The organism is Microbacterium sp. F01 (assembly GCF_056156365.1).
In genome coordinates this window covers 1,313,669-1,770,514 of sequence record NZ_CM149592.1, presented here as the reverse complement: position 1 = coordinate 1,770,514, position 456,846 = coordinate 1,313,669, and the positions used below count along the sequence as shown (strand labels likewise).

General features: G+C 70.0%; 426 protein-coding genes, 2 tRNA genes, 3 rRNA genes and 2 pseudogenes (2 of these 433 only partly in view). 143 read left to right on the top strand and 290 right to left on the bottom strand.

What is annotated here, in order from left to right:
- A protein-coding gene (locus ACVN90_RS07930; RefSeq protein ID WP_475101584.1) for a heme o synthase crosses the window boundary here: on the bottom strand, window positions 1–97 show its start. Its footprint begins 845 nt before the window's first position; the window shows 97 of its 942 coding nt (coding positions 1–97); its start codon is at window positions 95–97; its stop codon lies off the left edge, out of view.
- A gap of 334 nt (window positions 98–431) precedes the next feature.
- On the opposite strand from ACVN90_RS07930, the gene tkt reads away from it, so the two are divergent.
- The 6 genes from tkt to pgl are packed head-to-tail and all read left to right on the top strand — an operon-like array spanning window position 432 to window position 8,643.
- Window positions 432–2,552 (top strand): transketolase, encoded by a 2,121-nt coding sequence (gene tkt, locus ACVN90_RS07925; protein ID WP_475101583.1) that lies wholly within the window; start codon window positions 432–434, stop codon window positions 2,550–2,552.
- A gap of 18 nt (window positions 2,553–2,570) precedes the next feature.
- The gene (tal, locus tag ACVN90_RS07920; protein ID WP_475101582.1) at window positions 2,571–3,692 is read left to right on the top strand and encodes a transaldolase; all 1,122 of its coding nucleotides are present in this window, start codon (window positions 2,571–2,573) and stop codon (window positions 3,690–3,692) included.
- Window positions 3,689–5,311 (top strand): glucose-6-phosphate isomerase, encoded by a 1,623-nt coding sequence (locus ACVN90_RS07915; protein WP_475101581.1) that lies wholly within the window; start codon window positions 3,689–3,691, stop codon window positions 5,309–5,311. The genes tal and ACVN90_RS07915 overlap by 4 nt, the downstream gene beginning before the upstream one ends.
- A 15-nt stretch (window positions 5,312–5,326) precedes the next feature.
- Window positions 5,327–6,877: a glucose-6-phosphate dehydrogenase gene (zwf, locus tag ACVN90_RS07910; RefSeq protein ID WP_475101580.1), complete on the top strand. Its 1,551-nt coding sequence runs from the start codon at window positions 5,327–5,329 to the stop codon at window positions 6,875–6,877.
- Window positions 6,874–7,824, top strand: a complete 951-nt coding sequence (locus ACVN90_RS07905) for a glucose-6-phosphate dehydrogenase assembly protein OpcA (protein ID WP_475101579.1) — start codon at window positions 6,874–6,876, stop codon at window positions 7,822–7,824. Before zwf ends, ACVN90_RS07905 begins: the two co-directional genes overlap by 4 nt.
- A gap of 39 nt (window positions 7,825–7,863) precedes the next feature.
- Window positions 7,864–8,643: a 6-phosphogluconolactonase gene (gene pgl / locus ACVN90_RS07900; RefSeq protein WP_475101577.1), complete on the top strand. Its 780-nt coding sequence runs from the start codon at window positions 7,864–7,866 to the stop codon at window positions 8,641–8,643.
- Window positions 8,644–8,723: 80 nt separating this feature from the next.
- Here the strand turns inward: pgl and ACVN90_RS07895 are convergent, their stop codons facing one another.
- From ACVN90_RS07895 to uvrA, 10 genes are all read right to left on the bottom strand, one after another.
- The gene (locus tag ACVN90_RS07895) at window positions 8,724–9,080 is read right to left on the bottom strand and encodes an RNA polymerase-binding protein RbpA (RefSeq protein WP_056367156.1); all 357 of its coding nucleotides are present in this window, start codon (window positions 9,078–9,080) and stop codon (window positions 8,724–8,726) included.
- Window positions 9,080–9,328 carry a preprotein translocase subunit SecG gene (gene secG, locus ACVN90_RS07890; RefSeq protein ID WP_045298839.1) on the bottom strand — a complete coding sequence of 83 codons (249 nt, stop codon included), beginning with the start codon at window positions 9,326–9,328 and terminating at the stop codon, window positions 9,080–9,082. Before secG ends, ACVN90_RS07895 begins: the two co-directional genes overlap by 1 nt.
- Window positions 9,329–9,435: 107 nt before the next feature.
- Complete coding sequence (gene tpiA / locus ACVN90_RS07885) at window positions 9,436–10,254, bottom strand: triose-phosphate isomerase (RefSeq protein ID WP_475101575.1); 819 nt, start codon at window positions 10,252–10,254, stop codon at window positions 9,436–9,438.
- Complete coding sequence (locus ACVN90_RS07880) at window positions 10,245–11,459, bottom strand: phosphoglycerate kinase (RefSeq protein WP_475101574.1); 1,215 nt, start codon at window positions 11,457–11,459, stop codon at window positions 10,245–10,247. The genes tpiA and ACVN90_RS07880 overlap by 10 nt, the downstream gene beginning before the upstream one ends.
- Before the next feature lie 5 nt (window positions 11,460–11,464).
- Entirely contained in the window at window positions 11,465–12,469 is a 1,005-nt protein-coding gene (gap, locus tag ACVN90_RS07875) for a type I glyceraldehyde-3-phosphate dehydrogenase (RefSeq protein ID WP_475101573.1), read from the bottom strand.
- A 103-nt stretch (window positions 12,470–12,572) separates the two neighbouring features.
- Entirely contained in the window at window positions 12,573–13,199 is a 627-nt protein-coding gene (locus ACVN90_RS07870; protein ID WP_116193634.1) for a superoxide dismutase, read from the bottom strand.
- Between the two features lie 154 nt (window positions 13,200–13,353).
- A complete protein-coding gene (gene whiA / locus ACVN90_RS07865) occupies window positions 13,354–14,331 on the bottom strand; it encodes a DNA-binding protein WhiA (protein ID WP_378902964.1) in 978 nt (325 codons plus the stop codon).
- Window positions 14,332–14,400: 69 nt separating this feature from the next.
- Complete coding sequence (gene rapZ / locus ACVN90_RS07860; RefSeq protein WP_475101572.1) at window positions 14,401–15,282, bottom strand: RNase adapter RapZ; 882 nt, start codon at window positions 15,280–15,282, stop codon at window positions 14,401–14,403.
- A 61-nt stretch (window positions 15,283–15,343) separates the two neighbouring features.
- Entirely contained in the window at window positions 15,344–17,275 is a 1,932-nt protein-coding gene (uvrC, locus tag ACVN90_RS07855; RefSeq protein WP_475101571.1) for an excinuclease ABC subunit UvrC, read from the bottom strand.
- A 5-nt stretch (window positions 17,276–17,280) separates the two neighbouring features.
- On the bottom strand, window positions 17,281–20,232 hold the full coding sequence (gene uvrA, locus ACVN90_RS07850) for an excinuclease ABC subunit UvrA (protein WP_475101570.1): 2,952 nt from the start codon (window positions 20,230–20,232) through the stop codon (window positions 17,281–17,283).
- 238 nt (window positions 20,233–20,470) lie between these two features.
- On the opposite strand from uvrA, the pseudogene ACVN90_RS07845 reads away from it, so the two are divergent.
- Window positions 20,471–21,496 (top strand): annotated as a pseudogene (locus ACVN90_RS07845) (IS110 family RNA-guided transposase); the annotation flags it as partial.
- 252 nt (window positions 21,497–21,748) lie between these two features.
- Here ACVN90_RS07845 and ACVN90_RS07840 read toward each other — a convergent pair.
- A complete protein-coding gene (locus ACVN90_RS07840) occupies window positions 21,749–22,192 on the bottom strand; it encodes a MarR family winged helix-turn-helix transcriptional regulator (RefSeq protein WP_475101569.1) in 444 nt (147 codons plus the stop codon).
- Window positions 22,193–22,235: 43 nt separating this feature from the next.
- Here ACVN90_RS07840 and ACVN90_RS07835 point away from each other — a divergent pair, with 43 nt between their 5' ends.
- Entirely contained in the window at window positions 22,236–22,490 is a 255-nt protein-coding gene (locus ACVN90_RS07835; protein WP_475101568.1) for a hypothetical protein, read from the top strand.
- Between the two features lie 37 nt (window positions 22,491–22,527).
- On the opposite strand, the gene uvrB is transcribed toward ACVN90_RS07835, so the two are convergent.
- The 3 genes from uvrB to coaE all read right to left on the bottom strand — a co-directional run bounded on the left by uvrB (window position 22,528) and on the right by coaE (window position 26,001).
- On the bottom strand, window positions 22,528–24,609 hold the full coding sequence (uvrB, locus tag ACVN90_RS07830; RefSeq protein WP_475101567.1) for an excinuclease ABC subunit UvrB: 2,082 nt from the start codon (window positions 24,607–24,609) through the stop codon (window positions 22,528–22,530).
- Window positions 24,610–24,687: 78 nt separating this feature from the next.
- Complete coding sequence (locus tag ACVN90_RS07825) at window positions 24,688–25,350, bottom strand: hypothetical protein (RefSeq protein ID WP_475101566.1); 663 nt, start codon at window positions 25,348–25,350, stop codon at window positions 24,688–24,690.
- A gap of 27 nt (window positions 25,351–25,377) precedes the next feature.
- Complete coding sequence (coaE, locus tag ACVN90_RS07820; protein WP_475101565.1) at window positions 25,378–26,001, bottom strand: dephospho-CoA kinase; 624 nt, start codon at window positions 25,999–26,001, stop codon at window positions 25,378–25,380.
- Between the two features lie 496 nt (window positions 26,002–26,497).
- On the opposite strand from coaE, the gene ACVN90_RS07815 reads away from it, so the two are divergent.
- Complete coding sequence (locus tag ACVN90_RS07815; RefSeq protein WP_475101564.1) at window positions 26,498–27,241, top strand: response regulator transcription factor; 744 nt, start codon at window positions 26,498–26,500, stop codon at window positions 27,239–27,241.
- A 30-nt stretch (window positions 27,242–27,271) separates the two neighbouring features.
- On the opposite strand, the gene ACVN90_RS07810 is transcribed toward ACVN90_RS07815, so the two are convergent.
- The 8 genes from ACVN90_RS07810 to ACVN90_RS07775 form a co-directional block, all read right to left on the bottom strand.
- Complete coding sequence (locus ACVN90_RS07810; protein WP_475101563.1) at window positions 27,272–28,438, bottom strand: hypothetical protein; 1,167 nt, start codon at window positions 28,436–28,438, stop codon at window positions 27,272–27,274.
- On the bottom strand, window positions 28,435–30,108 hold the full coding sequence (locus tag ACVN90_RS07805; RefSeq protein ID WP_475101562.1) for a sensor histidine kinase: 1,674 nt from the start codon (window positions 30,106–30,108) through the stop codon (window positions 28,435–28,437). Before ACVN90_RS07805 ends, ACVN90_RS07810 begins: the two co-directional genes overlap by 4 nt.
- Window positions 30,109–30,210: 102 nt before the next feature.
- A complete protein-coding gene (locus ACVN90_RS07800; RefSeq protein WP_475101561.1) occupies window positions 30,211–30,882 on the bottom strand; it encodes a hypothetical protein in 672 nt (223 codons plus the stop codon).
- Window positions 30,883–30,984: 102 nt separating this feature from the next.
- The gene (locus ACVN90_RS07795) at window positions 30,985–31,554 is read right to left on the bottom strand and encodes a GIY-YIG nuclease family protein (RefSeq protein ID WP_475101560.1); all 570 of its coding nucleotides are present in this window, start codon (window positions 31,552–31,554) and stop codon (window positions 30,985–30,987) included.
- Window positions 31,555–31,675: 121 nt separating this feature from the next.
- Window positions 31,676–33,124, bottom strand: coding sequence for a 30S ribosomal protein S1 (gene rpsA / locus ACVN90_RS07790; RefSeq protein ID WP_045298874.1), 1,449 nt, complete (start codon window positions 33,122–33,124; stop codon window positions 31,676–31,678).
- Between the two features lie 280 nt (window positions 33,125–33,404).
- Window positions 33,405–34,190, bottom strand: coding sequence for a PH domain-containing protein (locus ACVN90_RS07785; RefSeq protein ID WP_475101559.1), 786 nt, complete (start codon window positions 34,188–34,190; stop codon window positions 33,405–33,407).
- Between the two features lie 2 nt (window positions 34,191–34,192).
- On the bottom strand, window positions 34,193–34,360 hold the full coding sequence (locus ACVN90_RS07780) for a hypothetical protein (RefSeq protein ID WP_475101558.1): 168 nt from the start codon (window positions 34,358–34,360) through the stop codon (window positions 34,193–34,195).
- A 115-nt stretch (window positions 34,361–34,475) separates the two neighbouring features.
- Complete coding sequence (locus ACVN90_RS07775; protein WP_475101557.1) at window positions 34,476–35,525, bottom strand: zinc-dependent alcohol dehydrogenase family protein; 1,050 nt, start codon at window positions 35,523–35,525, stop codon at window positions 34,476–34,478.
- Between the two features lie 53 nt (window positions 35,526–35,578).
- Between ACVN90_RS07775 and ACVN90_RS07770 the strand changes: the two genes are divergently transcribed.
- Entirely contained in the window at window positions 35,579–35,872 is a 294-nt protein-coding gene (locus tag ACVN90_RS07770) for a DUF503 domain-containing protein (protein ID WP_475101556.1), read from the top strand.
- Window positions 35,873–35,875: 3 nt separating this feature from the next.
- Here the strand turns inward: ACVN90_RS07770 and ACVN90_RS07765 are convergent, their stop codons facing one another.
- The 7 genes from ACVN90_RS07765 to ACVN90_RS07735 form a co-directional block, all read right to left on the bottom strand.
- A complete protein-coding gene (locus ACVN90_RS07765) occupies window positions 35,876–36,520 on the bottom strand; it encodes an SDR family oxidoreductase (RefSeq protein WP_475101555.1) in 645 nt (214 codons plus the stop codon).
- A 53-nt stretch (window positions 36,521–36,573) separates the two neighbouring features.
- On the bottom strand, window positions 36,574–36,786 hold the full coding sequence (locus ACVN90_RS07760) for an SCO4848 family membrane protein (RefSeq protein WP_475101554.1): 213 nt from the start codon (window positions 36,784–36,786) through the stop codon (window positions 36,574–36,576).
- Window positions 36,787–36,796: 10 nt separating this feature from the next.
- Window positions 36,797–37,891, bottom strand: a complete 1,095-nt coding sequence (locus tag ACVN90_RS07755) for an NAD(P)-binding domain-containing protein (protein ID WP_475101553.1) — start codon at window positions 37,889–37,891, stop codon at window positions 36,797–36,799.
- A gap of 61 nt (window positions 37,892–37,952) precedes the next feature.
- Entirely contained in the window at window positions 37,953–38,729 is a 777-nt protein-coding gene (locus ACVN90_RS07750; RefSeq protein ID WP_475101552.1) for an isocitrate lyase/PEP mutase family protein, read from the bottom strand.
- Window positions 38,730–38,768: 39 nt separating this feature from the next.
- The gene (locus ACVN90_RS07745) at window positions 38,769–39,209 is read right to left on the bottom strand and encodes a YchJ family protein (protein WP_475101551.1); all 441 of its coding nucleotides are present in this window, start codon (window positions 39,207–39,209) and stop codon (window positions 38,769–38,771) included.
- 1 nt (window position 39,210) lies between these two features.
- The gene (locus tag ACVN90_RS07740) at window positions 39,211–39,576 is read right to left on the bottom strand and encodes a TraR/DksA family transcriptional regulator (protein ID WP_475101550.1); all 366 of its coding nucleotides are present in this window, start codon (window positions 39,574–39,576) and stop codon (window positions 39,211–39,213) included.
- Between the two features lie 49 nt (window positions 39,577–39,625).
- Window positions 39,626–39,994 (bottom strand): hypothetical protein, encoded by a 369-nt coding sequence (locus tag ACVN90_RS07735; RefSeq protein ID WP_475101549.1) that lies wholly within the window; start codon window positions 39,992–39,994, stop codon window positions 39,626–39,628.
- Window positions 39,995–40,314: 320 nt separating this feature from the next.
- Here ACVN90_RS07735 and ACVN90_RS07730 point away from each other — a divergent pair, with 320 nt between their 5' ends.
- Window positions 40,315–40,842: a hypothetical protein gene (locus ACVN90_RS07730; RefSeq protein ID WP_475101548.1), complete on the top strand. Its 528-nt coding sequence runs from the start codon at window positions 40,315–40,317 to the stop codon at window positions 40,840–40,842.
- 272 nt (window positions 40,843–41,114) lie between these two features.
- The gene (locus ACVN90_RS07725) at window positions 41,115–41,594 is read left to right on the top strand and encodes a hypothetical protein (RefSeq protein WP_475101547.1); all 480 of its coding nucleotides are present in this window, start codon (window positions 41,115–41,117) and stop codon (window positions 41,592–41,594) included.
- On the opposite strand, the gene ACVN90_RS07720 is transcribed toward ACVN90_RS07725, so the two are convergent.
- From ACVN90_RS07720 to ACVN90_RS07705, 4 genes are read right to left on the bottom strand one after another with little or no spacing between them, the layout of a single operon-like run.
- Complete coding sequence (locus ACVN90_RS07720) at window positions 41,513–42,865, bottom strand: DUF6716 putative glycosyltransferase (RefSeq protein ID WP_475101546.1); 1,353 nt, start codon at window positions 42,863–42,865, stop codon at window positions 41,513–41,515. The genes ACVN90_RS07725 and ACVN90_RS07720 overlap by 82 nt on opposite strands.
- Window positions 42,862–43,734, bottom strand: coding sequence for an N-acetylneuraminate synthase family protein (locus ACVN90_RS07715; protein WP_475101545.1), 873 nt, complete (start codon window positions 43,732–43,734; stop codon window positions 42,862–42,864). The genes ACVN90_RS07720 and ACVN90_RS07715 overlap by 4 nt, the downstream gene beginning before the upstream one ends.
- Window positions 43,731–44,993 (bottom strand): cytidylyltransferase domain-containing protein, encoded by a 1,263-nt coding sequence (locus tag ACVN90_RS07710; RefSeq protein ID WP_475101544.1) that lies wholly within the window; start codon window positions 44,991–44,993, stop codon window positions 43,731–43,733. The genes ACVN90_RS07715 and ACVN90_RS07710 overlap by 4 nt, the downstream gene beginning before the upstream one ends.
- Complete coding sequence (locus ACVN90_RS07705) at window positions 44,990–45,901, bottom strand: hypothetical protein (RefSeq protein WP_475101543.1); 912 nt, start codon at window positions 45,899–45,901, stop codon at window positions 44,990–44,992. The genes ACVN90_RS07710 and ACVN90_RS07705 overlap by 4 nt, the downstream gene beginning before the upstream one ends.
- A 224-nt stretch (window positions 45,902–46,125) precedes the next feature.
- Between ACVN90_RS07705 and ACVN90_RS07700 the strand changes: the two genes are divergently transcribed.
- The 4 genes from ACVN90_RS07700 to ACVN90_RS07685 all read left to right on the top strand — a co-directional run bounded on the left by ACVN90_RS07700 (window position 46,126) and on the right by ACVN90_RS07685 (window position 49,462).
- Window positions 46,126–47,049, top strand: coding sequence for a 5'-3' exonuclease (locus ACVN90_RS07700; RefSeq protein ID WP_475101542.1), 924 nt, complete (start codon window positions 46,126–46,128; stop codon window positions 47,047–47,049).
- 110 nt (window positions 47,050–47,159) lie between these two features.
- The gene (locus ACVN90_RS07695; protein ID WP_475101541.1) at window positions 47,160–48,371 is read left to right on the top strand and encodes a sensor histidine kinase; all 1,212 of its coding nucleotides are present in this window, start codon (window positions 47,160–47,162) and stop codon (window positions 48,369–48,371) included.
- The gene (locus ACVN90_RS07690) at window positions 48,368–49,030 is read left to right on the top strand and encodes a response regulator (RefSeq protein ID WP_475101540.1); all 663 of its coding nucleotides are present in this window, start codon (window positions 48,368–48,370) and stop codon (window positions 49,028–49,030) included. Before ACVN90_RS07695 ends, ACVN90_RS07690 begins: the two co-directional genes overlap by 4 nt.
- 138 nt (window positions 49,031–49,168) lie before the next feature.
- Window positions 49,169–49,462 (top strand): SHOCT domain-containing protein, encoded by a 294-nt coding sequence (locus tag ACVN90_RS07685; RefSeq protein ID WP_475101539.1) that lies wholly within the window; start codon window positions 49,169–49,171, stop codon window positions 49,460–49,462.
- Window positions 49,463–49,503: 41 nt separating this feature from the next.
- Here ACVN90_RS07685 and ACVN90_RS07680 read toward each other — a convergent pair whose 3' ends face one another.
- The 3 genes from ACVN90_RS07680 to trpD form a co-directional block, all read right to left on the bottom strand.
- Window positions 49,504–50,505 (bottom strand): PHP domain-containing protein, encoded by a 1,002-nt coding sequence (locus ACVN90_RS07680; protein WP_475101538.1) that lies wholly within the window; start codon window positions 50,503–50,505, stop codon window positions 49,504–49,506.
- A gap of 18 nt (window positions 50,506–50,523) precedes the next feature.
- Window positions 50,524–51,012 (bottom strand): aromatic ring-opening dioxygenase LigA, encoded by a 489-nt coding sequence (locus ACVN90_RS07675; RefSeq protein ID WP_475101537.1) that lies wholly within the window; start codon window positions 51,010–51,012, stop codon window positions 50,524–50,526.
- Window positions 51,013–51,111: 99 nt separating this feature from the next.
- The gene (gene trpD, locus ACVN90_RS07670; protein WP_475101536.1) at window positions 51,112–52,173 is read right to left on the bottom strand and encodes an anthranilate phosphoribosyltransferase; all 1,062 of its coding nucleotides are present in this window, start codon (window positions 52,171–52,173) and stop codon (window positions 51,112–51,114) included.
- 187 nt (window positions 52,174–52,360) lie between these two features.
- Between trpD and ctaE the strand changes: the two genes are divergently transcribed.
- The 5 genes from ctaE (at window position 52,361) to ACVN90_RS07645 (ending at window position 57,383) form a co-directional block, all read left to right on the top strand.
- A complete protein-coding gene (gene ctaE, locus ACVN90_RS07665; RefSeq protein WP_056367122.1) occupies window positions 52,361–53,002 on the top strand; it encodes an aa3-type cytochrome oxidase subunit III in 642 nt (213 codons plus the stop codon).
- A gap of 20 nt (window positions 53,003–53,022) precedes the next feature.
- Complete coding sequence (gene qcrC, locus ACVN90_RS07660; protein ID WP_116193665.1) at window positions 53,023–53,829, top strand: cytochrome bc1 complex diheme cytochrome c subunit; 807 nt, start codon at window positions 53,023–53,025, stop codon at window positions 53,827–53,829.
- A 38-nt stretch (window positions 53,830–53,867) separates the two neighbouring features.
- Complete coding sequence (qcrA, locus tag ACVN90_RS07655) at window positions 53,868–54,947, top strand: cytochrome bc1 complex Rieske iron-sulfur subunit (RefSeq protein ID WP_475101535.1); 1,080 nt, start codon at window positions 53,868–53,870, stop codon at window positions 54,945–54,947.
- Window positions 54,944–56,794 (top strand): cytochrome bc1 complex cytochrome b subunit, encoded by a 1,851-nt coding sequence (gene qcrB / locus ACVN90_RS07650; protein ID WP_475101534.1) that lies wholly within the window; start codon window positions 54,944–54,946, stop codon window positions 56,792–56,794. Before qcrA ends, qcrB begins: the two co-directional genes overlap by 4 nt.
- Window positions 56,795–56,963: 169 nt before the next feature.
- Window positions 56,964–57,383, top strand: a complete 420-nt coding sequence (locus ACVN90_RS07645) for a rhodanese-like domain-containing protein (RefSeq protein WP_475101533.1) — start codon at window positions 56,964–56,966, stop codon at window positions 57,381–57,383.
- 10 nt (window positions 57,384–57,393) lie between these two features.
- Here the strand turns inward: ACVN90_RS07645 and ACVN90_RS07640 are convergent, their stop codons facing one another.
- From ACVN90_RS07640 to ACVN90_RS07615, 6 genes are all read right to left on the bottom strand, one after another.
- The gene (locus tag ACVN90_RS07640) at window positions 57,394–58,203 is read right to left on the bottom strand and encodes a PP2C family protein-serine/threonine phosphatase (protein WP_475101532.1); all 810 of its coding nucleotides are present in this window, start codon (window positions 58,201–58,203) and stop codon (window positions 57,394–57,396) included.
- A gap of 54 nt (window positions 58,204–58,257) precedes the next feature.
- Window positions 58,258–58,692, bottom strand: coding sequence for a cytochrome c oxidase subunit 4 (locus ACVN90_RS07635; protein WP_475101531.1), 435 nt, complete (start codon window positions 58,690–58,692; stop codon window positions 58,258–58,260).
- Between the two features lies 1 nt (window position 58,693).
- Window positions 58,694–60,457, bottom strand: a complete 1,764-nt coding sequence (gene ctaD / locus ACVN90_RS07630) for an aa3-type cytochrome oxidase subunit I (RefSeq protein WP_475101530.1) — start codon at window positions 60,455–60,457, stop codon at window positions 58,694–58,696.
- 2 nt (window positions 60,458–60,459) lie between these two features.
- Window positions 60,460–61,356: an aa3-type cytochrome oxidase subunit II gene (gene ctaC / locus ACVN90_RS07625; protein ID WP_475101529.1), complete on the bottom strand. Its 897-nt coding sequence runs from the start codon at window positions 61,354–61,356 to the stop codon at window positions 60,460–60,462.
- A gap of 168 nt (window positions 61,357–61,524) precedes the next feature.
- On the bottom strand, window positions 61,525–61,890 hold the full coding sequence (gene erpA, locus ACVN90_RS07620) for an iron-sulfur cluster insertion protein ErpA (RefSeq protein WP_141893508.1): 366 nt from the start codon (window positions 61,888–61,890) through the stop codon (window positions 61,525–61,527).
- 128 nt (window positions 61,891–62,018) lie between these two features.
- On the bottom strand, window positions 62,019–63,419 hold the full coding sequence (locus ACVN90_RS07615; protein WP_475101528.1) for a M20/M25/M40 family metallo-hydrolase: 1,401 nt from the start codon (window positions 63,417–63,419) through the stop codon (window positions 62,019–62,021).
- A 48-nt stretch (window positions 63,420–63,467) separates the two neighbouring features.
- Between ACVN90_RS07615 and ACVN90_RS07610 the strand changes: the two genes are divergently transcribed.
- The gene (locus tag ACVN90_RS07610) at window positions 63,468–64,049 is read left to right on the top strand and encodes a DUF3043 domain-containing protein (protein WP_116193673.1); all 582 of its coding nucleotides are present in this window, start codon (window positions 63,468–63,470) and stop codon (window positions 64,047–64,049) included.
- A 7-nt stretch (window positions 64,050–64,056) separates the two neighbouring features.
- Here the strand turns inward: ACVN90_RS07610 and ACVN90_RS07605 are convergent, their stop codons facing one another.
- The 7 genes from ACVN90_RS07605 to ACVN90_RS07575 all read right to left on the bottom strand — a co-directional run bounded on the left by ACVN90_RS07605 (window position 64,057) and on the right by ACVN90_RS07575 (window position 72,477).
- Window positions 64,057–65,082: a quinone-dependent dihydroorotate dehydrogenase gene (locus ACVN90_RS07605; protein WP_475101527.1), complete on the bottom strand. Its 1,026-nt coding sequence runs from the start codon at window positions 65,080–65,082 to the stop codon at window positions 64,057–64,059.
- 18 nt (window positions 65,083–65,100) lie between these two features.
- Window positions 65,101–65,592, bottom strand: coding sequence for a transcriptional regulator NrdR (nrdR, locus tag ACVN90_RS07600; protein ID WP_475101526.1), 492 nt, complete (start codon window positions 65,590–65,592; stop codon window positions 65,101–65,103).
- Between the two features lie 31 nt (window positions 65,593–65,623).
- A complete protein-coding gene (gene hisD, locus ACVN90_RS07595; protein WP_475101525.1) occupies window positions 65,624–66,925 on the bottom strand; it encodes a histidinol dehydrogenase in 1,302 nt (433 codons plus the stop codon).
- Between the two features lie 30 nt (window positions 66,926–66,955).
- Window positions 66,956–67,966 (bottom strand): hypothetical protein, encoded by a 1,011-nt coding sequence (locus ACVN90_RS07590; RefSeq protein ID WP_475101524.1) that lies wholly within the window; start codon window positions 67,964–67,966, stop codon window positions 66,956–66,958.
- A 121-nt stretch (window positions 67,967–68,087) separates the two neighbouring features.
- Window positions 68,088–71,558: a DNA polymerase III subunit alpha gene (gene dnaE / locus ACVN90_RS07585; protein WP_475102084.1), complete on the bottom strand. Its 3,471-nt coding sequence runs from the start codon at window positions 71,556–71,558 to the stop codon at window positions 68,088–68,090.
- Between the two features lie 157 nt (window positions 71,559–71,715).
- Window positions 71,716–71,898, bottom strand: coding sequence for a hypothetical protein (locus ACVN90_RS07580; RefSeq protein WP_475101523.1), 183 nt, complete (start codon window positions 71,896–71,898; stop codon window positions 71,716–71,718).
- Between the two features lie 9 nt (window positions 71,899–71,907).
- Complete coding sequence (locus ACVN90_RS07575) at window positions 71,908–72,477, bottom strand: GNAT family N-acetyltransferase (protein ID WP_475102083.1); 570 nt, start codon at window positions 72,475–72,477, stop codon at window positions 71,908–71,910.
- A 79-nt stretch (window positions 72,478–72,556) separates the two neighbouring features.
- Between ACVN90_RS07575 and ACVN90_RS07570 the strand changes: the two genes are divergently transcribed.
- The gene (locus ACVN90_RS07570; RefSeq protein ID WP_475101522.1) at window positions 72,557–73,030 is read left to right on the top strand and encodes an NUDIX hydrolase; all 474 of its coding nucleotides are present in this window, start codon (window positions 72,557–72,559) and stop codon (window positions 73,028–73,030) included.
- A gap of 97 nt (window positions 73,031–73,127) precedes the next feature.
- On the opposite strand, the gene ACVN90_RS07565 is transcribed toward ACVN90_RS07570, so the two are convergent.
- The 9 genes from ACVN90_RS07565 to murC all read right to left on the bottom strand — a co-directional run bounded on the left by ACVN90_RS07565 (window position 73,128) and on the right by murC (window position 80,814).
- Entirely contained in the window at window positions 73,128–74,048 is a 921-nt protein-coding gene (locus ACVN90_RS07565; protein ID WP_475101521.1) for an RluA family pseudouridine synthase, read from the bottom strand.
- Window position 74,049: 1 nt separating this feature from the next.
- A complete protein-coding gene (gene lspA, locus ACVN90_RS07560; RefSeq protein ID WP_475101520.1) occupies window positions 74,050–74,859 on the bottom strand; it encodes a signal peptidase II in 810 nt (269 codons plus the stop codon).
- Window positions 74,860–74,862: 3 nt separating this feature from the next.
- On the bottom strand, window positions 74,863–75,432 hold the full coding sequence (locus ACVN90_RS07555; protein WP_475101519.1) for a DivIVA domain-containing protein: 570 nt from the start codon (window positions 75,430–75,432) through the stop codon (window positions 74,863–74,865).
- A 135-nt stretch (window positions 75,433–75,567) separates the two neighbouring features.
- Window positions 75,568–75,867 (bottom strand): YggT family protein, encoded by a 300-nt coding sequence (locus tag ACVN90_RS07550; protein WP_056367105.1) that lies wholly within the window; start codon window positions 75,865–75,867, stop codon window positions 75,568–75,570.
- Window positions 75,868–75,876: 9 nt separating this feature from the next.
- Window positions 75,877–76,341: a cell division protein SepF gene (locus ACVN90_RS07545; RefSeq protein WP_220289416.1), complete on the bottom strand. Its 465-nt coding sequence runs from the start codon at window positions 76,339–76,341 to the stop codon at window positions 75,877–75,879.
- Between the two features lie 32 nt (window positions 76,342–76,373).
- Window positions 76,374–77,060: a YggS family pyridoxal phosphate-dependent enzyme gene (locus ACVN90_RS07540; RefSeq protein ID WP_475101518.1), complete on the bottom strand. Its 687-nt coding sequence runs from the start codon at window positions 77,058–77,060 to the stop codon at window positions 76,374–76,376.
- Window positions 77,061–78,215: a cell division protein FtsZ gene (gene ftsZ / locus ACVN90_RS07535; RefSeq protein WP_475101517.1), complete on the bottom strand. Its 1,155-nt coding sequence runs from the start codon at window positions 78,213–78,215 to the stop codon at window positions 77,061–77,063.
- Between the two features lie 174 nt (window positions 78,216–78,389).
- Window positions 78,390–79,400 (bottom strand): FtsQ-type POTRA domain-containing protein, encoded by a 1,011-nt coding sequence (locus ACVN90_RS07530; RefSeq protein WP_475101516.1) that lies wholly within the window; start codon window positions 79,398–79,400, stop codon window positions 78,390–78,392.
- 7 nt (window positions 79,401–79,407) lie between these two features.
- Window positions 79,408–80,814, bottom strand: a complete 1,407-nt coding sequence (gene murC / locus ACVN90_RS07525) for a UDP-N-acetylmuramate--L-alanine ligase (protein ID WP_475101515.1) — start codon at window positions 80,812–80,814, stop codon at window positions 79,408–79,410.
- A 151-nt stretch (window positions 80,815–80,965) separates the two neighbouring features.
- Between murC and ACVN90_RS07520 the strand changes: the two genes are divergently transcribed.
- Window positions 80,966–81,340 (top strand): GntR family transcriptional regulator, encoded by a 375-nt coding sequence (locus ACVN90_RS07520; protein ID WP_475101514.1) that lies wholly within the window; start codon window positions 80,966–80,968, stop codon window positions 81,338–81,340.
- A gap of 105 nt (window positions 81,341–81,445) precedes the next feature.
- On the opposite strand, the gene ACVN90_RS07515 is transcribed toward ACVN90_RS07520, so the two are convergent.
- The 10 genes from ACVN90_RS07515 to ACVN90_RS07470 form a co-directional block, all read right to left on the bottom strand.
- On the bottom strand, window positions 81,446–82,531 hold the full coding sequence (locus tag ACVN90_RS07515) for a UDP-N-acetylglucosamine--N-acetylmuramyl-(pentapeptide) pyrophosphoryl-undecaprenol N-acetylglucosamine transferase (protein ID WP_475101513.1): 1,086 nt from the start codon (window positions 82,529–82,531) through the stop codon (window positions 81,446–81,448).
- A 33-nt stretch (window positions 82,532–82,564) separates the two neighbouring features.
- Window positions 82,565–83,869 (bottom strand): putative lipid II flippase FtsW, encoded by a 1,305-nt coding sequence (gene ftsW / locus ACVN90_RS07510; RefSeq protein ID WP_475101512.1) that lies wholly within the window; start codon window positions 83,867–83,869, stop codon window positions 82,565–82,567.
- Window positions 83,790–85,373 (bottom strand): UDP-N-acetylmuramoyl-L-alanine--D-glutamate ligase, encoded by a 1,584-nt coding sequence (gene murD / locus ACVN90_RS07505; protein ID WP_475101511.1) that lies wholly within the window; start codon window positions 85,371–85,373, stop codon window positions 83,790–83,792. The genes ftsW and murD overlap by 80 nt, the downstream gene beginning before the upstream one ends.
- Window positions 85,370–86,482 (bottom strand): phospho-N-acetylmuramoyl-pentapeptide-transferase, encoded by a 1,113-nt coding sequence (mraY, locus tag ACVN90_RS07500; protein WP_475101510.1) that lies wholly within the window; start codon window positions 86,480–86,482, stop codon window positions 85,370–85,372. Before mraY ends, murD begins: the two co-directional genes overlap by 4 nt.
- On the bottom strand, window positions 86,479–87,894 hold the full coding sequence (locus ACVN90_RS07495; RefSeq protein WP_475101509.1) for a UDP-N-acetylmuramoyl-tripeptide--D-alanyl-D-alanine ligase: 1,416 nt from the start codon (window positions 87,892–87,894) through the stop codon (window positions 86,479–86,481). Before ACVN90_RS07495 ends, mraY begins: the two co-directional genes overlap by 4 nt.
- 26 nt (window positions 87,895–87,920) lie before the next feature.
- On the bottom strand, window positions 87,921–89,705 hold the full coding sequence (locus tag ACVN90_RS07490) for a peptidoglycan D,D-transpeptidase FtsI family protein (protein WP_475101508.1): 1,785 nt from the start codon (window positions 89,703–89,705) through the stop codon (window positions 87,921–87,923).
- Between the two features lie 68 nt (window positions 89,706–89,773).
- A complete protein-coding gene (gene ftsL, locus ACVN90_RS07485; protein ID WP_475101507.1) occupies window positions 89,774–90,373 on the bottom strand; it encodes a cell division protein FtsL in 600 nt (199 codons plus the stop codon).
- Window positions 90,373–91,338, bottom strand: a complete 966-nt coding sequence (gene rsmH, locus ACVN90_RS07480; RefSeq protein ID WP_475101506.1) for a 16S rRNA (cytosine(1402)-N(4))-methyltransferase RsmH — start codon at window positions 91,336–91,338, stop codon at window positions 90,373–90,375. The genes ftsL and rsmH overlap by 1 nt, the downstream gene beginning before the upstream one ends.
- 106 nt (window positions 91,339–91,444) lie before the next feature.
- Window positions 91,445–91,876, bottom strand: a complete 432-nt coding sequence (gene mraZ / locus ACVN90_RS07475; protein WP_056367092.1) for a division/cell wall cluster transcriptional repressor MraZ — start codon at window positions 91,874–91,876, stop codon at window positions 91,445–91,447.
- Between the two features lie 197 nt (window positions 91,877–92,073).
- The gene (locus ACVN90_RS07470) at window positions 92,074–92,439 is read right to left on the bottom strand and encodes a DUF3040 domain-containing protein (RefSeq protein WP_475101505.1); all 366 of its coding nucleotides are present in this window, start codon (window positions 92,437–92,439) and stop codon (window positions 92,074–92,076) included.
- Window positions 92,440–92,550: 111 nt separating this feature from the next.
- Between ACVN90_RS07470 and ACVN90_RS07465 the strand changes: the two genes are divergently transcribed.
- On the top strand, window positions 92,551–93,597 hold the full coding sequence (locus ACVN90_RS07465; protein ID WP_475101504.1) for a polyprenyl synthetase family protein: 1,047 nt from the start codon (window positions 92,551–92,553) through the stop codon (window positions 93,595–93,597).
- Between the two features lie 47 nt (window positions 93,598–93,644).
- Here the strand turns inward: ACVN90_RS07465 and ACVN90_RS07460 are convergent, their stop codons facing one another.
- Window positions 93,645–93,995 (bottom strand): Rv2175c family DNA-binding protein, encoded by a 351-nt coding sequence (locus tag ACVN90_RS07460; protein ID WP_475101503.1) that lies wholly within the window; start codon window positions 93,993–93,995, stop codon window positions 93,645–93,647.
- Between the two features lie 215 nt (window positions 93,996–94,210).
- Between ACVN90_RS07460 and ACVN90_RS07455 the strand changes: the two genes are divergently transcribed.
- Together ACVN90_RS07455 and pknB are read left to right on the top strand one after the other, a co-directional pair.
- On the top strand, window positions 94,211–95,140 hold the full coding sequence (locus ACVN90_RS07455) for a LysM peptidoglycan-binding domain-containing protein (protein ID WP_475102082.1): 930 nt from the start codon (window positions 94,211–94,213) through the stop codon (window positions 95,138–95,140).
- A 74-nt stretch (window positions 95,141–95,214) separates the two neighbouring features.
- Window positions 95,215–97,170, top strand: a complete 1,956-nt coding sequence (pknB, locus tag ACVN90_RS07450; RefSeq protein ID WP_475101502.1) for a Stk1 family PASTA domain-containing Ser/Thr kinase — start codon at window positions 95,215–95,217, stop codon at window positions 97,168–97,170.
- Between the two features lie 72 nt (window positions 97,171–97,242).
- Here pknB and ACVN90_RS07445 read toward each other — a convergent pair whose 3' ends face one another.
- From ACVN90_RS07445 to ACVN90_RS07435, 3 genes are all read right to left on the bottom strand, one after another.
- Complete coding sequence (locus ACVN90_RS07445; protein WP_475101500.1) at window positions 97,243–98,580, bottom strand: class II 3-deoxy-7-phosphoheptulonate synthase; 1,338 nt, start codon at window positions 98,578–98,580, stop codon at window positions 97,243–97,245.
- A gap of 62 nt (window positions 98,581–98,642) precedes the next feature.
- Window positions 98,643–99,332: a lysophospholipid acyltransferase family protein gene (locus ACVN90_RS07440; RefSeq protein WP_056367086.1), complete on the bottom strand. Its 690-nt coding sequence runs from the start codon at window positions 99,330–99,332 to the stop codon at window positions 98,643–98,645.
- Between the two features lie 4 nt (window positions 99,333–99,336).
- Window positions 99,337–100,272 carry an ROK family glucokinase gene (locus ACVN90_RS07435; RefSeq protein ID WP_475102081.1) on the bottom strand — a complete coding sequence of 312 codons (936 nt, stop codon included), beginning with the start codon at window positions 100,270–100,272 and terminating at the stop codon, window positions 99,337–99,339.
- 153 nt (window positions 100,273–100,425) lie between these two features.
- On the opposite strand from ACVN90_RS07435, the gene ACVN90_RS07430 reads away from it, so the two are divergent.
- Window positions 100,426–102,252 (top strand): AMP-dependent synthetase/ligase, encoded by a 1,827-nt coding sequence (locus ACVN90_RS07430; protein WP_475101499.1) that lies wholly within the window; start codon window positions 100,426–100,428, stop codon window positions 102,250–102,252.
- A 76-nt stretch (window positions 102,253–102,328) separates the two neighbouring features.
- Here ACVN90_RS07430 and def read toward each other — a convergent pair whose 3' ends face one another.
- The 3 genes from def to ACVN90_RS07415 are packed head-to-tail and all read right to left on the bottom strand — an operon-like array spanning window position 102,329 to window position 108,249.
- Window positions 102,329–102,820 carry a peptide deformylase gene (gene def, locus ACVN90_RS07425; RefSeq protein WP_475101498.1) on the bottom strand — a complete coding sequence of 164 codons (492 nt, stop codon included), beginning with the start codon at window positions 102,818–102,820 and terminating at the stop codon, window positions 102,329–102,331.
- Window positions 102,821–102,824: 4 nt separating this feature from the next.
- Window positions 102,825–104,789 (bottom strand): MinD/ParA family ATP-binding protein, encoded by a 1,965-nt coding sequence (locus tag ACVN90_RS07420; RefSeq protein ID WP_475101497.1) that lies wholly within the window; start codon window positions 104,787–104,789, stop codon window positions 102,825–102,827.
- 52 nt (window positions 104,790–104,841) lie between these two features.
- A complete protein-coding gene (locus ACVN90_RS07415; protein ID WP_475101496.1) occupies window positions 104,842–108,249 on the bottom strand; it encodes a pyruvate carboxylase in 3,408 nt (1,135 codons plus the stop codon).
- Window positions 108,250–108,335: 86 nt separating this feature from the next.
- Here ACVN90_RS07415 and ACVN90_RS07410 point away from each other — a divergent pair, with 86 nt between their 5' ends.
- Window positions 108,336–109,145: a ParA family protein gene (locus tag ACVN90_RS07410; RefSeq protein WP_116193705.1), complete on the top strand. Its 810-nt coding sequence runs from the start codon at window positions 108,336–108,338 to the stop codon at window positions 109,143–109,145.
- A 134-nt stretch (window positions 109,146–109,279) separates the two neighbouring features.
- On the top strand, window positions 109,280–110,494 hold the full coding sequence (locus ACVN90_RS07405; RefSeq protein WP_475101495.1) for a trans-sulfuration enzyme family protein: 1,215 nt from the start codon (window positions 109,280–109,282) through the stop codon (window positions 110,492–110,494).
- Between the two features lie 27 nt (window positions 110,495–110,521).
- On the opposite strand, the gene ACVN90_RS07400 is transcribed toward ACVN90_RS07405, so the two are convergent.
- The 3 genes from ACVN90_RS07400 to ACVN90_RS07390 all read right to left on the bottom strand — a co-directional run bounded on the left by ACVN90_RS07400 (window position 110,522) and on the right by ACVN90_RS07390 (window position 112,393).
- On the bottom strand, window positions 110,522–111,064 hold the full coding sequence (locus ACVN90_RS07400) for a MerR family transcriptional regulator (protein WP_374977797.1): 543 nt from the start codon (window positions 111,062–111,064) through the stop codon (window positions 110,522–110,524).
- Between the two features lie 133 nt (window positions 111,065–111,197).
- A complete protein-coding gene (gene ftsR / locus ACVN90_RS07395) occupies window positions 111,198–111,890 on the bottom strand; it encodes a transcriptional regulator FtsR (protein WP_116193708.1) in 693 nt (230 codons plus the stop codon).
- On the bottom strand, window positions 111,890–112,393 hold the full coding sequence (locus ACVN90_RS07390) for an FHA domain-containing protein (RefSeq protein ID WP_475101494.1): 504 nt from the start codon (window positions 112,391–112,393) through the stop codon (window positions 111,890–111,892). The genes ftsR and ACVN90_RS07390 overlap by 1 nt, the downstream gene beginning before the upstream one ends.
- A gap of 166 nt (window positions 112,394–112,559) precedes the next feature.
- On the opposite strand from ACVN90_RS07390, the gene ACVN90_RS07385 reads away from it, so the two are divergent.
- Entirely contained in the window at window positions 112,560–112,910 is a 351-nt protein-coding gene (locus tag ACVN90_RS07385) for a hypothetical protein (RefSeq protein ID WP_475101493.1), read from the top strand.
- A 61-nt stretch (window positions 112,911–112,971) separates the two neighbouring features.
- On the opposite strand, the gene ACVN90_RS07380 is transcribed toward ACVN90_RS07385, so the two are convergent.
- Window positions 112,972–113,373, bottom strand: a complete 402-nt coding sequence (locus tag ACVN90_RS07380) for a four-helix bundle copper-binding protein (protein ID WP_387138414.1) — start codon at window positions 113,371–113,373, stop codon at window positions 112,972–112,974.
- 105 nt (window positions 113,374–113,478) lie between these two features.
- Between ACVN90_RS07380 and ACVN90_RS07375 the strand changes: the two genes are divergently transcribed.
- Complete coding sequence (locus ACVN90_RS07375) at window positions 113,479–114,174, top strand: copper resistance CopC family protein (protein WP_475101492.1); 696 nt, start codon at window positions 113,479–113,481, stop codon at window positions 114,172–114,174.
- 10 nt (window positions 114,175–114,184) lie between these two features.
- A complete protein-coding gene (gene lpdA / locus ACVN90_RS07370; RefSeq protein ID WP_475101491.1) occupies window positions 114,185–115,582 on the top strand; it encodes a dihydrolipoyl dehydrogenase in 1,398 nt (465 codons plus the stop codon).
- A gap of 57 nt (window positions 115,583–115,639) precedes the next feature.
- Here the strand turns inward: lpdA and ACVN90_RS07365 are convergent, their stop codons facing one another.
- Together ACVN90_RS07365 and ACVN90_RS07360 are read right to left on the bottom strand one after the other, a co-directional pair.
- On the bottom strand, window positions 115,640–116,269 hold the full coding sequence (locus tag ACVN90_RS07365; RefSeq protein WP_475101489.1) for a CYTH domain-containing protein: 630 nt from the start codon (window positions 116,267–116,269) through the stop codon (window positions 115,640–115,642).
- Window positions 116,259–116,486, bottom strand: a complete 228-nt coding sequence (locus tag ACVN90_RS07360; RefSeq protein ID WP_116193715.1) for a response regulator — start codon at window positions 116,484–116,486, stop codon at window positions 116,259–116,261. The genes ACVN90_RS07365 and ACVN90_RS07360 overlap by 11 nt, the downstream gene beginning before the upstream one ends.
- A 133-nt stretch (window positions 116,487–116,619) precedes the next feature.
- Between ACVN90_RS07360 and glgP the strand changes: the two genes are divergently transcribed.
- The 4 genes from glgP (at window position 116,620) to ACVN90_RS07340 (ending at window position 123,347) form a co-directional block, all read left to right on the top strand.
- Window positions 116,620–119,172: an alpha-glucan family phosphorylase gene (gene glgP, locus ACVN90_RS07355; protein ID WP_475101488.1), complete on the top strand. Its 2,553-nt coding sequence runs from the start codon at window positions 116,620–116,622 to the stop codon at window positions 119,170–119,172.
- 391 nt (window positions 119,173–119,563) lie between these two features.
- A complete protein-coding gene (locus ACVN90_RS07350; protein ID WP_475101487.1) occupies window positions 119,564–122,101 on the top strand; it encodes a rhamnogalacturonan lyase in 2,538 nt (845 codons plus the stop codon).
- Window positions 122,102–122,172: 71 nt separating this feature from the next.
- A complete protein-coding gene (locus ACVN90_RS07345; protein ID WP_475101486.1) occupies window positions 122,173–122,904 on the top strand; it encodes a glutamine amidotransferase in 732 nt (243 codons plus the stop codon).
- A 74-nt stretch (window positions 122,905–122,978) separates the two neighbouring features.
- Complete coding sequence (locus ACVN90_RS07340; RefSeq protein ID WP_475101485.1) at window positions 122,979–123,347, top strand: hypothetical protein; 369 nt, start codon at window positions 122,979–122,981, stop codon at window positions 123,345–123,347.
- A gap of 25 nt (window positions 123,348–123,372) precedes the next feature.
- On the opposite strand, the gene ACVN90_RS07335 is transcribed toward ACVN90_RS07340, so the two are convergent.
- Together ACVN90_RS07335 and ACVN90_RS07330 are read right to left on the bottom strand one after the other, a co-directional pair.
- A complete protein-coding gene (locus ACVN90_RS07335; RefSeq protein WP_475101484.1) occupies window positions 123,373–124,140 on the bottom strand; it encodes an NAD(P)H-hydrate epimerase in 768 nt (255 codons plus the stop codon).
- On the bottom strand, window positions 124,137–125,141 hold the full coding sequence (locus tag ACVN90_RS07330; protein WP_475101483.1) for a YihY/virulence factor BrkB family protein: 1,005 nt from the start codon (window positions 125,139–125,141) through the stop codon (window positions 124,137–124,139). Before ACVN90_RS07330 ends, ACVN90_RS07335 begins: the two co-directional genes overlap by 4 nt.
- 87 nt (window positions 125,142–125,228) lie before the next feature.
- On the opposite strand from ACVN90_RS07330, the gene ACVN90_RS07325 reads away from it, so the two are divergent.
- The gene (locus ACVN90_RS07325; protein ID WP_475101482.1) at window positions 125,229–126,896 is read left to right on the top strand and encodes a GspE/PulE family protein; all 1,668 of its coding nucleotides are present in this window, start codon (window positions 125,229–125,231) and stop codon (window positions 126,894–126,896) included.
- Window positions 126,897–126,970: 74 nt separating this feature from the next.
- On the opposite strand, the gene ACVN90_RS07320 is transcribed toward ACVN90_RS07325, so the two are convergent.
- From ACVN90_RS07320 to ACVN90_RS07275, 10 genes are all read right to left on the bottom strand, one after another.
- Window positions 126,971–128,209 carry a type II secretion system F family protein gene (locus tag ACVN90_RS07320; RefSeq protein WP_475101481.1) on the bottom strand — a complete coding sequence of 413 codons (1,239 nt, stop codon included), beginning with the start codon at window positions 128,207–128,209 and terminating at the stop codon, window positions 126,971–126,973.
- Window position 128,210: 1 nt separating this feature from the next.
- Window positions 128,211–129,503, bottom strand: coding sequence for a type IV pilus twitching motility protein PilT (locus tag ACVN90_RS07315; protein WP_475101480.1), 1,293 nt, complete (start codon window positions 129,501–129,503; stop codon window positions 128,211–128,213).
- Window positions 129,504–129,508: 5 nt separating this feature from the next.
- Window positions 129,509–130,174, bottom strand: coding sequence for a hypothetical protein (locus ACVN90_RS07310; protein WP_475101477.1), 666 nt, complete (start codon window positions 130,172–130,174; stop codon window positions 129,509–129,511).
- Window positions 130,174–130,821, bottom strand: a complete 648-nt coding sequence (locus ACVN90_RS07305; RefSeq protein WP_475101475.1) for a hypothetical protein — start codon at window positions 130,819–130,821, stop codon at window positions 130,174–130,176. Before ACVN90_RS07305 ends, ACVN90_RS07310 begins: the two co-directional genes overlap by 1 nt.
- Entirely contained in the window at window positions 130,818–131,852 is a 1,035-nt protein-coding gene (gene pilM, locus ACVN90_RS07300; RefSeq protein ID WP_475101474.1) for a type IV pilus biogenesis protein PilM, read from the bottom strand. The genes ACVN90_RS07305 and pilM overlap by 4 nt, the downstream gene beginning before the upstream one ends.
- Before the next feature lie 28 nt (window positions 131,853–131,880).
- On the bottom strand, window positions 131,881–132,765 hold the full coding sequence (locus ACVN90_RS07295; protein WP_475101472.1) for a prepilin peptidase: 885 nt from the start codon (window positions 132,763–132,765) through the stop codon (window positions 131,881–131,883).
- A 3-nt stretch (window positions 132,766–132,768) separates the two neighbouring features.
- On the bottom strand, window positions 132,769–134,388 hold the full coding sequence (locus ACVN90_RS07290; protein WP_475101471.1) for a hypothetical protein: 1,620 nt from the start codon (window positions 134,386–134,388) through the stop codon (window positions 132,769–132,771).
- Complete coding sequence (locus ACVN90_RS07285; protein WP_475101470.1) at window positions 134,379–134,918, bottom strand: PilW family protein; 540 nt, start codon at window positions 134,916–134,918, stop codon at window positions 134,379–134,381. Before ACVN90_RS07285 ends, ACVN90_RS07290 begins: the two co-directional genes overlap by 10 nt.
- Window positions 134,918–135,397: a type IV pilus modification PilV family protein gene (locus ACVN90_RS07280; protein ID WP_475101469.1), complete on the bottom strand. Its 480-nt coding sequence runs from the start codon at window positions 135,395–135,397 to the stop codon at window positions 134,918–134,920. Before ACVN90_RS07280 ends, ACVN90_RS07285 begins: the two co-directional genes overlap by 1 nt.
- A gap of 93 nt (window positions 135,398–135,490) precedes the next feature.
- Window positions 135,491–135,910, bottom strand: a complete 420-nt coding sequence (locus ACVN90_RS07275; protein ID WP_475101468.1) for a pilus assembly FimT family protein — start codon at window positions 135,908–135,910, stop codon at window positions 135,491–135,493.
- A 401-nt stretch (window positions 135,911–136,311) separates the two neighbouring features.
- On the opposite strand from ACVN90_RS07275, the gene ACVN90_RS07270 reads away from it, so the two are divergent.
- Window positions 136,312–137,763: an HNH endonuclease signature motif containing protein gene (locus tag ACVN90_RS07270; RefSeq protein ID WP_475101467.1), complete on the top strand. Its 1,452-nt coding sequence runs from the start codon at window positions 136,312–136,314 to the stop codon at window positions 137,761–137,763.
- 79 nt (window positions 137,764–137,842) lie between these two features.
- Here the strand turns inward: ACVN90_RS07270 and ACVN90_RS07265 are convergent, their stop codons facing one another.
- Together ACVN90_RS07265 and ACVN90_RS07260 are read right to left on the bottom strand one after the other, a co-directional pair.
- Window positions 137,843–138,889 (bottom strand): DUF2510 domain-containing protein, encoded by a 1,047-nt coding sequence (locus tag ACVN90_RS07265; RefSeq protein WP_475101466.1) that lies wholly within the window; start codon window positions 138,887–138,889, stop codon window positions 137,843–137,845.
- Window positions 138,890–138,970: 81 nt separating this feature from the next.
- A complete protein-coding gene (locus ACVN90_RS07260; RefSeq protein ID WP_475101465.1) occupies window positions 138,971–139,267 on the bottom strand; it encodes a DUF1905 domain-containing protein in 297 nt (98 codons plus the stop codon).
- Between the two features lie 51 nt (window positions 139,268–139,318).
- On the opposite strand from ACVN90_RS07260, the gene ACVN90_RS07255 reads away from it, so the two are divergent.
- Window positions 139,319–140,110, top strand: coding sequence for an alpha/beta fold hydrolase (locus ACVN90_RS07255; protein WP_475101464.1), 792 nt, complete (start codon window positions 139,319–139,321; stop codon window positions 140,108–140,110).
- 6 nt (window positions 140,111–140,116) lie between these two features.
- On the opposite strand, the gene ACVN90_RS07250 is transcribed toward ACVN90_RS07255, so the two are convergent.
- On the bottom strand, window positions 140,117–140,545 hold the full coding sequence (locus tag ACVN90_RS07250) for an SRPBCC family protein (protein ID WP_475101463.1): 429 nt from the start codon (window positions 140,543–140,545) through the stop codon (window positions 140,117–140,119).
- Between the two features lie 41 nt (window positions 140,546–140,586).
- On the opposite strand from ACVN90_RS07250, the gene ACVN90_RS07245 reads away from it, so the two are divergent.
- Entirely contained in the window at window positions 140,587–141,018 is a 432-nt protein-coding gene (locus ACVN90_RS07245) for a DUF1294 domain-containing protein (RefSeq protein WP_475101462.1), read from the top strand.
- An 8-nt stretch (window positions 141,019–141,026) separates the two neighbouring features.
- Here the strand turns inward: ACVN90_RS07245 and ACVN90_RS07240 are convergent, their stop codons facing one another.
- A complete protein-coding gene (locus ACVN90_RS07240) occupies window positions 141,027–141,824 on the bottom strand; it encodes a glycosyltransferase family 2 protein (protein ID WP_475101461.1) in 798 nt (265 codons plus the stop codon).
- A 50-nt stretch (window positions 141,825–141,874) separates the two neighbouring features.
- Between ACVN90_RS07240 and ACVN90_RS07235 the strand changes: the two genes are divergently transcribed.
- Entirely contained in the window at window positions 141,875–142,462 is a 588-nt protein-coding gene (locus ACVN90_RS07235) for a GNAT family N-acetyltransferase (protein WP_475101460.1), read from the top strand.
- 115 nt (window positions 142,463–142,577) lie between these two features.
- Complete coding sequence (locus tag ACVN90_RS07230) at window positions 142,578–144,500, top strand: adenylyl cyclase (protein WP_475101459.1); 1,923 nt, start codon at window positions 142,578–142,580, stop codon at window positions 144,498–144,500.
- A gap of 74 nt (window positions 144,501–144,574) precedes the next feature.
- Here ACVN90_RS07230 and ACVN90_RS07225 read toward each other — a convergent pair whose 3' ends face one another.
- The gene (locus ACVN90_RS07225; RefSeq protein ID WP_475101458.1) at window positions 144,575–145,582 is read right to left on the bottom strand and encodes an aldo/keto reductase; all 1,008 of its coding nucleotides are present in this window, start codon (window positions 145,580–145,582) and stop codon (window positions 144,575–144,577) included.
- Window positions 145,583–145,612: 30 nt separating this feature from the next.
- Window positions 145,613–146,587, bottom strand: a complete 975-nt coding sequence (locus ACVN90_RS07220; RefSeq protein ID WP_475101457.1) for a L,D-transpeptidase — start codon at window positions 146,585–146,587, stop codon at window positions 145,613–145,615.
- Between the two features lie 62 nt (window positions 146,588–146,649).
- On the opposite strand from ACVN90_RS07220, the gene ACVN90_RS07215 reads away from it, so the two are divergent.
- Entirely contained in the window at window positions 146,650–147,372 is a 723-nt protein-coding gene (locus tag ACVN90_RS07215; protein WP_475101456.1) for an NADPH-dependent F420 reductase, read from the top strand.
- A 29-nt stretch (window positions 147,373–147,401) separates the two neighbouring features.
- Here the strand turns inward: ACVN90_RS07215 and ACVN90_RS07210 are convergent, their stop codons facing one another.
- The 7 genes from ACVN90_RS07210 to ACVN90_RS07180 all read right to left on the bottom strand — a co-directional run bounded on the left by ACVN90_RS07210 (window position 147,402) and on the right by ACVN90_RS07180 (window position 154,523).
- Window positions 147,402–147,794, bottom strand: coding sequence for a DUF2809 domain-containing protein (locus ACVN90_RS07210; RefSeq protein ID WP_475101455.1), 393 nt, complete (start codon window positions 147,792–147,794; stop codon window positions 147,402–147,404).
- Entirely contained in the window at window positions 147,791–148,204 is a 414-nt protein-coding gene (locus tag ACVN90_RS07205; protein WP_475101454.1) for a mismatch-specific DNA-glycosylase, read from the bottom strand. Before ACVN90_RS07205 ends, ACVN90_RS07210 begins: the two co-directional genes overlap by 4 nt.
- 45 nt (window positions 148,205–148,249) lie before the next feature.
- Window positions 148,250–148,801 carry a hypothetical protein gene (locus ACVN90_RS07200; RefSeq protein ID WP_475101453.1) on the bottom strand — a complete coding sequence of 184 codons (552 nt, stop codon included), beginning with the start codon at window positions 148,799–148,801 and terminating at the stop codon, window positions 148,250–148,252.
- An 89-nt stretch (window positions 148,802–148,890) separates the two neighbouring features.
- Entirely contained in the window at window positions 148,891–149,853 is a 963-nt protein-coding gene (speB, locus tag ACVN90_RS07195) for an agmatinase (RefSeq protein ID WP_475101452.1), read from the bottom strand.
- Window positions 149,850–151,508 carry a thiamine pyrophosphate-binding protein gene (locus ACVN90_RS07190; protein ID WP_475101451.1) on the bottom strand — a complete coding sequence of 553 codons (1,659 nt, stop codon included), beginning with the start codon at window positions 151,506–151,508 and terminating at the stop codon, window positions 149,850–149,852. The genes speB and ACVN90_RS07190 overlap by 4 nt, the downstream gene beginning before the upstream one ends.
- Complete coding sequence (locus tag ACVN90_RS07185) at window positions 151,505–153,193, bottom strand: amidohydrolase (RefSeq protein ID WP_475101450.1); 1,689 nt, start codon at window positions 153,191–153,193, stop codon at window positions 151,505–151,507. The genes ACVN90_RS07190 and ACVN90_RS07185 overlap by 4 nt, the downstream gene beginning before the upstream one ends.
- A gap of 7 nt (window positions 153,194–153,200) precedes the next feature.
- A complete protein-coding gene (locus ACVN90_RS07180; RefSeq protein ID WP_475101449.1) occupies window positions 153,201–154,523 on the bottom strand; it encodes an MFS transporter in 1,323 nt (440 codons plus the stop codon).
- A gap of 219 nt (window positions 154,524–154,742) precedes the next feature.
- On the opposite strand from ACVN90_RS07180, the gene ACVN90_RS07175 reads away from it, so the two are divergent.
- Entirely contained in the window at window positions 154,743–155,669 is a 927-nt protein-coding gene (locus tag ACVN90_RS07175) for an Lrp/AsnC family transcriptional regulator (RefSeq protein ID WP_475101448.1), read from the top strand.
- A gap of 147 nt (window positions 155,670–155,816) precedes the next feature.
- Here ACVN90_RS07175 and ACVN90_RS07170 read toward each other — a convergent pair whose 3' ends face one another.
- From ACVN90_RS07170 to ACVN90_RS07150, 5 genes are all read right to left on the bottom strand, one after another.
- On the bottom strand, window positions 155,817–156,521 hold the full coding sequence (locus ACVN90_RS07170) for a lipoate--protein ligase family protein (RefSeq protein WP_475101447.1): 705 nt from the start codon (window positions 156,519–156,521) through the stop codon (window positions 155,817–155,819).
- Window positions 156,522–156,558: 37 nt separating this feature from the next.
- Complete coding sequence (locus ACVN90_RS07165) at window positions 156,559–158,085, bottom strand: multicopper oxidase family protein (protein ID WP_475101446.1); 1,527 nt, start codon at window positions 158,083–158,085, stop codon at window positions 156,559–156,561.
- A 52-nt stretch (window positions 158,086–158,137) separates the two neighbouring features.
- Window positions 158,138–158,611, bottom strand: a complete 474-nt coding sequence (locus tag ACVN90_RS07160; RefSeq protein ID WP_475101445.1) for a hypothetical protein — start codon at window positions 158,609–158,611, stop codon at window positions 158,138–158,140.
- Window positions 158,612–158,718: 107 nt separating this feature from the next.
- A complete protein-coding gene (locus tag ACVN90_RS07155) occupies window positions 158,719–159,420 on the bottom strand; it encodes a hypothetical protein (RefSeq protein WP_475101444.1) in 702 nt (233 codons plus the stop codon).
- Between the two features lie 110 nt (window positions 159,421–159,530).
- On the bottom strand, window positions 159,531–160,751 hold the full coding sequence (locus ACVN90_RS07150; protein WP_475101443.1) for a globin domain-containing protein: 1,221 nt from the start codon (window positions 160,749–160,751) through the stop codon (window positions 159,531–159,533).
- 132 nt (window positions 160,752–160,883) lie between these two features.
- Between ACVN90_RS07150 and ACVN90_RS07145 the strand changes: the two genes are divergently transcribed.
- The 10 genes from ACVN90_RS07145 (at window position 160,884) to ACVN90_RS07100 (ending at window position 174,147) form a co-directional block, all read left to right on the top strand.
- Window positions 160,884–161,495: a helix-turn-helix domain-containing protein gene (locus tag ACVN90_RS07145; protein ID WP_475101442.1), complete on the top strand. Its 612-nt coding sequence runs from the start codon at window positions 160,884–160,886 to the stop codon at window positions 161,493–161,495.
- 66 nt (window positions 161,496–161,561) lie between these two features.
- Window positions 161,562–162,050: an adenosine-specific kinase gene (locus ACVN90_RS07140; RefSeq protein WP_475101441.1), complete on the top strand. Its 489-nt coding sequence runs from the start codon at window positions 161,562–161,564 to the stop codon at window positions 162,048–162,050.
- 85 nt (window positions 162,051–162,135) lie between these two features.
- Complete coding sequence (locus tag ACVN90_RS07135) at window positions 162,136–163,464, top strand: flavin monoamine oxidase family protein (RefSeq protein ID WP_475101440.1); 1,329 nt, start codon at window positions 162,136–162,138, stop codon at window positions 163,462–163,464.
- Between the two features lie 93 nt (window positions 163,465–163,557).
- On the top strand, window positions 163,558–166,167 hold the full coding sequence (locus ACVN90_RS07130) for a PEP/pyruvate-binding domain-containing protein (protein WP_475101439.1): 2,610 nt from the start codon (window positions 163,558–163,560) through the stop codon (window positions 166,165–166,167).
- 126 nt (window positions 166,168–166,293) lie between these two features.
- Window positions 166,294–167,766 carry a pyridoxal phosphate-dependent decarboxylase family protein gene (locus ACVN90_RS07125; protein ID WP_475101438.1) on the top strand — a complete coding sequence of 491 codons (1,473 nt, stop codon included), beginning with the start codon at window positions 166,294–166,296 and terminating at the stop codon, window positions 167,764–167,766.
- Window positions 167,763–169,076, top strand: a complete 1,314-nt coding sequence (locus ACVN90_RS07120; protein WP_475101437.1) for a lysine N(6)-hydroxylase/L-ornithine N(5)-oxygenase family protein — start codon at window positions 167,763–167,765, stop codon at window positions 169,074–169,076. The genes ACVN90_RS07125 and ACVN90_RS07120 overlap by 4 nt, the downstream gene beginning before the upstream one ends.
- Window positions 169,073–169,660 carry a GNAT family N-acetyltransferase gene (locus tag ACVN90_RS07115; RefSeq protein ID WP_475101436.1) on the top strand — a complete coding sequence of 196 codons (588 nt, stop codon included), beginning with the start codon at window positions 169,073–169,075 and terminating at the stop codon, window positions 169,658–169,660. The genes ACVN90_RS07120 and ACVN90_RS07115 overlap by 4 nt, the downstream gene beginning before the upstream one ends.
- The gene (locus tag ACVN90_RS07110; protein ID WP_475101435.1) at window positions 169,657–171,444 is read left to right on the top strand and encodes an IucA/IucC family protein; all 1,788 of its coding nucleotides are present in this window, start codon (window positions 169,657–169,659) and stop codon (window positions 171,442–171,444) included. The genes ACVN90_RS07115 and ACVN90_RS07110 overlap by 4 nt, the downstream gene beginning before the upstream one ends.
- Before the next feature lie 4 nt (window positions 171,445–171,448).
- Window positions 171,449–173,551, top strand: coding sequence for a penicillin acylase family protein (locus tag ACVN90_RS07105; protein WP_475101434.1), 2,103 nt, complete (start codon window positions 171,449–171,451; stop codon window positions 173,549–173,551).
- The gene (locus ACVN90_RS07100) at window positions 173,548–174,147 is read left to right on the top strand and encodes a GNAT family N-acetyltransferase (RefSeq protein ID WP_475101433.1); all 600 of its coding nucleotides are present in this window, start codon (window positions 173,548–173,550) and stop codon (window positions 174,145–174,147) included. The genes ACVN90_RS07105 and ACVN90_RS07100 overlap by 4 nt, the downstream gene beginning before the upstream one ends.
- Before the next feature lie 9 nt (window positions 174,148–174,156).
- Here the strand turns inward: ACVN90_RS07100 and ACVN90_RS07095 are convergent, their stop codons facing one another.
- Genes ACVN90_RS07095 through ACVN90_RS07085 form a run of 3 tightly spaced genes read right to left on the bottom strand, consistent with a single transcriptional unit; the run spans window position 174,157 to window position 179,706 of the window.
- On the bottom strand, window positions 174,157–177,507 hold the full coding sequence (locus tag ACVN90_RS07095; RefSeq protein ID WP_475101432.1) for an ATP-binding protein: 3,351 nt from the start codon (window positions 177,505–177,507) through the stop codon (window positions 174,157–174,159).
- On the bottom strand, window positions 177,504–178,238 hold the full coding sequence (locus ACVN90_RS07090; RefSeq protein ID WP_475101431.1) for a DUF4194 domain-containing protein: 735 nt from the start codon (window positions 178,236–178,238) through the stop codon (window positions 177,504–177,506). The genes ACVN90_RS07095 and ACVN90_RS07090 overlap by 4 nt, the downstream gene beginning before the upstream one ends.
- Complete coding sequence (locus ACVN90_RS07085) at window positions 178,231–179,706, bottom strand: DUF3375 domain-containing protein (protein ID WP_475101430.1); 1,476 nt, start codon at window positions 179,704–179,706, stop codon at window positions 178,231–178,233. Before ACVN90_RS07085 ends, ACVN90_RS07090 begins: the two co-directional genes overlap by 8 nt.
- 110 nt (window positions 179,707–179,816) lie before the next feature.
- On the opposite strand from ACVN90_RS07085, the gene panD reads away from it, so the two are divergent.
- Window positions 179,817–180,203 (top strand): aspartate 1-decarboxylase, encoded by a 387-nt coding sequence (panD, locus tag ACVN90_RS07080; protein ID WP_475101429.1) that lies wholly within the window; start codon window positions 179,817–179,819, stop codon window positions 180,201–180,203.
- A 73-nt stretch (window positions 180,204–180,276) separates the two neighbouring features.
- Here panD and ACVN90_RS07075 read toward each other — a convergent pair.
- A tRNA-Pro gene (locus tag ACVN90_RS07075) sits at window positions 180,277–180,350 on the bottom strand.
- 131 nt (window positions 180,351–180,481) lie between these two features.
- Here ACVN90_RS07075 and ACVN90_RS07070 point away from each other — a divergent pair.
- Window positions 180,482–181,069 carry a GNAT family N-acetyltransferase gene (locus ACVN90_RS07070; protein ID WP_475101428.1) on the top strand — a complete coding sequence of 196 codons (588 nt, stop codon included), beginning with the start codon at window positions 180,482–180,484 and terminating at the stop codon, window positions 181,067–181,069.
- A 43-nt stretch (window positions 181,070–181,112) separates the two neighbouring features.
- On the opposite strand, the gene ACVN90_RS07065 is transcribed toward ACVN90_RS07070, so the two are convergent.
- Entirely contained in the window at window positions 181,113–182,291 is a 1,179-nt protein-coding gene (locus ACVN90_RS07065; RefSeq protein WP_475101427.1) for a low temperature requirement protein A, read from the bottom strand.
- A 37-nt stretch (window positions 182,292–182,328) separates the two neighbouring features.
- Between ACVN90_RS07065 and ACVN90_RS07060 the strand changes: the two genes are divergently transcribed.
- Window positions 182,329–183,006 carry a lysoplasmalogenase gene (locus tag ACVN90_RS07060; RefSeq protein WP_475101426.1) on the top strand — a complete coding sequence of 226 codons (678 nt, stop codon included), beginning with the start codon at window positions 182,329–182,331 and terminating at the stop codon, window positions 183,004–183,006.
- On the top strand, window positions 183,003–183,386 hold the full coding sequence (locus tag ACVN90_RS07055; protein WP_475101425.1) for an RNA-binding S4 domain-containing protein: 384 nt from the start codon (window positions 183,003–183,005) through the stop codon (window positions 183,384–183,386). Before ACVN90_RS07060 ends, ACVN90_RS07055 begins: the two co-directional genes overlap by 4 nt.
- On the opposite strand, the gene ACVN90_RS07050 is transcribed toward ACVN90_RS07055, so the two are convergent.
- The 3 genes from ACVN90_RS07050 to ACVN90_RS07040 all read right to left on the bottom strand — a co-directional run bounded on the left by ACVN90_RS07050 (window position 183,298) and on the right by ACVN90_RS07040 (window position 186,442).
- Window positions 183,298–183,693: a hypothetical protein gene (locus ACVN90_RS07050; protein ID WP_475101424.1), complete on the bottom strand. Its 396-nt coding sequence runs from the start codon at window positions 183,691–183,693 to the stop codon at window positions 183,298–183,300. The two genes, ACVN90_RS07055 and ACVN90_RS07050, sit on opposite strands and share 89 nt — an antisense overlap.
- A 103-nt stretch (window positions 183,694–183,796) precedes the next feature.
- Window positions 183,797–185,416, bottom strand: coding sequence for a LuxR C-terminal-related transcriptional regulator (locus ACVN90_RS07045; protein ID WP_475101423.1), 1,620 nt, complete (start codon window positions 185,414–185,416; stop codon window positions 183,797–183,799).
- A gap of 123 nt (window positions 185,417–185,539) precedes the next feature.
- A complete protein-coding gene (locus ACVN90_RS07040) occupies window positions 185,540–186,442 on the bottom strand; it encodes an NUDIX domain-containing protein (protein WP_475101422.1) in 903 nt (300 codons plus the stop codon).
- An 82-nt stretch (window positions 186,443–186,524) separates the two neighbouring features.
- Between ACVN90_RS07040 and ACVN90_RS07035 the strand changes: the two genes are divergently transcribed.
- Window positions 186,525–186,953 (top strand): GNAT family N-acetyltransferase, encoded by a 429-nt coding sequence (locus ACVN90_RS07035; protein WP_475101421.1) that lies wholly within the window; start codon window positions 186,525–186,527, stop codon window positions 186,951–186,953.
- 50 nt (window positions 186,954–187,003) lie between these two features.
- Here ACVN90_RS07035 and der read toward each other — a convergent pair whose 3' ends face one another.
- The 21 genes from der to tyrS form a co-directional block, all read right to left on the bottom strand.
- On the bottom strand, window positions 187,004–188,542 hold the full coding sequence (gene der, locus ACVN90_RS07030; RefSeq protein ID WP_475101420.1) for a ribosome biogenesis GTPase Der: 1,539 nt from the start codon (window positions 188,540–188,542) through the stop codon (window positions 187,004–187,006).
- A gap of 1 nt (window position 188,543) precedes the next feature.
- Window positions 188,544–189,272 carry a (d)CMP kinase gene (gene cmk, locus ACVN90_RS07025; protein ID WP_475101419.1) on the bottom strand — a complete coding sequence of 243 codons (729 nt, stop codon included), beginning with the start codon at window positions 189,270–189,272 and terminating at the stop codon, window positions 188,544–188,546.
- Window positions 189,265–190,371 carry a prephenate dehydrogenase gene (locus ACVN90_RS07020; RefSeq protein ID WP_475101418.1) on the bottom strand — a complete coding sequence of 369 codons (1,107 nt, stop codon included), beginning with the start codon at window positions 190,369–190,371 and terminating at the stop codon, window positions 189,265–189,267. The genes cmk and ACVN90_RS07020 overlap by 8 nt, the downstream gene beginning before the upstream one ends.
- The gene (locus ACVN90_RS07015; protein WP_475101417.1) at window positions 190,372–191,145 is read right to left on the bottom strand and encodes a pseudouridine synthase; all 774 of its coding nucleotides are present in this window, start codon (window positions 191,143–191,145) and stop codon (window positions 190,372–190,374) included.
- Window positions 191,142–191,765: an SMC-Scp complex subunit ScpB gene (gene scpB, locus ACVN90_RS07010; protein WP_475101416.1), complete on the bottom strand. Its 624-nt coding sequence runs from the start codon at window positions 191,763–191,765 to the stop codon at window positions 191,142–191,144. The genes ACVN90_RS07015 and scpB overlap by 4 nt, the downstream gene beginning before the upstream one ends.
- Window positions 191,755–192,576: a segregation and condensation protein A gene (locus ACVN90_RS07005; RefSeq protein WP_475101415.1), complete on the bottom strand. Its 822-nt coding sequence runs from the start codon at window positions 192,574–192,576 to the stop codon at window positions 191,755–191,757. The genes scpB and ACVN90_RS07005 overlap by 11 nt, the downstream gene beginning before the upstream one ends.
- Window positions 192,560–193,444: a ParA family protein gene (locus ACVN90_RS07000; protein WP_475101414.1), complete on the bottom strand. Its 885-nt coding sequence runs from the start codon at window positions 193,442–193,444 to the stop codon at window positions 192,560–192,562. Before ACVN90_RS07000 ends, ACVN90_RS07005 begins: the two co-directional genes overlap by 17 nt.
- A 105-nt stretch (window positions 193,445–193,549) precedes the next feature.
- Window positions 193,550–194,500 (bottom strand): site-specific tyrosine recombinase XerD, encoded by a 951-nt coding sequence (xerD, locus tag ACVN90_RS06995; RefSeq protein ID WP_475101413.1) that lies wholly within the window; start codon window positions 194,498–194,500, stop codon window positions 193,550–193,552.
- Between the two features lie 65 nt (window positions 194,501–194,565).
- On the bottom strand, window positions 194,566–195,153 hold the full coding sequence (locus ACVN90_RS06990; protein WP_475101412.1) for an NUDIX domain-containing protein: 588 nt from the start codon (window positions 195,151–195,153) through the stop codon (window positions 194,566–194,568).
- Window position 195,154: 1 nt separating this feature from the next.
- The gene (locus tag ACVN90_RS06985) at window positions 195,155–196,867 is read right to left on the bottom strand and encodes a CTP synthase (RefSeq protein ID WP_475102080.1); all 1,713 of its coding nucleotides are present in this window, start codon (window positions 196,865–196,867) and stop codon (window positions 195,155–195,157) included.
- 77 nt (window positions 196,868–196,944) lie between these two features.
- Window positions 196,945–198,636 carry a DNA repair protein RecN gene (gene recN, locus ACVN90_RS06980; RefSeq protein WP_475101411.1) on the bottom strand — a complete coding sequence of 564 codons (1,692 nt, stop codon included), beginning with the start codon at window positions 198,634–198,636 and terminating at the stop codon, window positions 196,945–196,947.
- The gene (locus ACVN90_RS06975) at window positions 198,633–199,655 is read right to left on the bottom strand and encodes an NAD kinase (protein ID WP_475101410.1); all 1,023 of its coding nucleotides are present in this window, start codon (window positions 199,653–199,655) and stop codon (window positions 198,633–198,635) included. The genes recN and ACVN90_RS06975 overlap by 4 nt, the downstream gene beginning before the upstream one ends.
- Entirely contained in the window at window positions 199,652–200,452 is an 801-nt protein-coding gene (locus ACVN90_RS06970) for a TlyA family RNA methyltransferase (protein ID WP_475101408.1), read from the bottom strand. Before ACVN90_RS06970 ends, ACVN90_RS06975 begins: the two co-directional genes overlap by 4 nt.
- The gene (locus tag ACVN90_RS06965; protein ID WP_181911654.1) at window positions 200,449–200,607 is read right to left on the bottom strand and encodes a hypothetical protein; all 159 of its coding nucleotides are present in this window, start codon (window positions 200,605–200,607) and stop codon (window positions 200,449–200,451) included. The genes ACVN90_RS06970 and ACVN90_RS06965 overlap by 4 nt, the downstream gene beginning before the upstream one ends.
- Window positions 200,608–200,660: 53 nt before the next feature.
- Window positions 200,661–201,698 (bottom strand): HAD-IIA family hydrolase, encoded by a 1,038-nt coding sequence (locus ACVN90_RS06960; RefSeq protein WP_475101407.1) that lies wholly within the window; start codon window positions 201,696–201,698, stop codon window positions 200,661–200,663.
- The gene (locus tag ACVN90_RS06955; RefSeq protein ID WP_475101406.1) at window positions 201,698–203,359 is read right to left on the bottom strand and encodes a primosomal protein; all 1,662 of its coding nucleotides are present in this window, start codon (window positions 203,357–203,359) and stop codon (window positions 201,698–201,700) included. The genes ACVN90_RS06960 and ACVN90_RS06955 overlap by 1 nt, the downstream gene beginning before the upstream one ends.
- 93 nt (window positions 203,360–203,452) lie before the next feature.
- Window positions 203,453–203,569: ribosomal RNA gene (gene rrf / locus ACVN90_RS06950) — 5S ribosomal RNA — on the bottom strand.
- Window positions 203,570–203,698: 129 nt separating this feature from the next.
- Window positions 203,699–206,805 (bottom strand): 23S ribosomal RNA (locus ACVN90_RS06945).
- A 443-nt stretch (window positions 206,806–207,248) separates the two neighbouring features.
- Window positions 207,249–208,770: ribosomal RNA gene (locus ACVN90_RS06940) — 16S ribosomal RNA — on the bottom strand.
- Together the 16S, 23S and 5S rRNA genes form the textbook arrangement of a ribosomal RNA operon.
- Window positions 208,771–209,320: 550 nt before the next feature.
- Window positions 209,321–210,136 (bottom strand): DUF4184 family protein, encoded by an 816-nt coding sequence (locus ACVN90_RS06935; RefSeq protein WP_475101404.1) that lies wholly within the window; start codon window positions 210,134–210,136, stop codon window positions 209,321–209,323.
- 45 nt (window positions 210,137–210,181) lie between these two features.
- The gene (gene tyrS / locus ACVN90_RS06930; protein ID WP_475101403.1) at window positions 210,182–211,483 is read right to left on the bottom strand and encodes a tyrosine--tRNA ligase; all 1,302 of its coding nucleotides are present in this window, start codon (window positions 211,481–211,483) and stop codon (window positions 210,182–210,184) included.
- Window positions 211,484–211,672: 189 nt separating this feature from the next.
- Between tyrS and ACVN90_RS06925 the strand changes: the two genes are divergently transcribed.
- Both ACVN90_RS06925 and ACVN90_RS06920 read left to right on the top strand, forming a co-directional pair.
- Window positions 211,673–212,272 carry a DNA-binding protein gene (locus ACVN90_RS06925; protein WP_475101401.1) on the top strand — a complete coding sequence of 200 codons (600 nt, stop codon included), beginning with the start codon at window positions 211,673–211,675 and terminating at the stop codon, window positions 212,270–212,272.
- A 4-nt stretch (window positions 212,273–212,276) separates the two neighbouring features.
- The gene (locus tag ACVN90_RS06920; RefSeq protein ID WP_475101400.1) at window positions 212,277–212,873 is read left to right on the top strand and encodes a hypothetical protein; all 597 of its coding nucleotides are present in this window, start codon (window positions 212,277–212,279) and stop codon (window positions 212,871–212,873) included.
- A gap of 25 nt (window positions 212,874–212,898) precedes the next feature.
- Here ACVN90_RS06920 and argH read toward each other — a convergent pair whose 3' ends face one another.
- On the bottom strand, window positions 212,899–214,329 hold the full coding sequence (argH, locus tag ACVN90_RS06915; RefSeq protein WP_475101399.1) for an argininosuccinate lyase: 1,431 nt from the start codon (window positions 214,327–214,329) through the stop codon (window positions 212,899–212,901).
- 853 nt (window positions 214,330–215,182) lie between these two features.
- On the opposite strand from argH, the gene ACVN90_RS06910 reads away from it, so the two are divergent.
- A complete protein-coding gene (locus ACVN90_RS06910) occupies window positions 215,183–215,764 on the top strand; it encodes a hypothetical protein (protein WP_475101398.1) in 582 nt (193 codons plus the stop codon).
- 189 nt (window positions 215,765–215,953) lie between these two features.
- On the opposite strand, the gene ACVN90_RS06905 is transcribed toward ACVN90_RS06910, so the two are convergent.
- Genes ACVN90_RS06905 through argC form a run of 6 tightly spaced genes read right to left on the bottom strand, consistent with a single transcriptional unit; the run spans window position 215,954 to window position 222,370 of the window.
- Complete coding sequence (locus ACVN90_RS06905; RefSeq protein ID WP_475101397.1) at window positions 215,954–217,102, bottom strand: heparan-alpha-glucosaminide N-acetyltransferase domain-containing protein; 1,149 nt, start codon at window positions 217,100–217,102, stop codon at window positions 215,954–215,956.
- 13 nt (window positions 217,103–217,115) lie between these two features.
- The gene (gene argF / locus ACVN90_RS06900; protein WP_159844898.1) at window positions 217,116–218,039 is read right to left on the bottom strand and encodes an ornithine carbamoyltransferase; all 924 of its coding nucleotides are present in this window, start codon (window positions 218,037–218,039) and stop codon (window positions 217,116–217,118) included.
- Window positions 218,036–219,250 carry an acetylornithine transaminase gene (locus ACVN90_RS06895; protein WP_475101396.1) on the bottom strand — a complete coding sequence of 405 codons (1,215 nt, stop codon included), beginning with the start codon at window positions 219,248–219,250 and terminating at the stop codon, window positions 218,036–218,038. The genes argF and ACVN90_RS06895 overlap by 4 nt, the downstream gene beginning before the upstream one ends.
- Window positions 219,247–220,146 (bottom strand): acetylglutamate kinase, encoded by a 900-nt coding sequence (argB, locus tag ACVN90_RS06890; RefSeq protein WP_475101395.1) that lies wholly within the window; start codon window positions 220,144–220,146, stop codon window positions 219,247–219,249. Before argB ends, ACVN90_RS06895 begins: the two co-directional genes overlap by 4 nt.
- A complete protein-coding gene (gene argJ, locus ACVN90_RS06885; RefSeq protein ID WP_475101394.1) occupies window positions 220,143–221,300 on the bottom strand; it encodes a bifunctional glutamate N-acetyltransferase/amino-acid acetyltransferase ArgJ in 1,158 nt (385 codons plus the stop codon). Before argJ ends, argB begins: the two co-directional genes overlap by 4 nt.
- Window positions 221,297–222,370: an N-acetyl-gamma-glutamyl-phosphate reductase gene (argC, locus tag ACVN90_RS06880; RefSeq protein WP_475101393.1), complete on the bottom strand. Its 1,074-nt coding sequence runs from the start codon at window positions 222,368–222,370 to the stop codon at window positions 221,297–221,299. The genes argJ and argC overlap by 4 nt, the downstream gene beginning before the upstream one ends.
- Window positions 222,371–222,655: 285 nt before the next feature.
- Here argC and ACVN90_RS06875 point away from each other — a divergent pair, with 285 nt between their 5' ends.
- Genes ACVN90_RS06875 through ACVN90_RS06860 form a run of 4 tightly spaced genes read left to right on the top strand, consistent with a single transcriptional unit; the run spans window position 222,656 to window position 225,241 of the window.
- Window positions 222,656–223,306, top strand: a complete 651-nt coding sequence (locus tag ACVN90_RS06875; protein WP_475101391.1) for a hypothetical protein — start codon at window positions 222,656–222,658, stop codon at window positions 223,304–223,306.
- Window positions 223,303–223,602 (top strand): transcriptional regulator, encoded by a 300-nt coding sequence (locus tag ACVN90_RS06870; protein ID WP_475101390.1) that lies wholly within the window; start codon window positions 223,303–223,305, stop codon window positions 223,600–223,602. The genes ACVN90_RS06875 and ACVN90_RS06870 overlap by 4 nt, the downstream gene beginning before the upstream one ends.
- Window positions 223,599–224,489: an ABC transporter ATP-binding protein gene (locus ACVN90_RS06865; RefSeq protein ID WP_475101389.1), complete on the top strand. Its 891-nt coding sequence runs from the start codon at window positions 223,599–223,601 to the stop codon at window positions 224,487–224,489. Before ACVN90_RS06870 ends, ACVN90_RS06865 begins: the two co-directional genes overlap by 4 nt.
- Window positions 224,489–225,241, top strand: a complete 753-nt coding sequence (locus ACVN90_RS06860) for an ABC transporter permease (RefSeq protein WP_475101388.1) — start codon at window positions 224,489–224,491, stop codon at window positions 225,239–225,241. Before ACVN90_RS06865 ends, ACVN90_RS06860 begins: the two co-directional genes overlap by 1 nt.
- Here ACVN90_RS06860 and ACVN90_RS06855 read toward each other — a convergent pair.
- Window positions 225,232–226,212 carry an NAD-dependent epimerase/dehydratase family protein gene (locus ACVN90_RS06855; protein WP_475101387.1) on the bottom strand — a complete coding sequence of 327 codons (981 nt, stop codon included), beginning with the start codon at window positions 226,210–226,212 and terminating at the stop codon, window positions 225,232–225,234. The two genes, ACVN90_RS06860 and ACVN90_RS06855, sit on opposite strands and share 10 nt — an antisense overlap.
- A 61-nt stretch (window positions 226,213–226,273) precedes the next feature.
- Complete coding sequence (locus ACVN90_RS06850; RefSeq protein ID WP_475101386.1) at window positions 226,274–226,837, bottom strand: dihydrofolate reductase family protein; 564 nt, start codon at window positions 226,835–226,837, stop codon at window positions 226,274–226,276.
- A 147-nt stretch (window positions 226,838–226,984) separates the two neighbouring features.
- Between ACVN90_RS06850 and ACVN90_RS06845 the strand changes: the two are divergent.
- Together ACVN90_RS06845 and ACVN90_RS06840 are read left to right on the top strand one after the other, a co-directional pair.
- A pseudogene (locus tag ACVN90_RS06845) lies at window positions 226,985–227,158 on the top strand (GntR family transcriptional regulator); the annotation flags it as partial.
- Window positions 227,149–228,321, top strand: coding sequence for an aminotransferase-like domain-containing protein (locus ACVN90_RS06840; protein WP_475102079.1), 1,173 nt, complete (start codon window positions 227,149–227,151; stop codon window positions 228,319–228,321). The pseudogene ACVN90_RS06845 and the gene ACVN90_RS06840, both read left to right, overlap by 10 nt.
- A gap of 56 nt (window positions 228,322–228,377) precedes the next feature.
- Here the strand turns inward: ACVN90_RS06840 and ACVN90_RS06835 are convergent, their stop codons facing one another.
- The 11 genes from ACVN90_RS06835 to infC form a co-directional block, all read right to left on the bottom strand.
- Complete coding sequence (locus tag ACVN90_RS06835; protein WP_475101385.1) at window positions 228,378–229,109, bottom strand: dienelactone hydrolase family protein; 732 nt, start codon at window positions 229,107–229,109, stop codon at window positions 228,378–228,380.
- A gap of 30 nt (window positions 229,110–229,139) precedes the next feature.
- Entirely contained in the window at window positions 229,140–231,674 is a 2,535-nt protein-coding gene (gene pheT, locus ACVN90_RS06830) for a phenylalanine--tRNA ligase subunit beta (protein ID WP_475101384.1), read from the bottom strand.
- A complete protein-coding gene (gene pheS / locus ACVN90_RS06825) occupies window positions 231,674–232,723 on the bottom strand; it encodes a phenylalanine--tRNA ligase subunit alpha (RefSeq protein WP_475101383.1) in 1,050 nt (349 codons plus the stop codon). Before pheS ends, pheT begins: the two co-directional genes overlap by 1 nt.
- A gap of 54 nt (window positions 232,724–232,777) precedes the next feature.
- Window positions 232,778–233,734 (bottom strand): ABC transporter permease subunit, encoded by a 957-nt coding sequence (locus ACVN90_RS06820; RefSeq protein WP_475101382.1) that lies wholly within the window; start codon window positions 233,732–233,734, stop codon window positions 232,778–232,780.
- The gene (locus tag ACVN90_RS06815) at window positions 233,731–234,378 is read right to left on the bottom strand and encodes an amino acid ABC transporter permease (protein ID WP_475101381.1); all 648 of its coding nucleotides are present in this window, start codon (window positions 234,376–234,378) and stop codon (window positions 233,731–233,733) included. Before ACVN90_RS06815 ends, ACVN90_RS06820 begins: the two co-directional genes overlap by 4 nt.
- A gap of 84 nt (window positions 234,379–234,462) precedes the next feature.
- Window positions 234,463–235,329 (bottom strand): glutamate ABC transporter substrate-binding protein, encoded by an 867-nt coding sequence (locus ACVN90_RS06810; RefSeq protein ID WP_475101380.1) that lies wholly within the window; start codon window positions 235,327–235,329, stop codon window positions 234,463–234,465.
- Window positions 235,330–235,409: 80 nt separating this feature from the next.
- Window positions 235,410–236,207: an amino acid ABC transporter ATP-binding protein gene (locus tag ACVN90_RS06805; protein WP_475101379.1), complete on the bottom strand. Its 798-nt coding sequence runs from the start codon at window positions 236,205–236,207 to the stop codon at window positions 235,410–235,412.
- A gap of 88 nt (window positions 236,208–236,295) precedes the next feature.
- On the bottom strand, window positions 236,296–237,096 hold the full coding sequence (locus ACVN90_RS06800) for a TrmH family RNA methyltransferase (protein WP_475101378.1): 801 nt from the start codon (window positions 237,094–237,096) through the stop codon (window positions 236,296–236,298).
- A gap of 130 nt (window positions 237,097–237,226) precedes the next feature.
- Window positions 237,227–237,610: a 50S ribosomal protein L20 gene (rplT, locus tag ACVN90_RS06795; protein ID WP_045297244.1), complete on the bottom strand. Its 384-nt coding sequence runs from the start codon at window positions 237,608–237,610 to the stop codon at window positions 237,227–237,229.
- A 32-nt stretch (window positions 237,611–237,642) separates the two neighbouring features.
- The gene (rpmI, locus tag ACVN90_RS06790) at window positions 237,643–237,837 is read right to left on the bottom strand and encodes a 50S ribosomal protein L35 (protein ID WP_045297246.1); all 195 of its coding nucleotides are present in this window, start codon (window positions 237,835–237,837) and stop codon (window positions 237,643–237,645) included.
- Window positions 237,838–237,908: 71 nt separating this feature from the next.
- The gene (gene infC / locus ACVN90_RS06785) at window positions 237,909–238,550 is read right to left on the bottom strand and encodes a translation initiation factor IF-3 (RefSeq protein ID WP_475101377.1); all 642 of its coding nucleotides are present in this window, start codon (window positions 238,548–238,550) and stop codon (window positions 237,909–237,911) included.
- Between the two features lie 320 nt (window positions 238,551–238,870).
- Between infC and ACVN90_RS06780 the strand changes: the two genes are divergently transcribed.
- The gene (locus ACVN90_RS06780; protein WP_378903483.1) at window positions 238,871–239,287 is read left to right on the top strand and encodes a DUF1844 domain-containing protein; all 417 of its coding nucleotides are present in this window, start codon (window positions 238,871–238,873) and stop codon (window positions 239,285–239,287) included.
- 26 nt (window positions 239,288–239,313) lie between these two features.
- Here ACVN90_RS06780 and ACVN90_RS06775 read toward each other — a convergent pair whose 3' ends face one another.
- The 7 genes from ACVN90_RS06775 to ACVN90_RS06745 form a co-directional block, all read right to left on the bottom strand.
- Window positions 239,314–240,708, bottom strand: coding sequence for a pyridoxal phosphate-dependent decarboxylase family protein (locus ACVN90_RS06775; protein WP_475101376.1), 1,395 nt, complete (start codon window positions 240,706–240,708; stop codon window positions 239,314–239,316).
- Window positions 240,709–240,767: 59 nt separating this feature from the next.
- Window positions 240,768–241,562, bottom strand: a complete 795-nt coding sequence (locus ACVN90_RS06770) for an SseB family protein (RefSeq protein ID WP_475101375.1) — start codon at window positions 241,560–241,562, stop codon at window positions 240,768–240,770.
- Window positions 241,546–242,292 (bottom strand): bifunctional 1-(5-phosphoribosyl)-5-((5-phosphoribosylamino)methylideneamino)imidazole-4-carboxamide isomerase/phosphoribosylanthranilate isomerase PriA, encoded by a 747-nt coding sequence (gene priA / locus ACVN90_RS06765; protein WP_342000436.1) that lies wholly within the window; start codon window positions 242,290–242,292, stop codon window positions 241,546–241,548. Before priA ends, ACVN90_RS06770 begins: the two co-directional genes overlap by 17 nt.
- Window positions 242,293–242,364: 72 nt before the next feature.
- On the bottom strand, window positions 242,365–243,036 hold the full coding sequence (gene hisH / locus ACVN90_RS06760; protein ID WP_475101374.1) for an imidazole glycerol phosphate synthase subunit HisH: 672 nt from the start codon (window positions 243,034–243,036) through the stop codon (window positions 242,365–242,367).
- Complete coding sequence (gene hisB, locus ACVN90_RS06755) at window positions 243,033–243,641, bottom strand: imidazoleglycerol-phosphate dehydratase HisB (RefSeq protein ID WP_475101373.1); 609 nt, start codon at window positions 243,639–243,641, stop codon at window positions 243,033–243,035. Before hisB ends, hisH begins: the two co-directional genes overlap by 4 nt.
- Window positions 243,638–244,732: a histidinol-phosphate transaminase gene (locus ACVN90_RS06750; protein ID WP_475102077.1), complete on the bottom strand. Its 1,095-nt coding sequence runs from the start codon at window positions 244,730–244,732 to the stop codon at window positions 243,638–243,640. Before ACVN90_RS06750 ends, hisB begins: the two co-directional genes overlap by 4 nt.
- Window positions 244,733–244,790: 58 nt before the next feature.
- Window positions 244,791–245,201, bottom strand: a complete 411-nt coding sequence (locus ACVN90_RS06745; RefSeq protein ID WP_475101372.1) for a LysM peptidoglycan-binding domain-containing protein — start codon at window positions 245,199–245,201, stop codon at window positions 244,791–244,793.
- Between the two features lie 263 nt (window positions 245,202–245,464).
- Here ACVN90_RS06745 and lexA point away from each other — a divergent pair, with 263 nt between their 5' ends.
- Both lexA and ACVN90_RS06735 read left to right on the top strand, forming a co-directional pair.
- Window positions 245,465–246,145 (top strand): transcriptional repressor LexA, encoded by a 681-nt coding sequence (lexA, locus tag ACVN90_RS06740; protein ID WP_045297256.1) that lies wholly within the window; start codon window positions 245,465–245,467, stop codon window positions 246,143–246,145.
- A 113-nt stretch (window positions 246,146–246,258) separates the two neighbouring features.
- Complete coding sequence (locus tag ACVN90_RS06735) at window positions 246,259–247,785, top strand: hypothetical protein (RefSeq protein ID WP_475101371.1); 1,527 nt, start codon at window positions 246,259–246,261, stop codon at window positions 247,783–247,785.
- Here ACVN90_RS06735 and metE read toward each other — a convergent pair.
- The gene (gene metE / locus ACVN90_RS06730; RefSeq protein ID WP_475101370.1) at window positions 247,782–250,118 is read right to left on the bottom strand and encodes a 5-methyltetrahydropteroyltriglutamate--homocysteine S-methyltransferase; all 2,337 of its coding nucleotides are present in this window, start codon (window positions 250,116–250,118) and stop codon (window positions 247,782–247,784) included. The genes ACVN90_RS06735 and metE overlap by 4 nt on opposite strands.
- Window positions 250,119–250,214: 96 nt before the next feature.
- Window positions 250,215–251,177: a methylenetetrahydrofolate reductase gene (locus ACVN90_RS06725; protein WP_475101369.1), complete on the bottom strand. Its 963-nt coding sequence runs from the start codon at window positions 251,175–251,177 to the stop codon at window positions 250,215–250,217.
- A 275-nt stretch (window positions 251,178–251,452) separates the two neighbouring features.
- Between ACVN90_RS06725 and ACVN90_RS06720 the strand changes: the two genes are divergently transcribed.
- Window positions 251,453–253,378, top strand: a complete 1,926-nt coding sequence (locus ACVN90_RS06720) for an alpha/beta hydrolase family protein (RefSeq protein ID WP_475101368.1) — start codon at window positions 251,453–251,455, stop codon at window positions 253,376–253,378.
- Between the two features lie 24 nt (window positions 253,379–253,402).
- On the opposite strand, the gene hflX is transcribed toward ACVN90_RS06720, so the two are convergent.
- Window positions 253,403–254,920: a GTPase HflX gene (gene hflX, locus ACVN90_RS06715; RefSeq protein WP_475101367.1), complete on the bottom strand. Its 1,518-nt coding sequence runs from the start codon at window positions 254,918–254,920 to the stop codon at window positions 253,403–253,405.
- A 116-nt stretch (window positions 254,921–255,036) separates the two neighbouring features.
- Here hflX and ACVN90_RS06710 point away from each other — a divergent pair, with 116 nt between their 5' ends.
- Window positions 255,037–255,693 carry a class I SAM-dependent methyltransferase gene (locus tag ACVN90_RS06710; RefSeq protein ID WP_475101366.1) on the top strand — a complete coding sequence of 219 codons (657 nt, stop codon included), beginning with the start codon at window positions 255,037–255,039 and terminating at the stop codon, window positions 255,691–255,693.
- Between the two features lie 6 nt (window positions 255,694–255,699).
- Here the strand turns inward: ACVN90_RS06710 and dapF are convergent, their stop codons facing one another.
- The 17 genes from dapF to ACVN90_RS06625 form a co-directional block, all read right to left on the bottom strand.
- Complete coding sequence (gene dapF / locus ACVN90_RS06705; protein ID WP_475101365.1) at window positions 255,700–256,572, bottom strand: diaminopimelate epimerase; 873 nt, start codon at window positions 256,570–256,572, stop codon at window positions 255,700–255,702.
- Between the two features lie 44 nt (window positions 256,573–256,616).
- Window positions 256,617–257,039, bottom strand: a complete 423-nt coding sequence (locus tag ACVN90_RS06700; RefSeq protein WP_475101364.1) for a GNAT family acetyltransferase — start codon at window positions 257,037–257,039, stop codon at window positions 256,617–256,619.
- Window positions 257,036–257,974, bottom strand: coding sequence for a tRNA (adenosine(37)-N6)-dimethylallyltransferase MiaA (gene miaA, locus ACVN90_RS06695; protein WP_475101363.1), 939 nt, complete (start codon window positions 257,972–257,974; stop codon window positions 257,036–257,038). The genes ACVN90_RS06700 and miaA overlap by 4 nt, the downstream gene beginning before the upstream one ends.
- A 7-nt stretch (window positions 257,975–257,981) precedes the next feature.
- Entirely contained in the window at window positions 257,982–259,532 is a 1,551-nt protein-coding gene (gene miaB / locus ACVN90_RS06690; protein ID WP_475101361.1) for a tRNA (N6-isopentenyl adenosine(37)-C2)-methylthiotransferase MiaB, read from the bottom strand.
- Between the two features lie 158 nt (window positions 259,533–259,690).
- A complete protein-coding gene (locus tag ACVN90_RS06685; RefSeq protein ID WP_475101360.1) occupies window positions 259,691–260,182 on the bottom strand; it encodes a regulatory protein RecX in 492 nt (163 codons plus the stop codon).
- A gap of 365 nt (window positions 260,183–260,547) precedes the next feature.
- Complete coding sequence (gene recA, locus ACVN90_RS06680) at window positions 260,548–261,597, bottom strand: recombinase RecA (RefSeq protein ID WP_045297268.1); 1,050 nt, start codon at window positions 261,595–261,597, stop codon at window positions 260,548–260,550.
- Window positions 261,598–261,855: 258 nt separating this feature from the next.
- A complete protein-coding gene (locus tag ACVN90_RS06675; RefSeq protein ID WP_475101359.1) occupies window positions 261,856–262,080 on the bottom strand; it encodes a DUF3046 domain-containing protein in 225 nt (74 codons plus the stop codon).
- A gap of 17 nt (window positions 262,081–262,097) precedes the next feature.
- Entirely contained in the window at window positions 262,098–262,406 is a 309-nt protein-coding gene (locus tag ACVN90_RS06670) for a helix-turn-helix domain-containing protein (RefSeq protein WP_018172206.1), read from the bottom strand.
- A 150-nt stretch (window positions 262,407–262,556) separates the two neighbouring features.
- Window positions 262,557–263,048, bottom strand: a complete 492-nt coding sequence (locus ACVN90_RS06665; RefSeq protein WP_475101358.1) for a CinA family protein — start codon at window positions 263,046–263,048, stop codon at window positions 262,557–262,559.
- Entirely contained in the window at window positions 263,045–263,617 is a 573-nt protein-coding gene (gene pgsA, locus ACVN90_RS06660; protein ID WP_475101357.1) for a CDP-diacylglycerol--glycerol-3-phosphate 3-phosphatidyltransferase, read from the bottom strand. Before pgsA ends, ACVN90_RS06665 begins: the two co-directional genes overlap by 4 nt.
- A gap of 53 nt (window positions 263,618–263,670) precedes the next feature.
- Window positions 263,671–266,439 (bottom strand): FtsK/SpoIIIE family DNA translocase, encoded by a 2,769-nt coding sequence (locus tag ACVN90_RS06655; RefSeq protein WP_475101356.1) that lies wholly within the window; start codon window positions 266,437–266,439, stop codon window positions 263,671–263,673.
- Window positions 266,440–266,539: 100 nt separating this feature from the next.
- The gene (locus ACVN90_RS06650) at window positions 266,540–267,034 is read right to left on the bottom strand and encodes an N-acetyltransferase family protein (RefSeq protein ID WP_475101355.1); all 495 of its coding nucleotides are present in this window, start codon (window positions 267,032–267,034) and stop codon (window positions 266,540–266,542) included.
- 24 nt (window positions 267,035–267,058) lie between these two features.
- A complete protein-coding gene (locus ACVN90_RS06645; RefSeq protein ID WP_475101354.1) occupies window positions 267,059–268,735 on the bottom strand; it encodes a ribonuclease J in 1,677 nt (558 codons plus the stop codon).
- A gap of 73 nt (window positions 268,736–268,808) precedes the next feature.
- Window positions 268,809–269,786, bottom strand: a complete 978-nt coding sequence (gene dapA, locus ACVN90_RS06640) for a 4-hydroxy-tetrahydrodipicolinate synthase (RefSeq protein ID WP_116193831.1) — start codon at window positions 269,784–269,786, stop codon at window positions 268,809–268,811.
- 56 nt (window positions 269,787–269,842) lie between these two features.
- Entirely contained in the window at window positions 269,843–270,607 is a 765-nt protein-coding gene (locus ACVN90_RS06635) for an SDR family NAD(P)-dependent oxidoreductase (protein WP_475101353.1), read from the bottom strand.
- A 21-nt stretch (window positions 270,608–270,628) separates the two neighbouring features.
- Window positions 270,629–271,153 (bottom strand): dihydrofolate reductase, encoded by a 525-nt coding sequence (locus ACVN90_RS06630; RefSeq protein WP_475101352.1) that lies wholly within the window; start codon window positions 271,151–271,153, stop codon window positions 270,629–270,631.
- Complete coding sequence (locus ACVN90_RS06625) at window positions 271,150–271,959, bottom strand: thymidylate synthase (protein WP_475101351.1); 810 nt, start codon at window positions 271,957–271,959, stop codon at window positions 271,150–271,152. The genes ACVN90_RS06630 and ACVN90_RS06625 overlap by 4 nt, the downstream gene beginning before the upstream one ends.
- 150 nt (window positions 271,960–272,109) lie before the next feature.
- On the opposite strand from ACVN90_RS06625, the gene ACVN90_RS06620 reads away from it, so the two are divergent.
- The 4 genes from ACVN90_RS06620 to ACVN90_RS06605 all read left to right on the top strand — a co-directional run bounded on the left by ACVN90_RS06620 (window position 272,110) and on the right by ACVN90_RS06605 (window position 274,561).
- Window positions 272,110–272,547: a TlpA family protein disulfide reductase gene (locus ACVN90_RS06620; protein ID WP_374977659.1), complete on the top strand. Its 438-nt coding sequence runs from the start codon at window positions 272,110–272,112 to the stop codon at window positions 272,545–272,547.
- Window positions 272,540–273,082, top strand: a complete 543-nt coding sequence (locus ACVN90_RS06615) for a DUF4395 domain-containing protein (RefSeq protein ID WP_475101350.1) — start codon at window positions 272,540–272,542, stop codon at window positions 273,080–273,082. The genes ACVN90_RS06620 and ACVN90_RS06615 overlap by 8 nt, the downstream gene beginning before the upstream one ends.
- A 131-nt stretch (window positions 273,083–273,213) precedes the next feature.
- Window positions 273,214–273,639: an OsmC family protein gene (locus tag ACVN90_RS06610; RefSeq protein ID WP_475101349.1), complete on the top strand. Its 426-nt coding sequence runs from the start codon at window positions 273,214–273,216 to the stop codon at window positions 273,637–273,639.
- Window positions 273,632–274,561 (top strand): TIGR01777 family oxidoreductase, encoded by a 930-nt coding sequence (locus tag ACVN90_RS06605; protein ID WP_475101348.1) that lies wholly within the window; start codon window positions 273,632–273,634, stop codon window positions 274,559–274,561. The genes ACVN90_RS06610 and ACVN90_RS06605 overlap by 8 nt, the downstream gene beginning before the upstream one ends.
- A 13-nt stretch (window positions 274,562–274,574) precedes the next feature.
- On the opposite strand, the gene ACVN90_RS06600 is transcribed toward ACVN90_RS06605, so the two are convergent.
- Window positions 274,575–275,024 (bottom strand): hypothetical protein, encoded by a 450-nt coding sequence (locus tag ACVN90_RS06600; protein ID WP_475101347.1) that lies wholly within the window; start codon window positions 275,022–275,024, stop codon window positions 274,575–274,577.
- Entirely contained in the window at window positions 275,021–275,836 is an 816-nt protein-coding gene (locus ACVN90_RS06595) for a 4-hydroxy-tetrahydrodipicolinate reductase (RefSeq protein WP_475101346.1), read from the bottom strand. Before ACVN90_RS06595 ends, ACVN90_RS06600 begins: the two co-directional genes overlap by 4 nt.
- Before the next feature lie 118 nt (window positions 275,837–275,954).
- Here ACVN90_RS06595 and ACVN90_RS06590 point away from each other — a divergent pair, with 118 nt between their 5' ends.
- Complete coding sequence (locus ACVN90_RS06590) at window positions 275,955–276,380, top strand: GNAT family N-acetyltransferase (protein WP_475102076.1); 426 nt, start codon at window positions 275,955–275,957, stop codon at window positions 276,378–276,380.
- Window positions 276,381–276,387: 7 nt separating this feature from the next.
- On the opposite strand, the gene ACVN90_RS06585 is transcribed toward ACVN90_RS06590, so the two are convergent.
- From ACVN90_RS06585 to ACVN90_RS06575, 3 genes are all read right to left on the bottom strand, one after another.
- Entirely contained in the window at window positions 276,388–276,990 is a 603-nt protein-coding gene (locus tag ACVN90_RS06585) for a histidine phosphatase family protein (RefSeq protein ID WP_374977653.1), read from the bottom strand.
- Between the two features lie 116 nt (window positions 276,991–277,106).
- Window positions 277,107–278,156: an aldo/keto reductase gene (locus ACVN90_RS06580; protein ID WP_475101345.1), complete on the bottom strand. Its 1,050-nt coding sequence runs from the start codon at window positions 278,154–278,156 to the stop codon at window positions 277,107–277,109.
- A 292-nt stretch (window positions 278,157–278,448) separates the two neighbouring features.
- A complete protein-coding gene (locus ACVN90_RS06575; RefSeq protein ID WP_475101344.1) occupies window positions 278,449–280,728 on the bottom strand; it encodes a polyribonucleotide nucleotidyltransferase in 2,280 nt (759 codons plus the stop codon).
- Window positions 280,729–281,057: 329 nt separating this feature from the next.
- Here ACVN90_RS06575 and ACVN90_RS06570 point away from each other — a divergent pair, with 329 nt between their 5' ends.
- From ACVN90_RS06570 to ACVN90_RS06560, 3 genes are read left to right on the top strand one after another with little or no spacing between them, the layout of a single operon-like run.
- On the top strand, window positions 281,058–281,240 hold the full coding sequence (locus ACVN90_RS06570) for a DUF5302 domain-containing protein (RefSeq protein WP_116193844.1): 183 nt from the start codon (window positions 281,058–281,060) through the stop codon (window positions 281,238–281,240).
- A gap of 9 nt (window positions 281,241–281,249) precedes the next feature.
- Entirely contained in the window at window positions 281,250–281,381 is a 132-nt protein-coding gene (locus tag ACVN90_RS06565; RefSeq protein WP_475101343.1) for a hypothetical protein, read from the top strand.
- A gap of 13 nt (window positions 281,382–281,394) precedes the next feature.
- Window positions 281,395–281,580 (top strand): hypothetical protein, encoded by a 186-nt coding sequence (locus ACVN90_RS06560; protein WP_475101342.1) that lies wholly within the window; start codon window positions 281,395–281,397, stop codon window positions 281,578–281,580.
- Between the two features lie 44 nt (window positions 281,581–281,624).
- Here ACVN90_RS06560 and ACVN90_RS06555 read toward each other — a convergent pair whose 3' ends face one another.
- The gene (locus ACVN90_RS06555; protein ID WP_475101341.1) at window positions 281,625–283,076 is read right to left on the bottom strand and encodes a cation:dicarboxylate symporter family transporter; all 1,452 of its coding nucleotides are present in this window, start codon (window positions 283,074–283,076) and stop codon (window positions 281,625–281,627) included.
- 182 nt (window positions 283,077–283,258) lie between these two features.
- Between ACVN90_RS06555 and ACVN90_RS06550 the strand changes: the two genes are divergently transcribed.
- The 4 genes from ACVN90_RS06550 (at window position 283,259) to ACVN90_RS06535 (ending at window position 287,392) form a co-directional block, all read left to right on the top strand.
- Window positions 283,259–284,524: a sensor histidine kinase gene (locus tag ACVN90_RS06550; protein WP_475101339.1), complete on the top strand. Its 1,266-nt coding sequence runs from the start codon at window positions 283,259–283,261 to the stop codon at window positions 284,522–284,524.
- Entirely contained in the window at window positions 284,521–285,213 is a 693-nt protein-coding gene (locus ACVN90_RS06545) for a response regulator (RefSeq protein ID WP_475101338.1), read from the top strand. Before ACVN90_RS06550 ends, ACVN90_RS06545 begins: the two co-directional genes overlap by 4 nt.
- 158 nt (window positions 285,214–285,371) lie before the next feature.
- Entirely contained in the window at window positions 285,372–286,739 is a 1,368-nt protein-coding gene (gene gad / locus ACVN90_RS06540; protein ID WP_475101337.1) for a glutamate decarboxylase, read from the top strand.
- Window positions 286,736–287,392, top strand: coding sequence for a hypothetical protein (locus ACVN90_RS06535; protein ID WP_475101336.1), 657 nt, complete (start codon window positions 286,736–286,738; stop codon window positions 287,390–287,392). The genes gad and ACVN90_RS06535 overlap by 4 nt, the downstream gene beginning before the upstream one ends.
- A 19-nt stretch (window positions 287,393–287,411) precedes the next feature.
- Here ACVN90_RS06535 and ACVN90_RS06530 read toward each other — a convergent pair whose 3' ends face one another.
- Window positions 287,412–289,397, bottom strand: a complete 1,986-nt coding sequence (locus ACVN90_RS06530) for a glycosyltransferase (protein WP_475101335.1) — start codon at window positions 289,395–289,397, stop codon at window positions 287,412–287,414.
- Between the two features lie 139 nt (window positions 289,398–289,536).
- Between ACVN90_RS06530 and ACVN90_RS06525 the strand changes: the two genes are divergently transcribed.
- Both ACVN90_RS06525 and ACVN90_RS06520 read left to right on the top strand, forming a co-directional pair.
- On the top strand, window positions 289,537–290,145 hold the full coding sequence (locus tag ACVN90_RS06525; RefSeq protein WP_475101334.1) for a DedA family protein: 609 nt from the start codon (window positions 289,537–289,539) through the stop codon (window positions 290,143–290,145).
- Window positions 290,146–290,190: 45 nt separating this feature from the next.
- Window positions 290,191–291,012: a DNA/RNA non-specific endonuclease gene (locus ACVN90_RS06520; RefSeq protein ID WP_475101333.1), complete on the top strand. Its 822-nt coding sequence runs from the start codon at window positions 290,191–290,193 to the stop codon at window positions 291,010–291,012.
- A 2-nt stretch (window positions 291,013–291,014) separates the two neighbouring features.
- On the opposite strand, the gene ACVN90_RS06515 is transcribed toward ACVN90_RS06520, so the two are convergent.
- The 3 genes from ACVN90_RS06515 to ACVN90_RS06505 form a co-directional block, all read right to left on the bottom strand.
- Window positions 291,015–291,665: an FMN reductase gene (locus tag ACVN90_RS06515; protein WP_475101332.1), complete on the bottom strand. Its 651-nt coding sequence runs from the start codon at window positions 291,663–291,665 to the stop codon at window positions 291,015–291,017.
- Between the two features lies 1 nt (window position 291,666).
- Window positions 291,667–292,866 carry an LLM class flavin-dependent oxidoreductase gene (locus ACVN90_RS06510; RefSeq protein WP_374978184.1) on the bottom strand — a complete coding sequence of 400 codons (1,200 nt, stop codon included), beginning with the start codon at window positions 292,864–292,866 and terminating at the stop codon, window positions 291,667–291,669.
- Window positions 292,867–293,029: 163 nt separating this feature from the next.
- Window positions 293,030–294,145: an ROK family protein gene (locus tag ACVN90_RS06505; RefSeq protein WP_475101331.1), complete on the bottom strand. Its 1,116-nt coding sequence runs from the start codon at window positions 294,143–294,145 to the stop codon at window positions 293,030–293,032.
- 125 nt (window positions 294,146–294,270) lie between these two features.
- Here ACVN90_RS06505 and ACVN90_RS06500 point away from each other — a divergent pair, with 125 nt between their 5' ends.
- The 4 genes from ACVN90_RS06500 to ACVN90_RS06485 are packed head-to-tail and all read left to right on the top strand — an operon-like array spanning window position 294,271 to window position 299,615.
- Window positions 294,271–296,439, top strand: a complete 2,169-nt coding sequence (locus ACVN90_RS06500; RefSeq protein WP_475101330.1) for an alpha-galactosidase — start codon at window positions 294,271–294,273, stop codon at window positions 296,437–296,439.
- A 35-nt stretch (window positions 296,440–296,474) separates the two neighbouring features.
- A complete protein-coding gene (locus tag ACVN90_RS06495; protein ID WP_475101329.1) occupies window positions 296,475–297,761 on the top strand; it encodes an ABC transporter substrate-binding protein in 1,287 nt (428 codons plus the stop codon).
- Window position 297,762: 1 nt separating this feature from the next.
- Entirely contained in the window at window positions 297,763–298,698 is a 936-nt protein-coding gene (locus tag ACVN90_RS06490; protein ID WP_475101328.1) for a carbohydrate ABC transporter permease, read from the top strand.
- Window positions 298,698–299,615, top strand: a complete 918-nt coding sequence (locus ACVN90_RS06485) for a carbohydrate ABC transporter permease (RefSeq protein ID WP_475101327.1) — start codon at window positions 298,698–298,700, stop codon at window positions 299,613–299,615. The genes ACVN90_RS06490 and ACVN90_RS06485 overlap by 1 nt, the downstream gene beginning before the upstream one ends.
- 40 nt (window positions 299,616–299,655) lie before the next feature.
- Here ACVN90_RS06485 and ACVN90_RS06480 read toward each other — a convergent pair whose 3' ends face one another.
- Both ACVN90_RS06480 and ACVN90_RS06475 read right to left on the bottom strand, forming a co-directional pair.
- Window positions 299,656–300,540 carry an alpha/beta fold hydrolase gene (locus ACVN90_RS06480; protein ID WP_475101326.1) on the bottom strand — a complete coding sequence of 295 codons (885 nt, stop codon included), beginning with the start codon at window positions 300,538–300,540 and terminating at the stop codon, window positions 299,656–299,658.
- Window positions 300,541–300,552: 12 nt separating this feature from the next.
- On the bottom strand, window positions 300,553–302,082 hold the full coding sequence (locus tag ACVN90_RS06475; protein ID WP_475101325.1) for a carboxylesterase/lipase family protein: 1,530 nt from the start codon (window positions 302,080–302,082) through the stop codon (window positions 300,553–300,555).
- 99 nt (window positions 302,083–302,181) lie between these two features.
- Here ACVN90_RS06475 and ACVN90_RS06470 point away from each other — a divergent pair, with 99 nt between their 5' ends.
- Window positions 302,182–303,363, top strand: a complete 1,182-nt coding sequence (locus ACVN90_RS06470; RefSeq protein ID WP_475101324.1) for an acyltransferase family protein — start codon at window positions 302,182–302,184, stop codon at window positions 303,361–303,363.
- 191 nt (window positions 303,364–303,554) lie between these two features.
- Here ACVN90_RS06470 and ACVN90_RS06465 read toward each other — a convergent pair whose 3' ends face one another.
- The 4 genes from ACVN90_RS06465 to efeU are packed head-to-tail and all read right to left on the bottom strand — an operon-like array spanning window position 303,555 to window position 307,987.
- Window positions 303,555–304,400 (bottom strand): SDR family NAD(P)-dependent oxidoreductase, encoded by an 846-nt coding sequence (locus ACVN90_RS06465; protein WP_475101323.1) that lies wholly within the window; start codon window positions 304,398–304,400, stop codon window positions 303,555–303,557.
- A 50-nt stretch (window positions 304,401–304,450) separates the two neighbouring features.
- Window positions 304,451–305,785 (bottom strand): iron uptake transporter deferrochelatase/peroxidase subunit, encoded by a 1,335-nt coding sequence (gene efeB / locus ACVN90_RS06460; protein ID WP_475101322.1) that lies wholly within the window; start codon window positions 305,783–305,785, stop codon window positions 304,451–304,453.
- Between the two features lies 1 nt (window position 305,786).
- On the bottom strand, window positions 305,787–307,016 hold the full coding sequence (efeO, locus tag ACVN90_RS06455) for an iron uptake system protein EfeO (RefSeq protein ID WP_475101321.1): 1,230 nt from the start codon (window positions 307,014–307,016) through the stop codon (window positions 305,787–305,789).
- Complete coding sequence (gene efeU / locus ACVN90_RS06450) at window positions 307,013–307,987, bottom strand: iron uptake transporter permease EfeU (RefSeq protein WP_475101320.1); 975 nt, start codon at window positions 307,985–307,987, stop codon at window positions 307,013–307,015. The genes efeO and efeU overlap by 4 nt, the downstream gene beginning before the upstream one ends.
- A 226-nt stretch (window positions 307,988–308,213) precedes the next feature.
- Here efeU and ACVN90_RS06445 point away from each other — a divergent pair, with 226 nt between their 5' ends.
- Both ACVN90_RS06445 and ACVN90_RS06440 read left to right on the top strand, forming a co-directional pair.
- A complete protein-coding gene (locus ACVN90_RS06445; RefSeq protein WP_475101319.1) occupies window positions 308,214–309,236 on the top strand; it encodes an isopenicillin N synthase family dioxygenase in 1,023 nt (340 codons plus the stop codon).
- A gap of 38 nt (window positions 309,237–309,274) precedes the next feature.
- Window positions 309,275–309,769: an SRPBCC family protein gene (locus ACVN90_RS06440; protein WP_475101318.1), complete on the top strand. Its 495-nt coding sequence runs from the start codon at window positions 309,275–309,277 to the stop codon at window positions 309,767–309,769.
- A 101-nt stretch (window positions 309,770–309,870) separates the two neighbouring features.
- On the opposite strand, the gene rpsO is transcribed toward ACVN90_RS06440, so the two are convergent.
- Window positions 309,871–310,140: a 30S ribosomal protein S15 gene (rpsO, locus tag ACVN90_RS06435; protein WP_005048780.1), complete on the bottom strand. Its 270-nt coding sequence runs from the start codon at window positions 310,138–310,140 to the stop codon at window positions 309,871–309,873.
- 259 nt (window positions 310,141–310,399) lie between these two features.
- On the opposite strand from rpsO, the gene ACVN90_RS06430 reads away from it, so the two are divergent.
- On the top strand, window positions 310,400–311,338 hold the full coding sequence (locus ACVN90_RS06430) for a DMT family transporter (protein ID WP_475101317.1): 939 nt from the start codon (window positions 310,400–310,402) through the stop codon (window positions 311,336–311,338).
- 21 nt (window positions 311,339–311,359) lie between these two features.
- On the opposite strand, the gene ACVN90_RS06425 is transcribed toward ACVN90_RS06430, so the two are convergent.
- Window positions 311,360–312,307 (bottom strand): AraC family transcriptional regulator, encoded by a 948-nt coding sequence (locus tag ACVN90_RS06425; RefSeq protein ID WP_475101316.1) that lies wholly within the window; start codon window positions 312,305–312,307, stop codon window positions 311,360–311,362.
- 98 nt (window positions 312,308–312,405) lie between these two features.
- On the opposite strand from ACVN90_RS06425, the gene ACVN90_RS06420 reads away from it, so the two are divergent.
- On the top strand, window positions 312,406–313,053 hold the full coding sequence (locus ACVN90_RS06420; RefSeq protein WP_475101315.1) for an NAD(P)-dependent oxidoreductase: 648 nt from the start codon (window positions 312,406–312,408) through the stop codon (window positions 313,051–313,053).
- 71 nt (window positions 313,054–313,124) lie between these two features.
- Here ACVN90_RS06420 and ACVN90_RS06415 read toward each other — a convergent pair whose 3' ends face one another.
- The 3 genes from ACVN90_RS06415 to ACVN90_RS06405 form a co-directional block, all read right to left on the bottom strand.
- Complete coding sequence (locus ACVN90_RS06415; RefSeq protein WP_387146693.1) at window positions 313,125–313,688, bottom strand: YceI family protein; 564 nt, start codon at window positions 313,686–313,688, stop codon at window positions 313,125–313,127.
- 175 nt (window positions 313,689–313,863) lie between these two features.
- Window positions 313,864–314,232 (bottom strand): FKBP-type peptidyl-prolyl cis-trans isomerase, encoded by a 369-nt coding sequence (locus tag ACVN90_RS06410; RefSeq protein WP_331912438.1) that lies wholly within the window; start codon window positions 314,230–314,232, stop codon window positions 313,864–313,866.
- A gap of 196 nt (window positions 314,233–314,428) precedes the next feature.
- On the bottom strand, window positions 314,429–315,655 hold the full coding sequence (locus ACVN90_RS06405) for a PrsW family intramembrane metalloprotease (protein WP_475101314.1): 1,227 nt from the start codon (window positions 315,653–315,655) through the stop codon (window positions 314,429–314,431).
- A gap of 86 nt (window positions 315,656–315,741) precedes the next feature.
- Here ACVN90_RS06405 and ACVN90_RS06400 point away from each other — a divergent pair, with 86 nt between their 5' ends.
- Window positions 315,742–316,605: a fumarylacetoacetate hydrolase family protein gene (locus ACVN90_RS06400; protein ID WP_475101313.1), complete on the top strand. Its 864-nt coding sequence runs from the start codon at window positions 315,742–315,744 to the stop codon at window positions 316,603–316,605.
- Between the two features lie 67 nt (window positions 316,606–316,672).
- Here ACVN90_RS06400 and ACVN90_RS06395 read toward each other — a convergent pair whose 3' ends face one another.
- From ACVN90_RS06395 to ACVN90_RS06375, 5 genes are all read right to left on the bottom strand, one after another.
- Window positions 316,673–317,263, bottom strand: coding sequence for a hypothetical protein (locus ACVN90_RS06395; RefSeq protein WP_475101312.1), 591 nt, complete (start codon window positions 317,261–317,263; stop codon window positions 316,673–316,675).
- 62 nt (window positions 317,264–317,325) lie between these two features.
- Window positions 317,326–318,807 (bottom strand): aspartate ammonia-lyase, encoded by a 1,482-nt coding sequence (locus ACVN90_RS06390; protein ID WP_475101311.1) that lies wholly within the window; start codon window positions 318,805–318,807, stop codon window positions 317,326–317,328.
- 149 nt (window positions 318,808–318,956) lie between these two features.
- Complete coding sequence (locus tag ACVN90_RS06385; RefSeq protein ID WP_475101310.1) at window positions 318,957–319,868, bottom strand: phosphodiesterase; 912 nt, start codon at window positions 319,866–319,868, stop codon at window positions 318,957–318,959.
- A 55-nt stretch (window positions 319,869–319,923) separates the two neighbouring features.
- Complete coding sequence (locus tag ACVN90_RS06380; protein WP_475101309.1) at window positions 319,924–320,253, bottom strand: peptidase; 330 nt, start codon at window positions 320,251–320,253, stop codon at window positions 319,924–319,926.
- Window positions 320,250–321,554 (bottom strand): inorganic phosphate transporter, encoded by a 1,305-nt coding sequence (locus tag ACVN90_RS06375; protein ID WP_475101308.1) that lies wholly within the window; start codon window positions 321,552–321,554, stop codon window positions 320,250–320,252. The genes ACVN90_RS06380 and ACVN90_RS06375 overlap by 4 nt, the downstream gene beginning before the upstream one ends.
- 155 nt (window positions 321,555–321,709) lie before the next feature.
- Here ACVN90_RS06375 and ACVN90_RS06370 point away from each other — a divergent pair, with 155 nt between their 5' ends.
- A complete protein-coding gene (locus tag ACVN90_RS06370) occupies window positions 321,710–323,833 on the top strand; it encodes a S9 family peptidase (RefSeq protein ID WP_475101307.1) in 2,124 nt (707 codons plus the stop codon).
- 107 nt (window positions 323,834–323,940) lie between these two features.
- Here the strand turns inward: ACVN90_RS06370 and ACVN90_RS06365 are convergent, their stop codons facing one another.
- From ACVN90_RS06365 to coaBC, 6 genes are all read right to left on the bottom strand, one after another.
- Window positions 323,941–326,871, bottom strand: coding sequence for a helix-turn-helix transcriptional regulator (locus ACVN90_RS06365; RefSeq protein ID WP_475101306.1), 2,931 nt, complete (start codon window positions 326,869–326,871; stop codon window positions 323,941–323,943).
- A gap of 188 nt (window positions 326,872–327,059) precedes the next feature.
- Window positions 327,060–328,088 (bottom strand): ATP-dependent 6-phosphofructokinase, encoded by a 1,029-nt coding sequence (locus ACVN90_RS06360; RefSeq protein ID WP_475101305.1) that lies wholly within the window; start codon window positions 328,086–328,088, stop codon window positions 327,060–327,062.
- Window positions 328,089–328,251: 163 nt separating this feature from the next.
- Complete coding sequence (locus ACVN90_RS06355; protein WP_475101304.1) at window positions 328,252–330,405, bottom strand: DEAD/DEAH box helicase; 2,154 nt, start codon at window positions 330,403–330,405, stop codon at window positions 328,252–328,254.
- A 238-nt stretch (window positions 330,406–330,643) separates the two neighbouring features.
- On the bottom strand, window positions 330,644–331,276 hold the full coding sequence (locus ACVN90_RS06350) for a hypothetical protein (protein ID WP_475101303.1): 633 nt from the start codon (window positions 331,274–331,276) through the stop codon (window positions 330,644–330,646).
- 111 nt (window positions 331,277–331,387) lie between these two features.
- A complete protein-coding gene (locus ACVN90_RS06345) occupies window positions 331,388–332,227 on the bottom strand; it encodes a glycerophosphodiester phosphodiesterase (RefSeq protein ID WP_475101302.1) in 840 nt (279 codons plus the stop codon).
- A 136-nt stretch (window positions 332,228–332,363) separates the two neighbouring features.
- The gene (coaBC, locus tag ACVN90_RS06340) at window positions 332,364–333,599 is read right to left on the bottom strand and encodes a bifunctional phosphopantothenoylcysteine decarboxylase/phosphopantothenate--cysteine ligase CoaBC (protein WP_475101301.1); all 1,236 of its coding nucleotides are present in this window, start codon (window positions 333,597–333,599) and stop codon (window positions 332,364–332,366) included.
- Window positions 333,600–333,665: 66 nt separating this feature from the next.
- On the opposite strand from coaBC, the gene ACVN90_RS06335 reads away from it, so the two are divergent.
- A complete protein-coding gene (locus ACVN90_RS06335) occupies window positions 333,666–334,382 on the top strand; it encodes an NRDE family protein (RefSeq protein ID WP_475101300.1) in 717 nt (238 codons plus the stop codon).
- A 24-nt stretch (window positions 334,383–334,406) separates the two neighbouring features.
- Here the strand turns inward: ACVN90_RS06335 and ACVN90_RS06330 are convergent, their stop codons facing one another.
- The 10 genes from ACVN90_RS06330 to ACVN90_RS06285 all read right to left on the bottom strand — a co-directional run bounded on the left by ACVN90_RS06330 (window position 334,407) and on the right by ACVN90_RS06285 (window position 342,824).
- A complete protein-coding gene (locus ACVN90_RS06330; protein ID WP_475101299.1) occupies window positions 334,407–335,270 on the bottom strand; it encodes an aldehyde dehydrogenase family protein in 864 nt (287 codons plus the stop codon).
- The gene (locus tag ACVN90_RS06325) at window positions 335,267–336,829 is read right to left on the bottom strand and encodes an aldehyde dehydrogenase family protein (RefSeq protein WP_475101298.1); all 1,563 of its coding nucleotides are present in this window, start codon (window positions 336,827–336,829) and stop codon (window positions 335,267–335,269) included. The genes ACVN90_RS06330 and ACVN90_RS06325 overlap by 4 nt, the downstream gene beginning before the upstream one ends.
- 14 nt (window positions 336,830–336,843) lie before the next feature.
- Window positions 336,844–337,851, bottom strand: coding sequence for a deoxyribose-phosphate aldolase (deoC, locus tag ACVN90_RS06320; RefSeq protein ID WP_475101297.1), 1,008 nt, complete (start codon window positions 337,849–337,851; stop codon window positions 336,844–336,846).
- A gap of 52 nt (window positions 337,852–337,903) precedes the next feature.
- The gene (locus ACVN90_RS06315; RefSeq protein WP_475101296.1) at window positions 337,904–338,848 is read right to left on the bottom strand and encodes a sugar-binding transcriptional regulator; all 945 of its coding nucleotides are present in this window, start codon (window positions 338,846–338,848) and stop codon (window positions 337,904–337,906) included.
- Between the two features lie 115 nt (window positions 338,849–338,963).
- Entirely contained in the window at window positions 338,964–339,335 is a 372-nt protein-coding gene (locus tag ACVN90_RS06310) for a hypothetical protein (protein WP_475101295.1), read from the bottom strand.
- Window positions 339,336–339,420: 85 nt separating this feature from the next.
- Window positions 339,421–340,392, bottom strand: coding sequence for a bifunctional riboflavin kinase/FAD synthetase (locus ACVN90_RS06305; RefSeq protein WP_475101294.1), 972 nt, complete (start codon window positions 340,390–340,392; stop codon window positions 339,421–339,423).
- Window positions 340,389–340,832, bottom strand: a complete 444-nt coding sequence (locus tag ACVN90_RS06300; protein ID WP_475101293.1) for a hypothetical protein — start codon at window positions 340,830–340,832, stop codon at window positions 340,389–340,391. Before ACVN90_RS06300 ends, ACVN90_RS06305 begins: the two co-directional genes overlap by 4 nt.
- 41 nt (window positions 340,833–340,873) lie before the next feature.
- Window positions 340,874–341,242: a hypothetical protein gene (locus tag ACVN90_RS06295; protein WP_475101292.1), complete on the bottom strand. Its 369-nt coding sequence runs from the start codon at window positions 341,240–341,242 to the stop codon at window positions 340,874–340,876.
- On the bottom strand, window positions 341,239–342,144 hold the full coding sequence (gene truB, locus ACVN90_RS06290; RefSeq protein ID WP_475101291.1) for a tRNA pseudouridine(55) synthase TruB: 906 nt from the start codon (window positions 342,142–342,144) through the stop codon (window positions 341,239–341,241). The genes ACVN90_RS06295 and truB overlap by 4 nt, the downstream gene beginning before the upstream one ends.
- On the bottom strand, window positions 342,144–342,824 hold the full coding sequence (locus tag ACVN90_RS06285; protein WP_475101290.1) for a nucleoside/nucleotide kinase family protein: 681 nt from the start codon (window positions 342,822–342,824) through the stop codon (window positions 342,144–342,146). The genes truB and ACVN90_RS06285 overlap by 1 nt, the downstream gene beginning before the upstream one ends.
- 58 nt (window positions 342,825–342,882) lie before the next feature.
- Between ACVN90_RS06285 and ACVN90_RS06280 the strand changes: the two genes are divergently transcribed.
- Entirely contained in the window at window positions 342,883–343,755 is an 873-nt protein-coding gene (locus ACVN90_RS06280) for an HhH-GPD family protein (RefSeq protein ID WP_475101289.1), read from the top strand.
- Between the two features lie 101 nt (window positions 343,756–343,856).
- Here the strand turns inward: ACVN90_RS06280 and rbfA are convergent, their stop codons facing one another.
- The 5 genes from rbfA to ACVN90_RS06255 form a co-directional block, all read right to left on the bottom strand.
- Window positions 343,857–344,291 (bottom strand): 30S ribosome-binding factor RbfA, encoded by a 435-nt coding sequence (gene rbfA, locus ACVN90_RS06275; protein WP_056370212.1) that lies wholly within the window; start codon window positions 344,289–344,291, stop codon window positions 343,857–343,859.
- A gap of 64 nt (window positions 344,292–344,355) precedes the next feature.
- Window positions 344,356–347,190 (bottom strand): translation initiation factor IF-2, encoded by a 2,835-nt coding sequence (gene infB, locus ACVN90_RS06270; protein WP_475101288.1) that lies wholly within the window; start codon window positions 347,188–347,190, stop codon window positions 344,356–344,358.
- A 92-nt stretch (window positions 347,191–347,282) separates the two neighbouring features.
- Window positions 347,283–347,534, bottom strand: a complete 252-nt coding sequence (locus tag ACVN90_RS06265; RefSeq protein WP_475101287.1) for a YlxR family protein — start codon at window positions 347,532–347,534, stop codon at window positions 347,283–347,285.
- Window positions 347,535–347,579: 45 nt separating this feature from the next.
- Window positions 347,580–348,569 (bottom strand): transcription termination factor NusA, encoded by a 990-nt coding sequence (nusA, locus tag ACVN90_RS06260; RefSeq protein ID WP_116193892.1) that lies wholly within the window; start codon window positions 348,567–348,569, stop codon window positions 347,580–347,582.
- 141 nt (window positions 348,570–348,710) lie between these two features.
- Complete coding sequence (locus tag ACVN90_RS06255) at window positions 348,711–350,576, bottom strand: lipase family protein (protein ID WP_475101286.1); 1,866 nt, start codon at window positions 350,574–350,576, stop codon at window positions 348,711–348,713.
- 119 nt (window positions 350,577–350,695) lie between these two features.
- Here ACVN90_RS06255 and ACVN90_RS06250 point away from each other — a divergent pair, with 119 nt between their 5' ends.
- The 3 genes from ACVN90_RS06250 to ACVN90_RS06240 all read left to right on the top strand — a co-directional run bounded on the left by ACVN90_RS06250 (window position 350,696) and on the right by ACVN90_RS06240 (window position 352,904).
- Window positions 350,696–351,532 carry a DUF1206 domain-containing protein gene (locus ACVN90_RS06250; protein ID WP_475101285.1) on the top strand — a complete coding sequence of 279 codons (837 nt, stop codon included), beginning with the start codon at window positions 350,696–350,698 and terminating at the stop codon, window positions 351,530–351,532.
- Between the two features lie 85 nt (window positions 351,533–351,617).
- Window positions 351,618–352,139: a pyridoxamine 5'-phosphate oxidase family protein gene (locus ACVN90_RS06245; RefSeq protein WP_475101284.1), complete on the top strand. Its 522-nt coding sequence runs from the start codon at window positions 351,618–351,620 to the stop codon at window positions 352,137–352,139.
- A 123-nt stretch (window positions 352,140–352,262) separates the two neighbouring features.
- Window positions 352,263–352,904: an acetate uptake transporter family protein gene (locus ACVN90_RS06240; RefSeq protein ID WP_475101283.1), complete on the top strand. Its 642-nt coding sequence runs from the start codon at window positions 352,263–352,265 to the stop codon at window positions 352,902–352,904.
- Window positions 352,905–352,968: 64 nt separating this feature from the next.
- On the opposite strand, the gene ACVN90_RS06235 is transcribed toward ACVN90_RS06240, so the two are convergent.
- The 3 genes from ACVN90_RS06235 to ACVN90_RS06225 all read right to left on the bottom strand — a co-directional run bounded on the left by ACVN90_RS06235 (window position 352,969) and on the right by ACVN90_RS06225 (window position 358,105).
- Window positions 352,969–354,996 carry a PhoX family protein gene (locus ACVN90_RS06235; protein ID WP_475102075.1) on the bottom strand — a complete coding sequence of 676 codons (2,028 nt, stop codon included), beginning with the start codon at window positions 354,994–354,996 and terminating at the stop codon, window positions 352,969–352,971.
- Window positions 354,997–355,198: 202 nt separating this feature from the next.
- Window positions 355,199–356,248 carry an LOG family protein gene (locus ACVN90_RS06230; RefSeq protein WP_475101282.1) on the bottom strand — a complete coding sequence of 350 codons (1,050 nt, stop codon included), beginning with the start codon at window positions 356,246–356,248 and terminating at the stop codon, window positions 355,199–355,201.
- Between the two features lie 57 nt (window positions 356,249–356,305).
- A complete protein-coding gene (locus ACVN90_RS06225; protein WP_475101281.1) occupies window positions 356,306–358,105 on the bottom strand; it encodes a proline--tRNA ligase in 1,800 nt (599 codons plus the stop codon).
- A gap of 691 nt (window positions 358,106–358,796) precedes the next feature.
- Between ACVN90_RS06225 and ACVN90_RS06220 the strand changes: the two genes are divergently transcribed.
- From ACVN90_RS06220 to pcp, 12 genes are all read left to right on the top strand, one after another.
- On the top strand, window positions 358,797–359,657 hold the full coding sequence (locus ACVN90_RS06220; RefSeq protein ID WP_475101280.1) for a glycosyltransferase family 2 protein: 861 nt from the start codon (window positions 358,797–358,799) through the stop codon (window positions 359,655–359,657).
- Window positions 359,658–359,659: 2 nt separating this feature from the next.
- Entirely contained in the window at window positions 359,660–360,601 is a 942-nt protein-coding gene (locus ACVN90_RS06215) for a glycosyltransferase family 2 protein (RefSeq protein ID WP_475101279.1), read from the top strand.
- Window positions 360,598–361,917, top strand: a complete 1,320-nt coding sequence (locus ACVN90_RS06210; RefSeq protein WP_475101278.1) for a polysaccharide biosynthesis protein — start codon at window positions 360,598–360,600, stop codon at window positions 361,915–361,917. Before ACVN90_RS06215 ends, ACVN90_RS06210 begins: the two co-directional genes overlap by 4 nt.
- Complete coding sequence (locus ACVN90_RS06205) at window positions 361,914–363,518, top strand: glycosyltransferase family 2 protein (protein ID WP_475101277.1); 1,605 nt, start codon at window positions 361,914–361,916, stop codon at window positions 363,516–363,518. Before ACVN90_RS06210 ends, ACVN90_RS06205 begins: the two co-directional genes overlap by 4 nt.
- The gene (locus tag ACVN90_RS06200; RefSeq protein ID WP_475101276.1) at window positions 363,515–365,299 is read left to right on the top strand and encodes a hypothetical protein; all 1,785 of its coding nucleotides are present in this window, start codon (window positions 363,515–363,517) and stop codon (window positions 365,297–365,299) included. Before ACVN90_RS06205 ends, ACVN90_RS06200 begins: the two co-directional genes overlap by 4 nt.
- A gap of 1 nt (window position 365,300) precedes the next feature.
- A complete protein-coding gene (locus ACVN90_RS06195) occupies window positions 365,301–366,884 on the top strand; it encodes an oligosaccharide flippase family protein (RefSeq protein WP_475101275.1) in 1,584 nt (527 codons plus the stop codon).
- The gene (locus tag ACVN90_RS06190; protein ID WP_475101274.1) at window positions 366,881–367,858 is read left to right on the top strand and encodes a polysaccharide pyruvyl transferase family protein; all 978 of its coding nucleotides are present in this window, start codon (window positions 366,881–366,883) and stop codon (window positions 367,856–367,858) included. Before ACVN90_RS06195 ends, ACVN90_RS06190 begins: the two co-directional genes overlap by 4 nt.
- Before the next feature lie 2 nt (window positions 367,859–367,860).
- A complete protein-coding gene (locus tag ACVN90_RS06185; protein WP_475101273.1) occupies window positions 367,861–369,111 on the top strand; it encodes a hypothetical protein in 1,251 nt (416 codons plus the stop codon).
- Window positions 369,108–370,040, top strand: a complete 933-nt coding sequence (locus ACVN90_RS06180; protein ID WP_475101272.1) for a glycoside hydrolase family 16 protein — start codon at window positions 369,108–369,110, stop codon at window positions 370,038–370,040. Before ACVN90_RS06185 ends, ACVN90_RS06180 begins: the two co-directional genes overlap by 4 nt.
- Complete coding sequence (locus ACVN90_RS06175) at window positions 370,037–370,627, top strand: acyltransferase (protein WP_475101271.1); 591 nt, start codon at window positions 370,037–370,039, stop codon at window positions 370,625–370,627. Before ACVN90_RS06180 ends, ACVN90_RS06175 begins: the two co-directional genes overlap by 4 nt.
- Before the next feature lie 178 nt (window positions 370,628–370,805).
- The gene (locus tag ACVN90_RS06170; protein WP_475101270.1) at window positions 370,806–372,248 is read left to right on the top strand and encodes an RNB domain-containing ribonuclease; all 1,443 of its coding nucleotides are present in this window, start codon (window positions 370,806–370,808) and stop codon (window positions 372,246–372,248) included.
- Between the two features lie 9 nt (window positions 372,249–372,257).
- A complete protein-coding gene (gene pcp / locus ACVN90_RS06165) occupies window positions 372,258–372,893 on the top strand; it encodes a pyroglutamyl-peptidase I (RefSeq protein WP_475101269.1) in 636 nt (211 codons plus the stop codon).
- A gap of 68 nt (window positions 372,894–372,961) precedes the next feature.
- Here pcp and ACVN90_RS06160 read toward each other — a convergent pair whose 3' ends face one another.
- From ACVN90_RS06160 to nhaA, 5 genes are all read right to left on the bottom strand, one after another.
- Complete coding sequence (locus tag ACVN90_RS06160) at window positions 372,962–374,191, bottom strand: benzoate/H(+) symporter BenE family transporter (protein WP_475101268.1); 1,230 nt, start codon at window positions 374,189–374,191, stop codon at window positions 372,962–372,964.
- A 31-nt stretch (window positions 374,192–374,222) separates the two neighbouring features.
- Window positions 374,223–374,849, bottom strand: a complete 627-nt coding sequence (locus ACVN90_RS06155) for a hypothetical protein (RefSeq protein ID WP_475101267.1) — start codon at window positions 374,847–374,849, stop codon at window positions 374,223–374,225.
- Window positions 374,850–374,988: 139 nt separating this feature from the next.
- Entirely contained in the window at window positions 374,989–375,900 is a 912-nt protein-coding gene (locus ACVN90_RS06150; protein ID WP_475101266.1) for a phosphotransferase, read from the bottom strand.
- A gap of 166 nt (window positions 375,901–376,066) precedes the next feature.
- Entirely contained in the window at window positions 376,067–377,218 is a 1,152-nt protein-coding gene (gene ispG / locus ACVN90_RS06145; RefSeq protein WP_475101264.1) for a flavodoxin-dependent (E)-4-hydroxy-3-methylbut-2-enyl-diphosphate synthase, read from the bottom strand.
- Between the two features lie 84 nt (window positions 377,219–377,302).
- Complete coding sequence (gene nhaA, locus ACVN90_RS06140) at window positions 377,303–379,204, bottom strand: Na+/H+ antiporter NhaA (protein WP_475101263.1); 1,902 nt, start codon at window positions 379,202–379,204, stop codon at window positions 377,303–377,305.
- Between the two features lie 232 nt (window positions 379,205–379,436).
- Between nhaA and ACVN90_RS06135 the strand changes: the two genes are divergently transcribed.
- A complete protein-coding gene (locus tag ACVN90_RS06135) occupies window positions 379,437–381,359 on the top strand; it encodes an anthranilate synthase family protein (protein ID WP_475101262.1) in 1,923 nt (640 codons plus the stop codon).
- Between the two features lie 151 nt (window positions 381,360–381,510).
- Here ACVN90_RS06135 and ACVN90_RS06130 read toward each other — a convergent pair whose 3' ends face one another.
- The 3 genes from ACVN90_RS06130 to ACVN90_RS06120 all read right to left on the bottom strand — a co-directional run bounded on the left by ACVN90_RS06130 (window position 381,511) and on the right by ACVN90_RS06120 (window position 384,552).
- Complete coding sequence (locus tag ACVN90_RS06130; RefSeq protein WP_475102073.1) at window positions 381,511–382,788, bottom strand: RNA polymerase sigma factor; 1,278 nt, start codon at window positions 382,786–382,788, stop codon at window positions 381,511–381,513.
- The gene (locus ACVN90_RS06125; protein ID WP_475101261.1) at window positions 382,788–383,153 is read right to left on the bottom strand and encodes a YciI family protein; all 366 of its coding nucleotides are present in this window, start codon (window positions 383,151–383,153) and stop codon (window positions 382,788–382,790) included. The genes ACVN90_RS06130 and ACVN90_RS06125 overlap by 1 nt, the downstream gene beginning before the upstream one ends.
- A 103-nt stretch (window positions 383,154–383,256) precedes the next feature.
- Window positions 383,257–384,552, bottom strand: a complete 1,296-nt coding sequence (locus tag ACVN90_RS06120; protein WP_475101260.1) for a M50 family metallopeptidase — start codon at window positions 384,550–384,552, stop codon at window positions 383,257–383,259.
- Window positions 384,553–384,659: 107 nt separating this feature from the next.
- Here ACVN90_RS06120 and ACVN90_RS06115 point away from each other — a divergent pair, with 107 nt between their 5' ends.
- From ACVN90_RS06115 to ACVN90_RS06105, 3 genes are all read left to right on the top strand, one after another.
- Complete coding sequence (locus ACVN90_RS06115; RefSeq protein ID WP_475101259.1) at window positions 384,660–385,223, top strand: hypothetical protein; 564 nt, start codon at window positions 384,660–384,662, stop codon at window positions 385,221–385,223.
- Between the two features lie 130 nt (window positions 385,224–385,353).
- Complete coding sequence (locus ACVN90_RS06110; RefSeq protein ID WP_475101258.1) at window positions 385,354–386,079, top strand: YcnI family copper-binding membrane protein; 726 nt, start codon at window positions 385,354–385,356, stop codon at window positions 386,077–386,079.
- Window positions 386,080–386,158: 79 nt separating this feature from the next.
- Window positions 386,159–387,823: a Mur ligase family protein gene (locus ACVN90_RS06105; protein ID WP_475101257.1), complete on the top strand. Its 1,665-nt coding sequence runs from the start codon at window positions 386,159–386,161 to the stop codon at window positions 387,821–387,823.
- 71 nt (window positions 387,824–387,894) lie between these two features.
- Here the strand turns inward: ACVN90_RS06105 and dxr are convergent, their stop codons facing one another.
- On the bottom strand, window positions 387,895–388,980 hold the full coding sequence (gene dxr, locus ACVN90_RS06100) for a 1-deoxy-D-xylulose-5-phosphate reductoisomerase (RefSeq protein ID WP_475101256.1): 1,086 nt from the start codon (window positions 388,978–388,980) through the stop codon (window positions 387,895–387,897).
- 40 nt (window positions 388,981–389,020) lie between these two features.
- On the bottom strand, window positions 389,021–389,986 hold the full coding sequence (locus ACVN90_RS06095) for an FKBP-type peptidyl-prolyl cis-trans isomerase (protein ID WP_475101255.1): 966 nt from the start codon (window positions 389,984–389,986) through the stop codon (window positions 389,021–389,023).
- Window positions 389,987–390,099: 113 nt separating this feature from the next.
- On the opposite strand from ACVN90_RS06095, the gene ACVN90_RS06090 reads away from it, so the two are divergent.
- Entirely contained in the window at window positions 390,100–390,888 is a 789-nt protein-coding gene (locus tag ACVN90_RS06090; protein WP_475101254.1) for a lysophospholipid acyltransferase family protein, read from the top strand.
- A gap of 49 nt (window positions 390,889–390,937) precedes the next feature.
- Here ACVN90_RS06090 and ACVN90_RS06085 read toward each other — a convergent pair whose 3' ends face one another.
- The gene (locus ACVN90_RS06085) at window positions 390,938–391,420 is read right to left on the bottom strand and encodes an OsmC family protein (RefSeq protein WP_475101253.1); all 483 of its coding nucleotides are present in this window, start codon (window positions 391,418–391,420) and stop codon (window positions 390,938–390,940) included.
- Window positions 391,421–391,472: 52 nt separating this feature from the next.
- Between ACVN90_RS06085 and ACVN90_RS06080 the strand changes: the two genes are divergently transcribed.
- The 3 genes from ACVN90_RS06080 to ACVN90_RS06070 all read left to right on the top strand — a co-directional run bounded on the left by ACVN90_RS06080 (window position 391,473) and on the right by ACVN90_RS06070 (window position 394,114).
- Complete coding sequence (locus tag ACVN90_RS06080) at window positions 391,473–392,462, top strand: asparaginase (protein ID WP_475101252.1); 990 nt, start codon at window positions 391,473–391,475, stop codon at window positions 392,460–392,462.
- Between the two features lie 56 nt (window positions 392,463–392,518).
- Entirely contained in the window at window positions 392,519–393,634 is a 1,116-nt protein-coding gene (ald, locus tag ACVN90_RS06075) for an alanine dehydrogenase (protein WP_475101251.1), read from the top strand.
- Between the two features lie 99 nt (window positions 393,635–393,733).
- A complete protein-coding gene (locus ACVN90_RS06070; RefSeq protein WP_475101250.1) occupies window positions 393,734–394,114 on the top strand; it encodes a DUF5655 domain-containing protein in 381 nt (126 codons plus the stop codon).
- 34 nt (window positions 394,115–394,148) lie between these two features.
- Here the strand turns inward: ACVN90_RS06070 and ACVN90_RS06065 are convergent, their stop codons facing one another.
- The 7 genes from ACVN90_RS06065 to ACVN90_RS06035 all read right to left on the bottom strand — a co-directional run bounded on the left by ACVN90_RS06065 (window position 394,149) and on the right by ACVN90_RS06035 (window position 405,358).
- Window positions 394,149–395,714, bottom strand: a complete 1,566-nt coding sequence (locus ACVN90_RS06065) for an APC family permease (protein WP_475101249.1) — start codon at window positions 395,712–395,714, stop codon at window positions 394,149–394,151.
- 66 nt (window positions 395,715–395,780) lie between these two features.
- Window positions 395,781–398,597, bottom strand: coding sequence for an FtsK/SpoIIIE domain-containing protein (locus ACVN90_RS06060; protein WP_475101248.1), 2,817 nt, complete (start codon window positions 398,595–398,597; stop codon window positions 395,781–395,783).
- 65 nt (window positions 398,598–398,662) lie between these two features.
- Window positions 398,663–399,460 carry a PP2C family protein-serine/threonine phosphatase gene (locus tag ACVN90_RS06055; protein WP_475101247.1) on the bottom strand — a complete coding sequence of 266 codons (798 nt, stop codon included), beginning with the start codon at window positions 399,458–399,460 and terminating at the stop codon, window positions 398,663–398,665.
- A gap of 64 nt (window positions 399,461–399,524) precedes the next feature.
- The gene (locus ACVN90_RS06050; RefSeq protein ID WP_475102071.1) at window positions 399,525–401,540 is read right to left on the bottom strand and encodes an ABC transporter ATP-binding protein; all 2,016 of its coding nucleotides are present in this window, start codon (window positions 401,538–401,540) and stop codon (window positions 399,525–399,527) included.
- 26 nt (window positions 401,541–401,566) lie between these two features.
- Complete coding sequence (locus ACVN90_RS06045; protein WP_475102070.1) at window positions 401,567–403,300, bottom strand: ABC transporter ATP-binding protein; 1,734 nt, start codon at window positions 403,298–403,300, stop codon at window positions 401,567–401,569.
- A gap of 137 nt (window positions 403,301–403,437) precedes the next feature.
- Window positions 403,438–404,421 carry an aldo/keto reductase gene (locus tag ACVN90_RS06040; RefSeq protein ID WP_475101246.1) on the bottom strand — a complete coding sequence of 328 codons (984 nt, stop codon included), beginning with the start codon at window positions 404,419–404,421 and terminating at the stop codon, window positions 403,438–403,440.
- 121 nt (window positions 404,422–404,542) lie between these two features.
- The gene (locus ACVN90_RS06035) at window positions 404,543–405,358 is read right to left on the bottom strand and encodes a large exoprotein (protein WP_475101245.1); all 816 of its coding nucleotides are present in this window, start codon (window positions 405,356–405,358) and stop codon (window positions 404,543–404,545) included.
- 186 nt (window positions 405,359–405,544) lie between these two features.
- Between ACVN90_RS06035 and ACVN90_RS06030 the strand changes: the two genes are divergently transcribed.
- The gene (locus ACVN90_RS06030; RefSeq protein ID WP_475101244.1) at window positions 405,545–405,997 is read left to right on the top strand and encodes a DUF4282 domain-containing protein; all 453 of its coding nucleotides are present in this window, start codon (window positions 405,545–405,547) and stop codon (window positions 405,995–405,997) included.
- Window positions 405,998–406,077: 80 nt separating this feature from the next.
- Window positions 406,078–406,806, top strand: coding sequence for a GNAT family N-acetyltransferase (locus ACVN90_RS06025; protein WP_475101243.1), 729 nt, complete (start codon window positions 406,078–406,080; stop codon window positions 406,804–406,806).
- 5 nt (window positions 406,807–406,811) lie between these two features.
- On the opposite strand, the gene ACVN90_RS06020 is transcribed toward ACVN90_RS06025, so the two are convergent.
- The 13 genes from ACVN90_RS06020 to prmC all read right to left on the bottom strand — a co-directional run bounded on the left by ACVN90_RS06020 (window position 406,812) and on the right by prmC (window position 418,069).
- The gene (locus tag ACVN90_RS06020) at window positions 406,812–407,561 is read right to left on the bottom strand and encodes a YaaA family protein (RefSeq protein WP_475101242.1); all 750 of its coding nucleotides are present in this window, start codon (window positions 407,559–407,561) and stop codon (window positions 406,812–406,814) included.
- A 91-nt stretch (window positions 407,562–407,652) separates the two neighbouring features.
- Complete coding sequence (locus tag ACVN90_RS06015) at window positions 407,653–407,913, bottom strand: F0F1 ATP synthase subunit epsilon (protein WP_194397897.1); 261 nt, start codon at window positions 407,911–407,913, stop codon at window positions 407,653–407,655.
- A gap of 2 nt (window positions 407,914–407,915) precedes the next feature.
- Window positions 407,916–409,364 carry a F0F1 ATP synthase subunit beta gene (atpD, locus tag ACVN90_RS06010; protein WP_475101241.1) on the bottom strand — a complete coding sequence of 483 codons (1,449 nt, stop codon included), beginning with the start codon at window positions 409,362–409,364 and terminating at the stop codon, window positions 407,916–407,918.
- Window positions 409,365–409,403: 39 nt separating this feature from the next.
- Complete coding sequence (locus ACVN90_RS06005; RefSeq protein WP_475101240.1) at window positions 409,404–410,300, bottom strand: F0F1 ATP synthase subunit gamma; 897 nt, start codon at window positions 410,298–410,300, stop codon at window positions 409,404–409,406.
- Between the two features lie 21 nt (window positions 410,301–410,321).
- Window positions 410,322–411,959, bottom strand: coding sequence for a F0F1 ATP synthase subunit alpha (gene atpA / locus ACVN90_RS06000; protein ID WP_475101239.1), 1,638 nt, complete (start codon window positions 411,957–411,959; stop codon window positions 410,322–410,324).
- A gap of 60 nt (window positions 411,960–412,019) precedes the next feature.
- Complete coding sequence (locus tag ACVN90_RS05995) at window positions 412,020–412,811, bottom strand: F0F1 ATP synthase subunit delta (RefSeq protein ID WP_475101238.1); 792 nt, start codon at window positions 412,809–412,811, stop codon at window positions 412,020–412,022.
- The gene (locus tag ACVN90_RS05990) at window positions 412,811–413,371 is read right to left on the bottom strand and encodes a F0F1 ATP synthase subunit B (protein ID WP_475101237.1); all 561 of its coding nucleotides are present in this window, start codon (window positions 413,369–413,371) and stop codon (window positions 412,811–412,813) included. Before ACVN90_RS05990 ends, ACVN90_RS05995 begins: the two co-directional genes overlap by 1 nt.
- A 28-nt stretch (window positions 413,372–413,399) precedes the next feature.
- A complete protein-coding gene (gene atpE / locus ACVN90_RS05985) occupies window positions 413,400–413,636 on the bottom strand; it encodes an ATP synthase F0 subunit C (RefSeq protein ID WP_159845304.1) in 237 nt (78 codons plus the stop codon).
- 62 nt (window positions 413,637–413,698) lie between these two features.
- Window positions 413,699–414,490 (bottom strand): F0F1 ATP synthase subunit A, encoded by a 792-nt coding sequence (atpB, locus tag ACVN90_RS05980; protein ID WP_235560275.1) that lies wholly within the window; start codon window positions 414,488–414,490, stop codon window positions 413,699–413,701.
- A gap of 167 nt (window positions 414,491–414,657) precedes the next feature.
- Window positions 414,658–415,161, bottom strand: a complete 504-nt coding sequence (locus ACVN90_RS05975; protein ID WP_475101236.1) for a hypothetical protein — start codon at window positions 415,159–415,161, stop codon at window positions 414,658–414,660.
- A complete protein-coding gene (locus ACVN90_RS05970) occupies window positions 415,158–416,360 on the bottom strand; it encodes an MraY family glycosyltransferase (RefSeq protein ID WP_475101235.1) in 1,203 nt (400 codons plus the stop codon). Before ACVN90_RS05970 ends, ACVN90_RS05975 begins: the two co-directional genes overlap by 4 nt.
- Window positions 416,357–417,133 (bottom strand): L-threonylcarbamoyladenylate synthase, encoded by a 777-nt coding sequence (locus tag ACVN90_RS05965; RefSeq protein ID WP_475101234.1) that lies wholly within the window; start codon window positions 417,131–417,133, stop codon window positions 416,357–416,359. Before ACVN90_RS05965 ends, ACVN90_RS05970 begins: the two co-directional genes overlap by 4 nt.
- 57 nt (window positions 417,134–417,190) lie before the next feature.
- Window positions 417,191–418,069 (bottom strand): peptide chain release factor N(5)-glutamine methyltransferase, encoded by an 879-nt coding sequence (gene prmC, locus ACVN90_RS05960; protein WP_475101233.1) that lies wholly within the window; start codon window positions 418,067–418,069, stop codon window positions 417,191–417,193.
- A 140-nt stretch (window positions 418,070–418,209) separates the two neighbouring features.
- Between prmC and cysK (ACVN90_RS05955) the strand changes: the two genes are divergently transcribed.
- The 3 genes from cysK (ACVN90_RS05955) to epsC all read left to right on the top strand — a co-directional run bounded on the left by cysK (ACVN90_RS05955) (window position 418,210) and on the right by epsC (window position 420,767).
- Window positions 418,210–419,148 (top strand): cysteine synthase A, encoded by a 939-nt coding sequence (gene cysK / locus ACVN90_RS05955; protein ID WP_475101232.1) that lies wholly within the window; start codon window positions 418,210–418,212, stop codon window positions 419,146–419,148.
- 84 nt (window positions 419,149–419,232) lie between these two features.
- Entirely contained in the window at window positions 419,233–420,186 is a 954-nt protein-coding gene (gene cysK, locus ACVN90_RS05950; RefSeq protein WP_475101231.1) for a cysteine synthase A, read from the top strand.
- On the top strand, window positions 420,183–420,767 hold the full coding sequence (gene epsC / locus ACVN90_RS05945) for a serine O-acetyltransferase EpsC (RefSeq protein WP_475101230.1): 585 nt from the start codon (window positions 420,183–420,185) through the stop codon (window positions 420,765–420,767). Before cysK (ACVN90_RS05950) ends, epsC begins: the two co-directional genes overlap by 4 nt.
- 80 nt (window positions 420,768–420,847) lie before the next feature.
- Here epsC and ACVN90_RS05940 read toward each other — a convergent pair whose 3' ends face one another.
- The 11 genes from ACVN90_RS05940 to ACVN90_RS05890 form a co-directional block, all read right to left on the bottom strand.
- Entirely contained in the window at window positions 420,848–423,697 is a 2,850-nt protein-coding gene (locus ACVN90_RS05940) for an ATP-binding protein (RefSeq protein ID WP_475101229.1), read from the bottom strand.
- A gap of 73 nt (window positions 423,698–423,770) precedes the next feature.
- The gene (locus ACVN90_RS05935; protein ID WP_475101228.1) at window positions 423,771–424,169 is read right to left on the bottom strand and encodes a hypothetical protein; all 399 of its coding nucleotides are present in this window, start codon (window positions 424,167–424,169) and stop codon (window positions 423,771–423,773) included.
- A 223-nt stretch (window positions 424,170–424,392) separates the two neighbouring features.
- On the bottom strand, window positions 424,393–425,475 hold the full coding sequence (prfA, locus tag ACVN90_RS05930) for a peptide chain release factor 1 (protein ID WP_475101227.1): 1,083 nt from the start codon (window positions 425,473–425,475) through the stop codon (window positions 424,393–424,395).
- 6 nt (window positions 425,476–425,481) lie between these two features.
- Window positions 425,482–427,713 carry a transcription termination factor Rho gene (gene rho / locus ACVN90_RS05925; protein ID WP_475101226.1) on the bottom strand — a complete coding sequence of 744 codons (2,232 nt, stop codon included), beginning with the start codon at window positions 427,711–427,713 and terminating at the stop codon, window positions 425,482–425,484.
- Between the two features lie 203 nt (window positions 427,714–427,916).
- Window positions 427,917–428,864: a homoserine kinase gene (gene thrB, locus ACVN90_RS05920; RefSeq protein ID WP_475101225.1), complete on the bottom strand. Its 948-nt coding sequence runs from the start codon at window positions 428,862–428,864 to the stop codon at window positions 427,917–427,919.
- Window positions 428,861–429,949, bottom strand: coding sequence for a threonine synthase (gene thrC, locus ACVN90_RS05915; RefSeq protein WP_475101224.1), 1,089 nt, complete (start codon window positions 429,947–429,949; stop codon window positions 428,861–428,863). The genes thrB and thrC overlap by 4 nt, the downstream gene beginning before the upstream one ends.
- A 24-nt stretch (window positions 429,950–429,973) precedes the next feature.
- Complete coding sequence (locus ACVN90_RS05910; RefSeq protein ID WP_475101223.1) at window positions 429,974–431,287, bottom strand: homoserine dehydrogenase; 1,314 nt, start codon at window positions 431,285–431,287, stop codon at window positions 429,974–429,976.
- The gene (lysA, locus tag ACVN90_RS05905) at window positions 431,284–432,732 is read right to left on the bottom strand and encodes a diaminopimelate decarboxylase (protein WP_475101222.1); all 1,449 of its coding nucleotides are present in this window, start codon (window positions 432,730–432,732) and stop codon (window positions 431,284–431,286) included. Before lysA ends, ACVN90_RS05910 begins: the two co-directional genes overlap by 4 nt.
- Window positions 432,733–432,880: 148 nt before the next feature.
- The gene (locus ACVN90_RS05900) at window positions 432,881–433,699 is read right to left on the bottom strand and encodes an LmeA family phospholipid-binding protein (RefSeq protein ID WP_475101221.1); all 819 of its coding nucleotides are present in this window, start codon (window positions 433,697–433,699) and stop codon (window positions 432,881–432,883) included.
- A 2-nt stretch (window positions 433,700–433,701) separates the two neighbouring features.
- Window positions 433,702–435,369, bottom strand: coding sequence for an arginine--tRNA ligase (locus ACVN90_RS05895; RefSeq protein ID WP_475101220.1), 1,668 nt, complete (start codon window positions 435,367–435,369; stop codon window positions 433,702–433,704).
- A gap of 46 nt (window positions 435,370–435,415) precedes the next feature.
- Window positions 435,416–436,270: a transglutaminase-like domain-containing protein gene (locus ACVN90_RS05890; RefSeq protein WP_475101219.1), complete on the bottom strand. Its 855-nt coding sequence runs from the start codon at window positions 436,268–436,270 to the stop codon at window positions 435,416–435,418.
- A gap of 194 nt (window positions 436,271–436,464) precedes the next feature.
- Here ACVN90_RS05890 and ACVN90_RS05885 point away from each other — a divergent pair, with 194 nt between their 5' ends.
- Both ACVN90_RS05885 and ACVN90_RS05880 read left to right on the top strand, forming a co-directional pair.
- On the top strand, window positions 436,465–437,256 hold the full coding sequence (locus tag ACVN90_RS05885) for an SGNH/GDSL hydrolase family protein (protein ID WP_475101218.1): 792 nt from the start codon (window positions 436,465–436,467) through the stop codon (window positions 437,254–437,256).
- 44 nt (window positions 437,257–437,300) lie between these two features.
- Window positions 437,301–437,376 (top strand) — tRNA-Arg (locus tag ACVN90_RS05880).
- A gap of 45 nt (window positions 437,377–437,421) precedes the next feature.
- Here ACVN90_RS05880 and ACVN90_RS05875 read toward each other — a convergent pair.
- Both ACVN90_RS05875 and ACVN90_RS05870 read right to left on the bottom strand, forming a co-directional pair.
- Window positions 437,422–438,525 (bottom strand): tyrosine-type recombinase/integrase, encoded by a 1,104-nt coding sequence (locus ACVN90_RS05875; protein WP_475101217.1) that lies wholly within the window; start codon window positions 438,523–438,525, stop codon window positions 437,422–437,424.
- Between the two features lie 7 nt (window positions 438,526–438,532).
- Complete coding sequence (locus ACVN90_RS05870) at window positions 438,533–439,117, bottom strand: hypothetical protein (RefSeq protein ID WP_475101216.1); 585 nt, start codon at window positions 439,115–439,117, stop codon at window positions 438,533–438,535.
- A 112-nt stretch (window positions 439,118–439,229) separates the two neighbouring features.
- Between ACVN90_RS05870 and ACVN90_RS05865 the strand changes: the two genes are divergently transcribed.
- The 7 genes from ACVN90_RS05865 to ACVN90_RS05835 all read left to right on the top strand — a co-directional run bounded on the left by ACVN90_RS05865 (window position 439,230) and on the right by ACVN90_RS05835 (window position 443,708).
- A complete protein-coding gene (locus ACVN90_RS05865) occupies window positions 439,230–439,454 on the top strand; it encodes a helix-turn-helix transcriptional regulator (RefSeq protein ID WP_475101215.1) in 225 nt (74 codons plus the stop codon).
- A gap of 146 nt (window positions 439,455–439,600) precedes the next feature.
- A complete protein-coding gene (locus ACVN90_RS05860) occupies window positions 439,601–440,251 on the top strand; it encodes a type IV toxin-antitoxin system AbiEi family antitoxin domain-containing protein (RefSeq protein WP_475101214.1) in 651 nt (216 codons plus the stop codon).
- A complete protein-coding gene (locus tag ACVN90_RS05855; protein WP_375872902.1) occupies window positions 440,244–441,014 on the top strand; it encodes a nucleotidyl transferase AbiEii/AbiGii toxin family protein in 771 nt (256 codons plus the stop codon). The genes ACVN90_RS05860 and ACVN90_RS05855 overlap by 8 nt, the downstream gene beginning before the upstream one ends.
- Before the next feature lie 453 nt (window positions 441,015–441,467).
- Complete coding sequence (locus ACVN90_RS05850) at window positions 441,468–441,719, top strand: hypothetical protein (RefSeq protein ID WP_375871167.1); 252 nt, start codon at window positions 441,468–441,470, stop codon at window positions 441,717–441,719.
- A gap of 386 nt (window positions 441,720–442,105) precedes the next feature.
- Window positions 442,106–442,306: a hypothetical protein gene (locus ACVN90_RS05845; RefSeq protein ID WP_475101212.1), complete on the top strand. Its 201-nt coding sequence runs from the start codon at window positions 442,106–442,108 to the stop codon at window positions 442,304–442,306.
- Window positions 442,307–442,551: 245 nt separating this feature from the next.
- Complete coding sequence (locus ACVN90_RS05840; protein WP_375871169.1) at window positions 442,552–443,010, top strand: Hsp20/alpha crystallin family protein; 459 nt, start codon at window positions 442,552–442,554, stop codon at window positions 443,008–443,010.
- Between the two features lie 290 nt (window positions 443,011–443,300).
- Window positions 443,301–443,708 (top strand): nuclear transport factor 2 family protein, encoded by a 408-nt coding sequence (locus ACVN90_RS05835; RefSeq protein ID WP_375870094.1) that lies wholly within the window; start codon window positions 443,301–443,303, stop codon window positions 443,706–443,708.
- A gap of 405 nt (window positions 443,709–444,113) precedes the next feature.
- Here the strand turns inward: ACVN90_RS05835 and ACVN90_RS05830 are convergent, their stop codons facing one another.
- Window positions 444,114–445,784, bottom strand: coding sequence for an alkaline phosphatase D family protein (locus ACVN90_RS05830; RefSeq protein ID WP_375871170.1), 1,671 nt, complete (start codon window positions 445,782–445,784; stop codon window positions 444,114–444,116).
- 207 nt (window positions 445,785–445,991) lie between these two features.
- Between ACVN90_RS05830 and ACVN90_RS05825 the strand changes: the two genes are divergently transcribed.
- Both ACVN90_RS05825 and ACVN90_RS05820 read left to right on the top strand, forming a co-directional pair.
- A complete protein-coding gene (locus tag ACVN90_RS05825) occupies window positions 445,992–446,393 on the top strand; it encodes a hypothetical protein (RefSeq protein ID WP_375871171.1) in 402 nt (133 codons plus the stop codon).
- Between the two features lie 401 nt (window positions 446,394–446,794).
- Window positions 446,795–449,536 carry an AAA family ATPase gene (locus ACVN90_RS05820; RefSeq protein ID WP_475101211.1) on the top strand — a complete coding sequence of 914 codons (2,742 nt, stop codon included), beginning with the start codon at window positions 446,795–446,797 and terminating at the stop codon, window positions 449,534–449,536.
- A gap of 71 nt (window positions 449,537–449,607) precedes the next feature.
- Here the strand turns inward: ACVN90_RS05820 and ACVN90_RS05815 are convergent, their stop codons facing one another.
- Entirely contained in the window at window positions 449,608–449,880 is a 273-nt protein-coding gene (locus ACVN90_RS05815) for a DUF7218 family protein (protein ID WP_475101210.1), read from the bottom strand.
- A gap of 2 nt (window positions 449,881–449,882) precedes the next feature.
- Entirely contained in the window at window positions 449,883–450,068 is a 186-nt protein-coding gene (locus ACVN90_RS05810; RefSeq protein WP_475101209.1) for a hypothetical protein, read from the bottom strand.
- A 206-nt stretch (window positions 450,069–450,274) separates the two neighbouring features.
- Here ACVN90_RS05810 and ACVN90_RS05805 point away from each other — a divergent pair, with 206 nt between their 5' ends.
- Complete coding sequence (locus tag ACVN90_RS05805; protein WP_475101208.1) at window positions 450,275–450,583, top strand: hypothetical protein; 309 nt, start codon at window positions 450,275–450,277, stop codon at window positions 450,581–450,583.
- Window positions 450,584–450,943: 360 nt separating this feature from the next.
- On the opposite strand, the gene ACVN90_RS05800 is transcribed toward ACVN90_RS05805, so the two are convergent.
- Window positions 450,944–451,447, bottom strand: a complete 504-nt coding sequence (locus ACVN90_RS05800; protein WP_475101207.1) for a MarR family winged helix-turn-helix transcriptional regulator — start codon at window positions 451,445–451,447, stop codon at window positions 450,944–450,946.
- A 198-nt stretch (window positions 451,448–451,645) separates the two neighbouring features.
- Between ACVN90_RS05800 and ACVN90_RS05795 the strand changes: the two genes are divergently transcribed.
- The gene (locus tag ACVN90_RS05795; RefSeq protein ID WP_375871177.1) at window positions 451,646–451,987 is read left to right on the top strand and encodes a DUF7882 family protein; all 342 of its coding nucleotides are present in this window, start codon (window positions 451,646–451,648) and stop codon (window positions 451,985–451,987) included.
- A 72-nt stretch (window positions 451,988–452,059) separates the two neighbouring features.
- On the opposite strand, the gene ACVN90_RS05790 is transcribed toward ACVN90_RS05795, so the two are convergent.
- From ACVN90_RS05790 to ACVN90_RS05780, 3 genes are all read right to left on the bottom strand, one after another.
- A complete protein-coding gene (locus ACVN90_RS05790; RefSeq protein ID WP_475101206.1) occupies window positions 452,060–452,944 on the bottom strand; it encodes an SDR family oxidoreductase in 885 nt (294 codons plus the stop codon).
- An 86-nt stretch (window positions 452,945–453,030) separates the two neighbouring features.
- The gene (locus tag ACVN90_RS05785) at window positions 453,031–453,999 is read right to left on the bottom strand and encodes a cation diffusion facilitator family transporter (protein WP_475101205.1); all 969 of its coding nucleotides are present in this window, start codon (window positions 453,997–453,999) and stop codon (window positions 453,031–453,033) included.
- Entirely contained in the window at window positions 453,996–454,445 is a 450-nt protein-coding gene (locus tag ACVN90_RS05780; protein ID WP_475101204.1) for a hypothetical protein, read from the bottom strand. The genes ACVN90_RS05785 and ACVN90_RS05780 overlap by 4 nt, the downstream gene beginning before the upstream one ends.
- Window positions 454,446–454,736: 291 nt before the next feature.
- On the opposite strand from ACVN90_RS05780, the gene ACVN90_RS05775 reads away from it, so the two are divergent.
- Window positions 454,737–455,960, top strand: coding sequence for an IS256 family transposase (locus ACVN90_RS05775; protein WP_475101203.1), 1,224 nt, complete (start codon window positions 454,737–454,739; stop codon window positions 455,958–455,960).
- Between the two features lie 117 nt (window positions 455,961–456,077).
- Here the strand turns inward: ACVN90_RS05775 and ACVN90_RS05770 are convergent, their stop codons facing one another.
- Window positions 456,078–456,846 carry the 3' portion of an IS256 family transposase gene (locus tag ACVN90_RS05770; protein ID WP_475098597.1) on the bottom strand. 500 nt of this gene lie beyond the right edge of the window, so only the last 769 of its 1,269 coding nucleotides appear in the window; its start codon lies off the right edge, out of view — the gene reads right to left on this strand; the stop codon is at window positions 456,078–456,080.

The following is a 456,846-nucleotide window of genomic DNA, read 5'->3' as shown; positions in this document are numbered from 1 at the left end:
GCGCGATATACGCGCGGACGGTACGACCGAAGGTCTGCGGAGCCCGGGGCGATCCGTCGACGGATGCTACGGTCCCGGCCGTCTTCGTGCTGTCCATGGCCCCCGCAATCGCCGCCTGCAGAATCCCCCCAAGTCTAGGGCATCGGCGTGTCGCGCCCTGCCCTCCGGGCGCGTGCAGCGGCGCCGGACTGATCACATCGGGCGATCCGCGGGCGTGAGCAGAACGTGACTCCCGCGACACCGGGACGTCACCGGCGGCGACCTGAGGTTCGCAAGACTCTGTCACATAGACGGCTCGCATGGCCTGGGTGGCATACCCCTTCGCTATGCTGAGAAACACGCGCGCCCGTCGCCGATTCCCCCTTCTCCATCCGGACAAGGGCCGCGAGCCGGCCACATTCTTGGGCGCACCTCCAACGAAAGGCGGCCCGGTGTCGGAACTGGCTTGGGATGAGATCGATCGGCGCGCGGTGGACACCGCCCGCGTCCTGGCAGCGGACGCGGTGGAGAAGGTCGGCAACGGCCACCCCGGCACGGCGATGAGCCTGGCCCCCGCGGCCTACCTGTTGTACCAGCGCGTGCTGCGCCACGATCCCACGGACACCCACTGGGTCGGACGCGACCGGTTCATCCTGTCGGCCGGCCACTCCTCTCTCACCCAGTACGTGCAGCTGTACCTGGGCGGGTTCGGGCTCGAGCTCGACGACCTCAAGGCGCTGCGCACCTGGGGGTCGCTGACTCCGGGTCACCCCGAGTACGGCCACACCAAGGGTGTCGAGATCACGACCGGTCCGCTCGGCCAGGGTCTCGCGTCGGCGGTGGGCTTCGCGTATGCGGCCCGCTACGAGCGCGGCCTGTTCGACCCGGAGGCCGCTGCGGGTGAATCGCCGTTCGATCACTACACCTACGTGATCGCCGGTGACGGCGACCTGCAGGAGGGCGTCACCAGCGAGGCGTCGTCGCTCGCCGGCCACCAGGAGCTCGGCAACCTGATCGCGATCTACGACTCGAACCAGATCTCCATCGAGGACGACACCAACGTGGCGTTCACCGAGGACGTCGCCAAGCGCTACGAGTCGTACGGCTGGCACGTGCAGGTCGTGGACTGGAAGAAGACCGGCGAGTACGTCGAAGACGTCGCCGAGCTCTACGGCGCGCTCGAGGCCGCGAAGGGCGAGACCGCGAAGCCGTCGCTGATCATCCTGCGCACCATCATCGGCTGGCCGTCGCCCGGCAAGCAGAACACCGGCAAGATCCACGGCTCCGCGCTCGGTTCCGACGAGCTCGCCGCGACGAAGAAGGTCCTCGGCTTCGACCCCGAGCAGTCGTTCGTCGTCGCCGACGACGTGATCGCGCACACCCGGGCGCTGGCCGACCGTGCCGCCGAGGAGCGCGCCGTCTGGCAGTCCTCGTTCGATGCGTGGGCTGCCGCGAACCCGGAGCGCAAGGCGCTGTTCGACCGGCTCGAGGCCGGCGAGCTGCCCACGGACGTCGCATCCGCGCTCCCCTCGTTCGAGGCCGGCAAGGACGTCTCCACCCGCGCCGCGTCGGGCACCGTCATCAACGCGCTGGCCGCGGTGCTGCCCGAGCTGTGGGGCGGCTCGGCCGACCTCGCCGAGTCGAACCTCACCACCATCAAGGACGCGAAGTCGTTCATCCCCGCGGAATGGTCGACCCACGAGTGGTCGGGCGACCCGTACGGCCGGGTGCTGCACTTCGGCATCCGCGAGCACGCCATGGGCGCGATCGTCAACGGCATCAAGCTGCACGGCCCGACCCGTCCGTTCGGCGGCACGTTCCTCATCTTCAGCGACTACATGCGCCCGTCGGTGCGTCTGGCCGCGCTGATGAACATCCCGTCGATCTTCGTGTGGACCCACGACTCCGTCGCGCTCGGCGAGGACGGCCCCACCCACCAGCCGGTCGAGCAGCTCGCGACGCTGCGCGCCATCCCGAATTTCACGGTGGTGCGCCCGGCCGACGCGAACGAGACCTCGGCCGCGTGGCTCGAGATCGTCCGCCGCCAGGGCGGGCCCTCGGGCATCGCGTTGACCCGCCAGAACATCCCGGTGTTCGCCCGCGGCACCGGCGAGGCCGAAGGCGACGTGTTCGCGTCGACCGACGGCGTCGCCAAGGGCGCGTACATCCTCGCCGAGGCCCCGAACGGCACCCCCGACGTGATCCTCATCGCGACCGGCTCCGAGGTCCAGCTGGCGGTCTCCGCCCGCGAGACCCTCGCCGCCGAGGGCGTGGGCGCCCGCGTGGTGTCGGCGCCGTCGCTGGAGTGGTTCGACGAGCAGGACGCCGCGTACCGCGAGAAGGTCCTGCCCGCCGCCGTCAAGGCGCGCGTGTCTGTCGAGGCCGGCTCCGCGCTCACCTGGCGCGGCATCGTCGGCGACGCCGGCCGCTCCGTCGCGATCGACCACTTCGGTGCGTCGGCCGACTACAAGACCCTGTTCCAGAAGTTCGGCATCACCGCCGACGCCGTCGTCGAGGCTGCCCGCGAGTCCCTCGCGGCCACCGAAGCACTCGAACTCGCCGCGGCGAAGTAAGCACGAGGAGAAGGCAGAATGAGCACCCCCACCGAGAAGCTGGTCGCTGAAGGCGTGAGCATCTGGCTCGATGACCTGTCGCGCGAGCGCATCACGTCGGGCAACCTGACCGAGCTCATCTCGACGCGCAACGTCTCAGGCGTCACGACGAACCCGACGATCTTCCAGGGCGCCATCGGCGGCGGCGGACACGCATACGCCGAGCAGATCGCCGAGCTCGCGAAGACGGGCGCGACGGTCGACGACGCGATCTTCGCGGCGACGACCGACGATGTGCGCGACGCGGCCGACATCTTCCGTCCCGTCTACGACGCCACCGGCGGCGTGGACGGCCGCGTGTCGATCGAGGTCTCCCCCGACCTCGCGCACGACACCGACGCGACGATCGCGCAGGCCAAGGAGCTGTGGGCGAAGGTCGACCGGCCCAACGTGCACATCAAGATCCCCGCGACGAAGGCCGGCCTGCCCGCCATCACCGCGGTGCTCGCCGAGGGCATCTCGGTCAACGTGACGCTGATCTTCAGCCTGGAGCGCTACGCCGAGGTCATCGAGGCCTTCCTCGCCGGCCTCGAGCAGGCGCAGGCGAACGGCCACGACATCTCGCAGATCCACTCCGTCGCGTCGTTCTTCGTCTCGCGTGTGGACACCGAGGTCGACAAGCGTCTCGCCGCGATCGGCACCGACGATGCCGAGGGCCTGAAGTCGCTCGCCGGTGTCGCGAACGCGCGCCTCGCGTACGAGCTGTACGAGAAGGAGTTCGCCACCGACCGCGCCAAGGCGCTGACGGATGCCGGAGCCCACGCCCAGCGTCCGCTCTGGGCCTCGACCGGCGTCAAGGACCCGAACCTCCCCGACACGCTGTACGTCACCGAGCTCGTCGCCCCCGGCACCGTCAACACCATGCCGGAGAAGACCCTCGAGGCGACCTTCGACCACGGCCAGGTCGCCGGCGACACCGTGACCGGCACCTACGAGGCCGCGCACCACGTGTTCGACCGTCTCGCCGCCGTCGGCGTCGACTTCGCCGACGTCACCCAGGTGCTCGAAGACGAAGGGGTCAGCAAGTTCATCGCCTCCTGGCACGACCTGCAGGGCACCGTGAAGACGGCCCTCGAGGACGCACTCCAGGCCACCCGATGAGCTTCGACATCCACCTGTCGGGGCACGTCAAGTCGGTCGTCGAGCAGACGCTGCCCGGGCTCGTCGCGAGCCTGGTGGCGTCGGGGATCACCGGCGGCGACTCGTCGCTGTGGGGTCCCGAGGCGGAGGACGAGGCAGCCCGTCGGCTCGGGTGGACCGAGGCCGTCAGCGTCTCGCGCCCCCTGGTCCCCGAGATCCTCGCGCTGCGCGAGCGCCTGCGCGCCCGCAACGTGACCCGGTTCGTGCTCGCGGGCATGGGCGGCTCGTCGCTCGCGCCCGAGGTCATCGCGCAGACGTCGGGTGCGCCGCTCGTGATCCTCGACTCGACCGCGCCGGGCCAGGTGCTCGCCGCGATCGACGGCGACGCCCAGGCCGGCGACCTCACGCGCACCGCGCTCGTGGTGTCGTCGAAGTCGGGGTCGACGGTCGAGACGGACTCGGCCAAGCGCGCGTTCGAGGCCGCCTTCCGCGACCTCGGCATCGACCCCGCCGAGCGGATCATCGTCGTGACCGATCCGGGCTCGCCGCTGGACGCGGAGGCCCGCGCTGACGGGTACACCGTGTTCAACGCCGACCCGACCGTGGGAGGCCGCTACTCCGCGCTCACCGCGTTCGGGCTCGTGCCGGCCGGGCTCGCCGGCGCCGACATCTCGGAACTCCTCGACGAGGCCGAGGCGTCCCTGCTCGAGGTCTCGATCGACAGCCCCGACAACCCCGCGCTCGTGCTCGCCGCGGCGATCGCCGGCGGTGAGCCCCGCAAGGACAAGCTGGGCCTCATCACCGACGGCACCCACATCGTCGGGCTCCCCGACTGGATCGAGCAGCTCGTCGCCGAGTCGACGGGCAAGGAGGGCACCGGCATCCTGCCCGTCGTCCTGCTGCCGGTCTCCCCCGAGGTCGACGCGAAGCCCGCCGATCTGCAGATCGTCCGCTTCGTCGACGAGGCCAAGAAGTTCCATCTGTTCGAGCACCACGAGGGCGAGATCCTCGTGAGCGGCTCGCTCGGCGCGCAGTTCGTGGTGTGGGAGTACGCGACGGCGATCGCGGGACGGATGCTGGGCATCAACCCGTTCGACCAGCCCGACGTCGAATCCGCCAAGGTCGCGGCCCGTGGTCTGCTCGACGAGCGTCCCGAGCCCACTGCTCCGGCCTTCGCCGTGGAGGGCGTCGAGGTGCGCGTCTCGGACCCGGAGCTCGCAGCATCCGGAACCGTCGCAGGCGTGCTCGACGCGCTCTGGGCGCGCCTTCCCGAGGACGGCTACGTCGCGATCCAGGCGTACGTCAACCGCCTCGAGCTCGGCCAGCTCTCGGGCCTGCGCGAACTCGTCGCGGCGGACTCCGGTCGCCCTGCCACGTTCGGCTGGGGGCCCCGGTTCCTCCACTCGACGGGGCAGTTCCACAAGGGTGGCCCCGCGAACGGTGTGTTCCTGCAGATCCTCGAGCAGACCGGCACCGACCTCGAGATCCCCGGCCGGCCGTTCACGTTCGGCCAGCTGATCCAGGCGCAGGCCGCGGGCGACGCGGCCGTGCTCGCCGAAGGCCACGGCCGCCCGGTCGTGACCCTGACCCTCACCGACCCCCAGATCGAAGTGCTCTCGCTCTTCGAAGCGGCACAGTAGGAGTTCGATCCCCACATGACCGTCGAGATCTCGCGCGGGCACAACCCGCTGCGCGACCCCGAAGACCGTCGCCTCAACCGCATCGCCGGCCCGAGCGCGCTCGTCATCTTCGGCGTCACGGGAGACCTCTCCCGCAAGAAGCTCATGCCCGCCGTCTACGACCTCGCCAACCGCGGGCTGCTGCCTCCCGGCTTCGCGCTCGTCGGCTTCGCGCGGCGCGACTGGGAGGACCAGGACTTCGCCAAGGTCGTCTACGACGCGGTGCGCCAGCACGCGCGCACCGAGTTCCGCGACGAGACGTGGCAGCAGCTGCTCCAGGGCATCCGCTTCGTCTCGGGCGAGTTCGACGATCCGGAGGCCTTCCGCCGCCTGAAGGAGACCGTCGACAAGCTCGACACCGAGCGCGGCACGATGGGCAACCACGCGTACTACCTGTCGATCCCGCCGAAGGCGTTCCCCCTCGTCGCGGAGCAGCTGAAGGCGTCCGGTCTCGTCGACGACACCGCCGACCAGCCCGACCGCTGGCGTCGCGTCGTCATCGAGAAGCCGTTCGGCCACGACCAGGAGTCGGCACGCGCTCTCAACGACGTGCTGCGCTCGGCGTTCCCGACGGACTCGATCTTCCGCATCGACCACTACCTCGGCAAGGAGACGGTCCAGAACATCCTGGCGCTGCGCTTCGCGAACGAGCTGTACGAGCCGATCTGGAACCGCAACTACGTCGACCACGTGCAGATCACGATGGCGGAAGACATCGGGGTGGGCGGCCGGGCCGGCTACTACGACGGTGTCGGCGCCGCTCGCGACGTCATCCAGAACCACCTTCTGCAGCTCATGGCGCTGACCGCGATGGAGGAGCCCATCTCGTTCGATGCGAAGGACCTCCGCGCCGAGAAGGAGAAGGTGCTCGCTGCGGTCACCCTCCCCGCAGATCTCGCGCGTTCGACCGCCCGCGGTCAGTACGCCGGCGGATGGCAGGGCGGTGAGAAGGTGCTCGGCTTCCTCGAGGAAGACGGCATGAACCCGCAGTCCACGACCGAGACGTACGCCGCCGTCACGCTCGAGGTGAACACGCGCCGCTGGGCCGGCGTGCCGTTCTACCTGCGCACCGGCAAGCGGCTCGGCCGCCGCGTCACCGAGATCGCGGTGGTGTTCAAGCGCGCCCCCGAACTGCTGTTCTCGCGCAGCCAGACCTCGGGTCAGGGCCAGAACGCCCTCGTGATCCGCGTCCAGCCCGATGAGGGCGTGACCATCCGGTTCGGCTCCAAGGTGCCCGGCGCCGGCGCGCAGGTGCGCGACGTCACGATGGACTTCGGCTACGGCCACGCGTTCACCGAGGCGAGCCCCGAGGCCTACGAGCGCCTCATCCTCGACGTGCTCCTCGGCGACCCGCCGCTGTTCCCGCGGCACGAAGAGGTCGAGCTGTCGTGGAAGATCCTCGACCCGATCGAGCAGTTCTGGGAAGCCCAGGGCGGACCGCTCGAACAGTACTCGCCCGGGTCGTGGGGCCCGGATTCCGCGGACGAGATGCTCTCCCGCGATGGTCGCACCTGGAGGCGCCCGTGATCGTCGACCTTCCCGACACCACCGTCAGCAAGATCTCCCGCGCGCTCGTCAATGTGCGCGAGGAGGGCGGGGCGGTCGCGCTAGGCCGTGTGCTGACGCTCGTCATCCTGACCCGCGAGGGCGCCGTCGAAGAGGTGATCGAGGCCGCGAACGACGCGTCGCGCGAGCACCCGATGCGCGTCATCGTGCTGATGATCCCCGACTCCGGCGACGGCGAATCGCGTCTCGACGCGCAGATCCGCGTCGGTGGCGACGCCGGCGCGAGCGAGGTCGTGACGCTGCGCGCGTTCGGCGACGCCGGCCGTTCGAACCTCGAGAGCCTCGTGACCGGTCTTCTCCTCCCCGACGCCCCCGTGGTGGTGTGGTGGCCCAACCGGACTCCCGACCACATCTCGAAGACGTCGATCGGCCGCATCGCGCAGCGCCGGATCACGGATGCCGCGACCAAGTCCGACCCGTCGGCGTGGGTCGCCGGTCTCGGCGAGCAGTACGCGCCGGGCGACACCGACCTCGCGTGGACGCGCCTGACGCGCTGGCGCGAGCAGCTGGCCGCGATCCTCGACCAGCCGCCGTACGAGCCTGTCGTGGGCGTCCGCGTGCGCGGGGCCTCCGACTCGCCCTCCACGGCGCTTCTGGCCGCGTGGCTGCGTCTCACGCTCGATGTGCCGGTCGACTGGGCGTATCTCGACGCGGACGAGTGGCCGCACGGCATCAAGTCCGTCGCGCTGGTTCGCCCGAGCGGCGAGGTTCTCCTCGAGCGCCCGACGCCCGGCGTCGCCATCCTCACGCAGCCGGGCCAGCCGACCCACGACCTCGCGTTCCCTCGCCGGACGCTCCGCGAATGCCTCGCGGAGGAGCTCCGTCGGCTCGACCCGGACGTCCTGTATGGTCGAGTCATCACCGAGGGTTGGGAGCTGCTCGACCCCCCGGTGACGAAGGAGACGTAGGCCTGATGAGCGGTGCGCGGGTGACGGACAGGACGCAGGATGCCTGAAGGCTGGGCAGAGAAACGCGTCATCATCAGTCCCGATCCCGCCGCCCTCGCCGAGTCGGTCGCACCACGCTTCCTGCGTCGCGTCGCCACGCGGGTCGACGAGGGCAAGCTCGCCCACGTCGCGCTGACCGGTGGCTGGATGGCCGCCGCAGTGCTCGGCGCCGCGGCGCGCAATCCTCGCGCGGAGCGGATCGACTGGTCACGCGTGCACTTCTGGTGGTGCGACGAGCGGTTCGTGCCGCTCGACCACGCCGACCGAAACGATCGCCAGGCGCGTGAGGCGTTCATCGACGGTCTCGACATCCCGACGGAGAACGTCCACAGCGCCCTCGGGCCCGGCGACGGCGTCGACCTGGATGCCGCGGCCGCCGCCTACGCCCAGGACCTGGCGCGCTTCCCCAGCGCCGAGGGCGCATGGCCGTCGTTCGACGTCTGCTTCCTCGGCGTCGGACCGGACGGGCACATCGCGTCGCTGTTCCCCGACCGCTCCGAGATCCAGATCACGGACCGCTCGGTGGTCCCGGTGCGCGACGCCCCCAAGCCGCCGCCGGAGCGCATCACCATGACGCGCCCGGTGATCAACAGCTCGAAGCGGCTGTGGCTCGTCCTGGCCGGCACCGACAAGGCGGCCGCCCTCGGACTCGCCCTCGCCGGCGCGAGCTACGCCAGCGTGCCGGCGGCCGGCGCGAAGGGCCGCAAGCGCACGACGTTCTTCGTCGATCAGGCCGCCGCCGCCCAGGTGCCGCCGGACCTCATCGACCGGGAGTATTGACGCGGATCGGCGACGACCGCCGGACAGACGAGAAGAGCGGATGCTGCAGCATCCGCTCTTCTCGTCTGTCTGTGGTGGACTCAGTCCTGGCCGCGACGCTCGCGCAGCTGCTTGAGCGCATCGTCGAGGAGGGTCTCGGCCTCTTCCTCGGTGCGACGCTCCTTCACGTAGGCGAGGTGCGTCTTGTAAGGCTCGGTCTTCGCGACGGCGGGAGGGTTCTCCTTGTCACGGCCGGCCGGCAGACCCGAGTGCGGGGAGTCGATCGTGTCGGGGATCTCTTCCTCGGGGATGCCCGCCGCGAAGTAGCGGACGGTCTCGTTGCCCAGAGCGTCCCAGTAGGAGACGGCCACGCGCTCGGCGTGGAAGCCGTGGTCCTGCTCGCCCATCGGACCGGCACCGACGCGGGTGCCGCGGATCGCGTTGCCTCCGGTGGCCATCAGAGGGCCTGGAACTTCGTGATCAGGCCGAGCGCGACGATCGAGGCGAACCACACCAGGGCGAGGACCACCGTGAACCGGTTGAGGTTGCGCTCGGCGAGGCCCGAGGAGCCGAGCGCCGACGTCATGCCGCCGCCGAACATGTCGGACAGGCCACCGCCGCGCCCCTTGTGGAGCAGGATGAGGAGAGTCAGCAGGAGACTCGTGATGCCGAGAAGCACCTGCAGGACGAACTCGAGGATCTGCACAGTCGTTGAAGCCTTTCGCTGCGATCGTTCGCCGATCGCACAAGGGTCAAGTATACGTGTAGGCCGGCGGGCGGTGAGGAATCCCTCACCGCCCGCCGGTCGCGGGGTCAGACCCCGACGTGCTTCTGGTAGCGGATGATCGCGGCGAACTCGTCGACGACGAGGCTCGCACCGCCCACCAGGGCGCCGTCCACGTCGGGCTCGCGCATGAAGCTCGCGATGTTCGCGGCCTTCACCGACCCGCCGTAGAGCACGCGCGTGCGCGCTGCCGCGTCCGCACCGAGCTTCTCGCCGATGACCTCGCGGAGCTTCGCGCAGACGTCCTGGGCCTGCTCCGGCGTCGCGGCCTGGCCGGAGCCGATCGCCCAGACAGGCTCGTAGGCGACGACGATGTCGGCGTCGGCCTTCAGACCCTCGAGCGCGACGGACAGCTGGCTGACCGGCACGGCGCTCGCACCGAACTTCTCGAGGTCTTCGCTGGTCTCGCCGACGCAGATCACGGGCACGAGGCCGTGCTTGAGTGCGGCCTTGACCTTCGAGCCCACGATCTCGTCCGTCTCGTCGTGGTACTGCCGACGCTCGGAGTGCCCGATGATGACGTAGGTCGCGTCGAGCTTGGCCAGGAATGCGCCCGAGATCTCGCCGGTGTAGGCGCCGGAGTCGTGCGCCGACAGGTCCTGCGCGCCGAGGGCGAACGGGATCTTGTCGGCGTCGAGCAGCGTCTGCACGGTGCGCAGGTCAGTGAAGGGCGGGAATACCGCGACCTCCACCGAGCCGTCCTCGTGCTTGGCGTCCTTGAGCGTCCAGTGCAGCTTCTGCACGAACGCCACCGCCTGCAGGTGGTCGAGGTTCATCTTCCAGTTGCCCGCGATGAGCGGGGTGCGCCTGCGGTGCTCCGCACTCGCTTCGGGCGTGCTCACTGCCATCCGAGGACCTCCAGTCCGGGGAGCTTCTTGCCCTCGAGGAACTCGAGGCTGGCGCCGCCGCCGGTCGAAATGTGACCGAAGGCGTCGTCGGCGAATCCGAGCTGGCGGACCGCCGCGGCGGAGTCGCCGCCGCCGACGACCGACAGGCCGTCGACCTCAGTGAGCGCCTGCGCCACCGCCTTCGTGCCTGCGGCGAACGGCGCGAGCTCGAACACGCCCATCGGGCCGTTCCAGAACACCGTCTGGGAGTCGCGCACGAGCGCGGCGAAACGCGCGGCGGTGTCGGGGCCGATGTCGAGGCCGAGGCCGGAGGCGCCGAACGCGGTGTCTTCGATCGCGTCGGCGCTGGTCACCACGTGCTCCGCGTCGGCGCCGAACTTCGAGGCCACGACGACGTCGGTCGGGAGCACGAGCTCGACGCCCGACTCCTCGGCGCGCCGCATGTACTCGCGGACCGTGTCGAGCTGGTCGGCCTCGAGGAGGCTCGAGCCGACCTTGTGGCCCTGCGCGGCGAGGAAGGTGAACAGCATGCCGCCGCCGATGAGGAGGCGGTCGACGCGCGGCAGCAGGTGGTCGATGACGCCCAGCTTGTCGCTGACCTTCGAGCCGCCGAGCACCACCGTGTATGGGCGCTCCGGGTTCTCGGTCAGGAGGTCGAGGACCTCGACCTCCTTCTCGATGAGGAAACCGGCGGCCGACGGCAGGATCTCGGCGAGGTCGTAGACCGACGCCTGCTTGCGGTGCACGACGCCGAAGCCGTCTGAGACGAGCACGTCGCCGAGCGAGGCGAGCTCCTCTGCGAACGCGCGACGGGTCGCGTCGTCCTTGGCGGTCTCGCCCGGGTTGAACCGGAGGTTCTCGATGATCGCGACGTCGCCGTCCTCGAGGGCGGCGACCGCTTCGCGGGCCGACTCCCCCACCGTGTCGCGGGCGAACGCGACGGGCTTGCCGAGGAGCTCCGAGAGTCGCTGCGCGACCGGCTCGAGGCTGTACTTCGCGTCGGGGGCACCGTCGGGCCGGCCGAGGTGCGAGCAGACGATGACGCGGGCGCCCTGGTTGATCAGGGCGTTGAGCGTGGGAAGCGTGGCCCGTACACGGCCATCGTCCGTGATGACCGCGTCCTTCAGGGGGACGTTGAGGTCAGCACGGACGATGACACGCTTGCCGGCCAGCGAACCCAGCGTGCTGAGGGTGCGCAGAGCCATCGGGATCAGAGCTTCGAGGCGACGATCTCGGTGAGGTCGACGAGGCGGTTCGAGTAGCCCCACTCGTTGTCGTACCAGCCGACGACCTTGACCTGGTTGCCGATCACGCGGGTCAGGCCCGCGTCGAAGATGCAGGAGTGGTCGTCGGTGACGATGTCGCTCGAGACGATCTCGTCCTCGGTGTACTTGAGGATGCCCTTGAGCGGGCCCTCGGCGGCGGCCTTGTAGGCGGCCTTGATCTCGTCGACCGTCACCTCGCGCTCGAGCTCGACCGTGAGGTCGGTCGCCGAGCCGGTGGGGACCGGGACGCGCAGCGCGAAGCCGTCGAGCTTGCCCTTGAGCTCCGGCAGCACCAGGCCGATGGCCTTGGCGGCACCGGTCGAGGTCGGGACGATGTTCAGCGCGGCGGCGCGGGCGCGGCGCAGGTCGCTGTGCGGGCCGTCCTGGAGGTTCTGGTCGGCGGTGTACGCGTGCACCGTCGTCATGAGGCCCTTGACGATGCCGAACTCGTCGTTGAGCACCTTCGCGAGCGGCGCGAGGCAGTTCGTGGTGCACGAGGCGTTCGAGATGATGTGCTGGGTCTCGGGGTCGTACTCGTCGGCGTTGGCGCCGATCACGAACGTGCCGTCCTCGCCGGTGGCCGGAGCCGAGATCAGGACCTTCTTGGCGCCACCCGCGATGTGCTTGGCGGCGTCGACGGCCTTGGTGAAGCGGCCGGTCGACTCGATGACGATGTCGACGCCGAGCTCGCCCCAGGGGAGGTTGGCGGGGTCGCGCTCTTCGAAGACCTTGATGGTCTTGTCGCCGACCGTGATCGAGTCCTCGGTGTACGAGACCTCCTGGTCGAGGCGGCCGAGGATCGAGTCGTACTTGAGCAGGTGCGCAAGCGTCTTGTTGTCGGTGAGGTCGTTCACCGCCACGATGTCGAGGTCCGCACCCTGCGCGAGAGCCGCGCGGAGGTAGTTGCGTCCGATTCGGCCGAAGCCGTTGATGCCGATCTTGACAGTCACGGAGTTTCTCCTGAGATGTGTCGTGCGCGAATGCGCGGTTGTTGCGATGCGAACGAGGACAACGGCGTCCCGGCGGGCTGTCCCGCCGGGACGGCCGCGCTAACTAGGACAGTACCAGCAGGCCCGAGGTCTTCTGACGGGCGGCGTCGAGGCGCTGCGCGACGTTCTGCCAGTTCGCGATGTTCCAGACCGCCTTGACGTAGTCGGCCTTGACGTTGAGGTAGTCGAGGTAGAAGGCGTGCTCCCACATGTCGAGCTGGAAGATCGGGATCGTGCCCTGCGCGGTGTTGCCCTGCTGGTCGAACAGCTGCTGGATGATGAGCTGCTCACCGATCGGGTCCCAGCTGAGGACGGCCCAGCCGGAACCCTGGATCCCGTTGGCCGCGGCAGTGAAGTGCGCCTGGAACTTGTCGAAGCCTCCGAAGAACTCGTCGATGGCGGCCTTCAGCTCGCCCTCGGGCTCGCCGCCGCCCTCGGGCGAGAGGTTGGTCCAGAAGATCGAGTGGTTGACGTGACCACCGAGGTGGAACGCGAGGTCCTTCTCGAGCTTGTTCACGTTCGCGAGGTTGCCGGACTCGCGCGCCTCGGCCAGCTGCTCCAGCGCGGTGTTCGCGCCGGTCACGTACGCCTGGTGGTGCTTGCTGTGGTGCAGCTCCATGATCTTGCCGCTGATGTGCGGCTCGAGTGCGGCGTAGTCGTAAGGGAGGTCGGGCAAGGTGTACTTCGCCATGTTCTCTTCTTCCTGTCGGCGCGCGCCGAAATCCCCGGCGCAGCGAGGGTGACGGATTCATCCTACTGAGCGGCAACGCCCGCGCGGCGGGGTTGCTTCCGTCTGTGACGTGTGGAAGACGGATGCTGCGGCCCGCAGCATCCGGACACGGCTGTCAGTCCTCGATACCGGCGGGTACGGCCGATTCGGTCCCGGGAAGGCCCTCGGCCTCGGCCTTCTTGTCGGCCATCGCGAGGAGGCGGCGGATACGGCCGGCCACGGCGTCCTTGGTGAGCGGCGGGTCGGCGTGGTGACCGAGTTCGTCGAGGCTCGCGTCGCGGTGCGCGAGGCGGAGGTCGCCCGCCTGACGGAGGTGGTCGGGCACCTCGTCGCCGAGGATCTCGAGCGCGCGCTCGACGCGCGCGCACGCGGCCACGGCGGCTTGCGCCGAGCGGCGCAGGTTCGCGTCGTCGAAGTTGACGAGCCGGTTGACGCCCGCGCGCACCTCACGGCGCTGACGCATCTGGTCCCATTCGGCGGCGGCGCGCGCAGCCCCCATCGCGGCGAGGGCGGCGCGGATCGCCTCACCCTCGCGCACGACGACGCGCGGGATGCCGCGCACCTCGCGCGCCTTGCCGGCGATGCCGAGGCGGTGCGCAGCGCCGACGAGCGCCATCGCGGCCTCGGACGAGGGGCAGGTGATCTCCAGCGCGGCCGAGCGGCCCGGATCGCTGAGCGTGCCGGCAGCGAGGAACGCACCGCGCCAGATGGCGGCGAGGTCGCCGCGCGAGCCGGTGGTGAGCTTGTTGGGGAGGCCGCGGACCGGGCGGCGGCGCTGGTCGAGGAGGCCGGTCTGCCGGGCGAGCGTCTCACCGCCCTCGATCACACGGACGGCATAGTGGCTGCCGGTCCGGGCTCCTGAGCCCTGCACGTGGACGAGCTCGGGCCTGACGCCGTAGAGCTCGACGAGGTCGCGAGCGGTGCGGCGCGCGAGGATGTCGGAGTCCAACTCGGCCTCGACGGCGACGCGGTTGGCGATCGAGTGCAGCCCTCCCGAGAATCGCAGCAGGGACGTGAGCTCGGCCACCCGTGCCGTAGGGCGCGGGTCTCGCACGGTGATCAGCTCGGCCTTCACGTCAGCGGTCAGCGACACGGGTCTCCTTCATGGGTCTTGCGGGAACGACCGTCAAGCCTACCCGGCCGCCCCGGCCGGGCGGCCCCGTCACTCGCGCCCGAGATCGCGGTGCGTCACACGGACCGCGACGCCGGGCACGCTCGCGAGGCGCTGCGCGAGCTCGCGCACCATCACGACCGAGCGGTGCTTCCCGCCCGTGCAGCCGATCGCGACGACGGAGTGGCTCTTGTTCTCACGCTGGTAGCCCTCGAGCACCGGACGCAGCGCTGCGCTGTATGCGTCGAGGAACTCCTCCGCGCCCTCCTGGCCGAGCACGTACTCGCGGACCTCCTCGTCCTCCCCCGTGAACGGACGCAGCCGCTCATCCCAGAACGGGTTCGGGAGGAACCGCATGTCGGCCACGATGTCGGCGTCCGGCGGCAAGCCGTACTTGAAGCCGAAGCTCTGGAGCGTCAGCGTGTGCCGTGCCGCGCCCTCCTCGCTGAACAGGTCAGCGACCTTGGTGGCGAGCTGGTGGATGTTGAACGAGGACGTGTCGATGATCACGTCGGCGCTCTCGCGCGCGGCGGCGAGGCGCACGCGCTCGCGACGGATGCCGTCGAGGATCGTGCCGTCGCCCTGCAGGGGATGCGGGCGTCGCACCGCCTCGAAGCGACGCACGAGCACCTCGTCCGAGGCATCCAGGAACAGCAGTCGGATCTGCCGACGCTCGCGGAGCGCGCGCATCGCGTCGGGGAGATCCGAGAAGAGGTCGCGCCCGCGCACGTCGACAACGACGGCGACACGGGGCAGCACTCCGCCGGCGAGCTCGGTGAGATCGAGCAGCGGCTTGAGCATCTGCGGGGGGAGGTTGTCGACGACGTACCAGTCGAGATCCTCCAGCGCGTTCGCCGCCGTGGACCGCCCGGCACCCGACATCCCCGTGACGATCAGCACTTCTCCGACGTCCTGACGCGTCGCCTCGCCCATGACCACCCCCGTCCCGACAAGCCTAGTCATACCGGACGGCCGCTCGTCGGCGCGACCGGCGCTATGGCGCGTCGGAGAGGACGGCAGGCTCGGCGAGGTGGGTGTGGATGGCCGACGCGAGCTTCGGGCCTACTCCGGGGAGCTCGGCGATCTCTTCGGGCGTCGCCTTCTTCAGCGCCGACACCGAGCCGAAGTGCCGCAGCAGCGCCTTGATGCGGGCGTCGCCGAGGCCCGGCACTTCCGCCAGCACGCTCTGGATGTCGCGGCGGCGGCGCTTGCGCTGGTGCGTGATCGCGAAGCGGTGGGCCTCGTCGCGCAGCCGCTGCAGCAGGTACAGCGCCTCCGACGTGCGGGGCAGGATCACGGGGTACTCCTCCCCCGGCAGCCACACCTCTTCGAGCCGCTTGGCGATGCCGCACAGCGCGATCTCCTCGTGCCCGGCGTCGCGCAGCGCCCGCGCCGCGGCCTCGACCTGCGGCTGTCCGCCGTCGACGACCAGCAGCTGCGGCCGGTACGCGAAGCGCGGGCGGCGCCGCTCGGTCACGACCTCGCCGTCCGCGGTCGGATCCGGCGCGGCATCGGGCTCGTTCTCCTCCGGGCGATCGAGGTACGCGAGCCGGCGCGTGAGCACCTGGTAGAGCGAGTCGGTGTCGTCGGTGGTCTCGGCGACGCCGAACGAGCGGTACTGGTCCTTGCGGGGCAGGCCGTCCTCGAACACCACCATCGAGGCGACGACGTTCGTCCCGCTCAGGTGCGACACGTCGAAGCATTCGATGCGCAGCGGCGCCTCGGCGAGGTCGAGCGCCTCCTGCAGATCCGTGAGGGCCTGGCTGCGCGCGACGTAATCGCTGGTGCGACGGGTCTTGTGCAGCATCAGCGCCTGCTGCGCGTTGAGGGTCGCGGTGCGCATGAGGTCGGCTTTGCGGCCGCGCTGGGCGATCTGGATCGTCACGGCCTTGCCACGGCGCGTGCGCAGCCATTCCTCGAGGTCGGCGGCGTCGTCGGGCATCGCCGGCACCAGCACCTGCTTCGGGATGTCGGCGCCCGCGGCGTTGCCGTATGTGCGCTGCAGCACCTGGTCGACGAGTTCGCCGCCGGTGATGTCGAGCTCCTTCTCGATCGTGGTCGCCCGCACGCCGCGCACGCGGCCACCGCGGATCACGAAGTGCTGCACGGTGGCGGCCAGTTCGTCTTCGGCGATGCCGAAGAGATCGGCGTCCGTGTCGGAGGCGAGCACCAGGGCGCTGCGGTTCAGCACGGCGTCGATCGACTGCAGCCGGTCGCGGTAGACGGCGGCCGCCTCGTAGTCCATCGCGGCCGAGGCCTCGCGCATGCGCGCGGTGAGCTCCCTCGTGAAGCGCTGGTCGCCGCCCGACATGAAGGCGATGAAGTCGTCGACGATGGCGCGGTGCTCCTCGATCGTGACCTTCATCGAGCAGGGACCCCCACAGCGTCCGATCTGCCCGGGGAAGCACGGCCTCCCGGTCGCCATCGCCTTCTTGTACGACGAGTCGCTGCAGGTGCGGATCGGGAACACCCTGATCATGAGGTCGATCGTGTCGTGCACCGCCCACACCTTCGGATACGGGCCGAAGTACTTCGCCCCCGGGATGCGGCGGTTGCGCGTCACGATGACGCGCGGCGCCTCGTCGGCGAGCGTGATCGCCATGAACGGGTACGACTTGTCGTCCTTGTAGCGGACATTGAACGGCGGATCGAACTCCTTGATCCACTGGTACTCGAGCTGCAGCGAGTCGACGTCGGTCGCGACGACGGTCCACTCCACCGATGCCGCGGTCGTCACCATGCGCCGCGTGCGCTCATGGAGCGTATGCAGCGGCGCGAAGTAGTTCGACAGGCGCGCACGCAGGTTCTTCGCCTTGCCGACGTACAGCACGCGCCCGTCGCGGTCGCGGAAGCGGTAGACGCCGGGATTGGTCGGGATCTCGCCCGGCTTCGGCTTGTACGGGACGGTGGGAGCGGAGCGCGCCATGCGGCTCAGCCGGCCTTGCGGGCCTCGACGAGCTCGGTGACCGCGTGCGTGGGGGCGCGCAGCCCGAGGACCTCGGCGAGGAACGCGCCGGTGTGGCTGTCCTCCGAGCGGGCGACATGCTCGGGCGTGCCCGTCGCGATGACCTGGCCACCGCCCGATCCGCCCTCGGGACCGAGGTCGATCACCCAGTCCGAGGACTTGATCACGTCGAGGTTGTGCTCGATGACGATGACGGTGTTGCCCTTGTCGACCAGGCCGTTCAGCACCTCGAGCAGCTTGCGGACGTCTTCGAAGTGCAGACCCGTGGTCGGCTCGTCGAGCACGTAGATCGACCGGCCGTTGGTGCGTCGCTGCAGCTCGGTCGCGAGCTTCACGCGCTGCGCCTCGCCGCCCGAGAGCGTCGTGGCCGACTGCCCGAGGCGCACGTAGCCGAGACCGACGTCGACGAGGGTCTTCAGGTAGCGGTGGATGGCCTGGATCGGCTCGAAGAACTCCGCCGCCTCGGCGATCGGCATCTCGAGCACCTCGGCGATGTTCTTGCCCTTGTAGTGCACCGCGAGGGTGTCGCGGTTGTACCGCTTGCCGTGGCAGACCTCGCAGTCGACATACACGTCGGGCAGGAAGTTCATCTCGATCTTGATCGTGCCGTCGCCCGAGCACGCCTCGCACCGGCCGCCCTTGACGTTGAAGCTGAACCGGCCCGGCTGATAGCCGCGCACCTTCGCCTCGGGCGTCTCGCTGAAGAGAGTCCGGATGCGGTCGAACACGCCCGTGTACGTCGCCGGGTTCGACCGCGGCGTGCGGCCGATCGGCGCCTGGTCGACGTGCACGACCTTGTCGAGATTGTCGAGTCCGGTCACCCGCGTGTGCTTGCCGGCGACCCGGCGCGCGCCGTTGAGGCGCGTCGCGAGGACCTGATACAGGATGCCGTTGACCAGCGACGACTTGCCCGAGCCGCTGACTCCGGTGACCGCGGTGAGCACGCCGAGCGGGAAGTCGACAGTGACGTTCTTGAGGTTGTTCTCGCGCGCGCCGACGACCGACACCTGGCGCTTCTTGTCGATCTTGCGGCGCTTCTTCGGGGTGGGGATGGAGCGCCGGCCCGACAGGTAGTCGCCGGTGATCGAGTCTGGATCGGCGAGGAGCTCGCCGATCGGGCCCGAGTGCACGACCTCGCCGCCGTTGACGCCGGCGCCCGGACCGATGTCGACGACCCAGTCGGCGGCATGGATCGTCTCCTCGTCGTGCTCGACCACGATGAGCGTGTTGCCGAGGTCGCGGAGCGCCACGAGGGTCTCGATGAGGCGGCGGTTGTCACGCTGGTGCAGGCCGATCGACGGCTCGTCGAGCACGTACAGCACGCCGGTGAGGCCGGAGCCGATCTGGGTCGCGAGCCGGATGCGCTGCGCCTCACCGCCCGACAGCGTCGCCGCGGCGCGGCTGAGGCTGAGGTAGTCGAGGCCGACGCGGATGAGGAAGTCCAGCCGCAGGCGGATCTCGCGCAGCACCTGGGCGGCGATCGTCGCCTCGCGATCGGTGAGCGTCAGCTTGGCGAAGTACTCGCGTGCCTCGCCGAGGCTCAGGCGCGACGCATCCGCGATGGAATGCCCGTGCACCTGCACGGCCAGCACCTCGGGCTTGAGCCGGGCGCCGTCGCACACCGGACACGGCACCTCACGGAGGTACTCGGCCCAGCGCTGGCGCTGTGTGTCGGACTCTGCCTGCGTGTACTGGCGCTCGATGTAGGGCACGACGCCCTCGAAGCCCGACGAGTACCGCATCTCGCGGCCGTAACGGTTCTTCCACCGCACGGTGACCTTGTAGTTCTCACCGCGCAGCACCGCCTCGCGGACCTCGGACGGAAGCCTCTTCCACGGCGTGTCGAGCGAGAAGGCGAGGTCGTTGGCGAGACCCTCGAGCAGGCGCTCGTAGTACTGGAAGAGGCCCTTGCCCTGGGTCGTCCACGGGATGAGGACGCCTTCACGGATCGAGAGGTCTTCGTCGCCCAGCATGAGCTCGACGTCCACCGACATGCGGGTGCCGAGACCCGAGCACGCCGGGCACGCGCCGAACGGCGCGTTGAACGAGAACGTGCGGGGCTCGATCTCGGTCAGCTGCAGCGGGTGGCCGTTCGGGCACGCGAGCTTCTCGGAGAAGGACTGCCACGCGGCGTCGCCCTCTTCGTCGACGAAGTTGACCTGCACGACACCGCCGGCGAGCGAGAGCGCGGTCTCGACCGAGTCGGTGACGCGATCCAGGATGCCGGGTGCCGCGACGAGGCGGTCCACCACGACGGCGATGTCGTGCTTGTAGCTCTTCTTGAGGGTCGGCGGCTCGGCGAGCTGGATCAGCTCACCATCGACGATCGCACGGGCGTAGCCCTTCGCGCCGAGCTCCTTGAAGAGGTCGACGAACTCCCCCTTCTTCTGGGTGACGACGGGAGCGACGACCTGGTACCGCGTGCGCTCTGGCAGCTCCATGAGCTGGTCCGCGATCTGCTGCACGGTCTGACGCTGGATGACCTCGCCGCACTCGGGACAGTGCGGCACGCCGATGCGCGCCCACAGCAGGCGCATGTAGTCGTGGATCTCGGTGATCGTGCCGACCGTCGACCGCGGGTTGCGGTTGGTCGACTTCTGGTCGATCGACACGGCGGGGCTCAGCCCCTCGATGAAGTCGACGTCGGGACGGTCGACCTGACCGAGGAACTGCCGGGCGTACGCGCTCAGCGACTCGACGTAGCGGCGCTGGCCCTCCGCGAAGATCGTGTCGAACGCGAGGCTCGACTTGCCCGAGCCCGAGAGGCCCGTGAACACGACGAGCGAATCGCGCGGGATGTCGAGGTCGACGTCCTTGAGGTTGTGCACGCGGGCACCGCGGACGCTGAGCTTTCCGCTGGTACCGCCGACAGAGTTTCCGGTCATGTTTCCGGGCAGGGCGACAGGGACGATGGGCACCCGACAAGTCTAGGTGGGGCCTCCGACGTTGAGACTGGTAGCGCCCCGCCGAGCGTCTGACTCAGCCTCCGACTGGCCCTGGTGCCTTCAAAGTGATCCGTCGACACCGGGCGGGGCTTCTGAGGTCGCCGACCAGGCGGACATGACTTCATAGGAGCCTGGGCGAACAGGCCCCCATCAACGTCCTGTCTGCCCGCCCGGTCGGTTGCCGATCCGACTAGAGAAGGGCAGAACCATCATGACAACACCTGCGGTGGAAGTCATCGCCGGAGTCGACACGCACGCCGATACGCATCATGCCGCCGTCGTCGACAGCGCCGGGCGGAGACTGGGCGATCGTCAGTTCCCGGCGACTGAGGCCGGCTATCTCGCGCTGATCGCGTTCATCGTGTCGTTCGGTGTGCTGCTGCGGGTTGGTGTCGAAGGCACCGGTTCGTACGGGGCCGGCCTGGCCCGTGTTCTGCGTGATCACGGCATCCTGGTCAGTGAGGTGATCCGCCCGAACCGGCAGACCCGGCGGATGCGGGGCAAGTCCGACCCGATCGACGCGTACGCCGCTGCCGCGACCGCGCTGGCCGAGACCGATCTGCCCGTGCCGAAGACCGCGGATGGTCAGGTCGAAGCGATCCGACACGTCCTGGTCGCCCGCCGCAGCGCTGTCAAGGCCCGCACCGCCGCGCAAGTGCAGATCAAGACCCTGTTGGTGACCGCTCCCGAGAAGATCCGCCAGAAGTATCGGGGCCGGACCGATAAATCCCTGATCAGCACCCTCGCCGCCACCGGCCCGGCCGATGCCGTCGATGTGACGACGATCGTCGCCCGCACGCTCCGGTCCCTCGCCCGCAGACACCAGCAGCTCACCGACGAGATCACCGACCTCGAGTCCCTCCTCGAACACCTCACCAGGCAGCAGAACCCGGCCCTCGCTGCCGCGAAGGGCGTCGGCCCGGTCACCGCCGCGCAACTGCTCGTGACGGCCGGAGACAACCCGGAACGGCTCCACGGGGAAGCCGCGTTCGCCGCGCTCTGCGGAGTCAGCCCGATCCCCGCGTCCAGCGGGAAGACCACCCGCCACCGCCTGAACCGGGGCGGTGACCGGCAAGCGAATGCTGCCCTGCACCGGATCGTGCTGGTCAGGATGAGCTACGAACAACGCACCCGAGACTACGTCGCCAAGAAACGCGCCGAGGGCCGCTCAACGCGGGAGATCATCCGCTGTCTGAAACGCACCGTCGCTCGGGAGATCTTCACCCTGCTCACCCAAGACGTCGAGATCCCAGCCTTCGACGATCTCCGCCCTCTCCGCCAGCAACGCGGCATCAGCCTCGAGACCGCCGCCCAACACTTCAGCGTCTGGCCCATGAAGATCTCCACCATCGAACGCGGAAAACGACGCGACGACGACTTCGCCACCACCTACCGCAAATGGCTCCTCACGGCTTGACAACCAATAGGAGCATCACGAGGGCTGGGAGCCGTTCGCCGTGCGCGAAGACGAGGCACCGGGCGCCCGGGGTCAGCGAGCGCCGGCGAAGGGCTGCAGCGCGTCGCGGAGCGCCAGGAGCGCGGCGGCATCCGTCCCCACACTCGCCATCACCTGGCCCGGCACGTCGAGCGCCTGTGCGCGAAGACGCGTTCCGGCCTCGGTGAGACGGACGTCGAGCACCCGCTCGTCGTCGTCGCGGCGCGAGCGGGTGACGAGATCCTGCGCCTCGAGGCGCTTCACGAGCGGCGAGAGGGTCGCGGGTTCCAGGGCGAGCTCGGCGGCCAGCTCGCGAAGCGACCGCGGGGACCTCTCCCACAGCGCGAGCATCACGAGGTACTGCGGGTGCGTGAGGCCGAGCGGCTCGAGGATGGGCCGGTACAGTCCGACGACGTTGCGCGCGGCGGTCACCAGGGCGAAGCAGACCTGGTTGTCGAGCTTGAGCAGGTCGTCGGGGCTGAGTTCGGCATCTGACACCTGATGATTCTATCGTGCACTAATCGTTAGTACACTAAGAAACATGCCAGACACGGATGCCTCCACCCCCGACCGTCGTCCGCTCCGCGAGCGCGTGCGCGAAGCCGGCGGCTGGTACGCGTTCCTCAACTCCAACCTCATCCGCGTCGCCGGCCCCGCCGCCGTCGGACCCTACGAGACGACTCCCCCGCCGAGCCAGGCGGAACGAGCCGAGCGCGCGTGCCCGCTGTGCGGTGCACCTATCTCGCAGCACACGTTCGACCGCTCGGGACCCAAGCCGCTGATGCACTGCCCCTAGCCATGGGGATGCCGGAGCGACGTCGAAGGGCGCCGGCTCAGGCGTGACCCGCGCGCTCCATGGCGCGCAGCTCTTTCTTGAGGTCCTGGACCTCGTCGCGGAGGCGTGCGGCGAGCTCGAACTTCAGCTCCCCGGCCGCCGCGAGCATCTGCTGGCTGAGGTCGGCGATGGTCGCCTCGAGCTGCTCCGCCCCTTCCGCCGCGATGCCCTCGCGCCGCAGCTGCGGGGTCGGGCTCTTGCCGACACCGGACTTCGTCTTCGCCGCGGCCTTGCCCCGCAGCATCCGATCGGTGTCGGAGGCTTCGCGCGCGAGCACCTCGGTGATGTCGGCGATGCGCTTGCGCAGCGCCTGCGGCTCGATGCCGTTGGCGGTGTTGTAGGCGATCTGCTTCTCGCGGCGCCGGTCGGTCTCTTCGATCGCCTTCGCCATCGAGTCGGTCACCGTGTCGGCGTACATGTGCACCTGGCCCGACACGTTGCGGGCCGCGCGACCGATCGTCTGGATGAGGGACGTGCCGCTGCGGAGGAACCCCTCCTTGTCGGCGTCGAGGATCGACACCAGCGAGACCTCGGGCAGGTCGAGACCCTCGCGGAGGAGGTTGATGCCCACGAGCACGTCGTACACGCCCGCGCGCAGCTCGCTGAGGAGCTCGACGCGCCGCAGCGTGTCGACGTCGGAGTGCAGGTAGCGCACGCGAACGCCGTGCTCGCCGAGGAAGTCGGTGAGCTCCTCGGCCATCTTCTTCGTGAGCGTCGTGACGAGCACGCGCTCGTCGCGCTCGACGCGGAGGCGGATCTCTTCGAGGAGGTCGTCGATCTGGCCCTTCGACGGCTTCACCACGATCTCGGGGTCGACGAGGCCCGTCGGGCGGATGATCTGCTCGACCACGCCGTCGGCGATGCCCATCTCGTACCGGCCTGGTGTCGCCGACAGGTACACCGTCTGGCCGACGCGGTCCTTGAACTCGTCCCACCGGAGCGGCCTGTTGTCGAGCGCGCTCGGCAGCCGGAACCCGTGCTCGACGAGGGTGCGCTTGCGCGAGGCGTCCCCCTCGTACATCGCCCCGATCTGCGGGACGGTGACGTGGGACTCGTCGATCACCATGAGGAAGTCGTCGGGGAAGAAGTCGAGGAGCGTGTGCGGCGGCTCGCCCGGGGCGCGCCCGTCCATGTGACGCGAGTAGTTCTCGATGCCCGAGCAGAACCCGAGCTGCTGCAGCATCTCGAGGTCGAAGGTGGTGCGCATGCGCAGGCGCTGCGCCTCGAGCAGCTTGTTCTGCGACTCGAGCTCCTTCAGGCGGTCGGCGAGCTCGTCTTCGATCGTGCCGATCGCGCGCTGCACCGTCTCGGTGCCGGCGACATAGTGCGACGCGGGGAAGATCGGCACGGCGTCGAGCCGCTGCACCACGTCGCCCGTGAGCGGGTGGAGCATGAACAGCGCCTCGATCTCGTCTCCGAACATCTCGATGCGGATCGCGTACTCCTCGTACACGGGGATGATCTCGATGGTGTCGCCGCGCACGCGGAAGTTGCCGCGCGAGAAGTCGACGTCGTTGCGGTTGTACTGCATCGCGATGAACTTGCGGATGAGCGCGTCGCGGTCGTAGACCTCCCCCACCTGCAGCGCCACCATGGCACGGCGGTACTCGTCGGGCGCACCGAGGCCGTAGATGCACGAGACGGTGCTGACGACGATCACGTCGCGGCGGCTGAGCAGCGAGTTGGTCGTCGAGTGGCGCAGCCGCTCGACCTCGGCGTTGACCGACGAGTCCTTCTCGATGAACGTATCGGTCTGCGGGACGTACGCCTCGGGCTGGTAGTAGTCGTAATAGCTGACGAAGTACTCCACCGCGTTGTGCGGCATGAGCTCACGGAACTCGTTCGCCAGCTGCGCGGCCAGGGTCTTGTTGTGCGCGAGCACGAGGGTCGGTCGCTGAACGGCCTCGACGAGCCAGGCCGTCGTCGCCGACTTGCCGGTACCGGTCGCGCCCAGCAGCACGACGTCGGTCTCGCCGGCGTTGATGCGCGCCGCCAGCTGCGCGATCGCCTGGGGCTGGTCACCCGACGGCTCGTATTCGCTCACGACCTCGAACGGCCGCACGGATCGTGTGGTCTGCACCAATCCAGCGTAGGCGCGGCCCCCGACATCGGGGCGGCGTTCGCGATGAGCGGATGCTGCGGCGCGTGCCCGCGCGGTTCAGCCGCCGAATCCCCCGCCGCCGTCGAAGCCACCGCCGAAGCCCCCGGCGTCGAAGCCACCGCCGAAGCCGCCCCCGTCGAAGCCGCCGCCGCCGTCGTATCCGCCGCCCGCGCCGCCGTCGTACCCGCCGGAACCGGGGTCGTAGGTCTCGCCGATCCACGCGGGGCTGTCGCCGAGCTGCAGCGATCCGGCGCCGACCGTGAAGTACGCGGCGATCGAGCTCGACACCAGGAACTGGTTCGCCACGATCGTCATCACGCCGACGTTCAGGAGCATCGCGCGTGCATCGACGCCGTCGCGCGGATCGCGATCGTCGACGGCGACGGCCGTGCGGGCGGGGTCCGTCGCCGCCTGCGTCGCCGCATCCGCCTCCGCGGCGCGCCGTGCCTTGTGCTCCTCGGCGCGGCGGACGAGCCGTGCGATCACCGTCGGGTCCTCGGCGGCCGCGTCACGCTCCGAGTCGGCGAGGAACGGCCGCAGCTGCTCGAACATCTCGCGCCGGCGCTCCGGCGGGAGGTCGGCGAAGGCCGTGGCGTGCGCGCTCTCGATCACGGAAGCGGGCAGGGTGTTGAGGAGGTAGACGTAGCGCGCGATGCGCTCCTCCTCGGTCGTCGCACCGTACGGCGTCCTGCGCCGGCGGAACCTCGAGAACACGGCCATCTGGGACCTCCTCGCTCCGCTTCCAGATTACGTTCGCGCGGCGCGCTGCGCGACGTGTTCGTCGAGCGATCTCCACAGCTCGTCGGCCTGGCGCTCGGTGCTCTCGAGCGAGCCCGCGGTGTCGATGACCACATCGGCGATCCGGAGGCGGGCCTCGTCGGGCACCTGAGATGCGAGGCGGGCCGCAGCTTCGGTCTCGGTCATCCCGCGCAGCTCGACGAGACGCCGGAGGCGGACGTCTTCGGGGGCGTGCGCCACGATGATGAGCTGCCAGGGGTCGTCGACGCGTGCCTCGACGAGCAGCGGCACGTCGTAGACGACCACCGCGTGGGGGTCGGCCGCGAAGGCCTCCTCGAACCGGCGCGCGGATTCGGCGCGGACGGCGGGGTGGACGATCCCGTTGAGCCGGGCGATCGCGGCGTCGTCGCCGAACACCCGGCTGCCGAGGGCGGCGCGGTCCAGGGATCCGTCGGGACGCAGCATCCGTTCCCCGAAGTTCTCGGCGATCGCGGCCAGCACCGGCGAGCCGGGCTGCTGCACCTCGCGGACCAGCTGATCGGCGTCGACGACGACCGCGCCATGCTCGGCGAGGCGACGGGCGATCGTGGACTTTCCCGAGGCGATGCCTCCGGTGAGGGCGACGAGCGGCATGGTTCGAGCATGCCACGCCGCGGCGCCGCGGACGCCCGCAAGCCTTGCGCGGTTCCTGAGGCGGGCCTGAGCGAGCATTGAGGCACCGGAGGTAGCCTCGGGGCACCCGAAGGACAGATTCACCCGTGCAGCACTGGGGAGGGCGGAAGATGAGCGCCGGACCCGACATCGTGGCGACCGACGCGACACCGCCCCGCTGCACCAGCCGGATCGTCCTGGGGTACGGAAGGGCCGCACGCGTGGGGACGACAGCGGCTCCGGTCCGTGCACGGAGGACGCGCGCAGGGCGGGATGTGGGGATAGCTCCCGCCCTCCGCGCGGCCCGCCGGGCCGACGGGGTGACGGGAACACGAGAGCAGAACTCCACGGCCCGCGCCGCGCACGGTCGCCTCCCGTGATCGTCGACGGCCTGCCGCACCCGTTCCGCGTCGCGTTCTGGGATATCATGACCGACGTCCAGGGTCCGTCGACAGCACCGGACCCGGAGGGTGCATCGGTGGAAGAAGCGCGCGTCGCAGTCGTGATCGAGGACGAGGAAGACATCCGTTCTCTCCTGTCGACCGTGCTCGCTCAGGCGGGCTTCGAGGTGCACGGCGCGGCCAACGGCGCCGACGGCGTCGAGCTGGTGCGGGAGCACCGCCCCCTGGTCACGACGCTCGACGTCAACATGCCCGGCATGGACGGCTTCGAGACCGCCAAGCGCATCCGGGCCATCAGCTCGACGTACATCGTGATGCTCAGTGCCCGCACCGAGGAGATCGACGCCCTCCAGGGTCTGGAGGCGGGGGCCGACGACTACGTCGCGAAGCCCTTCCGCCCGCGCGAGCTGCGTGCCCGCATCGACGCCATGCTGCGTCGGCCGCGGCACGTCGCGCCGGCCGACTCCGACACCGTGGACGAGAACGGGTCGTCCGACGGCGTGTGGCTCGAGCACCACGGGCTGCGCCTCAACGCCTCGACCCACCTCGTCACCGTCGACGACGAGGACGTCGAGCTGACGCGCAGCGAGTTCGACATCCTCGCCGATCTGCTCGTGGCGGGCCGGCGCGTGCGGGCGAAGTCGGACCTCGCCCTCATGCTGCGCGGCGACCAGTATGCGGTCAGCGACTTCGTCTCCGACAGCGATGCGCGCGCCATCGAGGTGCACATGGCGAACCTCCGGCGCAAACTGGGCGAGTCACCCGCTCAGCCGCGGTGGATCGAGACCGTGCGCGGCGTCGGCTACCGGCTCACTGCCTGACGGGCGCTCCGCGAGGGCGGACGGATGCCGCTACTCGGCCTCGTCGACGAGGACCGACGTCTCGACGTTCGCCGCCGCGCGGCTCGCGGCCTCCCGGGCGACGCGCATGAGCTCCGCCGGCTCATACCCCGCCGTCTCGCTCAGAGCCACGCCGACACCGACCACGGGGATCACTCCCCCGCCGACCTTGCCGAGGTCGTCGAACAGACCGCGGTAGATCGCGCCCGCCTGCCGCCGCGCCTCCTGCGGGGACGCGACAGCGAGGCCGATCACGAGCCCGGTGTGCCCGTCCTGGCCGACGACCGCATTCGTGGGCGCGTGATGGCGCACCCCGGTCCGCCAGGTCGCCGCGACCGCTCCCGCGACGTCGCTTCCGAACGCGGTCGAGATCTGGTCGAGGTCGTCGAGACGGACGGCCGTCACCGCGATCGGCTCGAATCGCCGCTCGGCGCGCCGGCACAGGCCCTCGAGAACGGCGGCGAACGACGCTTCGCTGAGGATGCCCGCCTCATCGTCGATGGCGCGGGCCTCGCGCAGGTAGCCGCGCACCGGCGCACGGCTCGCCCGCAGCACCGAGGTCACGACGACGGCCACGATCGTCAGCGTCACGGTGAGGTAGCTCGTACTGATCGTCCCGAAGGCGGTCTCGAACAGCGCGCTGTCGGGGCCGGAGGTCACGAAGGCGGTGGTGCGTGAGACGTAGTACAGCGACTGGAATCCGAGGACGGCCCCGAGCACCCACGCCGTCCGCGACTCCCGCATATCGCCGCGAAGGCATTCCACGGCGCCCGCGCCGGCGAAGCACAGCAGCGGCACGAACATCCACAGCGCACCCGCCCAGTCACCGCCGGCGTCGCCCTCGACCGCGACCGCGGCGGCGGCCGCGGCCACCGCGACGGCCACGAGGGCCGACGGCCACCGCATGTCGCGTCTGTTGAAACGGCGGCATCCCAGCCACATGCACCCGGTGCCCGCGACGAACGCCGCGTTGCCGACGGCGATCGCCCACCAGGCGCCGTCCGACTGCACCCAGATCGTGTAGGCGAGGGTGGTCAGCATCGCCGCGAGGAACGCGATCGACCAGATGCGCCCCGCGCCCTCGTCGCGTCGCAGCAGGGTTTCGAGGATGAACAGCACGCCGCTGACGTTGACGACCAGCGCGGTCATGATGAGCACGCTCGGCAGATCGAGGGTCATCCTTCTTCTCCTTCCGGTCCGATCGCGGGCAGCTTCACGATGAAGGTCGACCCGACGCCGGGAGCGCTGTGCAGGGCGAGGTCGCCGCCGTGGGCGCGCACGATGTCACGGGTGATCGCGAGGCCGAGGCCGGTGCCCGCGCGGCGTTCGCCGCCCGCCTTGTAGTACCGCTGGAAGAGGCGCGAGCGATCGGCGTCCGAGATGCCGACCCCGGTGTCGCGCACCAGGATCCAGCTCGACGTGCCGTCGGTCGTGGTGCCGACGAACACCGTGCCGCCGTCCTTGTTGTAGGCGATGGCGTTCGACACGAGGTTGTCGACGACCTGCCGCAGCCGCAGCGGGTCGGCCCACACCGTCGCCGGCTCGAGGCCCGTCTCGTCGATGACGATCGCACGGGCGGCGGCCCTCGGCAGCGCGTCGGCCGCCGCGGCGCGCACGAGGTCGCGCGCGTCGAGGAGCTGTGGGGCGAGCGATGCCTCGACCGACGACGGCGACGAGCTCGACGCCGCGAGGATGTCGGCCACGATGCGCAGCAGGCGCTCGGCGTTGCGCTCGGCGACATCGAGGCTGGCCCGCACCGCGTCGGGCGTGTCGGGGTCCTCGATGGCGAGGTCGAGGTAGCCGAGGATCGAGGTGAGCGGCGTGCGCAGCTCGTGTGACACCGAGGCCACCAGGTCGTCGCGGGCACGGAGGGCGGTGAGCTCGGCCGTCACATCCCGCGAGACCACCACCGCGCCGGCGTCGCCGCCGTCGGGGTCGGTGATCCGCCGCGCCGTGATCGTGAGCGCGCGACGGGGCCCGGGTTCGTCCCCGAACCACACCACCTGGTCGTCGAACGCCTCGCCGCGCCGCGCGCGTTCCAGCGGAAGCTCGTCGAGGGGCAGCGGCGAGGTGCCGTCGTCGCGGAACGCCGGCACCCCGGTGCCGTCGTGCTCAGGCTCGAATCCCTGCAGGAGTTTGCCGTGTGCCTCGTTGGTGACCGCGACGCGGCCGCTCGTGCCCATGCGCACGACGCCGAAGTCGACGGCGTCGAGAACCTCCGTGACGACCTGCTCCTGGCGTCGGGTGCGCGCGAGCACGCTCGCGAGCAGCTGCGACTGCTTCGCCAGCAGCATGCGCTGGGCGTCCGACCTCCGGGCGTTGAGGTGGCTCGTGACGGCGACGGCGATGATCACGAGCGGCAGCAGGAAGGTCCGGTACGTGACCTCGGTGGCGCTGAGCGCGGTGAGCACGCTCACGATGCCCGCGATCGCGACGATCACGCCGAACAGGCCCAGCAGCCCGAACCCGCCGGCGAGCCACGTCGCAGGGAAGATCCACAGCAGCCCGAGCACCGTGTCGGGGGCCGCGATCTGCATCAGCGTGATGGCGACGATGTCGAGCGCAGGCACCACCGCGACCCACCCGTACGGCAAGCTTCCCCAGGGCACGACGAGCGTGACGGCGGTCACCGCGACCACGAGGACGACGCCGAGGAAGAAGAGCACCGGCTCGCCGCCGAACGGCCCGATCGCCACGAGGACGCCGAGCACGAACACCACCGCGGCCAGCAGCAGCTGGTTCAACGTCGCCGTACGACCGCGCGTGCGATCGGCGCCCTCCGGCGCAGTCCCGCCCATGCGGGAACGCGCCGCGGGCCTACCCGGCTCGCCCGGTGTCGCGGCGGTCATACGGCGAAGGTAACGGATGCTGCGGCCCCCATGCCCGAACGGCGCGCTCGCCGCCGCCCTCCCGGGCACGCGAACCCGGTCAGGGCCGTGGGTGCCGCGGGGTCAGAAGCCGAAGTCGCCGAAGTCCCCGAGTCCGCCCATGTCTCCGGCTGCGGCGTCGCCGCCCCAGCCCGAGCCCGGGTCACCGCCCCAGCCCGCCCCCGAGTCGGCGCCGGCGTCCGCGGCGCCGGTCTCGCCGGAGGCGCCGGTCTCGCCGGAGCCGTCGTCGGCGGCGGAGCCGTCCTCGTAGCCCTGGTCGTACGCGAGGCCGGGCGCCAGGAACGAGCTCACCAGCGCAGAGCCGATGACGTAGCCGATCACGGTGCCGAGGATCGACGATCCCAGCATCGAGCCGAACGAGGGACCCTGGCGCTGCGGCCCGAGGGTGCGCTCCATGAACCCGGGGCTGGTGTACTCGGCGCGGGTCGCCGCGCGGGCCATGGCCTGCGGATCGGTGGAGCGCGGCTGCTCCTGCGGCGGGAGTCCGGCCGACAGCTCGGCGAGCACCTGCTGTCGCTGGGGTTCGGTGAGCTTCGAGAAGGCCTCGGCGTGGACCTGTTCGATCGTTTCCGGCGGCGCGGTCTTCAGCAGGTACCGGTAGCGCTCGATCGCGATCTCGTCCTCGCTCCGGGGCGGCTGCATGCCCGGCCCCTGGGCGCCGTAGCGGTTCTGCGGAACGGGCGGCTCCTGGCGCGCGTCATCCGTTCCTCCGAACAGTCGGTCGAGGAATCCCATGTGCTGCTCCGTCGTCTGCGTGGGCGGGTGGAATCTCAAACTAGGCGTGTTTCCTCGGAAGCTGCTGGAGGAGCCGCGGCCGTTCTCGCAGAGCGTACGGGCTCACCCGCGTGCCGCGAGCGCCTCGCTCAGCCAGCGGGCGTGGAGCTGCCACGGGTCGTCGACACCCGCGGCGAGCACGGCGATGTGCGCAGAGAGGGCGTCGGAGCGGCGGAACCACTCCGTGCCCGGGAAGCGATCGGTGGCGAACTGCGCGTGCCGCCGCTGCTCGAGCGTGCGACCCCCGCGCTCGAACGCCAGCAGCTCGTCGTGCCATATCGCGCCGAAGCGCTGGCGCGGATTCGCGCTCGTGCCGATCTTCACGCGGTCCTCGTAGCGCAGGTAGTACACCACGTCGACGCGGGGTGGAGCGATGTCGTCGTCGGGGAGATCGCCGTAGCGCCACTCGCACACGGCGCACAGCCAGCCCGACGGATAGCGGACACCCAGTCGCGAGCCGCACAGCCGGCACGGTGACGGCAGCGCGTCGGTGGCCCCGTACTGGGCGTCCGCCCATTCCCCCGCGGCAGCGAGATGCGCCTCGCACAGCGCGACCGGAGCGTCCGCCGGCACGGGGCCGCGGCATCCGTCATCGCCCACAAGACATCGCACGGCGGGAGGAATCACTGGCACAGGGCGACGGTACCGGCGACCTCCGACGCTGCGGTACGCGAAAGGCCGCCACCCCCGCCGAAGCGGTGGTGACGGCCTATCGAACCAGACGGTTCAGCGAACCCGGAGGCTCAGCTCAGGATCAGCGACCCGAGAGCTTCTCGCGGAGGGCGGCGAGGGCCTCGTCGTCAGCCAGCGTGCCCGCGGGGCCGCTGTCGGACGAGTACGAGGACGCGCCGGTCTCGACCGGAGCGGCAGCCTCGGCCTCGAGGGCCTTGATGACGGCAGCCTTGTGGGCCTCCCAGCGAGCGTGGGCGGCGGCGTACTCCTGCTCCCACTTCTCGCGCTGCTCATCGAAGCCTTCGAGCCAGGCGTTGGTCTCCGGGTCGAAGCCCTCGGGGTACTTGTACTCGCCGTGCTCGTCGTACTCCGTGACCATGCCGTAGAGGGCCGGGTCGAACTCGGTGCCGTGGGGGTCGACCGACTCGTTCGCCTGCTTGAGCGAGAGCGAGATGCGGCGACGCTCGAGGTCGATGTCGATGATCTTGACGAAGACCTCTTCGCCGACCGACACGACCTGCTCCGCGAGCTCGACGTGCTTGCCCGACAGCTCCGAGATGTGCACGAGGCCCTCGATGCCGTCCGCGACGCGCACGAACGCACCGAACGGAACGAGCTTGGTGACCTTGCCCGGCGCGACCTGGCCGATCGCGTGGGTGCGGGCGAAGACCTGCCACGGGTCCTCCTGCGTCGCCTTAAGCGACAGCGAGACGCGCTCGCGGTCGAGGTCCACCTCGAGGATCTCGACGGTGACCTCCTGGCCGACCTCGACGACCTCGGACGCGTGCTCGATGTGCTTCCACGAGAGCTCCGAGACGTGGACGAGACCGTCGACGCCACCGAGGTCGACGAACGCACCGAAGTTGACGATCGACGAGACCGTGCCCTTGCGGACCTGGCCCTTGTGGAGGTTGTTGAGGAACGTGGTGCGCGACTCGGACTGCGTCTGCTCGAGCAGGGCGCGGCGCGACAGCACGACGTTGTTGCGGTTCTTGTCGAGCTCGAGGATCTTCGCCTCGATCTCCTGGCCGAGGTACGGCGTGAGGTCGCGGACGCGGCGGAGCTCGATGAGCGATGCGGGGAGGAAGCCACGCAGGCCGATGTCGACGATCAGACCACCCTTGACGACCTCGATCACGGAGCCGGTGACCACACCGTCGTTCTCCTTGATCTTCTCGACGTCGCCCCACGCACGCTCGTACTGTGCGCGCTTCTTCGAGAGGATGAGGCGGCCTTCCTTGTCCTCCTTCTGGAGAACGAGGGCTTCGACCTCGTCGCCGACCTTGACGACCTCGTTGGGGTCGACGTCGTGCTTGATGGAAAGCTCACGCGAGGGGATGACGCCCTCGGTCTTGTAACCGACGTCGAGGAGCACCTCGTCGCGGTCGATCTTCACCACGGTGCCCTCGATGAGGTCGCCGTCGTTGAAGAACTTCAGAGTCTTCTCGACCGCGGCCAGGAAGTCCTCGGCAGATCCGATGTCGTTGATCGCGACCTGCTTGGTGGCCGGGGCGGTCGTTGCGGTAGTCATGTAGTGGGTTGTCCTTGTTGGGGTTGGGGTGTCGGGCCCCTGCGTTCAGCGGCTTCCGCCGCACGAGGGCGAACGGATGCCTCGAACCGAGGCGAAGCGGATTTCCAGCGATGCCACTCGGACCCTGACGGGAAACCGATCACCGGCGCGAACCGGAACTCAGGCGTGGCGAAACAGCCACACGAGTGACACTCCAGGGTATCAGAACGGCCGGGTCGCCTGCGATGTTCCCGGCGGACCCGAAATCACCCGTCATCGAGGGGTGCAGCATCCGTTCCGGTCAGCGCGGCAGCTCGATCGGCGCGGTGTTCGTGCGGTCCGGATCGAAGGGCGCCGGCGACGGTGCCGCCTCCCCGCGCAGCTGCGCGAGCCGCTCGTCCTCTCGCCGCTGGGCGTCGGCGAGCCAGTCCCACCCCGACGACGTCGAGCCGCGTCGCACGTCGGGAACCGGAGCGGTCGGGCTGCGGTCGTCGGCGACAGGGGTGACGGTGACGGATGCTGCGGCCTCCGGCTGCGGCTGCGGCGGGTGCGCGAGGGGCGCCCCCGCGAACGGGTCGACTCCCGAACGCCCCGCCGCACCGCGGAGGCCGGCCTGCTGGATGACGCGCTGGATCGTGAGGCCGCGCTGGTCGGGATCGCCGACGTACTTGATCTCGCGGAGGCCCTGCTCCTGTGCGGCCGACTCGAAGACGAAATGCCCGTAGCCGAAGATGCGGCCGACGAGCGGCTTGTAGACCGAGATGTCGAGGATGCGCGCGAGCGGCATGGTCGCGATGCGTTGCGAGAGGATGCCGTGCACGCGGAAGACGCGCATGTTGGTGATGACGAAGCGGTCGGTGTGCTGCTCGAAGATCCGCCAGATCGCGTGCACGGTCACCGCCGCGCCCAGGAGCGCCGGCACCCACCACGCCTGCGGCGGAACGAAGAAAGTGAGGAGGAGGACGACGATGCCGCCGAAGAGCTCGAGCACAGCCGAGACCGTGGCCGCCCAGTGCTTGCGTACCTCGTCGACGACGTGCTCCCCCTGATCCGAGATCAGGTGCTTCTCGATCCGCGGATCGAACATGCTCAGCCCTGGGCGAGAGCCATCAAGAAGTCGACCACGGCGACACCGGCGCCCCAGACGGCGCCGACCGCTCCCTGCACCGCGTTGGCCGCGTCCTGCGGGCGGGTGATGAGGTAGAACGCCGCGAACGCGATGACGAGCACCACGACGATGCGCTTGATCAGCTTCACGGTTCGGGATCCCTTCGACTTCCTGCTGTTCTACCCCACGAACACCCTGTCACGCGCAGGCGCGCGGCGCGTCGCGAATCGCGCAGGCGGGGTTCTGGCGCGCCGTGCGGAGCGCTCAGGGCCGCAGCAGCACCTTCGTCGCGCGACGCTCGTCCATCGCAGCGTACGCCTCGGCGGCGTCGTCGAGCGGCAGCTCGAGGTCGAACACGCGGCCGGGCTGGATCGCACCCGAGCGCACGTCGGGCAGGAGCTCATCGATGTAGCCCCGCACCGGCGCGACGCCGCCGTTCACGCCGACGTTGCGGTTGAACATCTGCCGCACGGGCAGCTCGGGGCCGCCGTTGGGAACACCGACGTAGCCGACCATGCCGCCGGGGCGCGTCGAGCGCAGCGCCTGGTCCATCGACTCCTTGGTGCCGACGCATTCGAGCACGCGGTCCGCGCCGATGCCGCCGGTGAGCGCGCGCACCGCCTCGACGCCGGCATCGCCGCGCTCCTCCACGACGTGGGTGGCGCCGAACTCGCGTGCGAGCGCCTGGCGCTGCGCGTGACGTGACATCGCGATGATCGTGGTGGCGCCGAGGCGCTTCGCCGCGATGATCGCGCAGAGGCCGACCGCCCCGTCGCCTACCACGGCGACGGAATCGCCCGGGCCGACGCCGGCGGAGACCGCGGCGTGGTGCCCTGTGCCCATGACGTCGCTGAGGGTGAGCAGGCCGGGTATCTCGTCATCCGCGACGGGTCCGGGCACGACGGCGAGGGTGCCGTCGGCGAGCGGCACGCGCACGCGCTCACCCTGACCGCCGTCGGCGAAGCCGCCGAAGCGGTCATCGCTGCCCCACCAGCCGCCGGCGAGGCACGAGGTGCTCACGCCGTTGCGGCAGTTCGCGCAGGTTCCGTCGCACACATAGAACGGCGCGATCACGAAGTCACCGGGGCGCACAAGCTCGACCTCGGCGCCCACCTCCTCGACGATGCCGACGAACTCGTGGCCGATGCGGTGCGGTTCGTTGGTGGGTGTGACGCCGCGGTAGGGCCAGAGGTCGGAACCGCACACGCAGGCGGCGACCACGCGCACGATCGCGTCGGCGCCGGTGGACAGCACGGGATCGGGCACGTTCTCGACGCGGATGTCGCGGGCGGCGTGGATGACGGTGGCGAGCATGACACGAGCCTACGGCGACGGGCACCCCGCCCGGCCGCTGGCACGATGGACCCATGTGGATCGGGTGGATCGAGTTCGACGTGCTGCTCGGCGACGTCCGCTCGCTGAAAGAGAAGCGCAGCGTGCTGCGTCCGCTCATCGCCGACCTGAGCCGGCGCACCGAGGCTGCCGCCGCCGAGGTCGGCGAGCACGACCTGCACCGCCGGGCGAGGATCGGCGTCTCGATCGTGGCGTCGGGGTCGTCGCACGTGCGCGACGTGCTCGACCACGCCGAGCGCCTGGTCGCCGATCACCCCGAGGTGACGCTGCTGTCGGCGCGCCGCGGACTGCACTCCAGCGAGGACTGAGGCTCAGCCCGCGATCGCGTGGCCGATCGCCTCGTCGCCGCCGCCGAACCGGATGGTCCGCCCGATCGTGGTGTCGTCCGCGATGGTCGCGGCGATCACGGCGGCGACATCCGCCCGAGGGACAGCACCTCCGTCGTCCGGATCGAGAGCGATGCGCCCGGTGGGCCGATCGAGCGTGAGCGTGCCGGGCGCGAGGATCGTCCAGTCGAGCGCGCTCGCGGCCAGGTGCGCGTCGGCGGCCCACTTCGCGTCGGCGTACGGGAAGAACGAGGCGTCGGGCGCGATGCCGTGGTCTGCACGCGATCCCACCCACGACACCATCACGTAACGCAGCACGTCGGCGGCCAGAGCCGCGTCCATCGAGCGGATGGCGGCATCGCGATCGACCGCGTACGTGCGCGACGGATTCCCGCCGCCGGCGCCGGCCGACCACACCACGACGTCGTTGCCGGCGACGATGTTGGCGAGCTGGTCGAGGTCGAGCGCCTCGACATCCGCGACGAGCGGCTGCGCGCCTGTCGCCGCGACCTCGGCCTCGTGGTCCGCGTTGCGGATCACCGCGGTCACGGTGTGTCCGTGGGCCACGAGGAGCGGCTCGAGCAGCAGCGCGACCTTTCCGTGGCCGCCGAAGATCAGGATGCGGGCCATGATTCCCCCTTCGTCGTGCGTTCCACGCTACGCCGCGCTCGCGGGCGCGCGCATCACGCGACGAGCGCGGCGATGCCTGCGATGACGGATGCTGCGGCCAGCGTCAGCGCGATCGCGACGAGCACCGTGTGCACGACGAGGAACCGGGTCGCCTTGCCCTGGGCGTCGTGCGCGCGGGGGTCCTTCGCGACCCGGCGGTAGAACGTCGGCCAGACGAGGACGTTGAAGGCAGCGTTCAGGAACAGCAGTACGGCGAGCAGCGTCACACGTTCGAGCCTATGCGGCGAGCGCGACGGGGTCGGCGACGATGGCGCGGACGGCGTCGCGGCCGGCTCGGTTCGCGCCGACCGTCGACTGCGACGGGCCGTAGCCGATGAGGAACAGGCGAGGCTCATCGATCGAGCGCCCGTTCCCCACCCGGAACCCGCCCTCGGGCGTGCGCAGGCGCAACGGCGCGAGGTGGTCGAGCGCGGGCCGGAAGCCGGTGGCCCACAGGATGACGTCGGTGCGCTCGAGCGTTCCGTCGGGCATGCGCACGCCGTCCTCCTCGATCCAGGCGAACATCGGATGCCGCACCAGCACGCCCCGTGCCTCGGCGGCCCGCGCCCAGGGCGTCCAGTGCATGCCGGTCACCGAGATCACGCTGCCGGGCGGAAGGCCGCGGCGCACACGGTCTTCGACGCCGGCGATGGCGGCGACGCGCGCAGGGATGTCGAAGTCGTCCTCGACCCACTCCGGCTCGCGCCGCGTCACCCAGGAGGTGTCGGCGACGTGCGAGATCTCATCGAGCAGCTGCACCGCCGAGATCCCGGCGCCGACGATGACGACCCGCTGGCCGCGGAACTCTTCGGCCGAAACGTAGTCGCCGACGTGCAGCTGGCGCCCGCGAAAGCGCTCCTGCCCCGGGTATCTCGGCCAGAACGGGCGCGTCCACGTGCCCGTCGCGTTGATCACGAAGCGCGGGGCCCACGTGCCGCGATCGGTCTCGACCACCAGCCGGCCGCTCGGGTCGTCGTCGGCGCGGCGCACCGCCTTCACCTGCACGGGCCGGAGCACGTCGAGAGTGAAGCGCTCCTCGTACTCCGCGAAGTACGCGGGAAGGATGTCGCGGCTCGCGGCCGCCGGATCCGCCGGCGGCACCGCGAACCCAGGCAGCTCGTGGATGCCGTTCACCGTCGCCATGCGGAGGGACGGCCAGCGGTGCTGCCACGCTCCCCCGGGTTCGGGATTCGCGTCGACCACGAGGAACGTCTGATCCGCGGCATCCGCGCGCTCGAGCGGGACGAATCCGCGGCGCTGCAGGTGATACGCGGCGGAAAGACCGGCCTGCCCGGCACCGATCACGACGACGTCGACGGGTGCGGGCTCCATGCCCGGCACAACGACGATCGGCCCGCGGGGATTCCCGCGAGCCGATCGGACGAGAGGCGCGTCAGTTCAGCGCGCGCGTGGACGCCGGGATGACGCCGTCGGCGTAGAGGTCGGCGGCGAGATCCTGCAGCGCCGTCAGCGCGACGCGCTGCGTCGTGGGGCCGTACGAGATGCGGGCGACGCCGAGCGCCTCGTACTCGGACGCCGACAGAGCGCCCGGCAGGCCGATGACGCTGATCTTGCGCTCGCCGATCCCCTCGACGAGCTGCCGCGTGATGTCGGCGTTCAGGATGCCGGGCACGAACACGAGGTCGGCGCCCGCGGCGAGATAGGCGCGGCCGCGCTCGATCGCATCGGCGATCGACTCTTCGACCGGGCGCTTGCCGGCGCGCACGAACGCATCGGTGCGCGCGTTGAGGACGAAGGGCACGCCCTCCGCCGCCCCCGCGGCGATGATCGCCTCGACGGTGGCGACCGCGTCGTCGAGCGGCACGAGACGGTCCTCGACGTTGGCGCCGACGACGCCCTTGCCGATCGCCCGGCGCACCGTCTCGCCCGGGTCGCCGTAGCCGGCGTCGAGGTCGGTGCTCACCGGCAGGTCGCCCACGGCCTCGACGATCCGGCCGACCATGTCGAGCGTGGTCTCGAGCGGGATCTCGCCGTCGGGGTAGCCGAAGGTCGCGGCGATCGAGTGGCCCGCCGTGGCGATGGCTCGGGTATCGGGGAGAGCGGCGATGGTGCGGGCCGACACGGCGTCCCACACATTCACCACGCGCAGGATCTCGGGGGCGGCGTGCAGTCGGGCGAGGGTCTGTGCTTTCTCAGCCTGAGTGGTCATGACTGCCACGCTATCGGCGCCCGAAGGAGCGCGGACCCGTCAACTCGGATGGATCTGGCCGTCGAGATACCACCAGCGCCCGCCCTGCTGTACGAAGCGGCTCCGCTCGTGCAGCTCGCCGCGATCGCGGCCGTGGCGCCAGGCAGCGCGGAACTCCACGACGCCACGCATGTCTCCGTCGCCGCCGTCACCGACGTCGACGATCTCGAGCCCGGTCCAGCGTTGCTCGGGGTCGAGCGTCAACTCCGCGGGTCGCGTGCCCGGATGCCACGTGTCGTGGAGATACACCGCGTCACCGACCACGAACGCCGTGTATCGCGAGCGCATCAGACGTTCGGCGGTCGGCGCCGGGGTTCCGCGCAGCGCGGGGGCGCAGCATCCGTCGAAGCGATCACCGCTGCCGCACGGGCACGGATCCGCGTCTGCGACGCGCGGGAAGCCGTCGCGGGCGGCTCGGGATGCCGCGGCGCCGAACGACACGTCAGACGCCGGCCTTCTCGGCGCACGACACGCAGCGCGTTGCGAAGGGACGCACGCGAAGACGAGCGATCGGGATGCCGCGACCACAGTCGATGCAGACGCCGTAGGTGCCGGCCTCCCAGCGCTTCACGGCCTCGTCGATCTCGCCGATCTCGCGGCGGGCGGCCTCTTCGAGGGCGACCGCCCGGGACCACTCCCCCGACAGCGTGACGCCTTCGGGGTCGTGCTCGTCGTCGGCGACGTCGGAGCCGCGATCCGCGCGGAGCTCGTCGAGGGTCTCGTCGATCGCAGCGAGGCGCACCGTGGCGGCGTCGTGCAGCTCGTCCAGGAGCCCACGGAGCTCTGTCCGGCTCGCCGCTGAGGTCATCGCATGAGACTACGCCCGGATGCCGCCTCCCCGCCGCAGCCGTGCCGGATCAGCCCGAGACGTCCACGGTGAAGGTGACGTCCTCGATGCCGCCGTCGTCGTTCGACAGCACGACCTTCGTCGTTCCCTCGGCAAGCCCCTCGACCCCCGGGTTGTACGTCGCGCCGCCCTCTTCGCGACCCGCCGTGAACTTCGCGACGGACGGATCCGAGACGACGCCGCTGTAGCTGTCCACGGCGAGATCGCCGGTGTCGATGTTGAGCACCTGACCCACCACGAGTTCGACGGTCTCACCCTGAAGGTCGCCCACGTCGCGGGTGACCGGAGCGATCACGGGCTGCGGCGACGAGGCGCAGCCGCTCAACGCGGCGAGAGAGGCGACGAGGACGATGCAGGCGACCGGTCCGGCGATGCGCATGGCGTCATGATGACAGCCCAGCGGCTGCACGGCCAGTGCGCGGCGTTCGTGTGGTCAGGCGATAGGGATCTCCCAGGAGGAGCTTCTAGCCTGAAGGCATCGCGCGACGGGGAATCCCGGTCCTCTCCGCGAAACCCCTGCAGGCGATGAGTCGCCCGGGACCACCCCTCGTGCCCGACCCCCGGAGGGCACGAGGGGCGGTCTCACCGACCCGCCCGGAGCCGGCGATCTGCGACACCCCCCGGACGCGATCGCCGGCTTCTTCGCCTGCGCTGTGGATAACTCCGCCGGGCGTCGACGCCGGCGGATAGCGTGGGGGCGTGAGGACTCGGGTGACAGCAGCGGCGCTCAGCGGGCTGCTCCTGCTCGCGCTCGCCGGGTGCACCACTCCCGAGCCGGTGGATCCCACGCCGACGCCCGGATTCTCGAGCGAGGAAGAGGCGTTCGCTGCGGCCGAGGAGACGTACCGGGCTTACGTGGACGCGCTGAACCAAGTGGATCTGAGCGACCCGGAGACGTTCGAGGCCGTGTATGGCTGGACGACGGGGGACGCGAACGCCAACGAGCGGAAGTCGCTCTCGCAGATGCATGCCGACGGGTGGATCGTCAATGGCGATACGGCTGTCATGAGTTTCCACGCCGGCGCCGTTACGGACGGAACCGTTGATGCGGTCGTGTGCAGTGACGTGAGTGCAGTTCAAGTAACGAACGCAGACGGACAGTCGATGGTTTCTCCCAACCGCCCAGGTGCGTACGCGTTACAGGTAACGTTCGTCGAATCACCAACGCCGACGGGGCTCAGCGTCAGCACCAGCGATGCGGTGGAAGACTCCCGGTGCAACTCATAGCGGCCTCCCTGGTTGCGCTCGCCATCCTGGGGCCAGCGCATGGCTCGCCGAACTCTGACTGTTCGGGATCGAGCGCTTGGACTTATTGCGAGGTAGACAACAGCGGTTCGAGCATCAGCGTTGGCGCTGGCGAATCTCGGCCTGGCAACGCCGACAACGCAGCGCCCCGGTCGAACTCGGGCACGGGTGTTCAGCCCGAAGCCCCGGCCGAGCCCGAGGACTGCGGGCCGCTCAACCGCTGCATCGAATACAGCGTCATCGGCGTCCCCGACGTGACCCTCGCCGACATCGCCTCCTTCCGGCCCGCACAGCCGACGCTCGGTGGCGAGCCGGCCGGGTTCGGCGTGGTCGGCATGCCGACGAACCTGCTGGCCGCGGCATCCGAGCAGCGCATCCCGGGCACCGTGCTCGGCTGGGACGTGACCGTGCGCTTCGTCCCGGTCGCCTACGTGTTCGACAACGGCGACGGCACGACCACGCGTGCGACCACCGGAGGCGCGTCCTGGTCGAGCCTCGGGCAGGGGCAGTTCACGCCGACCGCGACGAGCCACGTGTACCAGGCGCGCGGAACGTATCCGGTGTCGGTGACGGTCGAGTACGCAGCATCCGTCGATTTCGGAAGCGGCACATGGCGGACGGTTCCCGGCGTGGTCCGCGCCGAGGCGACAGGCTACGGCGTGCGCGTCGTCGAGGTGCGCACCGCGCTCGTGGACAGGACCTGCGTCGAAGACCCGACCGGTCCCGGCTGCTGAACCTGCACCGCGAGAGAGCGGCGCGCGCGCTTCGCCAGCCGCACCACCGCGCGCAGCGGCACGCCGACGGCGTACGCCATCGCGCCCGAGGATGACGTGTCGCTGCGTCCGAGGGCGACCTTGCGCTCCCACGCGTCGCGCAGCCCGCCCCCGCGGCGCGCCACGGACGCGCGCGCCGGGAGCCGTCCCGCCGACCGCTGCGCGAGCAGCGCCTCGACGTGGGCGGTCCAGTCGTCGGCGTCCGGGGCGTGGAAGTAGTTGTCGTCGAGCCATTCGGGATCCGGGTGGCGGAACCGGCGCGCGACGACGTCCTCCTCGCTCGCGAGCAGGTCCGCATCGGCGAGCGTCTCATTGATGAGGTGCGGCGAGACGCCGAAGGTGTCGAGTGCGATCACGGGGATGCCGCGGGCGATCGCCTCGATCGCCGCGGTGGAGCTGACGGTGACGAGCCCCTCCGCCGTGTCGAGCGCGGTGCCCATGGCACCCGTCGAGGTCACGAGGTTCGCCGGCAGCGGGCCGAGCGAGGCGAGCAGCTCGGGGTAGCCGTCGACCTCGGCGTGCGTCTGGTGCTCGCCCGATGCGGCACGCAGCTTCACCACGACGCGTCGCGACGGATCCGCCTCGGCCGCCCGCACGAGCATGCGCGCGACCCGCAGCCGGTCCTCCCGCTCGGCGGGGACCTTCGCCTGCGTCGCGAACACGAGGTCGGTGCCGGTGGACTCCGGGGGTGTGCCGCCGCCGGCGGTGACGGCACCGCGGGCGAAGGGCAGCGTCGCGAGGGCGTACCGATGCGCGTACCCGGTGCGCACCGACAGCGCGCCGAATTCCCGCACCTCGCGGCGCGAGTGCACGACGAACAGGTCGGACTGCAGCCGGTACACGACGGCTTTGCGCGTGGCGGGAATCGAGATGCCCGGAAGCCCCGTCACCACGACCGGCCGCGGCTCCAGCGCGGCCAGGTCGCGCGCGAGGACGCGCACGAGCGGCCCGCGAGCTCCGATCACGACGGCATCCGCGCCCAGTTCGGCGAGCCGGGCGGCGAGGTCGGCGTAGGCGATCCGCTCCACGCGGTCCTGCCCCAGCCCGCTCCCGCTCAGCGCGGAGGCGAGCTGGGCATCGCTGACCACGAGCGGAGTCTCGAGCACCAGGAGCGAGGCATCCCATCGCTCGCCGACACCCCCGAGCAGCGCCGCCGCCCACTTCACGTAGGAGTCGGTGTCGGCGATCGCGACGACCCGCGCCCGCCCGCCTGCTGTCGAGCGGGGACTCACGCGGGAACGCGGCGCAGCTTCGCCATGGGTGCGAGCTCACCCGGGTACACGCGCTTCACGCCGTCGCCGAGGGCCGCCTCGATCACACGGATGTCGCGCACCAGGTGCTGCAGGCCCGCGGGCTCGAGCGATGCGGCGTGGTCCGAACCCCACATCGTGCGGTCGAGCGTGATGTGCCGCTCCACCGCCACGGCGCCGAGGGCGACCGCCGCGAGCGAGATCTGCAGGCCGCGCTCGTGGCCCGAGTAGCCGACCGGAACGCCCGGGAAGCGGTCGCGCAGCGCCGGGATCATGCGGAGGTTGGCCTCCTCCGGCTCCATCGGGTACGTCGACGTGGCGTGCATCAGCACGAGGCGGTCGGTGCCGAGGATGTCGATCGCTGCGTCGATCTGCTCGATCGTCGACATGCCGGTCGACAGGATCACCGGCTTGCCCGTGTCGCGGAGCGCCTGCAGCAGCTCGACATCGGTGAGCGATGCCGATGCCACCTTGTGCGCGACGACGCCGAGGTCCTCGAGGAAGGCCACGCTCGGCACGTCCCACGGCGACGCGAACCACTCGAGGCCGCGAAGCAGCGCGTGGTCCGAGATCTCGATGTACTGCTCGCGGTCGAACTCGACGCGCCGACGGTAGTCGAGGTACGTCATGCGTCCCCACGGGGTGTCGCGGGGCATGTCGCGCATGTGCTCCGGGGTGGCGATCTCGGGAGTGCGCTTCTGGAACTTGACCGCGTCCGCGCCGGCGTCCGCCGCCACGTCGATGAGCCGCTTGGCGATGTCGACGTCGCCGTTGTGGTTCAGCCCGATCTCGGCGATGACGTACGCGGGGCGTCCGCCCCCGACGACGCGGGATCCGATGGTGACGGTCATGAGGCCTCCTGTGGTGCTGTGGGGTGATCGGATGCGGTGGCTCGCACGGGCGACATGGCCGGTCGGAGCGCGTCGGCAACGGCCGTGGCCGACCTGCCGCTGAGCACGCGCTCGGCGAGGTCGCGCACGGCGCCGGCTCCGCCGGGGCGGTCGAGCACGACGCGCGCGGTGGAGAGCACGAGGGGGTGGGCGTCGGGCACGGCGACGGGCCACCCGACCATCTCGAGGCAGCCGAGGTCGTTGACGTCGTTGCCGACGTAGGCGATGCGCGAGAGCGGGATGCCCTGCTCCCCCGCCCACTCGCGCAGCACCGCCGCCTTGTCGGCCGCGGCCTGTCGCACGTCGACGCCGAGCTTGCGCGCGCGGGCCGCCACGACCGGGTTCGTCTCGGTCGAGAGGATGAGGAACGGGATGCCGGCGGCTCGCAGCATCCCGACTCCCATACCGTCCGATCGGCTCACGGTGACGGACTCGACGCCGTTCTGATCGACGTGCACCGTGTCGTCGGTGTGGACGCCGTCGAAGTCGGTCACGACCGCGTCGACGGGGATCGCGCCCGCGTGGGCGCCGAACGCGTCGCGGTCGACGAGGGGCGCGAGCGTGCGCGCGAGCTCCAGCTCGTCGAGGGTGTCGATCTCGATCGCGGTGCGCGGGGCGACCTCCGCGATGCCGACGCTGCCGAAGAAGCGGTGGTTCGCCGCGCGGAAGCCCGCCGCCCGCATGACGTAGAAGCCGCCGGTCTCGAGGTAGTGCGGTTCGCGGTCCTGCCGGCGCGGGCGCACGTCGATCTCGTGGTTGACGGGCTCGGCCGCGCTGCCGACGCCCTTCTCCCACAGGAACCCGTACGTCTCGACCGCCGAGAAGACGCTGTCGCGTCGGCGCGAGCGCACGAGCTGCACGGCGGCGGTGAGCGCGTCGACGTCGATGAAGGGCGAGGTCGCCTGCAGGAACGCGAGCACACCCACGTCGACCTTGCGCGCCTCGAGCGTCTCGAGGGCGTGCACCAGGGCGCTCTCGCTGCTCGCCAGGTCGCCGGAGAGTTCAGCGGGTCGCTGGACGACCTCCGCACCCCACTCGGCGGCGACGGCGGCGATGTCGACGTCGTCGGTGGTGACGACGACGCGGTCGATCGCCGGGCAGCGCCTGGCCGCCTCGACCGCGCGCGCGATCAGCGGGACGCCGCCGACGCGCTGCAGGTTCTTGCGCGGCACGCCCTTCGAGCCGCCGCGGGCGGGGATGATGGCGACGGCCTCGCTCATGCCGCCGCCGTCCGGGCCGACCGGCGCACGCGGCCGATGTTCAAGGTCGCCCCCGTGCCGGCGAGCACCAGCGGGAGCGTGGTCGTGGTGCTCGACGGCAGCGTGTACACGTCGAGCGGACCTCTGGCACCGGCGAGCACGAGCTCGACAGGCAGACCGGGCTGGTGGATCCGCAGCTCCGGGACGGTTGCGACGGCGTCCAGCTGCTCCGCCGTCTCGCGACGGTGAGGGAGGTACACGGCGCCGCCGGCCGCGGCATCCCGCACCCACCGGACGTAGTCGAGCAGCAGCATCCGCCCGTCGACCGGCAGCGCGCTGCCGAGGATGACACGGCGACCGAGCTCCGGCGCAGCGGGCGCGCTCTGCCGCGTCCAGGAGAAGTCGTGGCGACGGATGCCGAACCCGTGGTCCGCGAGCGCGTCGAGGCGGTCGGCGCCGAGGTCGAACGCCGTGAACATCCCGGCGCGCCGTGCGGTCGCGCGACGGTGGACGAGCTCGGCGGCGAACGGGGCGACGACGGTGGTGAGTCCGTGCTCGTCGATGTTCGGACGGGCGTAGGGGCGCCGGCCGAGGAGCGTGTCGGCGTACGCGATCGCGTGGGCGCCGTCATCGAGGAAGGTGATGCGGTGCGGGCGCAGCACAGCGGCCGCAAGCCGGAACTGACCCGAGAACCCATCGCCGACCAGCCAGTGGCCGTGGCGGGCGAGCAGGCCCCACGGGATGCCGAGGTAGGGCGCGAGCTCGCCGAAGCGCGCGCCGCGCGACAGCAGCTCGTCGGCGGTGGCCGAGATCTGCGGCGTCAGCCGGCCGGCCACGGGAACGGTCGTGCGGTGGGCGGCCGCCCACTCCGCGGCGCCGACGAGCTGCAGGGGCGACTCGACCCACGCCAGCACATCCTCGCGACCCATGGGGCGCCTCCTCCCGGCTGGGCCTCACGATCGGGCTCAGCACTGTCTCCCCACGGTGGGCGCCGGACGTGAACGCGAGGGGTCCCGCCGTGAGACCGGGGCCGGTCCGGCAGGTGAACGGCGGGTTGCGAGGCGCGGGATGCCGCGGCCGCGACGCGCAGGCGACGTGCTGAGGCGTTCACATGCCGCGGGTGCGCGTCGGCGGTGCATGCCAGGATGAACGCGTGACCGACCGCCTGATGCTGCTCGACTCCGCGTCCCTGTACTTCCGCGCGTTCTACGGGGTGCCCGATACCGTGCGCGCCCCGGACGGGACGCCCGTCAACGCGGTCCGCGGGTTCCTCGACATCATCACCAGGCTCGTCACCACCTATCGCCCGACGCATCTCGTGGCGTGCTGGGACGACGACTGGCGACCGCAGTGGCGGGTCGACCTGATCCCGACGTACAAGACGCATCGTGTCGCCGAGGTCGTCGCGGGCGCGCCCGACGTCGAGGTGGTGCCCGATCCGCTCGAGGTGCAGGTGCCCGTCATCCGCGAGGTGCTCGACGCGCTGGGCATCCGCATCGTCGGCGTCGCCGCCCACGAAGCCGACGACGTGATCGGCACCCTCGCCACGACCGCGACCATGCCCGTCGACATCGTCACCGGCGACCGCGACCTCTTCCAGCTGGTCGACGACGCGCGCGACGTCCGCGTCGTGTACACCGCACGCGGCATGAGCAACCTCGAGGTCCTCACCGACGCGTCCGTCGTCGCCAAGTACGGCGTGCTGCCGTCGCAGTACGCCGACTTCGCCACCCTGCGCGGCGACTCGTCCGACGGCCTCCCCGGCGTCGCCGGGATCGGCGAGAAGACCGCCGCGGGGCTCCTCGCGACCCACGGCGACCTCGCCGGGATCATCGCCGCGGCCGAGCTCGGCGAGGGCATGTCCGCGGGCGTGCGCGCCAAGGTGCTGGCCGGTCTCCCCTACCTCGCCGTCGCGCCGCAGGTGGTGGCCGTGGTCCGCGACCTCCCCCTCGACGTGCCCGACCCGCGCCTGCGCCCCCTCACCGAGCAGGGGAAGACGGATGCTGCGTCCCTCGCCGAGCGGTGGGCGCTGGGTGCGTCGATGAATCGCATCATCGACGCCCTCGACACGGTCTGATCCGCCCGCTCGACGCCGTGCGGCGCCGGCGTCGCGTACTCCCACGGGAGTACGCGACGGGCTCCCGCGGTCAGATTCCTCACAGAAGCCCGCGGCGTACGATCGTGCGCATGCCCGGGCCCGTGCGCGACGCCACGAGTGCGAGCCGCTACCGGCTGCGCACCTCCGCCACCGACGAGTTCGGCCCGCGCTTCCGCCCGCCGGCGGCCGTCGTGCTCCTCGTTCCGGTCTTCCTCTCGCTCCTCGTGCAGGTGCCGGGCACGATCGCACTGTCGTGGTGGCAGCGGGTGCCGCTCACCGCCGCGGTGACCAGCCTGGCACTGGCCGCAGCATCCGCTCTCGTCCTGCTCGCGGCCCGCCGACTGCCGGGCCCGACCGTCGCCGTCGTGGCCGCGCTCTGCGCCGTCGACCTGCTGATCCCGCCCGTCGGAGGGCCGCCGCCGCTCGCGCTGGTCTTCGCGATCATCGGCGCCGTCGTGCGCGGCGCGCGCGTCTGGGCGCTCGTGTCGGTGGGGATCGCGTGGCTCGGCGTCGTCGTCGGCGCCGACTTCGTCGGCGTGGACTGGCACCCGGCCCGCATCGCGTTCGCGACCGTGGGCCTCGCGCTGTGCTTCGTGGTCGGCGAAGGCATCCGCGCGCGGATCCGCGGCGCCGAGGAGCGTCGCACGCAGATGGCGGCTCGGCGCCGCGCCGCCGAGCAGGAGGAGCGCAACCGCATCGCGCGCGAGCTGCACGACGTGCTCGCGCACTCGCTGAGCCAGATCGCGGTGCAGTCCGGGGTGGGGCTGCACCTGTTCGACCGCGAGCCGGAGCGGGCCCGCGAAGCGCTCGCGAACATCCGGAGCCTCAGCGCCACGGGCCTCGACGAGGTGCGGGGAGTCCTGGCCTTTCTGCGCGGCGACGAGATCGGCGCGCCCGACACGGCGCCGCTCACGCCGCAGCCGCAGCTCGCGCAGCTGCCGAGCCTCGTCGCCGGCCGCACCGGGCTCGGCCTGAGCGTCGCCCTCGACGACCGACTCGCGGGCGATGCCCCGCCGAGCGCCGTGCAGACCACGGCGTACCGCATCGCGCAGGAGGCGCTGACCAACGTGGTGCGCCACTCCGCGGCCCCGCACGCCACCGTCACGGTCGAGCACGACGCCGACGACCTCGTCCTCACCGTCGCGGACGACGGCGCCGGCATCCCCGCGACCGCGTCCGAGCGCGGCGGCCTCCGCGGCATGCGCGAGCGCGCCGAGCTCGCTGGCGGCGCGCTCACCGTCGACAGCGGCACGCGCGGCACCGCCGTGGTCGCCCGTCTCCCCTGGCGGGGTGCGGCATGATCCGCGTGGCGCTCGCGGACGACCATCAACTGGTGCGCGCCGGCTTCCGGGCCCTTCTCGACTCCGAGCCCGACCTCGAGGTCGTCGCCGAGGCGTCCGGCGGCCAGGAACTGCTGCGCGCACTGCGCGAGACCGCCGTGGACGTCGCCCTCGTCGACATCCGCATGCCCGACGGCGACGGACTGTGGGCTGCCGAGCAGATCTCCTCCGACCCCGCCTTGGCCGGCGTGCGCGTCGTGATCGTGACGACGTTCGAACTCGACGAGTATGTGATCCGCGCGGTGCTCGCCGGCGCCAGCGGGTTCCTCGTGAAGGACACCGAACCGGCGGACCTCATCCGCGCGGTGCGCGCCGTGGCCGCCGGCGACGCGCTCCTCTCCCCCCGCGTCACCCGCACGCTGCTCGACAGGGCCGCGTCGGGCCTGCGTGCGGCGCCCGACCCTCGCCTGCTCGAGACCCTCACCGAGCGCGAGGTCGACGTGCTGCGCCTCGTCGCGGAGGGGCTCACGAACGACGAGATCGGCGCCCGCCTGCACCTGTCGCCCCTCACCGCGAAGACGCACGTGTCGCGCATCATGCAGAAGCTCTACGCCCGCGACCGCGTCCGTCTCGTCATCATCGCGTACGACTCCGGGCTCGTCGGCTCGCGGCCGGACTGACCCGATCCGCTCCCGGCTACTCCGCCGGGAGCAGTCGAGATCACTCCACCGGTCGGATTCACGGATGCCGCCACCCGCGTTGACTCGAGGCATCCGGTCGCCCGTCCCGGCGCGGCCGGTTCCGAGAGAGGATTCCGCATGTCCACTGCACTCGCCACGGGAATCGTGGCCGCTCACATCGCCGGACCGTGGGGGTTCGGCTGGTGGTTCCTGCTGATCCCGCTGTTCTGGATCGCGCTGTTCGCGATCCTCTTCGCGATCTTCGGACGCCGGTGGCGGCGCGCAGCCGCGGAGAACGGCTACGGACCGTACGGTCGCAACCCGGCCCGTCAAGCCGAGACCACCCTCGCCGAGCGCTTCGCGAAGGGCGACATCGACGAGACCGAGTACCGCGCACGACTCGAGGTGCTGCGCGCCAACGCAGCTCGGTAGGGCCGTCGACGCGGCTGCGCCGCCGGCCCGTCAGCGCGGGCTCAGGCGCCGCGGTCGCGTCCGGTCCACGCGCGCAGCTTGTCGAGCGGCCACGTGGTGACGATGCGCTCGGCCGGCACGCCGATGCGCTCGGCGCGCTCGGCGCCGTAGTCGAGCAACGAGAGCTGGCCGGGCGCGTGCGCGTCCGAATCGATCGAGAAGAGGCATCCGATCTCCAGCGCCAGCGCCATCAGCGCGTCGGGCGGATCCTGCCTCTCGGGCCGGGAGTTGATCTCGACCGCGACGCCATGGGCCTCGCAGGCCTCGAACACCGCGCGCGCGTCGAAGCTCGACGGCGGGCGCGTGCCCCGCGACCCCTCGACGAGACGGCCGGTGACGTGACCGAGCACGTCGATGTGGGGGCTCGACACCGCAGCGACCAGGCGCCGCGTCATCGGGCCGCGCTCCATGCGCAGTTTCGAATGTGCGGACGCGACCACGACATCGAGCTCGGCAAGCAGATCGGGCTCCTGATCGAGCGCGCCGTCCTCGAGGATGTCGACCTCGATGCCCGACAGCAGGGTGAACCCATCGCCGCTCATGCCCGCCACGACCTCGAGCTGTGCGCGCAGGCGATCGGGTGAGAGACCGTTCGCGACCCGCAGCCGCGGCGAGTGGTCGGTGAGGGCGAGGTACTCGTGGCCGAGGGCGCGCGCCGCGTCGACCATGAGGTCGATCGAGGTGAGGCCGTCCGACCAGTCGCTGTGCGAATGGAGGTCCCCGCGCAGCAGCGGCCGCAGCGTCGACGTGCGCTGGACGCCGGCGCGCTCGCGCAGATCGACGAGGTAGCCGGGCACGTCGCCGGCCAGCGCCTGCTGGATCACGGCGAGGGTGGAGTCGCCGATCCCCTTGCGGCGACGCAGAGCCGCGGTGTCCCGCAGCTCTGCGTCGCTCAGGCCCTCGATCGCATCGGCCGCCGCGCGGAACGCCTTCGACTTGTACCGGGACGACCGCTCACGCTCGAGGAGCGTGGCGATCTCGGTGAGCGCGTCGTGGGGGTTCACGTGTGGCTGCCCGGCGGATCAGTAGACGTTGGACCGCCTGATCACCACCGGCGCGCTCGCCAGGCGGTGGATCGCCCAGCCGAACAGGATCGCCAGCACGCCCATGCCCGCCGCGAAGAGCGCGACGCCGTAGGCGACGACCGACGTGAAGAGCGACGCGCGCAGGAACGACGCCTGCATCACTGTCGCGCGCACCGGGTCGTCCTGGTCGAGCTCGGCGTACGTCTTGCCGCCCGACGCCTCGAGCGCGTGCGTGTTGATGATGTCGGCCTGCACGTAGGCGGTGAAGGGTCCGGTGACCTGCTGACCCTGGAACGCCGCGGCGTCGTCGGGGATGGTGATGTTCTCGGCCGTCAGCTGGGTCGTCACGCCGATCCACGCGATGATTCCGACGACGATCAGCAGCACACCGCCGATGATCCCGAGGATGCCGACCGCCTTCACGAGGCCGACCTTCTTCTCGGGGGGCTCGATCACGTCGGTGGTGCGGGGCTCTTCCTCACTCATGCGTCCTCCTCGAATGCGGGTCGTTGAGCCACACGCTAGCGGCGCCGCGCGGCGCGGCGGAAGAGCGCGCGCCGGAGAATACCCGGCGCGTCGCGCACATCAGGACGCGAGTGCGCGGGTGGTCTCGACCCAGCGATCCAACGTGGCCGTCGCCGCGCCGCTGTCGATCGCGGCGGCGGCGTCGTCGCGCGCCTCCGCGAGGCGCTCCAGGATCGGCCGCTGCACCTGGCCGGCGTCGCGGAACAGCCGGTAGGCGACGATTCCCGCCGCGGCGTTCAGCAGCACGATGTCGCGCACCGCACCCTCCTCGCCGCCGAGCACACGGCGCACCACGTCCGCATTGTGGACGGGGTCGCCGCCGAGGAGGTCGTCGATGTCGGCCAGCGGGATGCCGAGGTCGCGCGGGTCGAGGTCGTGCTCGTGGATGTCTCCGCGGCTGACCTCCCAGAGCCTGCTGTGCCCGGTCGTGGTGAGCTCGTCCAGTCCGTCGTCACCGCGGAACACCAGCGCCGTCGCACCGCGTGTGCGGAACACGCCGGTGATGAGCGGCACGCGGTCGAGGTGGGCGACGCCGACCGCGTTCGCCTCGGCTCGTGCGGGGTTGCACAGCGGCCCGAGGAAGTTGAAGACGGTGGGGACCCCGAGCTCGCTGCGCGTCGCCGCGGCGTTCTTGAAGCCGGGGTGGAACGCGCCCGCGAACGCGAAGGTGATGCCCGCACGGGACAGCGTCTCGGCCACGGCGTCCGGCGACAGCGCAAGGTCGACCCCGAGCGCGCCCAGCACGTCAGACGAACCCGACGAGGAGCTGGCGGCCTTGTTGCCGTGCTTGACGACCGGGATCCCGGATGCTGCGGCCACGAGCGCCGACATCGTCGAGACGTTGACGGTGCCGAAGCGGTCGCCGCCGGTGCCCACGATGTCGAGGACCGCGGCGTCGACGGGAAGCGGCAGCGCGGCCTCGAGGATCGCGTCGCGGAAGCCGACGATCTCGTCGACGGTCTCGCCTTTCGAACGGAGCGCGACCAGGAAACCCGCCAGTTGAGAGGGGGTGGCGCTGCCCGACATGATCTGCCGCATCGCCCACGTGGACTCCGAGACGCTGAGGTCGCGCCCCTCGAGCAGCGTGGTGAGGATTCCGGGCCAGGTGTACAGCTCCGCCATAACCGAGAAGCCTAGCCCGGCTCGGGAATCGGAACCGTTTCGTGACACGGGGGCACCGTGTGTGCGATTCTGCGTCTTCACCACGTGTTCACGGCAGAGTCGCAGGGTCCTCTTAGGTTCCCCTAAGTCAGCATCGGGGCGAAGACATGGCCTCCGATGCGAAAATCGCGGCTTCGGATCGGCCATAATGGGGAGCGTGACGACCTCCACAGCGACCTACTCCCAGGCCATGCGGTCCGTCAAGCGGCCGGATCCGGTCGCTGTCGGAACCATCGTGTGGCTCGGCAGCGAGGTGATGTTCTTCGCGGGCCTCTTCGCGATCTACTTCACCCTGCGCAACACCTCGCCCGAACTGTGGGCGCAGGAGACGCAGCTGCTGAACATCCCGTACGCGACTGTCAACACGATCATCCTCGTGCTGTCCTCGGTCACGTGCCAGATGGGCGTGTTCGCCGCCGAGCGCTTCCAGCCCTACTCGACGAAGAAGCGGGGCTGGCTCGGCTGGGGCATGGTCGAGTGGTTCTGGCTGACGTTCGCGCTCGGCGCGATCTTCGTCTCCGGCCAGGTGTGGGAGTACGCCCAGCTCGTCGCCGAGGGTATGCCGATCAGCGCCAACTCATACGCGTCGGCCTTCTACCTCACCACCGGCTTCCACGCCCTTCACGTGACGGGTGGCCTCATCGCCTTCCTCCTCGTCATCGGACGCGCGTACGCCGTCAAGAACTTCGGGCGCAAAGAGATGACCTCTTCGATCGTCGTGTCGTACTACTGGCACTTCGTCGATGTCGTCTGGATCGCCCTCTTCCTCGTCATCTACTTCCTCAAGTGAGAGCGGAGCTGAAACCCGAAATGGCACGAGAGACCACGCGCCGCTCGAAAGGCCGCCGGAGCCCCTGGGCTGCAGCCGCACTGATCGGCATCGGCCTGCTCATCACGGGCGGCGTCTACGCCGGCGCATCCGCAGCGATGGCGGCCACGACGCCCGAGACCACCGTCACGAACTCCGCGCTCACCGCCGAGGACGGCAAGAAGCTGTTCCAGGCCAACTGCGCCACGTGCCACGGCCTCGATGTGCAGGGCACCGAGGACGGCCCGTCGCTCTACGGCGTCGGCGAGCTGGCGGTGCACTTCCAGATGAGCACCGGCCGCATGCCGCTGCAGATGCAGGGCCCGCAGGCTCCGCAGAAGCCGGCGCAGTTCACCGAGGAGCAGATCACCGCGATCGGCGCCTACATCCAGTCGATCGCGCCCGGTCCGACCTACCCCGACGACGAGGTCCTCGACGGTGAAGGCAGCGCGTCCGAGGGCGGCGAGCTCTTCCGCATCAACTGCGCGATGTGCCACAACGTCGCTGGCGCCGGCGGTGCGCTGACCGAGGGCAAGTACGCCCCGGCCCTGCACACCACCACCCCGCTCAACATGTACGCGGCGATGGTCACGGGCCCGCAGAACATGCCGGTGTTCAACGACATGACGTTGACCACCGAAGAGAAGCGCGACATCATCACCTACCTGCTCTACCTGCAGGACAACGAGTCCGCGGGCGGATTCTCGCTCGGCTCGCTCGGCCCCGTCTCCGAGGGCCTCTTCATCTGGATCTTCGGCATCGGCTCGCTGATCGCCATCACCGTGTGGATCACGGCGAAGTCCAACTGATCGACGCACGACACACGTAACACTTGACGAGGAGCAGCATGGCCCACGAGGACGACCCGCTAGAGCACGAGAGGGCTTCCTGGAAGCCCTCCCCCGGGCTCGCCGTCGCGGTCACGGACCCGGTGAGCAACCCTGGCCTCCCTCCGCACCGCGAGCGGATGACCGACAAGGACCCCGCTTCGATGAAGCGCGCGGTCCGGGGTATCTACACGCTCTTCTACCTGTCGATCGCCGGCAGCATCTGGGCGATCGCCGCCTACATGCTGTTCCCGATCGAGAGCGGGCGGATCGTCGACATCCGCAACAACAACCTCTTCATCGGACTCGGCATCGCCTTCGCGCTGCTCGCCATCGGCATCGGTGCCATCCACTGGTCCAAGGCCGTCATGTCCGACAAGGAGTTCGTGGAGCCGCGCCACGCCACCCGTGGTCGCGACACGACGCGTGAGGCCGCCATCAAGGCCTTCGCCGACGCCGACGCCGACTCGGGCTTCGGTCGCCGTGCGATGGTCCGCAACTCGCTGATCGCCGCACTCGTGGCGTCCGTGGTGCCCGGCGTGGTGCTGTTCCGTGGTCTCGCGCCCTTCAACTCGCCGGAGAAGCCGCACGCCGGCGACCCGGTGTACCTCCTCGAGCACACCATGTGGAAGGAGGGCATGCGCCTGGCGCACGACCCGTCGGGCGAGCCCATCAAGGCGGCCGACCTCACCCTCGGTTCCGCCGTGCACGTGATCCCCGAAGCACTCGCCGACGTCTCGCACAGCGAGGGGTACCTCGACGAGAAGGCCAAGGCGATCGTCCTCCTCATCCGCATGCTGCCCGAGCAGCTCACGGAGTCGGAGGATCGCAAGGAATGGTCGTACAACGGCATCGTCGCGTACTCCAAGGTGTGCACGCACGTCGGCTGCCCGGTGGCGCTGTACGAGCAGCAGACCCACCACCTGCTGTGCCCGTGCCACCAGTCGCAGTTCGATGTGACCGACCACGCGAAGGTCATCTTCGGCCCGGCGGCCCGCCCGCTGCCGCAGCTGCCCATCACCGTCGACGACGAGGGCTATCTCATCGCCCGCAGCGACTTCCTCGAACCCGTCGGCCCGAGCTTCTGGGAGCGTCATTGAGCACCTCAACCGTCACTGAGCAGCCTGCGGCTCCGGCGGCTCCCGTCTCGCGCAACGGTGACCGCCCGCTCGGCGGGCGCTTCATCGGCGCCACCGCGAACTACATCGACGAGCGAACGAGCCTGTCGGGCTTCGTCAAGGAGCTCGGCCGCAAGATCTTCCCCGACCACTGGTCGTTCATGCTGGGCGAGATCGCTATGTGGGCGTTCGTCGTCGTGCTTCTCTCGGGCACGTTCCTGACGTTCTTCTTCCAGGCTTCGATGACCGAGACGCACTACAACGGCGCGTACCTGCCGATGCGAGGCATCGAGATGTCGGCCGCCATGGCGTCGACCCTCGAGATCTCGTTCGATCTGCGCGGCGGTCTCCTCGTCCGCCAGATGCACCACTGGGCCGCCCTCGTGTTCGTCGCCGGCATCGGCGTGCACATGCTGCGCGTGTTCTTCACGGGTGCGTTCCGCAAGCCGCGCGAGCTCAACTGGGTGATCGGCTTCATCCTCTTCATCCTCGCGATGGGCGAGGGCTTCACCGGCTACTCGCTCCCCGACGACGTGCTCTCGGGCAACGGCCTCCGCATCATCGACGGCATGGTCAAGGGCATCCCGATCATCGGAACCTGGACCTCGTTCCTGCTGTTCGGCGGACAGTTCCCGGGAGACGCCATCGTCGGCCGCCTCTACACCCTGCACATCCTGCTGCTGCCCGCGATCCTCGTCGGCCTGCTCGTCGTCCACCTCATGCTGATGGTGATCAACAAGCACACACAGTTCGCCGGCGCGGGGCGCACGAACAGCGTCGTTGTCGGCTACCCGATGATGCCGGTCTACATGTCGAAGATGGGCGGCTTCCTGTTCATCACGTTCGGCGTGATCGTGCTGATCGCCTCGCTGTTCACGATCAACCCGATCTGGAACTACGGTCCGTACGACCCGTCCCCCGTCTCCGCCGGAACCCAGCCCGACTGGTACATCGGCTTCGCGGATGGCGCGCTGCGTCTGGTCCCGCCGGGCTGGGAGTTCGTCTTCCTGGACCGCACCTGGTCGTTCAACATCATCGTGCCGCTCGTCGGGCTCGGCCTGTTCATCGTCCTCGTGCTGATCTACCCGTTCATCGAGTCGTGGGTCACCGGCGACAAGCGCGAGCACCACATCGCGCAGCGTCCGCGCAACGCGGCGACCCGCACAGCGATCGGCGCCGCCGGAGTCACGTTCTACGCGGTGCTCTGGGCGGCGGCAGCCTCCGACATCATCGCCACGCACTTCTGGCTGACGATGGAGGGTGTGATCCACACGCTCCAGGCTCTGCTGGTCCTGGGCCCGCTGATCGCGTACTTCGTCACGAAGCGCATCTGCATCGCGCTGCAGAAGAAGGATCGCGAGATCGCGCTGCACGGCTACGAGTCGGGCCGCATCGTCCGCCTGCCCGGCGGCGAGTACATCGAGGTGCACCAGCCCGTCGACGACTACGAGCGCTTCAAGCTGGCGTACTTCGAGACCTACGAGCCGCTCGTGGTGCGCCCGAACGCCAAGGGTCAGATCCCGTGGCACGAGAACCTCCGCGCCTCGATCTCGCGCTGGTTCTTCGAGGACCGCCTCACGGCAGTGACCCAGTCCGAGCTCGACGCGGCGCTGGCCCACCAGCACCACGACCTCGACCACATCGCGGCCGAGGAGGACCTCGAGATCCAGGCGGCTCACGAGCGCGCCGGTGTTCCCGACGCTCCGCACAAGCCGATCGACGACGGCAAGCACGGCGAGGTTCCCGTGCGCCCGTCGAACGTCATCGTGCCCGAGCCCGAGCCCGGCACGAAGGCCCCGCGCAACCGCGAGAAGGAGTCCGACCAGTAGGTCGCCGAACTTCGCAGACGGATGCCCCGGCACGATCTTCACGATCGCACCGGGGCATTCGTCATCGGGGCGCTGCAACCCGCACCGCTCCCCCGGATCGGCAGGAATCGGACGACGTGTGGCCGCGCACCCGGCGTTGGGAGCTCCCCCACCGGCTTAGCGTGGAGACATGACAGATGCGCTCTCGTACTTCTCCGCCAAACTCGCCCTCGAGACCGACTCCTCCGACGTGTACGCCGCGCAGAAGGCCGGTGAGCGGTTCGTCCTCGTCGACGTCCGTGGCGACGAGGCCTGGGGCCAGGGGCGCATCCGCGGCGCGATCCACATGCCATACCGCGAGATCGCCGATCGCGCCCCGCGCGAGATCGACCCCTCGACCCCTGTCGTCGTCTACTGCTGGAGCCCGGGCTGCAATGCCGGTGCGAAAGGCGCGATCGAGTTCGCCAAGCTCGGCTACGCCGTCAAGGAGATGATCGGCGGCTACGAGTACTGGGTGCGGGAGGGGCAACCCGCTGAGAACGACGAGGGCGCGCTCCCCCGCGTCTTCGACGCCCAGGTGATGGTCGTCCGCGCTCCTGTCGCCGGCTGAGCAGCAGACCTCAGGCCGACTCCAGTCCTTCCATGAACCGCTCGGCGGCGGCCCCGTAGAACGACGTATGCGTGGGTCCGCCGCCGATCTCGGCGGCCACGTCGACGACGTCGGCCACCACCACAGTGACGTTATCCTGGGAACCGGCCTCGACAGCCACCGCCACACACGCCTCCACCGCTGTCCCTGCGTGCGGGAACTCCAGAAGGAGCGCGCGGATCTCGTCATCCGGCACGTAGTCGGTGAGGCCGTCGCTGCACAGCAGCCACCGGTCGCCGAGCTGCGCGTCGAACGCGGTCACCGCAGCGGCATCGCGCTCCGCCCCGCTGAGCGAAGCGGTGATGATGTTGCGACGCGGGTGGGACGCAGCATCCGTGATCGACACGATCCCTCGATCGACGAGCGCCTGCACAAGCGAGTCGTCCCGGCTCGCCTGCGAGAGCTCGCCGCCCCGCAGACGATACGCCCGCGAGTCTCCGGTGTGCGCGAGCAGAAGCCCGCTGTCGCGCGCGGCGAACAGACCGGTGAATGTCGTGGCCATGCCGCTCAGCGAAGGGTCGCGCTCCACGTGGGCGCGCAGATCCCAGTTGGCCGACCGCACGGCGTCGGCGAGCTGGATCGGCTCGAGGCCGTCCAGGCGGCCCGCGGCCAGCCGGTGGATGAAGGCCGCCGAGGCGAAGTCGCCGGCGGGTCCTCCCCCGACGCCGTCTGCCACAGCGGCGCCCCACGAGGCCGTGAACGCGGCGTCCTGGTTGGTCGCGCGGTGCGGGCCGATGTCGGAGCACGCCGCCGCACGCAGAAGCGCACGGGGCCCCGTCACAGACGGGCCCCCGTGCGCGTCACGCAATGAGCCATGCGGGCCGGCAGTGCCGGGTCAGCGGGCGAAGTAGCCGCGGTAGTACTCGTAGACCCAGCCGACGATCGCAACGACGAACACGGCGATGCCGATGGGCATGAGCCACGCGCCGACCGCGAGGCCGATCATGGCGAGCGACGCCGAGAAGGCGAGGACGATGGGCCACCAAGACCACGGGCTGAACTCACCGAGCTCGGGGTCGCCGTCGTCGATGTCGGAGGTGAGGACGTCTTCGGGGAGCTCCCCGCCCTGCGCCTTGTGCACCTTCCCGATGTAGAACGCGATGAGCGCACCCATCAGCGCGGTGAACAGCAGCGCCACACTGCCGACCCACTCGATGCCGTTGTACCACGGCAGGTCGGGGTGGGCGATGATGCTCCAGCCGGTGTAGATGATCGCGACCAGCAGGAAGAAGACGGCCAGCAGCCACCAGAGTCCGGTGTTCGTACGCACCTTACTTCACCTCTCCATCGGCAAGGTCGGCGACCGGGGCTTCGGGGGCGTCCTTCGCGGGACCGACGCCGACCGGGATACCCGCCTCGGGGTGGTTCAAGTCGAACGCGGGCCGCTCGCTGCGGATGCGCGGGATCGATGTGAAGTTGTGACGCGGGGGCGGGCAGGAGGTCGCCCACTCGAGCGAGGCGCCGTAGCCCCACGGGTCGTTGACGGTGACCTTGGGCGCCTTGCGCGACGTGATCCACACGTTGAACAGGAACGGGATCATCGAGGCGCCGAGGATGATGGCACCGATCGTCGACACCTGGTTCTGCCAGGTCCAGCCGTCGGCCTCGGAGTAGTCCGCATAGCGGCGCACCATGCCGTCGACGCCCAGCCAGTGCTGGATGAGGAACGTCATGTGGAAGCCGATGAACAGCATCCAGAAGTGGACGTAGCCGAGGCGCTCATTGAGCATGCGCCCGGTCCACTTCGGCCACCAGAAGTAGAAGCCGGCGAACATCGCGAACACGACTGTGCCGAAGACCACGTAGTGGAAGTGCGCCACGACGAAGTACGAGTCCGACAGGGCGAAATCGAGCGGGGGCGACGCGAGGATCACGCCGGTGAGGCCACCGAACACGAAGGAGACCAGGAAGCCGAGGGCGAAGACCATCGGTGTCTCGAAGGTCACGGACCCTCGCCACATCGTGCCGATCCAGTTGAAGATCTTCACGCCCGTGGGCACCGCGATGAGCATCGTCATGAGCGCGAAGAACGGCAGCAGGACAGCGCCTGTGACGTACATGTGGTGCGCCCACACGGCCACCGACAGCGCGGCGATCGCGATCGTGGCGTAGACGAGCGTCTTGTACCCGAAGATCGGCTTGCGGCTGAACACCGGGAAGATCTCGGAGACGATGCCGAAGAACGGCAGCGCGATGATGTAGACCTCGGGGTGGCCGAAGAACCAGAACAGGTGCTGCCACAGGAGCACGCCGCCGTTGGCCGGGTCGTAGATGTGAGCGCCCAGGATGCGGTCAGCCGCGGCCGCGAGGATCGCAGCGGCCAGCACAGGGAAGGCCATCAGGATCAGGATGCTGGTGACCAGCGTGTTCCACGAGAAGATCGGCATGCGCCACATGGTCATGCCCGGAGCGCGCATGGTGATGATCGTCGTGATGAAGTTGACGGCACCCATGATCGTGCCGAAGCCGCTCATGCCGAGGCCGAGCATCCAGAGGTTGCCACCCGCACCCGGAGAGAAGCTGGCGTTGGCGAGCGGCTGATACGCGAACCAGCCGAACGACGCCGCACCCTGCGGGGTGAGGAAGCCGGCGACGGCGATCGTCGAGCCGAACAGGAACAGCCAGAAGGCGAAGGCGTTCAGACGCGGGAACGCGACGTCAGGCGCACCGATCTGCAGCGGCAGGATCGCGTTCGCGAAGCCCGCGAACAGCGGCGTCGCGAACATCAGCAGCATGATCGTGCCGTGCATCGTGAACAGCTGGTTGTACTGCTCCTTGGTCGGGATGATCTGCATCCCGGGCTCGAAGAGCTCCGCACGGATGATCAGCGCCATCACTCCACCCAGAAGGAAGAAGATGACGGACGAGATGAGGTATAGGTAGCCGATCGTCTTGTGGTCGGTGGAGGTGATCCACTTGACGATGATGTTGCCCTTCTGCTCGACGCGCGTAGCGCTGAGCAGTGCGGCCTGACGAGGCGGCAGGGTGGTCGGGCGACCCTGCGTCGTCTCCTGGAGCGGAAGCGTCGTCGCCATGATCAGTGATCTCCCTCTTCGGATGCCTCGCCTTGCGCGCCCGTCCCGGGCGCGTTCTGCAGACGGTCGTAGGCGTCGTTGATGTCGCCGGTCTGCCCGGCCTCGCGCAGGGTGTCGAGGTATTCCTCGTACTCCTCCGCGCTCACGACCTTGACGTTGAACAGCATCATCGAGTGGTACTCGCCGCAGAGCTCGGCGCACTTGCCGGCGTACTCGCCCTCGCGGGTCGGCGTGAAGGACCAGTAGTTGTCCCGGCCGATGTACATGTCCTTCTTGTAAAGGAAGTCGATGATCCAGAACGAGTGGATGACGTCACGCGACTGCAGCTTGATCTTCACCGATTCGTCGACCGGGAGGACGAGCGTCGGCAGCTCGCTGATGACGTCGCCGCGCTCGTCGGTCTGCGCCTGGACGCCCATGGTCCAGACGGTGTCGTCGTCACTGGCACCGTCGTACTGGAAGTCCCACGACCACTGCTTGCCGATCGCCGTGATCGACACGTCGGGCTCGTCGTACTGCGTCTCGAGGATCGCCTGGTCGCGAGCGGTGAAGGCGAAGAAGCCGACCACGAGGATGAGCGGGACGATCGTGTAGAAGATCTCGATCGGCATGTTGTAGCGCAGCTGGACGGGAAGACCCATCTGGCCCTTGCGACGCCGGTAGGCGATCGCCGCCCATCCCATCAGGCCCCACGTGATGACGCCGACGACGAGCAGCACGATCCACGAGTTGACCCACAGACCCGCGACCATGTCGACGTGGTTGGTGGCCGGCTGGCCGTCTTCTGTGAACCCGGGGAGGAAGCCGTGCAGCTCGGTCGGGGTGCATCCGGCGAGGACTGCAGCCGCTGCGATCCCGAGTGGGAGAACGGCCCAGCGGATACGGCGTTTCGAAGGCACGGTGCACCTTTCCGATCACGAACAGGACTCTCGTAAGTCTAGGGCAACCGCCCAGGCGATTCAGGCCATCTGCTCAGGTTGGATCGTGTCGCAGGGACAGAAAAAGGCGGGCCCGGGCGCTAATCCAAGCGCACCGGACCCGCCGGAAAAGTATCGGATCGTTAGCGATCAGTGGAAGCTGTCGCCGCACGCGCACGAGCCGGCCGCGTTGGGGTTGTCGATCGTGAAGCCCTGCTCCGAGATGGTGTCCTTGAAGTCGATCGTGGCGCCGTCGAGATACGGCACGCTCATGTCGTCGACGATCACCTCGACGCCGTCGAAGTCGACAGTCTTGTCGCCGTCGAGGTAGCGCTCGTCGAAGTAGAGCTGGTAGATCAGGCCGCTGCACCCGCCGGGCTGCACGGCCACGCGCAGGCGCAGGTCGTCGCGTCCCTCCTGCTCGAGCAGGTTCTTGACCTTGCCGGCGGCGGCGTCGGTCAGCAGCACACCGTGGTCGCGGGCGGTCTGCTCGGTCGTCAGTGCGGTGTCGGTCATGGCACTCCTCCGGAAGGGCCGCCCCGGATCGATCATCCACTCAGGCGGCGGGATGCGTCGATTCTACGCGTGCCCGCTGGCAGAAGGCTCCGGGACCGGCGCATTCGCACCGATCCCGGAGTCACAGGTCACGCCTGCGACGTGCGCGCGTCGAGCTTCTCGAGGAGCAGTGCCTCGGAGAGCACCGCGTTGCGGAATGTCTCGAGGTGCAGCGACTCGTTCGGGCTGTGGGCCTTCGCATGCGGGTCCTCGACGCCGGTCACCAGGATCTGCGCGCCCGGGAACTCCCGCACGAGGTCGGCGATGAACGGGATCGACCCACCCACGCCGATGTCGACGGACTCGACGCCGTAGCCCTCGTGCAGCGCCTCCCGCGCCGCCTCGACGGCCCAGCCCGACGTGTCGACGAGGAAGGCGTCGCCGTAGTCCTGGTCGGTGAAGGTCAGCTGCGCCCCGAACGGCGCGTGCTCGCGCAGATGCGCCTCGATGGCCGCGTACGCTTCGCGAGCCGGCTGCCCCGGCGCGATGCGCGCACTGATGACGACCGAGATCTCGGGGCTCAGCGTGTTCGAGGCGTTCACGACGCTCGGGGCGTCGATGCCCGTCACCGTGATCGACGGCTTGTTCCAGATGCGGCTGAGGATCGTGCCGCGGCCGATCGGCGAGACGCCCGCCGGCAGCCCGGCCTCGTCGCGCAGCGTCTCCTCGCTGTACGCCGGGGTTTCGGCATCCCGTTCCGTCAGCCCGGCCACCGCCACGGCGCCGTCGTCGTCCCACAGCGTCGACAGCAGCTTGACGGTCGCCATCATGGCGTCGGGCACCGCTCCCCCGAACATGCCGGAGTGCGAGGCGTGCTCGAGCGTCCGCACGCGGAGCGTGAAGCGCGTGTTGCCGCGCAGCGACACCGTCAGGGCGGGGGTCTTGTCGTCCCAGTTGCCCGAGTCGGCGACGACGATCACGTCGGCGCGCAGCGCGTCGGCGTTGTCGGAGAGGAACTGCGCGAACGACCGCGAGCCCGCCTCCTCCTCCCCCTCGAAGAACAGCGCGACACCGAGGTCGAAGTCGTCGCCGATGCCCTCCTTCAGCGCGCGCAGCGCCGCCAGGTGGGCCATGACGCCGGCCTTGTCGTCGGCGGCGCCCCGCCCGTACAGCCGGCCGCCGCGGACGGTGGGCTCGAACGGCGACGACTCCCAGAGCGACTCGTCGCCGACCGGCTGCACGTCGTGGTGCGCGTAGAGCAGGATCGTCGGGCGGCCGTTGCGCGCGGCGCGTGTCGCGAGCACCGCCGGGTTGCCCTGCTCCCCCGTCTCCGGGATCACCGCGGCGCGGATCTGAACCGTCTCGAACAGACCGGTCTCGCGCACGAGCTCGGCGACGGCGTCGGCGCTGCGCTGCACCTGTGCGAGGTCGAACCCGGGGAACGCGACGGACGGGATGCGCACCAGATTGCCGAGATCGGCGAGGGCGGAGGGGATGCCGGAAGCCGCGGCTTCGCGCACAGCATCCTGTCGGGAGAGGTCAGAGGTCATGCGGGTAATCTTAAGTGCACCCCTTCTTCCGCACTTCGAGGATCACCCGTGGCCAAGAACACCGACCCCGTGCCGAACGACGCCCCTTCCGAGGGCACCGTCCTGAATGGCACCCCCGCCGGCAAGGGCCGCGCCACGCCCTCGCGGGCCGAACAGGAGGCCGCCCGCAAGCGCCCCCTCGTGCCTGACACGAAGGAGGCGAAGGCGCGCGCCAAGGCGGATCTCGCCGCACAGCGTGAGAAGGCCCGCGTCGGCATGGCCAACGGCGACCAGCGCTACCTTCCGGCCCGCGACCAGGGTCCGCAGCGCAAGTTCGTGCGCGATTGGGTAGACGCCGGCTGGCACCTCGGCGAGGCGGTCATGCCCGCGATGGTGCTCGTCATCCTCGCGACGTTCCTGCCGATCGCGGCGCTCCAGTACTACGCGTTCGTCGGCCTCTGGATCTTCATCTTCTTCGTCATCGGCGACATGGTCCTCACGTCGATCACCGTCAAGCGCGCCGTCAAGAAGAAGTTCGGCGAGGGCAAGGTCGAGAAGGGCCTCGGCTGGTACGCCGCCATGCGCACCGTGCAGATGCGCTTCCTCCGTCTTCCGAAGCCGCAGGTCAAGCGCGGCCAGAAGCCCGCCTGAGCCGGCCTCAGGCCCGCTTCGCCAGACCGCGGTTGATCTGCCGCGCCCACAGCGGGCCGCGGTATAGGAAGGCCGTGTAGCCCTGCACGAGCGTGGCTCCGGCATCCAACCGCTCCTTGACGTCGGCGGCCGTCTCGACGCCGCCGACGGAGATCACCGCGAACTCGGCGGGCACCGTCGCGCGCAGCAGCCGCAGCACCTCGAGAGCGCGCGCCTTCAGCGGCGCGCCCGACAGCCCGCCGTCGCCGGCGGCGGCGATCGTCGCAGGGTCGGTGACGAGTCCTTCGCGCGAGATCGTGGTGTTGGTTGCGATGATGCCGGCGAGGCCGGCGTCGACCGCGAGCTGCGCGATCGCCACGATCTCGTCGTCGGGGAGGTCCGGGGCGATCTTCACCAGCAGCGGCGTCGCGCCTGCGGCGTCGCGCACCGCGTCGAGCAGCGGGCGCAGGGTCTCGACCGCCTGCAGTCCCCGCAGCCCCGGCGTGTTCGGCGACGAGACGTTCACCACGAGGTAATCGGCGAGCGGCGCGAGCAGCGTCGCGCTGCGGACGTAGTCGGCGGTCGCGTCCGCGACATCGACCACCCGGCTCTTGCCGATGTTGACGCCAAGCACCGTGCGGCGCGAGCGCTTGCGAAGCGCGCGCAGGCGCGAGGCCGCGGCCTCGGCGCCGTGGTTGTTGAATCCCATGCGGTTCACGACGGCGCGGTCCGGGATCAGACGGAACAGTCGCGGCCGGGGGTTGCCGTCCTGCGGGATCGCGGTGACGGTTCCGACCTCGACGTGACCGAAGCCGAGGGCGTGGAGCCCCGATGCCCCCTTCACGTCCTTGTCGAATCCGGCCGCAACGCCGAACGGCGACTCGAATGACAGGCCCAGCGCGGTGGTCGCGAGCTCCGGTGCAGGACGGGTGAGCGCACGCGCTGCCCACGAGAACGGCGGGACCCCCAGCATCCGTATCACGACCATCGCGGAATGGTGGGCGGACTCGGGGTCCATGCGCGACAGGACGGTGCGGAAGAGGAGGGGATACATCCCTCCTAGGCTATCCGGTCACTCCGAGGCGGCTGCCGCGGTCTCGTCACGCGCGGGCGTGCGACCGTGGTCGGCTCGCAGCTGATCGATTGCGGCTTCGAAGTCCTCGAGCGAGTCGAACGCCTGGTAGACGCTCGCGAAACGGAGGTAGGCGACCTCGTCGAGGTCGCGCAGCGGGCCGAGGATCGCGAGGCCGATCTCGTTCGCGTCGAGCTGCGACGCGCCGGTCTGGCGGATGCTCTCCTCCACGGTCTGCGCGAGCACCGCGAGGTCGGCATCGGTCACCGGCCGCCCCTGGCACGCCTTGCGCACGCCCGACATGACTTTCTCGCGGCTGAACGGCTCGATCACGCCGGAGCGCTTGATGACGTTGAGGCTCGCCGTCTCGATCGTCGTGAAGCGGCCGCCGCACTGGGGGCACTGACGACGGCGACGGATGCTGAGACCGTCGTCGCTCGTGCGCGAGTCGATGACGCGCGAATCGGCGTGGCGGCAGAACGGGCAGTGCATGGCAGGGACAGCCTACGCCGGGAATCCGGACTCAGACCTCGAAGCGGGCCGTGATGGCCTCGCCGTGGGCGGGGAGCGCTTCGGCCTCGGCCAGCGTCACGATGGCGTCGTGGACGGCGGCGAGGGCGTCGTGGTCGTACTGGATGACCTGCTGCGGCCGCAGGAACGTCGCCGCCGAGAGACCGGACGAATAGCGGGCCTGTCCCCCGGTCGGCAGCACGTGGTTGCTGCCGGCGAGGTAATCGCCGAGGCTCACGGGCGAGTCGGCGCCCACGAACACGGCGCCCGCGTGCACGAACTCCTCCGGGCGCGGGTCGGCGAGGTGAAGCTCGAGGTGCTCGGGAGCGTAGGCGTTGCTGAACGCGGTCGCCGCGGCGAGGTCGTCGACCAGCACGATCGCGGACTGGGGCCCGGCAAGAGCGGCGGTGACGCGCTCGGCGTGTCGCGTCGCGGCGGCGCGCGGCGCGAGGGACTCCTGCACGTCGGTCGCGAGCCGCTCCGACGTCGTGACGAGCACGGCGGACGCCTGCTCGTCGTGCTCGGCCTGGCTGATGAGGTCGACGGCCACGAGGCGCGCGTCGGCGCTGTCGTCGGCGACCACGAGGATCTCCGTCGCGCCGGCTTCGGCATCCGTCCCGACGAGACCCGCCACGGCGCGCTTGGCGGCCGCGACGAAGTTGTTGCCGGGACCGGTGACGACGTCGACGGGTTCGAGGCCGAGCGACGCGACGCCGTGGGCGAGGGCGCCGATCGCTCCCGCGCCGCCCATCGCGTACACCTCGGTCACGCCGAGGAGCTTCGCAGCGCCGAGGATCACGGGGTGCACGCGGCCGCCGAACTCGCGCTGCGGCGGGGAGGCCAAGGCGATCTCGGAGACTCCCGCGACCTGCGCCGGCACGACGTTCATCACGACGCTCGAAGGGTAGACGGCCTTGCCGCCGGGGACGTAAAGGCCGACGCGGCGCACCGGCTGCCAACGCTGCGTCACCCGGGCGCCGGGACCGAGCTCGGTCACCGTCGGCGCGGGCACCTGCGCGGCGGATGCCTCGCGCACGCGCGCGATCGCCTGCTCGAGCGCAGCGCGCACGGCGGGGTCGAGCGCCTCGAGCGCCTCGTCGAGATGTGAGGCGGGGACACGGATGTCGTGTCCTGCCACGCCGTCGAACCTCTCCGCCTGCTCGCTGAGGGCGGCCTCGCCGCGCGCGGCGACGTCGTCCACGATGTGCGCGGCGGTGGCCAGGGCCTCTTCGCGTGCCGCCTCGGCACGGGGAACGGTCGCGAGGAGTTCCGCGGGCGTGAGCACACGCCCGCGCAGGTCGATCGTGCGGAGCATCCTTCTACGGTACCGCGAGGCTGATCGGGGTCAGCCGCGCGTGACGCCCGAGACGTCGTGCAGGTAGCCGATGCGGCCGTCCTCATGGCGCACCACGAACACCTCGCCGCGGTCCTCGATCACGAGGGCCCAGGCGCCCGGGCCGATGCGGAACACCGGGATGCCGATCTCGTCGACGATGTCGCGCTCCTCCGGCACGAGCGCCCAGAAGGCCTGGTGCTGCGGTGCGGTGGCGGCCGCGGGTTCGACGGTCGACGTCGGGTTCTCGACATGCTCGAAGGACTCGCGGGCCTGAGCGGGCTCATTCGCGGCGACCGGTGCCGGTTCCTCTGCCGGAGCCGGCTGCTCCTCGAGCGGGATCACGGTGGTGGCGAAGTCCTCGTTCGCCGGGGCTTCGGGCGACGCCGCAGCCTCGGCGCCGGCGTCTGCCGCGTACGGCGTGTACTCGGGCTCCGGCTCGGACTCAGGCTCAGGACGCACCGGGGCGGGACGGGGCGAAACGCGCAGCACGGGGCGGGCGCTGCGGTGCGCCGGAACCTCGGGGCGTCCACGGAAGTCCTGGGCGAACGGCGCGATGAACGGCGCGCCGACCGTGAGCACGACGCCGGCGAGCATGAGGAAGAACTCCACCCACACGACCCACGAGGCGAGGAAGCCCTGGCCGACGGAGAGGCGGACGAACGAGTTCCACAGGATCGACAGCCACAGCACGGTGGCGACCGAGAAGGCGACAGACGCGAACTGGTCGATGCCGAGCGACCCGACGCGGCGGATGCCCTGCGGCGACAGGCGGCGCAGCGCGATCAGGAACACCGCGACAGTGGGCACGCCGATCGTGAGGACCCAGTCGATGCCGCTGGTCCAGACCGACGGGGCGGATTCGAACGGGCCGTAGATCGGGAAGAACGACACGACGAACGCGACGATCCAGGTGCCCGCGAGGGCGACCTCGCGGATGGAGAACGGCCCGACACCGTACTGTGGCGGCTCTTCCGTGGCGACCGCCTCGTCGATGCTGGCGTCCTGCTTCTCGTCCGTCACGATGCTTCCTTCCGGCGAGCTCCCGAGGCTCGCGTCGACCCGATATTACCGACGGCGTATGAGACGCCGATGAGACGGCGCGACGCACGGCGACCCGCGCCTGCGCCCGCGCACGCCGCTTTCATCCCAGGCACTGCGGCCCGAGAAGACCTTTGAGCTCGCCGTACAGATCCGGAGTGATCCGCACGGTGTGCGGCACCTCGAACACCTTGGCCACCGTGCCGCTGTGAAGCTTGAGCGACACCTCGGTGTCGCCGGCGTGGCGGTTCAGCGTCTGCAGGAGCTCGCCGACGAGCGCCTCGCTCGCGCGGCGCTCAGGAATGATCAGCACCAGCGAGCTGGACTCGTCCATACTGCCCAGATCGGGCGAGAACGCCGACTGCGCGTGCAGGTTCATGCCGTCGTCGCGCCGTGAGACCCTGCCCCGCACCACGAGGATCGAGTCGGCCTGCAGCATGTGCTGGAACTCGGTGTACGTCTTGCCCATGAACATGACCGTGATCTCGCCGTCGAAGTCCTCGACGGTGATCATGCCGTAGGGATTGCCGCTCTGCTTGGCCACGCGGTGTTGGACGCTCGTGACGAGTCCGGCGATCGTCACCTGGTCGCCGTCGCCGATGTCCTCCGACGCCAGCAGGTCGTGGATGCTGGTCGACGCGTGCTTCGCGAGCGGGATCTCGAGGCCCGCCAGCGGGTGATCCGACACGTAGAGGCCCAGCATCTCGCGCTCGAACGCGAGCTTGTCCTTCTTGGTCCACTCGGGTCGCTCGGGTACTTTGGCCGCCTGTTGAGGCTCATCGTCTCCCCACAGCGAGTCGAAGTCGAAGCCGACCTCGCCGTTGGCCTCGCGACGCTTGTCGAGCACCGCGGCCTCGGTCGCGTCCTCATGGATCTCCATCAGCGCGCGACGCGTCGAGCCCATCGTGTCGAACGCGCCGGCCTTGATGAGCGACTCAACCGTCCGCTTGTTCGCGACGTGGACAGGCACTTTCGAGAGGAAGTCGTGGAAGCTCGTGTAGGTCGCGTCGGCGCGGGCGGCGACGATGCCGTCGACCACGTTGCCGCCGACGTTGCGCACGGCGCCGAGGCCGAAGCGGATGTCTTCACCGACGGCGGCGAAGTAGCGGATCGACTGCCCGACGTCCGGCGGGAGCACCTTGATGCCCATGCGGCGGCACTCGTTGAGGTACACCGCCATCTTGTCTTTCGAGTCGCCGACGCTGGTCAGGAGCGCAGCCATGTACTCGGCGGGATAGTGGGCCTTGAGGTAGGCCGTCCAGTACGACACGAGTCCGTACGCCGCGGAGTGGGCCTTGTTGAACGCGTAGTCGGAGAAGGGCAGGAGGATGTCCCACAGGGCCTGGATCGCGGCGTCGCCGAAGCCGCGCTCCTTCATACCGCCCGAGAAGCCCTCGTACTGCTTGTCGAGCTCGGATTTCTTCTTCTTTCCCATCGCGCGGCGAAGGATGTCTGCTTGGCCGAGCGAGAACCCGGCGACCTTCTGCGCGATGGCCATGACCTGCTCCTGATAGATGATCAGGCCGTAACTGATGTCGAGGATGTCTTTCAACGGCTCCTCGAGCTCCGGATGGATCGGTGTCACCGGCTGCAGGCCGTTCTTGCGCAGCGCGTAGTTGGTGTGCGAATTCGCACCCATGGGGCCGGGGCGATACAGCGCTATGACAGCCGACACGTCTTCGAAGTTGTCGGGCTTCATGAGCCGCAGAAGGGATCGCATCGGTCCGCCGTCGAGCTGGAACACGCCGAGCGTGTCGCCGCGGGTCAGCAGGTCGTACGCGGGGCGGTCGTCGAGCGCGAGGTGCTCGAGGTCGAGCTCCTCGCCGCGGTTCAGGCGGATGTTGTCGAGCGCGTCCGAGATGATCGTGAGGTTGCGCAGGCCCAGGAAATCCATCTTGATGAGGCCGAGGGTCTCGCACGACGGGTAGTCGAACTGCGTGACGATCTGGCCGTCCTGCTCGCGGCGCATGATCGGGATGATGTCGAGCAGCGGCTCGGACGACATGATCACGCCGGCGGCGTGCACGCCCCACTGCCGCTTGAGGCCCTCGAGCCCGAGCGCGCGGTCGAACACCGTCTTCGCCTCGGGATCGGTCTCGATCAGGGTGCGGAACTCGACAGCCTCCTTGTAACGCGGATGCTGCGGGTCGAACATGCCGTCGAGCGGCATGTCCTTGCCCATCACAGCCGGGGGCATCGCCTTGGTCAGCCGCTCCCCCATGCTGAACGGGAACCCGAGCACGCGGCCGGCGTCCTTCAGGGCCTGCTTCGACTTGATCGTGCCGTACGTGACGATCTGCGCGACGCGCTCGGAGCCGTACTTCTCGGTGACGTAGTCGATCACCTCGCCGCGGCGACGGTCGTCGAAGTCGACGTCGAAGTCGGGCATCGAGACGCGGTCGGGGTTCAGGAAGCGCTCGAAGATGAGTCCGTGCTCGAGCGGGTCGAGGTCGGTGATCTTCATCGCATAAGCGACCATCGAGCCGGCACCCGAGCCGCGGCCGGGACCCACCCGGATCCCGTTGTCCTTCGCCCAGTTGATGAAGTCGGCGACGACGAGGAAGTACCCCGGGAAGCCCATCTGCAGGATGATGCCGGTCTCGTACTCGGCCTGCTTGCGCACCTTGTCGGGGATGCCGCCTGGGTAGCGGTAGTGGAGGCCCCGCTCGACCTCCTTGATGAGCCAGCTGTCTTCCGTCTCGCCGTCGGGCACGGGGAAGCGCGGCATGTAGTTCGCGGCGGTGTTGAACTCGACCTTGCAGCGCTCGGCGATCAGCAGCGTGTTGTCGCACGCCTCGGGGTGGTCGCGGAACAGCTGGCGCATCTCCTGCGCGGTCTTGATGTAGTACCCGTCGCCGTCGAACTTGAACCGGTTCGGGTCGTCGAGCGTCGACCCCGACTGCACGCACAGCAGCGCCGCGTGTGCGTCGGCCTCGTGCTGATGGGTGTAGTGGGAGTCGTTGGTGGCCACCAGCGGAATGCTGAGATCCTTCGCGAGCCGCAGCAGATCGGTCATGATCCGCCGCTCGATCGAGAGGCCGTGGTCCATGATCTCGGCGAAATAGTTCTCTTTGCCGTAGATGTCCTGGAATTCAGCGGCCGCCGCGCGCGCCGCGTCGTACTGGCCGAGACGCAGGCGCGTCTGCACCTCGCCCGACGGACAGCCGGTCGTCGCGATGAGTCCCTTGCCGTAGGTCTGCAGAAGCTCGCGGTCCATGCGCGGCTTGAAGTAGTAGCCCTCCATGCTCGACAGCGAGCTCAGCCGGAACAGGTTGTGCATGCCCTCGGTGGTCTCGCTCCACAGCGTGGTGTGCGTATACGCACCGGAGCCCGAGACGTCGTCGCTCTTCTGCTCGGGCGTGCCCCACGCCACGCGCGACTTGTCGCTGCGGTGGGTGCCGGGCGTCACATACGCCTCGAGTCCGATGATCGGGTTGATGCCGGCGGCCTGTGCCGCTCGGTAGAACTCGAACGCCGCGAACGTGTTGCCGTGGTCGGTGACCGCGATGGCCGGCATGCCGTATTCGGCCGCCGCCTGCGTCATCGCGCCGATCTTGGCCGCCCCGTCGAGCATCGAGTACTCGCTGTGCACGTGCAGATGGACGAAGGAATCGGATGCCACGCATCGAGTCTACGAAGCGGCTCGGACATGACGATGGCCGGAGCGGCGGGTCCCCGATCCGGCGTGACGGAATCGCCTCACCCTCGACTCGAAGGTGAAGGTCCCGGTCTCAGAACTCCTCATCGAGGGCGTACTGGCGCTGCCACGACTCGGGGCGGGCGATCCCGAGGCCGTACAGGTAGCGGATCAGCTGGCCGTGGTGCTGAGTCTCATGTTCGAGCAGGGCGAGTGCATAGGTGAAGGATGCCTCGTCCCCGGCGCGGGAGAAGCGACGGCGCAGGAGCTCGTTCACGCGTCCACGCTAGAGGTCGAGTCGCATGAGCACGCGGGGAAAACCCGACAACACCGACTCGGTGTCGGCCGCCTTGACGAACCCCGCCTGCTCGAAGAGGCGGCGCGTGCCGACGTACGCCATGGTCAGATCGACCTTCTCGCCGCCGTTGTCGACGGGGTAGCCCTCGAGCACCGGGGCGCCCTGGTCGCGCGCGAACTCGACGGCGCCGTCGATGAGCGCGTGCATGACGCCCTTCTTGCGATGACCCGGCCGCACCCGGAAGCACCACACCGACCAGGCATCCTGATCGTCGACGTGCGGGATCTTGCGGAACGTCGCGAAGTGCGTGCGCTCCCGCGGCGCCACCGCGGCCCACCCCACCACGTCGTCGCCGTCGTACGCGAGGACGCCGATCGGCCCCTCCTCGTCGATGAGCCGCCGCACTCGCTCACCCCGCTCGGGACCTTTGAGGGCGACATTCTCCTTCGAAGGGATGCGGTAGCTCAGGCAGAAGCAGACGTTGGACGCCGGATTCTTCGGACCCACCATGGTCGCGACGTCGTCGTACACATCGGCTGGTCTCACCTCGATCGTCATGCCCCACACTCTGCCCGCAGCATCCGACATCGTCCAGACGGTGGCGATCGCGCGAAGGCGCGCCGCATAGGGTGTGAGCATGCCCACCCCGGACTTCATCCTCGAGCTGCGTGAGATGGTCGGCACCCACCCGCTGCCGCTGGTCGGCGTGACGGCGGTCGTCGTCCACGACGGCCGTGTGCTGCTCGGCCGCCGCAGCGACAACGGTCACCTCACGCCCATCACCGGCATCGTCGACCCCGGCGAGGAGCCCGCCGACGCCGCGGTGCGCGAGACCCTCGAAGAGGCGGGCGTCGTGTGCCGCGTCGACCGCCTCGCGTGGGTGCACCAGATCCCGCGGGTCACGTACGAGAACGGCGACCAGAGCGACTATCTCGACCTCACGTTCCGCTGCAGCTGGGTGTCGGGCGAGCCTTATCCGGTGGACGGCGAGATGACCGAGGTCGGCTGGTTCGGCCTCGCGGACCTTCCCGACGAGGTCGGTCCCGAGATGCACCGCCGGATCACGTCGGCCCTGCACGACGAGCCCGCGCGCTTCGAAGGCGGCCGCTGACACAGAATCGGAGAGTTTCTCCGACAGGCCGGGCGGCAGCATCCGTTCCCCGCGTGTCGCACCGAATCTCCGATTCTGAGGTCGACAGGCTCAGGGATCAGTCGCCGCGCAGCACGCCGAGCGCGTGGGCCAGGTCGGCCGGATAGTCCGACGTGAACGTGACCCACTCCCCCGTCGCGGGGTGCGCGAACGAGAGCTCGTGCGCGTGCAGCCACTGGCGCGTGAGGCCCAGGCGTGCCGACATCGTCGGGTCGGCGCCGTACAGCGGATCGCCGACGCACGGGTGCCGATGCGCGGCCATGTGCACGCGGATCTGATGGGTGCGCCCCGTCTCGAGGTGGATCTCGAGCAGCGACGCACCGGGGAACGCCTCGAGCGTCTCGTAGTGCGTGACCGAGTCCTTGCCTTCAGGGGTCACCGCGAACTTCCACGAGTGGGACGGATGCCGCCCGATCGGCGCGTCGATGGTACCGGCGAGGGGGTCGGGATGCCCCTGCACGACGGCGTGGTAGATCTTCTCGACCTCGCGCTCCTTGAAGGCGCGCTTGAGCGCGACGTACGCGCTCTCGGTCTTGGCGACGACCATGAGGCCGCTCGTGCCGACGTCGAGCCGATGGACCACACCCTGGCGCTCGGCGGCGCCGGTCGTCGCGATGCGGTAGCCGCCGGCGGCGAGGGCGCCGAGCACGGTCGGCCCCTCCCATCCGAGAGAGGGGTGCGCCGCGACACCCGAGGGCTTGTCGACCACCACGATGTCGTCGTCGTCGTAGACGATTCCGAGATCGGGAACCTCCACGGGCACGACCCGGGGCTCCTCCTTGGGCGCCCACGACACGTCGAGCCACGCGCCGCCGCGCAGCTTGTCGGACTTCGCGAGCGTGCGCCCGTCCATGCTCACGCCGCCGGCCTCGGCGACCTCGGCCGCGAACGTGCGGGAGAAGCCGAGCATCTTGGCCAGGGCTGCGTCGACGCGGGCGCCGTCGAGGCCGTCGGGGACGGGAAGGCTGCGCGAGTCCACGTCAGAGCTGGGCGCCGGACTCGGGCCGCTTCGGATCGTGGCCGGCCTCGTGCTCGGCCTCGTACTCCTCTGCCTCGCGCTCGGCCTCTTCCTCGACCTTGCGCTGCTCGGCCTCGCTGAGCGGCGGCAGCCCGCGTTCGGCGGCCGGGATGCCGGCATCCGGGTCGGCGACGGGGAATTCGTCGCCGAAGCCCTCCACGGTGCCGCCCGAGGCGAACTGGTCGCCCTCGGCGCCGAGGAGCGTCTCGCCGGGCTCGTTCTCGTTCTCGTCCTTGCGGCCGTGGTCGCGCGTACCGTCCATGTGAACCCCCACGAGTACCAAGAGTGCGATCGCGATCATGTCGCACACGATGAAGATGTCGGCGACGTTGTAGATCGCCGGGGACATGCCGGGGAAGAACCACATCCACGGCGTGTTGATGAAGTCGACGACGTGCCCGACGCCGAAGCCGGGGTCGCGGAACAGTCGGTCGGTGAGGTTGCCCAGGACGCCGCCGAGGAGGAGTCCGAGGGCGACCGCCCACAGGCGCGAGCGCACCCGCGTCGCGGCGAGCCACGCGATGACGACGGCGACGGCGGCCAGCGCGATCGTGAAGATCCACGTGACCTCTTCGCCGAGCGAGAAGGCGGCACCGGGGTTGCGGGTCAGGTAGAAGCTCAGGAAGTCACCGAGGACCTCGACCGGCTCCTGGTACGGCAGGTTCTCGAGTGCGAGATACTTCGCCAACTGGTCGGCGGCCAGCACCAGCACCGCGAGAACCGCGATGATGGTGCCGGCCGCCGCCTGACGAAGGGGAAGTCGGCGCGACAAGGCCTAGAGGCCCAGCGCGGAGACCGGCTGTGCGCCGGACGCCGTCGCCGTGGTCTCGAGGTCCCGCAGCTTGCCCTCGATGTAGCTGCGCAGCTGAGCGCGGTAGTCGCGCTCGAAGTTGCGGAGCTCGGAGATGCGGCCCTCGAGCGTCGTGCGCTCGCGCTCGAGCTTCGAGAGCTCCTCGCGACCGCGGGTCTCGGCCTCGGACACGATCGACGCGGCCTGCGACTTGGCGTCGGAGATGAGCTGGTCGCGCTGCGCGATGCCCTCCGCGACGTGCTCGTCGTGCAGGCGCTGGGCCAGCTCGATGATCCCGGCGCTCGCGGCGGGGCCGGCACCGCTGACCGGAGCAGCCTCGACGACCGGCGCCGGAGCGGCAGCCGGGGCAGGCGCGGCAGCACCCGACTCGTACGCCGCCAGCTTGGCCTTCAGCTCCTCGTTCTCGGTGAGAGCCTTGCGCCACTCCACGACGATCTCGTCGAGGAAGTCGTCGACCTCATCCGGGTCGAAACCCTCCTTGAAGCGGACGTGCTGGAACTGCTTGGTGACGACGTCATCGGGGGACAATGCCATGGTGATTCCTCTTTCGAGCGTCTGGTCGCTGGCCGATGTCGGGGCGGCCGCCGGCTGGCGGCCGTTCGTATCAGCAAAGCATAGTCATCGGTTCTGAGAGTGTCGAAGCCGGCGACCGGGTCGGAATGAGTCGGTTCAGCCGGCGATGGTGCGCGTGATGCTGAGCAGGATGAAGCACAGGAGCATCGTCAGCGCGAACCCGAAGTCGATCGCGATGGCACCCACGCGCAACGGCGGGATGAAGCGGCGGAAGAGCCGGATCGGCGGGTCGGTGACGGTGTAGATGATCTCCGCGGCGACGAGGCCGGCGCCACGCGGGCGCCACTCGCGGTTGAAGAACGGGATCCAGTCGAGGACCAGCCGCGAGAGCAACACGAAGACATAGAGGAGCAGCGCGAGATTGAGGATCGCTGCGATGAGTTGGACGACTGCCACGTAGCCAGATTACGGCTGCGCGAACGGAACCGACTCCGGATCCGCCTGCGCGACCGCTCCGTCGCCCGACACGGCGACGTTCTCGGGCGAGAGCAGGAACACCTTGCTGGTGACCCGCTCGATGCGTCCGTAGAGCCCGAGCGACAAGCCGCTCGCGAAGTCGATGAGGCGCCGCGCGTCGGCGTCGCTCATCTGCGAGAGGTTGATGATGACGGGGATGCCGTCACGGAAGTTCTCCGCGATGATCTGGGCATCGCGGTACTGCTTCGGGTGCACCGTGAGGATCTCGTTGATCGCCGCGGGCGCCGGCTGACGGACGACCGCGGGACGGTGGATCGGCGTCACCGGCGCTGCCGGCTTGTCGACCACCTTCTCGGAGGTGCGAGCACGCGGCTGAGGGGCCGGCTCTTCGTAGACCTCTTCCTCGTCGGCGAGTCCGAGGTACACCATGGTCTTCTTGAGCGGGTTCGACATCTGATCCTCCGTAGTGCTCATCTGTTCCGAGGCTAACCGCGTTCTGGTCTGGGTCCGGTGATTGCCGAACCGATGCGTAGGTGTGTCGCGCCGGCCGCGATGGCTTCAGCGAAGTCCGCAGTCATGCCCGCGGAGATCCAGCCGGCGTCGGGGACGACCGAGCGCACGACACCCGAGAGACCGTTGAGGCGCTCGAATGCGGGCGCGGGCGACTCATCCAGCGGTGCGACCGCCATCACGCCACGTACGCGCAGCGAAGGCAGCGCTGCCGCATGGGCGGCGAGGGTTTCGAGGTCGTCCGGAGCGACGCCGCCGCGACCCGGGTCATCGGTGAGGTTCACCTGCAGCAGCACGTCGAGGACGGCGTCGCCCGGCTCGGCGGCGGCATCGAGCGCATCCGCGAGTCGGGCGCGGTCGAGGGAGTGGACGACGGATGCTGCGGCCCGGATCGCTCGAGCCTTGTTGGTCTGCGCCTGCCCGATGAAGTGCCAGCGCAGACCTTCGAGGTCTCCGACCTCGGCGGCTTTGCGGGTGAACTCCTGCTGCCGGTTCTCCCCCACGTCACGCACGCCGAGCTCGTACAGCTCCTCCACGAGCGACGCGGGGTGGAACTTCGTCACGACGATGCGGGTGAGCTCGGACGGATCGCGGCGCGCCGCGTGCGCAGCATCCGCAATCCGTTCATCGATCGCCGCGAGACGCTCGGCGAGGCCACCCACTTACTTGAGGAAGTCGGGGATGTCGAGGTCGTCGTCGCCGAAGGCGGTGTCGTACGACGACTCGGTGACCGCGCCGACCGTCACCGGAACGGCAGCGGGCGTCTCGACGACGTCGCGGTCCTTCGCGGCTTCGTCGGCGGGCGTCACCGGCAGCGCGGGAGTCGAGACGACGCGGGCTGCCGTGATCGGCTCGATGCGGGCCTGCGGCTCGCCGCCGTCGAAGCCCGCCGCGATGACGGTGACGCGCACCTCGTCGCCGAGCGTGTCGTCGATGACCGTTCCGAAGATGATGTTCGCCTCGGGGTGCGCGGCCTCCTTGACGAGCTGCGCCGCGTCGTTGATCTCGAAGATACCGAGGTTCGAGCCGCCCTGGATCGACAGCAGCACGCCGTGCGCGCCCTCGATCGAGGCCTCGAGCAGAGGCGATTCGACGGCGAGCTCGGCGGCCTTGATGGCGCGATCCGCTCCCCGCGCCGAGCCGATGCCCATGAGGGCAGACCCCGCTCCCTGCATGACCGACTTGACGTCGGCGAAGTCGAGATTGATGAGACCGGGCGTCGTGATGAGGTCGGTGATGCCCTGCACACCGGCCAGGAGCACCTGGTCGGCCGTGGCGAACGCCTCGATCATCGAGATGCCGCGGTCGCTGATCTCGAGCAGGCGGTCGTTCGGCACCACGATGAGGGTGTCGACCTCTTCCTTCAGGCGTGCGACGCCCGACTCGGCCTGCTGCTGGCGACGACGACCCTCGAAGGAGAAGGGCTTCGTCACGACACCGATCGTGAGTGCTCCTATCGACTTCGCGATCTTCGCGACGACCGGAGCACCGCCGGTGCCGGTTCCGCCGCCCTCGCCCGCGGTGACGAAGACCATGTCGGCGCCGCGCAGCGCCTCCTCGATCTCCTCCGCGTGGTCCTCGGCGGCACGGCGACCGACCTCGGGGTCGGCGCCCGCGCCGAGCCCGCGGGTCAGCTCGCGCCCCACGTCGAGCTTGACGTCGGCGTCGCTCATGAGCAGCGCCTGGGCATCGGTGTTGATGGCGATGAACTCGACGCCCCGCAGGCCGAGCTCGATCATGCGGTTGACCGCGTTCACTCCGCCGCCGCCGACGCCGACCACCTTGATGACGGCGAGGTAGTTCTGGTTCTGGCTCATGCCGGCCTCCGTAGCCCTGGACCTGTCTAAACCTTCAACCTCTAGTAGAGGTATAAAGAATTGCCCGGTATGCAATTCCTTGTCACGAAAGTAGGCCGATGCCGCGCGCGCGCTCGGAGCGAGTCGGCGTGTCGCGTCATCTGGTACTCGAAGTCGCGTCGGAGGCGTCGCGGGTCAGCGGACGACGACAGTGTCCGGTGAAGAGACGTCGTACGAGAAGACGTCTGCGGGCGGCCGCGCGGCCATGATCTTCTGCAGCGCCAATGCCTTGTCGGCCGACTCCTCGGCGCTCCCCCACACCACTTGGGTGTTCGTGCCGCCCAGCTCGAGCGTCACGTCGTCGGGAGTGGAAGCCGTGACACCCGTCACCTGCGCGCGGATCTCGTCCGGCAGCGATCTCATGACCTGGCCGGCCGCGGCGAACGCGTCGGAGTCCACGCCGCCGGTGATCGTGAGCAGCGGCGTGCCGGGGCTCGGCGTCGCCGTGGTCGACAACGCGACCCCCGCGGCGTCGACGAGCGTGTACCCGGCGCGGGTCTCGATGAGGCCGATCGGCGTGCGCTCGACGATACGCACCACGAGCTCGTGCGGCGGCCGCGCCTCGAGGGCGTAGGTCTCGATGAGCGGGAACGCGACGAGCGCCGCCTTGACCGCGCTCTCGTCGACGAGCGGCAGCGGCTTGCCGAGCTGCCCCGACAGGGCGGCGGTGACGTCGGCCTCGGCGAGCTGCTCCGCGCCGACCACGGTGATCTCCTCCACGCCGAAGAGCGGACTGTACGCGGCGCCGAGCGTTCCGAGGGCGAGCAGGAGAACGGATGCTGCCGCCCCGAGCCACACCGCACGCCGGCGTCGCTGGCGCACCGTGAAGCGGCGGATCTCGGCACGCAGCGCTTTGCGCCGGGCGCGGGCGGCCTTCCAGACGTCGCGGAAACCCACGTCCGCAGCATCCGCTCCCTCGTCCGGGGTCGCGTCGACCGTCGGCTTCGCGTCGGGCAGCGGCGTCGGCGACGCCAGCGGGATGACGGGCGCTGTGGGGTTCTCGTCGGGCGTCGGCTCGTCGCGCTCGCGCTCCGCCGCGCGCGGCGCGGGTGCCTCGACGGGACGCGACGCGCGCGCCGGCGCGGCCTTCTCCGCCGTGCCGCGCGAGGCGACCGGCGACTGCGGCAACGGCGACGGGCGGCGCATGCGACCCCTACGCTCCGGCGTGCTCGCGGCCGAGGGCCTCGAGGACCTGCGGGATGATGAGGTACACGTTGCCGCAGCCGAGGGTGATGACATAGTCGCCGTCGCGGGCGACCGAGGCCGTGTAGTCGGCGGCCTCCTGCCAGTCGGGCACGTAGTGCACGTGCGACGCGTCGGCGAACGCGCCGCTGACGAGCGCGCCCGTCACTCCGGGCACGGGGTCTTCGCGGGCCCCGTAGACGTCGAGCATGACCGTGTGATCGGCGTACTGCTCGAGCACCTCGGCGAACTCGCGGTACATCTCCTGCGTGCGCGAGTAGGTGTGCGGCTGCTGGATGGCGATGAGGCGTCCGTCGCCGACGACCGAGCGCGCGGCCGCGAGCGCGGCCGCGACCTCCGTCGGGTGGTGGGCGTAGTCGTCGAACACGCTGACACCGCGCTCCACGCCGTGCAGCTCGAAGCGGCGCACCGTGCCGGCGAAGCCCTCGACTGCGCGAACAGCCGGCTCGAGGTCGTGGCCGAGCGTGAGGAGCACCGCGACCGCGCCGGCGGCGTTGATCGCGTTGTGCGCGCCGGGCACCGGCAGCTGCGCGTCGACCGTGACGCCGTCGTACGTGAGGCGGAACGAGACGGGGCCGTCGGTCACGATGTCGGTGACCCGCACCGTGGCGCCGTCGGCCTCGCCGAAGGTGACGACGTTCGGGTGGGTCAGGTGCGCGGTCACGAGCTGCGCGCCCGCGTCGTCGGACGAGATGACGACGGCTTCGCGCGCGTCGTTCGCGAACCGCGCGAACGCGGCGTAGAACGCGTCACGCGTGCCCCAGTGGTCGAGGTGGTCGGGATCGACGTTGGTGATGAGCGCGATCGACGTGTCGTAGAGGAGGAAGGTGCCGTCCGATTCGTCGGCCTCGATGACGAAGAGGTCGTCGTCGCCACTGCCGCTCGAGACGCCGAGCTGCGCGATCACGCCGCCGTTGACGAAGGTCGGCCGCACGCCCAGGTCGCGCAGCGCGGTGACGATCATGCCCGTCGACGTGGTCTTGCCGTGCGCGCCGGCCACGGAGACGAGCCGGCGGCCGCCGATCAGCCAGTACAGCGCCTGGGACCGGTGGATGACGTGGAGGCCGCGCTCCTTGGCGAGCACGAACTCGGGATTCTCGGGCCAGATCGCGCCGGTGTGCACGACCGTGTCGACGTCGTCGGCGAGGTTCGCGGCGTCGTGACCGACGTAGACTGTCGCGCCGAGCTCGGCGAGCTCGCGCAGCGCCTTGCTGTCGGCGCGGTCGGAACCCGAGACGCGGATCCCGCGCTCCAGGTACATGCGGGCGAGCCCCGACATGCCGGATCCGCCGATTCCGATGAAGTGGGCGGCGGTGATGTCGTCGGGAATGGGAAGACTGAGATCGGGTCTGATCATGACCGGTCAAGTCTAAGTTGGGCGACGGATGCTGCGCCCCCGGCGCGCTGGGCCGCTCCGGCGCCGCACCCGCCCTTTGTGTTGACACATTGGTACAGAGAGCGGCACAATGGAGTGCACGCCGCGGGTCATCGTCGGGAGGAGCACCCGCATGATCGTGATCGACCCGCCGTCCCCTGTCCCGCCGTTCGAGCAGCTGCGCACGGGGCTCGTCGACGCGGTCGCGTCCGGCGAGCTCGCCCCGGGCGCGCGCCTTCCGACGGTGCGCCGCCTCGCCGAAGACCTGGGTGTCGCACCCGGCACGGTGGCCCGCGCGTACCGCGAGCTCGAGGCATCCGGAATCATCGAGACCCGCGGCCGCAACGGCACATTCGTCGCGTTCGATGCCGACCCCGCACGGCAGCAGCTGCAGCGCGCCGCCGCGGCGTTCGCGGCGCAGGTGCGCGACCTCCACCTCGACGCGGAAGAGGCGCTCGCCGTCGTCACCGCCGCGCTGCGTGCCCCGGGTGCGCCTGCGGAAGCCTGATCACAGCCGACCAACGCAGCCGCCATCGCCCGTTTCGTCGCACGCACCCCCGGCCTCCGATCCCCAGCGCCGTCGTCCGCGAGTGTCGGCGAGAATCCGATCGTCTCAGGCGCGCAGCGCGTCGTCGATCATCGCGACCACGTTCTCGGTTCCGGTGCGGGTGCCGACGGATGCTGCGGCCGCCGCCATCGCCGCGCGACGGGTTTCATCGGCCAGGAGCGGCACGACCTCCGAGCGCACGCGGTCCCCTGTGAACTCAGCATCCGGGATCAGGATCGCCGCGCCTGCGCGAACGGCCGACGAGGCGTTCAGCGCCTGCTCGCCGTTGCCCACGGCGTACGGCACGTACGCGGTGGGGATTCCGAGAGCGCTGATCTCGCTCACCGTCGCGGCGCCCGAGCGCGACACGATGAAGTCGGCGAGGGCGAACGCGAGGTCCATGCGGTCGACGTAGCGGCGGACGACGTAGCCGGGTGCACCGGGGTCGGCGAGCTCTGAGCGCTCGCCCGTGACGTGCAGCAGCTGCCAACCGGCGTCGAGCACGGCGCGCCAGCCCTCGCCGTGCCCCTCGCCGAACGCGGCGTTGAGGCGCTGCGCGCCGAGCGAGCCGCCGAACACCAGCAGCACGGGGTTCGCCGGATCGAGCCCGAAGTACGCCGCCGCCTCCTCGCGAAGCGCATCGCGGTCGAGCGTGACGATCTCGCGGCGCAGCGGCATCCCGACGACCTTCGAGCGCTTGAGCGGCGTCCCCTCGAACGCGACGCCCACACCAGCCGCGCGACGGGCGCCGAGCACATTCGCGAGACCGGGGCGGGCATTCGCCTCGTGCACGACGAACGGCACGTTCTCGCGCCGCGCCGCCATGTACGCGGGGGCAGACGCGTAGCCGCCGAACCCGATCACGACGTCGACGTCGCGCTGCGCGATGTGCGCCCGCACTTGCGAGACCGCGCGCGGGAAGCGGGCCGGGAACGCGGCCGCAGCCTTGTTCGGGCGGCGCGGGAACGGCACCTTGTCGACGAACAGCAACTCGTAGCCGCGCTCGGGAACGAGCCGGGCCTCGAGACCCTCACGGGTGCCGAGCACGAGCACCTCGGCCTCGGGGTCGCGCGCGCGGAGCGCGTCGGCGACAGCCAGGAGCGGGTTGACGTGGCCGGCGGTGCCGCCGCCGGCGAGAAGGTACGTCGTCACTCCCCGAGCCTACCCGGCTCGGTCTTCCCGGGCTCAGCGGACGGCGCGGAGCTTCGCGCGCTCGCGCGCCGCGCGGGCCGATGCGATGGCCGCCTCGCGACGGGCCACGGACGCGGGCAGCGAGCGCGCGAACGCGAGCAGCACCCCGCACGCCAGCAGCACCGAGAGCAGCGAGGTGCCTCCCTGCGACATGAACGGCAGCGGGACGCCCAGCACCGGGAAAACCCGCAGCACGACGCCGATGTTGATGAGCGCCTGTCCGACGATCCACACGGTGATGCCACCGGCGGCGATGCGCACGAACGGGTCGTCGGTCTTGCGGATGACGTGGAACGCCCCGACCGCGAAGAGGGCGAACAGCGCCAGCACGACCGCGCAGCCGATGAGGCCGAGCTCCTCCCCCACGATCGCGAAGATGTAGTCGTTCGCGGCGGCGGGGAGCCAGTCGTACTTCTCGCGAGAATTGCCGAGGCCCAGACCGAAGATCCCGCCGCTCGCGAGACCCCAGATGCCGTGCAGCGGCTGGTAGCAGTCGTTGAAGTAGTCGTCGAGGCAGTTCGGGTTCAGGAAGCTCATGAACCGGCGCATGCGGTCGGGGCTCGTGACGGCCAGGAACGCCACGGCGCCCGCGGCGAGGATCGCGGGCAGCACGAAGATGCGCAGCTTGACGCCGGAGAAGAACAGGGCGCCCAGCACGATGAGCACGAGGATCATCGCCGTGCCGAGGTCGTCGCCGGCGAGCACCGTCGCGATCGCGAGGCCCGCCACCGGAACAAGCGGGATGAACACGTGCTGCCACTTGGTGAGCAGGGTCCGCTTTCGGAACAGCACGAACGCGACCCAGAGCGCGAGCCCGAGCTTCAGGAACTCGGAGGGCTGCGCCTGGAACCCGGCGATCGTGATCCAGTTGCGGTTGCCGTCGGCGCCGTGGCCGAGGGGCGTGAAGACCAGCAGCTGGAAGGCGACGCCGAAGATCAGCGCGGGCCACGCGACCTTCTTCCAGAAGGCGACGGGGAGGCGGCTGGCGATGAACATCAGCGGGATGCCGATCACGGCGAACACGACCTGCTTGAGCACCATCTCCCACGGCGCCTCGCCGGCGGCCGTCGCCGTCGCGGAGGTCGCCGACAGCACCATGACGAGCCCGAAGACCGTCAGCAGCAGCGCCGTCGAGGCGATGAGCAGGAACTCGCTCGGCACGGGTGCGAAGACGCGCCCGAGCGACACGCGGGCGGCGAGGCCGCGACGCGCCGGCTTGTCAGCCTCGGTCTTCGGCGCCGCCGGCGTCGTCGCGGCGGGGCGCGTCGGCCGGGCCCGAGGCGGCTGCGTCGTGGTCACCCGGGTCCCCCGTTCCGATCCGTTCCCTCACCGCGGCAGCGAATCTGCGGCCGCGGTCCGCGTACGACGCGAACTGGTCGAAGGATGCGGCAGCGGGAGCGAGAAGAACCACGTCCCCGTCACGCGCCACCCCTGCCGCCAATTCGACGACCTGCGCCATGACCTCTTCAGTCTCATCGGCGTCCACCTCGAACACCGGCACCGCCGGCGCGTGTCGCTCGAACGCGGCCACGACCGCCGTACGGTCGAGGCCGATGACGATCGCCGCCTTCGCCCCGGCGCCACGACCCGAGACCAGGTCGGCGATGTCGACGCCCTTGAGGAGTCCCCCGACGACCCACACGGCTCCCGGGTAGGCCGCGAGCGACGAGGCCGCGGCGTGCGGGTTGGTGGCCTTGGAATCGTCGACCCACGTGACGCCCTCGTGGCGCGCGACGACCTCGATGCGGTGCGGGTCGAGGCGGAAACCGCGCAGCGCCCCACGGATCGCCGCGGGCGCGACATCCAGCGATCGCGCGAGCGCCGATGCCGCCAGGATGTTCGCGACGATGTGGGGCGCTGCGAGCCCGAATGAGGCGAGCTCCTCGACGGTGGTGAGCTCGAGCGCGCTCTTGTGCCGGTCCTCGAGGAACGCGCGGTCGACGACGATGCCCTCGACCACGCCCAGGTCGCTCGGACCCGGCACGCCGAGGTCGAAGCCGATGGCGCGCGCTCCCTCGACGACGTCGGCTTCTTCGACCATCGCCTGGGTCGCGGCATCCGCTTTGTTGTAGACGCAGGCGACGCGCGTGTTGTCGTACACGTGCGCCTTGGCGGCGCGGTACTCCTCGAGGGATCCGTGCCACTCGAGGTGGTCGTCGGCGAGGTTCAGGCACACCGCGGCGTGCGGCGAGAGCGGGTCGAGCGAGTCCTGCAGCCCGAGGTACCAGAGCTGGTGGCTCGACAGCTCGACCACGAGCGCGTCGAACCCTGAGGGGTCGCGCACCGCGTCGAGAACAGGGGTGCCGATGTTGCCGACCGGCGCCGCTCGCAGGCCGCCCGCGACGAGCATCGTGGCCGTGAGGCGCGTGGTCGTGGTCTTGCCGTTGGTGCCGGTGATGAGGATCCAGTCGGCGGGGGTCCCGTCTGCCCGGACCACCTTGTCGCGCACGCGCCACGCGAGCTCGATGTCTCCCCACAACGCGATGTCGTTCTCCCGCGCCCACGAGATGAGCGGATGCCGCGGCGCGAAGCCCGGCGACGCCACGACGACCTCGGGCCCGAACTCGATGAGCTCTGCCGGAACCGACGAGAGCGGCCCGGTCCAGAGTCGCGCGCCGATGACCGGCAGGAGGCGCTCGTACTCCTCATCGGCCTTCTCGGTCACGACGAGGACGTCGGCGCCGAGCTCGGCGAGCGTGTCGGCGACGGAGAAGCCGGTGACCGAAAGGCCGAGCACGGCGACCCGCAGACCCTTCCAGTCGGCGTTCCAGCTGGTGAGGGTGCTCAGGCGTGCCGAGGTCATGTGCGAGAGAGCCATTCGACGTAGAAGAATCCGACCCCCGACACGGCCAGAAGACCGGCGATGATCCACATGCGCACGACGATCGTGACCTCCGACCAGCCGCGCAGCTCGAGGTGATGGTGGAACGGACTCATGAGGAAGAGGCGCTTGCCGCGCGTGATCTTGAAGTAGAGGCGCTGCAGGATCACCGATCCGGGACCGATGATGAAGACGCCGGCGACCAGCACGGCGAGCAGCTCGGTGCGGGTGAGGATCGCCATCGCGGCGATCACACCGCCGATGGCCATCGAGCCCACGTCGCCCATGAAGACCTTGGCCTTGGGCGCGTTCCACCACAGGAACCCGACCAGCGCGCCGACGAAGGACGCCGAGATGATCGCGAGGTCGAACGGGTCGCGCGTCGGATAGCACGCGGCCTTTGCCGCGGCCGAGAGGGCGTCGCCGCCCCAGCACGCCTGATTGAACTGCCAGAACGCGATGAGGCTGTAGGCGCCGACGACGAAGATCGCCGCGCCCGCGGCCATGCCGTCGAGGCCGTCGGTCACGTTCGTGCTGTTGGAGAACGCGACGCCGATGAACGTGATCCACGCGAGGTAGAGGATCCAGCCGGCGATGAGCCCGAGGGTCATGAAGCCCAGAGCCGGCACGTCCCTGAAGACGGAGATGAACGGCGACGCAGGCGTCTGATCGAACTGATTGGGGAAGTTCAGCGCGACGATGCCGAACGGCACCGTGACCGCGACCTGACCGGCGACCTTGCGCCAGCCGCTCAGACCCATGAACTTCTGCTGGCGCACCTTCATGTAGTCGTCGATGAAGCCGACCGCACCGAGACCGACCATCATCCAGATCACGAGGAGGCCCGAGACCGTCGGCGGGTTGTTGCCGACGTAACACCCCACCAGGTAGCCGACGATCGTGCCGACGATGAAGATCGTGCCGCCCATGGTGGGCGTGCCGCGCTTGGTCTGATGGTTGGGGTTGCGGATGTCTTCCGGCGTCCGGATCACCTGACCCCAGCCCCACTTGCGGAAGAGCCGCAGGAACACGGGGGTGAGGAAGAGGGTGAATGCCAGCGAGATCGCCGCCGCGGTAAGGAGAGATCTCACGGGAACGATTCTCCCAGACGATCGCCGAGGAACCGGAGCCCGGCGGAGTTCGACGACTTCACCAGCACGCGATCGCCGTCGCGCAGTTCGCCCTGCAGGTAGTCGAACGCTTCGTCGGCGGTCGAGAAGAAGACGGCCTCGTTGTCCCACGAGCCCTGTGCGACGGCCTCGAGGAACATGCGCCGGGCGGGGTCGCCCACGACGACGATGCGCTGGATGCCGAGCCTCACGGCCAAGAGGCCCACGCGGTCGTGCTCCTCCTCGGCGTACTCGCCGAGCTCGCTCATCGCGCCGAGCACGGCGACGGTGCGCTCTCCGGGCCCCGTGATCTGGGCGAGGGTACGCAGCGCCGCCGCCATCGAGTCCGGACTCGCGTTGTACGCGTCGTTGATGATCCGCACGCGGTCCGACCCGAGCGGCTGCATGCGCCACCGCTCGGCGATCTCGACGGTCTCGAGGCGCGCCACGGCGTCGGCGAGTGAGACTCCGAGCGTCGTCGCGGCGGCGATCGCCGCCAGCGCGTTCATGACGTGGTGCTCGCCCAGCACCCGCAGCCGAAGCGGCAGCGAGACGCCGTCGGCGGTCACGGTGAAGGATGTTCCGGATGCCGAGACCACGACGTCGTCGGCACGCACATCGGTGGCGGCGGGACCGCGGCCGAACCAGCGCACGCTCGCGCCCTGCTCGGCGGCGATGGGCGCCATCGCGGCCACGCGCGCGTCGTCGGCGTTGAGCACCGCCGCTCCCCCGGCGCTCAGCGCGCGGACGAGCTCGGACTTGGCGTGGAACGTCGCCTCGATGCCGCCGAAGCCGCCGGCGTGGGCCATGCCGACCATGAGCACGACGCCGACGTCGGGGTCGACGAGTCCCGCGAGGCGGGCGATCTCACCGGGCGCACTCGCTCCGAACTCGCTCACGAGGTACTTCGTGGTGTGGGTCACGCGCAGCATCGTCAGCGGCGCTCCGACCTCGTTGTTGAACGACGCCTTCGGCGAGACGGTCTCGCCCTCTCCTTCGAGAATGCGGGCGAGCAGGTTCTTCGTCGTCGTCTTGCCGTTCGACCCGGTGATCCCGACGACGCGCAGGTCGCCGGCATCCCGAACCGTCTTGACGACCTCGCGCGCGAGCGCCGCGATCGCCTCGACGACGTCGGTCACGACGATCTGGGAAACGGATGCTGCGACTCGCCGCTCGACGAGGGCGAGGGCGGCGCCCTTCTCGACGGCGGCGTCGACGAACAGGTGCCCGTCCGTCTCTTCGCCGGGCTTCGCGACGAAGATGCCGCCGGGCTCGATCAAGCGGGAGTCGGTGTCGACCGTCCCCGACACGACGGTGTCGAGGGTGTCGCCGTTCTCGAGGTGGACTTCGCCCGAAACGGCACGGGCGATCTGGGCGATGTTGAGCGCGATCATGTGGGGAACTCCGGAAGCTCGGGACACTACCCGAACTTGGGCAGCAGCTCCGGCGACGTCGTCGAGGGCATGACGCGATAGGTCTTGAGAACCTGGGTCATGGCCTTCTGGAACGCGGTCGCGTTGGCCGCAGACGATGTTACCTTCGTCGGCTCGTCGAGGGTGACGACGACGACGTACTCGGGGTCGTCGGCGGGCGCGAAGCCGACCATCGTCGTGTAGTACACACCCTGCTTGTAGTTGCCCTGGCCGTCGCTCTTCTCACCCGTACCCGTCTTGCCGCCGAGGCGGTAGCCGGGGATCGCGACAGTCTTGGCGTAGGGCGCCTGGAGGAAGACGTTCTCGAGCATCTCGCGCATCTGGGCGGACGTGCCCTCGCTGATGACACGCTCGGGCTCGGCGACGTCCGGCTCGACGACCGTGCCGTCGGCCTTCGTGCAGGACTCGATGATCTGCAGCGGCATCTTGACGCCGCCGTTCACGATCGCGCCGTACGCGCGGGCGAGCTCGGGCATGGTCGTCGTGACGCCCTGGCCGAACGAGGTGTTGAGGGTTGTCTGCGCACCCCATTGGTCCGCCGGGTAGATGAGTCCCTGGCCCTCGCCGGGATACCCCGAAGCCGTGCCCTCGCCGATCCCGAAGCGCGTGAAGTAGTCGTAGCGGGTCTGGCTGTCGACCTTCTGGCTGAACTTCGAGATGCCCGCGTTCGACGAGTCGATGAGCACGCCGGTGAGCGTGTAGGTGTAGGCCGGGTGCTGGAACGAGTCGCGAACCCGTGCGCCGCCGTCGAAGTTCTCGAGGCTCGATGCCACGACGGTGGAGTTCGGCGTCTGCCCCGCGGCATCGATGACCGTCGCGGCTGTCAGGCCCTTGAAGGTCGATCCGGGTTCGAACGTGCCGAGGAAGATGCTGCTCGTGCGATCTTTCACCTCTGCGCTGGCGAAGTCATTGGGGTCGACGGTCGGATACTCCGCGGCGGCGCGCACCTTGCCCGTCTTCACCTCGTACACGAGGATCCCGCCGCGCTGCGCGGCCATGCTCTGCGTCTGCTCGGCGATGAGCTGCTGCATGTACCACTGCAGGTCGCGATCGATGGTCAGCTGCAACGTGCCGCCGTCCGTCGCGGGTGTCTCCCGCTCGGTGCCCGGGATGACGACACCGTCCTTGCCCTGCTCGTAGGTGCGCTCGCCGTTCGTCGCGGCGAGACAGGCGTTCTGCGACGCTTCGAGGCTCTCGAGCGGGGTGCCATCCGAGCCGAGGAAGCCGATGAGGTTGCCGGCGACCGCGCCGTCCGGGTAGGTGCGCGCGGGGTGCGAGACGCACGCGATGTACGGCGTCTTCAGGTCGGCCAGCGCCCGGAACTGCTCGGTCGACACGCCTTTCTTGAGCACCGCGTACTGCGAGTTCGGATCCTCGGCGAGAGCAGTGCCGACGATTCCGCGAACCTCCTCGGGCGTCTGGCCCGTGATCTCGGCGACGTCGTTCGACACGTCCGCCCACAGCCGGTCGTCGGATTCTCCGGCGAGCACCTGTTCGTCGATCTGGGTGATGAGCAGCGGAGACAGCTGGCAGTCGTAGCGAAGGATGCTGCCCGCCAGCGTCTGCCCGTTGGCGTCGACGATCGCGCCGCGCGTGCCGTAGAGCGTCTGCCCTCCTGCGAAGGCGACGTCGAGCGAGTCCTTGATGTGGTCGTCGGCGTTCACGACCTGGATGTCGACGAGGCGGACGATGAACCCCGCGAGCACTGCGAGGACGACGGCCAGGGCCACGACGGTTCGGCGGCGGGGGCTTCTCGTGCTTCGTGTCGTCATCTGCGTCTCGTGCTCTGCGCCTCGGGCAGTGGGGCGTCTCGATCGGTTCTCGGCTCGGCGTCGTCGTCTCAGTGTGTGCTCGGGGTGGGCAGTCCGTCCGTGAGCGGCGGCGGAGTGTTGCCGACTCCGCCGTCGGGCGTCTCGGCGACCTCGACAGGCAGCCCGTCGATGGTCGCGTCGGGAACGGTGACCAGGGGCGTGTTCGTGATGAGGGCGTTGGGAACGGATCCGCGGCCGATCGCGTCGACCGACGATGTGCCCATCGCGACCTCCGACGGCCCGAGGATCGCGCCGTCGCTCAGCCGCAGGTAGCTGGGCGCCTCGTTGATGACCATGCCGAGCGCCGCCGCGTTCGCGGCCAGGTACTGCGGCGAGCTGAGCCCGGCGACGTCGTCGTAGAGGATCTGCTTCTCGTAGGTGAGGTCGCGCTGCTGCGTCGTGAGGGCCGCGATCTCGTACGTGCCCTGCGTCGTCATGATCGACAGCGACATCTGGGCCGCGGCGATGAGGAAGGCCCCCATCACGGCGACGATGCCGTAGAAGAGCTTCGGGCGGCGCCGGCGGGCCGGCGCGTCGAGCAGCCGCAGGCGGCGGCGCGCAGCATCCGATCGATCCGGGGCCGCGGCACCCCTCAGGCGAGCGCTGGTGGCGTTCACGATCGTGCTCATCAGGCACCCTCCGCGTGCTCGGGCCTCACGCGCTCAGCGGCTCGGAGGCGCACCGGCGTAGCGCGCGGGTTGACCGCGCGCTCCTCGTCGGTGGCGAGCTCGGCACCTTTGACGAGCAGTCGGAACTTGGGGGCGTGCTCGGGCAGCTCGACCGGCAGCCCCTTCGGCGCGGTCGACGCCGAGGCGTCCGCGAGGGCGCGCTTGACGAGCCTGTCTTCGAGCGACTGGTACGAGAGCACCACGATGCGGCCGCCGACGGGAAGGATGCCGAGGGCCGACGGCACCGCACGCTCGAGCACCGACAGCTCTCGGTTGACCTCGATGCGCAGCGCCTGGAAGACGCGCTTGGCGGGGTGGCCGCTGCGCTGCGCGGCGGCCGGAGTCGCCGCCTGGAGGATCTCGACGAGCCGCCCGGACCGCTCGATCGGCGCTTCGGCGCGCGCGGCGATGATCGCGCGGGCGTAGCGGCCCGCGAGCTTCTCTTCGCCGTAGCGCTCGAAGATGCGCCGGAGGTCGCCTTCGCCATACGTCGCCAGGATGTCGGCGGCCGTCGTGCCCGCCGACTGGTCCATGCGCATGTCGAGCGGCGCATCCTGCGCGTACGCGAAGCCGCGGTCGGCGACATCGAGCTGCAGCGACGAGACGCCCAGATCGAAGAGGATGCCGTCGGCCGCCGCGAAACCGCTCGAGGTCACGGCGTCGGCGATCCCGTCATAGACCGTGTGCACGAGGTGCACGCGGTCGCCGAACGGCGCGAGCCGCTCCCCCGCGATGCGCAGGGCGTCGGTGTCGCGATCGAGGCCGATGAGCTGGAGCTTCGGGAAGCGCTGGAGGAACGCCTCGGAATGACCGCCCATGCCGAGCGTGGCATCGACGAAGACGGCGCCGTCGCGCTCGAGCGCGGGTGCCAGCAGCTCGATGCAGCGCTCGAGCATGACCGGGGTGTGGATGTCGCGCAGATTCATAATCGCCTGGCGGTCCTGGTCCCCAAGCCCTGATCCCCATCCGCTCCGACCTGGCGCCGGGGAAGTGGCGTCAGGGCACGAGCAGCTGGGAGTCACGGCCGAGGGCTCAGAACAGGCCCGGAATCACCTCCTGCTCCAGCTCGGCGTAGCTCTCTTCGTTGGCCTCGGCGTAGGTGTTCCACGCCGTGGCGTCCCAGATCTCGGCATGGGCGCCTACGCCGGTGACGACGAGGTCGCGCTCCAAGCCGGCGTATGCGCGCAGCGGAGGGGGGATCGTGATGCGGTTCTGACTGTCGGGCTTCTCGGCGCTCGCGCCCGAGAGGAACATGCGCAGGAAGTCACGCGCCTGCTTATTGGCAAGCGGCGCCTCACGGATGCGGTCGTGCACCCGCTCGAACTCCTTCTCGCTGAACACGTACAGGCAGCGATCCTGTCCGCGTGTCACGACGACACCCCCGCCAAGGTCGTCGCGGAACTTCGCCGGAAGGATGACGCGCCCTTTGTCATCGAGCTTGGGTGTGTGCGTGCCCAAAAGCATCGGTACATCACACCCCCTTCGTCCGGCCCCCCGGGTTGTGCGCCACTTTACTCCACTCTCCTCCACTTCGCTACCGATTCGTGATCTGGTGCTCCTCCGTCCCCCTCCCGGAGACGGGTATGGGCGGCGCGCGGGCAACAAAAAAGCACCGACCCGAAGGTCGGTGCTTCTCGTGCCGGTTCAGGCGATGGGGACGCTCAGCGCTCCTCCTGCCGCTTGTCCCAGCGATCGTTCATGCGATCCATGAACGAAGAGCTGTTCTGGGGTTTGGCGGGCCGATCGGGTTCGACTCTCGCCTTGCCGGGGCCACGCCCGGGAGTGACGGCGAGGAGTACCCCGCCCAGCATCACGACGAAGCCGATCACACCGACGACGATCAACTGCTGCGATACCCCGACGATCAGACCGCCGAGCCCGAGCAGCACGAGGATCGTGCCGTAGACGATGTTGCGATAGCTCAGAGTGCGTCCGTCGCGGGGCGCGCTGACGACATCCGCGTCGTTGCGCATGAGATGGCGTTCCATCTCGTCCAGCAGGCGCTGCTCCTGTTCGGAGAGTGGCATGCTTCCCCCTCTGTACTTCGGTGGCTCGATTGTACGCGTGCCGTTCCTCACTAGGCTAGGCCCGTGTCCGCCCCTGTTGAGCCGATCGAAGCCATTTCCCAGCGAGTGGACATGTTCATCTCGGCTCAACGTCGGAGTGTGGCCGACGCCGGCCCCGAGGCGGCCCGATTCGTCGCCGCGGGCGCGGATGCCGTCACCGGCGGAAAACGCCTTCGCGGACGATTCTGCATCTCCGGGTGGAGGGCAGTGGAGGAGGCCTCGGGCCCCGCAGGCGTCGCCCCCGCCCCCGTGATCGCCGCGGCCGCCGCTCTTGAGGTTTTCCACGCCGCGGCCCTCGTCCACGACGACCTCATCGACAACTCCGACACGCGACGAGGCCGTCCGTCGGCGCATCGCGCCCTCGAAGCCGGGCACCGCGGCTCGGGCTGGCTCGGCGACGCCGACGCCTTCGGCCGCTCGGCCGCGATCCTGCTCGGCGACCTGCTCGTGGCATGGAGCGACGACCTCCTCGAGGAGGGGCTCGCCGGGACCTCGCCCGACCGCGCGTCAGCAGCCCGAAGCCAGTACGCCCTCATGCGTCGCGAGGTCACGCTCGGGCAGTTCCTCGACGTCGCCGAGGAATCGGCGTTCGCCGGCGAGCCCGACGACAAGCACGCGGAGCGTGCGCTGCGCGTGGCCTCCTTCAAATCGGCGCGCTACAGCGTGCAGCAGCCGCTCGCGATCGGCGCGGCGCTTGCGGGGGCGGATGCTGCGCAGGCGGCGGCGCTGGCCGCGTTCGGGCATCCGCTCGGCATGGCGTTCCAGCTGCGTGACGACGTGCTCGGCGTGTTCGGCGACGAGGCCGCGACCGGCAAGCCGTCCGGCGACGACCTGCGCGAGGGCAAGCGCACCGTGCTCATCGCGTACGCGCGCGAAGCACTCGCGCCCACCGCCCGGCGGATCGTCGACGAGCTGGTCGGCGACCCCGACCTCGACGCCGATCAGGTGGCGTCACTCCAGCGGACGATCGTCGACACCGGCGCCCTCGACCGAGTCGAGCGACTCATCGCCGACTACGCGCACGAGGCCGATCGCGCCCTGTCGGGCGCACGGCTCGGCAACGCGGCCGTGGGCGAGCTGCGCGATCTCGCGCGCGCCGCGACGATCCGCACGACGTGAGCTCCCGGTCCCCTGAGCTCGGCCCCGGTCCCTGGGCTCGTCGAAGGTCAGGCCAGGGTGCGGGCGACCCGCCGGACCTCGCTCTTGCGACCGGCGAGCAGCGCCTCGATCGGCGCGATCCCGATCGTGTCCTCGGAGGTCAGCAGCCAGTCGATCGCCTCGTCGTCCGTGAAGCCGGCGTCGTGCAGCACGAACACGGTGCCTCGCAGTGATGACAGCGGGTGCCCGTCGACCACGAAGACGGACGGCACCTTGAAGACGCCGTCGCGCTTGGCGCCGACGAGGTAGTACTCATCGAGCAGTCGGCGCACCCGGCCGAGCGGTTCGCCGAGCACCTCCACGAGGTCGGGCAGGGTGAGCCAGTCGGTCTCGAAGCGCGGAGCGGCGTCAGAGGTCACGAAAGCAACTATCTCAGATCGGATCCCGCGCTCGTCCACCCCACTTTGGTCACACGAGTAACAGAAACCTCTCTTGATAACACCAGTTGACACCTATAAATATCCGTGACACGGTTCTCGAAGTCGGCTGAGGGGGGAAACTCGTGCGACAGGTACGCAATGCAAGAAGTCGTGTCGACCACGGAGACACGCCGTCGCGGGCGATCTTCGCCGGTGTGCCCGTGGCCGTGGCGGGGTCGATCGCGCTATCTCTGTCGGCGGTGCCGGCACATGCCGCGACGACGGATGCCGCGCCCTCGAGCGTGCCGCGCACGATCGGCGCCTCAGCTGTGAGCGTCCCCCGCGTGACCGCCCTGCCCACGGTCCGCGTGACGGCCGAGGCCGCCCCGGCGACGTACACGGTGCAGCGCGGCGACACCGTGAGCCGCATCGCGGCGCGGTTCGGTCTGCGCACCAGCGACGTGCTCGCCCTCAACGGGCTCGGCTGGTCGTCGACGATCTACCCCGGCCAGGTGCTCACGCTCAGCGCCGCTGCCGCCGCACCGGCGCCCGCCGCCCCCGCGCCGGCTCCGTCCACCGGCACGTACACCGTGCAGCGCGGTGACACGATCAGTGCGATCGCCAAGCGCCACGGCACCACCACGAACGCGGTGCTCTCGGCCAACGGGCTCGGCTGGTCGTCGATCATCTACCCCGGGCAGACCATCAAGATCCCCGGTGCGGCGACGTCGGTCCCCGGGCTCACCGCGGAGCAGACCTCCAACGCGCAGCTGATCGTGCGGATCGGGCGCGAGCTCGGCGTGTCCGATCGCGCCATCGCCATCGCCCTCGGCACCGCGATGCAGGAGTCATCGTTGCGCAACGTGACGTGGGGCGACCGCGACTCGCTGGGCCTGTTCCAGCAGCGCCCGAGCTACGGATGGGGCACCGAGGCGGAGGTGCAGGATGCCGCGCGCGCGACGCGCGCCTTCTTCGGCGGCGCCGGCGACCCCAACGGCTCGCGCACGCGCGGGCTGCTCGACATCCCCGGCTGGGAGAACCTGACCTTCACGCAGGCCGCCCAGGCCGTGCAGATCTCGGCATACCCCGACGCGTACGCGAAGTGGGAGGCTTCGGCCTACTCGTGGCTCGCGGCGCTTCGGTGACGAGCGGGTCACATTGCGGTCTCGCGGGTGAGCCGCTCCGCCGCCTCGCAGGCACGGATCCGTAGACTCTCAGGGTGAGCACGAGTCAGCAGACGGACCCGCTGATCGGCCGTCTCGTCGACGGCCGATACCGGGTGCGTGCTCGCATCGCCCGCGGCGGCATGGCGACTGTGTACGTGGCGACCGATCTGCGCCTCGAGCGCCGCGTCGCCCTCAAGGTCATGCACTCGCATCTGAGCGACGACACGGTCTTCCAGAGCCGGTTCATCCAGGAGGCCCGCGCGGCGGCCCGCCTCGCCGATCCTCACGTAGTCAACGTGTTCGATCAGGGCCAGGACGGCGACATGGCGTACCTCGTCATGGAGTACCTCCCCGGCATCACGCTGCGCGAGCTCCTGCGCGAGCAGCGCCGGCTGACGGTGCCGCAGGCGATCTCCATCCTCGACGCCGTGCTGTCGGGTCTCGCCGCCGCACACAAGGCCGGCATCGTCCACCGCGACGTCAAGCCCGAGAACGTGCTCCTCGCCGAAGACGGTCGCATCAAGATCGGCGACTTCGGGCTCGCCCGAGCGACGACCGCGAACACCGCGTCGGGTGCGCAGCTGCTCGGAACCATCGCGTACCTCGCCCCCGAGCTCGTCACCCGCGGCACCGCCGACGCCCGCAGCGACATCTATGCCATCGGCATCATGCTGTACGAGATGCTCACCGGCGAGCAGCCCTACAAGGGCGAGCAGCCGATGCAGATCGCGTTCCAGCACGCGACCGACTCGGTGCCGAGGCCGAGCGTGAAGAACCCGGGCGTTCCCGAGCCCCTCGACGAGCTCGTGCTCTGGGCGACCGAGAAGTCGCCCGACGAACGGCCCCTCGACGCGCGCGAGATGCTGCAGCGCCTGCGCGACATCGAACGCGAGCTGGGCATCTCCCCCGTCGTCGCCCGCACCGGCCCCATCGGCATCGTGCGCGACGACGTCGCTGCGACCGGCGAGCTCACGGCGGTGCTGCCCAGCACGGCGACCGGACCCGTCGCCACGATGGCCGAGGTCGACAACGCCGGCCGGCTCCGCCGCGCCACCCAGCGCCGCCGCTCGCGCGGTGGATGGCTCGTCGCCCTCGTCGTCGTGCTCGCGGCGCTCGCCGCTGGCCTGGGCTGGTGGTTCGGCTCCGGTCCGGGGTCGATGGTCCCGGTCGCCGACGTCACCGGCATGACGTTCGAGCAGGCGTCGGCGCGCCTGCAGGAGGACTCGCTCGTCGCCGTACAGCAGGGCGAGTACAGCCTCGACGTCGCCACGGGGCAGGTCATCCGCAGCGATCCGGGGGGCGGCACCCGCGTCGACAAGGGCGCCGAGGTGAACGTCTACGTCTCGCTCGGCCCGCAGGAGGCGACGTTCGCGTCGTTCTCGGGAATGCCCGACGCCGACGCGCGCGCGGCGCTCCAGGCCCAGTCGGTGTCCGTCCCCGACGAGAGCGCGAAGTTCTTCACCGACGCGGCCCCCGACGTCGTGATCGGCGTGGTCATCCGCCCCGCCGGTGCGCCGGAGGACGGCTCGCAGGACGTCGCCTGCATGGACGGCTGCACCGTCCACCAGGGCGATACCGCGCGTCTCCAGGTGTCGCTCGGACCGCTTCCGAACGTCGCGGGCGAGAGCGAGGGCAAGGCACGCAGCACGCTCGAGGGTCTCGGACTCGTGGTCGCCGACCCCAGCCAGACCGAGTCCAGCGACTCGGTGGACGAGGGCCGCGTGATCCGTGTCATCGGCAAGGAGGACGACAGCTGGCTCGCCCCCGGCGATACCGTGACCCTCGTCGTGTCGACCGGTCCCGAGTTGTTCGAGGTGCCCGACTTCGAGGGCATGACGCTCGCCGAGGCCCGCCAGGCGGCCTCCAACGCGGGCTTCTCCATCGACTACGACGACCGCTGGGACGCCTTCCCCGATCCGTTCACCCAGGTCGAGTCGCAGAAGCCCGACGCCGGCGACATGGAGCCCAAGGGCACCGTCATCTCGCTGCGCATCGCCGCCGCCCTCTGACGCCCGACAAAGAAGATCCCGGATGCCTCGGGGCGAGGCATCCGGGATCTCCTGTGTGTCAGACGCGGGAGGTCAGCGCTTCTCGAGCTCCTCCGCGACGAGGAAGGCGAGCTCGAGGGACTGCATGTGGTTCAGGCGCGGGTCGCACAGCGACTCGTAGCGCGTCGCAAGCGTAGCCTCGTCGATCTGCTCGGAACCCCCGAGGCACTCGGTGACGTCGTCGCCGGTGAGCTCGACGTGGATGCCGCCGGGGAACGTGCCCACCGCGCGGTGCGCCTCGAAGAAGCCGCGGACCTCGTCGACGACGTCGTCGAAGCGACGCGTCTTGTAGCCGGTAGGCGTCGTGATGCCGTTGCCGTGCATCGGGTCGGTGACCCACAGCGGCACCGCGCCCGAGTCCTTCACGGCCTCGAGGAGAGGCGGCAGCGCGTCGCGGATCTTGCCCGCACCCATGCGCGTGATGAAGGTGAGGCGGCCGGGCTCGCGGTTCGGGTCGAGCTTGTCGATGAGCGCGAGCGCCGTCTCGGGCGACGTGGTCGGGCCGAGCTTCACGCCGATGGGATTGCGGATCTTCGAGAAGTAGTCGACGTGCGCGCCGTCGAGTTCGCGCGTCCGCTCGCCGATCCACAGGAAGTGCGCCGACGTGTTGTACGGCGTGTTCGTGCGCGAGTCGATGCGCGTCATGGGCCGCTCGTAGTCCATGAGCAGGCCCTCGTGGCCGGTGTAGAACTCGACGCGCTTGAGCTCGTCGAAGTCGGCGCCGGCGGCCTCCATGAACTTGATGGCGCGGTCGATCTCGGTCGCGAGGCGCTCGTACTGCTGGTTGGCGGGGTTCTGCGCGAAGCCCCTGTTCCAGGAGTGCACCTCGCGGAGGTCGGCGAAGCCGCCCTGCGTGAACGCGCGGATGAGATTGATGGTCGACGCGGCCGTGTGGTAGCCCTTGAGCAGCCGGTTCGGGTCCGCCTTGCGCGACGCCTCGGTGAAGTCGTAGCCGTTGACGATGTCGCCGCGGTACGCCGGGAGCGTGACGTCGCCACGGCTCTCGGTGTCGCTCGAGCGGGGCTTGGCGAACTGGCCCGCCATGCGACCCATCTTGACGACCGGCATCGACGCGCCGTAGGTGAGCACGACGGCCATCTGCAGCACCGTCTTGATGCGGTTGCGGATCTGCTCGGCGGTGGCGCCGGCGAAGGTCTCGGCGCAGTCGCCGCCCTGGAGGAGGAACGCCTTGCCGGAGGCGGCACGCGCGAGGCGCTCGCGGAGGTTGTCGACCTCACCCGCGAACACGAGCGGCGGCAGAGTCGCGAGTTCCGCGGATGCCTCAGCCACCGCGTCCGCGTCATACCACTGGGGCTGCTGCTTGATGGGCAGGGTCCGCCAGTGGTCGAGTGCGTCGAGGTGCTGGAGCATCCCCCGATTCTAGCCGTGGCACGGAGGGCACCGGCGCCGCGTGACGACCGGCCACCAGGCGTTCAGCGGGTCTTCGGCTTCAGCCGGTCCTTGACGGTCGACGCGTAGACATCGTCGTACTCCTGCTCCCCCAGCCGCTGCAGAGCGACCATGATCTCGTCGGTGATCGAGCGCAGGATGTAGCGGTCGCCCTCCATGCCTTCGAAGCGCGAGAAGTCGAGCGGCTCGCCCACGACGATGCCGACCCGCACGATCCGCGGGACCGTGGTGCCGATCGGCATCATCGTGTCGGTGTCGACCATCACCACCGGCACGACCGGCACGTGCGCCTCGAGCGCCATGCGGGCGATGCCGGTGCGGCCGCGGTAGAGCTTGCCGTCGGGGCTGCGGGTGCCCTCGGGATAGATGCCGAGCAGATCACCGCGACCGAGGACCTGAAGACCCGTGTTGAGGGATGCCTCGGACGCCTTGCCGCCGGAGCGGTCGATGGGCAGCTGTCCCGTGCCCTTGAAGAACATGCGGGTCGCCCAGCCTTTGAGGCCTTTGCCGGTGAAGTAGTCGCTCTTGGCGAGGAATGCGACGGGCCGGTCGAGCATGAGCGGCAGGAAGATCGAGTCCACGAACGAGAGGTGGTTGCTCGCGAGGATCGCGGCACCCTCCGCGGGGACGTTGCGACGGCCGACGATCCACGGGCGCCAGATCGCCTTGACGATCGGTCCGATGACCACGTATTTCATCAGCCAGTAGAACATCGCGCTACGCCTCTGTCCCCGCGAGATCGGCCGCTCCGATGAGGCCCGCGTCGTTGACGAGCTTCGCGATCTTGAAGCTGGCGATCGGCCGGTCACCGTAACCGGGCAGCGACTTCTCGTATGCGAGGCGCATCGGCTCGAGCAGGGCATCGCCGAGCTGGGCGACGCCGCCGCCGATGACGAAGAGCTCCGGGTCGAGCACGGCCTGGAACCCGCCGCACGCCTCGCCGAGCGCGGTCGCGACGCGCCGCAGCGCCTCCGCGGCGCCGGCGTCGCCGGCGAGCACGAGGCGCGACACGGCCGGTCCGCTGATCTTGCCGTTCTCTGCCCGGTGCGCCGCCAGCGCGGCGCCGATGCCGCCGCCGTCGGCGATGTCGTTGGCCTCGCGCTGCAGAGCACGGCCCGACGCATACTGCTCGAGGCATCCGTGCTGACCGCAGCCGCAGAGGATGCCGTCGCGGATGAAGCGGATGTGGCCGAGTTCGGCGGCGACGCCGTGCCCGCCGCGGAACAGCTTGCCGTCGAGCACGATCGCTCCGCCCACGCCGGTGCCCATCGTGAGCATGACCATGTGGCCGACGCCGCGCCCCGCGCCGAAGCGATACTCGGCCCACCCCGCGGCGTTCGCGTCGTTCTCGATCGTGACCGGCAGGCCGATCCCGTCTTCGAGCGTCGCCTTCAGCGGCTCGTTGTGCCACGCGATGTTGGGGGCGTGGATGACGGTCGCCCGGTCGCGGTCGATGAAGCCGGCGGCCGCGACGCCCACGGCGGCGACCTCGTGCGCCGCGCGGAAGTAGCGGGCCATGTCGACGACGGCCTGAGCGAGCGCCGCGGTGTCGGTGGGCGTGTCGACGCGGAGCTGCTCGGCGATGGCGCCGTCGGAGTCGACGACCCCGCCCGCGATCTTGGTTCCGCCGATGTCGATGCCGACCTTGAGCACGATCTCCCTCTCCGGCCGCCGCACGCGCGACAGCGCCTTGAAGTCTATCCAGGAGGGCACTGTCCACATCCCCCGCTGAGTCTGATGTGACACCTGATTAGACTCGGATGAGATCCACCCGAGATTCAGTCGTCCGGTACCGAAGGAGCTGCCGTGGTCCAATTCGAAGTCCCCGCTATCGTCCCCGCCGACCCCCAGGCGAACATCACCGACCTCCTGGTCGAGCGCGTCAAGAAGACGCCCAACCTCGCGCTGTTCGCCGTGCCCGAGGGCGACGGGTGGCGCGACATCTCCGCGGCGGAGTTCCAGAAGCAGGTCATCGCGCTGGCCAAGGGCTTCGTCGCCGGCGGCATCGAGCCCGGCGACAAAGTGGGCTTCATCGCCCGCACCACCTACGAGTGGACGCTCGTCGACTTCGCGCTGTTCTACGCCGGCGCGGTCATGGTGCCGATCTACGAGACGAGCTCGAGCGCGCAGATCGCGTGGAACCTCACCGACTCGGGTGCTGTCGTGATCATCACCGAGCTGCCGGACCACAGCGCACGCCTCGCCGAGGCGCGTCCCGAGCTCCCGCTGATCCGCTCCGCGTGGGAGATGCACGGCGGCGACCTCGACAAGCTCGTCGCCGAGGGTGCGAGCGTGACGGACGACGAGATCGAGCGGCGTCGCAACATCGCGAACGGTGCCGACATCGCCACCCTCATCTACACCTCGGGCTCGACCGGGAGGCCGAAGGGGTGCGTGCTGACGCACAGCAACTTCGTCGAGCTGTCCCGCAACGCCGCCAAGTCGCTGCACGAGGTGCTCGACATGCCTGGCGCGTCGACGCTCCTCTTCATCACGACGGCGCACGTGTTCGCCCGGTTCATCTCCATCCTCACCATCCACGCGGGGGTGAAGACGGGCCACCAGCCCGACACGAAGCAGCTGCTGCCCGCGCTCGGATCCTTCAAGCCCACGTTCCTGCTGGCCGTGCCGCGCGTGTTCGAGAAGGTCTACAACTCGGCCGAGCAGAAGGCCGAGGCCGGCGGCAAGGGCAAGATCTTCCGCGCCGCAGCGCACACGGCGATCGAGCACTCGAGGCTCGAGCAGGAGGGCAAGAAGATCCCTCTCGGCACGAAGATCAAGTTCGCGCTGTTCGACCGGCTGGTCTATTCGAAGCTGCGCACCGCGATGGGCGGCAACGTCGCGTACGCCGTGTCGGGCTCCGCTCCCCTGGGCCCGCGTCTCGGACACTTCTTCCACAGCCTCGGCGTCACGATCCTCGAGGGCTACGGCCTCACCGAGACGACCGCGCCCGCCACGGTCAACCTCGCGACCAAGTCCAAGATCGGCACCGTGGGTCCGGTGCTCCCGGGTGTCGGCATCCGTCTCGCCGACGACGGCGAGATCCAGGTGCGCGGCATCAACGTGTTCAAGGAGTACTGGCGCAACCCCGAGGCCACCGCGGCCACGTTCGACGGCGACTGGTTCAAGACCGGCGACATCGGCGCGTTCGACTCCGAGGGCTTCCTCACGATCACCGGTCGCAAGAAGGAGATCATCGTCACCGCCGGCGGCAAGAACGTCTCGCCCGCGGCCCTCGAGGACCCCATCCGCGCCAACCCGATCGTCGGGCAGGTCGTGGTCGTGGGCGATCAGAAGCCGTTCATCGCCGCTCTCGTGACGCTCGACCCCGAGATGCTCCCGGCGTGGCTGTCGAACAACAACCTGCCGGGCGACATGTCGCTCGCCGACGCGGCGAAGAACGACGCCGTGCGTGCCGAGGTGCAGCGGGCGATCGACATCGCGAACAAGAACGTCTCGCGCGCCGAGTCGATCCGCAAGTTCACGATCCTCCCCACCGAGTGGACCGAGGGCAGCGGCCACCTCACCCCGAAGATGAGCATCAAGCGCAACGTCATCCTCGAGGACTTCGCCGGCGACATCGAAGAGATCTACACCGTGCCCGTCAACACGACGAACGTCTCGCTCTCGTAGCGAAGAGCGACGGATGCCGGAAGCCCCGGGCCCTCTTCAGGGTCCGGGGCTTCTCGTTCACCGGCGAGGCAGGCGGTCAGAACCAGTCCGACTCGCGGATCTCGCGCATCGCGACGCGACGCTGCTCCTTCGTCAGCCGATCGAGGTAGAGCGTGCCGTCGAGGTGGTCGGTCTCGTGCTGCAGCGCCTGCGCGAGGAGCCCTTCGCCCTCGAGCACCACCTCATTGCCGTCGAGGTCGATCCCGACGACCTTCGCCCAGGGGTACCGCACGGCGTCGTGCCACAGGCCCGGCACCGACAGGCAGCCTTCGCCGATGGCCTCGGGCTCACCCGACACCTCGACCAGCACGGGGTTCAGGACGTAGCCGATGTCGCCGTCGATGTTGTAGCTGAACGCGCGCAGGCCGACGCCGATCTGCGGCGCGGCAACGCCCGCACGGCCGGGCAGCTCGACGGTGTCGACGAGGTCGCGGACGAGGGCGCGCACGCCGTCGTCGATCTGGCCGATGGGGGCGCTGACAGACTTCAGGACGGGGTCGCCGAACACACGGATGGGGCGGACTGCCATCGGATCAGGCCGCCGACGCGAGGGAGCGCAGGCCCTCGACCACTGTCGCAGCGAGCTGACGGGCGGCCTCACGCGTCGCGGGATGCAGCTCGCGGAACACGATGGCGCTGCCGGCCGCGATGTGCGGGTCGTACGGCACGCGCACGACCGCGCGAACGCGGGTGCGGAAGTGCGACTCCAGCTCATCGAGCTGGACGAGCGGATGCCCCGGCCGCGCGTTGTTGAGAACCACGACGGCGCTGCGCACCTTGTCGGCGTATCCGTTCGTCTCGAGCCATGTGAGCGTCTCGGACGCCAGCCGCGCCTCGTCGACGCTGAGGCCGGCGACGATCACGATCTGGTCGGCGAGGTCGAGCGTGGCGCCCATGACCGAGTGGACGATGCCCGTGCCGGTGTCGGTGAGGACGACGGAGTAGTAGTGCGCTGCGAGAGCTGCGACATCCCGGTAGTCGGTGTCGTTGAACGCCTCCGAGACGCGCGGGTCGGTGTCGGAGGCGACGACGTCGAGACGCGTCTCGTCGCGCGCGACGATGCCCGACAGGTCGTTGAAGCCGACGACCTCGGGGCTCATGCGAACCAGGTCGCGCACGGTCTTGCCGCTGTCGCGTGTGATGCGCTCGGCGAGCGTGCCGCGGTCGGGATTGGCGTCGATCGCGATCACCCGGTCGTCGCGCGCGTCGGCCAGTGCCTGGCCGAGCAGGGTGGTCACGGTCGTCTTGCCGACGCCGCCCTTGCGCGAGAGCACGGGCACGAAGCGGGCGCCGCCGGCGAGCGGGCCCGCGATGCGGCGGTCGAGCTCCTTGCGTGCCTTCGCGCGCTTGCTGTCACCGAGGTTGATGCGCTTCCCCGAGATCGAGTAGACGAAGTGCTGCCACGCGCCCTCTGGCTCGGGACGCACGACCTGGTGCGGGTCGAGCAGGCGATCGGCGGTGAGGAGGTCGGCGGTCTCGCGGTCGGCCTCGAACTCGCCGAGGCGCTTCGAGGTCAGAGCCACATCGGCGCGCGGGAACGGCGCGCGCTCGACCGCGGAGCGCTCCACCACCGGCTGGGCGCCGGTGTGGTTCGCCTCGCGCCGCGTGGCGGGCGTGGGGGCGGTCTGCGCCGCCGCAGCGGCCGCCGAGACCGACGGGCGGGCAGGCGCCGGCTTCGGCGCGGCGGGCGCCGGGGTCGCGGCTGCCTTCTCGTCGTCGGCCGGGGTCTTGGCGCTCATGGGCTCCTCCGCGGTGTCTTCGGTCGAGATGACATCGTCTCCCGTTGCGGCGTTCTCCGCCAGGGCGGACTCGACGCCGTCGTCGGCGAGCTCGAGATCGAACTCGGCCGGATCGAACTCTCCATCGAAGTCCGCGTCTTCGAACTCGACGGCGTCGAAGTCGGCGATCGCGAACTCGTCGACCGCCTGTGTCGCGGGTGAGGACTCGGCGGCAAGGGTCTCTTCGGCGACGAACTCGGGCGCGGACACCGCCTCGACGGGCTCGTCGGCGACCGGCTCGATCTCGTCGGCCCCCGCCGCGGGCTCCTCGACCGCGGGCGCCTCGGCCCCGGGTTCTGCCGAGGTCTCCTCGACCACGTCGGCGTCCTCGACCTCGATCACCTCGACGAGCTCGGCGTCGGCGATGTCCTCGACCGGGGGCGCCGGCGCGAAGCCCTCGCCCTCGACGGTCCACTCCTCGAGGTCGGCCGCGTTCTCGACGATCTCGGCCTGGGCGGTTTCGGTCGAGAACTCCTCCGCCGGTGCGGCTTCGATGACCGGAAGGTCGGCGTCGGCCGGGATCTCGATGACGAAGGGCACCTCGTCGTCGATCACGCCGTCGTCGTCGCGGTCGTCGTCGGATTCGGACGGCAGTTCGACGTTCACCTGCGCCGTCGCACCACCCAGGATGCCGAGACCGGTCGTGTCGATGCTTCCGGTGTCGGACAGCACGCCGTTTTCGGGCTCGTCGGGCGTGTGTTCGGTGCGATCGGGCGTCACTGCGGAGTTCTCCTGAAAAGACGGCGTTTCGGGCGGGTTGCCGCCTTCCAGGCTACTGCGCCGGACGGATGACGACCAAAAGGTCGCCGGCGTCGACCTGCGCGGTCTCGGCGATCACGAGGCGCTCGACGACGCCGTCGACGGGTGCGGTGATGGCCGCCTCCATCTTCATGGCCTCGATCGACGCGACCGGCTGGCCGGCCGTGACGGTGTCGCCGACCTTCGCTTTGAGCGTGACGACGCCCGAGAAGGGAGCGGCGACCTGCCCCGGCTTCGAGGTGTCGGCCTTCTCTGCCTGGCGCGCCTCGACCTTGATGCTGCGATCGCGCACGAACACCGGCCGCAGCTGGCCGTTGAGCGTCGTCATGACCGTGCGCATGCCCTTGGGATCGGCCTCGCCGATGGCCTCGAGCCCGACGTACAGCTGCACGCCCGGATCGATCTCGGCGATATGCTCCTCCCCCGGCTTGAGCCCGTAGAGGTAGTCGGGGGTGCCGAGCGCCGTGAGGTCGCCGTACGTCTCGCGGTTCTTCTCGAACTCGCGTGCGGGTCCGGGGAAGAGCAGGCGGTTGAGCGTGCGGCGCCGCGTCGCGGCGTCGCCAGTGAGTCCTTCTTCCTCGTCCGCGGTGAGCGGCGGGATCTCGATCGAGACCGTGCGCCCCGCGAGCACCTTCGTACGGAAGGGCTCCGGCCAGCCGCCCGGCAGATCGCCGAGCTCGCCTGCCATGAAGCCCACGACCGAGTCCGGGATGTCGTAGTTCTGCGGGTTCGCCTCGAAGTCGGCAGGGTCCGCGCGCACCGCGACGAGCGCGAGGGCGAGGTCGCCGACGACCTTCGACGACGGCGTCACCTTGGGGATGCGACCGAGGATGCGGTCGGCCGCGGCGTACATGTCCTCGATGAGCTCGAAGTCGTCTGCCAGGCCGAGCGCGATCGCCTGCTGGCGGAGATTCGACAGCTGCCCGCCCGGGATCTCGTGGTGGTAGACACGGCCGGTCGGCGAGGCGAGGCCGGACTCGAACGGACGGTACAGGTGGCGCACGGCCTCCCAGTAGGGCTCGAGGTCGCTGACCGCCTGCAGGCTCAGGCCGGTGTCGCGGTCGGTGTGGGCGAGTGCGGCGACCAGCGCCGAGAGCGACGGCTGGCTCGTGGTTCCCGACATCGGTGCGGCCGCAGCATCCACAGCGTCCACTCCCGCGGCACTCGCCGCGAGCAGCGTCGCGAGCTGGCCGCCCGCGGTGTCGTGCGTGTGCAGGTGCACGGGCAGGTCGAAGTTCTCGCGCAGCGCCGTGACGAGCTTCGCCGCCGCCGCGGGACGCACGAGGCCCGCCATGTCCTTGATGGCGAGGATGTGCGCGCCCGACTCCACGATCTGCTCCGCGAGGCGCAGGTAGTAGTCGAGCGTGTACAGCTTCTCGGCGGGGTCCAGCAGGTCGGAGGTGTAGCAGAGCGCGACCTCGGCGATCGCCGTGCCGGTGGAGCGCACGGCGTCGATCGCCGGACGCATCTGCGACACGTCGTTGAGGGCGTCGAAGATGCGGAAGATGTCGACGCCCGTGGCCGCGGCCTCGCGCACGAAGGCGTCGGTCACCTCGACGGGGCGCGGCGTGTAGCCCACGGTGTTGCGGCCGCGCAGCAGCATCTGGATCGGGATGTTCGGCATCGCCGCGCGCAGCGCCTCGAGGCGCTCCCACGGGTCCTCGGCGAGGAAGCGCAGCGCGACGTCGTACGTCGCACCGCCCCACGCCTCGACCGACAGCAGCTGCGGGGTCATGCGCGCGACGTGAGGGCCGACGCGGACGAGATCGCGAGTGCGCACGCGCGTCGCGAGCAGCGACTGGTGCGCGTCGCGGAACGTCGTCTCGGTGACGGCGAGGCCGCTCTGCGCGCGCAGGGAGCGGGCGAAGCCCTCGGGGCCGAGCTCGCGCAGGCGGTCGAGCGTGCCGGCGGGCGGCGCCGCCGCGAGGTCGATGGCCGGCAGCTTGCTTCCGGGCGACACCGACAGCGGCTTCTCGCCATACGGGCGGTTGACGGTCACGTCACCGAGCCAGCTGAGCAGCTTCGTCGCTCGGTCGCGGGACGGGTTGCTCGTGAGCAACTCGGGGCGCTCGTCGATGAACGACGTGCTCACGTCGCCCGCGACGAAGGCGGGGTCGTCGAGCACGCCGCGCAAGAACGGGATGTTGGTCGCGACGCCGCGGATGCGGAACTCTGCGAGGGCCCGGCGTGCGCGCGCGACGGCGGCCGGGAAGTCGCGGCCGCGGCACGTGAGCTTCGCGAGCATCGAGTCGAAGTGCGGGCTGATCTGCGAGCCCGCGGCGGTGGTGCCGCCGTCGAGGCGGATGCCGGCGCCGCCGGGCGAGCGGTACGTGGTGATGCGACCGGTGTCGGGACGGAAGCCCTGCGACGGGTCCTCTGTCGTGATGCGGCACTGCAGCGCCGCGCCGCGCAGCTGGATGCGGTCCTGCGTGAGGCCGAGCGCGGCGATCGTCTCCCCGGCGGCGATGCGCATCTGCGACTGCACGAGGTCGACGTCGGTGACCTCCTCGGTCACGGTGTGCTCGACCTGGATGCGCGGGTTCATCTCGATGAAGACGACCTCGCCGGTGCGCGGGCCCGCGGTCTCGAGGAGGAACTCGACGGTGCCGGCGTTCTCGTAGCCGATCGACCGGGCGAATGCGACGGCGTAGCCATGGAGGGCGTCGCGGATGGCCGGGTCGAGGTTCGGCGCCGGAGCGATCTCGATCACCTTCTGGTGACGGCGCTGCACCGAGCAGTCGCGCTCGAACAGGTGCACGGTCTCGCCCGTCTTGTCGGCGAGGATCTGCACCTCGACGTGACGCGGACGCTGCACCGCCTGCTCGAGGAAGACGCGCGCGTCACCGAAGGCGCTGCCCGCCTCGCGCATGGCCTCGGCCAGCGCGGGCGCGAGCTCCTCCTTGCGCTCGACGCGCCGCATCCCTCGTCCGCCGCCGCCGGCGACGGCCTTCACGAAGATGGGGAACCCGATCTCGTCGGCCTGGGCGAGGAGCGCGTCGACGTCGTCGGACGCGTCGGTGGAACGCAGCACCGGCACGCCGGCCGCGATCGCGTGCTGCTTCGCGGTGACCTTGTTGCCGGCCATCTCGAGCACCTTCGAGGGCGGGCCGATGAAGGCGATGCCGTTCTCGGCCGCCTTCTCCGCCAGCTCGGGATTCTCCGACAGGAAGCCGTAGCCCGGGTAGATCGCATCGGCGCCGGCGGCCAGAGCGACGCGGACGATCTCGTCGACATCGAGATACGCGCGGACCGGATGGCCCTTCTCGCCGATCTCGTACGACTCGTCGGCCTTCTGACGGTGCAGCGATCCGCGGTCCTCGAAGGGGAACACCGCGACGGTGCGCGCCCCCAGCTCGTAGGCGGCTCGGAACGCTCGAATGGCGATCTCGCCTCGGTTCGCGACCAGGATCTTGCGGAACATGAGACCTCCGTGTGCGGCGGCGCAGGCAGAGCCCGAAAAACGGGCTGAGTGTGCTCTCAGCCTAGGGGACGGTAACGTGGTGGCTTGTGCACGTCCTATCCGTCAGCTCGCTCAAGGGTGGCGTCGGCAAGACGACCGTGACTCTCGGACTCGCGTCGGCGGCTTTCGCCCGCGGTGTCCGCACGCTCGTCGTCGACCTCGACCCGCAGTCCGACGTCTCGACGGGCATGGACATCCAGGTGGCAGGCCGCCTGAATGTCGCCGATGTCCTCGCCAATCCCAAAGAGAAGACGGTCCGCCAGGCCATCACGTCCAGCGGCTGGGCGAAGGTGCACCCGGGCACGATCGACGTCATGATCGGCAGCCCGTCGGCCATCAACTTCGACGGCCCGCACCCGAGCGTCCGCGACGTCTGGAAACTCGAAGAGGCGCTCGCCACCATCGAGGCCGACTACGACCTCGTGCTCATCGACTGCGCACCGTCGCTCAACGCCCTGACGCGCACCGCATGGGCGGCCTCCGACCGCGTCATCGTCGTGACCGAGCCCGGACTCTTCTCCGTCGCCGCCGCCGACCGCGCACTGCGTGCGATCGAAGAGATCCGCCGCGGCCTCTCCCCCCGCCTCCAGCCGCTGGGCATCGTGGTCAACCGCGTGCGCCCGCAGTCGATCGAGCACCAGTTCCGCATCAAGGAGCTCCGCGACATGTTCGGCCCGCTCGTGCTCTCGCCCCAGCTTCCCGAGCGCACGTCGCTTCAGCAGGCGCAGGGCGCCGCGAAGCCGCTGCACATCTGGCCCGGCGACTCCGCCCAGGAGCTCGCCGCCGATTTCGACTCGCTCCTCGACCGCATCATGCGCACCGGTCGCATCCCGGTCCCCGAGGACTCCCGCGCCTGATATCACGGATGCTGCGTTCCCGCAGCATCTCAGAGGGTGACCACTTTGCTCACCCGATGAGCACTTTGCGCTACTTGTGCACGTGCGGGTGAGCTCGACTTGCCATCGGCCGCGATTTCACTGAACATATCGCCATGGCACCGATGACGCTGCACCCTGACAGCCTTGCCGTGCACGCCGGCCGCGACGATCTCGCGAGCCTGGGCGTGCACGCTCTCCCCCTCGACCTCTCGTCGACCAATCCGCTCCCCGGCATCGAGCTCGGCGGCATGTCGTACGAGGTGCTCGCCACCGGCGGGCACCCGTTCGAAGGCGGGTCGAACGTCTACGCGCGACTGTGGAACCCCACGGTCGCGCGCTTCGAGGAGGCTCTCGCGCGCCTGGAGCACGCGGAGGAGGCGGTCGCGTTCTCGTCCGGCATGGCCGCGGTCACCGCGGTGCTGCTGGCCCTCACGCACGAATCCACGAAGCGTCACATCGTCGCCGTTCGCCCGCTGTACGGCGGTACCGATCACCTCCTCGCCTCGGGGCTCCTCGGCGTCGAGAGCACGTTCTGCTCCCCCGACGACGTCGCCGCCGCGGTGCGCGACGACACCGCACTCGTCGTGCTCGAGAGCCCCGCGAACCCCACGCTCGAACTCGTCGACATCCGCCGGGTGGCCGCCGCGGCGGGCGACGTTCCGGTGCTCGTCGACAACACCTTCGCGACGCCGGTGCTGCAGCACCCGCTCGACCTCGGCGCCTCGCTGTCACTGCACAGCGCGACGAAGTACCTCGGCGGCCACGGCGACGTCGTGGGTGGCGTCGTCGCGTGCGACGCGCGCCTCGCGGCGGCGCTGCGGCGCACCCGAGCCATCACCGGCGCGATCATGCACCCGCTCGCCGCCTACCTGCTGCACCGGGGTCTGGCAACGCTCCCCGTCCGCATGCGGGCACAGCAGGAGGGCGCGCGCCTCGTCGCCGAGTGGCTGACCACCCGGCCCGAGGTCTCCCGCGTGCACTTCCCCGGTTTCGCGGACAGCGACCCCCGAGGCCTCGTCGGCACCCAGCAGAGCGGACCCGGCGCGATGATCGCGATCGAGCTCGCCGACGGGTTCGACGCGGCGGCGGCGCTGACGGCGTCCGTCCGTCTCTTCACGCACGCGGTGTCGCTCGGCAGCGTCGATTCGCTCATCCAGCACCCTGCGGCGCTCACCCACCGGCCGGTCACCGCAGACGCGAAGCCGTCGGACGCACTCGTGCGCCTCTCGATCGGCCTGGAGAACCCCGCCGACCTCATCGCGGACCTCGATCAGGCGCTGACCGCGACGGCGGGCGTGCGAGAGCGGATGGAGTCGGCGTTGGGCTGACTCCAGCGGGGCGGGCGGCGCGCGGCTCTACGCGGAGCGGGCCGCGCGGCGCACCGCGAGCTCGTCCATCGGGTCGGGCTTCTCGACCTCGAACTCGAGGAGCTCCGACTCGACCTCGCGCAGCACCTTGCCGACGGCGATGCCGAAGACGCCCTGACCGCGGCTGACGAGATCGATGACTTCGTCGTTCGACGTGCAGAGATAGACGGATGCCCCGTCGCTCATGAGCGTCGTTCCGGCAAGGTCGCGGATTCCGGCGGCGCGCAGCTGATCGACGGCCGTGCGGATCTGCTGGAGTGAGATGCCGGTGTCGAGCAGACGCTTGACGAGCTTCAGCACGAGGATGTCGCGGAAGCCGTACAGCCGCTGCGAGCCGGATCCGCTCGCGCCGCGGACCGTCGGCTCGACGAGCTCGGTGCGCGCCCAGTAGTCGAGCTGGCGATAGGTGATGCCGGCGGCCTTCGCCGCGGCCGCGCCGCGGTAGCCGACCTCATCATCCATCGCGGGAAGACCGTCGGTGAAGAGGAGTTCTGCACTGAACGGCTCGCCAGGAGCCACGTCTCCGGTCATGCTCGTTCCCCCCTCCGGATCGAATAGTTCCACGCTAGATCAGCCTCCCCCTCGCGGCAACGACATCCGGCGTTCGGGGGTCGGCGTGTCGCGCAGTTAGGGCCACAGCGGCCGCCGCGCGACGGATGAGTGCCTACGAGAGCATGCGGTCGAGCGCCGCGCGCACGAAGATCGCGCGCACGTCGTCCAGACGCCGGGTGAGCTCGGGCGCGAGCTCTCCGGCGCGGCCGCGGGACGCGGCATCCGTCCGCCGCAGCAATGGCGCGAGAGCCGACTCGACAAGCGCCACGTCGCGTTCCGCGCTCTGTCGCAGAGCGCGCACGTGACGCGGCTCGATGCCGTGCCTGTCGAGCGCGACGAGGGCGCGCAGCAGCGTCACCGACTGCTCGGTGTACGACTCGGCGCCGGCGAGGATACCGGTGCTGATCGCGTCGTTGAGCAGCTGCGGGGCGGCGCCGGCGGCCGAGAGCAGCTCGTCGCGGCGGTAGCGACGCGGCGCGGGCACGATCGACGGCGGAGGCACGGCGGAGGGAGTCGCAGGGTCGCGCCCGGCGTCCACATCTTCGAGGTAGTCGCGGATGACCGACAGCGGCAGGTAGTGGTCGCGCTGCAGGGTGAGCGCGAGCCGCAGGCGCTCGAGGTCGTCCTGCGAGAACTTGCGGTAGCCGGATTCGGTGCGCAACGGCGTCACGATCCCCTGGACCTCGAGGAAGCGCAGCTTGCTGGAAGTGAGGGACGGGAACTCGGGCGACAGACGCGCGAGGACCTGACCGATGCTGAGAAGACCCGCGGACGACGCCCTTTCACGGGCGGAAGCCGCGGGCATCAGGCCTCCGTCGCCCTGGAGAGGTCAGCCGGTGAGACGAAGAAGTTGAGTCGGAATTTTCCGATGCGCACCTCGGCGCCGTTGGTGAGCGCGGCGCGGTCGACCCGCTCGCCGTTGACGTAGGTGCCGTTCAGCGAACGCTGGTCGACGAGTTCGAAGGCGGTGCCGGTGCGGTTGATCTCCGCGTGGCGGCGCGAGACGGTGACGTCGTCGAAGAAGATGTCGGCCTCGGGATGCCGCCCCACCGAGGTGACGTCGGCATCGAGCAGGTAGCGGGCGCCTGCGGTGGGTCCGGAGCGGACGAGAAGCAGCGCGGCGCCGGACGGAAGGGCGTCGATCGCGTCGAGCTCGGCCTCGCCGAGCTCGCTGCCGAAAGGCACGAACGAAAGGTCGGAATCGTGGCCGAACGTCTGCGTCGTGTCGGACGCTCGGTCGGACTCGTGTGCGTCGGACCCTGCGGCCCGGCGGATGTCGCCCTGATCGGGTCGGCGGTCGTGCTCCACGGTTTCCTCCTTCGTCCGGCCAGCCTATCCGATCGCCCCCGGCTCGGAAGAGGACGTTCGCCGTTCCGGCAATGTTTCGTCGCGTGTCACCCGAGATGCCAGGAACAGGGCCGTCCTCCTACCCTGGCAGGACCGGCAAAGATCCGTTAACCAGAAGGAGACCACCGTGTCGAGCCCGCACAGCCACATCCCGCCCCTCGAGGTGCGTGAGGCTGCGGCGTGCATGTGCGACCACGGTGACACCTGCTCCTCGTTCGCACCGGGTCACGCGCTGCACCTGATCCAGGCGCGCCTCGCTTCGGCGACGCCGTCGGACTGGGCCGACGCCATCGTCGAGGCGTCCGATGAGCGCTCGGGCTTCGTGATCGTCCGCACGCTCGCCGACTGGACTCCGGTCGCCCTCTGGAACGGCACCGGCGCTGCCGCCGCCGCGACGCCCGGCACGCCGGTCGCGCTCCACGAGCGCTACCACGTGCTCGCCGTCGGCGGCGCACGGTTCAACGTCCTCCGCGGCTGACGCTTCGGCAGGCTCACCGGCCGAGACGCCGCGCCGCGGTCACACAACGAAGCGACGAGCCTCAGCTCATCGCCATCATCATGTCCTTCATGGCCATGCAGGCGTCCATGCACGCCTTGCAGGCCTGAGCGCACATCTTGCAGACCTCGCTGTGGTCGGCGTGCTCCATGCACTCGTCCATCGTCATCTGGCACATCGCCATGCAGGCGTCGAGCATCGACATCATGGTCGCCGGGTTCATGCCCTGCATCCGCATCATGGCGCGCATCATCGTGTTGCACATGTCCGCGCAGTTCATGCACGCGGGGGCGCACGACATCATCTGCGTGGAGCACACCGTGCATGCCTGCTCGCAGGCCGAGCAGGCATCCATACAGGCCTGCATGACCGACATGTCCATGGTCTCCATGCCGGGCATCGACATCATGTCCTTCGACATGGCGCCCATCATCATCTGGTCCATCCGCCGGGTCCTTCCGCGTGGGGAACGGCGGGCAGGGGGCCCGCCTGTCGCCAGGCTAGACCTCACCGGGCTCACAGCAAAGGGCCGGATAGGCTCGATCGGGTGATGTCACAAACTCTTCACAAGCCGCTTCCCGCCCGGGTCTGGGCATTCCTCGCCGCACTGCTGATCGCGTTCGGAATCATCCTCGCCACGGCCTCCCCCGCCAGCGCGCACGACGAGCTGCTCGGCAGCGATCCGGCCGCAGGCAGCACCCTCGACGCCCTCCCCGCGCAGCTGACGCTCACGTTCAGCGCGGAGATCGCCGACGACGAGGGCGCCTCGGTCGTGGAGGTGACGGATGCTGCGGGCGCGGCGCTCGTCGATGGCACGCCGACCGTGCGCGACAACGTGCTCACCCAGCCGCTCGCGGGCGCAGCATCCGGTGCCGTGAAGGTCCTGTGGAAGGTCGTCTCGAGCGACGGGCACCCCATCTCGGGCGAGTTCACGTTCACCGTCGCGGGCGCGCCCACGCCGACCCCGACCGAGACCGCATCTCCTGCGCCCACCGAGACCGCTGCGCCGACCCAGTCCGCGGAGCCGACGCCGACGGTCACCAGCGAGCCCGTGTCGGACGAGGACTCGACCTTCGGCGACGTGTGGCTCTGGGTGATCGGCGGCCTCCTGCTCGCGGGAATCGGCGGCGCCGTCGTCTATCTCCTCGTCTCCCGTTCGCGCCGCGAGAAGGCGCTCGCGAACGACCCGACCGGCTCGGCCGGCGGCGCCCCGCAGCCCGACTCCGAGCCTCCCGCCGACCGATAGGCTTGAGACCATGCCTCACTACGACGTCGCCATCCTCGGCGCGGGGCCCGGCGGCTACGTCGCAGCCGTCCGCGCTTCGCAGCTCGGCCTCAAGGTCGCCATCATCGAAGAGAAGTACTGGGGCGGTGTGTGCCTCAACGTCGGCTGCATCCCCTCGAAGGCTCTCCTCAAGAACGCCGACCTCGCGCACCAGTTCCACCACAAGGCCGACCTGTTCGGCATCTCGGGTGACGTGCACTTCGACTTCGGCGTCGCGTGGGACCGCAGCCGCAAGGTGGCCGAGACGCACGTCAAGGGCATCCACTACCTGATGAAGAAGAACAAGGTCGACGAGTACGAGGGTCGCGGGTCGTTCGTCGACGCGAACACCATCGACGTCAAGAAGGCCGACGGCACCACCGAGCGCGTCACCTTCGACAACGCGATCATCTCGACCGGTTCCAAGGTGCGCCTGCTCCCGGGCGTGCAGCTCGGCGGCAACGTCGTCACGTACGAGGAGCAGATCCTCGCCCGTGACCTTCCGCAGTCGATCGTCATCGTCGGCGCAGGCGCCATCGGCATGGAGTTCGCCTTCGTGATGGTGAACTACGGCGTCAAGGTCACGATCATCGAGTTCCTCGACCGTGCGCTGCCGAACGAGGACGCGGACGTCTCGAAGGAGATCGCCCGCCAGTACAAGAACTACGGCGTCGACATCCTCACCTCGACCAAGGTCGAGACGGTCACCGACCAGGGCGACAAGGTCACCGTGACCTACACCGCCAAGGACGGCACCCAGGGCTCCATCGACGCCGACAAGGTCATGATGTCGATCGGCTTCGCCGCCAACGTCGAAGGCTACGGCCTCGAGAACACCGGCGTGAAGCTCACCGACCGTGGGGCGATCGACATCGACGACCACATGCGCACCAACGTGCCGCACATCTACGCGATCGGCGACGTCACCGCGAAGCTGCAGCTGGCTCACGTGGCGGAGGCGCAGGCCGTCGTCGCGGCCGAGACCATCGGCAAGGCCGAGACGCAGACGTTGGGCGACTACCGCATGATGCCGCGCGCGACGTTCTGCTCGCCGCAGGTCGCCTCGTTCGGCCTCACCGAGCAGCAGGCGCGCGACGCCGGCTACGACGTCAAGGTCGCGAAGTTCCCGTTCTCGGCGAACGGCAAGGCGAACGGCCTGGGCGAGCCCATCGGCTTCGTCAAGCTCATCGCCGACGGCGAGCACCTCGAACTGCTCGGCGGCCACCTCATCGGCCCCGACGTCTCGGAGCTCCTGCCCGAACTGACCCTCGCGCAGAAGTGGGACCTCACCGCCCTCGAGGCGGCGCGCAACGTCCACACGCACCCGACGCTGTCGGAGGCCGTGCAGGAGGCCTTCCACGGCCTCGCCGGCCACATGATCAACCTCTGATCAGCTGACGCAGAAACGCCCCGGACCTTCTCGAAGGTCCGGGGCGTTCTCGTGTGTTCAGGCGCCGAGGGTGCGGGCGAGTTTGGAATCGGATGCCGCGACCCGCCCGCCCGCGGTGCGCACCGCTGCTTCGGCGGCCGCGAGCAGCGCGCCGCGTTCGTCGGCGGAGCCGGGGGCGGCAGGCCCGAGTTCGAACTCCCACTCCCGCCAGGTCCGCTCGGTGCCGGAGCGCTCGTCGGTGGCTGTCACGTGGTCGTCCACGAACTCCGCGACGAGACCGCCGTGCTCGTCCTGCAGCGCGTAGGCGGTGCGCTGGTTGCGAATGCGCGCGATCGGCGCGAAGTCCGACGCGCTCGCGATCTTCGAGACCGCGTCGGCGACAGCATCCGGGATCTCATTCACCGGGCTGATCGGCCAGTGCAGCTCGACCCGGCCGCCGTCCGCCCCGCGCGGGCCCTTGATGTGCCAGCCCTCGTCGGGGCCGCCGGTGCGGTGGCGCACCGCGTAGCCCGCGTGCGCGAGCGAGAGGTCGTCGCTGTCGAGGTAGGTGGCGTCGAGCTGGCGCAGCTCGGGGTCGCCGACGCTCGCCACACCGGGAAGCCCCGACCAGTCGGGCAGCGGCGTGGACTCGTCGACGTCGAACTTCAGCTCGACCTCGACGCTGGATGACCCACCGTCAGTCGTCACGACCGTCCGGGTTCGGGTCGATGTCTTCGGTGGCCTCGACGTAGACGAAGCGGGTCTCGGTCGGGCCGTCCTGCCCGCCCGTGTGGGTCTCTTCGCCCTCGCGGCGGTAGACGAGCTGCCCCTCGCCGTAGGGGACGATGTACGAGTCGGAGACGGTCGGGTCGAGCGGAATGATCTGTCCGTCGAGGGGTCCGCCGTGCAGTCGTGCGATTGCCATAGCGCCAGAGTAGACCCGGCACCCGACGCGGGCCGCTCCCTTGCGATTCGAACCACCGCGTGTCACTCGGGGGAGGCTGTTGTTCACCGAACCGGTGCAAGCGCTTCCAGGTTTTGCCCCTAGAATCGCGTGCGTGAAGGCCATCCGTACGTTCACCGTCCGCCCCGTCCTCGCCGAATCCCTCGCCCCGCTCGACCGCCTCGCCTCCAACTGGCGCTGGTCGTGGAGCCGCGCGACGCACGCGCTGTTCGCCTCGATGGATCCCTCCCTGTGGGACGAGATCGGCGCGAACCCCGCACGGATGCTGGGCGCGCTGGGCCAGGAGCGCCTCGACGAGCTCGCTCGCGACGAAGAGTTCGTCGCCCGCGTGCGCGAGGAGGACGAGCGTCTCACCGCCTATCTCGAGGGCGAGCGCTGGTTCCAGCAGCTCGAGGGCGACAAGCCCGTGCACATCGCCTACTTCTCCCCCGAGTTCGGCGTCGACGGCTCGCTCCCGCAGTACTCGGGCGGTCTCGGCATCCTCGCCGGCGACCACCTCAAGAGCGCGTCCGACCTGGGCGTGCCGCTCACGGGTGTCGGCCTCTTCTACCGCGCCGGCTACTTCCGCCAGTCGATCGGCGATGACGGCTGGCAGCGCGAGAGCTACCCGCTGCTCGACCCGTACGGCCTCGGCCTGACGCTGCTGCGCGACCGCGAGGGCGCCCCGGTCGAGATCACGCTCGACCTGCCGGGCGACCGCCGCCTGCACGCCCGCGTCTGGGTCGCCGACATCGGCCGCATCCCGCTGCTGCTGCTCGACTCCGAGACGCCCTCGAACACCGACGAGATGCGCCGCGTCACCGACCGCCTGTACGGAGGCGGCGGCGAGCACCGCCTGCTTCAGGAGCTGCTGCTCGGTGTCGGCGGGGTGCGCGCGGTGCGCGCGTGGTCGGAGCTCACCGGTCGCCCCACCCCGGACGTCTACCACACCAACGAGGGCCACGCCGGGTTCCAGGGACTCGAGCGCATGTCCGAGCTCATCACGCACGACGGCCTCAGCTTCGACGAGGCCCTCGCCCAGGTGCGCGCGGGCACGGTCTTCACGACCCACACGCCGGTGCCCGCCGGCATCGACCGGTTCCCGCGCGACCTCATCGCCGACTTCCTCTCGAGCGGCCTGTTCCAGGGTCTCGACGCAGGCCGCGCGATCTCGCTCGGCCTCGAGACGTGGGACGGCGGCGACCAGGGCGTCTTCAACATGGCGGTGCTCGGCCTGCATCTCGGCCAGCACGCGAACGGCGTCTCGGTGCTGCACGGCGAGGTCAGCCGCGGCATGTTCGGCATGCTGTGGCCGGGCGTCGACACCGACGAGGTGCCGATCACGTCGATCACCAACGGCGTCCACGCTCCGACCTGGGTGCACCCGGCCCTCAAGGCCGTCAGCGAGCGGGCCTGGGGCGATGCGCACACCGACACCCACGACTGGACCGACCGCGCTGTCGTCGAGGATGCCGAGCTGTGGGGCGTGCGCCAGCAGATGAAGGGCGAGCTCGTGGCGGAGGCGCGGCGGCGGGTCGCAGCATCCATCTCCAACGGCCACACGCCCTCGTGGGTCGAGGACCTGCTCGACCCGGAGGTGCTGACCATCGGCTTCGCGCGCCGCGTGCCGACGTACAAGCGCCTCACGCTCATGCTGCGTGACCCCGAGCGACTGACCCGGCTCCTCACCGACCCCGAACGCCCGGTGCAGATCGTGATCGGCGGCAAATCGCACCCGGCCGACGACTCGGGCAAGATCCTGATCCAGCAGCTCGTGCGGTTCAGCCGCGACCCGAAGGTGCGCGGGCGCATCGTGTTCCTGCCGGATTACGACATCACGCTCGCCAAGGACCTCTACCCCGGCTGCGACGTGTGGCTCAACAACCCGCTGCGCCCACTCGAGGCGTGCGGCACGAGCGGCATGAAGGCGGCGCTCAACGGCGCGCTCAACCTCTCGATCCTCGACGGCTGGTGGGACGAGTGGTACGACGGCGAGAACGGCTGGGCGATCCCGACCGCCGACACGGCGGCGAACGACGAGGAGCGCGACGACGCCGAGGCGGCGGCCCTCTACGACCTCATCGAGCACCAGCTGGTGCCGCGCTTCTACGAGCGCGAGGGAGGCATTCCGCTGCGCTGGCTCGACATGGTGCGCCACACCATGACCGAGCTCGGCAAGAAGGCCACGAGCGATCGCATGGTGCGCGACTACGTCCAGCGGCTCTACGTGCCGGCGGCGGCGCACGACGTGGCGCTCCGGGCGAACGGGTTCCTCGACGCGCGCGCGGTCGCCGCGTTCGTCGGGCGCGTGCGCGAAGCCTGGGGTCGCGTGTCGATCGCGAGCGTCGACAGCTCGGGCATCCCGCAGCAGGCGCAGGCCGGCGACACCCTCGAGGTGCGGGCCGACGTGCGGCTCGACGGCCTCTCGCCCGACGACGTCGCGGTCGAGCTGCTGTACGGCGCGACGAACCAGGACGACGCGCTGTCACGCGACCACTCGGTGTACCGCCTCTCCCCCGGCGCGTCCGCCGCGGACGGCGCGACGGTGTTCAGCGGCACCCTCCCCCTCAGCGTGACCGGCACGTTCGGCTACACCGTCCGCGTGCGCCCCGCGCACGCCCAGCTCGTGTCGCCGGTGGAGCTCGGCCTCGTCACGTACGCCTCCTGAGTTCGGATGGACGGATGCTGCGGCCCGGCGCACTGCGCCGGGCCGCAGCATCCGTCCATTCGCGACGCTCGGCAGCGCTCGAGTCGGCCGCTGACGTCGCATGCGACCGGGCACGCGACGTCACGGGACGACTGCGTGCTCGCTCGTGCGGGGGTGCACGGATCAGTCGGCCCGTTGTGCCAGATGCGTGATGAGAAGCGACAGCTGGGGCCGACTCGAGGGCACCGCAGCGGGGGCCAACGCACATTAAATCGTTCCAATCTCCTCGGCTGAGCTGTTGACCGGGCGAGGGTGGCTGACCTAAGGTCGTGCGGGAAAACGTATTCCTTGCGTTTACAACGATGAAGGTCCGTCCCCACGCGGATCACAACCTCGGGAGAGCGATTCGACGATGAATCTCCGCAGCACCTCTGTCCGCGCGCTCGTGGCCGGCTCGGCCGCGTGCGCACTCACACTCGGACTGGCGCAACCCGCGCTGGCCGAGCCGGCCTCCCCCGCCGGCGCACAGCTCGAGGCGCTCGATCGCGGTCTCGTCGCCGTCTCGACCGGCGAGGGCGTGTTCCTCAGCTGGCGACTGCTCGCGACCGAGGCCGGCCCCGCGACCGAGACGGGCGTGAGTGGCCCGTCGTTCGCGGTGTTCCGCGACGGCGAGCGCATCGCCACGGTCGACGACAGCACGAACTATGCGGATGCGGGCGCGACCCCAGCATCTGTCTATACCGTCGCTCCCGCGTGGCACGACGTGACCGGCGAGCAGTCCGCGCCCGTCTCGGTGTGGAGCGACGGGTTCTACGACCTGCCGCTGCAGAAGCCGGCCGACGGCACGACGCCGCCCGGCGTCATCCACCCGAACGGCGAGAAGTACACCTACTCGGCCAACGACGCGTCGGTCGCCGACGTCGACGGCGACGGCGAGCTGGAGTTCGTCGTCAAGTGGGACCCGTCCAACTCGAAGGACGTGTCGCAGGTGGGCTACACCGGCCCCGTCTACATCGACACCTACGAGCTCGACGGCACGCTGCTCAACCGCATCGACCTGGGCGTGAACCTCCGCGCGGGCGCGCACTACACGCAGTTCATGGTCTACGACTTCGACGGCGACGGCCGGTCCGAGACGATGCTGAAGACGGCGCCCGGCACGAAGTCGATCACGTACAACGCCGATGGCAGCGTCGCGTCCGAGTCGCCGATCACGATGCTCGCCGACGACCTCGCGGCCGGCTACGCGGCGACGGACGACTATCGCATGAGCGCGGCTGACTACGAGGCCCACCTCGTCGAGATGTTCCAGGGGTGGACCGAGCACCCCGAGGTGGTGGCCGGCAACTGGCCGGCGACGCTCGAGCAGGCGTTCGGCATCCCGGTCGCCTACGACTACCCGCTCTCGCAGACGGACGCCGAGAAGCTCGTCGACTACTTCATCGACACGTACGCCCCGTCGCGGAGCACCCGCAACGTGCTCCGCAACTTCGAGGGCTTCATCGTCGACGGGCCGGAGTACCTCACGGTCTTCGACTCGGCGACCGGCGAAGAGCTCGAGACTGTGCGCTACGAGCCGGGCCGCGACGACGACGGCCTGCTGTGGGGCGACTACGCGATGGCCCGCATCGAGCCGGGCAACCGCGTCGACCGCTTCCTCGCGGGCGTCGCGTACCTCGACGGCACGCACCCGTCGGCGGTCTTCGCGCGCGGTTACTACACGCGCACCACCGTCAACGCCTACGACTGGGACGGCGAGCACCTCACGACGCGCTGGGCGGTCGACAGCGGTCACGTGCCGATGACGAACCCGTTCAACGACGGTCCGCACGGGCGTGACGGCACCGACCCGGTGTACGGCTCGATCACGACGCAGGGCTTCCACTCGCTGAGCGCGGCCGACGTCGACGGCGACGGCAAGCACGAGATCGTGTACGGCGCGGCGACGCTCGACGACGACGGCGGCCTGCTGTACAGCTCGTTCGACGTGCTGCCTGCCGGTAGCGCGGCCCCCGGCCAGAACGTGCGCCTCGGCCACGGTGACGCGATGCACGTCACCGACATCGACCCGAACCGCCCCGGTCTCGAGATCTGGACCGCTCACGAGGGCGGCACCTTCGCGCCCTACGGCTCGGCGATGCGCGATGCCGCGACCGGCGAGGTGCTCTTCGGCGCCTACTCGGGCCGTGACACGGGCCGCAGCATGATCGGCGACGTGCGCGCCGATGTGTCGGGACTCGAGGCGTGGGCGAGCATGCCCGGCGGCACCGAGGCCTCCGGCCTGCTGAGCTCGACGGGCCAGATCCTCGGCTCGGCGATCCCGGGCACGAACCAGTCGATCCGCTGGGCCGCCGATATGACCACGCAGATCGTCAACGGCAGCGGTGACCAGAACGTCACGATCGACGACTGGACGCGCGGCCGCGTGCTCACTGCGACCGACACCCGCAGCAACAACGGCACCAAGGGCAACGCGTCGCTCGTGGCCGACGTGCTCGGCGACTGGCGCGAGGAGCTGCTCGTGCGCACCGCCGACTCGAGCGCGCTGCGTATCTACACCAGCACCGAGGTGACGACGCACAAGCTGCCCACGCTCCTGCACGACGTGCAGTACCGCGCCGAGGTGGCCCGCCAGAACACCACCTACAACCAGCCGTCGTACACGAGCTACTACTTCGCGAGCGACATGGACTTCGCGAACGTGCCCGTGCTCACGACCGCCGCGACGCCTCGGGCGCCGAAGTTCACCGACCCCCGCGGGTCGGCCGCAGATCTCGTGGTGATCGTGCCCACTCGCGGGTTCGACTACTACGTCGACGGTGAGAAGGTGCGCCTGCCCGTCGTCAAGGCCGGTCGCGGCGCGACGGTGACGGTGACCGCGGTGCCGAAGGCCGGCTTCGCCGTGGCCTCGGGCGCGGTCTCGACGTGGACGCACGCATTCAGTAAGTAAGGGCGATGGATGCCTCGGCCCTGCGCGGTGCGCGGGGCCGAGGCATCCGCGTTCCCCCGTAGGCTGGTGCGGTGAAGCCGTTCGTCCTCCTCGCGACCCGTGCCGAGGACGTGCCGGCCGACGAGGAGTACGCGCTCTTCCTGCGGTACACCGGCCTCTCCCCCGATGAGCTCATCCGCGTGCGGCTCGAGGCCGAGCCGATGCCGCGGATCGACCTCGATGAGGTGTCGGGCATCTTCGTGGGCGGGGGGCCGTTCAACGCGTCCGACCCGCTCGACAAGAAGTCGCCGACGCAGCGCCGGGTCGAGCAGGAGTTCGGCATCCTCCTCGACGAGGTGGTCGCGCGCGACTTCCCGTTCCTCGGCGCCTGCTACGGCGTCGGCACGCTCGGGGCGCACCAGGGTGCGCTCATCGACCGCACCCACTCCGAGCCGATCAGCGTCGTGCCCGTGACGATGACCGAGGCCGGGGCATCCGATCCCCTGCTTGCCGGGATCCCTGCGACCTTCGGCGCCTTCGTCGGACACAAGGAGGCGATCACGCGGCTGCCCGCGTCGGCGACGCTGCTGGCGTCGTCGCCCACGTGCCCGGTGCAGATGTTCCGCGTCGGCCAGAACGTGTACGCGACGCAGTTCCATCCCGAGCTCGACGTCGAGGGCATCACGACGCGCATCCATGCCTACGCCGGCTACGGATACTTCGCCGCCGACGAGCTCGAGCTCACCCTCGCCGCGGTACGCCGCGCCGCCGTCTCGCACCCGAGCCGCATGCTGCGCACCTTCATCGAGCGCTACGCGCGCTGACCCTTCGCACCGCCCGGGCGCGGTGGTACGCTCCCCGCACCGGCTGCCTCCGCCTGGGGAGATCGAGGTGCGTCATGGGTTCGAAGAAGCTGCTCATCACGGGTGCCGTGATCGCCGTCGTCGCGTCGGCCGCGATCATCGTGCCGGCCGCCGCATCGGGCGTTCCGCTCGGCCGGGTGCTGCCCGCGACGAGCGTCGTCGCACCGGATGACGGGCCGGGCGAACAGGGCAACGGGAAGGCGTGGGGCCACCGCAAGGACGATCCCGCCTTCCCGGGCAACAACGGCAACGCGTGGGGGCACCACAAGGATTCGCCCGACTTCCCCGGCAACAACGGCGACGGCGACGCCGCGGAGGACGGCCCGGGCAACGGGAACGGCAAGGCCTGGGGACACCACAAGGATGACCCCGACTTCCCCGGCAACAACGGCGAGGACGAGTAGTCCCGACTCCGAGGCTGCGCCGCGGTCAGTCTGTCGGCGCGGTGACGATTCGGACGACGGGTGCCTCGCCCGCCGGTACTACGGACTCCAGCGCCGTGCCGAGCCCGATGTCGACCAGGACGACGTCTCCTACGAGTTCGGGTCCGCGCCCGGTGACGAGTCCGGCCTTCACCGCGCCGAACGTGACGGTGACGGATGCTGCGAGCACGGCGTCGTCAGCCTCGCCCGTGTCGGGATGAAGACCGCTGGGGATGTCGACGGCGATGACCCGCGGCATCCGTCCTCCACGTCGGAGGTCGTCGCGGATCGCCGTGACCGCGCCGCGTGCCCTGCCGCGCAGGGCCGGATCGCTTGCGGCGCCGATGCCGAGGATGCCGTCGACGATGAGCGCGTAGTGGCGGACCGCGTCTTCGACTTCGGGAAGGTCGACGCGGCGGACTCCGACCGCGACCGCGGCGGCGAGGGCGGTGACGTGGAAGCGCTCCGACACGAGCAGCGCGTCGACGTCGGCGATGCGGGAAAGGTGCGCGGCGGCGTAGAGGGCATCGCCGCCGTTGTCGCCGGAGCCCACGAGAACGAGCACCCGCGGCCGCAGGGCGACGGGTGTCTCGCGGATCACGGGTTCGAGCACGCCGGTCAACGTGACGACGGTGTCGGGCGTCGCGAGTTCTGCGCGCACGACCTCCGCGAGCGCTGCGGCGGCGCGGTGCATCAGCGGGACGCCGGCGTCGAGCAGGGGGCGTTCCGCCGCACGCACCTGTTCGGCGGTGTACGTGGGAACGCGCTCGCTCATGTGCGGAGCTTCTCGCGCTCGGCGTCGGCGCGCGCGTGCTCGAGCTCTTCGGTGGCCACGCGCACAGCATCCTCCGCCTGACGCACGCGCCGCAAGGCGAACGTCGGAGAGCCGAATCGCTCGCGCACGCGGTCTACGCGCTGACGTTCGCTCACGATGATCCAGGTCGACGCGAGGAGGATGACCTGCGCCGAGAGGTTCAGCCACAGCAGCAGGGCGATGAGCGACGCGAACGACGCGAGGAGAGGGTTCGACCCGGCGCCGGCGACGAAGAGGGACGAGAGCTGCTGCAGCACCGTCAGGCCGATCGCGCCGATCAGGGCGCCCGACCAGAGCGATGCGGCGTGCGCCTTCACGCCGCTGAGCGAGACGAACGCGACGGCGACGATCGCCATGTCGAGGATGAAGACCACGATGATCGAGACGCTGCGCGTCGCGAAGTCGGCGAAGCCGCCTTGGCTGATGCCGAGCCAGTCGAGCACCCCGCCGACGAACGTCGTGCCGAGGAAGGTCGCGCCGGCCGACAGCACGAACCCGCCGCCGATCGCGATGGCGAGCAGCAGGTTGCGCAGGATCACCCAGATCCAGAAGACGTCGTCGTGCACCTTGTCGGCGAGAGAGCGCAACGCGACGCGCAGCGACCCGATGGCGCCGATCGCCGCGCCGACGAGACCGACGAGCGCGAGGATGCCGGCGACCGTGAGACCCGCAGGAGCTTCGATCGTGGAGACGTCGATGAGGCCGTCGTCTCCGGTTCCGAGCAGGCCCGGGATCGCAGCATCCACCGCATCGATCAACGACTGCCACGCAGCGGGGTTGTCGGCGAGCCAGACAGAGGCGAACGAGAAGCCGAGCAGGACTCCCGCGAACACCGAGAACAGCGACCGGTACGTGATGCTGTCCGAGAGCATGGGGCCGCGGCGTTCGAGGTAATGGAACCAGACGCGCACCGGTCGGAGGGAGAGTGCCCAGGCCGTCAGTTTCGCGATCAGGTCCGACATGGCGCCACCTTATCGAGCGCGCGTGGCCGAGCTGCCCAGGCTTGACGCGCGGCACATAGTATGTCCCTGGGGATAAGGGGAATCACCATGAGGGGTCTTGCACAGACGCTCGTGCTCACCGGAGCCGTTCGAGCAGCAGATATGTCGGCCGCGCTCGCGGAGGTGGGCGACGGCCCCGAGCTGCAGAGAGCGCTCGTCAATGCGAAGCTCGTGACGGAGTCGCAGGTCGCCGAGGCTATCGCTCTGCACACTGGCCACAGGTACGTCGACCTGGCCAACACCACTCTCGATCCGAACGTGATCGCGATGGTGCCCGGCACCCTCTGTCGAAAGTACAGTCTTATCGCGGTTGATCGCCGCGGCGATCGGCTGACGGTGGGCGTGCTGGATCCGACCGACATCGTGGCGCTCGACGACGTGGCCTCCGTCACGGATCTCTTCGTCGAGCCCGTGGTCGTTGCCGAAGACGCCCTGCTCAATATGTTCGAGCGGTTCCTGCGATCCGACGAAGAGCTCAGCGAGCTGTCGAGTTCGATCGAGGAGTCGAGCGAGGCCAGCCAGGCCGCGTTCACCGAAAGCCTCGAGGAGCAGGACGACGCGGCCCCGATCGTCCGCTTCGTGAACCTGCTGATCGCGCAGGCCATCAACGACCGTGCGAGCGACATCCACGTCGAGCCGGGCGAGAAGCAGCTCACCGTCCGATTCCGTATCGACGGTGTGCTGCACGAGATGCAGAAGGCCGACCGCGCGATTCAGGACGGCATCATCTCGCGCCTGAAGATCATGTCGTCGATCGACATCGCCGAGAAGCGCAAGCCGCAGGACGGCCGCCTGTCGGTCACGCACGAGAACCGCACCGTCGACCTCCGCGTGGCGACCCTTCCGACCGTGTGGGGCGAGAAGATCGTCATGCGAATCCTCGACAACACCGGCCAGACGATGTCCATGCGCGACCTCCTGTTCTCGAGCACGAACGAGAAGCGGTTCCGTGAGGCGATCACCAAGCCGCACGGCATGATCCTCGCGACCGGGCCCACAGGTTCAGGAAAGTCGACGAGCCTGTACACCGCGCTTCGCTCGATCGCGAACCCGAAGATCAACGTGATCACCGTCGAGGACCCGGTCGAGTACCGCATCGCGGGCATCAACCAGGTGCAGGTGAACAACCGCGCCGGGCTGACATTCGCGACGGCGCTGCGGTCGATCCTTCGGTCGGACCCGGACGTGGTCCTTGTCGGTGAGATCCGCGACTTCGAGACCGCGAACATCTCGATCGAGGCGGCGTTGACCGGGCACCTGGTGCTGTCGACGCTGCACACGAATGACGCGCCTTCGGCTTTGACGCGGCTTACCGAGATCGGGTGCGAGCCGTTCCTGGTGGCGACGGCGCTGTCGGCGGTGATCGCACAGCGGTTGGCGCGGCGGCTGTGCATGCGGTGCCGCGAGCCGTTGGTCGAGCCTTCGGAGGTGCTGCGGTCGCTGGGCTTCCCGCACGACCCTGCGGACGTGCCGGAGCTATACAGGGCGGTGGGATGCCCTGCCTGCAGCGGCACCGGATACCGCGGGCGCGTGGCGCTGCACGAGGTGATGACGCTGAGCGACGAGATCGAGTCGCTGGTGGTGACGCGGTCGACGGGGTCGGAGATCCGTCAGGTGGCGATCGAGCAGGGGATGATCTCGCTGCGCGAGGACGGGTGGTCGAAGGTCGCGCAGGGGCTTACGACGATCGAGGAAGTGCTCCGGGTCACGGTGTGATGTGGGAGCGCGCCGAACCCGGCGCACGCCAACGACCGGCGCCCTGCGCACCGGTCGTTGGGTGAACCCCAGGTCTACGCCTGCTTGGCGAGCTCCCCGTACAGGGTGAAGATCGGCAGGTACAGCGAGATCACCATGCCGCCGATCACGATGCCGAGTCCGACGATGAGGATCGGCTCGATCGTCGACGACAGCTGCGCCGTCGCGGTCTCGACCTCGTCCTCGTAGAAGTCGGCGATCGAGGCGAGCATGTCGACGAGCGTGCCCGACTCCTCACCGACGGACACCATTTGCGGCACCATCGCGGGGAAGACATCCGCCTTCGCGAGCGGCGCCGCGAACGAGCGTCCCTGGCGGATCGACTCCTGCACGTCGCGGACGGCCTGCTCGATCTTCCAGTTGTTCGAGGCCTGACCGACGATCGCGAGCGCCTGGATGATGGGCACGCCCGCGTTGAGCATCATCGACAGGTTGCGAGCGAACCGGGCGACGGCGATCTTCGTGGTCAGCTTCCCGAAGACGGGCATCTTCAGCTTGATCGGGTCGACGAATCGGCGGTACTGCTCGGTGTGCCGGTTGGCGCGCCACCAGATCAGTGCGACGACCACGACGAGGATGATCGCCGGGATGATCCACCACATGTTGTTCGAGATCGTCACCAGGATCTGCGTCGGCAACGGCAGCGAGCTGCCGAGCCCCTTGAACATGCCCTCGAAGATCGGCACCACGAACGTGACCATCACGAGCACGCCGATGATCGCGATCACGAGCACGATCGCCGGATAGGTCACCGCCGCACGGATCTTGTTGTGCAGCTCTGCTTCGCGCTGGTAGTTGTCGGCGATCGAACCGAGCGCACTGCCGAGGAAGCCGCCCGCTTCACCGACCTTGATGATCGACAGCATCAGCGGCGGGAACGTCTGCGGGTGCCTCGCCAGCGCCGCCGAGAACGACGACCCCGACTCGACGTCCGCCTGCACCTGCACGAGCGCCGGCTGGAGCTTCTTGTCGTCGGTCTGCTCGATCAAGATGGCGAGCGTCCGCATGAGCGGGAGGCCGGCGTTGATGAGACCCGCCATCTGGCGCGAGAACACTGCCAGCGTGCGCGCCGACACGGTCTTCGTCGCGCCCGGCAGCTTGATGTCGCGGTTGAGCCCCGTGTTGGACTTGAGCGTGACCTCGAGCGGCGTGAGCCCCTGCGCCTTCAGCTTGCCGGTGACCGCCGACTCGCTCGCGGCCTCGATGGTCCCCTTGACGACCGATCCGCCGCGAGGGTCGACGGCCCGGTAGACGAACTCCTGGACGATGGCCATGTCAGCGCTCCTCGTTCGCGGTGGTCCACGCTTCGAGATCGTCCACGCCGCCCCACTCGACATCGCGCGCCGTCGGATCGACGCGGCCGCCGACGGTGGGCGTGCCGAACCGCGATCCCATGCCGACACCGGTGCCCTGCGCGGCATTCGCTGCGGGAGCAGTGAGCTCCCCCTGCCGCCATTCGCCGGCGTGGTGCGCCCATTCCTCCGCGTCGAGATCGCGAGGCTTGATGTAGACGCCGTCGAGGCTCTTCGGGTCGACCGCGAAGTCCACTGCGACGTTGCGCGCGATGGTGCCTTCGGCGACAAGGCGACGAAGGTCCTGGTCGAGCGTGTGCATGCCGATCTCGGATCCCGCCTGCATCGCCGAGTAGATCTGCGCGACCTGGCCCTCGCGGATCATGTTGGCGACGGCCGGAGTGTTGATGAGCACCTCGGTCGCGATCGTACGGCCGTTGACCTGAGCGAGCGGGAGCAGCGTCTGGCTGATGATGCCCTGCAGGGTGTCGCCCAGTTGCGTGCGGATCTGGTGCTGCTGGTCGGCGGGGAACACGTCGATGATGCGGTTGATGCTCTTCGCCGCGCCCTGGGTGTGCAGGGTGGAGAGCACGAGGTGTCCAGTCTCGGCGGCGGACAGTGCCGTCGAGATCGACTCCGGGTCTCGGAGCTCGCCGATGAGGATCACATCAGGGTCCTGACGCAGCACGCGACGCAGCGCCTCGGCGAACGAGTTCGTGTCGCGCCCGACCTCGCGTTGGTGCACGAGCGAGCGCTTCGACTGGTGGTGGAATTCGATCGGGTCCTCGATCGTGACGATGTGTGCCGGGACGAGCTGGTTGACGATGTCGACCATCGCCGTGAGCGTCGTCGACTTTCCGGAGCCCGTTGGCCCCGTCAGCAGCACCAATCCACGCGGGCGCAGTGCCAGGTCGCGGGCGATCGCCGGGGCACCGAGCTCCTCGAGGGAGTACACCCGGTCGGGGATGTAGCGCAGCGCGATCGCGATCGACCCGAGCTGGCGGTACACGTTGGTGCGGAACCGGCCGATCCCCGGGGTCGCATGGGCGAGGTCGACCTCGCCGTGCTGGAGAAACTCGGCGCGCTGCCCCTCGGTCATCAGGTCGAACGCGGTGCGCTCGACCCACTCCTCCGAGAGAGCGTCCGGGTATCCGGGCACGGGCACGAGGTCGCCATCGACGCGCAGCAGCGGCGGGGCTCCTGCGGTGATGTGCACGTCTGACGCCCGGTGGCGCGCTCCGCGCGCGAGGAGGGTTTCGAAGTCGAGTTCTTCCATCGTTCTCACCCCTCCGAGTCGACGTAGGTCAGTGCGGTGATCTGCACGTCGACGGTGCCTTCGCCGCTCTGGGTCATGGTGACCACCACGCTGTTCAGGAGGCGGGGACCGGCGCGGAGGGCATCGACGAAGGCCGTCGCCTGCGCCATATCCCCCGCCGTCGCACTGACCACGAAGTCCACCTGCTGACGACCGGCGGACGCGGCGGCATCGGGAGCCGGCGCTGTCTCGGTCGCTGCCGTTGTGGGATCGGTCGATTCCGGTGCGGGTGTGGCCGTCGCCGGGGCGGGCACAGCTGCGGCATCGGCGTCGGTGGCCGCGGTGCGGGTCGCGTAGGCGACCTTCTCCCCCGCGGTGACCGACGTGATGGCCGCGCCGGATGCCTCGGCCGCACGTCCGACGACCTCGAAGACGTCGTCGAACTGGCCCGTGGCCGGGATCTGCGACCGGAGCTCCGCGACATTGGCATTGATGGCGTCGAGGTTCTCCTGTTGCGCCGTGAGTTCGTCGACCTGCGCCTGGTAGAGCGCGTTGGTGCCGGCCACGGTCGCGGTCTGCTGGTCGACGGCCACCGCCTGGAAGTAGAGCGGCATCGCGACCAGAAACACACCGAGGGCGATGACGCCGAGCGAGACGATCAGACCGATGGCGGTCACGAGGTGCTTGGGCATCACTCGCCTCCTTCTTCGGCCGCGTACTGGTTGGAGTACACGGACTGGTCGAACTCGACGTTCAGCAGGTACGAGAACCTGTCCGCTGACACTTGGCTCGAGGTCACCGACTGCCCGTCCGCGTAAAGCACGCCCTCGACGCCGCGAAGCGAGCGGATGAGAGCGACGATGTCGAGCGGGGTCGGGCTGTCGAAGGTGACCGTGCCGACGATGCCTTGCTCGAGCGCGGCGTCGTCTCCCTGGGGCGCGCCGCCGACCGTGAAGTCCACACCCGTGACCGTGGTCTCTGCCGGAAGGATGCCGCTGATCTTGGCCATCACGGGAGTCCACGCGAGATCAGTCGCCATGGCGTCGCTGCGGAAGTCGGCGAGCTCCGACTCGGTCGCCAGAGCCTGGCTGACTTCCGAGAGTGAGGCGATCTCCGTGAGCAGCGCGTTGCTACGAGCCTGCTCGGCGACGAGCCGCTGGTCGGCGAAGAACTTGAAGGCGAACGCACCCGCGATGATGAGCACCGCGACGAGGATCGCGCCGAGGACGAGCCACACCCACAGGCGCACGAGCGAGTCACGTTCCCGCCGCGCGATCTCGCTGCGCGGCATGAGGTTGACGCGAGGTGCTCCCGAGAACGGGACGGCGATGGCGGTCATTTCCCTGCCTCCCCCAGCGCGATGCCGACGGTTCCGACGAGGTTCAGCGCGACCTCTCCGGCGGGCGGAGGAGTCGACATCGAGATCACGTCGCCGACCGAGACGACCGTCATCGGGATGTCGATCGCGGCGCCGAGCGCCGGCAGGACGCCTTCGACGGCTGCGCCGGCACCCGTGACGAACATTCGCGTCAGGGGTGCAGCGGTCGGTCGGCTGCCGAAGAACGCGATCGTGCTGCGGAGGCGGGCCGCGAGGTCCGAAACGCCGGGCGGTGTCGCCGCGCGGATGGCTCCGCGGGTGCGGCCGCCCGCCGCGAGGCCCGAGGCGCCGCCGGCACCGTTTCCGGCGACCGCGAGCTCGAGCTCAGGTTCCAGGGCCTCTGCGTTATGACGTCGCGTCGCAGCGGTCGCGACGTCGATCGGCAACAGGCGCACGAAAAGCGGAACGCCGCCACGCGAGATCACGACCTGGGTGGTGTGATCGCCGATACTGACGGTCGCAATCGTCTCGTCGGATCCTGCGAGCGGTGACGACACCCGGGCGAGCCCGAACGCGGCCAGGTCGACCGCCTGCGCCCGCACCTTGATCTTCGCGAGCGTCGAGATGATCTGTTCGATGTTCTCCGACACTGCCGCGACGAGCAGGCCCGAGACCTGGTCGCCGTCCTGCGAGATCGGGAAGAAGTCGAGCACGGCTTGGCTCGCGGGAACCGGCAGCAGATCCTGCACCTGGTACGGCAGCGCCTCGCGCAGCAAGTCCGGCCGCATCGCCTGAGTCGTGTATTCGCGGACCAGGATGCGGCGGCTGGCGACGCCGAGCACGGCATCCTTGCTTCTGAACTTCGCACCGGTCCACAGCTGCCGGAGCGCGACCGCGACGGCGCCCGAGTCGAGCACCTCCGAGTCGCGCGCTGCCTCGGGCGGTAGCGGCACTTCGCCGTAGGCGACGAGCTGAGGCTTCCGGCCAAGCGAGATCTCCGCGGCGCGTACGCTCTCCTCCGTCACCTCCAGCGCCACGATGGTCTTCCCCATGATTTCCCCTCCCCAAAGATCGTCGGTGTCAGGCACCGACGAAGAGATTCACGTACCACTTGCCGACGGCCTCGCCGGCGAACACTCCGGTCCACGCGCCGAGGATCATCCACGGGCCGAACGGAATGGCGGTCTTGCGTCCGGCGCGGCGCAGCAGCATGAGCGCAATGCCGAACACTCCCCCGTAAAGGAAAGCCGCGAACGCCCCCACAGCGAGCGCGCCCCACCCCAGCCAACCGAGATAGATACCGATCACCCCGGCGAGTTTCACGTCTCCCCCACCCATGCCGCCCGGTCGTGCCGCGCGCAACAAGAAGTAGAAGAGGTACATCACGGCCATGCCGATACCGGCCACGAGCAGCAAGCCCCACTCGCCCGTCAGCCACGCCGCGATCGTGAACAGGATGCCGGCCACGAGGTAGCTGGGAAGCACGATGCTGTTGGGCAGACGGTGGGTGTCGAGGTCGATGAGCGTCAGCACGATCGAGATCGCGGCGAAGTACAGGAATGCGGCGACCACGAGCCCAAGTGCCCACAGGTCTGCGGGCTGGACGATGCCGTCGACGGTCGGCAGGCTCAAATAGGTCGGCAGATTCATGCCGAGGAGACCCTCGTAGACCACGAGGGCCCACCACGTCACGAGAGCGAACGCGATTCCTGTGAAGGCTTCGACGATCGGATACCGCGCCGAGATCGGCGCCTTGCAGTTCGCACACTTCCCCCGCAGCGCGATCCATGAGACGACCGGCACGTTCTGCCACGGCTTGATCGCCGTGTCGCAGTGCGGGCAGCGGCTCTCTCGCAGCAGCGAAATCTTCGCTGGCACTCGGTAGGCGACGACGTTGAGGAACGACCCGATCAGGATGCCGAAGATCCCCGCGACAACGACGAGAAGGATGATGAAAGAGTCCATGGGCTAGCGCTCAGTCTGGTAGACGAGTTGCCCCAACCGCTGCACCAGCGATCCCTGCGCGATACCGCCCGATCCCTTGATCTTGCAGCCGAGTTGGTCGAATGCCGGCGACCACGCCATGTCCTTGCAGGTGTACGCCGTCTGAATGGGGCCCGCCGAGTGGAGGTTTGTGCTGTCGTTGGTGTAGAGCTGCCCACTGAACGATGACGTGACGGTGCCGGTCAGCCCGCACGGCGAATAGACCATGATCCTGACGTCGCCCGTCTGTGTGCCGGACACATCGAATCCGTCTTTGCTGTTGGAATTCCCGCAATGCGGAATGGGCTCCGCGGGAGCTGAATCGGTCGGGTCGACGTCGACGTAAGCGGTCGAGTTGTCTGAGTGGACGAACAGCAGCTGCTTCGTTCCGCCCATCGCCTCCAAGTTTCCGGACAATGAGACATTCATGATGGCACTCGGCTTCACGATGACCACAGCATCCCGTTGCATCTGGACGTTTCCGAGATCGATCGAGAACGATTCCTGACCGTTGCCATTCTTGGACGAGCAGCCAGTCAGATCGATGACCAGCTTGCTGCCGGAGGTGGCGAGCAGTGTCGCGATCGTCGTCGTCGGGTTCTTCTTGAACAGATCGCACGCGCCGGAGTATGAGGCTCCCCAGTTCGATGCGTTGCTCAGATCAATCCACTTGGTCGCAGCACGAAGCCAGTCAAGCGTCGGCTCAAAAGTGGGCGTGTAGCCGCCGACATTCTCTGACTGCGGACCCGTCACAGTCCACTGAGTGCCGACATCGATGTCGCTTCGGCTCGTGACGCTCCCACCGACAGTCGCCGTGTTATTTCCCTGGTCTGTGAGATCAACCTCACCAAGTGCGTTGATGTCCTTGCCGACGGAGGTCGCGCCGTTCGCCGACAGCGCCACATACCCGTTGGCGGTAATCGATCCGGTGATCGTCGCATTATGGCTGCCGTTCTTGACATAGCCATCAGCCCACACGTCGCCCTGAAGGGTGCAGTCGTTACTGAAGTCGACGTTGCCATCGAGTACGTACAAGTCGCCTGTCAGCGTAGCGCCGTTATTGCAGCGGTAGTCACCGGTGCGAAGCACAAGATCGCCAGTGTAGTGCGACACGCCTGCTGTGAAACCGCCTGAAAAGTACGTCACAACGCCGCCAGGCTGCTGGGAGTACGTGACTTGCCACGGGTAGACCGCGTCGATCGTCGTTGCCGACCCGTCCGGACCAGCACCCTGGGACTTGACGACAATGTAGTCGGTTGCGGATGTGGGGCAAGCTTCGACGAGCCCGTCTGACGTCGACGGCCGGACGCCATCGACGTCGGAGATGTAGACCCGCGCTTCGTAGGTCGGGTCTGTACCCTGGAAGTGGGTGCCGGACGTCGCGCAAGTTGGAATCGACGCGATCGCCACGTCGCGACCGGACTCCGCAGCGATGAACGCCTGAGTCTGATCCTCATTGCTCGCGTTCGCGCGGATGGTGAACAGAACTGAGGCAGCGATGATGCTTGCGATGATGAAGCCGACGAGCATCACGACGACGATAGTGACAAGCACGGCCCCTTCGTCGTTGCGCGCCCGACGAAGCACACGATCAATCACCAGCATGGCGAGGTCTCCCCTGTGGCTGTCGACCTCATCTTCCCCTTGCCCGAGAACGGGACAGGAGCTGACTCAGTCGTGATATCGAAGGTGTAAGTCACGGTGTCACCCACCCGCACGAAGTATGGCTCGGAGCCATGTTGGACGATTCCGTCGTGCCATTCGCGCCAGTTTGTGACAGCTGGCAACAGGCCCGTAGAGGACGCGATGGTGGCCTCACCACCACCGATCTGAAACCCTTGGCACTCGAGGCTTCCCGTCAGTGAGGTCCACACTCGGAGCTCACTTCCGTCGTCGTCAGCCGGCGTAACGCTGATGTCCTTCGCATTCCGCAAGGCCCGTTCGATCGCCGATCCGATTACCTGGCCTCGCGTAGTGGCCCGGGTTGTGGAAGTAACGTCCTGCTGCGCCAACCATGAGTTAACGAGTATCGAAGCAGCGGCGATGACGACGATCGAGGCGACGATCATGCCTACCAGAAGCTCGATGAGGCTAAGCCCGGCATCCTCGTCCTGATTATCTGAAGGATGAGCCATCATGCGCTCATCAGGATTTTCGCCGATACGGTGGTCACGACTTCCCCTGCGGAGTCGAGCGCGGAGAGTTTGATCGGCACTACGGCTCCGGGCACGCAGTCGTAGGCGAGTCTGTTGCCGTTCGTGTCAAGCCCGCCTTCCGCCTTCACGGTGTACGTCTCACCCTTGCCATCCGTGAAAGTGACGCCGTTCCATGTCGTGGCTGGTAAAGAGAAGGCAGCCTCGTTCGGCACCGCAGCAAGGGTGCCATGTCCGGAATAAGCGACGGTCCGTGTGCACTGTGCGTTCTCCCGCGCTTCCTCGATGATCGCGTTGAGGTGGCGCGTCGCTGTCGCAACAGCCGACTGTTCCGATGAAAGTTGAATGCCCTGCCACAATGCGGGGAGCATCGCGACCGCGATCACGCCAAGGATGAACATCGCGATGACCACTTCGACGAGACTGAACCCCGCAGCGTCGTCGCTACGTCCCAGCACCATCCGCCCACCTCCCCGAGTGGCAGAATCCCCACATGAATGTGGCCACGAGGGCCGGGAGTGCGGTCTCCTGGCCCTCGCAGCGTTCAGCGGTTGTCAGCAGCCAGGGCCGGACCAAGCCTCTTTGAGAGGTGTGTAGCCCTTCGCGTAGACGCAGACGTCATCAATCTTCGTAGGCGCAGCTCCGAGCGCCGTCGTGGAGCTCTTCGCAGACACGAACGCAACCGTGATGTCGTTCCCGGTGTAGGGGGCAACAGCGGTAGTTGCGGTCGTCAGGGTGTCGGAGTCAGCAATCGCTGCTGACGCCGCTGTTGCAGCATCAGCAGCGGCGGCCTTCACCGCATTGGTCTGCGCGCTGTCCTGAAGATTGGCGAAGATCGGGATCGCGATCGCGACGAGGATGCCGAGGATCACCACGACGATGATGAGTTCGATTAGCGAGAAGCCGCCATCGCGGCCGTCCTCCTCGCGACGCTGCTTCATCGCCTCGAGGTAGTTCTTGATTGTTGCACGCATGGCGCGTCTCTCCCCAGTGTGAGTTGAAAGGTCAGCTCTAACTGACCGACGCGCGCCAAAGCGCGTCGGTCTCAAACACCCCAGTAACACATCCCAGACTCTGTTAGAGCTGGGTTTGAGACACACGCGCAAAGCGTGAATCCCCTCCCGGCATAGACGCTGTCATCCGCGCCGCTGGATGTCAACGTCGGTGCGCACAGTCTTCGCCTAAGAAAGCCTCAGCCGGAACGCGCGAAGACCTTGCGTTGTGCAGCACGCCACCCGGTTTCTCGACTGCTCTAGGACCACGGCGCCGCAGCATCCAATGCCGGCTCGATCGGGCAGGACGATCGCCATGACGGAGAGTCGCGGACGCAGGGTGGGACGTCGGTAGGTGAACGCGCGCACTTCCCCGGCCGAGCGTGACCAGCGAGGGATCATGGATACTTTCATCGAATGTCGGAGGGCATCCATATGCTACATTCATGAATATTTCTTCGAGCGAGGTCGACTGGGAGGCCAGGATCGACGGCGATCCCGAGCTCTTCATCGACCCGTCCGACATCCTTGAGCCCGGCGAGGTCCTGCCGCCCATCGAACTCGCGCAGCTCGAAACGACCGGCGCCACGCACGAGGCTGCGATCACTGAGCTCGAGGGCATCAGCGTCCGAGCGCGGCTTCTCATCGCCGACGAGTACGCCGGCATCGCGAACGTGCTGAGGGATGCCGCGGCCTGCCCGGACCCGTGGGTCGGTCCCGACCCGACACAAGACCCCGCGTGGCTCGATCCGCAGGGGCGATCGACGGCGGCCGTCCGGGCAGAACGGCGGAACATCGCGGTGCGAGCTGCGGCGCTGGAGCTCGCGGTGCGCCTCGGGATGTCAGAAACCATGGTCCGCACCCGCGCAACGCACGCCGATACGCTGCGCGAGCGGTGCCCCCTGATCTGGGAGGCGTTTCGTGCCGGCAGGGTCAACGAGCGGAACGCCTCTTCAGCGGCACAGCAGGCTGCGACGCTTCCCGCCCGCGCCAAGGACGCCTGGGCGAAGTTCGATGAACAGCTCGCAGGTTCGGCGCAGACGCTCGCGCCGGGAAAGTTCCGTGCCCGCGCCAGGCTCGTGCGTGAGCGCGTGCACCCCGAGCACATCGATGAGCGGCACAAGCGCGCGAGGGACGAGCGAAACACCTGGTTCCAGTGCGAAGCCGACGGCATGGCTTCGTTCACCGTGTTCGCGCCTGCCCACGAGGTGATCGCAGTCGAGCGATATGCGGATGCGCACGCGCGGCACCTGCGCGCCCAGGAAGGTGAGGAGCGCACGCTCGCTCAGCTTCGCACCGACGTCGTGCTCGACCTCATCACCCGGGGCATGTCGAACAACACCGAGACCGGCGCCTGGCGTGCGCGTGCGTCTGTGGCGATCACCGTGCCGGTCATGACCCTCCTCGGACGCGACGACGAGCCCGCCACGCTCGACGGCTACGGCCCGATCGACACCGAAACCGCGCGGCGGCTCGCGGGTGAGGCAACCAGTTGGGTCCGCATCCTCACTCACCCCGTGACCGGCACGGTTCTCGACGTCGACCGCACCACGTATCGCGTTCCGAAAGCGCTGAGCCGGTGGCTCGGGGTTCGCGACCAGGTCTGCACCGGCCCCGGATGCATGAGATCCGCCCGTGATTGCGACATCGACCACCGCCTTGATTGGCAATACGGCGGGAAGACCGCCGACACCAATCTGAGTCCCCTTTGCGAACATCACCATGTGATCAAGACCAAGAGCAAATGGGTGCTCTATCGCGATGAAGTCACCGGCGCGAAATGGTGGGTGTCGCCTACGTCGTTGACGATTCCGGTGGAACCGCCACCGTTCTGACTCACGCTCCGCCGCCACGCCGCCACTCGGCGGCGCCGCACGACTGCGCTGTCGCGCGAGCAGACGGGGTCCCGCGCGCTCAGTTCAGGATCGCGAGCGCCTGCTGCGTCGCGACGATCGCGAGCCACGCCACCAGCCCGATCGACACGACCACCGCGATCCCCGACACGAGCCGGCTCGTCGAGCGCTGCGCCGCGACGATCAGGCCGCCAATCGCCAGGAAGAACGCACCGGCGGCGAATGCCACGCTGACCAGGCTCACCAGACCGGCGAGCGACTCATTCCAGCCACTCAGCCAGAACACGACCGCCAGTCCGCCGAGCGCGGCCACCACGATCAGCGCGATCGACGCGCGCGCCGGGATGTTCGCCGGACTCGCCTCGGGAAGCGGCGGCCGCATCTCCCCAACGTACGAGCTCGACACCGGCTGGTACACGATCGGGGTCGGCATCCGCTCGTCCCTTGGCGCGGGACGCCGGGGCGTGATCTGGTCGGGGAAGGTCTCGCTCTTCGCAGCCCCAGAACCATTCGTCGCGACCTCGCGCGACGCCGACACGCGAGGAGCCCCGGCGATGGGCCGGGTCGGCGAGGGCGCCGAGGCTTCAGGTTCCGGCATAGCCGGCGGCGGATCCACGGATGCCTCGTCCCGCACCTCCGCGGGCTCAGCCAGCGACGACGGAGCCGGCCACACGGCGGCCGCGTGCGGTTCCTCGTGCTCAAGGACGACGGGGACGGGTGCCTCGATTACCGGCTCTGCATTCGCAGACCCGAGCGACTCCTCGCCCAGCGACGACGGAGCGGGCCACACCGCGGCGGCAGGCAACTCCTCGGCGACCGACGGCACCGCGGGCCACGCAGCCGCCGCACCGGAAGCCCCTGACGCTTCGCCAGAATCAGCACCTGCATCCGCCGCCCGCCGCGCACGCAACTGCGCCCGGCTTGTCGGCGCGCCCGACGGCACCTCCGCAGCACCCGCGACGTCCGTCGTACGCGTGGCGGCAGCATCCGTCGTCACCGGACGGTAGTCCTCCGTCCACGCAGCGCCGTTCCACCACCGCAAGCGGTCCGCACGCGAAGCGTCCGCGTACCAACCGGGCGGCGGTCCCCCCTGAGACCCGTCCGACATCATGCTCCCCAGCAGAATGATCCTCGAGCGCAAACATACCGGAGCGACGGGACCGCGAGTACCAAACCCGCGGCGCGGGTTTCAACCGTCGAGCACCTCGAGTCGTACGGTCACCGGCCCGCCGTCGACCAGACCTTCGGCATCGCGCACCGCCTTCTTCAGCGGCAGCACGTAGGCCCCGTCCGACGAGGGGAAGATCGACGTCGTCCACTCGCTGCCGCCGATGCTCGCCCGCACGCGCACCGAGCCGAAGCCGCGGTACGGGCGCGGGATCTCGCGGATCTCATCGCTCAGCTCGGGCGGCACCGAGGTGAAGAACCAGGCCGCATCCTCGCGCGCGTCCCAGCGGAAGACGTCCCCGTCGAACTCGATGATCACGAACACGAGGGTAGCGAGCGGGTCCGACGCGGCGAGCGTACAATCCGGGCCATGGCCGACATCGTGGCCGGTGGGATCCGCATCGAGTATCGGCGGCAGGGCCGCGGCGCCCCGCTCGTGCTGTTCCACGGAGCCTTCGAGGATTCGAGGGTCTGGACCGATGAGTTCGATCGCCTCACGCCGTACGTCGATCTGATCGCCTGGGACGCGCCCGGATGCGGAGAGTCGGACGACGTTCCCGCGGGGTGGACCGACCGCGATTGGGCCGACGCGGCGGCCTCGTTCATCACCGAGCTCGGACTGACCGCCCCGTGCGTCGCAGGATTCTCGATGGGATCGGTGCTGGCGCTGCTGCTCGCCCGAGATCACCCGGATGCCGTCGGCAGCCTCGTGCTCATCGGTGCGTACGCCGGATGGGGTGGGTCGCTTGACGCCGACGCGCTCGCGCAACGGGTGGAGGCGACACATTTCACGATCGATCATCCCGTCGACGAGTGGGCCGCTGGATTCCTCGAGTCGGTGTACACGGCGGATGCTGCTCTCGAGCGGCTGGCGCTGGCGCGCGCGTTGCTCGACGACTGGCGTCCGGCGACCACGGCCGCGCTGCTCGAGGTGATGACGCTGGACCTCCGCCCCGCACTCCCCTCGATCCGCACGCCCGCCCTGATCGTGCGCGGCGCCCAAGACGCGCGAAGTCCCCGCGCGGCGGCGCTCGACATGGTGGAGGCACTTCCCGACGCGCGCTTCATCGAGATCGCCGACGCCGGCCACGATTGCGCCGGGCCTGAACTCGACGAGGTGCTGATCGCGGCCGCGCGCGGCGCGAGGCCCTCCGGCGGGTGAGGATCCTCAGAGGTGTTCGCCCGGCGCCCCGCCGTGGCGATCCACCAGGCGCTGCAGGCAGCTCGACCAGCCGTCGATGTGGTTGTCGCGCTCCTCCGTGGTCGCAAAACCGGAGTGCCGCACGATCACGCGGGTCGTAGCATCCGCCGCGGACTGCAGCTCGATCTCGACGTCGGTCGTGTGCTCCTCCCCCGCCCATCGCCACCCGAGCCTCAGCGCGCGCGGCGCCTCGAAGGTGAGCACCGTGCCCTCGACCGCCATGTCGACGGGCACCGACCGCACCTCCCAGCGGCCGAGCTCGCGCAGCTCGACGACCGCCGTCGTCTCGAAGCGCGGCGGCCAGAACCACGCCGCGAGGAGGTCGGCGTTCGTGAATTCACGCCACACGACATCGGTGGATGCTGCGACCAGCGCCTCTTCGGTGAGCTCATGCATGCTGACACCGTACGCCGACCCTCCCCCATAGGATCGTGCGCATGCCGAACCCGCGCCCTCGCGCTCCCCTCGCCACGCCGGAGCGACCGGGTCGCGACCTCTCGAAGCCGCTGCCCGCGGCGCTCAGCTGGATCACGCTGATCGTCTTCGCCGTCGTTCTCGCCGGCGCGTACTTCGTGTTCGAGCTCGCATGGTGGGTGCCGGCGCTCTACGGTGCGGCAAGTGTCGTGGCCTTCGCGGCCTACGGCTTCGACAAGGCGGCCGCGCGCCGCCAGGCGAACCGGATCTCGGAGCAGACGCTGCTCATTCTCGGACTCGTCGGCGGCTGGCCGGGAGCGCTCGTCGCGCAGCAGGTGTTCCGCCACAAGACACGCAAGCGGTCGTTCCGCCGCGCGTTCTGGGGCACGGTCGGCGTGAACGTCCTCGCGCTGGCGGCATACATCTACCTCACCGCGCCGGCGTTCGCGGGCTGATCCCGGCGTCAGCGACCGTACTCGGGCGTCCACTCATCGCCGTCGGGCACCCATTCGCCCGAGGAGGACGCCAACCGCGACGGCTCGGAGCGGCGCCACCGGGCACCCTCGGGCCAGCTCGCGGCGAACGTCGACGCGACGCGGAACACCCGCCGCGACAGACCGGACAGCGTCTGCACCGGACGTGCCGACACCGGCATGCGCAGCTGCGGGTCGTAGCGGACGCCGTCCGACGAACGCAGCCGAATGGTGAGGTCGAGGTCGTCGTGGATGCGCGCGTTGCCGCGGTCGACCTGGTCGCGCACGCGCTCCCACACCCGCGTACGCATCGCGAAGTTCGAGCCGAACACCAGCGGGATGCCGAGCCACTTCTTGATCCAGTAGTGCCCCCCGCCGATGTACCAGCGTTCGCCGAGGTAGTTCTGGACGGGCGTGCCGCCGTAGAACTCGGCGCCGCCGGTCAGCACTCCCAAGGTGGGGTCGGCGACGAAGGCGCGGACCAACCGCGCGATCCAGTCGGGGTGCGGTCGCGAGTCCGCGTCCAGCCGGGCGATGATGTCGGCGTGCTCGAGCGCCACGTCGTAGCCGCGGGACACGGCCGGCCAGATCCCGATCGACGGCTCATATGCCACGACGGCGTCGTAGGCGCGCGCGACGGCGGCGGAGGCATCCGTGCTGGCGTTGTCGACGACGATCAGGACGTCGGGCCGGTGCGTCTGCGCGGCGAGCGCGGCCAGGCACGCGTCCAGATAACCCGCGTCATTCCGGCACGGAATCACCACGGCGACGCGAGGGGCGAGGGGCACGAGCCACACCATACTCCCGTCATGTCGGACGGCCGCGTTACCCTGCCGACATGGACGGACTGCGTTTCGCTCCTGCCAACGAGGCCTCGTGGGACGACCTGCAGGCCATCCTCACTGGCGCCGCCGGGCGGTGCCAGTGCCAACGACAGCGCCTCGGCGACCACGACTGGTGGCACATGCCCGAGGCGGAACGCGCCGCGATCCTCCGCGCCGAGACGCACTGCGACGACCCGCGGTCGACCGAGACGATCGGCATCGTCGCATACGACGGCGACGAGCCCGTCGCCTGGTGCGCGGTCGATCGCCGCGGGGTGTACGGACGGGTGCGCGGGTCGCCCGTGCCCTGGCAGGGCCGCGACGAAGACCCCGATGACGAGTCGATCTGGGCGATCGCGTGCGTCGTCGTACGCAAGGGGCATCGGGGCGAGGGACTGACGTACCCGCTCATCGCGGCGGCGGCCGAGCACGCCCGGGCGCGGGGTGCGTCGGCGGTCGAGGGGTATCCGATGCTGACCCACGGCAAGAAGGTCACGTGGGACGAACTCAGCGTCGGGCCGGTCGGGCCGTTCCTCGCGGCCGGGTTTCGAGAGGTCACGCATCCGACGACACGGCGTCTCGTCATGCGTCTCGACTTCTGAAACGACTCAGCAAACGATCCCCGGAAAACTGGGGCTTGAGACCGCTCCCACGGTTGGTTACAGTCCGGTAAGTAATCGGTACCCCGCCGACCAACCTCAACGGAGAGGACTCCCCATGCCCGCCCCCGTTTCCCGTCCCTCAGCGACGCGCGCACGATCGGGCCGACGTGCCCGTGCCGTGCGCATCGGCACCGTGGTGACCGGCACCGCGCTCGTCGCGAGCGCACTGCTGGCGACTCCCGCGGTGGCCGCGCCGCCGCGTGCCGTCGACCCCTTCAACCCGGACTTCGGTCCGAACGTCACGATCTACTCCCCCGACACGCCCGTCGACGAGATCCAGGCGGAGCTCGACGAGTTGCACGCGCAGCAAGTCGACGCCGAGATGAGCACCCACCGGCAGGCGGTGTACTTCCTGCCCGGCCAGTACGGCTCGCCGGCCGATCCGCTGCAGGTCAAGGTCGGCTACTACACCGAGGTCGCCGGCCTCGGCGCGTCGCCCGAAGACGTCACCGTGCACGGCGCCGTCGAGGTCTACAACCGGTGCCTCGAAGGCGGCGGCACGGGAAACTGCCTCGCGCTCGTGAACTTCTGGCGCACGATCTCGAACCTGTCGATCGACATCGACAAAGCGGGGCAGGACGGCTGCCGCGCCAGCGCCGAGTTCTGGGCCGTGTCGCAGGCCGTCTCGATGCGTCGCCTCGACATCTCGGGCGGCAACCTGTCGCTCATGGACTACTGCACCGCCGGACCCCAGTACGCCAGCGGCGGGTTCATCGCCGACTCGCGCCTGCCGTCCGTGATCAACGGCTCGCAGCAGCAGTGGCTGATCCGCAACAGCGAGGTCGCCGGCTGGTCGAACGCCGTCTGGAACCAGGTCTTCTCGGGCGTCGTCGGCGCCCCCGATGACGCCGGCTTCCCGAACCCGCCCTACACGACGGTCGACCAGACGCCGGTCAGCCGCGAGAAGCCTTATCTGTACGTCGACGACGAGGGCCGCTACAACGTGCGGGTGCCGGCCGCGCAGCGCGACACGAGCGGGATCAGCTGGGGCGCGGGCGAGACGGCGGGACGCAGCATCCCGATCACCGATTTCTACATCGCGACCCCGTCGGACTCGGTGAAGGACATCAACAACGCGCTCGCGCGCGGCCAGCACCTGATCCTCACGCCGGGCACCTACGACGTCGCCCAGTCGATCCAGGTCAAGCGCGCGAACACGGTCGTGCTCGGCCTCGGTCACGCGACGCTCACCGCGGTGAACGGCGCGGTGCCGCTCGAGGTGAAGGATGCCGACGGCATCGTCGTCGCGGGCGTCACGATCGACGCGGGCGAGACGCTCTCGCCGGTGCTGCTGCGCGTCGGCCACCCCAACGGCGGCAAGAAGCTCGATGCGCAGAACCCGATCACGCTGAGCGACGTCTACTTCCGCGTCGGCGGACCGCACATCGGCAAGACCACGACGGCGCTCGAGGTCAACGCCGACGACGTGCTCATCGACCACACCTGGGTGTGGCGCGGCGACCACGGCGTCGAGGGGTTCGACCCGACCGACGGCGTGAACGGCGACAACGAGCGCTGGGCCACCAACACCGGCACGGTCGGCGTCATCGTCAACGGTGACAACGTGACCGCGACGGGTCTGTTCGTCGAGCACTTCCAGACGTACAACACGCTCTGGAACGGCGAGAACGGCCGCGTCATCCTGTACCAGAACGAGCTGCCCTACGACCCGCCCACGCAGGCCGACTGGACGCAGCCTGACGGCACGCTCGGCTACCCCGGCTACAAGGTGGCGGACGACGTGAAGAACCACGAGCTCGACGGCGCCGGCGTGTACGTGTTCAACCAGAACAACCCGTCGATCCTCACAGCCAACGGGTTCGAGGTGCCGGAGACGCCCGGTGTGAAGCTGCACCACATCATGACGGTGAACCTGTCGGCCGGCACGGTCCAGCACGTCGTGAACGGCGTCGGCGGCCAGGCCGACAACACCAACGTCGGCACCCCGCAGTTCGTGGTGGACTACCCCACCCCGTAAGACCCCCCGGAGACGGATGCCTCGGCCCCGGCGATCGCGCCGGGTCGAGGCATCCGCGATTCAGGGCAGCAAGGTCACCAAAGCGGGTGGATCGCCGCGCGGAGGTCGCGGTCGTAGACGTCGCGCACAGCGCGGTCGAACTCCGCGAGGTCGAAGCCGGCGCCTTCGAGAGCGCTGTCGAGCAGGGCGGCCGCCTCGGCGTTGGACTGGGCCTGCGCCACGTTGCGCGCGCCGGGGATGACACTCGTGACGCCCGGGCGCGACGCGATCCACGCGAGCGTGGCGGCGGGGAGCGAAACGGCCGGAGGGAGGGCCTCAGACAGCCCGTTCGCGGCCCGGATGCCGGTCTCGAAGTCGACGCCCGAGAACGTCTCGCCGCGATCGAACGCCTCGCCGTGGCGGTTGTACGTGCGGTGGTCGTCGGCCGCGAATGTCGTCTGCGCGGTGTACCTGCCCGACAGCAGACCCGACGCCAGCGGCACGCGTGCGAAGATCGCGACTCCCGCAGCCCCGGCGGCGGGCAGCACCTCGTCGAGCGGCTTGAGGCGGAACGGGTTGAAGATGATCTGCACGTTCGTCACGTTCGGGCGGGCGATCGCCGCGAGCGCCTGCGCGGTCGTCTCGACCGAGACGCCGTACGCCGCGATGGCACCGTCGGCGACGAGCGCGTCGAGGGCGTCGTACGTGGCATCGGCCTCGATCACCGCGCTCGGCGGGCAATGCAGCTGCACCAGGTCGAGCGCGTCGACGCCGAGGTTGGTGCGGGAGCGGTCAGTCCACGCGCGGAAGTTCTCGGGCCTGTAGTTCTCGGGCTCCTGCGCCAGGCGCCGGCCCATCTTCGTCGCGACAGTGATGCCGTGGCCCGGCCGCGCGGCGAGGAAGCGGCCGATGATGGACTCGCTCCTCCCGTCGCCGTAGACATCGGCGGTGTCGAACAGGGTGACGCCTTCATCGACGGATGCTGCGAGCACGGCCGTCGCGTCCTCCTCGCTGACCGCGCCCCAGTCGGCGCCGAGCTGCCAGGTTCCGAGGCCGATGGCCGAGACCGAGCGTCCGGTGCGGCCGAGTGCGCGCTGCTGCATGAGGATCCTCCGGGGTGGGGTGAGCGGGGCTTACGGATTGACGATGACAGGGGTTCCGCGCGGGAGCTCGGAGAGCTTCGTGATCGCGGACGGGTCGACGCGCAGGCACCCGTTCGAGATGGCCCCCGAGCGGTCGTCGTGGTAGTGGAAGGCCGTGACCGCGACATCCGCTCCCCCGAAGCCGTCGAGGGTCGGCGACTGCACCGACAGGTAGACGATGGGATGGCCGCGCGTGTAGGCGTACTCAGGCACCACGCGGGTCGTCATGATGAACGTGCGGCCGAGCGGAGTCGGCGTGCGGTCGGTGCCCCACGCGAAGTCGGACGCGATGCGCTCGGGCACGCCGGCGCGGACGATGTCGATCGTGCGGCCCGAGATACTGACGACGACACTCACGTCGGTCGCGGCGAGGTCGACGTCGCTCTTGCGCATCCATCCGGTGGTCTGCGCCGGGTTGCCCTGCGACGGCACGGCCTGGCGCCCGGTGAGCAGCACCTTGACCCAGTTCTCCTGCTCCTCGACCACCGGGACCGAGGTGCCGCCGTGCGGGTACTCGTGCGGAAGGTACGCGACCGGCTGGGCGGTGGGGTCGGCCCACACGGGGGCGCCGATGCCGCGTGCGACGGCGTGAGTGGGGAGGGGTGTCGTGAAGGCGGCGTCGTCGACCGGGAGGGCCGGGATGACGGCGAACACGTTGATCTGCGGGAGGGTCGTCACGTCGTACGACGCGGTGTTCGGTGCGAAACCGGTGGGAGTCGGGGTGGGAGTGGGGCTCGGCGTAGGAGCGGGGGTCGGCGTCACGGTCGCGGTCGGCGTGGGGAGCGGCGATGCCTCCGTCGCGGGCGGGCGGAAGATCAGCGCGGCAGCAACGCCGGCCGCGAGGATGATCGCGGCGAGGGCGATGAGCGCCCAGATCCACAGTCGTCGCCTCGACGGCGCGCGCTCGTCACCCTGCGGCGCGGCAGGCTCGTCCGCCGCCGGGCCGTCGGTCTCGGCATCCCCCATTCCCCCATCGTCGGTTGCGGGGACGGATGCTGCAACCCGCCGCCGCTGGTTAGCCTGGGGCGGTGGGCAGTCAGGGCGATCTCGAGCGGCCGATCCGGGTTCTCGGGATCATCGGCGCCGGGCGCGTGGGCCAGGTGCTCGCCCGTCTGGCACGCGCCGCCGGATACCCCGTGCTCATCGCCGGGTCGGGCGACCCGGCACGTGTCGCCGGCACGATCGAGGCCGTGGCTCCGGGTGCGGTCGCGGTCGCAGCATCCGTCGTCGCACGTGACGCCGATGCGATCGTGCTCGCGCTGCCGCTCCCCCAGCACCACACGCTGCCGGTCGACGCGTTGCAGGGGAAGCTCGTGATCGACGCGATGAACTACTGGTGGGAGGTCGACGGCCTGCGCGCCGACCTCGGCGACCTGAGAACCACGACGAGCGAGACGGTGCAGCGGTTCTTGCCCGAGGCCCGGGTGGTGAAGGCCTTCAACCACATGGGCTACCGCGACCTCGACGAGGAGGCCCGGCCCGCGGGGACCGCGGGGCGCAAGGCGATCGCGGTGGCCGGCGACTCAGCGGCGGACGTCGAGGTCGTGATGCGGTTGGTCGACGATCTGGGCTTCGACCCGGTGTTCGCAGGACCGTTGTCGGCCGGGATCATGCTCGAGCCCGGCGCCGAGGCCTTCGGCGCCGATGTCGACGCGGACGAACTGCGGGCGATGCTCGAGCGGTTCCCGGCGTCCCAGCGCGGGATCGTGGTGGCCCGGGCGCGCTCTTCCGGCGGGTCTTCCGCTCGTTGAGCGAGCGAGGAACAAGCGAGTCGAACGCCTCAGCGCGGTCGCGACGATATGCGGAGCAACGCATCGACGGCGGTGGCGAGAGCGATCGTCGCGACGTAGACCAGGAGGTCGCGCGGGTCGAAGACCGTGCCCAGGAGAAGCATCACCGGAGGAAACTGCGCTCCCCACTCCAGAGGCAGGCCGGTGAGCTGGAACAACTCCACCGCGACGCACCACGTCGCCGCGATCGCGCCCGCGGCGAGCGCGGGCAGACGCGGGGCGACGAGCACCACCGCCAGGTACGCCGCGACGGCGTAGAGGGCGTCGCCCGCGATGTCGGTCGCGGGCGTATCCGGCAGAAGCGCATGCAACAGCAGACCCGAGGCGATCGTGAGCGCCAGCAGCAGAACGGCGACGATGCGACGTGTGCGGGTGGTGCTCACGCGATCACCCCGGCCGCCCGCGCCGGCTCGGCGTAGGCCTCGGCGAGCGTCGCCACCGTCATGTGGGCGTTCAGACCGCTCGGGTTGGGCACCACCCACAGCGCCGCGCCAGCGAGATCCTCGGGCTGTCGACCCGCGACAGCCCGCGCACGCCCGAACCCCTGCCGGTACGCGGTGAGTCCGAGAATCGCCACGACCCCGGGCTTCCACCCGGCGATATCGCGCTCCAGCCGCTCGGCGCCCTCGCGGAGCTCCGTCCGGGAGAGTTCGTCCGCGCGGGCCGTCGCGCGACGCACGATGCTCGAGATGCCGATGGCCGCGTCGAGCAGCATGCGGCGGTCGGCCTCGGCCATGCCGTCGTCGTCGATGCGCGGCATCCGTTCGATGAACTCGGCGCGCGTGAAACCCATGCGTTCAGTCTCACGCACCCGCGGGCGCAGCCCGGCAATCGAGCGTCAGCTGTGCGTGTGGCCCGCCGACTCGAGGCTGAAGTCGTTCGACACCGAGCCGTCGGGGCGCGCGGTCTCCTGGAAGACGAATTCCAGTCCCCGCTCGTCGAACGCGCGGAACCAGTCGTCCCACGAGACCTCCTTGAGGTCTTCGAGGTCGTTGCCGAAGTCGAAGTCGAGACGGAGCTCACCCACGTTGCCGTCATGCTCCGTGCCCTCGACCGTCGCGGGCGTCGCGTGGCGGTCCTCCGCCCAGTGGCGGATCACGTCATGGTCGGTCGTCGCGCTGTGCTCGACAGGCTCCTGCGGGATCTCGCGCTCCGCGTCTGAATCGGGCCCGGCTTCGTACCCGGCGGCGTCCTGGCGGGCCGCCGCCTCGCGGTCGGCGTTCTGCTGGGAGGCGTCGTTCAGCGGGACGTTCTGACGGACGTCGGCCTGGGTACCGGCGCTCGGGCTCGCGGCCTCGCGCTCGCGCTGCTCGCGACGCGTGGCCGCGATCGGTTCCTCGGCGCCTGTGTTCTGCTCCGGGGTGTCCATGCGGTCTGTGTGGTCGTTCATGACCGTCCTCCTTCTGGGGTCCTTCCAGCCTGCGGCGGGCTGAACCCGGTGTGGAGGGGCTTGTCACCGGGCAACGTGCGCGCTAGGAATCAACCGCGGGCGGCCTCGATCTGCGCGGCCATGAGGGTCACGAGTTCGTACACGACGTGGCTCGCGGCGATGCCGGTCAGCTGTGCGTGGTCGTACGCGGGCGACACCTCGACTACGTCCGCACCCACCACGTTCAGGTCGCTCAGGGCACGCAGCATCCGGAGCAGTTCCCGGCTCGTCATGCCGCCGGCCTCGGGGGTGCCGGTGCCTGGTGCGTGGGCGGGGTCGAGCACGTCGATGTCGATCGAGATGTACAGCGGCTTGTCGCCGACCCGGCGGCGCACGCGCTCGATCGCCGCCTCGATCCCGCGCTCCTCGATGTCGACGCTCGACACGATGGAGAAGCCGAGGCGCTCGTCGTCGTCGAGGTCCTGCTTCGAGTACAGCGGACCGCGGGTGCCGACGTGGCAGCTCGCGGTGAGGTCGATGAGGCCCTCCTCGCTCGCGCGGCGGAATGGCGTGCCGTGCGTGATGGGGGCGCCGAAGTAGGTGTCCCACGTGTCGAGGTGTGCGTCGAAGTGCAGCACCGCGACCGGCCCGTGCTTCTTGTTCACGGCACGCAGCAGCGGCAGCGCGATGGTGTGGTCGCCGCCGACCGTGACGATGCGGTCGACGCGCTCGCCGAGCGCGGTGGCGGCGGTCTCGATGTCGGCGACGGCCTCGCCGATGTCGAACGGGTTCGCCGGGATGTCGCCGGCATCCACGACCTGCGCGGCGGCGAACGGCGACACGTCCTGCGCGGGGTTGTAGGGCCGCAGCAGCCGCGACGACTCGCGCACGTGCGACGGGCCGAACCGTGCGCCGGGGCGGTAGCTGACGCCGGTGTCGAACGGGATGCCCACGATCGCGAGGTCGGCGCGCGGCACCTCCTCGATGCGCGGCAGCCTCGCGAAGGTCGCAATGCCGGCATAGCGCGGGTAAACGGACGCGTCGACCGGGCCGACGGGCTCGTGGTCGGTCATGACTCACCTCTCGGGGTGGAAGTTTCGATGGACGGATGCTGCTCCGCTGCGTTCTGCGGGATGTGGACGAGCTGCACGCCGCCGGCGGCGATGGCCTGGGTCAGTGCGGACGCGATGTCGTCGAGGGTCTCGGCGCGCCGCCCGGTCGCGCCGAACGCGTTCGCGAGGGCGACCCAGTCGGGCTGCACGAGATCCACGCCGACGGGACGGATGCCGCGGTCCACCTCGTTCTGCTTGATCTCGGCGTACCCGCCGTTGTCGACGCACACGACGGTGAGGTCGAGGCGCTGCTCGACCGCGGTCACCAGCTCGTTGACGCAGAACATCAGCGCGCCGTCGCCGACGACGGCCACGACGGGGCGGCCGCCCTCGGCGGGCTGCGCGACGCGCGCGCCGATCGCGGCGGGAAGGCCGTAGCCGAGGGTGGCATAGGTGGGCGTGTACAGCAGCGAGTGCGGGGCCGACTGGCGGAGGACGTTCGCGAGCGCCATGTAGACGATCTGCGACGAGTCGCCGGCGACGATGGCGTCGTGCGGGAGGGCCGCGGCGATGGTCTCGGCGAGCGCGACCGTCTCGGGGAGGATGGACGCCGTCTCAGCGGCGATCGTTTCCCGTTCGGCGGTGACGTCACGGGGAGCGCGGGGCCCGTCGGGCAACGCCGCGAGGAGCTCCTCGACCACGGCGGTGCAGTCCCCCACGATGCCGACGGACGCGTCGAGGTTCTTGTGCAACTGGGCGGCCGAGATGTCGACGCGGACGACGGCGCCGCGCGCCTCGAGCCGCGGCGCCCACAGCTCGGCCTCGCCGAGCTTCGAGCCGAGCACGAGCAGCACGTCGGCGTTCTCAGCAACCCGGCGGCCAGCCTCGAGCCGCAGGTTCGAGCCCAGCGACAGTGGGTGGTGCTCGTCGACGGTGGCCTTGCCGTTGAGGGTTGTGACGACCGGCGCACCGAGCCGCTCGGCGAGCGCCGTGATCGCCCGGCCGGCGCGCGTGGCACCGCCGCCGGCGACGATGACCGGGCGCGCAGCATCCGTCAGCAGCTTCGCCGCCTCACGCACCGCCGCCGCGTCACCGCGAATCGGCGCGGGAGCCGGGCGAGCTTCGCGAGCCGCCGCGGGCACGTCGGCCGGCGCCTCGAGCACGTTCAGCGGGATCTCGATGTGCACCGGACGCGGACGCCCAGTGCGGAACAGCGCGAACGCGTCGTGCACGGCGTCGACAGCATCGGTCGCGCTCGTCACGCGACGCGACCACTCGGCGATCGCGCCGACCATCGCCGTCGCGTCCTTCGTCTCGTGGAGCGTGCCGATGTCGCGGAACTCGGCCCCGAGCGCCACGCCCGGCGAGAGCACCAGCAGCGGCCGCGACTCGCAGAATGCCGTGCCGATCGCGCTCATCGCGTTCTGCAGGCCCGGTCCCGACGTCGTGATCACCACGCCGGGAAGCCCCGTCTGCTGTGCCCACCCGTCCGCGCCGTACCCCGAGCCCTGCTCGTGGCGGTTGGTCACCGCGCGCAGGCCGAGGCCTTCGAGCGGCCGGTAGAGCTCGAGGTTGTGCGTGCCCGGGATGCCGAACACGGCGGTCACCCCGTAGTTGCGCACGGTCTCGAGCACCGCACGCCCAGCCGTGTCGGCGTACTGCGCGGCGGCGGTCACGTCAGCGCCTCGACGCGCGCCATCGCATACCGGCGCTCGCCCGCCACCCACGTCTCGAGCACCGGGATCTGCGAGATCTCGCTCGCGTCGACGGCCAGCGGGTCGGCCCCGAGCACCGCGAAGTCGGCGTACTTGCCGGCCTCGAGCGAGCCCAGGTCGTCCTCTCGGCCGAGCGAGACGGCGCCCTCGTACGTGTGCGCGCGGAGCGCAGCATCCGCTGATACCCGCAGGTTGTCGGGGCCGAGCTTGTGCCCACGACGCGTCACGCGGGTGACTGCGGTCTGGATCGCCTCGAGCGGGATGGGCTCGGCCACCGGCGCGTCAGACGAGATCGTGAACGGCACCCCCGCCGCCGCGAAATCGCCCAGCGGGTTGAACCGCTCCCCCGGCGTGCCGATAGCCTGCTCGACGCCCTCGCCCCAGTTGAAGTAGTGCTGGGTCTGGTTGACGGGACGGATGCCGGCTGCCGCCATGCGCCGGATCTGCTCGGGTGTCGGCAGCCCGCAGTGCTCGATGCGGTGGCGTGCGTCGTCGTCGGGGTGCTCGGCGAGCGCGGCCTCGATCGCCGAGACGACCATCTCGATCGCGGTCGGCGATTGCGCGTGCGTCGCCGTCTGGAGCCCGGCGGCGTGCGCCTTGCGGATGAGCTCGGTGTACTCCGCGGGCTCGTGGTACAGCTGGCCGGTGCGGCACGGGTCGCCGACGTAGCCGTCGGGGAAGTACGCCGTCCAGCCGCCGAGCGTGCCGTCGGCGTACAGCTTGATGCCGGCGAAGCTCAGGTGCGCGTTGCCGAACTGGCCGACGAGCCCCATCTCGAGCGCCTCGTCGAGCAGGTGCGAGAGCAGGTACATCGAGACCCGCAGCTCCAGGCGCCCGGCCTCGGCGAGCCGCAGGTACATGTCGAACTCGCGGCGCGACACCTGCGCGTCGCCGATCGTCGTCACTCCCCCGGCGAGGAAGCGCTGGGTCGCGACATCCAACTGCCGAAGGTGCTCCTCCGGCTCGTCGGCGAGGTGGAAGTTCGGACCGTGGTGGCCGATCTTCACGCCGTGCACCCCGGTGAGCATGTTGCACGCGGCATCCGAGATCTCTCCGGTCAGCTCGCCGTCGGCGTCGCGGAAGATCTCGCCGCCCTCGGGGCTCGCGGTGTCGCGGTCGACGCCGTTGAGCTCGAACGTGTACGAGTTCACGACGCCGCCGTGCCCCGACGCGTTCATGAGGTACACCTCGCGGTCGGTCGCGACCTCGTCGAGCTCGAAACGGGACGGATGCCGCTGCTCGGCGAGGTTGCGATGCTCGTAGCCGTACCCGCGCACGGGGCGCCCTGCCGGGAGATCGGCGGCTGCAGCCTTCAGCAGCGCCACGATCTCGGGGATGCTGCCTGCCTTCTCGGGACCGCAGTCCACCCAGGTCATCAGCTGGCCGTACATGAGCGGGTGGGCGTGCGCGTCGACGAAACCGGGCACGATCACCGCGTCGCCGAGGTCGACGACCTCGGGGTCCAGACGGAGGGTGGCCGCAGCATCCCGGCACTCCTCTGCCGTGCCGATCGCGACGATCCGGCCGCGATCGGTCAGCATCGCGGTGGCGGTGCTGCCGTGCGCGTCGACGGTGTGGATGGCGCCGGCGATCACCAGACGCGGCGTCTGCTGCGCGGGGCGGTCGAAGGGGGCGAGCTTTCTCATGGCGTCCTCAGATCGTGCGGGCTGCGGTCGTGTCGGTGCGCGGCGTGAACGAGTCCGTCACGGGCGCCTCGTCGGAGTGCTGCGGAGCGAGCCACGTGCAGAGGCCGGCGAGCAGGGCCATTCCGATGAACATGAAGATGACCGACCAGACGCTGCCCGTCCATGCGATGAGCATGGTCGCGAACCAGGGCGAGAAGCCTGCCCAGATCGCCGCGCCGACGCCGTACGACAGCGCGATCGACGTGTAGCGGGCCTGCGGGCGGAACATCTGGGCGAGGATCGCGGCGATCGGCGCGTACGTGGCGCTCATCGCGATGCGCACGAGCGACGCCATCAGGAAGATGACGGGCTCGATCTTGCCGGGCAGCACCAGCATGAACGGCACGAACGTGAGCACCGAGGTCACGAGGCCGATGTACATGATGTTCTTGCGGCCCCACTTGTCACCCAGCCATGCGACCGGGAGCGTCACGACGAACTCGATGAACGACGCGATCGTCATGGCGTCGAGGATGAGCTGCGGGCTCATGCTGATCGGCTCGCCGGTCGCATACGCGGTCGCGAAGGTGGTCGCGAGGTAGTAGCCGCCGGTCGAGATGGGCAGCAGGCCGATGCCGAGGAGGATCGGCTTCCAGTTGACGCGCAGCGCGAAGGCGAGCGGCATCGTCTGCTTGCGGCCCTCGACTTTCTGCTCGAAGACCGGCGACTCCTCGACGCGGTAGCGCACCCAGAACCCGACGCCCACCAGCACGATCGACAGCAGGAACGGGATGCGCCATCCGCCGTTCATGATGAAGTCCTCGCCGAAGCGCGACATGATCGCGAAGATGCCCGAGGCCAGCAGCGCGCCGGCCGGGTTGCCCAGCTGCGTGAAGCCGCCGTAGAACGTCTTCTTGCCGGCCGGGGCGTGCTCGACGCTCATCAGCACCGCGCCGCCCCACTCGCCGCCGACCGCGAGGCCCTGGAGCGCCCGCAGCAGGATCAGCAGGATCGGCGCCACGATGCCGATCGCTTCGTACGTCGGCAGGCAGCCGACGAGCACGGTCGACACGCCCATCAGCAGCAGCGTGATGACGAGCGACACGCGTCGACCCAGCTTGTCGCCGATGTGGCCGAAGATGATGCCGCCGAGCGGACGAACGAGGAACGCCACGGCGAACGTCGCGAACGCGGCGGCGGTCTGAGCGAGCGGGTCGCCGCTCGGGAAGAAGAGCGGTCCGAACACGAGAGCGGCGGCGGTCGCGTAGACGTAGAAGTCGTACCACTCGATGGTGGTTCCCACGAACGCGGCGATGCCGGCGCGCCGCGCCCTGCTGGTGGTGGAAGTCATGACCGCTCCTTTGCGGATGTATCGGGGATGCGATGAAGGCTAGGGACGAATGGATGCTGCTGGCAAGGGCAGAACTCCAGCGCTGGGCCCGATCGACTAGGATTCTGATTGACTTGGCGCACAGAATCGCATTTCGCGTCCTGTGCAGGTAGTTCTAGACTCGTCTTCTGCACGCGAGGGCGTGCGTTCCCAGGGAAATCGACGAATTCGAGGATCGCGATGGATTTCGACGCCGAACTCATCCGCGAGCTGCAGGTCGACGGCCGTGCCAGCATCCACACACTGACGGGCCGCCTCGGGCAGTCGCGCGCCGCCGTCTCGACGCGCCTGAACGCGATGCTTGCCGACGGCACCGTGCGGGTCGTCGCCGCCGTCGACCCGGTGTTCCTCGGGCAGCACGTGCTCGCGCACGTGTCGATCCGCACGCAGGGCGGTGTCGAGCCGGTGGCGCAGCACCTGCGCGGCCTCAGCGAGACCGTGCTCGTCTCGGCGGTCGGCGGCGCCTACGACCTCGTCACCGAGGTGCGGCTCGGGTCGATGCCGGCGCTGCACGACTTGCTCGCGCAGATCCGGGCGCTTCCCGGCGTCGCCGACATCAACACCCTCATCTACACCGACGTCGTCAAGGGGTTCTTCGTCTCGGAGTACCACGGCGATGTCACCATCGACGCGATCGACACCGCGCTCATCGAGCAGCTGCAGCGCGACGGCCGCAAGAGCTACCGCGCGCTGGGCGAGGCGGTGCGCCTCTCCCCCTCGGCAGTGACGACGCGGGTGCAGCGCCTCGTCGACGGCGGTGTCATCAAGATCAGCGCCGTCGAAGCACGCGGCCTGGTGCACCGCCAGCTGTCGATGGGCGTCGGGCTCAACCTCGCCGGCACCGACGACCGCGTGACTGACGCGCTGCGCACGTGGCGGGGCGTCGACTTCGCCGCCCGTACGCTCGGCCGGTTCGACGTCGTCACGACCCTCGTCGAGCCGTCGGCGGGCGCGCTCTACGCGAGCCTCGAGCGGATCCGCGCGATCCCCGGCGTCTCGGGGGTCGAGGCGTGGTTCCACCTCGCGGTCCTCAAGGAGGACTACGCCCGCACCCTCCGGCCGGCCGGCGGCGGCATCCCGCAGCCCCTCGGCTCGATCACCGGGTGAGGTCCCGCGGCCGGGTGCACAGGATCGGAGGTCTTGCGCGACACGCCGGGCCGCAGCATCCGTCCCCCGGCGCGCTGGTCAGAACCTCCGATTCTGTGCCGGCGATCGGCCGACGACCTCCGCGCGTTCTTCGGACCGCTGCGCTGATCACTCGCCCGCGAGCGCGGCGATCAGCGCGCGCTCGACCATCGGCCGCGGCATGCGTGGTACCTCCGTGGCCAGCGTGCCGAAGGTCGACGGGTCCCACTCGAGCTCGAGCGCCGCGTTCACGGCGACGAGCACATCGGTGAATCGATCGACGCCTTCGAGCGGCAGCATCCCGCTCAGCAGTCGCGCGCCCCGCACGGCACGCTGGGAGGTGCCGATGAGCTTGACTTCTCGGCGGGCGTTGATGCTGAACTCGCCGGGGCAGTACTCCCCCGGCACGTCGCCGACCCGGGCGTCGACGCCGAGTCCGCGCAGGGACGCGGCGAGTGCGTCGCCCACCTCGCGGAAGAACCGCGCCTGGTCGATCGCCCCGTCTGCCTCGCGGGCGACCACGTCGAACACGATGCAGCTCTCGTCGTAGGCGACGGCGCGGCCACCCGTCGGGCGGATCGCCGGCGCGAAGCCGCGGTCGAGCGAGGCCTGGCGTGCGGTCTCGAATCCCGGCAACCGGCTCTCCCTCCGGCTCATCGCGACGGTCGGCACCGGGCTATAGAGCCGAACGACCCGCGGCGGCGCGATGGTCCTCTCGGCCACGGCACGGAGGAGCTCGACGGAACGCTCGAGGTCGGTCGCAGCATCCACTCTCTCCTCCTGACGGATGACGAGCGTCGGACCGTTCGACGGCGGCGGGTTGTGGGAAGCCATGAGCGCCACACTCTCACGCGACCGGCCCTGCAGGCGCTCACTCGGGGTCGTTGCCGGTGTCGCGCCCGAGGCGGAACGGCGTCGTGACGCCGCTGTATGCGACGTGGGTCATGAGTCCCTCGGACGCGTGCGGCAGGTTGTGGCAGTGATCCATCCAGATGCCGGGGTTGTCGGCGACGAACGCGACCTCGAACGACTCGCCGTGCGCGACATCGAGGGAATCCACCCACCACGGGCTGCCCGACGACGGTACGCCGTCACGCGCCAGGACGAGCAGGTGGTGCCCGTGGAGGTGCATGGGATGGCCCTCGCCGCTGCTGTTGGAGATGGTCATGACGACGACGTCGCCCTCGTCGACCATGTACATGGGCACGCCGGCACCCAGGCCGCCGTTGATCGTCCACCAGTAGCCGGGGCGACCGTCGAGGAAGCCGGGCAGGCGGCCGATGTCGTACGTGAAGCGGCGATCGGCTGCCTCGGCGTCGAAACCGACCTCGGCCGGTTGCCCGTACGACAGCACATCGAGCTGCTCCCGCGGCGCCGACGTCTCATCGGCCTCGGCACCGTCGGGACCGACGACGAGCGAGGCGCCGGGCACCTGGACGCGCACGGCACCACTGTCGGGCACGCGCACCTCGAGGTCGGCCCGGCCGCCCGCGGTGATCTGCACACTCCGATCGTCGACGGTCGTGGGGCCGACGAGGTCGCTGCCGTCGATCGCCCGCACGCGGAACGACGATCCGGTCACCCACGCGCTCGTCGGCGTCGAGTCGGTGTTGATGAGTCGCACGCGAACGATGTCGCCCGGTGCGGCGTCCTGTCGTCCTTCGCCGACGGCGCCGTTGATCGTGCGCTGGCCGCCTGGATAGGTGTGGATCGCGGCGACGGTGTCGACGGCGGGAGGGTTCGTCGCAGCCGCGGTCGCAGCATCCGTCTCCGAAGCAGGTTCGAGGACGAGCGCGCCGAAGAGTCCGCCGACGACCTGCGGGTGCGACGTCTGGTGCGCGTGGTACCAGAACGTGCCGACCTGCTCGGCGACGAAGCGGTAGGTGAAGTCCTGCCCGGGCATGACGGCGTCCTGCGTGACGCCGGCCACGCCGTCCATCGCGCCCGGAACGTCGACGCCGTGCCAGTGCGCGGTGACACCGTCGGGCACGTCCTCGTTGCGCAGCACCACTTCGACGAGCTGCCCCTCGGTCGCCCGGATGGTCGGGCCCGGGGTGCTGCCGTTGAGGGTGAAGCCGTCGAACGGCTCTCCCCCGGAGAGCGTGACGCGCTCCGCCCGCGCGGTGAGCTCGACCTGGACGTCGGCGGCGCGGTCGGGGTCGGCGATCAGGTCGGCGACGCTCGTCTCGCCGGCCGCGGGCCCGCGGGCCGCGGGCGCTCCCGCTGCCGGCGCGCTGGGACCGTCGGCGCTCGCGTGACCGTGTGCGACAGCGTGGGCGCCCGCCCCGAGACCGCCCCCGAAGTCCGGCACGCCCATGTCGAGCGCCGAGTACGATCCGGGCAGCACGCTGGCCCACCACATCCAGCCGACGAGGCCGATCGCGACGAGGCCCAGCACGGCGCCGAGCCGGCGGGCGAACCACGCCCACCGGCTCTTCGCTGAGGCGGTTCTAGGCGGAAGCACTGGCTGCGGTGGGCGCGGCGACCGCGTCGGCCTGCGTCGCGACGCCACGCTTGGCGTTCAGCCCCGCCAGCAGCGCCGCGGTGAACAGCAGCAGCGCGTTCACGCCGTGGGCGAACCCGAGGAGCGGGATGCCGTGCCCGAACAGCCCCAGCGTCACCTGCAGGATGACGAGCCCGAACACGACGGCGGCGAACGCGACCCCGTGCCGGATCTTCGCGAAGAACGAGATGATCAGCAGGATCAGAGCGAGCGCGGGGATCACGAACATGCCGTTCATGCCGTGGATCATGAAGCCCAGGACCTCCGGGAACGGGGGCGGGCCCTCCTGCGCGGACGCGTCGACGACGCCGCCCTCGGCGATGTACAGGCCGAGACCGGCCGAGGCCCACGCGTGGGACGCGGCCTGCAGCGCGACCAGCGCGCAGATGGCGAACGACAGGATGCGGTAGGTGATACGCATGGTTGCTCCTTGGTGTCGGGTTCAACGACACTCCAGAGCGCCCGAAAGGTGATCTGATACATCGACGGAGCGGAGCCGTCGCCCCTCGGCGCCTGTGGCGGTCGGGGTCAGTGGCGCCGCCAGTGAGGCGGCGGCCCGTCGCTCGGGCGCAGCGGCCGGTACGTCTTCCACACCGTGGTGAAGCGGTAGCCGCCGTACCAGACCGCGGCTGCGGCGATCACGAGCCCGACGACGATGCCGACGGCCACCGCTCCCGCGATCGGGGTGCCGAGCGCTGCGCACAGCCCGCCGGTGAACATGCCGGCGACCGACGCCGTGACGAGGATGCTGAGGATCGCCGACGACCCGAGCACCTGCTCGAGCCCACCACGGTGGCGAAGGAACGAGTACGTCACCGACATGCCGAGCTCGTCGTCGTGCGTCGAAGCGAGGAAGGCCGCCGCCGCAGTCGGATCCACCTCTGCGTAGGCCCCGCGGATGCGGTTCATCGCGACGACGAACATCATGTCCTCTTCCGACACCACGAGCACGCGCATGAGGGTGAGCAGCCCGACGACCGTGAGGAAGCCGAGGATCGCCAGCGCGGCGACGGCGAACCACGATCCGAACCTCGTCGCCTGGCCGAGGAGACCGATGGTGACCAGCCCGGCCGAGACGAGGGTGAGGAAGATCGTGATGCGCGTGAGCACCTCGCTCTGCGCGGTGCTGCGGGCGGCCAGCAGCCCCCAGTGCTCGGTCGCGAGGATCTGCAGTCGGCGCGCGAGCGCCGCGTCGCTCTCGGCCCCGTCCCCGCCGGCCTCCGTCGCCATGGTTCATGGTCCCACCGAGGTCCGGCGGGCGGTAGGCCGATCCGCTGCGCAGCCCGGTGCACAGACGGCAAAACGGCCGGCACGCGCGCGGATGCCGGCCGTCCCCCAGCTCAGGCGGCCGCGCCCTCGGGGTTCTGCGCCCACAGGTCGGGGCCGAAGACCTCGTAGTGGATGCGCTCGCTCGGGATGCCGCGGGCCATCAGCGTCGCGCGCGAGATGCGCATGAACGGCAGCGGGCCGCACATGAACACCGTCGCGTCGTCGGGAAGCTCGACGTCGGCGAGATCCATGAACCCCGGACGCGCCGGGTGGAGCGTCGGGGCGGTCGCAGCATCCGTCTCGTACCAGTTCTGCGCCTTCGCGTCGTCCATCGCCAGCACCTGGCGGCGGAGCGACGCGTACAGGGCGTGCGTGTCGTGTGCGCGATCGGCGTGGAACAGGCGCACGGTGCGCTGCGGCTGGCGGCGCGAGAGGTCCTCGAGGATCGCTGCGACCGGCGTGATGCCGATGCCGGCCGACACCAGCACCAGCGGCTGCTCGGAGTCGTCGAGCACGACGTCGCCGGCCGGCTGCGACACATCGAGCACCGTTCCGGGCTTCGCGTTCACGTACAGCCACGTCGACACCTGGCCGTCGGGCGTGCCGCCGACGCCGCGCACCCGCTTGATCGTGACCCGAAGCGAGTCCCCACGCGGCCCCGACGAGATCGTGTACTGGCGCGGCTGGCGCGACCCGTCGGGCAGATCGACGGCGATCGCCACGTACTGCCCGGTGTGGTGCGATGGCACCTCTCCCGCGACGGGTGCGAGCAGGAGCGAGAAGACGTCGTCGGACTCCTCGAACCGCTCCACCACGCGGTAGCCCCGCCACGGGTGCTCGGGGTCGGTGCCGCCCTCCGCGTAGAGCTTCGCCTCCTCGGCGATCAGCGACGTCGCGAACAGCCAGTAGACCTCGTCCCACGCGGCCTTCACCTCGGGGGTCACGGCTTCGCCGAGCACCGTCCCGACGGCCTCCAGCAGGTGGTGCCCGACGACAAGATACGAGCGGGCCTGGATGCCGAGCGAGACGTGCTTGTGGGCGATCCGGCGCATGACCGGGGTGAAGTCGGGGGCGTCGGGGTCGATGAGCTGCACCGCGAAGGCGACGACCGACGCGGCGAGCGCCTTCGGCTGCTCCCCCACCGCCTGGTTCGCGCGGTTGAAGACGCGAAGGAGCTCGGGGTGGGCGGCGAACATCGCCGGGTAGAAGACCTTCGTGATCTCCTCGGCGTGTTCGGCGACGACACCCGCGGTGGCGCGGACGATGGCTTCGGACTCCGGTGAGAGCTGCATGGGGTTCCTTTCTCGGACCGGACGCGACGCCTTCGACCTTCCTCGGTCCCCGCGCCGGGCGTCGCGCGTTCCACCGGTTTTAAACGGTCGTCCTCCCAGTGCAATCGAAGCCGCCCGGGTTACCGTCGAACCATGCCCCGCCGCGCGCACGACTTCCGCGGACTCACCCAGCCCCGCCGCCTGCAGCTGCTGCAGGCGATCCAGCGCGTGCCCGGACGCCGCGCCGGCGAGCTCGCGTCGGAGTGCGGCATCCCGCTCAACACCGTTCGCGACCATCTGCGCGTGCTCGAAGACGAAGGGCTCATCCGCAGCGAGACGATCCAGGTCGGCGTGCGCGGCAGGCCGCCGGTGGTGTTCCACCCCGTGCGCGAGTCGGCCTCGAGCGACGCGGCGAGCGCGCGCGTCGAGGGCGCAGAGACGCGGGGACGGATGCTGCGTGCCGTGACCCGCACTGAGGCTCCGGCACTTCCCGCCGACGCCGCGCGGCAGCTCGATGTGCTCTACGAGCACCTCGACGACGCGGGACTCGACCCGGCTGTGGACGAGAAGACACTGTCGTTCGACCTCGCGCCCTGCCGGTACCACGACATGATCGACGAGGACCGCGCACTCGTGTGCGGCGTGCACGCGCGCCTGGTGCAGGACGTGCTGCTGCACACCGACGGCCCGCTCGAGCTGGAGCGGTTGGAACCTTTCGTGACGGCGCACCAGTGCCGGCTGCTGCTCACCCGCCGCACCGCGTAGCCGCCAGGAGTTCACCCCCGCCGACGGGACGACGCGTCTAGGCTGGCGCTGTCGGAGGAGGTTCCCATGACCGTCGACATCGAGGTCGTTCCGCTGGTCAAGCCCGACGACGTGAACGTCATCGTGGGGCAGTCGCACTTCATCAAGACCGTCGAGGATCTGCACGAGGCGCTCGCCGGGGTCGGCGGAACGCTGCGGTTCGGGGTCGCGTTCTGCGAGGCATCCGGTGCCCGGCTCGTGCGTCGCACGGGCAACGACGATGACCTCGTCGGCCTCGCCGTCGACGCCGCGCTCGCGATCGGCGCCGGCCACGCGTTCGTGATCATGCTGCGCGAGGGGTTTCCGGTGAACGTCCTCAACCAGGTGAAGGCCGTGCCCGAGGTCTGCTCCATCTACTGCGCGACCGCGAACCCGGTGCAGCTCCTCGTCGCCGTGACCGAGGCCGGCCGCGGCGTCGCGGGCGTCATCGACGGCGAGCCGCCGGTCGGCGTCGAGACCGAACAGGACGTCGCCGACCGCAAGGACCTGCTGCGCGCCATCGGCTACAAGCTCTGAAGCTCCGCCCCCGGTGGATTCGCGACCTCCCGGAAGCCGCTAGCGTCGAAGGGCGCAGTGGTGCGCCGGCCGGGGAGGATCGCAGATGGATCATTTCGACACGATCGTGGTGGGCGCGGGGGTCGCGGGCCTGACCGCGGCTCGCCTGTTGGCCAAGGAAGGCCGTCGCGTCGTGGTGCTCGAGGCCCGCGACCGCGTCGGCGGCCGCGTCTCGACCGACCGCCACTTCCCGGGGACCGTCACCGACATGGGCGCTTCGTGGATCCACGGCATCACCGACTCCCCCGTCGCCGCGGCCGCGGAGGCGTTCGGCATGCGCACCGTCGAGTTCACCGTCGGCGGCTACCAGCCCGACAGCCGCCCGATCGCCTACTACGGTCCCGACGGGAATCGATTGACGGATGCTGCCACCCAGGCGTACATCGACGACATCCACACCGTCGACGCCACGCTGCGGGACGTGGTCGCGGAATCAGCTCCCGACGCGTCGTACCGCGATGTGACCGAGGCCGCGCTCACCGCCCAGGGATGGGACCCGGAGCGCACGCAGCGCGTGCGCGAGTACCTCGAGCACCGGTCGGAGGAGCAGTACGGCGCCTGGATCGAGGACCTCGCCGCGCATGGCCTCGACGACGACTCCATCGACGGTGACGAGGTGGTGTTCCCCGAGGGATACGACCGCCTGCCGCGGCGGCTCGCTGAGGGACTCGACATCCGTCTCATCCATGTCGTGACCGACGTGCAGTGGTCTCCCGAGGGAGTCGTCGTGACGACCGATCACGGGCTTTTCGCGGCCGACACCGCGATCGTCACGGTTCCGGTCGGCGTGCTGCAGTCGGACGAGTTCGTCATCGAACCGCCGCTGCCCGAGCCGGTGGCCGGTGCGCTGAGCAGGCTGACGATGAACGCGTTCGAGAAGGTGTTCCTGCGGTTCCCGGCGCAGTTCTGGGACGACGGCGTCTACGCGATCCGCCAGCAGGGGCCTGAGAGCCGCTGGTGGCACTCGTGGTACGACCTCACCGCGCTCCACGGCACGCCGACGCTGCTGACCTTCGCGGCTGGACCCGCGGCGGTCGGTACGCGGGACTGGACCGAGGACGAGATCGTCGAGTCGATCCTCGTGCAGCTGCGGCGCCTGTACGGCGACCGCGTCGGGACGCCGACGCACGTGCATGTCACGGACTGGCAGGACGACCCGTGGTCGCACGGCTCGTACGCGTACATGACGGTCGGGTCGACGACGGCCGACCACGACGATCTCGCGACGCCGATCGGCGGGGTGCTGCACCTCGCCGGCGAGGCGACGTGGACAGACGACCCCGCCACCGTGCCGGCCGCGATGTTCTCGGGCCATCGCGCGGTCGAGAACGTGCTGGGACGCAGCATCCGTATCGACGGCGCCTGGACCGACTGACGAGATCCCGTCGATCTTGTGGCGGGGTGCGCGGAGTGCGATTCTGCACCTGGGCCCACGAGCGTGGGCCGACCTGGCCGGGAGGACGATGAGATGGCCGCGTCCAGCCCATCACCGCAGGGCGATTTCGTGGTCGATCTCGCGGACCTGTCGGCCGGCGACCTCGCGGCGGTCGGCGGCAAGGCGGCGAACCTCGGCGAACTGATCCGCGCGGGCTTCGACGTGCCGCCCGGCTTCTGCGTCACGACCGAGGCGTACCGGCGGGCGGTTCGCGGTTCGGCCGTGGAATCGGGAACGATCACGGATGCCGCGGCCGCCCGCGAGGCCGTGCTCGACGCGCCGTTCCCCTACGAGGTCGCTCGAGCGGTGCGAGAGGCGTACGACCGCCTGGAGCCCCGGGAGGGTCCCGTGGCCGTGCGGTCGTCGGCGACAGCGGAGGACCTGCCGGGGGCGAGCTTCGCCGGCCAGCAGGACACCTATCTCGACGTGGCCGGCATCGACGAGGTCCTGGATGCCGTCCACCGCTGCTGGGCGTCGCTCTGGACGGATCGGGCGGTCGCGTACCGCACCGCGCAGGGCATCGACGGCGCGGGCGTCGCGCTCGCGGTCGTCGTGCAGCGGATGGTGGATGCCGCATCCGCGGGTGTGCTGTTCACGGCCGACCCGGTGACCGGCCGCCGTCGGCAGGCGGTGCTCGACGCGGCGCGAGGCCTCGGCGAAGCGGTGGTGTCGGGCTCGGTCGACCCGGACCACTTCGTCGTCGACACCGCGACCGGGCGGATCCTCGATCGCCGCGCCGGCGGCGACGGCGATCAGGCGGAGAGCGTGACCGATGCCCAGGTGCGCACGCTGGCCGCACTCGGCGACCGGGTCGAGCACGCGTTCGGCAGCCCGCAGGACATCGAGTGGGCGTTCGACGCCGACGGGCACGCCTGGCTCACCCAGTCCCGGCCGATCACGACGCTGTTCCCGGTGCCCGCACGAGACGCGCCCCTGCCCGCTGCGCATACCCGCGTCTACTTCTGCGTCAGCCTCGCCCAAGGATTGCACCGACCGATCACGCCGATGGGCATCGCCGCCTTCCGGGTGGTCGGCTCAGGGTTCCTCGACCTCATCGGCCGCCGTCCCGCCCGGATCGCCGCCGGACCCGGAGCATTCGCGATCGGCGGCGACCGCATCTTCGTCGATGCGACACCCGTCCTGCGGTCAGCCGTGGGCCGCGAGATCATGCCGCGGGCGCTCGATGTGATGGAGGCGCGTTCCGCGGTCGTGGTGCGTGGGCTCTTCACCGACCCGCGATTCTCGGTGCTTCCGCGGTCACGGCGGCGCTTCGCGCGCGGCTTGATCCACCTGGCAGTCCGCATCCGGCTTCCGCTCCTGATCGGTCAGGCGCTGTTCAGCCCGGCCGCAGCGCAGCGGCGGGTTCAGAGGCTCGCCCGCGAGGTTCGTGCGCGCGACATCCCGGCGGGCGGCGACATTCCGACCCGGGTCGACGCGGTGGTCGATCTGCTCTTCCGGGCGATGCCGCTCGCGCCCCGAAGCCTGCCCGGCGCTCTCGTCGGATTCGGGATGCTCGGACTCGCCGGGCGCCTGCTGCGCGGCTCGACCGAGCCGGGCGAGCTGCAGACCGTGCTCCGCAGCGTGCCCGACAACGTCACGACCCAGATGGACCTCGAACTGTGGGACGTCGCCGTGCGAGCGCGACGCGACGCGGAGTCTGCGGCGGCGCTGCGCACCCGCGCACCAGAAGACCTCGCCGGCGCCTACCTCTCGGGCGCCCTGCCCGCCGTGCTGCAGCGCGTCATGGCGAACTTCCTCGCGCGCTACGGCCATCGAGCCGTCGCCGAGATCGATCTCGGCATGCCGCGGTGGGCCGACGACCCCACCCACCTCTTCGGCGTGCTGTCGGGCTACCTTCGTCTCGACACGGATGCTGCGACCCCCGCGCAGCACTTCGTCGCCGGCGCGCGCGACGCCGAGGCGATGATAGAGACCCTCGTCGGCCGCGCACGCCGTCGAGGCCGCCTTCGCGCAACCGCCGTCGCGTTCTGCCTGCGGCGTGCCCGGGCGCTCGTCGGCATGCGCGAGATGCCGAAATTCCTCATGATCACCGCGATGCGCCGGGCACGGGCGGAGCTGGCCGACATCGGCGTCGAGCTCGCCGCCGCGGGACGGATCGCGGATCCGGAGGATGTGTTCTTCCTCGACTTCGACGAGACCACGCGCGCCGCGGCCGGAACCGACATGCGCGCGACCGTCCGCGAGCACCGGGACCGCTATGACGCAGAGCTCCGGCGGCGCCACGTGCCACGGATGCTGCTGTCCGACGGGACGGAACCCGAGGCTGTCGGCGCCGGCTCCCCGGCGGATGGCCCCGGGACGCTGCGCGGGACTCCGGCATCGGCCGGCACCGTTACGGCGCCCGCGCGGGTCATCCTCGACCCGGTCGGCGCCGAACTGCAGCCCGGAGAGATCCTCGTCGCCCCGTCGACCGATCCTGGCTGGACGCCGCTGTTCCTCACGGCAGGCGGCCTGGTCATGGAGATGGGCGGCGCCAACAGCCACGGCGCCGTCGTCGCTCGGGAGTACGGCATCCCGGCGGTCGTCGGCGTTCCGCGCGCGACCGACGCGATCACGACGGGGACCGAGGTGACGGTCGACGGAGCGTCGGGTGCCGTCAGGTTTGCACTGCGCGAAGACTGACACGGCGGGACCGTATTGTTGGATGCGGTCCATGAATACGGGGAGAACTGTTACGCCCGCACATTGACACACGCTCGGAGATCGACTTAGTTAGGCTAGGCAAACCTAACAGAAGGAGCCCTCCCCGTGCTCGACCTGCTAACGCGCCCCACCGCTGAGGCCTACCGCTCCCTCATCGCACAGACCTCGTCGCAGGTCGCCGATCGATTCGAGACGACGACGCAGCCGTTCTCGGGCGCCTCCCGCGCCGAGCTGCAGACGCTCGTCGACGGCGTGGCCCTCGATGGCGACGGAATCGGCTCGTCCCAGGCCATCCGCGAGATCGACCGGCTGTTCCTCGAGCACGCCGTGTGGTTCCACCACCCGGCCTACGCCGCCCACCTCAACTGCCCGGTCGCACTGCCCGCGGTCGCCGCCGAGACCGTGCTCGCGGCGGTCAACACGTCGGTCGACACGTACGACCAGTCCGCCATCGGAACGCTCATGGAACGTCGCCTCATCGCATGGATCACCCGGCGCGTCGGCTTCACCCACGGCGGCGGCGTCTTCACCTCAGGCGGCACGCAGTCCAACCTCCACGCGCTGCTGCTGGCGCGCGAGGCCGCGCTGACCACGACGCCGCTCCCCCGGCCGCGCGCCCTCGCGCGGCTCGTGATCTTCGCCACGGCGTCGAGCCACTTCAGCGTCGGCAAGTCCGCGCTCCTGCTGGGCCTCGCCGACGACGCGGTCGTCGAGGTCGCCGACGACGGCGAAGGACGGATGGATGCTGCCGCCCTGGCGGTCGCGATCCGCGAGGTCGCAGCATCCGGTCGTCTTCCGATGGCTGTCGTGGCGACAGCCGGCACGACCGACCGCGGCGTGATCGACCCGGTCGCCGCCATCGCCGACGTCTGCGACGAGCACGGCGTCTGGCTGCACGTGGATGCGGCCTACGGCTGCGGACTGCTCGTGTCGCCGCGGCGCCGGCACCTGCTCGCGGGCGTGGAGCGCGCGCGGTCGGTGACCGTCGACTTCCACAAGAGCTTCTTCCAGCCGGTGTCGTCGAGCGCGATCCTGGTGCGCGAGCCGCGCGACCTCGCGGCGGGAGCCTGGCACGCGGACTACCTCAACCCGCTCGAGAACGACGAGCCGAACCAGGTCGACGTGTCGCTGCAGACCACGCGCCGCTTCGACGCGCTGAAGCTGTGGGTCACGCTGCGGGCGCTCGGCGCCGACCGGATCGGCGAGATGTTCGACACGGTCATCGATCTCGCGGTGGCGGTGGGCGATGAGATCGCCGCGGATCCCGAGCTCGAGCTCGTCGGCCGGACGCAGCTCAGCACCGTGCTGTTCCGCGTGCGCCCCCAAGGCGTCGACGACCAGGCGCAGGACGCCCTCGTGGCGGGCGTCCGGCGCGTGCTGTTCGAGTCGGGCCGGGCACTCGTCGCGAAGACCGTGATCGACGGGCGACCGTGCCTCAAGCTCACGCTGCTGAATCCCGCGACCACGATCGACGACATCCGTCAGATCCTCGCGATGGTGAAGGATGCCGCCACCACCCTCGCCGGCATCGCGCCCGAGTTCGACGCGGCTCTCGCGGGTGCGGAGGCGTCCGCATGACCGCACACGTGCACGACCTCGTCGGCGTCGGGATCGGCCCGTTCAACCTCGGGCTGGCGTGCCTGGCGGAGCCCACCGGGCTCGACGCCGTGTTCCTCGACCGCGCCGACGGGTTCCGCTGGCACCACGGCATGATGATCGAGGGCGCCACGATCCAGGTGCCGTTCCTCGCCGACCTCGTCACGATGGCCGACCCGACGTCGCCGTTCTCGTTCGTGAACTGGCTCAAGCAGACGGGCCGGCTCTACCCCTTCTACATCCGCGAGAGCTTCTACGCGCTGCGCACCGAGTACGACGCGTACTGCCGGTGGGCGGCCGGGCAGCTGCCGAACCTGCGGTGGAACCACGAGGTGATCGCCGTCGAGCACGACCCCGCCGACGACGTGTATGTCGTGCGCGCCATGCGCACCGACACCGGTGAGGAGAGCGAGCTGCGCGCGCGGCACGTCGTGCTCGGCGTCGGCACGCAACCGGTCATCCCGCCCGCCCTCCGCGGGCTCGACGGCCCGGTGATCCACAGCTCGGAGTACCTGGACCAGCGCGACGCGCTGCGCGCATCGGGCTCGATCACGGTCGTCGGCAGCGGCCAGTCCGCGGCCGAGATCTACCGCGACCTGCTCGAGGGCGCGCGGGACGGCGGGTACCGGCTCGACTGGATCACCCGGTCGCCGCGGTTCTTCCCGATGGAGTACACCAAGCTCACGCTCGAGATGACGTCGCCGGAGTACACCGACCACTTCCACGCGCTGCCGATCGGCATCCGGCAGCACCTCGGCCGCGAGCAGCGGAGCCTGTACAAGGGCATCTCGGCCGACCTCATCGACGACATCTACGACACCCTTTACCGGCTGAGCGCGGACGGCGCCGTGCCGACGACGCTGCTCACCGACACCGAGGTGACGGCCGCCGAATGGGACGGCTCCCGGTACCGGCTGCAGCTCCGCCACGCGCAGATCGACGGCGAGCATGCGCGCGACACCGCGTCCCTCGTGCTCGCCACCGGTTACGCGGCCCAGACGCCGCCCTTCCTGACGCCGATCGCCGACCGCCTCGATCACGACGTGCTCGGCCGGCTCGCGGTGGCGCGCGACTACAGCGTCGACGGCGGGCGCGGGCGGGTGTTCGTCCAGAACGGCGAGGAGCACACGCACGGTCTCACCGCGCCCGACCTCGGCTTCGGCGCGTGGCGCAACTCGTCGATCCTCTCCTCGATCACCGGTCGTGAGGTCTACCCGATCGAGCGCCGCATCGCCTTCCAGGACTTCGGAGTGCCTGCCGACGTGCCGGCGACAGTCGGGGCCGCCCGATGACGCTCGCGACCGCCATCGCCCGGGCCGACCCCCAGCGCGACGCCGCCATGCTGCAGCAGTGGCTCGCCGATCCGCATGCCGCCTTCTGGGGCATGGGCGACCTCGACGTCGCCGCGGTGCGCGACTACCTCTCGGGTGTCGTCGCGGACCCGAACCAGGACGCGTGGCTCGGCCTGGTCGACGGTGTCCCGACCTTCTTCGCGGAGACATACGACCCGGCGCAGGTGCTGCTGCGCGGCATCCACGATCCGCTCCCGGGCGATCTCGGCATGCACGTGCTCATCGCGCCGCCCGATGGCGAACCGCGCCACGGCCTCACCGACGCCGTCTTCGCCGCGGTCATGGCGTGGTGCTTCGACGAGCTCGGCGCGCAGCGGGTCGTGGTCGAGCCCGATGCCCGCAACGACCGCATCCGCCGCAAGAACCTCCGGGCCGGCTTCATAGAGCTGCGCTACGTCTCGATCGACGAGGGCGATCACAGCAAGACCGCGGTGCTGTCGGTGTGTACGCACGACGACTACGCCCGCTCCGAACTCGCCGCCGCCGCGGCGCCCGCACTCGCACGAACAGGGATCCTCGCATGACCGCCCCCGCTGCCCACCTCTCCCCCGCACACCTCGCCTACGCCCAGCGGCATCTCGTCGCCAAGGCGATCGCCGAGTTCAGCCACGAGCGACTGCTCTCTCCCGAACCCGTCGTCGGCGGCTGGCGCGTCACCGTGCCGGACGCCGACGCGCAGTACCGGTTCGAGGCGGTCCGCACCGAGCTGGAGCACTGGGTCGTCGACGAGGCGAGCCTGCGCCGGCTCGTGGACGGCGAGCCCGCCGAGCTCGACGCGCAGGCGTTCATCCTCGAACTGCAGCCGGTGCTGGGCCTCTCCGACCAGCTGCTGCCGATCTACCTCGAGGAGATCGCGTCGACCCTCGCAAGCGCGGCCTTCAAGCTGGCCCAGGCCGGGCCCTCGGCCGACGAACTGCTCGCCGCCGACTTCCAGACGATCGAGTCCGCCATGACCGAGGGGCACCCCGGGTTCGTCGCGAACAACGGGCGCATCGGCTTCGGCGTCTCGGCGCACGCCGCCTACTCCCCCGAAGCGGGCCGTCCGTTCCGGATGGTGTGGCTCGCGGCGCGCCGGTCGCACTCGCATCTCGCCGTCGGCGCAGGCCTGGACGAGGCATCCCTCCTGTCGGGTGAGCTCTCGCCCGCCGAGCACGCGCGCTTCGCGGAGCGCCTGGCCGAGCTCGGCGAGGACCCCGCCGACTTCCACCTGCTGCCGGTGCACCCGTGGCAGTGGGAGAACCGCATCGCGATCACCTTCGCGCCCGACATCGCCCGTTGCGACCTCGTGCTGATCGGCGAGAGTGACGACGAGTACCGCGCGCAGCAGTCGGTGCGCACGATGTTCAACGCGACGCACCCCGACCGGCACTACGTGAAGACGGCCCTGGCGGTGCAGAACATGGGGTTCCTGCGCGGTCTGTCGCCGGCGTACATGCGCGTGACACCCGCCATCAACGACTGGGTCGCCGAGCTCGTCGCCGGTGACGCCACGCTGCGCGATTCGGGGTTCCGCGTGCTGCGCGAGCGCGCGTCGATCGGGTACACCGGCGACGCCTACCACCGCACCCCGGCGCCGTCGGCGCACCGCAAGATGCTCGCCGCGCTCTGGCGCGAGAGCCCCGTGCCGCTGATCGCGCCGGGCGAGCGACTCGCCACGATGGCCTCGCTCCTGCACCGCGACGCGAGCGGCCGCTCGTACGCGACGGCGCTGGTGCGCGCATCGGGGGTCGACGCGACGACGTGGGTGCGCGCGTACCTGCGGGTCTACCTGCGCCCGCTCGTGCACTGCCTGCTCGCGCACGACCTCGCGTTCATGCCGCACGGCGAGAACCTCATCCTCATCCTCGACGAGCACGTGCCCACCGGCGTCTTCATGAAAGACATCGGCGAGGAGGTCGCGCTGCTCGCCGACCGCTTGGTGCCGGAGGACGTCCGCCGGGTCGTGTCGCCGGTCGACGACGAGGAGAAGGCGCTCGCGATCTTCACCGACGTGTTCGACGGCGTGCTGCGCCACCTCGCCGGCATCCTGCACACCGACGGGACGCTGCCCGAGCGCGAGTTCTGGCGGATCGCCGCCGAGATCATCGACGAGCACGCGGCGCAGCATCCGTGGATCGAGTCCCGCGTGGATCTGCGCGCCGACGCGTTCGCGCACTCGTGCCTGAACCGCCTGCAGCTGCGCAACACGCTGCAGATGGTGGACCTGACGAACCAGTCGGCGTCGCTGATGTACGCGGGCACGCTGTCGAACCCGGTCGCACGTTCGCGCGTCGGCTCGGCTGCGCTGCGGGAGTCTGTGGGAGTCTGACGTCATGGCGGAGGTCTATCGCGACGGCCTCGGCATCCCCCACCTCCGCGCGACGGACGTCGGGGACCTCGCCGAGGCTCAGGGAGAGGTGACGGCCCGCGACCGCGGCTGGCAGATCGAGGTCGACCGGCTGCGTGCGTCGGGGCGGCTGTCGGAGCTTATCGGCGAAGCCGGTGTGGCGTGGGACGTCTTCGCGCGGCGCGCACGGCTCGACGACACCGCCCACCGGGCGCTTTCGGGGACGGATGCTCAGACCCGCGCGTTCGTGACCCGCTACGCGGTCGGGGTGCGGCGTGGCATGGCCGACGTGGGTGCGGGTGCAGCCGAGTTCGGGGCGCTCGACGAGGTCTTCGGCGACACGCGACCGCTCGAGCCGTGGGCCGACCACGACCCGCTCGGCGTGCTGCATGTCGCGCACGCGCTGTTCTCGACGTTCCCGGTGACGCTGTGGCGCGAGCACGTCGCCGCGACGCTCGGTGACTCGTGGGTCGATGTGTTCGCGGGGTACGGCGACGGCGGCGACGAGACGCTGCCGACGTCGGGGAGCAACGCGTGGGCGCTGCACGGCTCGCGAACGACGAGCGGGATGCCTCTGCTCGCGGGAGATCCGCACCGCATCTTCGAGCTGCCCGGCGTCTACCAGCAAGTGCGGCTGGCGTGCGACGAGTTCGACGTCGTCGGTCTCGCGTTCCCCGGCGTGCCCGGGGTGCCGCACTTCGGCCACACCGGCGACGCCGCGTGGGGCGTGACGAACGCGATGGCGCACGGCGTGGACGTGTTCCGCGAGCGGCTGCGACGGGTGCCCGGCGGCTACGAGGCGCTCGGGACGGACGGCTGGCGCGGCGTGGACGTCGACCGCTCGGTCATCCGCGTGCGCGGCGGTGGCCCCGTCGAGGTCGAGGCGCTCGAGACGGAGCGCGGCACGATCGTGACCGAGCTCCGGGCCGAGGGCGACGAGCTGGTCGGATGGAGCGTGCGCATGCCCGCGCGGGCGAACGCCGACCTCGGCGCCGGGGCGCTGCTCGGCTTGCTGCGAGCGCGGTCGGCGGCCGATGTCCTGACCGCGTTCGGGCGATGGGTCGATCCGGTGAACCGCGTGCTCGCATCGGACCGCGACGGTGCGGTGCTGTCGGCGACGGTGGGGGTGACGCCGGACCGCCCGCGCGCCGAACGACGACTGCCGTTGCGAGCCGAGACGGTGGAGACGGGGACGGATCGAGCGGGCGCGCGCCCACTCACGGTGGCCGAGGTGGCGGTCGACGCGAACGAACGGCCGAGGCGCGCCGAGATCGACCTGGGGTGGGCGTACTCGTCGCCGCACCGGGCCGATCGCATCGGCGAGCTCCTCGAGGAGCTGCGACCCCGATCGGTGGACGAGTTCGCGCCCATCTGGAGCGACACCGCCGGCGGTTCGGCGGCCGCGCTGCTCCCGTTCGTACCGCGCGGGGCTTTGTCGCCGCCGGCAGCGGCGGTGCGCGACACCCTGCTGGCATGGGACGGACGGATGGACGCAGCATCCGTCGCCGCCGGCATGTTCGCGGCATGGCGAGCCGCCCTCGTGCGGCGGGTGGCCGCGCACCCGGCGCTGCGGCCACTGCACGCGCCGCACGGGTTCGGCGCGATCTTCGACCCCTGGCTGGGCGTCACCGGCCAGGTCGCCGCGGCGCTGGCGCGGCTGCTCGCCCACCCCGCGCTGCGCGACGACGTCGGCGCGCTGGTCGAGGCCGCGCTCGACGACGCCGCCGATGCCGCCGAGTGGGGCGCGACGCATCGCCTTCTTCCGGTGCACGTGCTCGCCGACGTGCCGGGGGCGATCGATCCCGGCGCGCGCCTGGACGTGCCGCTGTCGGGCGACGGCGACGCCGTGCGGTGCACAGGCTCGACCCCCGGCATCACAGACCGGGCGTGGCGCGGCTCGGTCGCACGCTGGGCGTGGGACCTGGCCGACCGGGAGAACAGCCTGTGGAGCGTGCCGTTCGGCGCCGCGGGCGATCCCGCCTCACCCCACTTCTCGGACCAGCTCGCGGGGTGGTCCGAGGTCCGGCCCGCGAAGGTCGTGACCGACTGGGCCCGCCTCCGACCCGACGCGCCGACAGGAACCTCATGACCACCCTCACCACAGACCGCCTCGTGAGCGGCCCCGCCGGCGCCGTCGTGCACACCGCCGATGACCCGGTGCTCGGCCGCATCGAGATCGCCGCGCTCGACCCCGTCGCCGACCTCGAGGTGATCCACCGCTGGGTGACGGCCCCGACGGCCCGCTTCTGGGGCCTCGCCGAGCTCACCGCCCCCGAGCTCAGCGAGCTGTACGCGTACGTCGACGGCCTGTCGACCCATCACGCGTTCCTGATCCGGCGCGACGGCCTTCCGATCGTGCTGCTGCAGACCTACGAGCCCGAGAACGACCCGCTCGGCGAGGTGTACGACGCGCAGGCCGGGGATGTCGGCATCCATTTCCTCCTCGGCGACCGCGGCGCACCGGTGCGCGGCTTCACCACGCGAGTGGCGCACGTCCTCACCGGGTTCCTGTTCTCACAGCCCGCGGTCGACCGCATCGTGATCGAGCCCGATGTGGGCAACGACCGCGCCGTCGCCCGCGCCCGTCTCTTCGGGTTCAGCCTCGGCCCGCAGGTCGAGCTGCCCGGCAAGTCGGGGCAGCTCGCCTTCCTCACGCGTGACGCGTGGGAGTCGGGCAGCGCCTGACCGCGGCAGTCAGCTGCGCAGGCCGACCTTGGGCTTGGCCCATGAGCGGCCACGGGTGTCTTTGAGGATGTCGTACTCGACGTCGACGTGCGGTTCGATGGCGCTGTACTTGTCGTTCGGCGCACCGATCACGAGCTGGAAGCCGAGGCCGCGCCACGCACCGATCGCACGCTTCGTGAAGTGGGCGTCGGCCTTGATCAGCGCCTCGTCCATGAACACCGGCGCGTAGCGCGGGCGCGCGGCGCCGGCATCGCCGAGCTGATAGCGCAGGGCCGCGCCGACGATGAACGCGATGAGTTCCTGGGACTCGCCGCCGGACTTCTCGCCGATGTGGTCGTAGAGGGCGACGTGCTGCTTCGTCTCGGCGTCGACGCGCTCGGCGCTCACGCGCACGTGGTTGCGGACATCGATGAGGTCGCCGAAGTCGGGGGCGGAGCGCCGCAGGTGGCCGATCAGCTTCGACATGCGCCGGTAGACCTGCTCCCGCTCGTCGTCCGTGGACGCCGCCTCGATGAGCGCGCGCACCTCGCGCAGCTCACGGCGGAAGCGGCGGCGCGCCTCGGACTGGTTCTCGCGCGTCGTGATCTGCAGGCGGTGGTCGTCGTCGTAGAACGGCAGGTCCTGCATGATCTCGTTGATCGGCTCGATGCGATCCCGGATCTCGCGGATCGACCGGCTCAGCGTCGAGTCGAGGTTGGTGAGGTCGTTGCCCGACAGCTTCAGGAGGCTGTCGCGCCACTCGGCCTCGAGCTCGTGCAGTCCGCTCGTCCTGAGCGCCTCGAGGATGCGCTCGAAGTCGTCGATCGACGCGTCCGCGTCGGGCAGCAGGTTCGGGTTCGGCCAGCGTTCCAGGAAGCTCACCATGATGCGCCGCACGCTGTCACGCTGCTGCTCGAGCGCGTCGGCCGCCGCGCGGCGATCCTCGGCGAGCCGCTGCGCGGCCGTCGTGAGCGCCGCGACGAACGCCGCCAGCGCGTCCGACGCGCTGACCGGCCGCGAGGTCTCCGTCAGGCGGAATCGGTCATCGAGGAAGGCGTTCTGGTCGGCGCTCAGCATCCGTCCCGCGTCTTCCGCGGCATCGACGACCGTCTGATCCGAGTCGACGTCGTCGATGACGTCGCTCCATCGCGACTCGATCTGCTCGCGCTCGACCGTGGTGCGCGCGATCTCTTCGCGCAGCCGCGCCGCCTTGCCCTTGGCAGCGGCGATCTGCCCCTGCACGCGGGCGATCTCGGGGTTGGATGCCGTCACGTCGTCCTGCACGGCGAGCCATCGGTCTCGCTCGGCCGTGACGGAGTCGACGTCGACCTGCTCCCAGGTGAGGTCGCGGAGCTTGGCGTACACCGCGAAGCGAGCGTCGACGGCATCCAGCGCGGCGTCCGCCCGCTTGCGATTCTCCGCTGCGAGTGCGAGCCGGCCGCGGGCCTCGTCGAGCTGCCGCGCGAGGTCGGCGAGCCGCCGGTCGTTGGAGAATCCGAGCACGTTCTCACGGCCGTGGCCGCCGTGCGCCCCACGGCTGCCCTGCGAGATCTGGCCGGCAAGGGTCAACGCCATGCGGTGGCGCGAGAGGCCTGTGGCGGAGTCGACGCACACGAAGCCGAACCGGTCGTCGAGGCGCTCCTGCAGCCAGCCGGTGAACGGCGTGCTCTGGTAGTCGAGGCGTCCCGGCAGCGTCGTCGTGTCGCGCCGATCCACCTCGTCGAGTCCGGTGTGCACCCCCTCGTAGCGCAGCCGCACCGGCGTGCGCACCGAATCGATCGCCGTACGGAATCGCCCGAGGTGCTCGACGTCGATGAGGAGCGTCGTGGCGAAACCGCCCAGCGCGAGATTGAAGGCCTCCCGCCAAGGCTCGAACTCCGTACGCACCTCGATCAGCTCGCCGACGAACGGCAGGTCTTCGAGTTCGATCCCGGCCGCGCGCGCCACGAGTTCGCGCGATTCGTGCAGCGCCCGCGGGATGTTGCCCTGCAGCCCGGTCGCGCGTCGCACTTCGGCTTCCAGCTCGGCGAGCTCGCGCGCGGTGGACTTCTCCGCAGAGATCGCGTCGGCGAACTCGGCGCGGGCGCCGCCCTTCGCGTCACGGTCGGCGAGCGTCTCGCGGGCGCGGTCCACGAGCGCGGCGAACTCCGCGTGGGTGGCCGCCTCCTTGCCGATCGCACGAAGGTCTGCCTCGAGACCCGCGCGCCTGCTCTGCGTCGCGGTCAGCCGCCGCTCGACCTCGCGCAGCTCGCGCTGAGCGGTCTCGAGGCGATCGCCACCCGACAGCCGCAGCACCTCGACGAGCCCGTCACGCTCCGCCTCGGCGGCGTCGGCGAGCGCGCGGTTCTCGCGCAGCGAGGTGTCGGCGGCGTTCTTGCGGTCGCGCAGCTCGGTCTCGACCTCGCGGAGGAGCCCGAGCCGCCGGTCGGCGCGCCACAGCGTCGCGAGCGAGGCGGGGTCCGAGAACTCGCCGACCTCGTCGATGAGCTGCACGCGCTCGATCGCCGCCGCGATCTTCTCGCGCAGGTCGCGGATCGGCTCGAGCGCGCTCACCTGCTGGCGCGCCGTCAGCATGCGCGTACGCGTGCTCTCGAGACCGTCGAAGTGCGCGACGACGGCGTCGGCCGTGGTCATCGTCTCGGGCTCCTCGAGCACGAGACGCTTGTAGAGGTCGTCGACGGTCGTGATCTGCTGACCGGCCTGGATGCGGGCGAGCAGGCTCATCGCCTTGGCCCCCGCCCCGGCCGCGCCGATCCCCAGCACCGCGTGGAGCCGCGCCGAGAATTCGCGGTCGGTCCCGACCGGATCGAGACCGGCGTTGCGGATCGAGAGGTCGGAGAGGCGCAGGGCAGCCGCCTGCTCGAGCGAGCTCAGGTCGAACGCGCGGTCCGTCGTCGCGCGGACGCGCACGGTGTCTTCGAGCACCCGCGCACCGGCCGGGATGTACCAGGCGCGCACCGCCGTGAAGCGGGTGCCGTCGTGGTCGATCCACGTCACCGCGACCGCGGTCCAGGTGTCTTCGCCGTCGCCGCGGAGCACACGCATCTTCGTGCCGTCCTCGGTGCGCGACTCGTCGAGCTTGCCACGCCCGTACGACAGGATGTTGCGCTGCTCGTCGCCGCGCGGACGCCCCGTCACTCCCCCGTTCGACGCGCCGTTGAACGGCGTCGTGTGGGGCATCATGAGCGCGATGTACGCGTCCATCAGCGTCGACTTGCCTGACCCCGACCCACCGCACAGCAGGGTGGCCTCCGGCGAGAACCGCACGCGGTGCGCCCCGTCGTAGCCGCCCCAGTTGACGAGCTGCAGGTCCTCGGCCAGCCACTGCTGCCCGCGCGATGCCGCCGGAATCAGCCCGAACAGCGTGTCGAGCATCGTCACAGCGCGGCCTCCTCGAGTTCGGGGTCTTCGAGATCGGGAAGCGGACCCTGCCTGCGAAGCCAGTCCCGCAGCTCGCGCAGCTTCTCTGCGCTCAGCACGATCTCGACGAGCGGGCTGATGCGGAACCGGCCCGTGGTCTCCTCGTCGACGATGCCGTCGCGCGCGAGCCGGTCCATCGCCTTGCGGATCGAGCGCTGGCGGCGAGCGGTGTCGCCGTCGGCATCGACGAAGTAGCTCATGACCGTCTGCTCGACGTCTTCGATATCGACGCGTGCCGCGGGCTCCCCCGCCGCCGACTCGCGCTGATAGACGGTGCGCAGGTGCACGAGCACGAGGGTCTCGGAGCGGGTGTAGGGGGCGTCCCGGAGCAGGATCGGCATCTCGAGCTCGTCGGAGCGCACCTGCTGCTTGTACGCGACGCCGCGGTCGTGGTCGACGACCAGGCGCACGAAGAGATCGTTGAGGCGCGACTCGATGATCTGCTGGTTGTCGAGCAACACGGTCCACTCGTCGCGATTGCGGTCCGCGAGGAGGAACCGCCGCTGCAGCACGTGCACGAAGACGCGTCGCACGGCCGGATCCAGCACGCCGCGGTCGCCGGGGAAGAGCTCGTCGAGGTCGTCCTCCATCGCGGCGGGAGCGATGAACGCCTCGCTCGCGGCAGCGTCCTCCACGACGGCGGCGTCGAGATCGCCTGCCTCGAGATCGGCCTGCGTGGCGGTCTCAGTCATCGTGGGACTCCTCTTTCGCGGTGCGGGCGGTCACGGATCCGAACGCGAATCGTCGCGTCGTGCCGTCGGGGCGGAGGGCCTCGACGACGGACACCTCGCCGGGTTCACTCATGCCGTTCCGGTGGGCGATCTCGAGGAGGCCCACGAGGTCCACCGGGCGGCGGGCGTCGTCGTCCGCGCCCTGGAACGCGTCGCCCAGGTCGAACTCGTCGCCGAGACCCGCGACATAGGCCTCGAGCTCGGCGTACCGGGGTCCGCCCCACGCGCGGGTGTCAGCATCCGTGAATTCCGCGTCCTGGTCCGAGCTGGTGAGCGGAGCAGGCGCGCCGGGAGGACGGATGTCGCTCACCGACTGTCGGAGGTGCCCGATGTCGGCCATGGGAAGACTGCGCAGCGGCTCAACGGGCGCGTCGGAGGACGAGCTGCGGGTCCAGGTCTGCAGACCCGACATGACGTCACGCAGCAGGTCGTCGACCTGGCGGTCGCGGATCGGGTCGTGCGTGCGGACCTGTCCGGTGATCACGCGCGAGGCACGGCGCTGAGCGGTGAGCACTTCCTCGACGCCGAGCTCGACCCTGCGGCCGATGGCGTCGAGCTCCTTGCGCTGCTCGCCATCCATGAGGCGGGTGAACGGCTGTGCGAGCAGCGTGTGCAGCTGCTCCGTCAGGTTGTCGATGCGCTCCGGATCGCCGATCAGCCGCAGTGCGCCGGCGAAGGCGCGGCCCTCGGCGGTGGATTGCATGACGTGCTGCCCGCGCTGCAGGTACTCGCGCAGCACCTCGCCGGTCGGCCGGACGTCACGACGCAGATCGGCGACGACGTCGCGCTGCATCGCCTTGATGGACTCGGCGACGCGGGTGAAGTCCGCAGGCAGCTCGCGGGCGAGGTGCAGGACGTTCTCGGCCTCTTCGAGGAGCTGCTCGTCGTCGATCGGCTCGGACTGGCCGAGCTCGAGGCGGGCGATCTCGGCGTCGAGCGCGTCACGTTCCTGGATGAGCCGGGCCATCCGCACGGCGGGATCCGTCTCGGCGTGATCCGAGAGGCGCTCGACTGCCTCGAGCAGCGTGCGGACACGCGAGTTCGACACGCGGGTCCGTCCGCCGGCGGTGCGGCCGGTGATCTCGAGAGCGCCGACCGCATGCGCGGTGAGGCGGTACACCTCGGTGTCGCCGTCGATCTGCGGCACGAGCCAGCCGACGCGCACCCAGTAGCGGCAGATCTCGCGGGCGGTACCGACCGGGAGGGTGCGGTCGCCCTCGTCGTAGCCCGCCGCGCGGAGTTCGTCGAGGATCTCGGCGACCTCGGCGTGCGCGTCGGAGATCTCGATCGAGGGGCGATCGACCGTGAACACGATCGAGAGAGCCGCGACCACGAAGGGCGCGTAGCGACCGTGGAGGAGATCGAGGGTGGGGGTTCTGAATGCCGCGAGCGAGCGCAGATATGCCGCCTCGGCACGAGTGTTCCCCATCGCTTCCAGACTACCTGCGGCGGCCACGAGACCACGATTCGGGGCGGTCGGGAGGCGGTCGGGGTCGGTTGTATTATTGGACTCGATCCACTATCCCCACGGAGTTCGCTTTGCGTCGCACCCTGCTCAAGTCCAAGATCCACCGCGCCACCGTCACCGGCAGCGACCTGAACTACGTCGGATCGATCACGATCGACGCCGACCTCCTGGATCTCGCCGACATCGTCGAGCACGAGCAGGTGCACGTCGTCGACGTCAACAACGGCGCCCGCTTCGAGACCTACACGATCGCCGGCGAGCGCGGCACCGGCGTGATGCAGATCAACGGCGCCGCCGCGCGCCTCGTCCACACCGGCGACATCGTGATCGTGATGTCGTACGCGCAGTACGAGCGCGAAGAGGTGCTCGAGCACGAGCCCATCGTGGTGAACATCGACGAGTCGACGCCCGGCGCGCGGGCGAACACCGTTCTGCGCGTTCTGACGACCGCGGGGTGACGGCGGTCGTCGAGGCCGTCGGCACCGCAAACGACGAAGTCCCGGAAACCGTTCGGTTTCCGGGACTTTCTCGTCGGGATGACAGGATTTGAACCTGCGACCCCCTGACCCCCAGTCAGGTGCGCTACCAAGCTGCGCCACATCCCGTTGGCCCCGCTTTCGCGTGGACAACTCCCCCATCCTACCCGCTCCGCGGAGGCCTCGCGACCCGACGCCTGCCCGGGCGTGGCATCCGTTGATCGCTTCAGCATGTCGGTGGGGCGCATTAACGTCGCGGCATGACGAACATCACCATCGCACCGGCCACCGCGGATCGATTCGACGACGCGCAGCACGCGCTCAGCGGCGGCGGTGACGGGCGCAGTTGCCAGTGCCAGTGGTGGATGATCACGAACGCCGAGTGGCAGAAGACGACGCTCGACGAGCGCGAGGGGCTGCTGCGCGACGAGATGGACGCGGGCCTGCCCCCGGCGCTCATCGCGTACGTCGACGGCGAGGCGGCGGGCTGGGTGCGGATCGGCCCGCGCACGAAGCAGGTCCGCCTCGGTCGGACGCGCAACTTCACCGGCGCCTCCGAAGAGCAGTGGGACGACGAATCCGTCTGGGCGGTCAGCTGCTTCGTCGTGCGCAAGGAGCACCGCAACCAGGGTCTCAACGCGAAGCTGCTCGGCGCGGCGATCGACTACGCGCGCACGAGCGGGGCCCGCGTGATCGAGGCGTACCCGCTCGACCCCGACGCGGGCAAGAAGATCCCCTCCAACGAGCTGTTCCACGGTGTGCTGTCGACGTTCCAAGAGGCCGGGTTCCGCGAAGTAGCGCGGCCGAAGCCGCACCTGGCGATCGTGTCGCTCGATCTCGCGAGCTGACCCCGCGCTGCGGACGACCCGGAGGGCGCAGCATCCGTGACCGTCAATGCACCTGAGCGGATCCTCGGCGAACACGGTCGACCTCGAGAACCACGACGACGCCCACGAGCAGCGCGGCGGCGACGACGTACTCCCCCGACGGCAGCAGACCGGCCAGCGCGATCAGCGCCGCGCCGGCGAGCACGGCCGCCGACGCCCAGCGCGACAGCGACGCCCGCAGCAGCACGAACCATGACGCCGCCACCACGATGGCGATCGGCAGCGTGAGCGCGAGGCCGGCGATCTCGGGCGAGATCTCGGTGTGCCCGGTGATCTCGTCGATCTCGACCTCCACGCCGGCCGACACCGCACCGACCGCCGCGAAGATCACGTAGTGCAGGTAGCCGAAGCGGAAGGCGGACTTCCTGCCCTCGAGCCGATGCTGCTGCTCACGGGAGAAATAGACCCACCAGATGCCGGCGGTGACGACGATCCCCGAGATCGCGAGCGTCACCAGCTCCGGAACGTGCTCGCCCTCGCCGAGCGCGTCGATGATCGCGTTCGCCGAGGCGAGCAGGCTCTCGCCGAGGAGCAGCAGCGTGAACAGCCCATACCGCTCGGCGATGTGGTGCGGGTGCCACGCGGTGCGCCCGGATGCCTCGCCCCACACGGGCACGAGCAGTTCGAGCGCGACCAGCACGAAGAACGTCCAGAACTGCGCCATGTCGTCCAGCAGGTAGATGCGCGCGACCCACAGCACCTGCACCACGCTCACCCCGGCAGCCATGCGCAGCGCCGTTCGGCGGGATTCCGGATCGGATGCTGCGGCCCGCAGCCACTGCGCCACCATGGCCAACCGCATGATCACGTAGCCCCAGGTCACCACCAGGAAGTCGAACTCGACCATCGCGTCGTGCACGCCCGCCGCGAGCACGAGGACGCCGCCCATCTGCACGATCGTGAGCACGCGGTACAGCCAGTCGTCGGTGTCGAACGCCGACGCGAACCACGTGAAGTTCATCCACGCCCACCAGATCGCGAAGAACACCATGAGGTACGCGAGCACGCCCTGGCCCGCGTGGTCCTCGCTGATGAGGTGATGCAGGTTCTGCGACGCCTGCGACACCGCGACCACGAACACGAGGTCGAACAGCAGCTCCAGCGGCGTCGCCACACGGTGCGCCGCGTTCGTATCGCGGGCGGACATCCGGACGAGGCCCATCCGAGCCAGCACATCGGTCATGCGACGATTATGGTTGCCCTGCGTATCGAGGAGGATCATGCGTCGGCTCTGGATCGGGTTCGTGCCGTACATCGCGGTGTCGATCGTGCACGTCGCGGCGCTCACGGTCGGCGCGGACGCCGTCGCCGCGCCCACGAAGCTCGCGCTCATGCCGCTGCTCGGACTCGCGGTCGTATGGGGCGCGTGGGGCTCCCGATGGACGCCAGCCCACACCCTGCTCATCGCTGCGATCGTGCTCTCGTGGCTCGGCGACGGCGCCGGCACCTTCGTGCCCTGGCTGCCGACGGTGCCGATGATGCTGCTCTTCTTCGGCCTCGCGCACCTCTGCTACATCTGGCTGTTCTGGCGGCTGCTGGCCGTGCGCCGCGTCCCGATCTGGGCAGCCCTGTACGCGGTGTGGTGGGTGGTGCTCCTCGCCGTGCTCTGGCCGCACCTCGGCGGTCTCGCCATCGCCGTGGCGATCTACGGTCTGGTGCTCGGCGGCACGGCGTTCGCAGCATCCCGTTGTCATCCGCTCATCGTCTGGGGCGGAGTGTTCTTCCTCACGTCGGACTCGGTCCTCGCCTTCCGGCTCTTCACCCCCGACGCGATGCCCGACTGGACGAGCCCGCTCGTCATGCTCACGTACTGTCTCGGCCAGGGTCTCATCGCGGCGGGCGTGCTGGTGAGCGTCCGCGCGCGCCGAGAGGTGCAGACCCCGGTGGTGATTCCATGACGGATGCCTCGGCCCAGGGAAAGTCGGTACGCGTCGACGCCTGGCTCTGGGCCGTGCGGATCTACAAGACCCGCTCGGCCGCGACGACCGCCTGCCGCGCGGGGCACGTGCGCGTGGGCGGCGAACGGGCGAAGGCGGCGCAGCCGGTGAGACCCGGGGACGAGGTGAGGGTGCGGATCGACGGGTTCGACCGCATGCTCGTCGTGCGTCTGCCGATCTCGAAGCGCGTCGGCGCCCCACTGGTCGCGACCGCCATGGAGGATCGCACTCCCCCGCGCGATCCCACGCCGATCATGGCTCAGCGCGACCGAGGCGCAGGCCGCCCCACCAAACGCGAGCGGCGCGAGATCGATCGGCTCCGCGGACGCGAGGATCGCTGACGGAGGCCGCTTCGACGCGCGGCTCGGAGAGTCCCCCGCTCCGGAGCGCCGCGCGCCGCTGCACCAGGCACAGCACCAGCATGATGGCGCACGAGATCAGGTAGAACGTGTGCAGCGCCCAGATCGGGCCGACGGGAAGGCTGAACACGTAGAGCGAGTAGACCGCGTTCGCCGCATTGATCATCGCGATGCTGGGCAGGCTGTACGAAGAGACGTCGCGCGTGCGCAACGCCTTGCCGAGCATCGGCAGGTTGCTGACCGCGAAGACGACGGTCGAGACCGTGCCGGCGATCAGCGGGATGTCCATAGCCACACGGTAGGCGCGGGCACGGGTGCGCCGCGTCGGGCGAAGAGCCCATCTTCGGCCGAACGCGCACGTGGGTCGATATGTGTAGAACGGGCCGCCGCGGTCAGACGAGACCGTTCTCGTATGCGTAGGCCGTCGCAGCCGCCCGGGACGTGATGCCGAGCTTGCCGAAGATGTTGGCGAGGTGACGCGCGACCGTCTTCTCGCTCAAGGAGAGCCTTTCGCCGATCCCTCGATTGGTGAGGCCGGTCGACACGAGCCGGAGCACCTCAAGCTCGCGAGGGGTGAGCCCTCCGGCGCGACGGTCGCCCATCACAGCGGCCAATTCGGCGACCGCGGGTTCTGCGCCGAGCGCGAGGAACACCGTGCGCGCCGCGTCGAACTCTTTCCGCGCGGCATCCTCCTCGCCGATCGCGCGCAGCGCGCGCCCCGTGAGCACGCGGCTCCGCGCGGCCTCGTATGGCGCCCCGACCAGGTCCCACGCCAGCACGGCGGCGCGGGCGGCGTCCAGAGCGTCCGTCATCCGGCCTTCGGCGAGGAGCAGCCGCGCGTCGGCGGCGGCGACCGCGGCGTCGAGCATGGGCGTGCCGGTCGTTCTACTCGCGTCGCGCAGCTCCTCGACGGCGCGACGAGCAGCGGCGTGATCTCCTGCGGACACCTCGATCTCGATCACCGCTGGGAGGAGGAAGCGGCGGGTCACGGGGTCGGTGCCCGCCGCACTTCGGCGGATCTCGTCCTGGGCGCGCCGCGTGCGACCGAGTGCGAGGTGGAGCAGCGACAGACCCGGCTGAGGTTCCCAGCCCGATTCGCCGGCGCGTCGATAGGACTCCTCTGCCGAGTGGAACGCCCCGCGCAGGCGCGAGAGCTCCGCGTGCTGATAGGGCGCACCCCAGATCGCTCGGTAGTCGCCGGCCCGAAAGCGAGAGAGCGCGAGCTCCACGGCTGTGGACGCCTCGGACCATGCTCCGCGGACCAACAGGAGTCCGGCTTCCAGTGCGCGATGCTGCCCGCTGAAGGCGAGCAGCTGAGGCTGCTCTCCGCACCACCGCGCCAGCACGCCCACCCAGCTGGCAGCTCGGTCGAGGTCGAAGGCCAGCACAGCATCGGAGACGGCCGTGCAGACGATCACGCCGGTCGGCAACGGAGCGACGTCGCCGGCCGCGACGGCGGCCATCGCCCGATCGAGGCACCCGAAGCCCTCGGCGACGGCATCGATCTCGAACAGGGCGTTGCCCAGGCCGAATGCGGCCAGCGCGGCGAGTTCGCGATCGTCCTCGTGCTCAGCGATCGCCAGGACCTCCTCGAACGCATGCACCGCCTCGGCGGCATTGCCGCTCCCGAGCTGACCGATCGCGGGTGCCATCCGAACGAGCCCGGCGACGGCGCCGGGCTCGGCCATCGCACTCACGATCCGCATCGCTCGCGACGCCCACAGCACGCTGTTGGTGAAGTCCCCTTGTTCGATCAGATCGAGGGCCAGCCACCCGGCCGCACGCGCCGCGCCGGCTGTGTCTCCGGCGGCGAAATGCGCCGCGTAGGCCCTCGACAGCGCGTCGATGCATGCCCGCGCCTCCCCGCGGAGGAGCGCCGCGGTCGAGAGCAGTTCCAGGTCGGATCCCCCGAGGCCGTCGCGCGCGTCCACGCGGGCGAGCAGCTCCCAGGCATCTGCCCAACGCCGGTCCGCGACCGCCGCACGGCCGGCGTCGAGGTCGCTGGAGTTCATGCCGCTCCCACCTCGGTCGCGTGCCGGCTCAGGTCGGCGCCGGCGCCCCTCGAATGCTGCCGGAACGGTACCGCCGATTCCGACCGGTTCGCAAGGCGCCGCTGGACGATTCGTCCGCGGCGTTCAGCCCTCGAGCAGGTCGAGCAGCCATCGCGCGCCGCGGACGGCGGCTCCGGCATCCGTCACCCGCTCCGAAAGCCCGCGGTCGCTCGTGACGACCGTCACCCGACGTCCTGCGGCGAGCTGCTGCTGCGCCGCAGCGACGATGGCGTCGTCCCCGGATGCCTCGGCCCGCACGACTCCGACACCTGAGGCGTCCTCCACCCCGCGTGCCTGCCCTTCGACGACCGCGGTCCACTCCGGGTACCAGGTCTGCTCGGGCAGCTCCAGCGCGGACGCCGGCACGCCATGCGCGGCGAGCTCTGCGATCCGCGCGATCAGGCGGGAGGCTGCGCCGGGGCGATCGCGCCACCAGCCGTCGGGCACCGAGCCCATGACGTTCGCGATGTCCACGATCACGGCCGGCCGCACGCTGAGCAGGCCGCGCAGTCGCTCCCACGAGGCGGAGAAACCAGGGTGCAGCGGGAACCGTGTGACTTCGTCGGCGGGCACCCAGGCGAGCTCGCGGCTCTCTGGGTCGCTGATGGTGGGCTCGAACGGAACCACCACGTCGCCGACGACAGTGGTGTAGCTCCAATAGCCGAGGTCGAAGACGCTCAGCACGCGCGGCTGAACCGCTGCGTCGGGCACGCCCGCCTCCTCGGCGGCCTCGCGGAGCGCGCCGTCGCACGCCGACTCGCCTTCGTGGCGCGCGCCACCAGGAAGCGCCCACGTGTCGCCGAAATGACTCCACGACACGCGGTGCTGCAGCAGCACGCCCCGTTCCGCGTCGACGGCGAGCAGCCCTGCCGCCCCGAACCGGCCCCAGTACCGCTCGCCCGACGGAGCGACGACCCAGGCGTCCCCCGGGTCTCGAGGACCGTGCGGACGCCGGTGCTCGCCGAAGGCGGGAGGCTCGATCGTCACCCTGCCAGCCTGTCACACGACCGTGCTGCGAACGTCGAATCGGCCCGTCGCCGTCACCTGGAGACTCGCCACAATGAAGTGCATGGACTACGAACTCGACGACGACCCCACCCGTATCCAGCGAGACGTCGTGTGGGCGTGGCTCTCGACGGAGGCGTACTGGGGCCGCTGGCGCACCCGCGAACAGGTCGAGACACAGCTCGACAACGCCTGGCGGCTGGTCGCCGCCTACCACCGTCCGACCGGCGAACTGGTCGGCTTCGCCCGAGCCGTCTCGGACGGAGTCGGGTTCGCCTACCTCGCCGACGTCTTCGTGCTCGACGCGCACCGCGGGCACGGGCTGGCCAAGCGCCTCATCCGCCTCATGATCGACGACGGACCCGGCGCCGACATGCGATGGACGCTGTTCACCGGCGACGCGCACGGCTTGTACCGGCAGTTCGGCTTCGCCGAGCCCGACGCGACCGCGATGGTCCGCCCTGCGCTCTACCGCCACGCCGAGCAGCCATAGACGGATGACGGATGCCTCGGGCCGAGGCATCCGTCATTCCACAGCACGTGTCAGCGCTGGCGGCGCTCCCGCACGCGCATGTTGATCACGATCGGCGAGCCCTCGAAGCCGTACAGCTCGCGCAGGCGTCGCTGGATGAAGCGGCGGTAGCCCGGGTCGAGGAAGCCGGTCGTGAACAGCACGAAGGTCGGCGGGCGGGTCGATGCCTGCGTGCCGAAGAGGATGCGCGGCTGCTTTCCACCGCGCAGCGGGTGCGGGTGCTCGGCGATGAGCTCGGTGAGGAAGGCGTTGAACTTGCCGGTCGGGATCCGCTGATCCCACGACTCGAGTGCCGTCTCGAGCGCCGGCACGAGCTTGTCGAGGTGGCGACCGGTACGGGCGGAGATGTTGACGCGGGGCGCCCACGCGACGTGCGCGAGGTCCTGCTCGATCTCGCGCTCGAGGTAGCGGCGGCGGTCCTGGCCGTCCATGTCGTCGTCGTTGAGGCGATCCCACTTGTTGTACGCGATGACGAGCGCACGACCCGACTCGAGAACGAGGTCGATGATGTTGAGGTCCTGAACGCTGATCGGCTGGGTCACGTCGATGACGACGATCGCGACCTCGGCCTTCTCAAGCGCAGCCGAGGTGCGCAGCGACGCGTAGAAGTCGGCGCCCTGCTGCAGGTGCACGCGGCGGCGGATGCCGGCGGTGTCGACGAAGCGCCACAGCTTGCCGCCCAGCTCGACGATCTCGTCGACGGGGTCGCGGGTGGTACCGGCGAGCTCGTTGACGACGACGCGCTCCTCGCCCGCGGCCTTGTTGAGCAGCGACGACTTGCCGACGTTCGGGCGGCCGAGGATCGCGACGCGGCGCGGGCCGCCGATCTCGGCCTTGGCCACCGCCGAGACGTCGGGCATGACCTTCACGACCTCGTCGAGGAGATCGGCGACGCCGCGACCGTGGATGGCCGAGACCGGCCACGGCTGGTCGAGGCCGAGGTTCCAGAGGGCCGCCGCCTCAGGCTCCTGGCGGGCGTCGTCGATCTTGTTGGCGACGAGGAAGACGGGCTTGTTCGCCTTGCGGAGGAGACGCACGACGTGCTCGTCGGTCGCGGTGGCGCCGACCATCGCGTCGACGACGAACAGCACGACATCCGACAGGTCGATCGCGACCTCGGCCTGAGCTGCGACCGAGCGGTCGATGCCGCGGGCGTCGGGCTCCCACCCGCCGGTGTCGACAAGGGTGAAGCGGCGGTCCATCCACTCGGCCTTGTACGTGACGCGGTCGCGCGTGACACCCGGGGTGTCCTCCACGACCGCCTCGCGGCGGCCGAGGATGCGGTTCACGAGCGCGGACTTGCCGACGTTCGGGCGGCCGACGATCGCGACGACGGGCAGTGCCGGCAGGAACTCGATGCCGTCCTCACCGCGGACGATGCCCGCGAGCAGCGCCGCGTCCTCGTCGTCGAGGTCGTAGTCGTCGAGGCCGACGCGCAGCGCGACGGCCCGCTGCTCGGCGAGGTCGTCGTCGAGGTCCGCGAGGTTCTCGGCGAGGTGGTCGTCGCCGGGCTCGAACTCGTCGAATTCGGTGTTGTCATCAGCGGCCATCTCAGGCTCCTGTCTGCAGTGGGTCGACCGCCGGCGCGCTCAGCGCGGCCTGGATCACGCCGAGCACGGCGTCCACGGTCTGGTCGAAATCGAGAGGCGTCGAGTCGACGACCTCGACGCCGGGCGCGGCGGTGAGGAAGTCGACGACGGCCGAGTCCGAGGCGTCGCGCTGGTGGAGCGCGGCGGCGACGCTCGCGGCATCCTGCGTCGTCAGCTCGGCGCTGCGACGCGCGGCGCGGATCTCCGGCGCGGCGGTGAGGAGGATGCGCACGGGGGCGTCGGGGGCGACGACGGTCGTGATGTCGCGGCCCTCGACGACGACGCCCGGTCGCCCCGATCGCGCCACGAGCGCCCGGAACAGCGTGTTCACCGACTGCCGCACCGCGGGCACGCGCGCGACGCCGCTCACGGCGTCCGACACGCGGGGCTCACGGATCGCATCGGTCACATCGCTCGCTCCGACGCGTACCCAGTAGGCGTCGGGATCGAGGGAGATCGCGTAGTCGAAATCCCCCGAGACATCGAGGACGGATGCTGCGTCCGACGTGTCGATGCCGCGCTCGAGCGCGTGCCACGCGAGCGCGCGATAGGCGGCGCCGGTGTCGAGGTAGCCGTAGCCGAGGCGACGGGCGACCTGCTTCGAGACGCTGGACTTGCCGCTGCCGGCGGGTCCGTCGATCGCCACGACGACCGGGTCGGGCCCCGGTCTTGTGATGGCGGGATCAGTCATTGGTGGTGCTCGCAATCTTCCAGCCGCGCGACTCGAGACCGTCGATCGCCCGGCGCACGGCGCTTGGGACGACGCTGATCTCGGCGAGGCCGAATTGGGCGCCGGGCGAATGCTCCAGGCGCAGGTCTTCCACGTTCACGTCGAGGTCGCCGAGCTCGCCGAACAGGCGGCCGAGCTGGCCGGGCGTGTCGTCGACCATGACGACGACCTGCTCGAACCGGCGGTTCTGACCGTGCTTGCCCGGCAGGCGCTCGACTCCGTCGTTGCCCCGGCGGATCGTGTCGGCGACGGCGCGGCGGGCGCCCGGCGCGTCGGGCTCGCGCAGCGCGTCGGCGACGGCGGTGAGGTCGGCAGCGATCTGGTCGAGCACGTCGACGACGGGCGCCGCGTTCGCGCCCAGGATCTGCACCCAGAGCTCGGGAGCGGATGCTGCGATCCGCGTCGTGTCGCGCACTCCCTGGCCGGCGAGCCGCAGCGACCCGTCGGGGGCGTCGACGAAGCGGCCGGCGAGCAGGCTCGCGACCAGCTGCGGCACGTGCGAGACGAGGGCGACACCGCGGTCGTGGTCTTCGGGGGTCATCTCGATCGGCGTGGCACCGAGGTCGAGAGCCAACCCTTCGACGAGCGCGAGGTCGGCCGATGACGTCTCCTCGTCGCGGCACACGACCCACGGGCGGCCGACGAAGATGTCGGCGCGGGCCGAGATCGCTCCGCCGCGCTCGCGTCCGGCGAGCGGGTGCGAGCCGATGTAGTGCGTGAGGTCCACGCCGCGCTCGCGCAGCGCGAGGAGCGGCTCGAGCTTGACGCTCGCGACGTCCGTCACGACGGCGCGCGGGTGACGCTCGAGCTCGCGCTGGATCACATCGGCCGTGACGTCCGGCGGCACGGCGACGACGACGAGCGACGGCTCATCCCCCTCGGCCGCACGGCGGCCGGCACCGTAGTCGACCGCGAGACGCAGCTGCGACGGCGACGTGTCGTCGAGCGCGACATCGACGCCGCGCGCGCTGAGCGCGTGGCCGATGCTCGCGCCGAGGAGACCGGCGCCGACGATGCGCACCGTGCCCTGCACGCGCGGAGCAAGGGAGGTCGCTGTCACTTATTCCTCCTGTTGACCTGCGGCTTGGCGCGAAAGAGTCAGCAGAGCGCCCCGCTCCACTTTAGTCAACTCGCGGGCGCGCCCGGCTGGCAGCGTTCCCAGGTGCAGCGGCCCGAACTGGCGACGGACGAGTTCGACGACAGGATGCCCCACCTCGGCCATCATGCGGCGCACGATGCGATTGCGCCCGGAGTGCAGCGTGAGCTCGACCAGCGAGCCTCCGCCCTCGGCCGACGATGACAGCAGCCGCGCCTTGTCGGCGGAGATCGGGCCGTCCTCCAGGTCGACGCCTTTCAGGAGCCTCTGAATGGTCTGCGGCGTCACGCGGCCGTCGACCTTGGCGATGTAGACCTTGGTGACGCCGAACGACGGGTGCGCGAGCACGTGCGCGAGCTCGCCGTCGTTCGTGAGCACGAGGAGGCCGCTGGTCTCAGCATCCAATCGCCCCACGTTGTACAGGCGCTCGTCCCACTCCTTCGTGAAGCGGCGGAGGTCAGGGCGACCGCGGTCGTCCTTCATCGAGCTCACGACGCCCGTGGGCTTGTTGAGCATCACGTAGCGCTTGGACTGGTCGAACTGGACGGCCGTGCCGTCGACGTCGACCAGGTCGTTCTCGGGGTCGACGCGTGAGCCGAGCTCGGTGACCACCGCGCCGTTCACGCGCACGCGCCCCTCGACGATGAGCTGCTCGGCGACGCGCCGCGACGCGACTCCCGCGTTCGCGAGGGCCTTCTGCAGGCGCACGCCCTCGGTCGACTCCGCTCCGCCGGTCATCGACGCACTCCTTCGTCCAGGTTGTCGCCGGCTCCGTCCGCCCCAGACACCTCATCGGCACCGTCCAGCAGCGGCGAGATGTGCGGCAGTTCGTCCAGCGAGTTGATGCCGAGATGCACGAGCAGCGCATCAGTGGTGCCGTAGTTGATCGCGCCGGTCTCGGCATCCGCGATGAGCTCGGTGATCAGCCCGCGCGCGAGCAGCGTGCGCACCACGGAGTCGACGTTGACGGCACGGATCGACGCGACCTGACTGCGGGTCACCGGCTGCTTGTACGCGATGACCGCGAGGGTCTCGAGCGCCGCCTGCGACAGGCGCGACGGCGCCTGGCCGCCGACGTAGTCGCTGACGAGGTCGTCGAGCTCCTCGCGCACATAGAGCCGCCAGCCGCCGCCGACCTCGCGCAGCTCGAAGCCGCGGACCGGTCCGACGGACTTGCCGTCGTAGTCGTCGACGAGCGTCTCGATGGCCTGTCGAACCGCGGGCACCGGCGCGCCGACGGCGGTCGCGAGGCTCACCAGGCTCTGGGGCTCCTCGACGATCAGCAGGATCGCCTCGAGCCGGCGAGCGACGTCGGTCACGGTGACGACGGGTGGCTCAGGGGTCGCGTCAGTGGTCATAGTCGGCTCCCAGGGTGGCGAGGTTCTCGTCGCTCCAGCGCTGCGCGCTCCAGCGGAGGGTCAGCTCGCCGAGCGGCTCGAGCTGTTCGAAGGACAGGGCGGCGTGGCGGTACAGCTCCAGCACCGAGAGGAAGCGGGCGACGACGACGCCCGGCTGGCCGACGCCCGCGATGAGCTCGCGGAACGTCAGGGACCCGGCATCCCGCAGCAGGGTCACCACGATCGCAGCCTGCTCGCGGATGCTCACGAGCGGTGCGTGCAGGTGGTCGAACCCGATACGCGGGATCTCCTTCGGCGTCATCGCCAGCAGCGCGAGCGCCCCGAAGTCGTCGGCGCTCAGCGACCACACCAGCTCCGGTACGGCGTTGCGGTACTTCTCGTCCAGGCGGACCGAGCGCGTGTGGCGCACCGCCTCGCGGCGCAGGCACCGCTCGAACCACGCCGAGACCTCCTTGAACGCGCGGTACTGCAGCAGCCGGGCGAACAGCAGATCGCGCGCCTCGAGAAGGGCGACGGATTCGGCGTCGACGAGCTCCCCCTGCGGCAGGAGCCCCGCGACCTTCATGTCGAGAAGGGTCGCCGCGACGACAAGGAACTCGGATGCCTCGTCCAGCTCTTCTCCCGGACCCAGCTCGCGGAGGTACGCGATGAAATCGTTGGTCACGAGCGACAGCGACACCTCGGTGATGTCGAGCTCGTGCTTGGAGATCAGGGTGAGGAGGAGGTCGAACGGCCCGTCGAAGTTCGAGAGCGCGACCCGGAACCCCTCCCCGGTCGGTGAGCCTGTCGAAGCGTCAGGCGACAGCGCCACGGGCGACCAGCTCCCGCGCCAGCCGCAGGTAGGCCTGCGCGGCGGCGTGCTCCGGCGCGAACTCGGTGATCGGCATGCCCGACACGGAGGCATCCGGGAACTTGACGGTGCGGCCGATGACGGTCTCGAGGACGTCGTCGCCGAAGGCGTCGACCACGCGCTCGAGCACCTCGCGCGAGTGGAGCGTACGCGCGTCGTACATCGTGGCGAGCACGCCGTCGAGCGTGATCGTGGGGTTGAGGCGATCGCGCACCTTGTCGATCGTCTCGATGAGCATCGCGACGCCGCGGAGGGCGAAGAACTCGCACTCGAGCGGGATGACGACACCGTGGCTCGCGGTGAGGGCGTTGACCGTGAGAAGACCCAGCGAGGGCTGGCAGTCGATGAGGATCACGTCGTAATCGCCCGTGACCTTGCGCAGCGCCCGCGACAGCGTCTGCTCGCGCGCGACCTCGTTCACGAGGTGCACCTCGGCGGCCGACAGGTCGATGTTGGCGGGGATCACGTCGAGGTTGTCGACGCGCGTGTGCACGATGACCTCGTGCGGGTCGCGCTTGCCGTCGAGCAGCAGGTCGTAGATCGTCGGGATCTCGTGGGTCTGGATGCCGAGACCCGCCGACAGCGCGCCCTGCGGGTCGAAGTCGACCGCGAGCACCTTGCGGCCGTAGCCGGCGAGGGCTGCCGCGAGGTTGATGGTGGTCGTCGTCTTGCCGACGCCGCCCTTCTGGTTGCACAGCGCGATGATGCGGGCGGGGCCGTGACCGTCGAGCTTCGGCGGGGTGGGGAAGCCCTGATAGGGACGACCGGTGGGTCCGATCGGAGTGTCCCCCGTGGCGGCCTTCGTCGCCGCCTGTGCCTTGCCCGCCACCAATGCTCCCGCCTACGTGCTCGTGTCCACCGATTCTAGTCACGCCGCGCCCGCGAACGCCTGCGGCGCGGCCGTCTGCACCGCGGAACGGCGCGGGGCCGGGCGTCAGCGGGCGCGGGGATGCGACGTCGCATACACGTCGCGGAGTGCGTCGACCGACACGTAGGTGTAGATCTGCGTCGTCGCCACGGAGGCGTGGCCGAGCAGCTCCTGCACGACGCGGACGTCGGCGCCGCCCTGCAGAAGATGGGTTGCGAAGGAATGCCGGAGGGTGTGCGGCGACACGTGCGCGGTGAGGTGCGCGCGCTCGGCCGCCGACTGGATGATCAGCCAGGCGCTCTGGCGCGACAGCGGTGCTCCCCGCGCACCGAGGAAGAGCTTCGGGGTCGACCGGCCGCGGTGCGAGAGCTCGGGTCGCGCGCGCGTCAGGTAGGCGTCGACGGCGGCGCGCGCGTACGACCCCACCGGGACGATGCGCTCCTTCGATCCCTTGCCCCGCACGCGCAGCACGTCACCGTGCGCCGCGTCGTCGACGTCGAGCTGCACGATCTCCGAAACGCGCGCGCCGGTGGCGTACAGCAGCTCGAGCAGGGCGCGGTCGCGCATGCCCAGCAGGTCGCCCGCCGCCGCTCCTGGGCTGCCGGACACGTCGGCCTCGGTCGCCGGCGCCGGGCCCGAGGCATCCAACAGGCTCTCGACCTGCTCGATCGTGAGCGCCTTGGGCAGCCGCCGCGGCTGCTTCGGCGGGCGCAGGTTCGACGACGGGTCGGCGGGCTCGATGCCCTCGCGGGCGAGGAACCGATGGAGCCCCCGCACCGACGACTGCAGCCGCGCGAGCGACGACGCCGCCATCGGCGGCTGCGCGGCCGCGCGGTCGGCGATGAAGCTCGCGAGGGTCACCGAGGTGACTGCCGCGGTGTCGTCGACGTGCTGCTCGCTCAGCCACTCGGCGTAGCCGGCGAGGTCGCGCCGGTACGCCGCCACGGTGTTCTCCGACAGCCCGCGCTCGATCGCAACGTGGCGCAGGTACGAGTCCACCGCTCGAGCGATCTGCATGTCAGTCGCCTCCTGTCACGAGGGTCTCACGTCCGGCGGGGCTGTCGGCGAACTTCTGAGGTTCGTCAGGGTCCGGTGGGGGCCGCCTGGCGGAGGCGCTCGGCGGCGGCGAGCAGGCCCACCGCGAGGATGCCGTTGCGCAGGCGTCCGGCAAGGATCCCCGCGACGGCGTCGGCGAGCGGCAGCCACTCCAGGCGGATGTCGGCTTCCTCGTCCTCCCGCGCGTGCACCTCGTTCGCAGGGGTCAGCCCGCGCGCGAGGAACAGGTGGACGATCTCGTCGTTCCCGCCGGGCGTGGTGAAGATGCTCACCAGCGGCTCCCAGGACGAGGCGACGAGGTCGACCTCTTCGGCGAGCTCGCGCCGGGCGGTCTCGAGCGGCGTCTCACCGGCCATGTCGAGCAAGCCGGCCGGGATCTCCCAGTCGCGGTGGCGGATCGGGTGCCGGTACTGCTGGATCAGCAGCACCCGCCCCTCGTCGTCCACCGCCACGACCGCGGCGGCGCCGGGGTGATCGACGTACTGGCGCACGATCTGCCCGTCGCCGTAGGCGACGGTGTCACTGCGCACATCCCACACCCGCCCCTCATAGACCAGGTCGCTGTCGAGGACGGTGGCGTCGACCGGCTCGTCGGCGAGGAGTTCTTGCGTCACGTCAGGCGACCGTGAGTTCGTCGTTCTCGACCTCGAACAGCTCGCTCGCGCGGTGCCGGTCGAGCGCCGCGCCGACGAGACCGCGGAACAGCGGGTTGGCGTCCGTCGGACGCGAGCGCAGCTCGGGGTGCGCCTGCGTCGCGATGTAGTACGGGTGGACGTCGCGCGGCAGCTCCACGTACTCCACGAGATTCAGGTCGGGGTTGATGCCCGAGAACACCAGGCCGGCCTCCGCGATCTGGTCGCGGTAGCGGTTGTTGACCTCGTAGCGGTGGCGGTGGCGCTCCGACGCACGATCGCCGCCGTACACCTCGGCCGCGATCGAACCCTCCGCGAGGTCGGCCGGGTAGAGGCCGAGACGCATCGTGCCGCCGAGGTCGCCGTGGTCGAGGATGTCGACCTGCTCCTCCATCGTCGCGATGACGGGATGCTGCGTGTCGGGGTCGAACTCGCTCGACGAGGCATCCTCGATCCCGGCGACGTGACGCGCGTACTCGATGACGATGCACTGGAGGCCGAGGCAGATGCCGAGCGTCGGGATGCCCTGCTCGCGCGCGAACTTCAACGCGCCGATCTTGCCTTCGATGCCGCGGATGCCGAAGCCGCCGGGGATCACGATGCCGTCGAGCGGGCCGAGCGCCTTCGCGGCGCCCTCCGGCGTCTCGCACTCGTCCGAGGGGATCCAGCGGATGTTGACGTGCGTCTCCTGTGCGAACCCACCCGCCTTGAGGGCCTCGGTGACCGAGAGGTAGGCGTCGGGCAGGTCGATGTACTTGCCGACCAGGCCGATGGTGACCTCGTGCTTGGGGTTGTGCACGGCGTTCAGCACGCGCTGCCAGCGCGACCAGTCGACGTCGGCGGCCTTCGACAGGCCGAGCGCGCGGACGATGTACTCGTCGAGGCCCTGCTCGTTGAGCATCGAGGGGATGTCGTAGATGCTCGGCACGTCGACCGCGTTCACGACGGCGCCCTCGTCGACGTCGCACATGAGCGCGATCTTGCGCTTGTTCGCCTCGGTGACGGGGCGGTCGCTGCGCAGCACCAGCGCATCGGGCTGGATGCCGATCGAGCGGAGCGTCGCGACGGAGTGCTGCGTGGGCTTGGTCTTCTGCTCCCCCGACGCGCCCATGAACGGCACGAGCGAGACGTGCACGAAGAAGACGTTGTTGCGGCCCAGCTCATGACGGATCTGGCGGGCCGACTCGATGAACGGCTGCGACTCGATGTCGCCGACCGTGCCGCCGATCTCGGTGATGATCACGTCGGGCTTGGGCATCTCGTCGGCCTGCAGTCGCATGCGGCGCTTGATCTCGTCGGTGATGTGCGGGATCACCTGCACGGTGTCGCCGAGGTATTCGCCGCGGCGCTCCTTCGCGATGACCTGCGAATAGATCTGGCCGGTCGTGACATTGGCCGCCTGGCTGAGCTCGATGTCGAGGAAGCGCTCGTAGTGGCCGATGTCGAGATCGGTCTCGGCGCCGTCGTCGGTCACGAAGACCTCGCCGTGCTGGAACGGGTTCATCGTGCCCGGGTCGACGTTCAGATACGGGTCGAGCTTCTGCATCACGACGCGCAGACCGCGAGCGGTGAGGAGGTTTCCGAGGCTGGCCGCGGTGAGACCCTTGCCCAACGAGGAAACGACACCACCGGTCACGAAGATGTGCTTGGTGGTGTCGTTCGAAGTGTCGCCGCGGGAAGAATCAGAAGTCTGCATCACGGGCTTTTATCCTATCAGGCAGTGTTTCGATGAGCTTCGCAGAAGCTGAGGACACGCAGAGACCGCCACCGCGATCAATCGACTTCGGTGCGAAGGCTGAGCAATTCGCGTGCGTGCGTCAGGGCCGCGTCCGAGTCGGGCATGCCCGACAGCAGGCGCGCCATCTCGGCCTCGCGATCGGTGCCGTCCAGGCGGCGGACATCGGACGCCGTGACCGAGCCGTCGTTCGCCTTCACGACGGTCAGGTGGTTGGCCGCGAACGCCGCCACCTGCGCGAGGTGCGTGACCGCGATCACCTGCGACGACTCCGACAGTCGCGCGAGACGCCGGCCGACCTCGATCGCGGCTGCGCCGCCGATGCCGGCGTCCACCTCGTCGAACACGAACGTCGGCACGGGGTCGACGGCGGCGATCACGACCTCGATCGCGAGCATGACGCGGCTGAGCTCGCCGCCGCTCGCACCGCGCGAGACGGCCCGCGGCTCGGCGCCCGGGTGCGGCGCGAGCAGGATGGCCACGTCGTCGCGTCCCGACGCGGACTCGGTGCCCGCCGTGACGGCGACCTCGAGTCGAGCGTCGGGCATCGCGAGCGCCCGCAGCTCGGCGGTGACCGCGGCTCCCAGCCGCGCGGCCGCGTCGGTGCGCGCCGCGGTGAGCACGGCGGCGGTCTCGTCGAGGACGGATGCTGCGGCATCCCGCTCCGCAGTCAGCCGGTCAATGCGATCGGAGTCGTCGTCGAGTTCGGCGAGCCGAGAGGAGCCGGCGTCGAGCAGCTCGATGGCGGCGTCGAGGGTGCCGTGCGCGCGGACCAAGCCGGCGAGCACGGCGCGCCGCTCTTCGACGGCGGCGAGCTCATGGGGTCCGGACTCGTCGAGATCGGCGAGGTAGCCCGCGAGCGCCGCCGCGATGTCGGCGACGCGGTAGCCGACGTCGGCGAGCTGCCCGGCGAGCTCAGCGAGCACGGGGTCGTGCACGCGCTCGAGGGCGCGGCGGGCCTCGGCCAGGAGCGCCCCGGCGTCGGGTTCGTCCCCCTCGCCGGAGAGTCCGTCGTGGGCCGTCGCGGCGGCGACACGCAGCTCCTCGGCGTTCGCCAGGCGCTCGGCGCGAGTGGCCAGCTCCGCGTCTTCACCGGGCTCGGGGGCGGCCTGCTCGATCTCGGCGAGCTGCGCACGGAGGTCTTGGGCCTCGCGCGCCCGTGCGTCGCGATCGTCGGTGAGCTGCGAGAGCTCGCGATCGATCGCACGCCAGTGCTCGAAGGCCCGGCGGTAGGCGTCGCGCGCGGTGCGGACGGTCTCGCCGCCGAAGCGGTCCAACGCGTCACGCTGCGCGGCCGCGGAGCGCAGTCGCAGCTGATCGGACTGCCCGTGCACGACGACGAGTTCGTCGGCGAGGTCGGCGAGCACTCCGGCCGGTGCGGCGCGGCCGCCGACGGACGCCCGGCCCCGGCCCTCGCTCGAGATCGACCGCCCGATGTACAGCTCGGCGCGGCCGCCGCCGATCGGCTCGACGTCGCCGCCGGCCTCGCGGACGCGCGCGGCGACTGGTCCGTCCTCGGGGACGATCCACACGCCGTCGACCGTCGCCTGGGTGGCGCCCGCACGCACGGCGCCCGAGTCGGCGCGCTGGCCGAGCAGCAGCCCGAGGCCGGTCACGACCATTGTCTTGCCGGCGCCGGTCTCACCGGTGATCGCCGTGAATCCCGCGCCGATCGGGAGCGTCGCCTCAGCGATCACGCCCAGGTCGCGCAGGCGCATCTCCTCGATCACGGGGCGACCTCGCTGCCGACCACATCGGTCTCGGCGTCGACGGCGGTGGCAGCATCCATCGCCCGTCTGGGCTGCGTCGGCAGGACGCCGGTGATCGCTGCCGGACCGCGCCAGCCCTCGACCGGGAGGCGGAACTTGCGCACGAGGCGGTCGGTGAACTGCGCGGGGTGCAGGCGCGCGAGACGCACGGGGCGGTCGGACCGCCGCACGACGACGCGCGCGCCCGGCGGCAGGTCGTGCGAGCGGCGCCCGTCGCACCACAGGATGCCGGTGCCGTTGGTGCGCTCGAGCACCTCGATCGCGACCGAGTGCTCGGGACCCACGACCAGGGGCTTCGCGAACAGTGCGTGCGCCGACAGCGGCACCACGGCGATCGCCTCGACAGTCGGCCAGATCACGGGTCCGCCGGCGGAGAAGTTGTAGGCGGTCGACCCTGTCGGAGTGGAGACGACCATGCCGTCACAGCCGAAGGTCGACAGCGGGCGTCCGTCGATCTCGACGACCACCTCGAGCAGACGCTCGCGGCTGGCCTTCTCGACCGTCGCCTCGTTGAGCGCCCACGTCTCGTAGATGACGGAGTCGCCGGTGTCTTTCACGCGCACCTGGAGCGCCATGCGCTCCTCGACCTCGTACTCGCGCGCGATGACGCGGCGGACGGCCTCGTCCATGTCGTCGCGCTCGATCTCGGCGAGGAAGCCGACGTGGCCCATGTTGATGCCGAGGACCGGCGCACTTCCGTCGCGGACCAGTTCTGCCGCACGCAGGATCGTGCCGTCGCCGCCGAGCACGATCGCGAGCTCGATGTCGGTCACCGTCACGTCGGCGCCCAGCACCGCGACGTCGGCCAGCGAGGGCCCCGCCTGCACCAGGTCTTCGCCGTCGTCGAGGGCGAGCACCGGGCGGGCGCCGGCGGCGCGCAGCGCGGCGACAACCCGCTCAGCGGCAGCGACTGTGTCGGCGCGATGGGCGTGCGCCACCACCAGGATGCTGCGCTGGGCCTCGGTGTCGGCGTCGTTCATCGGCTCCCCGCCAGTCGGTTCACGGTGCTCAACCATTCTGTCGGATTGCTCCCCCGCCCCGGCGCGAGGTGCGCGATGAACTCGGAATTGCCGTGCGTTCCGCCGATCGGGGAGGAGACGACACCGCAGGTGCCGAGGCCGGCATCCCATGCCGCCCACAGCACGCGCGCGACCGCGTCCGCACGCAGCACCGGGTTCGTCACGAGGCCGCGCTTCACCGCCGTGCGCCCGACCTCGAACTGCGGCTTGATCAGCAGCACGAGATCGGCATCGGATGCTGCGACCTCGCGCGCTGCGGGCAGCACATGCGTGAGCGAGATGAATGACAGGTCGCCTGTGATCACCGACGGCGGCTCGGCGACGGCGCTCGCCTCGGCGAGGGTGTCGGGTGTCATGTAGCGGACGTTGAACCCCTCGACCGACACGACCCCGGGATCTTCTGCGACGGATGCTGCGAGCTGCCCGTGACCGACATCCACGGCGATCACCGGCTCGGCGCCGCGCTCGCGCAGCACTTGGGTGAAGCCGCCGGTGGACGCGCCCATGTCGAGCGCCACCCGGCCGCGGACGTCGACCTCGAAGGCGTCGAGGCCCGCGATGAGCTTGTGCGCGGCGCGGCTGACGTAGTGGTCTGACGCCGCCACCTCGATCTCGGAAGCGTCGCCGACGGGAGTCGAGGCCTTGGCCACCGGACGGCCGTCGACCGTCACCAGCCCTCCGGAGATGAGGGTCGCGGCGTGGGTTCGGGAGCGCGCGAGGCCCCGAGCGGCCAGAGCGGCATCGAGGCGGCTCGTCATGACGGGGTGCCGGGACTCGCCTCGAGGCGACGGGCGAGCGTGTCGTGCAGCGTGTCGTAGGCGTCGGCACGCGTGTCCAGCGGCTGCGCCTCGATCACCTCGAGGGTCGACAGCAGGTCGCCGTGCTCGTCCTCATGCTCGTCGGCTCGATCCATGCCTCCCAGACTACGGGTGTCGCCCGACACCGCCAGCTTCGCCGCGGCGAGGATCAGGGGCGGTGGAACGGGTCCGCGTACAGCCGCTCGGGCACACGGAAGCCGAAGATCGCCCGCCCGGTCGACCAGATCGCCGCCGCACCCGCGCGCACGAGGTCGACCGGCCGGTCGCCCTCGCTCAGGATGCGGACGTCGGGGCCGTCGATCGCGACGCGCGCAGCGCGCACCGTCGCCACGCCGTCATTCACCTGCACGTCGGGGTACGGCTCGTGGAGCTCGCGAAGGTCGCCCAGGATGTACGTCGGCCGCGAGTTCTCAGGCGCCGCCAGCACGTGCTTCGGCCGATCCACGCCCGTGAGCACGAGCGCCGAGGGGATGCCGGCACGGTTGGCGCCGAGGATGTCGGTATCGAGACGGTCACCCAGGAACAACGGATGCTGCGCCTCGAACCGCGCGACGGCCTCCTGGAAGATCGGCACCTCGGGTTTGCCGGCCACGGTCGCGAGCCGACCGACGGCCGTGTGCACCGCGGAGACCAGCGTGCCGTTGCCGGGGGCGATGCCGCGGGACTGAGGGATCGTCCAGTCGGTGTTCGTCGCCACCCACGGGATGCCGCCGTCCTCTTCGGGTGTCTTGAGCGCGAACGCCGCCTCGGCGAGGTGGGTCCAGCCCACGTCGGGCGCGAAACCCTGCACCACCGCCGACGGCGCGTCGTCGGCGCTGCGCGTCACGACGAAGCCGGCTTTCTCGACCTCGACGACGAGCCCGTCGCCCCCGACGACGAGGACCGTCGATCCGGGCGCGATCTTCTCGGCGAGCAACCGCATCGCGGCCTGCGGGCTGGTGACGACATCACGCGGAGTCGTCGCGAGCCCGAGTTCGCTCAGATGGGCTGCGACCGAGGCATCCGTGCGCGCAGCATTGTTCGTGATGTACGCGAGCGAGCGGCCGTCGCGAGCGCGGTTGAGGCTCTCGACCGCGTGCGGCAGCGCGCCGGCGCCCGCGTAGACGACCCCGTCGAGGTCGGCGAGCACCACGTCGACACCGTCGAGCGGGGCAGGCGCTGCAGCCCGCCGCCCGAACAGCGCCATCAGCGGTCGGCCTCGTGGTCACCCGGGTCGTCGACGCCCGCGTCCACAAGGAGCTCGGCGACCTCGTCCGCGATGGAGATCTCCTCCGGCTCGACGGCAGCAGGTTCGGGCTCATCGACAGAGCCGGGCTCGGACTCGGGCTCGCCGAGTTCCTCGGACGGGTCCTGCTCGGTTTCAGCCGCGTCCTCTGACTCGTCCTCGAAGTCCTCTTCGATGACCTCCTCGACGAAGACCGTCTCGAGGTCGTCGACACCGGATGCTGCGTCGATCGCTTCGGCAGCGACCACCGCGCGCCGTTGCCACTGCGCGGCCTCGTCCGTGCGACCGAGTTCCTCGAGCACTGCGGCACGGGCGGCGAACAGAGCAGGGCTCCACTCGAACGCTCGGTCGGGATCGAGTTCGGGGATGTCGAGTTCCTGCAGCGCGCGTTCGGGCTCGCCGAGATCGAGGCGGGCACCCGACATCGCGATCGCCAACTCGACGCGCACCGGCGTCTCGAGCGTAGAGCGGTCGACGGCCCGGCCGACCTCGAGAGCACGATCAGCACGTCCGACGCCCCGCTCGCTGTCGACCATCAGGGCGATCTGGTCGTCGCGACCCGAGATCCGTCGGTAGGTGCGCAGCTCCCGAAGGGCGAGGGCGAAGTCACCCGTCGCGTAGGCGGTGATCGCGAGCGTCTCGCGCACGACGGCGATCCGGCCGGCGCGGCGAGACGCCGACAGCGCGTGCTGGTGCGCCAGCGCCGGGTCCTCGTCGATCAGCTGCGACGCCATCACCAGATGACGCGCGACATCTTCGGCGTTCTCCTTGCTCAGGGTCTTCAGCTCGTTGCGGGCAGCCGGCGGCAGATCGCGCCCGGTGACATCCTCCGGGATGACCGGGTCGTCGTGCCGGGCGCGGACCGGGCGGATCTCGCCTTCGCGCACGGCACGGTCGGGACGGTTCGCTCCCCCGCGGGTCGGACGCGCGGAGCGCTCGGAGGGCGCGCGGTCCCCGTCGCGCTTCGCGTAGGGACGGTCGCCATCGCGCTTCGCGTAGGGACGGTCCCCGTCGCGCTTCGCGTAGGGACGGTCGCCATCGCGCTTCGCGTAGGGACGGTCGCCATCGCGCTTCGCGTAGGGCTTGTGGTCTCCATCACGCTTCGCGTAGGGACGGTCGCCGTCACGCTTCGCGTAGGGACGATCTCCCTCGCGCTTCGCGTAGGGCTTGTGGTCGCCGTCACGCTTCGCGTAGGGACGGTCGCCGTCACGCTTCGCGTAGGGACGGTCGCCGTCACGCTTCGCGTAGGGACGGTCGCCTTCGCGCTTCGCGTAGGGCTTGTCGTCCCCGTCGCGCTTCGCGTAGGGCTTGTGGTCCCCGTCGCGCTTCGCGTAGGGCTTGTGGTCCCCGTCGCGCTTCGCGTAGGGCTTGTGATCGCCATCGCGCTTCGCATGGGGACGATCTCCCTCGCGCTTCGCGTAGGGCTTGTGGTCTCCGTCACGCTTCGCGTAGGCACGGTCGCCGTCGCGTTTCGCGTAGGGACGGTCGCCGTCGCGCTTGACGTACGGCTTGCGATCGCCGTCGCGCTTGGCGTACGGCTTGCGGTCGCCACCTGCCGACGCGGGCTTCCCGGATCGTTCGCGCTGCGCGCGTCGATCGTCGCGCGGCTCCTGCTCTGCCATTGTTCGATCCTCCTGGATGCTGCGTACGTCGGCAATCCACCGTGTTAACGCGAAATGGCCACCCTGCTTTGGGTGGCCATTTCGTGAATGGGTGTCCGGCGGTGTCCTACTCTCCCACAGGGTCCCCCCTGCAGTACCATCGGCGCTGAGAGGCTTAGCTTCCGGGTTCGGAATGGGACCGGGCGTTTCCCTCTCGCTATGGCCGCCGAAACTCTTTCGATGTTTCAGGTGTTCACAACGTGAAAGTCTTCTGTTCAGTTGCGGTGTCCCGACCGTACATCGGGAACCACTCAGTGGACGCGAGCTATCTCACCCCACCCGCAGGGGTGGGGGGGAAGTGTTTTCAAGTCATCGGCTTATTAGTACCAGTCAGCTGCACACGTTGCCGTGCTTCCACATCTGGCCTATCAACCCAGTAGTCTGGCTGGGAGCCTCTCACCCCGAAGGGTATGGAAGTCTCATCTTGAGGCCGGCTTCCCGCTTAGATGCTTTCAGCGGTTATCCATCCCGAACGTAGCTAACCAGCGGTGCACTTGGCAGTACAACTGGCACACCAGAGGTTCGTCCAACCCGGTCCTCTCGTACTAGGGTCAGATCCTCTCAAACTTCCTACGCGCGCAGCGGATAGGGACCGAACTGTCTCACGACGTTCTAAACCCAGCTCGCGTACCGCTTTAATGGGCGAACAGCCCAACCCTTGGGACCTACTCCAGCCCCAGGATGCGACGAGCCGACATCGAGGTGCCAAACCATGCCGTCGATATGGACTCTTGGGCAAGATCAGCCTGTTATCCCCGAGGTACCTTTTATCCGTTGAGCGACAGCGCTTCCACAAGCCACTGCCGGATCACTAGTCCCGACTTTCGTCCCTGCTCGACCTGTCAGTCTCACAGTCAAGCTCCCTTGTGCACTTACACTCGCCACCTGATTGCCAACCAGGTTGAGGGAACCTTTGGGCGCCTCCGTTACTTTTTGGGAGGCAACCGCCCCAGTTAAACTACCCACCAGGCACTGTCCCTGAACCGGATTACGGTTCGAAGTTAGATATCCAGAGTGACCAGAGTGGTATTTCAACAACGACTCCACCATGACTGGCGTCATAGCTTCACAGTCTCCCACCTATCCTACACAAGCCACACCGAACACCAATACCAAGCTGTAGTAAAGGTCACGGGGTCTTTCCGTCCTGCTGCGCGTAACGAGCATCTTTACTCGTATTGCAATTTCGCCGAGTTCGCGGTTGAGACAGTTGGGAAGTCGTTACGCCATTCGTGCAGGTCGGAACTTACCCGACAAGGAATTTCGCTACCTTAGGATGGTTATAGTTACCACCGCCGTTTACTGGGGCTTAAATTCTGAGCTTCGCCTTGCGGCTAACCCGTCCTCTTAACCTTCCAGCACCGGGCAGGCGTCAGTCCGTATACATCGTCTTGCGACTTGGCACGGACCTGTGTTTTTAGTAAACAGTCGCTACCCACTAGTCTCTGCGGCCACCACACCCTTTTCCAGGCAAGCTGGTATAAGTGGATGGCCCCCCTTCTCCCGAAGTTACGGGGGCATTTTGCCGAGTTCCTTAACCACGATTCTCTCGATCTCCTCGGTATTCTCTACCTGACCACCTGAGTCGGTTTGGGGTACGGGCGGCTAGAACCTCGCGTCGATGCTTTTCTCGGCAGCATAGGATCACCCACTTTTCATCCGCATCGTGTCTCAGCCACACGAGTCACGGATTTGCCTATGACTCGGCCTACGCACTTGCCCCGGGACAACCATCGCCCGGGATGGGCTACCTTCCTGCGTCACACCTGTTAATACGCTAACCGCACCAGCATGGGGTCGTACGCTAGGCCCCACGCCATCACCCGAAGGATCCGGTCATGGGGATTCAGATACTTAGCACTACTGGATTGATTGGGGCGGTTCTTCGCCGGTACGGGAATATCAACCCGTTGTCCATCGACTACGCCTGTCGGCCTCGCCTTAGGTCCCGACTTACCCAGGGAAGATTAGCTTGACCCTGGAACCCTTGGTCTTTCGGAGGACGTGTTTCTCACACGTCTTTCGCTACTCATGCCTGCATTCTCACTCGTGTAGCGTCCACGGCTGGGTCACCCCGCCGCTTCACTCGCCACACGACGCTCTCCTACCCATCAACACGGCTGGACCACGAAGGCCTACCAATAATGTCAATGCCACAACTTCGGTGGCGTGCTTGAGCCCCGTTACATTGTCGGCGCGGAATCACTTGACCAGTGAGCTATTACGCACTCTTTCAAGGGTGGCTGCTTCTAAGCCAACCTCCTGGTTGTCTAAGCAACTCCACATCCTTTCCCACTTAGCACGCGCTTAGGGACCTTAGATGGTGGTCTGGGTTGTTTCCCTCTCGACTATGAAGCTTATCCCCCACAGTCTCACTGCTGCGCTCTCACTTACCGGCATTCGGAGTTTGGCTGACGTCAGTAACCTTGTAGGGCCCATCGGCCATCCAGTAGCTCTACCTCCGGCAAGAAACACGCAACGCTGCACCTAAATGCATTTCGGAGAGAACCAGCTATCACGAAGTTTGATTGGCCTTTCACCCCTATCCACAGCTCATCCCCTCAGTTTTCAACCTAAGTGGGTTCGGCCCTCCACGACGTCTTACCGTCGCTTCAGCCTGGCCATGGATAGATCACTTCGCTTCGGGTCTAGGACATGCGACTAAAATCGCCCTATTCAGACTCGCTTTCGCTACGGCTACCCCACCCGGGTTAACCTCGCCACATATCGCTAACTCGCAGGCTCATTCTTCAAAAGGCACGCTGTCACACCTACCAGGGGTGCTCCAACGGTTTGTAAGCAAACGGTTTCAGGTACTATTTCACTCCCCTCCCGGGGTACTTTTCACCTTTCCCTCACGGTACTTGTCCGCTATCGGTCATCTGGGAGTATTTAGGCTTATCAGGTGGTCCTGACAGATTCACACGGGATTTCTCGGGCCCCGTGCTACTTGGGATACTCTCCACGCTGCGTCCGACATTTCGATTACGGGGCTGGCACCCACTCTGGCCGGCCTTTCAAGACCGTTCATCTATATCGACGCATCACGTTCACCACTCGGCAGAATGATACGGAAAGTCCCACGACCCCTCACATGCAACTCCTGCCGGATATCACACACATAAGGTTTAGCCTCATCCGATTTCGCTCGCCACTACTCACGGAATCACGGTTGTTTTCTCTTCCTGTGGGTACTGAGATGTTTCACTTCCCCACGTTCCCTCTACCCGCCCTATATATTCAGGCGGGAGTCACTAGGTCGGCACGCCGCCCAGCGGGGTTTCCCCATTCGGACACCCTCGGATCAAAACTTGCTTATCAGTTCCCCGAGGCTTATCGCAGATTGCTACGTCCTTCTTCGGCTCCAGATGCCAAGGCATCCACCGTTTGCTCTTAAAGACTTGAAAACATGAGAATCAAAAACTCAACCACACTCCCCCAAAGGAAGAGTGCGAAAGAAATTGACTAATGATCTTTAAGATCATCAACACAAAACAACCCCCAAAAGAGGTCATCTTGCAAAGATGCTCGCGTCCACTGTGTAGTTCTCAAAGTACGGGCGGCACTTCCCCCACCCACCAGCCAAGCCGGCAGCAAGGAAAGCCCAGAAGTCACGTCCCCCGCACCCCACCCAAACGGTGAGCATGCGGCGTCCGGTCCCTCAGGACCCAACAGCGTGCAGGCACCCCGCTCACCCACCCCCACCCTCCAACCCGGTCCGAGAACCGGGCGTACTAGTAGGAATCAGTCGCGCTGATGCCATGTCAAATGTTCCACCCACGAGCCCCCACCAGGAACATTCGTCCCGGCTGAGGTTCCTGCAACCCCGAAGAGTTGAGGTGCTCCTTAGAAAGGAGGTGATCCAGCCGCACCTTCCGGTACGGCTACCTTGTTACGACTTAGTCCTAATTACCGATCCCACCTTCGACGGCTCCCTCCACAAGGGTTGGGCCACCGGCTTCAGGTGTTACCGACTTTCATGACTTGACGGGCGGTGTGTACAAGACCCGGGAACGTATTCACCGCAGCGTTGCTGATCTGCGATTACTAGCGACTCCGACTTCATGAGGTCGAGTTGCAGACCTCAATCCGAACTGGGACCGGCTTTTTGGGATTCGCTCCACCTCACGGTATTGCAGCCCTTTGTACCGGCCATTGTAGCATGCGTGAAGCCCAAGACATAAGGGGCATGATGATTTGACGTCATCCCCACCTTCCTCCGAGTTGACCCCGGCAGTATCCCATGAGTTCCCACCATAACGTGCTGGCAACATAGAACGAGGGTTGCGCTCGTTGCGGGACTTAACCCAACATCTCACGACACGAGCTGACGACAACCATGCACCACCTGTTCACCAGTGTCCAAAGAGTTGACCATTTCTGGCCCGTTCTGGTGTATGTCAAGCCTTGGTAAGGTTCTTCGCGTTGCATCGAATTAATCCGCATGCTCCGCCGCTTGTGCGGGTCCCCGTCAATTCCTTTGAGTTTTAGCCTTGCGGCCGTACTCCCCAGGCGGGGAACTTAATGCGTTAGCTGCGTCACGGAATCCGTGGAAAGGACCCCACAACTAGTTCCCAACGTTTACGGGGTGGACTACCAGGGTATCTAAGCCTGTTTGCTCCCCACCCTTTCGCTCCTCAGCGTCAGTTACGGCCCAGAGATCTGCCTTCGCCATCGGTGTTCCTCCTGATATCTGCGCATTCCACCGCTACACCAGGAATTCCAATCTCCCCTACCGCACTCTAGTCTGCCCGTACCCACTGCAGGCCCGAGGTTGAGCCTCGGGATTTCACAGCAGACGCGACAAACCGCCTACGAGCTCTTTACGCCCAATAATTCCGGATAACGCTTGCGCCCTACGTATTACCGCGGCTGCTGGCACGTAGTTAGCCGGCGCTTTTTCTGCAAGTACCGTCACAAAAGCTTCTTCCTTGCTAAAAGAGGTTTACAACCCGAAGGCCGTCATCCCTCACGCGGCGTTGCTGCATCAGGCTTCCGCCCATTGTGCAATATTCCCCACTGCTGCCTCCCGTAGGAGTCTGGGCCGTGTCTCAGTCCCAGTGTGGCCGGTCACCCTCTCAGGCCGGCTACCCGTCGACGCCTTGGTGAGCCATTACCTCACCAACAAGCTGATAGGCCGCGAGCCCATCCCAGACCAAAAAATCTTTCCAACCCCCACCATGCGATAGAGGCTCATATCCAGTATTAGACGCCGTTTCCAGCGCTTATCCCAGAGTCCAGGGCAGGTTGCTCACGTGTTACTCACCCGTTCGCCACTGATCCACCAAGCAAGCTTGGCTTCACCGTTCGACTTGCATGTGTTAAGCACGCCGCCAGCGTTCATCCTGAGCCAGGATCAAACTCTCCATAAAAAAATGATGCCCACCAGAACCGGGAAAACAGTCCACAGCAGACGAGTTCAACCATGACCAAAAACGAATATCAAACTGACATCCATGAATTGATCCAAAAAAGACCCCCACCAACCAGCAAAAACTGATCGACAGAGAAAAAAATTGGCATTTGACAAGTGCACGCTGTTGAGTTCTCAAAGATCGGACGCACCCGCTTTCCGGCTTCACAGCCATCTCCGCGGGGCAACTTCTCTATCTTACACATCCTGGCCGCGCTGTCAATCCGACTCAGCGAGGTGCAAGACCCCGCCAGAGTCGACGACGAGCAGTCGCAGAAGTGGAAGAAACCCATCCTAAACCCGCAGGCGGGCACACTCAAAGCAAGTGTTGAAAGAAGGGGGTGGTTCACCTCTTGAGGGGGGTAAGGCTCTCGGCCTCTCCGCTTCCCTGTGGGGCGAACAGATAGAACTCTACGTGCGTCCTGGGGTCCCGTCGAATCGGGGCCGCACCCCGGGCGTGTCGCGCGCCGGCAACACCGGAAACACGCGGAAGCACGGCATCCGGCGCATCAGTCAGCATGAACGCCCCGGCGACGCCGGAGCACCTGCACTGCGATGCACAGCGCGATCGTGATCGCTCCCCACACCGCGCACGCCGGCGGGAGCACCCGATAGCCGAGGTGGGCGACGGTGAACTCCGCGTCGAGCGGGCCGAAGACGGCGAGTCCCCACAGGCACGCCGCCACGAGCATCACCGGCAGCGAGGCCCACCACGCCCAGCGGACCCACGGGGGAAGAACGCACGAGGCGAATGCCTCAGCGTCACGGCGCACCAGCCACGCCAGCATCCAGATCCCGATGATCGCCAGCCCGATCGCGCTCGAGCCATGCTGCAGCCACTTGAAGCCTGGCATCGGTCCCCACTCGGACTCGAGTGCCGGGATCGCCGTCGTCCCCCATCGGCCTTCATGGGTGAACAGGTCCCACACGATGTGGCTCACGACGCCGATCGCGAGCGAGAGGACGAGCAGCAGCATCCCGCTCCACGAAACGCGCGCGGGCTCACCCGAGATCGCGAATGTCTCACGGAGGGCCGGGCCGGCGCCGGCGTCCCACTCCCCCGGCAGCCGCACCGCCAGCCATCGCGGCGAGAGCTCACGGACGGCGGGCCGGATCAGCAGACGCCAGACCAGCAGCAGCGCCAACGCCAGCACGATCGTCGCCGGCAGCCAGACGAACGAGTGGGTGACGCCGTAGTGCAACGGCAGCCCCCGGACGAAGAGCGGCAGGTCCGGCGCCATCGCGCCGATCGCGACCGCCGCGGGCACGAGCGGCGTGCGCACGAACGGCAGCGCGACGACGGCATGGCTCGGGGTGAACGGCATCCGTCAGCCGCCCACCCGCAGAGCCATGCCGCTCGTCACGCGGCGTCAGCCGACGAAGACGCCCGCGAGGGTCTTCTTGCCGCGCCGGAGCACCGAGACCCCGCCGGGCAGGCCGCCCGTCACGGTCGCGGATTCGTCCTCGACCTTGGCGCCGTCGAGCGAGACTCCGCCTTGCGCGATCGCCCGGCGGCCCTCCGACAGGCTCGAGACGAGCCCGGTGTCGACGAGCGCCTGTACGACGTTCGTTCCGGTGACGACCGTGGCGTTGGGAAGCTCCTCGATCGCATGGCGCAGTGTGGTCGCGTCGAGCGCGGCCAGGTCACCCTGGCCGAACAGCGCCTCAGAGGCCGCGATCACGGCGGCGGCAGCATCCGTTCCGTGCACGAAAGCGGTGACCTCGAGGGCCAGGCGCTTCTGCGCGGCGCGGCGGAACGGCTCGTCGGCGACGAGGCGCTCGTACTCCTCGATCTCGGCGCGTGTCAGGAACGTGAAGATCTTCAGGCGCTGGATCACGTCGGCGTCGTCGGTGTTCAGCCAGAACTGGTACATCCGGTACGGGCTGCACATCGCGGCGTCGAGCCAGATGGCGTTGCCCTCGCTCTTGCCGAACTTCGTGCCGTCGCTGTTGGTGATCAGCGGCGTGCCGATCGCGTGCACCGAAACGCCCTCGACGCGGTGGATGAGATCCGTGCCGCTGGTGAGGTTGCCCCACTGGTCGCTGCCGCCGGTCTGCAGAACGCAGCCGTACTGACGGTAGAGCTCGAGGTAGTCCATCCCCTGCAGGATCTGGTAGCTGAACTCGGTGTAGCTGATGCCGGCCTCGGAGTTCAGGCGCGCAGCGACGGCGTCCTTCTTGAGCATCGTGCCCACGCGGTAGTGCTTGCCGATCTCACGCAGGAAGTCGATCGCGCTCATCGGAGCGGTCCAGTCGAGGTTGTTGACGATGCGCGCGGCGTTGTCACCCTCGAAGCTCAGGAACCGCTCCACCTGAGAGCGCAGGTAGCCGACCCACTCCGCCACCGTTTCGCGGGTGTTCAGGGTGCGCTCCGCAGACGGCCGCGGGTCGCCGACGAGGCCGGTCGAGCCGCCGACCAGGCCGAGCGGCTTGTGGCCGGCGAGCTGCAGGCGGCGCATCGTGAGCAGCTGCACGAGGTTGCCGAGGTGCAGGCTCGGCGCGGTCGGGTCGAAGCCGCAGTAATACGTGATCGGGTCCCCGGCGAGAAGGGCGCGCAGCGCCTCCTGATCGGTGGACACATGCACGAGCCCACGCCACACGATCTCATCCCACACGTTCTGGAACGCGGGGTCGATCGCGGGCGCAGTCGCGCTCACGACGGTTTCAGACACGCCCGCCAGGCTATCAGCGACGGATGCCTCGTCCCGCCCGCACCCGGTCGGGCCAGCGCTCGCTCATGCGAGCCAGGCAGCCTTAGGTTGTGAACTTAAAATGAGGCATCTTTAGCCTGAAGGCTTGCCTAGGTGAAGTGCTCAACCTAAACTTGGCCTTACTTCAGCCCTCACACATAAGGCACGTCCATGTTTGTGATCACCAGCGACCAGCGCGACAGCCGCAGCAACGCCGACCTCGTGCCCACCGCCGTCGCCTCCGTCCACGCGCACGGACACCAGGGGCTCGCGCTGGCCCCCGAGCGCACCGCGGGCGACGAGGTGCAGGTCGCCGTCGCCGATGCCGATGCGCTGCTCGCGATCGTGCTCGACCTGACACGCTCGGAGCAGTGGAGCGTCGGGGTCGGTGTCGGGGAGGTCGAGTCGCCCCTGCCGGACAGCGTGCGGGCCGCGCGCGGCGAGGCCTTCGTGAACGCGCGCGACGCTGTCGATCGAGCGAAGAAGGCCGCCACTCGCGTCGCGATCACCGCCCCGGACGGCGGGGCCGACGCCGAGGCGCTGGTGCGGCTGCTCGTGGAACTGCGCGATCGGCGCACCGCGGAGGGATGGGAGGTGTTCGACCTCCTGGCGACGGGGATCACGCAGCGCGAAGCCGCCACACGCCTCGGCATCTCGGAGGGCGCGGTGAGCCTGCGGGTGAAGTCGGCGGGCCTGCGCACCGAGGAGGCGGCTGTGCCCGCGATCGCCCGCGTGCTCGCGCGGCTGAGTCCGGGCCCCATGCCAGACTGACGCCATGGTCTCCCCCGACGTGATCCTCGTCGCCGCGCTGACGATCTTCCTGTTCCTCGCACTCTGCGGGGCACTCGTGCTGGTGGTGATCAGCCTCCGGAAGCCCTCGACCATCCCGCTCGTCGTGGCGGCCGTGCTGGTCGTGCTGTGCCTGCTCGCCGTGACGGTGTCGCCGGCGAACGTGCCGCTCCTGCTCGGCCTCGGAATCGCGATGCTCGGAACCGCCCTCGGCGTGCTCGGCGGCAATCCGATCACTCGACGCATCCTCGAGATCGCGAGCCACGGCCGGGTCGAGGAGGGCGACAACGGCGGCATCCTCCTGCGCGCTCCTGCGCTGCCAGGCGGCGTGCCCGGCGAGGGAGCCGTCCGTGAGGTGATGCGCGGCGGCACCACGATCGGCTACCTCGAGCGGGTGGCGGTGACGCTCGGGATCATCGCCGGGTTCCCCGAGGCGATCGCCGTGGTCGTGGCACTCAAGGGCATCGGCCGGTTCTCGGAGCTCGCGACCGCTGAGGCTCGCGAGCGCTTCATCATCGGGACGCTGGCGAGCCTGGTGTGGGCGTGCGTCGTCGCGGCCCTGGTGCGCCTCGCGATCTGGTGATCGCGGCGCCCTTCGCGGCTGAGGCCTAGAGTCCGAGGGCGTGCGCGGCGTCCTGCACGCGCTGGACCAGCTCGGCGCGCTGCTCGGCGACCCGCACGGGCGCCGTACCGCCGGCGCCGGTGCGGCTCGCGACCGAGCCCTCGACGCTCAGCACCTCACGGACCTCGGGCGTCAGCTGCGCCGAGACGTCGGCGAGTTGCGCGTCGGAGACCTCGTGCAGCTCGAGGCCGTTCTCCTCGCACACCCGGACGAGGTGGCCGGAGATCTCGTGGGCGTCGCGGAACGGGACGCCCCGCTTCACCAGCCACTCGGCGACGTCGGTCGCGAGCGAGAAACCCTGCGGCGCGAGCGCCGCCATGCGGTCGGTGTGGAAGCGCATGGTCGCGACCATGCCCGCGAACGCGGGCAGCACCGTCTCGAGGGTGCGCACCGAGTCGAACACCGGCTCCTTGTCTTCCTGCAGGTCGCGGTTGTACGCGAGCGGGAGGGCCTTGAGGGTTGCGAGCAGTCCGCTGAGATTGCCGATGAGCCGGCCCGCCTTGCCACGCGCGAGCTCGGCGATGTCGGGGTTCTTCTTCTGCGGCATGATGCTCGAGCCCGTCGAATAGCCGTCGTCGAGCGTCACGAAGCCGAACTCGCGCGTGTTCCAGAGGATGATCTCCTCCGCGAAGCGCGAGACGTCGATGCCGATCATCGCCGTGACGAACGCGAACTCGGCGACCACGTCGCGCGAGGACGTGCCGTCGAGGGAGTTCTCGGCCGGACGGTCGAGCCCGAGCTCACGGGCGACCAACTGCGGGTCGAGTCCGAGCGTCGAGCCGGCGAGTGCGCCGCCGCCGTACGGCGACACCGCCGCGCGCGCCGACCAGTCGCGCAGGCGCTCGAGGTCACGCACGAGCGGCCAGGCGTGGGCCTGCAGGTGGTGCGCGAGGAGCACGGGCTGCGCGTGCTGCAGGTGGGTGCGGCCGGGCATGATCGCGTCGGGGTGCGCGTCTGCCTGCGCCACGAGCGCGTCGACGAGGCGGAGGATCTCACGCGCGATCGTGCGAGAGTGGTCGAGCAGATACATGCGCACGAGCGTCGCGATCTGGTCGTTGCGGCTGCGGCCGGCGCGCAGCTTGCCGCCGAGCTCGGTGCCGACGACGCCGATCAATGCCTGCTCCAACGCGCCGTGGACGTCTTCGTCGGATGCCGCGGGCCGAAGGGTCCCGTCGGTGACGCCTCGTGCGAGCTCATCGAGGCCGTCGTGCATGGCCCGCTCTTCGTCGACGGTGAGGTAGCCCGCCGCGGCGAGAGCCTTGGCGTGGGCGTGCGAACCGGCGATGTCGTACAGCGCGAGATCCCAGTCGAAATGGGTCGATCGGCTCAGTTCCGCCAGCTCCGGGGACGGTCCCGTCGCGAAACGGGCTCCCCACAGTGCGCCTTCGTTGGTGCCGTCGCCCTTCGATTCACTCACTCGACCAGCCTACCGACGCGCCACCGACCCCACCGCCGCTGTGTCATTCCCGACGGTCGCCGGGGACGGCGTCCGTGTCCGTCCCCATTGACAGGCGCCTCATCCGCAACGTCCGGATCCGAGTCGGCCGCTCGTGCCGTATCAGCCCACGTTCGCGACATCTTCGGCCGACTGGTCGGGAACGTGAGCCCGCAGTCCGCACCCGGACCCATACCGAGCCGGCCCTGAGTGCCGCATCAACCACCCACAGCGACCACAGCGGCCGACCCGAGCCCGCGTCATCGCCTCCTCCACAGGGCGCCACCGAGGTCGGCTGTCCAGAGACGGGCGCCGCGGGCGTATGGCGGTACCCAGACTCGGGGACGATGACGGGGTGCCACGCAAGCCACGCCCCCTGCCCTCGTCTCTCGGCGACAGCTTCTCCGTCGCCGCCGCGAGGGCTGCAGGAGTTTCATCGCGGCGGCTTCGGAACGACGACCTCGACAAGCCCTTCCGGGGAGTCCGCACCCGTGCGCCGGAGCCGGAGCAATCGGTTCCTGACGAGGGCACCGCCGCACGCGAGTCAAGACTGCTCCGCGCAGCGATCCTGCGACGGGCGCGCGCATATAAGACGGTCGCTCCTGCCCATGCCTTTCTGTGGTCGGTCACCGCGGCTGTGGTCTGGAGGTTCCCGACCCCGCTCCGTCTCCTGCGCGCGGCGGCAACGACGACGGAGACGGATGCTGCCTCCACAACTCCCACCCGGACGGAACCGGCGCGTGCTCGCGATGTCGATGCCGGTGTGTTCCATCCGCACCGGTCTTCGAAGGCGGCAGGGGTGCGAGCGCGACAATTCCGTCCGGGAATCACGGCGGTGATCGAACGCGACAGCTTCCGGGTGACGGATGCCGCGACGACCTGGGCGCACCTCGCTGAACTGCTCACGGTGGACGAGCTCATCGCCGTGGGAGACGCGATCGTCCGCATCCCTCGTGCCCGGGGGATGCGGCGCGGCGACCCTTCCGACGCGCACGCGAGCATCGCTGATCTCGAAGCGGTCGCCGCCCAGCCGCGCAGAGGAGCCGTCAAACTCCGGGAGGCGTTGTTGCACATCCGCGTCGGCAGCGCGTCGCCCCGAGAGACCCAGCTGCGGCTCGCGCTCATTCGCGCGGGGCTTCCCGAACCCGAGCTGGATGTGGACGTCATCGCCGCCGACGGCACGGCCATCGGCTACACGGAGCTGGCTTACCAGACGTATCGAATCCTGATCGAGTACGAGGGCGATCACCACCGCCGTGACCCCGCGCAGTGGGAGCGCGACATCGTCAAGCATGCGGCGTGCGCCGCCGAGGGGTGGGATGTCGTTCGGATCACCTCAGCGCAGATGACCCCCACTCCCGCCGTGGCGGTCGCCCGAGTGCGTGCCGCGCTCACCCGCGCCGGCTGGCGCGGCTGATCACGCCGCGCCCCGCTCGGACGCCGGGTCGGCCCGCAACGCCGCAACAGGCTCGACCGACGACCACAGCGGCCAACCCGACACCCACCACTCGCGCACCAGATCGAGCCTCGACGCCAAGTGGGCCCGCAACGCCGTAACCGGCGTGACCGACGACCACAGCGGCCAACCCGACTCCAGATCGTCGGGTCAGCGCTGCATCCGATCGCCGGGGACGGCGAAGCGCGAGGCGGCGTCGAGCAGCGTCTCGAGCGGGCCGCGGCCGACGAGGAGCGCCCACGCGGTGCACAGCACGATGGTGCCGAGGGTGAGCGGCCAGAACGGCTCGAGAGCGCGGAAGCCCGCGAGATCGCCGACGCGGGCGAGCACGGCGTCGGCGACGGCGGCCCAGACCACGAGCTGCAGCGTGTACGCGGTCAGCGGCATCGCGCCGACGGCGCGCAGCGGCAAGACGACCCACACGACGAACGTGCGGCAGGCGAGGAGGCACACGCCGAGCACGGCGAGCGCGAAGCCGCCGGACCCGATCACCTCGAGCAGGCCGGTCGAGTGGGGCCTGACAGTCCAGAGCGCACCGAGGTACGACGCGGCCTCGGCCTCCGGGTCGGAGCCCGTCGCGGCGCCGAGGCCGTAGCCGATCGCGGCGAGCGCGGCCCCGGCGGCGACGAGCCACACCTGCACCCGCAGCCGCGTCACCCCGGCGCGGGCGACGCCGAGACCGGCCACGACGAACGCGATCCATGTCGTGAAGGGGTAGTGCCAGCCGAGTCCGAGCGACACCGCTTCGCCGATCGGCGAACTCCAGAGGGGGAGCGCATCGAGGACGATCTGCACGAACGGCAGGATCAGCGCCAGCGCGGCGGCGAGCGGCAGCAGCACGCGCGCCGGCAGGGAGGTCAGCGGCAGCGCCAGCAGGAACATCAGTGCATAGGCGGGGAGGATCACGAACACGGGCACATCGGTGGCGATGAAAAGGATGCCGAGTACCCAGAGCAGTCCCGCGCGCACGGCGAGGCGTCCGCGCGCGGTCCTCATCGCGACGCCGGCGAGCGGCGACCGCGCTCCGGTGACCAGTCCGATCGAGACGCCGGCGAGCGTCGCGAACAGGATCGACGAACGGCCCGACACGACCGCGACCCACGTGCCGGGGTCGAGCACGTCGAAGGGCTCGGTGATCCAGAGCAGGTGCGCGGCGAACATGCCGAGCACGGCCAGGCCTCGCGCGAGATCGACCCCGCCGATGCGGGCGGGGCCGTTCAGGCGCTCCCAGCGCGTGGTGAGCCAGCCGTCGGCGCGCGGCGCGGAGCGCTGCGTCTCGCTCGTGCCTCGCGCGCTCACCGACCGGGCGCTCTCAGTCCTGGCGCAGGAGCCAGACGAGCAGGGCCTTCTGGGCGTGGAGGCGGTTCTCCGCCTCATCCCAGACGACGCTCTGCGGACCGTCGATCACCTCGGCGTCGACCTCGTAGCCGCGGTCGGCGGGCAGACAGTGGATGAAGATCGCGTCGTCCTTGGCGAGACCCATCAGCTCCTGGGTCACCTTGTAGCCGCCGAGGTCGCGCAAGCGCTCGAGTTTCTCCTCCTCCTTGCCCATCGACACCCATGTGTCCGTGACGATGACGTCGGCACCCGCCGCCGCCTCGTTCGGGTCGGTGTAGAGGGTGACGGAGCCGCCGGTCTCGGCCGCGCGGCGATCGGCGTCGGCGATCACGTCGTCACGGGGCGCGTACGCCTCGGGCGACGCGACGCGCACGTGCATCCCGGCGGTCACGCCCGCCAGGACGTACGAGTGGGCCATGTTCGACTTGCCGTCGCCGAAGAAGGAGAGAGTGAGCCCCGCCAGCTCGCCCTTGTGCTCCTTGATGGTGAGGAGGTCCGCGAGCAGCTGGCAGGGGTGGAAGTCGTCGCTCAGCGCGTTGACGACGGGCACGCGGGTGCCCTCCGCCATCTGCTCGAGGCCCGCCTGCGCGTACGTGCGCCAGACGATGGCCGCCACCTGGCGCTCGAGGACGCGAGCAGTGTCGGCCGGCGTCTCCTTGCCGCCGAGCTGGCTGTTCGCCGTCGAGATGATGAGCGGCGAGCCGCCCAGGTCTGCGATGCCGACCGCGAACGAGACGCGCGTGCGCGTCGAGGACTTGTCGAAGATGACCGCGACCGTCTGCGGACCCTCGAGGGGCTTGAGCTTCCAGCGGTCCTTCTTGAGCGAGACGGCGAGGTCGAGGATCTCGTCCTGTTCGGCCTGCGTCAGGTCGTCGTCGCGCAGCAGGTGGCGGGTCATGCGGGAACCTCCGTCGAAGCGTCGAGCACGAGTGCGTCCTCGACCGTGCGCAGCGACGACGTGAAGAGGTCGACGAATTCGTCGATCTCGACGTCGCCGATCGTCAGTGCGGGGACGAGGCGGATCGTCTCGTCGTTCGGCGCGTTGATCACGAGACCGTGCTCCTGCGCCGCGGCCACGAGTGCCTTGGAGACAGGATGCTTCAGCCCGATGCCGATCAGAAGGCCAGAGCCGCGGCATCCGTCGATCAGACCCGAATCGATGCCCTCGATCGCCGCGCGCAGCTGAGCACCGCGCTCGGCGGCGTTGCGCACCAGCTCGGCCCGCTCGATCTCACCGAGCACGGCGCCGGCGACGGCGGTGCCGAGCGCGTTGCCGCCGAACGTCGAGCCATGCGTGCCCGGATAGAACAGTTCACTCGCGGCGCCGAACGTGATGAGCGCGCCGATCGGGAAGCCCCCGCCGATGCCCTTGGCGACGGTGATCGCGTCAGGGGTGATGCCCTCGTGCTGGAAGGCGAACCACTCCCCCGTACGCCCGGCGCCGGTCTGGATCTCGTCGATGATGAGAAGCGCCCCGTGGCGCTCGGTGATCTCGCGCGCCGCCGCGAGGTAGCCCTCGGGCAGCGGGATCACGCCCGCCTCGCCCTTGACGGGCTCGACGAACAGCGCGGCCACCCGGTCGTCGATCGCCGCTTCGAGCGCCTCGACCGTGGAGTCGATGAACTCGACGCCCGGCGTCATCGGGAGGAAGGGCTCCTGCATGTACGGCTTGCCGGTGAGGGCGAGCGTGCCCATCGTGCGGCCGTGGAAGGCGTCGGTGAGCGCGAGGATGCGCGGCCGCTCGGTGCCGCCGTGGAGGCGGGCGAGCTTGAACGCGGCCTCGTTCGCCTCGGCACCCGAGTTGCCGAAGTACACGCGGCCGTCGTCGCCGGTGCCGGCGAGCCGCTTCAGCGTCGCGGCGAGCGCCAGCTGCGGCGGGGTCGCGAAGTAGTTCGACACGTGCGCGAGCGTCGCGGCCTGAGTCGCGATCGCGTCGACGAACACCGGGTGCGCGTGGCCGAGCGAGTCGACCGCGATCCCCGCGAGGAAGTCGAGGTAGCGCTTACCGTCGGCGTCCCACAGGTAGGACCCCTCACCCCGCACGAACATCTGCATGCGAGCACCGAAGCTCTTGACGAGGTCGCGCCCCGCATCGTCCTGCCACGTCATCCGAGCACCACCTCTGTTCCGATTCCCTTGCTGGTGAAGATCTCCACGAGCACCGAGTGCGGCACCCGCCCGTCGATGATGGCCGCGGTCTCGACGCCGCCTTCGACGGCCTCCAGGCACGCCGCCATCTTCGGGATCATGCCCGACTCGAGCTTCGGCAGCATCGCCCTGAGCTCCGTCGAGGTCAGGTGCGACACGAGCGAGTCGCGGTTGGGCCAGTCGGCGTACAGCCCCGCGACGTCGGTGAGCACCACGAGCTTCGCCGCACCGAGTGCGACGGCGAGAGCGGATGCTGCGGCATCCGCGTTCACGTTCAGCGAGTGTCCGGGGTGGTCGAGGTCGGGGGCGATGCTCGAGACCACCGGGATGCGGCCCGCCTCGATCTGGTCGTGCACGGGCTGCGGGTCGACCTCGACGACATCGCCGACGCGACCCAGGTCGTGCTCGACGCCCTCGATGACGACGCCGCGACGGCGTCCGCCGAAGAGTCCGGCGTCCTCACCGCTGAGTCCGGTCGCGACCGGTCCGTGGGCGTTGATCTTCGACACGAGCTGCGGGTTGATCTGCCCGGTGAGCACCATGCGCACCACCGAGATCGCTTCGGTCGAGGTGACGCGGTAGCCGCCCTTGAACTCGCTCGGGATCGCGAGGCGGTCGAGCATCGACGAGATCTGGGGTCCGCCGCCGTGCACGACGACGGGCTTCACCCCGACGTAGCGGAGGTACGCGATGTCGGCGGCGAAGGCATCCTGCAGCTCCTCGCTCACCATCGCGTTGCCGCCGTACTTCACGACGACGATCTGGTCGCGGAAGCGCTTGAGCCACGGCAGCGACTCGATGAGGGTCACCGCCCGGGCGCTGGCTTCGCCGGGATCGGTCTCTTGCAGGTCGGTCATGAGGAGTAGGCGCTGTTCTCGTGGACGTAGTCGTGCGTGAGGTCGTTGGTGAGGATCGTCGCCGTCGCCGCGCCGACCTTCAGGTCGATCACCAGGTGCGTCGCCCGTGGCGTGAGGTCGACGGCTTCGCGCGGCGCGTCGGGACCGCCGGCGCTGCACACGCGCACACCGTTCATCCAGACGTCGACGTCGTAGGGGTCGAACGCGGCCTCGGTCGTCCCGATCGCGGCGAGGACGCGACCCCAGTTCGGGTCGTTGCCGAAGATCGCGGCCTTGAAGAGGTTGTTGCGGGCGACCGACCGGCCGACCTCGACCGCGTCGTCTTCCGACGCGGCGTTGATGACCTCGATCGTGATGTCGTGGCTCGCCCCCTCGGCGTCGCCCTGCAGCTGCTGCGCGAGATCCTGGCAGACCTCGGCGAGCGCCGCGGCGAACGCGGCGGGGTCGGGGGTGACGCCCGACGCGCCGCTCACCATGAGGGTGACCTGGTCGTTCGTCGACATGCAGCCGTCCGAGTCGAGCCGGTCGAAGGTGCGTCCGGTGGCCGCCCGCAGCGCGGCGTCGGCCTGCGCCGCGTCGAGCACGGCGTCTGTCGTGATCACCACGAGCATCGTCGCCAGGCCGGGCGCCAGCATCCCGGCGCCCTTCGCCATGCCGCCGATCGACCAGCCGTCGCCCGTCAGGGCCGCGCGCTTCGGCTTCGAATCCGTGGTCATGATCGCGAGGGATGCTGCCTCCCCGCCCTCGGCGGAGAGTGCGGCGATGCCCTGCTCGGTGCCGGCGAGCACCTTCGCGCGGAACACCTCGTCGCCGGTGCCGATGAGCCCGGTGGAGCAGATCAGGATGTCGCCGGCGCTGACGTCGAGCAGCTCCGCGGCCTTCTCGGCGGTCTGGTGCGTGGTCTGGAAGCCGAAGGAGCCGGTGAAGCAGTTCGCGCCGCCCGAGTTGAGGACGATGGCCTCGACCACTCCGTCACGGATGACCCCCTGCGACCAGATGATGGGGTTCGCCTTCGCACGGTTGCTCGTGAAGACGGCGGCGCCGACCTTGAGCGGTCCGCGGTTGACGACCACGGCGACATCGGGCTTGCCGGTCGACTTGAGTCCGACGGCGACGCCCGCCGCTTCGAATCCCTGGGGCGCGGTGACGCTCACGGGGCTACTCCGTTCACAGACAGCGCGGTGCCTTCGGCCAGGCCCAGCGCGATGTTCATGGACTGCACGGCGGCTCCGGCCGTGCCCTTGACGAGGTTGTCGACCGCCGTCACGACGGTCACGCGGTTCGCCGCGCGATCGATCGCGAGGCCCAGCAGCGCCGTGTTCGCACCGAGCACGTCGGCCGTGCGCGGGAACTGCCCGGCGGGCAGCAGCTGCACGAACGTCTCGTCGCCGTACACGGATTCCCACGCGGCGCGGATCTCGTCGTCGGTCGCACCCCGCGCGATCGGCGCGGTGGAGGTCGCGAGGATGCCTCGCGACATCGGCACGAGCACCGGGGTGAAGGAGATGCGAATCCCCTCGTCTGCCGTGGTGCCGGGTTCGGCTCCCGACGCGCGCGCCGCCGCGAGCGCCTGGCGGATTTCGGGGATGTGCCGGTGCGAGCCGCCCACGGCGTAGGGGTTCGCAGACCCCAGGATCTCGGCGGCGAGCAGGTTGGTCTTGAGGCTCTTGCCGGCGCCCGAAGGACCGACCGCGAGCACCGTCACGATGTCGGAAGGATCGATGACACCCGCGGCCACGCCTGGCGCGAGGCTCAGACTCACGGTGGAGGCGTTGCAGCCGGGCGCCGCGATGCGGGATGCCCCGACCAGCCGCTCGCGCTGCTTCGAACCCGCCACCGGGAGCTCGGGAACCCCGTAGACCCAGGGGTCATGGAAGTCGCCGCCGTAGAAGCGATCCCAGTCGGCGACCGACTCGAGGCGGTGATCGGCGCCGGCGTCGATCACCAGCGGTGTGTCGCCGAGGGCGTCGGTGTACTGCCCGGATTGGCCGTGCGGCAGCGCCAGGAAGACGATGTCGTGACCGGCGAGCACCTCGGGCGAGGTCTCGGCGAGGGTCAGGTGCGCGAGCGAGCGCAGGTGGGGCTGGTGCTGGATGAGCGGCTGTCCCGCGTTGGAGTGCGCGGTCACGGTGCGGATCTCGACGTCGGGATGCGCGGCGAGGATCCGCAGGATCTCGCCGCCCGCATAGCCGGATGCGCCGGAGACGGCGACCGAATATGTCATGGATTCCACCTTAGAGTCTGGGCGCTTCGACGAAGCTCAGCAGAGGGCCGGAGACGGCGACGCCCACTCGCGACGGTCCATGACAGGACGGCGTGCGGGGGTCGCCTAGAGTCGGCGCTCGCCCAGACGGCGTCGGCGCGCGGGAGCGGCGCTCGGAACGAGCGTCGAGAGTCCCTGGGTCGCCGAAGGCATGCGCCGACGATAGCCGCCGGGTTGCAGCATCCGCAAATCGGTCCGTCATGATGACGCTTGACGCAAAGTACTTTGTGATGCAAACTACTTTGCATGAACGAGCAAATGGATGCCGCGAGCGACCCGCGACAGATGCTCGACCTCATCGACACCACACGTCGCGAGGCCGTCCGTCGCATCACAGGTCGCTACGCCGGACTGCTGGTGCTCTGGGCTGTCGCCTGGGGCGTCGGGTTCGCCGCACTCTGGCTGACCCGCGGGGTCGGAGGCGTCGACCTCCTCCCCACCGCCGTCGGATGGTGGATCTTCGGGGGCGCGCTCGTCATCGCGATCGTGTGGTCGGCCGTGGTCGGCATCCGCGCGGGCAGCGACGGGATCCGCGGGCGCAGCCAGCTGCAGGGAGCGCTGTACGGCTGCTCGTGGACGATCGTGATGGTGGCGGCGTGGGCGCTGATCTCGGGCCTGCAGAGCAACGGCCTGTCGCAGGAGCTGTCGCAGCTCCTGTACCCGAGCCTGTACATCTTCCTGGTGGGCGTGCTCTATCTGTCAGGCGGCGCCGTCTGGCGCGCGGTGCCCATGTACATCCTGGGCGCCTTCCTCATCGTGATCGCCGTGATCGGGCTGTTCTTCGGCGCGCCGACCCACTTCCTCGTCTACGCGATCGCCGGCCCCGTCGCGATGCTCGTCGTGGCCGCGCTCATGTACTGGGGGCCGATCGCGCCCAGCACGGCGGAGCGGTCATGAACGAACTCGACCCCGTCATCCACGCCCCGGCACGGCTGCGGATCATGACGACGCTGGCCGAGGTGCTCGAGGACGGCGACACGATCACCTTCCCGGCGCTGCAGAAGCTCCTGGCGATGACCGCGGGCAACCTCACCACCCACCTCGCCAAGCTGGCGGATGCCGGGTACGTCGAGGTCGCGAAGTCATTCGCCGGCCGCAAGCCCGTCACCGAGATCTCGCTGACCCACGCGGGGCGCGGAGCCTTCCGCTCCTATCGCACACAGCTCCTTGCACTGCTCGGAGGATCCGCATGACCGCAATCGTCCACACCGAGGCCCTCACGCGGCGCTTCGGCGACACCGTCGCCCTCGACGGTGTCACGCTCGACATCCACGCCGGCGAGTGCGTCGGGCTTCTCGGCCCCAACGGGGCAGGCAAGACGACTCTCCTGTCCCTTGTCGAGGGTCTGCGACTGCCGACCTCCGGCGTGGTGCGACTCTTCGACGGCGACCCGCGGACGCCGGCGAGCCGCTCCCGGCTCGGATCCACGCCCCAGGCCACGGCGCTGCCGGAGGCGCTCAAAGTGCGGGAGGTGCTGCGGTTCGTCGCCTCCCACTACCCCGCCCCTGGACCTGTGGATCGCGTCATCGCCGAGTTCGACCTCGAGCCGCTGCTCGCCAAGCAGTGCGGAGCGCTCTCGGGGGGCCAGCAGCGTCGTGTCGCGGTCGCCCTCGCCTTCGTCGGCGACCCTGAGCTGGTCCTCCTGGACGAGCCGACGACCGGTCTGGATGTGGACGCCCGGCGCTCGCTCTGGGACGCCGTGCGCACCCGTCATCGCGAAGGCACGGCCGTCGTCGTGACGAGCCATCACCTCGAGGAGATCGAGCAGCTGGCCGAGCGCGTCGTCGTCATCGACCACGGCGCGGTGCGGGCCGACGACACGCTCGCCGCCGTGGTCGCGGGCGTCGCCCGCCGACGGGTGACCGTGCGCGGGGTCGCCGCCGGCGGGATCCTCGCGCTCGATCCCGACGCGACCGTCACCACGGACCCGGTCGACGGAACCGTGACCGCCGTCGTCTCGGACTCCGACGCGCTCATTCGGGCGCTCGTCGCCTCCGGCGCCGCGTTCACCGACCTGACGGTGCGCGGGGCATCCCTCGAAGAGGCCTTCCTCACCATCACGAAGGGAGCGATGGTCTGATGTCCACTCTGACGCTCGCCGCGGTCCACACGAAGTACAACCTGCTGGAGACGATGCGGGTGCCGATCGCCGTGATCGGATCGCTGGTGTTCCCGACGCTCGCGTTCTGCCTGTTCGTCCTGCCGCAGCGCATGGTCGTCGACGAACCCGACTTCGCGACGGCCGCCATCGCGTCGATGGTCGTGTTCGCCTTCATGTCGGCCAGCCTCTTCAGCATCGGCCTCGACATGGCGGATCAGCGCTCCAAGCCCTGGTGGCCGTACCTGCGCACGCTCCCGGGCTCGCCGGCGGCACGCCTCATCGGGCTCGTGGCGGCGACTCTCATCATCTCGATCCTCGCGATGATCCCGCTCCTGATCGTCGGCGGCATCTTCACCGCGGCCACCGCGCAGGCCGGGGATCTGTTCGCGGCGATCGGGCTGGCGATCCTCACCGCCGTGCCCTCGGCACTTCTCGGGACGATCATCGGCACGACCGCCGGGCCCAAGGCCGCGATCGCCATCACGCAGGTGGCGATGTTCCTCCTCGCGTTCGGCGGCGGGCTGTTCCTTCCCCCGGTCCTGTTCCCCGAATGGCTCGACCTCGCCTCGAAGTTCCTGTGGGTGCGTGAAGCCCGCGAGATCGTCATCGCGGCCGCCCTCGGCGAGAGCGCACCGCTGTGGGCGGTACTCGGGATCCTCGCGTGGACGCTCGTGCTGGGCATCCTGGCGGTATGGCTGTACCGCCGCGACGAGGGACGCCGCTACCGCTGAGCCTCGTCGAGCAGGGCGAGCTCGTCAGGCCGGGTCAGTCCCGCCCGACGATCGCGCTCGAGGCCGCGGGTGCGCTCGTCGGCGAGCGCGCGCGCCAGCGTCTCGCCCAGCGGGCGGAGGCGGCCGCCGAGCAGCCGGTAGGCGGAGTTCGAGCGGGTCCAGAACCCCGGCATGCCCGCCGGCAGCCACAGCGGCAGGGATCGCGGGCCCATCCAGTACGCGACCTCGTGCTGTGCGAGCCAGTCGTCGGCGGCGGAGACGAGGGACCCGGTGTGCCCCGCGGCTTCGCGGGCATCCGCGAAGAGCCGATCCAGGGCGACCGGATCGCCGACCGCGTTCACGACCCCCGTCCACCGCTCGTGGCCGACCGCCTGCACGAATTCGGCGAGGTCGTCGACGTCGATCACCTGTGCGCCCCGTTCGGCGGTGTCGGGCACAAGCACGTCCCCGGTGCCCGCGAGAGCGAACCGCCCCACCCAGTATCCGAACCGGTCAGTGGGGTCGCCCGGCCCGACGATGAGGCCAGGACGCACGATCGCGGTGCGGAACCCGAGAGCGGAGCGGACGGATGCCTCGGCCCGCACCTTCGCGCGACCGTAGTCCTCGTCCTCCTCGGGGCCGGCAGGCGTCAGCAGCTCGGACGTCTCGTCGGCGCCGGGCACGTCGTCGGCGGCGTACACGGAGACAGTCGAGATGTACGTCCAGTGCCGGGTGCGCTCCCCCAGCCCCGCGACTGCCGCGGCCACGTGGTCGGGGTTCGACGACACGTCGACGATCTCGTCCCACTCGCGGCGGGCGACCTCTCCGTACGCGGTGGGGTCGTTGCGGTCGGCGACAGCAAGCGTCGTCCCGTAGGGCGCGTCGCGACCGCCGCGGGCGAGGCACGTGACGGAGGCTCCGGCATCCGCCCACCGCTCGGCGATGCGCCCGCTCAGCCAACCCGTCCCGCCCAGCACCAGTACGTCGGTCATGGCTCCACCCAACCAGACGGGCCAGGTCGCAGCATCCGTTCTCCGCCGTTGGCAGAGCGGATCAGCCGGAGACCACAGCGAACCCGACTCCTGCGACGTCGCGCCCGCGCCGCCACGACCGCAGCTCCAGCTCCCGCGGCGCCGGGAGCTCGGCGAACAGACGGATGCCGCGTCCCAGCAGGACCGGCACGACATGCAGCAGGATCTCGTCGACGAGCCCTTCGCGGAGGAATTGCTGCGCGACGTGGGGACTGCCCATGATCACCACGTCGCGCTCGCCGGCGGCCCGCTGCGCCTGGGCGAGGGCCTCCACGGGACCTTCCGACACGAAGGTGAAGACCGTCCCGTTCTTCGTCGCCGGCGGGCGCCGCTCATGGGTGAGCACGAAGACCGGGCTCGAGAACACGTCGTCGTCACCCCACGGCTCCTGACCGGCGTTCCACGTGCGCCGTCCGAAGATGACCGCTCCCGCCCGCCGGAAGCGGTCGATCAGCTCCACCGCCGCCGGATCGGGGTCGGCCCCGTCGGCGTCGTCCATCCAGCGGTGCAGCCGCGAGAGATCGTCGCCCGGCCCCGTCGCGAATCCGTCGACCGAGACCGTGACGTACAGCACCGTCGAACCCATGAGCGGCTCCTTCCGTGATCGGACGCTCCGACACGAGGAGCGTACGGCGGTAACGGACCAGTGATATGGTCCAGTTCCGTGGCACAGAAATGGACCACTTCGGACCTGGTCCTCGCGTTGGCCGTTCCCCGCGGCGCCAGATTCGGAATGCGGATGCAGGCCGCGCTGCGTGACGCGGTCCGCGCCGGTGTGATGCGTCCCGGCGACACCCTGCCTGCGACGCGCGAGCTCGCGGTCGAGCTGGGCGTCGCACGAGGAACCGTGGTCGACGTCTACGAGCAGCTCGCCGCCGAGGGGTACCTCGTCGCGCAATCGGGCGGCCGCACTCGCGTGGCGCCCGGAGCGACGGCGCTCACCGCCTCGCCCCGAAGGTCGGCGCCGGCGCGTCGCCGCGGCTGGATCTTCGACCGGGCGTTCCCGATCTGCGCCGCTTCCCCGCCGGTGACTGGGCGTGGGCGCACGCCGAGGCCGCGCGGAGCATCGGCGGTGCGGACGTCGACTACGGTGACGGGCGGGGCCACCCACGAGCGCGCGCGGCGATCGCGGATCACCTGCGCAGGGTGCGCGCGACCGACACCGATCCCGACCGCGTCGTGCTGTGCTCAGGGTTCGCTCAGGCGCTCACCCTGCTCCTGCCGGCACTCGCCGAACGCGGAGTGCGCCTGCTCGCGGTGGAGGACCCCGGTGACCGAGGGATCGACGCCGTGGCTCGCGCGGCGGGCGTCGGCCTGACGCCCATCCCCGTCGATTCGCACGGCATCCGTGTCGAGCTGCTCGAGCCGGCGCAGGCGCAGGCTGTCCTCGTGACGCCCGCACACCAGTCGCCGACGGGCGTCGTGCTCTCGGCCTCGCGTCGTCGCGAACTCGTCGAGTGGGCGGTGCGAACCGGCGGATGGATCATCGAGGACGACTACGACTCGGAGTTCCGGTACGACCGGCAGCCGATCGGGGCGCTGCAGGGTCTCGCCCCCGAGCGGGTCGTGCTCGTCGGGTCGGCCAGCAAGAGTCACGCACCAGCGGTGCGCACCGCGTGGATTGCCGCGCCGGGCGCGCTGATCGACGTGCTCGCCGCGCGTCGCCGCACCGCCGATCGAGGCGGCCCGGTGCTCGGCGAGCTCGCGTTCGCGGCTCTGCTCGACTCCGGACGCCACGACAAGCACGTGAGGGCGATGCGCGCCGCGTACGCCGCCCGGCGCGAGATCGTCCTCGACACGCTCGGCCGCCTGGGCGCGGGGCTCGCACTCACGGGCGTGTCAGCGGGATTCCACGGCGTGCTCGAACTGCCCGCCGCCGCGGACGAGTCGGCTGTGGTGACGGCGGCCGCGGATCGCGGGGTGCGGGTGATCGGTCTCACGTCGTTCACACGTGATCGCGGTGACCTCCCGCCGTCGCTCGTGATCGGCTTCGGCGACATCGACGACGAGGGCGTGCGCGAAGCGCTCCCCCTGTTGCGCGACGCCATCGCAGCGACGGTTCGAGACTAGATCGCGAGGCCCGGTGCGTCGGGCCGCAGCATCCGGCATCCGCCGACAGTGGACCGTCAGACGCGGTCGCGGAGGAATGCCGTGACGCGCCGCCACGCGTCGGCCGCGTCGGTCGGGTTGTAGCGGCGGCCGGTGTCGTTGAAGAACGCGTGCGCCGAGTCGGGGTACACGACGGCCTCGAAGTCGACACCCGCCTCGGCCATGGCCTCGGTCACCGCCGGGAGCGCGTCGACGAGCGCGGGGTCGTGCTGCCCGTAGATCGCCAGCACCGGCGCGGCGATGTCGGTGATGAGGTCGGCCGACGGCGCCGTGCCGTAGAACGGCGCGACGGCGCGCACGCGATCGTCGTGCGTGGCGAGGAGGAACGCGTAGGTGCCGCCGAAGCAGAAGCCGGTCGCGGCGATCCGGTCGTCGACCCCGGGCTGCCCGGCGAGCCAGTCGACCGTCGCGCGAAGTGCGCCGACCGCCCAGCCGGCGTACTCGGGCGCCCGCATGCCCGACATCGCCTCGCGCATGCGCGGTTGCGCGGCGGTGCGGGCCTCCTCGTCGTCGCTGTTCATCAGCGCGAAGAGTTCCGCGCCCAGGGCCGGTGCGACTCCGCCATGGCTCAGGATGTCGGGCGCCGCGACCAGCCATCCCTCGGCGGCGAAGCGATCGGCCACGTCCGTGATGTGGCCGACCAGACCCCAGATCTCGTGGATGAGCACGAGTCCGCCGATCGGATCGCCCGCGGGGTGGGCGACGTACACGTCGAGCACCTCGCCATCGGCGATCGGAATCGCGGTCATCTCTGACATGGTGCCCCTCCGATACGGATGCTACTCGCGCAGCGTCGCCGCGAAACGCTCGGTCGCGACGGCCACACCCGCCAGTTTCGCCTCGGTCGCCTCGGCCGCCGTGAGCGTGCGGTCGTGGGCACGGAAGCGCAGCGCGAACGTGAGGCTCTTCTCGCCCTCGGGCACGCCCTGGCCGCGGTAGTCGTCGACGAGGCGCACCGACTCGAGCAGCTCCCCCGCCCCCGCGACGAGCGCGGCGCGGACCTCCGCCGCCGGAACGTCGGCGCCGAGGACGAGCGACACGTCCTGGGTCGCGGCCGGGAACCCCGACAGCGACGCCGCGACGACCTTCTCGCCCGCGAGCGACAGCACGAGGTCGAGATCGAGTTCGGCGACGATGACGCGACCCGGAAGATCGGATGCCTCGGCCACGGCCGGAAGCAGTTCGCCGACGTAGCCGACCTCGGTGCCGTCGACCGAGAGAGCGCCGGTGCGTCCGGGGTGCAGCGCGGCGCGCTGACCCTGTGCGACGTCGATCGTGACGCCCGCCGCTGCCGCGATCGTGCGGACCGCGTCGAGCGCGTCGGCGAGTTCCGCCGTCACCGGAGCGACACCGGGCTGCTTCGCGACGAGGCTGCCCGTGAGCAGCACGGCGACGTGGCGGTGCTGGGGCGGGATCGAGGCGTCGAGCTCGGCCAGGGTCGCCGCATCCGGTCGCACGGCCAGCGGCGGCACGAACGACGTGCCGTACTGCGCACCCGGCTTCGGGAGGAACACGACGCCGGTCTCGAACAGCGTGAGATCGGTCAAGCCCCGCGAGACGTTGCGGTGGGCGACCTGCAGAAGGCCGGGGACGAGCGAGCGGCGCAGGAACGGCGCCTGTCCGTCGAGGGGGTTCGCGAGCTTCACGCTCGGCAGATGCCCACCGGACGCCGAGCCGTGGAGGTCGTTCTGCTCCTCGGTGGTGAACCCGAACGAGGGGGTCTCGACGAATCCGGCGGCGGAGAGCGCGTTCGCCACGCGACGGCGGCCCTGCTGCGCGGCCGTGAGGCCGCGGCCCGACGGCGGCAGCGGCAGCACCGACGGGATGCGGTCGTAGCCCTCGATACGGGCGACCTCCTCGGCGAGCGTCCACTTGTCGGTGAGGTCGGGACGCCACGACGGCGGGATGACCTGCCACCCTTCACCGCCCTCGGCGCCGACGACCTCGCAGCCGATGAGCCGCAGCGCGGCCTCGATCTGCCCAGGCGTGTAGTCGACGCCGATGAGGCGCTGCACGAACGTCGGCGGCAGCTCGATGCCGGGAATGAAGACCTCGGCGAACAGGGCCGCGCCGTACGCGTCGTCGCTGGTGCCGCCGGCGTACTCGACCATGAGATCGGCGACGCGACGCGCGGCGACGAACGGCACGAGCGGGTCGACACCGCGCTCGAAGCGACGGGATGCCTCGCTCGGCAGCTTGTGGCGGCGGGCCGTGCGCGCGATCGACACGGTGTCGAACGTGGCGGCCTCGATGAGCACGTTGCGGGTCGCGTCACCCATCTCGGTCGTGCCACCGCCCATGACGCCGGCGAGGCCGATGGGACCGGACTCGTCGGTGATCAGGAGGTCCTCGGGGTCGAGCGTGCGGACCTTGCCGTCGAGGGTCTCGAGCTTCTCACCGGGGGTCGCACGACGGACCGTGATGCCGCCCTGCAGCTTGTCGAGGTCGTAGCCGTGGCTCGGCTGGCCGAGCTCGAGCATCACGTAGTTGGTGATGTCGATCAGGATGCCGAGCGAGCGGATGCCCGCGAGCGACAGGCGGGCGATCATCCACGCCGGGGTCGGCTTGGTGGGGTCGACATCGCGCACGACGCGCGCCACGAACTCGGTGACGCCGGCGCGGCCGCGGATCGGCGCGAGGTCGTCGGCGCTGACCGGGAAGCCCGCGCCCGGCGCGATGTCTTCCCACGCGCGATCAGCCGGGTCGCGGAACGCCGCGCCGGTCGAGTGCGAGTATTCGCGCGCGACACCTCGGATCGACAGCGCGTAGCCGCGGTCGGGCGTCACGTTGATCTCGACGGCGACGTCGTCGAGACCGAGGAGGGAGATGGCGTCGGTGCCGACAGGCGCGTCGATGCCGAGCTCGACCAGACGCAGGATGCCGTTGTGCTCGTCGCCGAGACCCAGCTCACGGGCGGACGCGATCATGCCGTCCGACACATGGCCGTAGGTCTTGCGCGCGGCGATCGGGAACGGGCCGGGCAGCACCGCGCCGGGCAGAGTCACCACGACCTTGTCGCCGACGAAGAAGTTGCGCGCACCGCAGACGACGCCGTGCACGGCGTCGCCCCCGTCCGCGGCGGTCTCGCCATCGGGCGCGACGCGCACCTGGCACCAGCGGATCGTCTTGCCGTTGGACTGCGGCTCTTCGACGAACTCGAGGACCTCGCCCACGACGATCGGACCCTGCAGGTCGAAGTGGTGGATGTCCTCCTCTTCGAACCCGACGCGCACGAGCGCGGCGAGGACGTCCTCGGGCGCAGCATCCGTCGGGACGTCGACGTACTCACGAAGCCATGAGAGCGGGACGCGCATCAGACCACCATTCCGAACTGCTCGCTGAAACGGACATCGCCCTCGGCCATGTCGCGCATGTCCTGGACATCGCTGCGGAACATGAGCGTGCGCTCGATGCCCATACCGAACGCGAAGCCCGAGTACTCCTCCGGGTCGATCCCCGCCGCGCGCAGCACATTCGGGTTGATCATGCCGCAGCCACCCCACTCGATCCATCGGGCGCCGCCCTTGAAAGTCGGGTGCCACAGGTCGAGCTCGGCCGACGGCTCGGTGAAGGGGAAGAAGTTCGCACGGAAGCGGGTCTTCGCCTCGGCGCCGAACAGCACCTTCGCAGCGTGGTCGAGCGTGCCCTTGAGATGGGCCATCGTGATGCCCTTGTCGACGACGATGCCCTCGAACTGGGTGAAGACCGGCAGGTGCGTCGCGTCGAACTCGTCGGTGCGGTACACGCGGCCCGGGCACAGAACGTACAGCGGCAGGTCGCGCTCGAGCATCGAGCGCACCTGGACCGGGCTCGTGTGGGTGCGCATCACGAGATGGCGCTCCACCGGGTCGACGAAGAACGTGTCCTGCATCTGACGCGCGGGGTGGTCGACGTCGAAGTTCAGGGCATCGAAGTTGAACCACTCGTGCTCGAGCTCGGGACCCTCTGCGATCTCCCAGCCCATCCCGACGAAGATGTCGGCGATCTGCTCCTGGAGGAGGGAGATCGGATGCCGCGCCCCGACGCGCGCACGAGCCGCGAGCGCAGTGATGTCCACGCGCTCGGCCTCGAGCTTGGCGGCGGTCTCGGCGGCGGCCACCTCTTCCTCGCGGGCGGCGAACGCCTGGTTCACGCGTCCGCGCGCCTGGCCGACGAGCTTGCCGAACTCGGCCTTCTTCTCGTTCGGCACGTCACGCAGCCGCGCGTTGAGCTTCGCCAGCGGCGAGCCTTCGGCGGAGTGCGCGGAGCGGGCGGCCTTCAGCGCTGCGGTGTCGCCCGCGGCCGCGATGGCCACGAGGGCGGCGTCGACGGCGGCGTTCACCGCCTCAGGCGTGATCTCGGTGGTTTCGGGAGCGTCGGACACGAGAGACGAGTCTACCGACGGCAGACGACCGACCCTCCCGGCAACGGATCCGCGTTACTGGGCGGTGCCGTCGTGCTTGCCGAGGCCACGGTTCGCGGCGAGCTGATCGGCCCGATCCGCGGTCGCCTCCACCTCGAGCAGAGTGGCCGGATTCATCGGATCGACGCCCTTCCCACGCCCGCCCTTGCGGCCGCCGCTGGCCGTGCGGCGTGCGAGCCACCGGGCGAACCACGACAGCAGCAGGTTGATCGTCAGGTAGATCGCGAGCGTGACGACGAACAGCGAGAACAGGTACCGGTTGCCGTAGAAGCTGCCCAGGTTGTTGATGTTGTTCCGGATGATCTCGTTGTAGCCGACGATGTAGCCGAGGGAGGTGTCCTTCAGGAGCACGACCAACTGCGCGACGATGATCGGCAGCATCTGCCGGAACGCCTGCGGGAACTCCACGAGCATCTTCGACTGGAACTCGCGCATGCCCACGCTGAGCGCGGCCTCACGCTGGCCCTTCGGCAGTGCGGCCAGACCGGCGCGCAGGATCTCGCCGATCAGCGTGCCGTTGTACAGGATGAGCGCGATGACGACGGCCCAGAAGGCGCCCGTGGATGCGACGAGCAGGATGAACAGCATCATCAGCAGGACCGGCATGCCGCGGAAGAACTCGATCACCCAGGCCGTCGGGATGCGCACCCACGGAATGAGCGAGCTGCGCAGCAGCGACAGCAGGATTCCGAGCGCGATCGCGCCGACGGCAGCCACCGCGGCGGCCTGCAGCGTCGCCACGATGCCCTCGGCGATGAATCCCCACACGGCGGGATCGGTGAAGATGTCCCACCGCGACCCGTCGAACATGCCGGGGAGGTTGATGCCACCCGACGTGCGCGGCGCCGCGAGCGTCATGATCACCCACGCCGCTCCGGCGAGGATCAGAAGGACCGCGACGATCGAGATGATCAGCGACAGCCGGCGCGCCCGAGGGCCGGGGGCGTCGAAGAGAACGCTCGAGCCGGTCATCGCCGCACCACCCAACGCTTCTCGAGCCGCCCCGCCAGGAAGCCGAGCGGCACGGTGATCACGAGATACAGGGCGGCCGCGGTCAGGAGGATCTGGATCACGATGTTCCCGTTGTCGTTGGCGAGCTGGCGCGTCGTCGCGAACAGCTCGACCACGAAGAATCCGCCGGCCACCGACGTGTTCTTGGTGAGGGCGATGAAGACGTTGATGAGCGGCGGGATCGTCATGCGGAACGCCTGCGGCAGGACGACCAGCGAGACCGTCTGCCCGAAGCCGAGTCCGATGCTGCGCGCGGCCTCGGCCTGACCGACGGGGACGCCGTTGATGCCCGATCGCAGCGCCTCCGCGACGAACGGCGACGTGTAGTAGGTGAGTGCGATGAACGCCAGGAGGAGGTAGGGCAGCCGGACGCCGAGCATGGGCATCACGAACGCCGTGAAGATGAAGACCAGCGTCAGCGGGGTGTTCCGCGCGATCTCCGTCCAGAAGGCGGCGAAGACGCGCAGCGCCCCGACCGGGGAGATGCGCATCGCCGCGATGAGCGTGCCCAGGATGAGCGCGCACACGCCCGACACCGCGAGAAGGATGAGCGTCACGCGGAAGCCTTCGAGGAAGGTCGGCATCAGCGACCAGAGCTGCTCCATGCGTCTCTTTTCGGGAACGTGATCAGACGGGGAGCGGATGCCTCGGGCCGGCGCGTGCGGCCGGCCCGAGGCATCCGCCTTCGATCAGTAGCGGTCGGGAGCGGGCGGGTCGACGAACGGCAGGACCGTTCCGGCCGTCGCGTTCCACGCCTCTTCGTAGCGGCCGTCCTCGTACGACTCCTCCAGCACGTCGTTGATCCACATGCGGAAGTCGGTGTCGTCGAGCGCGAGGCCGATACCGTAGGGCTCCTCGGTGAACGGCTCGCCGACGACCTTGAACTCGCCCTCGTTCTGGGCCGCGAGGCCCGCAAGGATCACGTTGTCGGTCGACACCGCGACGACGGCACCGCTGCGCAGCGGCTCGAGGCAGTTCGAGTACGTGTCGGTGAGCACCGGCTCGGCGCCGATCTCGGCGAGCTTCGCCGCCGGGGTCGAACCCGTCACCGAGCAGACCGGCTGGCCGACGAGGTCGTCTTCGCTCTCGATGTCGTCGTTGTCGGCGAGCACCAGGATCGACTGACCCGCCATGTAGTACGGACCGGCGAAGGAGACGACCTCCTTGCGCTTGTCGTTGATCGTGTAGGTGGCGATGACGATGTCGACCTCACCGTTCTGGATGAACGGCTCGCGGTTGGCCGACACGGCCTCCTTCCACTCGATGTCCTCCTCGGCGATGCCGAGCTCGGACGCGATGATCTTGCCGATCTCGACGTCGAAGCCCTCCGGCCCGTTGGGGCCGTTGAGGCCGAAGAGGGGCTGGTCGAACTTCGTGCCGATCGTGATCGAGCCGGCCTCAGCCAACTCGGCCATCGTGGTGCCCGCCTCGAACGTGGGCTCGGGCTCGGGCGTCGCCGTGTCTTCGGCGCCCGGCGTCCCGCCGCCGGCGCACGCCGACAGCGCGAGCGCCCCTGCCGCCGCGAGGGCGATCAAAGGAAGTCGCATTCGCTTCATGTCTTCGTCCTTTGCTGTGTGCGGACCGTTTGTGACGGTCCTCTCGGATCCCGGCCGTTGGGGGACGGCGGGAGTCTGTGTCAGTGCTCGAGGATCTTGGAGAGGAAGTCCTTCGCCCGGTCGCTCTGCGGGTTCGTGAAGAACTGGTCGGGCGTCGCCTCTTCGACGATCGCGCCGTCGGCCATGAACAGCACGCGGTCGGCCGCCTTGCGGGCGAAGCCCATCTCGTGGGTGACGACGATCATCGTCATGCCCTCCTGCGCGAGGCCGATCATCACATCGAGGACCTCGTTGATCATCTCGGGATCGAGGGCGCTCGTCGGCTCGTCCATGAGGATGAGCTTCGGGTTCATCGCGAGCGACCGCGCGATCGCGACACGCTGCTGCTGCCCGCCGGAGAGCTGGTTCGGCATCTTGCTTGCCTGGTTGGCCACGCCGACGCGGTCGAGAAGCTGCATGGCCTTCTCGTCGGCTTCCTTCTTCTTGATGCCGCGCACGCGCGTGGGGCCCAGCGTCACGTTCTCGAGCACCGTCTTGTGCGCGAAGAGGTTGAACGACTGGAAGACCATGCCTACGTCGGCGCGCAGCTTGGCGAGCGCTTTGCCCTCTTCGGGAAGGGGCACGCCGTCGATCGTGATCCTGCCGGAGTCGATCGTCTCGAGCCGGTTGATCGCGCGACAGAGCGTCGACTTGCCCGAGCCGGACGGCCCGATCACGACCACGACCTCGCCGCGGTTGACCACGGTGTTGATGTCCCTCAGGACATGGAGGTCGCCGAAGTGCTTGTCGACGTGGTCGACGACCACGAGCGGCTCGCCGCGACGGACGTTGATGTTCGAAGTGCGCGGCGCCGCTGCCGGTGCATCAGGTGTCGCCATGCCCTTCACACTAGGGGTGCGCGTCGACCCTCGGCCAGAGGGTTGCGGCGTCTTTACCGATCCGTAACAGGGTGGGAATGAACGCGGTTCAGCGCGCGGCGCGCTGCGCGAAAGCGGTCTCGTACAGACACACGCTGGCCGCGGTCGCCAGGTTCAGCGACTCGGCCGCACCGTAGATGGGAAGCCGCAGCGAAAGGTCGGCCAGTGCGAGCGCGTCCTCCTCGAGACCCCGCGCCTCGTTGCCGAAGAGCCACGCCGTGGGCTCGGCGAGCACGTCGCGCGACGCGAGGAAGTCCCCTCCCCCGACATCGGCGGCGATGACCCGGACGCGGGCCTCGCGCGCCTTCTCGACAGCTGTGGCGAGATCGACGCCGACCGCGACCGGCACGTGGAACAGGGATCCGGTGGTCGCTCGCACGACCTTGGGGTTGTACGGGTCGACCGTGCGCCCGGTGAGGACCACGGCGTCGGCTCCGGCGGCGTCGGCGGCGCGGATGATGGTGCCGAGGTTGCCGGGGTCCCGCACCTCTTCGCAGATCGCGACGAGTCGCGGAGAGGCGGCGAAGACGTCGCGCAGCGACGTGGGCGACTGACGGGCGACCGCGACGATCCCCTGGGGCGTCACGGTGTCGGCCATGGCGTCGAGCACCGCCTCGGTCGTGTAGACGATCTCGAGCCCGGCGTCCTTCGCGGCGTCGCGCACGTCGGTGTGCTTCTCGAGCGCGGTGGGCGTGGCGAAGATCTCGACGAGGGTGTCGGGCCGGTACGCCAGCGCTTCCCGCGCGGCCTGCGGACCCTCCAGAAGGAACAGCCCGGTCTCCTGACGGGCGCTGCGCTTCGTCAGCTTCGCGACGGCGCGGACACGCGGAGAGCGAGGGTTCTCGAGCACGGCTCTCAGTCTAGAGTCGCGGCATCCCCATATCGGAATGCGTTTCTCGCGGCCTGCTGCGCGCCGCGGGAATGCGAAAGAGGCGCCCTCCGCGAGGAGGACGCCTCTTTCGAGACTACGGATGCCGCGGTCAGGCGCTCTTCGGAGCGTTGACGTTCTCGGGCAGCGCCTTCTTGGCGGTCTGGACGAGCGACGCGAACGTCTTGGGCTCGTTCACCGCGAGCTCGGCGAGCATGCGGCGGTCGACCTGCACACCCGCGAGGCCGAGGCCCTGGATGAAGCGGTTGTACGTGATGCCGTTCTGACGGGCAGCGGCGTTGATGCGCTGGATCCACAGGCGGCGGAAGTCGCCCTTGCGCTTGCGACGGTCGCGGTACGCGTAGACGAGCGAGTGGGTGACCTGCTCCTTCGCCTTGCGGTACAGACGCGAACGCTGGCCACGGTAACCCGAGGCGCGCTCGAGGATGACGCGACGCTTCTTGTGGGCGTTGACGGCCCGCTTGACTCTAGCCATTTCTTGATGTTCCTAACTTGCGTCGGCGCGCGTCAGCGGCCGAGGAGCTTCTTCGCGACCTTGGCGTCGCCCGGGGCGAGGACCTGCTCCTGCGACAGGCGGCGGGTGCGGCGGCTGGGCTTGCCCTCGAAGTTGTGGCGGAGGTTCGCCTGCTGCTTCATGAGCTTCCCGCTGCCGGTGACCTTGAAGCGCTTCTTGGCGCCCGAGTGGGTCTTCTGCTTCGGCATCTCTTCTTCCTTCGTTTCACTTCCCGCCCAGGCGGGAGTCGGTATCCCGCGGTGCGGGAGTCTGTGGGGCCTTACTCGGCCGTGGCTGCCTCGGAGGCGGCGGCCGGGGCGTCGGCCGCGGGGGCCTCGGCCGCTGCAGGCGCATCGCCGGCCGGCGTCGCGCCGCCGCTGCGGGCGGAGCGGGCAGCTTCCTTGTTCGCGGCGCGCTGAGCGTTCTGCTCGGTCTTCACCTCGGACTTGTTCTTGTGCGGTGCGACCACCATCACCATGTTGCGGCCGTCGATCGTGGGGTTCGATTCGACCGTGCCGAACTCGGCGACGTCCTCCGCGAACTTGCGGAGCAGACGCACACCCTGCTCGGGACGCGACTGCTCGCGACCGCGGAACAGGATCATCGCCTTGACCTTGTCGCCGGACTGGAGGAAGCCCTCGGCGCGCTTGAGCTTGGTGATGTAGTCGTGGGCCTCGATCTTCAGACGGAACCGGACCTCCTTGAGGACGGTGTTCGCCTGATTGCGACGCGCTTCCTTGGCCTTCTGCGCAGCCTCGTACTTGAACTTGCCGTAGTCCATGATCTTGACCACGGGCGGCTTCGAGTTCGGGGCCACCTCGACGAGATCGAGGTCGGCCTCCTGAGCCAGGCGCAGCGCCACCTCGATGCGGACGACGCCGACCTGCTCTCCGTTCGGGCCGACGAGGCGGACCTCGGGCACCCGGATGCGGTCGTTGGTGCGGGGATCGCTGATGCGGAACTCCTTGGGTATATGGGCTGGACCACCGCGACACACTGTCGTATCGCGGGCGGAGGAAGATCCACTCCACCCGTCAGACGCTTCGAGCGCCGACTTCCTGCACCCTCTCCGGTGATGGAGTTCCCGCCCGGTCGCCCGGACGGCTACCCCGGCCGCAGAACGGTCGGGGCGGAGTGCATGACCCGGTAGCCTGGAACGGCAAGCGCGGGTGGGATGTGATCCACTTTCCGATCCGGTGCAGAACGCACCGGAGACCGCAGCAGTCTATCAGAGAGAACGGCGTGGACACGATTCGAGACCAGGACGGCGATCCGACGAGCACGACGGCAGTGGATGCTGAGCGTCAGGCGCGCTGGGAGGAACAGGAGCGAGCGGCCGCCTCCGCCTCGCGCGACATCGCCGATGTGCCGGCCGTCGAGGTCATCACCACGGCCGCCGTGCACCTGATGAGCGCCGCCGCCGTGAAGGTGGGGCTGGCCGACGACCCCGCGACGCAGACCGACCTCGACGAGGCCCGCAAGCTCATCAACGCCCTGGCCGGGCTCATCACCGCCGGCGCCCCCGAGATCAGCGACATGCACGCCCGGTCGCTGCGCGACGGGCTGCGGTCCGTTCAGCTCGCGTTCCGCGAGGCCTCGGTCATCCCCGACCCGATCGGCAAGGGCCCCGGCGAGAAGTGGACCGGCCCGGTCACCTGACCCGCCGCCCCTGAGGCGCGGCCGGCCTAACCGTCGATTCCGAGCGCGGCGGAGCCGCGCGCGACGGCGTCGATCGTGCGGCGCACGGCCTCGTCATCCGTGCCGCGGTTGCTCACAGAGAAACGCACCACCGTGCGCCCATGCCACGTCGAGGACGAGGCCCACGCCGTGCCCTCCGCGCGAAGCCACTCCCCCAAGGCCGCGGTCGACGCATCGTCTCGCGCTGCGAGGCACACCTGCGTGAACACCACCTCGTTGAGCACCTCGAGACCGGGGACCGCCTCGAAGCCCGCGGCGAGGGCGGTGGCAGCATCCGTCAGCCCATCGACCAGACCCGCGACGCCGTTCCGGCCCAGGAAACGCAGGGCCGCCCACACCGGAACCCCGCGCGCGCGGCGTGACATCTCCGTGACGTGGTCGTACGGGTCGGCGACGCCGGCCATCTCCGGGAGGTAGGCCGCGTGCGCGCCGAGGGCCGCGGTCATCGCCGCCTCGTCGCGGACGACGGCGATCCCGCAGTCGTAGGGCACGTTCAGCGTCTTGTGGGCGTCGGTCGCCCACGAGTCCGCGTGCGCGAGCCCTTCCACCAGGTGCCGCGACCGCGGGCTCGCGGCGGCCCACAGGCCGAACGCGCCGTCGACATGCACCCACGCGCCCGCCAGATGCGCCACCTCCACGGCCGCGACGAAGTCGTCGAAGGCGCCCGAGTGCACGTCACCCGCCTGCAGGGCGACGATCGCGGGAGCGTCCCCGTGCTCGTGCAGCGCCCGCGCGAGCCCGTCCAGGTCGATTCTGCCCTCGGCGTCCGCGCCGACGGTTCGGGGTGCACCCAGCCCCGACATCCGTCCCGCCAGCACGACCGAGGTGTGCACCGCATCGCCCGCGAGGAAGCGGATCGGCGGTGCGTCGTGCAGTCCGAGAGCCGGATCGCCCCCGCGTTCGCGGATAACGGCATCGCGGGCGGCGATCAGGCAGGCCAGGTTCGCGTTCGTCGCGCCGGTCGAGAAGCCCACTCCGCAGTCGGGAGGGAGCCCGAGCACATCGAGGAGCCACCGCGCAGCGGTCTCCTCGACCGCTGCCGTGGCCCCGGCGACCTGACGCGGCCCGGTGTTCTGGTCCCATGCCGACACGAGCCAGTCGGCCGCCAGCGCGGCGGGGTAGGCACCCCCGGTCACGAGACCATAGAACCGCGAGGACCCCATCGCCATGAGACCAGGCTCTGCGGCGGCCACGAGCTCCTCCACGACAGTGGTCGCGTCGCGGCCGTCGTCGGGCAGCTCGCCCGGGAACCGGTCGAGGATCGCGTCGGCACCGAGCTCGGGGCGAATCGGGCGCTCGTCGAGCGAGTCGAGCCACGCCATCGCGTGGCGGTGTGCCGTGTGGAGCGCCCATCCGTACTCACCCCGCGCATCGTGCTCCACCCGGCCACCTCCGCGGCCGATCATCCACCGGCCGATCGAAAGCCGCAAGGGCTCGAGCGTCAGGCGCGGACGAGCTTGACCGTCAGAGAATCCACGAGCACGGCGATGCGGTCGTCGGCGGCCCAGCGCTTCGCGAGGCGGGCGAGCACGGCGTCGAGCTCGGTCTTCTCGAGCCCGTCCATGAGGTGGAGGCGCACGACCAGCTCGGGCCCGCGCAGGCGTGCGTCGGGATCACCGGCCTCCACCGCGAGGTCGATGACCGACAGCTCGCCGCCGATGCTCGCCTGCAGGCCCGCGTACACCTCGGGCGAGAGGAAGCTCGGCTCCCAGGGCTGAGCCTGGCCGATCGCCCAGACCGCCGGGCGGCGGATGACGAACTCCGTCTCCGACGTCGGGTCGACCACGATCAGGTCGGTGTCTTCGGCGGCCGCCGAAAGTGCGGTGCGGACGCCGTCGGCCGGAACCGGCCGAGCCGCAGCATCCCACCGCCTCATCGTGTCGACCGACGTGAACACCGGGAGGACCCGACGGCCGTCGGGGGCCGCCACCGTGACGATGGAGAGCTCCTGCGTCTTGTCGACCTCGAGGCCGTGCGCGCCGATGCCGTGGTCGCCCTTCTCGGCGACGAGCGGGATCAGCAGGCGCGCGGAGCGGTACGCGTCGACGACCTCGCGCTGCCCGCCGGTGCCGGCGCGGAACGCGGTGAGCGCGGCCAGCAGCGCCGGATCGGCGGAGCCGTCGTCGGAGGAGTGCGGATTCGCCTGGAAGCTGCGGCCCTCCCACGGCACGCCGGCGGAGTCGCCGCCGTGCGCATGGCCGTGGTGAGCGGCGTGCGGGTCAGTGTCCGGCGACATCCAGCGCCTCGGCGAGCGTGAAGGCGCCGGCGTACAGCGCCTTGCCCACGATCGCGCCCTCGACGCCGAGCGGGACGAGGTCGCGCAGCGCCGCGATGTCGTCGAGGCTCGACACGCCGCCCGAGGCGACGATGGGCTTCGGAGTGCGGGTGGTCAGCTCGCGCAGGAGGTCGAGGTTCGGGCCCTTGAGGGTGCCGTCCTTGGTGACGTCGGTGACGACGTAGCGGCTGCATCCGGCCGACTCGAGGCGGTCGAGCACCGTCCACAGGTCGCCGCCCTCACGCGTCCAGCCGCGTGCGGCGAGCGTGGTTCCGCGCACGTCGAGGCCGACCGCGATGGCGTCGCCGTAGCGGCCGATGACGTCGGCGGCCCACTCGGGGTTCTCGAGCGCAGCGGTGCCGAGGTTGATGCGCGACGCGCCGCTCTCGAGGGCAGCCTCGAGCGTGCGGTCGTCGCGGATGCCGCCCGAAAGCTCCACCTGAACACCGCGGACCTGCTTGATGACCTTGCGCAGCACGCCGGCGTTGCTGCCGCGACCGAAGGCGGCATCGAGGTCGACGAGGTGGATCCACTCGGCGCCCTGCCGCGCGAAGTCGAGCGCCGCGTCGACGGGATCGCCGTAGCTCGTCTCGGTGCCGGCCTCGCCCTGCGTCAGGCGGACGGCCTTGCCGTCGGCCACATCGACAGCGGGCAGGAGGACGAGCTTGGGGGTTGACGCGAAATCGTTCATGGATCCTGACTCAGACGTGGGGAAGCTGTGGGGCGGATCGCGCAAGCACGGGCCTGCGCAGACGGCACGGTCTCAGAGGGTAGACCCGCCGAGGCCGTCGATCCAATTCGTGAGGAGACGGATGCCGGCATCCCCGGACTTCTCCGGGTGGAACTGTGTGGCCGACAACGGCCCGTTCTCGACGGCCGCGAGGAACGGCGTGCCGTAGTCGCACCATGTCAGAACGGGCTCGGGGAAGGGCGGCTGCACGTCGAGCAGCCACTTCTGCGCGCCGAACGAGTGGACGAAGTAGAAGCGCTCGTGCTCGATACCGCGGAACAGGCGCGAGCCCTCGCCGGGCTCGACCGTGTTCCAGCCCATGTGGGGCAGGACGGGGGCGTCGAGCTCGGTCACGACGCCGGGCCACTCGCCCATACCCTCGGTGTCGACGCCGCGCTCGACGCCCCGCTCGAAGAAGATCTGCATGCCGACGCACACGCCGATCACCGGGCGCCCGCCGGCGAGGCGGCGTTCGATGAGCTCGTCACCGCGACTGGCGCGCAGCGCCTCGGCCACGGCGCGGAATGCGCCGACGCCGGGTACGAAGAGTCCGTCCGCATCCATGATGAGGCCACGATCGGAGGTCAGTCGTGCGTCGGCGCCTGCCGCGATCAGCGCCTTGACTGCGGAATGCACGTTGCCCGACCCGTAGTCGAGGACGGCGACGAGCGGCTTCTCCTGTTCGGAGGGAGCGCTTGCGGTCACAGGGCGCCCTTCGTGCTCGGGATGCCGTCGACGAGCGGGTCGAGCGCCTTCGCCTGCCGGAACGCGCGGGCGAACGCCTTGTACTCCGCTTCGGCGATGTGGTGCGGGTCGCGGCCCGACAGCACGCGCACGTGCACGGTCAGCGCCGCGTTGAACGCGATCGCCTCGAATGTGTGGCGCACGAGCGAGCCGGTGAAGTGGCCGCCGATGAGGTGGTGCTCGAAGCCGGCGGGCTCGCCGGTGTGCACGAGGTAGGGGCGGCCGCTGATATCGACCACAGCCTGCGCGAGCGCCTCATCGAGCGGGACGAGCGCGTCACCGTAGCGAGAGATGCCCGACTTGTCGCCGAGCGCCTCGCGGATCGCCTGGCCGAGCACGATCGAGATGTCTTCCACCGTGTGGTGGGCGTCGATCTCGGTGTCGCCGGACGCACGAACCGTGAGATCGGTCAGCGAGTGCTTCGCGAACGCCGTCAGAAGGTGGTCGAAGAACGGCACCGTGGTGTCGATCCGGCTGCGACCCGTGCCGTCGAGGTCGAGCTCGAGCTCGACAGTCGACTCGCTCGTCGCCCGGCGCAGCGAGGCGGTACGTGGTGCGGCGCTCATGCCGCCGATCCTACCGAGGCGAGGGCGTCGAGGAACGCGGTGGTCTCGTCCTCGGTACCCGCGGTGACCCGCAGGTGCGCCGGGATTCCGACGTCGCGGATGAGCACGCCCTCGTCGTAGAGCGCCTTCCAGGTCGCAGCCGGATCGGCGACGCCACCGAACAGCACGAAGTTCGTCCACGACTCGTGGGGCGTGTAGCCGAGCGCCTCGACGGTCGCCGAGATGCGGTCGCGCTGCGCGACGATCTCGTCGACCATGCCCAGCATGACCGGCGCGTGGCGCAGTGCGGCGGACGCCGCCGCCTGCGTGAGCGCACTCAGGTGGTACGGGAGTCTCACGAGCCGCAGTGCGTCGATCAGGGCGGGATCCGCAGCGAGGTAGCCGACGCGGGCACCCGCGAAGGCGAACGCCTTGCTCATGGTGCGCGAGACGACGAGTCGCTCACGCCCGGGCAGCAGCGTCAGCGCCGAGCGCTCGTCGTGCGGGGCGAACTCGAAGTACGCCTCGTCGACGATGACGATGCCTTCGCTGGCCTCGTACACCGCCTCGACGACGTCGAGTCCGAGCGGGGTTCCGGTCGGGTTGTTCGGCGAGCACAGGAAGATCACATCGGGCGAGGCATCCGAGATCTGGGATGCCGCGTCCTCCGCGTCGATCGTGTAGTCGGCCGATCGGGTACCCGAGATCCACTCCGCACCTGTGCCGCGCGTGAGCAACGGGTACATCGAGTACGTGGGGGTGAAGCCGAAGGTGGTGCGGCCGGGACCGGCGAACGCCTGCAGGATGTGCTGCAGCACTTCGTTCGATCCGTTCGCCGCCCAGATCTGATCACGTGTCAAGCCATGGCCGAGATAGTCGGCGAAGCCTTCCCGCAGTGCGGTGAACTCACGATCGGGATAGCGATTGACGTCGCGCAGGGCGAGAGCGATCGAGTCGAGGATGTCGTCGGCGACCTCGGCCGGAACCGGATGCGTGTTCTCGTTGACATTGAGGGCCACCGGAAGCGGTGCCTGCGGGGCGCCGTAGGGCTTCTGCCCCCGGAGATCGGCGCGTATGGGGAGGTCTTCGAGACGTGCACTCACCCATCCCATGGTAGGCCCGCCGGTCATCACCCCCTCGCCGCGTGACGTCGCGCGACGCACCCCGGGATCAGCGGTCGTATGCCGTCGGGATCGCGAGGCGCTGCCCCGCCTGCACGAGGACGGTGTCGAGCGCGTTCAGGCGCACCAGCTCGTCGACGACGTCGCGCGGGTCGCGGTCGGGCGCGACATCTTCGGCGATCGTCCACAGCGATTCGCCGGCAGAGACGGTGACCGTGGTGAACGACCCCGCGGGTGCGCCTACGTCGCGAGAGGCGAGTGCCGCGCCCCCGCCCAGCACCGCAACGCTCAGGGCGACGACCGCCGGAAGGGCGGCCAGCACGGCGAGCACGCGACGGCCGCGCAGCGTCAGCCGGAGACGCGTGGAGCGGCCGGTCACGGCACGAGTGGCGCGCTGGGCTGCCGCGCCGGCGGCGCGGGCCGGCGACGGGACGGACGTCGTGAAGTCGATCGCGGTCATGCTCGTCTCCTCCTGATGGGGAGAGATTCGCATTCTCCACTCGGTCGGGAGTGGAGAATGCGAACCTCTCTTCCGAAGCTATCTTCGAGTCTGTACGATGTCAATACCGGATTCCGACGTCGATCTCTCGAACGCGACACGCGGCGAGGTTGCCACCTCATCGCGTGGGATCCGGATACGGTTTCGATACGAGAACCCCACCACGGGCCTCCGACATTCGAAGAAACAGCGCTCGGAGGCCGAGCGCAGGACGGAGCCGGAAGATGAGCGACGCGGCCGGGCGAGAGAAGCCCCAGACCCGCCGGCGCAAGAGCCTGAGCGACAAGCAGCTCGCGATCCTCGAAGTGATCCAGCGCTCGATCGCCCGTCACGGCTATCCGCCCAGCATGCGCGAGATCGGCGATGCGGTCGGCCTCAAGTCGCTGTCGAGCGTCACGCACCAGCTCAACCAGCTCGAACTCAGCGGCTATCTGCGGCGCGACGCCGGCAAGACCCGCGCCATGGAGGTGCTCATCGACCTGCCCGGCACGGCCACCGAGAGCCCCGCCGACGCCGCGCCGTCGGTCGGCGACGCCGCGCTCGTGCCGCTGGTCGGCCGCATCGCCGCGGGCGTGCCCATCACCGCCGAGCAGCAGGTGGAGGAGATCTTCCCCCTCCCCCGCCAGCTGGTCGGCAAGGGCGACCTGTTCATGCTCAAGGTCTCGGGCGAGTCGATGATCGACGCGGCGATCTGCGACGGGGACTGGGTCGTGGTGCGGTCGCAGGCCACCGCCGACAACGGCGACATCGTCGCGGCGATGCTCGATGGCGAGGCGACCGTCAAGACGTTCCGCCAGCGCGACGGCCACACGTGGCTGCTCCCCCGCAACTCCGCGTTCGAGCCGATCCTCGGCGACGACGCCACCGTGCTCGGCAAGGTCGTCGCGGTGCTGCGCGCGGTCTGACCTCTTCCTGGAGCGCGTCCGCCCCGACATCGTCGAGCTTCGTTCAGGCACAGTTCGACACCACCCGGCGGGGTGGGTGGCGGTAGGTCACGACCAGGCGCTATAAGGGGGGAATGACCGACGTCACCGCCGCGGATGAGACCGCCGCGCTCCGCGCACGCCTCGACGCCCTCGAATCCGAGAACGCCCGGCTGCGTGCCGGATCGCCGCCACCGGCAGCTCCTTCAGAGAAGGCGCACGGCAACCGCTGGCGCGCGTTCCTGTCGGCCGTGTGCATCGTCATCGCGACGATCCTGGTGCCTGTCTCCATCGTCGCGGCGTGGGCCCGGGTCGAACTGGTCGACGAGACCCGGTTCGTGGAGACCTTCGCCCCGCTCGCCGAAGACCCGCAGGTGCAAGCGCTCGTTGCCGACCAGGTGACCACGGCGATCGAGGACTCTCTCGATCTCGAGGGTCTCACGAACGATCTGTTCGACGGCATCCAGCAGCTGGATCTGCCGCCGCGCGCTCTCGCCGCGCTCGATCTGCTCCGTGCACCCGCCGTCCAAGGTCTGCAGAACCTCGTCGACACCACCGTGACGCGCCTGGTGCAATCCGATGCGTTCGCCGATGTGTGGGAGACGGCGCTGCGCGCCAGCCACAAATCGTTGGCGGCCGTCGCAGCCGGCGGCACGTCCGGCGGAGCCGTCGTGATCAGCGACACCGGCGAAGTGGGCATCCAGCTCGGGCCGATCATCGAGGAGGTCAAGAAGCGCCTGGTCGAACGCGGCATCGGCTTCGCCGAATCCATCCCGGTCATCGACAAGACGATCGTCGTCGCGCAGAGCGACGCACTCACGGTGGTCGGCACCGTCTACAACCTCGCCGTCGCGGCCGGCTGGTGGACACCGATCATCGCACTCGTGCTCTTCCTCGCGGGCATCCTCATCGCACGGCGCCGATCCACCGCGGTCCTCGGCACGGGCGTGGGCATCGCCGTCGGTGCCGGGATCCTCGCGATCGCGCTCGGGATCGGCGGCTCGGTGCTCGCACTGAGCGCCCCGAACCTGGGTGTGCCGGCCGGGGCTCTCGCTTCGATGTACGAACAGATCACCCGCGCCATGCGCGACACTGCCGTGGTCCTGACGCTGCTGGGCGTCGTGATCGCCGTGATCGCGTGGATGTCGGGCCGCTGGCGCGGCGCCGCTGCGACCCGCGGCGCCGTCGCCTCGGTCAATGCCGGCGTGCGCGGCGCCGCACTGCGGCGCGGCATCGACACCGGCGCCTTCGGCTCGTGGCTGTATGCGCAGCGGATCCTCGTGCGAGTCGTGCTCGGCGCCCTCGCCATCGTCTGGCTCATGTTCCTTCGACCGCTGAGCGTCGGCGAGGTGTTCCTCGTCCTGATCGTGTGGCTCGTGGTGTGGTGGATCTGCGAGATCCTGCAGCGCCGCCCGGAAGAGGCTGCCGCCGTCGCTGCGGATCTGGCGGTCGACGTCGCCGAGGCCGACGCGGTCGTCGACGACGCCGACACCCTCGTGATCGACGCCGACGCGGCCGTCATCGAGGACGCGAACGACACCGAGGTCATCCCCGAGACGACGGATGCCTCGGCCGACGCGTCCGCGCCGGCCGAGGCATCCGCGAAGAAGCCCCGCGCTTAGCGGCCGATCTCCACACGCTCGCGCACGAGCCCGGTCGCCTCGACGAGGTTCTTCAGAGAGGCGACCGTCTCGTCGTACCCGCGGGTCTTGAGCCCGCAGTCGGGGTTGACCCAGACGCGGCGCAGCGCGAGCTCGGAGACCGTGCGATCGAGGAGGTCGGTGATCTCGTCGACCGACGGCACGCGCGGCGAGTGGATGTCGTAGACGCCCGGACCGATGCCGGCGGCGAAGCCCGACACCCGGATGTCGCCGATCACTTCGCCGCGGCTGCGGGCGGCCTCGATCGAGGTCACGTCGGCGTCGAGCGCCGCGATCGCGTCGATGACCACGTCGAACTCCGAGTAGCAGAGGTGCGTGTGCACCTGCGTCGCCGCCGCCGCGCCCGCCGTGGCGAGGCGGAACGAGCCGACCGACCACTCGAGGTAGGCCGGCTGATCGGCCGTCTTGAGCGGAAGCAGCTCCCGCAAAGCCGGCTCGTCGACCTGGATGACGCGGATACCCGCCTCCTCGAGGTCGGCGATCTCATCGCGCAGGGCCAGCGCCACCTGGTTGGCGGTCTCCCCCAGCGGCTGGTCGTCGCGGACGAACGACCACGCCAGGATCGTGACCGGCCCCGTCAGCATCCCCTTCATGGGCTTGTCGGTGAGCGACTGTGCGAACGTCGACCATGCGACCGTGATCGCCGCAGGGCGTGAGACGTCGCCCCACAGGATCGAGGGGCGTGTGGCCCGCGAGCCGTACGACTGCACCCAGCCGTTCTCGGTCACCGCGAAGCCGTCGAGGTTCTCGGCGAAGTACTGCACCATGTCGTTGCGCTCGGCCTCACCGTGCACCAGGACGTCGAGGCCGATCTCCTCCTGCAGCGTCACGACGCGCGCGATCTCGTCGCGCAGGAACCGCTCGTACTCGTCGACGCCGAGCTCGCCGCGGCCGTGACGGGCGCGGGCACGGCGGATGTCGCCCGTCTGCGGGAACGACCCGATCGTGGTGGTGGGCAGCACGGGGAGCCCGAGCTCCGCGTCCTGCGCGGCGACGCGGGTGTCGTAGTCGCCGCGCTCGAAGTCTCCGGCGCCCAGCACCGTCGCCCGCGCGCGCACCGCGCCGTCGCGGACGCCGGGTGCGCTGCGGCGGTCGGCGAGGGCGGCGGATGCTGCGGCCAGCGGCTCCGCGATGGCCCCGCGCCCGTCGACCAGACCCGTCGCGAGCGTCACCACCTGGGCGACCTTCTGGTCGGCGAACGCGAGCCACGACGCGAGTCGCGGGTCGAGCGCGGACTCGTCGGCCACGTCGTGGGGCACATGCTGGAGCGAGGTCGAGGTGCCCGCGCTGATCTCCGACGCCCCGAGCGCGTTGAGCGCCTGCAGTCGCTCCCACGCGGCGTCGAGATCGCCGCGCCAGACGTTGCGGCCGTCGACGACGCCGCCCACGAGCGTCTTACGGTCGAGGCCCGGCACGGCCTCGGGCACGGCACCGCGGGTCAGGTCGATGGCGACGGCCTCGATCGGAGCCGCGGCGAGCGCCGTCCAGGCCTCGCGCGACAGCTGTGCGTAACCCGCCGCGACGAGGATCGCGGGTCGATCGGCGCGGACCCCCAGCGTGGTGTAGGCACGAGCGGCAGCATCCGCCAATGCCGCCGCGTCTGAGGGCAGGCTCTCGCTCACGAGCGCGGGCTCGTCGAGCTGCACCCACTCGGCGCCCGCGGCCCGCAGGCCCGCGAGCAGCTCGGCGTAGACCGGCAGCAGATCGTCGAGACGCTGGACAGGGTCGAAGCCCTGGGGGGCAGCATCCGTCGCCTTCGCGAGAGCCAGAAGCGTCACCGGACCGACGATGACCGGGCGCACGGTGAAGCCGTCGGCTTTCGCCTCGGCCACCTGCCGTGCGAAGCGGTCGTCAGAGAGGGCGAAGACCGTCTCGGGGCCGATCTCGGGCACGAGGTAGTGGTAGTTCGTGTCGAACCACTTGGTCATCTCGAGAGGGGCGTCCTCGCCCGCGCCGCGGGCGGCGGTGAAGTACGCGTCCAGACCGATGCCGCCGTCGGCGTCGCGCAGCGCGGCGAACCGCTCGGGCAGCACGCCGACCGCGACAGCCGCGTCGTGCACCTGGTCATAGAACGAGAACGACTCCGGGATCGACGAGTCGTCGCGGCCGAGGCCGAGCTCGGCCAGGCGCTCGCGCGTCGCGCGGCGCAGGTCGGCAGCCGTCTGCTCGAGGGTCTCGGCGTCGGTCTTGCCGGACCAGTACTCCTCGACGGCGCGCTTGAGCTCGCGGCGGCGCCCGATGCGGGGATAACCCAGGATCGTGCCGTGCGGGAAGGTGGCGCGGGGTTCGGTCATCGTGCTCTCTCTTTCGCTTCGTTCTTCTCGGGGTGGGGGGTTCACGGGGTCGCCGAAGAGACCGTCGGGGCATCCGACGGATCGCGGCGTCCGGGCTCAGCGGACGGCGTCGGGCATCCGCGCGGCCGGGGCGAGCACCCCGGCTTCACGCAGCACGTCGAGGACCGTGTCGTGGTTGTTGAACGCGTACAGATGGACGCCGGGAGCGCCGCCGTCCACGACCTCACGGGCGAGACGCGCGGCGTGGGCGACGCCCACCTCGCGCTGTCCTTCCGCGGTCGGCTCGAGATCGAGCGCGATGGCGAGGTCCGCCGGCAGCTGCTCCCCGGTCAGCTCGAGCACGCGGCGCAGTCGCATGGGCGAGGTGATCGGCATGATGCCGGGAAGGATGGGGATCGTGACGCCGGCCTCTCGAGATCGCTGCACGAACGCGAGGTAGTCGTCGGCGTGGAAGAAGAGCTGCGTGATCGCGAGCGTCGCGCCGGCCGCCTGCTTCGCGAGGAGAGCATCGATGTCTTCGAACGTATGCCGCGACCGCGGGTGGCCGTTGGGGAACGCGGCCACGGCGATGTCGACGCGCGGACGCTCCGCCAGCCGCACCGCGCCCGGCACGCCGGGGATCGGTGCCTCGGTATACGGCTCGCGCTCCGCCTGCACCCGGTCGATGAGCTGCACGAGCTGCGCCGCACCTTCGAGATCGCCGAGGAAGACGTCGTCCTCCGACACGCCGGCCGGCGGATCGCCGCGGAGCGCGAGGAAGCTCGTGATCCCGGCATCCAGGAACTCCCGGATCAGCGCGTTCGCGCCGGCGTAGGTGTTCCCGACGCACGTGAGGTGCGCGAGCGGCTCGACGTGGGTCTCGCGCAGGATGTGGGTCAGCAGCTCGAGCGAGCGACCACCGGTGGAGCCGCCGGCGCCGTATGTCACGGAGATGAATCGCGGGTCGACCGACGCCAGGTGGCGGATCGTCTCGTGGAGGGCGGCGAAGCCCGCGTCGGAGCGCGGCGGGTACACCTCGAAGGAGATCGGCACGGGAGGAGTGCTCAGGTCGATCGACATGGCCTGCTTCTCAGGGATCGGCGGACAGGGCTGAGCCGTACGGGAAGGCCCGGGCGGCCGCGGCACCTCCACCCACCGGGACGGCGGAAGGGGTGTCATTCGCGGGCGGGTGCCGGGCTCGGCTGTCGCTCCTGCCCGGGCCCCGAGGTTCGGGGCGTCCGTGAGGACGACCGGGCGACGATGCGTCCACGGTAGCGGAGCTCGCGGTCGCTGTGTCGCCTGTGACGTTCTGTTTCGATCGCAGCTCCCGTGGGCTTCGTCGTACCGTGGTGTGCGTGACGACACCTGACGTTCTCCCCTACGGCAGCTGGCCCTCCCCCATCACCGCCGCGGAGGTCTCCGCGGCCTCACCGCGTCTGGAGGGTGCGCGCTTCGTCGGCGCGGACGAGCCGGAGGTGTGGTGGGGCGAGTCCGTGCCCGAAGAAGGCGGCCGCTCCGCCGTGCGGAGGCGGGCAGCATCCGGAGCCGTCGTCGACGTGCTGCCGGCACCGTGGAGCGCCCGATCGCGCGTGCACGAGTACGGCGGAGGCTCGTGGACGGCAGACGACGACGGCGTGCTGTACTTCGTCGAGAAGGCCGACCAGCGCATCTGGGGGCTGGAACCCGGCGGCAAGCCGCGCCCGCTCACGCCCGACGCCGGCGACGTCCGCTTCGGCGGCCTCACGCTGCAGCACGGCCGCCTGCTCGCCGTGCGCGAGGACCACACCCGCGGCACCGCCGTGCCGGCTCGCGACATCGTGGAGATCCCCCAAGACGGCAGAGGCGTGGATGCTGCGCGCCTGACCTCGCTCGCGAGCGGCAGCGACTTCGTGGCCCACCCCGCGCTGTCGCCGGACGGCTCGCGTCTCGCCTGGATCGCGTGGGACCACCCGCACATGGCCTGGGACCGTGCGGAGCTCCGCGTCTGCCGGCTCGAGGGCGGCGATGGCCCGGAGTGGACCACCGTCGCCGGCGGCGGTTCGTCGCCGCTGCAGCCCGAGTGGGTCGACGACGACGACCTCGTCTACGCCGACGATCCCACCGGCCGGTGGAACCTGTGGCGGCTGCGACTCACCGCAGACCTCCGCCACGAGCCGGTGGCGGAGGTGGATGCCGACACCGGTGGTCCGCTGTGGGTGCTGGGCACGCGGTGGTTCACCCTGCTCGGCGACGGGGGCATCGTCGCGGTGCAGACGAACGGGGCCGAAGAACTCGTGCTGCTCGACGGCGCCGGCGGCAGCCGCCCGCTGCAGGTCGACGCCGTCACCCGCCTGTCGATCGAAGACGCCCGCGGCCGGCGCGTCCTCGTCTCCGGCGGTGCGGGGCTCTGGGAGGTCGACGTCGACGACCCCGCTGCCACGCGTCTGGTCGTGGGAGGCGGTTCACCCTGGGGAGCCGAATGGATGCCGCGCTCCCGCGCAGTCACCGTGCCCGGGCCGCACGGACCCGTGCACGCGTTCGACTACGCGCCCGCGAACCCAGGCGTGGTCGGCCCTGACGACGAGCGGCCCCCGTACGTCGTGTTCGTGCACGGCGGTCCGACCGATCACGTCGGGGGCGCAGCATCCGGGAAGATCGCCTACTTGACCAGCCGCGGAATCGGCGTGCTCGACGTGAACTACGGCGGATCCAGCGGCTACGGCCGCGCCTACCGCGAGCGCCTGCTCGGGCAGTGGGGAGTCGTCGATGTGGACGACGTCGTGGCCGCAGCGCACGGACTCGCGGAGGCGGGCGCGGCCGACGAGCGCCGGCTCGCGATCGCGGGCGGCTCGGCAGGCGGCTGGACGGTCTTGTGCGCGCTGACCAACTCCGACACGTTCGGCGCCGGCATCAGCCGGTACGGCGTGGCGGACCTCCGCACGCTCGCCGAAGACACGCACGACTTCGAAGCCCGCTACCTCGACGGCATGGTCGGGCCGCTGCCCGAGGCCGAGGCGCTGTACGTCGAGCGGTCGCCGCTGTCGCACCTCGATCGCCTGCGCACCCCGCTGCTCATCGAGCAGGGCCTCGACGACCTCGTCGTGCCACCGTCGCAGTCCGAGGCCGTTCGGGACGCCCTCGCCGCGAACGGCGTCGCGCACGCCTACCTCGCGTTCGAGGGCGAGGGGCACGGCTTCCGCAGCGCGACGACGCTGGTGCGCACCATGGAGGCCGAGCTCGCATTCCTCGGTCAGGTGTTCGGCTTCGAGACACCGGGTGTGCCGCCGCTCGAGCTCGACTAGGGGCTCGAGCGGCGGCTGCCGGTCTCAGACCGTGAAGGGGGCGAGGCGCGCGGCGAGGTGCTCGCCGACGCGCGCGTGCACCGCGGTGCCGCCCTCCTCGTGCTCCTGCGACAGGATCATGCCCTGCTCGTGGATCGCCGAGACCAGGTCGCCGCGGTCGTAAGGCACGAGCGCCCGCACCTCGACGGCCGGCAACGGCAGCGTGTCCTCGATGAGGGCCCGAAGCTCGTCGATCCCCTCGCCGGTGCGGGAGGACGCGAACACGGCTTTCGGTTCGAGTCCGCGCAGCAGCAGGCGGGCGTCGTCGTCGATCAGGTCGGCCTTGTTGAAGACGATGATCTCCGGGATGTCCCGCGCGCCCACGTCACCGATGACATCGCGCACCGTCGCCAGCTGCGCGGCCGGGTCGGGGTGCGAGCCGTCGACCACGTGCACGATGACGTCGGCGTCGCCGACCTCTTCGAGCGTCGAGCGGAATGCCTCGACGAGCTGGTGCGGCAGGTTCCGCACGAACCCGACGGTGTCGGTGAGCGTGTAGATGCGGCCGTCGCCGGTCTCGGTGCGCCGCACGGTGGCGTCCAGCGTCGCGAACAGGGCGTTCTCGACGAGCACGCCCGCGCTCGTGAGGCGGTTGAGCAGGGACGACTTGCCGGCGTTGGTGTAGCCGGCGATCGCGACCGACGGGATCGTGTTGCGCTTGCGCTCGGCGCGCTTGGCGTCGCGCGCGGGCGCGAAGTCGCGGATCTGCCTGCGCAGCTGCGCCATGCGCGTGCGGATGCGGCGGCGGTCGAGCTCGATCTTGGTCTCACCGGGACCGCGCGAGCCCATGCCCGCGCCGCCGGCGCCCACCTGGCCACCGGCCTGGCGGCTCATCGAGTCACCCCACCCGCGCAGGCGCGGGAGGAGGTACTCGAGCTGTGCGAGCTCGACCTGGGCCTTGCCCTCGCGGCTCTTGGCGTGCTGGCTGAAGATGTCGAGGATCACCGTGGTGCGGTCGATCACCTTGACCTTGACGACGTCCTCGAGAGCGCGCCGCTGGCTGGGCGCGAGCTCGGTGTCGGCGATCACGGTGTCGGCGCCGACCGAGGCGACGATGTCGCGCAGCTCCTCCGCCTTGCCGCGGCCCACATAGGTCGCGGGGTCGGGGTGGGGGCGCCGCTGCAGCACGCCGTCGAGAACGACGGCGCCGGCGGTCTCCGCCAGCGCCGAGAGCTCGCGCAGCGAGTTCTCGGCGTCCTCCGTCTCGCCCTGCGCGTGCACGCCGACGAGAACGACGTTCTCGAGGCGCAGCTGCCGATACTCGACCTCTGTGACGTCCTCGAGTTCGGTGGAGAGCCCGGGGACGCGGCGCAGCGCGGCACGCTCCTCGCGGTCCCACTGCTCGCCGTCGGTGTCGGCACGCCCGATCGTGGCCTCGTCCTGGAGCGCCTGGGCCGCTCCGAAGACGTGCACCCCCGAGCGCGCCTCGGCGCGCGCCAGCACGCGATCCACCGGGTCCACCGGCGTCTCGTCGGTGCTCTGGGGTGTCGTGGTATCCGTCATGTGTTCCTTTGCTTATTGGCGTTGGATGCCGTTTTCCGCCGCTCATCGGCCGGTTCGCGGCATCCGTGAATTCTAGCTTCCCGTTGTGCAGACCACCTCCGCTAGGCTCATCAGCCATGGGGAGTGACCACTATTTCAGTGCGACGCCCGCCAGCCCCGAGAATCTGCGCCGCATCCGGGTCACACTCGCCGGTCGCGATCTCGAGGTCACGACTGCCGGGGGCGTTTTCAGCCCCGATCACGTGGACTCGGGAACCGCGGTGCTGCTGTCGAACACTCCCCCGCCTCCGGCGAGCGGGAACTTCCTCGACCTCGGGTGCGGGTGGGGTCCGATCGCACTCAGCCTCGCGCTCGATGCGCCTCACGCGACGGTGTGGGCCGTCGATGTGAACGAACGAGCGCTCGACCTGGTGCGCCGCAACGCTTCGGCACTCGGACTCGACAACGTCAACGCTTCGCTGCCCGACGATGTTCCCGACGACCTCCTGTTCCGCACGATCCGGTCGAATCCGCCGATCCGTGTGGGCAAGAACGAGCTGCACGGCCTGCTGGAACGCTGGCTCCCCCGGCTCGACGAGCGCGCGGACGCGTGGCTCGTGGTGCAGCGCAACCTCGGCTCGGATTCGCTGCAGCGCTGGCTCGCCGCGACGCTCGACCGGCGCTTCACCGTGCATCGCGCGGCGACCGCTCGCGGTTTCCGCGTGCTGAAGGTGCGCCGCCACGGCTCGCCGCCGAGCGAGCCGATCGACCTGCCCGAGCTCCCCGAGCCCTGAGGTCCGCTACGCGAGCGTGACCTCGCCGGTGTAGACGAGAGTCGCGGGACCCGAGAGCAAGACGTGCCTCTGGCCGTCGACCTCCGGCATGCGCACACCGAGCGTGCCGCCGGGCACCTCGACGACCCAGTGATCCGGGGCCGCGGGGCCCGCCCAGTGGCGCACCGCGAGCGCCGCGGCGGCGACGCCGGTGCCGCAGCTCAGCGTCTCGCCGACACCGCGCTCGAACACGCGCATGCGGATCGAGCCGACACCCTCGTGTACGAGCGGGTCGCTCGGAACCACGAACTCGACGTTGGCGCCGTGGAGCGGCTCGGGCTGAAGCAGCGGCTGCGCCGCGAGATCCAGGCCCTCGAGCTCGGTGTCGTCGGGCAACGCCACCACGACGTGCGGATTGCCCACGTCGATGCCGACGCCGGGGCGCGGTGCGCCCCCGCCGCGCGTGCGGACGAGCACTCCGGAGTCGTCGACGACGAACGGCCCGAGGTCGACCTCGTAGCCGCGGTCGCTGCGGGTCACCGTCTTGATGCCCGCGCGCGTGCCCACCTTGAGGGGCGTGCCGTCAACCTCGGCCCAGCCGACGTCGACCAGGTAGCGCACGAAGACCCGCACGCCGTTGCCGCACATCTCGGCCTTCGAGCCGTCGGCGTTGCGGTAGTCCATGAACCATTCGGCTCCGGAGGCTGCCGCCTCGGCGCCCTCGTCGATCGCGCTCGCGCGCACCACGCGCAGAATGCCGTCGCCGCCGATGCCGAAGCGCCGGTCGCACAGCACGGCGACCTGGTCGTCCGAGAGGTCGAGCGTGCCGTCGGGGTCTGGGACGATCACGAAGTCGTTGCCGGTGCCGTGGCCCTTGGTGAACGCGATCGTCTGCGGCATCGCCCCAGTCTACGGGCGCGATCCGTGGCGCCGGCCCGGCCGGCTCAGTCGGCGATGAGGCGCTTGCCGGTGTTCCAGGTCTCGAACGGCTCGTAGCCGAGCGCCTCGTAGAACCCCTGAGCGATTCCGTTCTCGGGGCGCACCATGAGCTGCACCTTCGGGCAGCCCATCTCGGTGAGGAGCTCCTCCGCTTCGGCCACGAGCTTGCGGGCGATCCCCTCGCCGCGCCGCTCCGGCGCGCTCGCGAGGTAGTAGAGCCAGCCGCGGTGGCCGTCGTAGCCGGCCATGACCGTGCCGACGATCGTCCGGTCGTCGACGGCGACGAGGAACAGCTCCGGCTGCACCGAGAGCTTGCGGCGGATGTCCTGGTACGGGTTGTTCCACGGCCGCGTGAGCCCCGTCTGCTGCCACAGCGAGACGACGGACTCGGTGTCGGGGAGATCGAAGGCCCGGATCGCGATGCTCATGCCCACGAGTCTGCCAGGGCCGCGGCATCCGTTCCCGGATCCACCCACCGCAGACCGTCGTACCGCTTGAACCACGACACCTGACGCCGCGCATAGCGGCGCGTGAGAGCCTGCGTCTCGGCGATCGCCTCGGCCTCGGTCATCTCGCCCTCGAGCTGCGCCAGCGCCTGCGCGTAGCCGATGGCACGGCGCGCGGTCACGCCGCGCTCGAGGCCGTGCTCGCGCAGCGCCCGCACCTCGTCGAGCAGCCCGTCCCGCCACATCGCCTCCACGCGCGCGTCGAGACGGACCACGAGTTCGTCACGCGGCACCGCGACGCCGATGATGCGGGTGTCTTCGTGCCAGAGCACGGGCTCGTCGGGCAGCATCGCGCCGTGCGTGCGCTCACCGAGCTCGAGCACCTCGAGGGCGCGAACGATGCGGCGGCCGTTGCGCGGGTCGACTTTCGCCGCGGTCGCGGCGTCGAGCTCGCGCAGACGGGCGTAGAGGGCACCGGGGCCGCACTCTTCGAGCTCCGCCTCGAGTCGGGCGCGCAGCTCCTCGTCGCGCGGCGGGAAGCGGAAGTCGAACAGCACGCTCGACACGTAGAGCCCGGACCCGCCGACCAGCACGGCGTCGGCGCCGCGACCGTGGATCTCGCGGATCGCCGTGCGCGCAGCATGCTGATACCAGGCGACCGCGGCGTCTTCGGTGACGTCCAGCTCGTCGAAGAGGTGATGACGGATGCCTCGCCGCTCGGCCTCGGGAAGCTTCGCAGTGCCGATATCCATGCCGCGATAGAACTGCATCGCATCGGCGTTCACGATCTCGGCCGGGCGGCCTCCCGCGGCGAGCGCTTCGGCGAGCTCGAGCGACAGTGCGGTCTTGCCCGTCCCCGTCGCGCCGACGACTGCCCACAGGCGCGGTGCCGCTGCGGCTGCGGCCGGGTTGTTCACGGAGGGGTCAGACGCCGATGCGCAGCGTCGGCAGCCCGAGTGAGACCGCGCGCGGCGCGCCGGTCTCGCCCGCGGGCGCGGGGATGCCGCACGACTCGGCCTGCGCCCGATCCCACGCGTCACCGGACCGCGTGCGGCGGATGCGCAGCGGCGCGCCGTCGACGGAGTCGGCGAGCAGGTGGAACGGCGCGGCGTGCGTCACCACGACCGCGACGACGTCACCGGGGCGCGGGATCTCGGAGCCCGCGGGCACCTCGAAGTGCACGAGCCGGTTGTCTTCGGCGCGGCCTGTGAGGCGGTGGGTCTCGGCGTCCTTCTTGCCCTCGCCGGTCGAGACGAGCACCTGCAGCTCGCGGCCGAGCTGCTTCTCGTTCTCTTCGCGCGAGATGCGCTCCTGCAGGGCGGCGAGGCGCTCGTAGCGCGCCTGCACGATCTCCTTGGGCACCTGGTCGGGCATGGTGGCCGCCGGGGTGCCCTCGCGGATCGAGTACTGGAACGTGAAGGCGCTGGCGAACCGCGCCTGCTCGACGACGCGCATCGTGTCCTCGAAGTCCTCGTCGGTCTCGCCCGGGAAACCCACGATGATGTCGGTGGTGATGGCGGCGTCGGGCATCTTCTCGCGGACCCGATCGAGGATGCCGAGGAACTTCTCGCTGCGGTACGACCGGCGCATCGCCTTGAGGATGCGGTCGCTGCCCGACTGCAGCGGCATGTGCAGCTGCGGCATGACGGCCGGGGTCTCGGCCATCGCGTCGATGACGTCGTCGGTGAACGCGGCGGGGTGCGGGCTCGTGAAGCGGATGCGCTCGAGGCCCTCGATCTCGCCGGCGGCGCGCAGCAGCTTGCCGAACGCCTGCCGGTCGCCGAACTCGACGCCGTACGAGTTGACGTTCTGGCCGAGGAGGGTGATCTCCATCGCGCCGTCGTCGACGAGCAGGCGGATCTCGTTCAGGATGTCGCCGGGGCGGCGATCCTTCTCCTTGCCGCGGAGGCTCGGCACGATGCAGAACGTGCAGGTGTTGTTGCAGCCGACCGAGATCGACACCCATCCGCTGTGCACGCTGTCGCGCTTCGTGGGCAGCGTCGATGGGAAGATCTCGAGCGCCTCGAGGATCTCGAGTTCGGCCTCGCCATTGTGGCGCGCGCGCTCGAGGAGGCTCGGCAGCGACCCCATGTTGTGGGTGCCGAAGACGACGTCGACCCACGGCGCCTTCTGCTGGACGACGTCCTTGTCCATCTGCGCGAGGCAGCCGCCGACGGCGATCTGCATGCCCTCGTGCTTGTCCTTGCGGGACTTGAGGTGACCGAGCGTGCCGTAGAGCTTGCCGGCCGCGTTGTCGCGCACGGCGCAGGTGTTGATGACGACGACGTCGGCCTCTTCGCCTGCCTCGGCGCGGACGTAGCCGGCGCTCTCGAGCGAACCGGAGAGGCGCTCGGAGTCGTGCACGTTCATCTGGCAGCCGAACGTGCGCACCTCGTACGTGCGCGCACGGCCGTCGACATCGTGCGCGGCCTCGGAGGGCGCGATGAGAGTCGGGGTGGCGGAAGGGGAAGACATGATCCCGCCATTCTACGATCCGTCCGCATGCACGGAGGCTGGTGGTGGATGCTGCGTCCCCGAAGGTCAGGAGCGCTCAGCCCCGCCTCGAGCCGATCCAGCGCGAGGCCGAGGTTGGCGTGCGGGGTCTTCCCGCGGGATGCGCTCGCGCCGCAGTGTCAGTCGAATCGCACGCGCCCGGAGGGACGCGTCGCTTCATCCAGCGCCTGCCGTGCGGCGTTGAGCGCCGACGAGCCGCCGTACCCGCGTCGCGCGAGCTGGCCGGCGAGGCGGCGGAGCGCGACATCCCGCTCGAGCCCGCGCATGGAGCCCGCTTTGGACCTCGCGAACTCGAGGGCGCGCTCGGTGTCGTCGTCTGGCAGCTCCGCGAGCGCCGCATCGGCGACGTCGCGAGGTACACCCCGCTTCGCGAGGCTCTGCGAGATCGCCTGCCGCCCCTGGCCCTTGCGGTCGACGCCGGCGTGGACGAGCTGCTCCGCGAGCCGGGCGTCGTCGAGGTAGGCGCGCTCGAGGAAGGCCTCGAGGATCGCCTCGACGCCTTCGCTGCCGAGTTCGAACTGGCCGAGATACGTCTTCGCCTCCGAGACGGAGAGTTGACGGGCACGGAGCTTCTTCAGCAAGCCGAGCTCGGCGGCGTCGGCGGATCCCACGCTCTCCGGCGCGCTTCGTCGACTCCTGCCGGAAAGGGCTCTGCCGGCGCGCTCTGTGTCGAGGTCGATAGGACTGGCGTTCCGCTCCGGCCCGGAGCCGGCGCTGGGGCTCGTGTCTGCGCCCGGCTGGTCGTCCCATTCCGTCCGCCACTCAGCCGCGGACGGCGCAGGCGACGGGCTGGGCGCGGACCAGGAGTCCGTCCCGCCACGGCTCGCGGGAACACGGCCTTCGAGTTGCCGGCGCACGTCTGTCGCGGTCTTCGGGTACTCCCGCGCTCCGCCGTCGCCGAAGAGCGAGGTCACGGGGGCGAGTCCGTCGTCATTCCGGACGTCGGACTCGCCACCGCTGTCGACGAAACGGACCATCAGGCCGGGCGGCGCGCCGCCAGCTCGTCCGCGACCTCGCCCGTGGCCTTGGGCACGCCGATGCCGAGCTTCGTCTTGATCTTCGTCTCGATCTCGGCCGCGACATCCGGGTTCTTGAGGAGGAAGTTGCGGGCGTTCTCCTTGCCCTGCCCGAGCTGCTCGCCCTCGTAGGTGTACCAGGCGCCGGACTTCTTGACGATGGCGTGCTCCACGCCGAAGTCGATGAGGCTGCCCTCGCGCGAGATGCCCACGCCATAGAGGATGTCGAACTCGGCCTGCTTGAACGGCGGCGCCATCTTGTTCTTGACGACCTTGACGCGCGTGCGGTTACCGACAGCCTCCGCTCCGTCTTTCAGGGTCTCGATACGCCGGATGTCGAGACGGACCGAGGCGTAGAACTTGAGCGCCTTACCGCCTGCGGTGGTCTCGGGCGAGCCGAAGAACACACCGATCTTCTCGCGCAGCTGGTTGATGAAGATCATCGTGGTGTTGGTCTGGTTGAGGCCACCGGTGAGCTTGCGCAGCGCCTGCGACATGAGGCGCGCCTGCAGACCCACGTGAGAATCGCCCATTTCGCCTTCGATCTCGGCCTTGGGCACGAGGGCGGCGACGGAGTCGATCACGATGAGGTCGATCGCGCCGGAGCGCACGAGCATGTCGGCGATCTCGAGCGCCTGCTCACCCGTGTCGGGCTGCGAGACGAGCAGCGCGTCGATGTCGACGCCGAGCTTCTGCGCGTAGTCGGGGTCGAGCGCGTGCTCCGCATCGATGAACGCCGCGATGCCGCCGGCGCGCTGGGCGTTGGCGATCGCGTGCAAGGTCAGCGTCGTCTTACCCGACGACTCCGGTCCGTAGATCTCGATGATGCGGCCGCGCGGGAGACCGCCGATGCCGAGCGCGACATCGAGGGCGATCGAGCCGGTGGGCACGACCTCGACGGGAGCGCGCTCGTCGCTGCCGAGCCGCATCACCGAGCCCTTCCCGAACTGCCGGTCGATCTGGGCGAGGGCCGATTCCAGGGCCTTCTCGCGGTCAACGGGTGATGGCATGACGTGCTCCTCTATGCTCGCGTTCCGTCGCCTGTAGGCTGTCGCGCTCCACCCCGGTGGGATGGATGCTGCGACAAGGCGTGAGGTGTCGTTCGACGCTGTTCACGTTAGGGAGGGGCTCCGACATCCGTCATCGCTCCTTCCCGGTCCGTGGAAAACACGCTCTCGACACCTGCTGTGCAGGAGCCTACGCGGATCTCGAACACTTCTTCGATGACACGCCGGGTGCGGGCGCGGAGAAACACACCGCCGAGGAGGTCAGCGGCGGCGCGGCTCGAGTCGCCCGACGCCGTAGCGGCGCTCGGCCGGAACGTCGAGCTCCTCGCACAGTGCGAGCCACACCTCACGCGGGTCGACACCGGCGTCGATCGCCTGGGCGGCGGTGCGGCCACCCACCTTCGACAGGTAGAGATCCGTCACGACGGCGTTCGCGCGCACGCCGAACTCGTCGTTCACGGCACGGTTGAACTCACTGCGACGCATACAGAGAAGGCGCGTGATCAGCGCAGCGACAGCTCGGCGTCGACCGAGGCCACGAGGTCGTCGGGGACGACGTCGGGGAAGGTCTGCAGGCCCTCGAGGACCGAGATGCGGTCGCCGACCTCGCGCATGATGATCGAGATCGGAACATCGAGCGCCTCGGCCACCGACGCGAGGATCTCGCTCGAGGCCTCCTTCTGGCCGCGCTCCACCTCGCTCAGATAGCCCAGCGCGACACTTGCGCGGCTGGCCACCTGGCGGAGGGTCCGCCCCTTCTGCTGGCGGAAATCACGAAGCACTTCGCCGATCTCTTGACGTACCAGGATCATCAGGGCCCCTCCTCACTTCTGATTCCACCGTCGTCCGGGTGGCCAACAGTACAGCACCGGATGATGTCAATCTAATCCCGTGGACTGGGCAATGGGTGGGAATCTCCGAATGTAACCGAGACGAAACACCATCTGTTCCCGGACTCGGTGTCACGGATGACGGATGTCGCCCACCACGGTGAGCGCCAGTTCCAGCACGCTCTGCACCGTCCCGGTGCGGATCTGGTCGCGCGTCCCCGACAATGCAAGGGTCGACACTGCGGTCTCCTCGGGGGTCACGACGGCGATGTGGACAGTGCCGACGGGCTTGCCGTCCTGCGCGTCGGGGCCCGCGACGCCGGTCGTCGAGACGCCCACGTCGGCCCGAAGCGCGCGGCGGACGCCCTGCGCCATCTGCACCGCGACGTCGGCGTCGACAGGGCCGCGAACGGCCAGCAGATCGGCGTCCACGCCCAGCTGGCTCGCCTTGATGTCGGTCGCATACGCGACGATGCCTCCTCGCACGTGTGCGGACGCGCCAGGCACGTCGACGAGCGTCGCGGTGACGCGTCCGCCGGTCAGCGACTCCGCCGCGGCGATCGACCAGCCTCGTCCGTCGAGCGCGTGCAGCAGCGCAGCGCTCAGGGGCGCAGCATCCGTCACGCGTCCCTCCGCTTCGCACGGGCGGCGCGCATCTCGGTCACGATGTAGTCGATGCCGCTCGCGATCGTGAGGATCACCGCGATGGTCATGAGCACGCCGTTGACCCACAAGATCCAGTCCCCGACGACGGTCCACAGTGGCAGAAGGGCGAACGAGAGCGCGAGACCCTGCGCGAGGGTCTTGAGCTTTCCCATCCAGGCGGCGGCCAGCACGTGATCGCTCACGACCATGAAGCGGTACACGGTGATGCCGATCTCACGGATGAGCACGACGATCGTGATCCACCACGGGAGCTCCCCCAGGATCGACAGCCCGATGAACGCGAAGCCGGTGAGCACCTTGTCGGCGATGGGATCGAGGAGCTTGCCGAGGTCGGTGACGATCTCGTACTTGCGCGCGAGGAAGCCGTCGATCCCGTCGGTGGCGATCGCGACGATGAACAGCACGGCCGCCCACCAGCGGAGGGCACCATCCGCTCCCCCGTCGGCCAGGAGCATCCACAGGAAGACCGGTGCGCACAGGATGCGCACGATCGTGATCGCGTTGGGCAGCTGCCGGGGGATCGCCATGGACCCGAGCCTATCGGCGCGTGCCGGCGCGGTGCGGCCGCGGCGGCGCCGGGTCAGTCGCGTCCGGTGAGACCCCACGCGTCTTCGGAACCGTCGTCGTCGCTCTCGACCACCGGGTAGCCGTCGTACTGCGAGGCCACGGCATCCGTCCCGTAGCGGTCATCCGCCTCCGCGGCCGGAACCGCAGGCGCCGGTGCAGGTGCCGGTGCCGGTGCCGGTGCTGCGACCGGCACGTCCTCGCCGCGCAGACGCGCGAGCACCGACGGCAGCTGCTCGACCGTCACGAGCACGTCGCGGGCCTTCGACCCCTCGGACGGGCCGACGATCTCGCGCGACTCGAGGAGGTCCATCAGGCGGCCGGCCTTCGCGAATCCGACCCGGAGCTTGCGTTGGAGCATCGATGTCGAGCCGAACTGGCTGGACACGACGAGCTCGGCCGCCGCGAGCAGCAACTCGAGGTCGTCTCCGATGTCGGCGTCGATCTCCTTCTTCTCGGCGACTGCCGCCACGTCGGCGCGATACTCCGGTCGCGCCTGGTGCGTGACGTGCTTGACGACGTCCTCGATCTCCTTCTCGCTCACCCAGGCGCCCTGCACGCGGAGCGCCTTCGACGCTCCCATGGGCAGGAACAGGCCGTCGCCCTGGCCGATCAGGCGGTCGGCGCCGGGCTGGTCGAGGATGACGCGGGAGTCGGTGACGCTCGTCACCGCGAAGGCGAGCCGCGAGGGCACGTTGGCCTTGATGAGGCCCGTGACGACGTCGACCGAGGGTCGCTGCGTCGCGAGCACCAGGTGGATGCCCGAGGCGCGCGCGAGCTGCGTGATGCGGACGATCGAGTCCTCGACGTCGCGCGGCGCCACCATCATGAGGTCGGCGAGCTCGTCGACGACCACCAGCAGATACGGGTAGGGCTTGAGCACGCGCTCGCTGCCCGGCGGGAGCGTGATCTCGCCGGCGACCACCGCCTTGTTGAAGTCGTCGATGTGACGGAAGCCGAACGACGCGAGGTCGTCGTAGCGCATGTCCATCTCTTTCACGACCCACTGCAGCGCCTCGGCGGCCTTCTTGGGGTTCGTGATGATCGGCGTGATGAGGTGCGGCACACCCGCGTACGACGTCAGCTCGACGCGCTTGGGGTCGATGAGCACCATGCGCACGTCGGCGGGCTTGGCGCGCATGAGCAGGCTCGTGATCATCGAGTTCACGAAGCTCGATTTGCCCGAGCCGGTGGAGCCGGCGACCAGGAGGTGGGGCATCTTGGCGAGGTTCGCGACGACGTAGCCGCCTCCGACGTCCTTGCCGACGCCGATGGTCATCGGGTGCGTCTGGCTGGTCGCCGTCTGCGAGCGCAGCACGTCGCCGAGGGTCACGATCTCGCGGTCGGTGTTGGGGATCTCGACACCGATGGCGCTCTTGCCCGGGATCGGCGCGAGGATGCGCACCTCGTTGGAGGCAACGGCGTACGCGAAGTTGTTCGTGAGCGCGGTGATGCGCTCCACCTTGACGCCGTGACCGACCTCGATCTCGTACTGCGTGACCGTCGGGCCGCGCGAGAAGCCGGTGACGCGTGCATCCACATTGAACTGCTCGAGCACGCTCGTGATCGCGCGCACCGTGTCGTCGTTGGCTTGAGAACGCGCCACGTGAGGCGATCCTGCGGCCAGCGAGTTGACGGACGGCAGCCGATACGGGGCGGACGGCGAGTCGACCGCAGTGGCCGAGCCGATGCCGTCGAGGCCGGGAAGCGTGCCGTCGTCCTCGATGACCTCGGCGTCGTCGCGCAGCGACGTGCGCGACGAGGTCGCCGCCTTCGCCGCCGACAGCACGGCGGGGTCGATGACCTCGGTGAGCGCGTCGGTCGCGGGCGCCGGCGGAGGGGTCACGGGCGCGGCCATCGCCTGCTCGAATCCGCCCTGCGACGTGCCGGGCGTCAGCAGCTCCGTGAGGTCCTGCGAGCCGAGTCCGCCCTCCGGGTCTTTCTCGCGCCCCGTCTTGTTACGACGCCAGAACGGCAGCGAGGAGTCGGCCTCGTCGTCCGCAGTGGCAGGGGCCGCAGCATCCGTCGTCGCCTTCTCTTCCCGGGGTTCGGCGCCGAACATCCAGGCGTACAGCTCGCCGAGGCGGCGGCCGATGCGGTTCGGTGGCGTCTTCGTGATGATCAGGATGCTGAGCACGGCCAGCAGCGACAGCACGATGTACGCGCCGACGTCGGTCAGCACGAGCGCGAGCGGCTCGCCGAGCATCCACCCGAAGAGCCCGCCCGCCTCGCTGAGCGCGGGGAGCCCCTGGTTCGGCTGCGGGCGACCGCCGGCGACGTGGCAGAAGCCGGCGATCGTGAGGACGAACAGCCCGAAGCCGATGCCGACGCGGCCGTTGTCGTGCACGGACGACGGATGGCGGAACATCCAGCCCGCGAGCATGAGCAGGAGGACCGGCAGCACGAACGCCTCGCGGCCGATGAGGCCCCCCACGGTGTAGGCGCTGATGGTCTTGGCGACCTCGTTGCCGATGAAGAACCACTCGTTCACGGCGCCCGCGATCGCGAGCAGCACCAGGAGGAACGGGAAGCCGTCGCGACGCTGGTCCTTCTCGAGCGCCTCGGGACCGAACGCGCGGAAGAGGCCGCCGGTGGCGTGCGCAAGGCCCATCCACGCCCGCACGATGACCGGCGGACGGTCGGGCTCGTTCACGTAGCGCTTGGGTGCGGGTGCCGGCTTGGCGGCCGCGGGCTTGCGCGCCGACGAGGACGCGCTCGAACGCGCGTTCGTCGACGCGCTCGAAGACGCGCGCGACCCCTTGGTCGGGCTTGAGCTCCTGGCCATTCCCCCACGGTAGGCCGACACCCCGACATTTGCCCGCAACCACGCCGCCGTGGGGCCGCAGGCCGGGCGCGTCGCGGAGCGCGCCGGAAGGCCGGATGCCTCAGCGCAGGCGCTTGACCATCGTGTCGCGGCCCGATCCGCTCTGCGTGACGGCGAACCCCTCGCTGCGGTACAGCGTCGACGCGAAGTTGTCGCGTTCCACGCTGAGGCTGATGCGCGCGAAGCCCTGCGCCCCCGCGTGCTCGCACAGCCGCTGCAGCAGCGCCCGCCCTACGCCGTGCGCACGCCAGATCGGGCGGACGCCGATGATGAGCTCGGGGACGCCCGTACCGACGTATCCGAATCCGGGATCGTCGCGCGGCAGCATCCGGTACCAGGCTGCGCCCACCGGCTCGCCGTTGGCGTCCTCGGCGACGAAACCGGCGTCGCCCGGCCGCATCCAGCCGGCCACGTAACGCCGGTGGTCGGCGCCGCCGATCACCTCGTGACGGGGCTTCGCACCGCCCTGGCGCCAGTTCGCCGCCTCGACGACCATGTCGCCGAGGAATGCGCCGTCAGCCGACACGGCGGGGCGGATGCGGAACGAGGAGGCCACGACGCCGATCGTACGGGCCGCGTGTTACGCCTCGATGACGAGGGGCACGATCATGGGCCGGCGGCGCAGCGACTGGTTGACCCAGCGGCCGATCGTGCGGCGCACCACCTGCGACAGCGCGTGCTGGTCGCGGACACCGGACTTCGCGGCCTCCGCGAGCGCTGCGGCGATCTTCGGCTTCACGTCCTCGAACACGGCGTCGTCCTCGGCGAAGCCGCGCGCGTGGATCTCCGGGCCCGAGATGACCTTGCCCGTCGTCGCGTCGACCACCACGATCACCGAGATGAAGCCCTCTTCGCCGAGGATCCGGCGATCCTTGAGGTCGGCATCCGTGATCTCCCCGACGGTCGACCCGTCGACGTAGACGAAGCCGAGGTCGAGCTGGCCGACCACTCGCGCGTCGCCGTCCTTCAAGTCGACGACGGTGCCGTTCTCGCCGATGATCGTCCGCTCGGGGTCGATGCCGGTGTCCTGGGCGAGGCGGGCGTTCGCCATCAGGTGGCGGTACTCGCCGTGCACCGGCAGCACGTTCTTCGGCTTCAGGATGTTGTAGCAGTAGAGCAGCTCGCCGGCGGCGGCGTGGCCCGACACATGGACCTTCGCGTTGCCCTTGTGCACCACGTTCGCGCCGAGCTTGGTGAGACCGTCGATGACGCGGTAGACGGCGTTCTCGTTGCCCGGGATGAGGCTCGACGCCAGGATCACGGTGTCGCCTGGACCCGGCTCGATCGCGTGGTCGAGGTTCGCCATGCGGCTGAGCACGGCCATCGGCTCGCCCTGCGAGCCCGTCGACATGTAGACGATCTGGTCGTCTGGCAGGTCGCGCGCCTTCTTGTAGTCGATGAGCACGCCCTCGGGCACGTGCAGGTAGCCCAGGTCCTCGGCGATCGTCATGTTGCGCAGCATGCTCCGGCCGAGCAGAGCCACGCGGCGGCCGTGGGCGGCGGCCGCGTCCAGCACCTGCTGCACACGGTGGACGTGGCTCGAGAAGCTCGCGACGATGACGCGCCGCGGCGCCTTGCCGATGACCTGGTCGAGCACCGGGCCTATCGAGCGCTCGAGCGGCGTGAAGCCCGGCACGTCGGCGTTGGTGGAGTCGACGAGGAAGAGGTCGACGCCCTCCTCCCCCAGCCGCGAGAACGCGCGGAGGTCGGTCAGCCGGCCATCGAGCGGCAGCTGGTCCATCTTGAAGTCGCCGGTGGCGAGCACGAGACCCGCCGGGGTGCGGATCGCGACGGCGAGGGCGTCGGGGATCGAGTGGTTCACCGCGACGAACTCGAGCTCGAACGGCCCGAGGTTCTCGCTCTGCCCCTCCGCGACCGTGAGGCTGTAGGGCCTGATGCGATGCTCCTTGAGCTTCGCCTCGGTGAGCGCGAGCGTGAGCCCGGAGCCGATGATCGGGATGTCGCTCTTGAGCTTCAGCAGGTACGGCACCGCGCCGATGTGGTCCTCGTGGCCGTGCGTGAGCACGACGCCGACGATGTCGTCGAGCCGCTTCTTGAGGGGCTCGAAGTCGGGGAGGATCAGGTCGACGCCGGGCTGGTGCTCCTCGGGGAACAGTACGCCGCAGTCGACGACGAGCAGCTTCCCGCCGTACTCGAACACCGTCATGTTGCGGCCGACCTCGCCGAGACCGCCGAGCGGGACGATCCGGAGGGTTGCTGCCGGAAGCTCCGGCGGGTCGTACGGGGTGGTGGGCATTGCGAAGCCTCCTCCGGGCGCTGGGACACCCGTCATCTGCGCGCCGTCGACCGTTCCGCGACGGCGCGATTCGTCATCTCGTGGTGCCCGAGACCTTCGGCAGCGCGCCGCCGGCGGCGGCGTTGCGGTCGGGGCGGAAGTTCGAGAAGTCGGCGCCGGGAACGGCGCTCACGAGCGCGAGCTCGTCCTCGATCTTGGCGGCCTCCCACTCCTCCGGTCCGACCAGCGGCAGCCGCACGCGCGGGCTGCCGATGCGGCCGAGGCCGTGGAGGATGTACTTCGCCGACACCGTGCCGGGCACGTGCGTCATCACGGCGCGCACGAGCGGCTCGAGCTGCTGGTGCGCGGCGGTGGCGGTCTTCAGGTCGCCGGCGTTCACGGCGTCGACGATCACGCGGTACGGCTGGGCCGCGATGTTCGCGGTGACGCCGATCAGGCCGGTGGCCCCGATCGCGAGGTGCGGCAGCACGTTGGCGTCGTCGCCCGAGAAGTACATCAGGTCGGTCTGGTTGAGCACGCGGCTCACCTCGCTGAAGTCGCCCTTGGCGTCCTTGATGGCGAGGATGTTCGGGTGCTTGGCGAGGCGCAGGATCGTCTCGTAGCGGATCGGCACACCGGTGCGGCCGGGGATGTCGTACAGGATCACCGGCAGATCGGTCGCGTCGGCGACCAGGCGGAAGTGCGTGAGGATGCCGGCCTGCGTGGGCTTGTTGTAGTACGGCGTGACGATCATGATGCCGTCGGCACCGACCTTCTCGCTGGCCTTGTAGAGCTCGATCGCGTGGGCGGTCTCATTCGACCCGCCACCCGTGATGATCTTGGCGCGGCCGGCGGCGACATCCTTTCCGACCTCGACGAGGCGGATCTTCTCCGCATCGGTGAGGGTCGACGTCTCACCCGTGGTGCCGGTGACGACGATGCCGTCGGCTCCCGCGGTGATGACGTCGTCGATGTGCTTCTCGACAGCGGGCCAGTCGACTTCGCCGTCGGCCGTCATGGGAGTGACGAGCGCGACGAGCACCTGTCCGAAGGGATTGCCCGTATGCGTCATGCACTCAGGTTATCGGGATGCCGCGCCCCTCCGCGCCCGGTGACGCCGGGCTCTGCTCAGCGGCCGCGCTCTCCGAGGCGGGCGGCGACCGACGGCGGGGCGAAGCGAGCGAGCGCGACGAGAAGCTTGTACCGCAGCGACGGGATCGACACCGGCACACCTCGGGCGGCATCCCGCAGCGACTCGGCCACGACGTCGCGCGCGGCGAGCCACATCCCGTCGGGCACGCCCTCCTGCCCCGGCGGCAGCCCGAGGCGCTCGTGGAAGTTCGTGTGCGTGTACCCCGGGCACACCGCGGTCACCGTCACTCCGCGCGGGCCGTAACGGCCGTTGGCCCACCGGCTGAAGCTCACGAGCCACCCCTTGCAGGCGCCGTAAGTCGAGCGCGGGATGAACGCCGCGACCGACGCGACGTTGATGATGCGACCGTGGCCGCGCGCGAGCATCGCGCCCAGTGCGGCGTGCGTGAGGCGCATCGGCACCTCGACGTGCAGCTCGAGGTGGCGCACCTCGTCCTCGATGTCGTTGCGCTCGAAGGCCAGCGGCAGCCCGAACCCGGCGTTGTTCACGAGGATCTCGATGGGTCGGGTCTCATCGGCGACACGGGCCTCCACCCGTTCGCGCTGGCGGCGCTTCAGCAGGTCGGCGCCGAGCACCTCGACCTCCACCCCGTAGGTCGACCGCAGCCGCACGGCGAGCTGCTCGAGCGCCTGCCGGTCGCGGGCGACGAGCACGAGGTGCGCGCCCTTCGCCGCGAGCTGACGCGCGTATTCCGCGCCGAGACCCGAACTCGCACCGGTGATGAGCGCCGTCTTCGCCATGCGCGCCAGCCTATTGCCGCGTCAGTCCGTGCCGCGCTCGGGCGGCCGCACCAGTCGCAGGAAGCGATAACGGATGCCGGAACCCGACGTGTACCAGCCGCCTTCCGGGTCCGTCGCGACCGTGACCCAGCCGGCGCGGTCGGGCGCCAGGGTGTCGCCCTCGACCTTCACATCGAGCTCGGTGACCTCCAGGAGGTCGGCGAGGTCGATGGCCTCCCGGAACAGCTGTCCGCCGCCGATCACCCAGATGCGCTCGGGCTCCGTTCCGTCGGCCAGGGCCAGCGCGGCCTCGAGCGATCCGGAGCGCTCGGCGCCGGCATCCGTCCATTCCTCGTGGCGGGTGACTACGATGTTGCGCCGCCCCGGCAGCGGGCGGAAGCGCGCCGGGAAGGACTCCCACGTACGGCGGCCCATCACGACCGGTGCGCCGAGCGTGAGCGCCTTGAAGTGAGCGAGGTCTTCCGGCACATGCCACGGCATGCCGCCGTCGGCACCGATCACGCCGTCATGGGCCTCCGCCCAGATCAGGCCGATCGGGGCCGTCATACCGCGACCGCCCCGCGGATCGCGGGGTGGTGCTGGTAGTCCTCGAGCACGAAGTCGTCGTAGCGGTAGTCGAAGATCGAGTCGGGCGTCCGGGCGATGCGGAGAGTCGGGTACGGGTACGGCTCGCGGGTGAGCTGCTCGCGCACCTGCTCGAGGTGGTTGTCGTAGATGTGGCAGTCGCCGCCGGTCCACACGAAGTCGCCGGGCTCGAGCCCGGCCTGCTGCGCCACCATGAGCGTGAGCAGTGCGTACGACGCGATGTTGAAGGGCACACCGAGGAAGAGGTCGGCGCTGCGCTGGTACAGCTGGCACGACAGCTTGCCGTCGGCGACGTAGAACTGGAACATCGCGTGGCACGGCGCGAGGGCCATGTCGGGGATGTCGGCAGGGTTCCACGCAGAGACGATCAGACGGCGGGAGTCGGGGTTCGCCCGGATCTGGTCGAGCACCAGCGCGATCTGGTCGATGTGCTCGCCCGACGGCGTCGGCCAGGACCGCCACTGCACGCCGTAGACCGGACCCAGCTCGCCCGAGGCATCCGCCCATTCGTCCCAGATCGTGACGCCGTTCTCCTGCAGCCACGCGACGTTCGACTCGCCGCGCAGGAACCACAGCAGCTCGTACGCGATCGACTTGAAATGCACCCGCTTGGTCGTGATGAGCGGGAAGCCCTGCGACAGGTCGAACCGGATCTGCCGGCCGAATGCACTCGTCGTGCCGGTGCCGGTGCGGTCGTCCTTGTGGGTGCCGTGCTCGAGCACATCGCGCAGAAGATCTTCGTACGGGGTCGGGATCGGCGTCGTCACGGCTGCCACGATACCCGCGCGTCACGACATCGCGGCCGTGCCCGCGCCGCGCGACCTCCTCACACCGATCACCCGCCTTCTGTTACAGCCGTCGCGTCATATTCGCGGATTCGGCCTCCATTCAGGTGAAAGGGGTTAGCCTGATCTGCTGTGAACCTCGTCGGCGCCCTCATCGCCCTCGCAGCGCTCCTCGCGGCGACGGTGGCACTCGGTGTCTTCCTGAACTGGCGCCAGTCCCACGCCCGCCGCAACGTCGCGCACGAGGTCGTCGAACCTCACCGCCTCGGCGCCGACGGACTCGGCGAAGTCGCCACCCTCCTGCAGTTCAGCACCGAGCTCTGCGCGCGGTGTCCCGGTGTGCATCGCACGCTCGCGGCGATAGCCGACGACCACGAGGGCGTGCGCCACCTCGACGTCGACCTCACCCACCGTCCCGACATCGCGAAGCACTTCCACGTGCTCCAGACGCCCACCACGCTGGTCCTCGACCGCAACGGCGTCGTGCAGACCCGCTTCGGAGGCGCGCCCGGCCGCGACGTGCTCGAGCTCGAGCTGAACCGCCTGATCGCGGAGGACGCCAGTGTCTGATCGGACGGATGCTGCGGCTCCGCGCGGCATCGACCCCCGGGGTCCGCGCTTCGTGGCCGGGATCACCGCCGTGCTCCTGCTCATCGTGGTCTTCCTCGGTCTGACCGGGCTGTCGACCGCGCAGACCGCCGAAGGCTGGGAGATCTCGTCGGCCGGTGTCGCCGAGCGGTTCCTCGATCCCGCGTTCCTGCTGCTGCTCGTGACCACCCTCCTGTTCCTGTGGGGCGTCGTCTCACCCCGCACGGCGCCGTGGGGGGTCCTCTACCGCAGACTCGTCGCGCCGCGTCTGTCGCCGCCGACCGAGCTCGAGGACCCGCGCCCGCCGCGCTTCGCGCAGGGTGTCGGCCTCTTCGTCTCAGCCCTCGGCTTGGTGCTGCAGCTGTTCGGCGTACCGTGGGCGCTCACCGTCGCCGCGGCGGCCGCGTTCATCGCCGCCTTCCTCAACGCCGTCTTCGGGCTCTGCCTCGGCTGCCAGCTGTACCTCCTGCTTCAGCGCGCGGGCATCGTGGGCCGCGCCCGCCCGGCTTCGGCCTGACGCGACGCCACCCCCGGCGGATGCCGAGGGGCGCAGCATCCGGTGTCAACCCATCGCGGTTCGGCAGCCCGACGCCATAGGCTGACGCGAGACGCCCGGCACGCGGGCGACCCGCCAGCGAGGAGGCCCCCATGACCGTCACGAGCGAAGCAAGCACGGTATGGAAGGGCGGGCTGTTCGACGGCTCCGGCGAGACCACTTTCGTGTCGTCCGGCCTCGGGACCTACCCGGTCAACTGGAAGGCGCGCAGCGAGGGCTCCACGTCTGTCACGACGCCGGAGGAGCTCATCGCCGCCGCGCATGCGTCGTGCTTCAGCATGGCCTTCTCGCTCGCTCTCGCCGAGAACGGCACTCCCCCGGAATCGATCGACACGACCGCGTCGGTCACCTTCAAGCCGGGCACGGGCATCACCGGCAGCCACCTGAACGTCAACGCGGTCGTCCCGGGTCTCGAGCCCGAGGACTTCGAGCGGCTCGCCCAGAGCGCGAAGGCCGGCTGCCCCGTCTCGCAGGCCCTGGCGGGCATCGAGATCACCATCGAGGCCACGCTTGCCTGAAGGCCCACCGACGGGTGACGGCGGTCGGCGGATCGTCGTCGCCGGGGCGTCCGGCCTCATCGGCCGGGCGCTCGTCGACAGCCTCCGCGCCGACGGCGTCGAGGTGACGACGCTCGTGCGGCGGCCCGCTCAGGCCGCGCACGAGGCCGAATGGCTCACGACGGCCGAGCCGCTCGATCCGGCGGTGCTTGCGGGCGCCCGTGCGGTGGTCGGGCTGAACGGTGCGAGCATCGGGCGGTTCCCCTGGACGCCGTCGTACAAGGGCACGCTGCTGTGGTCGCGCATCGCGCCGACGCGCGCGCTCGCCCGCGCGGTGCGCGAGCTGGGCACGGATGCCCCGCATCTCGTGTCGGCGTCGGCCGTCGGATACTACGGTTCGCGCCCCGGTGCTCGGTTCACGGAGGACGCGCCACGCGGCGAGACCTTCCTCGCGGACCTCTGCGGGGAATGGGAGGCTGCGGCATACGGTGCGGGGACGGATGCTGCCGTCTCGGTGCTCCGCACGGCACCGGTCGTGCACACCGACGGCGTACTGAAACCGCTGATGCTCCTCACCAGGCTCGGTCTCTCCGGTCCGATCGGCCGCGGGACGCAGGCGTGGCCGTGGATCTCCCTCGAGGACGAGGTGCGGGCGATCCGCCACGTCATCGACGCCCGTCTCACCGGTCCCGTGAACCTCTCGGGCCCCACCCGTGCCACGGCGAACGACCTCGGATTCGCCCTCGCGGTGCGGATGAACCGGCCGTACCTGCTGCGCGCGCCGGTGTGGGCGATGAAGCTCGTGCTCGGCCCGGACGCCACCGAGGCGATCCTCACCGCCGACGCCCACGTGGTGCCCGACGCCCTCGAGAAGTCGGGTTTCGCGTTCTCGAGCCCGACGGTCGAGGACGCGGTCGCGGCGGCCGTGCCCGCAGCATCCTGATCCGGTTCCGCGTTCAGGCGGGGCGGTCGGCCTTCTCGAGGCGGATGGCGGCTCGTACCGCTTCGCGCGCGCGACGGCGGTCGCCGGCCGCGTCGTAGGCGAGTCCGAGACGGTACCACGCCCGCCAGTCGTCGGGGTGCGCCTCGACGTCGGCGCGGTACGCGGGGAAGACGGCGTCCCCGTCCTCGCGCAGCACGCGGCCGCTGGGCTTCACGGCGACCTGCTCCTGCGGCAGCGCACCCTCGGCCTCGAGCCGCTTGCCGAGCTGCTGCGCGCGCACGCCGAACCACAGTTCCCGCCCGAGCGCCCACGCGGCGATGAGCGGGAGCACGACGAGAGCGGCGCCCATCGCGATTCCGACGGGGTCGCCGCTCACGAGCAGGAGCCACGCACGCTGCCCGACGAGCACGATGTACAGCGCGAGCAGCGCCGCCATGACGGCGACGCCGATGCGAGCGCTCATGCGCCGGTCGCGCGGGCGACCTGGCCGGGCACTCCGCCCTCGTCGACGGGTCCCCCGTCGGGCTGAGCGGCGCGGCGGCCGATCCCGATGTCGATCAGACTGTCGAGGCCGACGGTGACACCGGAGGCGTCGCGTGCGGCGGCGAGGGCGAGACGGATGCCGGGACCGTAGGCCTGCGCAGGCTCGATGGTGTCGTGCACGATCGCGAGCGACTCCCCCGCCCCCGAGAGGATCGTCTCCTGACGGGCGACGACGCCTGGGCGGCGCAGCGAGTGGATGGGCACGCTCGCGACCTGCTGGCCGCGGGCGCGCTGGTCGACGTGGGGCGACTCGACCGGGCCGACGCCGTCGCGCGCGGCGGCGATGAGCTCCGCCGTGCGCACGGCCGTGCCGCTCGGCGAGTCGATCTTCGTCTCGCGGTGCGCCTCGACGATCTCGATCGACGGGAAGAACGGCGCCGCGGCGGCGGCGAGGGCCGAGCCCAGCACCGAGCCGAGGGAGAAATTGGGGATGAAGACAGCGCCGGTGCCGGCGGCCTCGACGAGCGGGCGGACCAGCGCGATGCGCTCGGCCGACCACCCCGAGGTGCCGACGAGCACGTTGATTCCGCGCTCGATCGCGGCGCGGACCACGTCGATCGAGACCGCGGGCGTCGACGCGTCGACGACCAGGTCTGCACCTTCGAGCTCCGACAGCTCCGAGCGGGACGAGAGGACCGCGGAGACCTCGAAGCCCGGCTCGGCCTCGACCACGTCGCGGATGATCGCGCCGAGCTTTCCGGTGCCGCCGACGATGGCCACGCGTGTCGTCATGCTTCCATCCTAGGCGGCGGTCCGGCCAGGACCCGGGCCGGACGGTCGTGGGAGGCGCCTACGCTGGAGGCGTGGTGACCCTCCGACCCTCCCCCGTCGACGCGCCGATGCCCACGACCTGCTCGCCGAGTACTTCCGGACCCGCACCGAGGGATTCGCCGACCAGGGCGTCGCGTACCGCACGATCTTCCCCGACCCGGCGGCGTTCGTTCCGCCCGCCGGCGTCTTCGTCATCCTCGACGACGACGACGGCGTCGCCCAGGGCTGCGGGGGCATCCGTCTCATCCCCGACGGGCCGCTCGGCACACGGTACGAGCTGAAGCACCTGTACCTGCGGCCGGTCACACGCGGGCGCGGGTGGGGACGACTGCTCGTCGAAGACCTCGTGGAGCGCGCCCGCGCGTTCGGCGCGGCCGAGCTCGTGCTCGACACGCACCACTCGCTCGAAGCGGCCGGAGCGCTGTACGCGCGCATCGGGTTCGTCGCGATCGAGCCCTACAACGACAACCCGAACGCGTCCCGGTGGTACGGGAAGCCGCTCTGAGGGCCGTTCAGACCGGGTAGACCTCGGGGAGGCCGGTCCGGAGCTCGACGGGCAGGTGCGCGAGGTCGTTGTGCGACAGCAGCGTCCACGGGCGGCCCTGCTTCTGCGCGATCACCGTGAGTCCGCAGTGCGCCTGGTTGAGCGTCATCCAGCGCCAGTCGGGCGCCTGCAGCACCTCGCGCACGAACCACGCGATCACGAAGTTGTGCGTGATCAGGAGCTCGTGCACCTCGCCGCGCTTGCGCGCCAGGAACTCGCTCGTCGCATCCGACATCTGCGCGCGGCCCGCCTCGACCTCGGCCTCGGTGACCGAGCCGAAGAACGGCTCGAACGCGGCGGGCGTCTCGTCGGTCATGCCCGTCGGCACGCAGTCGAACAGCAGCGCGGACGGCTCCGGCGTGAGCGACGGCATCCGCTCGGCGACCGCGCGAGCGGTCTGGCTGGCGCGCTCGAGCGGCGAGTGCCACAGCGCGTCGAACGGCACACCCGAGAGCCGGTCCGCGAGCAGCGCAGCCTGCCGCCGCCCGCGCGGCGAGAGGGGCCCGTCGACGAGTCCGTGCTCGGCGTCCTGATGCTCGCCGTGCCGCACGAGGTAGATGTAGTGCGTCACGCAGCTCACTCCGTCGGGTGTCGCGTGCCCGGGGAAGAGGCACTCCGTCAAGCCTACGACACCTCGTCAGGGAGGTCCGGGGCCTGTGGACGGCGAGTCCCAAGCGGCGGACGCGACTACTCCGAGGCGTGGCCGATGTCGGACAGCTGACCGCGGCTGAGGCGAACGCCGACGCCCTGCACGAGCTCCTCGACGTGCTGCGGCGCGTACGCGTTCACGATCGGCGCCGTGACGAGCTTCTGCGAGAGCAGCCAGGCGACGGCGACCGCCGCATCGGGAACACCCAGCTCGGCGCCGACGGCGTCGAGCGCGCGCAGCGTGCGGCTTCCCCGGCGGTTGAGATTGGCCGCGAGCTGCGCCCCGCGCACCGAGAGGGCGCCGCGGATCTTCGAGCGCTGCCGGCCCGCCAGGAACCCGTGCTCCAGCGCGTGGGACGGGGTCACCGCCATGCCCTGGGCCCCCGCGACGAGGCGGAGATCGGCGTCGAACTCGTGACGGCGCAGCACGTTGAACGGAACGTCGAGCACCGTGATGCGGGGGTAGCCCGCCGACGCGAAGATGCGCGCCTCGACGAGCTGCGCCGCGCTGTAGCCGATGGCGCCGAGCGCACGCACCTTCCCGGTCTCGACGAGCCACTCCGCCGTCGCGAGCGTGTCTTCGAGCGACGACGCGCGATCGGTCGTCGCGTCGAGGTAGAGGACGTCGATGCGGTCGGTGCGCAGGCGGTTCAGCGAGGCCTCGACGGCCCGCACGAGGTTGACCGGGCCGAGCCCGGGGTTGTCGGCGTGGCCGCCGACGCGCACCGCAAGGACGATTTCGTCGCGGAGGCCGCGAGACTGCAGCCACTGGCCGATGATGTGCTCGCTGCGACCGCTCGAATAACTGTCGGCGGTGTGCACGGCGTTGCCGCCCAGTTCGGCGTACGTGTCGAGGATCGCGTGGCTCGACTCGAGGTCGACGTTCCACCCGAACTCGGCGGCGCCGAGGATCAGCGGGAAGATGTGCGAGCCGCTCTCGCCGAGCGCGACGCGCACGTTGCTGCCGATGGAAGGACCCTGCACCGGGATCGGGGCGGAGGGATGCGGGCCGCGTGCCGCGCCCAGCGATGCGGATGCGGCATCAGTGCTCGACGACGGGAGCGTCGAGTCAACGCCGAAGTAAGCCATGTGCCACCCCCTCACGAATCCCCTGGGGAATGTCGTGATCACTATGCGCGCCCCCCGGCGCTTACACACAGGGTAGGCCAGTCCGGACAGAGAGCCGTTCACTCAGGCGAACTTGGGGCAAACATTACATAACGCTTTGGTCACGAAGCACTGATACCTAGGGCATTTGTCCTCCGTTCGGCGGACAGAGTGCGCGAAGCGCCTACCGGACGACCTACGACGGATGCCCGCCCCCTCGCGGGGACGGGCATCCGTGATTCCATCGACCGGGTTCACCGGACGGCGAGGTGCATCAGCCTTCGGCGGGACCCTCCGGGCCCTCGCTGGCCGCGGCGCGACCCTCCTGGTCGGCAGCCTCCTCGAGCACCGGCTCGAGCGAGAGCTTGCCGCGGTCGTCGATCTTCGTGATCTTGACGAGCAGCTTCTGACCGACCGAGAGCACGTCCTCGACGTTCTCCACGCGCTTGCCGCCGGCGAGTTTGCGGACCTCACTGACGTGCAGCAGCCCGTCCTTGCCGGGCAGGAGCGAGATGAACGCGCCGAACGTCGCGATCTTGACGACGGTTCCGAGGAACTGCTCGCCGACCTCCGGGTTGGTGGGGTTGGCGATCGCGTTGACCTGGGCACGGGCGGCCTCGGCCGAAGGGCCGTCGGTCGCGCCGATGTAGACGGTGCCGTCCTCCTCGATGGAGATCTGCGCGCCGGTCTCGTCCTGGATCGCGTTGATCGTCTTGCCCTTCGGGCCGATCAGCTCGCCGATCTTGTCGACCGGGATCTGCACGCTGATCACGCGCGGAGCGGTCGGCGCCATCTCGTCGGGGCCGTCGATCGCGGCGTTGAGCACGCCCAGGATCGTGAGGCGCGCGTCCTTGGCCTGGGTCAGCGCGGCGGCGAGGACCGACGACGGGATGCCGTCGAGCTTCGTGTCGAGCTGGATCGCGGTGACGAACTCGCTCGTGCCGGCGACCTTGAAGTCCATGTCGCCGAGGGCGTCCTCGGCGCCGAGGATGTCGGTCAGCGCGGCGTAGCGCGTCTGGCCGTCGACCTCGTCGGACACGAGGCCCATCGCGATACCGGCGACGGGCGCGCGCAGCGGCACACCGGCGTTCAGCAGCGACAGCGTCGAGGCGCAGACCGAGCCCATCGACGTCGAGCCGTTGGAGCCGAGCGCCTCGGACACCTGGCGGATCGCGTACGGGAACTCCTCGCGGCTGGGCAGCACCGGCACGAGCGCGCGCTCGGCCAGGAAGCCGTGCCCGATCTCGCGACGCTTCGGGCTGCCGACACGGCCGGTCTCACCGGTCGAGTAGGGCGGGAAGTTGTAGTGGTGCATGTAGCGCTTGCTCGTGACAGGCGACAGCGAGTCGATCTGCTGCTCCATCTTGAGCATGTTCAGCGTGGTGACGCCCAGGATCTGGGTCTCGCCGCGCTGGAAGATCGCCGAGCCGTGGACACGCGGGATGACCTGCACCTCGGCGTCGAGCGGCCGGATGTCGGCCAGGCCACGACCGTCGATGCGGACGCCCTCGGCGAGGATGCGGCCGCGCACGATCTTCTTCGTGACGGACTTGTAGGCGGCGCTGAACTCGAGCGTTGCGACCGCGGGGAGCTCGCCGGCCTCGACGGCGGCGAGCAGCTCGGCCTTGACGGCGTCCTTGATCGCGTCGTCGGCGTTCTGGCGCTCCTGCTTGTCGGCGATCTGGTACACCGGCACAAGCTGGTCGTACGCGCGCCCGGCGACGAAGTCGTAGGTCTCCTGCGCGTAGGGCGGGAACACCGGGTAAGGCTGGATCTCCTTCGCGGCGGTGTTCGCCACGACGTTCTGCGCCGCGACGAGCTCCTTGATGAACGGCTTCGAGGCCTCGAGGCCCGCGGCGACGATCTCTTCGCTGGGCTTGGTGGCACCGGCCTTGATGAGGTTCCAGCTGTGCTCGGTGGCCTCGGCCTCGACCATCATGATCGCGACGTCGCCGTCGGGCAGCACGCGACCGGCGACGATGAGGTCGAACACGGCCTCCTCGAGCTGCGTCACAGTCGGGAACGCGATCCACTGGTCGGCGTGCTCGCCGTGACCCGGGATGAGCGCGAGGCGCACACCGGCGATCGGGCCCGAGAACGGCAGGCCCGAGATCTGGGTCGACAGCGACGCCGCGTTGATCGCGAGCGCGTCGTAGAACTCGCCCGGCGCGATCGAGAGCACCGTGACGACGATCTGCACCTCGTTGCGCAGGCCGTCGACGAACGACGGGCGCAGCGGGCGGTCGATGAGACGGCAGACGAGGATCGCCTCGGTCGAGGGGCGGCCCTCGCGACGGAAGAACGAACCGGGGATCTTGCCCGCCGCGTACGAACGCTCTTCGACGTCGACGGTCAGCGGGAAGAAGTCGAAGCCCTCGCGAGGCGACTTGCCGGCGCTGGTCGCCGACAGGAGCATCGTCTCCTCATCGAGGTACGCGGCGACGGCACCCTGTGCCTGCTGCGCGAGTCGTCCGGTCTCGAACCGGACGGTACGGGTGCCGAAGCGGCCGTTGTCGAGAACGGCTTCAGCGGCGGTGATTTCAGGACCTTCCAAGAGGTCTCTCCTTCTTTGTTTAGGCTCGCACGCGCGTTTCGCGCACGAGCTTGTGCGAAGGAGCAGGAACAGGCAGATCTCGGCGCGCGGGAGTGCCGCGGGGTTCGCCAGCGCTGGTCACCAGTAGAAGATCACCCGACGTCTGTCGGCGGGGAATCCACCACAGGGGACCAGCTTCCTGCCGGCCTGCTCCACAGTGCCCATATGAAGCACAGTGCTCACATGTGGAATTGGGCGGTTGCCAGACGACAACCTTCCCAAGCCTATCAGCAGGGTCCCCGATGACCCCCACCCTGGCGAGCGTCCGATGCCACGCCTAGGGTGGGGGCATGAGCACCGACGAGAAGCCGGCGTCTGCGGCATCCGATGAGATGAAGCGCAAGTTCAAGGAAGCACTCGACAAGAAGAACGCGAACCACCGTCAGGGCGAAGCCCACATGGACGGCGACTCGGCCATCCACGGCACGCACGGAGCGGTCACGAAACGCGAGTTCCGTCGCAAGAGCGGATAGGAGCAGGTCATGGTCTTCGACCCGACGTTCCACGAGATCTCGAACGAGGCCGACGAGCTGCCCGACCTCGATGGTCAGGATGACGCCCCTCCCCTGCAGGACGTCGAGGAAGACGAGCTTCCGCCGTACGGCGAGGAATGATCGCGAGACGGCCATGAGCGACTTCCGTGAGCGCATCCCCGACGACGAACGGGACGTGCCGGTCGACGACGGCGTGGAGTTCGAACTGCCGCCGCCGACCATCGATCCGCTCGAGGCGGTCGAAGAGGACGTGGACGAGCTCGAGCTGGAGGAGCGCGAGGCGGCGATCGAAGCCGGAGAGATCAGCCCGGACGACTGAACGGGCGGGCGCGGGTGTCCCCCGCGCCCGCCCGTTCCGGTCCGTCAGCGGGAGAGCAGTTCCTCGCGCTCGCGGGCGCGGCGCTCCTTGGCCTCCGCCTCGGTGATCGCGGCCTCCTCGAGACCCTGCACGCCGACAGCGTCCACCGCGGGCGACATCCCGTCGTGGCCGTCGCCCGACAGCGTGGTCTCGTCGAACGGCAGCTCGCCGGCCAGCACGCGGCGCGCGCGAGCGCCGTCGAACTCCTTCGTCCACGTGCCGATCAGCACCGTCGCGACCGCGTTGCCGGTGAAGTTCGTGAGCGCACGGCCCTCCGACATGAACCGGTCGATGCCGACGATGACGCCGACGCCGTTCACGAGGTCGGGCCGGTACGCCTGCAGACCGCCCGCGAGGGTCGCGAGGCCGGCCCCGGTGACGCCCGCCGCACCCTTGGACGCGATGATCATGAAGACGAGCAGGCCGATCTGCTGGCCGATCGACATCGGGGCGCCCATGCCGCTGGCGATGAAGAGCGACGCCATCGTCAGGTAGATCGCCGTGCCGTCGAGGTTGAACGAGTAGCCGGTCGGCACGGTGATGCCGACCACGGGCTTCGAGACCCCGAGGTGCTCCATCTTCGCGATGAGGCGGGGCAGCGCCGACTCGGAGGACGACGTGCCGACGATCAGCAGGTACTCGCGGGCCAGGTACTTGATGAGGCTGAAGATGTTCACGCGGGTGACGACGTACAGCAGCGTGCCGAGAACGCCGACGATGAACAGCACGCAGGTGATGTAGAACGCGATCATCAGCGTGCCGAGGGCCCAGATGGCCGCGATGCCGGTGTTGCCGACGACGGCGGCGATGGCGCCGAGCGCGCCGATCGGGGCGAGCCACAGGATCATGCCGAGGATGCGGAAGACCAGCGCCTGGAGGTGCTTCACGGCGTTCATGATCGGCGCGCCCTTGTCGCCCATCTGCTGCAGCGCGAAACCGACGAGCAGGGCGATGAACAGCACCTGCAGCACGCTCTCGCCGGTGAAGGCCGAGAAGAACGTGGTCGGGATGATGCCGAGGATGAACTCCTGGGTCGTCTTCGCCTCGGCGGTCGCCTCGTACGTGGCGTTCGCCATGTTGAGGCCTTCGCCCGGGTGCAGCAGGTTGCCGACGACGAGGCCGATGGCGAGCGCGAACGTCGACATCACCATGAAGTACAGCAGGGCGAGGCCGCCGATCTTGCCGACGGTCGCCGCCTTGGCGATGGAGCCGACCCCCACCACGATCGTGCAGAAGATGATCGGCGCGATCATCATCTTGATGAGCGCGACGAAGCCCTCGCCCAGAGGCTTGAGCGCGACGCCGACGTCGGGCCAGACGAGGCCGACGATCGCGCCCAGGACCACGGCGGCGATGACCGAGAGATAGAGCCAGGTGTGCTTGTCCCACGCCTGCTTGCCGCGTCTCCAGTTGAATCCGGGGAGCGTGAAGGACGTGGTGCGGGTCGAGAGAGCCATCATTGCCTCCTGCGGGATGAACGGCGGTGTTTCCGCGGTGCCGCTCGAGAGTGCGGCGTGACCACAGCGTGCGCGCCTTGCCGTCGCGCCGCGATTTGCGGTCGTATTGGTCGCGACTCAGGGCTCCCTCTTCCCACCCCTCACCGGCGAGGATGGAGGCGGCGGCATCGATGAGGAGAGCCATGTCAGCGACGACGACGCAGGGCAGCGCGGCGTCGCGCGTGTTCGTCGTCGTCGCCGTCTCCGCCGCCGTGATCGTCGCCGCCCTCGCCGCCGTGCTCGTGCTGGACGCCGAGCGCTCGGAGCGGAACGAGGCGGAGGAGGTGACGCGGGCCGTCGCGACGTCGCTCGCATCGCTGCCCGAGGTCGCGGACGCCCTGGACGCGCCGGCCCCGTCCGAGACCCTGCAGCCGCTCGCCGCGGACGTGATGACGCGGACGGGGCTCGACTTCGTCACGATCATGACCCCGGACGGCATCCGCGTGAGCCACCGCTACCCCGCCGAGATCGGCCGGCGCTACCTCGGCACGATCCCGGCCACGCCGAGCGTGTTCACCGAGGAGTTCACGGGCACCCTCGGCCCGTCGGTGCGGACGATCGTGCCGGTGTCCGCCGACGGAGACCTCGTCGGCTGGGTCTCGGTCGGCGTCACGATCGGCAGCATCTGGTCGAAGATCATCCCGCGGCTGCCCTTCGTCGTGTCGATCGCGCTCGCGCTCCTCGCGGCGGGCCTGGTCGGCGCGTGGCTCGCGCGACGCACCACGCGGCGCGTCGCGGGCGACCTGCCTGCCGGGACGATCCGCGACGCCGTCGCGTCGTACGAGTCGGTGCGCACGCTCGGCGAGGCGCTGCGCGCGCAGACCCACGAGCACGGCAACCGCATGCACACCGCGGTGTCGCTGCTCGAGCTCGGCCGCACCGGCGAGGCGATCGAGATCCTCACCGAGACGTCGCGTCAGTCTCAGGAGCTCGTCGATCAGGTCGCCGCGCGTCGTGGCGGTGACCCCACGGTGGGGGCGCTGCTGCTGGGCAAGGCCGCGCAGGCCCGCGAGCGCGGCATCGAGTGGTCGGCCGAGATCGACCCGGACGCGCCCCGAAGCGTGCTGACGCCCGTCGATGCGGTCTCGGTCGTCGGCAATCTGATCGACAATGCGATGGATGCCGCGGCCGCCGCCGATGCACCGCGCTGGGTGCGCGTCGTGTTCGGGAGGACCTCCTCCTCCCCCGAGGCGCTGCGGATGGAGGTGTCGGACAGCGGCCCCGGGGTGCCGGAGGCGCTGCGCGAGCGCATCTACGAACACGGGTTCTCCACCAAGCCCGGCGGGGCCGAGGGGCGCGGAGTCGGCCTCGCGCTCGTCCGCTCCATCGTGGCGAGCGCGGGCGGCGAGATCGAGCTGCGGGAGGACCCGACGGTCTTCGTGGTGACCCTGCCGGCGAGGACGACATGATCCGCGTGCTGCTCGTCGACGACGATGCGCTCACCCTCGAGCTGCATCGCGACTACCTCGCGCGCCTCGACGACTTCGAGGCCGTCGGCGAGTGCACGGGGGCGCGGGCGGCGATCGACGCCGTGCTGGAGCGCGGCGGCGAGATCGACCTCGTGCTGCTGGACGTCACGATGCCCGACGGCACCGGCCTCGACGTGCTGCGGCACGTGCGGGCGCGCGGCGCAGCCGTCGACGTCATCGCGATCACGGGAGTCCGCGACGCGGACGTCGTGCGGCAGATGGTCTCGCTCGGCGTCGCGCAGTACCTCGTGAAGCCGTTCACCTTCGCGGTCTTCCGCGAGCGCTTGGAGCAATACCGCGAGTTCCGGCGGCGTGCGGCTCAGACCGCCGGGGCGCCGACGCAGGCCGAGATCGACGCGCTCCTCGGGGCGCTCCGCCCGGCCACGCCGGTGGCGCTGCCGAAGGGACTCTCGGCCGACACGCTCGTCCGCATCAGCGACGAAGTGCGTGAACGCGGGCCGGTCTCGGCCGCCGAGGCGGCGGAGCGACTGGGCATGTCGCGCGTGGCCGCGCGCCGCTACCTCGAGCACCTCGTGGCCGAGGGCCGCGCGCAGCGCGCCGCCCGCTACGGCACGCGTGGGCGGCCGGAGTCCGAGTACGCGTGGGCGCAGCATCCGTCCGCTCTGTAGGCGAACAGACTCCGAACATCGCCCTCTCACGCGATCTGAGGGATGACGGCGCCGTCTCAGCGGTATAGCTTCGGCACCGAAGGGACCGACCGGGGTGCGGTGAATCGCAGACTCCGACGCGCACCTGCGCAACCGGTCCGCCCAGCGATGGAGGATCCATGTATCAGGACGAGGCGCTGCAGCCGACCTTCACCCGAGCCGGCGAGGCGACGACAGCGAGGTACAACGTCATCCCCGACGGGGAGATGCTGCCCGAGACCGCTTACCGCGTCATCCGCGATCAGACGATGCTCGACGGCAACGCGCGGCTGAATCTCGCGACGTTCGTCGGGACGTGGATGGACGACTACGCCAATCGGCTCGCGGTCGACTCCGCCGACAAGAACATGATCGACAAGGACGAGTATCCGGCGACGGCCGCCATCGAGGAGTGCTGCTGGCGCATCCTGGGCGACTTGTGGAATGTGCCCGACGCCGAGGACGTGATCGGCACCTCGACCATCGGGTCGTCGGAGGCGTGCATGCTCGGCGGCCTCGCGCTCAAGCGTCGCTGGCAGCATGCGCGTCGCGCCGCGGGGAAGTCCACCGAGAAGCCGAACCTCATCATGAGCTCGGCGGTGCAGGTCTGCTGGGAGAAGTTCTGCAACTACTTCGACGTGGAGATGCGGCTCGTCCCCGTGACCGCGGAGCACCCGCTCATGGACGGCTCGGGGCTCGAGGACTACGTCGACGAGAACACGATCGGCGTGGTCGCGATCGTGGGCGTCACCTACACCGGCGCGTATGAGCCGGTGAAGGCCATCGCCGCGAAGCTCGACGAGATCCAGGCGAAGACCGGGCTCGACATCCCGATGCACGTCGACGGCGCCTCGGGAGCCATGATCGCGCCCTTCCTGCAGCCCGACCTCGAGTGGGATTTCCGGGTCGAGCGCGTGCAGTCCATCAACACGTCGGGCCACAAGTACGGACTCGTGTACCCGGGCGTGGGCTGGGTGGTGTGGCGCAACGCCGCGGCGCTGCCGGACGACCTCGTCTTCAAGGTGAGCTACCTCGGCGGATCGATGCCGACCTTCGCGCTCAACTTCTCTCGACCCGGTACCCAGGTGCTGCTGCAGTACTACCGATTCCTGCGCCTGGGCCGCGCCGGCTACACCGCGATCCAGCAGGCCTCGCAGGACGTCGCCGTGTACCTGTCGTCGGCCATCGCCGAACTCGACGCCTACGAGCTCCTGAGCGACGGCACCGACATCCCCGTGTTCGCCTGGCGGCTCACCCCGGGCCACACCGACAAGTGGACGCTCTACCACCTGTCGGAGCGGCTGCGGATCAAGGGATGGCTCGTCCCCGCGTATCCCCTCTCGGGCGAACTGTCGGATCAGACCGTGATGCGCATCGTGTGCCGCAACGGGCTCAGCCGCGACCTCGCCGAGGACCTTCTGAAGGACATCAAGAGCGAGACCGAGTTCCTCGACTCGCTCGACAGCCCGATGCCCCACCCCGGCATCGCTCCCGCGTTCCACCATTGAGCACGCGACGAGCGGAGGACCCGGCCGCGCGCCGCGTCCGGCGACTCCGACGGGAGTCGTGGGGCTTCGCGGTCGGATCGGCGCTGTTCTTCCTCGGCGTGGTCCCGGCGTACGCCGAGTGGGCGGGCCCGGTGGGCGCGAACATCACGTTCTTCGCCGGCTCGATCTTCTTCACCACGGCGGGGCTCATCCAGCTCCTGCTGAGCGGGCGCACGACGCCCGACGCGCGCATGAATCGGGCGGACCGCTTCGACTGGTGGGCTGCAGCGATCCAGTTCGCCGGCACGCTCCTGTTCAACGTGTCCACCGCGGCCGCCCTGATCGCCTCGATCGTCGACCCGGACTACGTCGGCGCGGGTTGGCGGCCTGACGCGTTCGGCTCCGTGGCCTTCCTCGTCTCCAGCGTGCTGGCGGTGGTCGCGACGAAGGACCGGGGCACGCTGTGGGACCGCGACGCCCGCACGTGGCACGGCACCGGCCTCAACCTCCTGGGGTCGATCGCGTTCGGCGTCTCGGCAGTCGCGGCGTTCGTGGTGCCCTCCACCGGCGAGCTGCTGAGCCCGCTGTGGGCGAACCTCGGCACCGGCGTCGGCGCGCTCTGCTTCTTCGCGGCGGCCCTCCTCGCCCGCCGCACGATCGGCGAGGCGGAGTGAAAAGGACGGAGCGGATGCCTCAGCCGGCGTGCACGCGAGCGGGCACGTCGCCGGGTCCGCCGATGAGCACGTAGTCGGCGTGCTTGGCCACGAGTCCGTCGCCGGCCGTGCGCCCGTGCAGTCGCCGCCACACCCACGGCAGGGCGTCGCGGCGCAGCCACGTGCCCGGGAGCACCGGGTCGTCGTCGGCGTGCAGGCTCGCGTCGAGCTCGCCGAGCGCCTCGGCGTCGGGCACCCCCAGTGCCTCGGCCGCGCGATACGCGAGGTACCGGTGACCCCGCGGGCGCAGGTGCACCTTGTCGTCGGCCCAGAGATCCAGGTCGCCGACCGCCGGAAGGCCCTGCGCGTCGAGGAACGCATCGGTGTCGAGCAGCACCGCGCCGGTCGCCGCGGCGATCCGCCGGAGCTCCGACGAGAACACCGCGAACCGGCGGGCGAACAGCCGCGCGGGGCGTCGGCGCGGGAGGAACGGCGTGACGAGGAGCACATCGACGCCGGCGCCGCGCAGCGCCCGCACGGCGTGCTCCAGATCGGCGGCCACGGCGACCGGGTCGACGCGGCGCCCGACGAGGTCGTTGGCGCCGACGAGGATCGACACCAGCTGCGGTCGGAGGGCGAGCGCCCGCGGCACCTGTTCGCTCACGACATGCCGCACGCAGCGGCTGCGCACGGCGAGGTTGGCGTAGCGGAACGGCTCGCCGGAGCGGCCGGCGTGCGCGAGCAGCTGCGCGAGCCGGTCCGCCCAGCCGCGATACTGCCCCGCCGGCATGCGCGAGGCGTCGCAGAGTCCCTCGGTGATCGAGTCGCCGAGTGCGACGAACCGCGACCACGAGCGCCGGGATGCGGGCGTCGGCACCGCAGGCCGGGTCGCCGCGCGCTGGGACTGCGCATCGTCGATGGGACGCAGCATCCGTGCCTCGTCATAGTGCTCGACCAGGCGGCTGCAGACCGCGTCCCACGTGCGCTCGCGCACCGATTCGCGGGCCGCTGCCGCGAACGCGCGGCGCTTGCCCTCGTCGCCGACGAGGTCGGCCACGCGTGCGCGCAGATCGCCGAGGTCGCCGGGGCGGTAGAGCCAGCCGTCGACGCTCGAGCGCACCAGGTCGACGGGGCCGCCGACGCCGGTCGCGACGACGGGCACCCCGCTGGCCAGCGCCTCCTGGATCGTCTGGCCGAACGTCTCGCTCTCGCCGGGATGCACGAACACGTCGAAGCTCGCGAGCGCCTCGGCGAGCGCGGGCCCGGTCAGGTGCCCGGTGAAGACGGCGTCGGGAAGCGCGCGCTCGAGCGCGGGCCGCGCCGGTCCGTCGCCGACGATGACGAGCCGGGCGCCGGGGAGCGCGGCGAGCGCGGCGAGGTCCTCGACCTGCTTCTCGGGCGCGAGGCGGCCGACGTAGCCGACGATCGTGTCGCCGGGGGCGACGCGGGAGCGCCAGTCGTCGCTGCGCCGCTCGGGCCCGAAGCGCTGGACGTCGACACCGCGTCCCCACCGGCGCAGGCGATCGACGCCGAGGTCCTCGAGCTGCCGCAGCGACGCGGTCGACGGCGCCAGGGTGAGGGTCGCCCGGCGATGCAGGCGCCCGATGTGGCGGCCGACCAGCGCCGCGGCCTGCGGCATCCCGTACTTCTCCGCGTACGCGACCACATCGGTCTGGTAGACGGCGACCGCGGGCACGCGCAGCGCGTCGGCTGCCGCGAGACCCTGCCAGCCGAGCACGAACGGCGAGGCCAGATGCACGATATCCGGCCGGAAGTCACGCAGGATCGCCGTCAGCCGCGCGGCGCGGGCGAACACGACGCGCACCTCGGGATACGACGGCAGGGGCGCCGAGCGCAGCAGCTCGGTGCGGGCGCCGTGGAGGTCGGTGGTGATCTCTCCGGCGCGCGGTGCGATGACGAGCGTCTCGTGTCCTTCGGCGGCGAGATGCCGAAGGACGTGGAGCACCGACCCCGTCACCCCGTTCATGTGGGGCAGGAACGATTCGGCGAGCAGTGCGACTCTCACGCCTCCAGGGTGACGGGACGGACGGGGACGGATGCCGCGAACCGGCGTCCGTGCGGAAGAGTTCACCGGATGCACCGCGGCGGGTCACCGGACGTGCCCCGTTCCGTCGCCGTTCACCACGGGCGGCTACCAAGAAGACATGGTCGAGGATCTGCTCACCACGGTGGCGTCGAGCGCGTGGGCGCTGCCGCTGCTGTTCGTGCTCGTGGTGGGCGACGCGTTCCTGGTGGTGATCCCCGGCGAGGCGGCGGTCACCGCGCTCGGTGCGCTTGCGGTGTCGCAGGGCGAGCCAGCCCTGGGGGCGATCGTGCTCGTGGCCGCGGCGGCCGCGCTCACGGGCGACGCCGCCTGCTACGTCGTGGGCCGCACGATCGGACTCGAGCGGTGGCGCTGGATGCGCGCCCCGCGCGCGCAGAGTGCATTCGCCTGGGCGCGCCTGCGACTGGAGCGCCGCGCTGCTGTGGTGCTGTTCACCGCACGGTTCATCCCCTTCGCCCGGCTCGCGGTGAACCTCACGGCGGGCGCGACACGGCTGCCGGCGCCCCGCTATCTCGCGGTGGCCGGCCTCGCGGCGCTCGCGTGGGCGATCTATCAGGCCCTCGTCGGGGCGGTCGTGGCGACGCTCGTTCCCGGCGGCCCGGTCGTCGCGGTGGTCGTGTCGGTGGCGTTCGCCGTGGGGCTAGGCCTGGCGATCGACGCGGTGCTCGCGCGCCGGCTGCGCGCACGGAGGGCCACCCAGGGTGAGTGAGCCGGAGCATCGCGCGATGTCGCCCGGTGCGGCCATGATGGGCGCGTGGCAGACGTGATCTCAGACGCATACGACGACGCCTTCCTCGGCGTTGCACTCCCCCTCCCCCGTCCTGCAGACGGGCGCGCGGTGCGCGAACTCACCTACCCCCGGTTCACCGTGCTGCTCGACCCTGAGCGCCGGCTCGCGGCCGTCACCGGCGTGAACATCGACGGTGCGGCGCTGCAGGACCTGCCGCGGACCGGTGACTGGGATCTCGATCCGCGGATCCCCGCGGCCGAGCAGGCGGGCCCAGCCGTCTACGCCTCCAACGACCTGGATCGCGGGCACCTGGTGCGCCGCCGCGATCCCGGCTGGGGCTCCGAGGCCGAGGCCCGGCGGGCGACGGAGGCGACGTTCACCTATCCGAACGCCGCGCCGCAGGCGAGCGGGTTCAATCAGTCGAAGGAGCTGTGGCTCGGGCTCGAAGACCACGTGCTCGAGTTCGCCGAGACCACCGACGAGCGCATCAGCGTCTTCACCGCACCGGTCCTGAAGGACGACGACCCGCCGTACCGCGGCATCCGTGTCCCGCGCCGGTTCTTCAAGGTCGCCGCGTGGACGACACGGGAGGACGGGGCGTCGCGCCTCGCGGCCGCGGGCTTCGTGCTCGACCAGTCGGAGCTCATCGACCTTCGTGAGGGCGTGCTCGACGTGCCGACGCTCGGCGCCTTCCGCACGTTCCAGGTGCGGATCGCCGACATCGAGGAGTTGTCGGGCATCGACCTCGGCACCCTCGTCGACGCCGATGTGCTGGCGACAACGACAGTTCGCGGAGAGAGCGCGTGGCGCCCTCTCCGCGAACCGGAGGATGTCGTTCTCGGCTGAGGCTACTCCCCCGCGAGACCGCCGAGCAGGTGGCCGAACGAGCGGCCCTCACCGAGGTAGTTGGCGGGGTCGAACGGGTCGGCGTCGGACGCGGGCTCGCGGCGCGCGATCGCGTCGGCGAGCTCGCGCGCCCCGCGGTCGATGCGCTCGCCCAGCGGGGCGACGTTGTCGGCCGACGCACCCCAGTCGCTCGACGCGGCGAACACTCCGGTCGAGACCGGCTCGGCGTGCAGGTAGGTGAACAGCGGCCTGATGGCGTAGTCGATCGCCAGCGAGTGGCGAGCGGTGCCCGCGTTCGCGCCGATCAGCACCGGCTTCCCGGTCAGGGCGTCGGGGTCGAGCACGTCGATGAACGACTTGAAGAGTCCCGAGTAGCTCGTCGAGAAGATCGGCGTGACCGCGATGACCGCATCGGCCGAGACGACCGCGTTGATCACCGACTCGAGCGCGGGAGGCGCGAACCCCGTGAGGAGGTTGTTCGTGATGTCGTGCGCGTAGTCGCGCAGCTCGAACACGTCGACCTCGATCTCGATGCCGCGGTCCGAGAGCTGCTTCGCCGTCGCGGCGGCCAGCCGGTCCGCGAGCATGCGGGTCGACGACGGGTTCGACAGTCCCGCTGAGATCACCGCGATGCGGCGTGCGGAGTTGGTCATGTCACGCCTCCTTCCGGCCGAGGCCGAACGCGGCACCTGCGGGCGCCGGGCTGTCCTGGTAGGGGCTCGCGCCCACGAGGTTGTCGCCGCGGTTCGCGCCGGGGACGGCCTGGCGCGGCGCCTCGTCACCGTACTTCGCGGCTACGAGGTTCGCGTGGGTCGGGGCATCCGGAACCTCCGCCGGACGGTTCTTCTGCAGCTCCTTGCGCAGCACCGGAACCACCTCGCCGCCCAGGATGTCGAGCTGCTCGAGCACGGTCTTGAGGGGCAGGCCGGCGTGGTCCATGAGGAACAGCTGGCGCTGGTAGTCGCCGTACGTCTCGCGCATGGCGGCGTACCGGTCGATCACCTGCTGGGGAGAGCCGACCGTGAGCGGCGTCATCTCGCTGAAGTCCTCGAGAGACGGGCCGTGCCCGTAGACCGGGGCGTTGTCGAAGTACGGGCGGAACTGCTTCACCGCATCCTGCGAATTCGCAGCCATGAACACCTGCCCACCGAGGCCGACGATCGCCTGTTCGGGCGTGCCGTGGCCGTAGTGCGCGTAGCGCTGGCGGTACAGCGCGATGAGGCGCTGGTAGTGCTCCTTCGGCCAGAAGATGTTGTTCGCGAAGAAGCCGTCGCCGTAGTACGCGGCCTGCTCGGCGATCTCGGGCGTGCGGATCGAGCCGTGCCACACGAACGGCGCGACGCCGTCGAGCGGGCGCGGGGTCGACGTGAATCCCTGCAGCGGCGTGCGGAACTGCCCTTCCCAGTCCACGACGTCCTCGCGCCACAGCCGGTGCAGCAGGTTGTAGTTCTCGATCGCGAGGGGCAGACCCTGGCGGATGTCCTTGCCGAACCACGGGTAGACCGGGCCGGTGTTGCCGCGGCCGATCATGAGGTCGGCACGGCCGTCCGAGACGTGCTGCAGCATCGCGTAGTCCTCGGCGATCTTCACCGGGTCGTTCGTGGTGATGAGCGTCGTGGCGGTCGACAGGATGAGGCGCTCGGTCTGCGCCGCGATGTACGCGAGGGTCGTGGTCGGCGACGACGACCAGAACGGCGGGTTGTGGTGCTCACCGAGTGCGAAGACGTCGAGACCCACCTCCTCGGCGTGCTTCGCGATCCTCAGGGTCGCCTTGATCCGCTCCGCCTCACTGGGCGTGGTGCCGTCGGTCGGGTCCTGGGTGATGTCGGACACCGTGAAGATTCCGAACTGCATACCCGACCACGTGGTGCTCTCGCTCACGATCGCTTCTCCGCTCTTTCGCCGTGCGGGTTCTCCGTCGTGCGAATCCATGCAAATGAATGTATCTCGTGCAACGTGTGCGCACCAAGAATATTCCGGACAGTGCCGGAACGGATGCTGCGGAGGAGAGCTGCGGTCAGTCGAGGCGCAGCCGGTCGACCGCCGCCTGGATCGCGACGGCGGCGGCGCCACGGGCCCACGCCGTGAATCCGGAGTCATCCACATAGAGCTGCACGGGCTGCGCCCGCGGGTCCCGCCCGGCGGCGATAGCCGCGCGCACCCGATCCTCGACGAGCGGGAACAGCCCGATGCCCTCACCGGCGAGGACCGCGGCGCCTTGGAAGGTGAGGTTCGCCGCGAGCGCGATGAACCTGCCGAGCGCGTCGGCCGCAGCGTCGACCACCATCACGGCTGCGGGCTCACCCGCCGCGGCGAGCGCGAGCACCTCGTCGTAGCCCACCGGGCGCTGCAGTGCCGCCGACACCTGCGCGGCGATCGATCCCGACGTCAGCATCGCCTGCGAACAGCCGCGGTGACCGGCCTGGCACAGCGGACCGGTGTCGCTCAGCGGAATGTGGCCACCCAGACCCAGCCCCGCCTCCGCGGTGCGCACCACCTCGCCCCCCACGACCAGCCCGTAGCCGACACCCGCGCCGATCGTCAGGACGACGAAGCCCGAGATGCCGCGGCCGAGTCCGAACCAGCGCTCCGCCTCGGCCAGCGCGACGAGGTCGTTCTCGAGCGCGACCGGAACGCCGAGATCGTTCTCGAGCAGCGATGCGAAGGCGACGTCCTCCCACTCCAGGAACGGTGCGTAGCGCACGGTGCCGCCGTCGACGGCGCCATCGAGCGCGACGCCGACTCCGACGAGGGGGTCGATGCGGAGGGCACGGATCGCTTCGGCGATGCGGCCGGCGACCAGCACAGGGTCATGTGTATCGAGCGGCAGCGTGCGCTGGCCGAGCAGCCCCGCCCGCACGTCGGTGACGACGACCTCCATCGCATCACCGGTGACCTTGACGCCGGCGAAGCACCCGAGGTTCGGCGCGACGTCGAGCGGGCGCACCGGCCGGCCCACGGACCCGTCCGCGAGATCGTCGAGCTCGACGAGGTATCCGCGATCGAGGAAGGGCTTCGCGAGTCGAGTGAGGCTCGCCGGGGAAAGCCCCAGCCGGCTCGTGAGCGCACTGCGGGCGATCGGACCGTGGATGAGCACGGCTCGGGCGAGTGCTCGTTCGCTGTCCGTCAGCATCGTCGGCGACCCCCATCCGGGCACGAAATGCTTTCATTCTGGCACGAATCAATCAATCTACACGGGGATTTCGTGAGAATCACCCCCCTTGCCGTCTCTATTATTTCCATGGTAGAACTAACTCCATGCACAGCACCGACAGGCTGCTCGCCGCCGAGCACACCGTCCCTGCCCCGGATCCCCGCGTCCTGCACCTCAGCCGCGGAGGAACCAGTGTCCTCGTGGATCTGGATGCGGCTCCTGCCCCGGCGATCGTTCACTGGGGCGCGGCGCTCGAGGACGCGGCGCCCGACACACTCCGCTCGCTCGCCGTCGCCGCTCGCGGACAGCGCGTGTCGGGGGGTCTGGACGCGACTCCGGCGTTGACCCTTGTTCCCACGGGCGCCGAGGGATGGTTCGGCACCCCCGGCCTCGAGGGTCATCGCGAGGGCTCAGGGCTGAGCATCCGCCTCGCACTCGCGGATGTGCAGGCCGGCGAGCATCGCGCGAGCATCGCCCTCGCCGACGCCGAAGCGGGCCTCGCGGTGCGCGTGGAACTGAAGATCGGTCCGAGCGGCCTGTTCCACCAGCGCGTCATCGTGCGCAACACCGGCGCGACGTCCTACACGCTGCAGTCGGCCCAGCCCACGTTCCCGCTCCCGTGGGATGCCACCGAGATCTTCGACACGACGGGCCATCACCTGCGCGAGCGTTCGCCACAGCGGCGCACCCTGGGCATCGGCTCCCACGTCCGCGAGAGCCGTCGGGGACGCACCGGCGCGGACTCCGCGATCCTGCTCGCCGCCGGTCGGCCCGGGTTCGGCTTCGAGCGCGGTCGTGTACACGGCATCCACGTGGCGTGGAGCGGCAACCACCGCGTCACCGCCGAACGCACCACCACAGGCGACGCGTTCCTCGCGGGCGGCGAACTGCTGCTGCCCGGCGAGGTCGTGCTGGCGGCGGGCGCCGCCTACAGCTCCCCCTGGGCGGTCGGTTCGTGGGGCGACGGCCTGACCGAGCTCTCGGGGCGCTTCCACGACGAGTGGCGTGCTCGCCCGCAGCATCCGCGGCGGCCTCGTCCCGTGACGCTCAACACCTGGGAGGCGGTCTATTTCGACCACTCGCTCGAGCGGCTCACTGCTCTCGCCGAGGCCGCGGCATCCGTCGGCATCGAGCGCTTCGTCCTCGACGACGGCTGGTTCACGGGCCGTCGCGACGACACCGCCGGACTCGGCGACTGGACGGTCGACGCGGACGTCTGGCCGGAGGGACTTCACCCGCTCGTCGATCACGTGCGCGGTCTCGGGATGGAGTTCGGCCTCTGGGTCGAGCCGGAGATGGTCAACCCCGAAAGCGACCTCGCGCGCCGGCATCCGGACTGGATCCTGCGGGGACGGATGTCGCTGCCGCCGTCCGCGCGCCAGCAGCAGGTCGTCGACCTCGCGCACCAGGGTGCATACGCCCACGTCGCGCAGCACCTGCACGCGCTCCTCGACGAGTACCCCATCGCCTATCTGAAATGGGACCACAACCGCGATCTCGTCGACGCGGCAAGCGGACCTGCCGGCTCCGCCCGGGTGCACGAGCACACACTCGCGGTCTACCGTCTGCTCGACGAGCTGAAGGCCGAGCACCCCGGACTCGAGATCGAGAGCTGCGCCTCCGGCGGCGCGCGTGTCGACCTCGGGATCCTGGATCGCACCGACCGCGTCTGGACCAGCGACAGCCTCGACCCGCTCGAGCGACTCGACAACCAGAAGCACACCGGCATCGTGATCCCGCCCGAGATGCTGGGCATGCACCTCACGGCTCCGGTCGTCCACTCGTCGGGCCGGACCGTCTCCGTCGGCCTCAGCGGCGCTGTCGCACTGCTCGGCCACTTCGGCATCGAGTGGGATCTGACGACCCTCGACGAGGCCGGCCGTGCCGAGGTGGCGGAGTGGGTCGCGCTCGCCAAACGTCTTCGCCCGCTCATCGCATCTGGCCGCGTCGTTCACGTCGACGGCGTCGAGCCGGGGATCGATGTGCGGGGCGTGGTCGCTGCGGATGCGGCATCCGCCGTCTTCACCATTGTCCAGACCGCGACCAGCGCCGCATACCCGCCCGGCCGCGTACGGCTGCCAGGACTCGACCCCGCCCGGATCTACCGGCTTCGCGTGGTGACGCGCGACGGCGACGACGCCGGGCAGTCGCCGCTCGAGTGGGCCCAGTCCGACACCGCGCTGACCGGACTGCAGCTGGCCGAAGTGGGCGTGCGCCCCCCCGTGCAGCGTCCGCAGCAGGCCATGGTCGTCGAACTCACCGCCCAGACCTGAACACTCCCCACCCCACACGCGCAAGGAGGCGCACAATGAGAACCCTTCACCGACGATGGATCCGGCCGCTCGCGGTCGTCGCCGTCGCCGCGACAGCCGCCGCTCTCGGCGGCTGCGCCCAGAGTCCCTCGGACGGCGTGACGACGCTGAACTTCTTCCAGTTCAAGGGCGAAGCGCTCGAGGACTTCAACGAGATCATCGCCGGCTTCGAGGCAGAGAACCCCGACATCGACGTGGTGCAGAACCAGGTCGCTGACGCCGACACGGTGATCCGGACGCTCCTCGTCAAGGATCGGGTGCCCGACGTGATCACCCTCAACGCCAACGGCAACTTCGGCCGGCTCGCGCAGGCGGGAGTGTTCCACGACTTCACCGGCGACCCGATCCTCGAGACCATCAACCCCGCGGTCCAGGAGATCCTGGCGGATCTCGGGACCTATGGCGACGAGGTCAACGGGCTGGGATATGTCAACAACGCCAACGGCATCATCTACAACCAGGACATCTTCGAAGAGCAAGGGCTCGAGGTGCCCGAGACGTGGGACGAGCTCATCGCCGTGTGCGACGCGCTGGTCGATGCCGGGATTCAGCCCTTCTACGGGACGCTGGCCGATTCGTGGACGGGCATCCCCTCGTGGAATGCGTTGGGCGCATATCCGTCGCAGGGCGATTTCTGGGACCGGATGCGCGCAGAGGGCGAGGACGTCGGGCCCGACTCCGAGGTGTCGTTCCAGAAGGACTTCCCCGAGGCCATGCAGCGGCAGTATCAGCTGTACTCGTACATGCAGGACGGCTACCGCGGGAAGACGTACGACGATGGGAACGCCGCGTTCGCGAACGGCGAGTCGGCGATGCTCCTGCAGGGAATCTGGGCGACCAATCCGATCAAGCAGGTGAACCCCGACATCCGCATGGGGATCTTCCCGTATCCGACGGATGAGGCCGGCGAGAGCCTGCTCGTCTCAGGTGTGGATGTCGTGTTCACGATGGGCAAGAACGGCGCCAAGGAAGAAGCCGCCCAGCGGTTCATCGACTACGTCTTCCAGCCTGACGTGATCGAGGCGTTCGCCGCCTCGCAGAACATGGTGCCTTCGGTCGAGGGGGCGGAGCTCAGCGACGATCCGGCTCTCCAGTCTGTGCGGCCGTATTTCGAGGAGCAGCGGATCACCGGCTTCATCGACCACCAGATCCCGCCCGCGATCCCGCTCATCCCGACGGACCAGCAGTTCCTGTTCGACGGTGATGCCGAGACCGCGTTGAAGACCCTCGACAGCGAGTGGGCCAAGGTGGCCGCCCGCACGATCCCCGTGACGGAGGAGTGACATGACGACCCTGACCCAGGCGGTCCGCTCCAGCTCGACGAGCGACGCCGGCAAGCGCGCATCGCGCGTGCGCACTGAGACCCGCCGCGCCCTGCCCGCCTACTACTGGATGGTGTGGCCCGCGGTGATCGCGTTCGCGGCCTTCCACACCGTGCCGGTGCTCGTGGGCATCTTCTTCAGCTTCACCAACTACGCCGGCTACGGTGCCTGGAACTTCGTGGGGCTGTCGAACTACATCAACCTGTTCCGGGACGACCGCGTGCTGCAGGCGTACGGTTTCTCGTTCCTGTTCGCCGTCGTGGCGACGATCCTGACGAACGCGTTCTCGCTGGCGATCGCGCTCGGGCTCAACGCGAAGATCCGTGCGCGGAACTTCTTCCGCGGGGTGTACTTCGTCCCCTACATCCTCTCGATCCTCGTGATCGGCTACGTGTTCCAGTTCCTGTTCTCCAACTCGCTGCCGAAGATCCTGTCCGGCATCCCGTTGATCGCCGACAACATCCTCACGAACGAGACCTGGGCCTGGACCGCGATCGTGACGCTGGCCGTATGGCAGGCATGCGCTTTCGCGATCATCATCTACCTGTCGGGGCTCCAGACGATCCCGGCAGAGCTCTACGAGGCGTCGTCGCTCGACGGAGCGACTCCGTGGCGGCAATTCCGCTCGATCACCTTCCCGCTCATCGGCGCGTTCTTCACGATCAACGTCGTGCTGAGTCTCAAGGGGTTCCTGCAGGTCTTCGACCCGATCGTCGCCCTCACCAACGGCGGACCGGGCACGTCGACCGAATCGGTGACGCTGCTCATCTTCCGGGGCGGCTTCTCGGGCGGCGAGTTCGCCTACCAGACTGCCAACGCGGTGATCTTCTTCATCGTCATCACGGTCGTCTCGCTCTTCCAATTCCGGGTCCTTCAGCGCAGAGAGGCCGATTTCTGATGACCAGCATGACCAACACCGCGTCGCAGCTCGAGCAGGAGGTCGACGCCGTCACCGCCAACAACCGGCGCAAGCGCCGGGGCGAGCCCGACGACGACACCCGCAAGATCAATTGGTGGGCCACCGCCCTCATCGCGGTGTGCTCGCTCACCGTGCTGATTCCGCTCTACCTCGCGGTGGTCGTCGCCCTGAAGACGCCCGGTCAGCTCGCGGAGGGCACCGGGTTCGAGATCCCGAACCCGATCCGCTGGGAGAACTTCGCCGACGCGTGGGTGCGGACGAGCTTCCCGCAGGCACTCCTCAACACGGCGATCATCACGGTCGGCTCGGTGGCGCTCACGCTGCTGACGAGCTCGATCGTGGCGTATGCGCTGGCGCGCAACATCCACCGGCCGTTCTTCAAGGGCGTGTTCTTCTACCTGCTCGCGGCCCTGTTCATCCCGTTCCCGATCATCATGCTGCCGCTGGTGAAGCAGACCTCGCTTCTCGGCCTCGACAACCAGGCCGGCATGATCATCCTCTACACGATCTACGGGCTGTCGCTGAACATCTTCATCTACACCGCGTACATCCGGTCGATCCCGATCGAACTGGAGGAGGCGGCGCGGGTCGACGGGGCCGGCACGTGGCGTGTCTTCTGGCAGGTGATCTTCCCGCTGCTCATGCCGATGAACGCGACGGTCGGCATCCTCACGTGCGTGTGGGCGTGGAACGACTTCATCATGCCGCTCGTCGTGCTGACGGAACCGTCCGCACGCACGCTGCCGCTCGCACAGTGGGTGTTCCAGGGACAGTTCAACACCGACTACACGGTGGCCTTCGCGTCCTACCTGATGGCGATGGCGCCCCTCCTCATCGTCTACATCTTCAGCCAGCGCTGGGTGATCTCGGGCGTCACGCGGGGCTCGATCAAGTGAGAACGGGGACGGATGCTGCGGGCCGCAGCATCCGTCTTCCTCATCGCGCGTCCGCGAAGAGCTGCAGCATGTCGCGCGCGAGCTGGTGCGGGGCGGTCTCGCAGGGCGCGTGCCCGGTCTCGTAGATCGCCAGGCGCGCACCGATGCGATCGGCGTACGCGGCGTGCTGCGCAGTCGGCCACAGGTCCTGCTCGCCGACGGCGATGAGCTTGGGGATGTTCACAGCGGCGACGTCGTCCGCGACATCAGGCATCGCCATCATGAGCGCGACGACGTCGTCGACGGCGGTGCGCCGAGTGACGGCCATGCGCTCGCGGACGAACGCGATGCGCAGGGGTGGCGTCCGGTTGAGGTTGTAGCGGATGCCCCACAGGATCAGACCGGCCGCGCGATGCGGCGGCATGTCGGAGATCGGCCCGATGTGCTTGACGCCGCGGAACACCTGTCCGGTCGCGGGCGGAGCGGCCATGAGCGTAAGACTCGCGAAGAGGTCGGGCCGCTCGACGAGCGCCAGCTCGGCGAGCAGACCCGCGAAGCTGTAGCCGAGCACGTGGGCGGGCGTCGACCCGTCCTCGAGCACAGCGATGAGATCGTCGAGGAACAGCCGGTAGTCGTAGTGCTCGCGGGGCGGCTCGAGATTCTCCGGGCCGGCGGTGGCCGAGCCGTAGTGGCCGGCGAGGTCGAATGACTCGGCGCGGTACCCGGCACCCGCGAACAGCGGGAACAGCCGGACGAAGTCCTCCTTCGACCCCGCGACGCCCGACACGAGCACGACCCGCGGGGCGTCGTCGTCGCCCAGGCGCACGCGGGCGAGCCCGCCGCTGGGCGCCGTGAACACGTCTCGGATCGTGCCGTCGGGGAACACCCGCCAGTCGATGTCGGGAATCGCCCGGTCGTTGCCGAGGGCGTCGTCGATCGTCGTCATCGCGCTGCGAGACTACCCCTCCGGTAGTCCGTCGAGCTCGTCCTGGCGCGGCGCGTAGTCGATGTGGCCCCCGTCGACGTCGAACGCCTGCACCGGCCGGCGGGCCGACCACGCCTCCCAGCCCGGATCGCCGTCGACCACGAACGACACCCACGCGCGGTGCATCGCGTCGGCGAGCGTCTGCGGTCCATCGGGACCGCCGATGCCGATCGCGTCGGGCTCCGCGAGTCGGTCGAACACGAAGCCCAGCTCCATGACGTGCGCCGCGCCGAGCCCGTCGACGGAACTCCGCCACCGGAACTCGTACACCCACGTGGGCGAATCGGTCGCCCCGACCCGGCTGTCGGCGAACCGCGTGATCGGGCCCCGCAGCAGGATGTCGCCGATGACCTCACCCAGCACCTCCCCCGGCTTCGCGCCGGGGCGGCGCGCGCGGTGCGCGCGGACGATGCGCGCGGGCACGCGTGCCGCCAACCGCGCGACGGTCACCGTCAACCAGGTCGCCTTGTCGACAGCCCCGGACGGGACGAGCCACAGGCGATATTCCTCGCTGGTCGAGCCGATGAGCACCGGGATGCCGCGGCCCGCACCCGCGAGCAGGGCATCGAGCGGACTGCGGGGCACGGTCTCGCCGCCGACGACCAGCGCGACCGTCGGTCCGCCGCCGAGCGGCGATCCGCCCGCGGCGAGCGCGGTCTGCTCGGCGACGAGGTCGTCCGCGGGGACGCCGGAGAAACCTGCCCGAGTGGGAGTCACCTCGAGGCGCTTGGCGATCTCCCGGGTCATGCGGCCCGCCTTCTTCGGTGGCCGCGCTTCGAGCGGGCCCGACTGCAGGATCGCCCGGTCGAACAGCTCCTTCGCGTGCGGCAGCGCCAGCAGAGCAGTCAGCGTGTTCGCGCCGGCGGAGTGGCCCATGACGGTGACGCGGGCGGGATCGCCGCCGAACGCCGCGATCTCGCGCCGCACCCAGCGCAGGGCCAGCTCCTGATCGAGCACGCCGAGGTTCTGCGGGACGTCGTCGAGCACCGCGAAGCCCTCCTGCCCGAGCCGGTACTGGATCGACGCGTACACGATGCCGTGCCGCGCGAACCGCTCGCCGTCGTAGGTGGGCAGCGCGGCAGCGCCGCGCGTCAGGGCACCGCCGTGCACGAAGACGAGCACCGGCAGGGACGCGTCGGGCGCGCGGTCGGCCGGTGTCCACACGTTCACCGTGAGGATGTCGTCGCCGGGCACCTCGACGGAGGCGAGGTACTTCGCGATCGCCGGAGTGTACGGACGCTGCGGCGCCGTCGGGCCGAAGGACGCGGCATCCCGTTCCCCCTCCCACGCCGCCGCAGGCTCCGGAGCTCGGAAGCGGCGCTCGCCCACCGGCGGAGCGGCGTACGGAATCCCGAGGAAGCGGTCGAGCGCGCCCTCGCGGGTGCCGCGGAGGGCGCCGGTGCTCACCGCCACCACGGGGCGTGCGGTCGCGGGACTCGTCGATCCGGTCTGGGTCGCAGCATCCGTCATCGGTGATTCCCTCCCGGCGACCGTCGTCGGCACGCGCGTACTCAGACTCAGCCAGCGTGGGACTCGGTGTCAAGCGAAAGCGCGGCAGGTTGCACGCGGCTAGTCTGGTCTGCGCCCCGGCGAGAGGTGACGATGACCGGCAGCAGCGTTCCGCCCACGGCGACGACCCCCACCCCGACGGGATCCATCGCCCGTCCGCGGCGACGCACGCCGTTCTGGGACAACGCGCGCTTCGCGTGCATCGTCTTCGTCGTGCTCGGCCATGCGGTGCAGCGACTGACGTACGACTCCGACATCGCGCTGGGCCTGTACCTCGTGATCTACGCGTTCCACATGCCCGCGTTCGCGATCATCTCGGGCTATTTCTCGAAGTCGGATGCGCCCACCAAGACGCAGATGGCGCGCGTGATCACCGACATCCTGGTGCCCTACATCGTGTTCGAGGGGCTGTGGACCCTGACCAAGTGGCTGGTCGAGGGCCAGGCGAACCCGAACATCACCCAGCCCTCGTGGACGCTGTGGTTCCTGCTGGCCCTCGGCATCTTCCGCCTCGTGCTCCCCTACCTGGCCCTGCTGCGATGGCCGCTGCTGTGGACTGTCGTGATCTCGATCGGCGCGGGCTACGTGCCCAACATCGACTCGACGTTCTCGCTGTCGCGCACACTCGGACTGCTGCCGTTCTTCGCGCTCGGGTGGTGGCTGCGCGAGCACGACATCGTGGCACGCCTGCGACTGCTCGACCGTCGCCCCTGGTGGGTGCTGGCGGGCGGGCTCGGACTCTTCGCCGTCGCCGGCTGGGCGGCGTGGTTCTTCGTCGACGACTGGCGCGCGATGAACCTGCGTGAGTGGCTGTTCTACGACGAGAACTACGCGTCCATCGGCGGCACGCAGTGGTGGGCGGGCGGCGTGCGCCTCGCGCTGATGGCCGTCGCGGTCGTGCTGTCGACCGCATTCTTCGCGCTGGTGCCGCGAGACTCGCACTGGTGGACGCACTTCGGCCAGTACACGATGTACGTCTACCTGCTGCACTCGTTCGTGCTCTACCCCTTCCGCGAGAACGGTCTGCTGCGCAACGCCGAGCCGACGTGGCTCTGGCTTCCGCTCGTGATCCTCGGTTCCGTGCTCATCGCACTGGGGCTCGCGACGAAGCCCGTGCGCCGCATCTTCCGTCCCCTGGTCGAGCCGCGCCCGACATGGCTGTTCGCCGATCGCACCCTCGCCCGCCGCGAGGGGCGGCGCAACGACCCCACCGGCTCGCGCCGACCGCGGGAGGAACCACGGATGCCGCGACCCGATCCGCGCCAGAACGGCTGACTCCGATCCGACAACCCCTGGCCGCGAACTTCTACCTGTTCGACCAGCTCCTCCGCGGCATCGCGATGGCGTTCCTCAACCGGGGCGCGTCGGGGACGACCACCCCGATCACGATCCCCGACATGAACCGCCCCACCTCCTGAGCGACGCGATGGCCGGGCCGCCTCCTGCGGCCCGGCCATCGCCGTGTCTCAGGGGCGCGGGGACGGGAACTGCGTGCGCAGCACGCGCTCGAACGCCCGCTCCGGCAGCACGCGCCGCAGCGCCAGCATCATGGTCGCCGACGGCGCGACACGGTACCGGGCTCGTGGCCGCGGCGACTCGACGGCGCGTACGACGCGCTCGGCGACGTCGCGCGGCGAACAGGCGAGGCGGGCGCGCGGCCCGGCATCCCACGTCAGCGTCAGGTCGGCCACGCGGGCCGCGAAGTCCGCCCAGTGCGAGTCGACGGCGGACTCGCTGCGCGCTGCCGCCGTATGGCCGAACCCCGTCGTCACCATGCCCGGAGCGACGAGCGAGACCTCGATCCCGAAGGGCCGGAGCTCGTAGCGCAGCGCATCGGAGAACGCCTCGAGCGCATGCTTGGTGGCGGCGTACGAGCCCATCCCCGGCATCATCCAGCGCCCGTTCATCGAGCCGATGTTCACGATGCGCCCGGCGCCGCGGGCGCGCATCCCAGGCACGACGAGCTGCGTCAGGCTCACCACGCCGAACACGTTGGTCGCGAACATCCGCTCCACGCGCGCCACCGGCATGGCGGCGGTCGCACCGAGCTCGCTGATCCCCGCGTTGTTCACCAGCACGCCGACCGTACCCTCGGCCGCGACGACCGCGTCGACGGCGGCGGCACGCGAGGCGTCGTCGGTGACGTCGAGCTCGAGGAGGCGGCATCCGTGCCTCTCGAGATCCGCGATGGCGTCGAGGCGCCGAGCCGTCGCGTAGACGCGCCAGCCGCGCAGGGCGAGGACGGATGCCGTCTCCCGACCGATGCCGGTCGAACAGCCGGTCACGAGCACGCTGCGTGGGGGACGCGTCATGCGTCCAGCACACCGGACGACCGTGGTGAGCGCAACGGGTGCGCGTCAGTTCATGTGAACAGCGCCGCCCCGACGTACGAGCCCGGTGTGGCGCCGGCCGGGATCGCCCATAGGCCCGAGCCCACATGGCGGATGTACTCGTTCATCGTGTCGGTCGACAGCGCGCGCTGCAGCATCACGAACTGCTCGGGCGAGCGCTGATAGGACAGGAAGAAGAGGCCCGCGTCCAGACGCCCGAGCTCGTTGTTACCGTCGACGAAGTTGTAGCCGCGGCGGAGGATGCGGTTGCCGTCGTTGAGCTCCGGGTGGGCAAGGCGCACGTGGCTCGTCGCCGGGATCGCCGGCTCTCCGTCGGCGCCGGTCGCGTCGAAGTCGGGCTCGGTGAACTCGTCGCCGCCCGACAGCGGGGCGCCGGCGCCCTTGGTGCGGCCGACGATGGTCTCCTGCTCGGAGAGTCGCACACGGTCCCACGTCTCGATCAGCATCGCGACCTTGCGGGCGACGAGGTACGAGCCCCGCGCCATCCATGCCGGATCATCGGATGCCGCGACCCACACGTGGTCGTCGAGCGCGGCCTGGTCGGTCGCGAGGATGTTCGCCGTGCCGTCCTTGAAGCCGAAGAGGTTGCGCGGCGTCGGCTGCGCGACCGTCGTGCGGGACGTGCGCCCGAAGCCCAGCTGCGACCATCGCAGGCGTGCCCGCCCGAATGCGATGCGGCTGAGGTTGCGGATCGCGTGGACGGCGACCTGCGGGTCGTCGGCGCACGCCTGGATGCAGAGGTCGCCTCCGGAGTGGGCGGGGTCGAGGTCGTCGCCCAGGAACGCCGGCAGCTTCTCGAGGTGCACAGGCCGCTGGGAGGCGATGCCGTAACGATCCTCCCCATCGTTCTCGAACAGCGTGGGGCCGAAGCCGAATGTGATCGTCAGCCCGCTCGCCGGGAGCCCGAGCGCCTCGCCGGTGTCGTCCGGCGGCGCCTCGGGTGACCCGCCGACGGCGCCCGTCGCGCTCACGTCGAGCCCCTGCGTCATCCGGGCGGCGGCGTACGACCAGTCCTGCAGCAGCGTGACGAGGTCGTCGCGGTCGGTGCGCGCCATCATGTCGAACGACGCGAAGTGCAGGTGGTCCTGCACGGGAGTCGTGATGCCCGCCTGGTGGGCGCCATAGAACTCGTAGACGGATGCTGCGGCATCCTGTTCCCGCGCACGCCCGATGGCGACCCCCGCCGCCGCACCGGCACCCGCGCCGAGCGCCAGACCTGCGGCACCTGCACCGAGCGCGAGACCCAGGACCCCACGCCGGGACAGCCCGGTGGACGGCGTCGGCACCGCCTCCGGGGTGGAGGCGGTGCCGTCAGGGACCGTCGAGCCGGCCGAGGGTGCGGTCACCTCACGCCAGCACGGTGTTCGTGAGCTGCGCGAGCGGCTCGGCGAGGGCGTTGATGAGGTCGGTGAGCTCGCGCTTGTCGTCGTCGGTGAGCTCGGTGTAGACGATGAAGCCGTCCTCGAGCGACCCGTACTGCGCCAGTGCGGCCTCGAGGTCGGCGTAGCCGCCGTCGATCTCCTCGGCGAGCGCCTCTCCCTCGTCGCCCTGCGCCACGGCGAAGTCGCGCACCAGAGAGAACGCCATCTTCGAGCCCTCGACGTTGGCGGCGAAGTCCGACAGGTCGGTGCCCGACCACCAGTCCTCCTCGCCCTGGATCTTGCCCGTCGCGACCTCATCGAGCAGCGCGATCGCGCCGTTCGAGATGCCGGCGATGCCTTGTGCGTCCAGCGACTCCTGGAACTCGTCGGAGTGCACGTAGTCGTAGAGCTCCTGCACGTCGGCGATGAGCTGGTCGCCGAACGCGGCGCGCTCCTGAGTGGTAGACGGCGCCCAGTCCTGCCACGCGGGGGTCTCGAGGTCGGCGTTCAGCGCGTCGGCGGCGGGTACCCAGAGGTCCTTCTCGATGCGGTGGAAGCCGGTCCAGTCGAGGCCCTCGGCGACCGCGTCGACCTCACGGTAGTCGATGCGCGGGTCGAGGTCGCCCAGCGCCTCGGCCACGGGCTCGATGCGCTCGTAGTACGCCCGCACGGCGGGGAACTGCGTGCGCGCGGTCTCGTCGTCGCCCGACTCGTACGCGGCGACGAAGTCCGCCACGGCCGGGGCGAGCTGCCCCACCTGGTCCTTGACGAACGCGGCGTACAGCTCGACGGCCAGCTGCTTCTGCTCGGCGTCCTCACCGGACACCTCGACAGCGTCGCCCGACACGGCGAACGCGGCCTTACCCACGCCCTCGCCGATCATGCCCGGCTTGCACAGCGTGTAGTAGTCGCCGGGCTGCGCGACGACAGTGAGGGTGCGCGACGCGCCCGGGGCGATGTTCTCGACCTCGCCGACGATGCGCAGGCCGTCGTCGGCCAGCAGGTAGAACTCGGTGACCTCGTCACCGTCGTTGCTCACGTCGAACGTGAGCGTGCCGCTGGTGGCGGAGTCGCCCGACACTTCGCAGCCGGAAGCCGTCGATGACACCGTGAGGGCATCGGACGCGGCGAGGTCGGCCTTGGCGACGCAACCGGACAGGACGAGGGCGCCGACGCCGGCGACGGCGAGGGCGGGGATGAGACGACGGGTGGTCATGCTTCTCCTTGCGAGGACGGGACGGGAGACGAGTCGGGGTGCTCGGACGCGGGGGCGACGGATGCTGCGGCCACGGGCGCGACCGGGCGCGCCGCGGGCCGGGAGCGCAGCTGGCCGCGCAGCCAGATGCCCCCGACGATGCCGACGTACAGCACCCACGCGATGACCTGCAGCCACGACATGCGCGGCATGAAGCCGACGGTCGCCTGAAGGACCGCCGCGAGGGCGCTTCCCGGCGGGATCGAACCGGTGACGTCGAACGCCCAGCCGAAGGGGAAGGCGGCCCAGCCGACGGCGACATCGCCGGTGGCCGGGTCGATCGGGGCGGCGGCCGTGAACGGGCCGGGAAGCGCTCCGGCCTCCTGCAGATCGTGGATCGCGTATGCCAGCACGCCCGCGGCGACGATCACGAGGAAAGCGCCCGTCCACCCGAAGAAGATGCGGAGGTCGAGTCGCAGCATCCCACGCGCAAGAGCCCAGCCGAGCACGACGGCGGCGGCAAGTCCCAGCAGGGCGCCGGCGAGCGCCGCGGGGGCCTCGCCGAACGACTGCACCATCGACCACAGCAGAAGCGTGGTCTCGACGCCTTCGCGCGCCACCGAGACGAAGCCGATCGCGACGAGAGCCCACAGGCCTCTGGTCGCGAGGGCACGGTCGACACCACCTTCGAGCGTGCGCTTGAGGGTGCGGGCGGTCTTCTGCATCCAGAAGATCATCCAGGTGACCATCGCGACCGCGAGGAGCGACAGCAGACCGCCGAGGAGCTCCTGCGCCTCGAACGTCAGGGTGTATGCCCCGAATGTGAGGATCGCCCCGATGGCGACGGCGAGCCCGATGGCGAGACCGACACCCACCCAGAGTCGCGGCAGCACATCGCGGCGGCCGAGCTTGGTGACGTAGGCGACCAGGATGCCGACGACGAGCGCGGCTTCGAGGCCTTCACGCAGGCCGATGAGGAAAGTGGCGAGCAACGGGGTTCCCAAGATGTACGAATGGCGTGGCGCCCCGTTGCACCTCGGCGCTCCCCGTGCACCGGGTGGTTCAACGTAAGGTGAGCCTTACCTAGGACGCTACCGGACACGTCGGCCGGTTGTCTATTTCGTTACGTCCTCGATGGACTCGAAGACCGACTCCGGACACGCGAAACCGAAGGCAACAAACGGGACGGATGCCGCGTCCCGCGCCTACTCTCGCAGCATGACCGACCTCAACCTGCCGATCCTCGACCTCTCCCGGCTCGACGCGGGCCCGGAGGCCGCCGCGCAGTTCCGCGACGACCTGCGCGCGGCGACCCACGACGTCGGCTTCTTCTATCTGACCGGCACAGGGGTGTCGCCCGAGCTCGAGGCGCGCCTTCACCAGGCTGCCCGCGATTTCTTCGCCCTCCCCGAGGCCGACAAGCTCGCGATCGAGAACGTCAACAGCCCGCACTTCCGCGGCTACACGCGCGTCGGCGGCGAGCGCACGCAGGGCAAGGTCGACTGGCGCGAGCAGATCGACATCGGCCCTGAACGCGAGGCGATCACCGACCCCGGCGCTCCCGACTTCTCTCGGCTCATCGGCCCGAACCTGTGGCCGAGCGCGCAGCCCGAGCTCCGCGAGGTCGTCTCGGAGTGGCACGACCACCTGTCGGGCGTCGCCCGCAAGCTGCTCCGCGCCTGGGCCCTCTCACTCGGCGCCCCGGAGAACTACTTCGACGAGCACTTCGGCGAGCCCTCGACGCTCATCAAGATCGTCCGCTACCCCGGCAAGGAGGACCCGACGCCGCAGCAGGGTGTCGGCGCCCACAAGGATTCCGGCGTGCTGACGCTGCTCTGGGTCGAGCCCGGCAAGGGCGGCCTCCAGGTCGAGCGCGACGGAGAGTGGGTCGACGCTCCGCCGGTACCGGGCGCGTTCGTCGTCAACATCGGCGAGCTGCTCGAGTACGCGACCCAGGGCTACCTCATCGCGACCAAGCACCGCGTCATCTCGCCGCGCTACCCCGACGACCGCATCTCGGTGCCGTTCTTCTTCAACCCCGCCCTCGACAAGCGTCTGCCCCTGATCGAGCTGCCGGCCGAGCTCGCGGCGCAGGCGCGCGGGGTCACGCAGGACCCGTCCAACCCGATCCACGCGCTGTACGGCGAGAACGCCCTGAAGTCGCGCCTTCGCGCGCACCCCGACGTCGCCGAGATCCACCACGCGGATCTGGTGGCGGCCCGGGCGGCGACCTCCGCCTGATCTTGCACTGACGCCGAACCGCCCGCAGAATCGTCTGCGTGGCAGAGACGTTCGATGTCGAGCTCTCGCGGGAGTTCGACGCGCCGATCGACCGCGTATGGCGGGCGTGGACGACACCGGAAGACCTGCGTCGATGGTGGGGACCCCACGGGTTCACCTGTCCGCGCGCGGAGGCCGACGTGCGTCCCGGCGGCGCCATCGTCGTGACGATGCAGGCGCCTGACGAATGGGGCGGGTTCGAGCAGCACAGCCGCTGGGACATCACCGAGGTTCGCTCCCCCACGCTGCTGCGCTACGTCTTCCGCTTCTGCGACGCGGAGGGACGCGTGATCACGCCTGAGGAAGCCGGCATTCCGCCCGGCGTGCCCGAGCAGGGCCATCACGAGGTCGTGCTCACCGCCCTCGGCGACGAGCGCACCCGCATCGACATGACCGAGTCCGGCTACCTCACCGCCGAAGCCCGCGACATGTCGACGGGCGGCCTCGAGCAGTGCCTCGAAAAGATGGCGACGCTCGTCGAGTCCGGCGGCTGACCGCGGGCCGAGGCATCCATTTCCGGCAAAGGTGAAGGCCTCCCCACACCGTGGGGAGGCCTTCCAAGAATGTTTTGCGCGATTGAACGCTGGTCGATGCCTTATCGACGGAGACCGAGGCGCTCGATGAGCGAGCGGTAACGGTTGATGTCGATGTCCTGCAGGTAACCCAGCAGGCGGCGGCGCTGACCGACGAGCAGGAACAGACCACGACGCGAGTGGTGGTCGTGCTTGTGCTCCTTGAGGTGCTCGGTGAGGTCCTTGATGCGCTGCGTCAGCATCGCGACCTGCACCTCGGGGGATCCGGTGTCACCGGGGTGCGTCGCGTACTCTTCGATGATCGCCTTCTTGACGTCTGCTTCCAGTGCCATAGGTGATCCCCTCTCTGCTTGTTGCGCGGTGCCCGACACCCGATGTGCGAGCTCTCTTTCTCCGCGGCCGATCCAACGGCAACCTGAAGAGTCTACCAGCGAACGGATGCCGCGGCGAACGCGCCGTCGTTCGCCGCGTGCACCCCCCCGTTCCCTGAGCGGCCCCGTGCCGTAGCCTGACCGCCGCACATCGGCGGATTTCGGACGTCGCATCCCCTCGCGGGCTCCGGCGTCGGCGGGCGGGCGTACCGTGGCCCCCGTGACCGCGACTCGAACACCCCCGGCCGTGCGAGCGGAGGCCCTGCCCTCCCCGCGCTGGATCACGGTGCAGTTCGTGCTCGCCGGGATCGTGTGGGGGTCGAGCTTCCTCTTCATGAAGGTGTCTCTCACCGGCATCTCCCCCGCGCAGGTCGCGTGGACCCGCATCCTCCTCGGCGCCCTCACGCTCGGCGCCCTCGTGCTCCTGCGGCGCGAGCACCTGACCCGCAGCCTCAAGGTGTGGGCGCACCTGACCGTGCTCGGCCTCACCTTCTGCGTCATCCCGTTCCTGCTGTTCTCCTGGGCGCAGCAGCACGTCAGCTCGGGCGTCGCCAGCATCTTCAACGCCACCACCCCGATCATGACGGCGATCATGGCGTGGCTCGTCTTCCGGGTCGAGCGGCTCAAGGCCCTGCAGGTCGTGGGGATCGGCGTCGGCATCCTCGGCGTCGTCGTGATCATCGCGCCGTGGCAGGGCATCGCCCTGGACGGCAGCCTCACCGCCGAGCTCGCCATCCTCGGCGCGACCGCGAGCTACGGCTTCAGCTTCGCTTACATGCGGCGCTTCGTCTCGAACACAGGCATGTCGGCGCTGGCGTTCACCTTCGGGTACATCGCGATGGCGGGCGTCGTCATGGCACTGCTGACGCCGTTCCTCGTGCTGACTCCGGTGCGCCTCGACGTCCCGATCGTCGTCAGCCTGCTGCTGCTCGGCTGCCTCGGCACCGGCATCGCGTACGTGTGGAACCAGAACACCGTGCGCGCGTGGGGGCCGACCCGCGCCTCGACCGTGACCTACATCACCCCGATCGTGGGCGTGATCCTCGGCATCGTGATCCTCGGCGAGACGGTGACGTGGAACGAGCCGATCGGCGCGCTCGTCGTCTTCCTCGGCATCCTCCTCGCGCAGGACCGGCTGCGCCGACGCGCGCGCACCTGACACTCCTGGCGACCGCGCGCGTCACGCCGCGCTGCGGCGTACCCGACCGGGAGTCTCCCCCGTCACGCGCGTGAACGCACGGCTGAAGGCGGCTTCCGATCCATAGCCGTGCGCGGCGGCGACGGCCGCCACGCTCCTCCCCTCGGCGAGCATCGCGCGCGCCCCGCGCATCCGCGCGGCCGACACATACGCCATCGGCGGCATGCCCACCACGGAGGCGAACCGCGCCGCGAACACCGAGCGCGACATCGTCGCGCGGCGAGCCAGCGCGTCGAGCGTCCACGGATGCCCCGGATCACGGTGCACGGCTGCGAGGGCTGCGCCCAGCTGCGGGTCGCGCAGCGCCGCGAGCCACCCGTTCGAGTCGGCCTCGGCATCGGCCAGCCAGGCCCGGACCGTCTCGACGACGAGGACGTCCGCGAGCCGCGTCGCGACGGCGTCCCCGCCCGGCTTCGGCTCGCGCAGCTCTCGCGCCAGCAGCGGAAGCAGCGCCGCCATCACGGGATGCCGCGCGGAGTCCACGGTGACGATCGGTGGAAGCACGGCGAGCATGTCGTCGACGGCCGGCGAGTCGAACGCGACGACGCCGCACAGGAGCGCCAGCGGCGGCTCGGCGAGCTCCGGGCCGATGCGGAGCACCGAGAACGCATCGCCGAGCATCGCCTGGGGCAAGAGGTCGGCACGGCCGACGACTTCGGCACCGGGCGTCGTCGCGACGCGGTGCCCGATCCCCCGCGGCACCAGGGCCAGCTCGCCGGCGTCGAGTCGCACGGACTCGGCACCGTCGACCTCGAGGTATGCCGTCCCGTGCGCGACGATGTGGAAGCTCAGGGTGTCGGGGAACTGCGGCATCTCGACGGCGCACTCAGTGGACGCCTCGGTCCACGAGTAGAACGCGCCGCGCATGCGCACTCGGTAGAGGGCCGCCGTGAGGGCGTCCTCGCTGTCCCACGGCATCGCGACGCTCATGTAAGCTCCGGACGATCGATCAAGAAATGCGTACTCCTGACGATAGATCATCCGGGCGCGGACTGCGAGGGTGAGAACACCACCGAAGGGAGACCCTCATGAACATCCTCGTCATCGGCGCCACCGGCGGATCCGGCCGCGCCGTCTGCGACGCCCTCCTCGAGCGAGGGCACCGTGTCACGGCGCTCGCGCGCCACGCCTCCTCGCTCCCCGCCCGCACCGGCCTCGAGCGCGTCGACGGCGACGCCACCCGGGCAGCCGTCCTCGATGCCGCGATCCCGGGCCACGACGCGATCGTCGTCACGCTGGGCATCTCGGAGCCGCCGCTGCGCGTCCGGCTGCGGGGTGCGCAGGGCACGCGCGACGACGTCCGGTCTAAGGGCACCGCCGAGATCGTGGCGGCCGCGCGGCGGGCCGGCGTCCACCGGCTCGTGGTGCAGTCGTCATACGGCGTCGGCGACACGCGCTCGCTCCTGCGCCTCACCGACCGCATCCTGTTCGCTCTGCTCATCCGCCCGCAGATCATCGATTCCGAGATTCAGGAGGGTGTGCTGCGCGGCTCCGAACTCGATTGGACCATCGTGCAGCCGGTGTACCTGACCGATGGCGACTCGGCCGAGCACTTCACGTCGATCGACGGCACGATCCGCCGCAACAAGGTCGCGCGCCGCGGCGTCGCCCACGTCCACGCCGACCTCGTCGAGAATGCCGGCAGCGTGCGCCGAACCGTGTCGGTATCGGGCTGAGTCGCGCAGACGAAGAAGGAGAGCGGATGCCTCGGGGTCGAGGCATCCGCTCTCCTTCGCATTGCTGCGTGTCAGTCCTGCTGGAGCGCGCCCTGCAGGTCGAGCGTGATGGTGACGTCCTTGCCGACCAGCACGCCGCCGGTCTCGAGCGCGGCGTTCCAGGTGAGGCCGAAGTCCTCGCGGTTGACGACGGTCTTGGCCGTCGCGCCCGCCTTGTAGTTGCCCCACGGGTCGGTGCCGAAGCCGCCGAACTCGAACTCGAAGGACACGGGCTTGGTGATGCCGCGGATGGTGAGGTCGCCGTCGACGAAGAACTCGCCGTCCTTCACGTGGGCGCCGGTCGAGACGAACTCCATCGTCGGGTGGTTCTCGACATCGAAGAAGTCGGCGGAGCGCAGGTGGTTGTCGCGCCCCTCGTCCTTGGTGTCGACGGAGGTGACGTCGACCGATGCCTCGACCTTCGCGTCGAGCGGGTTCTCGGGGGCGACGAGGGTCGCGCTCTTCATGCCGAAGGTGCCGCGCACCTTCGAGATCATCATGTGGCGCACGCTGAAGGTGACCTCGCTGTGCGCGGGGTCGAGCACCCAGGTGCCCGCCTTGTAGCCGGGAACGTCGATCGTGGTGGAGTCGGTCATGGTCGTCCTTCGTGTCAGGTCCGTGTGGGGCGCCCGAGGGGAACGGGCATACGGGGTGCAACACAGCCTTGCAGAAGTTCTATTCCCGTGAATGCAAATTACCTGCGAACTCCGGAAGACGGCGGAGGGGACGGATGCCGCGGCACCCGTCCCCTCCGGACGATCGAGGTGTGGATCAGCCGACCTTGATGAGGTCGATGATGAAGATCAGCGTCTTGCCGCCGAGGAAGTGGCCGCCGGCCGGACCGTAGGCGAGGTGCGGCGGGATGACCAGCTCGCGGCGACCGCCCTCCTTCATGCCCGGGATGCCGTCCTGCCAGCCCTGGATGAGGCCGCGGAGCGGGAACTGGATGCTCTCACCGCGGTTCCACGACGAGTCGAACTCCTCGCCCGTTTCGTATTCGACACCCACGTAGTGGACGGTCACGGTGTCGCCGGGCTTCGCCTCGGCGCCCTCGCCCACGACGATGTCGCGGACGACGAGGTCGGCCGGGGCCGGCCCGGCGGGTGCGTCGATCTCGGGCTTGGTGCGGTCGTCAGTCATGCGTCCATCCAACCATCCGGAGCCACCGCGCGCCGAGCGAGTTCGCCGTCAGGGGAACCGCCGGCATTCTCTTGACACCCGCGCGCGCCCGCAGGCATGCTGGGGGCAGACCAACTCAGCGCTCGGTTGACACGCAGGCATCGCCGCGGCACCGAGCGCTGAGTCTTTGTCTGCGGGTGGTAGCGACGCCGCCGCGCTACGGCGCGAACATCGCCGCACGGGTCGACGCGGTCTTCGCGAGCAGATCCCGCTCCTCCGCCGCAGCCTGGGGGTCGCGGCCCGAGATCGCCCGCTGACGGGTCGCTGCCAGGGCCGTGGCATCCGTGATGAAGGTCTTCATGAGGGGCGTGCGATCTCCTCGCAGCGTCCGCGCCCACGCGAGCGCGGCCTTGCGCCCGGCGGCTGTCGCGAGCATGTCGACCTCCTGCGGGGTGAACCATCCCGCCGCGGCGTATTCGCCGAGCCGGCGCCGGGTGAGGCGCGACTCCTCCCGCCGGAGCGCCACAATGCCCAGGATGAACCCGATGAACAGCGGCACCTGGAGCGTCAGGTAGAGGAAGAAGAAGTCGCCGAACATGGCGGACCCGTTCCAGAAGGCGTGCAGCGCGATGGCGCCCGCGAGCCCGACGAGGCCGGGTCCGATAGCCTGCCCCGCCGACATGCCGCGCCGCGCGGCGAGCCCCAGCGCGAAGCCGGTGACGCTCGTGAACATGACGTGCGCGAACGGCGACAGGATGCCGCGCAGGAAGAATGTCGTGGTCGTCTCGGCCGCGCCGCCCTCGATGAAGCTCACGGCGAAGTACTGGATGTTCTCGGTGAACGCGAAGCCGGCGCCTACCAGGGCGCCGTAGACGATGCCGTCGACCGGGCCGTCGAAAGCGCGCCGGGCGGTTGCGAAGATGAGGAAGACGCCGAGCCCCTTGGCGAACTCCTCGACGACCGGGGCCTGGACGACGGGCTGCAGCACCTCGCGAGCCCCGGTCGCCGGACCGAACACCATCGTGAGCAGGACGTCGACGCCGAGCGCGATGGCGACGGCGGCGATCGCGCCCCACGCGATGGCGAGGATGAGCAGCCCGCGGGGCTCGGGTTCCCAGCGATCGACGATCCGCAACGCCAACAGCACACCGACGAGCGGCACCACCGCGAGCACCATCCCGATGAGGGACGCCGCCGGACCGAGCGCATTGAGGAAGTACGCCACGAGCACGATCAGCACGAGCACGAGGACGCCGATGAGCCAGATCGATGCGCTGCGGCCTCGGCGCGATACAGCGGCGGTCGGGATCTGCACGGGTGCGGGCGAGGTCGCCGGCGGCGTGATCGCCGCGGGAGCGGCGACGCGCGGCTGCGCGAGCGCCGAGGCGAACTCGGGCGGCGTGAGCGAGGGCCGGGGACGGGAGGCACCGGGGTCGAGCGTCATGCGCACAGCCTATGGGTGCAGAACGCTCACCCGTCATACGGGCTGTGGACCACCCGCCTGCGCAGCCCGGCGGCTAGGTTGGGGACATGCGCTTCGCCCATGTCGTGCCACCGGGATCGGGCGAGCCGAGGCTCGCACTCGTCGAGGGCGACGAGATGGCGATCGTCGAGGAGCTGTTCGACGGAGCGCCCCGCGTGCTCGACCAGCTCATCGCCGGCGGCGACGAACTGCTCGCACGCGTGCGCGATGCCGCAGGCGGAGGGACGCGGCATCCGCTCGACGGAATGGGGTTCGCGTCCGCCGTCCTCGCACCGCCGGTCATCCTCGCGATCGGGCTCAACTACGCGGCGCACTCCAGCGAGCTGGGACTGAAGACGGACTCGACGCCGACCGTGTTCGTGCTGTGGCCGAACTCACTCGCCGGGCACGACCACACCACGATCTGGCCGCGGTCGCTCAGCGAGTCGGTCGACTACGAGGCGGAGCTCGGCGTCATCATCGGCAGCCCCGCGAAGGACGTCGCCCCCGAAGACGCCCTCGACCACGTCTGGGGCTACACCGTGGTGAACGACATCACCGCGCGCGACATCCAGTATTCCGAGGCGCAGTGGTCGCGCTGCAAGTCCTTCGACGGTTTCACGCCCACGGGTCCGTTCGTGGTCACCGCCGACGAGGTGCCCGACCCACAGGACCTCCACATCTGGACGGTGCTCGACGGCACCACGCTGCAGGACGCGACCACCGGCCAGATGGTGCGGCCGGTCGCGACCCTCATCTCGCATCTCTCGAAGTCGGCGACCCTGCTTCCGGGAACGCTGATCTCGACAGGCAGCCCCGGCGGCGCCGGCTACTCACGGGATCCCCAGGTGTTCCTGCGGGACCGCTCCACGGTCACCGTCGGGATCGACGGCATCGGCGCGCTCACGACGCACTGCCGCATCCTCGACTGAGATCGCACCCCACGATGCGAAGGGCGGGCCCGCGCCGCGGACCCGCCCTTCGATGTCGATGCCTGCGTCAGTTGCAGGTGATGGTGCCGCCGCCCTGGAGCTCCCACACGCCCGGGCCGAGCTCGGCGCACGCCGCCGCGAGGCCGCCGAACACCACGGTCAGGATGATGATCGTCACGATGATGCCGACGACGATCAAGACCGCCGAGATGATGATCGCGGCGAGGGCGAAGCCGTTCTTGACGCCGGCCTTGCGGCTCTGTACGAGCGCGACGATGCCGAGGATCAGTGCGACGAGCTGCACGAAGAACGACAGGATGAACGCGACGATGCCGAGCGTCTTGCCCGGGACCGGCGCGTCGGCCGGCGCACCGTACGCCGCGGGCGGTGCGGCGCTGTAGGCGGGCGCGCCCGCGGGGTACGCCGGCGGCGCGGCCGCGTACTCCGGCTGAGCGGCCGGTGCCGCCGGAGCGGCGTAATCCGGCGCGGGGGCGGCGATCCCCGGCGTGGGAGACTCCGGCGCGGGTGCCGCGGGGGCGGGTGCCGCGGGTGCGGCCGCCGGCGGGACCGGCGCGTCGGCGGGCGGCTGAGGCGCAGTCGGCTGCGACGCGGGCTGCTGCGGCGGCTCGGGTGCGGCCGGGTTCTGCGGATCGGTCATTTCTCGCCTTTCGTTCGAGTCTCCCTGACGTTATCGATCGGGAGCCGCCCGCGGCAACCGGTTCAGCGCGTGTCCGCCGGAGCCTCCTCGACGATCTGCTCGGGCGCTGCCACGATCGGGATCGCGGCGGTGATGGTCTCGAGGCCCGACAGGCGCGCGGGTGAGAGCTGCTTGGTGACCTCGTCGCGCGACATGAGGCCGGCCTCGACCACGAGGTCGGCGACGCCGCGCCCGGTGAGCAGGGCGGTCTTCGCGAGCGCCGCGGCGGCCGCATAGCCGATGAACGGCGTGAGGGCGGTGATCACGCCGACCGACGAGCCGACCATGGCGCCGAGCCGCTCGCGGTTCGCGGTGATGCCGTCGACGCAGTTGACGCGCAGGGTGTACATCGCCTGGCGGAGCCACGTGATCGACTGGAAGATCGAGTGCGCGATCACGGGCTCGAAGGCATTGAGCTGCAGCTGCCCACCCTCGACCGCCATCGTCACAGTGAGGTCGGCACCGGCGATGGAGAACGCCACCTGGTTGACCACCTCGGGGATGACCGGGTTCACCTTGCCGGGCATGATGCTCGACCCGGCCTGACGGGCCGGCAGGTTGATCTCGCCGAACCCGGCCTGCGGGCCCGACGACAGCAGCCGCAGGTCGTTGCAGATCTTCGACAGCTTGATCGCGTTGCGCTTGAGCGACGCCGAGAACGACATGAACGATCCGGTGTCGCTGGTCGCCTCGACCAGGTCGGAGGCGGTGTCGAGATCGAGGCCCGAGATCTCGCGCAGGTGGCGCAGCACGGCGGGCGCGTACGCCGGGTGGGTCGTGATGCCGGTGCCGATTGCGGTGGCGCCCATGTTGACCTCGTACAGGAGGTACGCGTTCTCGGTGAGGCGCTGGTGGTCGTAGCCGAGCGTGGTCGCGAAGCCGTGGAACTCCTGACCGAGCGTCATCGGCACAGCGTCCTGCAGCTGCGTGCGGCCGACCTTCAGCACATCGTGGAACTCGACGGCCTTCGCGAGGAACGCGCGGCGCAGCAGATCGAGCTCTTCGAGCAGCGTCTTCAGATCGAGACCGAGGCCGACCTTGATCGCGGTCGGGTAGACGTCGTTCGTCGACTGGCTCCGGTTGGTGTCGTCGATCGGCGACAGGAAGGCGTAATCGCCCTTGGGGCGTCCGGCGAGCTCGAGCGCGATGTTGGTGATGACCTCGTTCGCGTTCATGTTGGTCGACGTGCCGGCGCCGCCCTGGATGACGCCGACGACGAACTGGTCGTGGAAGTCGCCGTCGATGACGAGCTGGGCGGCACGATCGATGAGGTCGGCCTTGGCGGGGTCGAGCACCCCGATCTCACGGTTCGCGCGAGCCGAGGCCTGCTTCACCATCGCGAGGGCCCGCACCAGGTCGGGGTAGACCGAGATCGGCCTCTTCGAGATCGGGAAGTTCTCCAGCGCGCGGGCGGTGTGGATGCCCCAATACGCGTCGGCGGGGATCTCCAGGGATCCCAGGGAGTCGGTCTCGATGCGGGTTCGCGTCATTGCGTCCAGAGCCATGTGTTGCAGTCCTCGTGGGTCGTTCACAGCGGTGTGCGGGGTTGCTTCGAGCCTACCCGCGGCGCTTGCCGACCGGGGTGTACACGGCGTACACCCGACCGCGGCTCCACGTACACCGCGGCGGTCGCCGGGCAGTGACGAGAACGCCGTCAGCGACGCTTGCGCGAGAACGCCTCGAGCCGCTCCTCGGGCGTGAGCCGCGACATCCGCTCGACCCATTCCGCGGAGAAGACGTCGCCGGTGGCTGCCTCGACCACGGGTACCACGGCGTGGGTGATGGTGTCGTCGTACACATGCACGAGGTGGAACGACTGGCCGGCGTCCATGCCGTTGACGTCCACTGCGGGGCGCGCGAGGTTCATCGTGTAGCAGGTCGCCGCGGCCACGCTCACCGGGACGCCCGCGAACGTGCCGCTCGTCGAGTAGTGAAGGTGCCCCGCGAGGATCGCGCGCACGTCGGTGCCGGCGATCACGTCGGCGAGCCGCCCTTGGTCACGGAGCTCCAGGATGTCGAACAGCGGCACATGCGACGGCAGCGGCGGATGGTGCAGCGCCAGGATCGTGCCGAGCGGCGCCGGCGTCGCGAGCTCGTATCGCAGCCACTCGAGCTGCCCGTGGTCGAGGTCGCCGTGATGCCAGCCGGGGACTGTGGAGTCGAGGCCGATCAGTCGCAGCCCGCCGAGATCCCACACCCCGGTGACGGGTTCCTCGGTCGGTTCGAGTCCGAGGAGGTCGCGGCGCAGGGCAGGGCGCTCGTCGTGGTTGCCGGCGAGCCACACCACCGGGGCACCGAGCCGCTCCGCGACCGGCTCAACCGTCGCGCGCAGCGCCGCGTAGGCCTCCGGCTCGCCGAGATCCGTCAGGTCGCCCGTGAAGACGATCGCATCGGGACGGATGCCGGTGGCCTCCGCCGCTTCGAGAGCTCGGGTCAGGTTCGCCGCGGTGTCGAAACGGCCGCCGAGCGGCGCGTTGCCCGCGAGCAGGTGCGTGTCGCTCACGTGGAGCAGTGTGCGCCGCGCAGGAGGGTACTGACCGAACTGGACGGGTGCGGCGGTGGCCATGGGCCTCAGCCTAGGCCGTCGCTCGGACAGCGGTCACCGCGGCGGGGCTTCGATCTCAGTGGTTGAAGACGATGAGGAGCAGTCCGCCGAGCACTGCCGCGGCGCAGACCGCGAAGCACGCGTAGGCGCCGACGAGGGCGAACCGCTTCTGTCCCTCGGTCAGCGGGCTGCGCTTGGCCGCCTTCGCGGCGGCCTTCTCGGCGCGGCGCGCCTCCTTCTCGGAGATGACGGTGATGGCGTCGGTGAACTCCGCCGGGGCGACGACGGGGGCGCGTCCGGCGCGCACGAGCAGTCGCAGGCCGAGCGCGTAGAACCCGACGACCACGACCGCCGACGTGAACGCCGCGATGAACACCTGAACGAAGGCGAGCCAGTTGATCGTCATCGCGGGCCTCCGTCCTTCGGTCGGTTCTCGGATCGGTCGACCGCCTTGGCGGCCTTGGCCGCCTTCTTGGCGGCCGCCTGGGCCGCCGCCACGCGGCGCGCCTCCTCGCGCGCGAGGGCGCGCTGGCGCCGCGTGGGCGGCGGGTTGCGCTTGACCTTCACGGCGCGACCGGAGTCGGCGACCTCGCTCATCGCGTTGGACGCGGTGACCTCGTCGCGGCGCGAGCGCATGAAGAGGAAGAGGATGATGACGACGGCGAGGACCGCGTCGATGATGACACCCCACACCGGGAGCCACACCACGATGAGCGCGGCGACAGCGCCGACGGCGCCGGCAGCAGGCAGCGTGAGGATCCAGCCGACCATGATCCGCCCCGCCGTGCGCCAGCGCACCTGGGAGCCGCGGCGGCCGAGGCCGGAGCCGATGACCGAGCCCGACGCGACCTGGGTGGTCGACAGCGCGAAGCCGAGGGCGCTGGAGGCGAGGATGGTCGATGCCGTGGACGCCTCGGCGGCGAAGCCCTGCGCCGGCTTCACCTCGGTGAGGCCCTTGCCGAGCGTGCGGATGATGCGCCAGCCGCCCATGTAAGTGCCGAGCGCGATCGTGATCGCACAGGCGAACACCACCCAGGTCTGCGGCTCGGGGTTCGAGGCCGACTGCAGACCCGCGGTGATGAGAAGGAGCGTGATGATGCCCATCGTCTTCTGCGCGTCGTTCGTGCCGTGGGCCAGCGCCACCAGCGACGACGTGAAGATCTGGCCGAACCGGAACCCGTCGCGCCCGTCGGGCTTGCTGTCATAGCGCCGGGTCAGCACATAGGCGAGCTTCGTGGCGGTGAACGCGATGACGCCGGCCGTGACCGGCGCGATGAACGCCGGCAGGATCACCTTCGACATCACGACGCCGAAGTTCACCGCGGTGACCCCGACGCCGACGATCGTCGCACCGATGAGCCCGCCGAACAGAGCGTGGGACGACGACGAGGGAAGCCCCAGGAGCCACGTGAGCATGTTCCACGTGATGGCGCCGATGAGGCCGGCGAGGATGATCTCGGGGAAGATGTTCGCCGAGATCTGATCCTCGTTGATGATGCCGCCCGAGATCGTCTGGGCGACCTCCGTCGACAGGAACGCGCCGACGAGATTCAGGACGGCGGCGAGAAGGACTGCGGTCTTGGGCTTGAGCGCGCCGGTCGCGATGGGCGTCGCCATCGCGTTCGCCGTGTCGTGGAAGCCGTTCGTGAAATCGAAGAACAGCGCCAGCGCGATCACCAGAACGATGATGAGGGTTGCGGTTTCCACCGTTCGCTTTCGGTGAGGAGATGTGGAGGGGTGTGCCGACGGGATCGGCGCGACGAACGAACAGTTCACCAAGAATTCAGGAACCGGCAACCGGCCAGAAAGAATCCTACATCGGCGATCCTGACGGTCAACTCGGAGGCGACTAGCGTGGAACGGTGACTCTCAGCGACTCCGCACCTGCCCCGTCCGCCCCTGTCGCCGGCATCCGTCCGACTGTCCGTTCGCATCACGGCGACGACGTCGAAGATCGCTACGAGTGGTTCCGCGAGAAGGAGGACGCCGCCGTCATCGCGCACCTCGAGGCCGAGAACGCGTACACGCAGCAGCGCACCGCGCACCTCGAGGGTCTGCGGGAGCGCATCTTCGGCGAGATCAAGGGCCGCACGCTCGAGACCGACCTCTCGGTGCCGACCCGCCGCGGCGACTGGTGGTACTACGGCCGCACGCTCGAGGGCAAGCAGTACGGCATCCAGTGTCGCGCCCCGCTCGCGTCCGCCGACGACTGGACGCCGCCGGAGCTCTCTCCCGACGTCGAGGTCGCGGGCGAGCAGATCCTCCTCGACGGCAACGTCGAGGCCGAGGGACACGAGTTCTTCTCGCTCGGCAGCTTCGAGGTGTCGAACGACGGCACGCTCATGCTGTACGGCGTCGACGTCGCGGGCGACGAGCGCTACACCGTGCGCGTGCGCAACCTCGTGACCGGCGAGCAGCTCCCCGACGAGATCCCCGGCACGTTCGCCGGCGCGACCTTCTCCCCCGACGGCCGCTTCATCGTCTACACGACGGTAGACGACGCGTGGCGGCCCGACACCGTCTGGCTGCACGAGCTCGGCACCGCGGTCGCCGAAGACGCGAAGCTCTTCCACGAGCCCGACGAGAAGTACTGGGTCGGCGCCGGCTTCACGCGCAGCGACCGCTTCCTCGTGATCGGACTCGGCTCGTCGATCACGTCCGAAGAATGGCTGCTGGATGCTGACGACCTCCGCGGCGAGCCGCGCGTGGTCTGGCCGCGCACCGAGGGAGTCGAGTACGACTCCGAGCACGCCGTCGTCGACGGCGAGGATGTGCTCTTCATCCTCCACAACGACGGAGCCCTGGACTTCGAGCTGGTGCGGGTCGCAGCATCCGATCCCTCCGGCGACCGCTCCGTCGTCATCCCGCATCGTCCGGGCGAGCGCCTGCTGGGAGTCTCGACCTTCCGCGACTGGGGTGTCGTGGGCTACCGCCGCGGCGGTCTCGCCCGCCTCGGCATGCTCGACTACGCGACGGGCGCCGTCGACGAGATCTCGTTCGACGAGCCGCTCTACTCGGTGGGCACGGGCGGCAACCCAGAATGGGCGCCTCCCCTGCTGCGGCTCGGCTACGGATCGTTCGTCACTCCGGGCACGGTCTACGACCTCGACATCGCGACGCGCGAGCTGTACCTGCGCAAGCGCCAGCCGGTGCTCGGCGGGTACGAGCCATCCGAGTACGCGCAGGAGCGGGTGTGGGCGACTGCACAGGACGGCACGCAGATCCCGATCTCGCTCGTCTACAAGCGCTCGTTCGGAGACGCCGGCGTCGCACCGCGCCCCGTGCACCTCTACGGGTACGGCTCGTACGAGCACTCGATCGAGCCCGGCTTCTCGGTGCCCCGCCTGTCCGAGCTCGACCGCGGGGTCGTCTTCGCGGTCGCGCACGTGCGCGGCGGTGGCGAGATGGGCCGCCAGTGGTACGAGGACGGCAAGCTCCTCAACAAGCGCAATACGTTCACCGACTTCGTCGACAGCGCATTGCACCTCATCGACAACGGCTACACGACGGCCTCGCAGCTCGTCGCCGAGGGCGGTTCTGCCGGCGGCCTGCTGATGGGCGCGGTCGCCAACATCGCGCCGGAGCTCTTCGCCGGCGTCCTCGCGGACGTGCCGTTCGTCGACGCGCTGACGACCATCCTCGATCCGTCGCTGCCGCTCACGGTGATCGAGTGGGACGAGTGGGGTGACCCGCTTCACAACGCCGACGTCTACTCCTACATGAAGTCGTACTCGCCCTACGAGAACGTGAGGACGGATGCCGCGTACCCGCGCATCCTCGCCGTCACGTCGCTCAACGACACCCGCGTGCTGTACGTCGAGCCCGCGAAGTGGGTCGCGCGCCTGCGCGAGGTCGGCGCCGATGCACTGCTCAAATGCGAGATGGTCGCCGGCCACGGCGGTGTCTCGGGCCGCTACAACGCCTGGCGGGAGCGCGCGTTCGAGCTGGCGTGGCTCCTGGACGTACTCGGCGTCGCCGACGCCTGAGCCGGCGCGACGACGTCGAGACAGCGGATTTCGGCCGAGACCGGGGACGACACCCTCGGTCTCGGCCGCACCTCTCGGGTTCGACGCGACCGGCGTGCCCGGTCAGGTCAGGGACGGGCGTCGCGGGCGAACGCGGCGGCCTCCGTGCGGTTGGCCACGCCCAGCTTGGCGATGATCGACGACACGTGGACCGACGCGGTCTTCGGGCTGATGAACAGCTCCCGGCCGATCTGCGCATTGCTCAGGCCGCGGGCGACCAGCTCGAGAACCTGTGACTCGCGTTCCGTGAGGGACCCGACCCTCGTGCCAGGGTCGCCCGCAAGCCCGGCGCGGGCCGCGAGCTCCTCGCCCCATCGCGCGAGGAGTGCGTCACCCGTTGCCGGAGCCTGATCCCGGAGCTCCGCAAGGGTGGCCTCCGCTCCCGCTCGGTCGCCGGACGCGACCAGCGTCTCGGCGAGTCGAAGCCTCGCGCGGTGCGCGAACTGGACGGGGAGGCCGTTGCCGTTGCCGTCGCGCGCCTCGGCGAGCGCTGCCCTCCACGCGGCCACGAGGGCCGGGGGCGCGGCATCCGTTGCGAGCTCCGCCGCCACCCAGGCGACGAGCGGAGTGAGCGAGCCGCGATCCGCGAGCTCGGAGGCGACCGCCTCGGCCTCTTCACGCACGCCGACGACGCCGCGGTCGATGGCGGGGTCCATGCCCTGTACTCCATGGGCCTCCGCGACCAGCCAGGCTCGCAGCGGAAGGCCCCAGGAGCGCACCCACGACTGCGTTTCGGAGGAGCGCAGGACCGTCTCGAGTTCGAGAGCGCCCGCGACCAGCTCGAGCTTGCGGCGCACGTCGTGTTCGTCCGAGATCCGGACGAGCCGCTCGAGGAGGTCGAGCCGCCGCCATCCGGCGTCCTCGTCCGGCACGTCGAAGACCTCCGGCATCTCGTCGCGGGTGAGGCGACGCTTTTCGGCGTAGGCATCCAATCGGTCGCCCCACACGTCGCCCTCCGTGAGGATTCGCAGCGCCGTCGAGCGGTCGAGTGGCACCGCCACGAGCTGCAGGGCACGGCGCGCCTGCGCCGCGCTCTCGTCGACGCGGCCGAGCGGCAGGAGGACCTGCCCCATCAGCAGCATCGCGATCGCGCCGTGGCCGCGTTCCCGTCCGGCGTCGAGTGCCTCTTGGAGCATCACGGCGAAGAGCTGGAGCGCCTCCTCGTAGCGCCCTTCGAAGAAGGCGACGTCGGCGATCGCCAGCCGGGCGCGGTGTCGCTCGGCCTCACCGTCCGCCGCAGCGAGCGCGTCGCGCCCCGCCGCTGCCGCGAGATCCAGCTCGCCTTCGAACGCGAACCGCCCGGCCAGGTTCGTCAGGCAGATCGCGAGCGTCGCCGAATCGTCCGCGTCGCGAGCGATCGCCACCGCCGCCTGCAGGGCGTCGATGTCGTGCCGACCGAGCAGGCTCCTGACGCGTGCGAGCAGCGCCCGGGCGACCGGCTCCTCGCGGCCGGTGAGGAGCCCTTCGGCCTCGGCGAGTGCGACTTCGTCGGCCCGGTTCGTGATCCATCCTTCGCACACCACCAGCCACCACAGCGCGGCGGCGCGCTCGATGGGATCACTCGGTCCCGGTAGCGCGAGCGCAGCCATGACGATAGTCCGCGCCTCTTCGTAGTCGCCGGCGTGCCAGAGCGCCTCACCCGCGCGCCGCAGCACCTCCATGCGGGAGACGCCACCGGCCCGCCCCTGCGCGTCCGGCACCTCGTCCCACGAGTCGGCCACGCGGCGCCAGAGCACGGCCGTCGTCGCTGGGTCCAGCTCGGTCCCCGGCTGCGACAGGCATCGGATCGCCGCGTCGAAGGCGCCGACGACGTCGCCCGCCAGCGCGCGATGATCCGCGACATCGGCAAGGGTCGAGAACGAGGCACCGTGTCGGGCCTCGAGCGCGTCCGCAAAGGCCCGATGGGCCTGGCGGCGCGCACCGGGGAGCATCTGCGTGTACACCGCCTCGCGGAGCAGCGCGTGGCGGAATCCGTATCCCGTCGCGGACGCGGTGACGATGCCGCGCGCGATCGCGTCGTGCACATCGGCGTCGAGAGCCCCGGGTGGCAGCCCCGCGACGCGCACGAACGTGTCGTGGTCGACATCGCTGCGGCCTGCCGACAAGAGCTCGACCAAGTGCCGGACCTCGGTCGGCGCACCTCGATATCGCAGGAGCAGCAGATCCCGCAGAGCTCCGGGCAGCTCGTTCCCGCTCAGGGAGACGAGTTCCTCGACGAGGAAGGGCACTCCCCCGCTGCGGGTGGCGATGACGTCGGTCTCGGACCGCGTGAACCTGCCGGGTGCGATCGCTTCGATCTGGCCGCTGACCTCGTCCGCGGACAGCCGAGCAGGCTCGAGGTGCGCGATGCCCCGACGACCCTCGAGCGCGACGACACCGGAGAGCGAGGTCCGCTCGACCATCTCGTCGGCGCGATACGTCAGCACCAGGGTGAGGTGACGGCCACGCAGCGTGGCGGCGAGCGTCGCGGCGAAGGTCGCGGTGAGGGCGTCCGCCCAGTGAAGGTCCTCCACGACGAGCACGATGTGGAAACTCTCGCTCAGGCGCTCGACGAGCATCTCGATGGTGTCCGGCACGATGTCCGACGAGGGCTCGACCGACTCGGGCGACCATGCCGCCCGCGATTCCGCGAGCTCCGGGACCAGCACTCCGAGGGTGCGCCGTGCTCCGGGTGAGGTCGACACGATATCGAGCAGGTCGTCGCCGACCCCGGCCCGAAGGTCGCGGACGAGCCCGCGGAGCGCGTGGAAGGGCGTGGCGACATCGCCTGTCTCGACGCATTGGGCGACTGCCTTCACGAGCGGAGGGTCGTCAGGTGACGCGTCTGCGCCAAGCGCCCGAAACGCCTCCTCGACGAGCCGCGTCTTGCCGATCCCCGCCTCGCCGCGGATCACCACTGCGCGCGGGACGCCCGCTCGTCCGTCCTCCAGCGCACCGCGGAGCGCCTCGAACTCCTCCTGGCGTCCGATCAGCACGGGACTCACGGCCACCCCAGCCACGACGCCATCGTGGCACGCGTGCCCGCCCCGCGTCAGGGGTTTGCGGACGATTGCCTCGGGCGCAGCATCCGTCGTCCCACGCGCCGAGGCACAGCATCCCCGCCGAAACCAGGGACCATGCCCCCGGCCTCGGCGGGATTCCCCTGGTTCGACGAGATTCGGCGTCCAGACCGGGCGCGGCCGCGAACTCAGCCGAAGAGCGCGGCCGCCTCTTCGTAGCGGTAGAGCGGAACGGTGTTGAGCTCGCCGAGGGCGTCGGCGAAGGGGACGCGCACGATGTCGGTGCCGCGCATCGCGACCATCTGACCCCAGGCGCCGTCGACGACCGCGTCGGCGGCATGCAGGCCGAGGCGCGTCGCGAGCACGCGGTCGAAGCCCGACGGCGAGCCGCCGCGCTGGATGTGGCCGAGCACGGTCGCGCGGGTCTCGATGCCCGTGATGCGCTCGATCTCGGGCGCGAGGATCTCGCTGATGCCGCCGAGGCGCGGGCGGTTGAACGCGTCGAGGCCCTTGTCGCTGTAGGCCTCGTCCATGCCGGTGAGGGTGAAGCCCTCCGACACGACGACGAGCGGCGCGCGGCCGCGGTCGTGCGCCTTCGAGACGAGCGCGGTGATCTCGTCGATCGACATCGGCACCTCGGGGATGCAGATCGCGTGGGCGCCCGCGGCCATGCCGGCGTGCAGGGCGATCCAGCCGACGTGGCGGCCCATCACCTCGGCGACCATGCACCGCTGGTGCGAGTCGCCGGTGGTGCGGAGGCGGTCCATCGCGTCCGTCGCGATGTTGACGGCGGTGTCGAAGCCGAAAGAGTAGTCGGTGGCGCGCAGGTCGTTGTCGATCGTCTTCGGGACACCGAGCACGTTGATGCCGTCGTTCGAGAGGCGGTTCGCGGCCGCGAGGGTGCCCTCGCCGCCGATCGCGATGATGCCGTCGAGGCGGTGGCCGTACATCGTCTTGGCGATGTTCTCAGCGCCGCCGCGCGGGCCCTCGTAGGGGTTCGTGCGCGAGGTGCCGAGGATCGTGCCACCGACCTTCGACAGACCCTTCACCTCGTGCCGAGTGAGCGGGAAGAAGTCGCCGTCGACCACACCGCGCCAGCCGTCGCGGATGCCGACGAACTCGAGGTCGTAGCTCGTCGTGCCCTTGAGCACCACACCACGGATGACCGCGTTGAGCCCGGGGCAGTCGCCGCCGCTCGTCAGGATGCCGATCTTCATTGCTGTGTTCCTCGCTGTCGGGTCGGTGGTGAAGAGGGTCGGCGTCGCTGCCTCCCCTGACACTAGTGCCGGAACGCCCGGCCTGCCACACGCGCCCGCCGGGATGCCTCCACGACACGACGAAGGGCGGTGCGAACCGCACCGCCCTTCGTTCGATCGCGTATTACGCGGCGCCGAGCGCCTGACGCAGCAGGTGCATGAGCGCCGACAGCTGCACGGAGTCGCTCGACTGCGGGTCGACGGCCTCGCCGTCGAGAGCGCGGGCGGCGAGGCCCTGCTTCGAATCGATGAGCTCCGCGATCTTGGTGTCGATCGTGTGCGCGGCGATGATGCGCCACGCGGTGACGGGCTCGTCCTGGCCGATGCGGTGCACGCGGTCGATCGCCTGCGTCTGCTCGGCGGCCGTCCACGACAGCTCGGCGAGCACGACGTTCGACGACGCCTGCATGTTGACGCCGACGCCCGCCGCGGTGAGCGAGCAGACCGCGATGCCGACGTCGGGGTCGTTGTTGAACGCGTCGATCGCCTGCTGGCGGGCGGTGGTGGCCTGGTCGCCACGCAGCGACACCGTCTTGAGCCCCGCGGCGGCGAAGTGCGCCTCGGCGGTGTCCATGACGTCGATGTGCTTGGCGAAGAACACGACCTTGCCGACCGAACGCTGCAGCTGCACCGCGTAGTCGGCGGCGAGCACGGCCTTGGCCTGGCCGATCTTGCGCACCATCGTGAACACGTTCTCGGAGCCCGTGCCGGCCGCCTTCGACTCCTCGAGCTCGTTGTGCGCGACGAGCCGGACGATGTCCTCGTCGATGTGGCCGGGACCGTGGCCGCGGTCACCTCGAGCCTCGATGATGCGGCGGTACTTCGAGGCCAGCCGCTCCCCGAGTTCGCGCTCGGCCTGGCGGATCGAGCGGCCGAACTCGTCGTCGAGCTCCACAGGGAGGTCGGCGATGAGCTTGTCGGGCAGGTCGGCCGCGACGTCCTTCTTCTTGCGCCGCACGATCCCCATCGAGATCACCGCGTCGCGCGCCTCGGGATAGAACGACTTGTCGGCGGGGGTCAGTCCCGTCTCGTCGAGCTTCTCCATGAGCACCGAGCCGGGCTTCTCGCCGGTGGTCCAGCCGAGGAAGCGCCAGATCGCGTCGAAGTCCTCGACGTCGTTGATCAGCGGCGTGCCGGTCAGGGCGAGCAGGAGCGGGTCGGTGACCTGCTCGCGGATGCGCGTGGCGAGCGCCAGCACGTTCTGCGAGCGCTGCGACGTGAGGTTCTTGATGAAGTGCGCCTCGTCGACGACCATGCCCTTCAGCCCGAGCGAGCTGAGCCACGACAGGTGGCGGTCGAGGATCTCGTAATTGACGATGAACACGTCGGCGAAGGCGTCGATGTCCTCACCGTCGCCGTGGATCACCGTCGCGCGTCGCTGCGGCGTCCAACGCTCGACCTCGCGCGCCCAGTTCATCTTCACGACGTTGGGCACGACCGCAAGGAGCGGGTACGCGTTCGCGACGGATGCTGCGAGCACCGACTCCGCCGTCTTGCCGAGGCCCGGCTCGTCGGCGAGGAGGAACGTGCGGTGACCGGCGCGCACGGACTCGAGGAACCTCGACTGGTGCGGCATGACCTCGAGGCCCTTGGGCGACAGCCGATCGAACTCCGGCACGGGCGGAAGGTCCATCGAGGCGCTCGCACCGCCGGCACCGGTCTCGAACGCCTTGTACAGCGGCCCCATGAGCTCCCAGCTGTCGAGGCGACGGCGCGGCGTCTGCTTCGGGGCACGGATCGTGAGGTCTGGTGCGAGGAACGGGTTGGAGTCGCGGCGCGCCTCGACCTGGGGCGGCACCACCTGGCGCTCGGCGAGCGCGGCAGGCACGACCGTCGCGACGACCGGGGCGACGTCGGTGATGATGAGCTCGTCGGGCGCGAGCTCGGCGCCCGATTCGAGCAGCCAGTCGCGGCGCATGCGGCGGGCGACGGGAGACGTGGCCTGGTCGACCTCGAGCAGCTGGATGAGCGACGTGTCGCGCGCGGCGGTCTTCGCGAGGATGGTGGCGACGCCGTCGAGCCGCTTCAGCAGCTCGGCGCGCGCAGCATCCGTCAGCTCCGCGTCGCCCTTCACACGCGCGCGCTCCTCGCGGACGAGGAAGGCGATGACCTGGAACTTGACGCGGTTCGTCGGCCCCAGCTTGCCGCGCTGGGCCTTCGCCTCGACCTCGCGCACCTTGCGGGCGAGGATCGGGATGATGGGGGCCTCGTCGTCGCGACGCGCGGACGAGGACTTGCGGCGACGCTGCGCCGTCTGGGCGGGTGCCGTGGTCGGCATGCTCCTCCTGAGCGTGAGTGCCGGATAGGGAGTCCGGCGGGGATCGGATGACACCGATGGTTCTGCGTGCTCCCGCGGGCGGCGCGAACGCCGTCGCGAACGCGGGATCAGGGACTCGCCGCCGGCGGTCGCGGGCACTCGCTTCTGCGAGCTGCGACATCGTCAGCGGTTACCCCGCGCACCATTCTAGGGGAACGGGCCCCCGAACGGGGCAACCTGACGCGGGAAAACGCGGGATTCAGCCCCAGAGACTCGACACGATGTCTTCGGTGTACCCCTCGGGGGCGAAGTTGATCCACGCGGTCGTCACGAGACCGCCGCCGCCGATGTAGTGCGTCTCGCCGCGCGTGTACTCCTCGTCGTCGAGCGTCACGCCCTTCTGCTCGATGCGGCACACGGTGCCGTCGCCGAGAGCCTCGCAGCCGAAGCCCGCCGCGGGCAGCGCCGCCAGCACGGCCTTCTCCTGGTCGGCATCGATCGCGGTCACGTTGGTCGCGAGCCCGAACTCGCTCGGCTGCCCCCACGAGCAGCGCAGCGTCGGCGCTCCGCCGTGGATGATCTCGAGCAGGTCGGCGTTCTCGGTCGACAGCATCGTCACGCCGGGATCGTTGAGGGGCGGGTTCGCCGAGTTGAGCTGCGCGAGCATCGCGGCGGAGTAGATCTCCTCGCACGCGGCCGGCACCTCGAAGCCGACCTGGGGCTGTTCGGTCTCGACCGGCGTGGCAGACGGCGTCTGTTCCTTCACCGTGCTCGAGGGGCTGCTCGACGGCGCCGCCTCGGATTCGGGACGACACCCGGTGACGACCGCGGCCAGGGCGGTGAGCGCGACGCACCCGATCACGATCCGCGTCAACCGGCTCTGCACGACCATTCCCACGCCACCTCTCGCGCACCGCGGCAGGCGAAAGTGCGGCGCGTGTTCGACCCTAACGAGACGGGAGGACGGATGCTGCGGGCCACGCCGCGCGCACCAGCACAGGCATCACGGCCCGGCGTAGGCGCTCTGCCACTCCGAGAGCGTGTGCGGGTCGTCGGTGACGATGCCGTCGACACCGAGGGCCGTCACCTCGTCCCACTGGGAGTCGTCGTTGAGCGTGTAGACGACGACGCGGGCACCGACGGCGTGGAGTTCGTCGACGATGCCCGGGCGCGCGAGCACCGCCTTCCGGTTCACGACGACGCCGCGTGCTCCGGCCTCGGCGACCGCGCTCACGACGTCTGACGGGAGCTGCTTGAGGATGAGCAGCCGCGACAGCACATCCGACCCGGCAGCGGCGAGCGCGAGCGTCCGCGCATCGAAGCTCGCGAAAACGATACGCCTCTCGAGGCCGCGCGCGGCAACCTCGGCGACGGCCGCGTCGACGGCCGCGGCATCCCATTCGCCCTTCATCTCCACGATCGCGCGGCCGTCGGTGGCGACGAGGGCGTCGAGGAACTCCCCGAAAGTGGGAACGGGGGTGCCCGAGTAGGAGCGGTCGAACCACGAGCCGGCGTCGAGCGTCTTCACGTCGGCCAGCGTGAGGAGGGCCAGTCGTCCGTGACCGTCGGTGGTGCGGTCGACCGTCTTGTCGTGCATGAGCACCGGGTGCCGGTCGGCGGTGAGCGCGACGTCGACCTCGACGTAGTCGAATCCGGCGGCGAGAGCCGCGGTGATCGCGGGCAGCGTGTTCTCGGGCGCGGTCGCCGCTCCCCCGCGGTGACTCGCGATGAAGGCCGCCTCTCCGGGCGTTCGCTCGTCACCCATCAGCTCCCGCGAGCTCACCCGCGCGGGGGTGGCCCCGAGGAAGGCGATCACCAGGCTCGCGATCGCGAGGACGCACATGACGGACAGAGCGTGGATCCGGTCGCGAGCTCGATCGGAAGCCGCGGACTGGGGCATCGGGCATGTCCTCCGAGGTCGTTCCCCACGTCCTCGTCGACGTGGTTCGGACCACTCTACATGCGCCGTTACTTATTCGTTACTTTGCTTTCGCTTGGCTTTCGCGCACCATCCGGACCGCGTCCCAGAGGGCTTCCGCGACGTCGTCCTTGCTCCCCCGCCGGGCACCGATGACCTCGCCGTCGGCGCTGATGATCGTGACGGCATTGTCGGCAGCCTCGAATCCCTTGGACCAGCCGACCTCATTGACCGCGAGAAGGTCGGCACCTTTGCGAGCCGCCTTGCGGCGCCCGCGGTCGAGCAGCGTCTCTCCGTCGCCGGGCGTCTCGGCGGCGAAGCCGACGATCGTCTGCCCCTCGCGCCGACCCCGGACGAGCCCCGCGAGGATGTCATCGTTCTCGATGAGGTCGAGGGTGATCCCGCCGACCGGCGCGGATTCCTTGGCGCGCTTGAGCGGCGACACCTCCGCAACCCGATAGTCGGCGACAGCAGCCGCCATCACCACCACGTCGGCTGTCTCCGCCTCAGCCTCGACGGCGTCGCCGAGCTCTGCCGCGGTGCCCGCGCGCACGACCCGCAGACCCGGACGGGCGGATGCTGCGGCCAGCACCCCGTCGTCGACATGGGCCGCGACGAGCACGACGTCGGCTCCGCGCTCCGCCGCCGAGAGCGCGACGGCGACGCCCTGCCGCCCGCTCGAGCGGTTGCCGATGTAGCGCACCGGGTCGATCGGCTCCCGGGTCCCCCCGGCGCTCACGACGACCCGCAGGCCGTGCAGATCGCCGGCGCCACCCTCGGCCGCGGCGAGTGCGGCCTCGAAGATGGCCTCGGGCTCCGACATGCGCCCCGGCCCACTGTCGCCGCCGGTGAGCTCGCCCTCCTCGGGGCCGACCACGATGACGCCGCGCTGACGCAGGACCGCCATGTTGTGGACGGTCGACGGGTGCCGCCACATCTCGGTGTGCATCGCGGGCGCCACGACGACCGGCGCCATGGTGGCGAGTAGGGTCGTTCCGAGGAGATCGTCCGCGAGTCCCGCGGTCATCTTCGCCAGGGTGTTCGCCGTCGCGGGCGCCACGATCACGAGGTCGGCCGCTTGGCCGAGCGCGACGTGACGCACGCGTGCGACGTCGTCGTGGACGGAGGTCGTCACGGGGTGGCGGCTGATCGCCTCCCAGGTCGGCATCCCCACGAAGCGCAGTGCGTCCTCCGTGGGGACGACGTGGACCTCGTGGCCCGCTTTGACCAGCAGGCGCACGAGCTGAACCGTCTTGTAGGCGGCGATGCCACCGGTGACCCCGACTACGACGAACACCCTCCGATCTTGGCACGACTGCCCGACACCCGGCCCCGCCGGACGACACCACCCGAGGAGCCCCGCATGTGCACCGTCGTGATCCGCGTCCCCGAATCGGCGGACGAGCCCACGCGCGTGCTCGCGATCCGCGATGAGGACCCCGCCCGGCCGTGGAACCCGCTCGGCCGCTGGTGGCCCGAGCCACACGACGGCGTCGTGGGCGTGCGCGACGTCCGCGCGGGCGGCGCCTGGCTCGCGGCGGACCCGGAAGCCGGACGCCTCGCGGTGCTGCTCAACCGTGCCGACGAGTCGACGCGCCCCGAATCGGAGCTCATCTCGCGCGGCGGCATCGTGCTCGACGCTGTCGCGGGCCGCTCCCCCGCCGGCGAGCCGCCGACGCACGGCTTCAACCTCGTCGAGGTCGACGGGGCACACGCCCGCGTGCTCACGTGGGACGGCATCACCCTGCGCACGACGGAGCTCGAGCCCGGCACGCACATGATCGCCCACGACGACGTCGACGACAGCGCAACACCGCGTATCGTGCGGTGGCTGGGTGAATTCCAGTCGACGGAGCCTGCGACCGACGGACGATGGTGGATGCCCTGGATCGAGGTGCTCGAGCGCTCGGCCGAGCTCCCTCCCACCGACGACGGCGCGATCATCCGCGACAACCGCCCGCTCGGCTATCCCACCCTGTCGCTCCTGGCGTGCGTGGCCTCGGTGTCGCCCCACGACGTGGATGTGCACTACGGCGAACTCCGCGAGCCCGGGCAGTGGGGCGGCCTCGAGCTGGGCTGAGCCACCGAGGTCGTTCGGGCCGGGTCAGACCAGGCTCTTCGGGTGCCAGACGGTCTTCGTCTCGGTGAACGCCGCGATGCGGGCGAGGCTCGGGGCCGCAGCATCCGTCCCGTTCTCGGGTGGGAGCACACGGGTGAGCGTCTCGGCCGCGGCGATCTGCAGGTCGATCCAGTCGAGGTCGCCCGCGCCGACGAGGTCGAGCGCGTGCACGTCGGGGTGCGAGGCGAGCCACGGCGCGATCTCGGCGGGTGAGCCGGTCAGCACGTTCACGACTCCGCCGGGAACGTCGCTCGTGGCGAGCACTTCGGCCAGCGAAATGGCCGAGAGCGGGTACCGCTGCGACGCGACCACGACGACCGAGTTGCCCGTGACGAGCGCCGGGGCGATCGCCGACACCAGACCGACGAGCGCGGTGTCCTGCGGGGCGATGACCCCGACGACGCCGGTGGGCTCTGGCACCGAGATGTTGAAGTACGGCCCCGCGACGGGGTTGCCGTTCCCCGCGACCTGGCCGAACTTGTCGCACCACCCGGCGTACCAGACCCAGCGGTCGATCGCCTCGTCGACCTCGGCGCCGGCGACGGCGGCCGAGACACCCGTCTGCTGCACGATCTCGTCCACGAACTGGGCACGGCGGCCCTCGAGGATCTCGGCGACGCGATAGAGCACCTGGCCGCGGTTGTACGCGGTGGCGCCCGACCAGCCCTTGACGGCACCGCGGGCCGACACGACGGCATCGCGCGCGTCCTTGCGGGAGGCGAGCGCGGCATTCGCCAGGAAGTCGCCCTTCGGCGTCGCCACCTCGTAGGTGCGGCCCGACTCGCTGCGCGGGAACGCGCCGCCGATGTAGAGCTTGTACGTCTTGGGTACGGTCAGTCGCTTGCTCATGCTGCTCCTCCTTCGGCAACCGCCGCCTCGTCACGTTGGGCAGACATCGTCGCGCCCGCAACGGCGGCGGTGCGCTCCTTCTTCGAACGGCCGGCTTCGACGCGGCGCGCGGCATCGCCCGCCGAGGCACCCTTGAGGTACGCGGCGAGACCGTGGCGGCCGCCCTCCCGGCCGTAACCCGACTCCTTGTAACCCCCGAACGGCGACGAGGGGTCGAACCGGTTGAACGTATTCGCCCACACGACGCCTGCACGCAGCTTGTCGGCGACCGCGAGGATGCGCGATCCCTTCTCGGTCCACACCCCCGCCGACAGGCCGTAGGGCGTGTTGTTCGCCTTCGCGATCGCCTCATCGGGCGTGCGGAACGTCAGGACCGACAGCACGGGACCGAAGATCTCGTCGCGCGCGATGCGGTGGCTCGACTGCACGTTCGTGAAGATCGTCGGTGCGAACCAGAAACCCTTGTCGGGAATCACGCAGTCGGCAGTCCACCGCTCGGCGCCCTCCTCGTCGCCGATGCGCGACAGCTCGCGTACGCGATTGAGCTGCTCGAGGGAGTTGATGGCACCGATGTCGGTGTTCTTGTCGAGCGGATCGCCGAGGCGCAGCGTCGACAGCCGCGCCTTGAGCCGGTCGACGACCTCGTCGTGGATCGACTCCTGCACCACGAGCCGGCTGCCCGCGCAGCACACCTGTCCCTGGTTGAAGAAGATCCCCGTGACGATGCCGTCGATGGCCTGCTCGATCGGGGCGTCCTCGAAGATGATGTTCGCCGCCTTGCCGCCGAGTTCCAGCGTCACCTTCTTGTCGGTGCCGGCGACGGCCTTCGCGATCTCCCTGCCGACGGCGGTGGATCCTGTGAAGGCCACCTTGTCGATGTCGGGATGCCGCACCAGCGCCGCCCCGGTCGCCCCGGCGCCCGTCACGATGTTGACGACGCCGGGCGGGAGGTCGGCCTGCTGCAGGATCTCGGCGAACAGGAGCGCGGTGAGCGGCGTCGTCTCGGCGGGCTTGAGGACGACAGTGTTGCCGGCCGCGAGCGCCGGCGCGATCTTCCACGCCAGCATGAGCAGCGGGAAGTTCCAGGGGATCACCTGGCCGGCCACGCCCAGCGGCCGGGGGTCGGAACCCAGGCCCGCGTAGTCGAGCTTGTCGGCCCAGCCGGCGTAGTAGAAAAACCACGCGGCCACCAACGGCACGTCGACGTCGCGGCTCTCCTTGATGGGCTTGCCGTTGTCGAGGCTCTCGGCGACGGCGAGCTCGCGTGCGCGCTCCTGCACCAGCCGTGCGATGCGGAACAGATACTTGCCGCGGTCGCGGCCCGTCATCTTCGACCACGTCTTGTCGAAGGCGCGGCGCGCGGCGGCGACGGCGGCGTCGACATCCGCCTCGCTCGCCGAAGCGATCGTGGCGATGTGCTTCTCGTCGGCGGGCGAGATCGTGGCGAACGACTCGCCCGTTCCCGGGCGGAAGTCGCCGTCGATGAACAGCCCGTACTCGTCGCGCAGGTTCAGGATCGCGCGGGACTCGGGGGCCGGTGCGTACTCGAGGAAACTCATGTCTTCTTCCCGGATCAGTCGATGGTCACGTAGTCGGCGCCGGAATAGTGTCCGGACTTCAGCTTCTGCCGCTGCAGCAGCACGTCGTTGAGCAGGCTCGATGCGCCGTAGCGGAACAGGTGCGGTTGCAGCCACTCCTCGCCCGCGATCTCGGCGACGGTGACGAGGTACTTGATGGCGTCCTTCGAGGTACGGATGCCGCCTGCCGGCTTCACGCCGATCTTCTCGCCCGTGGCCCGGTGCCAGTCGCGCACGACCTCGAGCATGAGGAGGGTCGTCGGCAGCGTCGCCGCCGGCTGCACCTTTCCGGTCGACGTCTTGATGAAGTCGCCGCCGGCGAGGATCGCGAGCCACGACGCGCGCTTGATGTTGTCGTATGTGGTGAGCTCGCCCGTCTCGAGGATCACCTTGAGCGACGCGTACGTGCCGTCCTCCCGGCGGCACGCCTGCTTCACACGGGCGATCTGGTCGAACACAAGCCCGTAGCGGCCCGCGAGGAACGCCCCTCGGTCGATGACCATGTCGATCTCGTCGGCGCCGTGCGCGACAGCCTCGGCGGTGTCGGCCAGCTTGATCTCGAGCGACGCGCGGCCGCTGGGGAACGCGGTGGCGACCGCCGCGACGCTCACTCCCCCGTCGTCGGGGTCGCCGTGCGCGGCGCCCAGCGCCTCGACGGCGTACGGCACCATGTCGCCGTAGACGCACACCGCCGCCACCCGCGGGCACGTCGAGTCCGAGGCATCCGGATTCAGCGCCTTCGCGACCAGCGAGCGCACCTTGCCGGGCGTGTCTGCGCCCTCGAGGGTGGTGAGGTCGATGAGCTCGATGATCTTGTCGAGCGCCCACGCTTTCGACGTCGTCTTGATGGAGCGGGTCCCGAGGTCGGCGGCGCGCTGCTCGAGGCCGACCGCATCGACGCCGGGGAGTCCGTGGAGATAGCGCCGCAGCGTGGTGTCGTCGGGCTGCCCGCCGAGCAGCTCGACGGCCCGCTCGGGCAGCGTCACGATGGAGGTGCCTGACATGTCCTGACCTGGCTTTCGTTGGGGTGGGGAGATGGGATGCTGACGCCGAGGCTCACTCGTCGAGCAGATGATGCGCCGTGGATTCGTCGGTGACGAGCACCGTGCACAGGCCCGACGCGACCACCGCGGACGCGACCGCGCGCTTGGGAGTGCCGGTGATCGCCGCGATCGCGACATCGGCCCCACGCAGGTCGTCGAGCGAGAGTCCGACGGTGCGCGCGTCGAGGTCGCGGTCGACGATGCGCCCCTGGGCGTCGATGTAGCGCCCGACGACGTCGCCGACCGCGCCCGCCGCGACGAGCCGGTCGATGTCGGCCGTCGTGAGGTAGCCGCTGTCGACGTGGACCGAGCCGTGGTCGGCGGCGCCCGCGCTGAACAGGTACGCGTTCGCCGAGCGCGCGGCGTCGAGCACGCGGGCCACGACACGGTCGGCCTCGATGGCCTCCTTGGTCGCCCGCTGCTCGAGGATCGCGGGGCTCGGCAGCAGCGCTGCCGTGCCCCCACCCTTCTGCGCGATGCTGACAGCGGTCGCCGCCGCCGTGCCGGGGCGCTGGGTCATGCTCACGCCGCCGTTGATCTGCACCACGTCGGTGCCCTGGGACCACCCCTCGCGAAGGTGGTGCGCGATGTCGGAGAGGGTGCGCCCCCAGCTGACACCGAGCACACGAGGGCCGGGTCGGAGGCCGGCCAGGTAATCGGCGGCGGCCTGCGCGACCCGCTGCTGGAGCTCGTCTTCGTTGCGGACGCCCGCGCGCGAGACCACGACGGCATCGGTCAGAGCGCGCTCGTCTCGCAGGCGTCGCTCGAGCTGCGGTCGGCGCGCGCGGGAGTGGAGGATCTCGATGCGGACGAAGCCCTCCTCCTTCGCCTGGGTGAGGAGGCGCCCGACCTTCCAGCGGGTGATCTGGAGGCTCTTGCCGATCTCCTCCTGCGTGAGGTTCTCCTCGTAGTAGAGCTCGGCAGCGCGGATCGAGAGAAGCTCGTCGACGGCGTCCACGATCCTCCCTTCGTCGTCACTTCCAGGCTGACACAGACCGCCGGCTTGCGCCAACATCTGCACAGAGTTTGCTCACATGAGCACGCGTTCGGATCGGGAGAACGGGACGGATGCCTCACCCGCCGGTGCTCGCCGGCGGCGACGTGGTGACCTTCGCGTGCCGCAGCAGCACGACGAGCCCGATGCCGACCACCACGACGAAGGCGATGGACAGCGTCGTGAACGCGAACCAGTTGTCGTCGAGCGCGAGCACGATCGCAGCGGAGATCACCGCGATCGCGGCGGCCACGAGCTTGGAGCCGAACTTGAGCCGCATCCCCGGGCTCAGTCGTCCCGCCGGCGCGTCGCCGCGGGCGAGGATCAGGTCGGCGAACGCGTCGAGCGTCGCCAGCAGCGAGGCGGAGTACGCCACGGCGCACCCCAGCGCACCCCACAGGTTCGGCGAATCGACGGCAGCGGCGGCCGCCAGCAGGTCCAGCGCGTGCACGGCTCGATCGTAGAGGCGAGCGGGTGCGCGGGTCTACGGGTTCCGAGGCGCATCGATCAGCGGACGGATGCTGCGGCCCGGTGCGTCAGGTCAGCTCGCGCCGCACGCGCTCGATGTCGTCGCCCATCTGCGCGATGAGCGGCTCGATCCCCTCGAACGCGACCATGCCGCGGATCCTCGACACGAACTCGATCTCGACGACGTGTCCGTACAGGTCGAGATCGGTCTCGTCGAGCACGTACGCCTCGACCTGGCGCACCTCGACGTCGTCGAACGTGGGGTTGGTGCCTATGCTGATCGCCGCGGGGTACCGCACGCTGCTGCGAGGCTCGGATGCCCCGTCCCGCGGCATCCCCTCGTCCACCAGCCATCCGGCATAGACGCCCTCAGCCGGAACGAAGCCTTCGAGGTCGGCCGAGAGGTTCGCCGTGGGGAAGCCCAGCTCGCGGCCGCGCTTGGCCCCGTGGACGACCTCGCCCCGCACGGCGTGTGGGCGGCCGAGCAGACGCGTCGCTCCCGTCACATCGCCGGCGTCGAGCAGCTCGCGCACCCACGTCGACGAGACGCGGCGACCGGCGTCGATCGCGCGGACGTCGTCGACGACGTCGACCTCGAAGCCGAACTCCGGTCCGAGCTCGCGCAGCAGCTCGGGATTGCCCGCACCGCCGCGGCCGAAGCGGAAGTCCGCGCCGACCATCACGATCCGCACACCCAGGGCGCCGACGAGCACGTGTTCGACGAACTCGCGCGCGCCGAGGTCGGCCAGCGCCCGGTCGAAGGTGAGCATGAGCGTCGCGTCGACGCCTGCGTCGGCGAGCAGACGGAGCTTCTGCTCGACGCCGACCAGGCTGTCGGGGCAGATCTCGGGGCGCAGCAGCGCCAGCGGGTTGCGGTCGAACGTCACCGCGACGACGCGCGCACCGGAGGCCGCAGCATCCACCCTCGCCCGATCGATGACCGCGCGATGCCCGGAGTGCACCCCGTCGAACTTGCCGATCGCGACGACAGAGGGGCCGAAGCCCGCGGGCACCTCGCTCGGGTCGCGGAAGACGATCACGACAGGGCCGCCGCGGCTGCGGGCGTCTGTGCCTCGGCGGGGTGGTGGGTCGCGAGCCACCAGATGCCGAGGAACGGCAGCACCAGCGGCACGAACAGATAACCCATGCCGAACCACGACCACACGGTGGGGTGCGCGAAGAGCTCGGGCATGACGAGGCTCAGGGTTCCGATGACCAGGACGCCGACGAGCTCGAACACGATCGCCACCCACGCCACGACGTACCAGCCGCGGCGCCCCGCGAACACGAGCGCGAGCGTCGCGACGATGTAGACGACTGCGGAGAGCGCCGACAGCGTGTAGGCGACCGGCGCCTCGTCGAAGCGTTCGACGATCTGCACGAAGGACCGACCGGTGGCGCCGAGGGCCATGATCGCGTAGACGATCACGAGCACGCGGCCGATGCCGGTCATGCGGGGGCGAGCGGGAGTGGTCGACATAACCAGTCGAGTTTAGTTCGTGTCACCGAGGCCGCGGCTCGTCAGGCGACCTGGACCGTCCAGATGACGTACATGCGCCACACCATCACGGCGATGGACAGCGCCGCGATACCCATGATCACCGTGCTCCAGCGACTGCGCTCGAGCAGCGCCCAGGCGACCGCGGCGAACGGCAGCAGGACCGCCGAGACGAGATAGACCCAGAACTCGAGCAGGCTGCCCGACGGCGGGTTGCCCGCGAAGGGCGCGATGATCGCCATCACGACCTGCACCAGCAGCAGCAGTTCGACCAGCGCGAGCGAACCGACGGTCCAGTCGCTCGGGCGGCGCCCCGCGAGACCCGCGATCACGCAGAAGAGACCCGCCGCGACGGCGACGACGACCTGGGCGATCGTGAACCACAGGATCAACGGGCAGCCTCCTCGGGCATGTTCATGGCGCTCTTGACGTCGGCGCCGCGGCGCTCGGCGATGCCGACGAGCACGCCGGCGGGGTCGATCGCGGCGGTCGGGCTCGCGGGGAGCCGGTCGGCCGCGCCGAGGAGCCGCTTGCCGTGGCGGAGGTCGCGCGCCTCGTCCGCGGTCACATCGAACCGGCCGAGCACGGCGGCGGCCGCGGCGGCGGGATCGAGCAGCGGGGCGTCGGCGAGTGCGTCGACGGCGGCGGCCGACGCGACGTCGAAGGGGCCGATGCGCGTGCGCCGCAGGGCCGTGAGGTGACCGCCGACGCCGAGCGCGGCGCCGAGGTCGCGGGCGAGCGATCGGATGTAGGTGCCGCTGGAGCAGCCGACCACCACGTCGAGGTCGACGACGCCTCCGGCCCCTGAGCCCGTCGAAGGGCGCCGCTCGGCGAGCACGTCGAACCTGGACACGGTGACCTCGCGGGCCTTGAGCTGCACGTCCTCCCCCGCCCGAGCGAGGTCGTAGGCGCGGCGCCCGTCGACCTTGATCGCCGAGTAGGTGCTCGGCACCTGCGAGATGCGGCCGGTCAGGGCGGCGATGCCGTCGGCGATGGAGACGGAGCCGAGGGACGCGGCATCCGTCTCCGAGACGACCTGGCCCTCGGCGTCGTCGGTGTCGGTCGCGACGCCGAGGCGGATGGTCGCCTCGTACCTCTTGTCGAGCCCGACCACGAACGTGAGCAGGCGCGTCGCACCCTCCACGCCGAGGACGAGCAGCCCCGTCGCCATCGGGTCGAGAGTGCCGGCGTGGCCGATCTTGCGCGTGCCGAGCGCGCGTCGCGCGCGCGCCACGACGTCGTGAGAGGTGATGCCGCCAGGCTTGTCGACGAGCAGGATTCCGGGTGCCGCCATCAGCTGCGCCCGACGATCCGGGGGTGTGCGAGGTCGGTGTTGTCGACGATGACGGATGCTGCGGCCCGCGGCCGTGCCTCGTTCAAATAGATCTCCTGCCCCTGGCGGTATCGCGCGTTCGAGGGCGCATCCGGGTCGGGATCGGAGTCGTCGCGGAGCGCCATGCGGCCATAGGCGACCTCGATGGGAACGTCGAGCCAGATCGACCAGTCCCACAGGTCCTGCAGCTCGGGACGGTTCAGGAAGATGCCGTCGACGACGAGCACGGCGTCGAGCGGAGCGGTGACCCACTGCGACTCGACGGGAGCATCGCGGGTCACGTCGAACGCGGTCAGCTGGAACCCGGTGGTCCCGGCCGTCTGCGCGCCGTCGCGGAACGGGTCGATGAGCACGCGGCGGAACGTGGCGTAGTCGTAGGAGTCCCGGTAGAAGCCCTCGGAGCTGCGCCGCCCGCGGACGTAGCGCTCGGCGCGCGGATGATGGAAGCCGTCGATGCCGGCGCGGAAGACCGCGGCGCCGGTCTCGGCGAAGACCTCGGCGAGTCCGTCGGCGAACACCGTCTTGCCCGCCCCGTCGAGTCCGTCGATCGCGACGATCACCCGCCCGGCGGGGTACCGGCGTCGCACGCGGTCGCGCAGCTCGCGCCACAGCGTCGTGGTCGGTGTGACGGGCAGGCGCATGGTTCCAGCCTACGGCGCGCGGGCGCCTCGCCCCGCCCGGACGCCTACGCTGGAAGGCATGCCCGACCTCGCCGCTCCCTTGGTCGGCTGGTACCGGGAGAACGCTCGCGACCTGCCGTGGCGACGGCCGGGATTCGGGGCGTGGGGCGTGCTGGTGAGCGAGTTCATGCTGCAGCAGACGCCGGTGAACCGCGTCATCCCACACCTCGAGGCGTGGCTCACGCGCTGGCCGACGCCGACCGATCTCGCCGCCGCAGCCCCGGCCGACGCAGTGCGGCAGTGGGCGAACCTCGGCTACCCGCGTCGGGCGCTGTGGCTGCATCGCGCCGCGGTCGAGATCCGCGACCGTCACGACGGGGTCGTGCCGCGGGATGTCGACGCGCTCCTGGCGCTGACAGGCATCGGCGACTACACCGCGCGCGCCGTGGCGGTGTTCGCGTACGGCGACCGGCATCCCGTCGTCGACACGAACACACGAAGGGTGCTCGCACGAGTCATCGACGGCAGGTCGCAGCCCGGTCCTCCGTCACGTCGCGACCTCGCGGGGATGGAGGCGATCCTGCCTGAGGACCGCACGACGGCCGCCGTCGTGAACGCCGCGGCCATGGAGCTCGGCGCTACCGTCTGCACCGCGCGCGTCCCGCGCTGTGAGGTGTGCCCTCTCAGCGACCGATGCGCGTGGCTCGCCGCCGGTCGGCCTGACACGGGCGACGAGCGCCGCAAGCAGGCGCGGTACGAGGGCAGCGACCGTCAGACGCGCGGCGCGGTGCTGAAGACATTGAGGGATGCTGCGACCCATGCGGTGCCGCTGGCCGAGGTCGTGCCCGGCTGGCCTGACGCGCTGCAACGCGACCGCGCCATCGACTCGCTCATCGCCGACGGGCTCGCCGAGGCATCCGACGGGATGCTGCGACTGCCGGGATACCGCTGAGACTCACAGCCTTCGCAGAAACCGACGTACTGCGCAGAATCGCGCCGGAACCGTGCGGTTCCGGCGCGATTCTGCGAACTCGGTGAGTGATCGTGGTGCGCTTACTCGTCGTCGTCGAGTTCGCGCGGCTTGAGGTACGGGTCGGCGTCGCCGGCGTACGTCGCCGAGGCGGCGAGGCCCGCGACCGCGGCATCCCGCTCCTGCGCCTCGCGGAGCAGGTCGGCGATGTGGCCGGCGTTCTCGGGGATCGCGTCGGGGATGAACTCGAGCGACGGGGTGAGGCGAACATTGAGGTGCTTGCCCACCTCGGAGCGCAGCATCCCGGTCGCCGCCTTGAGCGCCTTGGCGGAATCCTCGCGCTCCTCGGCCGAGCCGAGGACGGTGTAGAACACCGACGCGTGCTGCAGGTCACCCGTGACGCGCACGTCGGTGATCGTGACGAAGCCCAGACGCGGGTCGCGCAGACCCTTCTCGAGCCTCTCGGCCAGGATCACGCGGATGCGGTCGCCCAGACGGGCCTGACGTTCCGAAGACATGATTGCTCCTTTCGAAGCGTGAGGGACGCCCTGACGGATCAGGGCGCCCCTCACGTTGCGCGACTTACGCGCGGGGCTTCTCGACCATCTCGGTGGTCTCGATCTCGTCGCCCACCTGGATGTCGTTGTACTTGCCGAGGCCGATACCGCACTCGAAGTCCGTGCGGACCTCGGTCACGTCGTCCTTGAAGCGGCGCAGCGACTCGATGGCGAGGCCATCGGCGAGCACCACGCCGTCGCGGATGACGCGCGCCTTGGCGTTGCGCGTGATCGTGCCCGACCGGACGATGACACCGGCGATGTTGCCGAACTTCGAGGAGCGGAACACCTCGCGGATCTCGGCCACACCCGACTGGACCTCTTCGTACTCCGGCTTGAGCAGGCCCTTGAGCGACTGCTCGACGTCGTCGATCGCGTTGTAGATGACCGAGTAGAACCGGACATCCACACCCTCACGGGCGGCGCGCTCGCGCGCCTTCGTGTCGGGACGGACGTTGAAGCCGATGACGATCGCGTTGTCGATCGTCGCGAGGTTGATGTCGGACTCGGTGATCGCACCCACGCCGCGGTGGATGATCCGCAGCTGGACGGAGTCGTCGACCTCGATCTTGAGCAGCGACTCCTCGAGCGCCTCGACGGCACCCGACACGTCGCCCTTGATGATGAGGTTGAGCGACTCGACCTTGCCCTCTTCGAGAGCGCGGGTGAAGTCCTCGAGCGAGATGCGCTTGCGGGCCTTGGCCAGCTGGGCGTTGCGCTCGGCCGCTTCACGCTTCTCGGCGATCTGGCGGGCCGTGCGGTCCTCCTCGGTCACGATGAACGTGTCGCCGGCTCGCGGCACCGAGTTGAGACCCTGCACCTGCACCGGACGCGACGGGTAGGCCTCGAGGACCGGGTCGCCGTTCTCGTCCGCCATGGCACGGACGCGGCCGTAGGCCGTGCCCGCGACGATCGCATCGCCGACGCGGAGCGTTCCGGACTGGATCAGCACCGTGGCGACCGAACCGCGACCCTTGTCGAGCTTCGCCTCGATGGCGACACCGCGGGCGTCCTTGTTCGGGTTGGCCGTGAGGTCCAGGCCCGCGTCCGCCGTGAGCAGCACCGCGTCGAGGAGCTCCTGGATGCCGGTGCCCTGACGAGCCGACACATCCACGAACATGACGTCGCCGCCGTACTCCTCTGCGACCAGGCCGTACTCGGTGAGCTGCTGGCGCACCTTGGCCGGGTTGGCGTCGGGCTTGTCGACCTTGTTCACCGCGACCACGATCGGCACGTTGGCGGCCTGCGCGTGGTTCAGGGCCTCGACCGTCTGCGGCATGATGCCGTCGTCGGCCGCGACCACGAGGATCGCGAGGTCGGTCACCTGCGCACCACGGGCACGCATGGCGGTGAACGCCTCGTGACCCGGGGTGTCGATGAAGGTGATCGCACGCTCGATGCCCTCGTGCTCGGTCCAGACCTGGTAGGCACCGATGTGCTGCGTGATGCCGCCGGCCTCGCCCGCGACCACGTTGGTCTGGCGGATGGCGTCGAGCAGTCGCGTCTTACCGTGGTCGACGTGACCCATGACGGTCACGACCGGAGGACGGATCTCGAGGTCTTCCTCGTTCTCCGCCTCCAGCTCGGCCTCGAGGTCGAGACCGAAGCCCTCGAGGAGCTCCTTGTCCTCGTCCTCGGGCGAGACCATCTGGATCTTGTAGCCGAGCTCGGCGCCGAGCACCTCGAACGTCGCCTCGTCCAGCGACTCGGTGGCCGTGGCCATCTCGCCGAGGTTGAAGAGGATCGTCACGAGCGTGCCGGGCTGCACGGTGTAGCCGCGCAGCGCCTCGAGCTTGTCGGCGAAGTCCGCGATCGATGCACCGCGGCGCAGGCGGATGATCTCGCCGTTGCCCTTCGAGACGTTGACGCCGCCGACGACCGGCGCCGACCGCATCTCGAACTCTTGGCGCTTCGCCCGACGCGACTTGCGCTGCTTCGACTTGCCGCCGCCCTTGCCGAAGGCACCTGCGGTACCACCGCCGGGACCACGGCCACGACCGCCGCCGCCACCGGGACGACCGGCGAAGCCGCCGCCCGGAGCACCCGCACCGGGCGCGCCACCGGGGCGCTGGAAGCCGCCACCGGCACCGCCGGGACGACCGGGGCCGCCGGGACGCTGCTGGAAGGGAGCGCCGGGACGACCGCCGCCACCGGGGCGACCCGCACCACCCGGACGCGGAGCGCCGGGACGGGGAGCACCCGGGCGCGGAGCCTGGGGACGCGGGATGTTGCCGGGGCTCGGGCGCTGGCCCATACCCTGCGCCGAGGCGAACGGGTTGTTGCCCGGACGCGGGCCGGCGGGGCGCTGGCCCATGCCCTGCGACGACGCGAAGGGGTTGTTGCCGGGGCGCGGCGTGCCACCCGGACGCGGCGGGGCCGGCGTCGCGGCGGCGGGGCCGGGCTTGGGCGCACCGGGCGCGGCGGGAGCCTCGGGAGCCTTCGCGGCGGGCGCCTTGGCGGCGGGAGCCGCGGGGGCGGCCGGAGCGGGAGCCGCGGGGGCCTTGGCCGCCGGAGCAGCCGGAGCCGCGGCCGCGGCCTTCGCGGCAGGAGCTGCGGGCGCAGCCGGGCGCGCCGGACCGGGCTTCGCAGCCGGGCCGGGACGACCTGCGGGCGCACCGGGCTTGGCCGCGGGTGCGGAAGGTGCCGCAGCGGCGGGCTTCGCCGTAGCGGGCGCCCCGTCAGCGGACTTCGCCGCGCCGTCGGCTTCGAGCGCAGCACGGAGCTTCCGTGCGACGGGGGGTTCGATGGTGGACGAGGGGCTCTTGACGTATTCGCCGAGCGCCTTCAGCTTCTCGAGCGCGACCTTGCTGTCGACGCCGAGCTCGGAAGCGATCTCGTGCACGCGTGGTTTTCCAGCCACAATTCTCCTGTCTGGGGCCTACCCCGGACAGGGCAGACCGTTATCGGCGGACGGGTCTCATTTCGAGCCGTTCACTTTGTTTCCATAGCCGTTCAGCCTTTTCGCTGGATGTGCTCTTCGATGGTCTGCGTGTCAAGCGGGCCTGACACACGCAATGCCCGCACGAAGGCGCGGCGCCGGATGGCGGCATCCACGCACTCCTGCGTCTCGTGCACCCACGCGCCTCTTCCGGGCATCGATGCACGCTCGTCGACGACGAGGTGGGAATCGATGGAGACCACCCTGAGGAGGGTGGACCGGAGAGCACGCGTGCGGCATCCGACGCACGTTCGTACAGCGTCCATTCTACACACCGGGGCTGGGAGCCGGCGCCGCGCGGGCGCGCTGCCTCAGCCCTCCTCGAGGATCGAGTCCGGCTGGATGTCGATCTTCGCGCCGGTGAGCTTCGCCGCCAGGCGGGCGTTCTGGCCCTCTTTGCCGATCGCGAGCGACAGCTGGTAGTCGGGCACGAGCGCGCGCACGGCCTTGTTCGAGGCATCCAGGATGAAGCTCGACGTCACCTTCGCGGGCGACAGCGCGTTCGCGACGAACTTGGCGAGCTCCGGGTCGTAGTCGACGATGTCGATCTTCTCGCCGCCGAGCTCCTCGGTGACCGCGCGCACGCGCCGCCCGAGCTCGCCGATGCAGGCGCCCTTCGCGTTGATCGACGGATCGTTGGCCTTCACGGCGATCTTGGTGCGGTGGCCGGCCTCGCGCGCGAGCGAGACGATCTCGACGAGCCCCGCGGGGATCTCGGGCACCTCGAGCGCGAACAGCTTGCGGACGAGCCCCGGGTGCGTGCGCGAGACGGTGATCTGGGGACCCTTGGTGCCCTTGGCGACCGAGGTCACGTAGACGCGCAGGCGCGCGCCGTGCGCGTAGTCCTCGCCGGGCACCTGCTCCTCGGGAGGCAGGATCGCCTCGACCGTGCCGAGGTCGACGTGCACCATGCGCGGGTTGGGTCCCTGCTGCACGATGCCGGCGACGATGTCGCCCTCCTTGCCGCGGAACTCCCCCAGCACGGCGTCGTCGGCGATGTCGCGCAGACGCTGGCTGATGACCTGCTTCGCGGCGAATGCGGCGATGCGGCCGAAGTCCTCGGGGGTCGACTCTTCCTCGCCGACGACGGCGCCCTCCTCGTCGAGGAGCGGGATGAACACGGCCACGTGACCGGTCTTGCGGTCCAGCTCCGCGCGGGCGCCCTCCGGCAGCTCGCCGGTGGGCGAGGTGTGCTTGGCGTAGGCGGTCAGGATCGCCTGTTCGATGATCCGCACGAGCTCGTCGAAGGGGATCTCCTTCTCGCGCTCGACAGTCCGCAGCAGTCCGAGATCGATGTCCACAGTGGCCTCCGTATTCAGCTCTCACCAGCGCGTCGACGCGCGCCGGAACCCTCCAACATTACCGGATGCCGCGTCCCGCGGTTCTGCGGGTCGGCTCCACGCCGTGCGGCGCCGCTGGAGAGCTCCCCCGCGGGCGTGCGATCACTGCTCCGGGCAGTCGTCGACGTGTGTGTCGGACCGGCGGAACCGGGCGTCGGTCCACTCGATGAGGACCGGGACGAAGTGCGACCCTGGCAGCAGCGTGCGCAGGTGGTCGTAGCCGCGGTACTCGAGGCTGCGCACCTGGTTCCCTTCCGCGCACAGGCGGTCGACGAACTCGTTCTGCAGGTGGGGCGGGATGACCTCGTCCTCGTCGCCCCACGCGATGAGGACCGGCTGCGTCCAGGGACCCTTCGGCGTGTTGTCCTCGAGGCGGCGGCCGAGCGGGCCGGCGGTGAGGTCGCCGACGTACAGCGGGCGGTCCTCCGAGACGCCCAGCGCCGTTGCGACCGACACGATCACGCCGGGCTCGGACGGGCAGCGCTGGGTCATCTCGCGCACGATCGCCTCCGAGCCGGGTGCGATGTAGCGGGTGAGGTCGACGTCGTCGTACGTGTCGGCATACGGCACGAGCACCCACGAGATGAGGATCGACAGCAGCGCGTTCGCGTCGCCGCTGGTGAGCTCCTCCGCGAGCTCGACAGGCTCGGCGGCGGGCGCCAGCAGCGCGGTGCCGCGCACGTCGAGCTCGGGTGCGTACTCCTCAGCGATCTGCGAGGTCCACAGTGCGGCGTGCCCGCCCTGCGAGTGCCCCCAGACCGCGGTCCGGCTCGAGAGGGTGACTCCTTCGAGCTCCCCTGCCGCGACGACGGCGTCGAGCGACGACCGGGCCTCGCCGCGGCCGATGAGGTACGGGAAGACGCCGGGTGCCCCTTGGCCCGAGTAGTCGGACGCCACGACCACCCAGCCGTTCGCGATCGCCTGATCGAGTCCCGGGATCGCCCACTTGGTCGCCGAGGCTTCGCGCAGGCTCGGCGCACAGCCGCGCGCGACACCGGTCGTGCCGTGGTTCCACACCACGACCGGCCGCGGCCCGGGAGGCGGGTCCTGCGGCACGATGACCAGTGCGCTGGCGACCGCCGGCTGGCCGTTGGCATCGCGGGTCGTGTACAGGATGCGCCGAACGTCGGCACCTGCGGGCTTCTGGCCCGAGAAGTCGTCGCTGCGGATCAGGCGCCCGTGCTCGTAGGGCACGAGGGCGGGAGGGTCGTAGAACGCGTCCACCACCTGGGCGCCGTCCTCGAACCACGAGTTCGCCCACCACCCGCCGACCGCGAGGAGCACCAGCAGCGCCGAGAGCGCGTAGCGCCCCGCCGCAAGCCATGCGGCACGGGCACGACGCCGTGTCGGGGAGGCGGATGCGGGGACGGATGCTGCGGGCAGCCCGGTCGCCGGCACGGAACGCCTTCCCTCCACGAAGGCGCGCACTGCGCGGACCAGCAGCGTGGCCCCGAACACGATCGTGCGCACGCCGAAGACCACCGCGACGAGGAGGACCGTGACGTCGGGCCAGGCGTACGAGAGGACGCCGAACGCGATCTGCGTGCCGCCCCAGATCCCCGCGAGCACGCGCTGGCTCATGCTGCCGCGCGACACCGCGTCGTAGACCGACGCCAGACCGCCCAGCACGAGGAGCACGGCGATGATCTCGGGCAGCAGCTCGAGCGTTCGACCGAGACCGAGGAGGATCGCGAGCCCCAGGGCGATCCACAGCCCGCCGAACATGACCCGCGACCACACGGGGGTCTCGGGCGCGGCGAACAGGCGCGCCAGGCCTGAGAAGACCGCGCTGAGCCCGACGTAGACGGTCAGCAGCACGAGGGACGTGAGCGGCCGCGTGACGATGAGGAGCCCGACGAGGAGCGAGAGCGCGCCCACGACGACGAGCACGACGGGAGGCGCTCCCCGCACCAGGCGGGGGACGACGCTCCAGCCGGTCGCCGGCGGTCGACGGCCCTCGCGGATCATCCGCCCCATGATAGATCCGGCGCGTATGAGGCCGCCGCACGTGCGCGCGCCGTGGTTCACCCCCGCGGAGGCCGCGTCAAGCCCCTGCCGACCGGCCCGGCGCGGGCTAGCGTGAGGACGTGAAGACCCGTGCCGAGGTGAAGGCAGGCGCCAAGCAGCTCGCGCGCGAGGCGGAGTCGAACTCCGTCTTCGAGACGCTCGCGCGCGCGGGGTACGTCGCGAACGGCATCATCCACGCGCTCATCGGCGTCATCGTCATCGTGATCGCGTCCGGCGGTCGGGCCGAGGGCGATCAGGCGGGCGCGATGAAGGCGGTCGGCGGAGCGCCGGTGGGTTTCGTCGTGCTCTGGCTCATCGCCATCGGCCTGTGGGCGCTCGCGCTGTGGCATGTGAGCGAAGGGATCCTGGCGCACGACTGGTCGGGCGACGTCAAGGGCGCGGCGCGCACCTGGGGTCGGCGGATCGCCGAGTTCGGCCAGGCCGCGGTCTTCGCGGCCCTGGGAGCGATCGCGGCGGCGGTGGCGGTGGGCGCCCGCCCCGACGGCGAGGAGGCCGCCGAAGGCGCCAGCCGGAGCCTGCTCCAGATTCCGGGGGGACCGATCGTGCTCGGCCTCATCGGCGTCGCGCTCGGCATCGGCGGCGTCGCGTTCGTCGTGATGGGCGTGATGCGGAGCTTCCGTGCTCGCATGCGCATCCCGGAGGGATGGGTCGGGCGCAGTGTGACGGTCCTCGGTGTCGTCGGTTTCGTCGCAAAGGGCGTCGCGCTCCTGATCGTGGGGGTGCTGCTCGTCATCGCGGCGGTGCGCGCCGACGCCAAGACGGCCGGCGGCCTCGACGGCGCCGTCGACGCGCTGCTCGACCTCCCCCTCGGCCCCGCGCTCGCATGGGTGGTGGGCATCGGGTTCCTCGCGTACGGCGTCTTCACGATCGCCCGTGCCCGCTTCGCGCGGATGTGACCGCACGCCCGCGCCAGGCCTAGGTCGCAGCATCCGTCATGTCAATGCCCTGGCAGAGGCGCGCGACGCGGCGCACCCTGGCCGCATGACCCACACAGAGGAAGACCTCGTCACCGGCCCCGAAGCGATCGCGCGCGTCAAGGAACTCGTCGAGGACATCGACTTCACCATGCTGACCACGCGCGATTCCGCAGGCAATCTCGTCAGCCGGCCGATGAGCACCCGGCAGATGGACGGGAAGGGCGACATCTGGTTCTTCACCCTCGCCGACACCGCGAAGGTGTCCGAGAGCCAGGCCGATCCCCACCACGACGTGGGCCTGTCGTATCTCGACGCGAAAGGCCACCGCTACGTCTCGGTCGCCGGCCGAGCCCAGGTCGTGCGCGACGCGGCGAAGATGAAGGAGCTGTACTCCCCCAGCCTCGACATCTGGTTCGAGGACGGCCTCGACACCCCCGGCATCGTGCTGCTGCGGGTGACACCCGTCGAGTGCGAGTTCTGGGAACCCCGGCACGGCAAGCTCGTCACAGCGGCAGGCATGCTCAAGGCGCTCGTGACGAGGGACACGCCCGACGACACGATGTCGCACGGCAGGGTCAGCTGCTGACGCCCGCTGAGCACACCGACGCTGTGGCGTAGACCCGCGCGGGAACCGGCCCGTCCCCCTCCCCTCCGCCATACTGGCCGTGCACGGCTCAGGCGGCTTCGGCGATCCACAGGAGGCACGGGCATGACTGACGGCACGACGAACATCGCGATCACGGATGCCCTCCGCGTTCCTCGCGGCAGCGGCCTGCGCGTCGCCGATCCGGGGCTCATCGGTCTCCTGGGCTTCGTGATCGCCACCGTGACGGCCCAGCTCGCGCATCTCGGCCTGCAGGACGACGCGCCCGTGTTCTGGGTGGGCGCGGTGTTCGGCGGCGTGGTGCAGGTGACCGCGGGCATGCTGTCGTACTTCGCCGGCGACAACTTCCACTTCATCGTCTACAACGCGTTCGGGTGGTACTGGATCGTGGTTCCGGGCTTCCTCCTCGGTGAGGAGCTCGGCTTCTTCGAGGTCACCGCGCAGGCGCGCGGACTCTTCTCACTGGTGTTCGCGATCCTCGCGCTGCTCTTCACCCCCGCGGGGGCGGTGCACAACACGGTGCTGCCGATCACGCTGCTCAGCGTCTCGCTCGGGCTGGGGTTCCAGTCCGTCGGGGCGTTCACAGCGACGGAGGGCCTCGCCGTCACCGGTTCGATCCTGCTCATGGTCGCGTCGGCGCTCGCGGCGTACATGCTCGTCGAGAAGTTCTACTGGCGCACGATCGGGCGCCGGGTGGTGCCGCTCGGGCCGCCGTGGATCCTCGGGGATCCCAACCCCGAGTCCTGACGCCGACACGAGGACGCCGCCCCGCCTGCGAAGGCGGGGCGGCGTCTCGATGAGACCGTCAGGGTCAGGCGCGGTAGACCTGGACCACGGACGGGCGCGGTGCGGTCGCGACCGCACCTGCCGCGCTCGAGCCGAAGTCCGGGAAGAGCGACGTCGGCGCGGCGAACGTGCCGCCCTCGCCCGGGTGCTGCACCGCCACGAACACCAGGCCATCCTTGTCGTGGATGACCGGGCCACACGTCTCGGCCTCGCGCGGCACCGAGAGGAACTGCTGCACATGGCCGCGCTCGGCGCCCTCGAGCGGCACCAGGAAGAGACCGTCGTTGTAGCCGATCGTGCCCGGCGCGCCGTCGGTCGAGATCCAGAGGTTGCCCGCCGAGTCGAACGCGACGTTGTCGGGGCACGAGATCGGCGAGACGAGCTCCTTCGGGAAGCCGGCGAAGTACGAGTTGGCGAACACCGCGGGGTCGCCGCAGAGGAGCAGGATGCTCCAGCCGAACGTCGTGCCCGCTTGACCGGCGGTCTCGGTCATCTCGATGACGTGGCCGAAGCGGTTCCCCGTGACCGGGTTCGCCTCGTCCAGCGCGGCCACCGAGCGGGCCGAGTTGTTCGTGAGCGCGAGGTAGACCTTGCCGGTCTTGGGGTTGGGCTCGACGTCCTCCGGGCGATCCATCTTCGTCGCGCCCACAGCATCCGCCGCCAGACGCGTGTAGACGAGCACCTGCTCGGTGGTGAATCCGGGAACCACGCTCTGGCCGTTCTGCGTGAGCGAGATCCAGCTGCCCGAGCCATCGAACTTGCCGTCGGCCGGCAGCGCGCCGGTGCCGGTGATCTCGCTCGCCGGCGAATCGCCCGAGAACTTGGCGACGTACAGGTCGCCCTCGCTCAGCAGCCCGAGGTTCTTCTTGCGCGAACCCGAGATCTTGTTCTTCGAGACGAACTTGTAGAGGTAGTCGTTGCGCTCATCGTCGCCCATGTAGGCGACCACGCGGCCGTCCTCGGCGACGATGACGTTCGCACCCTCGTGCTTGAAGCGGCCCATCGCGGTGTGCTTGCGCGGGGTCGAGGTGGGGTCCTGCGGGTCGATCTCGACGATGTACCCGAAGCGGTTGGGCTCGTTGACGTAGTCGGCGTCGTGCGCGTCGAAGCGGGGGTCGTACTTCTCCCACCCGGTGTCTGTGCCGGTCGATGACGTCGACTGGTACCGCTTCTGCGCCGCCGTGTCGGCCGCCCACGCGAAGTAGCCGTTGAAGTTCTCCTCGCCCGAGAGGATCGTGCCCCACGGCGTCGTGCCGCCGGCGCAGTTGCCGAGAGTGCCGCGCACCCAGCGACCCTCGGGGTCGGCAGCGGTCTTCACCAGATCGCTGCCCGCCGCGGGACCGGTGAGCTCGAACACCGTCTCGACCGTGATGCGGCGGTTGCGCTTGCCGTCGACCACGTACGACCACGGCTGTCCGGTGCGCTTGCGCGTGATCTCGACGACCGACATGCCCTGCGCGGCCTTGAAGATGTCACCGCGGCGCTGCAGCTCGGCCGGGTCGGTCGACGCCGGGAACATGATGTTCGGGTTGCAGTACTCGTGGTTGTTGACGAGCACACCGGTCTTGCCGCTCGGGTCGGCGACGATGTCGAGGTAGTCGCTGTTGTAGCCGAACTGCACGGACTGGGCGGCCGGGGACTGTGCATTGATGTCGAAGACCGGCGCGTTCGAGAACAGCGGGTCGCCCCAGCGGATGATCGGCCGCCAGGTGTAGCCGGCCGGAACGGTGAACTCGTCGACCAGACGGTTCACCGGCGCGATCGGGTCGAACGGGAGGCTGCCACCCGCGGGGCGCGCGAACGCCGCGCCCGCTCCGCCGACACCCGACGAACCCGGGCCCGACAGCGGCGTCTGGCCGCGGAGCCCGCCCACGGTGATGGCGACGGCACCGGCGGCACCGAGCCCGAGGAGCGCGCGACGCGACAGCGCGGCGGACGCGACCTCCTGGAACGTCTCGTTGTGCGACGAGTTGCACTCGGGGCCCAGGCACGCGTTGGCGCACTTGTACTGGCACGTCACGGCGAGGCGCTTGCCTCGCACGTGGTCGGCCATGGGCAGGGAACGGCGGAATCCTTCGATGATGCTCACGAGCGTCCTCTCGGCATGCATGACAGCGGGCTGGCGTGGGGTGGCGCCAGCCTCGTCCCGTGGTGCGAAGCCGCCTGGAACCCGAGGTGAACGGCCGACGACGAGGACATGAGAACGGCCTCATCGAACGGATGCTGCGGCTGCCGCCCGCGCGGGGCGGCAGCCGTCAGGCGCTCGCTGCGGATTCCAGCGAGTTGATCGCCCGGATCAGACGGTGCAGCTCCCCCACGCGGAACTGGTTCAGCCGCAGGACCAGCCGCGGCAGGTGCAGCTCGTCGTCGTCCTCGATCTCGATGGTCAGCGGTCCGCGCCGTTCGATCTCGCCCTCGGTGAGGAGGTCGCCGAACGCGGCGTTGAGCGCCTGGACCTCAGCATCCGTCGGCTCCGCCTTCAGACGCAGGACGAGCCGCTTGCCGACCCAGCGCAGCGAGTCGTAATTGCGGTAGAACCCGGTGAGCTCGTCGACCGCGGCCGTCACGGAATCGGTGACGAGAACCCGATCGAAGTCACCCGGGGAGATCACGCCGGACGGAATCAGGTGGTCGTCGACGAATCGGCGAAGCCCGGTCCAGAACGTGCCGCCGGGCGCATCGAGCAGCACGATGGGCGTCGGATCCGCCTTGCCGGTCTGCTGCAGCGTGAGCAGCTCGAACATCTCGTCCAGCGTGCCGAAACCGCCGGGGACGCAGACGAAGCCGCTCGACTCCTTCACGAGCATGAGCTTGCGGGTGAAGAAGTACTTCATCGCCACGTTGCGCGCGTTCGCGCCCACGATCGCGTTCGGTTTCTCCTCGAAGGGGAGGCGGATCGAGACGCCGAGCGAGTTGTGCGGTCCCGCACCCTCGGCAGCGGCCTGCATGATGCCCGGTCCGGCACCGGTCACCACCAGCCAGCCCTGCTCGGCGAGCGCGGTCGCCACCTCCGACGCCTGCCGGTACAGCGCGTCGTCCGGCAGGGTGCGCGCGGAGCCGAAGATCGTGACCTTGGGGATCCCCCGGTACGGCGCGAACAGGCGGAACGCGGCGCGCATCTCGCTGAGCGCCGCGGACGTGATCTTGAGGTCGAGTCGCTCGGTGTCGTCGATCCCCAGTCCGATGCCGGTCGCGAGGATGCGCGCCACGAGGTCGGTGCTCTCCGTGATGCCCGCCGCGGCGATGGTCGCGCGCAGCTCCTCGGTCACGGGATGCGGGATGGTTCCGGTGTCGCTGGGGCCCATGACGCCCAGAGTGCCACGCGAAGCCGCCGTTCGGTGGACGACGCGTGAACGATCTGCTCAGCGCGCGCTGAGGTGGGCGACGGCGTCCGCGACCGAGACGACCTCGCGGTCGCCGGTGCGGCGGTCCCAGAGCTCGACCTGGCCCTCCGCGGCGCCGCGACCCACGATGACGATCTTCGGCACGCCGACGAGCTCGGCATCGCCGAACTTCACGCCGGGCGAGACCTTGGGACGGTCGTCGTAGAGCACGTCGAGACCGGCCGCCTCGAGGTCTGCCGACAGCTGGGCCGCCACGTCGAACATGACGGGCTCGCGGCCTGCGGCGACCACGTGCACGTCGAACGGCGCCACGGACGCCGGCCAGATGAGGCCCTTGTCGTCGTTGTTGAGCTCGGCGATGATCGCGAGGATGCGGGTCACGCCGATGCCGTACGAGCCCATCGTGACGGTCACGAGCTTGCCGTTCTCGTCGAGCACCTTGAGACCCAGCGCATCGGCGTACTTGCGGCCGAGCTGGAAGACGTGCCCGATCTCCATGCCGCGCGCGAGCTCGACCGGACCCGAGCCGTCGGGCGCGGGGTCGCCCGCGCGCACGCTCGCCACCTCGATGAATCCGTCGCCGGTGAAGTCGCGTCCCGCCACGAGCGTGTGCACGTGCTTCTGGTCGATGTTGGCGCCGGTGACCCACGCGGTGCCGTCGACGACACGGGGGTCGAGCAGGTACCGGATCCCGGTGGCCGACTCCTCGCCGAACACGGCGCCGGTCTCGGACCACGGCCCGATGTACCCCTTGACCAGCAGCGGCTGCTTCTCGAAGTCCTGCTCGGTGGCGGGCTCGACCGACGCCGGGGCGAAGGCCACCTCGACGCGCTTGTCGTCGACGTCGCGGTCGCCGGGCACGCCGATGATCACGAGTTCGCGGGTGCCGTCGAGATGCGTGAGGGCGAGCACGACGTTCTTCAGCGTGTGGGCGGCGGTCCATTCCGTCACGCCGTCGGTCGCGGGGCCGGCGATGCCCGAAGCGGGAGCGTCGAGGTGCGCGTTCGAGTGGTCGACGAGCGTCTGGATCGTCGGCGTGTTCGGCGAGTCGAAGATCACGGGAGCACCGAGCCCGTCGAGCGCGATCGGCTCGGGGGCGATGGTCGTGAAAGCCTCGACGTTGGCGGCGTATCCTCCCGCCGAGCGCACGAAGGTGTCTTCGCCGACGGCGGTGGGGTGCAGGAACTCTTCCGATCGCGAGCCGCCCATGGCCCCGGCATCCGCCTGCACGATCACGTATTCGAGACCCAGCCGCTGGAAGATGCGTTCGTACGCGTCGCGCTGCAGCATGTAGCTCGCGTCGAGGCCCGCGTCGGACGAGTCGAACGAGTAAGCGTCCTTCATCGTGAACTCGCGGCCGCGCAGGAGGCCGGCGCGGGGCCGCGCCTCGTCGCGGTACTTGTCCTGGATCTGATAGATCGTCAGGGGCAGGTCCTTGTACGACGAGTACAGGTCCTTCACGAGGAGCGTGAAGACCTCTTCGTGCGTGGGAGCGAGCAGATAGTCGGCGTCCTTGCGGTCCTTCAGGCGGAAGATGCCGTCGCCGTATTCCTCCCAGCGGCCCGTGACCTCGTAGGGCTCGCGAGGCAGCAGCGCCGGGAAGTGCACCTCATAAGCGCCCGCGCTCGTCATCTCGTCGCGGATGACCTGCTCGAGCTTCGCTTTGACGCGCAGGCCCAGCGGCAGCCACGCGAAGATTCCCGGGGCTTGGCGCCGGATGTAGCCGGCGCGCACGAGCAGCTTGTGGCTCGTGACCTCGGCGTCAGCGGGGTCTTCACGGAGCGTGCGGAGGAAGAAGTGCGACAGACGGGTGACCACGAGGGACAAGTTTAGGGCGAGCGGATGCCGGCACGCGGTCGCACCGCATTGGGACAGTGTCGTGCGCACGCGGCCCGTCGAGCGGGACGGGGTCTAGCCACCGGCCGTCACTGGGCGTTCGAATACTGCGCGACGGTCGCTGCGGAGAAGGCGGAACAGGCCCTCACGTCGCAGATCGAGCACTCGGTGCCCTTGCGGTAGTGCTCGTGCGCTTCGAATGGGTGCCCACACGCGCACATGTCGTTCGCCTGCGGAACCGTCTTCTTCGAGATCCCCACGTGTCTTTGCCCCCAGATTGAAATGGCCCGAGTCGACGGGCACTCGGGATAGTGACCGTCGCCCATTCTGGATGTCGATCCTGAGATGGCGCTCAATGGTGCGCAGCGCCTCTCTTGTCCACCTAATGGCGGACATTTTATCCCATCACCTGCGAAATGTCCTCCGAAGAGGGGACACGAAATCGCCCCTGTTTACCCGAATCTGGTGTCGCGTTCACGCGGTTGAAACACCTCGTGGCCACGCTCGAAGAGAAGGAAATCGGCAAACCGAGCCCCACTGGACCCGCTTACCCCACGAGCGGATCCGATTCAGACCGGGGTGTGCTGGACCGCATCGACGCGACGGGTGCGACCAGCCCGTTCGCGTCGGACAGACAATCACCGCTCCACCGTTCCCCATGGAAGGGCGTCACATGTCCAACGATTCGAACCTCTCCTCCCCACGCGTCTCGATCATCGTTCCCGTCCGGAACGAGGCCAAGAACCTCGAGATCGTCCTCCCCCTCCTCCCCGACGTGCACGAGATCATCGTCGTCGACGGACACTCCGTCGACGGCTCACAGGAAGTGGCGCGACGCGTTCGGCCCTCGGCCGACGTGATCACACAGACCCGCAAGGGCAAGGGCAACGCCCTGGTCTGCGGATTCGAGCGCGCGACCGGGGACATCATCGTCATGTTCGACGCGGACGGCTCGGCCGATGCCGACGAGATCCCCCGCTTCGTCGACGCGCTGATCGGCGGCGCTGACGTTGCCAAGGGAAGCCGCTTCATGACGGGCGGCGGCAGCGAGGACATCACGTTTCACCGACAGCTGGGCAACAAGTTCCTCAACCTCCTGACGAACATCCTCCTGGGGACCAAATACTCCGACCTCTGCTACGGCTACAACGCCTTCTGGCGCCGCATCGTGCCGGACCTCGACCTCCCCGCACCCGACATCGCGGGCGCCGAGGGCGAGATGCTGTGGGGCGACGGGTTCGAGATCGAGACGCTGCTCAACTGCCGCTTCGCCGAGAACCGCCTCACCGTGGTGGAGGTGCCCAGCGTGGAACTCCTGCGCATCCACGGCGAGAGCAACCTGAACGCCGTGAGCGACGGCCTGCGCGTCCTGCGCACGGTGCTCGACGAGCGCCTCAACCGTTGGGGTCGCAAGCGGCGCCCCGCCACCACGCCCGTGTTCTCCATGCCCGTGCGCGACGCGGCGACCCAGAGCGCGAACCGCGCCGCCTCTGCCGTCCCCGTGCTCGAGGAGTCGGTCAAGACGGCCGGTTAGCCATGTCGGTCAGCGTCGTCATCTGCGCATACACGATCGACCGCTGGGACCAACTCGTGCTCGCGATGGACTCGGTGTCCGCGCAGACCCCGTCACACGAGACGATCCTCGTCGTCGACCACAACGATGAGCTGCTGGAGCGAGCCCGCTCGCGCTGGCCGGACTCCATCGTCGTGCCCAACTCCGCTCACCGCGGACTCTCCGGCGGTCGCAACACCGCCCTCCAGGTGGCCACCGGCGAGGTCGTCGCGTTCCTCGACGACGACGCCGCCGCTGGGCCCGGTTGGCTGGAAGCGCTGCTGGCCCCGTTCGACGATGCAGAGGTGGTCGCCGTGGGCGGCAGCGCCAGCCCGATCTGGCCGGGTGAGGCACCCGCGGTGCTTCCGGAGGAACTCCTCTGGATCGTCGGATGCAGCTACCTCGGTCTTCCCGAGGCAGGACCCATCCGCAACGTGATGGGCTGCTCGATGGCGTTCCGGCGCGAGCCGCTTCTCGCCATCGGCGGCTTCAATCCCGACACCGGCCGCATCGGCACCCTCCCGATCGGATGCGAGGAGACGGAGGCGTGCATCCTGCTGCGCCAGGCCGACCCTGCGCGCACGATCCTGTACGCGCCGGCAGCGAACGTGCGTCATCACGTGAGCGCAGACCGCGTGCGGCTCGCTTATGTCGCGCACCGCAGCTGGTGCGAAGGACTGTCGAAGGCGGGGATCGCGCGCACGGTCGGTCGACAGAACGCGCTCGCCGCGGAGTCGACGTACGCGACGCGGGTCCTTCCCGCCGGAGTCTGGCGCGAGTTGCGGCGCGGTCGTGCCGGGCTGGTGCCCGCGTTCGCGATCGCGGTGTCGCTCGGGCTCGCCGGGTTCGGGTATGTGTGGGGCAGCATCACCGCGGTGCGGCCCGGCGCGGCGCGCTCGCCGCTCAGCGAGGGGGCACGGGTATGACCAGCACTGCCCGCGCCGCCGCGCCCGCCGCGAGCGTCCGCGCGCGCGTTTCTCGCGACTCGCTGTGGTTGGCGTCGGGGTACGCCGCGACGGCGGGCTCGGGATTCGTGTTCTGGCTGCTCGCGGCGGTGTGGATCCCGCAGTCCCAGGTCGGCATCGAGGCATCCGTGCTCGCCGCCGTGATGGCCGCGTCCGCACTGGCGTCCAACGGGCCCGGCAGCGCACTGGTGGTGATGCTCCCGCTCGGAGGCCCTGCGGCCAGGGAGACGCTCCGACGAGCGCTCACCGCAACCGCCGTGCTCGCGCTGGGATCCGGGGCCGTCGCCGGCGTGCTGGTCGCGGCGTTCCTCCCCGCGGCGCTGCCGCCGGTCGTCACCGTCTGCGTGGTCGCGGCGTGCTCCGTCGCGTGGGCGCTGTTCAACATCCAGGCGCAGGCGCTCGCGGGTGCCTCCGACGCGCGCGGCACGCTCATCGTCAACGGATCGGCGAACCTCCTCAAGCTCGCACTCCTCGCGCTCTTCGCCTTCGGCGCGCCGGCGACGCCCCTCATCCTGGTCCTCGCCACGTTCGTGCCCGCGATCGCGATGACGAGCGTGAGCCTCGCGGTGCTCGTTCCGCGGGCGCTCCGCCGTGACGATCGGCACTCCGGGTCGGTGCGCCGGTGGGACGGCGATCTCGCGCGGGCTTTCCGCCGGTTCTCGTTTCAGAACGCCATCGCCGTCGGCATCGTGATGTGCGCAGGCCTGTCGCTCTCGTTCCTCGTGACCACGCTGGCCTCACCCGCCGAAGGAGCGATCTTCGCCATCGCGTTCCAGTTCAGCGTCGCCCTCGACCTCGTGGGCGTGGCAGTGGCGACCGCTCTCGCCCGGAGCGCGGTGAGCGCCTTCGCGCACACCGCCGAACTCGCCCACGGCTACGCGCTGAAGGTCTCGCTCGCCGTGGCCGCCCTCGGCGTGGCGGCAGCGATCGCCACTCCCCTCATGTTCCTCCTGCTCGGCCGGGGATATCCGCCCCTGTACGGAATGGCGGTCGTCGGGATCCTCGCCGCGGCGAGCGCACTGCGTCCCGGTTACGACGTCTGGTCGGCGCTGTCACGCGCGCGTCATCGCGTGCGCCCGGTGCTCGCCGGCAACGCAGTCTGGGTGCTCGCGCTGTTCGGATTCGTCCTCCTCCTCGTCCCCCGGTGGGGTGCGCTGGGCGCGTCGATCGCCGTGGCGTGCGCGGCGCTCGTGCTGGCTGTCATCGGCACCGTCGGCCTCCGCCATGCCCGTCCCCACCGCACCGCGCCCCTCCCCACGAAAGGTGCACCCGCATGACGACTCTGACGCTCCCGGCGGCCATGCCGCTCCACGGCACGGTCGATAGAGACGTCGCCACATGGGTGGGTCTCGTCGAGGTCTCGGACCTCGCCGGCGCGCTCCAGCGCGTCGTGCTCGAATCGGGCGACCAGTTCGATCGCGCCAGACTCCTGGTGCGCGATCACGGCTCGGTCCGCGGATACATCGCCGTGCCGGTCGTGGACGGCGAAGTGGATGCTACGGGCCTCATGACCGCAGCAGAGCGGCTGCCCGTCATCCCGCCTGCGGCGCGACCGGCTCCTCGGCCGATCACCGTCGTGGTCTGCACGCGGGATCGCGGCGCGCTCCTACGGGAGTCGCTCGACGCGATCCGCGCGATCGACTATCCGCTCATGGAGGTCGTCGTCGTCGACAACGCACCCTCCGACGATGAGACCCGTGCTCTGCTGGCGGACGAGTTCCCCGAGTTCCGCTACGTCCGGGAGGACCGGGCGGGGCTGTCGCACGCGCGCAACGCCGGGCTGAACGCGGCGTCGTCGACCATCGTCGCGTACACCGACGACGACGTGATCGTCGACCCCCAGTGGCTCTGGGCGATCGCTGCGGGATTCGCCCGTGCCGACGATGTCGGCTGCGTGACCGGTGTCGTGCCCAGTGGGGAGCTGCGCAACGCGGTGCAGGCGTGGTTCGACGCTCGCGTGAGCTGGTCCAAGCTCACCGCCGCGCGCACGTTCCGGTTGAGCGATCCGCCGGACGACCTCCCGATGTTCCCGTTCTGCGTCGGCGAGTTCGGCACGGGCGCGAACTTCGCGGTGCGCCGCGACCACATGCTCGCCCTTGGCGGCTTCGACACCGCTCTCGGCGCCGGCACCCGCACCAAAGGCGGAGAAGACCTCGACATGTTCCTCCGCATGCTCTACGACGGTCAGGCCATCGTGGTCAACCCGGCCGCAATCGTGTGGCACCGGCATCGCGACGACCTGGCAGCACTCGAGGCGCAGGCCGTCGGCTACGGTCGCGGATTCGGCGCGTGGGCCGCGACCGTCGCATTGGATCCCAGAACCGTCGGTGCGGCCATCGCCAGGTCGCCGCGGGCCCTTGCGCGCCTGGTCAACAAGCCGATGGCGTCGGTGGACGAGACGACGGTGGCCGCCACCCTGTCGCGGGAGTCCAAGGGAATCGGACGGGTCGAGCTGGCCAGCGTCATCGGCGGCCCCGCGGCGTACTTCGCCGAGCGGCGGGCGCAGCGTGACGCCGGTACGTTCGCCGGGCCGTCCTCGCGCGGCATCGCCCTCGATCGGCGGCTGTGGTCGGTGCTGGCCGCGGTCGGTGGCCTCTTCGGGCTGCTGGCCATGCTCCCCACTTCCGCAGGCGTGTCCTTCGCCTTCTTGGCGATCTTCGTCCTGGTCGGCCCCGGCTCACTCGTGCGGGCCTGGGTGCCTCTTCCCCCGCACTTCGCGCCGATCGTCGTGCCGGCACTCGGCCTGTCGGTCGTGATCCTCCTCACGACCGCGATCGTGAACCTGCAATGGTGGGCACCCGCGCTCTGCCTGCTGGCCGCAGCCAGCGCGACGTGCGTGGGCGCCGTGGCATCGTTCGTCACGAGGAGGGCCGCATGACCGTCTCCGCATCGCTTCTCACCTCGCCCGCAACGACGAACGGGCCGACGATCCGTCGTGCCGGCTGGAAGCCCGGCGCGATCGTGCTCCTCGTGGCCGTCGTCGCGTGGGTGATCGCCCTCCCGACCCTCCACGACGCACCCTGGCACCTGTTCGGTCTCATCCCGGCCGCCAGTCCGCTGTTCCCGGTGTCGATCGCGCTCGCGACCGTCGCGTTCTGCGTCGCCATCGCGTGCGGAGCGACCCGAACCGCCGGGGTGTCGCTCCTCGCGACGGTGCTCATGATGCGGCTGCCCACGGCGGTGTCGACCGATGCGCCGCTCTACTCGTGGACGTACAAGCACTTCGGCCCGATCGACTACATCCAGCGTTTCGGCAGTGTCGACGTGACCGCCGACATCTACCACAACTGGCCGGGGGCGTTCTCGACCATCGCCTGGATCAACACGATCACCGGCTCGGAGACCATCGTCATCGCGCAGTGGTTCGCCGTCGGTGCGCAGCTCGCGTTCACCGCGGCGGTGTTCTTCCTCGCCCGCACCTACGGATACTCCGCGCCGACCGCGCTGGTCGCCGCGTTCGGGGCGCACCTCGTGAACTGGGTCGGGCAGGACTATCTCTCGCCTCAGGCCATCGCGTTCGCACTCGGGATCGTCGTGATCGCCCTGGTGCTGGCGTCGACCCGTACCAGGGCCGCCTCATGGGTGGCCGTGCCGATCTTCACCGCCATCGTCGTGACGCATCAGCTCACGCCCTACTGGCTGCTGGCCGCGACCCTGCTGCTGACGCTCCTGGGCCGCGTGCGACCGCGCTACATCGTCGCGGTGTTCGCCGCGATCGCCGTCGGTTACCTGCTCCTGCACTTCGAGGTCGTGATGAAGTTCGGGGATCTGATCAGCCTCGACTTCCTCAGCAACATCCTCACGCCGTCCGCGCGCAACGAGGTGCTCGGCGCCCCGAGCATCGGACAGGTCGTCAACTCGTGGATCGCCCGGGGGATCACCGGGCTCGTGTGGGTGTCGGCCGGAGCGGTCGTCGCGGTGCACCTCATCCGCCATCGCGACCGGTGGCGCGACATCGCCGTTCCGGCGGTGGTCGCGTTCTCCCCGGCCCTGATCCTCCTCGGTCAGGGGTACGGCGGCGAGGCGCTGTTCCGCGTCTTCCTCTATTCGATCCCCGGATGCATGCTGATCCTCGCCCCCGTCCTCACGCAGACTCTCAGCGGCGGGCTCGCTCTCGGCCGGCGCGCGGCACAGGTGGCCCTGACGACCGTGCTCACGATCGTGGCCCTGGGATCGATACAGACGTCGTACGGCGGATGGTTCGCCAACCTCGTCAGCCCCGAATCCGTGCGGCTGACGACCCAGGTGCTCACGGATGAGGATCCCTCCACCCTCACGATCGGCGTCGCCCCCGGCGCACCGGGCCGGATCGTCGCGGAGTACGTCGACTTCGTCCGCGCCAACCAACTGTTCGACAGCGGCATCGACATGTGGCTGACATCGTGGCCCGGCTGGGAGGACGAGGAGTTCGCCGACCCGCGCCGCGTCGAGCGACTGACCGACAGCCTGGTGTGGGAGCAGCGTCCGGCTCTGGTCGTCATCACCGAGCAGATGCGCGCGTACAGCTCGTACTACGGCACGCTTCCTGACGGCGCGCTCGATCGTTTCCAGGGCTTCCTCGAGGACGACCCTCGCTGGGATCTGGTCTACGAGTCGGAAGAGACGCTCGTCTACCGCCTCGATCTCGCGCAGAGCGCCGACTCCGCCGGGGAGGGCTGACATGCGCACCCGCATCGACGCCGTGACGCAACGCAGGGCCGGCGCTCAGCCCGACCTCGCCGCCGGCGCCCAAGGGATCACCGGCGCGGTCATCACGACCTACGCCGCGCGATTCGCATCGATGATCGCGTACGTGGCGCTGCTCCCGGTGGTGCTCACCGCGTTCGGTGCGGAGGCATACGGCCTCTATATGCTCACCGTGGCCGTCGGCGCGCTGTTCCAGCAGGACCTCGGCGTCGGAGGGGCCACCACGCGGTTCATCGGGGTGGCGGCACCCTCCAACGACTTCGCCCGCATGCGCAGGGTCGCCGCGGCGAGCACGATGTTCTTCCTCGCGGCCGCGGTCATCCTCTCCATCGCCACGGCGGTGGTGTTCGCCCTCACGATCCCCCGCACGCAGTTCGGTCCGGAGCTGTCGGGAACCGCCTGGATCCTCGCGATCCTCGGTGTCGCCAACGTGTTCATCCTGCTCGCGTTCTCATCGAACCGGCAGATCCTCACCGGGATCGGGCGACTGGGCGACGTCAATCGCCTCCTCATCGGCCTCGCGGCCTTCCGCATCGCGTTCACCTTGCTGGTGTGCTGGGCGGGTATCGGGATCGTCGCCGTCGCGGCGGTGGATGTGCTCGGCATCCTCGCGTTCGGCATCGCGACGTATATCCTGCGACGAACCCGGGCGCCGCAGATCACCGCCCGCCCGTGGGACTTCCGGTGGAGCGTCTTCCGTGAGCTGTTCGCGATGTCGGCGCAGCTCATGGTCCTGGGCCTCGCCGGCGTCGTGATCATGCAGGTGGGCGGCATCCTCACGGCTCTCATGCTTCCGATCGCGTACACCGCCCTCTACGCCGCGGGCCAGCGCATCTACCTCCTCGTGAAGGAGGTGACGAACTCGCTCGCGACCGCGATCCTGCCGACCGCATCGATGCGGGAGGGCGGCGCGGCGGGTACGCCGATAGGCGAGATGTATCTCCGGGGCACCAGCTACGCGAACATGCTGATGATGGTCGTCCTCGTTCCGGTGGTCGTCTTCATGCCCGAGATCATGAGCGTCTGGCTCGGACCGGCGGGCATCGGCGCGGCCGTCGTCGCGCAGGTCCTCGTGCTGTCGATGTTCGCGAACAACAACCACCTTCTCGCGGTTCCGATCCTCACCGCGCAGGGCTCGGTGCGCGGTTACGCGATCCTGCACACCGTCTGGGCGGCCACCGGCACGGCGCTGGCGGTCGTGCTCGGCGCATCGTTCGGGCTCACCGGGATCGCGTTGGGACTCACGCTCCCGGTCGTCCTGCTGGAGCCCTTCTACATCGCGATCGCGCTGCGCCGTCTCGACCTCACCGTCAAGGACTTCGCGATCCGCTGTCTGCTGCTGCCGTTCGGGACCGTTGCGCCCCTGGCCGCGGCGCTGCTCTTGGTGAGCCTGCTCGACCCGCCGGTCGCGCTGATCCCCGTGATCGGCGCGCTGTGGGCGATCGCGGCGATCACCCTCTACTACTTCATCGCGCTCGACGCGACGACCCGCTCGTCGCTGCGATCCGCCCTCACCCGCCGCCTGCGCGGCGGCCGCACCGTGGAGGACTCCCTGTGACGCTGCCGATCGAGAACACGAGCTCACACATGCCGGGCACCGGAGACGCGATCGTCGCGATGCAGCGCCGTTCCTTCATCGCGTTGTCCGCCCTGCACCGAGACGTCGACCGTCTCGTGCTCACCGATTTCCCCGATTACGAGAACATCGGCGACTCCGTGATCGCACTCGGCCAGGCCGAGTTCTGGCGCCAGGCGGGAATCCGGGTGGAAGCCACGTACTCGTGGCGCACGATCTCACCGAAGGTCTACGAGTCGCGGTCGCCCGTCGCCATCCAGGGCGGCGGCAACTTCGGCGGTCTGTACCCGCAGCACAGCGAGCACCGCTACCGCCTCGCCGAGCGCCTCGATCCCCTCACCGAGCTGATCCAGGAGCCGCAGTCCGTGCACTTCGAGTCGGATGCCGATCGGCGTGCGTTCGCGTCCCGCATGGCTCCGCGGCGGCGGCTGCGCATGGCGGTGCGTGACCGGGTGTCGTTCGCCGCGGTCCGAGCCCTGGTGCCGAATGTGATCCTCGCACCCGACAGCGTGCACATGCTGGGGCGCCTCGAGTCTGCGGCGCCGGCCGTCGCAGTGGTGCACCTGCTGCGTCGTGACGAAGAGAGCGCCCGGCCCGGCAGCATCGAGACGGCGGTCGACTGGCCCGCGATGACGTTCGCCGATCGACTGCGGCAGCGGGTGAGCCGCACCGTGTTCGAAGGTGCGGTGACCCGCACGATGAACCGGTCGACTGACCGCTGGTTCGCCGACGCGTCGAAGCGACTTGCGACCGGTGTCGCCCTCCTCTCCCCCGGCGAGACGATCATCACCGATCGACTGCATGCGATGCTCATCGCCCTGCAGATGGGCCGCAGGGTCATCGCGATCGACAACAGCAACGGCAAGCTCACCAGCTATGCCGCAACCTGGTTCAGCGACCTCGATCTCCCGCTCGAGTTCGCTCCCGACCTGGCCGCAGCGACGGACATGGTGTAGCCGTGGTCATCGCACGCGAGCCGGGGGCGACGATGTCGGCGCGGCACGACGGCGGCGTCGAGGCGCGGCACACCGGCGTGTCGTCGGGGAGGATCCCCGGCAGGGACCTGCTTTCGGACGGCGTACGGATCAGCGTCGAACTCGCACCGCTGATCGTGCCCGAGCGGGAGAGCGTCGTGCGGGCTGTGCGAGCGCTCATCGCGATGGGCGCCGACGCCCGTGCCGGTCGCACGTTCGAGGGAGGCCGCTGGAACTACGACGGCAGCCTTCTCGATGAGCAGGCCGAGCGGATGGTCCAGCCGCTTGCCGCCGAGCTCACCGGCGACGCGGGCCTGCCGCGACTGCGCGAGGCCGCAGCATCCGACCTGCCCTTCATGGTCTTCCTCGGTGAGGACCGGGCGTCGCTGTGCATCGATCACCGCCTCGGCGACGGCTTCCTCGGCGTGATGCTCACCGCGGGAGCCCTCGCCGGACGTGGGGCCCCAGCGGTCTTCGCGAGCGCGGACGACCGCAATCCCCTCCCCGCCGCGCTCTCTGCAACCTACGGGCGCCACCTGGGCCGACTCGGCGCGCTGTTGCGCGATCGGTGGGTCGATGACCGGCCGACGTACGCGGGCCCGACGGTGGCCGGCGGGCGGGGCCGCCTCGACCTCGTGACGGGGACGATGGATGCTGCGACCTTCCGCGCCCTCGCCGACTGGAGTCGAGGGCGCGTGCCCCCCACGCTCGCGATGATGTTCGCCCTGCATGAGGCGCTGCGCCGCTCGGGCGTCCCGGTCACGGACGAGGGCGCGATCCTCGTCGACCTGCGCCGATACCTGCCCTCCGGACGATCGACGCTCGCGAACTTCGTGGTCGGCCATCCGGTCACGGTGCGAGACGGCGTCGACGTCGCAGGAGCGCGCTTCCAGCGGGATCTTCACGTCGGCCGTCCGCTCGCAGCCCTCACCTCGGGCCTGACCACCCGGGCATGGCGGCGCCCATCGCCCACCGTGGTACCCGCCGCGGCGAGTCCGATCCTCAGCGACATGGGCTTCCTCCGAGCCCTCGAGCCGCTTCCGTGGGCGTCGGACGACGCGATCGTGCGGGTGTCGGTGGATCCCGCGGGCCGTAACGGCGTCACGGCCCTCACCGCCGTGCTGCGACGGCGTCTCAACATCTCGATGAGCTTCGACGGCTCACTGTGGGAGCGCGATGCGATCACCGCCGCGTGCGAGCTCCTCCGCCACGATCCGAAGGGACTGCTGCCGTGACCACGACTGCACCCATGACCTCCTCCGGCAGCGCTCCTCCCGAACAGACGCGCCGACGACGGAACCGCTGGCTGACCCTCGGCATCCCCGCCGGCATCCTCGCCATCGTGCTGGTGCTCGGCGGCCTATGGTGGTTCACCGGCTTCTCCTTCCTCGGGGCGCGGTACGGAGACGACTCGGTGCTGTTCGACGACTTCGACGGCCCCGCCGGAGGGGTGCCGAATCCCGACGTGTGGAGCATCCAGACGGGCGCCGGCGGCTGGGGGAACAACGAGCTGCAGGAGTACACCGAAGACGCCGTCGCCCTCGACGGCGACGGCAACCTGGTGATCACCGCCAGCGTGCCGAAAGACGGCAGCCCGCCGACCTCAGGCCGCATCACCAGTCACGGCAAGTGGTCCTTCACCTTCGGGCGACTGTCGGCGCGCATCAAGCTGCCGGAAGGGCAGGGCCTTCTTCCCGCCTTCTGGCTGTTGGGCGACAACATCGACCGGGTCGGCTGGCCGGCCGCGGGAGAGGTCGACATCATCGAGACCCCGAACACCACGAGCCGCAGCATCCACCATCTCCACGGCCCGACGGGGATCGCGAACAAGTGGTCGCTGGACGAGGGCCACGACACGCCGGCTCCTCTGGCGGACGACTTCCACGTCTACACGGTCGAAAAGCTCCAGGGCCGGATCATCATGGCGATCGACGATCAGATCGTGATGGACGTCGAGGAGTGGGATGTGCCCATCCCCGGTCGCTGGGTGTTCGATGCGCCGACCCATGTGCTGTTCAGTCTCGCGGTTGGCGGCAACTGGCCGGGCGACCCCGACGCGTCCACCCCCGTGGTCAACGAGATGGTCATCGACTGGATGTCCTTCACCCCCGAGGATCAGCTCGGTGACACGCCGATCGGCTCGATCGAAGGAGTGACTCCGTGACCGGCGAGAACGCGATGGCGGAGGCCGCGACGCTCCGCGACCTGGCCCGAAGCGTCGCACAGGATCTGACGTGGGGATGGAAGTCGTTCATCACGAACAGTCTGGCCGGTTCGCCGCTATGCCCGCGCGCCCTGCGCTACGCGATCCTGCGCATGCGGGGATTCGACGTGCAGACACCGAAGCTCCAGTCCCGCTGCACCTTCACGGGCGGACGCGACATCCACATCGGAGCGCGCACCTCGGTGAACGCGTGGTGCTACTTCGAGGCCGTTGCTCCGATCCGCATCGGTGTGGACTGCCACATCGCGATGTTCACCACGATCATCACCAGCTCGCACGAGGTCGGGCCGGCCGGGGTGACCCACCGCCGCAGCAGCGCCCCGGTGACGATCGGCGACCGGGTGTGGCTCGGTGCGCACGTCACCGTCCTGCCCGGTGTGACCGTCGGAGACGATGTGATCGTGGCCGCGGGCGCCGTCGTGACGCGCGACCTCGCAGCGGGCGCGGTGTACGGCGGGGTGCCCGCGCGCCTCATCCGCACGCTCGACGAGGCTCCCTCGGTGCTGGCGGCCGCTGCCGCCGAGTGAGTCCGGTCACGGGTGCATCAGCGCGTACACCGCCCCCGCCAGCGGCAGGGCGTCCGAGGTCGTGTGTCCGGGATCGCCGGAACGGTTCACACCCGCCGCCTGGAGGCGAAGGGATGCTGCGCCCCCGGCGTCCGATTCGACCGCGACTGGATCGAGGGCCGGTGCCTACACTGATCGGGTGCCTGCACGCCGACCTCGACTCGCCCCCGCACGCGCCCACGACGAGCTCGTCGAATCGTTCGCCCGGCTGCGCGAGGAACTGGATCTTCCGGCGGAGTTCCCGGCCGGGGTCGAGGCGGAGGCGCAGCTGGCGGCGCGCACCGTCGCGACTGATCCGACCGCGGCTCGGCTCGACGATCTGCGTGACCTCCCTTTCCTGACGATCGATCCTGAGGGCTCCACGGATCTCGACCAGGCCCTCCACCTCGAGCGCACGCCGACCGGGGCGGTGCTCCACTACGCGATCGCCGACCTGCCCGCATTCGTCGAGCCGGGCGGCGCGGTCGACGCCGAGGCGCGGCTGCGCGGGCAGACGCTGTACGCGGCCGACGGCCGGATTCCGCTGCATCCCGTCGTCATCAGTGAGGATGCCGCGTCTCTCCTGCCCGAGCGCGACCGGCGGGCGTTCGTGTGGCGGTTCGTGCTCGACGACGGGGCGCGGCTCGTGCAGGCGACGCTGCGCCGCGCGGTCATCCGCTCGCGCGCGCAGTGGAGTTACGTCGACGCGCAGGCCGCGATCGACGCCGGCACGGCGCCGCCGGGCCTCGAGACGCTCGCGTGGTTCGGCGCGCTTCGGCTCGCCCGCGAAGCCGAGCGCGGCGGCGCGAGCTTGAATGCGCCCGAGACCCGCATCGTCGCCGACGACGGCGGCTACCGCCTCGAGCGCGACGCTCCGCTCGCGATCGAGGACTGGAACGCCCAGGTCTCGCTCCTCACCGGAATGACCGCGGCCGACATCATGCTGCGCGGCGGCGTCGGGATCCTCCGCACGATGCCGGCCGCCGAGGCGGACGACGTGGCCGCGTTCCGCGCGCAGACGGTGGCGCTCGGCATCCCGTGGCCCGCCGACGTCCCGTACGGCGACTACCTGCGCGGTCTCGGACGCGACTCGCCCGCCGCGCTGGCGATCCTCGACGCGGCGGCCGGCCTGTTCCGCGGCGCCGGGTACGTGACGTTCGATGGGGCCCCACCCGCCGACCGGCAGCAGGCTGCGATCGGCGCGCCGTACGCCCACGCCACCGCGCCGCTGCGGCGGCTCGTCGACCGCTGGTCGCTGGTGATCTGCGAAGCGCTCGCGAATGGACGGGAGGTCCCCGCGTGGGCGCGCGACAGTGTCGCGTCGCTGCCGAAGATCATGGCGCGCAGCGACGGCCTCGCGAACCGGCTGGATGCGGCGACCCTCGATCGCGTCGAAGCGGCGCTGCTCTCGGGGCACGAGGGAAGCGTGTTCGAGGCCGTGGTGCTGGGCCTGCGAGGAGACGGTGCGCGCGTGCAGCTGACCGACCCACCCGTCACCGCGAAGGTCCCGGGACTCGACGCGGCCGCGGGGACCACAGTGCGGCTGCGTCTCACGACGGTCGACATCGCCTCGGGCACCGTCCTGCTGGAGCCGACCGCCTAGCGTGGTCGTATGACGACTGTGCTGCTCACCGGGTTCGAGCCGTTCGGCGGCGACGCCGCCAACCCCTCCGGAGCGGCCGTCAACCTCGTGGCCTCGCGTTGGGAAGGGCCGGAGGCGCTCGTCACCGCCGTCCTGCCCGTCACGTTCGCGGGGGCGGCGGATCGTCTGCGCGAGCTGCTGGCCGAGCATCGGCCCGATCTCGTGATCGCCGCCGGTCTCGCCGGGGGTCGCGCCACGATCGGTGTCGAGCGCGTGGCGGTCAACCTCATCGACGCGCGCATCCCCGACAACGACGGCGATCAGCCGGTGGACGCGCCGAGTATTCCCGGTGCCGCGCCCGCCCACTTCGCGACGCTCCCGGTCAAGGAGATCGCACGGCGCATCGCCGCCGCGGGCATCCCCGCGGAGGTCTCGTACTCGGCCGGCACGTTCGTCTGCAACCATGTGTTCTTCACGGCGCTCGAGGCCGCAGCATCCGGAACCCGTGCCGGCTTCGTGCACGTTCCCTGGTCTGCCGAACACGCGCCGTCGACGGATGCCGCGACCCTGTCGCTCGCCGACATCGCCGATGCTCTCGAGATCGCGGTGCGGACGAGCCTCGACGTGACGACCGATGCGACTGTGCCTGCGGGGACGCTGCACTGACGCGGAATACTCCCGAGCCCGCCGCGCCACGCGCCGCGGTCGCAGCTGACGGGTCCTCGGGCGCGGCCTCAGCGCGAGCGGCGTCCGAAGTGCAGCACTTCGCGCACCACGAGCCCGGCCACGAGCGCCCAGAACGCGGCACTCACGCCCGCGATCGCCACGCCCGACGCCGCCACGAGGAACGTGACGACGGCCGGCAGCCGCTCCCCCGGGTCGTCGATGGCCTGCTGCACCGCCCCGCCGAAAGCGCCGAACAGCGCGATGCCTGCCACGGCCGGAATCACCGCCTCGGGAGCCACGACGACCAGCGCGACCAACGCGGCCGACAGCCCGCCGAGCACGATGCCGCTCGCGCCGGTCGACACGCCTGCCACCCAGCGCCGTTTCGGGTCGGGGTCGGCGTCGGGCGCGGCGGCCAGTGCTGCGCTGATCGCCGCGAGGTTGATCGCATGCCCGCCCGCGGTCGCGCCGAGCGCGGTGCCGACGCCCGTCACGAGCATCGCCGGACGCCACGGCACCTGGTAGCCGAAGCTGCGCATGATCGCGATGCCGGGGACGTTCTGCGACGCCATCGTCACGAGGAACAGCGGCAGCGCGAGCCCGACGATCGCGCCGACGGTCAGCGTCGGCGCGGTGAACTCCAGCCGCGGAACGAGCAGCGCCGGATCGATGGTCGCGCCCGTGACCGCGACATCCACCGCCACGACGACCGATGCCGCGACGAACGCGAGCGGCACCGCCCACCGCGGGGCGAGGCGCACGAACACGAGCCAGGTGACGAGGACGGGCACGACGCCCCACGGGTTCACGACCAGCCCGCTGATCGGTGCCAGGCACAGCGGCAGGAGAACGCCGGCCAGCATCGCCTGCGCGATCGAGGGCGGGATCCGGGCGATGAGCCGGCCGAGCTGCGGCCACAGCGCCGTCAAGAGGATGAGGCCGGCTGTCACGAGGAAGGCGCCGACCGCCGCGGGCCAGCCGCCCTCGACGGTGCCGGTCGCCGCGAGCACCGCGGCGCCGGGGGTGGACCAAGCGACGGTGATCGGCATCCGATACCGCCACGCCAGCAGGATCGCCGACGCGCCCATCGTGAGGCACAGCACGAGGAGGCCGCTGGCCGCCTGCGCGCGAGAGGCGCCGACGGCGTCGAGGCCGGTCAGCACCACGGCGAATGAGCTCGTGACGCCGACGAGCGACGTCACGATCCCCGCGACGATCGGCCGCGACAGAGGGGCGGTTTCGGGAGCAGCGGGTGAGGGTTCCGGCGCCGCGGCACCGGTCGAGGAGTCCTCGGTCATGCCTCTTGCCGTCGCGATCCGTGAGATGCGCTCACGATGCGCCTCCCGCGATGCCGGCGACGACGAGGGCCACGAGCGCGCAGGTCACCACGACCATGGTCACGTTGAGGCGGCGCACGAGATCCACGGGCCGATCGTCGACGGCGACGCGGCTCGCGCCGTCGGTCAGAGCCAGCTTGCGCGCGATCGAGGCCGCGACCTGGCCGGCCGGTGTCGTCGCCCTGCCGACCGTCAGATCGCTGACGCGTCTGACGGGCACGAAACCGCTCGCATGGGCGTCCGCGGATCGAATCGCCTCCACGGCGAGGTTCTGCTGCCCCGGCACCGCCCACGCACGGACGCGCCGGCCGTTGCGCAGGACGAAGTCGAGCGTGAAGCCCGATGCCACGCCGTCGAGGGCGGAGAACGCGAACCTCGTGGTCGTGAACGTGTTCCGCACGTGCACTCCGTCGCCGCCGACGGTCACGCGCGGCCACACCAGGAACGCCCAGAGCAGCCACAGCACGAGGCCGAGTCCGGCCGAGAACGCGAGGTAGCGAGGGTCGAACACCGGCAGCAGCACGAGGACGATGCCGGCGAGCGCCGCCCCGATGGTCAGCGGCACGAACCGCAGCCGCTCGTACACCTCGACGTCGCCGACCCTGCGCAAGTGCACCATGCGCTCACAGTAACGGAGCCCTCGCCGAACCCCGTGCTGCTGGTCCGGGGGCTCGGGCTCGAGACCGAGGATTCCCCCGAGACCTGTGGCGACGTCCGCAGTGTCGGGGCGAATCCGGTGTCTCGGTGAAGCTCGACGGTCAGCCCTCGAGCTCCTCGAGCACTTCGGCGATCATGCGGTCTCCCTGCGCCTCGAACTCGGTGTCGCCGACCTGGTGCGCCCAGCAGGCGGTGCCGATGGCCTCGCGCATGCGCATGAGGATCCAGTGGGACGGATGCCGGGGGTCGCGGCCGTAGCCCTCGAAGAACGCGGTCTCGCACGCGGGGTTCTCACGCCACTCCTGCGCAGCGAGGCGCGCGAAGTCCGTGGCAGCCGGGCGGAACGCGAAGCGCCCGAAATCGATGACCCGCACCTCGTCGCCGTCGACCAGCCAGTTGCGCGGCTGCCAGTCCCCGTGGGTCGGAACGAGGTCGTCCTCGATCGGCGGCAGCGCGGCGACCATGGCGCGCAGCCGGCGCTCGACGTCCGGCGCGATCGCGTGGGATGAGTCCAGCCAGGCGATCGCGCGGCGGGTGGCGGCAGCATCCGTCCCCTCCGACGGCCGCGTCGCCTGCGCATGGAACTGCCGCAGCAGCGCACCCGCGCGGCGATGGACCTCGGGGTCGACGCCCGCGGCCGTGCGGTACGCCAGCTCGCCGGGCAGCCAGTCGAGCACCAGGACGCGGTCGTCACGATCCGCCCATCGCAGCTGCGCCGCATGACCGCGCTCCGTCCACGGGGAGACATAGCCGCCTTCGTAGGCGTCGAGCTCGCGGCCGAGGTGATGGTCTGCATCCCCGGCCGCCTTCACGATCAGCGTGCGATCACCTTGGCGCACCTGCAGCACGATGGTCTCGACCTGGTTCCAGCTGAGGTCGGCGACGACCTCCGCGCCGGGGAGCCACGCTGCGATGCGGGCACGCTGCGGCGGCGACAGACGGTCGAAGCCGGCGCCGACCGGCGATTCCGAGCCCGAGCTTGCGTCGGGCGTCGGCGCAGAGGCCTGGTTCACCCTCGGATCCTGCCATGTGCGCGGCGTCGTTGCCCGTAGGGTCGGGTTGTGCGTCGACTCGTCCCAGCGCCGCGAATGCAGGGAACGCGCGACCCCGCCCCCGCTGACAATTCCGACCGCGAATGCAGGTTTCGACCGCGCGACCGTCAGGCGACGGTGTCCAGGATCAGGACGTGAGGACCTGCGCGGTGCCGACGGGGGCGTCGGGACCCATCTCGTCGGCGATGCGGTTCGCCTCTTCGATGAGCGTCGCGACGATGTCGGCCTCGGGCACGGTCTTGATGACCTGGCCCTTGACGAAGATCTGGCCCTTGCCGTTGCCCGACGCGACGCCGAGGTCGGCCTCGCGCGCCTCGCCCGGGCCGTTCACGACGCAGCCCATGACCGCGACGCGCAGCGGGACGGTCATGTCCTTGAGGCCCTCGGTCACGTTGTCGGCGAGCGTGTACACGTCGACCTGGGCGCGGCCGCACGACGGGCACGAGACGATCTCGAGCTTGCGCTCGCGCAGGTTGAGCGACTGCAGGATCTGGTGACCGACCTTGACCTCTTCGGCCGGAGGAGCCGACAGCGAGACGCGGATCGTGTCGCCGATGCCCTCGGCGAGGAGGATGCCGAACGCCGTCGCCGACTTGATCGTGCCCTGGAACGCCGGGCCGGCCTCGGTCACGCCGAGGTGCAGGGGCCAGTCGCCGCGCTCGGCGAGCTGCCGGTACGCCTTCACCATGACGATCGGGTCGTTGTGCTTGACCGAGATCTTGAAGTCGTGGAAGTCGTGCTCCTCGAAGAGAGAGGCCTCCCACACGGCGCTCTCGACGAGCGCCTCGGGTGTCGCCTTGCCGTACTTCTCGAGCAGGCGCCGGTCGAGCGAGCCGGCGTTGACGCCGATGCGCAGCGACACTCCGGCGGCCTTCGCGGCGGCGGCGATCGCACCGACCTGGTCATCGAACTTGCGGATGTTGCCCGGGTTCACGCGCACCGCGCCGCAGCCCGCGTCGATCGCCTGGAAGACGTACTTCGGCTGGAAGTGGATGTCGGCGATCACCGGGATCTGGCTCTTCGCGGCGATGATGTGCAGCACGTCGGCGTCGTCCTGCGAGGGCACGGCCACGCGCACGATCTCGCAGCCCGAGGCGGTGAGCTCGGCGATCTGCTGCAGCGTCGCGTTGATGTTCGTGGTCGGCGTCGTGGTCATCGACTGGACGCTCACGGGGGCGTCGCCGCCCACCAGCACCTTGCCCACCTTGATCTGACGGGTCTTACGACGGGGGGCGAGCGTTTCGGGGACCTTGGGCATCCCGATGTTGACGGCTGGCACGTCTGACAGCCTACGCGCAGCGAGTGAGGCCCGGCCGATTGCGGACGGGGCCGAGCGAGCAAGCGTGGAGCGCCGCAGGCGCGACTACGCGTCGGCGCGGGCTCCAGGCTGGGTGTCGACCCCGGCGGCCTCCGAGCCCGTGAGTGCGCGGACGAGCGTGCGGGCGTCATATGGCCCGACGTGGCGCACGCCGTTGATGAAGAACGTCGGCACCGACGTGATGTCCATCGCCTCGGCATCCAGCATGTCGTCGCGCACGCGCTCGGTGACCTTCGGCGAGCTGAGGTCCTCCTCGAAGCGCTCGACGTCGAGGCCGAGTTCGCGCGCCCGACGGATGATGTCGGACGGCAGCTGGTGGTCCTGGTCGGCGAACAGGCTGCGCGAGAACTCCGGGAGCCTGCCCTGCAGGTTCGCGGCTTCGGCGGCTTCCGCCGCCGCGAGCGCGTTCGGATGCTGCCGCTCGAGCGGCGCGTGCCGCCAGACGTACCGCAGCCGGTCGCCGAGCTCCCGGCGCACCTCTTCGATGGATCCCGACGCCTTGAGGCAGAACGGACACTGGAAGTCGCCGTATTCGACGATCGTGAGCGGGGCGTTCACGTCGCCGTAGATGTGGTCCCGCTTCGGATCGACCGCGCGCACCAGGGTGCGGCCGCCGTCGTCGTCGGGGCGCCGTGCGTCCGAGATGCGGAACATGATCGCGGCGAGGATGAAGGCGAGGACGGATGCTGCGAGCACGCCCACGCGCGCCTCATTCTGCACGTCGGGGTCGTCGATGGCGAGATCGATGATGAAGAGGGAGATCGTGAACCCGATGCCGCAGAGCATCGCGCCGCCGGCGATCCGGTCGAGGGTGAGGCCGAGGCCGAACTCGCCGAGTTTGAACGCCTTCATGATCGCGGCCGCGCCGAAGACGCCGACGAACTTGCCGACGACGAGACCGACGATGATCGCCCAGGTGACGGGCGACTGCGCCGCGGCCGCGAGGATCGGCCCCGAGATCTCGACGCCGGCGTTGGCGAGCGCGAACAGCGGAAGGATGACGTACGCCACGTACGGGGAGTACGCCGACTGCAGCCGCTCGTTGATCGAGATCGACTCGCGGAGGCTGTTCGCGGCCTGCCGCGCGTACTCCGTGTTCGGCGACTGGCGGAACACCCGCGCGAGTTCGAGCGCCTGCTCGACGTCGCGGCGGTTGGGCCGGTAGACCGGGATCAGCAGGGCGATGGCGACGCCGGCGAGCGTCGGGTGCACGCCGGACGCGAGGAACGCGAGCCACACGATGATCGACAGCGTCGCGTAGATCGGGCCGCGGCCGCGGCGCACGTACCTCGTGAAATAGATGCCGGCGAGTCCGACCGCCGCGACCAGGAGCGGCAGCGGCGTGAAGTTCTCGGTGTAGAAGAGCGCGATGATGCTGAGCGCGCCGATGTCGTCGACGACGGCGAGGGCGAGGAGGAATACGCGCAGCCGCCCGGACGCACGGGGCCCGATGAGCGCGAGCGCTCCGACGAGGAACGCGGTGTCGGTCGAGATCACGACACCCCACGCGTGCTCATGCCCGGAGCCGGCCGCGATCGCGAGGAAGAGCGCGGCGGGCACGAGCAGCCCCGCGACGGCGGCCATCACCGGGATCATCGCGCGCGACCAGCTCGTGAGCTCGCCGATCGCGAACTCGCGGCGCACCTCGAGGCCGACGGTGAAGAAGAAGATCGCCATCAGCGCGTCGTTGACCAGCGCGTGCAGCGTGAACTCGAGGTGGATGTCGCCGAACCCGATCGTCAGCGCGGTCTCCCAGAAGTCGTGGTACGACGTCGCGGAGATGTTCGCCCACACGATCGCGACGAGCGTCGCGAGCACGAGCAGCAGCGCGCCGGTGCGCTGCTCCCCCATGTTGCGGATGCGGTCGGCAATCGACGGACCGCGTCGGCGGGGGTGCGCCGGCCGCTCGGGCTCGGGCGAGCGCTCGGTGATGGTCAGCTGGGTCATGGCGTACCTCCGCGGCGCGGGGATGGGAGGAGACGGGCTCGCCCCAGTATGGTGCGTAACCCAGCCCCGAGGGGCCGATCGCCGGAACGAGCGTGTGGTAGGTTCGGCGCATGTCCGCGCACCTCTCCTGGTGGCTCACCGCATAGGCGGTGGGTTCGCGCGACCACAGACCGCCCACGGGGCGGTCTTCTTTTTCGTACGGGACTCCGCCCCACGACGAAAGACGACGCACATGTCCGGGCCTGCTTCCCCGTCCCTTCCCGACCTCGCCGCGAGCGGTCTCCCGTTCGCGCTCATCGCGCGTGACGACCGCACCGTCGAGGTGCTCACCGGCGATGTCGTCGACGTCGAGCTGCTCGCCGACATCCCGCTGACGGACGCCTCCGGCGTGCCGCACGAGGTGCTCGCACTGGTGCCGTTCCGGCAGGTGCGCGAGCGCGGTTTCGAGTGCCACGACGACGGCGCGCCGCTGCGGTGCCTCATCGTGCGGGACCGCGCGTCGCTCCCCCGCGACGAGGCCCTCGCCCAGCTGCCGACCGACGCGGTCGCCCTCGAGGATGCCGGCTTCGACATCGCCGACGAGGACTACGCCGAGATCGTGCGGCGTGTGATCGCCGACGAGATCGGCCGCGGCGAGGGTGCGAACTTCGTCATCCGTCGCGACTTCACGGCGGGAGTGACGACGGATGCCGCCACCGCCGCTCTGACGTGGTTCCGAGCTCTCCTCGAGCACGAGCGCGGCGCGTACTGGACGTTCGCCGTCGTCACGCCCGGACACGTCGCGGTGGGCGCAAGCCCGGAGGCGCACGTCAGCGCTCGCGACGGCGTCGTGACCATGAATCCGATCTCGGGCACGTTCCGCCACCCCGCGGGCGGCGCGACGCCCGAGACGCTCAGCGAGTTCCTCCGTTCGACGAAGGAGACCGAGGAGCTCTTCATGGTCGTCGACGAGGAGCTCAAGATGATGAGCGCCGTGTGCTCCGACGGCGGCCGCATCACGGGCCCGCACCTCAAGGAGATGTCGCGGCTCACCCACACGGAGTACGTGCTGCGGGGCCGCAGCAGGCTCGACCCGCGCGACATCCTGCGCGAGACGATGTTCGCCCCGACGGTGACCGGCTCACCCATGCAGAACGCGTGCACCGTCATCACGCGCCATGAGACGACCCCGCGCGGCTACTACTCGGGCGTCGCGGCTCTCTTCACGCCTCGCGACACGCTCGCGGCTGGCGAAGCGAGCCACGACCTCGACGCGCCGATCCTGATCCGCACCGCCTACCTGCAGGACGGCCGACTCCGCGTGCCGGTGGGCGCGACGCTCGTGCGCCACTCCGACCCGTACGGCGAGGTCGGCGAGACCCACGGCAAGGCGGCCGGCGTGCTCGGCGCGATCGGCGCGGTTCCCCGCGACGCGGCGGCCGAGTCCGCCGCGGCGATCGACGAGGACGCCCCCGCCGATGCTCCGCGCCGTCTCGCCGACGACCCGGCGATCGCCGAGCTCCTGGCGTCGCGCAACGGCCGCCTCGCCGAGTTCTGGCTCCAGCCGCAGGGCTCGAGCGAGCCCGGCCGGTTCGAGGGGCGCTCGGCGCTCGTCGTCGACGCCGAGGACCGCTTCACGACGATGCTCGCCCACCAGCTGCGCCACCTCGGGCTCGAGGTCGAGATCTCGCCCTGGAGCGAGGTCACCGACGCGCAGATCGATCAGGCGGAGCTCCTCGTGACCGGCCCCGGACCGGGCGACCCGCGCGACACCTCGAGCCGCCGCATCCGTCGCATGCGCGAGATCGTCGCGCGCCGTCGCGCCGCCGGCCGGCCGCTCCTCGCGGTGTGTCTCAGCCACCAGATCCTCGCCGACACGTTCGGCATCGACCTCGCGCCCCTTGACGCGCCGCACCAGGGCCTGCAGAAGTCGGTCGACGTGTTCGGCATGCCGGCGTCCATCGGCTTCTACAACACCTTCACCGCGCGCGTTCCGGCCGGCACGTCGCACGTCGGCGAGGCCGAGGTCGCGGCCGACGCATCCGGAGACGTGTACGCGCTCCGCGGGCCCGCCTTCGCCTCGGTGCAGGGCCACCTCGAGTCGATCCTGTCGCGCGACGGCATGACGACGCTCCAGCGCCTGGTCGAGCAGGCGCTGACCCCCGTCCCCGCCTGACACCCCCACGCGCCGCCCACAGGCCTTCGCCCCTGTTGAGTTGGCGTATATGCACGCGACACGCTGGCGTGTCGCGTGCATATACGCCAACTCATCCGGGAAATGAGGGGCCGCGGCCGACCAGCTGGTAGGGGCCGGCGGATGCTGCGGCTCAGCGGCCGGCTCGGGCGGCCAGCAGGCGGCGCTCGGCCTCGTTCGCGGTGAGCTCGAGGGCGCGCAGGTCCGCGGCGAGCGCCTCGTCGTCGCGGCCGAGATCGCGCAGGAGGGACGCCCGCACCGCGTGCCACAGGTGCGAACGCGCGAGCGGTCGCTCGAGTGCGTCAACCTCGGCGAGCGCGACCGCCGCCCCGTCGACGCGCGCGAGCGCCACCGCGCGGTTGAGCCGCACCACCGGGGACCGGTCGTACGCGAGGAGCATGTCGTAGAGCGTGAGCACCTGCAGCCAGTCGGTGGACGCCGCGTCGGCGGCATCCGCGTGGCACGCCGCGATCGCCGCGTGCAGCTGCCAGCGTCCGGGTCGCCGCAGCCGCGCCGCCCGCCCGAGCGCCTCGCGCGCCCCGGAGAGCAGCGTCGCGTCCCACCGCGCGCGGTCCTGCTCGGCGAGCAGCACGAGCTCCCCGTCGACGGACCGCGCCGACTCGCGCGCCCGGTGGAAACGCAAGAGCGCCAGCAGCCCCCAGGCCTCCGCGGCGCGAGGAAGCGCCTCGGCGATCACCTGGGCCAGCCACAGCGCGTCGTCGGCGAGATCGCGGTCGGCCGCAGCATCCGCTCCGGCGACGAAGTGGGCTTCGCTGTACATGACCGACACGATCGTCAGCACGAGAGCGAGGCGCGAAGCGGCGTCCGCTCCCTCCGGCACGCGCAGCGGAATGCCGCTGTCGGCGATCTTGCGCTTCGCCCGGGAGATGCGCTGCCCCGTCGCGGGCTCGGTCGAGAAGGTCGCCCGGGCGATCTGCGCGGTCGTCAGGCCGCACACCGCCCGCAGGGTGAGGGCGAGCTGAGCGTCGGGTGCGAGCGCAGGGTGGCAGCATCCGAACAGCAGGGGAAGTCGCTCATCCGCGGTAGCCCCGCCTGCCGTCGGCTTCGGTTCGAGAAGGGCCACCTTGTCACGCAGCACGCGCTCGCGCCGCACCCGGTCGAGGGCGTTGTGCCGCGCCGCCTGCATGAGCCAGGCGCCCGGCTTCGGCGGGATCCCGCGGCCCCGCCACTCGCGCAGGGCCTCCTCCACCGCCTCGGCGACGGCCTCCTCCGCCACGTCGAAGCTGCCGAACGAGACGGTCAGCGCCGCCGTGATGCGCGCCGACTCCTCGCGCACGACGCCGGCGAGGAGGCGATCCGATGCTGCGGCCCGTGTCGAATCGGATGCTGCGGCGCCGGCCGTGCCCGGAGGTTCCGGGTCGCGCGGGGCCGCAGCATCCGTTCCGGACATCACTCGAATTGGCTGTAGTCGACGACCATCGGCCGGATCTCGACGGCCACGCCCGGGAATTCCAGCGAGGGCCAGGTCTTGACGAGATCGATCGCCGCGTCGAGATCGGGCACGTCGATGACGCTGAATCCGCCGATGACCTCCTTGGCCTCCGAGAAGGGCCCGTCGGCGACGACCGGACCGCCGTCGCCCGAGCGCACCGTCGTCGCCGTGCTGACGGGGTGCAGCTCCGCGCCCGAGTCGTCGATCTTGTCGGCGTTCGTTCCGAACCACTCGTAGATCCGCCCGTACACCTCCTGCCGGCGCTCTTCGGGCACCGCGGCGTCGAGCTCAGGGGTCGAGGTGAACATGATCACGTACTTCACGGTCGTGTCCTTTCGTCAGTGGAACCGTTGCATCCCTACAGCGAACGGACAAGACCGATTTCGACACGACCCCCGAAGATTCTCCGCGGCCGGTGCGCGGGATTCAGAAGAGCGTGACCGGGTTGAACAGGTCGGCGAGGATCAGGATGCCGCCCATGACGAGCAGCGCCACGAACACGGCGAACGTGAGCGGCACGAGCTTGGTCGCGTCGACCGGCTTCGGCGGCGGGCGACGGAAGAGCTTTGCCCACACCCGCTTGATGCCCTCCCACAGCGCGACCGCGACGTGGCCGCCGTCCAGCGGCAGCAGCGGGATGAGGTTGAAGACGAACAGGGCGATGTTCAGCGACGCGAGCAGTGACAGGAAGCCCGCGACCCGGTTGAGCACGGGCGAGTCGGCGGCGGCGACCTCGCCCGAGAGCCGGCTCGCGCCGACGATGCTGAGCGGGCCGTTCGGGTCCCGCTCCTGACCGGTGACGAGGTCGACGCCGGTCTGCCACACCTTGGCAGGCAGCTGCCAGATGATGCCCGCGACCGCGCCGACGTTCTGCACGGCCATCTGCGGCCCCGCCCAGATCGGCTGCTGCACGTACTCGACGGTGGGGCCGATGCCCACGAAGCCGACCTCCTCGGTGGTGGTCGTGCCGTCGGCTGCTGTCACCTCGGTCTGGATCGTGGCGGGGGTGATCTGCAGCGTCTGCTCGGCGCCGTCGCGCTCGACGACGAAGGTCAGCTGCTGGCCGGGCGACGATCGGATGATGGCGGATGCCTCGGCGAAGTCCGCGACCGGCTCCCCGTCGATCGAGACGATGACGTCGCCGGGCTGGATGCCGGCGGCCTCGGCCGGAGCGGAGGGCGAGGAGTCGGTGCACTCGGTGGAGCTCGTCGTCGGGACGCACTCCGACAGCCGGGCGACCTCGGTGGTCGCCGTCTGAATGCCGATGCCGCTGAGCAGGATCGTGAAGAGCACGATGGCGAAGAAGAAGTTCATCAGCGGCCCGCCGAGCATCACGACGATGCGCTTGTGGATCGGCAGGCGGTAGAAGACGTGCGTGTCGTCGTCGCCCTGGAGCGTCTCGTCGTTCGCGTCGCGCGCGTCCTGCACCATCGTCGCGAAGAAGCCGCCGGCAGCGCGTCCGTCACGTCTCGCGGCCTGCGGCGACGGCGGGTACATGCCGGCCATGGAGATGTAGCCGCCGAGCGGGATCGCCTTGAAGCCGTACTCGGTACCTCGCCAGCGCTTCGACCACAGCGTCGGGCCGAACCCGATCATGTACTGACCGACCCGCACCCCGAACTTCTTGGCCGGCCAGAGGTGCCCGAGCTCGTGCAGCGCGATCGACACGGCGAGGCCCACGACCATGAGGGCGACACCGATGACGAACGCGAGGATCTCCACACGCTCACGGTACCCGCGCCAGCCTTTGAGTTGGGTGTGACGGCTGCGCGGTGTGCGCGGGCGGGGAACGGCTCGCTCCTCCCGTAGGCTCGACGCGAGGAGGAGCCGTGACCCCACGCCACGTGCGCGCGCTGCGCGGCACCGCTGCCGCGTGGGTCGCGACCGTCGTCGCCGCCACGGCGCACACCCTCGGCGGGGGCGGCGCGCCGTCGCCCGCCTTCGTCGCCGCGGTCGGCATCCTCGCCGCTCCCTTCGCCGTCGCCCTCATCGGCCGGAAGCTCTCGGCCGGGCGCATTGGCGCCACGGTGCTCGCGAGCCAGGCGCTGTTCCACGTCGCCTTCGCGGTGACCGCCGACGCCGATCCCGCCGCACTCCACGGCCACCACGTGACGCACCTCGGCGGAGACCTCAGTGCCGTCGTCGTCCCCGACGCCCCCATGCTCGCCGCCCACGTGCTCGCCGCGATCGCGACAGTCGCCGCGATGTACGGCGGGGAGCGGATGCTGCGCGCCCTGGGCCGCGGCATCCGCTCGCTCTTCTCGCGCCTGCGCGGCGTGGCCCTCCGGCCGCCGCTGCCGCGGTTCGTGCCGCTGCGCGCCGGCGCTGTGCTCGCCGCAGCGCGGATCGTCCTGTCGGACGTCTCGCGGCGCGGTCCTCCCGCTCTCGTCTGAGCGGCGCTTCGCGCCGCGCCCTCACCGGCCCACGCCCGATGCGTGCGCCGGACTCCTCTCGCGCGCCCGGCTCCCGCCGGCACGCGTCGCTCGGCGATCCGGCCGAAGACCCAGACGAAAGACGACAGCAATGACCGATTCCACCTCCCGTCCCTCCCGCACCCGCCGCGTCGTGATCGGCGTCACCGCCGGCCTCGCGCTCGCGATCGGCGCTCCGCTCGCGGCGTCCGCCCACGTCCACGTCACGCCCGAGACGGCGTCGGCCGGCGGCACCCAGACGCTCACGTTCTCGTTCTCGCACGGGTGCGACGGCTCCCCCACCACCGCCCTCGCCATCGACATCCCCGAGGGCGTCGGCAACGCGACGCCCGTGGTCCAGGGCGGGTGGACCATCACGCGCGAGCTCGACTCGGCCGGCGTGCCGACGCGCATCGTCTACACCGCCGCCACGCCCGTCGAAGACGGCTTCAAGGCGGCGGTCGCGATGGACGTCCTCTTCACCGAGGGCACGGCCGACACGACGCTGGCCTTCCCGGTGACGCAGACGTGCGCGGAGGGCGAGACCGCGTGGACCCAGATCGCCGAGGACGGCGAGGACCCGCACGACCTCGACGCGCCCGCGCCGCTGGTCGCGGTCGGCGCGGTCGTCGACGATGCGGAGGCCGGGCACGGCGATGCCGCGGCCGACGACGCGGGCGACACCTCGCACGAGGGCGCCGCGGCGGACGCGGACGCCGGGGACGCAGCATCCGTCTCCACCAGCGACCCTGTCGCGCGCTGGCTCGCCGCCGGCGGACTCGCGGCGGGGATCGCCGCGCTCGTGGTCGTGCTGGTGCGGGGCCGCCGCAAGGCCTGACACGAGTCCCCCGCCGGTCGTCGGGCGAGCGCGCCACCCGCCGCTCGACGACCGGCCCCCGTGCGAAGATGGATGCGCCATGCCGACCGACGCGCCCTCGAACCTGCCCCCGGTACTCCGTCCCGACGCGCCGCCGACACACTCGCTCGCCGACCTCGCGGCACGCTTCGCCGTCGACGTCCGCGGTGACGTCGCCGACGCCACGCTGACGGGCCTCACCCTCGCTACCGCCGACCTCCGGCCCGGCGACGTCTTCGTCGCGGTGCAGGGCGTCAATCGCCACGGCGCCGAGTTCGCGGCGACCGCCGCCGAGAAGGGCGCCGTCGCGGTGGTGACGGATGCTGCCGGAGCCGACGCCGCGGCCGCCAGCGGGCTGCCCGTGGTGCTGGTGGAGAACCCCCGCGCGATCCTCGGGGATCTGTCGGCCTGGGTCTACAGCACGGGCCGCGACGACGACCTGCCGATCCTGTTCGGCACGACCGGCACCAATGGCAAGACGAGCGTGTCGCACCTGCTCGAGGGCATCCTCGGCCAGCTCGGTGCCACGACGGGCCTGTCGTCGACCGCCGAGCGCCACATCGCCGGACAGGTCATCGTGTCGCGGCTCACGACCCCCGAGGCATACGAGATGCACGCCCTCCTCGCCCTCATGCGCGAGCGCGGCGTGGAGGCCGTCGCGGTCGAGGTGAGCGCGCAGGCGCTCAGCCGGCGCCGCGTCGACGGCATCGTGTTCGACGTCGCCGGCTTCACGAACCTCACGCACGACCACCTCGACGACTACGCCGACATGCGCGAGTACTTCGAGGCGAAGCTGCCGCTGTTCCTGCCCGATCGCTCGCGCCGCGCCGTGGTGTGCATCGACTCCGAGAACGGCGCCGAGGTCGTGGCGCGCAGCCAGGTGCCGACGGTGACCGTGGGAACGCCCGCCCTCGCCTCCGACCCCGAGGCCGCGGCCGCCGCCGACTGGGTGGTCGAGATCCTCGACGAGCGCCAGGTCGGCACGGAATTCCGGCTCACCGCGCGGGACGGCCGCATGCTGACGACGCTGGTCCCCGTGATCGGCCGCCATATGGCGGCCAACGCCGGGCTCGCGATCGTGATGATCCTCGAGGGCGGCTACGCGTGGGAGCGCCTGGTCGCGGCGCTGGACGGCGACCGGATCGAGGCCTATCTGCCCGGGCGCACCGAGCTCGTCTCGGGCGAAACCGGCCCCGCGGTCTACGTCGACTTCGGCCACTCCCCCGACGCCTTCGAGAAGACGCTCGCGGCGGTGCGCCGCGTCACACCGGGCAAGGTCGTCATGCTGTTCGGCGCCGACGGCGACCGGGACGCCACGAAGCGCCACGACATGGGCCGCACCGGGGTCGAAGGCAGCGACATCCTCGTCGTCACCGACCACCACCCGCGCCACGAGGACCCCGACTCGATCCGGGCGACCCTCGTCGAGGGTGCGCGGCGCGCGCAGCCGGATGCCGAGATCCACGAGTTCTCTCCGCCCGAGCGCGCGATCATCGAGGCCGTCGCGCTGGTCGGTGATGGCGACGCGATCCTCTGGGCAGGTCCCGGTCACCAGGACTACCGCGACATCCGCGGCGTCCGAACCCCCTACTCGGCGCGCGAACTCGCTCGTCGCGCGCTGCGCGAGGCGGGGTGGCCCGTGCCCGAGCCGCACTGGCCCGTGCCGTACCCGGACGACGTCACCCCGGCATCCGATCCCCTGCGCCCGGTGTATCCCGAGGCCTGATCGTCCCTGGAATCGCGAAAGGGTATACCTCCGCCGGCGGAGGTATACCCTTTCGCGATTCTCGCGTGGGATCAGGATGCTGCGGCGATGACCTTGTCGGCCTTGCGGCGTGCCCAGTCCTCGGCGTCGGCGAGGGCGTCCCGGGTGAGGGCGTCTGGCGCATCGTGTTCGTCGACCACACGCTCGATCACATCGATGATCCCGAGGAAGCTGAGGCGCCCCTCGTGGAACGCGTCCACCGCCTGCTCGTTGGCGGCGTTGAACACGGCGGGGTAGGTGCCGCCGGCGCGTCCGACCTGCTTCGCGAGGCGCACGGCGGGGAAGGCGGCATCGTCGAGCGGCTCGAAGGTCCACGAGGTCGCGGCGGTCCAGTCGAGCGGCCGTCCGACGCCCGCGACGCGGTTGGGCCAGTCGAGGCCGAGAGAGATCGGCAGGCGCATGTCGGGCGGTGAGGCCTGCGCGATCGTGGAACCGTCGACGAACTCGACCATCGAGTGCACGATCGACTGCGGGTGCACCACGACGTCGATCTCGGAGTAGGGCACGGCGAAGAGCAGGTGCGCCTCGATGACCTCGAGTCCCTTGTTGACGAGGGTCGCCGAGTTGGTGGTGACGACCCGGCCCATGTCCCACGTGGGGTGCGCGAGGGCCTCCGCGGGTGTGACGTTCTCGAGCGACGCACGGCTGCGGCCCCGGAACGGACCTCCGGATGCCGTGAGCACGAGCCGGCGGACCTCGCTGCGCTCCCCCGACCGGAGCGCCTGGGCGATGGCCGAGTGCTCCGAGTCGACGGGGACGATCTGCCCCGGGCGTGCGAGCGCCGTGACGAGGTCGCCGCCGACGATCAGCGACTCCTTGTTCGCGAGGGCGAGGGTGCGGCCCGTCTCGAGCGCGGCCAGGGTCGGCCCGAGGCCGACGGAGCCGGTGATGCCGTTGAGCACGACGTCGGCCTCGACATCGCGCACCAGCTGCTCGGCCTCGACGGCGCCGAGTGCGGTGTTCTCGACGCCGAACTCGGTCGCCTGCGCCTCGAGCGTCTCGCGGTCGGATCCCGCCGCGAGACCCACCACCTCGAACCGTCGGGGGTTGGCCCGCACGACGTCGAGCGCCTGCGTGCCGATGGAGCCGGTCGAGCCGAGGATGAGGACGCGCCGCATCCGGCCAGCCTATCGCCGGGCCGGATGCGGCAGCCCCGGGTTACTGCTGGGCGGCGGCGCGCTGGGTGCCGAGGATGTCGACGACGAAGATGAGCGTCGAATTCGCGGGGATCGATCCCTGCTCGGTGTCGCCATAACCCTCGGCCGCCGGAATCACCGCGATCACCTGCGAGCCGACCGTCTGGCCTTCGAGCGCCTTCTGGAAGCCCTGCACCACTCCGGTGGTCTGGAACTGGGTGGGTGCACCACGCTGCCAGCTGGAATCGAACACCGTGCCGTCGGGGAGGACTCCGGTGTACTGCACGAACACGTTGTCGCCCGCCTCGACCGTCGCCCCATCGCCCTTCTTGAGGACCGCGATCTCCGTGGTGTCGGGAGCCGCGAAGTCGCTGGGGACGGTGATCGTGGGCTCGCCGTTGTCGGCGAGCTCGACCTCGGGCATGCCCTCGACGGGTTCCTGGTCCTCACCGGTGGCGACGGTCGGAAGCTCATCGACGGACTGCGCGATCACGACGACGTTCGATGCGCCGTCGCCCAGCATCGAGCCGGGGATGGTGAATGCGGTGGAGGAGCCGAGCGGCGTGCACAGCACGGCGCTTCCGACGATGCTGCTGGCGTCCACGATGAGCGGGACGAGCCCGCTGTCGTCCGCCGAGGTCGTCGCGGAATCCAGCTGGATCTCACCGGTGGCGGGATCGATGATCTGGTACTGACCGGAAACGAGCTGCCCGACGGCGAGGTCGTTACCGTCACCCGCAGTCGAAACGGTGCGCTGGAGGTCGGCGAACTCCAGGTCCGTGGGGACGTCGGCCGTGAGCTCGCGAGCGGTGCCTGACACGCTCACCGCGTCGGAGTCGGCACCCGCCTGCGGGTCGAGACCGCACTCGGCGGAGGCGGTCGACGTCGGCGTGGGAGTGGCGTTCGGATCGGCCGACCCGGCGCACCCCGCCAGCAGCAGGGTCGACACGGCGACGACGGACAGGGCGGCGAACGGGCGAATGCGCACGGAACAACCTCGAGTCAGGGGAAGGGAAGCCTCCATCCTTTCGCATCTTTCCTCTGTTCGCGCTGGGAAACGACATGCCGGAACCGGAATGCGATCGGGAGTACCCTCTACGGGTGACTTCCGACCTCGTGCCCGGCGCCGAAGACACCGCCGACGAGACGGCGGAAGAAACCGCATCGCCCGCCGCGCCCGCTCGACGCATGGGCCTCACGTACGCGCTGGGGCGCGGCATCCTGACTCCCCTCGCTCGGATCGTGTACCGCCCCCATATCGAGGGCAAGGCCAACGTCCCCAAGTCCGGCCCGGTGATCTTCGCGAGCAACCATCTGTCGTTCATCGACTCCATCGCGATCCCGGTCGCCGCGCCGCGGCCCGTTCACTTCCTGGCCAAGTCCAGCTACTTCGACAAGCCCGCCTCTCGCTGGTTCTTCACGTCGATCGGCGCGATCCCGGTACAGCGCGGTGCCGGACAGGCCGCGCTCGACGCGCTCGACCAGCAGCGTGCCCTGCTCGACGAGGGCAAGGCCGTCGCGCTCTACCCTGAGGGCACGCGCTCGCTCGACGGCCGCCTCTACAAGGGGCGCACCGGTGTCGCATTCCTCGCCCTGCAGGCCGGGGCCCGCGTCGTGCCGGTGGGGCTCATAGGCACCGACAAGGTGATGCCGGTCGGGGCGAAGAAGCCGTCGTTCCAGCACCGCGCCACCATCAGGTTCGGCGAACCGCTCGACCTCGCCCACCACGGACCGGCCTCGTCGGGCAAGGCCCGCCGGCTCGCGACCGACGAGATCATGGCCGCGATCCACGCCCTCTCGGGCCAGGAGCTCGCGAACGCCTACAACGAGGTCCCCGCGCACAACGCGATCGACCGCATCAAGCAGGTCCTCCCCCACGAGCGCCGCTGACGCGCGTTTCGACTCGCAAGCTCGCTCAACGACCGGGGGACGAGCTCGCTCAACGACCGGGCGCAGCGACCACGATCGTGGGCTCGTGGTGCACGGGGAAGTTCACCGAGTTCGCGATGAAGCACCACTCGTTCGCCTGCGCGTGCGCGGCGGTCGCAGCATCCGTCATCGATGCGTCCTCGATGGTCACGCGCGGCCGCAGCACCACCTCGCGGAACGCGCCGCCGCCGCGACCGTCTTCGACCATGAGACCGGATGCCTCGTCCTCGTAGCCGACGACCACCACACCCGCCTGCACGCACGCGTGGAGGTACGACAGGAGATGGCACTGGCTGAGGGCCGCCAGGAGCATGTCCTCGGGGTTCCAGCGGGACGGGTCGCCGCGGAACGGCTTGTCTGAGGAGGCGAGCAGCGCCGGCTTGCCGTCGATCTCGACCGTCGTCGCCCGGTCGTAGTCCCGGTAACCCGAGGTGCCGGTGCCGCGGTCACCGGTCCACGTCGTCCGGACGGAGTATCGATGCTCGCCCCACATGAGCACAGTCTGTCATGCGGGCGGACGGCTCCTCCGGCGGTAGGCTGACGGGGTGCCGCAGACCTTCGCCGCGACCGACGCCGTCGAGCTCGCCGTCGTCGAACGCAGCGGTTTCGTCGAGTCGCGCCACGCCGGCATCGCCATCGTGCTCGCCGCGGACGGCACCATCGCCGAGAAGCTCGGCGATCCGTCGGCGCTGATCCTCCCCCGCTCCAGCCTCAAGCCGCTGCAGGCTCTCGCGTGCCTCTCGGCCGGGGTGCCGCTCGAGGGCGAGCGACTGGGCCTCGCGACCGCGAGCCACTCGGGAACCGACCGTCATGTCGCGGTGGTCCGCGACATCCTGTCCCTCGGCGAACTCGGCGAGGACGCACTCGGGTGCCCCGCCGCGTGGCCGGGCGACACCGCGACCCGCGACGAGATCGTGCGCGAGTTGGGTCAGCCGTCGCGCATCCGCATGAACTGCTCGGGCAAGCACGCCACGATGCTCCTCACCAGCGTGGTGAACGGCTGGGACCCCGAGGGCTATCTCGCGCCGGAGCATCCGGTGCAGATCCTCGTCCGCGAGACCATCGAGCGCCTGATCGGCGAGAAGGTCGCAGCGACCGCCGTCGACGGCTGCGGGGCGCCGGTGTACGCGATGACCCTCTTCGGCCTCGCCCGCGCGATCCACCGCATCGGCAACTCGTCGACGACCTCTCCGTTCGCGCTGCACCGCAGCGCGGGCGCCCTCGTCGAGGCGGTGCGGGCCGACCCGTGGACCATCGACGGCCCCGGCCGCGCCGACACGATCGCCATCGAGCGGCTGGGCGTGTTCGCCAAGGGCGGCGCCGAGGGCGTCATGGTGATGGTCGCCCCGAACGGCACCACGGTGGCGCTCAAGATGCTGGACGGCAGCGGCCGCGCCGCCACCGCCGTCGCACTGCGGCTGCTCGAGCGGCACGGCGCGCTGGCCGCGCCGGATGTGGCCGACACGATGTCGAGGCTTCCGCTGGCCGTCACCGGCGGCGGACAGGATGTCGGGGCCATCCGCCCCGCTTTCTAGAGGCGCTCCCACGAGGAGCCCGAGCGCTCCAACGGCGGAGCGGAAAGGATCACACGATGCGGATCAGCGTCCCCACCGAGGTGAAGAACAACGAGTACCGGGTCGCCCTCACTCCCGCGGGCGTGCACGACCTGGTCGCCTCCGGGCACGAAGTGTTCGTGCAGTGCGGCGCGGGCGAGGGCTCGTCGATGCCGGATGCCGAATACGCGGACGCGGGCGCGGTGCTCCTCGACGACGCCGCAGAGGTGTGGGCACGAGCCGAGCTGCTCCTGAAGGTGAAGGAGCCGATCGCGAGCGAGTACGGCTACTTCCGCGATGACCTCGTGCTGTTCACATATCTGCACCTCGCGGCCGACCGGCCGCTCACCGAGCGCCTCGTCGCCGACCGCGTGACCGCGATCGCGTACGAGACCGTCCAACTGGCGGGCGGCGGGCTCCCGCTGCTCGCCCCGATGAGCGAGGTCGCCGGGCGTCTCGCCCCGACCGTCGGCGCCGCGACGCTGATGCGCTCGGCCGGGGGCCTCGGTCTGCTCATGTCGGGCGTGCCCGGCACGCGGCCGGCCACGGTCACCGTCATCGGCGGCGGCGTCGCCGGCGCCAACGCCGCGGTGATCGCCGTGGGGATGGGCGCCGACGTCACGGTGTTCGACACGAACGTGCAGCGACTCCGCTATCTCGACGACCACTTCCAGGGCCGGGTCAAGACCGCCGCGTCGAACCCGCTCGACCTCGATCGCGCGGTCACCGCCTCGGATCTCGTCATCGGCTCGGTGCTCATCCCCGGCGCCAAGGCGCCCAAGCTCGTCACCAACGACATGGTGTCGCGTATGCGCCCGGGCTCCGTGCTCGTCGACATCGCCGTCGACCAGGGCGGCTGCTTCGAAGACACGCACCCGACGACCCACGCCGACCCCACCTTCCCGGTGCACGGCAGCATCTTCTACTGCGTCGCGAACATGCCGGGCGCGGTGCCCAACACCTCGACGTCGGCGCTCACCAACGCCACACTCCCTTACATCCGCCAGATCGCGCGACGCGGCTGGAAGGAAGCACTTCGAGCGGATGCTGCGCTCGCAGGCGGTCTCAACACCATGGGTGGTCGCGTGGTCAATGCGGGCGTGGCGACGGCGCACGAACTCGAGCTCACTCCTCTGGACGCCGCCCTGGCCTGACGGCGGCGTCGCTTCGGAAGCCCTGGACTCCTTCGGGAGTCCGGGGCTTCCGTCTGGGGCCGGGGTGCGCGTGTCGGCGCTCTGGCCGAGACTGGGATGATGACGGACGCGCACGTGTGGACGGTGGACGATCACCTCAGGGATGCGGACCCCGCCGCGGTCGAGCTGTGGCACCGCATCGACGTGCTGATCCGGTCGTTCGGCCCGGTGACGCACTCTGTCGCGAAGACGACGATCACGTTCAAGGGTCCGCGCCGCGGCTTCGCCGGCCTCCGCCCGCTGCGGGCGGGCGTGCGCGGCTATTTCGACCTGATGCGCGAACTCCCGCCCGACCCCCGCATCCTCAGCGCGTCGCCCTACGGCCGCCGACTGTTCGTGCACCAGTTCCGGCTCACCGATGCGAGCGAATTCGACGACGACGTCGCCGCGTGGCTGCGCGAGGCGTACGCCGTCGGGTGCGGCGCGCACCTGGGCGGCTGAGCGCCACGCCGGCGCACGGTCTCGGCGCTCCTGCTCAGGCGAGCCCGCCGTCGATCGACCGGGCGTAGTCGGCCGGGTCTTCGGGGACGAGCACCGGGGTGTCGCGGTTGAGGCTCTCGCCTCGGAAGAACGCCTTCGCCCGCGGGAACAAGAACCACAGGATCATCAGCAGCACGCCGAACGCGAGCGACCCGATGCCGAGCACGAACGTGCCGCCGATGCCGAGCAGCACCGTGTAGCCGTAGTCGACGTCGTACATGTCGATCGCGGACTGCACGAACGCGTACGTGAGCATCCCCGCCCCGAGCAGCGGGAGGAGGAACCGGTAGAAGAAGTTCCGCGCGCTGTTGAACAGCTCCCGCCGGAAGTACCACACGCAGGCGTAGCCGGTGATGGCGTAGTAGAAGGCGATCGCAAGCCCCAGCGACAGGATCGAGTCCTGCAGGATGTTGTCGCTGATCAGGGTCATCCCGACGTAGTAGACGATCGCGACCACACCCATGACCAGGGTCGAGAACGACGGGGTCTTGTAGCGCGGGTGCACCGTCGCGAACCGGCGGGGCAGCGCCTTGTACGCGGCCATCGAGAGCGTGCCTCGCGCGGTCGGGAGGATCGTCGTCTGCGTCGACGAGATCGCCGAGATCATGACGGCGACCACGAGCACCCAGCCGAGCGGACCGAGCAGGCCGTCCTTGATGGCGAGGAAGAAGTCGTCGGCGTTCGCCTCGTTGCCCAGGCCCGTGCCCGTCTCGCCGAGGCCCGCGTACATCATCGCGGCCACCGTCACGCCGACGTAGGTGAAGAGGAGGATCACCGTCGTCAGCAGCGCCGCGCGACCGGGGATGCGCTTGGGGTCCTTGGTCTCCTCGTTGAGGGCGAGGCAGGTGTCCCAGCCCCAGTAGATGAACAATGCCAGCAGGACGGCCTCGACGAAGCCGCTCCACTCGGTGAATGCGAACGGGTTGAACCACGACCAGTCGAACGGGGTCGGGTCGGGGGCGGTGCCGGCGAAGAACTGCCAGAGCGCGGCGACCACGAAGATCGCAAGAGCCAGGTACTGGATCGCCAGCAGGACGTTCTGGATGCGCTCGCCGATCTCGACGCCTCTCCAGCTCACCCACGTCATCGCCGCGATGAACACGACTCCGGTCGCGGTCACGAGCGGGACGTTGTCGGCGAGCAGCGCCTCCTCGGGGTTGCCCACGATGCCGTCCACGAGCGCCCAGAAGTAGATGCCCGCGATCTGCGCGAGGTTCGCCAGCACGACCATGCCGGCGACGGCCACGCCCCATCCGCCCATCCAGCCGACCCACGGGCCGAAGGCCTTGGTGCCCCACGTGAAGGTGGTACCGCAATCGGGGACGTCGTTGTTGAGCTCGCGGTACGCGAATGCGATGAAGAGCATCGGGACGAACGCGATGACGAACGCGATGGGCGCCTGCGCACCGACCGCCAGGACGACGAACCCGAGGGTCGCCACCAGCGAGTAGACGGGCGCGGTCGACGCGAGGCCGATGACAGTGGAACCCCACAGTCCCAGCGTGCCCGCGGCGAGTCCCTTGCCCTCAGGCCGTTGCATGTCGATCGGGGTTGTAGCCACAGGCCGACGCTATGGCGTGCGAGAAGGGCCGGTCAAGGTGTCCGCCCGACGGTCAGACCGGACATCTCATGATGGGAGGACAATGCGGACGGGATCGGCTCCGGCCGCGATGAGCCACGCGCGCGCGGCACCCGGTTCGCAGTAAGGCGGCACCCCGCGAAATCCCGCGAGGACACGAAGCTCCGACGCGCACGACGTGTCGACCACGAGGTCGTGGTCGCCCCGCACATCGGCGAGCAGGCGCCAGTGCCGCTGCCAGTCGTCGGGCTCCCCCACCACGACCAGGCGCGCGGTCGCGGCGGCACCGGGATCCGCGACGTAGTCGTCCACTCCGAGCAACCGATGTCCGTGCGCCTCCCACGCGGCCAGCGCGCGTCGGCCCGCGGGCGACCTACGGACCACGACGCCGGTGAGCGGAGCGAGCGGCATCCATTCGGGGTCGGGCACGGCCGGCTCACGGGACGCGAAGGGCGCCATCGCGAGCTGGAGCGTCCGCCCGTCGAGTCGGCCGCGCCCGGCGGGCGCAGCGGGGTCGAACGTCGAAGGGTCTCCCCCGGCCGACGCGTGGTCGACGCGCGTGGGGTAGGGCAGCACGAGCCGTCGTGGGAAGAGCTCGGCGACGCGCGACACAGGCCCAGTCAGCCGGTGTGCACCCGCGACCACCAGCACGCCCGCGGCGGCGGCACGACGTACGAGGCCCTCGATCCGCTCCATGACGACGTGGGCGTACTCGGGTGGCAGACGCAGCGCGACCGCGTCGATGTCGTCCACGAGCACGGCCGATCCGGGACGCGGCAGCTCCTCGTGGAGTGCGGCCACGGCGTCCCACAGCCCCTCGGGGTGAGCCGGAAGGCGTTGCGCCGTCCCCTGCAACTGCGCCGCGATGAGATCGAGCGCGGTCGACACTCCGGACGCCGGTCCGCCGAGTACCAGGAGTGCACGGTCGGACCCGCCGAGGAACGCTACCGGCTGCCGCTGGCGCTCCGGCTCGTCTGCCAGGCCGAGAAGCACGGTGCCTGCCGCGGGGGCGTCCCGATCCGCGGCCGCGCGGGTGGCGAGTTCGTCGAGGGTCAGCAGCCTCGGCAGCTCGGGCAGCCAGGGCCTGCTCGGTGCGTGGTGTCCGATCCGCAACGCGGCGGCGGCCACATCGTCCGGTCCGGACAGCGCGATGCGCACCTGCTGCGGACTCGCGTCGCCCGCGCGACGCACGAACGCCGTTCCGCGCCCGGAGACTCCGCCCGGCAGGCGGGCTGCGTCATCCGTGCCCAGGAGCGCCCGGCTGTCGGCCGCGTCGGTCACGCGCAGACTGATCCGCAGCGGGCAGTTCGCCAGCAGGTTGTCGCGGATCACCCCTGCGGCGCGCTGCGTGCCGAGGATGAGATGGATGCCGAGGGCGCGCCCGCGCGCCGCGAGGTCGGCGAACAGCCCGTGCAGCTCGGGGTGGTCGCCGAGCAGGGCGGCGAACTCGTCGACCACCACCACGAGCCGCGGCAGCCGCACACGCGGATCGCCGATGTCGCGGGAGCCCGCGGCGGCGATCGCCGCCTCCCGGCGGCGGAGCTCGGCCCGCAGACTCTCGATCGCGCGGCGGGCGCCCGAGCCGTCCAGGTCGGTGATGACCCCGCTGACGTGCGGCACCCCGGCGAGCCCGTCGAACGCGGTGCCGCCCTTGAAGTCCGCGAGCAGGAACGTCACCTCGTCCGTCGAGTGCGTCGCGCAGAGCGCGAGGATCCACGTGATGAGCAGCTCGCTCTTGCCGGACCCGGTGACCCCCGCGACGACCGCGTGAGGTCCGTCAGCGACGAGGTCGACGAGCACCGGCTCGCCGCGACTCACGCCGATGACCGCAGCCAGTCCTCCCGACGCGGCGGGCACGGCAGCCAGCAGCGGAGCCAGCGCGATCGGCTCAGGCACCCCGCGCTGGAGTCCGAGGCTGTGCTCGGCGCGAGCGGAGAGCTCGGTCGCGATCTCCTCCGCCTGACCTCGGGAGACCGCCTCGACGCGCACCGGCACGACCTCGCCGGCGTGCTCGAGCCGCGCGACGTCGGGGGACGAGATCGTGAGCACCGCCTGGCAGCGTGGGGGCAGAGGTTCGCCGGGACGGCCCCGCGCGATCACCAGATCTGCGTCGGCGGGGACCAGCTCGCCGGGTCCGACGATCGCCAGCGCCGATCCGCCCTGACCTTCGCGGTGTGGCAGCGCCTCCATCCAGTCGAGGCCTCGCCCGAGCGGCCCGACGACGCGCAGCTCGTCCGGTGCGAAGGCGAGGCACGCCTGCAGGACGAGCGCCCGTTGGACAGCGGTCGCGAGGGTCTCGCCCCCGACGACCACGACGCCCGCGGCGAGCGGGAGCGTCACCGGCGCCGCCGAGACGCGAGCCGCGCGGCGACGCAGCTCCGCAGCATCCGGGTCGCCGTCTCCCCCGGTCACGCGGACGACGCTCGCGCACTCGCCCTCGCCGACCACGAGCCGCGCGTCGCGCCCGCCGCGCCAGATCTCGCCCTCCCGAGTGGCGAGGCGCAGGACATCGGGATGCCGCGCCCACAACTGCGCACGTTCGCCGTCGTGTCGCGCCGCCACGGCCGCCGCGACCTCGTCGCGTGCCCGTACCGCGTCGGCCGCGGCACGCCGACCGTCCCGCCGGGCGGCGCGTCGCGCGTCGAGCATGGTCGCCGCCGCGATCAACGGGCCGAGGAGCGCGAACCAGAGCGAGAAGAGCGAGCCGGTGACCAGCCACAGCGCGACGGCCCCGACCACCGGGACGATCGCGGCCACGAGCGGCAGGGGCGGGCGCGGCGGAGGAGTCCAGGCCGCCGGGAGCGCGAGCGGCTCGTCGTCGAGCACGCCGCCGGTCGCGAAGGTCGAAGGAGCGGTCGAGCGCATGCGCCCATTCCACTGCGAGCCCGCGCGCGACGGGTCGCGGCGGCGGGATCTGTGGATCGCCGGGGTCAGTCCTCGGTTGTGGAGGAATCGCCGTCGGCAGGCAGACCCACGTCGAGCACGATGATCGTGATGTTGTCTCGGCCGCCGTTCTCGAGCGCGGCCTCGAGCATGGCTGATGCCGCGTCGCCGGCGTCGGCGTTCTCCTCGAGGAAGTGTCGGATGCCGTAGTCCGTGAGCTCCTTGGTCAGGCCGTCGGAGCAGATCACGAAGCGGTCGCCGTCGAGCACGTCGAGTCGCACGTAGTCGGGCGTGACGCCCTCGCTCGGGCCCACCGCGCGGGTGATGACGTTGCCGTACGGGTGGTTCTCGGCCTCTTCGGGACTCAATCGACCTGCTGCGACGAGCTCCTGCACGACCGAGTGGTCGGTGGTGATCTGCACGATCGCGCCGTCGCGCACCAGATACACGCGCGAGTCGCCGATGTTCAGCGTGACCCAGTGCGGCGCATCCCCGGACGTGTCGAGGAACACGCCCGTCACCGTGGTTCCCGTTCCGTCGTCGGTGGCGTCCGGGTGCGACGCGATGTCTTTGACCGCACGCGCAAGCGCCTTCTCGATCGTCTTCGGCGTCACCGTACCGCTGTCGGCGACGGCGTGGAGCCGCTCGATCGCACTCGCACTGGCGATCTCGCCCCCGACGTGCCCACCCATGCCGTCGGCCACGACGAACAGCGGATACGACGCGAACATCGCATCCTGGTTCACCTCGCGGCGTCGACCGGTGTCGGTCACGGCCGCCCAGGAGAGCTCGAGCACGCCACCGGGAACCGGGACGGCGAGAGACTGGGTGGAAACTTCGGGCACGCCCTGTCCTCCCCGTCGGAATACGCCGGAGCCCTTCGCCCCCGCGTCTTCACATCCTAGTGGGTTACTCGACGGCGTCTTCGGACTCGGCGAGGGCTTCGACGACGATCTGCGTCGTGGTCGGCGGCGGCGCCAGGGGCACCGCCGGCACCTCGACGGCCCGCTCCTCTTCAGCGGCACCCTCGAACTGCGCGTTGTAGAGACGCCAGTACGCGCCCTTCTGCGCGAGCAGCTCGGCGTGAGAACCCTGCTCGACGATCGCGCCCTCCTCCATCACGAGGATGAGGTCGGCATCCCGGATCGTCGACAGCCGGTGGGCGATCACGAACGCCGTCCGGTCCTCGCGCAACCGCGACATCGCGCGCTGGATGAGCAGCTCGGTACGGGTGTCCACCGACGAGGTCGCCTCGTCCAGGATCAGGATGCGCGGGTCCGCCAGGAACGCGCGGGCGATGGTCACGAGCTGACGCTCGCCGACGCTGAGGTTGGTGGCCTCGTCGTCGAGCGTCGTGTCGTAGCCGTCGGGCAGCGCGTGCACGAAGCGGTCGACATAGGCCGCCGTCGCTGCAGCGACGATCTCCTCCTCCGATGCCTCCGGACGCCCGTACGCGATGTTCTCGCGGATCGTTCCGGCGAACAGCCAGGTGTCCTGCAGCACCATGCCGGTGCGCGCGCGGAGGTCGTCGCGCGTCATGCGGCGCGTGTCGATGCCGTCCAGGGTGATGCGGCCGGAGTCGACATCATAGAAGCGCATGATGAGGTTCACGAGCGTCGTCTTGCCCGCGCCGGTGGGTCCGACGATCGCGACGGTGCTGCCCGGCCGCGCGGCGAGCGTCAGCCCGTCGATGAGGGGCTTGTCGGCGACGTACCGGAACGACACGTCCTCGAACTCGAGTCGACTGGCGGACTCGGGCGCCGTCTCGGCGGGGTCGTCGTCGGGCGTCTGCTCCTCCTCGTCGAGCAGCTCGAATACGCGCTCCGCGCTGGCGACGCCGGACTGCAGCAGGTTCGCCATGGACCCGAGCTGGCTGAGGGGCTGCGTGAACTGGCGCGAGTACTGGATGAACGCCTGCACGTCGCCGATCGACATGAGCCCGGCGGCGACCTGCAGTCCGCCGACGACCGCGATCGCGACGTACACGAGGTTGCCGATGAACATCATCGCGGGCATGATCACGCCGGAGAGGAACTGGGCTCCGAAGCTCGAGCGGTACAGCTCGTCGTTCTCGGTGCGGAAGTCCGCCTCGACCTCCTTCTGGTGACCGAACACCTTCACGACCGAGTGGCCTGAGAAGGTCTCCTCGACGCGGGCGTTGAGCACGCCCGTCGTCTTCCACTGCTGCACGAAGAGCTTCTGCGAGCGCTTGGCGACGAGCACGGTGATGACGATCGTGAGCGGGATCGTGACCAGGGCGATGACCGCCAGCAGCGGCGAGATGAGGAACATCATCGTCAGCACGCCGATCACGGTCAGCAGCGAGATGACGACCTGGGACAGCGTCTGCTGCATCGTCTGCCCGATGTTGTCGACGTCGTTCGTGACGCGGCTGAGCAGCTCACCGCGCTGGACGCGGTCGAAGTACGACAGGGGCAGTCGGTGCACCTTGTCTTCCACCTGGAGGCGCAGCCGGTGCATCGCGCGCTGCACCACGCCGTTGAGGATGCGCGCCTGCAGCCAGCCGAAGAGGCTCGAGAACACGTAGACGAGGAGCACGAGCGTCAGGATCCGCGCGAGCTGGTCGAAGTCGATGCCGGCGCCGGGCACGAAGTCCATCGCGGCGATCATGTTCGCCTGGTCCTGGTTGCCCGATGCGACCAGCTGGTCGATCACCTGCTGCTTGGTCGCGCCAGGCGGCATCTGCAGCGAGATGAAGCCGGCGAACACCACGTTGGTGCCCTCGCCGAGCAGCTTGGGGCCGATCACCGAGAGGGTGACCGACAGGATGCTGAACACGAGCACCACGGTGAGCAGCAGCCTGTCCGGCCGCAGGGTCGCGAGCAGGCGCTTCGCGCTCGGACCGAAGTTCTGCGCCTTCTCGCCACCCGTCGCCTGCCCCATCGGCCCGCGGCCGAGCGGCATCCGCTGCGGCGTGCGCCCCGGGCCGCTCACGCTGCCGCCTCCGCCGCGAGCTGGGACTCCACGATCTCGCGATACGTCTCGTTGCTCTCGACGAGCTCGTCATGGGTGCCGACCCCGACGATGCGTCCGTGATCGAGGACGAGGATCTGGTCGGCGTGCTGGATCGTCGAGACGCGCTGTGCGACGACGAGCCGGGTCGCGTCGGGCAGGTGCGTGTCGAGCGCGCGGCGGAGCGCAGCATCCGTCCTCAGATCCAGGGCCGAGAACGAGTCGTCGAAGATGTACGACTCGGGCCGCTTCACCAGCGCGCGGGCGATCGCCAGGCGCTGGCGCTGCCCGCCCGAGACGTTCGTGCCGCCCTGCGCGATCGACGCCTCGAGCCCCTCGGGCATCGCGCGGACGAAGTCGGCGGCCTGCGCGAGTTCGAGCGCGGTCCACAGTTGCTCGTCGGTCGCGTCGTGATCGCCGTACCGCAGGTTGGACGCGATCGTCCCCGAGAACAGGAACGCGCGCTGGGGCACGAGCCCGACGCGCGTCCACAGTTCGTCGGGATCGTAATCGCGCACGTCGACACCGTCGACCCGGACGCTGCCCGCGGTCACGTCGAACAGGCGCGGCACGAGGCTCACGAGCGTCGTCTTGCCGGAGCCCGTCGAGCCGATGACCGCCGTCGTGGTGCCGGGTTCCACCGTGAAGGTGAGGTCGTGCAGCACAGCATCCTCGGCGCCGGGGTAAGCGAAGTCGACATGGTCGAACTCGATCCTGCCGGTGGGAGCGGGAGCGGATGCTGCGGCCCGGGGCGCCGACACCGACGGGTCGGTCTCGAGCACCTCGCCGATGCGGTTCGCGCACACGGCGGCGCGCGGGATCATGACGAACATGAACGTCGCCATCATCACGCCCATGAGGATCTGCATCAGGTAGGTGAGGAACGCGAACAGCGTGCCGATCTGCACGCCGCTGTTCTGCACCTGGAAGGCGCCGAACCAGATCACCGCGACGCTCGAGACGTTCATGACCAGCATCACGGCGGGGAACATCAGCGCCATCAGGTTGCCGGCGCGCAGGCCCGTCGCCATCACGCCGGCGCTGGCGGCCTCGAAGCGGTCCCGCTCCTGACGCTCGCGCACGAACGCCCGCACGACGCGGATGCCGCTCAGCTGCTCGCGCATGATCTGGTTCACGCGGTCGATGCGCTTCTGCATCTGGGTGAAGGCGGGCACCATGCGCCACACGATGAGCCCGACGATCACGAGCAGCACCGGGATCGCGACCGCCATCAGCCACGACAGGCCGGCGTCCTGGCTGATCGCCATGATGACGCCGCCGATCGCGAGCATCGGCGCGGAGATCATGAGCGTCGCCGACACCTGCACCAGCATCTGCACCTGCTGCACGTCATTCGTGTTGCGGGTGATGAGCGAGGGCGCACCGAACTGACCGACCTCGCGCTGCGAGAAGGCGACGACACGGTGGAACAGGTCGCCGCGAAGGTCGCGGCCCATGCCCATCGCGAGGCGCGACCCGAAGTACACCGCGACGATCGCGCACACCACCTGCACGAGGCTCACGATCAGCATCACGCCGCCGGTCGACCAGATGTACGGGATGTCGCCCGTCACGACGCCGTTGTCGATGATGTCGGCGTTGAGGGTCGGCAGCCACAGCGACGCGATCGACTGCGCGAGCTGGAAGACGACCACCGCCACGATGAGCAGCCACGCGGGACTCAGATACCGCACCAGGAGCTTGCCGAGCACGACGGTCCTTTCCGGCACGCGGAGTCGTCCGCTCTCGCGGACCGCGCACGGATAGCGACGCTACGCCTGCGCCGTCACCCTGGACAACCCGTCGCGTACGCCGTCGGCGAACTCGCCCAGTGCTCGGCTGCGAAGCGTCAGAGGGCCGCCTCCGGCGGCGGGAACAGCGCGTCGATCGCCGCGAGATCCGCGGCCGTCGGCGTCCACACCGAGGCCGCCGCAGCGTTCGCCCGCACCTGTTCGGGTGAGGTCGCGCCGGCGATCACGCTCGACAGGGCCGGTCGCGACAGCAGCCATCCGATGGTCGCCTCGAGCATCGTGATGCCCCGCTCGTCGCAGAACGCCTGATACCCCTCGAGCGCGTCCCACGGAGCGTCATCGTAGATGTGGCGGCGCTGGCGGATGATGCGGGTGTCGGCGGGCGCGGCATCCCGCGTGAACTTGCCGGTCAGCAGTCCGTTATGGAGCGGGAAGTACGGGAAGAATCCGAGGCCGTACCGCTCGACGGCCCGCAGCACGTTGCGCTCCGCCCCGCGTGCGAGCAGGCTGTACTCGCTCTGCGCCGAGACGAACGGCACGCCGTGGCGCATGAGGGCGGTGAAGTGGCCCTCGGCGATCTGCCAGCCCGAGAAGTTCGTGTGCCCGATGTAGCGCACCTTGCCCTCGCGCACGAGGTCGCCGAGCGCGTCGAGCGTCTCTTCCATCGGGGTGTCGTTGTCGGGCACGTGCAGCTGGTAGAGGTCGATCCACTCGGTCTGAAGACGGGTGAGGGATGCCTCGACCGCACGCCGGATGTACGACCGCGAGCCCCTCCCACCCGACGGCGGGTAGCCCATGTCTCGGCCGGGGTGACCGAACTTGGTCGCGAGGACGACCTGGTCGCGCCGGCCCTGGAGCGCCTGCCCCATGAGCGTCTCGGACTGGCCGGGATCGCCGCCGTACATATCGGCGGTGTCGAGGAACGTCACCCCCGCATCGATCGCGGCGTCGAGCACCGCCCGCGTCCCGTCGAGCGTCTCGGTGCGGGTGCCAGGGCGGCCGAAGTTGTTGCAGCCGAGGCCGACAGCGGACACGAGGAGGCCGGACGCGCCGACCCGGCGCAGCGGAACAGTCGAGGTCATGCCTCCACGTTAGCCGCGGTGCCGGAGTGCGTCGGCAGGGGTCTCGCTCGCTGCAACACCCATCGCCCGGCGTGGCACACGACAGCCCCTCGCGGTGCGGCGAGGGGCTGTCGAGCGGTGCTTACGGCTTGGGCGCGTCGGGCGCCGGCGGCTCGGTGGTGGGCGGCTCGGTCGCCGGCGGCTCTGTGGCCGGGGGCTGGGCCGCGGGCGGCGGCGTCACCGGAGGCTGCGCGGCCGGAGGCTCGGCCGCGGGCGGCGGCGTCACCGGAGGCTGCGCGGCCGGAGGCTGTGCGGCGGGCGCTGCCGGGGGCGCGGGCGGCGGCGTGTATCCGGCGGGCGGCGCCGGCGGCGGGGTGTACCCGGCCGGGGGCTGGTAGCCCGCGGGGGCTCCGTAACCGGGCGTGGTCGCCGGGTTGGCGGGGTAGCCGCCAGCCGGTGCCTGGACGGGAACGCCCGACCAGACCGTCTTGTCGGCGAGGAAGTTGCCCGCCCACGGAGCCGCCGGGATGGCCGTGTTCCAGCGGGAGCGGTCGAACGCGTTGATACCGAGCCAGACGATCGCCAGGAAGAAGTAGAGGATGAGCCAGACGGCTTCCTTCTGCAGCTTCAGGCCCACGCGCCACGCCGCGAGCAGCGTGTAGACGAACGTCGCGATGCCGATGAGCGTGCCGAGCACGGGTACCCAGCCGAGCACGATGGTGCCGCCCCACAGCGCCAGCAGCCACCACGGGTTGAGATCGCCGAGCTTGACGAAGATCAGCGTGTTGTAGACGGGCACCCACGCGCGCCAGCGGCCCTGCACGCCGGCCTTGTCGAAGACCTTCATGAGGAACCACGAGCCGATGACGTATCCGGCGATCGCGAGCAGGAACAGGAAGGGGGCGAGCACGAGCCAGGCGACGAGGGCGCCGACTCCGCTGCCGTCGTTGTAATCCATGTGGAGCGACCTCCGAGAGAGTCGATTCGGGACGCATTCGGGACGCGCCCGCGGAGCCCCTGCTCCGCTCGACACATGCTAGCGACGCTCTCAGCCGACTGTCAGCATTGGCGGCCCTATCCGGGGGATGGCCTCCCGATACGCCGGGTGGATAGCCTGAGCAGAACTCCCGACCGAAGGGCTGCCATGACCGACCATACTCCGTCCTCCCCGACTCCCCCGCCGCTTCCGCCCCAGTCCGCCGCCGACGCCGCGCGCGCGGCCGACCCCGACGACACGGGCGTCCCGACGGTCCGGGGCGAGATCGACGACGTCGGCCGAGGCTTCTTCTCCGCGCTGTTCGACCTGTCGTTCCGCACCTTCATCACGCGCCGGCTGGCGAGCGTGTTCTACTTCGTCGGGCTGATCGCGATCGCCATCGGGTTCATCGTCTACTTCGTCGGCGGGATCATGAGCGCGATCTCGCTGATGTGGCTGAACGTCGGCGCAGGCATCACCGGACTCATCGCGACCATCATCGTGGTGCCGGTGGTGACCTTCCTCGCGATCATCCTCCTCCGGTTCATCATCGAAGCCGTCGTCGCCCTCATCGCGATCGCCGAGAACACCGAGCGCACCGCGGAGCACACCAAGCACTGACGCGCCCGAGTCGCCGCACGTGTTGCGCGCGGTGACGGCGGGCATTTGCGGCGACACCGTGGCAGGCGCAGAGTGGGCGGGTGCCCGATGCCTCCCTCGCCCCCGTCCTCGATGCCCCGCACGCCGATGCGACAGTGCTCGACAACGCCCCGTGGCACGCGCTCACGGGTCCGCACGCCTCGTTCGCGATCGGGAACGACCTCGTGCGCCGCTACCCGGAGGACGTCGCGCCCTTCGTCGCCGTGCGTTCGTGGGACGATCCCGGGGTCTGGAAGGCGCTCGTCGATCTCGTCGGACCCGGTGCGGAGATCGGGCTGTCGGGGTACGACGGCGAGGTGCCGGACGGCTGGGAGGTCGTCGGCCAGGGCGAGGGCGTGCAGCTCGTGGAGACCGACGCCCTGCAGCCGCGTCCATACTCCGAGGCGATCCTGCTGGGTGCCGACGACGTCCCCGAGATGCTCGCGATCGTCGAGCGCAATCAGCCCGGCCCGTTCCGGCCGCGCACCTACGAGCTCGGGCGCTACATCGGCATCCGGCGAGGGGGCCGGCTCGTCGCGATGGCGGGCGAGCGCCTTCATCCCGAGGGCTGGACGGAGATCAGCGCCGTCGCCGTCGACGTGGACCACCGGCGTCAGGGTCTCGCGTCGCGCCTCGTGCTCGACGTCGCCTTCCACATCCAGGAGCGCGGCGACCGCGCTCTGATGCACGCCGCCGCGTCGAACGTCGGGGCGATCGCGGCGTACGAGCGGCTCGGCTTCGCGCTTCGCCGCCGCAACCGCTTCTCGGCGGTACGCACACCGACCGCGTAGGACTCTCAGGCGAAGAGCTCGAGCTCGCTGGCGTCGGTCTCGCGCACACGGAGACCCGCAGCATCCGCCCATGTCAAGAAAGCCGCTGCAGACCCGATGCGCGGGCGATCCTCGGCGAGCCGGCGAACGAGCGCACCCTTCGCGTGCTTGTTGAAGTGGTTGAGGGCGCGCACGGCGCCGTCGGCGCCCTCGCTCACGACGCGGATGTATCGCGAGGCGACGCCCGAGGGCACGGGGCCCAGCCCCACGTAGGCCTCCGAGCGGAGGTCGAGCACGAACCGAGGTTCCAGGGCCGCAAGGGCGGCGGTGACGTCGGCGCCCCACAGGCGCTTGAGCGAGGGCACGCCCGGGAGCGACGTCGCCGCGCCGAGTCGGTAGGCGGGGATCGGATCGAGCGCACCGACCGGTCCGAACGGGGCCGAGTGCACCAGGACGTGGGCTCCCAGCCAGCGTCGGCCGGCGGCGGAGACGGATGCTGCATCCAGTGCGTCGAAGAGCACACCGGTGTAGCGGTCGATCGCGGCCATCGACGGGGCGTCGCGCAGCGCGGCGTTCACGGCGATCTCGCCGCGCTGCTTCGGGCCGAGCTTGAGGACGCGTGCAGCGTGATCCTCGTCGTCCGACAGGGCGACCAGCGCGGCGACGACGGCCTCGCGCTGAGGCGCGAGCTGCGGCAGCGCGAGCCGCGTGACATCGAGCGGCGTGCCGCGACCGCCCGCGCGCTTCGTCTCGGACGGCGGCAGCAGGATCAGCATGACTCTCCGTGGCGGGGCTCGGGGCGAACTCGCCGGCTGAAACGACTCGGCCGATCCCCGAAGGGACCGGCCGAGTCGGAATGGTGGTGGATCAGGAGATCAGTGCGGCGTTACCGGCCACGATCGTGAGGTCGTCGCCCTCCATCGACAGGAACCCGTCCTGCGCGTTGGCGATGATCTTCGTGCCTGAGGTCTGGGTGATGCGCACCTGACCCTCGGCGAGGATCGCGAGCACCGGCTCGTGACCGGTCATGAAGCCGATCTCGCCCTCGACGGTCTTGGCGACGACGAGCGACGCCTCTCCCGACCAGACCTCCGCATCCGCGGAGACGAGGCTCACTTTGAGCGGCATGATCAGCCGTTCTCCTTCTGGATGCGCGCCCACTGCTCTTCGACGTCGGAGATGCCGCCGACGTTGAAGAAGGCCTGCTCGGCGACGTGGTCGAACTCGCCCTTGACGATCGCGTCGAACGACTCGATGGTCTCCTTGATCGGGACCGTCGAACCCTCGACACCGGTGAACTTCTTCGCCATGTAAGTGTTCTGCGAGAGGAACTGCTGGATGCGGCGCGCGCGGGCGACGACGATCTTGTCCTCTTCCGAGAGCTCGTCGACACCGAGGATCGCGATGATCTCCTGCAGCTCCTTGTTCTTCTGCAGGATCTGCTTCACGGCGGTGGCCACGCGGTAGTGGTCCTCACCGATGTAGCGCGGGTCGAGGATGCGGCTCGTCGACGTCAGCGGGTCGATGGCCGGGTAGAGACCCTTCGACGCGATCTCGCGCGAGAGCTCGGTGGTGGCGTCGAGGTGCGCGAACGTGGTCGCCGGAGCCGGGTCGGTGTAGTCGTCGGCGGGGACGTAGATCGCCTGGAGCGACGTGATCGAGTGACCGCGGGTCGAGGTGATGCGCTCCTGGAGGACACCCATCTCGTCGGCGAGGTTCGGCTGGTAGCCCACCGCGGAGGGCATGCGGCCGAGCAGCGTCGAGACCTCGGAACCGGCCTGCGTGAAGCGGAAGATGTTGTCGATGAAGAGCAGCACGTCCTGCTTCTGCACGTCGCGGAAGTACTCCGCCATCGTGAGGGCCGACAGGGCGACGCGCAGACGCGTCCCTGGCGGCTCGTCCATCTGGCCGAAGACGAGGGCGGTCTTGTCGAAGACGCCCGCCTCCTCCATCTCGCCGATGAGGTCATTGCCCTCACGGGTGCGCTCGCCGACACCGGCGAACACCGACACACCACCGTGGTCCTGCGCGACGCGCTGGATCATCTCCTGGATGAGGACCGTCTTGCCGACGCCGGCGCCGCCGAAGAGGCCGATCTTTCCACCCTGCACGTACGGGGTGAGCAGGTCGATGCTCTTGATGCCGGTCTCGAACATCTCGGTCTTCGACTCGAGCTGGTCGAACGAGGGCGCCTGCCGGTGGATGCCCCAGCGCTCGGTGACCTCGACGGTCTCGCCCGGAGCAGCGTTCAGCACGTCACCCGTGACGTTGAACACCTTGCCCTTGGTGACGTCGCCGACGGGGACCGTGATGGGGCCGCCGGTGTCGCGCACCTCCTGGCCGCGGACCATGCCGTCGGTCGGCTTGAGCGAGATGGCGCGGACGAGGTCGTCACCGAGGTGCTGGGCGACCTCGAGCGTGATCTCGGACGCGTCGTCGCCGATCACGATCGTCGTCTTGAGCGCGTTGTAGATGTCGGGGATCGAGTCGTGCGGGAACTCGATGTCGACGACGGGGCCGGTGACGCGGGCGACGCGCCCGACGACCGCCGTCTCGGTCTTGTCAGCGGTGAGGCTCATGGCTTCTTCTCTTTCGTGTGGTCTGGACGCGCAGGAGCGTTACTTGCCGGAGGACAGTGCGTCGGCGCCGCCGACGATCTCGGCGATCTGCTGCGTGATCTCGGCCTGGCGCGCGTTGTTGCGCAGGCGCGTGTAGTCGGTGATGAGCTTGTCGGCGTTGTCGCTGGCGGACTTCATCGCCTTCTGGGTCGCGGCGTGCTTCGCTGCCGACGACTGCAGGAGGGCGTTGAAGACGCGGCTCTGGATGTACACCGGCAGGAGCGCGTCGAGCACGGTCTCGGCGTCCGGCTCGAACTCGTACAGCGGGTACACCGCGGCGGAGGACGACTCCTCGGCCTCGACGACCTCGAGCGGAAGCAGGCGCACCGTCTCGGGCGTCTGCGTCATCATGCTGACGAAGCGGTTGTAGACGAGGTGGATCTCGTCGACGCCGTTCTCCTCGCCGCCGCGATCGTACGCGTCGAGCAGGGTCGCGGCGATCTCTTCGGCAGTGGTGAAGTGCGGCGTGTCGGTGTCACCCGTCCACTCGGCAGCGCTCTCCATGCGACGGAACTGGAAGTACCCGACGGCCTTGCGACCGACGAGGTAGAACACCGGCTCCCGGCCTTCCTCGCGCAGCAGCTGCGCGAGTTCGAGGCCCTCACGGAGGATCTGCGAGTTGAACGCGCCCGCGAGACCGCGGTCGGACGAGAAGATCACGACCGCGGAGCGGCGGATCGTCTCTCGTTCGACGGTCAGCGGGTGGTCGACGTTGGAGTGCGTCGCCACGGCGGAGACGGCACGCGTCACGGCTCGAGCGAAGGGCGACGACGCGCGCACACGCGCCATCGCCTTCTGGATGCGCGAAGCCGCGATGAGTTCCATCGCCTTCGTGATCTTCTTGGTCGTCTGAGCAGAAGAGATCTTCTGCTTGTAGACCCGGAGTTGTGCGCCCATGTCTGCTAGCCCAGGCCCGCCTTAGCGGCGGCCCTTGACGATCTTCTCCTGGTTCACGTCGTCGGCCTGCGCAGCCGCGACCTCTTCGTGGCCCGGCTTGGTGATCGACTGGCCCTTGCCGGCCTGGAACTCGAGGATGAAGTCGTCGGTCTTCTTCGTCAGCTCGGCCACGGTGTCGTCGTCGAGGACATTCGTGTCACGCAGCGTGTCGAGGATCGTGGTGTTGCGACGCAGGTAGTCGAGCAGCTCGCGCTCGAACGCCAGCACGTCCTCGACCTCGATCGAGTCGAGCTTGCCGTTGGTGCCGGCCCAGATCGAGACGACCTGCTCCTCCACCGGGTACGGCGAGTACTGCGGCTGCTTGAGCAGCTCGGTCAGGCGCGCACCCCGGGCGAGCTGACGACGGGAAGCGGCGTCCAGGTCGGAGGCGAACATCGCGAACGCCTCGAGCGAGCGGTACTGGGCGAGCTCGAGCTTGAGCGTGCCGGAGACCTTCTTGATCGACTTGACCTGTGCGTCGCCGCCGACTCGCGAGACCGAGATGCCGACGTCGACCGCGGGACGCTGGTTGGCGTTGAACAGGTCGGACTGGAGGAAGATCTGGCCGTCGGTGATCGAGATCACGTTGGTCGGGATGTACGCCGAGACATCGTTGGCCTTCGTCTCGATGATCGGAAGACCCGTCATCGAGCCGGCGCCGAGCTCGTCGGACAGCTTCGCGCAGCGCTCGAGCAGACGCGAGTGCAGGTAGAAGACGTCGCCCGGGTAGGCCTCGCGGCCCGGCGGGCGGCGGAGGAGCAGCGACACGGCGCGGTACGCCTCGGCCTGCTTCGACAGGTCGTCGAAGATGACCAGGACGTGCTTGCCCTCGTACATCCAGTGCTGGCCGATGGCCGAGCCGGTGTACGGCGCGAGGTACTTGAAGCCGGCAGGGTCGGAGGCGGGAGCGGCGACGATCGTCGTGTACTCCAGCGCGCCGGCGTCCTCGAGGGCGCCCTTCACGGCCGCGATCGTCGAGCCCTTCTGGCCGATCGCGACGTAGATGCAGCGCACCTGCTTGGTGGCGTCGCCGGACTCCCAGTTGGCCTTCTGGTTGATGATCGTGTCGATCGCGATGGCCGTCTTGCCGGTCTGGCGGTCGCCGATGATGAGCTGGCGCTGGCCTCGGCCCACGGGGATCATCGCGTCGATGGCCTTGATGCCGGTCTGCAGCGGCTCGTGCACCGACTTGCGCTGCATGACGCCGGGCGCCTGCAGCTCGAGGGCACGACGGCCGACCGTGGCGATCTCGCCGAGGCCGTCGATGGGGTTGCCGAGCGGGTCGACGACGCGACCGAGGTAGCCGTCGCCGACGGCGACCGACAGCACCTCGCCGGTGCGGGTGACCTGCTGGCCGGCCTCGATGCCGGCGAAGTCGCCGAGGACGACCACACCGATCTCGTGCTCGTCCAGGTTCAGCGCGAGGCCCTGGGTGCCGTCCGCGAACGTCACCAGCTCGTTCGCCATGACACCGGGCAGGCCCTCGACGTGGGCGATGCCGTCAGCGGCGTCGACGACCGTGCCGACCTCGGTGGCCGCAGCCCCGGTGGGCTCGTAGGCGGCGACGAAGTCCTTCAGCGCGTCACGGATGACATCAGGGCTGATAGTGAGATCTGCCATTGTTTTCCTTCGTTCAAGGGGCCTCGGCCCCGAAATCTCCGCGTGCGCGGGAAGTCTGTGTCAGCCGGCGAGCCGCTGACGGAGGTCGGCCAGGCGCGACGACACGCTCGCGTCGATCACGTCGTCCGCGATCTGCACGCGCACGCCGCCGACGACGGTCGGGTCCACGATGGTGTTCAGCGAGACCGGCGTCCCGTAGCGCTTGGTGAGCGCGGCGGCGAGACGGTCGCTCTGCGCCGCGCTGAGCGGTGCTGCGGCCACGACGGTCGCGACCGCGCGACTGCGCTGGTCGGCGACGAGCCGCGTCGCGCGCGACAGCAGCTGACGCACGCGCCGCTCGCGGGGCTGGCGGATCAGGGAGGACGCGATCAGCGTCGTCCCTGCGCTCGCGCGGCCCGTGAGGAGCTTCTCGACGAGCTCGCCCTTCGCGGCGGAGTCGCCCAGCCGGCTGCCCAGCGCGAGCTCGAGTTCGGGGTTGTCGGCCACGGTCCGCGAGAACGCGAACAGCTCGGCCTCGACGTCGGCCTTCGCGTCGGCGACAGCGGCAGCACGCACCGCGAGCTCCTCGATGCCGTCGACGAGATCGTCGGACGAGGACCACCGCTGGGCGACGGCGGTCGTCAGCAGCGACGCCGTCGTGGGCTTCACGGCCTTGCCGAACACGTCGGCGACGACCTTGCGGCGGGCCTCGGCCGACGCGGCGGAGTCGGCGAGCGCGCCGCTCAGCTGCGACGAGTCTCCCACGGCGCGCGCGACGGCGAACAGCTCGCCGGCCACGTCGAGGTCGACGCCCGACGCGGCGCGCAGTGCCGCGGTCGTCGCCGCCAGGGCCTGAGTGGTCGCGCTGCCCATTACGCCTTTGCCCCTTCGGACTCTTCGAGCTCGGCGAGGAACCGGTCGACGACGGCCTGAGCCTTCTTGTCGTCGGACAGCGTCTCGCCGATCACGCCGCCGGCGAGGTCGAGGGCGAGAGTACCCACCTCGCTGCGCAGCGACACGAGAGCCGTCTGGCGCTCCGCCTCGATCTGCGCGTGCGCGGTGGTGGTCAGGCGCGCGGCCTCCGCCGAAGCGGTCTCCTTGGCCTCGGCGACGATCTTCTTGCCGTCCTCGCGGGCGGCATCGCGGATCTCACCGGCCTCCTTGCGAGCGTCGGCGAGCTGCGCCGTGTACTCCTCGAGGGCGGCCTCGGCCTTGCGCTGGGCCTCGTCGGCCTTGGCGATGTTGCCTTCGATCGCAGCGGAGCGCTCGTCGAGCAGCTTCTTCATCCGCGGAAGGGCGACCTTCCAGAAGATGATCAGGATGACGATGAAGCACACCGACGACCAGATGATGTCGTACCACGCGGGGAGCAGAGGGTTGTGCGCCGCTTCGGCGCCCTCTTCCGCGGCGTACGTGACAAGAGCGTTCAGCATCCTGTCTCCTTAGACGAGAGTGTGGCGATCAGAAGCCGAAGATGAAGCCGGTCGCGATGCCGATGAAGGCGAGCGCCTCGGTGAAGGCGATACCGATCCACATGAGGACCTGCAGGCGGCCGGCCAGCTCGGGCTGACGGGCGACGCCCTCGATCGTCTTGCCGACGACGATGCCCACGCCGATGGCCGGGCCGATGGCGGCGAGACCGTATCCGACGGTCGCGATGGAGCCGGAGACCTCTGCGAGAACCGTAGTTGCGTCCACGGGGGTGTTTCCTTTCGGTTGTGGGCGGCACTGCGTCTTCCGGACCCAGTGCCGTCCCGCTTTCAGTGCTCTTCGGCGACCGCGAGCTGGATGTAGACCGCGGTGAGAAGGGCGAAGACGTAGGCCTGGAGGACGGCCACCAGGATTTCGAACAGGGTGAAGACGAAGCCGAACGCGAGGCTGCCGGCGCCGAGGATGGACCACCATCCGCCCATGTCGAAGATGAAGAACTGCGTGGCCGCGAAGAACAGCACCAGCAGCAGGTGGCCGACCATCATGTTCATGAGGAGTCGGAGGGTCAGCGTCACCGGCCGGATGATGAAGGTCGAGATCAGCTCGATCGGCGTGACGATGATGTAGATCGGCCACGGCACGCCCGACGGGAAGAGCGAGTTCTTGAAGAAGTTCTTCGGGCTCTTCTTGATGCCGGCGTAGATGAACGTGACGTAGCTCACGACCGCGAGCGTCAGCGGCACCGCGATGATGCTCGTGCCCGCGATGTTCAGGAACGGGATGATGCCCGTGATGTTCATGAACAGGATCATGAAGAAGAGCGTCGTGAGGATCGGCAGGAAGCGCTGGGCGTCCTTCTTGCCGAGCAGGTCTTCGCCGATGTTGACGCGGACGAAGTCCAGTCCCATCTCGACGAGGCTCTGGAAGCGCCCCGGCACGACACGCATGCGGCGCGTGCCGAGCCAGAAGATCACGACGACGGCGATCGTGGCGAGGAACTGGATGAGGTGGATCCGAGTGATCGGAACACCGGCCAGATTGAAGAGGACCTCAGGGAAGAACTCATCGATCGAGGGCCCGTGGAAGACGGGCGGTTCATCCGTGGCAAAGGGGGCGATCAGGGTCGCAGCATGAATAGACAGCGCTGGCTCCAGCTTCGGGGCATCGGTCGAGAACCGTTGCGACGATGGTCGATGAGCGTCACTCCGCAAGTACTCGCTGAGCGAGCGGGCGGGCGCTCGTTCAGCCTATCAAACTTGTGAGGTCGCTGAATCCGCGTGGCGGCGGATCACGACGCGGTGGGCTCTTCGTCGCGTCTGTCCCCCGCGTCGGGGTCGGTCGGCAGCTCCACATCGCTCACGTGCGGCACCCGCATCCGCACCATGACGACGACGTCGACCGCCAGCGAGGCGAGCACGCTCACGACCGCCGCGACGAAGAACACCGTCGGCTCGATCCACGGCTGACCGCGCAGGACGAGCAGGATCACGATGAACACGACGAACTTGAGGATCCATCCGCCCATCACGATGCCGAAGAAGATCGGCACGTAGAGCGGGTCGCCGAACCAGCGGTTCGCGATGAGGATGCTCGCCCCCGTGATACCCAGGAACACCGCAGCGACCAGGACGCCGGCGAGGGCGCTCCAGAGGCCGGTCGTGCCCGCGACGAGGAAGCCGACGATCGCGCCGACGACGGCGAGGATCGCGGTGACCGAGCCCGACCACACCAGGACGGTGCGCAGGATCGGGGTGCTGGAGATCGGGGTGCGGGGGTTCGGGCTCGTGCTCATCGGGCGTCCTCCTGTGCGGGCGCGGGATCGGGCTGGGGTTCGGGTTCGGTGGGGGCCGGCGCCGCGGCGACCGGGCGGCGGTGCGAGGGAAGAAGCGTGACGACGAGGCATGCGGCGATGCCGACGATGCCGTAGAACACGCCGAAGAGGTAGTCCCCCGGCCACTGCAGCGTGGTGCCGATGTACATCAGCAGCACCGACAGGCTCACCAGGGCCGTCCACGCGTAGAAGATGAGCACCGCGTCGCGGTCGGTGTGGCCCATGTCGAGCATGCGGTGGTGCAGGTGCTTGCGGTCGGGCGAGAACGGCGACTTGCCCCGGCTCATGCGTCGGACGACCGCGAGGCCGAAGTCCAGCAGCGGCAGCAGCACGACGACGACGGGCAAGAGGATCGGGATGAACGCACCGAGCAGCTGCGACCGGCCGAACGCGTCGTTGTCGGCGATCATCGCCGGGTCGAAGTTTCCGGTGATGGAGATCGCCGAGCACGCCATGAGAAGACCGAGCATGAGCGCGCCCGCGTCACCCATGAACAGGCGCGCGGGACTCCAGTTCAGCGGGAGGAAGCCGATGCACGCGCCGATGAGCACGGCGGCGATGAGCGACGACAGCGTGAAGTACGTGCTCGAGCCGATGTCGCGGAACACCATGTAGGAGTATGCGAAGAACACGACGTTCGCGATGAGGCAGACCCCGGCGACGAGCCCGTCGAGGCCGTCGATGAAGTTCACCGCGTTCATGACGACGACGATCGAGAAGACGGTGAGGGTGAAGCTCGCCCAGCTCGAGAAGATCGTCATGCCGCCCAGCGGGAGCGTGTAGATCTGCAGCTGCCCGAACCACGCGATGACGCCGGCGGCGAGGAACTGTGCGCCGAGCTTGATCATCCAGTCGAGGTCCCACAGGTCGTCGAGGACGCCGATGACCACGATGAGCGCGGTCGCGCCGAGCAGCGCGTACATCTGCTGGGGCTGCGCCCAGACGATGGAGAAATACGGATGCTGCGACGACACCGCGAACGCCGCCAGCACGCCGATGAACATGGCGATGCCGCCGAGGCGCGGCGTGGGCGTCTTGTGGACGTCGCGCTCGCGGATGCCCGGATACAGCTTGTACTTCTGGCTGAGCCGCCACACCGCCCACGACAGGACGAAGGTGACGGCCGCCGTGAGGAGGATCGTGAAGACGTACTGCTTCACGAGCGGTCGGGTTCCGGCGCCCCGGGCGCCGCAGCCGCGTCGGCCGCAGCATCCGTCGCCGCGGCATCGGTCGCCGTGGCGTCGGGCTCCGCCTCGGGCTCGGCGCTCGGCTCGGGCTCGAGGAGGTCGCCCAGCACGTCGCGCAGCTGCTCGCGGCTCACGGCGCCGTCGCGCAGCACGCGTACGCGGGGCTCGTCGCCGACGACGAGGCTGGTCGCGTCGATGATCGTCGAGGGGACGCCGGTCTTCGACGGCCCGTCGCCGAGATAGACAGCGACGCTGTCTTTCAGCATCCCTTCCGCGTCCTCGGCGGTGATGCCGGCCGCCATGCCGGTGAGGTTGGCGCTCGAGACCGCGAGCGGCCCGGTCTCTTCGAGGAGCTCGAGGGCGATGCGGTGCGCAGGCATGCGCACCGCCACGGTGCCCTGCGTCTCGCCGAGGTCCCACGACAGCGACGGCTGCGACGGCAGCACGATGGTGAGGCCGCCGGGCCAGAACGCCTCGACGAGGCGCTCGATGGGCTCGGGCACCTCGGCGACGAGGGCGCGCAGGGTCGTGAGGCCGGCCACGAGCACGGGGGGCGGCGACTGGCGGCCGCGGCCCTTCGCCGCGAGGAGACGCGCGACGGCGGCGTGGTCGAAGGCGTCGGCGGCGACGCCGTAGACGGTGTCGGTGGGGATGACGACGAGCTCGCCGCGGCCGATGGCCTGGCGCGCCTGGCGCATGCCGGTGAGCAGCTGCGCCTCGTCACGGCAGTCGTAGATGGGGGACATGTCGCCCGCCATTCTAGTTGTGAAGCCCCGGACGAACGCTCCGAACCGGCGGCGGCGTCACGGCCGCAGCGCGGTGGTCGCGCGGTCGCGCATCGTGAGGTCGGGGTGGGTCGCGGCGGCGCGCCAGCCGTCGGCCTCGAGGATCCTCCGGATCGCCTCGCCCTGCCACTCGCCGTGCTCGATCACGATCATCCCTCCGGGGTGCGTCAGGCGCAGTCCCACTCCGCTCAGGATGCGCACGACGTCGAGGCCGTCCTCTCCCCCGTACAGCGCCGCGGGTGGATCGAAGAAGCGCACCTCCGGGTCACGCGGGGTCGCAGCATCCGGAACATAGGGAGGATTGGATGCCACGACTGAGACGGTGCCGTCGAGCTCGGGGAACGCGTGGGCCAGGTCGATGAAGGCGAGCGTCGCGTTGTCGGCGCCGACGTGCGCGAAGTTCTCCTTCGTCCACACGAACGCGTCGACCGAGTTCTCGGCCGCGAACACGCGGGCGTGCGGCACCTCGGTCGCCATGGCGAGGGCGATCGCGCCGCTGCCGGTGCCGAGATCCACTGCGACGGGAGACTCGGATGCTGCCGCCCGCAGCGCGTCGATCGCCAGCTGCGCGACGACCTCGGTCTCGGGGCGGGGGACGAAGACACCGGGGCCGACCCGCAGCTCGAGATGGCGGAAGGGAGCCGTGCCGGTGATGTGCTGCAGCGGCTCGCGCGTCACCCGCCGTGCGACGAGTTCGTCGAGGCGGGCGGCGTCCTGAGGCGCGAGGCGGTCGCCGCGGATCGCGGCCGCCTGCACTCCCCCGCGCCCGGAGCCGAGAACGACGGCGGCCAGCAGCTCCGCATCGACGAGTGGGTCGGCGATGCCGACCTCGGCGAGGCGCGCGGCGGCGCGGCGGAGGGCATCGGAGAGCAGGGGGGATTCGTCGGGAGAGGCCATGACCGCATCCACTCTAGGCCCGCCGCCGCGGCCCGCAGGGTACCGGGGAGCGGCCAGCCTTTCGTCACAGAAGGACTCACAGCGAAAGCCTCACCATAGGCTGGGGCTCGATCCGCCGTGAACCCCGCGAAAGGCCCGACATGCCCGGCATCCACTCCGACATCACCGCTGCTTTCGGCAACACCCCGCTTGTCCGCCTCAACCGCGTGACGAACGGCTCCGGAGCCGAGGTCCTCGCCAAGCTCGAGTACTACAACCCCGGCTCGTCGGTCAAGGACCGACTGGGCATCGCGATCGTCGACGCCGCCGAGGCGTCGGGTGCGCTGAAGCCGGGCGGCACGATCGTCGAGGGCACGAGCGGCAACACCGGCATCGCGCTCGCCCTCGTCGGCGCGGCGCGCGGCTACAAGGTCATCCTGACCATGCCGTCGTCGATGTCGGTCGAGCGCCGTCAGCTGCTCAAGCGCTTCGGTGCGGAGCTCGTTCTCACCGACCCCGCCGGCGGCATGAAGCTCGCCGTCGCCGAGGCGGAGCGCATCGTCGCCGAGACGCCCGGTGCCGTCCTCGCGAAGCAGTTCGAGAACGAGGCGAACCGCCAGATCCACCGCAAGACCACCGCCGAGGAGATCTGGCGCGACACCGACGGCGAGGTCGACATCTTCGTCGCCGGCATCGGCACGGGCGGCACCATCACCGGTGTCGGTCAGGTGCTCAAGGAGCGCAAGCCCGAGGTCAAGGTCGTCGCCGTCGAGCCGACCGCCTCGCCGCTGCTGTCGACCGGCACCCCCGGTCCGGCGAAGATCCAGGGCATCGGCCCGAACTTCGTGCCGCCGATCCTCGACACGAACGTGTTCGACGAGGTCGTCACTGTCGAGTTCGAGGACGCCATCTCGACCTCGCGTGACCTCGCCGCCAAGGAGGGCATCCTCGTCGGCATCTCGAGCGGCGCCGCCGTGTGGGCCGCCCTCCAGATCGCCGCGCGCCCTGAGAACGCCGGCAAGAAGATCGTCGTGGTCACCCCCGACACCGGCGAGCGCTACCTCTCGACCGCGCTCTTCGAGGATCTGCGCGAAGATTGAGTCGTCACGACGGCGCGCCGGCCCGTTCGGGTGCCGGCGCGCCGTCGTCGTCTTTCCGCGCCGCCTGATCCGAGGGAGCACCACGTGCCCGGCATCCATTCCGACATCACCACCGCCTTCGGCGAGACGCCGCTCGTGCGCCTCAACGCGCTCACCGAGGGCCTCGGGGCGGAGGTGCTCGCGAAGCTCGAGTTCTACAACCCGGGTTCGTCGGTCAAGGACCGCCTGGGCTATGCGCTCGTCGAGGCGGCCGAGGCGGCCGGCGAGCTGGTGCCGGGCGGCACGATCGTCGAGTCCACGAGCGGGAACACCGGAATCTCGCTCGCGCTGATCGGCGCCGCACGCGGTTATCGCGTCATCCTGACGATGCCCGCCTCGATGTCGAAGGAGCGGCGCACGCTGCTGAAGGCGTTCGGCGCCGAGCTCGTGCTCACCGACCCTTACAAGGGCATGACGGAGGCGGTCGAGACCGCCCAGCGCATCGTCGCCGAGACGCCCGGCGCGATCCTCGCGCGCCAGTTCGAGCACGAGGCGAACGCCGCGATCCACCGCAAGACCACCGCCGAGGAGATCTGGCGCGACACCGAGGGGCGCGTCGACTGGTTCGTCGCCGGCTCGGGCACCGGAGGCACGATCACGGGCGTCGGCCAGGTGCTCAAGGAGCGGAACCCTCACGTCAAGATCGTCCTCGTCGAGCCGAAGGACTCCCCCGTCCTCACCGAGGGCCGCGCCGGCGGCCACCGCATCCAGGGCATCGGACCGAACTTCGTCCCCGAGGTGCTCGACCGCACGGTCGTCGACGAGATCTTCGACGTCGAGTTCGACGACGCCATCGCGGTCGCGCGCGAGCTCGCCACCCGCGAAGGCATCCTCGCCGGCATGTCGGCCGGCGCCGCCGTATGGGCGGCGCTCCAGATCGCCGCGCGCCCCGAGGCGGAAGGGCAGCGCATCGTCGTGATCGTGCCCGACTCCGGCGAGCGCTACCTGTCGACCGCTCTGTACGAGCACCTGCGCGAGCCGGAGGCCCAGACCAAATGACCGACGAACGCATCGGATTCTTCGCCCGGGCCCGCGAAGACGTGGCGGCGGCGAAGCTGCGCGACCCCGCCGCCCGCGGCGGTCTCGAGATCGCCGTGCTCTACCCCGGCCTGCACGCCATCTGGGCGCACCGCGTGTGGCACGCCCTGTGGACGCGGGACTTCCGCTTCGTCGCCCGCGCCGGGTCTCAGGTCACCCGCTGGCTCACCGGCATCGAGATCCACCCGGGGGCGACGATCGGCCGTCGCTTCTTCATCGACCACGGCATGGGCGTCGTGGTCGGCGAGACCGCCGAGGTCGGCGACGATGTCATGCTCTACCACGGCGTCACGCTCGGCGGCCGCCAGCGCGAGGGCGGCAAGCGCCACCCCACGATCGAGGACGGCGTCGCCGTCGGTGCCGGCGCCAAGATTCTCGGCCCGATCACGATCGGCGCGGGATCGGTCGTCGGCGCGAACGCGGTCGTCACGAAGGACGCCCCCGCCGACAGCGTGCTGGTCGGGGTGCCCGCCAAGCCTCGGGCCCGCCGCATCGGCGACGACACCCGCGCCCTGCTGACGACGCCCGAGTACTACATCTGACCTTCGCGGGACGGATGCTGCCGCCCCCCGGCCCGCGGCCCGCTCACAGACTTAGCAGATCCGCGCCGAGATCGCGCCCATCAGCGCGAATCCTGCGAAGACGGCGCGATCCTGCGACGTCTGAGAGGCGGATGCCGCATCACGCCGCGCTGCGACGGTAGATCGCGGCCGCGGCGGTGCGCGACGGCGCATCGAGCTTGCGCAGGATCGCCGACACGTGCACCGACACGGTCTTCACGCTGATGTACAGGCGCTCGGCGATCTGCCCCGTTGCTGAGGCCTTCGGCCACGAGGACGAGCACCTGCTCTTCGCGCGCGGTCAGCACCGAGCGCGGCGCGTCGCCGGCGAGTCCGGCCTGCGTCAGCACGTCGTGAGCGCGCGCGGCGAGGCCATCGGCGCCCAGCTCTTCTGCGTACGCGGCGGCGGCGGCGAGCGCCTCCTTCGCCTCCGCCCGGTCGCCGGCCCCCAGGAGTGCCTCGCCGTGCCGCAGCCGCGCGTACGCGCGGATGAAGGCGGGACCTGAGGCATCGAGCGCGGCGGCCCACGCGCCTTCGCCGAGTTCGGCGGCGAAGACCGCGGCCCACAGCGGCGTGACCGGCCAGTCCTCGAAGGTCGCCAGCACCTGCCGGTAGGGCTCGATGTCGGCGTCCTCCCCGCGTTCGCGCAGCATCACGGCGGCCCGGGCGGCGACCGCCGTCAGGGGCAGCGCGAGCACGCCGCCGGCGGTCGACTCCCATGCCAGCCGCGTGTGCGCGAGGGCGCCGTGTGCATCGCCCCGCGCCAGGGCGAGCTCGCCCAGGTCGTAAGCCATGCCGTAGCGCGTCTGGTACTCGTAGGCGCCGAACCTGTCGAGTTCGAGACGCGCCGCCTCGAGGGCCGTCTCGGCGCCGTCGATGCGCCCTCGCCAGATCGCAAGACACACCAGCCGCTCGCGAAGGAATGCGGAGTACAGCCCCGGCTCGACCAGCGGCAGCAGTCCCCCCAGCTCCTCGGCCTCACGCAACCGGCCGGCGTAGATGTGCGCCTCGATCACGTTGGCCTCGATCATGACCAGCGGCCCGATGTCGGCGACGTGCGCACGCCCGTACTCCAGCCCCTCCTGAGCGACCGCCACCGCCTCGTCGTACCGGCCGACCTGCATCAGCGTGTTCGAGTAGTTGATGTAGTACCGCATCATCGCCCGGACGAAACCGCCCGAGTGTGCGCGCGCCTCCTCGAACAGGGCGACGCCGCCGACGTCCCCGACGCTGGCGCGGCAGGTCGCCGAGATGAGCAGGGCCTGCGCGACGAGCTCGGTCGCGACCGGGTCGCCGGCGGCGGCCGCCGCGGCCGCCGTCGTGCGCGCCTGCGCGGCGACCTCGTCGCCGCGACTCTGTCTCCCGTTGAGCATGTGCACGCGCGCCGAGCTGAGCAGCAGCCCGGCCCGCTGAACGTCGTGGCGCGGATCGTCGCCGAGGATCGCCAGGGCCTGCTCGATGCTCTCGACGCCGTCGGAGACGCCCGCCTGGAACTGGATCGTGGCGAGATCGCCGAACATCTCGGCACGACCTACGACGTCGTCCTCCGGCCACAGCGCGACCGCTTCCCGCGCGAAGGCGAGCGCGCGATCGTTCCGGTTGGCCGACACGAGCGCCGCGGAAGTCCGGCGCAGCACCTCGGCACGCGGCATCCCGCAGACAACCTCGGGATCGACCACCGAGTCCCAGAGTTCGAGCGCACGCTCCCCCGCCTCCGCCGCCGTCGACCAGGCCGACGCGACGCTCGCGGCGCGCTGCGCCGCCACGGCGGCCGCGAGCGCACGATCGGGCACGTGCGCGGCGCGCCAGTGATGGGCGATGTCGGCGAGCACGCGGGCCGTCGGCGGCGACTGCTCGAGCGCCACCGCGTACGCCGTGTGGAGGCGTGTGCGCTCGGTCGGAAGCAGCTCGGCGTACACCGCCTCCTGCATGAGCGCGTGGCGGAACGCGTACGCGTCGCCGCGGATCACGACGATCTGCGCGTCCACTGCGCTGCGCACCGCCTCTTCGAGGGCCGCCTCGTCGCCCTCGAAGACCTCGCGCAGCACCGGGTGCGCCACCTCGACGCCGCCGGTCGCCAGCACGCGGGCGAAGCGGCGGGCGGCAGCATCCAACCGCTCGTATCTCAGCAGGAGCACGTCGCGCAGCGACACCGGCAGACGGGCGCCGGAGAAGCTGGCGAGCTCCTCGACGTAGAACGGGATGCCCTCGCTGCGCGCGGCGATGTCGTTCAGAACGCCGGGTGCCAGCGCGTCGCCGTGGACCGCGGTGGCGAGTGCGCCGGCCTCAGCGGGGCTGAGGCGCGCGAGCGGGCGGTGGGTCATCAGCCGGGCCCGGTCGAGCTCGGCGAGCACCGGTCGCAGCGGGTGGGCACGGCCGACGTCGTCGGTGCGGTACGACAGGAGCACGAACAGCGGAAGCGCGGCCGCCCTTCGCACGAGCCGCGCGGCGATCTCGCACGTCGTGCTGTCGGCCCAGTGCAGGTCCTCGATGATCACGACCAGCCGATACGTCCGTGACAGCTGCGAGAACAGCTCGACCACGACATCGGCGAGGCGCTCGGCGTCTCCGGGGGTGTCGGCGAGGGCGGGCACGAGCACGCCGAGCGCGTCGGCTCCGGGTCCTGCGGCCTCGCGCACCGTCGGCACGCCGAGTGCGTCGACGAGGTCGCGCAGCAGATCGGTCACGGCGGTGAGCGGTGCCGGTCCAGAGCCGGAATCGACGCATCCGCCGCGCACCACCACGACACCATCGAGCCCGTCGGTGAAGTCGCGGAGCAAGCGCGTCTTGCCCATCCCCGCGTCGCCCGACACGACGACGGCGCGGCCTTCGGAGCCGACGGCCGCGACCTCGTCGCGCAGCGCGTCGAGGTCCGCCTGGCGGCCGACGAGGGGCACCCGGCCGATCTGCATACCGCCCATCATCCCACCAGCGTCGCGGCTGAGGCGGTCGCCGCGGATCGGGAGGAATCCCTATCTTCGGGCGTCAGCCGCGGCGGTCCTGCACCTTGCTCTTGATGAACAGCGGCGGCAGCAGCCACGTCGCGAGCGCGGTGACCAGCCACACGATGAGCGTCCCGATGATCCACGCCACCGGGCCGTCGATGCCGATGCCCGCCGCCGGGATGAGCACCGCGATGAGCAGGGCGACGAACGTCGACAGCAGTCCGATGCCGCCGATGAGCGCATTGGCGTGCCGCCGGGTGATCTTGAACAGCCACGGCGCCAGAACGCTCTGCAGCACCGCGAAGATCACGACCGCGAGCACGATCCCCCACCAGTCGTTCCAGTGCAAGGTGAAGCCCGGCAGGACGAGGTCGGCGACGATGAGTCCGAGCGCCGCCGACACCAGGAAGATGAGGGCGCGGATGAGCAGCGTGAGCACGCTCGAAGCCTAGCGGCGCAGCATCCGTCGTCCGCGCAATGCCACCCTCCCTCGGTCCCACTCTGTTGAGTTGAGCACCGGGGCAGTCGTCGCGCGCGAGGACAGGACGCTCGACAAGCGGGGAGTCCGCCGACCCCCACGGATGCCGAGACCGGGGATTCGCGCCGAGACCGAGGGCTGCGTCCCAGATCTCGGCGCGAATCCTCGGTCTCAGCGGGCGCGATCAGGCGTCGTCGGAGCCCAGGGCCGCCAGCCGCGCCTCTTCGTCGGCGGTGATCGCCGATTCCACGATCGGGCCGAGCGCGCCGTCCATCACCTGGTCGAGGTTGTAGGCCTTGTAGCCGGTGCGGTGGTCGGCGATGCGGTTCTCGGGGAAGTTGTAGGTCCGGATGCGCTCGGAACGGTCCATGCCGCGGATCTGCGACTTGCGGGCATCGGATGCCGCGGCCTCGAGCTCTTCCTGCTGCTTGGCGAGGAGGCGTGCCCGGAGCACGCGCATGCCGGCCTCGCGGTTCTGCAGCTGCGACTTCTCGTTCTGCATCGACACCACGATGCCGGTCGGCACGTGCGTGATGCGCACCGCGGAGTCCGTCGTGTTCACCGACTGCCCGCCGGGACCCGACGAGCGGAAGACGTCGATCTTCAGGTCGTTCGGGTCGATGTGGATCTCTTCGGGCTCGTCGACCTCGGGGAACACCAGCACTCCGGTCGTCGAGGTGTGGATGCGCCCCTGCGACTCGGTCGCCGGCACGCGCTGCACGCGATGCACGCCGCCCTCGTACTTGAGGTGCGCCCACACGCCCTGCGCGGGGTCGCTCGAGGTGCCCTTGATCGCGACCTGGACGTCCTTGTACCCGCCGAGGTCGGACTCGTTGCGCTCGAGAAGCTCGGTCTTCCAGCCCTTCGACGCGGCGTACTGCAGGTACATGCGCAGGAGGTCCGCCGCGAACAGCGCCGACTCGGCACCGCCCTCGCCCTGCTTGATCTCCATGATCACGTCGCGCGCGTCGTCGGGGTCGCGCGGAATCAGCAGACGCCGAAGCTTCTCCTGCGCCTCGGCGAGCCCGGCTTCGAGAGCCGGCACCTCCTCGGCGAACGCGTCATCCTCGCGGGCGAGCTCACGGGCGGCATCCAGATCATCGGATGCCGCCACCCAGTCCTCGTGGGCCTTCACGATGCGCGACAGCTCGGCGTAGCGCCGGTTCACCCGCTTGGCGCGCGCCGCGTCGGCGTGCACCGCGGGGTCCGAGAGTTCCTCCTGGACCGCGCGGTGCTCGTCGATCAGCCCTTTGACTGACTCGAACATCAAGGATCAGCGGATGCTGTTGTCGTGATCGTGGCTGCGGCCACCGCCGTGCCCGTTCGCGGGCGCCGGGATCGACTTCTGCATCTGCACCAGGAACTCGACGTTCGACTGCGTCTCCTTGAGCTTGCCGAGCACGACCTCGAGGGCCTGCTGGGGCTCGAGGCCGGCGAGTGCGCGGCGCAGCTTCCAGGTGATCTTGACCTCGTCGGGCGAGAGCAGCATCTCTTCGCGGCGCGTGGACGACGCGTTGACGTCGACGGCCGGGAAGATGCGCTTGTCGGCGAGCTGGCGGTTCAGGCGCAGTTCGCTGTTGCCGGTGCCCTTGAACTCCTCGAAGATGACGTCGTCCATCTTGGAGCCGGTCTCGACGAGAGCGGTCGCGAGGATCGTGAGCGATCCGCCGTTCTCGATGTTGCGGGCGGCGCCGAAGAAGCGCTTGGGCGGGTACAGCGCCGACGCGTCGACGCCACCGGTGAGCACGCGGCCCGAGGTCGGCGCCGAGATGTTGTAGGCGCGACCGAGGCGCGTGATCGAGTCGAGCAGCACGACGACGTCGCGACCGAGCTCCACGAGGCGCTTCGCGCGCTCGATGGCGAGCTCTGCGACCGTGGTGTGGTCCTCGGCGGGACGGTCGAAGGTCGAGGCGATGACCTCGCCCTTCACCGTGCGCTGCATGTCGGTGACCTCTTCGGGGCGCTCGTCGACGAGCACGACCATGAGGTGCACCTCGGGGTTGTTGATCGCGATGGCGTTCGCGATCTGCTGCAGCACGATCGTCTTGCCGGCCTTCGGGGGCGCGACGATCAGGCCGCGCTGGCCCTTGCCGATCGGCGCGACGAGGTCGATGATGCGCTGCGTCAGCTTCTCGGGCGCGGTCTCGAGGCGCAGGCGCTCCTGCGGGTACAGCGGCGTGAGCTTGCCGAACTCGACGCGCGCGGCGGCGTCGTCGACCGACAGGCCGTTGATCGCGTCGACCTTGACCAGCGCGTTGTACTTCTGGCGGCTGGACTGCTCGCCCTCGCGCGGCTGCTTGATCGAGCCGACGACCGCGTCGCCCTTGCGCAGGTTGTACTTCTTGACCTGACCGAGCGAGACGTAGACGTCGCTCGGGCCGGGCAGGTAGCCGGAGGTGCGGACGAACGCGTAGTTGTCGAGCACGTCCAGGATGCCCGCGATCGGGATGAGGACGTCGTCCTCGCCGATCTCGGTCTCGAACTCGTCGCCGGTCGCCTGGCCGCTGCGTCGCTTGTTGCGCTGACGACCGCGGCCGTTGCCCTGAGCCGGCTGCTCCTCGTCCTGCGCGTCGGCTTTCGCGGGCTCGGCGACGGGCTGGCTCTGAGCCTGACCACCCTGAGCGTTCTGCCCCTGCGCGTTCTGGCCGCCCTGCGCGTTCTGGTTCTGCGCGTTGCGGTTGCGGCTGCGGCTGCGGCTGCGGCTCCGGCTGCGCGACGGCGTCTCGCCGCCCTCGGCCTCGGCGGCCTGCTCGGCGCCCTCGCCCTCGGCGGGCGATTCGGCGTCGGCGGCAGGCGCTTCGGCGGGGACGGATGCCTCGTCCGCGGCCTGCTCGCCTGACTCAGCGGGTGCGACCTCGGCGGGTGCCTCCGCGGGCGCGGCCCCGGCGGATGCCTCCGCCGGTGTCTCGGCGGGTGCTTCGGCGGCGGGCTCGGCCGGAGCAACGTCGGTGCTCTTGGCACGACGCGGCGCGCGCTTGCGCGGGGCCTTGGCCGGCGCGGCCGGAGCCTCGACGGGCGCCTCGGCAGCGGCCTCGGCCACGACGACCTCGGCGACGACCTCCTCGGCTACGACTTCGGCGACGACCGCCTCGGCCACCGCCTCCTCGGCGACCGCGTCCGCGACCGCGGCCTCAACGACGGCCTCCTCGGCGACGGCGTCGGCGATGATCGCCTCGGCCACGGCCTCCTCGGCGACTTCCTCAGCGGCCTCGGCGGCGGCAGCGTCACCGGACGCTTCGGCGATGATCGCCTCGGCGACAGCCTCCTCGGCGACCGCTTCCGCGGCGAGTGCCTCGACGACGGCCTCCTCGGCCACGGCGTCGGCCGCCTCCGCGACCTCGACGGCCCCTTCGGCGACTTCCTCGGCCACGACGGCCTCGATCACGGCTTCCTCAGCCACGGCCTCGGCCTGGGCCTCGATGCTGTCGACATTCTCGCCGGCCTCGGGCGCTTCCGCGCGCTCGTCGGCCGGAACGTCGGCGTGGATCTCGGAGATGGACTCCACGAGTTCTCCCTTGTGAAAAACGGAACGATTGTGCACGATCGCACGGCGCTGCCGGGTGGCGTCTGCCTGCTTCGAACAGTTGTCACGCCTGTCGAAGCTCCCGCCGACGGGGTGAGGGACCGCGAGGGTGCTCAGCGGACGTCGGCAGGTCAGAATGCCGTGCGGTGGTTTCGCAGATTTGCGACGGAGGCCAGATTCACGTCTTACGTGGAACCCTCCGCGTACTCCCTCACTGTACCACCCTTGAAGTCGACGGCGAGCATGAGCGACTCCCACGGGGTGTCGGTCGCCGCCGCGGCGAGAGCGGCCGCTTCGAGGCGTCGTCCCGGGCCGTCGGCGAGAACGAGCACGCTCGGTCCCGCCCCCGACACGACGGCCGCGAAGCCCGCCGCGCGGAGGGCCCGGACGAGACTGTCGGTCTCGGGCATGGCGCTCGCGCGGTAGTTCTGGTGAAGCTTGTCCTCCGTGGCCGCCTGCAGCAGCTCGGGGCTCTGCGTGAGCGCCGCGATCAGCAGTGCGGAGCGCGAGACGTTGAAGACCGCGTCCTCGCGGGGCACGTGCAGCGGCTGGAGGCTGCGGGCGAGCTTGGTCGACATGGTGAAGCCGGGGACGAACACGAGCGGCGAGACACCGCGGTGCACGAGCAGCTTCTTGTGCTGCGGACCGTCCTCGTCGACCCACGCGATGGTGAGGCCGCCGAACAGGGCCGGTGCGACGTTGTCGGGGTGGCCCTCGAGCTCGGTCGCGAGGCCGAGCAGCGCGTCGGGCCCGAACTCCACGTCACCTTCGAGCAGGCCCTTCGCGGCCAGGAGGCCCGACACGACCGCTGCGCCGGACGAGCCGAGGCCGCGCCCGTGCGGGATCACGTTCTTGGCGACGAGGCGCAGTCCCGGCATCCGTCGCCCGACCGATTCGTACGCGTAGGCGATCGCCCGCACCACGAGGTGCGAGGCATCGCGGGGCACATCGGCCGCGCCGGCACCTTCGACCTCGATCTCGAGCTCGCCCTCGGGCAGCGCCGTGACGTCGAGCTCGTCGTACACGCTCAGCGCGAGGCCGAGGGTGTCGAACCCGGGTCCGAGATTGGCGCTCGTCGCGGGCACCCGCACGACCACACGGCGGCCGGGCGCCGGGGCGACGGCTGCGTTCACGCGGTCGCCGCCGCGGGGGCGAGCTCCAGGACGGATGCCACCTCCGACGTCGTGGCGTCGACCACGGTGGGCTCGACCTCCGAGCCGTCGGCGTTGCGCAGCGCCCAGTGCGGGTCCTTGAGGCCGTGGCCGGTGACCGTGAGCACGACCCGGGCGCCCTGGGGCACGACGCCCGCCTCGACGCGGTCGAGCAGGCCCGCGACGCTGATCGCCGACGCCGGCTCGACGAAGATGCCGACCTCGCCCGCGAGGAGCTTCTGCGCCGCGAGGATGCGGTCGTCGTCGATGGCGCCGAAGTACCCCTCCGTCGCCGCGCGGGCCTCCAGAGCGAGGTCCCACGAAGCCGGGTTGCCGATGCGGATGGCGCTGGCGACCGTCTCGGGGTGCTTCACGACCTCGCCGCGCACGAGCGGCGCGGAGCCCTCGGCCTGGAAGCCGAACATGCGGGGCACGCGGGTCGAGACGCCGGCTTCGGCCTCTTCGCGGTAGCCGCGGGTGTAGGCCGTGTAGTTGCCGGCGTTGCCGACCGGGATGAAGTGGAAGTCGGGGGCGTCGCCGAGCTGCTCGACGACCTCGTACGCGGCGGTCTTCTGGCCGTCGATGCGGTCGGGGTTGACCGAGTTGACGAGGTGAACCGGGTAGTTGTCGGCGAGCTCCCGCGCGATCTCGAGGCAGTCGTCGAAGTTGCCGCGGATCTGGATGAGGCGGCCGTTGTGCGCGACGGCCTGGCTGAGCTTGCCCATCGCGATCTTGCCCTCGGGAACCAGCACCGCCGCGGTGATGCCCGCGTGCGCGGCGTACGCGGCCGCCGAGGCGGACGTGTTGCCGGTCGAGGCGCAGATGACGGCCTTCGCGCCGTGTTCGATCGCGCGCGACACGGCGACGGTCATGCCGCGGTCCTTGAACGAGCCCGTCGGGTTCATGCCCTCGAACTTCACCCACACGTCGGTGCCGGTGCGGCGCGACAGCGCCGGGGCGGGCAGGAGCGGCGTGCCGCCCTCGCCGAGGGTGACCACGGTCGAGGCATCCGTGACGCCCAGACGATCTGCGTACTCGCGGAGGACTCCGCGCCAAACGTGTGCCATGTCAGTTCTCCTTCAGAAAAGTCTTCAATTGCCTTCGACGCGCAGCACCGAGACGACGCGCTCGACGACGCCGCTCGCGGCGAGGCGGTCGACCGTCTCGCTCAGGTCCTGCTCCAAAGCCTTGTGCGTGCCGATCACCAGCCGTGCCACACCGCTCTCGCCGTCGCCCGATCCCACGACCGTCTGCTCGAGGGTCGCGATCGACACGCGTCCCTCACTCAGGATTCCGGCGACCGTCGCCAGCACGCCCGGCTGGTCGTCGACCTCGAGCGTGATCTGGTAGCTGGTCGTCACGCGTCCGACCGGGACGATCGGCAGGTTCGCGAGCGTCGACTCGCCGACACCGACGCCGCCGGCGATGTGGCGGCGCGCCGCCGACACGACGTCGCCGAGCACCGCGGATGCGGTCTGCACGCCACCGGCGCCCGCGCCGTAGAACATCAGGTTGCCGGCCGCCTCGGCCTGCACGAACACCGCGTTGTTGGCGCCGTGCACGCTCGCGAGCGGGTGCGCGCGGTCGATGAGCGCCGGGTAGACGCGTACCGAGATGGATTCACCGGATGCCTCGGTCAGGCGCTCGCAGACGGCGAGCAGCTTGATGACGTACCCGGCGTGGCGCGCAGCATCCATCATCGATTTGTCGATCGAGGTGATGCCCTCGCGGTGGACGGCGTCCAGCGGCACCGTGGTGTGGAACGCGAGCGAGGCGAGGATCGCCGCCTTCTGTGCGGCGTCGTAGCCCTCGACGTCGGCGGTCGGGTCGGCCTCCGCGTAGCCGAGGCGCTGCGCATCGGCGAGCACGTCGGCGAAGTCCGCCCCCTCGGTGTCCATGCGGTCGAGGATGTAGTTCGTCGTGCCGTTGACGATGCCCATGATCCGCTGCACGCGGTCGCCGGCGAGCGAGTCGCGCAGCGGACGGATGATCGGGATCGCGCCGGCGGCGGCAGCCTCGTAGTAGACCTCGGCGCCCACCTGGTCGGCGGCGTCGAAGATCTCGGGGCCGTGCGTCGCGAGAAGCGCCTTGTTGGCGGTCACGACGTCGGCGCCCGAGTTGATCGCGTGCAGCAGGTACTCGCGCGCCGGCTCGATGCCGCCCATGAGCTCGATGACGATATCGGAGCCGACGATGAGCGAGTCCGCATCGGTGGTGAAGAGCTCGCGCGGCAGGTCGACGTCGCGCTTGGCGTCGACGTCGCGGACCGCGATGCCCACCAGCTCCAGTCGCGCGCCCGCCCGGTCGGCGAGCTCGTCGGCGTGCTGACGCAGCAGCGAGGCGACCTGCGAGCCGACGGCTCCGGCTCCCAGCAGTGCGACGCGGAGGCGGCGGTAGTCGGTCATGCGTTCCCTTCCGTCGGTGCGCCGGCGAGCTCGCGTCCGCGGTGCACGGTGCTGAGGCCGGCGTCGCGGGCGAGCAGATCGTCGATCGTCTCGCCGCGCACGATGACGCGTGCCTCTCCCCCGCGCAGCGCCACGACGGGCGGGCGGGGGACGTAGTTGTAGTTGTTCGAGAGCGAGAAGCAGTACGCGCCGGTCGCGGGGACCGCGAGCAGGTCACCCGGTGAGACGTCGCCCGGCAGGTACTCGGCGTCGACGACGATGTCGCCGGACTCGCAGTGCTTGCCCACGACGCGCGAAAGCGCCGGCTCGGCGTCGCTCGTGCGTGACGCGATGCGGGCCGAGAACTGCGCGCCGTACAGCGCGGGGCGGGCGTTGTCGCTCATGCCGCCGTCGACGCTCACGTACAGGCGCGTGTCGCCGCTCTCCAGCGCGACCGGCTTGGTCGTGCCCACCTCGTACAGCGTCACGCCGGCGCGGCCGACGATCGCGCGACCGGGCTCGAACGCGAGATTCGGAACCGGGATGCCGCGCACCTCGCACTGCCGCGCCACGGCCTCGGCGATGCCGAGGGCGAGCGCCTCGATCGGCGTCGGATCGTCGACGGACGTGTAGGCGATGCCGAAGCCGCCGCCGAGGTTCAGCACGGGCAGCTCGCCGCCCTCGCGGAGCTCGGCGTGGAGCTCCACCAGGCGGGAGGCGGACTCCTCGAACCCGGCCGTGCCGAAGATCTGCGAGCCGATGTGGCAGTGCAGGCCCACGAACTCGAGGCCGGGAAGCTCGCGGATGCGGGCGACGGCGGTAGGGGCATCCGTCAGCGTGAAGCCGAACTTCTGGTCTTCGTGAGCCGTCGCGAGGAAGTCGTGGGTCTCGGCGTGCACGCCGCTGTTGACCCGCAGCAGCACGGCCTGGGACGCGCCGCGGCGTTCCACGATCGCCCCGAGACGCTCGATCTCGATGAGGCTGTCGATGACGATCGAGCCGATGCCGACTTCGACGGCCCGCTCGAGCTCGGCCACCGACTTGTTGTTGCCGTGGAAGCCCAGTCGCGCCGGATCGGCACCCGCCGCGAGGGCGACGGCGAGTTCGCCGCCGCTGCACACGTCGACCGCGAGTCCCTCTTCGGTGACCCAGCGCACGACCTCGGTGCTGAGGAACGCCTTGCCGGCGTAGTAGACGCGGGCCTGCACGCCGTGCAGCGCGGCGGCCGCGCGGAAGGCGTCGAGGGTGCGGCGGGCGGTCTGGCGCACGTCATCCTCGTCGACGACATGGAGCGGTGTTCCGAACCGCTCGCGCAGGGCGGTGGCGGGGATGCCGCCGAGCTCGAGCACGCCGTCGGCATCGCGTGTCGCTGCCGTCGGCCACACGGCTGGCGCGAGCCCGTTCGCGTCGGCGGGGCGTTCCAGCCACGCCGGAGCGACGGAACGGGTATGCGGGTCGGCGGACACGGTGGACCAATCGGTGGGAGCTTCGACGCTGGCCGTCCGGGAGTCCGGGGGCGGCTCTGCCAGGCCGGAGGGGTCACGCGCCTGGCGGTGGTAGCAGTCTAGGGCACACGGCTCCGGGGCCCCGTGCCGTGTGACGCCCCACGGTGTCTCAGGCGCAGGTGCCGTTCTCCTGGAGTGCGGGATCGGTGGCGATGGCCCCGTCGACGTCGAAGTCGGCGACCAGGACGTCGCCGGTCACCCGGACGGCGGTGAGGGTCACGCCCGAGGGCAGGTACTGCGCGATGCAGACGTTCCAGTCGCGCAGCACGACGTCGGCGAGGCCGCCGAACTGACTGCGCAGCGCCTCGGCGGTCACCTCGGACTCGCCGAGGCGGAACGCGGCGGGGGTCAGGACGATGGCGCCGTCCGCCGCGGACGGCGCCAGGGCGACACCCACCGGGATGGACACGCCGAACAGCTGCAGGTCGATCGACATCGTCACGTCCGGGGCGGCGAGCCCCACCGTGTCGGCAGGGAAGCCCTCGACCGTCGACAGCAGCGTGCGCAGCTGCGCCTCGTCGAGCGAGACCGTCGCGGTGGCGCCGCTCATCTCGCCGGTGCCACGCACTGCCACGTCGTGAGCGGTGACGCTGACATCGCCCGTGACGCCTTCGAACGTCACGTCGTCGGACGCGATCGTGAGCTCGCCGACGGTGCCGGAGATCAGTTGCGGAATCACAGCGCCGGGGATCTCGACATCGATCTGCTGGTCGGCCGGAAGCGACAGCTGGGTGCGCACCTGCTCGCGGACGACACCGGTGACGATCTGACGGGCGATCGCCTCGGCCGCGAACCACGCGGCCACGGCGAGCACCGCGACGATCGCGAACGCCACGATCCATGGCCACACGCGGCGCGACCGCTCTGGTTCCGCCGGAACCATACCGTCGGGAAGGGGTTCGGTCACCTGCGTGTCGCCTCTGGCCATGTCTACATCCGTTCCGGTGCGGTGACGCCGAGAAGATCGAGCCCGTTGCGCAGCACCTGCCCGGTGGCGTCGTTGAGCCACAGGCGGGTGCGGTGGACCGGCTCGACGGGCTCGTCGCCGAGCGGGATCACGCGGCAGTTGTCGTACCAGCGGTGGTAGAGCCCGGCCAGCTCCTCGAGGTAGCGGGCGACGCGGTGCGGCTCGCGCACCTCGGCCGCGAACGCCACGATGCGCGGGAACTCCTGCAGCGCACCGAGGAGCGCCGACTCGGTCTCGTGCGTCAGCAGCTCGGGAGCGAACGCGGAGCGGTCGACGCCCGAGCCGTGCGCATTGCGCGCGACGTTGTGCGTGCGCGCGTGGGCGTACTGCACGTAGAAGACGGGGTTGTCGTTGGTGCGCTTGCGCAGGATCTCGGGGTCGAGCGTGAGCGGCGAGTCGGCAGGATAGCGCGCGAGCGAGTACCGCAGCGCGTCGGTGCCGATCCAGTCGCGGAGGTCGTCCAGCTCGATGATGTTGCCCGCGCGCTTCGACAGCCGTGCGCCGTTGACCGACACCAGCTGCCCGATGAGCACCTCGATGTCCTTCTCGGGGTCGTCGCCCGCCGCGCCCGCGAGTGCCTTGAGACGGTGCACGTAGCCGTGGTGGTCGGCGCCGAGGAGGTAGATCTTGTGCGCGAAGCCGCGGTCGCCCTTGTTGAGGTAGTAGGCGGCATCGGCGGCGAAGTAGGTGTACTCGCCGTTGGAGCGACGGATGACGCGATCCTTGTCGTCGCCGAAGTCGGTGGTCCGCACCCACACGGCGCCCTCGTCGTCGAACACGTGGCCCTGCTCGCGCAGGCGGTCGACGGCCTCGTCTACGAGGCTCGGCTCGCCGCCCGACCCCTTCGCGTGGAGCGTGCGCTCGCTGAAGAAGACGTCGAAGTGCACGTTGAACTTCTCGAGCGACGACTGCAGGTCGCCGAGCTGCAGCTCGTAGGCCCGGTCGCGTGCGATCCGCAGCTGCTCGTCCTCGGGGAGCGACAGCAGCTCTGGCACCGCCGAGACCACGCGCTGAGCGAGATCGTCGATGTACGAACCCGGGTAGCCGTCCTCGGGGGTGGGCTCGCCCTTGACAGCGGCGAGAACCGAACGGCCGAACCGGTCCATCTGCGCGCCGGCGTCGTTGACGTAGAACTCGCGCACGAGGGTCGCGCCACTGGCCAGCAGCAGGCGCGCCATCGAGTCGCCGAGCGCCGCCCAACGGGTGTGGCCGATGTGCATCGGACCCGTCGGGTTCGCGCTGACGAACTCGAGGTTGATCGTGTTGCCGCGCTGGGACTCGTTCGTCCCGAACGCCGCCCCCGCGTCGACGATGGTCTTCGCCAGCGCGCCGGCGGCCGCAGCATCCAATCGGATGTTGATGAAGCCGGGTCCGGCGACCTCGACCTCGGCGACGCCGTCGACCTGGGCGAGGCCGGCCGCGATGTCGGCGGCGAACTCGCGGGGGTTCGCGCCGACGGCCTTCGCGAGCTTGAGCGCCGCGTTCGAGGCCCAGTCGCCGTGGTCGCGGTTCTTGGGCCGCTCGAGGGGCAGGTCGGCGACGGTGAGACCCTCAGCCGCACCGGGTCGTCGCGCCTCCGCGAGCGGGGCGACGACGGCGAGCAGGGCGGCGGAGAGGGCTTCGGGGTTCATAGCCCGTCAAGTCTACGGGCGCCGCCTGCTGCGCCCCTGACCGGGGTCAGGAGATCTGCACCAGGGCACCGAAGTCGTCGGCGGCGGGATCCGATGCCTCGGGCAGCACCTCGGGCAGGGTGTCGAGGCCGTCGAGGGTCGCGGCCTCGGGAACGACCCACGCGTCGACGCGCAGGCGCTTCAGCCCCACGTAGCCGCCGTGGTAGCTGAGGAACGCGCAGTCGGCGGCGTCGCGACCCGTCGCGATGCGCACGAGCGAGTTGCGGTTCGCGAGGCGCGTCGCGTCGATGACGTACCACGCGCCGTCGAGGTAGGCCTCGGCCACGGCGTGGAAGTCCATCGGGCGCAGGCCCGGCGCGAAGCAGGCGGCGTAGCGGGCGGGCATGTCCATCGCTCGCAGCAGCGCGATGACGACGTGCGCGTAGTCACGGCACACGCCCTGGCCGGTCATCAGGGTCGTGACCGCGCTGTCGGTGCCCTGGCTGAGGCCCGGGGTGTACGTGGTGCTCGTCGAGACGAATTCGGACACGGCCGCGATGAGGTCGTGCCCCGAAAGCCCCTTGAACTGGCGACGGGCCTGCTGGAACACTTCGTCGGACTGCGCGTAGCGACTGGGGCGGAGGTATGTGATGGCCTCGAGGTCGCTCGTGCGATTGCTCGCGGCCTGCCCGTCGACGGTCGCCTCGTAGCGGATCTCGAGGTGTCCGGGCTCGCCCGTGAGGCGGTGCAGACGGCTACCGGACTGGTCGACGATCTCGGTCGGCGTGTACACGCGATCGCCCTGCGTGAACGTCAGCTGCTCACTCGAGATCGGCACCGCCTGAGCGGCTGCGATCTGGAAGATGAGGTCGACGGATGCCCCCAATTCGAGGTCCATCTCAGCGGTCACGACGCGTTGCACCGAAGTATCCTCGCATGCCGCGAGGAGGTGGAAGTGCGGGCTTGACAAGGTCTTCCTGCGAGTGTTCTGCAAGCGGTTCCAACCCTCAGGATCAGGCCCCGGTTTTCCCCAGTTCACGGCCCATGGAACGACCTCGCCCGTGCATGACTTACCCTCTCTCTATGCACGCGCCCGGCCGCACCCGAGGACGGCGGATGTGGCTCCCCCTCGCGGGCGCCGCGCTCGCCGTCGCCGCGGTGTGCGTGGTGGCGGTCCTTCGTCCGTGGGGCGCGCCCGAACCGGTGGTTCCTGTGGCCGTGGCCGAGGGCGACGCTGCGGTCGCAGCATCCGTCCCTCCCGCTCCTCTCGTGCTGGAAGAGGGTGCGCGCGTGCTCGTCTTCGGGGACTCCTGGGTCTACGGCTCGGCGGCGACCGTGCCGACCCTGGGCTTCGCGTATCTGCTCGCCGACGAGCTCGGCGTCGAGACCGTCGTGGACGGCGTGCGCGGCAGCGGCTACCTCAAGCCGGGCCTCGACGGACCCGCCTACGGCGAGCGCATCGACGCGCTGGACCCGGCGCTCGAGCCCGACCTCATCATCGTCGAGGGGTCGATCAACGACCGCAAGCTCTATCCGGCCGGATATCGGGATGCTGTCACCGCCGCGTGGGATGCCCTCGCGGCCCGCTATCCCGACGCCGAGATCGTGATCCTCGGCCCGTCGCCGCAGGTGCTGCCCGTGGAGGACGCGACGCGAGAGATCGACGCCGACCTCAGCGAGCTCGCCGGCGCGCGCGGCTGGTGGTACATCTCTCCCATCACGGAGGGCTGGATCACCGACGCCAACTACCTCGACGTCATCGACACGGGCCCCATCGGCCGCGACCACCCTTCCACCGACGGCCACGCCTACCTCGCCGACCGCGTCGCGACGGCGATCGAGCGCATGGAGCAGCAGCCGGCGATCGTCGCCGACGCACCCCTCGACGACACTCCCCCGACTCCCTGAGGTGGCGGGGCCACCGGCGCCCGGATGGTAGTCTCGATCGGCACGCCTCCGTAGCTCAGGGGATAGAGCGTTGGTTTCCGGTACCAAAGGTCGCAGGTTCGATTCCTGTCGGGGGCACCAGTCGGGACAAGGGATCGAGAGTCATCAGGACTCTCGATCCCTTTCTCATGACAACACTTTGACAACATCTGTGGCGCGCTTGGCGCGATCCAGGGCGGTCGCAACGGCATCCAGATCGTCGTCGAAGAGGTCCGTGTATACGTCGAGTGTCATTGCAGCGGACGCGTGTCCGAGCATCCGCTGCACCGCTTTGACGTGTGCACCGCTGCTGACGGCAAGCGACGCAGCGGTATGACGGAGATCGTGCGGCGTGATGCGGGGGAACGTCGGGTCCTCGGCCTGCGCTGCGCGTACGGCTTGCGTGAACCAACCATTCCGCGAGGCCGGCAGCTTGACGTGCCGATGCCCGTCGCCGAACAGCAGCTCCTCGGACGCTTTGCCGGCGGCTACTGCGTCAAGTGGCGCCGCCAGAAACTCGGGATATGGGACGGACCGCGACCGGTGCGTCTTCGGCGTGCCCACGTGCACCTCGAACGAGACGAGCACAGCGTTCTCTTCGACCTTCACCCGGCGCCGAGCCGGATCGAGATGGCGGACGCGCAGCGCGGTCGCCTCACCCCATCGCAGACCCGTGTACGCGAGGAAGAGCACCAGGGTCGAGTGTCGGGCCTTGTCGGCGAGCAGTTGCACCTGCTGATGAGCCAGATAGTGCCGAGCGGCGGCTCGCGACTTCGATGGCAGCTTCACATCGCGCGCGACGTTCCGGCCTATTCGCCGGTCGCTCACGGCCGCGTCGAGGATGCCGGCGAGGATTCCATGCGCTCGACGAACTGTCGTGGAGCCCCCGGCGATGCTGGACACCCAGGCCTGCACTTCCGAGTGCCGGATGCTGGCGAGCGTCCTACTCCCCCATTGCGGCTCGACGTGCTTCTTCCACGCCGACTGCAACGGTCTCACCGACGATGGCTTCAGCACGCCTTCCCTCTGCTGCAGCCACTCACGACCGAGGTCGCGGATCGTGACGCGAGCGTGCGTCGGGTTGACGTATTCACCGCGAGACTTGGAGAGTTCCAGCTCCGCGAGCCGCAACTCGGCGTCCCGCTTGGTCTTGAACCCTCGCTCCGAGGTCTGTGAGTGGTCCGGACGACGATATGCGATGCGGTAGCGCTTGGCGCCGGCCGCGGTCTCGTACGGGTGGACACTGCCCATGGCGGTGTCACACCTCCGCCTGCCGGCCGACCGCGTAGTTCATACCCTCGAGCCGACCGGCCTTGCGGGCCTTCATGATCCAGTCCGATGCCGTGCGGTGTGGAACGTCGAGTTCCCGCTGCACAGCCTTGACGGGCGGAAGTCCGGCAAGCGCGGAGGCGCCGTAGATGATCTCGATCACGTCCATCCGCGCTTCCGTCGCACCACGCTTCACGACCGCTGCGGCAATCGGCCGCGAAATGAGACGCCCCTCTACCGAGCTGAGATCCGCGACGGTCGTCCATTGACCTTCGCCGAAGATGTCGATGGCGATGCAACGCGGGATCGCAGCCTGAAGGATCGGAGACGGCGCAGAGCGACGAAGCGCCTCATCATCGAAGTCGTTCCGCACCGCGCGATTGACGATCGTGGTGACGACGTAGCGTCCCCGGTCGCGCACGTAATGCGCTTCAAGGCCCGTCTCGATACCGGTCTCCTCGTCGACCGCCACCGCGGCGAACGCTGGCGCGATCCGCAAGCTTGAGCCGACAGGCTCTGTTGCGGCATCCACGGTCATCGGTTCGCCCTCGGGAGTCGTCACTTGAACCTTCACCTGCCCAGTTTGCCTGTCCACTCCGGTATTTCACAGAACCTCTTGACGAGCAGTCTCGCTTAGCGGTGTACTTGTGTCAATCTTGTTATCTAATACGCAAATGAGGTGAATCATGACGACTCTTGCCAGCGACGGCTCAGCCAAGCTCAGCCACGAGCTGCTGAGCCCAGACCAGGTTGCGGCGCTTCTGCCGGGCGTGACGAAGGGCACGCTCGCGATGTGGCGCTACGAGCACAAAGGCCCGAAGTACTACAAGCTCGGCCGCAAGGTCGTCTACGCACTCGACGAGCTAGAGGAATGGCTTGCCGCCTCCGCCGCGACCGTCGACAGGGATTGAGCAGGCCGCGTTGACGCGGTACGCAGGTGCGCGCCGCCGCACGGCGTAGCGGTCGCAGCCGATGATCTTTGCACCGACAACTTGGTGACTTACTTTATCCAGGTATACCGCCCGCGTATACTGGGATAAACAAAGTAGGTGATGGAATGCTGACCGACGTCGAACTGCTCCGCAGAATGGAACGCGCTCCGCTGCGTACGGCGCGCTATGCGGACCTCGAGGAACTCGGCAGCAACATCTGGCGCGCCCTCGACCGGCTCGCCGAGCAGGGAGCGGTCGCCCGGATCGCCAAGGGCGTATACACGGTGCCGCCGGCCGGTGAGGACGGTCGCACCTGGAAGCCGACAATCGAGGCGGCTGGCCTGGCGGTCGCAACCGCTCGGTTCGGAGAGCGCAACGCTATCCTCATGGGCATCGGCGCTGCGCGCCACTGGACGGCGATCCCACGCGCGATCGCGGTCACGACGGTTGCGGTGCCCGAACTCCGACAGCCGGTGAGGCTCGACGGCGGAGGCACCGTGCACATGATCCCTCGCGACCTCGACCGCGTGGAGGCGCAGCTCGAGGACACCGAGCTCGGCGAGGGCCTGGTCACCACGCCGCGTCAGACGATGTACGACCTACTCATGAGGCCGAACCAGGGCAAGCTGCCGGATGCGGCTCGTGATGCCGCGCGGAATTTCCGCGGGCAGGTAAGCGGCGATGATCTAGCAGAGATCTGCGAGTGGCACGGCCGGGCTAACGACGCCGTGCGAGACATGGTCCGCGACCTCAGGAATGGACGCTTCGTTGCCTGACCGGACGATCCCCGGCGTTCTCGACCCGCAGGAGCGCCGCGCGGTCGAGGAGCAGTTCGGCGTCGGCGCGCGGCAGGTCGTCCGCGACCACGTCATCTCGCATGGGCTGGCCGCGATCGCAACGGCCGCGCAGGGCGACGTCGTCTTCTTCGGAGGGACGGCGCTCTCTCGAACGCTGCTGCCGGGGCTGCGGCTGTCTGAGGACATCGACCTGATCGCGCTCGGCAACCGGCGTGAAGTTGGCGCTCGGATCCAGGCGGAGATCCAGCGCCGGTTCCGGCGCACCCTGGGCGCTGTGGCGTTCATCCCGCCCCTCGGTGAAGCGCCGCACTCGCAGCCGTCGATCCTTGAGGTCAAGGGCACGCGCATCCGCGTGCAGCTGCTGACCTCGGAGGGGTACCCGCCGTGGCCGCGGCAGCTCGTCGACCTCGAACAGCGGTACAGCGACGCCCCGCCCGCGAGACTCCAGGTGCTCACTCCGCCGGCGTTCGTCGCGTCCAAGCTCACCGCCTGGGAAGGCCGGCACGAACCACGCGACCTGTACGACTTATGGGCTCTGGCCGAGAGGGGCTGGATCAACGAGGCTGCCGCGGCGCTCTATTGCCGCTACGGCCAACACACGACCCTCTCGAGAATCTCCTTCACCGAAGTGCCAAGCGAGCGTGACTGGGAGGCGTCGCTCGCACATCAGTGCGTCATCACGACGACGCCAGAGCACGCAGCGATCGTCGTGATGGAAGCGATCACAGCGCTCTCGTCATGACGACGACGGTCAGTCGAGGTCGAAGATCATGGCGGCCTTCGTCACGCGTCTCCTCGTCGACGACGGCCTGCGCGCACCAGGCCGCGTGCGCAGACGCTGTCGCCAATGAGCGGCGGCGCGCAAGGCGGTCCTCGTACGGGCAATGCCCGTTTGCGGATCCTCTTGCGGGCATGGGCGCGGTGAGGGACGCCAGGAGTACATCTTGCCTGTGGTGGAGTCATGCTCATTGGTCCGGCTCTGTCGCGTCTGGGCGCCTGCGACGAACGCTTGCGGCACCGCCTACGTGCCGTGCCCGCTCTTCGAGGTTCGTTCGGCGGCCCCGATCTGTGCGGGCACAGCGACACGCATGAGGGAGCGGTTTACGGCGAAAGACGAGTGCGGCGGGTGCAGTCGACACCCTTGAGCATTGCCGGATCGGTTCCTAGAATCCCGCAACGAAAGGAGTGATCCGACATGGAGGGCCCAGATCTGCTCGCAGCACGACTGCTCCGCGCGATGGTCGCCGACGATGTCGACACCGTCAGTCACCTCGTGGTCGAGATAGAGGACAGCGGCTATGCCGGCCTCGTTGCCACAGGACTCGCGCAGTCCTACATCACCGAAGTGCTGAAGACGGCCAGACGCGAGCCGCTCCTGCGTGCGCTGGAAGCACGGATCCTCGAGCTCGCCGCCGTCGCCGACGAATCGACCGACAATTCGGCTTGATCGCTACGCGCACACAAGCACGCTGGAACACCCGATGCCCGAAGGGTCCTCCCGATAGGGCGGGCACGGCCCTCCATCTCCGCCGTGCACCCGGCATCTGGCACTCAGCTCTTGAGAGTGCGATCCGTGATTCTATCATTGACGTGACGACATTCCGGCGGGAGTGCTCGTGGCCGCACGTCGGGGATCTTCGGCGATCCTCCCTGCGGAGCAGCTGCACGGCGACGTGTGTGCTGCCGACGTGACGGGGCTTCCGCTGGTTGATCCAGGAACGGAGGCGAACAATGTCAACCGACCCGACCACTCGATTCCGGATGCGCAGGGTCACCTCTATCAAGTGGCTGATCGAGGATCTCTCGCTACCAGAGATGCACGAGGCGCGTGTCGTGGCGCACGTCTATGAGGTCGATGATCTCGAGTACGACGTCGTGTGGCTGCGCGACCTCGGGCTCGCGGAGCACTGGATGGCACCGTCGGAAGTCCTCAACGCCGTCATCGACAAGGTCAGTCGCCCACCACGGCCAGCCGCACGGCGCCCTGTGCCCATCCCGCATCTGCCGCCCATTCGAGAGCGCGTCTCCGCCTGAGGCGTCAGGCTGCCCGTCGACGGAGAAGAGCGCGGCGACCACCCCGGGAGCAGGGCGGTCCCAGCGGAGTGCGGCTCTCGGGAAAGCGAGCGACCCGAGCTGCTCGACGCTGTCGTCGTGATGGGCGTGTCGCTCAGCGGCGGCCGCCCCAGGACGCAGAAATCTGGCACTCCACCTTCGTGAGTGCTAATCTACGATTAGTTGAGTCGAGTTGGCTCAACTCTTGATTCTGAGAGGAGAAACTCATGGCAACCTACGACCCGTTCCGCGACCTCGACCGCCTGGCGGCAACACTGATGGACACGCGCCGCGGCCCGCGCCGCATGCCGATGGACCTCTACCGTTCCGGCGACCACTACGTCCTCAGCGCCGACCTGCCCGGGGTGGATCCGGGTTCCGTCGACATCGATGTGGACGGCCAACTGCTGACGATCCGCGCCGAACGGACGCTGTCCAGCGGCGAAGGAGTCAAGTGGATCACCCGCGAGCGTGAAGCCGCCAGCTTCCTTCGTCAGCTCAACCTGGGGCAGGGAGTAGACACCGAGCGCATCACCGCGAGCTACGACAACGGCGTACTGAGCGTCACCATCCCGGTCAGCGAGAAAGCCAGGCCCCGCAAAATCGACGTGGCATCCGAAGGCGGCCGTCCTGTCATCCGGGCACAGGAGCACACCGCCGACGAACCACAACCGCTAGAGCAGTAACGCGACGACCGCGTCACCCCGCCCTCGCGCGGGGTGACGCGGTCGCCGTCCGAGTAGACGCCACCTCGCACCGTCTATCGCGGCCGTAACTGCAACCACAGGATCCTCATGGGGCTGCTCGCGTAGACATCAGACCACGCCAGATCGACTCCACCAGACCCGATCCTCCAGCACGCTCGGCAAGGGTCGGTGACGGGGGATTGTGTGCCCGTCTGCGGGGTGGAATGCTTGCCGCGGCCACAGGCCTCTGTCGCCGGAACCCTTTGAACACCGTGATGCGAGGGTGCGCCATGGACACCGTCCTCCAACGTCTCACACAAGCGCAGAACGACCACGACGCTGAGCGCTTCGCGTCCTTCTTCGCCCTCGACTATCGAAGTGAGCAGCCTGCCCATCCGGGGCGGGAGTTCGTCGGACGCGCACAAGTGTTCTCGAACTGGACCGGCGTGTTCGCTGGCATCCCCGATTTCCACGCCGAGCTGCTCTCCTTCTGTCGGCTCGACGACATGGAGTGGGGGGAACTGGCTTGGAGCGGCCACCATACTGATGGCCAGCCGTATGCAGCGTGCGGTGTGATCGTCGCGATCATCCGTGACGGACTGATTGCGTCGGCGCGACTGTACGTCGAATCGATCGACCCCGATGAGGTCGGCATCGATGCCGTGGTCGAGCGTGTCTTCCGTCCGCCCCACCCCTGATCCGGTCGCGCGGTGCGAAGCGTTGGACCTCACGTTCCAGCCCGCGCGGATCTCTTGCGCACGAACGGATCCCAATCGACCGCCCGAATGGTACTGATTCGATCACCGCACGGACAGGGATCACGCCCGCACGGAGGACCGACGCTTCACCGCCGTGGCGATGTTCGCCACGAACCATCCACCCAGAGACGCTCCGGCCGCCGCTCCGGCGATCTGAAGCACGGGCCGAGCACGTACGGCCAGGTGGCGTTGCGCGTGGCGAGAATAAGCACGAAGACGGCGCAGTGCCGATCGCAAACCCCACCGCGCCCCCACTCCCAGGAGATGACCTCGGCGACGCCGCCTGAAAGACAGCGAACTCGATCAACCGACGTGTGCGGATTACTCGGCAGGATACGTAGTCGCTCACGACGCCACTTTGGAGTCTCCCCTCGCCGGCACCGTGATTGATGCCACCACTTCTAGACGAGGATGCCGTTCGTCTGCGTCCTCGACCACACCGGTGTGCCACGTCATGGTGAACCCGTCAGGTCCGTCCTGCAGAACCGCGATGTTGTTGTCGAACCACGGACCCTTCACGGTCTTCCAGCGAAAGGATGGGTCAGGGACTTTCGCAGAATGCGCGGCGGCGGCGCCCAGCGGGGTCGCTGCGCCGTACGACATCACCACGGAGAACCAACGCAGAAAGCGGGGAAGGGGGTTCCGCATCGGTGAGCAGACGGCCTGCACGATGCGGCTGCCGTTCTGCCGCGCGACCTCGGCCAAGTACGAGAAGTGCACGTCACCGGACAGGAACGTCACCGTCAGCGGCGACGGCCCGCGGGCGCCGTCCGCCAACTCCGTCGCAATGCCGGCGACCGCCTGGAAGCTGTTCTGGAACGCCGCCCAGTGTTCCAGGTCGAAGGCCTGCCGCAGCCGTTCCCCGACCCACGCGGCCGGTCGACCCCAAGCGCCTTGCGCGATCGCCTCATCCCATGCCTCGACATGGTGCAGGCCCAGCGGCAGAAGGAACGGGAGCGAGGTGGCGATCAGAACGTGGCGGAATCCGCCCTGCATCTGGCGGTCGAACCACGTGAGCTCCTCGCCGTTGAGCAGTCCCCGAGCCGAAGGAGTGAGATCTCTCGCGACGCGGGAATCCAGGACGATCAGACGGGTGCCATCGAAGTCTCGGGAATAGCTCCAGCGGTAGCTGTTCGGGTCCTTGTCGCAGCGGTCCGCGAACGCGTCGAGTGCGCCACCGAGGTCGGGAGGAGCGACGTCGTGGCGCCCAGTGACCTGCTGCCACATCTCGTCAGTGGCACGTTCCCGAGGAGACAAGTTGCCGAGGTGCTGGTATATCCAGTACGACGCCAAGCCGGCGACGATGCGCTCGTGCCACCAGGTGGTGGCTTCCATCTTCCGCTTCCAATCGAGCGAGGCGTTCCAGTCATCGCGGATGTCGTGGTCATCGAAGATCATCGCGCTCGGCACGCAGGAGAGCAGCCACCGATTCGCATCGTCCGACCATGCCAGCTGGTACAGGTGGGCGTATTCTTCGAAGTCTTTGAGCTCCTTGCCCGGTTCCTCATGGATGTCGCGGCGGCTGCGGATGAACGCCTGCATCTGCTTCGTGGTGGAGTCGGCGTACACCTGGTCGCCGAGGAAGAGCAGCAGGTCCGGTCGGTCCACGCGGCCGTCGGCGACCGCGAGCGCAAAGGCGCGCAGCGAGTCGACGCCATGAGTTCGGTTGCCTGACCGGTCGTGCGGGACGCTGGTACGGCACGATCCGTAGGCGATCCGCGGCCGTTGCCCGGGCGTACGCGTGGCGATCACGGACGCCGGAAACTCCGAGCCCGGCTCCGGCCAGACCGAGACCCCGTCGATCTCCACCCGGTACGGAGAGACGCTGCCGGGCTCGAGCCGGTCAACTTCAACGAGCGCGTAATGGTGGCCGTGCACCGCGAAGCTGCGAGCCTGCCACGATCGTCCCTCAGCACGGACGGTCACCACGCACTGGGCTCGCGTCTCCACCCAGATGCTGGCCGACGTCTCATCGACGTAGCGCAGCATCGGCCCCAACACCAGCGGGGATCCCATGAACCCGTTCTACCCGGATTACACCACAGCGGCCACAGATGCCCACCGCGCCCGCGCGAGAAGGGCCGCCCAAGAACCGAGGTGCCCGTCGGACCAACACCCGCGATTCCGCCGCGAACCGGCGTTCGCAGGATCGCATACCTCCCGACTGCACCGGGGTCCGCGAGCAGGCGATTCTGCCAAGCATGTCGTGAGTAGGCTGCCCGTGTGACTGCCCCTGCAACGGCGAAGTCCGATCACAGCTCGACGAGCACGCGGGCGGCCTTCTGGCTCCTCGCGTCACTTGGCGTCATCGCATCGGCCGTCGCGTGGGCATGGTACGGATTCGCTCAATTCGAGGCGCAGACAGAACAGCCCAAGGCGCTATCCGCCGACACGACGATGGCAGGTTTCGCGGAGGTCATCGGAGGCGTGCCGCTCATCCTTGCCCACCTCATCGGACTCATTCTGCTGCTGGTGGTGGGATGGTGGGCCTATGGCAAGCGCGGCATCGCCTTGGCGATCGTCGCGGTGATCGTTGCCTCCGGGATCGGGATCATCGTCGCGCAGATCCTCTGGGGCGGCGAGCTGTTCCAACTGGGAATCAACAACAACACCTACATCCCGTGACAGGCGATCGCGGCGCGGCCCTCGCCGGCATCGCGTCGCTTGGCTCACGGCTCGAATGCCGGTCGCCGCCCAGGCGGATGCCGCTGGCCAACCGTGTGCGACCGGTGCCCGCTTCTGCCTGCTGGCCGGCAGGCGGTTGCTGTTCGGATAGCCACGCCGATGAAATGCGCGATGGCGGCGCCGCGCCCCAGCCGGACGAGCTCCGACCGACCAACAGACGACCAGAACTCAGAGACGACCAAGAGCCAAGAGCCAAGAGCCAAGAGCCAAGAGCCAAGAGCCAAGAGCCAAGAGCGAAGACCAACGACAGAGGCAAGACGAGAGAGAGAAGCCGCAATGCACGCAGGCACCAATGTGTAAATCGATAGCGATTAGGCAAGAAGAGGCGTACCGTTGGCGCCATGCGAGGAGGACTCGAGCGGTGGAAGCGGGGAGTGGAGTCCCGCGGGATCCGACATGCCGTCGGCTACGCACTGGAGGGCGTCTGCGACGCACACCTCGTCCGCTCCCCCGGCGTTGATGCGCTCGAGGAGTACGGCGGCATCGCTGACAGTTCGGTGACGCGCTTCCTTGTCGAGCATGGAGCGATCCGATCCGACGAACTCTCGGCTGGCGCGTTGCGGGTATGGCTAAGCGGACATGACCCGGTCACCGGCGAAGAGCGCGGCAAGACGTTGTTGCGCTCTGACTCGGACCTGCTGCTGGACGGGACGCTGAACCACCCGAAGTCGTACAGCATCGCCGCGATGCTGCATCCGGAGTTGGCAGCCGAGTTCGAGGCGTTGCAGGACCGTATCCGAGACCGGGTCATCACACTATGGCAGCGCGAGTTGAACGCTCGGCGTGGTCATGGCGGCAGCATCCGTGAGTCGATCGCTCAACTCGAGGTGGTCGAACTGCAGCACCGCCGCTCGCGCGCGCTCGACCCGCACATCCACCGACACCTCTGGCTGAACATCAAAGTCCGGGGCGAGGACGGAAGATGGTCGAACGTCGACTCACGCGTCGCGATGAAATTCCACACGGTCGTCAACGCGGAAGGCGAGCTGGCGGCGCGCACCGACCCACAGTGGATCGCCGCGCTCGCCCGGCACGGATACACGATCGGCGAGGACGGCGAGATTGCCGAACTCTCCCGCGCCGTCGCCCCGTTCTCCCGCCGGTCGGCGCAGATCGAAGCCAACCGCGTTCAGCTGATCGCAGAGTGGACGCGCGCACACGGTGGCGCACGCCCGAGCGTCGAGGTGCTGCAGCAGATCGATCGCCGAGCGTGGGCGATGTCACGCCCGAACAAGCCTGCGCTCCTGGATGAACTGACGTGGGAGGCGGCGGTCCGCGACGAGCTGGCCGCGATCGACCCCACCCTCACCGAGGAACGCGAGCACTGCCAGCCGCCGCAAGTACGCGCCGAGGACCTCGATCTCGACCTGTTGGCACACGCTGCGGTTGTGGAGGCCGATGACCGGTCGCGCGCGTCGAGCGGTCGATTCAGTCAATTCGATCTGCGCGCCGGCGCGATCCGCGCACTCGCCGGCACCGGAGTCGTGGCGGAGCGTGAGGCACTCGAGGACATCGTCGAGACCATCGCCGCGCGAGCACGCTCGCTCTACGTCAGGCTCTCGTCCGAGCCCGACATACCGGGCCACATCAAGGCGTTCATGGCGACCGACACCATGCGGCTGAAGATACGCGTCGGCCGCCGCTTCGACGCCATCGCCGTGCCCGGCCGGTCACTCCTCCCCGATGAGCTGCGGCGCGGGGCGGCATCCGTTGACGACCTGAAGAAGCTGGACGCGGCGCAGTCAGCGGCGGCGTGCGCGATCGCCGGGACGCATGGACTGGTCGCGGTGACCGGACCAGCCGGTGCCGGCAAGACCACGATGCTGCGCGCGGCCCACGCTGCGCTCATTCGGCAGCGGCGCCGCATGCTCGTGGTCGCTCCGACCCGCAAGGCGGCCTCCGTGGCTGGGCGGGAGACCGGCGCGGCATCGTCGAGTCTCCACGCGCTGCTGCACGACCACGGGTACAGGTGGTCGCGGGATCAGACCGGCGCTCAGGTCTGGCAACGACTCGCGCCGGGCGACATCGACCCCACGACCGGGCAGACCTACCGTGGGCCGCAACGGTTCCCTCTCGACGCACGCGACCGCATCGTCGTCGACGAAGCCGGGATGGTGGACCTGCAGACCGCAGACGCTCTCACCGAAGTCGCGCTGGAAACCGGCGCCGGAATGGCCATGGTCGGCGACACGCATCAGGCCCTCCCCGTCGGGCACGCCGGAGCCATGGCATCAGCGATCCGCCATGCCTCGGCAGCAATCGAGATGCATACGGTGCACCGCTTTCACGACGCCGAGTACGCGGCACTGACGCTGCAGCTGCGCGACCCGCGCGACCACGATCACGCGCTCCGGATCGCCGCCGATCTCTCGGCCCGCGGTCATGTGCGACGCGTGGACAACATTGAGGAAGCGCGAGCCGCCATGGTCAGCGCCTACTTCGACGAAACCGCTCACGGCCGACGAGTGGCCCTGGTGTGTGGATCCAACATCGAGGCCGATGCAATCAACGCGCAGATCCAGGAGCGACGCGTCGCGGCCGGCGAGATGAGCTCCACAGTCCTCGCTTGGGGGCGAGACGAACAACGGCTTCTCGCCGGCGATGCGGTGCAGACGCGACGCAACGATCCGCGGACCGGCGTCGAGAACCGTGCGCAATGGATCATCACGCGCATCGACCCCGACACCATCGACCTGGTCTCCCCCACCGACAGCGGCGAACGCCGCCGCATCACCCGCGACTACGCCCTCGACCACGTCATGCTCGCCTACGCATCCACGGTGCACGGAATCCAAGGCGAGACCACCGATGCCGCAGTCGTCGGTCCCGACGTCGACGCGGCCGGTCTGTATGTCGGGCTGACGCGCGGACGCCACCACAACGAGGCGATCGCCCTGGGGAGAACGGATGCCGCCGCGCGCGAGCACCTCGCAGGCACGATGCTCCGCGGAGCCACGGAGGTCACCGTCAACGATTCTCTTCGCGCTGTCGAGGCGGAGCTGCAACGAACTGCGCGAGACCAGGCAGCTCGACCGCAGGGGTACGTTTCCGGCCACCCGAGCTTGTCAGGAACTTCACTCTGAAACCACGCCGGCGGACGCCGTGCCAGCGGCGACGAGCCCGATGCCGTGGTCGCCCGGGAAGGAGGTTGCCGTCAGTGGTTACGGAGGGATTGGATGAGGTCCTTCTTGCGCTTCCTGGAGTAGCCGGACAGCCCGAGCTCCTTGGCGCGCTTGCGCAGTTCGGGAACTGTCCAGTCGTCGTAGCTGCCGGCTTCGCCACCTTTGCGGCCGACGCGGGAGCGGCCGGACTGGGTGCCGGCGGCGGCGTTGGAGATCCGGGCAGCTTTCTCCTTCGATGCTCCGTCTCGGCGCAACTCCTCGTAGAGTTCCGGGTCTTTGAGACGGGAGTCTTGGCCACGGGGCATGATCAGCGCCCCTCGGGGTCCTCAGCAGCGAGCCGGTCAGCCTCGGCGCTGTCGATCAGATCGTCGTTGGCGTCGGGATCGAGCACTCGCTCGCCGCCCAGTTCACGAGTGGCATCGGCCTCCGTGACGGAGTCGTCGTCGCTGTCGTCGTCGCCGTCCACGGGCAGGATCGGGTTCTGGTTGGACATTTCGCATCCCTTCTGTGAGGTTGTCGGTCGGATGCCGACGGGTTTCGGTCACGACGGTAAGGCGCACCGCCTGCACGGCCGATGGGGTTGACGACACCATGGACGGGCGGTAACGCGAAGACAGGACCTGCGGAGTGCGCCTGCGGCGTTTGTCAAGGGGGGACCGCAGTGACGGGAGTGGGCGCATCGTTGGTTCGGAGGTTCAGATGATCACGGCAGATCAACGGAGTCTGGTGTTCGAAACGCTCGGGGATGCCGCCTGGCGGCTGTGCGACACCGCGGTCGACGAGGGTGATGCGGCGCGCCTGGTGGCCTATGTCGAACGACTCGACACCGGCGGCTACGAGGCGATCTGGTTGGGGCTCGGCGTTCGCCCCAGCGTTCATGCATCCCAGGAGGAGGTGCTGCGCGCCGCGCAGCAGCTTCGACACGTGGAGGCATCGTCCACCCGTTCGAAGCCGATCCCGATTCCCCACCTCAGCCCGGCCCGCGTCAGGCACCACGGATGGGGATGATCGGCATCACGGACAGGCGGCAGAGAAGCGGCGCAGCGCGGGGGCGGCCGTGATCGTGGTCCGCTCGCATAGGCCGCGGTTCATTGAATCGTGACGTGGGTCGCGAGTTGGATGAGGACAGTGACGCTTTCGTCGACAGGGTGGGCGAGCACGGCTTCAGACGACCCGGTAAGGCGGAGTAGCGTTGCGCCGTCGCTCTGGACTGTCGCCCATCCGAGACAGCTCCAGGCCGGTGCCTATTCTCGGCGTCGGGTCCGCGGACACCGCTGGTCACGAGGGTAATGCCGGCGTCAAGCAAATCCACGGGCACCGCGGGCGGGTTTGAGGCGGGCGTGCGAGCGTTTGCGCTTGCCTGCCGCCTCAGCTCTGTGCGAGTTCGTCCAGCGCGTCGGAGATGTCGCGGATTACGCGTGCCGCGGTCTTCTGGTCGGATGCCGAGAGCCCGTCGATCACGTGGACGATCGTCGAGTGGTGTGCGGCGAACGAATCGTCGACCAGGGCGATCGCCTGCGCGGTCGGTTTCAGGTAGTGCGCCCGCCGGTCGGTCGGGTGTTGCACACGAACCAGATAGGACCGTCGGACGAGGCGTTCGATCACGTTCGTCACCGTGGCGCTGGAGGAATCCAGCATCACGATGAGGTCCTTCGGGCTGAGGTCGCGATCATCACGGTCACCCTGCACCAGATATCGCAACGCCGTCATGTCGACATTGGAGAGCCCGGAGGCCCGAAGCGCCCGCTCCGCCTGAATGCGTTCGGCGGTGCGCAGCCGCAGGATGGCATCACTCAGCTGCTGCCCGGCGGGTGTTGCCGGTTGATCGGCGTACAGATGCTCGCCTTCGTGACGCACGACCGTCTTGGGCATTCGCACTCCCCTGAATCTGGCGTCCCGAACGCGGCATTGGTGCCGCTCGCGACGCGTGGCAGATGCGGGACGAAACTAGCAGTCCGCCATGTGAAGCACAAGATATGTCACACTCGCCGAGATACACACGGTTCGGGATTGACAGCATCTGTGATAGTGGAGTATCTGTTCTGTAGGCATCTTCGGAAAGGACTACTCGTGGGAACCCTCCACTACGGCAACGGCCTCGACACGCTGACCATCCCCGACGATGTTCTCGCCCACGTGAAGATCGTCATCACCACCAAGTTGCGACGAGGAGAAAGCTTCACGTTCACTTGGCAGCATCCGCAGGGCTCCGGCCCAGCACGAACCACGCTGTGGATCCAACCCGCCATCCCCCTTCTCTTCACCTTCGAGTCCGCCGAGCCCGTCCCACTCGACCGCGAGTACCTGAACACGCTCGCGGTGGCAGCCAACAGCAACGCGGGACTGATCGTGAACAGCCCCGACTGCGATCAACTGGGCCGGCCACCCGAGCTGCGCCCAGCGGCGGCCTGATCGCGCGAGATAAGGCACCGTCGATCGTCAGTGTTCGACGCACCGGACCTTCGCGCGGCGCACGCCGGACTGCTACAGCCCCTTGCCTCCGGTCACCGGCAGGACCGCGCCGGAGACGAATGAAGCGTCGTCCGACGCGAGATAGACATAGGCGCCCGCCAGCTCCGCAGGCTGTCCGGCACGCCCGAGCGGGGTGTCCTGCCCGAAGGTCGCGAGCCGTTCGGCATCCCAGCCGGTGGCGGGGATCAGCGGGGTCCAGATCGGGCCGGGTGCGACGGCGTTGACGCGAACGCCGCTCGGACCCAGGTCCTCCGCGAGTGCCTGGACGAACGCGACCTGCGCGGCCTTCGTCATCGCGTAGTCGATGAGTCCCGGTGAGGGATTGAACGCCTGGATGGAGGAGGTGACGATGATCGATGCGCCAGGGTTCAGGTGCGGGATCGCCGCGCGGGCGGTGAACATCATCGCGTAGAGATTGGTGCGGAACACTCGATCCATCTCGCCGGTCTCCAGGTTCTGGAGACCGTCGCGGTCCTTCTGGTAGGCGGCGTTCAGGACGAGGATGTCAAGACCACCGAACGCGCTGACGGTGGCGTCCACGAGCGCACTGGCGAAACCCTCGTCCCGGATGTCGCCGGGCAGGGACACCCCGCGGCGGCCGGCAGCGGTCACGAGTTCCACGGTGGCATCGGCATCCGTCTGCTCTTCAGACAGGTGAGCGATCGCGACGTCCGCACCTTCCCGTGCGAACGCGATCGCGACGGCACGCCCGATTCCCGAATCACCCCCGGTGATCAGCGCCCGACGATCAGTCAGCCGGCCGCTGCCGCGATACGAATCCTCGCCGTGATCGGGGGTCGGAACAGTGTGGCCGATGAGACCAGGCTGCTCCTGCTCCTGCTCGGGGAAGCCGTCCTCGTGGTGCAGCGTGCGCGGGTCGGTCGGCGGCTCGATCATCGTGCTCTCCTGTCAGGAAACGTTCGGCTCGACCGTACGGGGGCATCGCATCCGCCGGGATGGGGTTGACACGCAGCCCGCCCCGCTCACCCTCCTCGGCCGATGGCCTCTTCGGGCAGTGACGGCGTGATGACGATGGAAACGTCCTGCATCTTCCAGTCCAGCTCGGAGACCATCTCGCGCGCCCGCTCGACGTCTTCGACGGCGATCTTGTGCCGGCGAGGGACGACGAACGCCTCGACGTGGAACACCTGCCCCATGTCGCGCATCCGCACCGCCGCTCGGTCGATCCACGGCTCCTGCTCGAGGTCTGCCACGATGCGGTCGATGAGGGGATGCGGGTGCTTGTCGTCGTGCGTGCGCGCACGCTGGTCGATGAGGTCGAGCGTGGCGGCACGGGCGTTGCGGAAACCGTCCCACATGATGCCCAGCGAAATGAACAGCGCCGCCGCGCCGTCGAGCCACCAGATGCCGAGCCCGATCCCGGCGACCCCGACGATCGACGCGAGGGTGGTGGTCCAATCGGCCTTGGCCATGTCGGCATCCGCGTACAGCACCTTGTTATGCAGGACGGGGGCGAGCTTCGCCTTGGCGTGGCCGTAGAAGAACGGGCCGATCACGATCAGCGACATCACCGCGATCATGAACCAGCCCAGCCACACCGTCTGCCCGAACACGACCACGGTGCCGATGGCGGGATGCTCCTGGCGGATCAGGCCACCGATCGCCTCCACAGCGAGCGTGCCGCCCACGGCGAGCAGAGCGACACCCGCGACGAGGTGCCCGACCCCCATGGTGCGATGCAGGCCGAACGGGAATGCGCGCGTCGGCGGGCGGCGGATGAAGAGCAGGGCGAGCAGAAACGAGATCTGCGGGATCAGCGAGAGCATGTCTTCGATCCACGCCGTCCTCATCGCCTGTGAGCCGCCCAGCACCGACGCGATCACGCCGATCGTCACGATCGTGTACCCGATCGTGAACACCTCCCACCGGATCGCGCTGCGGATCGCCTTCTGCTGCTTCGCCGGGAGGTCGGTGCGGCCGAGCGACTTCAACCGCCCACCTCCTTGTCAAGAAAGGTCTCCAGCGCTGCCTGTATGCCGTTCTCACCCAGCGGGACGAGCATGACCGTCTTGCGACCCTCCAGACCGGGCAGCCGTGTATAGCCCCGGGTGACTGACACCCGATCGGCCCAGGGCGTTGCATCGGTCATGTCGCCCACGACGAGGTCGAGATCCCCGGCTTCGAGCCCTCCGACGAGCATCTCCTCGCTGCCGATCGTCCACTTCACCTCCGCGTCGTATGTGTCGGCGAACTCCTCGACGAGACCAGCGAGCGGCCCCTCGACCTCACCGTCGTCGATGGCCAGCGCCGAGCCAGCGGGAGAGGCCCCCACCCGGAGGTGCCTGGAGTTCACGACGCCGGCGAGCGTGCCGTCCGGATCGGATGGGATCGTCACACCGCATCCGGTCAGCGAACCGACGATCGCGATGGCGACCAACGTTGCGGACCATCGCGGGGGCGTCGCGCCGGCGCGAGCATAGGGCGCGATCGCGGGCGAGGCGTCGCGGCACGACGGCGTGATCATCTGCACCTCCGAGCCAACGATGCGCTCACGCCATCAGCGCCGCCACCCCTTGACAAACTCACCCCACGGCGCGCGTCCGGAGGTGACGTCCCGTGGAGTGGTGGGGATTCTGACCGGGTTGCCGGCGTCGTAGACGTTGGTGAGCCATCGTGCGATGGTCAGTGAGAACCGGCTAAAGCTACTCACAGAAGGACACAACGCACGATGGCTCTTGACCAGTCTGCCCTCCTCGAGCTCCTCGGGGAACTGAAACTCACCGACGTCAGCGACCGGATCCGGGTCGCGACCGAAGCCCTCTACCAGGAGCTGATCGACGCGGAAGCGGCCGCGTTCATCGGCGCCGCCCCCTACGAACGCAGCGTCGACCGGGTCGCGGTCCGCAACGGCACCCGCCCGAAGACCATCAGCACCACGGCCGGGGATCTGGAGTTGCGGATCCCGAAGCTGCGGACCGGCAGTTTCTTCCCGTCGCTGCTGGAACGACGCCGCCGGGTCGATCAAGCACTGTTCGCGGTCGTGATGGAGGCCTATGTCCACGGCGTCTCGACGCGCAAGGTCGACGATCTCGTGAAGGCGCTGGGCGTGGACACCGGGATCTCGAAGTCGGAGGTGTCGCGGATCTGCGCGAACCTGGACGAGGACGTCGCCGCGTTCCGGGACCGGCCGCTGGCGGACACCACCTACCCGTATGTGTTCCTCGACGCGACCTACTGCAAAGCCCGCGTCGGCCGGCGGGTGGTGTCGCAGGCCGTGGTCATCGCTATCGGGGTCGCCGCGGACGGGCGCAGGGAAGTGCTCGGCTTCGAGGTCGGCGAGACCGAATCGCAGCCATTCTGGACCACGTTCCTCCGCTCGTTGAAGGCCCGAGGGCTCGGCGGGGTGAAGCTCGTGATCTCCGACGCGCACACCGGCCTGATCGCCGCGGTCGACACCGTGTTCCAAGGCGCCAGTTGGCAAAGATGCCGGGTCCATTTCATGAGGAATGTGCTCACCGCGGTTCCGAAGGCGGCCGGCCCGATGGTCGCGTCGATCATCCGCACGATCTTCGCGCAACCCGATACCGAGCACGTATTCACCCAGTTCCACGAGGTCGTCCGCATGCTGAGCCGGTCGCACCCGAAGGTCGCGGACATGCTCGAGGACGCCCAGGACGACCTGCTCGCGTTCTGCCAGTTCCCGTTCCAGCACTGGCGTCAGATCTGGTCCACGAACCCGCTGGAGCGCGTCAACAAGGAGATCAAACGCCGCACCGACGTCGTCGGCACGTTCCCCAACCCGGCCGCCCTGCTGCGCCTCGCCGGGCACGTCCTCATCGAGCAGCATGACGAATGGGACGGCGCCGACCGCCGCTACTTCAGCGAGCACTCCATGGCCCTGCTCCTCGCCGACAGCGAGGAGGTGAGCATCCCGGAACTCACCGCGGCATAATCAGAACAGCTGACCCGCACGGTGTCGAGAAACTCCACCAACAAGCGGGACGTCACCCGTCCGGGTCAAGTCCCGTGGCGTGGTGTCACTTCTGTTGTTGCCGATGGTGGGTGATGGTCAGGCGGTGAGGTACAGCTCGGTGCGGGCGGGCTCGGTGTGTTCGTGCAGGGAGTGGATGAGCTTGCGCATTGAGATGTCGGAGAAGTAGCGGCGTTCGCCGTATTGCCACTCCTCGTGCTGCTCCTGCAGAACAGCGCCGATGAGGCGGGTCACGGAGTCGCGGTCGGGGAAGATCTGGACGACGTCGGCGCGGCGTTTGATCTCGCGGTTGAGCCGTTCGATCGGATTGTTGGACCAGACCTTCTGCCAGTGCTCTCGAGGGGTCGAGGCGAAACCGGTGAGGTCTGGCTCGGCGGTTTCGAGCATGGCGGCGATCTCGGGGAACGACCCGCGGAGGCTGTCGGTGACGGCCTGGTACTGGGCGAGCACGGCCTCCGGCGTGGTCTGCGCGAAGATCGTGGTGATCAGCGCGTTGACCGGCTTGGAGCGCGCGGATCCGATCTTCTGGGTGACGTTGCGGGCGAAATGGACTCGGCATCTCTGCCAGCCAGCTCCGGGCAGGATCGCCTTCACCGCTGCTTTCAGGCCGGCGTGCGCGTCGCTGGTGACCAGGGCGACCCCGAGCGGGTCGGCGTCGGTGGCGACCTTCAGTCCCCGGTCGCGGAGGCTGCGGAGGAACTCGGTCCAGAAGTCGGTGGTCTCCGCGTCTCCCAGCGCCATCCCGAGGATCTCCCGGCGGCCCTCGCCGCTGACGCCGGTGGCGACGACGAGGGCTTGGGAGACGACCCGGCCGCGGTGGCGGACGTCGAGGTAGGTGGCGTCCAGG

Coding starts and splice junctions, on each gene's coding strand:
- ACVN90_RS06390 (WP_475101311.1), bottom strand. CDS start 318,807: ATGGCTCTGGACGCAATGACGCGAACCCGCATCGAGACCGACTCCCTG.
- ACVN90_RS07800 (WP_475101561.1), bottom strand. CDS start 30,882: ATGGGATTCCTCGACCGACTGTTCGGAGGAACGGATGACGCGCGCCAG.
- ACVN90_RS06335 (WP_475101300.1), top strand. CDS start 333,666: ATGTGCACCGTCGTGATCCGCGTCCCCGAATCGGCGGACGAGCCCACG.
- ACVN90_RS06545 (WP_475101338.1), top strand. CDS start 284,521: ATGATCCGCGTGCTGCTCGTCGACGACGATGCGCTCACCCTCGAGCTG.
- rpmI (WP_045297246.1), bottom strand. CDS start 237,837: ATGCCGAAGCAGAAGACCCACTCGGGCGCCAAGAAGCGCTTCAAGGTC.
- ACVN90_RS06985 (WP_475102080.1), bottom strand. CDS start 196,867: ATGCAGACTTCTGATTCTTCCCGCGGCGACACTTCGAACGACACCACC.
- ACVN90_RS07105 (WP_475101434.1), top strand. CDS start 171,449: ATGGCGGAGGTCTATCGCGACGGCCTCGGCATCCCCCACCTCCGCGCG.
- ACVN90_RS06565 (WP_475101343.1), top strand. CDS start 281,250: ATGGTCTTCGACCCGACGTTCCACGAGATCTCGAACGAGGCCGACGAG.
- dnaE (WP_475102084.1), bottom strand. CDS start 71,558: ATGCTCGACGGGGCGGCCAAGATCGGCGCGATGACGCAGGCGGCGGCC.
- qcrA (WP_475101535.1), top strand. CDS start 53,868: ATGGCCCACGAGGACGACCCGCTAGAGCACGAGAGGGCTTCCTGGAAG.
- rsmH (WP_475101506.1), bottom strand. CDS start 91,338: ATGAATCTGCGCGACATCCACACCCCGGTCATGCTCGAGCGCTGCATC.
- ACVN90_RS07305 (WP_475101475.1), bottom strand. CDS start 130,821: ATGACCGCCATCGCCGTCCCGTTCTCGGGAGCACCTCGCGTCAACCTC.
- ACVN90_RS07310 (WP_475101477.1), bottom strand. CDS start 130,174: ATGCCCAAGCACCTCGTGACCGCCATCGGTCTGATCGTCTCGCTCGGC.
- ACVN90_RS06770 (WP_475101375.1), bottom strand. CDS start 241,562: ATGTCGCCGGACACTGACCCGCACGCCGCTCACCACGGCCATGCGCAC.
- ACVN90_RS05810 (WP_475101209.1), bottom strand. CDS start 450,068: ATGTCCAACCAGAACCCGATCCTGCCCGTGGACGGCGACGACGACAGC.
- recA (WP_045297268.1), bottom strand. CDS start 261,597: ATGCCATCACCCGTTGACCGCGAGAAGGCCCTGGAATCGGCCCTCGCC.
- ACVN90_RS07170 (WP_475101447.1), bottom strand. CDS start 156,521: ATGGCTTCCCACAACCCGCCGCCGTCGAACGGTCCGACGCTCGTCATC.
- nhaA (WP_475101263.1), bottom strand. CDS start 379,204: ATGACCCAGCTGACCATCACCGAGCGCTCGCCCGAGCCCGAGCGGCCG.
- trpD (WP_475101536.1), bottom strand. CDS start 52,173: ATGGCGGAGCTGTACACCTGGCCCGGAATCCTCACCACGCTGCTCGAG.
- pcp (WP_475101269.1), top strand. CDS start 372,258: ATGACGACTGTGCTGCTCACCGGGTTCGAGCCGTTCGGCGGCGACGCC.
- rbfA (WP_056370212.1), bottom strand. CDS start 344,291: ATGTCTTCGGAACGTCAGGCCCGTCTGGGCGACCGCATCCGCGTGATC.
- ACVN90_RS07225 (WP_475101458.1), bottom strand. CDS start 145,582: ATGCAGCAGCGCGCACTCGGCCGCACCGGACGCTCGGTCTCGGCCATC.
- ACVN90_RS05875 (WP_475101217.1), bottom strand. CDS start 438,525: ATGGGCAGTGTCCACCCGTACGAGACCGCGGCCGGCGCCAAGCGCTAC.
- gad (WP_475101337.1), top strand. CDS start 285,372: ATGTATCAGGACGAGGCGCTGCAGCCGACCTTCACCCGAGCCGGCGAG.
- ACVN90_RS07235 (WP_475101460.1), top strand. CDS start 141,875: ATGGACGGACTGCGTTTCGCTCCTGCCAACGAGGCCTCGTGGGACGAC.
- ACVN90_RS07085 (WP_475101430.1), bottom strand. CDS start 179,706: ATGGGGAACACTCGTGCCGAGGCGGCATATCTGCGCTCGCTCGCGGCA.
- tal (WP_475101582.1), top strand. CDS start 2,571: ATGAGCACCCCCACCGAGAAGCTGGTCGCTGAAGGCGTGAGCATCTGG.
- hisD (WP_475101525.1), bottom strand. CDS start 66,925: ATGCTCCGCACGATCGACCTGCGCGGGCGTGTGCTCACGCCCGCGGAA.
- ACVN90_RS05790 (WP_475101206.1), bottom strand. CDS start 452,944: ATGATCGAGCCGCCGACCGACCCGCGCACGCTGCACCACGAGGACGGC.
- ACVN90_RS07140 (WP_475101441.1), top strand. CDS start 161,562: ATGACCGTCGACATCGAGGTCGTTCCGCTGGTCAAGCCCGACGACGTG.
- ACVN90_RS06195 (WP_475101275.1), top strand. CDS start 365,301: ATGCGCACCCGCATCGACGCCGTGACGCAACGCAGGGCCGGCGCTCAG.
- argF (WP_159844898.1), bottom strand. CDS start 218,039: ATGACCCGCCACCTGCTGCGCGACGACGACCTGACGCAGGCCGAACAG.
- ACVN90_RS06655 (WP_475101356.1), bottom strand. CDS start 266,439: ATGGCCAGGAGCTCAAGCCCGACCAAGGGGTCGCGCGCGTCTTCGAGC.
- ACVN90_RS06855 (WP_475101387.1), bottom strand. CDS start 226,212: ATGACCGACGTACTGGTGCTGGGCGGGACGGGTTGGCTGAGCGGGCGC.
- ACVN90_RS06200 (WP_475101276.1), top strand. CDS start 363,515: ATGACCGTCTCCGCATCGCTTCTCACCTCGCCCGCAACGACGAACGGG.
- atpD (WP_475101241.1), bottom strand. CDS start 409,364: ATGAGCCTCACCGCTGACAAGACCGAGACGGCGGTCGTCGGGCGCGTC.
- ACVN90_RS06560 (WP_475101342.1), top strand. CDS start 281,395: ATGAGCGACTTCCGTGAGCGCATCCCCGACGACGAACGGGACGTGCCG.
- ACVN90_RS07285 (WP_475101470.1), bottom strand. CDS start 134,918: ATGGCTCATCCTTCAGATAATCAGGACGAGGATGCCGGGCTTAGCCTC.
- deoC (WP_475101297.1), bottom strand. CDS start 337,851: ATGTCAGGCACCTCCATCGTGACGCTGCCCGAGCGGGCCGTCGAGCTG.
- ACVN90_RS06870 (WP_475101390.1), top strand. CDS start 223,303: ATGAACGAACTCGACCCCGTCATCCACGCCCCGGCACGGCTGCGGATC.
- ACVN90_RS07035 (WP_475101421.1), top strand. CDS start 186,525: ATGGACTACGAACTCGACGACGACCCCACCCGTATCCAGCGAGACGTC.
- speB (WP_475101452.1), bottom strand. CDS start 149,853: ATGACCGACCACGAGCCCGTCGGCCCGGTCGACGCGTCCGTTTACCCG.
- ACVN90_RS07060 (WP_475101426.1), top strand. CDS start 182,329: ATGCGTCGGCTCTGGATCGGGTTCGTGCCGTACATCGCGGTGTCGATC.
- ACVN90_RS05850 (WP_375871167.1), top strand. CDS start 441,468: ATGGAGGGCCCAGATCTGCTCGCAGCACGACTGCTCCGCGCGATGGTC.
- ACVN90_RS07325 (WP_475101482.1), top strand. CDS start 125,229: ATGAGGGGTCTTGCACAGACGCTCGTGCTCACCGGAGCCGTTCGAGCA.
- ACVN90_RS07880 (WP_475101574.1), bottom strand. CDS start 11,459: ATGGCTCTGCGCACCCTCAGCACGCTGGGTTCGCTGGCCGGCAAGCGT.
- ACVN90_RS07055 (WP_475101425.1), top strand. CDS start 183,003: ATGACGGATGCCTCGGCCCAGGGAAAGTCGGTACGCGTCGACGCCTGG.
- ACVN90_RS07250 (WP_475101463.1), bottom strand. CDS start 140,545: ATGCATGAGCTCACCGAAGAGGCGCTGGTCGCAGCATCCACCGATGTC.
- ACVN90_RS05860 (WP_475101214.1), top strand. CDS start 439,601: ATGCTGACCGACGTCGAACTGCTCCGCAGAATGGAACGCGCTCCGCTG.
- ACVN90_RS05830 (WP_375871170.1), bottom strand. CDS start 445,784: ATGGGATCCCCGCTGGTGTTGGGGCCGATGCTGCGCTACGTCGATGAG.
- pgsA (WP_475101357.1), bottom strand. CDS start 263,617: ATGGCGATCCCCCGGCAGCTGCCCAACGCGATCACGATCGTGCGCATC.
- ACVN90_RS05910 (WP_475101223.1), bottom strand. CDS start 431,287: ATGACCGACTACCGCCGCCTCCGCGTCGCACTGCTGGGAGCCGGAGCC.
- ACVN90_RS07520 (WP_475101514.1), top strand. CDS start 80,966: ATGATCGTGATCGACCCGCCGTCCCCTGTCCCGCCGTTCGAGCAGCTG.
- ACVN90_RS07335 (WP_475101484.1), bottom strand. CDS start 124,140: ATGAGCGAGCGCGTTCCCACGTACACCGCCGAACAGGTGCGTGCGGCG.
- ACVN90_RS07295 (WP_475101472.1), bottom strand. CDS start 132,765: ATGGACTCTTTCATCATCCTTCTCGTCGTTGTCGCGGGGATCTTCGGC.
- ftsL (WP_475101507.1), bottom strand. CDS start 90,373: ATGAGCACGATCGTGAACGCCACCAGCGCTCGCCTGAGGGGTGCCGCG.
- ACVN90_RS06155 (WP_475101267.1), bottom strand. CDS start 374,849: ATGGTGCACTTGCGCAGGGTCGGCGACGTCGAGGTGTACGAGCGGCTG.
- ACVN90_RS06580 (WP_475101345.1), bottom strand. CDS start 278,156: ATGGCTTACTTCGGCGTTGACTCGACGCTCCCGTCGTCGAGCACTGAT.
- ACVN90_RS06510 (WP_374978184.1), bottom strand. CDS start 292,866: ATGCAGTTCGGAATCTTCACGGTGTCCGACATCACCCAGGACCCGACC.
- ACVN90_RS07685 (WP_475101539.1), top strand. CDS start 49,169: ATGTCCACTGCACTCGCCACGGGAATCGTGGCCGCTCACATCGCCGGA.
- ACVN90_RS07710 (WP_475101544.1), bottom strand. CDS start 44,993: ATGAGCGAGGCCGTCGCCATCATCCCCGCCCGCGGCGGCTCGAAGGGC.
- ACVN90_RS06805 (WP_475101379.1), bottom strand. CDS start 236,207: ATGGCGACACCTGATGCACCGGCAGCGGCGCCGCGCACTTCGAACATC.
- ACVN90_RS06005 (WP_475101240.1), bottom strand. CDS start 410,300: ATGGGCGCACAACTCCGGGTCTACAAGCAGAAGATCTCTTCTGCTCAG.
- ACVN90_RS07340 (WP_475101485.1), top strand. CDS start 122,979: ATGGGTTCGAAGAAGCTGCTCATCACGGGTGCCGTGATCGCCGTCGTC.
- ACVN90_RS06610 (WP_475101349.1), top strand. CDS start 273,214: ATGACCGTCACGAGCGAAGCAAGCACGGTATGGAAGGGCGGGCTGTTC.
- ACVN90_RS06835 (WP_475101385.1), bottom strand. CDS start 229,109: ATGACCGCGATTCCGATCGCCGATGGCGAGGTGCTCGACGTGTACGTC.
- ACVN90_RS07375 (WP_475101492.1), top strand. CDS start 113,479: ATGTCACAAACTCTTCACAAGCCGCTTCCCGCCCGGGTCTGGGCATTC.
- ACVN90_RS06380 (WP_475101309.1), bottom strand. CDS start 320,253: ATGACGATCAACTGGCTCGCCTTCGTTCAGGTGTTCATCGCGGCGTTC.
- ACVN90_RS06415 (WP_387146693.1), bottom strand. CDS start 313,688: ATGACCGACTCCACCACGATCGACGTTCCCGGCTACAAGGCGGGCACC.
- ACVN90_RS07200 (WP_475101453.1), bottom strand. CDS start 148,801: ATGAACGACCACACAGACCGCATGGACACCCCGGAGCAGAACACAGGC.
- ACVN90_RS06865 (WP_475101389.1), top strand. CDS start 223,599: ATGACCGCAATCGTCCACACCGAGGCCCTCACGCGGCGCTTCGGCGAC.
- argB (WP_475101395.1), bottom strand. CDS start 220,146: ATGACCGACCTGCAAGAGACCGATCCCGGCGAAGCCAGCGCCCGGGCG.
- ACVN90_RS06255 (WP_475101286.1), bottom strand. CDS start 350,576: ATGATCCGCGAGGGCCGTCGACCGCCGGCGACCGGCTGGAGCGTCGTC.
- tpiA (WP_475101575.1), bottom strand. CDS start 10,254: ATGGCAGTGAGCACGCCCGAAGCGAGTGCGGAGCACCGCAGGCGCACC.
- ACVN90_RS06220 (WP_475101280.1), top strand. CDS start 358,797: ATGTCCAACGATTCGAACCTCTCCTCCCCACGCGTCTCGATCATCGTT.
- ACVN90_RS06245 (WP_475101284.1), top strand. CDS start 351,618: ATGACCCACACAGAGGAAGACCTCGTCACCGGCCCCGAAGCGATCGCG.
- ACVN90_RS07735 (WP_475101549.1), bottom strand. CDS start 39,994: ATGCGCATCGCCGGACCGGTCGCCTGCATCGTCCTCGTCGCCTCTCTC.
- pgl (WP_475101577.1), top strand. CDS start 7,864: ATGCCTGAAGGCTGGGCAGAGAAACGCGTCATCATCAGTCCCGATCCC.
- qcrC (WP_116193665.1), top strand. CDS start 53,023: ATGGCACGAGAGACCACGCGCCGCTCGAAAGGCCGCCGGAGCCCCTGG.
- ACVN90_RS06240 (WP_475101283.1), top strand. CDS start 352,263: ATGACTGACGGCACGACGAACATCGCGATCACGGATGCCCTCCGCGTT.
- ACVN90_RS06860 (WP_475101388.1), top strand. CDS start 224,489: ATGTCCACTCTGACGCTCGCCGCGGTCCACACGAAGTACAACCTGCTG.
- ACVN90_RS06360 (WP_475101305.1), bottom strand. CDS start 328,088: ATGAAGATCGGCATCCTGACGAGCGGCGGCGACTGCCCCGGGCTCAAC.
- ACVN90_RS07675 (WP_475101537.1), bottom strand. CDS start 51,012: ATGAGTGAGGAAGAGCCCCGCACCACCGACGTGATCGAGCCCCCCGAG.
- ACVN90_RS07405 (WP_475101495.1), top strand. CDS start 109,280: ATGGCACCGATGACGCTGCACCCTGACAGCCTTGCCGTGCACGCCGGC.
- ACVN90_RS07805 (WP_475101562.1), bottom strand. CDS start 30,108: ATGACCGCCGCGACACCGGGCGAGCCGGGTAGGCCCGCGGCGCGTTCC.
- ACVN90_RS07065 (WP_475101427.1), bottom strand. CDS start 182,291: ATGACCGATGTGCTGGCTCGGATGGGCCTCGTCCGGATGTCCGCCCGC.
- ACVN90_RS06130 (WP_475102073.1), bottom strand. CDS start 382,788: ATGTCCGGAACGGATGCTGCGGCCCCGCGCGACCCGGAACCTCCGGGC.
- ACVN90_RS06040 (WP_475101246.1), bottom strand. CDS start 404,421: ATGACCTCGACTGTTCCGCTGCGCCGGGTCGGCGCGTCCGGCCTCCTC.
- ACVN90_RS06970 (WP_475101408.1), bottom strand. CDS start 200,452: ATGACGAGCCGCCTCGATGCCGCTCTGGCCGCTCGGGGCCTCGCGCGC.
- ACVN90_RS06405 (WP_475101314.1), bottom strand. CDS start 315,655: ATGACGCTCGACCCCGGTGCCTCCCGTCCCCGGCCCTCGCTCACGCCG.
- ACVN90_RS07205 (WP_475101454.1), bottom strand. CDS start 148,204: ATGGGTTTCACGCGCGCCGAGTTCATCGAACGGATGCCGCGCATCGAC.
- ACVN90_RS07245 (WP_475101462.1), top strand. CDS start 140,587: ATGCCGAACCCGCGCCCTCGCGCTCCCCTCGCCACGCCGGAGCGACCG.
- pheT (WP_475101384.1), bottom strand. CDS start 231,674: ATGCGCGTCCCGCTCTCATGGCTTCGTGAGTACGTCGACGTCCCGACG.
- ACVN90_RS06300 (WP_475101293.1), bottom strand. CDS start 340,832: ATGTCGACCACTCCCGCTCGCCCCCGCATGACCGGCATCGGCCGCGTG.
- hflX (WP_475101367.1), bottom strand. CDS start 254,920: ATGACGGATACCACGACACCCCAGAGCACCGACGAGACGCCGGTGGAC.
- rapZ (WP_475101572.1), bottom strand. CDS start 15,282: ATGGGCGAGGCGACGCGTCAGGACGTCGGAGAAGTGCTGATCGTCACG.
- ACVN90_RS06745 (WP_475101372.1), bottom strand. CDS start 245,201: ATGACCGCGATCGACTTCACGACGTCCGTCCCGTCGCCGGCCCGCGCC.
- ACVN90_RS06235 (WP_475102075.1), bottom strand. CDS start 354,996: ATGGCCGACCACGTGCGAGGCAAGCGCCTCGCCGTGACGTGCCAGTAC.
- ACVN90_RS07160 (WP_475101445.1), bottom strand. CDS start 158,611: ATGCGTATCACCTACCGCATCCTGTCGTTCGCCATCTGCGCGCTGGTC.
- ACVN90_RS06285 (WP_475101290.1), bottom strand. CDS start 342,824: ATGCGCCTGCCCGTCACACCGACCACGACGCTGTGGCGCGAGCTGCGC.
- ACVN90_RS07495 (WP_475101509.1), bottom strand. CDS start 87,894: ATGATCGCGCTCAACATCGCCCAGATCGCCCGTGCCGTTTCGGGCGAA.
- ACVN90_RS07825 (WP_475101566.1), bottom strand. CDS start 25,350: ATGGCCGTGTTCTCGAGGTTCCGCCGGCGCAGGACGCCGTACGGTGCG.
- dapA (WP_116193831.1), bottom strand. CDS start 269,786: ATGACGCATACGGGCAATCCCTTCGGACAGGTGCTCGTCGCGCTCGTC.
- def (WP_475101498.1), bottom strand. CDS start 102,820: ATGGCAGTCCGCCCCATCCGTGTGTTCGGCGACCCCGTCCTGAAGTCT.
- ACVN90_RS07615 (WP_475101528.1), bottom strand. CDS start 63,419: ATGACCTCTGACCTCTCCCGACAGGATGCTGTGCGCGAAGCCGCGGCT.
- ACVN90_RS06920 (WP_475101400.1), top strand. CDS start 212,277: ATGGTCTCCCCCGACGTGATCCTCGTCGCCGCGCTGACGATCTTCCTG.
- ACVN90_RS06670 (WP_018172206.1), bottom strand. CDS start 262,406: ATGATCCTGGTACGTCAAGAGATCGGCGAAGTGCTTCGTGATTTCCGC.
- ACVN90_RS06265 (WP_475101287.1), bottom strand. CDS start 347,534: ATGGACGCTGTACGAACGTGCGTCGGATGCCGCACGCGTGCTCTCCGG.
- ACVN90_RS06505 (WP_475101331.1), bottom strand. CDS start 294,145: ATGCTGACGGACAGCGAACGAGCACTCGCCCGAGCCGTGCTCATCCAC.
- ACVN90_RS06815 (WP_475101381.1), bottom strand. CDS start 234,378: ATGGAGCAGCTCTGGTCGCTGATGCCGACCTTCCTCGAAGGCTTCCGC.
- lexA (WP_045297256.1), top strand. CDS start 245,465: ATGAGCGACGCGGCCGGGCGAGAGAAGCCCCAGACCCGCCGGCGCAAG.
- ACVN90_RS06030 (WP_475101244.1), top strand. CDS start 405,545: ATGACCGACCATACTCCGTCCTCCCCGACTCCCCCGCCGCTTCCGCCC.
- efeO (WP_475101321.1), bottom strand. CDS start 307,016: ATGACCACCCGTCGTCTCATCCCCGCCCTCGCCGTCGCCGGCGTCGGC.
- ACVN90_RS07070 (WP_475101428.1), top strand. CDS start 180,482: ATGACGAACATCACCATCGCACCGGCCACCGCGGATCGATTCGACGAC.
- ACVN90_RS07440 (WP_056367086.1), bottom strand. CDS start 99,332: ATGTTCTACTGGCTGATGAAATACGTGGTCATCGGACCGATCGTCAAG.
- ctaE (WP_056367122.1), top strand. CDS start 52,361: ATGGGGAGCGTGACGACCTCCACAGCGACCTACTCCCAGGCCATGCGG.
- ACVN90_RS06355 (WP_475101304.1), bottom strand. CDS start 330,405: ATGCCGACCACGGCACCCGCCCAGACGGCGCAGCGTCGCCGCAAGTCC.
- ACVN90_RS07810 (WP_475101563.1), bottom strand. CDS start 28,438: ATGACCCTCGATCTGCCGAGCGTGCTCATCATGACCGCGCTGGTCGTC.
- ACVN90_RS06595 (WP_475101346.1), bottom strand. CDS start 275,836: ATGACGACACGCGTGGCCATCGTCGGCGGCACCGGAAAGCTCGGCGCG.
- ACVN90_RS06485 (WP_475101327.1), top strand. CDS start 298,698: ATGACCAGCATGACCAACACCGCGTCGCAGCTCGAGCAGGAGGTCGAC.
- ACVN90_RS07275 (WP_475101468.1), bottom strand. CDS start 135,910: ATGCGTGCAACAATCAAGAACTACCTCGAGGCGATGAAGCAGCGTCGC.
- ACVN90_RS07770 (WP_475101556.1), top strand. CDS start 35,579: ATGTGGATCGGGTGGATCGAGTTCGACGTGCTGCTCGGCGACGTCCGC.
- ACVN90_RS06350 (WP_475101303.1), bottom strand. CDS start 331,276: ATGGTCGTGCAGAGCCGGTTGACGCGGATCGTGATCGGGTGCGTCGCG.
- ACVN90_RS06160 (WP_475101268.1), bottom strand. CDS start 374,191: ATGACCGAGGACTCCTCGACCGGTGCCGCGGCGCCGGAACCCTCACCC.
- ACVN90_RS05840 (WP_375871169.1), top strand. CDS start 442,552: ATGGCAACCTACGACCCGTTCCGCGACCTCGACCGCCTGGCGGCAACA.
- coaE (WP_475101565.1), bottom strand. CDS start 26,001: ATGCCGCTCGTCGCCCTCACCGGAGGCATCGCCTCGGGAAAGTCCACG.
- zwf (WP_475101580.1), top strand. CDS start 5,327: ATGACCGTCGAGATCTCGCGCGGGCACAACCCGCTGCGCGACCCCGAA.
- ACVN90_RS07320 (WP_475101481.1), bottom strand. CDS start 128,209: ATGGCCATCGTCCAGGAGTTCGTCTACCGGGCCGTCGACCCTCGCGGC.
- ACVN90_RS06710 (WP_475101366.1), top strand. CDS start 255,037: ATGGGGAGTGACCACTATTTCAGTGCGACGCCCGCCAGCCCCGAGAAT.
- ACVN90_RS07695 (WP_475101541.1), top strand. CDS start 47,160: ATGCCCGGGCCCGTGCGCGACGCCACGAGTGCGAGCCGCTACCGGCTG.
- ACVN90_RS05940 (WP_475101229.1), bottom strand. CDS start 423,697: ATGCAGATCGGCCGGGTGCCCCTCGTCGGCCGCCAGGCGGACCTCGAC.
- ACVN90_RS06400 (WP_475101313.1), top strand. CDS start 315,742: ATGCGCTTCGCCCATGTCGTGCCACCGGGATCGGGCGAGCCGAGGCTC.
- pilM (WP_475101474.1), bottom strand. CDS start 131,852: ATGGGGAAGACCATCGTGGCGCTGGAGGTGACGGAGGAGAGCGTACGC.
- nrdR (WP_475101526.1), bottom strand. CDS start 65,592: ATGCACTGCCCGTTCTGCCGCCACGCCGATTCGCGCGTCATCGACTCG.
- ACVN90_RS06135 (WP_475101262.1), top strand. CDS start 379,437: ATGTCCGGGCCTGCTTCCCCGTCCCTTCCCGACCTCGCCGCGAGCGGT.
- ACVN90_RS07220 (WP_475101457.1), bottom strand. CDS start 146,587: ATGGGGGATGCCGAGACCGACGGCCCGGCGGCGGACGAGCCTGCCGCG.
- ACVN90_RS06070 (WP_475101250.1), top strand. CDS start 393,734: ATGACGGACGCGCACGTGTGGACGGTGGACGATCACCTCAGGGATGCG.
- ACVN90_RS07645 (WP_475101533.1), top strand. CDS start 56,964: ATGACAGATGCGCTCTCGTACTTCTCCGCCAAACTCGCCCTCGAGACC.
- dxr (WP_475101256.1), bottom strand. CDS start 388,980: ATGCGGCGCGTCCTCATCCTCGGCTCGACCGGCTCCATCGGCACGCAG.
- cmk (WP_475101419.1), bottom strand. CDS start 189,272: ATGACTGATCCCGCCATCACAAGACCGGGGCCCGACCCGGTCGTCGTG.
- ACVN90_RS07255 (WP_475101464.1), top strand. CDS start 139,319: ATGGCCGACATCGTGGCCGGTGGGATCCGCATCGAGTATCGGCGGCAG.
- ACVN90_RS07150 (WP_475101443.1), bottom strand. CDS start 160,751: ATGCAGCTCTCACCGGAGTCCGAAGCCATCGTCCGCGCCACCGCGGGT.
- ACVN90_RS06105 (WP_475101257.1), top strand. CDS start 386,159: ATGCCGACCGACGCGCCCTCGAACCTGCCCCCGGTACTCCGTCCCGAC.
- ACVN90_RS06050 (WP_475102071.1), bottom strand. CDS start 401,540: ATGCCGCTCGGCCGCGGGCCGATGGGGCAGGCGACGGGTGGCGAGAAG.
- cysK (WP_475101232.1), top strand. CDS start 418,210: ATGCCCGGCATCCACTCCGACATCACCGCTGCTTTCGGCAACACCCCG.
- ACVN90_RS06725 (WP_475101369.1), bottom strand. CDS start 251,177: ATGTCGATCGACCTGAGCACTCCTCCCGTGCCGATCTCCTTCGAGGTG.
- ACVN90_RS07350 (WP_475101487.1), top strand. CDS start 119,564: ATGAATCTCCGCAGCACCTCTGTCCGCGCGCTCGTGGCCGGCTCGGCC.
- ACVN90_RS06470 (WP_475101324.1), top strand. CDS start 302,182: ATGACCGGCAGCAGCGTTCCGCCCACGGCGACGACCCCCACCCCGACG.
- ACVN90_RS06645 (WP_475101354.1), bottom strand. CDS start 268,735: ATGCCCACCACCCCGTACGACCCGCCGGAGCTTCCGGCAGCAACCCTC.
- ACVN90_RS07415 (WP_475101496.1), bottom strand. CDS start 108,249: ATGTTCCGCAAGATCCTGGTCGCGAACCGAGGCGAGATCGCCATTCGA.
- ACVN90_RS06965 (WP_181911654.1), bottom strand. CDS start 200,607: ATGGATCGAGCCGACGAGCATGAGGACGAGCACGGCGACCTGCTGTCG.
- ACVN90_RS07530 (WP_475101516.1), bottom strand. CDS start 79,400: ATGCGCCGCCCGTCGCCGTTGCCGCAGTCGCCGGTCGCCTCGCGCGGC.
- rpsO (WP_005048780.1), bottom strand. CDS start 310,140: ATGGCACTGGAAGCAGACGTCAAGAAGGCGATCATCGAAGAGTACGCG.
- ACVN90_RS06425 (WP_475101316.1), bottom strand. CDS start 312,307: ATGAGCGTCGCGATGCCGTGGGACAGCGAGGACGCCCTCACGGCGGCC.
- ACVN90_RS06875 (WP_475101391.1), top strand. CDS start 222,656: ATGAACGAGCAAATGGATGCCGCGAGCGACCCGCGACAGATGCTCGAC.
- atpA (WP_475101239.1), bottom strand. CDS start 411,959: ATGGCAGATCTCACTATCAGCCCTGATGTCATCCGTGACGCGCTGAAG.
- mraZ (WP_056367092.1), bottom strand. CDS start 91,876: ATGCTTTTGGGCACGCACACACCCAAGCTCGATGACAAAGGGCGCGTC.
- ACVN90_RS07290 (WP_475101471.1), bottom strand. CDS start 134,388: ATGCTGGTGATTGATCGTGTGCTTCGTCGGGCGCGCAACGACGAAGGG.
- ACVN90_RS06935 (WP_475101404.1), bottom strand. CDS start 210,136: ATGCCGTTCACCCCGAGCCATGCCGTCGTCGCGCTGCCGTTCGTGCGC.
- ACVN90_RS06895 (WP_475101396.1), bottom strand. CDS start 219,250: ATGACGTGGCAGGACGATGCGGGGCGCGACCTCGTCAAGAGCTTCGGT.
- ACVN90_RS06750 (WP_475102077.1), bottom strand. CDS start 244,732: ATGGGATGGGTGAGTGCACGTCTCGAAGACCTCCCCATACGCGCCGAT.
- prfA (WP_475101227.1), bottom strand. CDS start 425,475: ATGTTCGAGTCAGTCAAAGGGCTGATCGACGAGCACCGCGCGGTCCAG.
- ACVN90_RS06410 (WP_331912438.1), bottom strand. CDS start 314,232: ATGACTGACGACCGCACCAAGCCCGAGATCGACGCACCCGCCGGGCCG.
- ACVN90_RS07575 (WP_475102083.1), bottom strand. CDS start 72,477: ATGACGATCGAGGTGAGACCAGCCGATGTGTACGACGACGTCGCGACC.
- prmC (WP_475101233.1), bottom strand. CDS start 418,069: ATGGCCTCTCCCGACGAATCCCCCCTGCTCTCCGATGCCCTCCGCCGC.
- ACVN90_RS07155 (WP_475101444.1), bottom strand. CDS start 159,420: ATGGCGACGGAGGCCGGCGGGGACGGGGCCGAGAGCGACGCGGCGCTC.
- metE (WP_475101370.1), bottom strand. CDS start 250,118: ATGACCGAACCCCGCGCCACCTTCCCGCACGGCACGATCCTGGGTTAT.
- ACVN90_RS06490 (WP_475101328.1), top strand. CDS start 297,763: ATGACGACCCTGACCCAGGCGGTCCGCTCCAGCTCGACGAGCGACGCC.
- ACVN90_RS07315 (WP_475101480.1), bottom strand. CDS start 129,503: ATGGAAGAACTCGACTTCGAAACCCTCCTCGCGCGCGGAGCGCGCCAC.
- ACVN90_RS07545 (WP_220289416.1), bottom strand. CDS start 76,341: ATGTCGAACCCGCTCAAGAAGACCATGGTGTACCTCGGACTCGCCGAC.
- ACVN90_RS05895 (WP_475101220.1), bottom strand. CDS start 435,369: ATGAACCCCGAAGCCCTCTCCGCCGCCCTGCTCGCCGTCGTCGCCCCG.
- ACVN90_RS07130 (WP_475101439.1), top strand. CDS start 163,558: ATGGCCGCGTCCAGCCCATCACCGCAGGGCGATTTCGTGGTCGATCTC.
- xerD (WP_475101413.1), bottom strand. CDS start 194,500: ATGCAGATCGCTCGAGCGGTGGACTCGTACCTGCGCCACGTTGCGATC.
- ACVN90_RS06210 (WP_475101278.1), top strand. CDS start 360,598: ATGACCAGCACTGCCCGCGCCGCCGCGCCCGCCGCGAGCGTCCGCGCG.
- ACVN90_RS06525 (WP_475101334.1), top strand. CDS start 289,537: ATGGTCGAGGATCTGCTCACCACGGTGGCGTCGAGCGCGTGGGCGCTG.
- ACVN90_RS07785 (WP_475101559.1), bottom strand. CDS start 34,190: ATGTTCGATCCGCGGATCGAGAAGCACCTGATCTCGGATCAGGGGGAG.
- ACVN90_RS07100 (WP_475101433.1), top strand. CDS start 173,548: ATGACCACCCTCACCACAGACCGCCTCGTGAGCGGCCCCGCCGGCGCC.
- ACVN90_RS06555 (WP_475101341.1), bottom strand. CDS start 283,076: ATGGCTCTCTCGACCCGCACCACGTCCTTCACGCTCCCCGGATTCAAC.
- murC (WP_475101515.1), bottom strand. CDS start 80,814: ATGATCAGACCCGATCTCAGTCTTCCCATTCCCGACGACATCACCGCC.
- ACVN90_RS07400 (WP_374977797.1), bottom strand. CDS start 111,064: ATGACCGGAGACGTGGCTCCTGGCGAGCCGTTCAGTGCAGAACTCCTC.
- ACVN90_RS07915 (WP_475101581.1), top strand. CDS start 3,689: ATGAGCTTCGACATCCACCTGTCGGGGCACGTCAAGTCGGTCGTCGAG.
- ACVN90_RS07090 (WP_475101431.1), bottom strand. CDS start 178,238: ATGACTGAGACCGCCACGCAGGCCGATCTCGAGGCAGGCGATCTCGAC.
- ACVN90_RS07490 (WP_475101508.1), bottom strand. CDS start 89,705: ATGACGACACGAAGCACGAGAAGCCCCCGCCGCCGAACCGTCGTGGCC.
- ACVN90_RS05965 (WP_475101234.1), bottom strand. CDS start 417,133: ATGTCCCCCATCTACGACTGCCGTGACGAGGCGCAGCTGCTCACCGGC.
- ACVN90_RS06550 (WP_475101339.1), top strand. CDS start 283,259: ATGTCAGCGACGACGACGCAGGGCAGCGCGGCGTCGCGCGTGTTCGTC.
- ACVN90_RS07570 (WP_475101522.1), top strand. CDS start 72,557: ATGCCCACCCCGGACTTCATCCTCGAGCTGCGTGAGATGGTCGGCACC.
- ACVN90_RS06020 (WP_475101242.1), bottom strand. CDS start 407,561: ATGCTGATCCTGCTGCCGCCGTCCGAGACGAAGCGCGCGGGCGGTCGC.
- ACVN90_RS06500 (WP_475101330.1), top strand. CDS start 294,271: ATGCACAGCACCGACAGGCTGCTCGCCGCCGAGCACACCGTCCCTGCC.
- ald (WP_475101251.1), top strand. CDS start 392,519: ATGCGGATCAGCGTCCCCACCGAGGTGAAGAACAACGAGTACCGGGTC.
- ACVN90_RS07180 (WP_475101449.1), bottom strand. CDS start 154,523: ATGACTTCCACCACCAGCAGGGCGCGGCGCGCCGGCATCGCCGCGTTC.
- ACVN90_RS06635 (WP_475101353.1), bottom strand. CDS start 270,607: ATGGCGAAGACGGCGCTCATCACCGGTGCGAGTTCGGGTCTCGGCGCG.
- ACVN90_RS06570 (WP_116193844.1), top strand. CDS start 281,058: ATGAGCACCGACGAGAAGCCGGCGTCTGCGGCATCCGATGAGATGAAG.
- ACVN90_RS07750 (WP_475101552.1), bottom strand. CDS start 38,729: ATGACCACTCAGGCTGAGAAAGCACAGACCCTCGCCCGACTGCACGCC.
- ACVN90_RS07330 (WP_475101483.1), bottom strand. CDS start 125,141: ATGTCGGACCTGATCGCGAAACTGACGGCCTGGGCACTCTCCCTCCGA.
- ACVN90_RS06955 (WP_475101406.1), bottom strand. CDS start 203,359: ATGGCAGAGCAGGAGCCGCGCGACGATCGACGCGCGCAGCGCGAACGA.
- ACVN90_RS06015 (WP_194397897.1), bottom strand. CDS start 407,913: ATGCCGCTCAAAGTGAGCCTCGTCTCCGCGGATGCGGAGGTCTGGTCG.
- hisB (WP_475101373.1), bottom strand. CDS start 243,641: ATGAGCGCCGCACCACGTACCGCCTCGCTGCGCCGGGCGACGAGCGAG.
- erpA (WP_141893508.1), bottom strand. CDS start 61,890: ATGACCGACACCGCACTGACGACCGAGCAGACCGCCCGCGACCACGGT.
- ACVN90_RS07380 (WP_387138414.1), bottom strand. CDS start 113,373: ATGGACCAGATGATGATGGGCGCCATGTCGAAGGACATGATGTCGATG.
- ACVN90_RS07015 (WP_475101417.1), bottom strand. CDS start 191,145: ATGACCGGCGGAGCGGAGTCGACCGAGGGCGTGCGCCTGCAGAAGGCC.
- ACVN90_RS07740 (WP_475101550.1), bottom strand. CDS start 39,576: ATGACCTCAGCGGCGAGCCGGACAGAGCTCCGTGGGCTCCTGGACGAG.
- ACVN90_RS05820 (WP_475101211.1), top strand. CDS start 446,795: ATGCGAGGAGGACTCGAGCGGTGGAAGCGGGGAGTGGAGTCCCGCGGG.
- ACVN90_RS06345 (WP_475101302.1), bottom strand. CDS start 332,227: ATGTGCGTCCTCGCGATCGCGAGCCTGGTGATCGCCTTCCTCGGGGCC.
- ftsR (WP_116193708.1), bottom strand. CDS start 111,890: ATGCCCGCGGCTTCCGCCCGTGAAAGGGCGTCGTCCGCGGGTCTTCTC.
- ACVN90_RS06960 (WP_475101407.1), bottom strand. CDS start 201,698: ATGGCGCTGTTCGGGCGGCGGGCTGCAGCGCCTGCCCCGCTCGACGGT.
- ACVN90_RS06850 (WP_475101386.1), bottom strand. CDS start 226,837: ATGGGTTCGACGGTGCTGTACGTCACGGTCTCGGTCGACGGATTCGCG.
- murD (WP_475101511.1), bottom strand. CDS start 85,373: ATGACCTCGGCACGCCTGAGCACCCTCACCAGCTGGAACGCCGACTGG.
- ACVN90_RS06735 (WP_475101371.1), top strand. CDS start 246,259: ATGACCGACGTCACCGCCGCGGATGAGACCGCCGCGCTCCGCGCACGC.
- ACVN90_RS07755 (WP_475101553.1), bottom strand. CDS start 37,891: ATGGAGCCCGCACCCGTCGACGTCGTCGTGATCGGTGCCGGGCAGGCC.
- ACVN90_RS07835 (WP_475101568.1), top strand. CDS start 22,236: ATGCCAGACACGGATGCCTCCACCCCCGACCGTCGTCCGCTCCGCGAG.
- ACVN90_RS07470 (WP_475101505.1), bottom strand. CDS start 92,439: ATGCCACTCTCCGAACAGGAGCAGCGCCTGCTGGACGAGATGGAACGC.
- ACVN90_RS06515 (WP_475101332.1), bottom strand. CDS start 291,665: ATGACCAACTCCGCACGCCGCATCGCGGTGATCTCAGCGGGACTGTCG.
- ACVN90_RS06700 (WP_475101364.1), bottom strand. CDS start 257,039: ATGAGCATCGCGATCCGGGCCTTCGATCTCCCCGACACCGAGTCCGTC.
- ftsZ (WP_475101517.1), bottom strand. CDS start 78,215: ATGAGCCAGAACCAGAACTACCTCGCCGTCATCAAGGTGGTCGGCGTC.
- rplT (WP_045297244.1), bottom strand. CDS start 237,610: ATGGCTAGAGTCAAGCGGGCCGTCAACGCCCACAAGAAGCGTCGCGTC.
- epsC (WP_475101230.1), top strand. CDS start 420,183: ATGACCGACGAACGCATCGGATTCTTCGCCCGGGCCCGCGAAGACGTG.
- ACVN90_RS07145 (WP_475101442.1), top strand. CDS start 160,884: ATGCCCCGCCGCGCGCACGACTTCCGCGGACTCACCCAGCCCCGCCGC.
- ACVN90_RS07690 (WP_475101540.1), top strand. CDS start 48,368: ATGATCCGCGTGGCGCTCGCGGACGACCATCAACTGGTGCGCGCCGGC.
- thrC (WP_475101224.1), bottom strand. CDS start 429,949: ATGGCACACGTTTGGCGCGGAGTCCTCCGCGAGTACGCAGATCGTCTG.
- ACVN90_RS05885 (WP_475101218.1), top strand. CDS start 436,465: ATGTGGCTCCCCCTCGCGGGCGCCGCGCTCGCCGTCGCCGCGGTGTGC.
- ACVN90_RS06925 (WP_475101401.1), top strand. CDS start 211,673: ATGTTTGTGATCACCAGCGACCAGCGCGACAGCCGCAGCAACGCCGAC.
- lpdA (WP_475101491.1), top strand. CDS start 114,185: ATGCCTCACTACGACGTCGCCATCCTCGGCGCGGGGCCCGGCGGCTAC.
- ACVN90_RS06085 (WP_475101253.1), bottom strand. CDS start 391,420: ATGTGGGGCGAGCATCGATACTCCGTCCGGACGACGTGGACCGGTGAC.
- ACVN90_RS07555 (WP_475101519.1), bottom strand. CDS start 75,432: ATGGCATTGTCCCCCGATGACGTCGTCACCAAGCAGTTCCAGCACGTC.
- ACVN90_RS06630 (WP_475101352.1), bottom strand. CDS start 271,153: ATGACGGCCCCGATCGGCCTGATCTGGGCGGAGGCCCATGACGGCGTG.
- ACVN90_RS07465 (WP_475101504.1), top strand. CDS start 92,551: ATGTTCATCTCGGCTCAACGTCGGAGTGTGGCCGACGCCGGCCCCGAG.
- uvrC (WP_475101571.1), bottom strand. CDS start 17,275: ATGGCGCGCTCCGCTCCCACCGTCCCGTACAAGCCGAAGCCGGGCGAG.
- truB (WP_475101291.1), bottom strand. CDS start 342,144: ATGGCGGCACCCGGAATCCTGCTCGTCGACAAGCCTGGCGGCATCACC.
- argC (WP_475101393.1), bottom strand. CDS start 222,370: ATGACATATTCGGTCGCCGTCTCCGGCGCATCCGGCTATGCGGGCGGC.
- ACVN90_RS06975 (WP_475101410.1), bottom strand. CDS start 199,655: ATGAACGACGCCGACACCGAGGCCCAGCGCAGCATCCTGGTGGTGGCG.
- ctaD (WP_475101530.1), bottom strand. CDS start 60,457: ATGGCGACGACGCTTCCGCTCCAGGAGACGACGCAGGGTCGCCCGACC.
- ACVN90_RS05975 (WP_475101236.1), bottom strand. CDS start 415,161: ATGAGCACGAGCCCGAACCCCCGCACCCCGATCTCCAGCACCCCGATC.
- ACVN90_RS07120 (WP_475101437.1), top strand. CDS start 167,763: ATGACCGCACACGTGCACGACCTCGTCGGCGTCGGGATCGGCCCGTTC.
- ACVN90_RS06820 (WP_475101382.1), bottom strand. CDS start 233,734: ATGACCGGCTCGAGCGTTCTCTTCGACGCCCCCGGCCCTCGGGCGCGC.
- ACVN90_RS07230 (WP_475101459.1), top strand. CDS start 142,578: ATGCCCGCCCCCGTTTCCCGTCCCTCAGCGACGCGCGCACGATCGGGC.
- ACVN90_RS06385 (WP_475101310.1), bottom strand. CDS start 319,868: ATGGCCACCGCCGCACCCGTCCAGTTCGGTCAGTACCCTCCTGCGCGG.
- ACVN90_RS06465 (WP_475101323.1), bottom strand. CDS start 304,400: ATGACGCGTCCCCCACGCAGCGTGCTCGTGACCGGCTGTTCGACCGGC.
- ACVN90_RS07135 (WP_475101440.1), top strand. CDS start 162,136: ATGGATCATTTCGACACGATCGTGGTGGGCGCGGGGGTCGCGGGCCTG.
- miaB (WP_475101361.1), bottom strand. CDS start 259,532: ATGTCTTCCCCTTCCGCCACCCCGACTCTCATCGCGCCCTCCGAGGCC.
- ACVN90_RS06325 (WP_475101298.1), bottom strand. CDS start 336,829: ATGAGTTTCCTCGAGTACGCACCGGCCCCCGAGTCCCGCGCGATCCTG.
- ACVN90_RS05835 (WP_375870094.1), top strand. CDS start 443,301: ATGGACACCGTCCTCCAACGTCTCACACAAGCGCAGAACGACCACGAC.
- ACVN90_RS07360 (WP_116193715.1), bottom strand. CDS start 116,486: ATGGCAATCGCACGACTGCACGGCGGACCCCTCGACGGACAGATCATT.
- ACVN90_RS06420 (WP_475101315.1), top strand. CDS start 312,406: ATGAACATCCTCGTCATCGGCGCCACCGGCGGATCCGGCCGCGCCGTC.
- ACVN90_RS07050 (WP_475101424.1), bottom strand. CDS start 183,693: ATGGACATCCCGCTGATCGCCGGCACGGTCTCGACCGTCGTCTTCGCG.
- ACVN90_RS06280 (WP_475101289.1), top strand. CDS start 342,883: ATGCCCGACCTCGCCGCTCCCTTGGTCGGCTGGTACCGGGAGAACGCT.
- ACVN90_RS07175 (WP_475101448.1), top strand. CDS start 154,743: ATGGATTTCGACGCCGAACTCATCCGCGAGCTGCAGGTCGACGGCCGT.
- ACVN90_RS06395 (WP_475101312.1), bottom strand. CDS start 317,263: ATGACCGATCCGCAGAACCCGGCCGCACCCGAGCCGCCGCAGCAGCCC.
- ACVN90_RS07445 (WP_475101500.1), bottom strand. CDS start 98,580: ATGCTCCAGCACCTCGACGCACTCGACCACTGGCGGACCCTGCCCATC.
- ACVN90_RS07110 (WP_475101435.1), top strand. CDS start 169,657: ATGACCGCCCCCGCTGCCCACCTCTCCCCCGCACACCTCGCCTACGCC.
- ACVN90_RS05900 (WP_475101221.1), bottom strand. CDS start 433,699: ATGGCCAGAGGCGACACGCAGGTGACCGAACCCCTTCCCGACGGTATG.
- ACVN90_RS07605 (WP_475101527.1), bottom strand. CDS start 65,082: ATGTATCCCCTCCTCTTCCGCACCGTCCTGTCGCGCATGGACCCCGAG.
- ACVN90_RS05775 (WP_475101203.1), top strand. CDS start 454,737: ATGGCTCTTGACCAGTCTGCCCTCCTCGAGCTCCTCGGGGAACTGAAA.
- rpsA (WP_045298874.1), bottom strand. CDS start 33,124: ATGACTACCGCAACGACCGCCCCGGCCACCAAGCAGGTCGCGATCAAC.
- ACVN90_RS05815 (WP_475101210.1), bottom strand. CDS start 449,880: ATGCCCCGTGGCCAAGACTCCCGTCTCAAAGACCCGGAACTCTACGAG.
- der (WP_475101420.1), bottom strand. CDS start 188,542: ATGGCCGCTGATGACAACACCGAATTCGACGAGTTCGAGCCCGGCGAC.
- ACVN90_RS06215 (WP_475101279.1), top strand. CDS start 359,660: ATGTCGGTCAGCGTCGTCATCTGCGCATACACGATCGACCGCTGGGAC.
- priA (WP_342000436.1), bottom strand. CDS start 242,292: ATGAACGATTTCGCGTCAACCCCCAAGCTCGTCCTCCTGCCCGCTGTC.
- ACVN90_RS07045 (WP_475101423.1), bottom strand. CDS start 185,416: ATGAACTCCAGCGACCTCGACGCCGGCCGTGCGGCGGTCGCGGACCGG.
- ACVN90_RS05990 (WP_475101237.1), bottom strand. CDS start 413,371: ATGCTGAACGCTCTTGTCACGTACGCCGCGGAAGAGGGCGCCGAAGCG.
- ACVN90_RS07705 (WP_475101543.1), bottom strand. CDS start 45,901: ATGGGTCGCGAGGATGTGCTGGCGTGGGTCGAGTCGCCCCTGCAGCTC.
- ACVN90_RS07775 (WP_475101557.1), bottom strand. CDS start 35,525: ATGCTCGCCACCGTCATCCACGCCGCCCGCGACATCCGCGTCGAGAAC.
- ACVN90_RS06495 (WP_475101329.1), top strand. CDS start 296,475: ATGAGAACCCTTCACCGACGATGGATCCGGCCGCTCGCGGTCGTCGCC.
- ACVN90_RS06600 (WP_475101347.1), bottom strand. CDS start 275,024: ATGAGCGCTCGCATCGGCGTCGCCGTCATGGCGGCGCTGCTCGCGCTG.
- ACVN90_RS05805 (WP_475101208.1), top strand. CDS start 450,275: ATGATCACGGCAGATCAACGGAGTCTGGTGTTCGAAACGCTCGGGGAT.
- ACVN90_RS07265 (WP_475101466.1), bottom strand. CDS start 138,889: ATGTCGGACGGGTCTCAGGGGGGACCGCCGCCCGGTTGGTACGCGGAC.
- ACVN90_RS07185 (WP_475101450.1), bottom strand. CDS start 153,193: ATGAGAAAGCTCGCCCCCTTCGACCGCCCCGCGCAGCAGACGCCGCGT.
- ACVN90_RS07715 (WP_475101545.1), bottom strand. CDS start 43,734: ATGACCGTCACCATCGGATCCCGCGTCGTCGGGGGCGGACGCCCCGCG.
- ACVN90_RS06445 (WP_475101319.1), top strand. CDS start 308,214: ATGACCGACCTCAACCTGCCGATCCTCGACCTCTCCCGGCTCGACGCG.
- ACVN90_RS07895 (WP_056367156.1), bottom strand. CDS start 9,080: ATGGCCACCGGAGGCAACGCGATCCGCGGCACCCGCGTCGGTGCCGGT.
- ACVN90_RS06205 (WP_475101277.1), top strand. CDS start 361,914: ATGACGACTCTGACGCTCCCGGCGGCCATGCCGCTCCACGGCACGGTC.
- ACVN90_RS05995 (WP_475101238.1), bottom strand. CDS start 412,811: ATGGGCAGCGCGACCACTCAGGCCCTGGCGGCGACGACCGCGGCACTG.
- scpB (WP_475101416.1), bottom strand. CDS start 191,765: ATGACCACTGACGCGACCCCTGAGCCACCCGTCGTCACCGTGACCGAC.
- ACVN90_RS06675 (WP_475101359.1), bottom strand. CDS start 262,080: ATGCGTCGCAGTGAGTTCAACCGTGCCGTGAACGACGAGTTCGGCGTG.
- dapF (WP_475101365.1), bottom strand. CDS start 256,572: ATGCCGCAGACGATCGCGTTCACCAAGGGCCACGGCACCGGCAACGAC.
- ACVN90_RS06480 (WP_475101326.1), bottom strand. CDS start 300,540: ATGACGACGATCGACGACGCCCTCGGCAACGACCGGGCGATTCCCGAC.
- ACVN90_RS06035 (WP_475101245.1), bottom strand. CDS start 405,358: ATGGATTACAACGACGGCAGCGGAGTCGGCGCCCTCGTCGCCTGGCTC.
- ACVN90_RS07280 (WP_475101469.1), bottom strand. CDS start 135,397: ATGGTGCTGGGACGTAGCGACGACGCTGCGGGGTTCAGTCTCGTCGAA.
- ACVN90_RS05800 (WP_475101207.1), bottom strand. CDS start 451,447: ATGCCCAAGACGGTCGTGCGTCACGAAGGCGAGCATCTGTACGCCGAT.
- ACVN90_RS07765 (WP_475101555.1), bottom strand. CDS start 36,520: ATGGCCCGCATCCTGATCTTCGGCGGCCACGGAAAGGTCGCGCTGCTG.
- ACVN90_RS06810 (WP_475101380.1), bottom strand. CDS start 235,329: ATGAAGCGAATGCGACTTCCTTTGATCGCCCTCGCGGCGGCAGGGGCG.
- ACVN90_RS07115 (WP_475101436.1), top strand. CDS start 169,073: ATGACGCTCGCGACCGCCATCGCCCGGGCCGACCCCCAGCGCGACGCC.
- ACVN90_RS06110 (WP_475101258.1), top strand. CDS start 385,354: ATGACCGATTCCACCTCCCGTCCCTCCCGCACCCGCCGCGTCGTGATC.
- ACVN90_RS07870 (WP_116193634.1), bottom strand. CDS start 13,199: ATGGCGAAGTACACCTTGCCCGACCTCCCTTACGACTACGCCGCACTC.
- ACVN90_RS06060 (WP_475101248.1), bottom strand. CDS start 398,597: ATGCGCTCGACCGCTCCTTCGACCTTCGCGACCGGCGGCGTGCTCGAC.
- ACVN90_RS06330 (WP_475101299.1), bottom strand. CDS start 335,270: ATGAGCAAGCGACTGACCGTACCCAAGACGTACAAGCTCTACATCGGC.
- ACVN90_RS05865 (WP_475101215.1), top strand. CDS start 439,230: ATGACGACTCTTGCCAGCGACGGCTCAGCCAAGCTCAGCCACGAGCTG.
- ACVN90_RS06230 (WP_475101282.1), bottom strand. CDS start 356,248: ATGGGCCCCAGCGACACCGGAACCATCCCGCATCCCGTGACCGAGGAG.